The 461,373-nt window shown below is 57.7% G+C and carries 418 protein-coding genes, 4 tRNA genes, 27 pseudogenes and 2 riboswitches (2 of these 451 cut by a window edge); of the genes and pseudogenes, 265 read left to right on the plus strand and 184 right to left on the minus strand.

The features are described 5' to 3' along the window. Positions 1–1,172 carry the 3' portion of a reductive dehalogenase gene (locus ROLI_RS05060; protein WP_187429732.1) on the plus strand. 2,050 nt of this gene lie to the left of the window's left edge, so only the last 1,172 of its 3,222 coding nucleotides appear in the window; its start codon lies beyond the left edge, outside the window; its stop codon occupies positions 1,170–1,172. Positions 1,173–1,326: 154 nt separating this feature from the next. Here the strand turns inward: ROLI_RS05060 and ROLI_RS05065 are convergent, their stop codons facing one another. The 4 genes from ROLI_RS05065 to ROLI_RS05080 all read right to left on the minus strand — a co-directional run bounded on the left by ROLI_RS05065 (position 1,327) and on the right by ROLI_RS05080 (position 4,059). After that, positions 1,327–2,379 (minus strand): FAD-dependent oxidoreductase, encoded by a 1,053-nt coding sequence (locus tag ROLI_RS05065; RefSeq protein ID WP_187429731.1) that lies wholly within the window; start codon positions 2,377–2,379, stop codon positions 1,327–1,329. An 11-nt stretch (positions 2,380–2,390) separates the two neighbouring features. After that, positions 2,391–3,032 (minus strand): cupin domain-containing protein, encoded by a 642-nt coding sequence (locus ROLI_RS05070; protein WP_187429730.1) that lies wholly within the window; start codon positions 3,030–3,032, stop codon positions 2,391–2,393. A gap of 118 nt (positions 3,033–3,150) precedes the next feature. Continuing rightward, complete coding sequence (locus tag ROLI_RS05075; RefSeq protein WP_187429729.1) at positions 3,151–3,636, minus strand: copper chaperone PCu(A)C; 486 nt, start codon at positions 3,634–3,636, stop codon at positions 3,151–3,153. Positions 3,637–3,690: 54 nt separating this feature from the next. Then, the gene (locus ROLI_RS05080) at positions 3,691–4,059 is read right to left on the minus strand and encodes a hypothetical protein (RefSeq protein WP_187429728.1); all 369 of its coding nucleotides are present in this window, start codon (positions 4,057–4,059) and stop codon (positions 3,691–3,693) included. A 154-nt stretch (positions 4,060–4,213) separates the two neighbouring features. On the opposite strand from ROLI_RS05080, the gene ROLI_RS05085 reads away from it, so the two are divergent. Next, positions 4,214–5,668, plus strand: a complete 1,455-nt coding sequence (locus ROLI_RS05085) for an aldehyde dehydrogenase family protein (RefSeq protein WP_187429727.1) — start codon at positions 4,214–4,216, stop codon at positions 5,666–5,668. Here the strand turns inward: ROLI_RS05085 and ROLI_RS05090 are convergent, their stop codons facing one another. The 7 genes from ROLI_RS05090 to ROLI_RS05120 all read right to left on the minus strand — a co-directional run bounded on the left by ROLI_RS05090 (position 5,669) and on the right by ROLI_RS05120 (position 12,019). After that, entirely contained in the window at positions 5,669–6,604 is a 936-nt protein-coding gene (locus ROLI_RS05090; RefSeq protein ID WP_187429726.1) for an AEC family transporter, read from the minus strand. A 70-nt stretch (positions 6,605–6,674) separates the two neighbouring features. Beyond that, positions 6,675–7,475: an MBL fold metallo-hydrolase gene (locus ROLI_RS05095; protein WP_187429725.1), complete on the minus strand. Its 801-nt coding sequence runs from the start codon at positions 7,473–7,475 to the stop codon at positions 6,675–6,677. Next, on the minus strand, positions 7,475–8,281 hold the full coding sequence (locus tag ROLI_RS05100; RefSeq protein ID WP_187429724.1) for a TatD family hydrolase: 807 nt from the start codon (positions 8,279–8,281) through the stop codon (positions 7,475–7,477). The genes ROLI_RS05095 and ROLI_RS05100 overlap by 1 nt, the downstream gene beginning before the upstream one ends. Positions 8,282–8,313: 32 nt before the next feature. Continuing rightward, positions 8,314–9,420 (minus strand): DNA polymerase III subunit delta', encoded by a 1,107-nt coding sequence (locus ROLI_RS05105; RefSeq protein ID WP_187429723.1) that lies wholly within the window; start codon positions 9,418–9,420, stop codon positions 8,314–8,316. Further along, complete coding sequence (tmk, locus tag ROLI_RS05110; protein WP_187429722.1) at positions 9,417–10,055, minus strand: dTMP kinase; 639 nt, start codon at positions 10,053–10,055, stop codon at positions 9,417–9,419. Before tmk ends, ROLI_RS05105 begins: the two co-directional genes overlap by 4 nt. After that, a complete protein-coding gene (locus tag ROLI_RS05115; RefSeq protein WP_187429721.1) occupies positions 10,052–11,221 on the minus strand; it encodes a D-alanyl-D-alanine carboxypeptidase family protein in 1,170 nt (389 codons plus the stop codon). The genes tmk and ROLI_RS05115 overlap by 4 nt, the downstream gene beginning before the upstream one ends. Before the next feature lie 21 nt (positions 11,222–11,242). Then, a complete protein-coding gene (locus ROLI_RS05120; RefSeq protein ID WP_405049020.1) occupies positions 11,243–12,019 on the minus strand; it encodes an SPOR domain-containing protein in 777 nt (258 codons plus the stop codon). A gap of 256 nt (positions 12,020–12,275) precedes the next feature. Here ROLI_RS05120 and ROLI_RS05125 point away from each other — a divergent pair. Beyond that, a tRNA-Ser gene (locus tag ROLI_RS05125) sits at positions 12,276–12,365 on the plus strand. 206 nt (positions 12,366–12,571) lie between these two features. After that, the gene (locus tag ROLI_RS05130) at positions 12,572–13,108 is read left to right on the plus strand and encodes a hypothetical protein (protein WP_187429719.1); all 537 of its coding nucleotides are present in this window, start codon (positions 12,572–12,574) and stop codon (positions 13,106–13,108) included. A gap of 65 nt (positions 13,109–13,173) precedes the next feature. Here the strand turns inward: ROLI_RS05130 and tnpB (ROLI_RS05135) are convergent, their stop codons facing one another. From tnpB (ROLI_RS05135) to ROLI_RS05155, 5 genes are all read right to left on the minus strand, one after another. Beyond that, positions 13,174–13,521, minus strand: a complete 348-nt coding sequence (gene tnpB, locus ROLI_RS05135) for a transposase (protein WP_262386478.1) — start codon at positions 13,519–13,521, stop codon at positions 13,174–13,176. Next, the gene (locus tag ROLI_RS05140) at positions 13,472–13,774 is read right to left on the minus strand and encodes an IS66 family insertion sequence element accessory protein TnpB (protein WP_338469235.1); all 303 of its coding nucleotides are present in this window, start codon (positions 13,772–13,774) and stop codon (positions 13,472–13,474) included. Before ROLI_RS05140 ends, tnpB (ROLI_RS05135) begins: the two co-directional genes overlap by 50 nt. A 407-nt stretch (positions 13,775–14,181) precedes the next feature. Further along, the gene (locus ROLI_RS05145; RefSeq protein WP_187429716.1) at positions 14,182–16,458 is read right to left on the minus strand and encodes a mechanosensitive ion channel family protein; all 2,277 of its coding nucleotides are present in this window, start codon (positions 16,456–16,458) and stop codon (positions 14,182–14,184) included. A gap of 234 nt (positions 16,459–16,692) precedes the next feature. Further along, positions 16,693–17,286, minus strand: coding sequence for a hypothetical protein (locus ROLI_RS05150; protein WP_187429715.1), 594 nt, complete (start codon positions 17,284–17,286; stop codon positions 16,693–16,695). Beyond that, positions 17,273–19,102 carry a glycerophosphodiester phosphodiesterase gene (locus ROLI_RS05155; protein ID WP_187429714.1) on the minus strand — a complete coding sequence of 610 codons (1,830 nt, stop codon included), beginning with the start codon at positions 19,100–19,102 and terminating at the stop codon, positions 17,273–17,275. Before ROLI_RS05155 ends, ROLI_RS05150 begins: the two co-directional genes overlap by 14 nt. Before the next feature lie 395 nt (positions 19,103–19,497). Between ROLI_RS05155 and ROLI_RS05160 the strand changes: the two genes are divergently transcribed. The 16 genes from ROLI_RS05160 (at position 19,498) to ROLI_RS05235 (ending at position 35,579) form a co-directional block, all read left to right on the plus strand. Next, complete coding sequence (locus ROLI_RS05160; protein WP_262386479.1) at positions 19,498–20,553, plus strand: extracellular solute-binding protein; 1,056 nt, start codon at positions 19,498–19,500, stop codon at positions 20,551–20,553. 68 nt (positions 20,554–20,621) lie between these two features. Then, positions 20,622–21,725, plus strand: coding sequence for an ABC transporter ATP-binding protein (locus tag ROLI_RS05165; RefSeq protein WP_187429712.1), 1,104 nt, complete (start codon positions 20,622–20,624; stop codon positions 21,723–21,725). Positions 21,726–21,727: 2 nt separating this feature from the next. Continuing rightward, a complete protein-coding gene (locus tag ROLI_RS05170) occupies positions 21,728–22,591 on the plus strand; it encodes an ABC transporter permease (protein ID WP_187429711.1) in 864 nt (287 codons plus the stop codon). A gap of 1 nt (position 22,592) precedes the next feature. Beyond that, positions 22,593–23,444, plus strand: a complete 852-nt coding sequence (locus tag ROLI_RS05175; protein ID WP_187429710.1) for an ABC transporter permease — start codon at positions 22,593–22,595, stop codon at positions 23,442–23,444. A gap of 129 nt (positions 23,445–23,573) precedes the next feature. After that, on the plus strand, positions 23,574–25,103 hold the full coding sequence (locus ROLI_RS05180; protein WP_187429709.1) for an acyl--CoA ligase: 1,530 nt from the start codon (positions 23,574–23,576) through the stop codon (positions 25,101–25,103). Between the two features lies 1 nt (position 25,104). Further along, on the plus strand, positions 25,105–26,088 hold the full coding sequence (locus tag ROLI_RS05185; RefSeq protein WP_187429708.1) for a 2-dehydropantoate 2-reductase: 984 nt from the start codon (positions 25,105–25,107) through the stop codon (positions 26,086–26,088). An 85-nt stretch (positions 26,089–26,173) separates the two neighbouring features. After that, positions 26,174–26,848 (plus strand): ABC transporter ATP-binding protein, encoded by a 675-nt coding sequence (locus ROLI_RS05190; protein ID WP_187429707.1) that lies wholly within the window; start codon positions 26,174–26,176, stop codon positions 26,846–26,848. Then, entirely contained in the window at positions 26,845–29,226 is a 2,382-nt protein-coding gene (locus ROLI_RS05195; RefSeq protein WP_187429706.1) for an ABC transporter permease, read from the plus strand. The genes ROLI_RS05190 and ROLI_RS05195 overlap by 4 nt, the downstream gene beginning before the upstream one ends. Beyond that, positions 29,216–30,265 (plus strand): lipocalin-like domain-containing protein, encoded by a 1,050-nt coding sequence (locus ROLI_RS05200; protein ID WP_187429705.1) that lies wholly within the window; start codon positions 29,216–29,218, stop codon positions 30,263–30,265. The genes ROLI_RS05195 and ROLI_RS05200 overlap by 11 nt, the downstream gene beginning before the upstream one ends. A 183-nt stretch (positions 30,266–30,448) precedes the next feature. Continuing rightward, positions 30,449–30,946 (plus strand): hypothetical protein, encoded by a 498-nt coding sequence (locus ROLI_RS05205; protein WP_338469236.1) that lies wholly within the window; start codon positions 30,449–30,451, stop codon positions 30,944–30,946. Positions 30,947–31,078: 132 nt separating this feature from the next. Beyond that, a complete protein-coding gene (locus ROLI_RS05210) occupies positions 31,079–31,960 on the plus strand; it encodes a molybdopterin cofactor-binding domain-containing protein (RefSeq protein WP_262386476.1) in 882 nt (293 codons plus the stop codon). A 45-nt stretch (positions 31,961–32,005) separates the two neighbouring features. Then, positions 32,006–32,155 carry a hypothetical protein gene (locus ROLI_RS05215; RefSeq protein WP_262386475.1) on the plus strand — a complete coding sequence of 50 codons (150 nt, stop codon included), beginning with the start codon at positions 32,006–32,008 and terminating at the stop codon, positions 32,153–32,155. Then, positions 32,152–32,565, plus strand: a complete 414-nt coding sequence (locus ROLI_RS05220) for a molybdopterin cofactor-binding domain-containing protein (RefSeq protein ID WP_316247435.1) — start codon at positions 32,152–32,154, stop codon at positions 32,563–32,565. The genes ROLI_RS05215 and ROLI_RS05220 overlap by 4 nt, the downstream gene beginning before the upstream one ends. 90 nt (positions 32,566–32,655) lie before the next feature. Next, positions 32,656–33,804: an acyl-CoA dehydrogenase family protein gene (locus tag ROLI_RS05225; protein ID WP_187429704.1), complete on the plus strand. Its 1,149-nt coding sequence runs from the start codon at positions 32,656–32,658 to the stop codon at positions 33,802–33,804. A 193-nt stretch (positions 33,805–33,997) separates the two neighbouring features. Continuing rightward, the gene (gene cheB, locus ROLI_RS05230; protein ID WP_316247434.1) at positions 33,998–35,041 is read left to right on the plus strand and encodes a chemotaxis-specific protein-glutamate methyltransferase CheB; all 1,044 of its coding nucleotides are present in this window, start codon (positions 33,998–34,000) and stop codon (positions 35,039–35,041) included. Positions 35,042–35,060: 19 nt separating this feature from the next. After that, entirely contained in the window at positions 35,061–35,579 is a 519-nt protein-coding gene (locus ROLI_RS05235; RefSeq protein WP_187429702.1) for a chemotaxis protein CheD, read from the plus strand. A 123-nt stretch (positions 35,580–35,702) separates the two neighbouring features. On the opposite strand, the gene ROLI_RS05240 is transcribed toward ROLI_RS05235, so the two are convergent. The 4 genes from ROLI_RS05240 to ROLI_RS05255 form a co-directional block, all read right to left on the minus strand. After that, the gene (locus tag ROLI_RS05240) at positions 35,703–36,242 is read right to left on the minus strand and encodes an SAM-dependent methyltransferase (RefSeq protein ID WP_262386474.1); all 540 of its coding nucleotides are present in this window, start codon (positions 36,240–36,242) and stop codon (positions 35,703–35,705) included. Further along, a complete protein-coding gene (locus tag ROLI_RS05245) occupies positions 36,239–37,051 on the minus strand; it encodes a hypothetical protein (protein WP_187429701.1) in 813 nt (270 codons plus the stop codon). Before ROLI_RS05245 ends, ROLI_RS05240 begins: the two co-directional genes overlap by 4 nt. A 440-nt stretch (positions 37,052–37,491) precedes the next feature. Next, positions 37,492–37,635, minus strand: a complete 144-nt coding sequence (locus ROLI_RS05250) for a helix-turn-helix domain-containing protein (protein WP_316247433.1) — start codon at positions 37,633–37,635, stop codon at positions 37,492–37,494. Beyond that, positions 37,604–38,047 carry a class I SAM-dependent DNA methyltransferase gene (locus tag ROLI_RS05255; protein ID WP_262386473.1) on the minus strand — a complete coding sequence of 148 codons (444 nt, stop codon included), beginning with the start codon at positions 38,045–38,047 and terminating at the stop codon, positions 37,604–37,606. Before ROLI_RS05255 ends, ROLI_RS05250 begins: the two co-directional genes overlap by 32 nt. A gap of 10 nt (positions 38,048–38,057) precedes the next feature. Between ROLI_RS05255 and ROLI_RS05260 the strand changes: the two genes are divergently transcribed. From ROLI_RS05260 to ROLI_RS05305, 10 genes are all read left to right on the plus strand, one after another. After that, positions 38,058–39,827 carry an AAA family ATPase gene (locus tag ROLI_RS05260; protein WP_187429841.1) on the plus strand — a complete coding sequence of 590 codons (1,770 nt, stop codon included), beginning with the start codon at positions 38,058–38,060 and terminating at the stop codon, positions 39,825–39,827. 234 nt (positions 39,828–40,061) lie between these two features. Beyond that, entirely contained in the window at positions 40,062–40,607 is a 546-nt protein-coding gene (locus ROLI_RS05265; protein WP_338469237.1) for a hypothetical protein, read from the plus strand. 109 nt (positions 40,608–40,716) lie between these two features. Next, entirely contained in the window at positions 40,717–40,989 is a 273-nt protein-coding gene (locus ROLI_RS05270) for a hypothetical protein (protein WP_187429264.1), read from the plus strand. Further along, positions 40,986–42,548 carry a recombinase family protein gene (locus tag ROLI_RS05275; protein WP_187429842.1) on the plus strand — a complete coding sequence of 521 codons (1,563 nt, stop codon included), beginning with the start codon at positions 40,986–40,988 and terminating at the stop codon, positions 42,546–42,548. Before ROLI_RS05270 ends, ROLI_RS05275 begins: the two co-directional genes overlap by 4 nt. 138 nt (positions 42,549–42,686) lie before the next feature. After that, the gene (locus ROLI_RS05280; protein ID WP_262386435.1) at positions 42,687–43,043 is read left to right on the plus strand and encodes a MobC family plasmid mobilization relaxosome protein; all 357 of its coding nucleotides are present in this window, start codon (positions 42,687–42,689) and stop codon (positions 43,041–43,043) included. Beyond that, on the plus strand, positions 43,040–44,335 hold the full coding sequence (locus ROLI_RS05285) for a relaxase/mobilization nuclease domain-containing protein (RefSeq protein WP_187429266.1): 1,296 nt from the start codon (positions 43,040–43,042) through the stop codon (positions 44,333–44,335). The genes ROLI_RS05280 and ROLI_RS05285 overlap by 4 nt, the downstream gene beginning before the upstream one ends. 98 nt (positions 44,336–44,433) lie before the next feature. Continuing rightward, on the plus strand, positions 44,434–46,221 hold the full coding sequence (locus tag ROLI_RS05290; protein ID WP_187429267.1) for a type IV secretory system conjugative DNA transfer family protein: 1,788 nt from the start codon (positions 44,434–44,436) through the stop codon (positions 46,219–46,221). An 88-nt stretch (positions 46,222–46,309) separates the two neighbouring features. Beyond that, positions 46,310–46,909 carry a hypothetical protein gene (locus tag ROLI_RS05295; RefSeq protein ID WP_187429268.1) on the plus strand — a complete coding sequence of 200 codons (600 nt, stop codon included), beginning with the start codon at positions 46,310–46,312 and terminating at the stop codon, positions 46,907–46,909. Between the two features lie 71 nt (positions 46,910–46,980). After that, on the plus strand, positions 46,981–47,316 hold the full coding sequence (locus ROLI_RS05300) for a hypothetical protein (RefSeq protein ID WP_187429269.1): 336 nt from the start codon (positions 46,981–46,983) through the stop codon (positions 47,314–47,316). Positions 47,317–47,444: 128 nt separating this feature from the next. Beyond that, entirely contained in the window at positions 47,445–47,870 is a 426-nt protein-coding gene (locus ROLI_RS05305; protein WP_187429270.1) for a hypothetical protein, read from the plus strand. Between the two features lie 4 nt (positions 47,871–47,874). On the opposite strand, the gene ROLI_RS05310 is transcribed toward ROLI_RS05305, so the two are convergent. The 3 genes from ROLI_RS05310 to ROLI_RS05320 all read right to left on the minus strand — a co-directional run bounded on the left by ROLI_RS05310 (position 47,875) and on the right by ROLI_RS05320 (position 50,211). Beyond that, positions 47,875–48,420, minus strand: a complete 546-nt coding sequence (locus ROLI_RS05310) for a hypothetical protein (RefSeq protein ID WP_187429843.1) — start codon at positions 48,418–48,420, stop codon at positions 47,875–47,877. A 10-nt stretch (positions 48,421–48,430) separates the two neighbouring features. Next, complete coding sequence (locus ROLI_RS05315) at positions 48,431–49,585, minus strand: hypothetical protein (protein ID WP_187429844.1); 1,155 nt, start codon at positions 49,583–49,585, stop codon at positions 48,431–48,433. 119 nt (positions 49,586–49,704) lie between these two features. Next, complete coding sequence (locus ROLI_RS05320) at positions 49,705–50,211, minus strand: antirestriction protein ArdA (protein ID WP_187429845.1); 507 nt, start codon at positions 50,209–50,211, stop codon at positions 49,705–49,707. A 657-nt stretch (positions 50,212–50,868) separates the two neighbouring features. Between ROLI_RS05320 and ROLI_RS05325 the strand changes: the two genes are divergently transcribed. Further along, on the plus strand, positions 50,869–51,915 hold the full coding sequence (locus ROLI_RS05325) for a hypothetical protein (RefSeq protein WP_222869493.1): 1,047 nt from the start codon (positions 50,869–50,871) through the stop codon (positions 51,913–51,915). A 186-nt stretch (positions 51,916–52,101) separates the two neighbouring features. Here ROLI_RS05325 and ROLI_RS05330 read toward each other — a convergent pair whose 3' ends face one another. Further along, positions 52,102–54,822 (minus strand): TrlF family AAA-like ATPase, encoded by a 2,721-nt coding sequence (locus ROLI_RS05330; RefSeq protein WP_187429847.1) that lies wholly within the window; start codon positions 54,820–54,822, stop codon positions 52,102–52,104. A 230-nt stretch (positions 54,823–55,052) separates the two neighbouring features. Here ROLI_RS05330 and ROLI_RS05335 point away from each other — a divergent pair, with 230 nt between their 5' ends. Beyond that, positions 55,053–55,721, plus strand: coding sequence for a TauD/TfdA family dioxygenase (locus tag ROLI_RS05335; protein WP_187429848.1), 669 nt, complete (start codon positions 55,053–55,055; stop codon positions 55,719–55,721). Continuing rightward, entirely contained in the window at positions 55,718–56,659 is a 942-nt protein-coding gene (locus ROLI_RS05340) for a hypothetical protein (protein ID WP_187429849.1), read from the plus strand. The genes ROLI_RS05335 and ROLI_RS05340 overlap by 4 nt, the downstream gene beginning before the upstream one ends. Positions 56,660–56,693: 34 nt before the next feature. On the opposite strand, the gene ROLI_RS05345 is transcribed toward ROLI_RS05340, so the two are convergent. Further along, complete coding sequence (locus ROLI_RS05345; protein ID WP_187429850.1) at positions 56,694–57,458, minus strand: hypothetical protein; 765 nt, start codon at positions 57,456–57,458, stop codon at positions 56,694–56,696. A gap of 133 nt (positions 57,459–57,591) precedes the next feature. Here ROLI_RS05345 and ROLI_RS05350 point away from each other — a divergent pair, with 133 nt between their 5' ends. After that, positions 57,592–57,963 carry a hypothetical protein gene (locus ROLI_RS05350; RefSeq protein WP_187429851.1) on the plus strand — a complete coding sequence of 124 codons (372 nt, stop codon included), beginning with the start codon at positions 57,592–57,594 and terminating at the stop codon, positions 57,961–57,963. Then, positions 57,948–59,504, plus strand: coding sequence for a recombinase family protein (locus ROLI_RS05355; protein ID WP_187429860.1), 1,557 nt, complete (start codon positions 57,948–57,950; stop codon positions 59,502–59,504). The genes ROLI_RS05350 and ROLI_RS05355 overlap by 16 nt, the downstream gene beginning before the upstream one ends. Here the strand turns inward: ROLI_RS05355 and ROLI_RS05360 are convergent. The 3 genes from ROLI_RS05360 to ROLI_RS05370 all read right to left on the minus strand — a co-directional run bounded on the left by ROLI_RS05360 (position 59,467) and on the right by ROLI_RS05370 (position 61,573). After that, positions 59,467–59,542 (minus strand) — tRNA-Thr (locus ROLI_RS05360). The genes ROLI_RS05355 and ROLI_RS05360 overlap by 38 nt on opposite strands. 217 nt (positions 59,543–59,759) lie before the next feature. Then, positions 59,760–60,854: a Gfo/Idh/MocA family protein gene (locus tag ROLI_RS05365; RefSeq protein WP_187429852.1), complete on the minus strand. Its 1,095-nt coding sequence runs from the start codon at positions 60,852–60,854 to the stop codon at positions 59,760–59,762. Between the two features lie 11 nt (positions 60,855–60,865). Beyond that, on the minus strand, positions 60,866–61,573 hold the full coding sequence (locus ROLI_RS05370; RefSeq protein WP_187429853.1) for a GntR family transcriptional regulator: 708 nt from the start codon (positions 61,571–61,573) through the stop codon (positions 60,866–60,868). 101 nt (positions 61,574–61,674) lie between these two features. On the opposite strand from ROLI_RS05370, the gene ROLI_RS05375 reads away from it, so the two are divergent. From ROLI_RS05375 to dctP, 6 genes are all read left to right on the plus strand, one after another. Then, positions 61,675–62,829 carry an LLM class flavin-dependent oxidoreductase gene (locus ROLI_RS05375; RefSeq protein ID WP_187429854.1) on the plus strand — a complete coding sequence of 385 codons (1,155 nt, stop codon included), beginning with the start codon at positions 61,675–61,677 and terminating at the stop codon, positions 62,827–62,829. After that, complete coding sequence (locus ROLI_RS05380) at positions 62,829–63,719, plus strand: aldo/keto reductase family oxidoreductase (RefSeq protein WP_187429855.1); 891 nt, start codon at positions 62,829–62,831, stop codon at positions 63,717–63,719. Before ROLI_RS05375 ends, ROLI_RS05380 begins: the two co-directional genes overlap by 1 nt. Further along, complete coding sequence (locus tag ROLI_RS05385) at positions 63,719–64,243, plus strand: flavin reductase family protein (RefSeq protein ID WP_405048990.1); 525 nt, start codon at positions 63,719–63,721, stop codon at positions 64,241–64,243. The genes ROLI_RS05380 and ROLI_RS05385 overlap by 1 nt, the downstream gene beginning before the upstream one ends. 80 nt (positions 64,244–64,323) lie before the next feature. Then, positions 64,324–64,914, plus strand: coding sequence for a TRAP transporter small permease (locus ROLI_RS05390; protein ID WP_187429856.1), 591 nt, complete (start codon positions 64,324–64,326; stop codon positions 64,912–64,914). Continuing rightward, positions 64,914–66,203, plus strand: coding sequence for a TRAP transporter large permease (locus ROLI_RS05395; RefSeq protein ID WP_187429862.1), 1,290 nt, complete (start codon positions 64,914–64,916; stop codon positions 66,201–66,203). The genes ROLI_RS05390 and ROLI_RS05395 overlap by 1 nt, the downstream gene beginning before the upstream one ends. A 25-nt stretch (positions 66,204–66,228) precedes the next feature. After that, positions 66,229–67,287: a TRAP transporter substrate-binding protein DctP gene (dctP, locus tag ROLI_RS05400; protein ID WP_187429857.1), complete on the plus strand. Its 1,059-nt coding sequence runs from the start codon at positions 66,229–66,231 to the stop codon at positions 67,285–67,287. 118 nt (positions 67,288–67,405) lie between these two features. Here dctP and ROLI_RS05405 read toward each other — a convergent pair whose 3' ends face one another. Beyond that, positions 67,406–67,804, minus strand: a complete 399-nt coding sequence (locus tag ROLI_RS05405) for a tetratricopeptide repeat protein (RefSeq protein WP_187429858.1) — start codon at positions 67,802–67,804, stop codon at positions 67,406–67,408. A gap of 14 nt (positions 67,805–67,818) precedes the next feature. Between ROLI_RS05405 and ROLI_RS05410 the strand changes: the two are divergent. Further along, positions 67,819–68,518: pseudogene (locus ROLI_RS05410) on the plus strand (IS3 family transposase); the annotation flags it as partial. 39 nt (positions 68,519–68,557) lie between these two features. Then, positions 68,558–69,358 (plus strand): hypothetical protein, encoded by an 801-nt coding sequence (locus ROLI_RS05415; protein WP_338469238.1) that lies wholly within the window; start codon positions 68,558–68,560, stop codon positions 69,356–69,358. Positions 69,359–69,376: 18 nt separating this feature from the next. Here ROLI_RS05415 and ROLI_RS05420 read toward each other — a convergent pair. After that, positions 69,377–70,344: pseudogene (locus tag ROLI_RS05420) on the minus strand (IS3 family transposase); the annotation flags it as partial. A 6-nt stretch (positions 70,345–70,350) separates the two neighbouring features. On the opposite strand from ROLI_RS05420, the gene ROLI_RS05425 reads away from it, so the two are divergent. Continuing rightward, positions 70,351–70,581, plus strand: coding sequence for a transposase (locus ROLI_RS05425; protein ID WP_405049022.1), 231 nt, complete (start codon positions 70,351–70,353; stop codon positions 70,579–70,581). A gap of 482 nt (positions 70,582–71,063) precedes the next feature. On the opposite strand, the gene ROLI_RS05430 is transcribed toward ROLI_RS05425, so the two are convergent. The 5 genes from ROLI_RS05430 to ROLI_RS05450 all read right to left on the minus strand — a co-directional run bounded on the left by ROLI_RS05430 (position 71,064) and on the right by ROLI_RS05450 (position 76,519). Then, positions 71,064–72,359, minus strand: a complete 1,296-nt coding sequence (locus ROLI_RS05430) for a pyruvate dehydrogenase complex dihydrolipoamide acetyltransferase (RefSeq protein ID WP_338469239.1) — start codon at positions 72,357–72,359, stop codon at positions 71,064–71,066. Positions 72,360–72,371: 12 nt separating this feature from the next. Then, positions 72,372–73,742 carry a pyruvate dehydrogenase complex E1 component subunit beta gene (locus ROLI_RS05435; RefSeq protein ID WP_187431305.1) on the minus strand — a complete coding sequence of 457 codons (1,371 nt, stop codon included), beginning with the start codon at positions 73,740–73,742 and terminating at the stop codon, positions 72,372–72,374. Between the two features lie 3 nt (positions 73,743–73,745). Next, positions 73,746–74,750, minus strand: coding sequence for a pyruvate dehydrogenase (acetyl-transferring) E1 component subunit alpha (gene pdhA / locus ROLI_RS05440; RefSeq protein WP_187431304.1), 1,005 nt, complete (start codon positions 74,748–74,750; stop codon positions 73,746–73,748). A 146-nt stretch (positions 74,751–74,896) separates the two neighbouring features. Beyond that, positions 74,897–75,196 (minus strand): septum formation initiator family protein, encoded by a 300-nt coding sequence (locus ROLI_RS05445; RefSeq protein ID WP_187431303.1) that lies wholly within the window; start codon positions 75,194–75,196, stop codon positions 74,897–74,899. Positions 75,197–75,331: 135 nt separating this feature from the next. Beyond that, complete coding sequence (locus ROLI_RS05450) at positions 75,332–76,519, minus strand: phosphoglycerate kinase (protein WP_187431302.1); 1,188 nt, start codon at positions 76,517–76,519, stop codon at positions 75,332–75,334. Positions 76,520–76,646: 127 nt separating this feature from the next. Between ROLI_RS05450 and ROLI_RS05455 the strand changes: the two genes are divergently transcribed. Next, on the plus strand, positions 76,647–77,153 hold the full coding sequence (locus ROLI_RS05455; protein ID WP_187431301.1) for a peptidylprolyl isomerase: 507 nt from the start codon (positions 76,647–76,649) through the stop codon (positions 77,151–77,153). Then, a complete protein-coding gene (locus tag ROLI_RS05460; protein WP_187431300.1) occupies positions 77,146–77,691 on the plus strand; it encodes a peptidylprolyl isomerase in 546 nt (181 codons plus the stop codon). Before ROLI_RS05455 ends, ROLI_RS05460 begins: the two co-directional genes overlap by 8 nt. 75 nt (positions 77,692–77,766) lie before the next feature. Here the strand turns inward: ROLI_RS05460 and ROLI_RS05465 are convergent, their stop codons facing one another. From ROLI_RS05465 to ROLI_RS05480, 4 genes are all read right to left on the minus strand, one after another. Beyond that, positions 77,767–78,363: a VPLPA-CTERM sorting domain-containing protein gene (locus ROLI_RS05465; protein WP_222869619.1), complete on the minus strand. Its 597-nt coding sequence runs from the start codon at positions 78,361–78,363 to the stop codon at positions 77,767–77,769. Positions 78,364–78,617: 254 nt separating this feature from the next. Continuing rightward, on the minus strand, positions 78,618–79,118 hold the full coding sequence (locus tag ROLI_RS05470) for a polymer-forming cytoskeletal protein (protein ID WP_187431298.1): 501 nt from the start codon (positions 79,116–79,118) through the stop codon (positions 78,618–78,620). Continuing rightward, complete coding sequence (locus tag ROLI_RS05475; protein ID WP_187431297.1) at positions 79,108–80,439, minus strand: DUF5930 domain-containing protein; 1,332 nt, start codon at positions 80,437–80,439, stop codon at positions 79,108–79,110. Before ROLI_RS05475 ends, ROLI_RS05470 begins: the two co-directional genes overlap by 11 nt. A gap of 968 nt (positions 80,440–81,407) precedes the next feature. Continuing rightward, positions 81,408–82,598: an LLM class flavin-dependent oxidoreductase gene (locus ROLI_RS05480; RefSeq protein WP_187431296.1), complete on the minus strand. Its 1,191-nt coding sequence runs from the start codon at positions 82,596–82,598 to the stop codon at positions 81,408–81,410. A gap of 226 nt (positions 82,599–82,824) precedes the next feature. On the opposite strand from ROLI_RS05480, the gene ROLI_RS05485 reads away from it, so the two are divergent. From ROLI_RS05485 to cobJ, 8 genes are all read left to right on the plus strand, one after another. After that, positions 82,825–83,721, plus strand: a complete 897-nt coding sequence (locus ROLI_RS05485) for a DMT family transporter (protein ID WP_187431295.1) — start codon at positions 82,825–82,827, stop codon at positions 83,719–83,721. 57 nt (positions 83,722–83,778) lie between these two features. Further along, positions 83,779–83,990, plus strand: a riboswitch (cobalamin riboswitch). 93 nt (positions 83,991–84,083) lie between these two features. Further along, entirely contained in the window at positions 84,084–84,494 is a 411-nt protein-coding gene (locus ROLI_RS05490; protein WP_187431307.1) for a DUF1636 domain-containing protein, read from the plus strand. Further along, a complete protein-coding gene (cobW, locus tag ROLI_RS05495; RefSeq protein WP_187431294.1) occupies positions 84,487–85,545 on the plus strand; it encodes a cobalamin biosynthesis protein CobW in 1,059 nt (352 codons plus the stop codon). Before ROLI_RS05490 ends, cobW begins: the two co-directional genes overlap by 8 nt. Before the next feature lie 6 nt (positions 85,546–85,551). After that, positions 85,552–88,845 (plus strand): cobaltochelatase subunit CobN, encoded by a 3,294-nt coding sequence (gene cobN, locus ROLI_RS05500; RefSeq protein WP_187431293.1) that lies wholly within the window; start codon positions 85,552–85,554, stop codon positions 88,843–88,845. Further along, positions 88,842–89,963: a cobalamin biosynthesis protein CobG gene (locus ROLI_RS05505; protein ID WP_187431292.1), complete on the plus strand. Its 1,122-nt coding sequence runs from the start codon at positions 88,842–88,844 to the stop codon at positions 89,961–89,963. Before cobN ends, ROLI_RS05505 begins: the two co-directional genes overlap by 4 nt. Continuing rightward, positions 89,960–90,589, plus strand: a complete 630-nt coding sequence (locus tag ROLI_RS05510; protein ID WP_187431291.1) for a precorrin-8X methylmutase — start codon at positions 89,960–89,962, stop codon at positions 90,587–90,589. The genes ROLI_RS05505 and ROLI_RS05510 overlap by 4 nt, the downstream gene beginning before the upstream one ends. Then, positions 90,586–91,314 carry a precorrin-2 C(20)-methyltransferase gene (cobI, locus tag ROLI_RS05515; protein ID WP_187431290.1) on the plus strand — a complete coding sequence of 243 codons (729 nt, stop codon included), beginning with the start codon at positions 90,586–90,588 and terminating at the stop codon, positions 91,312–91,314. The genes ROLI_RS05510 and cobI overlap by 4 nt, the downstream gene beginning before the upstream one ends. Beyond that, positions 91,311–92,063, plus strand: coding sequence for a precorrin-3B C(17)-methyltransferase (cobJ, locus tag ROLI_RS05520; protein ID WP_187431289.1), 753 nt, complete (start codon positions 91,311–91,313; stop codon positions 92,061–92,063). The genes cobI and cobJ overlap by 4 nt, the downstream gene beginning before the upstream one ends. Here the strand turns inward: cobJ and ROLI_RS05525 are convergent. Beyond that, positions 92,036–92,791 (minus strand): cobalt-precorrin-6A reductase, encoded by a 756-nt coding sequence (locus tag ROLI_RS05525; protein ID WP_187431288.1) that lies wholly within the window; start codon positions 92,789–92,791, stop codon positions 92,036–92,038. The two genes, cobJ and ROLI_RS05525, sit on opposite strands and share 28 nt — an antisense overlap. Between ROLI_RS05525 and cbiE the strand changes: the two genes are divergently transcribed. From cbiE to cobF, 7 genes are all read left to right on the plus strand, one after another. After that, positions 92,790–93,989, plus strand: coding sequence for a precorrin-6y C5,15-methyltransferase (decarboxylating) subunit CbiE (gene cbiE / locus ROLI_RS05530; protein WP_187431287.1), 1,200 nt, complete (start codon positions 92,790–92,792; stop codon positions 93,987–93,989). The genes ROLI_RS05525 and cbiE overlap by 2 nt on opposite strands. Further along, entirely contained in the window at positions 93,986–94,354 is a 369-nt protein-coding gene (locus ROLI_RS05535; protein WP_187431286.1) for a cobalamin biosynthesis protein, read from the plus strand. The genes cbiE and ROLI_RS05535 overlap by 4 nt, the downstream gene beginning before the upstream one ends. Further along, positions 94,351–95,145: a precorrin-4 C(11)-methyltransferase gene (gene cobM / locus ROLI_RS05540; protein ID WP_187431285.1), complete on the plus strand. Its 795-nt coding sequence runs from the start codon at positions 94,351–94,353 to the stop codon at positions 95,143–95,145. The genes ROLI_RS05535 and cobM overlap by 4 nt, the downstream gene beginning before the upstream one ends. Then, entirely contained in the window at positions 95,138–96,457 is a 1,320-nt protein-coding gene (locus tag ROLI_RS05545; protein WP_187431284.1) for a cobyrinate a,c-diamide synthase, read from the plus strand. Before cobM ends, ROLI_RS05545 begins: the two co-directional genes overlap by 8 nt. After that, positions 96,454–97,173, plus strand: a complete 720-nt coding sequence (cobA, locus tag ROLI_RS05550) for a uroporphyrinogen-III C-methyltransferase (RefSeq protein WP_187431283.1) — start codon at positions 96,454–96,456, stop codon at positions 97,171–97,173. The genes ROLI_RS05545 and cobA overlap by 4 nt, the downstream gene beginning before the upstream one ends. A gap of 34 nt (positions 97,174–97,207) precedes the next feature. Beyond that, positions 97,208–97,390: riboswitch (cobalamin riboswitch) on the plus strand. A 51-nt stretch (positions 97,391–97,441) separates the two neighbouring features. Continuing rightward, on the plus strand, positions 97,442–98,119 hold the full coding sequence (locus tag ROLI_RS05555; protein WP_187431282.1) for an energy-coupling factor ABC transporter permease: 678 nt from the start codon (positions 97,442–97,444) through the stop codon (positions 98,117–98,119). A gap of 64 nt (positions 98,120–98,183) precedes the next feature. After that, positions 98,184–98,945: a precorrin-6A synthase (deacetylating) gene (cobF, locus tag ROLI_RS05560; RefSeq protein ID WP_187431281.1), complete on the plus strand. Its 762-nt coding sequence runs from the start codon at positions 98,184–98,186 to the stop codon at positions 98,943–98,945. Between the two features lie 96 nt (positions 98,946–99,041). On the opposite strand, the pseudogene ROLI_RS05565 reads toward cobF, so the two are convergent. The 9 genes and pseudogenes from ROLI_RS05565 to ROLI_RS23935 form a co-directional block, all read right to left on the minus strand. Further along, a pseudogene (locus tag ROLI_RS05565) lies at positions 99,042–99,965 on the minus strand (IS1096 element passenger TnpR family protein). Further along, a pseudogene (locus tag ROLI_RS05570) lies at positions 99,934–100,188 on the minus strand (transposase domain-containing protein); the annotation flags it as partial. The pseudogenes ROLI_RS05565 and ROLI_RS05570, both read right to left, overlap by 32 nt. A gap of 73 nt (positions 100,189–100,261) precedes the next feature. Next, positions 100,262–100,639 carry an IS66-like element accessory protein TnpA gene (gene tnpA / locus ROLI_RS05575; RefSeq protein WP_187431280.1) on the minus strand — a complete coding sequence of 126 codons (378 nt, stop codon included), beginning with the start codon at positions 100,637–100,639 and terminating at the stop codon, positions 100,262–100,264. Positions 100,640–100,744: 105 nt separating this feature from the next. Further along, positions 100,745–101,038, minus strand: a pseudogene (locus tag ROLI_RS23785) (AAA family ATPase); the annotation flags it as partial. Between the two features lie 705 nt (positions 101,039–101,743). Continuing rightward, a pseudogene (locus ROLI_RS05580) lies at positions 101,744–103,196 on the minus strand (IS1182 family transposase). 656 nt (positions 103,197–103,852) lie between these two features. Further along, the gene (locus ROLI_RS23790) at positions 103,853–104,026 is read right to left on the minus strand and encodes an ATP-binding cassette domain-containing protein (RefSeq protein ID WP_187431279.1); all 174 of its coding nucleotides are present in this window, start codon (positions 104,024–104,026) and stop codon (positions 103,853–103,855) included. Between the two features lie 173 nt (positions 104,027–104,199). Continuing rightward, the gene (locus ROLI_RS05585) at positions 104,200–104,394 is read right to left on the minus strand and encodes an ATP-binding cassette domain-containing protein (RefSeq protein ID WP_187431278.1); all 195 of its coding nucleotides are present in this window, start codon (positions 104,392–104,394) and stop codon (positions 104,200–104,202) included. Further along, positions 104,387–105,058 (minus strand): annotated as a pseudogene (locus tag ROLI_RS05590) (ATP-binding cassette domain-containing protein). Before ROLI_RS05590 ends, ROLI_RS05585 begins: the two are co-directional and overlap by 8 nt. A gap of 43 nt (positions 105,059–105,101) precedes the next feature. Continuing rightward, a pseudogene (locus tag ROLI_RS23935) lies at positions 105,102–105,824 on the minus strand (transporter substrate-binding protein); the annotation flags it as partial. 650 nt (positions 105,825–106,474) lie between these two features. Between ROLI_RS23935 and ROLI_RS05600 the strand changes: the two are divergent. Both ROLI_RS05600 and rarD read left to right on the plus strand, forming a co-directional pair. Continuing rightward, the gene (locus ROLI_RS05600; RefSeq protein WP_187431277.1) at positions 106,475–107,065 is read left to right on the plus strand and encodes a L,D-transpeptidase; all 591 of its coding nucleotides are present in this window, start codon (positions 106,475–106,477) and stop codon (positions 107,063–107,065) included. Positions 107,066–107,180: 115 nt separating this feature from the next. After that, positions 107,181–108,086, plus strand: coding sequence for an EamA family transporter RarD (rarD, locus tag ROLI_RS05605; RefSeq protein WP_187431276.1), 906 nt, complete (start codon positions 107,181–107,183; stop codon positions 108,084–108,086). A 36-nt stretch (positions 108,087–108,122) separates the two neighbouring features. Here rarD and ROLI_RS05610 read toward each other — a convergent pair whose 3' ends face one another. Next, positions 108,123–109,271: a lytic murein transglycosylase gene (locus tag ROLI_RS05610; protein WP_187431275.1), complete on the minus strand. Its 1,149-nt coding sequence runs from the start codon at positions 109,269–109,271 to the stop codon at positions 108,123–108,125. Between the two features lie 137 nt (positions 109,272–109,408). Further along, positions 109,409–110,407 (minus strand): Stealth CR1 domain-containing protein, encoded by a 999-nt coding sequence (locus tag ROLI_RS05615; protein ID WP_187431274.1) that lies wholly within the window; start codon positions 110,405–110,407, stop codon positions 109,409–109,411. A 400-nt stretch (positions 110,408–110,807) separates the two neighbouring features. Here ROLI_RS05615 and ROLI_RS05620 point away from each other — a divergent pair, with 400 nt between their 5' ends. Then, positions 110,808–113,528 (plus strand): ATP-binding protein, encoded by a 2,721-nt coding sequence (locus tag ROLI_RS05620; protein ID WP_338469240.1) that lies wholly within the window; start codon positions 110,808–110,810, stop codon positions 113,526–113,528. A gap of 758 nt (positions 113,529–114,286) precedes the next feature. Here ROLI_RS05620 and ROLI_RS05625 read toward each other — a convergent pair. Both ROLI_RS05625 and ROLI_RS05630 read right to left on the minus strand, forming a co-directional pair. Continuing rightward, on the minus strand, positions 114,287–115,768 hold the full coding sequence (locus ROLI_RS05625) for a hypothetical protein (RefSeq protein WP_222869446.1): 1,482 nt from the start codon (positions 115,766–115,768) through the stop codon (positions 114,287–114,289). A gap of 423 nt (positions 115,769–116,191) precedes the next feature. Beyond that, positions 116,192–116,365 (minus strand): hypothetical protein, encoded by a 174-nt coding sequence (locus tag ROLI_RS05630; RefSeq protein WP_222869386.1) that lies wholly within the window; start codon positions 116,363–116,365, stop codon positions 116,192–116,194. 45 nt (positions 116,366–116,410) lie between these two features. Between ROLI_RS05630 and ROLI_RS05635 the strand changes: the two genes are divergently transcribed. Next, positions 116,411–118,966 carry an ATP-dependent helicase gene (locus ROLI_RS05635; protein ID WP_187428757.1) on the plus strand — a complete coding sequence of 852 codons (2,556 nt, stop codon included), beginning with the start codon at positions 116,411–116,413 and terminating at the stop codon, positions 118,964–118,966. 441 nt (positions 118,967–119,407) lie between these two features. Here the strand turns inward: ROLI_RS05635 and ROLI_RS05640 are convergent, their stop codons facing one another. Beyond that, positions 119,408–119,641, minus strand: a complete 234-nt coding sequence (locus ROLI_RS05640; RefSeq protein WP_187428756.1) for a DUF1127 domain-containing protein — start codon at positions 119,639–119,641, stop codon at positions 119,408–119,410. 224 nt (positions 119,642–119,865) lie between these two features. Here ROLI_RS05640 and ROLI_RS05645 point away from each other — a divergent pair, with 224 nt between their 5' ends. Then, on the plus strand, positions 119,866–120,939 hold the full coding sequence (locus ROLI_RS05645) for an Mrp/NBP35 family ATP-binding protein (RefSeq protein WP_187428755.1): 1,074 nt from the start codon (positions 119,866–119,868) through the stop codon (positions 120,937–120,939). On the opposite strand, the gene ROLI_RS05650 is transcribed toward ROLI_RS05645, so the two are convergent. Beyond that, a complete protein-coding gene (locus ROLI_RS05650; RefSeq protein WP_187428754.1) occupies positions 120,936–121,685 on the minus strand; it encodes a hypothetical protein in 750 nt (249 codons plus the stop codon). The genes ROLI_RS05645 and ROLI_RS05650 overlap by 4 nt on opposite strands. A 733-nt stretch (positions 121,686–122,418) precedes the next feature. On the opposite strand from ROLI_RS05650, the gene mraZ reads away from it, so the two are divergent. From mraZ to murD, 8 genes are all read left to right on the plus strand, one after another. After that, positions 122,419–122,922: a division/cell wall cluster transcriptional repressor MraZ gene (gene mraZ, locus ROLI_RS05655; RefSeq protein WP_187428753.1), complete on the plus strand. Its 504-nt coding sequence runs from the start codon at positions 122,419–122,421 to the stop codon at positions 122,920–122,922. 3 nt (positions 122,923–122,925) lie between these two features. Further along, entirely contained in the window at positions 122,926–123,915 is a 990-nt protein-coding gene (gene rsmH / locus ROLI_RS05660; protein WP_187428752.1) for a 16S rRNA (cytosine(1402)-N(4))-methyltransferase RsmH, read from the plus strand. Next, on the plus strand, positions 123,916–124,278 hold the full coding sequence (locus ROLI_RS05665) for a cell division protein FtsL (RefSeq protein WP_187428751.1): 363 nt from the start codon (positions 123,916–123,918) through the stop codon (positions 124,276–124,278). Further along, positions 124,275–126,056, plus strand: coding sequence for a penicillin-binding protein 2 (locus ROLI_RS05670; RefSeq protein ID WP_187428750.1), 1,782 nt, complete (start codon positions 124,275–124,277; stop codon positions 126,054–126,056). Before ROLI_RS05665 ends, ROLI_RS05670 begins: the two co-directional genes overlap by 4 nt. Positions 126,057–126,075: 19 nt before the next feature. Further along, a complete protein-coding gene (locus ROLI_RS05675) occupies positions 126,076–127,557 on the plus strand; it encodes a UDP-N-acetylmuramoyl-L-alanyl-D-glutamate--2,6-diaminopimelate ligase (RefSeq protein WP_187428749.1) in 1,482 nt (493 codons plus the stop codon). After that, positions 127,554–128,990: a UDP-N-acetylmuramoyl-tripeptide--D-alanyl-D-alanine ligase gene (gene murF, locus ROLI_RS05680; protein ID WP_187428748.1), complete on the plus strand. Its 1,437-nt coding sequence runs from the start codon at positions 127,554–127,556 to the stop codon at positions 128,988–128,990. Before ROLI_RS05675 ends, murF begins: the two co-directional genes overlap by 4 nt. 3 nt (positions 128,991–128,993) lie before the next feature. Continuing rightward, positions 128,994–130,076: a phospho-N-acetylmuramoyl-pentapeptide-transferase gene (gene mraY, locus ROLI_RS05685; protein WP_187428747.1), complete on the plus strand. Its 1,083-nt coding sequence runs from the start codon at positions 128,994–128,996 to the stop codon at positions 130,074–130,076. A gap of 224 nt (positions 130,077–130,300) precedes the next feature. Then, positions 130,301–131,692 carry a UDP-N-acetylmuramoyl-L-alanine--D-glutamate ligase gene (murD, locus tag ROLI_RS05690; RefSeq protein WP_187428746.1) on the plus strand — a complete coding sequence of 464 codons (1,392 nt, stop codon included), beginning with the start codon at positions 130,301–130,303 and terminating at the stop codon, positions 131,690–131,692. A gap of 12 nt (positions 131,693–131,704) precedes the next feature. On the opposite strand, the gene ROLI_RS05695 is transcribed toward murD, so the two are convergent. Then, positions 131,705–132,880, minus strand: coding sequence for an NAD(P)/FAD-dependent oxidoreductase (locus ROLI_RS05695; RefSeq protein ID WP_187428745.1), 1,176 nt, complete (start codon positions 132,878–132,880; stop codon positions 131,705–131,707). Positions 132,881–133,015: 135 nt separating this feature from the next. Here ROLI_RS05695 and ftsW point away from each other — a divergent pair, with 135 nt between their 5' ends. From ftsW to ROLI_RS05760, 13 genes are all read left to right on the plus strand, one after another. Further along, positions 133,016–134,185, plus strand: a complete 1,170-nt coding sequence (ftsW, locus tag ROLI_RS05700; RefSeq protein ID WP_187428744.1) for a putative lipid II flippase FtsW — start codon at positions 133,016–133,018, stop codon at positions 134,183–134,185. Next, complete coding sequence (locus ROLI_RS05705; protein ID WP_187428743.1) at positions 134,182–135,285, plus strand: UDP-N-acetylglucosamine--N-acetylmuramyl-(pentapeptide) pyrophosphoryl-undecaprenol N-acetylglucosamine transferase; 1,104 nt, start codon at positions 134,182–134,184, stop codon at positions 135,283–135,285. Before ftsW ends, ROLI_RS05705 begins: the two co-directional genes overlap by 4 nt. Then, positions 135,282–136,688 (plus strand): UDP-N-acetylmuramate--L-alanine ligase, encoded by a 1,407-nt coding sequence (murC, locus tag ROLI_RS05710; protein WP_187428742.1) that lies wholly within the window; start codon positions 135,282–135,284, stop codon positions 136,686–136,688. Before ROLI_RS05705 ends, murC begins: the two co-directional genes overlap by 4 nt. A gap of 118 nt (positions 136,689–136,806) precedes the next feature. Then, positions 136,807–137,055, plus strand: coding sequence for a DUF2484 family protein (locus ROLI_RS05715; protein ID WP_187428741.1), 249 nt, complete (start codon positions 136,807–136,809; stop codon positions 137,053–137,055). Positions 137,056–137,064: 9 nt separating this feature from the next. Beyond that, the gene (gene murB, locus ROLI_RS05720; protein ID WP_187428740.1) at positions 137,065–137,982 is read left to right on the plus strand and encodes a UDP-N-acetylmuramate dehydrogenase; all 918 of its coding nucleotides are present in this window, start codon (positions 137,065–137,067) and stop codon (positions 137,980–137,982) included. Between the two features lie 159 nt (positions 137,983–138,141). After that, positions 138,142–139,020: a D-alanine--D-alanine ligase gene (locus tag ROLI_RS05725; RefSeq protein WP_222869384.1), complete on the plus strand. Its 879-nt coding sequence runs from the start codon at positions 138,142–138,144 to the stop codon at positions 139,018–139,020. Beyond that, complete coding sequence (locus ROLI_RS05730; RefSeq protein WP_187428738.1) at positions 139,008–139,883, plus strand: cell division protein FtsQ/DivIB; 876 nt, start codon at positions 139,008–139,010, stop codon at positions 139,881–139,883. Before ROLI_RS05725 ends, ROLI_RS05730 begins: the two co-directional genes overlap by 13 nt. A 32-nt stretch (positions 139,884–139,915) precedes the next feature. Continuing rightward, entirely contained in the window at positions 139,916–141,220 is a 1,305-nt protein-coding gene (ftsA, locus tag ROLI_RS05735) for a cell division protein FtsA (protein WP_187428768.1), read from the plus strand. Positions 141,221–141,583: 363 nt separating this feature from the next. Continuing rightward, positions 141,584–143,215, plus strand: coding sequence for a cell division protein FtsZ (gene ftsZ / locus ROLI_RS05740; RefSeq protein WP_187428737.1), 1,632 nt, complete (start codon positions 141,584–141,586; stop codon positions 143,213–143,215). 204 nt (positions 143,216–143,419) lie between these two features. Continuing rightward, a complete protein-coding gene (gene lpxC, locus ROLI_RS05745; RefSeq protein ID WP_187428736.1) occupies positions 143,420–144,343 on the plus strand; it encodes a UDP-3-O-acyl-N-acetylglucosamine deacetylase in 924 nt (307 codons plus the stop codon). A gap of 167 nt (positions 144,344–144,510) precedes the next feature. After that, on the plus strand, positions 144,511–145,380 hold the full coding sequence (locus tag ROLI_RS05750; RefSeq protein WP_187428735.1) for an outer membrane protein assembly factor BamD: 870 nt from the start codon (positions 144,511–144,513) through the stop codon (positions 145,378–145,380). A gap of 26 nt (positions 145,381–145,406) precedes the next feature. Further along, positions 145,407–147,056, plus strand: coding sequence for a DNA repair protein RecN (gene recN, locus ROLI_RS05755; RefSeq protein WP_187428734.1), 1,650 nt, complete (start codon positions 145,407–145,409; stop codon positions 147,054–147,056). 66 nt (positions 147,057–147,122) lie between these two features. After that, positions 147,123–148,808 carry a chloride channel protein gene (locus tag ROLI_RS05760; RefSeq protein WP_187428733.1) on the plus strand — a complete coding sequence of 562 codons (1,686 nt, stop codon included), beginning with the start codon at positions 147,123–147,125 and terminating at the stop codon, positions 148,806–148,808. Between the two features lie 5 nt (positions 148,809–148,813). Here ROLI_RS05760 and ROLI_RS05765 read toward each other — a convergent pair whose 3' ends face one another. From ROLI_RS05765 to ROLI_RS05785, 5 genes are all read right to left on the minus strand, one after another. Continuing rightward, positions 148,814–149,158, minus strand: coding sequence for a DUF427 domain-containing protein (locus ROLI_RS05765; protein ID WP_187428732.1), 345 nt, complete (start codon positions 149,156–149,158; stop codon positions 148,814–148,816). Positions 149,159–149,230: 72 nt separating this feature from the next. Then, positions 149,231–151,021 carry an aminopeptidase P family protein gene (locus ROLI_RS05770; protein WP_187428731.1) on the minus strand — a complete coding sequence of 597 codons (1,791 nt, stop codon included), beginning with the start codon at positions 151,019–151,021 and terminating at the stop codon, positions 149,231–149,233. Positions 151,022–151,070: 49 nt separating this feature from the next. Continuing rightward, positions 151,071–152,948: a cobaltochelatase subunit CobT gene (gene cobT, locus ROLI_RS05775; protein ID WP_187428730.1), complete on the minus strand. Its 1,878-nt coding sequence runs from the start codon at positions 152,946–152,948 to the stop codon at positions 151,071–151,073. 335 nt (positions 152,949–153,283) lie between these two features. Further along, the gene (cobS, locus tag ROLI_RS05780; protein WP_187428729.1) at positions 153,284–154,270 is read right to left on the minus strand and encodes a cobaltochelatase subunit CobS; all 987 of its coding nucleotides are present in this window, start codon (positions 154,268–154,270) and stop codon (positions 153,284–153,286) included. Positions 154,271–154,396: 126 nt separating this feature from the next. Then, on the minus strand, positions 154,397–155,023 hold the full coding sequence (locus tag ROLI_RS05785; protein WP_187428728.1) for a J domain-containing protein: 627 nt from the start codon (positions 155,021–155,023) through the stop codon (positions 154,397–154,399). Positions 155,024–155,097: 74 nt separating this feature from the next. Between ROLI_RS05785 and ROLI_RS05790 the strand changes: the two genes are divergently transcribed. Further along, positions 155,098–155,355 (plus strand): BolA family transcriptional regulator, encoded by a 258-nt coding sequence (locus ROLI_RS05790; RefSeq protein ID WP_187428727.1) that lies wholly within the window; start codon positions 155,098–155,100, stop codon positions 155,353–155,355. 9 nt (positions 155,356–155,364) lie between these two features. Here the strand turns inward: ROLI_RS05790 and ROLI_RS05795 are convergent, their stop codons facing one another. Both ROLI_RS05795 and gatB read right to left on the minus strand, forming a co-directional pair. Continuing rightward, positions 155,365–155,829: a DUF4177 domain-containing protein gene (locus ROLI_RS05795; RefSeq protein WP_262386391.1), complete on the minus strand. Its 465-nt coding sequence runs from the start codon at positions 155,827–155,829 to the stop codon at positions 155,365–155,367. A gap of 89 nt (positions 155,830–155,918) precedes the next feature. Beyond that, complete coding sequence (gatB, locus tag ROLI_RS05800) at positions 155,919–157,430, minus strand: Asp-tRNA(Asn)/Glu-tRNA(Gln) amidotransferase subunit GatB (RefSeq protein WP_187428726.1); 1,512 nt, start codon at positions 157,428–157,430, stop codon at positions 155,919–155,921. A 383-nt stretch (positions 157,431–157,813) separates the two neighbouring features. Between gatB and ROLI_RS05805 the strand changes: the two genes are divergently transcribed. After that, complete coding sequence (locus ROLI_RS05805; protein ID WP_316247399.1) at positions 157,814–158,344, plus strand: transglycosylase SLT domain-containing protein; 531 nt, start codon at positions 157,814–157,816, stop codon at positions 158,342–158,344. 8 nt (positions 158,345–158,352) lie between these two features. Here ROLI_RS05805 and ROLI_RS05810 read toward each other — a convergent pair whose 3' ends face one another. The 3 genes from ROLI_RS05810 to pepN are packed head-to-tail and all read right to left on the minus strand — an operon-like array spanning position 158,353 to position 162,072. Further along, the gene (locus ROLI_RS05810; RefSeq protein ID WP_187428724.1) at positions 158,353–158,790 is read right to left on the minus strand and encodes a hypothetical protein; all 438 of its coding nucleotides are present in this window, start codon (positions 158,788–158,790) and stop codon (positions 158,353–158,355) included. Then, entirely contained in the window at positions 158,780–159,520 is a 741-nt protein-coding gene (locus ROLI_RS05815) for an SDR family oxidoreductase (protein ID WP_187428723.1), read from the minus strand. Before ROLI_RS05815 ends, ROLI_RS05810 begins: the two co-directional genes overlap by 11 nt. Then, positions 159,517–162,072, minus strand: coding sequence for an aminopeptidase N (gene pepN / locus ROLI_RS05820; protein WP_187428722.1), 2,556 nt, complete (start codon positions 162,070–162,072; stop codon positions 159,517–159,519). The genes ROLI_RS05815 and pepN overlap by 4 nt, the downstream gene beginning before the upstream one ends. Positions 162,073–162,173: 101 nt before the next feature. On the opposite strand from pepN, the gene ROLI_RS05825 reads away from it, so the two are divergent. From ROLI_RS05825 to ROLI_RS05845, 5 genes are all read left to right on the plus strand, one after another. Then, complete coding sequence (locus ROLI_RS05825; RefSeq protein ID WP_187428721.1) at positions 162,174–162,365, plus strand: hypothetical protein; 192 nt, start codon at positions 162,174–162,176, stop codon at positions 162,363–162,365. Positions 162,366–162,368: 3 nt separating this feature from the next. Beyond that, a complete protein-coding gene (locus tag ROLI_RS05830) occupies positions 162,369–162,533 on the plus strand; it encodes a DUF2256 domain-containing protein (RefSeq protein ID WP_187428720.1) in 165 nt (54 codons plus the stop codon). A gap of 85 nt (positions 162,534–162,618) precedes the next feature. Continuing rightward, a complete protein-coding gene (locus ROLI_RS05835; RefSeq protein ID WP_187428719.1) occupies positions 162,619–164,766 on the plus strand; it encodes a malate synthase G in 2,148 nt (715 codons plus the stop codon). A 54-nt stretch (positions 164,767–164,820) separates the two neighbouring features. After that, on the plus strand, positions 164,821–165,246 hold the full coding sequence (locus ROLI_RS05840) for a heme-binding protein (RefSeq protein WP_187428718.1): 426 nt from the start codon (positions 164,821–164,823) through the stop codon (positions 165,244–165,246). 118 nt (positions 165,247–165,364) lie between these two features. Further along, positions 165,365–166,141, plus strand: coding sequence for a gamma-glutamyl-gamma-aminobutyrate hydrolase family protein (locus ROLI_RS05845; RefSeq protein WP_187428717.1), 777 nt, complete (start codon positions 165,365–165,367; stop codon positions 166,139–166,141). A 12-nt stretch (positions 166,142–166,153) separates the two neighbouring features. Here the strand turns inward: ROLI_RS05845 and ROLI_RS05850 are convergent, their stop codons facing one another. Continuing rightward, positions 166,154–166,699 carry an REP-associated tyrosine transposase gene (locus tag ROLI_RS05850; protein ID WP_187428716.1) on the minus strand — a complete coding sequence of 182 codons (546 nt, stop codon included), beginning with the start codon at positions 166,697–166,699 and terminating at the stop codon, positions 166,154–166,156. Between the two features lie 107 nt (positions 166,700–166,806). Next, positions 166,807–167,556 carry an SDR family NAD(P)-dependent oxidoreductase gene (locus ROLI_RS05855; protein ID WP_187428715.1) on the minus strand — a complete coding sequence of 250 codons (750 nt, stop codon included), beginning with the start codon at positions 167,554–167,556 and terminating at the stop codon, positions 166,807–166,809. A gap of 124 nt (positions 167,557–167,680) precedes the next feature. Between ROLI_RS05855 and ROLI_RS05860 the strand changes: the two genes are divergently transcribed. The 5 genes from ROLI_RS05860 (at position 167,681) to ROLI_RS05880 (ending at position 173,393) form a co-directional block, all read left to right on the plus strand. Further along, on the plus strand, positions 167,681–168,061 hold the full coding sequence (locus tag ROLI_RS05860) for a VOC family protein (protein ID WP_187428714.1): 381 nt from the start codon (positions 167,681–167,683) through the stop codon (positions 168,059–168,061). Continuing rightward, entirely contained in the window at positions 168,058–168,507 is a 450-nt protein-coding gene (locus ROLI_RS05865; RefSeq protein ID WP_187428767.1) for an isoprenylcysteine carboxylmethyltransferase family protein, read from the plus strand. Before ROLI_RS05860 ends, ROLI_RS05865 begins: the two co-directional genes overlap by 4 nt. A gap of 125 nt (positions 168,508–168,632) precedes the next feature. Then, the gene (locus ROLI_RS05870; protein WP_187428713.1) at positions 168,633–170,207 is read left to right on the plus strand and encodes a Re/Si-specific NAD(P)(+) transhydrogenase subunit alpha; all 1,575 of its coding nucleotides are present in this window, start codon (positions 168,633–168,635) and stop codon (positions 170,205–170,207) included. A 12-nt stretch (positions 170,208–170,219) separates the two neighbouring features. After that, positions 170,220–171,716 carry an NAD(P)(+) transhydrogenase (Re/Si-specific) subunit beta gene (locus tag ROLI_RS05875; RefSeq protein WP_187428712.1) on the plus strand — a complete coding sequence of 499 codons (1,497 nt, stop codon included), beginning with the start codon at positions 170,220–170,222 and terminating at the stop codon, positions 171,714–171,716. Between the two features lie 396 nt (positions 171,717–172,112). Beyond that, positions 172,113–173,393 carry a DUF3422 family protein gene (locus tag ROLI_RS05880; RefSeq protein ID WP_187428711.1) on the plus strand — a complete coding sequence of 427 codons (1,281 nt, stop codon included), beginning with the start codon at positions 172,113–172,115 and terminating at the stop codon, positions 173,391–173,393. A gap of 155 nt (positions 173,394–173,548) precedes the next feature. Here the strand turns inward: ROLI_RS05880 and ROLI_RS05885 are convergent, their stop codons facing one another. The 3 genes from ROLI_RS05885 to ROLI_RS05895 all read right to left on the minus strand — a co-directional run bounded on the left by ROLI_RS05885 (position 173,549) and on the right by ROLI_RS05895 (position 177,386). Beyond that, positions 173,549–174,535 (minus strand): ABC transporter permease, encoded by a 987-nt coding sequence (locus tag ROLI_RS05885; RefSeq protein WP_187428710.1) that lies wholly within the window; start codon positions 174,533–174,535, stop codon positions 173,549–173,551. After that, positions 174,528–175,535 carry an ABC transporter permease gene (locus ROLI_RS05890; protein WP_187428709.1) on the minus strand — a complete coding sequence of 336 codons (1,008 nt, stop codon included), beginning with the start codon at positions 175,533–175,535 and terminating at the stop codon, positions 174,528–174,530. The genes ROLI_RS05885 and ROLI_RS05890 overlap by 8 nt, the downstream gene beginning before the upstream one ends. Positions 175,536–175,655: 120 nt before the next feature. Then, a complete protein-coding gene (locus ROLI_RS05895; RefSeq protein ID WP_187428708.1) occupies positions 175,656–177,386 on the minus strand; it encodes a peptide ABC transporter substrate-binding protein in 1,731 nt (576 codons plus the stop codon). Between the two features lie 279 nt (positions 177,387–177,665). On the opposite strand from ROLI_RS05895, the gene ROLI_RS05900 reads away from it, so the two are divergent. The 4 genes from ROLI_RS05900 to ROLI_RS05915 all read left to right on the plus strand — a co-directional run bounded on the left by ROLI_RS05900 (position 177,666) and on the right by ROLI_RS05915 (position 183,484). Next, entirely contained in the window at positions 177,666–179,507 is a 1,842-nt protein-coding gene (locus ROLI_RS05900; protein ID WP_187428707.1) for an ABC transporter ATP-binding protein, read from the plus strand. A gap of 6 nt (positions 179,508–179,513) precedes the next feature. After that, the gene (gene argE / locus ROLI_RS05905) at positions 179,514–180,677 is read left to right on the plus strand and encodes an acetylornithine deacetylase (protein WP_187428706.1); all 1,164 of its coding nucleotides are present in this window, start codon (positions 179,514–179,516) and stop codon (positions 180,675–180,677) included. Positions 180,678–180,782: 105 nt separating this feature from the next. After that, on the plus strand, positions 180,783–182,129 hold the full coding sequence (locus ROLI_RS05910) for an FAD-binding oxidoreductase (protein WP_187428705.1): 1,347 nt from the start codon (positions 180,783–180,785) through the stop codon (positions 182,127–182,129). Between the two features lie 188 nt (positions 182,130–182,317). Then, positions 182,318–183,484 carry a M20 aminoacylase family protein gene (locus ROLI_RS05915; protein WP_187428704.1) on the plus strand — a complete coding sequence of 389 codons (1,167 nt, stop codon included), beginning with the start codon at positions 182,318–182,320 and terminating at the stop codon, positions 183,482–183,484. 6 nt (positions 183,485–183,490) lie between these two features. Here ROLI_RS05915 and ROLI_RS05920 read toward each other — a convergent pair whose 3' ends face one another. The 4 genes from ROLI_RS05920 to ROLI_RS05935 all read right to left on the minus strand — a co-directional run bounded on the left by ROLI_RS05920 (position 183,491) and on the right by ROLI_RS05935 (position 187,888). Beyond that, the gene (locus ROLI_RS05920) at positions 183,491–184,552 is read right to left on the minus strand and encodes a glycosyltransferase family 4 protein (RefSeq protein ID WP_187428703.1); all 1,062 of its coding nucleotides are present in this window, start codon (positions 184,550–184,552) and stop codon (positions 183,491–183,493) included. After that, positions 184,549–185,847, minus strand: a complete 1,299-nt coding sequence (locus tag ROLI_RS05925; RefSeq protein WP_187428702.1) for a 3-deoxy-D-manno-octulosonic acid transferase — start codon at positions 185,845–185,847, stop codon at positions 184,549–184,551. Before ROLI_RS05925 ends, ROLI_RS05920 begins: the two co-directional genes overlap by 4 nt. Positions 185,848–185,855: 8 nt before the next feature. Continuing rightward, positions 185,856–186,863, minus strand: a complete 1,008-nt coding sequence (gene moaA / locus ROLI_RS05930) for a GTP 3',8-cyclase MoaA (RefSeq protein WP_187428766.1) — start codon at positions 186,861–186,863, stop codon at positions 185,856–185,858. Between the two features lie 470 nt (positions 186,864–187,333). Then, positions 187,334–187,888 carry a pyridoxamine 5'-phosphate oxidase family protein gene (locus tag ROLI_RS05935; RefSeq protein WP_187428701.1) on the minus strand — a complete coding sequence of 185 codons (555 nt, stop codon included), beginning with the start codon at positions 187,886–187,888 and terminating at the stop codon, positions 187,334–187,336. Between the two features lie 200 nt (positions 187,889–188,088). Between ROLI_RS05935 and ROLI_RS05940 the strand changes: the two genes are divergently transcribed. Further along, positions 188,089–188,274 (plus strand): hypothetical protein, encoded by a 186-nt coding sequence (locus ROLI_RS05940; protein WP_222869382.1) that lies wholly within the window; start codon positions 188,089–188,091, stop codon positions 188,272–188,274. Positions 188,275–188,322: 48 nt separating this feature from the next. Further along, a pseudogene (locus tag ROLI_RS23795) lies at positions 188,323–188,469 on the plus strand (NYN domain-containing protein); the annotation flags it as partial. Positions 188,470–189,427: 958 nt separating this feature from the next. Here ROLI_RS23795 and glmS read toward each other — a convergent pair. Further along, a complete protein-coding gene (gene glmS / locus ROLI_RS05945; protein WP_187428698.1) occupies positions 189,428–191,248 on the minus strand; it encodes a glutamine--fructose-6-phosphate transaminase (isomerizing) in 1,821 nt (606 codons plus the stop codon). 2 nt (positions 191,249–191,250) lie between these two features. Beyond that, a complete protein-coding gene (gene glmU / locus ROLI_RS05950; RefSeq protein ID WP_187428697.1) occupies positions 191,251–192,603 on the minus strand; it encodes a bifunctional UDP-N-acetylglucosamine diphosphorylase/glucosamine-1-phosphate N-acetyltransferase GlmU in 1,353 nt (450 codons plus the stop codon). Between the two features lie 139 nt (positions 192,604–192,742). Between glmU and ROLI_RS05955 the strand changes: the two genes are divergently transcribed. The 11 genes from ROLI_RS05955 (at position 192,743) to ROLI_RS06005 (ending at position 201,658) form a co-directional block, all read left to right on the plus strand. Beyond that, complete coding sequence (locus ROLI_RS05955; RefSeq protein ID WP_187428696.1) at positions 192,743–193,408, plus strand: HAD-IIIA family hydrolase; 666 nt, start codon at positions 192,743–192,745, stop codon at positions 193,406–193,408. 47 nt (positions 193,409–193,455) lie between these two features. Beyond that, complete coding sequence (locus ROLI_RS05960) at positions 193,456–194,664, plus strand: DegT/DnrJ/EryC1/StrS aminotransferase family protein (RefSeq protein WP_187428695.1); 1,209 nt, start codon at positions 193,456–193,458, stop codon at positions 194,662–194,664. Between the two features lie 97 nt (positions 194,665–194,761). Beyond that, complete coding sequence (locus tag ROLI_RS05965; protein WP_262386390.1) at positions 194,762–195,433, plus strand: lysozyme inhibitor LprI family protein; 672 nt, start codon at positions 194,762–194,764, stop codon at positions 195,431–195,433. After that, the gene (locus ROLI_RS05970; RefSeq protein ID WP_187428694.1) at positions 195,433–195,753 is read left to right on the plus strand and encodes a hypothetical protein; all 321 of its coding nucleotides are present in this window, start codon (positions 195,433–195,435) and stop codon (positions 195,751–195,753) included. Before ROLI_RS05965 ends, ROLI_RS05970 begins: the two co-directional genes overlap by 1 nt. Before the next feature lie 874 nt (positions 195,754–196,627). Beyond that, positions 196,628–197,293, plus strand: a complete 666-nt coding sequence (locus ROLI_RS05975; protein ID WP_187428693.1) for a glutathione S-transferase family protein — start codon at positions 196,628–196,630, stop codon at positions 197,291–197,293. A 30-nt stretch (positions 197,294–197,323) separates the two neighbouring features. Next, a complete protein-coding gene (locus ROLI_RS05980) occupies positions 197,324–198,181 on the plus strand; it encodes a hydroxymethylglutaryl-CoA lyase (RefSeq protein WP_187428692.1) in 858 nt (285 codons plus the stop codon). Positions 198,182–198,662: 481 nt separating this feature from the next. Next, the gene (locus tag ROLI_RS05985) at positions 198,663–199,400 is read left to right on the plus strand and encodes a phosphatidylserine decarboxylase (RefSeq protein ID WP_316247400.1); all 738 of its coding nucleotides are present in this window, start codon (positions 198,663–198,665) and stop codon (positions 199,398–199,400) included. Between the two features lie 3 nt (positions 199,401–199,403). Then, on the plus strand, positions 199,404–200,150 hold the full coding sequence (gene pssA / locus ROLI_RS05990) for a CDP-diacylglycerol--serine O-phosphatidyltransferase (protein WP_187428690.1): 747 nt from the start codon (positions 199,404–199,406) through the stop codon (positions 200,148–200,150). Between the two features lie 110 nt (positions 200,151–200,260). After that, on the plus strand, positions 200,261–200,695 hold the full coding sequence (locus tag ROLI_RS05995) for a hypothetical protein (RefSeq protein WP_187428689.1): 435 nt from the start codon (positions 200,261–200,263) through the stop codon (positions 200,693–200,695). Continuing rightward, a complete protein-coding gene (gene tnpB, locus ROLI_RS06000) occupies positions 200,692–201,042 on the plus strand; it encodes an IS66 family insertion sequence element accessory protein TnpB (RefSeq protein ID WP_187428688.1) in 351 nt (116 codons plus the stop codon). Before ROLI_RS05995 ends, tnpB (ROLI_RS06000) begins: the two co-directional genes overlap by 4 nt. A 31-nt stretch (positions 201,043–201,073) precedes the next feature. After that, complete coding sequence (locus ROLI_RS06005; RefSeq protein ID WP_262386389.1) at positions 201,074–201,658, plus strand: metallophosphoesterase; 585 nt, start codon at positions 201,074–201,076, stop codon at positions 201,656–201,658. A 96-nt stretch (positions 201,659–201,754) separates the two neighbouring features. Here ROLI_RS06005 and ROLI_RS06010 read toward each other — a convergent pair. Then, a pseudogene (locus tag ROLI_RS06010) lies at positions 201,755–202,663 on the minus strand (IS30 family transposase); the annotation flags it as partial. A gap of 56 nt (positions 202,664–202,719) precedes the next feature. Here ROLI_RS06010 and ROLI_RS06015 point away from each other — a divergent pair. Then, a pseudogene (locus ROLI_RS06015) lies at positions 202,720–203,085 on the plus strand (HupE/UreJ family protein); the annotation flags it as partial. 14 nt (positions 203,086–203,099) lie between these two features. Beyond that, complete coding sequence (locus ROLI_RS06020) at positions 203,100–203,714, plus strand: transmembrane anchor protein (protein WP_187428687.1); 615 nt, start codon at positions 203,100–203,102, stop codon at positions 203,712–203,714. Positions 203,715–203,849: 135 nt separating this feature from the next. On the opposite strand, the gene ROLI_RS06025 is transcribed toward ROLI_RS06020, so the two are convergent. Further along, positions 203,850–204,371 (minus strand): hypothetical protein, encoded by a 522-nt coding sequence (locus ROLI_RS06025; protein ID WP_187428686.1) that lies wholly within the window; start codon positions 204,369–204,371, stop codon positions 203,850–203,852. Here ROLI_RS06025 and ROLI_RS06030 point away from each other — a divergent pair. Beyond that, the gene (locus tag ROLI_RS06030; RefSeq protein WP_338469241.1) at positions 204,319–205,002 is read left to right on the plus strand and encodes a Crp/Fnr family transcriptional regulator; all 684 of its coding nucleotides are present in this window, start codon (positions 204,319–204,321) and stop codon (positions 205,000–205,002) included. The genes ROLI_RS06025 and ROLI_RS06030 overlap by 53 nt on opposite strands. A 29-nt stretch (positions 205,003–205,031) precedes the next feature. Here ROLI_RS06030 and ROLI_RS06035 read toward each other — a convergent pair whose 3' ends face one another. The 4 genes from ROLI_RS06035 to tnpA (ROLI_RS06050) all read right to left on the minus strand — a co-directional run bounded on the left by ROLI_RS06035 (position 205,032) and on the right by tnpA (ROLI_RS06050) (position 207,602). Continuing rightward, complete coding sequence (locus ROLI_RS06035; protein WP_262386388.1) at positions 205,032–205,472, minus strand: cytochrome c; 441 nt, start codon at positions 205,470–205,472, stop codon at positions 205,032–205,034. A gap of 66 nt (positions 205,473–205,538) precedes the next feature. Continuing rightward, the gene (gene tnpC, locus ROLI_RS06040; RefSeq protein WP_187428684.1) at positions 205,539–206,816 is read right to left on the minus strand and encodes an IS66 family transposase; all 1,278 of its coding nucleotides are present in this window, start codon (positions 206,814–206,816) and stop codon (positions 205,539–205,541) included. Between the two features lie 49 nt (positions 206,817–206,865). Further along, a complete protein-coding gene (tnpB, locus tag ROLI_RS06045) occupies positions 206,866–207,213 on the minus strand; it encodes an IS66 family insertion sequence element accessory protein TnpB (protein WP_187428683.1) in 348 nt (115 codons plus the stop codon). After that, positions 207,210–207,602 carry an IS66-like element accessory protein TnpA gene (gene tnpA / locus ROLI_RS06050; RefSeq protein ID WP_187428682.1) on the minus strand — a complete coding sequence of 131 codons (393 nt, stop codon included), beginning with the start codon at positions 207,600–207,602 and terminating at the stop codon, positions 207,210–207,212. Before tnpA (ROLI_RS06050) ends, tnpB (ROLI_RS06045) begins: the two co-directional genes overlap by 4 nt. Positions 207,603–207,840: 238 nt before the next feature. Between tnpA (ROLI_RS06050) and ROLI_RS06055 the strand changes: the two genes are divergently transcribed. The 3 genes and pseudogenes from ROLI_RS06055 (at position 207,841) to ROLI_RS06065 (ending at position 209,320) form a co-directional block, all read left to right on the plus strand. Next, the gene (locus ROLI_RS06055) at positions 207,841–208,311 is read left to right on the plus strand and encodes an HNH endonuclease signature motif containing protein (RefSeq protein WP_222869379.1); all 471 of its coding nucleotides are present in this window, start codon (positions 207,841–207,843) and stop codon (positions 208,309–208,311) included. A gap of 135 nt (positions 208,312–208,446) precedes the next feature. Next, a pseudogene (locus tag ROLI_RS06060) lies at positions 208,447–208,932 on the plus strand (transposase); the annotation flags it as partial. Positions 208,933–209,074: 142 nt separating this feature from the next. Beyond that, the gene (locus ROLI_RS06065) at positions 209,075–209,320 is read left to right on the plus strand and encodes a transposase (RefSeq protein ID WP_187428681.1); all 246 of its coding nucleotides are present in this window, start codon (positions 209,075–209,077) and stop codon (positions 209,318–209,320) included. A gap of 307 nt (positions 209,321–209,627) precedes the next feature. Here ROLI_RS06065 and ROLI_RS06070 read toward each other — a convergent pair whose 3' ends face one another. Continuing rightward, a complete protein-coding gene (locus ROLI_RS06070; RefSeq protein ID WP_187428680.1) occupies positions 209,628–210,134 on the minus strand; it encodes a fasciclin domain-containing protein in 507 nt (168 codons plus the stop codon). 77 nt (positions 210,135–210,211) lie between these two features. Next, positions 210,212–210,505, minus strand: a complete 294-nt coding sequence (locus ROLI_RS06075; RefSeq protein ID WP_338469242.1) for a hypothetical protein — start codon at positions 210,503–210,505, stop codon at positions 210,212–210,214. A gap of 281 nt (positions 210,506–210,786) precedes the next feature. On the opposite strand from ROLI_RS06075, the gene ROLI_RS06080 reads away from it, so the two are divergent. The 29 genes from ROLI_RS06080 (at position 210,787) to ROLI_RS06220 (ending at position 234,462) form a co-directional block, all read left to right on the plus strand. Beyond that, positions 210,787–211,152, plus strand: a complete 366-nt coding sequence (locus ROLI_RS06080; protein WP_187428678.1) for an NADH-quinone oxidoreductase subunit A — start codon at positions 210,787–210,789, stop codon at positions 211,150–211,152. Beyond that, on the plus strand, positions 211,143–211,676 hold the full coding sequence (locus tag ROLI_RS06085) for an NADH-quinone oxidoreductase subunit B family protein (RefSeq protein WP_187428677.1): 534 nt from the start codon (positions 211,143–211,145) through the stop codon (positions 211,674–211,676). Before ROLI_RS06080 ends, ROLI_RS06085 begins: the two co-directional genes overlap by 10 nt. A 15-nt stretch (positions 211,677–211,691) precedes the next feature. Continuing rightward, positions 211,692–212,021, plus strand: coding sequence for a hypothetical protein (locus ROLI_RS06090; RefSeq protein ID WP_187428676.1), 330 nt, complete (start codon positions 211,692–211,694; stop codon positions 212,019–212,021). A gap of 33 nt (positions 212,022–212,054) precedes the next feature. Continuing rightward, a complete protein-coding gene (locus tag ROLI_RS06095) occupies positions 212,055–212,672 on the plus strand; it encodes an NADH-quinone oxidoreductase subunit C (RefSeq protein ID WP_187428675.1) in 618 nt (205 codons plus the stop codon). Beyond that, a complete protein-coding gene (locus tag ROLI_RS06100; protein ID WP_187428674.1) occupies positions 212,672–212,845 on the plus strand; it encodes a hypothetical protein in 174 nt (57 codons plus the stop codon). Before ROLI_RS06095 ends, ROLI_RS06100 begins: the two co-directional genes overlap by 1 nt. Positions 212,846–213,026: 181 nt before the next feature. Next, on the plus strand, positions 213,027–214,247 hold the full coding sequence (locus ROLI_RS06105) for an NADH-quinone oxidoreductase subunit D (RefSeq protein WP_187428673.1): 1,221 nt from the start codon (positions 213,027–213,029) through the stop codon (positions 214,245–214,247). Further along, positions 214,244–214,855 (plus strand): hypothetical protein, encoded by a 612-nt coding sequence (locus tag ROLI_RS06110; protein WP_187428672.1) that lies wholly within the window; start codon positions 214,244–214,246, stop codon positions 214,853–214,855. The genes ROLI_RS06105 and ROLI_RS06110 overlap by 4 nt, the downstream gene beginning before the upstream one ends. A gap of 1 nt (position 214,856) precedes the next feature. After that, a complete protein-coding gene (gene nuoE, locus ROLI_RS06115; RefSeq protein ID WP_187428671.1) occupies positions 214,857–215,894 on the plus strand; it encodes an NADH-quinone oxidoreductase subunit NuoE in 1,038 nt (345 codons plus the stop codon). Between the two features lie 69 nt (positions 215,895–215,963). Further along, a complete protein-coding gene (locus ROLI_RS06120; RefSeq protein ID WP_187428670.1) occupies positions 215,964–216,653 on the plus strand; it encodes a hypothetical protein in 690 nt (229 codons plus the stop codon). Positions 216,654–216,673: 20 nt separating this feature from the next. Continuing rightward, the gene (locus ROLI_RS06125; RefSeq protein WP_187428669.1) at positions 216,674–216,922 is read left to right on the plus strand and encodes a DUF5337 domain-containing protein; all 249 of its coding nucleotides are present in this window, start codon (positions 216,674–216,676) and stop codon (positions 216,920–216,922) included. Between the two features lie 12 nt (positions 216,923–216,934). Then, positions 216,935–218,230 (plus strand): NADH-quinone oxidoreductase subunit NuoF, encoded by a 1,296-nt coding sequence (gene nuoF, locus ROLI_RS06130; protein WP_187428668.1) that lies wholly within the window; start codon positions 216,935–216,937, stop codon positions 218,228–218,230. A 5-nt stretch (positions 218,231–218,235) separates the two neighbouring features. Then, positions 218,236–218,643: an MAPEG family protein gene (locus tag ROLI_RS06135; RefSeq protein WP_187428667.1), complete on the plus strand. Its 408-nt coding sequence runs from the start codon at positions 218,236–218,238 to the stop codon at positions 218,641–218,643. After that, positions 218,640–219,143, plus strand: a complete 504-nt coding sequence (locus ROLI_RS06140; RefSeq protein WP_187428666.1) for a DUF3291 domain-containing protein — start codon at positions 218,640–218,642, stop codon at positions 219,141–219,143. Before ROLI_RS06135 ends, ROLI_RS06140 begins: the two co-directional genes overlap by 4 nt. A 4-nt stretch (positions 219,144–219,147) precedes the next feature. Continuing rightward, positions 219,148–219,471, plus strand: a complete 324-nt coding sequence (locus tag ROLI_RS06145; protein WP_187428665.1) for a hypothetical protein — start codon at positions 219,148–219,150, stop codon at positions 219,469–219,471. A gap of 49 nt (positions 219,472–219,520) precedes the next feature. Continuing rightward, complete coding sequence (locus tag ROLI_RS06150) at positions 219,521–219,988, plus strand: DUF5333 domain-containing protein (protein ID WP_262386387.1); 468 nt, start codon at positions 219,521–219,523, stop codon at positions 219,986–219,988. 71 nt (positions 219,989–220,059) lie between these two features. Beyond that, complete coding sequence (gene nuoG / locus ROLI_RS06155; RefSeq protein ID WP_187428664.1) at positions 220,060–222,075, plus strand: NADH-quinone oxidoreductase subunit NuoG; 2,016 nt, start codon at positions 220,060–220,062, stop codon at positions 222,073–222,075. A 5-nt stretch (positions 222,076–222,080) separates the two neighbouring features. After that, positions 222,081–222,455: a hypothetical protein gene (locus ROLI_RS06160; RefSeq protein WP_262386386.1), complete on the plus strand. Its 375-nt coding sequence runs from the start codon at positions 222,081–222,083 to the stop codon at positions 222,453–222,455. Further along, positions 222,452–222,835 carry a hypothetical protein gene (locus ROLI_RS06165; RefSeq protein ID WP_187428663.1) on the plus strand — a complete coding sequence of 128 codons (384 nt, stop codon included), beginning with the start codon at positions 222,452–222,454 and terminating at the stop codon, positions 222,833–222,835. The genes ROLI_RS06160 and ROLI_RS06165 overlap by 4 nt, the downstream gene beginning before the upstream one ends. Before the next feature lie 6 nt (positions 222,836–222,841). After that, positions 222,842–223,879 (plus strand): NADH-quinone oxidoreductase subunit NuoH, encoded by a 1,038-nt coding sequence (nuoH, locus tag ROLI_RS06170; protein ID WP_187428662.1) that lies wholly within the window; start codon positions 222,842–222,844, stop codon positions 223,877–223,879. A 180-nt stretch (positions 223,880–224,059) separates the two neighbouring features. Continuing rightward, positions 224,060–224,554, plus strand: coding sequence for an NADH-quinone oxidoreductase subunit NuoI (gene nuoI, locus ROLI_RS06175; protein ID WP_187428661.1), 495 nt, complete (start codon positions 224,060–224,062; stop codon positions 224,552–224,554). Then, entirely contained in the window at positions 224,551–224,970 is a 420-nt protein-coding gene (locus ROLI_RS06180) for a carboxymuconolactone decarboxylase family protein (RefSeq protein ID WP_187428660.1), read from the plus strand. The genes nuoI and ROLI_RS06180 overlap by 4 nt, the downstream gene beginning before the upstream one ends. Continuing rightward, entirely contained in the window at positions 224,967–225,569 is a 603-nt protein-coding gene (locus ROLI_RS06185; RefSeq protein WP_187428659.1) for an NADH-quinone oxidoreductase subunit J, read from the plus strand. The genes ROLI_RS06180 and ROLI_RS06185 overlap by 4 nt, the downstream gene beginning before the upstream one ends. 223 nt (positions 225,570–225,792) lie before the next feature. After that, complete coding sequence (gene nuoK, locus ROLI_RS06190; protein ID WP_187428658.1) at positions 225,793–226,098, plus strand: NADH-quinone oxidoreductase subunit NuoK; 306 nt, start codon at positions 225,793–225,795, stop codon at positions 226,096–226,098. Between the two features lie 4 nt (positions 226,099–226,102). Then, positions 226,103–228,202: an NADH-quinone oxidoreductase subunit L gene (gene nuoL, locus ROLI_RS06195; protein ID WP_187428657.1), complete on the plus strand. Its 2,100-nt coding sequence runs from the start codon at positions 226,103–226,105 to the stop codon at positions 228,200–228,202. After that, positions 228,202–229,743 (plus strand): NADH-quinone oxidoreductase subunit M, encoded by a 1,542-nt coding sequence (locus ROLI_RS06200; RefSeq protein ID WP_187428656.1) that lies wholly within the window; start codon positions 228,202–228,204, stop codon positions 229,741–229,743. The genes nuoL and ROLI_RS06200 overlap by 1 nt, the downstream gene beginning before the upstream one ends. A gap of 13 nt (positions 229,744–229,756) precedes the next feature. Continuing rightward, positions 229,757–231,202: an NADH-quinone oxidoreductase subunit NuoN gene (gene nuoN / locus ROLI_RS06205; protein WP_187428655.1), complete on the plus strand. Its 1,446-nt coding sequence runs from the start codon at positions 229,757–229,759 to the stop codon at positions 231,200–231,202. 43 nt (positions 231,203–231,245) lie between these two features. Then, positions 231,246–232,004 carry a biotin--[acetyl-CoA-carboxylase] ligase gene (locus ROLI_RS06210; protein WP_187428654.1) on the plus strand — a complete coding sequence of 253 codons (759 nt, stop codon included), beginning with the start codon at positions 231,246–231,248 and terminating at the stop codon, positions 232,002–232,004. Positions 232,005–232,016: 12 nt separating this feature from the next. Then, positions 232,017–232,790 carry a type III pantothenate kinase gene (locus tag ROLI_RS06215; protein ID WP_187428653.1) on the plus strand — a complete coding sequence of 258 codons (774 nt, stop codon included), beginning with the start codon at positions 232,017–232,019 and terminating at the stop codon, positions 232,788–232,790. Positions 232,791–232,794: 4 nt separating this feature from the next. Continuing rightward, a complete protein-coding gene (locus tag ROLI_RS06220; protein ID WP_187428652.1) occupies positions 232,795–234,462 on the plus strand; it encodes a ribonuclease J in 1,668 nt (555 codons plus the stop codon). Between the two features lie 182 nt (positions 234,463–234,644). Here ROLI_RS06220 and ROLI_RS06225 read toward each other — a convergent pair whose 3' ends face one another. Both ROLI_RS06225 and ROLI_RS06230 read right to left on the minus strand, forming a co-directional pair. Next, positions 234,645–236,123, minus strand: a complete 1,479-nt coding sequence (locus tag ROLI_RS06225) for a DEAD/DEAH box helicase (protein WP_187428651.1) — start codon at positions 236,121–236,123, stop codon at positions 234,645–234,647. 254 nt (positions 236,124–236,377) lie between these two features. Then, complete coding sequence (locus tag ROLI_RS06230; protein ID WP_187428650.1) at positions 236,378–237,985, minus strand: peptide chain release factor 3; 1,608 nt, start codon at positions 237,983–237,985, stop codon at positions 236,378–236,380. Positions 237,986–238,351: 366 nt separating this feature from the next. Between ROLI_RS06230 and ROLI_RS06235 the strand changes: the two genes are divergently transcribed. The 7 genes from ROLI_RS06235 to ROLI_RS06265 all read left to right on the plus strand — a co-directional run bounded on the left by ROLI_RS06235 (position 238,352) and on the right by ROLI_RS06265 (position 243,925). Further along, entirely contained in the window at positions 238,352–239,131 is a 780-nt protein-coding gene (locus tag ROLI_RS06235) for an SDR family oxidoreductase (protein ID WP_187428649.1), read from the plus strand. 3 nt (positions 239,132–239,134) lie between these two features. Beyond that, on the plus strand, positions 239,135–240,253 hold the full coding sequence (locus ROLI_RS06240) for a DNA alkylation repair protein (protein WP_187428648.1): 1,119 nt from the start codon (positions 239,135–239,137) through the stop codon (positions 240,251–240,253). 123 nt (positions 240,254–240,376) lie between these two features. Continuing rightward, complete coding sequence (locus ROLI_RS06245) at positions 240,377–241,735, plus strand: sodium:proline symporter (RefSeq protein ID WP_187428647.1); 1,359 nt, start codon at positions 240,377–240,379, stop codon at positions 241,733–241,735. Between the two features lie 42 nt (positions 241,736–241,777). Then, complete coding sequence (locus tag ROLI_RS06250) at positions 241,778–242,860, plus strand: ABC transporter ATP-binding protein (protein WP_187428646.1); 1,083 nt, start codon at positions 241,778–241,780, stop codon at positions 242,858–242,860. A gap of 21 nt (positions 242,861–242,881) precedes the next feature. Further along, positions 242,882–243,232 (plus strand): Lin0512 family protein, encoded by a 351-nt coding sequence (locus ROLI_RS06255; RefSeq protein ID WP_187428645.1) that lies wholly within the window; start codon positions 242,882–242,884, stop codon positions 243,230–243,232. Then, complete coding sequence (locus tag ROLI_RS06260) at positions 243,225–243,584, plus strand: Lin0512 family protein (protein ID WP_187428644.1); 360 nt, start codon at positions 243,225–243,227, stop codon at positions 243,582–243,584. The genes ROLI_RS06255 and ROLI_RS06260 overlap by 8 nt, the downstream gene beginning before the upstream one ends. A 110-nt stretch (positions 243,585–243,694) precedes the next feature. Further along, on the plus strand, positions 243,695–243,925 hold the full coding sequence (locus ROLI_RS06265; protein WP_187428643.1) for a hypothetical protein: 231 nt from the start codon (positions 243,695–243,697) through the stop codon (positions 243,923–243,925). A gap of 149 nt (positions 243,926–244,074) precedes the next feature. Here ROLI_RS06265 and ROLI_RS06270 read toward each other — a convergent pair whose 3' ends face one another. Both ROLI_RS06270 and ROLI_RS06275 read right to left on the minus strand, forming a co-directional pair. Further along, on the minus strand, positions 244,075–244,740 hold the full coding sequence (locus ROLI_RS06270; RefSeq protein WP_187428642.1) for a YafY family protein: 666 nt from the start codon (positions 244,738–244,740) through the stop codon (positions 244,075–244,077). A 27-nt stretch (positions 244,741–244,767) separates the two neighbouring features. Beyond that, entirely contained in the window at positions 244,768–245,142 is a 375-nt protein-coding gene (locus ROLI_RS06275; RefSeq protein WP_187428641.1) for a hypothetical protein, read from the minus strand. Positions 245,143–245,354: 212 nt separating this feature from the next. Here ROLI_RS06275 and tatA point away from each other — a divergent pair, with 212 nt between their 5' ends. The 4 genes from tatA to ROLI_RS06295 are packed head-to-tail and all read left to right on the plus strand — an operon-like array spanning position 245,355 to position 247,755. Further along, the gene (gene tatA, locus ROLI_RS06280) at positions 245,355–245,567 is read left to right on the plus strand and encodes a twin-arginine translocase TatA/TatE family subunit (RefSeq protein WP_187428640.1); all 213 of its coding nucleotides are present in this window, start codon (positions 245,355–245,357) and stop codon (positions 245,565–245,567) included. Between the two features lie 3 nt (positions 245,568–245,570). After that, a complete protein-coding gene (gene tatB, locus ROLI_RS06285) occupies positions 245,571–246,029 on the plus strand; it encodes a Sec-independent protein translocase protein TatB (protein ID WP_187428639.1) in 459 nt (152 codons plus the stop codon). Further along, entirely contained in the window at positions 246,026–246,913 is an 888-nt protein-coding gene (locus ROLI_RS06290) for a twin-arginine translocase subunit TatC (protein ID WP_187428638.1), read from the plus strand. Before tatB ends, ROLI_RS06290 begins: the two co-directional genes overlap by 4 nt. Next, on the plus strand, positions 246,910–247,755 hold the full coding sequence (locus ROLI_RS06295; protein ID WP_187428637.1) for an ATP-binding protein: 846 nt from the start codon (positions 246,910–246,912) through the stop codon (positions 247,753–247,755). The genes ROLI_RS06290 and ROLI_RS06295 overlap by 4 nt, the downstream gene beginning before the upstream one ends. A gap of 12 nt (positions 247,756–247,767) precedes the next feature. On the opposite strand, the gene ROLI_RS06300 is transcribed toward ROLI_RS06295, so the two are convergent. The 13 genes from ROLI_RS06300 to alr all read right to left on the minus strand — a co-directional run bounded on the left by ROLI_RS06300 (position 247,768) and on the right by alr (position 260,232). Further along, positions 247,768–248,958, minus strand: a complete 1,191-nt coding sequence (locus ROLI_RS06300) for a LysM peptidoglycan-binding domain-containing protein (protein ID WP_187428636.1) — start codon at positions 248,956–248,958, stop codon at positions 247,768–247,770. Positions 248,959–249,026: 68 nt separating this feature from the next. Further along, on the minus strand, positions 249,027–249,671 hold the full coding sequence (locus ROLI_RS06305) for a protein-L-isoaspartate(D-aspartate) O-methyltransferase (RefSeq protein ID WP_187428635.1): 645 nt from the start codon (positions 249,669–249,671) through the stop codon (positions 249,027–249,029). After that, positions 249,668–250,453: a 5'/3'-nucleotidase SurE gene (gene surE / locus ROLI_RS06310; protein ID WP_187428634.1), complete on the minus strand. Its 786-nt coding sequence runs from the start codon at positions 250,451–250,453 to the stop codon at positions 249,668–249,670. The genes ROLI_RS06305 and surE overlap by 4 nt, the downstream gene beginning before the upstream one ends. A 99-nt stretch (positions 250,454–250,552) precedes the next feature. Further along, positions 250,553–251,188, minus strand: a complete 636-nt coding sequence (locus tag ROLI_RS06315; RefSeq protein WP_187428633.1) for an SDR family oxidoreductase — start codon at positions 251,186–251,188, stop codon at positions 250,553–250,555. A 32-nt stretch (positions 251,189–251,220) separates the two neighbouring features. Next, entirely contained in the window at positions 251,221–251,409 is a 189-nt protein-coding gene (locus ROLI_RS06320; RefSeq protein ID WP_187428632.1) for a hypothetical protein, read from the minus strand. A gap of 262 nt (positions 251,410–251,671) precedes the next feature. Next, positions 251,672–253,159 (minus strand): amidophosphoribosyltransferase, encoded by a 1,488-nt coding sequence (purF, locus tag ROLI_RS06325; RefSeq protein ID WP_187428759.1) that lies wholly within the window; start codon positions 253,157–253,159, stop codon positions 251,672–251,674. Positions 253,160–253,303: 144 nt separating this feature from the next. Further along, complete coding sequence (locus ROLI_RS06330; RefSeq protein WP_187428631.1) at positions 253,304–254,398, minus strand: ATP-binding protein; 1,095 nt, start codon at positions 254,396–254,398, stop codon at positions 253,304–253,306. 101 nt (positions 254,399–254,499) lie between these two features. Beyond that, positions 254,500–255,054 carry a CvpA family protein gene (locus ROLI_RS06335; RefSeq protein WP_187428630.1) on the minus strand — a complete coding sequence of 185 codons (555 nt, stop codon included), beginning with the start codon at positions 255,052–255,054 and terminating at the stop codon, positions 254,500–254,502. A gap of 24 nt (positions 255,055–255,078) precedes the next feature. After that, positions 255,079–256,440: a DNA repair protein RadA gene (radA, locus tag ROLI_RS06340; protein ID WP_187428629.1), complete on the minus strand. Its 1,362-nt coding sequence runs from the start codon at positions 256,438–256,440 to the stop codon at positions 255,079–255,081. A 282-nt stretch (positions 256,441–256,722) separates the two neighbouring features. Then, on the minus strand, positions 256,723–257,499 hold the full coding sequence (locus tag ROLI_RS06345) for a DNA repair protein (RefSeq protein ID WP_187428628.1): 777 nt from the start codon (positions 257,497–257,499) through the stop codon (positions 256,723–256,725). Between the two features lie 185 nt (positions 257,500–257,684). Continuing rightward, entirely contained in the window at positions 257,685–258,431 is a 747-nt protein-coding gene (locus tag ROLI_RS06350; RefSeq protein ID WP_187428627.1) for an ABC transporter ATP-binding protein, read from the minus strand. After that, positions 258,428–259,168, minus strand: a complete 741-nt coding sequence (locus tag ROLI_RS06355) for an ABC transporter permease (RefSeq protein ID WP_187428626.1) — start codon at positions 259,166–259,168, stop codon at positions 258,428–258,430. The genes ROLI_RS06350 and ROLI_RS06355 overlap by 4 nt, the downstream gene beginning before the upstream one ends. A 32-nt stretch (positions 259,169–259,200) precedes the next feature. Further along, positions 259,201–260,232 (minus strand): alanine racemase, encoded by a 1,032-nt coding sequence (alr, locus tag ROLI_RS06360; protein WP_187428625.1) that lies wholly within the window; start codon positions 260,230–260,232, stop codon positions 259,201–259,203. A 645-nt stretch (positions 260,233–260,877) separates the two neighbouring features. On the opposite strand from alr, the gene ROLI_RS06365 reads away from it, so the two are divergent. Next, positions 260,878–261,519, plus strand: coding sequence for a VPLPA-CTERM sorting domain-containing protein (locus ROLI_RS06365; RefSeq protein WP_187428623.1), 642 nt, complete (start codon positions 260,878–260,880; stop codon positions 261,517–261,519). 481 nt (positions 261,520–262,000) lie between these two features. Here the strand turns inward: ROLI_RS06365 and ROLI_RS06370 are convergent. The 6 genes from ROLI_RS06370 to ROLI_RS06395 form a co-directional block, all read right to left on the minus strand. Further along, a tRNA-Glu gene (locus ROLI_RS06370) sits at positions 262,001–262,075 on the minus strand. Between the two features lie 91 nt (positions 262,076–262,166). Then, positions 262,167–263,906 (minus strand): single-stranded-DNA-specific exonuclease RecJ, encoded by a 1,740-nt coding sequence (gene recJ, locus ROLI_RS06375; protein ID WP_187428622.1) that lies wholly within the window; start codon positions 263,904–263,906, stop codon positions 262,167–262,169. Between the two features lie 14 nt (positions 263,907–263,920). Then, complete coding sequence (glpX, locus tag ROLI_RS06380) at positions 263,921–264,889, minus strand: class II fructose-bisphosphatase (protein ID WP_187428621.1); 969 nt, start codon at positions 264,887–264,889, stop codon at positions 263,921–263,923. A gap of 87 nt (positions 264,890–264,976) precedes the next feature. Continuing rightward, positions 264,977–266,263, minus strand: a complete 1,287-nt coding sequence (locus ROLI_RS06385; RefSeq protein WP_187428620.1) for a homoserine dehydrogenase — start codon at positions 266,261–266,263, stop codon at positions 264,977–264,979. A gap of 75 nt (positions 266,264–266,338) precedes the next feature. After that, positions 266,339–266,623 (minus strand): hypothetical protein, encoded by a 285-nt coding sequence (locus ROLI_RS06390; protein ID WP_187428619.1) that lies wholly within the window; start codon positions 266,621–266,623, stop codon positions 266,339–266,341. 169 nt (positions 266,624–266,792) lie between these two features. Next, a complete protein-coding gene (locus tag ROLI_RS06395; protein ID WP_187428618.1) occupies positions 266,793–267,704 on the minus strand; it encodes a pirin family protein in 912 nt (303 codons plus the stop codon). Positions 267,705–267,913: 209 nt separating this feature from the next. On the opposite strand from ROLI_RS06395, the gene ROLI_RS06400 reads away from it, so the two are divergent. Further along, complete coding sequence (locus ROLI_RS06400; protein ID WP_187428617.1) at positions 267,914–268,132, plus strand: hypothetical protein; 219 nt, start codon at positions 267,914–267,916, stop codon at positions 268,130–268,132. On the opposite strand, the gene ROLI_RS06405 is transcribed toward ROLI_RS06400, so the two are convergent. Continuing rightward, complete coding sequence (locus ROLI_RS06405; RefSeq protein ID WP_187428616.1) at positions 268,133–269,296, minus strand: 4Fe-4S double cluster binding domain-containing protein; 1,164 nt, start codon at positions 269,294–269,296, stop codon at positions 268,133–268,135. It lies immediately after the preceding gene. A 113-nt stretch (positions 269,297–269,409) separates the two neighbouring features. Between ROLI_RS06405 and ROLI_RS06410 the strand changes: the two genes are divergently transcribed. Next, positions 269,410–270,354, plus strand: coding sequence for an NAD(P)-dependent oxidoreductase (locus tag ROLI_RS06410; protein WP_187428615.1), 945 nt, complete (start codon positions 269,410–269,412; stop codon positions 270,352–270,354). Here the strand turns inward: ROLI_RS06410 and serS are convergent. After that, complete coding sequence (gene serS / locus ROLI_RS06415; RefSeq protein WP_187428614.1) at positions 270,351–271,643, minus strand: serine--tRNA ligase; 1,293 nt, start codon at positions 271,641–271,643, stop codon at positions 270,351–270,353. The genes ROLI_RS06410 and serS overlap by 4 nt on opposite strands. Before the next feature lie 88 nt (positions 271,644–271,731). Beyond that, the gene (locus ROLI_RS06420; protein ID WP_222869378.1) at positions 271,732–272,487 is read right to left on the minus strand and encodes a trypsin-like serine protease; all 756 of its coding nucleotides are present in this window, start codon (positions 272,485–272,487) and stop codon (positions 271,732–271,734) included. Between the two features lie 660 nt (positions 272,488–273,147). Between ROLI_RS06420 and ROLI_RS06425 the strand changes: the two genes are divergently transcribed. Next, the gene (locus ROLI_RS06425; RefSeq protein WP_187428612.1) at positions 273,148–275,193 is read left to right on the plus strand and encodes an NADH:flavin oxidoreductase; all 2,046 of its coding nucleotides are present in this window, start codon (positions 273,148–273,150) and stop codon (positions 275,191–275,193) included. A 396-nt stretch (positions 275,194–275,589) separates the two neighbouring features. Here the strand turns inward: ROLI_RS06425 and ROLI_RS06430 are convergent, their stop codons facing one another. Further along, positions 275,590–276,303, minus strand: coding sequence for a FadR/GntR family transcriptional regulator (locus ROLI_RS06430; protein WP_187428611.1), 714 nt, complete (start codon positions 276,301–276,303; stop codon positions 275,590–275,592). 293 nt (positions 276,304–276,596) lie between these two features. Here ROLI_RS06430 and ROLI_RS06435 point away from each other — a divergent pair, with 293 nt between their 5' ends. The 8 genes from ROLI_RS06435 (at position 276,597) to ROLI_RS06470 (ending at position 285,239) form a co-directional block, all read left to right on the plus strand. Then, positions 276,597–277,559, plus strand: coding sequence for a TRAP transporter substrate-binding protein (locus tag ROLI_RS06435; protein WP_187428610.1), 963 nt, complete (start codon positions 276,597–276,599; stop codon positions 277,557–277,559). Positions 277,560–277,620: 61 nt separating this feature from the next. Further along, positions 277,621–278,130 (plus strand): TRAP transporter small permease, encoded by a 510-nt coding sequence (locus tag ROLI_RS06440; RefSeq protein ID WP_187428609.1) that lies wholly within the window; start codon positions 277,621–277,623, stop codon positions 278,128–278,130. Between the two features lies 1 nt (position 278,131). Then, positions 278,132–279,415, plus strand: a complete 1,284-nt coding sequence (locus ROLI_RS06445; protein WP_187428608.1) for a TRAP transporter large permease — start codon at positions 278,132–278,134, stop codon at positions 279,413–279,415. A 3-nt stretch (positions 279,416–279,418) separates the two neighbouring features. After that, complete coding sequence (gene uxaC / locus ROLI_RS06450; RefSeq protein WP_187428607.1) at positions 279,419–280,753, plus strand: glucuronate isomerase; 1,335 nt, start codon at positions 279,419–279,421, stop codon at positions 280,751–280,753. Beyond that, positions 280,711–281,967: a mannitol dehydrogenase family protein gene (locus tag ROLI_RS06455; RefSeq protein WP_222869377.1), complete on the plus strand. Its 1,257-nt coding sequence runs from the start codon at positions 280,711–280,713 to the stop codon at positions 281,965–281,967. The genes uxaC and ROLI_RS06455 overlap by 43 nt, the downstream gene beginning before the upstream one ends. Beyond that, complete coding sequence (gene uxuA / locus ROLI_RS06460; protein ID WP_187428605.1) at positions 281,964–283,169, plus strand: mannonate dehydratase; 1,206 nt, start codon at positions 281,964–281,966, stop codon at positions 283,167–283,169. Before ROLI_RS06455 ends, uxuA begins: the two co-directional genes overlap by 4 nt. Further along, the gene (locus tag ROLI_RS06465) at positions 283,159–284,190 is read left to right on the plus strand and encodes a Gfo/Idh/MocA family protein (protein WP_187428604.1); all 1,032 of its coding nucleotides are present in this window, start codon (positions 283,159–283,161) and stop codon (positions 284,188–284,190) included. Before uxuA ends, ROLI_RS06465 begins: the two co-directional genes overlap by 11 nt. Then, positions 284,187–285,239, plus strand: a complete 1,053-nt coding sequence (locus ROLI_RS06470; protein WP_187428603.1) for a Gfo/Idh/MocA family protein — start codon at positions 284,187–284,189, stop codon at positions 285,237–285,239. Before ROLI_RS06465 ends, ROLI_RS06470 begins: the two co-directional genes overlap by 4 nt. 461 nt (positions 285,240–285,700) lie before the next feature. Here the strand turns inward: ROLI_RS06470 and ROLI_RS06475 are convergent, their stop codons facing one another. Further along, on the minus strand, positions 285,701–286,057 hold the full coding sequence (locus ROLI_RS06475; RefSeq protein ID WP_187428602.1) for a hypothetical protein: 357 nt from the start codon (positions 286,055–286,057) through the stop codon (positions 285,701–285,703). Positions 286,058–286,384: 327 nt separating this feature from the next. Between ROLI_RS06475 and ROLI_RS06480 the strand changes: the two genes are divergently transcribed. The 4 genes from ROLI_RS06480 (at position 286,385) to ROLI_RS06495 (ending at position 291,364) form a co-directional block, all read left to right on the plus strand. After that, complete coding sequence (locus ROLI_RS06480; RefSeq protein ID WP_187428601.1) at positions 286,385–286,825, plus strand: plasmid mobilization protein; 441 nt, start codon at positions 286,385–286,387, stop codon at positions 286,823–286,825. 185 nt (positions 286,826–287,010) lie between these two features. After that, complete coding sequence (locus tag ROLI_RS06485) at positions 287,011–288,240, plus strand: Fic family protein (RefSeq protein WP_187428600.1); 1,230 nt, start codon at positions 287,011–287,013, stop codon at positions 288,238–288,240. Between the two features lie 281 nt (positions 288,241–288,521). Beyond that, a complete protein-coding gene (locus ROLI_RS06490) occupies positions 288,522–289,595 on the plus strand; it encodes a dsDNA nuclease domain-containing protein (protein WP_187428599.1) in 1,074 nt (357 codons plus the stop codon). A gap of 41 nt (positions 289,596–289,636) precedes the next feature. Beyond that, on the plus strand, positions 289,637–291,364 hold the full coding sequence (locus tag ROLI_RS06495; RefSeq protein ID WP_187428598.1) for a hypothetical protein: 1,728 nt from the start codon (positions 289,637–289,639) through the stop codon (positions 291,362–291,364). 628 nt (positions 291,365–291,992) lie between these two features. Here the strand turns inward: ROLI_RS06495 and ROLI_RS06500 are convergent. The 5 genes from ROLI_RS06500 to ROLI_RS06520 form a co-directional block, all read right to left on the minus strand. Then, positions 291,993–293,122 (minus strand): IS3 family transposase gene (locus ROLI_RS06500; RefSeq protein ID WP_338469243.1). Its coding sequence is split into 2 segments (ribosomal slippage): positions 291,993–292,876 and positions 292,876–293,122, totalling 1,131 coding nucleotides; the frame shifts between segments, so codons are not numbered across the junction. A 12-nt stretch (positions 293,123–293,134) separates the two neighbouring features. Further along, entirely contained in the window at positions 293,135–293,815 is a 681-nt protein-coding gene (locus ROLI_RS06505; RefSeq protein WP_187432184.1) for an FRG domain-containing protein, read from the minus strand. A 25-nt stretch (positions 293,816–293,840) separates the two neighbouring features. Further along, a complete protein-coding gene (locus ROLI_RS06510; protein ID WP_222869717.1) occupies positions 293,841–297,284 on the minus strand; it encodes a hypothetical protein in 3,444 nt (1,147 codons plus the stop codon). Positions 297,285–297,441: 157 nt separating this feature from the next. Then, positions 297,442–297,930 (minus strand): hypothetical protein, encoded by a 489-nt coding sequence (locus ROLI_RS06515; protein WP_222869718.1) that lies wholly within the window; start codon positions 297,928–297,930, stop codon positions 297,442–297,444. Between the two features lie 229 nt (positions 297,931–298,159). Further along, complete coding sequence (locus tag ROLI_RS06520) at positions 298,160–298,693, minus strand: recombinase family protein (protein WP_187432187.1); 534 nt, start codon at positions 298,691–298,693, stop codon at positions 298,160–298,162. 10 nt (positions 298,694–298,703) lie between these two features. Between ROLI_RS06520 and ROLI_RS06525 the strand changes: the two genes are divergently transcribed. From ROLI_RS06525 to ROLI_RS06535, 3 genes are all read left to right on the plus strand, one after another. After that, positions 298,704–299,174, plus strand: a complete 471-nt coding sequence (locus ROLI_RS06525) for a hypothetical protein (RefSeq protein ID WP_187432188.1) — start codon at positions 298,704–298,706, stop codon at positions 299,172–299,174. Positions 299,175–299,299: 125 nt separating this feature from the next. Beyond that, positions 299,300–299,590, plus strand: coding sequence for a hypothetical protein (locus ROLI_RS06530; protein WP_187432189.1), 291 nt, complete (start codon positions 299,300–299,302; stop codon positions 299,588–299,590). Beyond that, positions 299,587–300,819: a recombinase family protein gene (locus ROLI_RS06535; protein WP_187432190.1), complete on the plus strand. Its 1,233-nt coding sequence runs from the start codon at positions 299,587–299,589 to the stop codon at positions 300,817–300,819. The genes ROLI_RS06530 and ROLI_RS06535 overlap by 4 nt, the downstream gene beginning before the upstream one ends. A gap of 293 nt (positions 300,820–301,112) precedes the next feature. Here ROLI_RS06535 and ROLI_RS06540 read toward each other — a convergent pair. Continuing rightward, a tRNA-Leu gene (locus ROLI_RS06540) sits at positions 301,113–301,196 on the minus strand. 352 nt (positions 301,197–301,548) lie between these two features. Continuing rightward, positions 301,549–302,383, minus strand: a pseudogene (locus ROLI_RS06545) (IS3 family transposase); the annotation flags it as partial. A gap of 539 nt (positions 302,384–302,922) precedes the next feature. Between ROLI_RS06545 and ROLI_RS06550 the strand changes: the two are divergent. Together ROLI_RS06550 and ROLI_RS06555 are read left to right on the plus strand one after the other, a co-directional pair. Beyond that, the gene (locus ROLI_RS06550) at positions 302,923–303,450 is read left to right on the plus strand and encodes a Hint domain-containing protein (RefSeq protein WP_187432191.1); all 528 of its coding nucleotides are present in this window, start codon (positions 302,923–302,925) and stop codon (positions 303,448–303,450) included. A gap of 167 nt (positions 303,451–303,617) precedes the next feature. After that, a complete protein-coding gene (locus tag ROLI_RS06555) occupies positions 303,618–304,133 on the plus strand; it encodes a hypothetical protein (protein WP_187432192.1) in 516 nt (171 codons plus the stop codon). A 136-nt stretch (positions 304,134–304,269) separates the two neighbouring features. Here ROLI_RS06555 and parE read toward each other — a convergent pair whose 3' ends face one another. Then, on the minus strand, positions 304,270–306,228 hold the full coding sequence (parE, locus tag ROLI_RS06560; RefSeq protein WP_187432193.1) for a DNA topoisomerase IV subunit B: 1,959 nt from the start codon (positions 306,226–306,228) through the stop codon (positions 304,270–304,272). Between the two features lie 386 nt (positions 306,229–306,614). On the opposite strand from parE, the gene ROLI_RS06565 reads away from it, so the two are divergent. Together ROLI_RS06565 and ROLI_RS06570 are read left to right on the plus strand one after the other, a co-directional pair. Then, positions 306,615–307,379: a VPLPA-CTERM sorting domain-containing protein gene (locus ROLI_RS06565; RefSeq protein ID WP_187432194.1), complete on the plus strand. Its 765-nt coding sequence runs from the start codon at positions 306,615–306,617 to the stop codon at positions 307,377–307,379. Positions 307,380–307,707: 328 nt separating this feature from the next. Continuing rightward, complete coding sequence (locus tag ROLI_RS06570) at positions 307,708–308,058, plus strand: hypothetical protein (protein WP_187432195.1); 351 nt, start codon at positions 307,708–307,710, stop codon at positions 308,056–308,058. Here the strand turns inward: ROLI_RS06570 and ROLI_RS06575 are convergent. After that, positions 307,998–309,184 (minus strand): annotated as a pseudogene (locus ROLI_RS06575) (IS3 family transposase). The gene ROLI_RS06570 and the pseudogene ROLI_RS06575 overlap by 61 nt on opposite strands. Before the next feature lie 96 nt (positions 309,185–309,280). Here ROLI_RS06575 and ROLI_RS06580 point away from each other — a divergent pair. Next, the gene (locus tag ROLI_RS06580; protein ID WP_187431222.1) at positions 309,281–309,916 is read left to right on the plus strand and encodes a hypothetical protein; all 636 of its coding nucleotides are present in this window, start codon (positions 309,281–309,283) and stop codon (positions 309,914–309,916) included. A gap of 603 nt (positions 309,917–310,519) precedes the next feature. On the opposite strand, the gene ROLI_RS06585 is transcribed toward ROLI_RS06580, so the two are convergent. From ROLI_RS06585 to ROLI_RS06595, 3 genes are all read right to left on the minus strand, one after another. Further along, entirely contained in the window at positions 310,520–311,089 is a 570-nt protein-coding gene (locus ROLI_RS06585) for a TRAP transporter small permease (protein ID WP_187431221.1), read from the minus strand. 52 nt (positions 311,090–311,141) lie between these two features. Continuing rightward, complete coding sequence (locus ROLI_RS06590) at positions 311,142–312,431, minus strand: TRAP transporter large permease (protein WP_187431220.1); 1,290 nt, start codon at positions 312,429–312,431, stop codon at positions 311,142–311,144. A gap of 103 nt (positions 312,432–312,534) precedes the next feature. Further along, positions 312,535–313,575 (minus strand): TRAP transporter substrate-binding protein, encoded by a 1,041-nt coding sequence (locus ROLI_RS06595; protein ID WP_187431219.1) that lies wholly within the window; start codon positions 313,573–313,575, stop codon positions 312,535–312,537. Positions 313,576–313,740: 165 nt separating this feature from the next. Here ROLI_RS06595 and ROLI_RS06600 point away from each other — a divergent pair, with 165 nt between their 5' ends. From ROLI_RS06600 to ROLI_RS06610, 3 genes are all read left to right on the plus strand, one after another. Then, complete coding sequence (locus tag ROLI_RS06600; RefSeq protein WP_187431218.1) at positions 313,741–315,207, plus strand: PLP-dependent aminotransferase family protein; 1,467 nt, start codon at positions 313,741–313,743, stop codon at positions 315,205–315,207. Between the two features lie 144 nt (positions 315,208–315,351). Further along, positions 315,352–316,524, plus strand: coding sequence for an epoxide hydrolase family protein (locus ROLI_RS06605; RefSeq protein ID WP_187431217.1), 1,173 nt, complete (start codon positions 315,352–315,354; stop codon positions 316,522–316,524). Between the two features lie 17 nt (positions 316,525–316,541). Continuing rightward, positions 316,542–318,035, plus strand: coding sequence for an aldehyde dehydrogenase (locus ROLI_RS06610; RefSeq protein WP_187431216.1), 1,494 nt, complete (start codon positions 316,542–316,544; stop codon positions 318,033–318,035). Positions 318,036–318,399: 364 nt separating this feature from the next. Here the strand turns inward: ROLI_RS06610 and ROLI_RS06615 are convergent, their stop codons facing one another. The 6 genes from ROLI_RS06615 to ROLI_RS06640 all read right to left on the minus strand — a co-directional run bounded on the left by ROLI_RS06615 (position 318,400) and on the right by ROLI_RS06640 (position 325,002). After that, positions 318,400–319,539: an alpha-hydroxy acid oxidase gene (locus ROLI_RS06615; protein WP_262386590.1), complete on the minus strand. Its 1,140-nt coding sequence runs from the start codon at positions 319,537–319,539 to the stop codon at positions 318,400–318,402. Further along, positions 319,539–320,282: an SDR family oxidoreductase gene (locus ROLI_RS06620; protein WP_187431214.1), complete on the minus strand. Its 744-nt coding sequence runs from the start codon at positions 320,280–320,282 to the stop codon at positions 319,539–319,541. The genes ROLI_RS06615 and ROLI_RS06620 overlap by 1 nt, the downstream gene beginning before the upstream one ends. Before the next feature lie 10 nt (positions 320,283–320,292). Next, positions 320,293–321,057 (minus strand): SDR family oxidoreductase, encoded by a 765-nt coding sequence (locus ROLI_RS06625; RefSeq protein WP_187431213.1) that lies wholly within the window; start codon positions 321,055–321,057, stop codon positions 320,293–320,295. A 3-nt stretch (positions 321,058–321,060) separates the two neighbouring features. Then, entirely contained in the window at positions 321,061–322,359 is a 1,299-nt protein-coding gene (locus ROLI_RS06630) for a Xaa-Pro peptidase family protein (RefSeq protein WP_187431212.1), read from the minus strand. A gap of 66 nt (positions 322,360–322,425) precedes the next feature. After that, complete coding sequence (locus tag ROLI_RS06635; RefSeq protein WP_187431211.1) at positions 322,426–323,235, minus strand: SDR family NAD(P)-dependent oxidoreductase; 810 nt, start codon at positions 323,233–323,235, stop codon at positions 322,426–322,428. An 18-nt stretch (positions 323,236–323,253) separates the two neighbouring features. Further along, on the minus strand, positions 323,254–325,002 hold the full coding sequence (locus ROLI_RS06640) for an ABC transporter substrate-binding protein (RefSeq protein ID WP_187431210.1): 1,749 nt from the start codon (positions 325,000–325,002) through the stop codon (positions 323,254–323,256). Positions 325,003–325,293: 291 nt separating this feature from the next. Between ROLI_RS06640 and ROLI_RS06645 the strand changes: the two genes are divergently transcribed. From ROLI_RS06645 to ROLI_RS06675, 7 genes are all read left to right on the plus strand, one after another. Continuing rightward, positions 325,294–326,250, plus strand: a complete 957-nt coding sequence (locus ROLI_RS06645) for a sugar ABC transporter substrate-binding protein (protein WP_187431209.1) — start codon at positions 325,294–325,296, stop codon at positions 326,248–326,250. Between the two features lie 79 nt (positions 326,251–326,329). Continuing rightward, on the plus strand, positions 326,330–327,127 hold the full coding sequence (locus tag ROLI_RS06650; protein WP_187431208.1) for an SDR family oxidoreductase: 798 nt from the start codon (positions 326,330–326,332) through the stop codon (positions 327,125–327,127). A 62-nt stretch (positions 327,128–327,189) separates the two neighbouring features. Then, positions 327,190–328,164: an ABC transporter permease gene (locus tag ROLI_RS06655; protein WP_187431207.1), complete on the plus strand. Its 975-nt coding sequence runs from the start codon at positions 327,190–327,192 to the stop codon at positions 328,162–328,164. A 10-nt stretch (positions 328,165–328,174) separates the two neighbouring features. Further along, positions 328,175–329,176: an ABC transporter permease gene (locus ROLI_RS06660; protein ID WP_187431206.1), complete on the plus strand. Its 1,002-nt coding sequence runs from the start codon at positions 328,175–328,177 to the stop codon at positions 329,174–329,176. Then, positions 329,173–330,678 (plus strand): sugar ABC transporter ATP-binding protein, encoded by a 1,506-nt coding sequence (locus ROLI_RS06665; protein WP_187431205.1) that lies wholly within the window; start codon positions 329,173–329,175, stop codon positions 330,676–330,678. The genes ROLI_RS06660 and ROLI_RS06665 overlap by 4 nt, the downstream gene beginning before the upstream one ends. Then, on the plus strand, positions 330,678–331,559 hold the full coding sequence (locus ROLI_RS06670; protein ID WP_187431204.1) for an NAD(P)-dependent oxidoreductase: 882 nt from the start codon (positions 330,678–330,680) through the stop codon (positions 331,557–331,559). Before ROLI_RS06665 ends, ROLI_RS06670 begins: the two co-directional genes overlap by 1 nt. After that, complete coding sequence (locus ROLI_RS06675; RefSeq protein WP_187431203.1) at positions 331,556–332,260, plus strand: ThuA domain-containing protein; 705 nt, start codon at positions 331,556–331,558, stop codon at positions 332,258–332,260. The genes ROLI_RS06670 and ROLI_RS06675 overlap by 4 nt, the downstream gene beginning before the upstream one ends. Positions 332,261–332,371: 111 nt before the next feature. On the opposite strand, the gene ROLI_RS06680 is transcribed toward ROLI_RS06675, so the two are convergent. Further along, positions 332,372–332,857, minus strand: a complete 486-nt coding sequence (locus ROLI_RS06680; RefSeq protein ID WP_187431202.1) for a hypothetical protein — start codon at positions 332,855–332,857, stop codon at positions 332,372–332,374. Positions 332,858–332,949: 92 nt separating this feature from the next. Here ROLI_RS06680 and ROLI_RS06685 point away from each other — a divergent pair, with 92 nt between their 5' ends. After that, on the plus strand, positions 332,950–333,549 hold the full coding sequence (locus tag ROLI_RS06685) for a TetR/AcrR family transcriptional regulator (protein WP_187431201.1): 600 nt from the start codon (positions 332,950–332,952) through the stop codon (positions 333,547–333,549). 23 nt (positions 333,550–333,572) lie between these two features. Further along, the gene (locus ROLI_RS06690) at positions 333,573–333,875 is read left to right on the plus strand and encodes a chorismate mutase (RefSeq protein WP_187431200.1); all 303 of its coding nucleotides are present in this window, start codon (positions 333,573–333,575) and stop codon (positions 333,873–333,875) included. A 10-nt stretch (positions 333,876–333,885) separates the two neighbouring features. Here ROLI_RS06690 and ROLI_RS06695 read toward each other — a convergent pair whose 3' ends face one another. After that, a complete protein-coding gene (locus ROLI_RS06695; protein ID WP_222869611.1) occupies positions 333,886–334,626 on the minus strand; it encodes a PhzF family phenazine biosynthesis protein in 741 nt (246 codons plus the stop codon). A 246-nt stretch (positions 334,627–334,872) separates the two neighbouring features. On the opposite strand from ROLI_RS06695, the gene ROLI_RS06700 reads away from it, so the two are divergent. The 3 genes from ROLI_RS06700 to ROLI_RS06710 all read left to right on the plus strand — a co-directional run bounded on the left by ROLI_RS06700 (position 334,873) and on the right by ROLI_RS06710 (position 336,505). Beyond that, on the plus strand, positions 334,873–334,974 hold the full coding sequence (locus ROLI_RS06700) for an AsnC family protein (protein WP_222869610.1): 102 nt from the start codon (positions 334,873–334,875) through the stop codon (positions 334,972–334,974). Between the two features lie 63 nt (positions 334,975–335,037). After that, complete coding sequence (locus ROLI_RS06705) at positions 335,038–335,172, plus strand: hypothetical protein (RefSeq protein WP_262386589.1); 135 nt, start codon at positions 335,038–335,040, stop codon at positions 335,170–335,172. Positions 335,173–335,305: 133 nt separating this feature from the next. Then, on the plus strand, positions 335,306–336,505 hold the full coding sequence (locus ROLI_RS06710; RefSeq protein ID WP_187431199.1) for an NADH:flavin oxidoreductase/NADH oxidase family protein: 1,200 nt from the start codon (positions 335,306–335,308) through the stop codon (positions 336,503–336,505). A 65-nt stretch (positions 336,506–336,570) separates the two neighbouring features. Here the strand turns inward: ROLI_RS06710 and ROLI_RS06715 are convergent, their stop codons facing one another. Beyond that, positions 336,571–336,849 (minus strand): hypothetical protein, encoded by a 279-nt coding sequence (locus ROLI_RS06715; RefSeq protein WP_222869609.1) that lies wholly within the window; start codon positions 336,847–336,849, stop codon positions 336,571–336,573. Positions 336,850–337,626: 777 nt separating this feature from the next. Between ROLI_RS06715 and ROLI_RS06720 the strand changes: the two genes are divergently transcribed. The 6 genes from ROLI_RS06720 to ROLI_RS06745 all read left to right on the plus strand — a co-directional run bounded on the left by ROLI_RS06720 (position 337,627) and on the right by ROLI_RS06745 (position 348,349). Beyond that, positions 337,627–337,986, plus strand: a complete 360-nt coding sequence (locus ROLI_RS06720) for a hypothetical protein (protein ID WP_187431196.1) — start codon at positions 337,627–337,629, stop codon at positions 337,984–337,986. Positions 337,987–338,444: 458 nt separating this feature from the next. Continuing rightward, a complete protein-coding gene (locus ROLI_RS06725) occupies positions 338,445–339,404 on the plus strand; it encodes a hypothetical protein (RefSeq protein WP_187431195.1) in 960 nt (319 codons plus the stop codon). Positions 339,405–339,468: 64 nt separating this feature from the next. Beyond that, complete coding sequence (locus ROLI_RS06730; RefSeq protein WP_187431194.1) at positions 339,469–340,521, plus strand: hypothetical protein; 1,053 nt, start codon at positions 339,469–339,471, stop codon at positions 340,519–340,521. A gap of 558 nt (positions 340,522–341,079) precedes the next feature. After that, positions 341,080–346,455 carry a CHAT domain-containing protein gene (locus ROLI_RS06735; RefSeq protein ID WP_187431193.1) on the plus strand — a complete coding sequence of 1,792 codons (5,376 nt, stop codon included), beginning with the start codon at positions 341,080–341,082 and terminating at the stop codon, positions 346,453–346,455. An 8-nt stretch (positions 346,456–346,463) separates the two neighbouring features. Continuing rightward, complete coding sequence (locus tag ROLI_RS06740; RefSeq protein WP_187431192.1) at positions 346,464–347,363, plus strand: hypothetical protein; 900 nt, start codon at positions 346,464–346,466, stop codon at positions 347,361–347,363. Continuing rightward, positions 347,360–348,349, plus strand: coding sequence for a hypothetical protein (locus ROLI_RS06745; RefSeq protein WP_187431191.1), 990 nt, complete (start codon positions 347,360–347,362; stop codon positions 348,347–348,349). Before ROLI_RS06740 ends, ROLI_RS06745 begins: the two co-directional genes overlap by 4 nt. A gap of 49 nt (positions 348,350–348,398) precedes the next feature. Here the strand turns inward: ROLI_RS06745 and ROLI_RS06750 are convergent. From ROLI_RS06750 to ROLI_RS06785, 8 genes and pseudogenes are all read right to left on the minus strand, one after another. Beyond that, a pseudogene (locus tag ROLI_RS06750) lies at positions 348,399–348,566 on the minus strand (IS481 family transposase); the annotation flags it as partial. After that, positions 348,563–349,699 (minus strand): annotated as a pseudogene (gene traG / locus ROLI_RS06755) (IncP-type conjugal transfer protein TraG); the annotation flags it as partial. The pseudogenes traG and ROLI_RS06750, both read right to left, overlap by 4 nt. A 17-nt stretch (positions 349,700–349,716) precedes the next feature. Then, positions 349,717–350,154, minus strand: coding sequence for a DUF3363 domain-containing protein (locus ROLI_RS06760; protein ID WP_187431224.1), 438 nt, complete (start codon positions 350,152–350,154; stop codon positions 349,717–349,719). A gap of 89 nt (positions 350,155–350,243) precedes the next feature. Continuing rightward, the gene (locus tag ROLI_RS06765; RefSeq protein WP_187431223.1) at positions 350,244–350,765 is read right to left on the minus strand and encodes a S26 family signal peptidase; all 522 of its coding nucleotides are present in this window, start codon (positions 350,763–350,765) and stop codon (positions 350,244–350,246) included. Beyond that, the gene (locus ROLI_RS06770) at positions 350,762–351,220 is read right to left on the minus strand and encodes a DUF2840 domain-containing protein (RefSeq protein ID WP_187431190.1); all 459 of its coding nucleotides are present in this window, start codon (positions 351,218–351,220) and stop codon (positions 350,762–350,764) included. The genes ROLI_RS06765 and ROLI_RS06770 overlap by 4 nt, the downstream gene beginning before the upstream one ends. Then, positions 351,189–351,434, minus strand: a pseudogene (locus ROLI_RS06775) (helix-turn-helix transcriptional regulator); the annotation flags it as partial. The pseudogene ROLI_RS06775 and the gene ROLI_RS06770, both read right to left, overlap by 32 nt. Further along, a pseudogene (locus ROLI_RS06780) lies at positions 351,427–352,122 on the minus strand (DUF932 domain-containing protein); the annotation flags it as partial. The pseudogenes ROLI_RS06780 and ROLI_RS06775, both read right to left, overlap by 8 nt. An 89-nt stretch (positions 352,123–352,211) precedes the next feature. After that, positions 352,212–353,300: pseudogene (locus tag ROLI_RS06785) on the minus strand (site-specific integrase). A 545-nt stretch (positions 353,301–353,845) separates the two neighbouring features. On the opposite strand from ROLI_RS06785, the gene ROLI_RS06790 reads away from it, so the two are divergent. From ROLI_RS06790 to ROLI_RS06800, 3 genes are all read left to right on the plus strand, one after another. Further along, positions 353,846–354,718, plus strand: coding sequence for a tyrosine-type recombinase/integrase (locus ROLI_RS06790; RefSeq protein ID WP_187432294.1), 873 nt, complete (start codon positions 353,846–353,848; stop codon positions 354,716–354,718). A 10-nt stretch (positions 354,719–354,728) separates the two neighbouring features. Further along, the gene (locus ROLI_RS06795; RefSeq protein WP_187432295.1) at positions 354,729–355,925 is read left to right on the plus strand and encodes an IS91 family transposase; all 1,197 of its coding nucleotides are present in this window, start codon (positions 354,729–354,731) and stop codon (positions 355,923–355,925) included. Positions 355,926–356,967: 1,042 nt separating this feature from the next. Next, positions 356,968–358,221, plus strand: coding sequence for a flavin monoamine oxidase family protein (locus ROLI_RS06800; protein ID WP_187431620.1), 1,254 nt, complete (start codon positions 356,968–356,970; stop codon positions 358,219–358,221). A 14-nt stretch (positions 358,222–358,235) separates the two neighbouring features. Here the strand turns inward: ROLI_RS06800 and ROLI_RS06805 are convergent, their stop codons facing one another. Beyond that, positions 358,236–358,970 (minus strand): cupin domain-containing protein, encoded by a 735-nt coding sequence (locus ROLI_RS06805; protein ID WP_187431621.1) that lies wholly within the window; start codon positions 358,968–358,970, stop codon positions 358,236–358,238. 225 nt (positions 358,971–359,195) lie between these two features. Between ROLI_RS06805 and ROLI_RS06810 the strand changes: the two genes are divergently transcribed. From ROLI_RS06810 to ROLI_RS06870, 13 genes are all read left to right on the plus strand, one after another. Further along, on the plus strand, positions 359,196–360,320 hold the full coding sequence (locus ROLI_RS06810) for a PotD/PotF family extracellular solute-binding protein (protein ID WP_187431622.1): 1,125 nt from the start codon (positions 359,196–359,198) through the stop codon (positions 360,318–360,320). 65 nt (positions 360,321–360,385) lie between these two features. Beyond that, positions 360,386–361,318 (plus strand): ABC transporter permease, encoded by a 933-nt coding sequence (locus ROLI_RS06815; protein WP_187431623.1) that lies wholly within the window; start codon positions 360,386–360,388, stop codon positions 361,316–361,318. Then, positions 361,315–362,130, plus strand: coding sequence for an ABC transporter permease (locus ROLI_RS06820; RefSeq protein ID WP_187431624.1), 816 nt, complete (start codon positions 361,315–361,317; stop codon positions 362,128–362,130). The genes ROLI_RS06815 and ROLI_RS06820 overlap by 4 nt, the downstream gene beginning before the upstream one ends. A gap of 17 nt (positions 362,131–362,147) precedes the next feature. Next, positions 362,148–363,242 (plus strand): ABC transporter ATP-binding protein, encoded by a 1,095-nt coding sequence (locus ROLI_RS06825; RefSeq protein ID WP_187431625.1) that lies wholly within the window; start codon positions 362,148–362,150, stop codon positions 363,240–363,242. Between the two features lie 9 nt (positions 363,243–363,251). After that, entirely contained in the window at positions 363,252–363,902 is a 651-nt protein-coding gene (locus ROLI_RS06830; protein ID WP_187431626.1) for a TetR family transcriptional regulator C-terminal domain-containing protein, read from the plus strand. A gap of 29 nt (positions 363,903–363,931) precedes the next feature. Continuing rightward, positions 363,932–365,284, plus strand: a complete 1,353-nt coding sequence (locus ROLI_RS06835; RefSeq protein ID WP_187431627.1) for an NAD(P)/FAD-dependent oxidoreductase — start codon at positions 363,932–363,934, stop codon at positions 365,282–365,284. Then, entirely contained in the window at positions 365,281–367,371 is a 2,091-nt protein-coding gene (locus tag ROLI_RS06840; RefSeq protein ID WP_222869659.1) for an FAD-dependent oxidoreductase, read from the plus strand. The genes ROLI_RS06835 and ROLI_RS06840 overlap by 4 nt, the downstream gene beginning before the upstream one ends. A gap of 12 nt (positions 367,372–367,383) precedes the next feature. Further along, on the plus strand, positions 367,384–369,945 hold the full coding sequence (locus tag ROLI_RS06845; RefSeq protein WP_187431628.1) for an FAD-dependent oxidoreductase: 2,562 nt from the start codon (positions 367,384–367,386) through the stop codon (positions 369,943–369,945). Continuing rightward, positions 369,942–371,249, plus strand: coding sequence for an FAD-binding oxidoreductase (locus tag ROLI_RS06850; RefSeq protein WP_316247489.1), 1,308 nt, complete (start codon positions 369,942–369,944; stop codon positions 371,247–371,249). The genes ROLI_RS06845 and ROLI_RS06850 overlap by 4 nt, the downstream gene beginning before the upstream one ends. Positions 371,250–371,262: 13 nt before the next feature. Further along, positions 371,263–372,738, plus strand: a complete 1,476-nt coding sequence (locus tag ROLI_RS06855) for an aldehyde dehydrogenase (protein WP_187431629.1) — start codon at positions 371,263–371,265, stop codon at positions 372,736–372,738. Between the two features lie 81 nt (positions 372,739–372,819). Further along, positions 372,820–373,521, plus strand: coding sequence for a hypothetical protein (locus ROLI_RS06860; RefSeq protein WP_187431630.1), 702 nt, complete (start codon positions 372,820–372,822; stop codon positions 373,519–373,521). A 106-nt stretch (positions 373,522–373,627) separates the two neighbouring features. Further along, entirely contained in the window at positions 373,628–373,978 is a 351-nt protein-coding gene (locus ROLI_RS06865) for a hypothetical protein (protein WP_187431631.1), read from the plus strand. Positions 373,979–374,371: 393 nt separating this feature from the next. Next, positions 374,372–375,004 (plus strand): tyrosine-type recombinase/integrase, encoded by a 633-nt coding sequence (locus tag ROLI_RS06870; RefSeq protein ID WP_187431644.1) that lies wholly within the window; start codon positions 374,372–374,374, stop codon positions 375,002–375,004. A 158-nt stretch (positions 375,005–375,162) separates the two neighbouring features. Here the strand turns inward: ROLI_RS06870 and ROLI_RS06875 are convergent, their stop codons facing one another. Beyond that, positions 375,163–376,026, minus strand: coding sequence for a LysR family transcriptional regulator (locus tag ROLI_RS06875; protein ID WP_187431632.1), 864 nt, complete (start codon positions 376,024–376,026; stop codon positions 375,163–375,165). Positions 376,027–376,133: 107 nt separating this feature from the next. On the opposite strand from ROLI_RS06875, the gene ROLI_RS06880 reads away from it, so the two are divergent. From ROLI_RS06880 to ROLI_RS06905, 6 genes are all read left to right on the plus strand, one after another. Next, positions 376,134–377,288, plus strand: coding sequence for an ABC transporter ATP-binding protein (locus tag ROLI_RS06880; protein WP_187431633.1), 1,155 nt, complete (start codon positions 376,134–376,136; stop codon positions 377,286–377,288). Between the two features lies 1 nt (position 377,289). After that, complete coding sequence (locus ROLI_RS06885) at positions 377,290–378,258, plus strand: carbohydrate ABC transporter permease (RefSeq protein ID WP_187431634.1); 969 nt, start codon at positions 377,290–377,292, stop codon at positions 378,256–378,258. Beyond that, on the plus strand, positions 378,258–379,220 hold the full coding sequence (locus ROLI_RS06890) for a carbohydrate ABC transporter permease (RefSeq protein ID WP_187431635.1): 963 nt from the start codon (positions 378,258–378,260) through the stop codon (positions 379,218–379,220). The genes ROLI_RS06885 and ROLI_RS06890 overlap by 1 nt, the downstream gene beginning before the upstream one ends. A 121-nt stretch (positions 379,221–379,341) precedes the next feature. Continuing rightward, the gene (locus ROLI_RS06895) at positions 379,342–380,589 is read left to right on the plus strand and encodes an ABC transporter substrate-binding protein (RefSeq protein ID WP_187431636.1); all 1,248 of its coding nucleotides are present in this window, start codon (positions 379,342–379,344) and stop codon (positions 380,587–380,589) included. 61 nt (positions 380,590–380,650) lie between these two features. Next, positions 380,651–381,478: a phosphodiesterase gene (locus ROLI_RS06900; protein WP_187431637.1), complete on the plus strand. Its 828-nt coding sequence runs from the start codon at positions 380,651–380,653 to the stop codon at positions 381,476–381,478. Continuing rightward, complete coding sequence (locus ROLI_RS06905) at positions 381,475–382,257, plus strand: phosphodiesterase (RefSeq protein ID WP_187431638.1); 783 nt, start codon at positions 381,475–381,477, stop codon at positions 382,255–382,257. The genes ROLI_RS06900 and ROLI_RS06905 overlap by 4 nt, the downstream gene beginning before the upstream one ends. A gap of 547 nt (positions 382,258–382,804) precedes the next feature. Here the strand turns inward: ROLI_RS06905 and ROLI_RS06910 are convergent. Then, the gene (locus ROLI_RS06910; protein WP_187431639.1) at positions 382,805–383,203 is read right to left on the minus strand and encodes a RidA family protein; all 399 of its coding nucleotides are present in this window, start codon (positions 383,201–383,203) and stop codon (positions 382,805–382,807) included. Between the two features lie 77 nt (positions 383,204–383,280). Between ROLI_RS06910 and ROLI_RS06915 the strand changes: the two genes are divergently transcribed. The 3 genes from ROLI_RS06915 (at position 383,281) to ROLI_RS06925 (ending at position 384,901) form a co-directional block, all read left to right on the plus strand. Next, positions 383,281–383,874, plus strand: coding sequence for a TetR/AcrR family transcriptional regulator (locus ROLI_RS06915; protein ID WP_187431640.1), 594 nt, complete (start codon positions 383,281–383,283; stop codon positions 383,872–383,874). Next, positions 383,871–384,530: a hypothetical protein gene (locus tag ROLI_RS06920; RefSeq protein ID WP_187431641.1), complete on the plus strand. Its 660-nt coding sequence runs from the start codon at positions 383,871–383,873 to the stop codon at positions 384,528–384,530. Before ROLI_RS06915 ends, ROLI_RS06920 begins: the two co-directional genes overlap by 4 nt. A 209-nt stretch (positions 384,531–384,739) precedes the next feature. Next, a complete protein-coding gene (locus ROLI_RS06925) occupies positions 384,740–384,901 on the plus strand; it encodes a hypothetical protein (RefSeq protein WP_187431425.1) in 162 nt (53 codons plus the stop codon). Between the two features lie 14 nt (positions 384,902–384,915). Here ROLI_RS06925 and ROLI_RS06930 read toward each other — a convergent pair whose 3' ends face one another. From ROLI_RS06930 to ROLI_RS06990, 13 genes and pseudogenes are all read right to left on the minus strand, one after another. Beyond that, positions 384,916–386,109, minus strand: a complete 1,194-nt coding sequence (locus tag ROLI_RS06930; protein WP_187431424.1) for an IS91 family transposase — start codon at positions 386,107–386,109, stop codon at positions 384,916–384,918. A gap of 10 nt (positions 386,110–386,119) precedes the next feature. Further along, entirely contained in the window at positions 386,120–387,007 is an 888-nt protein-coding gene (locus tag ROLI_RS06935) for a site-specific integrase (RefSeq protein ID WP_187431423.1), read from the minus strand. 468 nt (positions 387,008–387,475) lie between these two features. Beyond that, positions 387,476–387,796, minus strand: coding sequence for a pyocin activator PrtN family protein (locus ROLI_RS06940; protein ID WP_262386656.1), 321 nt, complete (start codon positions 387,794–387,796; stop codon positions 387,476–387,478). Positions 387,797–387,906: 110 nt separating this feature from the next. Beyond that, positions 387,907–388,155: a DUF2274 domain-containing protein gene (locus tag ROLI_RS06945; protein WP_187431837.1), complete on the minus strand. Its 249-nt coding sequence runs from the start codon at positions 388,153–388,155 to the stop codon at positions 387,907–387,909. Beyond that, entirely contained in the window at positions 388,155–389,381 is a 1,227-nt protein-coding gene (locus ROLI_RS06950) for a TrbI/VirB10 family protein (RefSeq protein ID WP_187431836.1), read from the minus strand. Before ROLI_RS06950 ends, ROLI_RS06945 begins: the two co-directional genes overlap by 1 nt. Continuing rightward, complete coding sequence (gene trbF, locus ROLI_RS06955; protein ID WP_262386655.1) at positions 389,378–390,040, minus strand: conjugal transfer protein TrbF; 663 nt, start codon at positions 390,038–390,040, stop codon at positions 389,378–389,380. The genes ROLI_RS06950 and trbF (ROLI_RS06955) overlap by 4 nt, the downstream gene beginning before the upstream one ends. Further along, a pseudogene (locus ROLI_RS06960) lies at positions 390,024–391,199 on the minus strand (conjugal transfer protein TrbE); the annotation flags it as partial. The gene trbF (ROLI_RS06955) and the pseudogene ROLI_RS06960, both read right to left, overlap by 17 nt. 3 nt (positions 391,200–391,202) lie before the next feature. After that, positions 391,203–391,472, minus strand: a complete 270-nt coding sequence (locus tag ROLI_RS06965) for a VirB3 family type IV secretion system protein (protein WP_187431834.1) — start codon at positions 391,470–391,472, stop codon at positions 391,203–391,205. Further along, complete coding sequence (locus tag ROLI_RS06970; RefSeq protein WP_187431833.1) at positions 391,472–391,804, minus strand: TrbC/VirB2 family protein; 333 nt, start codon at positions 391,802–391,804, stop codon at positions 391,472–391,474. Before ROLI_RS06970 ends, ROLI_RS06965 begins: the two co-directional genes overlap by 1 nt. After that, the gene (gene trbB, locus ROLI_RS06975; RefSeq protein WP_187431832.1) at positions 391,804–392,784 is read right to left on the minus strand and encodes a P-type conjugative transfer ATPase TrbB; all 981 of its coding nucleotides are present in this window, start codon (positions 392,782–392,784) and stop codon (positions 391,804–391,806) included. Before trbB ends, ROLI_RS06970 begins: the two co-directional genes overlap by 1 nt. 405 nt (positions 392,785–393,189) lie before the next feature. After that, on the minus strand, positions 393,190–394,224 hold the full coding sequence (locus ROLI_RS06980; protein WP_187431831.1) for a serine hydrolase: 1,035 nt from the start codon (positions 394,222–394,224) through the stop codon (positions 393,190–393,192). A 140-nt stretch (positions 394,225–394,364) separates the two neighbouring features. Further along, complete coding sequence (locus ROLI_RS06985; RefSeq protein WP_187431830.1) at positions 394,365–395,195, minus strand: MipA/OmpV family protein; 831 nt, start codon at positions 395,193–395,195, stop codon at positions 394,365–394,367. Between the two features lie 130 nt (positions 395,196–395,325). Beyond that, positions 395,326–396,021: a hypothetical protein gene (locus ROLI_RS06990; protein ID WP_187431829.1), complete on the minus strand. Its 696-nt coding sequence runs from the start codon at positions 396,019–396,021 to the stop codon at positions 395,326–395,328. Between the two features lie 149 nt (positions 396,022–396,170). On the opposite strand from ROLI_RS06990, the gene ROLI_RS06995 reads away from it, so the two are divergent. After that, entirely contained in the window at positions 396,171–397,319 is a 1,149-nt protein-coding gene (locus ROLI_RS06995; protein WP_222869682.1) for an AraC family transcriptional regulator, read from the plus strand. Here ROLI_RS06995 and ROLI_RS07000 read toward each other — a convergent pair. Both ROLI_RS07000 and ROLI_RS07005 read right to left on the minus strand, forming a co-directional pair. Next, positions 397,309–397,890 (minus strand): hypothetical protein, encoded by a 582-nt coding sequence (locus ROLI_RS07000; RefSeq protein WP_187431827.1) that lies wholly within the window; start codon positions 397,888–397,890, stop codon positions 397,309–397,311. The genes ROLI_RS06995 and ROLI_RS07000 overlap by 11 nt on opposite strands. After that, entirely contained in the window at positions 397,887–398,534 is a 648-nt protein-coding gene (locus ROLI_RS07005; protein ID WP_187431826.1) for an AraC family transcriptional regulator, read from the minus strand. The genes ROLI_RS07000 and ROLI_RS07005 overlap by 4 nt, the downstream gene beginning before the upstream one ends. A 319-nt stretch (positions 398,535–398,853) precedes the next feature. Here ROLI_RS07005 and ROLI_RS07010 point away from each other — a divergent pair, with 319 nt between their 5' ends. The 3 genes from ROLI_RS07010 to ROLI_RS07020 all read left to right on the plus strand — a co-directional run bounded on the left by ROLI_RS07010 (position 398,854) and on the right by ROLI_RS07020 (position 401,110). After that, positions 398,854–399,282, plus strand: a complete 429-nt coding sequence (locus tag ROLI_RS07010; protein WP_222869680.1) for a hypothetical protein — start codon at positions 398,854–398,856, stop codon at positions 399,280–399,282. A gap of 300 nt (positions 399,283–399,582) precedes the next feature. Beyond that, on the plus strand, positions 399,583–400,437 hold the full coding sequence (locus ROLI_RS07015) for an alpha/beta hydrolase (protein ID WP_338469244.1): 855 nt from the start codon (positions 399,583–399,585) through the stop codon (positions 400,435–400,437). Between the two features lie 19 nt (positions 400,438–400,456). After that, complete coding sequence (locus ROLI_RS07020) at positions 400,457–401,110, plus strand: leucine-rich repeat domain-containing protein (RefSeq protein ID WP_187431823.1); 654 nt, start codon at positions 400,457–400,459, stop codon at positions 401,108–401,110. A 35-nt stretch (positions 401,111–401,145) separates the two neighbouring features. Here ROLI_RS07020 and ROLI_RS07025 read toward each other — a convergent pair whose 3' ends face one another. Beyond that, a complete protein-coding gene (locus ROLI_RS07025) occupies positions 401,146–402,270 on the minus strand; it encodes a DJ-1/PfpI family protein (protein WP_187431822.1) in 1,125 nt (374 codons plus the stop codon). A 44-nt stretch (positions 402,271–402,314) separates the two neighbouring features. Here ROLI_RS07025 and ROLI_RS07030 point away from each other — a divergent pair, with 44 nt between their 5' ends. Next, on the plus strand, positions 402,315–402,887 hold the full coding sequence (locus tag ROLI_RS07030) for a GlxA family transcriptional regulator (protein ID WP_187431821.1): 573 nt from the start codon (positions 402,315–402,317) through the stop codon (positions 402,885–402,887). 44 nt (positions 402,888–402,931) lie between these two features. Beyond that, positions 402,932–403,315 carry a helix-turn-helix domain-containing protein gene (locus tag ROLI_RS07035; protein WP_187431820.1) on the plus strand — a complete coding sequence of 128 codons (384 nt, stop codon included), beginning with the start codon at positions 402,932–402,934 and terminating at the stop codon, positions 403,313–403,315. Positions 403,316–403,606: 291 nt separating this feature from the next. On the opposite strand, the gene ROLI_RS07040 is transcribed toward ROLI_RS07035, so the two are convergent. The 4 genes and pseudogenes from ROLI_RS07040 to ROLI_RS07060 form a co-directional block, all read right to left on the minus strand. Further along, the gene (locus ROLI_RS07040) at positions 403,607–404,707 is read right to left on the minus strand and encodes a relaxase/mobilization nuclease domain-containing protein (protein WP_222869679.1); all 1,101 of its coding nucleotides are present in this window, start codon (positions 404,705–404,707) and stop codon (positions 403,607–403,609) included. Between the two features lie 244 nt (positions 404,708–404,951). Beyond that, positions 404,952–405,626, minus strand: coding sequence for a lytic transglycosylase domain-containing protein (locus tag ROLI_RS07045; protein WP_316247495.1), 675 nt, complete (start codon positions 405,624–405,626; stop codon positions 404,952–404,954). 542 nt (positions 405,627–406,168) lie between these two features. Next, positions 406,169–406,402, minus strand: a pseudogene (locus ROLI_RS07055) (DNA-binding protein); the annotation flags it as partial. A 123-nt stretch (positions 406,403–406,525) separates the two neighbouring features. After that, positions 406,526–407,719, minus strand: a complete 1,194-nt coding sequence (locus ROLI_RS07060; protein WP_187431817.1) for a DUF932 domain-containing protein — start codon at positions 407,717–407,719, stop codon at positions 406,526–406,528. Positions 407,720–407,911: 192 nt separating this feature from the next. Here ROLI_RS07060 and ROLI_RS07065 point away from each other — a divergent pair, with 192 nt between their 5' ends. The 3 genes from ROLI_RS07065 (at position 407,912) to ROLI_RS07075 (ending at position 410,285) form a co-directional block, all read left to right on the plus strand. Continuing rightward, on the plus strand, positions 407,912–408,568 hold the full coding sequence (locus tag ROLI_RS07065) for a DUF6088 family protein (RefSeq protein ID WP_187431839.1): 657 nt from the start codon (positions 407,912–407,914) through the stop codon (positions 408,566–408,568). Continuing rightward, complete coding sequence (locus tag ROLI_RS07070; protein ID WP_187431816.1) at positions 408,565–409,644, plus strand: nucleotidyl transferase AbiEii/AbiGii toxin family protein; 1,080 nt, start codon at positions 408,565–408,567, stop codon at positions 409,642–409,644. The genes ROLI_RS07065 and ROLI_RS07070 overlap by 4 nt, the downstream gene beginning before the upstream one ends. 95 nt (positions 409,645–409,739) lie before the next feature. Then, positions 409,740–410,285 carry a recombinase family protein gene (locus ROLI_RS07075; protein ID WP_187431815.1) on the plus strand — a complete coding sequence of 182 codons (546 nt, stop codon included), beginning with the start codon at positions 409,740–409,742 and terminating at the stop codon, positions 410,283–410,285. A gap of 285 nt (positions 410,286–410,570) precedes the next feature. Here the strand turns inward: ROLI_RS07075 and ROLI_RS07080 are convergent. Beyond that, a protein-coding gene (locus tag ROLI_RS07080; RefSeq protein WP_338469156.1) for an IS3 family transposase occupies positions 410,571–411,700 on the minus strand; the annotation gives its coding sequence in 2 pieces (ribosomal slippage) (positions 410,571–411,454 and positions 411,454–411,700; 1,131 coding nt in all). 73 nt (positions 411,701–411,773) lie between these two features. Between ROLI_RS07080 and ROLI_RS07085 the strand changes: the two are divergent. The 5 genes and pseudogenes from ROLI_RS07085 to ROLI_RS07105 all read left to right on the plus strand — a co-directional run bounded on the left by ROLI_RS07085 (position 411,774) and on the right by ROLI_RS07105 (position 417,524). Beyond that, a pseudogene (locus ROLI_RS07085) lies at positions 411,774–412,907 on the plus strand (IS3 family transposase). A gap of 247 nt (positions 412,908–413,154) precedes the next feature. Further along, positions 413,155–414,717 carry a bifunctional diguanylate cyclase/phosphodiesterase gene (locus tag ROLI_RS07090; RefSeq protein ID WP_187432347.1) on the plus strand — a complete coding sequence of 521 codons (1,563 nt, stop codon included), beginning with the start codon at positions 413,155–413,157 and terminating at the stop codon, positions 414,715–414,717. Between the two features lie 264 nt (positions 414,718–414,981). Continuing rightward, on the plus strand, positions 414,982–416,025 hold the full coding sequence (locus ROLI_RS07095; protein WP_187432346.1) for a Hint domain-containing protein: 1,044 nt from the start codon (positions 414,982–414,984) through the stop codon (positions 416,023–416,025). A gap of 620 nt (positions 416,026–416,645) precedes the next feature. Continuing rightward, a complete protein-coding gene (locus ROLI_RS07100) occupies positions 416,646–417,149 on the plus strand; it encodes a hypothetical protein (protein WP_187432345.1) in 504 nt (167 codons plus the stop codon). A gap of 213 nt (positions 417,150–417,362) precedes the next feature. Further along, the gene (locus ROLI_RS07105; RefSeq protein WP_187431425.1) at positions 417,363–417,524 is read left to right on the plus strand and encodes a hypothetical protein; all 162 of its coding nucleotides are present in this window, start codon (positions 417,363–417,365) and stop codon (positions 417,522–417,524) included. Between the two features lie 14 nt (positions 417,525–417,538). Here the strand turns inward: ROLI_RS07105 and ROLI_RS07110 are convergent, their stop codons facing one another. The 7 genes from ROLI_RS07110 to ROLI_RS07140 form a co-directional block, all read right to left on the minus strand. Further along, positions 417,539–418,732 carry an IS91 family transposase gene (locus ROLI_RS07110; RefSeq protein WP_187431424.1) on the minus strand — a complete coding sequence of 398 codons (1,194 nt, stop codon included), beginning with the start codon at positions 418,730–418,732 and terminating at the stop codon, positions 417,539–417,541. Between the two features lie 10 nt (positions 418,733–418,742). Further along, the gene (locus tag ROLI_RS07115) at positions 418,743–419,630 is read right to left on the minus strand and encodes a site-specific integrase (RefSeq protein WP_187431423.1); all 888 of its coding nucleotides are present in this window, start codon (positions 419,628–419,630) and stop codon (positions 418,743–418,745) included. Positions 419,631–420,054: 424 nt separating this feature from the next. Then, entirely contained in the window at positions 420,055–421,005 is a 951-nt protein-coding gene (locus tag ROLI_RS07120) for a formylglycine-generating enzyme family protein (protein ID WP_187432289.1), read from the minus strand. 59 nt (positions 421,006–421,064) lie between these two features. After that, on the minus strand, positions 421,065–422,627 hold the full coding sequence (gene betC, locus ROLI_RS07125) for a choline-sulfatase (protein WP_187432290.1): 1,563 nt from the start codon (positions 422,625–422,627) through the stop codon (positions 421,065–421,067). A gap of 73 nt (positions 422,628–422,700) precedes the next feature. Then, positions 422,701–423,675, minus strand: coding sequence for a TAXI family TRAP transporter solute-binding subunit (locus ROLI_RS07130; protein WP_187432291.1), 975 nt, complete (start codon positions 423,673–423,675; stop codon positions 422,701–422,703). A gap of 37 nt (positions 423,676–423,712) precedes the next feature. Continuing rightward, complete coding sequence (locus ROLI_RS07135; RefSeq protein ID WP_187432292.1) at positions 423,713–425,623, minus strand: TRAP transporter fused permease subunit; 1,911 nt, start codon at positions 425,621–425,623, stop codon at positions 423,713–423,715. Continuing rightward, a complete protein-coding gene (locus ROLI_RS07140) occupies positions 425,616–426,815 on the minus strand; it encodes an ROK family transcriptional regulator (protein WP_187432293.1) in 1,200 nt (399 codons plus the stop codon). The genes ROLI_RS07135 and ROLI_RS07140 overlap by 8 nt, the downstream gene beginning before the upstream one ends. 845 nt (positions 426,816–427,660) lie before the next feature. Here ROLI_RS07140 and ROLI_RS07145 point away from each other — a divergent pair. From ROLI_RS07145 to ROLI_RS07215, 15 genes and pseudogenes are all read left to right on the plus strand, one after another. Next, positions 427,661–428,533, plus strand: a complete 873-nt coding sequence (locus tag ROLI_RS07145) for a tyrosine-type recombinase/integrase (protein ID WP_187432294.1) — start codon at positions 427,661–427,663, stop codon at positions 428,531–428,533. A 10-nt stretch (positions 428,534–428,543) separates the two neighbouring features. Continuing rightward, positions 428,544–429,740, plus strand: coding sequence for an IS91 family transposase (locus tag ROLI_RS07150; RefSeq protein WP_187432295.1), 1,197 nt, complete (start codon positions 428,544–428,546; stop codon positions 429,738–429,740). Positions 429,741–430,969: 1,229 nt separating this feature from the next. Further along, entirely contained in the window at positions 430,970–432,538 is a 1,569-nt protein-coding gene (locus tag ROLI_RS07155; protein WP_187432264.1) for an ABC transporter substrate-binding protein, read from the plus strand. Between the two features lie 64 nt (positions 432,539–432,602). Further along, positions 432,603–433,535, plus strand: coding sequence for an ABC transporter permease (locus ROLI_RS07160; RefSeq protein ID WP_187432265.1), 933 nt, complete (start codon positions 432,603–432,605; stop codon positions 433,533–433,535). 9 nt (positions 433,536–433,544) lie between these two features. Further along, the gene (locus tag ROLI_RS07165; protein WP_187432266.1) at positions 433,545–434,435 is read left to right on the plus strand and encodes an ABC transporter permease; all 891 of its coding nucleotides are present in this window, start codon (positions 433,545–433,547) and stop codon (positions 434,433–434,435) included. After that, positions 434,432–435,412, plus strand: a complete 981-nt coding sequence (locus ROLI_RS07170; protein WP_187432267.1) for an ABC transporter ATP-binding protein — start codon at positions 434,432–434,434, stop codon at positions 435,410–435,412. The genes ROLI_RS07165 and ROLI_RS07170 overlap by 4 nt, the downstream gene beginning before the upstream one ends. Next, the gene (locus tag ROLI_RS07175) at positions 435,409–436,437 is read left to right on the plus strand and encodes an ABC transporter ATP-binding protein (protein WP_187432268.1); all 1,029 of its coding nucleotides are present in this window, start codon (positions 435,409–435,411) and stop codon (positions 436,435–436,437) included. Before ROLI_RS07170 ends, ROLI_RS07175 begins: the two co-directional genes overlap by 4 nt. Continuing rightward, positions 436,421–437,038, plus strand: a complete 618-nt coding sequence (locus tag ROLI_RS07180; RefSeq protein WP_187432269.1) for a transcriptional regulator — start codon at positions 436,421–436,423, stop codon at positions 437,036–437,038. Before ROLI_RS07175 ends, ROLI_RS07180 begins: the two co-directional genes overlap by 17 nt. A gap of 1 nt (position 437,039) precedes the next feature. Further along, entirely contained in the window at positions 437,040–438,611 is a 1,572-nt protein-coding gene (locus ROLI_RS07185; protein WP_187432270.1) for a serine hydrolase, read from the plus strand. Between the two features lie 68 nt (positions 438,612–438,679). Then, positions 438,680–439,351, plus strand: a complete 672-nt coding sequence (locus ROLI_RS07190) for an isochorismatase family cysteine hydrolase (protein WP_187432271.1) — start codon at positions 438,680–438,682, stop codon at positions 439,349–439,351. Positions 439,352–439,473: 122 nt separating this feature from the next. Further along, positions 439,474–440,312: pseudogene (locus ROLI_RS07195) on the plus strand (IS3 family transposase); the annotation flags it as partial. A 392-nt stretch (positions 440,313–440,704) separates the two neighbouring features. Next, positions 440,705–441,577: a tyrosine-type recombinase/integrase gene (locus tag ROLI_RS07200; RefSeq protein ID WP_187432294.1), complete on the plus strand. Its 873-nt coding sequence runs from the start codon at positions 440,705–440,707 to the stop codon at positions 441,575–441,577. A 10-nt stretch (positions 441,578–441,587) separates the two neighbouring features. Continuing rightward, entirely contained in the window at positions 441,588–442,784 is a 1,197-nt protein-coding gene (locus ROLI_RS07205; RefSeq protein WP_187432295.1) for an IS91 family transposase, read from the plus strand. 561 nt (positions 442,785–443,345) lie between these two features. Further along, positions 443,346–443,720, plus strand: coding sequence for a hypothetical protein (locus ROLI_RS07210; protein WP_222869727.1), 375 nt, complete (start codon positions 443,346–443,348; stop codon positions 443,718–443,720). Positions 443,721–443,732: 12 nt separating this feature from the next. Next, the gene (locus tag ROLI_RS07215) at positions 443,733–445,061 is read left to right on the plus strand and encodes an alpha/beta fold hydrolase (protein WP_187432343.1); all 1,329 of its coding nucleotides are present in this window, start codon (positions 443,733–443,735) and stop codon (positions 445,059–445,061) included. 176 nt (positions 445,062–445,237) lie between these two features. Here ROLI_RS07215 and ROLI_RS07220 read toward each other — a convergent pair whose 3' ends face one another. The 7 genes and pseudogenes from ROLI_RS07220 to ROLI_RS07250 form a co-directional block, all read right to left on the minus strand. After that, positions 445,238–446,149 carry a VPLPA-CTERM sorting domain-containing protein gene (locus tag ROLI_RS07220; RefSeq protein ID WP_187432342.1) on the minus strand — a complete coding sequence of 304 codons (912 nt, stop codon included), beginning with the start codon at positions 446,147–446,149 and terminating at the stop codon, positions 445,238–445,240. Between the two features lie 484 nt (positions 446,150–446,633). Beyond that, positions 446,634–446,906, minus strand: coding sequence for a DUF2274 domain-containing protein (locus ROLI_RS07225; protein WP_187432341.1), 273 nt, complete (start codon positions 446,904–446,906; stop codon positions 446,634–446,636). After that, positions 446,903–448,102: a TrbI/VirB10 family protein gene (locus ROLI_RS07230; protein WP_187432340.1), complete on the minus strand. Its 1,200-nt coding sequence runs from the start codon at positions 448,100–448,102 to the stop codon at positions 446,903–446,905. Before ROLI_RS07230 ends, ROLI_RS07225 begins: the two co-directional genes overlap by 4 nt. Then, positions 448,099–449,078 (minus strand): annotated as a pseudogene (trbG, locus tag ROLI_RS07235) (P-type conjugative transfer protein TrbG). The gene ROLI_RS07230 and the pseudogene trbG overlap by 4 nt, the downstream one beginning before the upstream one ends. Next, the gene (trbF, locus tag ROLI_RS07240; RefSeq protein ID WP_338469245.1) at positions 449,075–449,758 is read right to left on the minus strand and encodes a conjugal transfer protein TrbF; all 684 of its coding nucleotides are present in this window, start codon (positions 449,756–449,758) and stop codon (positions 449,075–449,077) included. The pseudogene trbG and the gene trbF (ROLI_RS07240) overlap by 4 nt, the downstream one beginning before the upstream one ends. Next, a pseudogene (locus ROLI_RS07245) lies at positions 449,758–450,588 on the minus strand (type IV secretion system protein); the annotation flags it as partial. The gene trbF (ROLI_RS07240) and the pseudogene ROLI_RS07245, both read right to left, overlap by 1 nt. Positions 450,589–450,626: 38 nt before the next feature. After that, positions 450,627–451,756, minus strand: a protein-coding gene (locus tag ROLI_RS07250) for an IS3 family transposase (protein WP_338469156.1) whose coding sequence is annotated in 2 segments (ribosomal slippage) — positions 450,627–451,510 and positions 451,510–451,756 — 1,131 coding nt in all. Because the reading frame shifts where the segments join, the coding sequence is not laid out codon by codon here. 77 nt (positions 451,757–451,833) lie between these two features. On the opposite strand from ROLI_RS07250, the gene ROLI_RS07255 reads away from it, so the two are divergent. Then, on the plus strand, positions 451,834–452,187 hold the full coding sequence (locus tag ROLI_RS07255; RefSeq protein WP_338469246.1) for a hypothetical protein: 354 nt from the start codon (positions 451,834–451,836) through the stop codon (positions 452,185–452,187). Positions 452,188–452,248: 61 nt separating this feature from the next. On the opposite strand, the gene ROLI_RS07260 is transcribed toward ROLI_RS07255, so the two are convergent. Together ROLI_RS07260 and ROLI_RS07265 are read right to left on the minus strand one after the other, a co-directional pair. Next, on the minus strand, positions 452,249–453,442 hold the full coding sequence (locus ROLI_RS07260) for a DUF932 domain-containing protein (protein WP_338469247.1): 1,194 nt from the start codon (positions 453,440–453,442) through the stop codon (positions 452,249–452,251). Positions 453,443–453,531: 89 nt separating this feature from the next. After that, positions 453,532–454,620: pseudogene (locus ROLI_RS07265) on the minus strand (site-specific integrase). Between the two features lie 113 nt (positions 454,621–454,733). Here ROLI_RS07265 and dusA point away from each other — a divergent pair. The 3 genes from dusA (at position 454,734) to ROLI_RS07280 (ending at position 457,583) form a co-directional block, all read left to right on the plus strand. After that, the gene (gene dusA, locus ROLI_RS07270) at positions 454,734–455,735 is read left to right on the plus strand and encodes a tRNA dihydrouridine(20/20a) synthase DusA (protein WP_187432374.1); all 1,002 of its coding nucleotides are present in this window, start codon (positions 454,734–454,736) and stop codon (positions 455,733–455,735) included. Between the two features lie 173 nt (positions 455,736–455,908). Further along, positions 455,909–456,697: a hypothetical protein gene (locus ROLI_RS07275; protein WP_187432373.1), complete on the plus strand. Its 789-nt coding sequence runs from the start codon at positions 455,909–455,911 to the stop codon at positions 456,695–456,697. Positions 456,698–456,797: 100 nt separating this feature from the next. Further along, a complete protein-coding gene (locus ROLI_RS07280) occupies positions 456,798–457,583 on the plus strand; it encodes an inositol monophosphatase family protein (protein ID WP_187432372.1) in 786 nt (261 codons plus the stop codon). Here the strand turns inward: ROLI_RS07280 and ROLI_RS07285 are convergent, their stop codons facing one another. Both ROLI_RS07285 and putA read right to left on the minus strand, forming a co-directional pair. Further along, a complete protein-coding gene (locus ROLI_RS07285) occupies positions 457,584–458,348 on the minus strand; it encodes a rhomboid family intramembrane serine protease (RefSeq protein ID WP_187432375.1) in 765 nt (254 codons plus the stop codon). It lies immediately after the preceding gene. 70 nt (positions 458,349–458,418) lie between these two features. Continuing rightward, positions 458,419–461,373 (minus strand): annotated as a pseudogene (gene putA, locus ROLI_RS07290) (bifunctional proline dehydrogenase/L-glutamate gamma-semialdehyde dehydrogenase PutA); it runs 469 nt beyond the window's last position.

A 461,373-nucleotide genomic window follows, 5' to 3' on the forward strand; every position in this document is an offset into this window, starting at 1 on the left:
GCGATTTGCAAACCGATCTGAAGCTGAAATATGAGGATCAGACGCTGGCGGTCTACCCGGCCAATCTGGCCCCGCCGCCCTGGCCGTTTCCCTTTCCGATGGACCGTGAAAAGGGCATCGAGGCCTATCAGGCGTTGATCACGGCCAAGGAATATCAGGCGCGGCTGGAGCGCGGCGCGCCTGAAGGGCTTGCGCATGTCTATCTGGGAGGTGGGGACGCGCCGGTCACGCGCGTACAGGTCAGCAAGGTGACACCGCTCTCAGAGCGGGTCGTGCAATATGAACTGACCTCTGTGGATGGCACGCCCTTGCCGTCCTGGGAGGCGGGGGCGCATATCGACATCGTGGTGGCCCCTGAGTTTGTGCGGCAATATTCGCTGTCGGGTGATCCGGCGGATCGCTCATGCTACAAGATTGCGGTGCTGCGCGAGGACGCGGGGCGGGGCGGCTCCAGGCTCATGCATAAGATCTTTTCTCAGGGGCGCCGCATTTTCATCTCCAACCCGATCAACCATTTCCCGCTGGCGCAGGAGGCTGGCAAGCATTTCCTGATGGGCGGGGGCATCGGGATCACCCCGATGATCGCCTTTGCGCATCAATGCCATGCAAATGGACAAGATTTCGAGCTACACTATTGTGCGCCAAACCGGGCGGATGCAGCCTTTGCGTCTGATTTGTTGGCCCAACCTTGGGCGGATAATGTGCACCTGCATATCTCTGAGGAGGGGACACGGGCCGCATTTGAGGATGTGCTTTGCGGGTATGAGGCGGGCTGGCACGTCTATGCCTGCGGTCCGGATGGTTTTATGGCTGGCGTCACGCAAGCCGCCCAAACACAGGGATTCCCACCCGAGGCGTGCCATGTCGAGTATTTCTCTGTCCCGGAATTGCCAGAGTATGAGAACCATGCATTCAAACTGAAGATCGCGCGTTCAGGCCAGGAGATCGTCGTTCCGGCCAATAAGGCGGCGAGCGATGTCTTGATCGAAAACGGTTTCAACATCGACGTGAAATGTTCAGACGGGATTTGCGGCGTGTGCAAATGTGGACTGGTGTCGGGGGAGGTCGAGCACCGCGACTTCGTGCTGTCGCAAAAGCAGCGACAAAACACGATGATCCTGTGCCAGAGCAGGGCGGCCAAAGCCGGAGAGATCATCGAGATCGATCTTTAACGCGTTTCCCGGAATAGCTGAAATACGATCTGTCACTTAACCCTTTGAAATATTTGATTTCAGGCAGGGGTAAGTGATTTAGATTTTTCCGAAAGCGCGATAGGGGGAATGTTCCCTCTGAGAGGTGGATTGTCAGCCGTGGAGGAGGCATTTGTCAGGATACGGTTTCTCTCAGGAGTTGCGTGAGCGTCGTCTGCGCCGCTTCCAGCGCGCCCTCCAGAAAACCACCATCGCCCTGCGCAGTTTCCGTGCCCGCAAACAGGATATCATTGCCGCCCCAATCGGAAAGCCCGGCAGGCAGACGGTAGATCGGATGTTGTCGCGGTAGTTCACGATCCGCGGCCACCGCGGTCATCGGATCATCGGCCCAATCCTTGATCACGAGCGTTTCTGGATCACCCGCCTGTTGCCCGAAAAGCCGTGTCAGCTGCGCAAGCACGCGGGGGCGCAGGTCGCACCGGTCGCGATCCCCGACAAACCCGAAGAGCGCAGCAGCGCCGGTTGCCTCATCCATTGCATCATGGGTTTCCGCAAGCGGGCCAATATGGCTGATGGCACCGCCCGACAAGCCGGTGTCCCGCCAAAAGGGCCGCGCATAGGTTGCCACCACTTTGGCATGGCCAGCCATCCAGGTGGGGATATCGCCAAGCGCCTGTTTCAACGGCTCTGGCAGAGCGGGTGAAAACGCGATGTGCTGTGCCCAGATGCGCGGTGGCAGCGCCAGCACCACACGGCGGGCATGGTGGGTTTGCCCCGCTGTTGTCGTAACCCGCAGCCCCGCGGCACAGCGGGCGATATGGCTGACGTTCCGGTTGAGATGGAGCCGATCGCGCGGCAGGGCGCAGCTCAATGCGTCGATCAAAACGCCGCTCCCGCCGCGGATGCGCAGAGCATCCCCCATGGTTGCCAGATCGAGGTCCCTGCGGATCATGCCGCTTGCATCCTCAAACACCAGACGGCCCTGTGAGAACTGCGGGTGAGCGCGCAGATCAAGCTCCTGTATGAGGGTCAAAAGACGTTGGTTATGGGGCCAGATCCATGCCGGTCCCAGGTCGAAGCGCCCTTCGCCGGGGCCGGGGGACTTGCTGAGGATACGCCCGCCCAAGCGATCCCGCGCCTCCAAAAGCGTGAAGGGTATGGCGTGTGCGCGCAATCCCTTTGCCAGAGCGAGCCCGCTCAGACCGCCACCCACGATGATAATATCCATCGGATCAGGCCTCATGGGGCAGCGACATGTGTCAGATGCCCAGATTTGATCCAGAGTTTTGCACCCTCTGATCCGGCGCGCGCCTGTGCGCGCGTGCCTGGCGGAAGGCGCAGCCAATCCCAGGGTCCCAGGGCGTCGCCGCTCTGCGCGAAGCCGCCCTTGATCACAAAGATCTCCATACCACCGACCGCGTCCAGCGCAATCGTCTCTCCCGGTGCCCAATGCTCGACCCGCACCTCTTCAAACGCGTCCTGATGCAGGGGCTGAACCGCTGCGACGTCCGATATATCGACCCGGATCTGCTTGCGGTCCTCGGGGTCAAACTGATGCAATTTCACCAGAATGATGGCCCCCTCCGGTGCCGAGGGCGTGTGGCTGGAGGTTGGCGGGTTGCGCACATATGTGCCGGTCGCAAAGGCCCCATCTTCATCACAGAAGGTGCCCTCCAGCACCAGATACTCCTCGCCCCCATCATGGGTATGTGGTGAAAACGCACTGTTTGGTGCATAGCGCACGAGGCTTGTGGCCCGCGCCACCTCCGCGCCGATCCGATCAAGCATCTTGCGATCCACACCAGGCATCGGGGAGGGGACCCATGCGGTGTCGTCGAACCGAACGAGCACGCGTTTGGAAAAATCCGCATTGAGTTTCATAGCTGATGTCCTTTGCTGGCCCGGAGGGGCGGGCGTGATCAGTCGTATCTGACAGGACCATGGTATGGAACGGGCCGGTGTTAAAGGGAGGGACCCCTCATCAGGCCCCTCCCTCGCGTTAGTTTGAGATCGCGTGACCGGAATGGTCCGTTTTGTTACCATGTGTGCGTTGCTCGACGCTGAAGAGCACCTCGATGTCCCCGGCTTTTTCAAACGTCAGTGTTGCGGGAATTTTCTCGCCAACTTCAAACGGGTCGCCACCAAGCCCCATGAACATGACGTGAAACCCACCCGGTTCCAATGCAACGGTCTCACCCGCGGGGATATCGATGGCGTCCACATGCATCATGCGTGCCACGCCGTCTTTTTCTTCGGTCGTGTGTAACTCTACTTTTGGGAAATCAGCCGTCACGCCGATCAGCCGGTCCGGTGTCTCGCCGGTGTTGGTCACCCTCAGATAGCCGCCACCGGTTTGCGCGGTCGCGGCGGTATTAAAGGTCATCGGGTGGTCAATCACCAGCGCGCCGACCTTGAATTCATGGGCATAAGTGGATGTGACAAGGGTGAGGAGTACAGCGGTTGCTGCAACTGTGAGGTTTTTCATAATTCCATTCCGTGATCTGCGCAAAGAATTGCGCTATTTGCAAAAAACGTTTCGTCAGGCCATTGCGCGAAAGGGCGGTGCCCGGGCGTGTCCTGTGCCCTTGAGTGTTGCAAAACGACCGACATAGGGCGTGGATGAAAAACGGGCGGAACGGGCCGGGGGCAGGACAAACAGGATGCCGGTGCCGGTTTCTGGTGCCAGGATTGTGCTGCTGATCAGACAGGCTTCGCAGGTCGCATTTAGGTGATGGGGGGGGGCGTTATCGCCGCAGATTTCTTCGAGCGTGCCACCCAGACTGAGGTAGCTGAGCAATTCCGCAGACTGTGCGTTGCGCTCAAAACGATGTGCGAAACCGGTTGCCGTCATTGCGAGGGTCGCAATCAGCATCAGCAGGGTCGTGGCAAGGATCCTTTGGCGGCGCATACCGATAAGATGTAGGTGCAAGCGCGCGTCGGGTCCAGTGGGGAAATGCCTCTGAGGGAGCTGTGTCGTAGCTCGAAACCGCAAGCCTTCTGAACCGGCTTGACCTTGCGCGGTCAAGATGACCTGATCCGGGGTGAACAGGAAAGGGTGGGCAATGACAATCGAAATTCTGGGCGTTGATCCAACCTGTTGTTTCATCGCCGGGCAGTGGCAAAAACCCGCTTTGGCGCAAAGGCTCGCATTGCATGACCCGTCGACGGGGGGTTTTCTGTGTGAGATCGCGCGGGGCAGTTGCGAAGACATCGACCGGGCGGTAGAGGCGGCGCAAACCGCAATGTCGGGCGCTTGGGGGTGCTCTACGGCGCTGGAACGGGGGCGGGTGCTCGCGCGCGCGGGGCAATTGGTGCTGGGCCATATCGATATGCTTGCGACGCTGGAAGCCCGCGATGTCGGCAAACCGCTGGCACAGGCGCGCGCGGATGTGGTGGCCCTGGCGCGTTACATGGAGTTCTACGCCGGGGCGGTGGATAAGATCCACGGGGCGACCATCCCCTATCTGGACGGATACACCGTTTATACCCTGCGCGAGCCGCATGGGGTGACGGGGCATATCGTGCCGTGGAATTACCCGATGCAGATCATTGGCCGCTCCGTCGGAGCGGCGCTGGCGATGGGCAATGCCGCTGTGTTGAAACCTGCCGAAGAGGCTTGTTTGACGGCGCTGGCCTTTGCCGACCTGATGCGGCAGGCGGGTCTGCCCGATGGCGCGTTGAACGTCGTGCCGGGGCTGGGTGCGGAGGCGGGCGCGGCGCTGACGGCCCATCCGGGTGTCGCGCATCTTTCGTTCACCGGGTCGGTCGATGTCGGCAAACTGGTGCAGCAATCGGCGGCGCAGAACGTGGTGCCGGTGACGCTGGAACTGGGCGGCAAATCCCCGCAGCTGGTGTTTGAGGATGCGGACCTTGAGGCGGCGCTGCCGTTCTTGGTCAACGCAGGCATTCAGAACGCGGGCCAAACCTGCTCGGCCGCCTCGCGCATCCTGGTGCAGCGCGGTGTTTACGACCAAGTGGTCGCGCTTATGTCGCAGCGATACCGCGCCTTGACGGTCGGACCGGCAATGAGCGATCCGGACGTCGGGCCGCTGATTTCAGACCGCCAGAAAGCCGTGGTCGAGGGGTTTTTAAAGGATGGCGATGGATTGGAACGGGTCGCTGCGGCGCATCTCCCATCTGACCTGCCGTCGAGCGGGGCCTATGTGACGCCGACGCTGTTTGCGGGTGTTGATCCGGGCCATAAGCTGGCGCAGGACGAGGTTTTCGGCCCCGTGCAGGTGGTGATCCCCTTTGAGAATGAGGCCGAGGCTTTGGCGATTGCCAATGGGACAGCCTATGGGCTGGTGGCCTCTGTCTGGACCCGCGACGGTGCGCGGCAAATGCGTCTGGCCAAGGCGCTGCGCGCGGGGCAGGTGTTCATCAATAATTACGGCGCGGGGGGCGGGGTTGAACTGCCCTTTGGTGGCACCGGGCTTTCGGGTCATGGCCGCGAAAAGGGGTTTGAGGCACTTTACGGGTTCTCGGCGCTCAAAACTGTGGCCGCGCGCCACGGCTGATCAGGCCCCCCCAAGCAGGATCAGCCAGACCCAGACGGAAAACACCGACAAGCCGGTCGCGATCAGCACCGAGGAGGCCGCGACCCGTTTGGCGCGCCCGTACATATTGGCAAAGATATAGGTGTTGAACCCCGGCGCCATCGCGGCCGTCAGCACCCCGGAGCGGAAGAAATCCACCGGTACATTTTGCGCAGAGCCAAAGAGCCAGAACAGCGCCGGGTGAAGCAAAAGTGTGACGCAACAGACCATGGCAATCACGCGGCTGTCGCCTTCGGGCCTATATTGCACCAACACCCCACCGAGGGCGAAAAGAGCGGCGGGAAGGGCGGCACGCGCGATCAGCGTCAAAGCATCATCCACCACATCCGGCACCCATATGCCCGACAGATTGACGATGAACCCCAGGCCGATGGCCAGCACAAGCGCGTTGCGAAACATCGCGCGCAGGACGGCGCGGATCATGACCATCGGGGATTGCCCGCGGTTGCGGGTGATTTCCATGACCGTGATGCCAAGCCCGTAGCAAAACGGTGAATGTATCGCAGTGATGGCGAAATTCCCCACCAGCGCATCCGCGCCATAAGCCCGTTCGGTGATGGGTAGGCCGAGCAGGACCGAGTTGGAAAAGAGGCAACAAAACCCGATGGCGACGCAATCCTCCCAGTCGCGGTTGAACAGGTACCGCGCGCCGATCATGCCGAGCGTAAAGCAGATCGTGGCCGCCATGTAATAGCTGCCCAGCAGGCCGGGATCAAAGGAGCTGTTAAGGTCGAGTTTGGCGATGGCCTGGAACAACAGGCAGGGGATGGCGAAGTTTTGCGTGAACCGCATGACACCGTCGATGCCTTCCACTGGGAAGAGCTTGCGCCAGACCGCGACATAGCCAAAACCGATGACCAGAAAGACCGGGAGGATGACGTCGAGCAGGGTTTGCAAGGCGGGCGACCTTTTTGCCAGGTATCGGGGGCGGATGCCTCCGGCGGGAGTATTTAGGGCCAAAAGAAGGTCAGGGCATCTTGAAGTTGAGGGTCATCCCGTCGAAGGCCGGTTCGATATGGGGCGGTGTTTCTGCGCGCAATGTTTCGTAATCAAGATCGATGTGCATATTGGTCAGCACGGCGTGTTTGGGGCGAACCTTTTCGATCCATTCCAGCGTGCGCGCCAGATGGGCGTGCGTCGGGTGCGGGTCCCGGCGCAGCGCATCCACGATCCAGCAGTCAAGGTTATCAAGCTGCGGCCAGACCGCATCGGGGACCTGCGCGACATCCGGCAGATAAGCCAGATCGGCGATGCGAAACCCAAGCGCGTTCATGCCGCCATGGGCGACCTCAAAGGGGGTGAAACGGATGGGGCCGCCCGCGCCCTTGATGGTCACATTTCCGTCAATCAGATTCATGTCCAGAATGGGCGGATAGGTCGAGCCTTCGGCCTGCACAAAGGCGTAATCGAAACGTTGCATAAGTGCTGCGCGCGTCGGCGCGTCGGCCCAGACGGGCAAGCGCGCGCGCATGTTGAACACGATCATGCGCAGATCATCAATGCCATGCACATGATCGGCGTGGCTGTGGGTATAGATGACCGCATCGAGCCGCCCGATATCGGCACTCAGCAGTTGATTGCGCACATCGGGCGAGGTGTCGATGAGAACCGTCGTGGTGCCATTTGCATCCTTGCGTTCCACCAAAAGGGAACATCGTTGACGCCGGTTTTTGGGGTTTTCCGGATCGCAATCTCCCCAATGCCCGCCCAAGCGTGGGACCCCGCCCGAGGAACCGCAGCCCAGAATGGTGGCACGTAACTCCGCCATCAGGCGGCGGCCTCATATTGGGCAGCCTTGCAAAAGAGCCGCTCGAAATTGGCCTGTGTCTGGGCGGCAAAAGCCGCGTATTCGATACCAAAAGTCTTAGCTGCCCGGCGTGCGGTATGGGCTGTATATGCGGGTTCGTTGCGCTTGCCGCGATAGGGTGGGGGCGCAAGATAGGGCGCATCGGTTTCCACCAATATGCGATCCAACGGTGCGGCGGCAAAGATGTCGCGCAGATCGGATGATTTCGGGAAGGCCGTGATCCCGGACATCGACAGGTAAAACCCCAGATCGAGAGCGGCGCGCGCCAGTTCCGGCGAGGAGGAAAAGCAATGCATCACACAGGAGAACGCACCGTTTGCATGTTCTTCGCGCAGGATTCGCACCATATCTTCATCCGCCGCGCGCGCGTGAATGATCAGCGGCAGGCCGGTTTCACGCGCTGCTGCGATATGGATGCGCAGGGATTGTTTCTGGATATCCGCGCTTTCCGCTGTGTAATGATAGTCCAGTCCGGTTTCGCCGATGCCGACGAATTTCGGATGCTGCGCCAGGGTGATCAACTCCTCCACGCTTGCCATAGGTTCGCTCGCGGCAGACATCGGGTGTGTCCCAGCGGCGTAAAATACCGGCGCATGGGCCTCGGCTATGGCGCGCACGGCGGGCTCGGTTTTCAGCTTGGTGCAGATCGTGACCATCCGCGTCACGCCCGCCTCAACAGCGCGCGCGACGATATCGCCGTGCTGGCCGTCGAAATCGGGAAAGTCGAGGTGACAATGGCTGTCGGTGATCTGTGGTATGTCGCTCATGCCGGTCCGGTGGTTCAGCGCCAGGACGGAAATTACCTGCTGGCGGTTTGGCTTATCTTGATCAGGGTATCTAGGACCAGGGCGGCAGGGTCAAGGTTCACCGCGCGCCCGTGCCGCGCGCGCGCGCCGGTTTCCTGCGCAACCTCTGCCCAGGCGCGCGCCGATGCCTGGTTCGGAGCAAGGCGTTTCAAGATCGCGGTTTCACCCGGTGCGGCCTCGATGCCCGGTGCCAGGCCCATGGCACCGGACCGGGCGAGCCGTGACAACAACAGATCAATGAGCTCGAATAGCAAATCGCGTTTCGCCTCACCGCCCCGTGCCGCCGCAGTTTCGGCCATTTTCAATGCGCTGGCGCGATCAAATTGCGGCAGGTGCTGAACAAGGGCCACAAGGTCGGCATATGTTTTCAACCCATCCAGCAGAGACAGGCGCATCGCGGCCCCCACCGAGCCGCCCGAAAGCTCCGCCAGGGCCTTTGCTTGGGAGCCCGCCGAAACGCCCGCCTGATCAAAGGCCCGCGCCATGTCATCTGCTGGCAGCGTATTGAGACGCAGCGTGCGACAACGTGATCGGATTGTGGGCAACAACCCGGAAGGGTGGTGGCTGATCAGCAGCAGCGTTGCATTTTCGGGCGGCTCTTCGAGCATTTTCAGCAGGGCATTGGCCGCGGGGGCATTCATATCATCGGCGGCATCAATGATGACAACCCGACGACCGCCATCCGCGGCAGAGAGTTGGAAAAAACCGGCCAGCGCGCGGATGTCTTCTACGACGATCTGATCGCGCATCCTTTCGGTCTTCGGATTTGGCGTGCGGGTGATGGATTTCAACCCCGGTTCGGCCCCCGCGGCGATCCGGTGCGATACGGGGTGATCGGGATCAATAGTGAGCGTTTTGGGCGGCACCGGCGCACCGAAAAGCCCATCTTCCTCAAGCGGCGGGGTGGCTAGTAAAAAACGCGCGATTGTCCATGCCAGCGTCGCCTTGCCGATGCCGCGCGGGCCGGTCAGCAACCAGGCATGGTGCAAGCGCCCGGTGGCAAAGGCTTCCAGAAACGCATGTTGTGCAGCGTCCTGGCCAAAGATTTGCGCTGTGTCGCGCGGATGCGGTGCGCCCTCGATCTGATCCGGGGTGCTCATGCCAATTCGGCCTCCACCAGGGCGGCAATGTCGGCGGCCACGGCGTCCATGTCGCGTGCGCCGTCCACAAGGCGAAAGCGGGCGCTGAATTCCTCTGCGAGGTCCAGAAAGCCCTGACGCATGGCGCGTTGAAGATCCTCGCCAAAAGCCTCAAAACGTTCATCCGCCGTCTGGCGCGACAAGGCGCGCGACAAGCCCACCGCCGGATCCATGTCGATGAGAATGGTCAGGTCAGGTTCCTGTGCAATCATCAGGGCGTGCAATTGATCCACCACGGCGCGCAGATCGCCGCGCGACAGCCCCTGATACATGCGCGTGCTATCGGCAAAGCGGTCACACAGGACGATTTTTCCCGCAGCCAACGCGGGCAGGATGGTGCGTTCCAGATGGTCGCGCCGCGCGGCGGTAAAGAGCAGGATTTCGGTCTCAGCCGACCACCGGTCCGGCGCGCCCTGCAACACAAGGGCGCGAATTTCTTCGGCGCCGGGCGAGCCACCGGGTTCGCGCGTTACGATAACCTCTTGCCCATGGGCGCGCAGATGTTCGGCCAACCGCTTGATTTGGGTGGACTTGCCCGACCCATCAATGCCCTCGAAGGTAATAAAGCGACCCTGCGCGGGCGGTACTGTGCTCACGTAGCCCCCTCAGGGCCTTCGATGAGTTTGGTAAAGAGCACAAGCGCGGCGGTGGTGACGCGACTAAGAAATCCACCGCGTTCAATCGCACGATCCGCAACCAGCGGCAGCCGGGTTTCGGGCAGGCCTTCGAGGGTGAAGACGAATTCTGCGATCTGATCACCCGCCGCGATGGGCGCGTTGACGGGCCCGGTATAGACGACCTCGCCCTCGATCTCATTTCCGGCCAGCGCGGGCATCAACACAGAGATATCCTCAGCCGCCACCAGCCCGACGGTCGGTTCGCTGCCCATCCAGACCTCGGCTTGCGCGAATTGCTGGCCTTCCCTGGCCAGCGGGCGCATTGCGAATTGCCGAAACGCCCAGTTCACGATGGCCTGGGATTCCTGTGCACGCTCTGCGACCGTATCCAGCCCGGAAATGACAAAAATGACCCGACGGTCGCCCTGTTTGGCAGATCCCGTCAGCCCATATCCGGCCTCCTGCGTGTGACCTGTTTTCAACCCATCCGCGCCAATGCCCATGGTCAAAAGCGGGTTGCGGTTCAACCGGTTGCTGGGCACACGGTTGTCAAATTCAAACTCGGTTTCGGCAAAAAGCGGGTAAAATTCCGGGAAATCTTCGATCAGTCGCGCCGACAGGGTCGCCAGATCGCGCATCGACATCAGGTGTCCGGGCTGGGGCCAGCCGTTGGAATTGGTGAAGGTGGAATTGGTCATACCCATTTGCTGGGCGCGCTGCGTCATCAGCCGGGCAAAACCGTATTCCGTGCCATCCGGCGACAGCGCCTCGGCGATCACCACGCAGGCGTCATTGCCCGAAAGCACGATGATACCGCGGATCAGGTCCTCGACGCTGACGGTTTCGCCTGAGCGCAGGAACATGCTGGATCCGCCATAGGATTGCGCATGTTCCGAGACGCGCAACTCCTCGTTCAGATCCAACCCGCCGTCCGATTTACCGCGCCGGATCGCCTCAAACGCCATATAAAGCGTCATCAGCTTTGACATTGACGCCGGGGGCAGGGGGGCATCGGCCTCCTTGTTGAGCAAAACGGTTCCCGTGGTCTGATCAAGCACGAAAGCAGATGTGGCCTTGGTATCAAAGGCCACAGCGGTCGAGGTGGTCAAAATAAGGGCTAGGAGGGCTCCAGCTAAACGGATCACGGCATCAAGCTCCTGAGTGGTTTAATTTGAGACAGTATAGGCATCAGTGAACCCTTCACGCCGGATGGTGTCGAGCAGTTTTTTGCGTTCAGAGGTATTGCTGGCCGGACCCACGATGACGCGCCAGAAAGCCTTGCCGTCGGTTTCCTGCGATTTGATCGTCGGGATCAGCCCTGCGCCGCGCATCTGTTTGGCCGCGCGGTTTGCGTTGGCTTCCAGACTGAAAATGCCGATCTGGATGAAGGGCTTTGTCAAGGAAGACGGCGGCCGCTCTGCGGTTTGAGCCGGCGGCGCGATGGGGGTGGATTGCAAGGCTGGTTCTGGGGGGGAGGCCAGTGAAGTTTCACCTATTCCATCCGCTTGCGCGGCTCCAACAGGTGCGGGTTCTGGCGTGCTGACAACTTCTTTGCGCAAAGCCGTCACGTCAAGTTCAACCGGTGCGCCGGGCAGCACATCCAGGGCTTGTGCTGCGTCGGAAGACATCTGAAGCCGTGGTCCTGGGATGTCGCGTTCGCGGCGAAACAGGGCCCCCACGACGAACTGGCCGTTGGATTGATTGCGTATGATCACGCGTTCGGGTTCGGTGACATCCGGATGCGCAACCCAGACGCCGCCGAGCGAGGGTCGCCCATCCCACAACCCAGGTTCCTTGGCGGAAAAAATCTCCGGCGCTTCGATGTCGCGCTCAACGATCGTTCCGGCGTCCGCCTGCGCCGTTGCCACTGTCGTTTCCGATGGTGACGGATTGCCCAGGCTGAACGCGCCGGTGTCGTCACAGGCTGTCAGCACAGCGCAAATGCATCCTATTGAAACCAAACGAAAAGCCAAGTTCAGATGATCGGGATTTCCACCAGCCATGTTTTGCGTCCTTGCCTGTTTTCCGGTCTCCCGGCGCTCTTTTTGCCTCCTTTAGGGAGGTCTTGGGAGTTACTCTAGCTTGGCGTGTGCAGACTGGGAAGGTGCCGTGGCACAAATCGGCGATATTCCCCAGAGAGATGGAGCGTGTTTTTTTGAGGTTTCAGAATCAATGACAGATCACTAGGAGGGTGCAACCGGAGGAGTGGCAGAGTGGTCGAATGCACCGGTCTTGAAAACCGGCGTGCGTGAGAGCGTACCGTGGGTTCGAATCCCACCTCCTCCGCCATTTATATATTGTAATTATATTTCAATGACTTAAGCTGATATATTGACCATCATTGACCATCATTGACCAAGATTTCTTGGCTTGACGGTTCAATACTTTTCGCGCGAGTTATCTGACCGCAAAATGACGCACAGGCCGGAACCAAGTGGACTGCCCCCGTTCAAAGTGCGAAATGCTAGTAAAAAGGTTTGACGGAGACGGCCTCAGTGAAGAATTACGTTATCGGCGGACTGGTATGCCTTGTTATCGCTTTGGTTATCGGTGTTCAGCCAGTGCAAAAAGTGGTGAACGAAGCAACCAATCGAGGCACCTTGAGAGGCGTCGAGACTTGCATGTCATATTCCAGCCGTGAACTTCTCTCCGCCGAGGCATTGAGAGCGACCTGCGTAAGTGCATTTCAGAAGAGCCTTTATGGTGGAGAACATGCGGCAGGCCATGCTGGGCCACGGGCCGATCAACGGGGTGTAAGCTGGGGCGGAGTCCTTGAGAACAAAACGCCTGACCATGTAACCACATGGGTTAGAGTTTCGGTCAGTATTTTTGATCCAGATGGCACTGAGCAGAAGGTCTTCGCGGAAACACCGATTTGGATAGACCCGTTGGATGAAGCCGAGTTCTTAGTGGAATTGCCCGACCTTGAACCACAACAATTCGAAAACATGGAGTTTTGCGATTATGAAGTCGAAGAACCAAAGTCTTGCATGGGATGGGGTGTCACCAATGCAATGGGAGTTTCGATTTAGGCCCATACCTAGGCAAAACTCAAAGCATGGTTTCTATGTCGCTGCAGAGGGCGAGCTTGACTTGCTCACATCAGACTCCATGAACGTAGGAAGCCCAGCCCATAGGTGTCTTTTTGCTGTCTGACACCTTCGTCGTGCTTGATCTTATCTAAGAGGGGGATCATTTTAAGCCGGTCCGCACGTTTGGCACGGAACACATAGACCGCATCGTCAAAGGGCTTCTTTTGCAAATGGCGTTGCACACGGGCAGCCAAACCATCGTGCCTTTTGCGGAAGTCCACCACTGCCCGGCAGTCGATACGCAGTATCGATGAGAGTGAGGCTTGGTCGCCACAAATATCTGCACCCCGTGCGATGGGTGGATCACAGCGCGGCCACAATCTCGGCAATGCGCACGTCGGGCGTGGCGGCATCCAGTCGGATCGTCACATTACCCTTGAATATGTCAATCACGCCAATCTCGGCTTGCGCATCAACCCCGGCCATATCTGGCAACATGGCTGCAGGTTCCTCAAGCGCCACCGGAACGCAGGAAACGCCTTCAAGGTTTGGCAAGACCAGCTTGCCCTCCCCCGCCATGCGACGCCATACGGATACATGATTGGGCCCCCCATATCTACGCGCAACCCCGTTCATAGTCGTACCATCAACCAATGTCTCAGCCATTATCCGCACCCTCACCTCATCCGGCCAATGTCTCTGGCCCTTAGGTCTGCGCCGCGCCTCAACGAGAAACTCCTTCAAATCCATGGACAACGGACTCGCAGAATAAACGCCGCATCGGAAGATGGAGTCTAAACAGCGGTTACCATAAAACCAGCTTTGTTTTTTTGCAAAACCGAACCATGTTGCTGGGTGTCGACTTGCTCGATGCATCAGGGTCGCGGAAATCTGGGCCAGATAAGCCGTTGTCACTTTCATCACCAAGGCGTTCGCCTTGATCCGCAGCATGTTTTGCCGGGTAAAAACCTCTTAGAGGACAGTCGTGAACGGCTACAAAATGGTAACACGCTGGGGACGGCACAGTAGATTGCAAACGGTAAAACGATGCCGTTTTCCCACCCGGAACCAGACTATTTCTTGGCTGCGGCCTCGGCTTCCTGCTGGGCAATTTGATGGTCGACCGCGCTTGAGGCTGCGGCCTGAACGGCGGCTTTGCCGGTCTCATCGAGCTGTTCGATATCCTCCATGCCCGGAATATCCACACGCACTTCGCGACGGGCAAATTCGATATCATTGGCTTTGAACTCATTGCGCACGCGGTTGTAGATTTCCTTGCGGATGGTGAATTGCGTCCCCGGCTTGGCCATGAATTTGCCGCGCATGACGATCCCGACGTCATCGAACTGGAACACACCCTGGCTTTTGAAGGGTTCCAGAAAATCATCCTTGAACAGCGGATCTTCGAGCATTTCGGCCCCGATCTTCTTGAAAATCTTCTTCACCCGGTTGGGGTCGGTATCAAAGGGCACTGTGAACATCAATTTCATGATCACCCAATCGCGGCTGAAATTGGTCACTTTTTCGACGCTGCCATAAGGAATAGTGTGCACATTGCCGCGGTGGTGGCGCAGCTGCATGGAACGGATGGAGATTTTCTCGACCGCACCCATGGTCCCGCCCACATCGACATATTCGCCGACCCTAAAGGCGTCATCGATCAGGAAGAAAACACCCGAAACGATATCGGTCACCAGCTTTTGCGCCCCAAAACCAATGGCCAGACCCAGGATCCCGGCACCGGCCAGAAGCGGCGTGATGTCGATGCCAAGGCTGCCGATGGCGAGCAGACCAAAGATCGTCGCAATGCTGGCCTGGGCGGCCATGAGCACCAGCGGCAAGACGGTCGCCAGACGTGAACCGCCGGCACCGCCGCCTTCGCCCGCCGCCTGATCCGCGGTCACCTCAAAGGCGGTTTCGCGCGTCAGACGACGATTGATCCACAAGGAGATCAACTCATAGACCACATATCCGATGGCGGCGATGATGATGAACTCGACGATGTTTCCGGCAAAAGCCGACCCGCCCTCGGCGCTGCCCACAGCCGTCAGATTGATATGCCAGGCCCCTGCAACGATCAGCGCGACCGCTCCCAATGCGATGACACGGCCAATCCGGATCATGCTGCGCTTGTTGGAACGATGGGCTTGCTCGGCGATGGGGCCGGTGCCGATCATGGCGGGTTGCAAGTGGCGCACAAGCCCGCGGATGGCGGTATCCACCAGCGGTGTCAGCAACAGCCAGAACATGGTCTTGAGGTGGGGTGCCGTGCTCAGGAGGCCATAGTACCCATACCCCGCGACGATGTTGGCCACGACCCAGGTCAGGGCGGATGCGATAATCGCAAACATTGGGTAGGCATATGCCAAGCGGGCGTCAAATTCTGTGCGCTCGGGGTCAGTGCCCAGCATCATACGGGTGAGGCCCTCGCGGCCATACCAGGCGATCGCGATGATATAGGCGTGAAAGGCAAAGCCGAACCACGCCCCGATCCGCGTTTCCGACAATGGTACGTCAAAACGGATGTTGAAGGACATCAGGAAAAACCCAAGGCCCAGCAGGAGCGACAGGTAAAAGAAATGCCGATAGAAAAACGCAGCCCATGTGTCATCCACGCTGACCAGACGGTACATGGGTTGTTTTGGCGCAAGGGCAAAGCGCAACAGAGCCGCCGCGACGCGGGGGATCAGGACGATGTTGCGCACGGCCGGCGCGGCAACCGCGAGTTGTTCAGGCGTCAGGATCAATTGCCCCACGCTGCGCGCAACAATGTAAAAGACCACCAAACCAAAAAGCTCGCGCCACAGCCTGCCGCCCAGAAACCCCACGGTGCTGGCAAGCGAACTGGTGTCGGGATCATGTGTCGCTGTCTTGCGTTGCTTAAGGACCGCCAAGACGCCGCGTTCGGCGGCAAAGCCCGCAGCGAGTGCAACCAGCGTCAGCCCCACCAGGGTCAGAATACCGGCCCCACCAAAGGTCGCGATGAAATTGGAAACGGCCTCAACCTGTTTGCCCGGCACGCTTGGCACCAGCCACAGGACCTCCAGCACCGGGCGGTAAAAGGCTTCCCAGGTATTGGCAAGCATCTCCGTCAGGGTGGGCTGAGCGGTGCTGAGGGCGGCCTCGCTTTGCGCTACGGCATCCAGACGCTCCAGCAGCATCAGGCGGACCTGATCATCGGACATGGTCGCGACCATCTCGCGCACGGCTTCGGGGCTGTCGAGTGTTTCGGGTGCCGGGGTGGATTGTTCGGACGTGGCGGAATTTGGCAGAGCGACCTGTGCCTGTGCGCTCAAAGCCGCAAAACAGCTCAAAATTGTCACCAAAAGAAATTGAAAAGGGTGTCTCATCTGCGTGTCCCCGCAACGTTTTATGGACCCCGTTTGTATCGGAACCCTTTTGGCATCACGGCTTGCGTGATGGTTACCCTTTGACGGATGCAGTCACCTGTGGTTGGCAGGGCTTCATCTCATTTTATATGGGCGGTTTTAATCTGCGGGACACTGAATGGCTTTTGCAAAATACTCAAGTTCCCTGACCCTTCGGTTCCAAAATTATTTTTTATGTGGCGCCCAAGGACACGCTTAGTCTTCAGTGTCTTTGCCATCGGAAGGCGTGTCGAAACGGCTCAAAATTGAACAATCTGCAAACCCATATCCCCAACGCCATGGCAGGGCCGAACAAGGCCGCCCGCCCAGACGCACGGCAAGATACATCGCCTGCGCAATAGCGTCATAAATGCGATCGACGGTTTGCCCGCTGGTGGCATATGTTTGCGCAAGGGTGTCGCGATCCCGCCGCCCTTGGGCGATGACGCAAGCGCGCAGGGTTTGATCCGCCCTGAGGCGCGCAGCGAAACTCTGTCGCGGTTCGGTGGCCCCATCCGCGTCGTGATAAATACGGTCATGGGCGATGCAACAAGCCTCCCAAGGTGGTTTTTCTCCCTGGTTTTTTGCCCATTGCGGAAATCTATTCGCGGTTGCCGTCCATATCCCGGACATGCCGCCGCTGCACCCGTCGGTCTCAAAAGGCGCGGGATTTGCGTTGATAGTCTGCTGCATCAGGGCTTCATGCGCGGGCAGCCCGATCCGCTCGGCAAGGCCGGGCGCGCCTTGTGCCAAGGCACCCGGCACCGCGATGACCACCGCCATGACCACCAGCGCGCTAAGGGCTTTCATCGCGGTACACCTGTGGTTCCTGCGTCAGCCCGAACCGCTCAGCCAATAGCACAAACAGGCGTTCCGGCGTGCTGAGACCCGCGCGCGTCTGCATGACCTGGCGCGCCAGCGCGGGCTCATCCGTAATGATCCCATCCACCCCCAAAGACATCATCGCGGACATCTCAAGCGGGTCGTTGACGGTCCAGACATATAGTTTCTTGCCCTGCCGTCGGGTTGCGCGCACAAGACGTGGTCCCACCATAGCGGTGCTCACGGCGATGAAATCTGCCTGCAGGCGCGACAGATCCCCGATTGCCGTCGCGGCCAGCACGCCTGCGGACCATTGCGGGCGCAGCGCTTTCATCTTTTCGACGGCGGGGTATTTCAACGACATTGTCGCCACCCGGTCCGCCATGCCTGCGTTTTCGACAACGGCGATGGTGCGCTCTTCGAGGGATATGTCATGGCCATAATATTTCAACTCGATCAACAGCTTCGCCTTGTCGCGCACCGCCTCCAGAACCTGCGCGAGGCTTGGTGTGCGCTCTTGGGCAAAGGCGGGGTCAAACCAGCTGCCGATATCGATTTGTTCCAGATCCGCGCGCGTGGCGTCCCAGATTTTCAAATCCACCCCGGCGAGTTTCATGAAATCGCTGTCATGTATGACGACGATCTCGCCTTCAGCAGTTTCCTGAACGTCGATCTCGACCCAATCGGCGCCGTCCTCAACGGCCTTGCGCACAGAGGCCAATGTGTTTTCAGGGCGCAGACCAGCCGCCCCGCGGTGGGCGATGATTTCGACGCTTGGATTGGTTTGCACGCGATTGATCAAGACCCCGCCCGTCATCAGGGCCAGTGAAATCAAAACACTGCCCCCCGCCAGAATTAGTCCGGGCGAGACCATAGGGTTTTGGCCGCGCGGCGCATGGGCCAGATTGGCGGCACCACCCTGATAATAAGCCGCGAGCAGGCGCGCCAATGTACCCAGTGCAATCGCGCCAACCAGCAGATTACACAAACCCCAAAGCGCACCGAGGCAGAGCGCTACGGTCAGTTTTGCGCGAAAAGTCGGAATAAACTGCGCAACACCTTCGCGGATCAGCCAGCCAAAAATCAAAGCGACGAAAAGGACACCAAGGGTGCGCAGCGCGAACCAAAGACCCAGCGCGCGCAACAGGTGCAGGCGTTTGCCCTGCATCAGCTGCGCACTTTGCGCAAAAGAGGCGCGCGGGGAGGCACCGTCAAACAGAACGCGATGGAGCGAGATCGCCCAGAGCAACACCCGGTTCAAAAGGATAACCCCCATCACGGCCAGCAAGGCAGCAATCAACGCGGCACCGGTGATGAATTCCGGCGGGCGCGCCGTGAGGTAATAATTGATGTCATATTGCCCGAACATCCGCTGTGCAATCCACAGCGACAGCAGGGCAAAGGGCGCGATGATCAGCAGGATGCGCGCGACCAGCAGCACCGCATATTGCATCAGGGCAGGCAGGCGGCGACCCAGAAGCGCGAAACTCGCCCCGATGGCGCGCAGGCTGGAAGGGTCCGCATGTCTGAGATCGACGGTCATGGTGGCCAGGCCAATCACCGAGCCGATCAGCAAAACAGCGGCAATGAACAGGAACACCGGCAGACCAAGCGGGGAGGTAAAGAAATGCGCGATCGCCTGATCCGTCAGGGCGGATTGCCCGGAGAGCGAAATGGCGAAACCTACGAGCAGGATCGTGAGAGGCACCAGAACCGCCAGGCTGATCACCCGAATGATAACGAAAATCGGAACAACCAGACCGCGTCGCGCCCAAGTGTCGAGATAGGCTTGATAAATGGACATGGAGTTTCCTTGATTGCAGTGCGTTCACCTGCATCCTAACCAGCGGTCCCTCTGGCGTCATCGGTTTTGTGGCGGCCGGTCGCGTGGCTCTGGTCCCTGTCAACCCTGCCGGATTACGCGCCCTGATTGCAGGTTTCAAGAGTTGAACAACGCGACGTTGGTCTCACGCGGGCCTGCGTGCCATCATGGCGCGCGATTGCTGTTGTCTGACCTCGGATTTAAAGCCTATGTTGTCGCAAATCTGTTGCAGATTGGGGATTAGACCGATCCGCAAGCGGGTTGCGCTTTTTCAGGACCACGCCTACCAAAGACGAGGGTTTGGCGGTTCATGCGCGGGCAGGCTGGCAACGGAAATGATAAAGACGATTTTGTACAACAAGGAGAAGACCATGAAGATGACACTGATGCTCACGAGCGCTACGGCGATGATGCTGAGCTCTGTTGCGGTGCAGGCCGATACGTTGCGTTTGCTGACTTGGGGGGGCTATGCGCCCGATGAGGTGGTCGCGATGTTTGAGGCGGAGACCGGACATACGGTTGAGGTCACCAAATCCAACAACGAGGAAATGATTGCCAAGCTGCGCGCCACCAACGGCGGCGGCTTTGATCTGGCACAGCCGAGCCAGGACCGGGTCGCGGGGGCGCAGGCGGAATTCGGCATCTACAAGCCGATTGATCTGTCCAAGATCGACACCAGCCTTTTCATCCCCTCCATGATGCAGGCGACGCAGATCAACACCTCCTTTGAGGGCGAGGTTTACGGCGTGCCGCATGTTTGGGGCACCAGCGGTCTGGTGGTGAATACCGCCGAGGCGGGCGGCGTGCAGGATTATCTGGATCTCTGCGGGCCAGATGTTGCGGGCAAGGTTTCCTATCGCCTGAAGCGCCCAACGCTGATCGGGTTCGCCTTTTCCATGGGTCTTGACCCCTTTGCCGCCTACGGCGATGCGGATGCCTATAAAGAGGTGCTGGATCAGGTTGAGGCCAAGCTTGTCGCGTGCAAATCCAATGTGAAAACCTATTGGGATGGTGGCGATGAGATCAAGAACCTGCTGCGCTCGGGCGAGGTCACGGCCTCCATGGCATGGGATACCGGCGGGTGGCAGCTGAATGATGACAATGCCGACATCACATTTGTGGCACCGAAATCCGGTGCTTTGGGTTGGATCGACACCTTTGTGATCCCGTCGCGGGGGCGTGCGGATGATGCGGCCTATGATTGGATCAACTTCGTCATGCGCCCGGACATCGCGGCCATGATCACCAACACGGCGGGCAATTTCACCGCATCCCAAGGCGGCGATGCCGGCGTGGATGACGCGCTTAAGTTAAAGTATCAGGCGAGCTTCCCCGCAGAAGCCATTGATAACATTAAATGGTACCCCGCTGTGCCTGCGGGTCTTGAAGCCCTCGAAGGGGCCGCATTGGACCGGATTAACGCGGCTAAATAAGTTCCTACACCACGACCTATGGAGCGCGGATCTCGCGCTCCATTCTTTTTTGCGAAAGACGATACGATATGTCCGATATCCCTGATCTCGAATGCCGCGCGCTCTGCAAGAGTTATAATGATTTTCAAGCGGTTAAGGACGTAAGTTTCAGCGTTCCCAAGGGGACGTTCTTCTCCATCCTCGGACCTTCTGGATGCGGCAAGACCACGCTGCTGCGCATGATCGCTGGGTTTCAGGAGGCGACCGGGGGGGATTTGCTGATCAAGGGCAAATCCATGCTGGATGTGCCGCCCAACAAACGCCCCGTATCCATGGTGTTTCAACATCTCGCCCTGTTCCCGATGATGAACATCGGCGCAAACGTCGGCTTTGGTCTGCGCCAACGCGGGGTGAACAAGAGTGACATCCAGGTCCAAGTCGAGCGCGTGTTGGAGCGCGTCGGGCTGGGCGGTGTCGCGGAGCGGCCTGTTGACTCCCTCTCCGGCGGGCAGAAACAGCGCGTGGCGATTGCCCGCTGTATGGTGCTGGAACCGGATGTGTTGCTACTGGATGAACCGCTGGGCGCGCTGGATCTCAAGCTGCGCGAACACATGAAGGTGGAACTGAAAAAGCTGCAATCTGAATTCAACACGACCTTTGTTTATATCACCCATGATCAATCCGAAGCGCTGGTGATGAGCGATCAGATCGCCGTCATGAATCACGGTCGCTTTGAGCAGATCGGCACGGCCAAAGAGCTGTATTATCAACCGGATACCGCCTTTGTTGCCGGGTTCGTCGGCGAGGCGAACACGCATACCGCCAGGGTGGAAAGCGCCAATGGCGAGGCGCTGCATCTCGTGACGCCGGATGGTTTGCATCTGCGCGGTGTGGACGCGGGTGACAGGCTTGCCAAAGGCGACAGGGCCCAGATTTTCGTGCGCCCAGAAGCCATACGCCTATCGCGCAGCGTCGCGGATCTCGCAGGCCTGCAAAACACCGGCAAGGGTCGTGTGGAAAGCGTGTTGTTCAACGGGGCCAACAGCCAATTGATCCTGCGCGATGGCGCGAATGGTGCTGAAATGAGCGTCGCCCTGCCACAAACCGCCGAATTCCGCGATCTGGCCAAAGGCGATGACATCCATTTCGGCTGGGCACCCGATCAGACGCGTTGCTACCGGCAGGTGTCCTGAAGATGCGCTCGGACACATCCAAACTTGGGTTCATCCTGCTGCTCGCGCCCTTGCTGATCTGGCTTTTGACGCTGATCATCCTGCCCCATGTCGGCATGTTCATTGTGTCCTTGCGCGAAAAGGTCGGCATCCGCGAATATGAGACCGGCTTCGCCAATTACGCGGTGTTTTTCAACGAACCGCTCTATTGGAACACCTTTGCGCGCACGGCCTATATGTCGATCACCGCGACTTTTCTGACGCTGCTGATCGGCTTTCCAATCGCCTATTATATCGCGAAACTGACCCGCGGGCGCACCAAGACTACGCTCTTCCTGATGTGCCTCATCCCGTTTTGGGTGAGCGAACTGGTGCGCACTTTTGGCTGGATGATCCTGTTGCGCGAAACCGGGGTGGTTTCATCGTTCTTACAATATGCCGGCCTGACCTCTGCCCCCATCGAATTCCTCTACAATGACGCGGCGATCATGACGGGGCTGGTTTATACGTCGATGCTCTTCATGGTGGTGCCGCTGGTCACGACGCTTGACAGTCTGGATGACAGCCTGATCGAGGCGGGCTATGATCTCGGCGGTTCCAGCCTGTCGATCCTGCGTGAAATCGTTATCCCACATGCCATGCCGGGGATCGTGTCGGGCTGCATCGTGGTGTTTATGCTGTCTTTGGGCAATTACCTCACGCCGATCCTTTTGGGCGGCAAGGACAGCCTGTGGTTCACCGGGCTGATCTACAGCCAGTTCATCACGCGGTTTAACTGGGAGCTTGGCTCCGCCTTCGGCTTCCTGCTGCTCGGCCTTTCCTCGCTGATCGTCTTTCTGGCGCTGAAACTCTCCGGGCAATCGCTTGGCAAGACGATGGGGCGCTGAGATGATCACAACCATCCCGCAATCTACCGCATTTCGCTGGACTTACCGCGCTTATGTGACGTTGTTTTTCATCTATCTGGCCCTGCCGCTGGTGACGGTCTGCGTCTTTGCCTTCAACGACAGCGTCTTCCCCTCGCTGCCCTGGGACGGCTTCACATGGGATTGGTTTTTCGGCACCGAAACGCCGCGTATCGGTGTCTTTCATGAACGCCCCATTCTGCGGTCCATCGTGACATCCGGCGTGGTGGCGTTCTGGGTGTCGGGCCTGTCGGTGATCGTCGGCACCTGCAACGCATTCCTGTTCGTGCGCCATGATTTCAGGGGCAAAAACCTCCTCTACATCCTGATGCTCCTGCCGCTGATCATTCCGGGCATCATTCTCGGCATCTCGATCCTGGTCTTCTCCAGCAGCATCGCGAACACGCTGGAAGAGGCCACAGGTCTTTGGTTTGACGGGCTGCGGCCCGGTTTGATCCTTGTCGTGCTGGGGCAGTTCTCCTTTATCACCACCTTCGCCACGCTGGTCATTTCCGCACGATTGCAGAAGTTTGATTCCAGCCTGGAGGAAGCCGCGCTCAACCTTGGGGCCTCCAAATGGGGCGCGATCCGTCAGGTGACATTGCCCTTCCTGTTTCCGGCGATGCTGGCGGCGGCGGTGGTCGCGGTGCTGATGAGTTTCGAGAATTTCAACACCACGCTGATGCTGGTGGGTTCGGATGCGCCGCTGACGGTGACGATGTTTGATCGGCTCAAGCTAGGCTCGACGCCGGTGCTGAATGCGGTATCGCTTTTGTTGATTGTGGTGTCGGCGGTGCTGGGGCTGTTGTCGTTGCTCTTGAAACGCGAAGATTAAAACGGCTGGCAAGTGACCTTGTAAACTTGCCAATGCCGTTCAACGTGGCATAGTTCCCCGGACGCGCTAACTTGACAGCAACACGCCACGCGGCAGTTTGAAACGTTCCAGAAAAGGACACAGTACCCCATGCGAACCACGGTCACCTCCTTGTTTTCAGATCACCCCGCCGACGCGCCCGCCTTTGGAGCGCCGGAGCGCGCTTGGATGAGCTATGGGGGCTTGCGCGCATTATCCGCGGAAGTCACCGCGTCGCTACAGGGTATGGGGATCGGCAAGGGCGATAGGGTTGCCATCGTGCTGCCCAATGGGCCGGAAATGGCGGCGGCCTTTGTGACCGTGGCGCAGGTGGCGACCACGGCGCCGCTGAACCCGGCTTACCGCGAAGAAGAATACGAATTTTATCTCTCCGACCTCAGGGCCAAGGCCCTTTTGGTCACAGCCGATTATGACGGCCCGGCCCTGAGTGCCGCGCAGAAATCGGGCATGGCAATCATCCGTTTGCATGTTCCAGAAGGCGCGCCTGCGGGGTATTTCACGTTGAGTTCAGACGCTATGGGCAGCGCGGCACCGGACGCGGTGACGGCGGATGACATCGCGTTGATCCTGCATACCTCCGGCACCACATCGCGCCCCAAGATCGTGCCGCTTTTGCACTCCAACGTGGCTGCTTCTGCCGAACATATCCGCGCGTCGTTGGAATTAACCGCCGATGACCGCTGCATGAACGTCATGCCGTTGTTTCACATCCACGGGCTGATTGCCGCCGTCACGGCGTCTTTGGCAGCGGGGGGGTCGATCTGGTGCGCGCCGGGCTTTGACGCCCTGCGGTTTTTCGGCTGGATGAAAGAGGCCAGGCCGACCTGGTACACCGCCGTGCCGACCATGCATCAGGCGATCCTGAGCCGTGCCAAACGCAATGCCGATATCATCGCCGACACGAAACTGCGCTTTTTGCGCTCCTCCTCGGCCTCCTTGCCCGCACAGGTCATGGTCGCGCTGAACGACACCTTCGGCGCGCCCGTCGTTGAGGGCTACGGCATGACCGAGGCCGCGCATCAGATGGCCTCCAACCCGATTGGTGCAGGCAAACAGAAACCCGGCGCGGTGGGCGTTGAGGCTGGCCCGAAAGTGCGCATCGCCCATGAGATCGAAAATCGTCTGATGGAAGGCACCGGTGAGGTTGTCATTTCCGGCCCCAATGTGACGCCGGGATATGAGGGCAACCCGGAGGCCAATGAGAAGAACTTCTTCATGGATCAGGGGCAGCGCTGGTTTCGTACCGGCGATCAGGGGGCCTTTGACGCGGATGGCTATTTGATCCTGACGGGCCGCTTGAAGGAAATCATCAACCGGGGTGGCGAAAAGATCAGCCCGCTGGAGGTGGACGGCGTACTCTTGGATCATCCCGATATCGCGCAGGTCGTGACCTTTGCCGTGCCGCACCCCAAGCTCGGCGAAGAGGTTGCCGCCGCCGTTGTACTGAGCGAGGGGAGTGAGGCCAGTGAGCAGGATATACGCGCCTTTGCCGCTACGCGGATGGCTGATTTCAAGGTGCCGCGCAAGGTGATCATCATGGATGAAATTCCCAAGGGTGCCACGGGCAAGATGCAACGCATTGGTCTGGCCGAAAAGCTCGGACTGGTGGAGAAGGCCTGATATGAAGATCTGCATTTTCGGAGCGGGCGCGATTGGCGGCTATATGGGTGTGAAACTGGCGCAGGCGGGGGCGGATGTATCGCTGGTCGCGCGCGGCCCACATCTGGCGGCGATGAAGGACAAGGGGCTAACCCTGATCGAGGAGGGCGGCGTTGAAAGCACTGTCAAGGTCACGGCCAGCGAGGACCCCGCCGATCTGGGGCCACAGGATTACGTGATCGTCACGCTTAAGGCGCATTCCGTGCCACCCGTTGTGGACCGGATGCAGCCGCTTCTGGGCGATCACACCACGGTGGTCAGCGGCGTAAACGGCGTGCCGTGGTGGTATTTTCACAAGAGCGGCGGAGACCTCGAAGGCACGCGCCTGCAGACGGTCGATCCCGGCAATGCGCAGTGGAACGGCTTTGGCCCGGACCGCGTGCTGGGCTGCGTGGTCTATCCGGCGGCAGAGGTTTCCGAGCCTGGCACCATCCGCCATATCGAGGGCAACCGCTTTTCGCTGGGTGAACCGGATGGCTCCAAATCCGAACGCGCCGTGGCATTGTCCAAGGCCCTGATGGCCGCGGGCCTCAAGGCCCCGGTGCGTCCGCGGTTGCGCGATGAAATCTGGGTAAAACTCTGGGGCAACCTGTCGTTCAACCCAATCTCGGCGCTGACCCATGCGACGCTGGATGTGCTGTGCACCGACGAAGGCACTCGTGCCGTGGCGCGCGGCATGATGCTGGAAGCGCAGGAGATTGCCGAGAAATTGGGCGTCAAGTTCCCCATTGATGTGGAGCGCCGGATTGATGGTGGGGCCGCCGTGGGCGCGCATCGCACCTCCATGTTGCAGGATCTGGACGCAGGGCGCCCGATGGAGATCGACGCGCTGGTCGGGTCGGTGCAGGAGTTGGGGCGCATCACCGAAACGGCGACGCCGACCATTGATACGGTGCTGGCGCTGACCAAGCTGCGCGCGCGATCGGCGGGTCTTTACGGGGGCTGAGACCTGCGTCAGGTCCGCGCAGCCTGCCTTGCGCTGCGCAGAAACTGCGCCATGTCTGAAGAAGATAGAGGTTGCAGGACGCACAATGGTATTGAAGATTTCCAATCTGGCAAAACGCTATGAAACGGGCGCTGACCCGGTTGAGGTGCTGCGCGATGTCTCCTTTGAGATGGCGGCAGGCGACACCTTGGCCTTGGAGGGCGAATCCGGCAGCGGCAAAAGCACATTGCTGCATCTGGTGGCGGGGCTGGACCGTGCCAGCGCCGGACAGATCGAGGTGGAAGGCGTTGATATCACCGGGTTCACCGATACGCAGTCGGCGCGCCTGCGCCGTGAAAGCGTGGGGCTGATCTTTCAGCAATTCAACCTGATCCCCAGCCTGAATGTGCAAAGCAATATCGCCTTTCACGCCCGTCTGTCGGGTCGATATGATCCGCATTGGGCCGATGAATTAACGGATAAAATCGGGCTGCGGGATCATCTGAACAAATACCCCGAAGCCCTATCGGGTGGGCAACAGCAACGCGTGGCGATTGCGCGGGCTTTGGCGGCGCGGTCCAAATTGCTGCTGGCGGATGAGCCGACGGGCAATCTGGATGAAACCACGGCGGATGCGGTTCTGGCATTGATGCTGGAAAGTGCCGCACAGACGCATACCGCCATCCTCATGGTGACCCATTCGACCCGGCAAGCCGCGCGCATGCGCCGCCGGCTTACCCTGTCGCGCGGGACGATCCTGGCGGAGCCGCCCAGCGTATGACACGGTACGGCATCATCGCATTGCTGTCCCATTGGCGAAAAAACCCCTGGCAGATGGTGACATTGATTGCCGGGCTTGCGCTTGCGACGGCGCTTTGGTCTGGTGTGCAGGCGATCAACTCTGAGGCCCGCGCCAGTTACGACACCGCAGCACAGGTGCTGTTGAATGCCGATCTGGGCCAGATCGAGCGCCGCGACGGCGCGCCCCTGACCACTGCCGACTATGTCGGCCTGCGACGTCTTGGCTGGCAGGTCAGCCCGGTGATCGAAGGGGATTTCCCGGCTGACGGCGGGACGATAACCCTGCTCGGGGTGGAGCCCATGACCCTGCCGCAGGCGGTGATGGCGGCCAATCGCGCGCCGGAGACCGACAACGGCCAGGACCCGGTTTTCCAGCGTGATGGCCTCGTGGTGCACCCGGATGATATGGCGTTGTTCCAGAACGCGCCGGTGTCGATCCAATCCGATCCGCAACGCACCCCTGGCACCGCCATTGGGGATATCGCGACGGTGCACCGGCTGCTTGAACGCCCCGGCGACATCACGCGGCTGATTGTGGCGCCGCGCCAGCCGATCACGCTGGCACCGTTGCCGGAGCAATTCCGCATGACGCCGCCCAGCGGGCAAAACGATGTGGCCCGGCTGACCGAGAGCTTTCATCTCAACCTCACGGCTTTTGGCTTGCTGTCCTTTGCCGTGGGGATTTTCATTGTCTACGGGGCTGTGGGGCTGGCGTTTGAGCAACGCCGCGCCGTGTTTCGCACGTTGCGCGCGCTGGGGCTGCCGCTGCGGCGTCTGATGCTCTTGCTGGCGCTGGAGTTGGGGGTCTTTGCGCTGATCGCCGGGGCGCTTGGCGTGGCGCTGGGATACGGGATCGCGGCGGCCTTGCTGCCGGATGTGGCGGCGACGCTGCGCGGTCTTTACGGTGCCGATATTTCCGGCCAGTTGCGACTGCGCCCCGCCTGGTGGCTCTCGGGGCTGGGCATGGCGCTGGCCGGTACGGCGGTTGCGGCAGCCGGGGCTCTTTTCAAACTCGCACGCCTGCCGCTGTTGTCCTTCAACCACCCGCGCGCGATGAGCATGCATGCCGCAGGGGCCGCACGCTGGCTGGCGCTCGCGGCGCTGGCATTGTTGTCGATCGGCACCGCTGCGGCCTTTCTGGGCGAGGGGCTCTTTGCAGGTTTCACCCTCTTGGCCTGTCTGTTGCTCGGTGCGGCCTTCCTGTTGCCGATTGTGCTCAACACGGTGCTGACCCTGGCAGCGCAGCGGCGCGGCGGGCCGGTGCGTGAGTGGTTCTGGGCGGACAGCCGCCAGCAATTGCCAGGGCTTTCGATGGCGCTCATGGCCTTGATGCTGGCGATGGCGACGAACATTGGGGTCTCCACCATGGTGTCGAGCTTTCGGCTCACCTTCACCGGCTATCTGGACCAGCGTCTCGTTTCCGAGCTTTACCTGAACACGGCGTCACCGGCGGAGGCCGCAACGATTACCGATTACCTGCGCAGTCAGGGCGTCACGGTTTTGCCTATTATCTGGCAGGATGTGCGGATCGGTGGTTTGCCCGCAGAGGTCTACGGCATCCTCGATGATCCCACCTACCGCGACAATTGGCCGGTGCTGGAGGCGCTGCCGCAGGCCTGGGACAGGCTGGCCGGGGGCGAGGGCGCTTTTATCAATGAACAGTTGGCGCGCCGAAACGACTGGCATGCGGGGGATCACTTGCCGGACGGCGATTTGATCCTCGGAATCTACAGCGATTATGGCAATTCCGCTGGCCAGGTGGTGATCTCAAAGCTCCGGTTCGACGCCCGATATCCCGGCCTGAGCGCGCAACGGTTTGGGTTGCGCACATCCGACCCCGACGCCTTGGCGACGCAATTGCGCGCCCGTTTCGACCTTGGCGAGGAGGCGCTGATCAATCAGGCGGCGCTGAAGGCGTTCTCGCTTGCGGTCTTTGAACGCACCTTTTCCGTCACGGCGGCGCTCAATCTGCTCACCCTCTCTGTCGCTGGGCTCGCGCTGCTGATCAGCCTGCTGACGCTCGCCAGCCTGCGCTTGCCGCAACTTGCCCCTGTCTGGGCGCTTGGGCTGACACGGCGGCGTCTGGCGGGGCTTGAGGTTTTGCGCGCGCTCTGTCTGGCGGCGCTGACAGGGGTGCTGGCGGTGCCGCTGGGTCTGGCGCTTGCCTGGGTCTTGCTGGCGGTGGTCAATGTCGAAGCCTTCGGGTGGCGTTTGCCGATGTTCCTCTTTCCCTGGGATTACGTGAAACTGGGTGCGCTGATGCTCCTGGCGGCTTTTGGGGCCGCGCTTTGGCCCGCAATTAAATTGGCGCGCACCCCTCCTGATCATCTTCTGAAAGTCTTTAGCAATGAACGTTAAGGCACTCTTCGTAATTTTGTTCTTGTGGCTTATCTCCGCGCTGGGCGCGCTCGCTCAGAGCTTTGCCGGGCTTGGGGGGGACGCCGAAGGGTTCGATCTGCCTCAGCGCGGCACCGTTTTCGAGTTCCCCGCAGATCACGGCGCGCATCCAGGGTACCGCATCGAGTGGTGGTATTTGACGGCCAACCTGCGCGACGCAGAGGGCACAGAATATGGGCTCCAATGGACGCTGTTTCGCAGCGCGCTGGAACCGTTGGAACGTCCCGGTTGGGACAGCCCACAGCTCTGGCTCGCCCATGCTGCTGTGACGACGCCCTCCGCGCATTACGTCGCGGAACGGCGTGCGCGCGGCGGGATCGGGCAGGCGGGTGTGATCGCGGACCCCTTTGAGGCCTGGATAGACGATTGGGTCTTTGCGGGGGCGGATATGGCGCAGATGAGCTTGCGGGCCTCTGGCACGGATTTTGCCTATGACATGGCGCTTGAGGCGCAGGGGCCGTTGGTTTTTCATGGCGACCGGGGCTATTCGCAAAAATCCGCTTCCGGGCGCGCCAGCTATTACTATTCCCAGCCGTTTTTTGATATTTCGGGTATTCTGACCCTGCCGGATGGGCCGGTGCAGGTAAGCGGGCAGGCTTGGCTGGATCGCGAATGGGCCTCCCAGCCACTTGGCGCCTCGCAGGTAAGTTGGGATTGGTTTTCCATGGGTTTTGAGGGGGGCGCGCGTCTGATGGGCTTCACATTGCGCGACACCGAAGGGGGCAGCTATACGGCGGCCACATGGATTGAGCGGGACGGGACCGCGACCCCCTTTCCCGATGGCGCGTTTTCGGCCGAGCCGCTGGTGCAAAGCGACGTGGCCGGGCGCAAAATTCCGACCAGTTGGCGCGCCACCCTGCCCGACAAGGGGGTGGATGTGACTGTGGAGGCGCTGAACCCGCAGGCCTGGATGGAGACCTCCATTCCCTATTGGGAGGGGCCGGTGCGCATTTCAGGCACGCATCGCGGGCGGGGATATCTGGAGATGACGGGGTATTGAGCGCGGCCCTTGCGTCATTGCAGCACGGGTCTCTTTTCGCGGTGCCGCGCCTGGCCTATACTGAAATCTGCGACAAAAAGGAAAACACATGGTGCCTCGTTCCGGCACGCTGACACGACGCGGGTTTATCATCGCCGGGATGGCCATCGCAGGGGGGGCGTCGCCTTTGGCAGCTTTCGTGTGATGACGCCCCATGCCAATCCCTTGCTGGAGGGGCTGGGGTCTGAGGACGTCAGCTTTAACGCTTACGTGCGGATCAAACCCCATGTCGATCTTGGGCAGGGGGCGGCCTCGATGCAGGCCAGTTTGATTGCAGAAGAGCTTGATGTCGCGTTTGGCCAGTTTCAGATTGAACAGGCGCGCGCTGATCCCGCCTATTACAACACCGCCCTGGCGGATGAGGCGGTGCCGTTTATGTCAAATGATACCGGTATGGCGGCGCAAACCCTGCGAGATGTGATGGGCGCGGCCTTCAAGCTGGCGGGCATTCAGGTCACGGGCGCATCCACGTCGGTGCCCGATAGTTTTCACAAGCTGCGCGTGGCCCGGGCGGTGGCGCGCGCGACGCTGAAAGCGTCGGCCGCTGCGCAAAGCGGGATTGCGGTTGAGCGTCTGCGCACGGCGCAAGGCCAGGTCACTTTTCTCGATACCACAGAGATTTCTTATACCGAATTGGGATAGGCTGCGGCGAAGATTGAACCAATTTTCAAGGTAATGATACGTCCGGCAAGCGATTGGAAAGTAATTGGCAAGATACTGCAAAAATTATATATTTTTGCAAAGTCAACGGGTTTGCAAAGCTATGAAATAGATTTGCAAATAGACGGAATGTTGCTGGCGGCTGTGCGCTGCAACCCGTGCAAGGGTGGTGCCCTGTTGCATTCCGATACCAATACCGCACTGACCCTGCGCGGGGTAAAGCGGATCGTTCCGGTGACAAACGGTGTTGCGGTCATTGCAGAAAACAGCTGGTATGCGATGCAGGCCCTGGACGCGGTGATCTTTGAGTGGGGTGACGCGCCTTATCCCGATAATCAGGAGGCCCATTGGGCGGCGGTTGCGCAGTCATTTACCGCCGAAAATCTGGACCGGGTCTGGCGCGATGATGGCGACGTTACATCCATACTGAAGACCGGCCAGGACATCGACGTGGAATATCGCGCGCCCTATGTGGCGCACCAGCTGCTTGAACCATTATCCGCAGTCGTACGCGTGACGGAACGGAGCGCCGATGTTTGGGCAGCGCATCAGATGCGGCGCTTTGTGCAGCAGCGGGTGGCCGAAACGGCCGGGCTAAAGCCGCAGCAAGTGCGGTTTCACAACCAATTTGCCGGAGGCAGCTTCGGGCACCGGTTGGAGTTCGACAATATCGACCGGGCCACCGAAGTGGCGATGCAGATGAAAGGGATCCCGGTCAAGCTGATCTTCAGCCGCGAAGAAGATTTCGCGCAGGATTACCCGCGCCAGATCGCAATGGCGCGGGCGCAGGGACGCGCGCAGGGCGGGCAGGTCGAAACGCTTGATTTGCACATCGCCCCCCCTTCCGCCACGCGCAGCCAGATGGGGCGGGTCGGCTTGCCTATGCCGGGACCAGATGTGCAACTTGAGGCGGGCGCCTGGAATGCACCCTATGGCCTCGCGCATTTCAGGGTGTCCGCCTATACGGTGCCGGAATTGCGCCCGACCAGTTCATAGCGCTGGGTCGGCGCGCCCACGGCGGGGTTCTTTGGCGAATGCGCTTTGGATGAGGTGATCCATGCCGCCGGGGCCGATCCGCTGTTGGAACGCCTGCGTCTGGTCAATGATCCAGGCGCGAAGGCAGTGTTGCAGGCCGTCGCCGAAATGTCGGGTCGGGGTGCGCCTCTGCCAGCAGGACGCGGGCGCTTGTGACCTCTTTCGAGGTGCCTGTGGCGCAGGTCATTGAGGTGACCCAAACCGGCGAGGCCATCCGCATTGACCGCGTTTTTCTGGCCGCCGATGTGGGTCTTGTCGTGGATCCGGTCAATTTCGAAAATCAGGTCCAGGGTGGTGTGATCTGGGGGTTGGGTCATGCGATCAACTGCGAAATCACAATTCAAGACGGGCGTGCCGGGCAGAGCAATTACCACGCCATCGAGGTGGTGCGGTTTTATCAGCCCCCCGAAATCATCGTCAGGGCCATTGAAGGGGGCGGAAAAATCCGTGGTATCGGCGAGCCGCCCGTTCCGCCCGCAGCCCCGGCGCTGGCGAATGCGATCTTTGCCGCGACCGGCAGGCGCATCCGGGAAATGCCTCTTAACCGGCATATTGATTTCATCTGATGTGGGCCTTTTGCAAAGCACCCTATTAATGCTATCGCGGTGAAGACCGCGCGGCATGCTGTGGCGGCGCAGACAGGAGAGCACAGGCATATGGATTTTTCGGCAAGCGAAGAACAAAACGCAATTTTCGACATGGCCTATGCCTTTGGGCAGGAGCATATCGCCCCGTTTGCGCGCGCGTGGGAAGCGCAGGGCACCATCCCAAAAGAGCTCTGGTCCAAAACGGCTGAGTTGGGGCTTGGTGGCATCTATGTCAGCGAGGAATATGGCGGCTCGGGGCTCAGCCGTCTGGACGCGACGCTGGTGTTTGAAGCGCTTTCCATGGCCTGTCCCGCGGTCGCCTCGTTCCTGTCGATCCACAACATGTGTGGCGGCATGATCGACAAGTTTGGCAGTGAAGAAAGCAAGACCAAATGGTTGCCGCAACTCTGCGCCATGGAGAAGATTTTTTCCTATTGCCTGACCGAGCCCGGTTCGGGATCGGACGCCTCAGCCCTGCGCACACGGGCGCAGCGAAGCAACGAAGGATACATATTGAACGGCACCAAGGCTTTCATTTCGGGCGGGGGCTATTCGGATGCTTACCTCAGCATGGTGCGCACTGGGGAGGACGGCCCCAAGGGTATTTCGGCGATGATCATCGAGGCTGGGTGTGACGGGCTGTCTTTCGGGGCCTTGGAGGAGAAAATGGGCTGGCGCGCACAGCCCACGGCGCAGGTGCAGTTTGATGCCTGCAAGGTGGCGTTTGAAAATCTGGTCGGGGAGGAAGGTCGCGGCTTTGCCTATGCGATGGCCGGGCTTGATGGCGGGCGGTTGAATATCGCGGCCTCTGCACTTGGTGGGGCGCAATTCGCGCTGGATGCGGCACTTGGGTATGCACGCGAGCGCAAGGCATTTGGTAAATCCATTGACCAGTTTCAATCGCTGCAATTCAAACTGGCGGATATGGAGGTCAAATTACAGGCGGCCCGTGTGTTCCTGCATCAGGCGGCCTGGAAGTTGGATAAGGGCGCTGTGGATGCGACGAAATTCTGCGCCATGGCCAAGGTTTTCGTGACCGATGTCGCCTTTGAGGTGGCAAATGATGCGCTGCAAATCCACGGCGGATATGGGTATCTGGCGGATTATGGTATCGAAAAAATCGTCCGGGACCTGCGGGTTCATCAAATCCTCGAGGGCACAAATGAGATCATGCGCCTGATCGTATCGCGCCAGCTCATTTTGGATCACGCGTCCTGAACGCTGCCGCTGCGCGTAAAAATCCCTCCTGCCTTAAGCCTCGCTTCATATTTTTTTGCGATACCCTTTGCCAGACATATTTAGTCGGCGGCGTGTCGATTTTTTTGAACTATTGGCACGGGAAATCAATATGGCAGTGAGTTTTTCACACGATTCACAAATAGGCGGCGATTCTCCCAAAAGGGTCTTGATCGTGGACGATTCGCGGGTCATGCGCGCTTGGTTGCGAACCGTTATATCCGGTGATCCGCGTCTCGAAGTTGTGGGGGAAGCGGAGGATGCGGTGCATGCGCGAGATTTTCTCATGGCCCACCCTGCGGATGTCCTGACGCTCGACATCGAGATGCCGGGCATGAGCGGTCTTGATTTTCTGACGCGCCTGATGCGTGCGCGGCCCATGCCGGTCGTGATGATGTCAAGCCTGACGGCGGCGGGGAGTGATGCGGCAATCCAGGCGCTATCGCGCGGGGCTATTGATTGCATGGTCAAACCGTCCAAGAGTTTTGGAGAAGAATTGACAGCAGATATTTGCGAACGCGTTTACCACGCCGCCTGTACGCGTCCCTCACAATTGCAGACGCGCTTGCAGGCGAGCGGTGTCGCTGCATCCATACCGGCTGCACAAGCGCGCAATGCCGCCCCCTGTCGGAATGGGTCAATCATTTTGATCGGAGCCTCCACCGGCGGTGTGGCTGCGCTTGAAACCGTCTTGCCGGCGTTGGACCCAGACGGTCCACCCGTCGTGATAGTGCAGCATATGCCTGGAAATTTTCTGGTTAGTTTCTCAGAGAGGTTAAACAGGCAGATGCATCAGCGTGTCTATTTGGCCAATGAGGAAACGCCTTTGAGCCGGGGCGACATCGTTCTTGCGCCCGGCAATGATCGACACACGCAATTGTTGCGGCGAGGGGGGATTTGGGGGGTTAAGTTTGCGCCCAATGATCCACCTGCGCTGCATTGTCCGGCTGTGAATATGTTGTTCTCCTCCGCAGTGGGGGAGGCAAAGCATGTAACGGCAGCACTCCTTACGGGGTTGGGTCAAGATGGGGCCGAAGGGCTTTTGGCGCTTGCAGAGGCAGGCGCTTCAACCTTCGGACAAGATGAAGGCACTTGCGTGATTTATGGCATGCCACGTGCTGCAAAAGCGATTGGTGCTGTGCAGCGCGAGCTTGCGCTGGACAAAATTGGTCATGCCGTCAAAGAAAGCGCTGCAAAGCGCGGCAGAATGAAACGATAGGGCGAAGAGGCTGAAATTGATGCAAAACTCACGTCATCATATTACGCAAGGCGAGCAGGCAGTTAGCAATGATCCGGACTTCGTGATCAGCACCTTGCTGGGGTCATGTGTGTCATGTTGTTTATGGGACCCTGACTCTCAAGTTGGTGGTATGAACCACATGCTGCTGACCACCAGTTCAGCGGAAAACGGTGTGTGCAATCTTGTCGGTATCAACGCTATGGAGCTGTTAATAAACGAAATTCAGAAAAAAGGCGGTCAAAGGAACAGGCTGCGCGCAAAGGCCTTCGGGGGCGCGCAAATGGTGTCTGGCTTGAGTGAGATTGGCAGGCAGAACAGCGAATTTATTCTCCGTTTTCTTCAACAGGAGGGCATTCAATGTGAAGGGCATTCGTTGGGGGGGGAAACTGCGCGCCACATCATGTTTTGGCCTGCTAGCGGTCGCGTAATGCTCAAAATTCGCAGCGATGCACCCACCGAGACCATCTCGCAAGTTAAAGCGCCTGCTACTGCGGGTAATGATCTAGAGTTGTTTTAGTATCCACTTATTGGTCTAAACCCTCTGTGATATTTGGATTTTCAGAGAATAACTGAGCACTTAAAGCGTTTTGCATTTAATCTGAGGCATACTGGCGATCATCCGCATCAACCTATTGGGCTATTACTGACTAGCATTCAATTCGCGGGCCACACTTCGGAATTGGTCTAGTGCAGCTTCAAGGTTTTCGACGATCTCCGCTGCCAACACATCCGGCTCTGGAATGTTCTCTATGTCTTCAAGGCTATCGTCTTTCAACCAAAATAAGTCTAGGTTGAGCTTATCTCTTGCCGCCAATTCTTGATAATCAAACTTCTGGAAGCGTTCCGTTTCCTTGCGGTCTCGATAGCACTGGACGAACTCGTCGAAATCCCCCTTAGACAGCCGCTTTGTTTTCAAAGTTTTATGAATGTTTGTGCGATAGCCATAGACCCAAAGTGCCTTGGTCTGAACATCACGGGATGCAGGACGTTTGTCGAAAAACAAGACGTTTGCTTTGACCCCAGGACTATACCAAATACCTGTTGGAAGCCTTAGGAGCGTGTGAAAGTTGAACCCCTCCAAGAGCCGTTTGCGGATACCTTCACCAGCCCTTCCGGCCTCAAACAGGACATTGTCAGGCAGCACCACACCGGCACGGCCATTGGTTTCCATGACGGTCATGATGTGCTGCAAGAAGTTGAACTGCTTGTTCGAAGTGGTGAACTTGAAATCGTCACGTTCAAAGTCCTGATGCGCGACACGGTCACGATCTCGGTCGTCACAACAAAGGTGTCATGGTCGTCAATAACGCAATCAGGTTCGCCAGCGACTTCAATCTGTTGTTGCATGTATGTTCGGATGCCACCTTTGCGTCGGCACCAACATCTGCCCAGACCATTCCTTTCATCCTCACAAAGGCAAAATTCGATCTCATCGGGTCGGAGAGGTGACATGTTGATCAACGGAAGATATCGACCGACTGGCCGTAGGACGTCCAATTCAGGCTTATCCTCAGGTTTTTCGTAAGTGATCTTTCGGAAGACAGGTTCAAGCAACTCGATTTCTCGCTTCGCGGGAGACCAATGACTTGCATCAAGCCCTTCGAGAAGTTCATCTTCCATCCAAGCAACAAATGCATTGGCTTTGATAGGGTTGAAGTTCTTCGTCTTGCCATCGGCAAAGACCATGATTGCCCTAGGGCTGATGAAAGAGCCACGATTACGGCGGCCATCGGTGAACCTGAAAGAGGTGTCTTTGACCTTGATGATGTCAGGATGGTCAAGCCTCTTTAAGCTCCGACCAGTATTACCGGTTTCGTTGGTGTTCGTGCCAAGCAGTTCAACAACATCAGATGCAGGGAACCAGATGTTTCCATTGGTCTTGATGAAATCGACAGTTTTGTCGCTATCAAAATCATTGTAGATGGCAACATCATGTTCATAATCATCAGTGAACAAGGCAGCACCACCATCATCGACACTGTTGTCCATGTTCGGTCCTTTCTTAAACTATAAGGGTAATGACGGGTATTTTTTGACGGGTATCTCGATCAGCGTCAGCGCCAGTGGGTCTTCGCCGATGGCAGGGCGGACTATCGGAGGTCTGTGTCAACTTGCGAAAACTACAGACTACACCCCTTGGCAGACATGCGCTCTCACACACCCTCCCCAGCAACCGTTAATGTCCCCTCAAAGAGGCCGTGAAAGAACTGCCAGAAGTAAACATCACGGGCCTGCCCCAAGAACTGAACCGTCATCGCTAGCCACAGCGTTGGGTATCCAGCCCGGTTCCCTCGCGGGGCCACTCAGGTTCGGTTCTTTAGGGCTAGTATGAGGGTTATTGTGCTAAACCGCCTTTCTCTATAAGTGCCTTGATGCCCTCGTCGCCCTTTCGTCAGGGCTATGGTGGGGGTTATTGGTTACAAGCGGTCTCAAGTCGCTGCTGTTGTCCCATTGAGAATGCGATAGACCGATTGCCTGCTAATACCCAGCCGTCTGGCGATCTCCGCTGGACCGACGCCTTCCTCTCGAAGCTGCCGGACTTTAATGCACCGGACTGCTATCGTTCCCGACACCGTGAAGATATAGGTTCATCGCGGCCAACCTGACCACCTCATCGACGATATCGACGCCATTAAAGGTGGTGGTCCGAAGCGCCCTGAGCTTTTCGCGATCTTGGCTTTGTCCCTTCATGTGATCGTAGGCTGAAAGCAGAAAGCCGCCGGTGCCGCACGCAGGGTCACTGACGGTTTCGCCAATCTTGGGGTCTACACATTTGACGATTGTTTCGATAACGGGTCGGGGTGTGAAGTATTGGCCTGCACCGGATTTCACCTCGGATGCGTTGCGCTCCAACAGGCCCTCGTAAATCTCGCCCTTCACATCGACGCCGATGCCTATCCAAGGCCCTTCCTTGTCGATCAGGGACACCACACGGGTCAGCTTGGCGGGGTCGCTCAGTTTGTTCTGAGACTTGCCGCATTTCAAGCGCAAGCTGATGGCGGTATCGCGAGAATTGTATCTGGAGCATAGCTGGGACATGCCCCGCGGGTTTGACGATAGACAGCAGCGCGACCCCAATCGCTTCACCCATGCGGAGGCCGGGCAAGCCAAACGGGCCAAACGGGATACCGTCGCGCTCAAGAAAATGTTTCGGGCGTGCTGGGATGGCGCTGACAATCAGCAAGCCTTTGCAGCAGCACTTGCCGATCAGGGATATGCCCTCGCCCGGGGCAATCGGCGGGGGCTTGTCGCGGTTGATGCCGATGGCAAGGTCTGGTCGCTATCACGGTGGTGTGGCGTCAAGCCAAGGGCGCTGGCGCAGAAGATCACAGACATTGAGCAATTGCCTGCGGTGGATGCGGCGCGGGCGTTGGCACAGGCATTGCCCGCGCAGGCTCCCCGACCTCAAACCGATTCAAAGATCAAAGTGCTTGCCGCGTTGGTCGCGCAGCAACGTGGCGAACGGGCCGACCTTGTTTCGCAGCAAAAGCTGGATGAAGCCACGCGGGTGGCGCAGCAGCCCAAGGGGTTGCAGATCGCTTTCATGAAAATGACGGGGCGCTTTGACGCCCATGTCGACCGCTGTGCGCGGCAAGCGGCTGCGACGCAGGCAGCGGCGCAACTGGCACAACAGGATTTGATTGATCGCCACCTTACCGAGCGCCGGGCACTCATGCCCGCACCTGCTCATAAGCCCACGCAGCAACGTCTGGAGATCAAGGCCGAGCCAACAGGGCTGACAAGAGAGCGTTTGATTGCACACCCAACACTGATTTTAGACGAGCTGTCCAAAACACGTGCGGCTTTTACGCGGACGGACACGTTGCGCGCGCTGTCGCAGTGGATCGACGATCCGCAGACCTTGAGCAAACTTGCCGACGGGGCACTAAAGTCATCCGAGGCCGTTCGCCTGTCGAGCGACAAACACCCTGTCTATACGACGATTGACTATCAAAAAGCCGAGACACAATTGCATCAATCTGCGGCTGCACTCCGTGCAGACAAGACGTCTCCGGTGATGTCATCGCACATTACCACTGCTTTAGCAGCCAAGACCCGAGAAATGCGCCGTGCTTTTGGCTGGGCGCTTAGCGCAGAGCAAGAGGCCGCTGTTCGTCATGTGACCGGGCCAGAACGGCTCGCCAATGTGGAAGGCCTCGCAGGTGCGGGCAAAAGCACCATGCTGGAAACCGCAACCGATGCCTGGCGCAAAAAAGGCGTCACCGTTCACGGCGCGGCCCTCGCTGGCAAAGCAGCGGATGGATTGCAGGAGGCCTCTGGCATCCAAAGCCGCACACTCGCGTCTTTGGAATTGTCATGGGAGAACGGACAAGCCCCGATCAAGGCAGGCGACGTGCTGGTGATTGATGAGGCGGGCATGATTGGCACGCGGCAAATGGTGCGGATTACAACCAAGATCAGCGAAATAGGTGCGAAGCTGGTTCTCGTTGGCGATCCCGAACAACTGCAACCAATTGAGGCAGGGACGCCGTTCAGGGACGTCACCCAAGCACATGGCGCAGCAAAGCTGACCGAAGTGCGGCGTCAAACGCAAGACTGGCAACGCACAGCGACACAAGACTTGGCGCGTGGCGATACGGCAAAAGCTGTTGATACCTACCGACAGGCAGGTGCGGTTTCCGAACATCTCAAACAGGATGAAGCAATTGAGGCGTTGGCCGAACGATTTGCCATGGATGCGCGTCTCGGACGATGCAAACAGTCGCCTCATCGCCATCCGGGTCGACCAGACAGATCAATATAAGGACCTCCGCGACGTGTGTCAGGAGCGGGCGAAACGCGAAAGCCAAGAGCGCGCAGCGCACGCCCGCGAAGTCCGCCCGACGCCTCTGCGTGACACCTTTGCCACCACCAATCAAATCTCGCCACACGAGGCGCAAACCAGGGGCCGCTCTGGCCCCTCCCGATCCTGAAAGGACAGACAATGATTATAGACGACAAACTGCAAGCTGCCCGCGAGAGCTTCTCGGGCAAGAGCATGACCGAAAGCCAGGTGAAAGAAGCCGTTGTCATCGTTGATATCTTGCATGCGGAGATCCATAACAGCGGTTCGTTCATCGAAAAGCTCACCGATTACGCCCACGCCTTCGCCCGCAACGAGCGGTTTGATGCGATGCGCGCGGAGAAGATCATCCGTGACGTCTATATCGCGACGCGTGGCCAGTCGATGAACCAGACCCGTGAAGGGTTGGCGGCTGCGAAAGACAACCTGCCGGTGATTGCCAAAACGCGGGCGCTCGATTGCGCCAAGAGCATCGGGGCCTTGATCGAGGCCGCACCAACGCAACCCGTCTACAAGGCCTACGACCGCGCGGCGGTGACGCTGTCGGCGGAGTTTGGCATCACGCAGGTGGCGGCGAAGGAGATGATGCAGGAGGCGTTCAAGCAGCATCACGGCAAAGAGCTCTATGCCCACGGAAAGGCGTTGGAGGAGAAATTCCACACACCTGTGCGCGAAGCTGCCCGGCAGGCCCAAAACGCAGAGCAGCAGCCCGCTCGCAGTCAAGCACAGTCCTATTCCTGATCCGTAACCCTCTGGAAATAGGAAATAAACCCTAGACAGAACTCAAAATTTGAGACACCTTGTTCCGCCTATGTTCTCGCAAAGGAGGAACAAAACGAAAGGAACACCCGTGAAAGACACCACCGAACCACCAAAAACCAATCCCCCGAGCATCCATCTCAATCTCGAGGATTGGTTGCCATATTTTGAGGCCAGCGGCTTAACCGAAGCCGAAAAAGTCGAAACCATCGAGACGCTCTGGAACATCGCGATGGGCTTTGTCGATCTCGGCTGGACGCTGAATGTTGACGCAGAAAACACGGGACAAAGCTTCGATCTGACCGCCGCCTTGCGCGCGGCTGTGCTATACTCACAGGAAAACGAAGAACAGGAGGCGCTATGAACACACCCAAAGCCATAATCTATTGTCGTGTATCGTCGAAAGGGCAGGAAACCGACGGTCACGGATTGGAGTCTCAGGAAACCCGTTGCCGTCAATACGCCAAGGCCAAAGGATACGATGTCGCCGCCGTCTTTCCCGACACGATGACAGGGGGTGGTAGCTTCATGAAGCGCCCCGGCATGGTGGCTTTGCTGTCGTTTCTCGACGCCCAGCCCAACGAGAAATTCGTCATCATCTTTGATGATCTAAAACGCTTTGCCCGCGACCGCGAATTCCATTTCCGTCTGCGCCAGGCTTTCCGTGATCGGCAGGCGCGGCTGGAATGCCTGAACTTCTCGTTTGACGAGACGCCCGAGGGTGAGTTCGTGGAAACCATATTTGCAGCGCAGGGCCAGCTGGAGCGTAAACAAAACGCCCGTCAGGTCTCGCAGAAGATGAAAGCGCGGATGCAATCTGGATATTTTGTCCACCGTGCGCCCGTCGGATATCGGTATGAGGCCCAGAAAGGACGCGGCAAAATCCTGGTGCCGAACGCGCCGCTGTCTGACATCATTCGCGAAGCCTTTGAAGGCTACGCGTCGGGGCGCTTTCAGACACAGGCGGAAGTGAAACGGTTCTTTGAAGGGTTTACCTACTTCCCGCATCTGAAAAAGGGGCGGCTCACCCAGCAACGGGTGACCGACATCCTGACCCATCCGATCTACACCGGACATATCTGTTCTGAAAATTACGGGATCAACTGGTTGAAAGGGCAGCATGATCCACTGATCTCGCTGGAGACCTTCGACAAGGTGCAGGAGCGTCGCGCTGGCAAGGTCAAAGCGCCGAAACGTAAAAACATCGGAGACACCTTTGCGCTGCGTGGCATTGCCTGCTGTGCCGCGTGTGACGTGCCGCTGCGCTCGTCCTTCACACGCGGCAATGGCGGCCAATACGCATATTATCTATGCCAAACAAAGGGCTGTGAGGCCTACGGCAAGTCGATCAAACGCGACAAGATCGAAGGCGACGTGGGCGAGATCATCAAAACGCTGCAACCGAATCCAAGCGCGATCCGCATGATGACCGACATGTTCCGTCAAATTTGGGAAGCACGACGTGCACAGGCCGCGTCTGCAAAGACCGAGGCTAAGAAAGAGCTGTCCCGCATTGATAAACGCATCGACGCACTGCTGGGTCGTATCGTGAACGCGCAAAGCGACGCGATTGTGCCCGTCTATGAAGGCGAGATCGTCGCGCTGGAGCGTGGCAAGGCGATTTTGGCCGAACAAATGCAAAAACAAGCCGAGCCGAAGGGGAGTTTTGAGGAAAAACTAGAACCAGCGATCATGTTTCTCGCAAGCCCTTGGAAAATCTGGGAAACGCCCGGTAGCGCACAGGTCAACCTGCGTCGTTTGGTGCTAAAACTGGCCCTTAAAACCCGTATCAAATACTGCCGAAATGATGGAGCTAGAACCCCGGAAATAGCGTTTCCGTTCAAATCTTTAGGGGTAGTTTCAGACCCTAAGGTCTGTTTTGGTGCGCTCGAACAGTTCTTGTTCGAACTCAATTGTGCCTGAATTCTCCGACTGCGCAAACACTGAGATTGATCCATCCACAGCCCCCACTTTCGACAAAACAGAAGAGATTTTCAGAGAGCTGGAACGTTGGCATGACATCCTCAAGCCTCATGCGGATGCTTTGCGAGGGCCACGCCCATGAGCCGTCCAGCCCCGTTTTCCATTCGTTTTTCTGAGGACGAACGCCAGCAGCTTGAATCTCAGGCCGGTTCGATGCCACTGGCGTCATATATTAAGTCCGTGGTTTTGGCTGATGAGGCCCCTAAATACCGCAAGCGATCAAAGTCGCCTGTGGTGGAGCAACAGCTCTTGGCCGAGGTTCTTGCGCGGTTGGGTGCGACGCGGTCGGCCAGCAATCTCAACCAGATCGCCAAAGCCATCAACCAAGGGACGCTCTATGTCGATGAGGAACTTGCGGCTGATTTGAATCAGGCCTGCGCCGAAGTGGCATGGATGCGCGCGACACTGATGCAAGCCTTGGGGATCAAGTCATGATCCTTAAAGGCTCCCAGCGGGCTGGTGCAAAGGCATTGGCTGATCATCTGATGAATGATCGGGATAATGACCATGTCACCGTTTTGGAAATGAGCGGCTTCATGGCCGATGATCTGCATGGCGCTCTGTCAGAGGCGCATGCGATTTCAAAAGCGACGCAGTGCAAGCAGTTCCTATTTTCGCTCAGTCTTAGCCCACCTCAAGATCATATTGGATCAGAACAAGATTTTCTTGATGCGGCGGATCGCGCAGAAAAGGCGCTCGGCCTGACTGGCCAGCCCCGCGCCATCATCATGCATGAAAAAGAAGGACGGCGGCATGCGCATGTTGTCTGGTCCCGCATCGATGGTGATGCGCTGAAAGCAATCAATCTACCCCATTTCAAGAACAAGCTGACCAACCTGTCACGGGAACTCTATCTCGATCATGGTTGGGCGTTGCCGGAAGGGTTGCAAACCAATGGTGGCAAAAGCCCTCTCAATTTCTCACTGGCGGAATGGCAGCAAGCCAAACGCATTGGTCTTGATCCCCGCGAGATCAAACAAGTGTTTCGTGATGCGTGGGAGAGATCGGATAGTTTAAAAGCGCTCGGCAATGCCATGGAAGAACGCGGGTATTTTTTAGCCAAAGGAGATCGGCGCGGTTTTGTCGCCGTCGATATGCACGGCGCAATTTATTCGCTGCCAAAGTGGATCGGCGAAAAGACAAAAGCTGTCACGCAAAAGCTTGGATCACCTGATGGCTTGTCATCGGTGTCTGATGTCAGGGCCGATATCAAATCCCGCGTGACGGACCAGTTTAAATCCTACATTGCAGAAACAAGCGCCAAGCATCGTCGTGATGCGCAGCCACTTGTGGATCAAAAAGCAGAGCTAACCTCCAAGCATCGTGCTGAGCGCAAAGCCTTGAAGGACGGCCAAGACAAACGCTGGAAGGAAGAAACCCAAGCCAGACTGTCGCGTCTCAATGGTGGCTTGCGTGGCCTGTTTGATCGGATCACCGGCAAGAGCAGCAAGATAAAACGGCAAATCGAAGCTGAGGCTTATCAGGCAGCGCGGCGTGATCAGGCGCAACGGGATGGTCTGGTCGTGGCTCAGTCCAAGGATCGCAATGTACTGCAAAAGCAATTCATGGCTTTACGCAACAAGCAACAAGAAGATCGCAAAATCCTCGCCTGTTCTATCGGGCAATTCATGGCGCAGCGTAAACGCAACCAAGCCAGAGACTTGCAGAAAGGTCCTGATCCGGCACGAACTCGGCGTCGATCACGCGGCCCTGATTTCTCGCTCTAAATCGATTACCCGTTTTAACCTCCGCTATACCCACGCGCGGTAGTACCGAATTTTCCTAATCAATTGGCACTTGCAACCTTTCTCAAAGGAGAAGTGCCATGAAATGGCAAACACTAAAAGCAGCCCTTCCGGCTGTTCTGATCGCGGCGTGTGTCGCGCCGCATCCTGCTCTCGCGCAAAACCTCTTTGGCGGTGGGAATAACTATAACTACTATAATGACTACGTCTTCGAAATGACCATGGCGCGGATTATCATGATGACGCTTTCGGTCGGCTCTGGCTTTTGCCTCGGCTGGTTTCTTTCGCCCCAAGCCAAAGAGCTGCGCCGTATTATCCTGCTGTGCATGGCGGGAGTGGTCGTTCTGTTGGCCGTCTTCAACAATGATGTGCTGGGCTGGGGTGCAGCTTGGATCGTGTCCTTCGTTGGGTTCTTCGCAGCCCTTGGCTATTGGATCGGGCGTGGTGTCCAAGCCATGCTGCAAACACCAACCACTTTTGGGTCCAGCGAATGGGCAACCATCGAGCATATGAAAGAGAAAGGCCTGCTTGGTGCTGATGGGATCATCTTAGGTTCGGTCATCGAGGATGCCGTCGAAAAGGTGTTTTCCTATAAAGGAGATCGGCACTTGCTGACCTCTGCCCCAACCCGCTCGGGCAAAGGTGTCTCCCACATCATCGTCAATCTGCTCTGCTATCTCGGCTCAATGCTGGTGATCGATCCCAAGGGTGAGAATGCCCGCATCACAGCCAAAGCCCGCCGCGCCATGGGGCAAACAGTTCACTGCGTTGATCCATGGCATATCTCAGGGGAAGTGGTTTCCCGCTTTAACCCGCTGGACTGGATTGATCTGGGAGATGTGGATGCCACCGAAAACGCGATGCTGCTGGCCGATGCCTTGGTCCAAAAAGACAGCCATGGCGATAGTTTCTGGGCAGAAGAAGCCAAAGCTCTGTTGCAAGGCTTGATCCTGTTGGTGGCCTTTGATGAGGCCTATCAAGGGCGGCGTCACTTGGGAACTGTGCGGGATTTGCTGCTGCTCAGTGGCGATGAGCTGGAAGCCCTGTTTCAGCAAATGGCGAACTCCCCACACCACATCATCGCCAGCACGGGATCACGCAGTTTGCAAAAGGAAGCCAAGCTGATGGCCAATGTCTTGGCCTCGGCGCAAGCAGAAACCCACATGCTGGATTCTGCACGGCTACGTGAAAGCCTGTCAGCATCGGACTTCACCTTCGAAGACCTGAAGAAGATGCCGATGACTATCTATCTGATCCTGCCATCAGATCGACTAGGTGCGTTTGGACGGTTCCTGCGTCTGCTGGTGCAGCAAGCCATCACGGTCAACGCGCGCAACATCGAAGACAAACCCAAAAAGCCGGTGTTGTTCATTCTTGATGAGATGCCTACCTTGGGGCGTCTGACCATGGTCGAGCAAGCCTATGGTCTGATGGCGGGGTTCGGAATCCAGCTTTGGGGCATAACCCAGGACCTTTGCCAACTGCGCAAAGTTTACGGCGAAGATTATGAAAGCTTCATCGGCAACTCTGGGGCTGTGGCGTATTTTGGATCGCCGGATAAGACCTCCGCTGAATACTTCTCGGACATGTGCGGTGTGACAACTGTGTGGAATTTCAGCACGGCGATTGCGTCGGCCTTCAGCTCAAGCTCTGGTGCGGGTGGAGGTTCAAGCAGCAACTCCACCACCAATACCGATAATCGGGCGGCAACGCAGCGCAAGCTGGCCTATCCCGATGAGCTGATGCGCCTGCGTGAAGGCCAGCAGCTAATCCTGATCGAAAATACCAACCCGATCATGGCCAAGAAAATCAAGTGGTATGAAGACCCTGAGATGAGCCTCAAAGGCGTCAACACCCACAAGGGCTGATTATCTGAACACCAACGGCGGGGCGTTATTGCCCCGCCATTTTTGCATCTCCCCCATCATCGCAATCAGCATCCAATGAGGTACGCCCATGGCTGACAAGAAACCCGAAAAAATCGAATTCAGGAAGAACCAGACCAGCGACAAGATCACGTTTCGCAACACCAAAATAGAAGACCGCCAAATCACCAATCCCGATGGCTCACCACTTCGGGATAAGAACAACGCACAATTCAAACCAAAGCCGCCGCAGGGTGTCACACGGCCTGCGCCTAATCTGGCCCCTCCCGGCATGTCAGGGATCAAGACGGGGCTAAGGCAGTCGCCGCAACAGCCACAGCGGCAAGCAGAGCCTTCAACGCAAGCGGGCATTTCAATCAACGGTGATCAACGCGACAAAAGCCAGTGGATCGATGGCAAAATTCTCACAATGAAGGGCTATGAGTTCCAAGCCAAGATGTCTGACGAACAGTCAAAGCTCGGTATCGATGGCGGTAAAATATCAAAGCTGGATGTGCGCAAAGACGGTGATTTGGTCATGCGCTATGATCGTGGCTGGGACAAAGACCCGCAAACACCCGAACAAAAGGAAGCCCTGCAACGTATCCGCAACGGTTTGGATGACAGCCCGCAAAAACAGTTCAAAGGGTTTGATAAGGGCGCGGATAAAGATCACGGGCTGGATCGATAACGGCAACGACCACGGTCTAGGATTATGATCTTATGGCAGGATAGCGTCGCGAAATGCTATCCTGTTTATACATGAACCACCAAGAATACATCACACATCTGCGCACCAGAACACCAAGCGCCCCGAATTTTGATGTCATTGGACGCGCCTACAAAAACGCTCAGGGCATCGATGAAATCATTTTTCTGCATAGTTGCTATTGGGACTATGTCGCGTGGCTGGAAGACACCACAGACATCAAGTTCGCCGAGTGGGTCGTCCATTGCGACAACAACCCAAGCGAGGGCCACACGCTTTCACATCTGCTGATGCATTGGCTATGGACCGATGAATGCAATCGCTTCCGTGAAGGCCTGCCAACGCCTTATCCGTATCCGCCTATGGGGTATGAGGGGTGGGCAAACTAAGGCGCTGTGCATCAAAAGAGATGGGGGTTTTCACAGAAGTTCCGTGTGATATAAAACTTGAAGTGTCAGCTATTTCATTTTAAAAGCAAGGTCTTGTCGTATTTTTGGACTTGGGGTATCATCATACAATGTTTTTCAAACCGCATAATTTTTTGGCATTAATATCTTTTGTAATTTTGGTTTCTTGCGATACTGAAGCAACAGAAGTGACTACTGAGGGCACATCGAAGGAGCCTCTGCATTTCTCTAAATCTGCAGAAGTCGTAATTTCAGCGGCTGCTAATGAATATTCCCTTTGTATCGCAGATGCGTTCGTTGAGATCAGTGAAGAACGGTTTGAGGAGGGAAAGCTTCCGAGTTTAGCTAAAAAGCTTTATATTGAAAAATGCGAAAGCAAAAAAGCTCTGTTTAAAAGCGAAGTTGAAGCGGCGGCAATAAAACATCCTAACACATCAAAAACAAGAAGTATCGCTGATTTTTCAGAGAGCTTTGCAAAATCTATCGAAGATAGAACATTCCAAATTCTTTACGATGAAATTCAGCCGCCCAGTTGAAATCTTAATAGAATGCATTTGGAATGGGAGGGCCAAATACAGTTTTTTGCCTGTCTATAAAAGTGTCTAGCTGCTCTCTTAACAAGTTTTCCTCAACTCTTATCGCTCGGTTGGTTTCTATTTTATTTTTGATTTCAGGAAGTCTGTTTCTTATCTGCTGTTCTAAATTGGATGTAATTCGCTCCTTTGTGTAGTTGGCCCAGTCATTTCCCAAGCTACTCGCCACATACGGCGAAACCAGATCGGTAGAAATTCCGGCTACAGCGCTAGTATTCCTATCTGCTATTCGGCCCGGTCCTATAATTGTCAGCACGTCAACTGCAACTTCAATCAACGGAAGAACTAATTTCCCCCGATTGCGAACTTCATCGTTAATCTCATTTTCCATAGCACCCAAGATATTCCGCACCAGTATTTCATCGTTTATAGTAGCAGCCTGAGATTCTTTCCCATATTGATCTGGGTCGAACAAAGCATCGCCCTGACCATCGCTGGCAGATGCAAATGATCCAGATAAAACTAGTGACATTGCTAGCATTTGCGCTTTCATGACTTGATCCTCACCCTAGCTTTCTTGGATTTCCGGCAACGATTTCACCTTGGAACAGTATGTTGCCTTCCTCATCAGTTGCGTAATAGACGTCTGATTGAGGTCTTTTGTACAGAGCAACGCACCCATCCCCTAGCAGCTTCGACCTTGTACAAATCGCAGTCCCCTTAAAGCTGTAAGAGCTTTTTTCAGACCGCCCTTTGTTATAGCCTGAGCGGGCTTCTGTGATGACCGAATCGTTAGCCGGGAAGAACATGTTTAGCGTATCTCCGAACGCATTTCCCGCTAAAGTATTCCCAACAAAATTGCTTGTGAAGGTGGTTTCGTTCACACGAACATAGCCATTGTTCTGAAGATCTTGTTCGTTGCGAATGAGGTTTTTGATGGGAGGTGTTTTACACGAGAACGAAGAAGCATTCGAGGAAAGATACTTATCAAAACAGTCCGTGTAGACAAAATCAAATGCCTGCAACCAAGCTGACCCATGTCCAACAAATCCAGCAGGTCGATCTACAACAGTTACATTGGGGTAAGTCTGCGCAGCCACTGCATTGGTAACGTTTTCGGTGTAAAACTCGTCTTCTTTAAAAGTGAAAATAATACCGGGCACCACACTTTCTTTCGTGTGACCCACTATTCTTTTCATGTTTTCTTCCCAAGCTGGCCCACTGTATTTCTCTGCTAGTCCACAACAGGCCGGTGCAATGGAAACAAACTTGTCAAACTCAGCTTCGTCAGAAGCCAGAAGTATATTCCAAGAGCCAAAAGATTGCCCAGTCAAAACAACCTTCTTGTAGCCGTTAGAACGCGCGTTTTTAGAAATGACGTTCATGCTGTCAGCAAGTGCTTGCCGATATCTATTTTGACGAAACGGGATTGGCGGATTAGCGCGGTACACATCCCAGCCCCGCTTGTTCAACGAAATCAGGTAGGGCTGAACAATATTATCATCTTCTGGCGTCGGTCCTTCATCACTATGCCCTCCGAAGTAGTAGATGACACCTTTCGCCAGTGCTGGGCCAGCATTCTTTGCTTGGAAGGCTGTCACGACCTCAAATTCGATATTGGAGGATGTTTCAGTGACCGTACTTACCTGGGGTTTCAAGGGTGTCTCAGAGCAGGCGGCCAAAACAGCAAACGCGCCCAATATCTTAAAAAATCGCATGATTAGTCTCGTCTAAAATGGCGTTAGCCTGTTGGTAACATTAAGATCAAGGTTCTGGGAACCCTTCCTCAATAGGCAAACTACGATTTTCTGTCGTTGGGCGTAGTAATCAGGCAGTCTTAGGCCGCGCGATAGATCAGATAGTCGCCTGCGATTTCAGCTTCCGTATAATCCATCGCCAGATCGCGGGCGATAGCCTCATAATCAATGTAGTGAATTAGGTGGTCAGGGATGTCGCCGAAAAGCCCCTCGGCGACGAACTCTTCGGCAAGGTCCTTCATGTTTCGGGCTTGATAGATGTCGATGTCAAAATCTGAAGGTGCGACGGTTTCAGGGTCAAAATTGTATCCGACCTCTCCAACGGCGATTATGAACACCTGTTTGTCGTGGGTATCCCAAGTTCCAACCGCCTTAAAATACGGCCCGATATTGGCTTGGTTGATCCCCCATGCTTTTGCCAGATCACAATCTATGTGATCCCCATCAATGAACTGGATTTCAAACTCTTCGACGGGTTCGCCGTAGTCGTTTAGGGCCTTCGCTGCCTTGGTTCTGAACTCTTCGGCGCTGGTAAAGTAGAACCCGCTGGCAGCTAAATCATAGGGTTGTGTGTGTAATTGTGTCATCTGTTTTTCCTCTCATTCTGACGTGTTGCGCATGCAACCGTCTGGCCTCCGCCGAGGAACGGGGGTGCAAGGATCAAAGGCGCGTCGCGCGGTTGCGGGAACCGCAGAGCCGAGAAGAGACGCGGGACCAGAGCCACGCGCAAGCTGCAACGGATGTGAAGCGAGCATGGCGAGGACCCACCCTTTGAGCCGCGCTCGGGGCAGTCGCCCCAAGCAGCGATCCAACGGGCTGATCCGCTTGGTCTCCATGGCATGGTCTGGGGTCTTGGGGGCAGGAACGCCCTCAAGGTGATGGGTGCAGGGAGAGTGAAATCTCCTTGCTCGGGTTCAGCGTCGATACGGTGACGGCATTCAATCCGCGCAGGGTGGGTCTATGGGGTGTTGGGGAGAGATGATATCTCCCCGACGAGGGATCAAACACCGAAATGTTTGCATGGTCATGGGAAGGCTCAACGCCGCCTCATGACCATTGGCTTTGGGGGATAAAACGGGGGAGCGCAGCAGTCCCCCTTTTCAAGTGGTGTGGTACTACCACACACATCTTGCGATTACTCTGAAATCGGAAGGTGCCCAAATGGGTCGCAGCGCTAACGGGTCAGCATGACCCACATCTCGCGATGAACGCAAAGCTCTCAACTTTCTTTGAGTGATCCCTTTTTGACATTGGCAAAATCCGGTCACAGTGACCAAATGCACTCTATGCCTCAAGGTCAACAGTTCCAGCTTAAACACGCGTTCGATACGGCGTTTGCCCAATACCAAGAAACGATGGGTGAGCCGTTTCCCGTGGTGCCTGATTTCGAGCGCGTCGAGGATTCTGATTTCTGGGCTGTCGCCGATATGGACGGCGATATGTTCCGCATTCGAGTTAGCACTGGGGCGGTTGATATGACCACTGCACTTTGGGAACATGTCCTTGCTGATGAGGGCCTTCAAGGCGGCATAGGTCTACCGTTATCGGCAACCGCCGACGAGATGATACACCTGAGCCTCGTGTGGCTGATGCTGCACGAACTGCATCATTATCAAATGGGGCATTTCGAAATTACGGGACGGTTGTGCTTGACAGAAGCGAACGTGCCTCAAGCCTATGGCGTTGTTTCTCGCGCGCCAGTTGCGCCTCCCGTTCTGGCAGGCCTCGATGAAGACGACCTTCCTAAAGTAGAACCCTGCCTCGAATTGCAGGCCGACCACAACGCCATCGAGATGTTGCTGGATGCCTATTCAGCAGATGAATTGCCTGCCTTGCGGGCGCGGGCAACGGCGATCTCGGGCATGATAATGTTGATCGAATGTGAGGATACCAAGAGAGACCACGCGCACTCTTCGCACCCCAAAGCGGCCACCCGCATCTTTCAACTCTTGGGCCATGTTATTGAAATGCCCATGATCCAAGCAACGCTTGCGCAGCACCATCCCAAATTGGAAATTGATCGCAACATCCCATCCTATGAAGAACAAAGCGCCTTTAATCGAGAGGTCGCCATTCCGACGTTTCTGGACACTATGACTCTCGCCATGGTTGCCAAGGCTGAAACCATACGCGACGACCTCGGCGAACCACAGGACTTCTTCCAAGATATACAAATCGCCAAACTGGCTGCCCTTGAACATCTTGACGCCCTCGCAACTGCGGGTGCCATTCAATGGGCGGATTTGATGACCCTCAATTCAAGAATACTGCGATTATTGGAAATTCGATAAAGAACTCAAGGAAGGTGAAGCGGTCTTTGCAGGCCGCTCGATGGGTGCCTACTTTCGGAAGCATCCCGATCTATGTCGAAACATTCTGTCTGAATTTCGCAGTCGATTTGCGCTCCAGCCTAAATCGTCGATCTATCTATAAGGGCAGCTAGGGCTAGTAGGTAAGTCGCGAATTACGTAACGCCTTTAAAACCCATATTTTGTTCGGCGAGTGGAAAAAGCCTGCTCGCCACCCTCCAAAAGCTCCTTTATCAGCTCTTGCACTTCGCCCTTGTCGATAGAACCACACAGTTCGTGGTCAACTTTCGTCCGATCGTTGCCATCCTCTACGACTGGTGTAAGTCCTATGATCTGTTCTGCATCGCCCAATACTGGGATGTTCGGATTGTGGCTAGAAAACAGGAACTGACGGTGTTTCTTGGCAACACGCATCTTCTTGACCACGTGTCCCGCGATAAACTGATTGTCCAAGTCGTCTTCCGGTTGATCGATGATCAACGGCGCATCCGACTCTAACAACAATAGCATGAGAACTGCGGTTGCCTTTTGACCGGCAGACAAGCGATCAAGTGCCTTCCAGTTTTGTGTTCCATTGCGCCCAACGTTAAGTTCAATGACTGCTTCTGGTGGAATCCGAGTTTCCTCCACCAGCAACGCCAATTTTTCACCACCTGCGGCCACTTTCTGGGAAGCCGAATCTGTGAAGCCAAACTCGTCGCTCAACGCTGGAGCACCTTTACGGATCGTCGCCGCCAGTTTTGACGGTGATAGATCGCGAAGCTCTTCGAGCTTCGTCAGTGCCTGACTGATCTGCCCATCAGTACCATCTCTTAAGACTTGTTCAAGCGGTCCCAAATCGGAACTCGGTCGAACGCTCGCTCGCACTGTTCCAGAGAGCTTCTTGCCTACTTTTTTTGCCGCCTTCTCAAGGTCACGATAGGCTTTGCGGTCAGCTTTTTCCCACTCATCAACTATGCTCTGGCGGGTTTTTCGTTCAATCTCTATATCCATAAGGGCCTGTTCTTTTTGGCCTTGCTTGGGGGTTAGTTTGGCAACTTGGTTTTTAACCGTCAGATAGGCGTCAGGGTCAAAACCTTCTCCCTCCAACTCCTTTTTGAGAGACTTGTATTGCTCGTCGATGGCATCAGCCTTTGGTTGCCATTCAGAACGTATCGCGGTCAAGTCTTTGAACGCCTTTTGGACCGCCTCAGTTAGCAAGCTTGCCGCGCGTAGCTTGGCGTCGTGTAGGTCCTGCGCAATTACCTGAACTTTCAACAGTTCGACCCGATGCGGCAGCTTAGACTCTTCCTCTGGCGGAAGTACTGCGGAGGCCTGTTTTTTGTCCGGTTTCATACGCTCTGCGATTTGATCAAATTCCGTTACGGTGTTGGTGAATTCATCCAGAATCCTCTGTTCCTGCTGTACCAATGCCTGCTCGTCCAGACGCGTTGCAAGTTCGGTCTCTTCGAAACGCTTGAGTTGCTCTTTGAGCCCCGGCAAAGCGGCAAGTGAGAGATCGAGACCAGCGATCCTGTCTTCGAGTTCCAAGATCGCTTTCCGGGAAACCCGAAAACGTTCTCTGATACTGTCAGTGTTTGCAGTCCCTGTGTTGTCTTCACTCACAAAGCGGCCCAATAATTCAGCAAGCTGACCTTTATCTCTAGTTATCTCGGAAATTTCATGTTGGCCGTAGATTTCCAAGTCGGGAATTAGTGTGGTGGGTTTCAAGCCTTCTACGATCTCTCCCAGCTGATTTTTAACGCGAGCGTCTTGCCCGTATGCACGTTCAATCAAGTAATACCCGGGTGATGGACTGGGCGAGAAGATCAAAACCGAAACCGCCGACTTCGATCCTAAAAGATGCTTGACCATCGAGTTGTGACTTTTGGCGGCATCCGCGCCAAGCGGGGAGATGTCGAAAACAAAACGCAAGCTCTCGACAATCGTGGACTTACCAGCTCCGCGACCTCCTATCATCACATTCAAACCGGAGTTCAATGCAACGTACTGCCCATCTAGCAGTCCCCCATCCCAAGCAACGGCAACGATTTTCGTGAATTCAGGCGGGGTATCGTCAGAATTAAGCATTATACGGCTTTCACCGTCTAGAAAGGCTTGTCGCAAACCCTCTATAGAGACGTTGGTCATTTTTAGAAACGTTGAACTACCCGGGTTCGCAAAATTTTCCGGCGCAGAAATGTCTGATGCGTTTACAAAACTGAGAGGACGATCTCGCTTGTAAGCACCATTCTTATTGAGACAAATTTTCTGGTGTTCGGGTGGCACATCGCCAAGTGGGCCGGGGATAGCTGCAGCCAAGTGTAATGGAGATTTCCACGCGTTCATCCTTGTTTGGCCAGAAAGCTCGCTCAGCAAGCCGCTACTGTGTGTCACGTGCGCCGAAATGGTAATACCGCCACGCTCGTGAACTAGTTCAAGAAGCTCTTCAAACCCCTTGCGTGAGATCGGCGATGGGTCGTCCCGGTTCCGAATATCACAAGCACCCACATTCTCATTCATATCAGACACAATAGTTCCGGGTGGAAAGAGACATAGGATATGCACCCCCTCTGCTGAGTTTGCTTCAAATCCTGGAAACACGGTTATATTAGCTGCTTCCAGTTTCAGCCTGAGTTTTTCAGACTCATCGAAGCGGAAGTGATCGGTTAGCGCGACAACTTGCACACCGCTCTTTAGGCACGCATTGACCATCGCATCGTTGTATTCGTCTTCTATTGTGAAAGCGTGCTTTTTGGAATGTCGCGCTCCATAAGCGAAGGGATTCACCTGAAACGCACACTTCACGTACTGACTGCCATTCGGGGCAGTTAAAGCACTTTTTATGCCTTCTGGCGTAGCTCCGTGAGCAGCAAGGGTTGCGAGAGTTGGATCAAAATCATTTTTCATTTTAATAGTTTAGACCATTTTTGCGTCGAGAGCTATAAATCTGGATCAAAGGCGTATAGGTAAGCGTGATGTAAATTCAGAAGCTGAAGGTAATGATTCACAGTACAACTCAGCAACAGTGAACGGTGCGCTCAGAATACGCTATTTTCTGTGGCCCGCTTAAGAAATCCAAATGGAGCATTTAACCTCACCCTTGTAATCAAACAACGACTCAAACAGAATTTACGATTATGGTGAACATTGAAACAATCCGCTCTGCTCTCAATACTAAGGGCTACTTTTTTGCAACTGAAGCATTGCAAAGTCATGAAAATCTTCTCCACGATCAAATTGAAAAGCTTTCTAAGTCACTCGGAACTCCGAGGCGAGGGCGACACGGTAAACTAATTGAGGAATTGACTCCAAAATCTGAAAGGGAAGCTCCAACAAATTCTCTCAGTAAGAAATTTGGTATTGGTCGATTCCCCTTCCACATTGATTCTGCACACCATCTCACGCCTTCAAGATATCTAGTTTTTGGATGTATGGAGGCGAAGGGGGAAGTTGCCTCGACGTTACTAATTCATGCCAAGAACATTGAGCTGGACAGAGTTCAAAGAGATGCTCTTAAGACAGGTATTTTTCTTGTAAAAAACGGGCGAAACTCATTTTATGCCAGTATTGAGCCAAGAAATTCCAAATTTATCAGGTGGGACCCCGGATGCATGTTTCCAAAGGATAATCATGCTCGGATTGCAGCGGACGCGATTTCGCGATGGCCAAATCCAAAATCGTCCAAGACCATAAATTGGTCACGTGGCTCGCTGCTTGTAATCGACAACTGGACTATGCTTCACGCGCGCGGAGTTGTTAGTGACCACCACGGTCATAGGTCATTATTGAGGGCTACTATCGCATGACAATGATTATCACGGCTGCTCTTGATAAAGATGCCTTGCTGGCAAAATCACAACTGTATGTTAGAAAGTCACTGTTGAGAAAATCTGAAGGTGATTTAGAAGAATATCAGTTGTGGGCTTCCTTAGCATTAGAATTACTTGGCAAATCAGCCCTCGCGAATATTCATCCATCATTGATAGCTGATCCATTGCACTACCAGTCATTGTTCGCTGCATCAGGGATAAAAGCTTCAACCGATATCAAAACCATTACAGCTAAAACACTGTTCGAAAGGCTTGGTCATTTAGTCAAACCATTTGACCAGAAGGTGAAGGAATTCTGCAACCAAGTAGCAAATCGAAGAAATGCCGAACTGCATTCTGGCGATGCGCCCTTTGCCGCTACCCGGGCAGACCTTTGGGAAGCGGAATACTGGTATGCGGTTGATACGATTCTGAAATTCATGGACGAAACGTTAGAAGGTTGGCTCGGCGCAGATGATGCAGCAACCCCTCAAGAAATCTTAAGCAACGCTCTTGATGCAAAGCGGCAGTCCGTTGAAATGCGTATAGAAAAGACACGTGAAGCGTTTGAATCAAAGAAACGCGGAGACAGAGAAAAGGCGCTAAAAATCGCTGAACAGGCCACAATTGACAGCTATCCAGCGCTTTTTTTAGACTTTTACGATGCCAGTTGGGAGTGCGAGTGCCCTTCATGCGCTGGAAAAGCATACGTCATTGGCGAGATGGTGGAAGAAGAGGTAATTGACACATCGCCTGAAGAATACGTTGTTTGGGAAACAGTAGAGAGATGGTATCGTGGGGATAAGTTTAAATGTCCGACATGTGAGCTTAAAATTGATGGGTACGACGAATTGGAGTTCGCAGAGTTGCTAACAGAGCATTCTGATACAGACGAACGTGAGATGGAATATGAACCAGACTATGGAAATGATTAAGGTTGCCCCCTCATATCCGTCAAACCTTTTTGTGTTAGCTCACAAACCTCACAGTGATTATGAATACACATGCCTCACCGTACGACGTTTGTGCAATATCCTTCATGCTAATAGGGGCCGTATTATTGGGTGAGACCACAAACACGTATTGATGCTGTCCCGTGTCTTGCAGTTCTTCCAATTCAATTAGTTTGCCAGCATCATCTCGCGGCAGAAATTGTGCTCCCTCGCTGACCAAAGCCCTCAGCCGCCTTTCGTCGGCCCCAAGCGGCAACGGATGCCAATCGCTCTTACACTTTTCAAAAGCAACGACGACGCCGTCATGAGGGCTATCCAGTTCAAAGCAAAAGCACTGTCCCAATTGCAATGTTTCAACTGTTTTTGGCGCACTCTTGGTGCGGCTGAGGATGCCCATTTCGCGCTTCATGGGAATGATGCGCAGCCCCGCCTTTTTCGCATGCTGTTCCACGAATAGTTCCCAAACGGATTTAGGATTCACCTGAAACAAAGTTGGCGAAGCATTTTGCGCGACATCAAAGTGGTTTTGTTCCAACCAACGGTGAATCATCATGGCGCGGCCTGCGGCAATATTGCCGCGTCGAAAGTTGGATATATAGTCAGTGCCCAGTGTGGCTGTCTCGCCAAAGGCTTGATCCATCAGAATATCAATATGCTCACCTGTTACGTCAGAAACAGCGCGCAAAGCACGATAGAGAGCTTTACTCGGTTCGGTCCGTTCTTGACGACTGGCTTTCATCCAATCGAACTCATCAGGATTTTCAACAATTTCTTTCGTCATCCAGTTACCCGTTCTGACCCGCTCTATACCTCGGGTCATAGCTTTTCTGGCACTCTATTCTGTCCCTGCGCTTGGGCGCAAAGACAAAATAACGCTTTGGAAAATAGGACTTTTATCCTATAATGTTCACTTTATGTTCTTGCGCGTGGTGCGTGAAGAAAGGAGGGATCAACAAAGCAAGCCTGCAAAAGGCAGAAAGGAAACGGTCATGACCGATTTACCCCCCAACTTTAATCCTGAGACGGCACCGCCGACACTCTCCATTGATTGGGACGCCTATCTGCCGTTCTTTGAAGACGAGGATATATCAGAGGACGAAAAGCATCAGCTAATCGAGGCCCTCTGGTCTATTGCCGTCAGCTTTGTTGATCTTGGCTTTGGTGTTCACCCTGTTCAACAGGTCTGTGGACAAGCAGACGATCCTCTCAGCGAAACGCCTCCTGATCTGCTATCCTTATGGATGAGCGAACAGGCAGAACAGGAGGACATATGGCGGGATCAGTAAACCAACAACGGGCGGTGATTTACTGCCGTGTCTCTGGTGCAAAGCAGGTCCGTGAAGGTGATGGGCTTGCGAGCCAAGAAACCCGATGCCGTGAATACGCTAAGTATAAAAGCTATGATGTTGTGGACGTGTTCACCGATGATGTGAGTGGTAAGGCCACGACGCGGGTTGGGATGCAAAGCATGCTTGGCTATCTGCATATGAATGCCAGCAAGGGCAGTGAAATTGTCGTCATCATTGATGACATCAGCCGTCTAGCAAGAGGGCTGAACGCCCACCTAGAACTGCGTCAGTCCTTGGCTGGCGCAGGCGGCAAGCTGGAAAGCCCATCGATTGAGTTTGGTGAAGACAGTGACTCGGTACTGGTCGAAAACCTTCTGGCCTCGGTTGCCCAACACCAACGTGAAAAGAATGGTGAGCAAACCAGCAACCGCATGAAAGGCCGCATGATGAATGGCTATAGCGTCTTCTGTTCACCTGTTGGCTATCGCTATCAGCGGCGCAATGGCCATGGCAAACTGTTGGTGCGTGTTGAACCCGTCGCTTCCATCATTCGAGACGTTATGGAAGGCTATGCTTCTGGGCGGTTTGCAAGCATGGCGGAAGTGACGCGCTACCTTGAACAACAGCCTGCCTTTCCAAAGATCGGCGGAACCATCCGCCAGCAGGTGGTGACGGATATGTTCAACCGCGTTCTCTATGCAGGATATATTGAACATGAACCGTGGGGCATCACGCGTCGTAAGGGCCACCATGAGCCTATTGTCTCGCTTGAGGTCTATGAGCGCATCCAAACCCGTAAGGCAGATCGTAAGCTTGCCCCAGCCCGTGCGGATATCAATCAGGACTTCCCTTTGCGCGGAGCGGTGAATTGCGCCTGCTGTGATGCTCCCATGACATCCTGCTGGTCCAAAAGCGGTACAGGTAAGCGTTACCCCTATTATTGGTGCCAGACCAAGACCTGCGACATGTATCGCAAGAGCATCCGTGCAGAAAAAATCGACGCGGCGTTTGCAGAGGTCATGCAATCGCTGGAACCCTCTCAAGGCATGATCGCCGTTTTTAAGACCATGTTGAAAAATGCGTGGAACCAAAGGTTGGCACATGCTGACGCCCAAAAAGGCGATCTCGAACGTGACATCGCGCAAATCGACAAACAACTGGACGGGTTGCTGGTCAGGATTGTCGAAACAGACAAACCAAGCGTGATCGCGGCCTATGAAAAGAAGATCGAAAAACTGGAGACAGATAAGATGTTATTGGCAGATAAAATGGATCAAAACGGTCAACCTAAGCATACCCTCGATGAGATTTTCGAACTTTCTATGCAGTTCCTCGCAAACCCTTGGAATATATGGAAGAACGGCAACCTCACACTCAAGAAAACAGTGTTGAGAATGGCATTCAAGGCACCATTGGCATACGATAAGAATAAAGGATTTCGAACTCCGCAAACCTCTGTAATATTTAGGTTTTTGGATGATCTTACTGAAAAATGTAAAATGGTGCCCCCACACGGACTCGAACCGCGGACCTATTGATTACAAATCAATTGCTCTACCAGCTGAGCTATAGGGGCTTTGCCGGTCATCTATTCAGTTTGGCCACATCGCGCAAGAGGAGAAATTGCGAAACTGTATCAAATTTTGCGTCCTTGCGAGATGGGTTCCTCGAATTGGAATTTGGGCACGCCCGAGCTGACACTGGCAATGCCTAGGCTGGTGAGGAGCTGGAGAAACCGGCGCAATAATGTAAGTTGAAACTCTTTGGAGATCATTGGTGTTCATTAAGCTTGCCTAAAGGTCCACAGCGCGCCTGGTGCTGGCAGAAAGTTGCGCGGCCATGCCCATCTCCACGGCCCAAAGACCATCTTCAAACGAAACTTCGGGGCGCGCGCCTGGCGTTTGGACCAGTTCAAGAAAACCCCTGTGTTGATAGAATGTCGCGCCGTTATGATCACCTGCGGCGAGCAAGGTCTGATCGACAGGGATTTCAAGGATCGTTGGCCGTTTGGGCGTGCGCGGGCTGATTTCCACAACAGGTATCGGAGGGGGGCCCAGATCACCGGGCCAGAACCGCGTGGGGCCGGGCACGAAAGCTTCGATCTTGCCCGCGACACCAACAGCGGAAAGGGTCTCCTGAAACCGCGCACCTTCTGCGAACATGCAAAGTTCAAGCATCGCGCGCTGCCCCCCTTCGAAATCGACGATAACATAGCCGTTGTCGATAATGTCCGGCACCGCACCTCCATAGCATTCATCAAGGTGGTTCACCGATTGCGCAGCACTGGCCATAATGCGGATCGGTTTGCTACCCATCACCAGGCGCATCAGATCAAAGAAGTGGCAGCATTTTTCGACAAAAGTCCCCCCCGTCTGATCGTTGAAGCGGTTCCAGTTGTCCACCTTTTGCAGAAAGGGGAAGCGGTGCTCCCGAATGCTCAACATCCGCACCCCGCCGGTGATGTCCGGCGCGCGTTTGAGCAGTTCTGCAATGGGCGGCATATAGCGATATTCCATCGCCACCCAGATCGGTGCGGGGTAGGTGGCGGCGACGTTTTTCAGACGGGGAATGTCTGCCGGATCTGTCAGGAGCGGCTTTTCCACGAGCAGTGGCAGGGGACGTTTGGCGGCGATTTCGAGCATTTGTTCGGCGTGGCGAAAATTCGGGCTGGTGATTACCAGGCAATCCAATGCGTCCTGTGCCAGCAGATCCTCCAGGGTGTTCACGAAACGGGCCTGCGGGGCAAGGCGACGGGCAATCTCGCGCATGGCGGCGTCGGGTTCGAAGATCACCGTGACCGCCGTTTTCGGCAGCAGCGCGATGTTTTTCAGATGCTCCTGGCCCATCATACCGCAGCCGATCAGGCCGTATCTTGTCGTTTTATTCATACTCTCGATCCCTATTTCAACCGCTGTACATAGACGGATTTTGTCGTGTCAAACCACGTGCGTGAAAACTCTATGGCCGTGGGTTGATCCGCCCAGCTGAACCGTTCGATATAGCCGCAGGCCGTTCGGGGGTGTCCGAAATCAAGCGGTGTCCATGCGGGCAGGGCGCTGATGCTGACGCGATCTTCGGCGCGCGTGATCCAGAAATGCAATTGCTTGAGATAGGTCTGGTAGAGGGAATCGGACAGATCCGCGGTATCCAAAACGCCGACGGCGGCGTCGAGCCAGATTTCTTCCACGGCGATTGCTACATCATTGAGATAGCGGCGTCGCCGGATACGGGTGGCGCTTGAACTGTGGCCAAACGCCGGTAAACCCCTTGGTTTTTGCATGACATGCAGGCCTAACACTTCAGCGCTCGGCAACCCACCACCCGAGAGCAGTTCCAGTCGAAACATTGGATAGGCCCCCGCGGCGGCGGCCGATTTGCGAATGTAGTTGCCCGACCCCTGCACGCGCCGCAGCAAGCCTTTATTTTCCAGCGCTGCAAGGGCTTTGCGCAGCGTCCCGATGGAGGTGCCCAATGTCGCGGCCATCTCGCGCTCGGGCGGCAGGCGTTCCCCATCCAGCAAACGCCCCGCATCGATGTCGCGCGCCAGCAACTCGCTCAATTGCACGTATTTCGGAAGCGCATTGGCATTTTGTGATGATCTGACCATGGGGCGTGGGACCGGGTTTGCGGAATTGATACACTATTGATCTACCACCTTGTGGATGCTATTCAAGAGGAAATGGGTGCAGACCGCACAAAGGGAAACAGATGACGATTGTACCGGTGACCTCAGCGGATTTGGATGCGGCCGAGGTGTCATGGTTTTCCGCACTTTGTTCTGATGACTATCGGTTTCTGGGTGTGCCGGAGGGTGATTTGCGCTCCTCCTGGAAACACTGCTCGGATATCGTGAAGACCGCCGAGGCGCAGGGGTTTCGCAACATTCTGTGCCCCTCCTCCTATCAGGTCGGGCAGGACACTTTGAGTTTTGTTGCGGGCTGCGCGCCGATCACGGATAAGATCAACCTGCTCGCCGCCGTGCGTTGCGGCGAGATGCAACCGATCATGCTGGCGCGCACCATCGCGACGCTGGATCACATGCTCGAGGGGCGTCTGACGGTCAATATCATCAGTTCGGACTTCCCTGGCGAAAAAGCGGAGAGCAATTTTCGCTATCAGCGCTCGCGCGAAGTGGTGGAGATCCTCAAACAAGCCTGGACGCGCGATGAGATCGACCATCAGGGCGAGGTCTATCAATTTGACAAGGTCACGGCGGACCCGGCGCGCCCTTATCAGACGGGTGGGCCGCTGTTGTATTTCGGGGGCTATTCCCCGGCGGCGCTGGATTTATGCGCCGAGCATTGCGATGTTTACCTGATGTGGCCCGAGCCCAAGGACCAGATCGCAGGCCGGATGCAGGCTGTGCATCAACGCGCCGCCGAAAAAGGCCGCACGTTGGATTACGGTCTGCGCGTGCATATGATTGTGCGCGATAGCGAGGCCGAGGCCAAGGAATATGCGGAATATATCGTCTCCAAGCTGGACGATGAACATGGCCGCAAAATCCGCGAGCGGGCGCTGGATGCGACCTCTCTGGGTGTGTCGCATCAGGCGAAAAACCGCGATATTGCCGATGAATTCGGCTATGTCGAACCGCACCTGTGGACTGGGGTGGGGCGTGCGCGTTCGGGCTGTGGGGCGGCGCTTGTCGGCTCTGCGGATCAGGTCCTGTCTGAGATCGAAGCATACCAGAAAATGGGTATCCGCGCGTTTATCTTCTCGGGCTATCCGCATATCGAGGAGGCCGAACATTTTGGCCGCCTGGTGATGCCGCATCTGAAAACCTGCTCCCTGCCGCAGGCCTATGGGCGGGTGCCAGGCGCGCCGCCCCAAACCCCTCTTGCCGCCGGAGACCGCCGCTGATGGACCGCATTGCCCTTTCCGATACATTGACCGTCAGCCGCGTCATTTATGGCATGTGGCGGCTGGCTGATGATGGAAATACCGCGCCGGCTCACGTGCGCGCCAAGATTGACGCCTGCCTTGCGCAGGGCATTACCACGATGGATCAGGCCGATATCTACGGGGGCTATGCCGCCGAAGAAGTGCTGGGCACCTGCCTCAAGCAAAGCCCCGGTCTGCGCGATGAGCTGGAGATCGTGACCAAATGCGACATCGTGGCCCCGATGGGGAAATACAGCGATCGACGGGTGAAATATTACGATACCTCTGCGGCGCATATTGAGGCCTCGGTGGGGGCCTCGCTGAGCCATATGGGGATTGAGCAGATTGATCTGTTGCTTATCCACCGCCCCGATCCGATGATGGATGCCGCCGAGACCGGGGGCGCGTTGGACGGGCTGATCCAAAGCGGTAAGATCCGCGCCGCGGGTGTGTCGAATTTCCGTCCCTGGGATTGGGATTTGTTGCAATCGGCGATGAGCAACCGGCTGGTGACCAACCAGATCGAACTGTCGCTGGCCGCGCGCGACAGCTTTACCAATGGCGATCTGGCCCATCTACAACAACATCGGATCAATCCAATGGCCTGGTCGCCGCTGGGAGGGGGTAGTTTGATGACAGAAAACAGCGCCGTCACGGCCAAGATGGATGACATCGCGGCGGCGCAGGGCGTGGACCGCGCGGCCATCGCCGTGGCCTGGCTGCTCGCCCATCCTGCTGGCATTTTACCGGTGATGGGCACGAATAATCTGTCGCGCATCGCCCGTTGCAGCGATGCGTTGAAAGTCGAGATCGACAGGCAGACCTGGTTCGAACTCTATGAGGCTGCAAACGGGCATGAGGTCGCATGATGGCAGATGGAACACGGCAGATCGGCCAGATGCACAGCTTTGCACCCGGCCCACAGACGCAACGCCCGTTTCGCGACGCGCTGGGGCAATTCGCCACCGGCGTCACCATCGTGACCGCGCAAACCGCGCAGGGGCCCATCGGGATGACCGCCAACTCCTTTTCCAGCATTTCGCTGGAGCCGCCGTTGGTGATGTGGAGCCCGGCGAAAGCCTCCAGCCGCTATGCGCATTTTATCCAGGCACAGCATTTCGCCATCCATGTCATGGCATATGAGCATGAAGACACCGTGTTGAAATTTGCGAAATCCGGGCAGGCCTTTGAGGGTCTGGACGTCGAGATAAATGCACAGGGTGTCCCAATTTTGAACGACTGTCTGGCGCGGTTTGAATGCGCTACCCACCGGGTCCATGATGCGGGCGATCATTCGATCGTTCTGGGCCGGGTCTTGTCGGCGGCTTCCCGGGAGGGGGAGGCGCTGATTTTTTGCCAGGGCCGATTCAGGCAGTTTGACAAACAGGCCTAAAAGGCCAACCAATGAAGGGTACGGGGAAAACCCGTGCGCAGTGATCCGGAATAACCGGACACAAGGGAGGAGGCTCCGATATGGGAGCATTGCTGGCGGTGATGACACCGCTCCGGCTGGCCAATGAGGTGCTGCTGACGCTTGGGCGTGCCATTGGCGTATTTGCAGTGGCCGCGATGGTCGTGGCGATCCTGGTGCAGGTCTTCTTTCGATATGCGCTGAACAATGCGTTGCCCTGGCCGGATGAGGCCGCGCGCTTTTGCATGATGTGGATGACCGGGCTGATGGCCCCGACGGCGTTTCGCCGCGGTGGGTTCGTGGCCATCGACACGCTGGTGCGCTTGCTGCCTGCGCGCTTGGGCGCAGTGATCACGCTGCTTTTGCTCTTTCTAAGCCTCGGCGTCTTGATCGTCGCGGTACAGATCGGATGGTCCGAAGTCACCGGATTTGCCGGGCGCTTTGCCACGGCGTCGCTCTTTGTCCCGATGGATTTCGGCTTTGAAACCTGGCTTCGGGTGCCGCGCAGCTGGATGATGGCCTCGCTTTTGGTTGGCATCGTGCTGCTGATTTCGGTGAATGTCGAATTGATCCTGCGCGCGATAGTGACGATGATGGGCGGTGAAGACCGCCTTCCCGCGATTGCGCTGTCTGAACAAGTGGGAGCCGAATGATGCTGGTCTGGTTCCTCCCGCTCTTCCTGATCTTCCTGTTGATCGGTCTGCCGGTGTTTTTTGGCCTTCTGGCCGCCCCTGGTATTTTGCTCTGGCTGAATGGTCAGGAAAAAGACATCACGCTGCTTTACCGTAACGTTTACAATGGGATGGATAGCTTTCCCTTGATGGCGATCCCCTTCTTCATGCTCGCGGGCGAGTTGATGAACAAGGGCGGCATCACCATGCGGCTGGTGGAATTTGCCCAGGCCATGATGGGGCATTTTCGCGGCGGGCTGGCGCATGTGAACATCCTCTCCTCCATGCTCTTTGCGGGGCTATCGGGCTCTGCTGTGGCAGATACATCCGCACTTGGCTCCATGCTGATCCCGGCGATGGAAAAACAGGGCTACACGCGTAAATTTGCCGCCGCCATCACCGCTGCAAGCTCGGTGATCGGTCCGATTATCCCGCCTTCGGGGATCATGATTATCTATGCCTATGTGATGGGCGAAAGCGTTGCGGCATTGTTTTTGGCGGGTATTGTGCCGGGCATCATGGTCGGCCTCGGCCTGATGCTGATGGTCAAATTACAGGCGGATAAATACGACTTCCCCGTGGCCACGCAGAAACATACCTGGGGCGAGCGCGGGCAGGCGAGCCTCAAGGCGTTCTTTCCACTGCTGACGCCCGTGATCATTCTGGGCGGTATCCTGGTGGGTGTCTTCACCCCGACGGAAGCCGCCGCCGTTGCCGTGGCCTATGCGCTGGTCATCGGCCTATTCGTGATGCGCACATTGAAATTCCGCGATTTGCCGGAGGTTCTGAACCGCGCCGGCATCACATCTGCCGTGGTGCTCTTGCTGGTCGGTGCCGCCATGGCTTTCAAGACCGTGGTCAGCCTCAGCCATGCGCCCGAAGCCATGGCCGAATTCGTGCTCAGCCTGACAAGCAATCCGCTGATCCTGCTGTTCCTGATCAACCTGTTGCTGTTCGTGGTCGGCATGTTTCTGGACGCGGGGCCGGCGATCATCATTCTGGGGCCGATCCTGGGGCCGATCTTTGTCAGCCTTGGCGTCGATCCAATCCATTTCGCGATCATCATGAGCGTTAATCTGACCGTGGGGCTTGCGACACCGCCGATGGGGTTGGTGCTTTTTGTCGCCTCCTCGGTCTCAGGCGAACGCGTCGAGGCCATTTCCAAGGCGATCCTGCCGTTTCTGGCGGTGGAGATCGCGGTCATATTCCTGATCACATATATCCCCGCCATATCCATGACCATTCCGCGACTGACGGGCTTTGCAAATTAATGACAACTCAACGGGAGAGAGCTTAATGCTTGGAAACACACTGAAAACCTTGACCCTTGCCGCCTTTCTGGCGGGCACTGCGATGGCGGCGACCGCAGCGGATTTCAAAATCCGCGCCACGGCGAATTCGAATGAGAACGACGAAGACTATGATGGTCTGGTTGTCTTCAAGAACTACGTCGAGGCCGCCTCCAACGGTGCCATCGAAGTGGAGCTTTTCATCGGTACGCAGCTGTGCGGTAACGGTGCGGAATGCCTGCAAGGCGTGGCGGATGGGACAATTGATATTTATGTGTCGACCTCCGGCGGCGCATCTGGGATTTTCCCATATGTTCAGGTGCTTGACCTGCCGTACCTGATGGCGGATGACCGGATTGCCGAAACCGTGCTGTCGGGCGATTTCACCCGCAAGATGCGCGCGATGGCACTCGAGGATTCCGGTGACACGATCCGTCTGATGACCATCGGCAACACCGGCGGCTGGCGCAATTTTGCCAATACTAAACGCCGCGTTGCGGAACCTGCCGATATGGCAGGGTTGAAGATCCGCACCGTGGTCGCCGATCTGCCGCAGGAGTTGGTCAAGGCATTGGGTGCCGCCCCGACGCCGATCCCGTGGCCGGAACTCTTTACCTCCTTCCAGACCGGTGTGGTTGAAGGCTCCAAGAACGGGATCACCGACATCATGAGCATGAAATTCCCCGATGCGGGTCTGAAATACGTGACGCTGGACGGGCATGCCTATATGGGCGCGCTGTGGTGGATGAATAACGCCAGATTCCTGGAAATGCCCGAGGATATGCGCCGCGTTGTGGTCGATGGGTTCTATGCGCTGCAACAAGCAACTTTTGCCTCGCCCAAGCGCAAATCCATCGAGGCTTACGAGCAGTTCGTGGCCGAAGGCGGGGACCTCTATGTGCCCACACCAGAGCAGAAAGCGGCCTTCAAAGAGGGCGCGGCCCCTGTGTTTGACTGGTTCAAGGCCAACGTCGGACGCGGCGAGGAAATCTTCGATGCGCTCTCGACCGCTGTTGCCGAGGCCGAAGCCGAGGTGGGCGAAGCCCGTAACGCTGACCTCAACTGATCCGCATGAAGAGGGCCCGCCCAATGGGCCCTCTCCTCCGCTTCATTGTTCCAAAAATATGCCCTGCGGCGAGGGTTAATCCAAATGCAACGCATATGCAGGCACTTCTTGGGTCATATTAACGGAATGGATACATCCAGACCTTGTAATCAGCGACCAGAACATGCGCTTTTTCGATCTCCTCCGGCGTCATTTTCTTGTCGACCTCTTCAAGGCTGATCACGGCGTCGGGATCACCGCCAATCGCCGAGAGCGTATACCACTTATAAGCGCGCACCAGGTCCGGGCTGGGCAATCCGCGCCCGACCTCATAATACCACCCGACACCGGATTGCGCGCCCGGATGACCCTTCATCGCCGAACGCAGATACCACTCGAAGGCGCGCACGTCATCGCGCGCCACCCCAAGCCCCATCGTATAGATGACGCCAATCAATTCCTCCGCATCCGCATTGCTCGAGCGCGCGGCGGGCCACAGCGCGGCGTAGGCCTCCTCGAATTGCCCGGCCTCCATCATGTCACGCGCCTCTTCGGTTTGGGTGCCGCCGCATCCACGTGATGATTGCGCGGGAGGGCTTTGAGGTGAACCACAAGAAAGTGCGGCGCATCTATCGTGAAGAGAGAAGCTTCAGGTGTGTCGCAGGGGTGGCAGGAAGCGCGCGTTGGGAACGAGGAAGCCAATGGCATTGCCCAACGGACCGAACCAGCATTGGTCGTTGGATTTCGTGTCTGACGCGCTGACAGATGGACGTCGGTTTCGCATTTTGGCAGTTGTCGATGGCTTCAGCCGCGAGAACTTGGTGCTGGTGGCCGACACGTCGCTGTCTGGTCAACGGTCGCGCGTGAACTGGATCAGATCATTACTGAACGCGGCATGCCAACGACGATTGTATCGGACAACGGTACCGAGTTCACCAGCATGGCGATCCTCTCAAATGGGTTCAGGATACCGGCATTGACTGGCACTATATCGCGCCCGGAAGGCCCCGGCAGAACGGTTTCATTGAAAGCTTCAACGGCAAGCTGCGCCCCTCTCGTGCATGTAAACATGCACTGCCGGGCAGTGGATGAATGCCTCAACGAAACGCTGTTTGGTGCTTTAGGCGATGCTCGCAAAACGCTCGAGGAATGGCAGGAGGATTACAACTGGCAAAGACCACATTCAGGCTCGGGCAACCTGACCCCGATGGAATTCTCGCACAGAAAGGCGATGGACAAAATGGCCGCCTAACGCCAAAGATCTAACCCAAAGGATTCCGCGCAAAGCCGGATGAGACTTGGGGATCAGGGCAAGGTTGCTGCAGCTCTCTTCAGAAATTGGCAGAAAATTGCTGAATCCAATCGACTCTTTTTACAAGCAACACGCGTTTTCCCTTTCTCGGCTGCAAGTATTACTGGTCTTACGAATGGGGGATATAACCGGAGGCTGAGAGAGTTTCTGCGGGTAGAGAATATAGGCGATGAGGAAGCGGGCGTGTCGAGCCATATGATAAGAAAGCTCTATGCCAACTTTGCTTACATTACGGATCCGCGCCTTGTCGAAGTGCTGCGTGTTCAATACGGCCATTCATCGTTGGCGATGACCTATCAGTACACCCACAATCCTAAACAGCTTGACGCAGTAGGTGAAGTCGAGCGTGCTTTGACGCTGCGACGAATGAAAGAGCTTATACATGGTGAACCGGTCGCTGGTAGAGCTGCTTCTGCACTTGCCATAGATAACGAATTCCAGCAGTTGAAGGCCGTAACGAAAGATGGCGGCCAACAAATTTGGATCGAAACCGAAAAATGGATTCAGAAACACGACCTGCGCTTTCACGAATGTTCTCATGGAGGATGTTTAAATGTTGCTCCATCCGAGATGCGTTGCAAAGAACTAAACGATACGCCGGAGTACTTGGATGATCATGAACCTGATCTAAGCAATCGCTCAGCGGGAACATGCATCGGCTGCAAAAATTTCATCATGATGAGCTCACACAGAGCTTTCTGGATCGAACGATATCGAGTGGGTAAGCAATTCATGGAGAGAGTTGGTCTTACTTTTCCGACCAGTTTGCAGCCTTGTTAAGATGGATCAGGGTTTCATTTAGGCTGCCAATCTCATTGGTTCTGTTTTGCTGACATAGGCCTCATTGGGGGTCAATATGCCGCGGGTCGAATGTGGGCGCTCAGAGTTGTAATAGGTCAGCCATTTGCTGATCCCCGCCCGCATTTCTGAACCCGCCTCAAAGGCGTTCAGGTAGACGCATTCGTATTTCAGTGATCGCCAAAGCCTTTCAATCATGCGATTGTCCCGCCAGGCAGCTTTGCCATCTATTACCGTCAGTGCATTGCGTAGCAATGTCACGAGAGGCATGCTGATCTTGATCTTTGCATCCGTGAGCACGTCGATCCAAGCACCACTGGTAAATTGGCTGCCTTGGTCCGTATTAAATATCTCTGGCCTGCCGTGCTTTGCCAGTGCCTCTTTCAAGGCTTCAACGCAGAAGTCCGCGTCCATGCTGTTGGACAACCGCCAAGCAAGGGCTTTGCGACTGTACCAATCCATGATTGCCACCAGATACAGAAAGCCACGCCGCATCGGGATGTAGGTAATGTCAGCACACCATACCTGGTTCGGGCGGTCGATCACGGCTTTCCTAAGCAAATACGGCCAGATCTTATGCTGGGGATGTTTCTTGCTCGTGTTGGGTTCCTGATAGATCGGGACCAAACGCATGAGCCGCATGAGAGGGCGCACGCAATGGCGACCGCATTTGTGGTTGTTGCGTTGCATGCACCGCGCCATTTGACGTGACCCCTACCATGGCGTTTCGAGGAATTGCTTATCCCCTCTCGGGATCATGCTTCGCATAACCCTGCCGGGCAGTGAATGATTTCCATGAACCGTAGGTTCTCAGCGCTCTCCCCCTTCGGTTCATAGTACAAGTGGGATCGGGTCAGCGTCAGCAGCTTGCATTGACGGCGTACACTCAGCTTGTGCTCCTTACTCACCATTTTTGCCTCGCGTCCCGAGCAACTGATGCGAGGCATCCACTGCCCGACAGGCGCATGCGCAGCATGCTGCCGGGAGGGGGCAATGACGTCGCAGTGCCCATCGACATTTCGCGTGACCGCGATGACAGTTTCGAACCAGAACTAATCCAGAAGGGTCAAACCCGGATCGACGGGATGGATGACAAGATTATCGGGCTCAATGCCGCCGGGTTGTCGACCCGCGATATTCGCGCCCACCTTGAAGAAGTTTATGGCTTGAAGGTTATGCCTCAGATTAAATACAAAACGCTTTAGTGCGAGAGTGCAACCTATGGCAGTTTGGTCGCCACAAACTTTGGCCCATTGGTAAAGAAGATCATCTTGAATGGCCACAGGCGTCTGGTGTGTTGCTAAACGACAAGAAGATGCGCCGCGCGTTTAAGAACAGTCAAAATAATGGGGTTCAAAAGATGGTTCCGCGCGAAGGATAGGAGGTCTCGTTTATTGAATCTGCCCATGAGCCGTACTGTTAGGGCGCGGACTATTGCGCGTGGGAGATACAAAGGAATTGGGAAATGGGTGAAGGTCACTTCTATACGGTCATAAAAAATCGCCACAGGAAATTCACCTGTGGCGCGTAGGCACGAAGCACCAACATTGAATTTGCAGCCCGCCACATTTACCAAGTTATCCGATCAACACAGACCGCTCTAACCCTATTTAGTGATTACTCCTCAATGCGACGGTGATCGCCGTGGCATCACGGTACTGTTTAGCCAGGTCTCAGAAGTGCCATTTCAAGCCAGCATCACCATCGGGTTCTCAAGATTATCTTTGATGGATTGCAGCAGTTGAGCACCCAGCGCACCGTCAATCACACGGTGGTCGACTGACAGGGTGACGGACATAACGGTCGCTATTCCCAATTCTCCATCTTTGCTAACAACCGGCTTTTTGATACCGGCACCGACGGCCAAAATGGCACCATGCGGTGGGTTGATCACGGCGTCGAAGTTATCCACGCCAAACATCCCAAGATTGGAAATCGCGAAGCTGCCGCCCTGGTATTCGTGGGGTGCAAGCTTCTTGTCCCGTGCGCGTGCGGCCAGATCCTTCATCTCCGATGACAGCGCGGAAAGCGACTTCATCTCTGCATCCTTGAGAACGGGCGTGAAAAGCCCCCCCTCAATAGCCACCGCGACGGCGACGTCGGACGGCGTGAGTTTCAAAATGCGATCACCGGCCCACACCGCATTCGCATCCGGCACGGCCTGAAGCGCGAGTGCACACGCCTTGATTATAAAATCATTCACCGACAGTTTGATGCCGCGACCCTCAAGCTGCTTGTTGAGATCGCTCCGAAACTTAAGCAAGGCATCCAGCTCGATGTCCCGACGCAGGTAAAAATGCGGTATGGATTGTTTGGCTTCGGTCAGACGTGCGGCAATCGTTTTGCGCATACCGTTGAGGGTCACTTCCTCGAAGGCGCGCCCCTCATACATCGCCATGACCGCGTCCGCGGCTGGGCCTTTTGACACGTCCGGTTTGCTTTGCGCGGCAGGTGCGGGCGCATCAACCGTTGGTTTGGACGGTGTTTTCTGCACGCCTTCCAGGTCGGCTTTCACGATACGCCCATGGGGGCCGGACCCTTTGAGCGTTGCAAGGTCCAGACCTTTCTCAGCGGCAATCCGGCGCGCCAGGGGGGAGGCAAAAACACGCGCGCCGTCTTTGCCTTGCGGTGCTGGCGCAGAGGCGGAGGGGGTGGGCGCGGCGGGTTCGGCCTGTTTCTGAGGCGCCTCCTTCGCAGTCGGCGCAGCCGCAGATGTGCTCTCTATGTCATCGGCTGTTTCGCCATCTTCCAGCAGGACGGCGATGGCCGTGTTCACCTTCACGCCTTCACTACCCTCGGCGATCAGGATCTTGCCGATGACGCCTTCATCGACGGCTTCGAATTCCATTGTCGCCTTGTCGGTTTCGATCTCGGCCATGATGTCGCCGGAGGAAACCGTGTCTCCCTCCTTCACATGCCATTTGGCCAAAGTACCTTCTTCCATGGTGGGGCTCAGGGCGGGCATCAGAATTTCTGTGGGCATCTTGCGCGCTCCTTATTTATAGGTGACTTGTTTCACGGCGGCGATGACCTCATCCGTGGTCACCAGCGCCAGTTTTTCAAGATTTGCGGCATAGGGCATGGGAACGTCCTTGCCAGTGCAATTGATGACGGGCGCATCCAGATAGTCGAAGGCCTCCTGCATGATCACCGAACTGATATAGCTGCCCACGGAACCCTGCGGCCAGCCCTCCTCAACGGTCACGCAGCGGTTGGTTTTCATCACCGATTTGATGATCGTCCCGGTGTCCATCGGGCGGAGTGTGCGCAGATCGACGACCTCGGCAGAAATCCCTTCCTCTGCCAGCTTTTCGGCGGCCGCCAGCGCATATTGCATGCCGATCCCGAAGCTGACGATGGTCACATCGTCTCCCTCGCGCCAGATCCGAGCTTTGCCAAATGGCACCGTATAATCGTCGATATCGGGCACATCGAATGTGCGCCCATAGAGAATTTCATTTTCCAGAAAAATCACCGGGTTGGGATCGCGGATCGCAGTTTTCATCAACCCTTTGTAATCTGACGCGGAGTAGGGCATCGCCACTTTAAGGCCGGGGATCTGCATGAACCAGGCCGCGTAATCCTGGCTGTGTTGGGCACCAACACGCGCCGCAGCGCCGTTGGGTCCGCGAAACACCATGGGCGCGCCCATTTGACCGCCCGACATATAGAGCGTTTTGGCCGCGGAGTTGATGATCTGATCCATCGCCTGCATGGCAAAGTTGAAGGTCATAAATTCAACGATGGGGCGCAATCCACCAAAGGCCGCACCGGTCGCGATGCCGGCAAACCCATGTTCAGTGATGGGGGTGTCGATCACGCGTTTTTCGCCGAATTCGTCCAACATGCCTTGGGAGATTTTATAGGCCCCCTGATATTCCGCGACTTCCTCGCCCATCAGAAATACGGAATCGTCGCGGCGCATTTCTTCGGACATGCCGTCGCGCAGGGCTTCACGCACCGTTTGCTGTTTCAGCGTGGTGCCTTCGGGCCAATCCGGAGAGCTGTCGGTTTCGGGCGCCTCGGCGGCCCCTGAAGGGGACACCTCACCGCCCGCGTCGGCTGCTGGAGCAGCCTCCGGTGCCGCAGCAGGTGTTGTATTTCCAATCGCAGAGGCGTCTTCGCCCTCTTCCAGCAGGATCGCGATGGCGGCGTTCACTTTCACGCCTTCTGTGCCTTCCTCGATGAGGATCTTGCCAATGATGCCTTCGTCGACGGCTTCGAATTCCATCGTGGCCTTGTCGGTTTCGATCTCGGCCATGATGTCACCGGAGGAGACAGTGTCGCCCTCCTTCACGAGCCATTTGGCCAGCGTGCCTTCTTCCATGGTGGGCGAGAGGGCGGGCATGAGAATTTCAGTTGCCATGGATCAAGCCTCCCCTGCTTGCGCATAAATATCGGTCCAAAGTTCCTCCAGCGCCGGTTCGGGCGAGGTCTTGGCAAACTCGGCGCTCTCGTTCACGATTTCCTTGATCTCTTTGTCGATCGCCTTGAGATCCTCCTCTGAGGCGTGTTTGCCCGTCAGCAGAAGGGAGCGCACATTCTCAATCGGATCGCGTTCGTCGCGCATTTTCTGAACCTCTTCGCGGGTTCGGTATTTGGCCGGATCCGACATGGAATGTCCGCGATACCGGTAGGTTTTGATTTCCAGAATATACGGGCCTTTGCCCGCGCGGCAGGTCTCGACCGCCTTTTGGCCCGCCGCCTTCACGGCCAGAACATCCATGCCGTCAACCTCTTCGCCCTTTATTCCGTAAGCGGCACCGCGTTCCCAATAGCTTGGGGAATGTGTGGAGCGTTTGGTCGACGTGCCCATCGCATATTGGTTGTTCTCGATCACGAAAATGACGGGCAGGTTCCAGATTTCGGCCATGTTGTAAGCCTCATAGACCTGTCCCTGGTTCGCCGCACCATCGCCGAAATAGGCAAAGGTGACGTTGTCATTGCCCTTGTATTTGTCAGAAAACGCCAGACCGGCACCCAGCGGTACCTGTGCTGCCACAATGCCATGTCCGCCGTAGAAATGTTTCTCCTTGGAGAACATATGCATGGAGCCACCCTTGCCCTTGGAATAGCCACCCTCGCGCCCGGTCAATTCGGCCATCACGCCCTTGGGGTCCATGCCGCAGGCCAGCATGTGCCCGTGATCGCGGTAGGACGTCACGCGCTTGTCGCCTTCTTTGGCCGCCGCTTCGAGACCGACGACAACCGCTTCCTGGCCGATGTAGAGGTGGCAAAAACCGCCGATCAAACCCATGCCGTAAAGCTGTCCGGCTTTTTCTTCAAATCGCCGGATCAAGAGCATATCGCGGTAAAAGGCCGTTAACTCCTCCGCAGATACATTTGGGGTTTTGGTGGATTTTCGCGGTGCCATCAGAGCGGTTCTCCCTCGTCACGCCCGATGTCGGGCAGATAGTTTAGCGTTAAACTATTTAATATCGGATTCGCACGGCTAATGCGAGAGGCAATATGGCATATGGTTTTGATGCTTGTTAAGGTACTGCTTTAGATACGAAAACACTATCTGATGACGATTTCATCGGCGCGGATTAAACCCAGAACGGAGCGCGCCTGCTCGTCGAGTAAATCAAGATCGAGAAAGCCATCCGACAAGCGCCGCGTCAGGTTTTCCATCCGGGCCACCTGCGCTTTTACCTCTGAGAGCTGTCCGCGAAGCGCCTCCGCTTCGGCCACGATTTCTGCACGGCGGAACAGTCCAAAATCACCCTGCACGGCCGCGAATGTGAAATACGTGGCCAGCCCCATGGCCAAGGCAAAAAACATGAAAGTGCCCAGAGCGGGCCGGGGGGTGCGGGTCATCTGTCATTGCCTCATGCTCGCCTCTTACCGGGCGTGTGCGCAGTATGGCACAGGCAATCCCGCATGGGAATCCCCTTTGATTGGGGTTGTCCTGTTGCGCAGCAGGACAGAATTCGTTCCGTAAATCGCAGGCGATCAGGACATTAACGCAACGACCCCAGGTAGCTCCTTACCTTCCATCCATTCCAAGAACGCGCCGCCCGCGGTCGAGATATAGGTGAACCCATCCGCCGCATTTGCCTGGTTCAAAGCGGCGACCGTATCCCCGCCCCCGGCAACCGAAATCAGAGATCCCGCCTGTGTCAGGCGCGCGGCCTCCGCTGCGGCCGCATTGGTTCCTTGATCGAAGGGCGCGATTTCAAAAGCACCAAGCGGGCCGTTCCAGATCAGGGTTTTCAGATCGGCAAAACTGCCCAATACGATTTTTACGCTGAGCGGTCCGGCATCCAGCACCATTTGATCCGCCTCCAGAACCGTTTCGGGCCCGAGTGGGACGATCTCATGTGCGGCCCCCGTCTTGAAGTCCCGCGCGACCAGACCGTCGACGGGCAGAATAATACGGCACCCGGTCTCATCGGCGCGCGCCATGATGGATTTGGCGGTATCCATGAAATCCGGTTCCTGGAGCGATGCCCCTAATTGCGCACCTTGCGCGGCCAGAAATGTATTGGCCATGCCGCCGCCGATCACCAGGACGTCAAGGCGCGCGACCAGATTTTCCAAAAGCGCGATTTTGCTGGAGACCTTGGCACCGCCAACGACGGCACCGACGGGGCGTTGCGGGTGAGAGAGCGCCTTTTCCAGCGCCGAGAGTTCGGCTTGCATCAAGCGCCCGGCACAGGACGGCAGCAGGTGCGCAACCCCTTCGGTTGAGGCATGGGCGCGGTGGGCGGCGGAAAACGCATCGTTACAATAGATATCTCCGAGGCTTGCCAGAAAGCGTGACATAGTCGGATCATTTGCCTCCTCACCTGCGGCGAAGCGCGTGTTTTCCAGCAATACGACGGAGCCGGCAGGCAGTGCTTTTAACGCCGCCGGATCAGGGCGCTCGACAAAAACGACCTCCTGTCCAAGCGCTTTTTCAAGGCTGGGCAGGGTCACACGCAGCGACATTTCGGGGATATATTTTCCCTTGGGGCGGCCAAAATGGGCCATGAGAACGGGCGTACCACCGCCGGAAAGGATATCCTTGATCGTTGGGACAATTCGGTCGATCCGGGTGGTGTCGCTGACCACACCGGCCTCAACGGGGACATTAATATCCACGCGGACCAGGACACGTTTGCCCGAAAGATCCATGTCATCCAGTGTTTTCCAACCCATCTCTTGATCCTTCGCTGTATCCTGCGCCTGTGTTTTGCGCTTATCAGCCCAGAGGTCAATGGACTTGCTTGGCAATTGTGTCGCCACGCCTTAGGTAAACGTCAAACAGTTAACGAAGGAGCGCCCAATGGCCGAAATCAAAGACCCCGAAAACACGATCCTGCTGGAATTGAACGGGGGCACCGTTACGATTCAATTGCTGCCGGATGTCGCGCCCCAACATGTTGCACGGATGAAGGAGCTGACGCGTTCGGGACAATATGACAACGTTGCGTTTCACCGTGTCATTGATGGGTTCATGGCGCAAACGGGTGACGTGGAACACGGCGACATGGAAGATGATTTCAACCTGCGCATGGCGGGAACCGGCGGATCGGATTTGCCGAATGTTCCCGCTGAGTTTTCCAAGATCCCACATGCGCGTGGTTCGATCGGGGCGGCGCGGTCGCAAAACCCGGACTCCGCCAATAGCCAGTTTTTCATCAATTTTAAGGATAATGATTTCCTGAACGGGCAATACACCGTGTACGGGCAGGTGATCGAGGGCATGGAGCACGTCGACGCCATCACCAAAGGTGAGCCGCCCGCAGAGCCGGACCGGATCATCTCGATGAAGGTGGCGGCTGATGTATAAAGCTGCTGTGGCATCTGTGATGCTGGCCGGACCCGCTTTGGCCAGCGGCATCGAAATCGAGGTGGCGGGGGAGGCCAATGGCACGATTGTCATCGATCTTCTCGAAGATGTGGCACCTGGACACGCCGCCCGCATCACGGCGCTTGCGACGGAAGGTGCTTATGACGGTGTTGTATTTCACCGCGTCATCGAAGGTTTCATGGCGCAAACCGGTGATGTACAGCATGGCAAGACCGGCGGGGATATGCGACGTGCGGGAACGGGCGGTTCTGATCAACCCGATCTGGCGGCTGAATTCTCGGATGTACCGTTTGATCGCGGCGTTGTCGGCATGGCACGTTCACAGAGCCCCGACAGCGCCAACAGCCAGTTTTTCATCATGTTTGACGAAGGCTACTTTTTGAACGGTCAATATACAGTTGTAGGCCGTGTGACGGAGGGGCTTGAGGTTCTGGATGCTATCAAGCTGGGAGCGGGACCAAATGGGGCCGTTATTGGCGCGCCCGACCGAATGGAAAGAGTGACCGCGACCGATTAAACAAAGGACTAAGGGGCAATCATTAGAGCACCCTTAGTCTTTTTTCGCTTCGATGATCAAAATTAGCGTATCGCTTTAAGTCCTGCGGCGGCGCGCAAAAGCCAAGCCTGCAAGACCAGTCATCAGCAAGACCGCACCGGCTGGCAAAGGAATTGCGCTTACTTTTTCAGCTTTGATGTCCCAGACGGCACGCTCGTCCTTCGTGGACCTGAAATTCCCGTGGATTGGATCCAAATCAAATGAGACGAGACCCGTCAGGTTGCCCAGTTTCAGGACACCGTTCGTGCCAAGGTCAGTATAGACATTGTTCATTCCAAAACGACCGTCAAACTCAACCGGAACATTGTAATTCGCGAAGGCATCCCAACGAAACACCACGTTATATGTATCAGTGCCAAAATCCATCGCCCATTTGTCGGTAAATCGCGAACCAGAGAAATTTGCTCGATGTGCAACAAAGCCGAAGATGTGAGTGTTGCCGACGATTTCGAGCAGCGGATCTCCGCCCGTTTCGTCAAAGTCTCGCAATTGTGTCGCCGTTATGGGGCCATTTGAGCGCGCTTTGGCGCTTTCATCATAGACACCGGCGACATTTCCGATCGTTGTAGCGGCTGCAGGAAGTACCAAAGCAACCGTTATCCCCAAAGCGGGTAGAATTTTCATTAACAACATAACTATTCCTCAACACACATCGCTCCAAATAAATACGTTACGCTAAGAATCATTGCAATAAACTTGAGCTAAAAACCTCATATCGCCGTCACATTCTACTCTGGGTAGCGCTCGTTCTCAAAAATGACCTCTGATTCAACAGAAGTTTACGTGCTGAGTGGCCAAATTGGCTAAGGTGATTCTCGAGATACAGACATCCGGCGCAAAAAAAACGCCGCATCCGCGGCGCTTTCTGACAATTTGCGAAGGAATAATTAGGACGCGGGGTTGGCCTTCGCTGCCGGCGCGGTCTTTGCGCCAGGGTTGAGCGGATCGTCTTGGCGTTGCACGGAGCCCTCAAAATGGGCACCCGATTCGATTGCAATCGTCTTGTGGATAATGTCCCCTTCAACGCGGGCAGTCGACGTCAGTCGAACTTTCAAGCCGCGTACGCGACCGACGATGCGACCATTAACCACCACATCATCCGCGACAACTTCACCCTTGATCGTGGCGGTTTCACCGATTGTCAAAAGATGCGCGCGGATGTCGCCCTCGACCGTCCCTTCGACATTGATGTCCCCGGTGGTTTTCATGTTACCGGTCACGTGCAGGTCGGCTGACAGCACAGACGCTGGCGGCTTGGCCTTCGGAGGGCTCGCCTTATACTCGTTCGGAGCCGGTGACGCCGGCGCGGAAGAAGAGGGAGGCTTTGTCGCCGGGTTCGGTTCAGCCGGTTTCTGGCCTGGTTCGTTGATTTTGCTCTTAGAAAACATCTTTTGCAGCCTTGATATAGATCATTGGGTTTACAGCTTTCCCACCGACACGCACCTCGTAGTGGAGATGCACGCCAGTCACCCGTCCAGATGCTCCCATATCACCAATATGATCTCCACGCGAGACCCTTTGCCCAACTTTAACGCGAATTTTTGAAAGATGTGCAAATCGGGTCTCAATTCCGAAATCATGTTTGATTTTTATGAGACGTCCGTAGCCGGATTGCCAACCGGCGTGGATGACGGTTCCATCCGCCGTGGCAAAGAGATCCGTGCCCGCGGGAGCGGCAAAATCGACCCCACGGTGCATCCGGCGACCGCCAGTTTTGGGGTCGCGGCGAAAGCCGAAGTCGCTGGTAAAGCGAAAGGCCGACTTCACGGGAAGCGCGAAGGGTGCCCGCTCCGCAGCGATACGGTAGAGATTAAGCGTATCCATCTGTTCCAGCAGCCGGTTGGCGCGTGTGAAATCCGCAGATAACTCTTCTCCACGGCTCGAAAAAGACAATGGTGTCAGCGGTCCGCCCTGACCGGAATACCCACGCCGGACCTGGTCCAGAATACGTTGGGGGGGCATGCCTGCGGCTTTGAACATCTTGTCCAGGGGCGCGACTGAAACCGTCAGCGCCTCTTCAAGCTGGCGGAAAATCTGATCGTTGTTTTCCTGCATCAGCGCGATTTCGAGTTTCAAGTCATCCGCACGATCCATTGCGGCCCGGGCATCCGCGACAACCGCATCACGTTCTTCGGCGGTGCGTGCCAGCGCCTCCGCGAGAAAATCGACCGGAGCGAGCGTTTCTTGGGTCTCAGCAAGGCCGCGCGCCGCTTCATCACCGCTTTCTGCCTGTAGCAGGGCGAGGTGCTGTCGCGCCGCTTCGCGGTCTTTCATGGTGCTGCGTAGGGTTGTCTGCATGACTTCAATGCCGGTCTCAAGCTCGTGACGGCGGGTTTCTGATTCCAGTAATTCCGACTGCATCGCCGAAATCTGGTCAAGGGCCGCATTGAACCGCTCCTGTGCCGCGAGCGCCTCGGCGGCGCGCCCATCGCGTTGCGCGGAGAGGTCATTCAAGCGCGCCTGATAGGTTTGAACATCCCGCTTGGCCTGATCGCGAAAATTGCCGGACCCAATACTATCCATCAAGAGTACGGCCGTTGCGACAATCGTCCAGGCGACAAGTAACGACGCACCAGTCACGGCAATCAACTGGGTTTCCGGGCGCAGGCGAATAAATCTTGTATCGACGTCTGACTTCAAAAACACCCGGCGTTCAGGGAAATGCCGTTCCAGCATGCCATGAAATTTGATCGCCATCCGTGTCCGCACAAAGCCGCCTCATTGCCTGTTTCTTCAAAGTGTCCGTTTCTTATCATGACTAACACTTTGCAAATAAGTGCTTAATCTTCGGAACTTTTCTGAGCAAGCCTGTTTCATCACCGGTTTGCAACTTCGCGTTGAAATGTTGCAAATCGGCAAAAAACTGCCTGTTTGTGCGTAAAGCCGCCTGCTTTTAAAGGCCTGTGAGAGTGCTGCGACGTTTTGCCCAGAGGCAGAATTTGCGCAAAGGCAATGTCCAGAGATCGTTAACCTGCGCGCGCAGCCGACAAGACGCAACGATACCCGATCGTATTAAACGCGGTGCCGCGCAAGGCGATCCGGATCGTCCAGATGCGCCGGGTCAGGGGCGTCGCGCTGGCCACGCACCGCACCTTAGCGCGCGATACACTTTCTGACATGCCAATGTGTCTTACGGCGACATTCAGCCAGAAATTTGTGATCAAAGAAATGCAAACTCATGAAGGGCGGCCCCCAAATTGCGCCCCTACGCTTCTGGATCACCGAAATAGGCTGACCATTGGTTAAAAACCGATGCCGCCACGCTCTTCGATGGCGGCAAATTTATTGGACCCAGCGCCCTGTCCAATCGCCTGCCATAGCCCAAAAGGCGATGATCCTCATGGAAAATTCGGTCAAACCGCGCCTGATGCTGAGTGAGGAGGGGGGCAATCAAGGGTGGTGACCTGCTCAGAAAGCCCTGCGCAACGAGCGAATTGCCGCAAAAGAGGGCGAAACTCTGCTTCACAGTTTCACGGCATCGGACCTATTCGGCCTGCGCGAGGCAATCAAACGGATGCGTCGGGGGCCGCAATTTGGTGGTTAAGTGAGCAGTCGCGGCTTTGATCTCTGCGATCATATCCGATCCAGGGGTCTTGGCGCATTTTCAGCGCCTGTGTCATGCTGAGACCCGCCTATCCGGGGGGGCAGTGCGCCTGACACGCACTGCCCCTTTGTGGCTATTCTGCGGGTTCACTGGCCTTGTGGCTGCGTGTTTCCTTTTCGGCGGCATAGTTATCCTGCGCCGTTTCCACCGCCTTGGCGTGAATCTCTGCCAGTTCCGGGCGCATCTTCTGCGCACGCATGGCCGCATTCATCGTAGAGAGGTGATGGCCCTGGAAATGCGGGAAGACCTCGCGCGCGATCAACTCATAACTGCGCCGGGTTGCGTCAAAATTGGCCCAGTTATGCGCCAGCATCAGATAGGCACCAAAGCCTCCGTTGCTCTGTTTCCACAGCCGGTCGATCTGGGCGCGGCACATCTCGGGCGTACCGATCGCACCAAAGCCGCTGTCGTTGATGAAATCGATCATCTCCTTGGCGTTCTGGCCGGGCATGGACATCTGCGGAAAGGCCGCGATTTCCTGGAAATAATTGAACCAATGCTCAATGCCATATTCAACATCGCGCCGTGCCTGCTCCATGGTTTCGGCGATATGGCACAGCCCGACAAGGCGCCATTTGGAACGGTCCGGCGTGTGGCCGTAATGTTTGGATTCCTCCTCGATCACATCCCAATGCAGCGCCAGCGCATCAAAGCCCGCAGCCGTGGTCGCGCCAATCGAAATCATGCCGGTGCCATATTTACCGGCTAATTTCGGCCCGGTCGGCGAGGCCACAGCGGCGGTGGCCAGATCAAAGTTCGAATAGGGCCGCAGGTGCAGGCGCGCGTCCTTGAGGGTCCAGCGGTCGTTTTCGAAATTCACCGGCTCCTCAGAGCGCAACAGCCGCGTGATCACATCAAGCCCATCCGCCAGCAACCCGCGCGTGTCCTTTTGCGACAGCCCGATCATGGCCGCATCCGTGGGCAGCGAGCCCGGCCCCAGCCCCAACATCACGCGGCCGCGCGTCAGATGATCAAGCTGCACGATCTTTTCGGCGACCCAGAGCGGGTTGTGATAGCTGACCGACACCACCCCGGTGCCCAGCTTGATGCGCCGCGTGCGAGGTGCGGAGGTCGCGATCATGATCTCCGGGCTGGCCGAAATTTCCGAGCCCGCAGAGTGGTGTTCGCCAAACCAAACCTCGTCATAATCGCACCGGTCCAGCCATTCGACCAGTTCGAGGTCCTGTTCAAGTGCCAGTGTCGGATTGATGCCCGGTTTATGAAACGGGGCTAAAAATATGCCAAAACGCATACGGTCTGTCATCTGATAAATCCTCCCTTGGCCAAGGCACAGCGCGCTTGGCTTTGGCCAGCCTAACCCAAGCGTGTATTTCGACCAATTCAAATCTACGCGCAGGGGGCCGCCTCTCTGGGCGCACAGGAGAAAGGCGCGTTGCCGCTTGCGGCGCAGACGCGATGCGTGTTGACGGTATTGCCGCAATCGGTCATTCGAGCGCATAAGCCAGCCCGGATCGCCACGCGGAGACACCATGCAGATCGACATCGCGACCGATACCCGTACCAATACCCTCGGGAGCCTGTGGATGGTCGGTGCGATGGCGGCCTTCGCGCTTGAAGATTCGCTGATCAAACTGGCGGCGCAAACCCTTGAAGTCGGACAGATACTGGTCCTCTTCGGTCTGGGGGGCGCACTTATCTTTGCGGGAATCGCGCGGATGCAACGGGATCGGCTGTGCACGGCGGATGCGATCTCTCCTGCGATGCGCCTGCGCGTGGGGTTCGAAATCACCGGGCGGTTGTTCTTTGCGCTGGCGATCACGCTGACGCCGCTGTCCTCGGCCACCGTTATTTTACAGGCCACGCCGCTGGTTGTGGTTGCCGGGGCGGCGATGGTTTTTGGCGAGAAAGTGGGCCCGCGCCGTTGGATCGCAATCGGTATCGGACTTTTGGGGGTCCTGGTGATTGTGCAGCCGGGCTCGGACAGCTTTTCCTTACTCTCGCTTCTGGCTGTGATCGCCATGTTTGGCTTTGCCGGGCGGGATCTGGCCAGTCGGGCGGCACCGCGCGCGCTGAGCGCGTCGGTTCTGGGGTTTTACGGGTTTTTGTCGGTCGTTATGGCGGGCGTTTTCTATACGCTATGGGCGGGGCAGACATTCGAGCCCCTGAGCGGCGGCGCGGCGCTCTATCTTATGGGCGCGACCTTTGCGGGGGTGCTCGCCTATACCAGCCTGATGAAAGCGATGCGGATGGGGCAGGTCTCAGCGGTAACGCCGTTTCGCTACACGCGACTGCTCTTCGGCATTGGATTCGGGGTTATGCTCTTTGGGGAGCAACTGAGTTGGTCGGTGCTTGCGGGATGCGCGCTGATTGTGGTTTCGGGCCTCTTTACGCTGTGGCGCGGGCAAAAAGCATCCGCTCCGGTTTAGCGCGACGGGCAAAACACGCGCCCACGCCCCGTTATGCTTGACAATGCTATGGGTTCAGAGACATTGGAGCCTGCTGGTGCTTGGCTTGGCCAAGTGAAAAGGGAATGTGTGCTCAAAGCGATTTGATAAACACAGCCGCCCCCGCGACCGTGAACGGAAAGCTTCGGCCATGCCACTGGATATATGTCCGGGAAGGGGCCCCAAAGCACAGGCAGAAACCCTGCCGGGATCCGTGAGCCGGGAGACCTGCCAGCGTGACGTGAAGAAACCGGGCGGGGTGCTCCGGTGTCGGGACATGCTCCGCGCGACGGGGCTCTTCTCGCCATCAGACCCACGTTCCATGGACAATGGGACAGGATATTATGACGACACAGGCCAAAGTACAGATCACGGTGCCCGAAACCCAGACCACGGAATTGCTTGTCTGCGTCAAATGCAGGCGCGGTCTGGAAATCCCCGAGGACGAACGCCGTCCTGGCCAGCGCCTGTTTGATACGCTGAGGGCGCAGGATATGCCCGCAGGGGTGAGTGTGAAACCGGTCGAATGTCTGCAAAACTGTGATCACGGTTGCACCATCGCGCTGCGCGGGGGGGACCGGTGGACCTATATTTACGGAAACATCGACGAAGTGTCGCATCCTGACATCCTTCTCGACGGGGCTGCGCGCTACAACGCCACGAGCGATGGGTTGATCCCGTGGCGCGAACGGCCCGACCATTTCAAACGCAACTGTATCGCGCGCATACCGCCGCTGGAGATTGAAAATGACTGATCTTGCAAAACTCCCCGTTACCGTCATCACCGGCTTTCTGGGGTCGGGTAAAACCACGCTGATCCGGAACCTCATGCAAAATCCGGGTGGCAAACGTCTGGCCATTGTCGTCAATGAATTCGGTGATGTGGGCGTGGATGGGGATATCCTCAAAAGCTGCGCGATCCCCGATTGCCCGGCGGAAAACATCATGGAACTGGCGAATGGCTGTATTTGCTGTACCGTAGCGGATGATTTCATTCCGACTATTGAGGCTCTGATGGCCTTGGAGCCGCGCCCCGATCACATCTTGATCGAAACGTCTGGGTTGGCCTTGCCCAAGCCGCTGTTGAAGGCGTTTGATTGGCCCGATATCCGGTCGAAAATTACAGTGGATGGTGTCATTGCTCTGGCGGATGCAGAGGCCGTGGCGGCGGGGCGTTTTGCGTCCAACGTCGCGGCGGTCGATGCGCAACGCGCGGCGGATGAGAGCATTGATCACGAGACGCCTTTGTCGGAAGTGTTCGAGGATCAGATTTCTTGTGCCGATATTATCCTGCTGACCAAACCTGATCTGGCCGGTCCTGAGGGTGTCGCGAAGGCCAAGGCGTTTATCGCCACCCATGCGCCGCGCCCCTTGCCGGTGGTTGAGGTCGCCGAGGGTATGGTCGATCCGCGCATCATTCTGGGTCTGGAAGCGGCGGCAGAGGATGACATGAATGCCCGCCCCAGCCATCACGATGGTCCGCATGATCACGATCACGAAGATTTCGAGAGCATTGTTGTGGACATCCCGGAGGTTGCGGACCCAGAGGACCTGGTGCGGGCGGTTCAGGTCTTGGCCAATGAGCACAACATTCTGCGCATCAAGGGCTATGCCGCCGTGGCGGGCAAGCCGATGCGCCTTTTGGTGCAGGCGGTGGGCGCGCGGGTGCGCCATCAATATGATCGCCCTTGGGTCGCGGGTGAGGCGCGTCAGGGCCGTTTGGTGGTGATTGCAGAACATGATGACATCAAGAGCGATACGATCAAATCGGTACTGGGTGTGCGGGCCGTCGAGGCGGCGGAGTAAGCCCACATGCACGTCGTTTTCCGCGAAAGCCACGGGTTGGAGGAGACAGAGACACCGATGGATCTGGGGCAAAGCCCTGCCGATCTGGTGGTGTTGTCGTTTTCAGACAGCGACCTTGGGGCCTTTGCGGAAGGCTGGCGACGCGGTGGCGGAGCGGTGGCCCAAAGGCCCACCCTACGGCTCGCCAATCTGGTGGCGCTCAAACATCCCCTGTCGGTGGATACCTATGTTGAACAGACATTGGCAGGGGCCAAGGGCATTTTGATCCGGCTGATCGGGGGTGTGCCTTATTGGGCTTATGGATTGCAGCAGGTCCGCGCTTTGGCACAGGTCAACGGGATCGCCTTGGCGGTGCTGCCCGCGGATGGGCGGGTGGATACGCGGCTTGATGAATATTCGACGCTGCCGGTGTCAACGCTGCGCCGTCTTTCGCATCTGTGCGATACCGGGGGTGCGATTGCGGCGCAGGCGGCATTGGCGCAGCTTTCGCTGGCGGCGGGGCTCTACGCGGGACCCGTTACCGGATCAAAGGCCTTGCCCAGCGTCGGGGCCTGGACGCCGGAGCAGGGGGTAAGCTGCCCGGTTCTGGCGCAAACGGCGCAGCTGCGGCCGCGCATTGTTATCATGTTTTACCGTTCCTATCTGGTGGCCGCAGATCTGGCCCCGATCACAGCGCTTTTCGAGGCATTTCGGTCGCGCGGGTATGATGTGATCGGCCTCTTTGCGCCCTCGCTGAAGGCTCCGGAGGCCGCCGGCTGGTTACAGCGGCAGATTGCGTTTCTGGCCCCGGCGGCCATCGTGAATGCCACGGCTTTCAGCGGCAAAGGCAAAGACGGCACATCGCCGCTGGACGCAGGCAACGTCCCGGTGTTTCAGGTTGCATTGGCCACCTCGACCCGCAAGGCCTGGGGACAGGCGGAACGCGGGCTGTCCCCGTCTGATCTGGCCATGCATGTGGTTTTGCCCGAAGTCGACGGGCGGATCATGGGCGGAGTGGTTTCCTTCAAGGAGCCGGGTGTGCGCGACGTTGATCTGGAATATGCGCGTTTTGCGCATCGTCCCATGCCTGACCGGGTTCAGGCCGTCGCGGATCGCGTCCATGGCTGGCTGACGCTGGCGCAAAAACCCGCCCATGCCCGCCGTGTGGCGCTGGTGCTTTCCACATATCCGGGCAAAGATTGGAACATGGGCCATGCGGTCGGCCTTGATGCTCCAGCCTCGGCGCAAGCGATCCTGCAAGACCTGCAAGCGGCGGGATATGACACGCAAGCGCTGGGCGCGGATTTGCCGCAACGGTTGTTGGCGCGTGCGACCTCCTGGTCCGTTGAGGAGTACAAAACGGCATTGTTCAAGCTTCCGGCCGCCTTGCGGGATGATCTTTGCGCGGCGTGGGGTGCGCCCGAAAACGATCCCGATTTTGAAGAAGGCGCGTTCCATTTCGCGGCGCTGGCATGCGGCAAGGTGCTGATCGCGCTGCAACCCGAACGCGGCACGCCCAAGCATCGCGGGGATGACTATCACGACCTGTCGCGGGTGCCGCGCCACGCCTATGTGGCATTTTATCTCTGGTTACAGGGTTGCTTGGATGCGTTGGTGCATATCGGCGCGCATGGCACGCTGGAATGGCTGCCGGGTAAATCCGTGGCCCTTTCCGATACCTGCTGGCCCGAAGCGCTGACCGGGGCTTTGCCGGTCATATACCCCTTCGTCGTGAATGACCCCGGTGAGGCGGCGCAGGCCAAGCGGCGCATCGGGGCGATCACGCTGGGCCATATCCCGCCACCGCTGCGCGAAAGCGGGACGCCGGATCGGCTGGTGCGGCTTGAGTCGCTGCTCGATGAGTTTTCCAATGCCGATGGGTTGGATCCCCGGCGCCGCGACCGCTTGCAGGAGGACATCCGCGCAGAAGCGCAGGCGCTCGGCGTGGAGGAGGACCTTGGACTGGCGCGCGCGGCGTGTAGTGCGGAGGCGATCACGCGCATTGACCGCTTTGTTTGTGACATCAAGGAAAGCCAGTTTGGCGAGGGTCTGCACATCTGGGGCCGGGTGCGCGACACGCCGGGGGCCTTTGACACTACCTCTTCGGCTAGGGCCGAACAACAATCGCTGCTGGATGCGCTGGCCGGGCGGCGCATTGCGCCGGGCCCTTCCGGCTCGCCCTATCGCGGGCGCACGGATGTGCTGCCGACGGGGCGCAACCTGTTTACCACCGATCCGCGGAGCGTTCCGACGCGGGCGGCCTATGCGCAGGGCGTCAGGCTGGCGGATGAACTGGTGCGCCGCCATCTGCAAGACGCAGGCGATTACCCGCGCGGGTTGATCGTGGACCTCTGGGGCTCGGCGACGATGCGCACGGCGGGCGAGGATTTTGCCATGGCGCTGCACCTTCTGGGCGTGCGGCCGCTGTGGGACAAGGGATCAGAACGTGTTTCCGGCATTGAAGTATTGCCGATCACCGAGCTGGAGCGCCCGCGCATTGATGTGACGCTGCGGGTCTCGGGACTTTTCCGGGATGTGTTCCCGACGCTCTCGGCGTTTTTTGCGCAGGCCGTGCGGGCGCTGGCGGCGCGTGATGAGGCCCCCGATTGGAACCCCTATGCGGGGGGGGCGGATCTGGCGCGCGTCTACGGCCCGGCACCGGGCAGCTTTGGCGTTGGTCTGGGTGATGCGGCGCAGACCTTCACCCCGGAAGGGCGCCGTGCGGCGGGAGAGGCCTGGCTCAAGGCCAGCGCCTGGGCTCTGGACGGTGACAATGTTGCACGGGACGAAGCCGGTATCCGAAACCGTGTGGCGCAGGCCGATACATTCGTGCACGCACAGGATTTGCCCGAAACCGATCTGCTGCTGGCGGCGGATTATGCCGCCCATGAGGCCGGATTTGCCGCAGCACAGGCGATCACCGGCGGGCAGGCGTCGCTTTATCATCTGGACAATACCGACCCAAACCGCCCCCGTGCACGCGCCCTGCCAGAGGAAATCGCCCGCGTAGTGCAGGCCCGTGCGGCCAATCCTGCCTGGATCGCGGGCATGCGCGCCCATGGGTTTCGCGGTGCCGCCGAGATTGCCGCGACGCTGGATCACATGGCGGCCTTTGCGCATCTGGCCGGGGCGGTCGCACCGCATCTGTTTGACCTTTTCTATGATGAAACACTGGGCGAGGCGGAAACCGATCAATTCCTGCAGGACGCCAATCCCGAAGCACGCGAGGCTATGGTGCAACGTTTCGGTGAATTGCATGCCGCCGGGCTTTGGGAAACGCGGCGCAATTCCATCCTCGCCACACTTGAGGCCGCGCAATGACCGCCCAGCCCACAATCAAGGGATGGTGCCCAGGCGCCTACCGGCCCATGATGTCGGGCGATGGGCTGATCATGCGGATACGCCCGTTTTTCGCCCGTCTAGAGGCGGCGCAGGTGCTGGGGCTTTGTGCCTTGGCGCAGGTGCATGGCAACGGTTTTCTGGACCTGACGAACCGCGCAAACATCCAGATCCGGGGCGTGCAGCCGAATGGGCTGGATGATCTTCTGGCGGGTTTGGGTGATTTGGATCTATTGGATCACACCCCCACGCTGGAAACCCGGCGCAACATTATCCTGACGCCATTCTGGAGGGCAGGGGATGACAGCCATTTCCTCTATAATGCCCTAACTGGGTCGCTCTGTGACCTGCCGGAATTGCCTGCGAAATTCGGCTTCGTCATTGATGCCGGTGAGGTGCCGGTATTGGGCGGTGCTTCGGGGGATATCCGCATTGAACGCGGCGCGGATGGCCTGATCCTGCGCGCAGACGGTGCCGCATATGGGCATCCCATGACGCGGGGCACAGCCGTGGCGGCGATACACCACATGGCGCAGGAGTTCGCGCGGCAACGTCGCCCGGAGCAGCGCAGGATGGCGGCATTCGTATCAGGGGACGATGCGCCGGGCGCAGAGGTACAGGCCGCGCCGCCCGTGGTGCCGGGGCCGCATCCGTTGGGCGTGATGCTCGGGGCCGCCTTCGGACAGCTGGACGCTGCGGCTGTGTCGCGGCTGATGCAAGAAACCGGCGCACGGGCCTTGCGCGTCACGCCCTGGCGGTTGTTTCTGCTGGAAGGCGTTTCAGTGCCAGAAACGCGTGATTTCATCACCTGCGCCGATGATCCGCTGTTGCATGTCGATGCCTGTCCCGGTGCGCCTCATTGCGCCAGCGCTACGGTAAGTACCCGCGATCTGGCGCGCCGTCTGGCCGCCTGTTGCACGGGGAGCCTTCACGTTTCGGGATGCGCGAAGGGATGCGCGCGCAAATCCTGCGCCGATATCACCTTTGTCGGTAATCAGGGGCGTTTTGATCTTGTCCGGAACGGTCATGCATGGGATGCCCCTGAAAAATCAGGGCTGTTGCCCGATAGCCTTATGGCGGAACTGACAGGCCGAAAATGACCTATACCTACGAAACGAATGGCGCGGCGATTTACAAACAATCCTTTGCGATGATCCGCGCGGAGGCCGATCTTGCCGCTTTTGCGGCGGATGAGGAACAAATCGCCGTGCGCATGATCCACGCCGCCGGGCTGGTGGGTCTTGAACAACACATCCGGTTTTCGCCCGGCTTTGCGGTCAGCGCGCGCGGCGCGTTGGAGGCGGGCGCGCCGATCCTATGCGATGCGCGCATGGTGAGCGAAGGTGTGACGCGCACCCGTTTGTCCGCGCACAATGAGGTGATCTGTACGCTGCACCATGACGACGTGCGCGCCATGGCCGCCGAGATGCAAAACACCCGCTCGGCGGCGGCGCTGGAGCTGTGGCGACCCCATCTGGCGGGCGCGCTGGTGGCCATCGGGAATGCACCCACGGCGCTGTTTCACCTGCTCAATATGTTGCAGGACCCAGACTGCCCCCGCCCCGCCGCGATCATCGGATGCCCGGTGGGTTTCGTGGGCGCGGTCGAGAGCAAGGACGCGCTTTGGGCCGATCAACCCGTACCTTGCTGCATCGTACAGGGCCGCCTGGGCGGCAGCGCGATCACGGTTGCGGCCATCAACGCCGTCGCGAGCCGCGCAGAATGAAGCCCGGTACGCTTTACGGGCTCGGGCTGGGGCCGGGGGATCCCGACCTGATGAGCGTGCGCGCGGACCGGTTGCTGCGCGCCGCGCGTCACGTTGCGTTTTTCCGCAAGGCAGGACGCTCGGGGCAGGCGCGCCGGATTGTGAATGGCATGTTGCACGCGGATGCCATTGAATTTCCGATGGAATACCCGGTAACAACCGAAATCCCGGTCAGTGATCCGGGCTATAACGCGGCGCTTTCGGCGTTTTACACCGACTGCGTGGCGCATCTGCGGGCCTTGATCGAGAGCGGGGAGGATGTGGTGGTCCTCTGTGAGGGCGATCCGTTCTTTTTCGGCTCTTTCATGCATATCTACACACGCCTGCGCGATCATGTCCCGGTTGAAGTCGTGCCCGCGATCACCGGCATGTCGGGGGCCTGGACGGCGACGGGTCATCCGGTCACATGGGGCGATGACATCCTGACGGTGATGATGGGGACCTTGCCCGAAGAGACGCTTGCCACGCAGATGTCAAGCAGCGACGCCATCGTGGTGATGAAAATCGGACGCCACATCGAAAAGGTCAAATCCGCGCTGAAACAGGCCGGAAAATTTGACGCCGCATGGCTGATCGAATTCGCCAGTATGCCCAACCAGACGGTGCAGAAGCTTGCTGATGCCGGTGACAAGATCACGCCCTATTTCTCGATCATCGTGGTGCATGGGCAGGGTCGACGCCCATGAGCGGATCGCTGGTCATCGCGGGCCTGGGGCCGGGGGCAGAACATCTGGTCACGCCTGAAGTCCAGGCAGCGCTTGACCTGGCCACGGATGTGGTCGGCTATATCCCCTATGTGGCGCGGATCCCGACGCGCGCGGGGCTTACGCTCCACGCCAGCGATAATCGCGTGGAAATTGACCGCTCCCGGCATGCGCTGGAGATGGCCGCGAACGGTGCGCGCGTCGTGGTGGTGTCCTCGGGCGACCCCGGTGTCTTTGCCATGGCGGCGGCAGTTTTCGAGGCGGTGGAGGCGGGGCCTGCGCTATGGCGCGATCTCGACATTCGCGTGGCCCCCGGTATCACGGCGATGCTGGCGGCGGCGGCGGCGGTGGGCGCGCCTTTGGGCCATGATTTCTGCGCGATCAACCTCAGTGACAATCTCAAACCCTGGGCGGTCATCGAAAAGCGCCTGCGTCTGGCGGCGGAGGCCGATTTCGCCATGGCGTTTTACAATCCCCGCTCTAAATCGCGCCCTGAGGGCTTCGTCAAGACACTCGACATCCTGAACGACGCCTGCGGCGACAGCCGCCCGGTGATTTTCGCGCGCGCGGTCTCCACGCCGGAGCAGCACATCCGCGTTGTACCGCTGCCTCAGGCGCGCCCGGAGATGGCGGATATGCGCACCATGGTGATCGTCGGCTCCTCCACCACGCGGTTGATTGAACGCGACGGCGCGCCGATTGTCTATACGCCAAGGTCGCTGGGGGCATGAGCGATCCAGTCCAGAACCGCCTGTACCGAATGGACCTCGCACCGTTCCGGCAGAGTGGGGCGGTCGATCATGATCACCGGCACCCCAACCGCGCGCGCCGCCAGAAGCTTGGCATAGGCTCCAGTCCCGCCCGAATTCTTGGACACCACCAGCGAGATGCGGTGGTCGCGCATCAGGGCCAGATCGCTCTGCATGCTGAACGGGCCACGATCCACCACGACATGTGTGTCGGGCAGGGGCGGTGCGATCTCGGGCGGATCAACAAGGCGCAGCAGGTAGAAATGTTGCGGATGGGGCGCGAATTCGGCCAGATGCATCCGGCCAATGGCCAGCATGACGCGTTCAGCGGGCCGGTCGAGGGCTGCCACCGCACCGTCCATATCCGCAACCTGGCTCCAGTGATCGCCAGCCTCCGCCATCCAGGGCGCACGGCTCAACGCGACCAGCGGCACGCCCGTCTGCGCGCAGGCGGCCACGGCGTTGCGGCTCATCTGGGCGGCAAAGGGATGCGTGGCATCCACCACATGGGTGATGTTTTGCGCGCGCAGATAGGCACAGAGCCCCGCCACGCCGCCAAACCCGCCGACACGCTGGGGCAGGGGTTGGCGCACCGGGCGGGCCACCCGTCCGGCAAAGGATATTGTGCCGTTCAGGCCGGTTTCAGCCAGCGCGCGACAAAGCGCCGTGGCTTCGGTGGTGCCGCCAAGCACAAGCAGGTTTGGTGCCATGTCTGAGACCCCTTGGTTGAGCATCATCGGTTTGGGCGAAGATGGCCTCAAAGGGTTGAGCTGTGCAAGCCGTTCCGCGCTGGAGGCGGCGGAAATCGTGATGGGTCCGGCGCGCCACATTGGCCTGCTGGAGGGGCTTGCCTGTGAAACCCTCACCTGGCCGGTGCCTTTTGCCGACGGCATCGCGCAATTGATGGGTCTGCGCGGGCGGCGCGTGGCGGTTTTGGTCTCGGGCGATCCGTTCTGGTACGGGGCCGGGGCCACGCTGGCGCGTCATTTCGCGCCAGGTGAATGGCAGAGCTTTCCGGTGCCATCTACCTTTGCGCGGGTGGCGAACCATTTGGGCTGGTCGCTGGAAAATACCCGGTGCATCGGGCTGCATGCGGCCCCGCTTGCCCGCTTGCGCCCCGATCTGGCACCGGGGGTGCGGGTGATCGTCCTGCTGCGCGAAGGGGGGGGCGTGCGTGATCTGGCGACATACCTCGATGCGCAGGGCTACGCTGAAACAACACTTACCATTTTCGAAGCCCTAGGCGGGCCGCGCCAACGGATCACCCAAACGCCCGCGCAGGAATTGCCCGATCTGGACTACCAGCATCCCGTCTGTGTCGCCTGTGATATCGCCGGGCCGGGGCGGGCGATGTCGTGCGCGCGCGGGCAGGCCGATGATTGGTTCGAAAGTGATGGGCAGATCACCAAACGCCCGATCCGCGCCATGACGCTTTCCGCGCTGGCCCCGGTGCCCTTCGAACACCTCTGGGACATCGGCGGCGGGTCGGGGTCTATCGGGATTGAATGGTTGCTGTGCCATCCCAGCCTGCGCGCGAGCACAGTCGAGCCGCGCCCGGAGCGCGCCGCGCGGATTGCCGAGAACGCCGCGCGTCTGGGGGTGGATCATTTGCGCGTGGTGACAGGGATTGCACCTGATGCCTTGGCCGGACTGGATCGGCCCGATGTGGTGTTCATTGGCGGAGGGTTGTGCGATGATCTACTGCACTGGATTGAGGAAAACCTCGCCTCCGGCACGCGGCTGGTGGCCAATGCGGTGACGCTGGAAAGCGAAGCCGTGTTGTCAGGCGCGCATGGCCGGCTTGGCGGGGATCTGATGCGGGTCGCGGTTTCGCGGTCGCACCCTCTGGGAGCGGCGCGCGGCTGGAAAGCCAGCTATCCCATCGTGCAATGGAGTGTGACCCTATGATCGTCGCGGGTTTCGGATTTCGCAAAAGCGCAAGTGTTGCCAGCCTGCAGAACGCTTTCGAGCGCGCCTGCGTGGCAGTCGAGCCCGACTATCTGGCAGCGCCCGAGGATAAAGCCACCGCAGAGGCTTTTCGCCTGTTCGCGGAGGAAATCGGCGTGCCGATCAAAGCAATCCCGCCGGATGTTCTGGCGCGTCAAAACACGCTCACACAGTCGCAGGTAACGCTAAAGGAACGCGGTATCGGCTCGGTTGCGGAGGCCGCGGCACTGGCCGGAGCGGGGCAGGGCGCGCGTCTGATAACTGAGCGCCATATTTCCGCAGACCGGCTGGCCACCTGCGCGCTTGCCAAAGGGGAAACATCATGACCGTCCATTTCATCGGCGCAGGCCCCGGCGCGCCGGACCTCTTGACCCTGCGCGGGCGCGATCTGATCGCCGCTTGTCCTGTGTGCCTTTATGCGGGCTCGCTGGTGCCCGAAGCGATCCTCGCGCATTGCCCGGAGGGTGCGGAAATCGTTAATACCGCCGCAATGGCGCTTGATGACATCATCGAGGCGATCCGATTGGCCCATGGTGCGGGCAAGGATATCGCGCGGCTGCACTCTGGTGATCTGTCGGTCTGGTCGGCCATGGGCGAACAAATGCGCCGCCTGCGCGCCTTGGGAATTCCGGTTTCGGTGACGCCGGGTGTGCCGTCTTTTGCCGCCGCCGCCGCTACGCTTGGGGCGGAATTGACGCTGCCGGGGCTGGCGCAATCGGTTGTGTTGACGCGGACACAGGGGCGCGCCTCCTCCATGCCACCGGGTGAAACGCTGGTGAATTTTGCCGCCACCGGGGCCACGCTGGCGATCCACCTGTCTATCCAAAATATCAACGGCGTCGTGGCCGAGCTCTCGCCTGCCTATGGTCCGGACTGCCCGGTGGCTGTGGTTTACCGCGCCAGCTGGCCGGATGAACGCATCATTCGCGCCACCCTGGGCGACATCGCGGGTCGTTTGGACGCGGGCATCACCCGCACGGCCTTGATCCTGGTCGGCCCGGCGCTGGCGGGCGAAGGGTTTGACGAAAGCTGCCTTTACGCTGCCGATTATGACCGCCGATACCGCCCACAAAGCGCTGAAAGCCCCTGGGCAAGCTGGAGCCACAACGATGACTGATATGCCGGGGATCATGATATCCGCACCCTCCTCGGGGACGGGGAAAACCACTGTGATGCTGGGGCTTTTACGCGCTTTGGCAGATGACGGGCTGCATGTGCAGGCGTTTAAATCCGGGCCTGATTACATTGACCCGGCCTTTCATCATGCGGCCAGCGGGCGTGCGTCGTTTAATCTGGATACATGGGCGATGGGGCCTGATTTGCTGGCCGGGATATCGCAACAGGCGGTGGGTGCACAGATCTGCGTCGCCGAAGGTTCGATGGGCCTGTATGACGGGGTCGCCACGCGCGGACAAAGCGGCTTTGGCAGCAGTGCCGAAACCGCACAGCGCATGGGGTGGCCGGTGGTTCTGGTGGTCGATGTCAGCGGTCAGGCGCAATCGGCCGCCGCCACCGCCATGGGGTTTCGCGCCTATAACCCGGATGTGCCCTTTGCCGGGGTGATCCTGAACCGCTGTGCCTCGCCGCGCCATGAACGGCTGGCGCGTCTGGGTATGGATAAGGCGGGCATGAAGGTGCTGGGCGTGTTGCCACGGCGCGGTGATCTGACCCTGCCGGAGCGACATTTGGGCCTTATTCAAGCGGTCGAACACCCCGATCTGGAGGCGGCGATTGCCGGATATGCCAAGTTCTTGCGCGAGCATGTGGATATCGACGCGATCCGCGCCGCGACCCGCGGGTCCATTCCGGATCATGCCACCGCAAAGCTGCCCACTCCCCCGGCACAGCGTATTGCCCTGGCGCGGGATGCGGCGTTTTCCTTTACCTATCCGCATGTGCTGGCGGGCTGGCGCGCGGCGGGGGCTGAAATCCTGCCGTTCTCGCCGCTGGCCAATGAGGCCCCGGACGCGTCGGCTGATCTCGTCTGGCTGCCGGGTGGGTATCCCGAATTACACGGTGGTACATTAGCTGCGGCGGGTAACTTCCTGTCATCGCTTAAGAAACATGCCAAAACGAAACCCGTGCACGGCGAATGTGGGGGCTACATGGCGCTGGGTCAAACGCTGATCGACAAGGAGGGCGTGGCCCACCGGATGGCCGGGCTGCTTGGCCTCGTCACCAGCTATGAAAAGCGCAAATTCCACCTTGGCTATCGTCGCGCCCTGCCGGATGCCCCGCTGCCCGGATATGGCGTCGGTGCGGCGCTGCGGGGTCATGAGTTCCACTACTCCACCATTCTCGAACAGCCCGACGCACCCTTGGCAAAGGTCGCGGATGCCGATGGCAATGCGGTGCCGGAAACCGGGTCCTACCGGGGCAATGTGACGGGGACGTTCTTCCATCTGATCACGGCGGAAGAGGGCGCATGAGTGGCTTTGTCAGCTTTGTCGGCTCCGGGCCGGGGGATCCTGAACTGCTGACCCTCAAGGCCGTGGATCGTCTGAAACGCGCGGATGCGGTGCTTTTTGATGACCTTTCTTCGGGTCCCATCCTGGCGCATGCGCGCAGCGGTGCGGACCTCGTCGGGGTCGGTAAACGCGCCGGGCGGCCTTCGCCAAACCAGCGTCACGTCAGCCGGTTGCTGGTTGAATATGCACAATTGGATCAAAGGGTTGTGCGCCTTAAGTCAGGTGATTCCGGGCTGTTTGGCCGGCTGGAAGAGGAGCTGGTCGCGCTCAAGGAGGCCGGCATCCCTTATGAGATCATCCCCGGTGTCCCTTCGGCCTTTGCGGCGGCGGCGGCGGTGGGCATTCCGCTGACGCGGCGCATGACCGCGCGGCGCGTGCAATTTGTGACCGGTCATGACGTGACCGGCGCATTGCCGCAGGACCTTAATCTTGACGCTTTGGCGGACCCTTTCGCCTCCACGGTCGTGTTCATGGGCAAGCGCACGTTTCCGGGTCTGGCGCGCGCGCTTATCGCCAAGGGCCTGCCCCAGGATACGCCCGCGATTCTGGCCGAAGCCGTCAGCAGCCCTGATCAAACCCTGACGCGCAGTACGATCGCCGAACTGGCCAGAACACTGGAACAGGAAATCGGTGAAAAACCGGCTTTGATCCTCTATGGGCCGTTTGCGCAAAGTTGAGAGTCGTTTTTTTCTTGTTCGCGCGGGCCGAACAGAGATAACAATAAGACACGGTGCCATATTCTGTGGCTGAAAAGGGAACCGGGTGTGAGCCCCGGACTGCCCCCGCAACTGTAAGCGGCGAGCGCAACGGTAAGACCACTGGCCATACGGCTGGGAAGGACCCGCGCGCTGCGACCCGCAAGTCAGGAGACCTGCCGTACCAAATCATAGCCCGCGATATCGCGGATCATTCGCTGCCGGAGGGGCAGCTCAGAAAGGAACACACATGCACATCGAACCAGGGATCGTAGACGGGGCCAAAATGGCATTGGCCTATACCACTGCCGCGGGTGCCGCAGGTTATACCGCCAAACTGGCGTGGGATGATCTCGCCAAGAGCAACATGGGTTCATTTGCGCTGCGCACGGCGATCGCGACCATCGGTACATTCATTTTCTTCGAAATCCTGCCGCATTTCCCGGTTGGCGTGTCTGAGGTGCACTTCATTCTCGGGACCACGCTGTTCCTGTTGATGGGGGCCGCTCCGGCTGCTTTGGGTCTGGCGCTTGGTCTGTTGGTGCAGGGGACCTTCTTTGCGCCCAGCGACATGCCGATGTTCTTCGTCAATGTGACCACCTTGCTGGTGCCGCTCTTTGCGATGCACGCTGTGGCCAGCCGCTTCATCCCTGAGGACAAGGCCTATGTTGATCTGGCCTATTCGGATGTGCTGAAACTCTCCGCGCTCTATCAGGGTGGTGTCGTTGCCTGGGTCGCTTTCTGGGTGTTTTATGGCCAGGGCGTCAGCGTCGATGCCTTCCAGTCGGTCGCAACCTTCGGTGCCGCTTACATGCTGGTCCTGCTGATCGAACCGATTGCTGATCTGGGTGCGCTTGCCGGTGCCAAGGCGATCCGGTCGGGCAAGCTCAAGGGCCTCTTCACGCAGCGCCTTTACAACGCCGCGTAAGCCATTGAAAAAAAATAATCCTGGGTCCCTCGCGGGGTCCGGGATTTTTTGTGAGGTTTTGCCTGTGATTGATACGCTCTGGCTTGTTGGCATTGGCACCGGCGCACCGGATCATGTCACCGGACAAGGCATGGCGGCGCTGCGCGAGGCTGCGGTTATTCTGGTGCCGCATAAGGGCGCGGGCAAGGATGATCTGGCCGAGATCCGCCACCGCATCATTGCCGCCAGCGGATCACAGGCAGAAGTCATCGCGTTTGAATACCCGGTGCGCGACCCGGCTTTGCCATACCTTGAACGGGTGGCGCGCTGGCATGATGAAATTGCGCGGCGTTGGCAGGGTGCGGCCAGCACGCGGCACGCGGCGGGGCCTGTCGCGCTTCTGGTTTGGGGCGATCCATCGCTTTATGACAGCACGTTGCGCATCGCGGAGCGTCTTGAGCCGAAACCCGCCATGCGCGTCGTGCCGGGGATCACGGCCATTCAGGCGCTGACGGCGGCCCATGCCATTCCGCTCAATGGCCTCAACGCGCCGGTTCTGATCACGACGGGCCGACAGTTGCGCGATCACGGCTGGCCAGAAGGCGCGCGGCGCGTGGTTGTCATGCTGGACGCCGAGGCGAGTTTTCAGGCGGTTGGTATGGAAGACCTCACAATCTGGTGGGGGGCTTACCTGGGGATGGCCGAAGAGATACTCGATCACGGTCTTGTGCGTGATGTCGGCGCGCGGATCCTGGAAAAACGGCATAGGGCCAGAAGCCGCCACGGCTGGATCATGGATACGTATCTGTTGAGTATCGAGGAGGAGCGGTCGGTCAAAGGCAGCTGAAGGGGTGCATCGCCGGTACGACGCCTGGTTGAATGCCGTCGTTAATGTCATTTGGGCCATCTCGAAAGTTAAACGTGACCTGATCCGTGAACGTCCTCAACCTGGCTTGGACAGGCGGCACGAAACCGCGACAGGTCCAAACAGCCTCTTGACGGAGCCCTCTACAAGAATGACGGCATCCGCGAAGAACAGATCGCAGTGGGTTAACTTTAGATACTTTTGTAGGAAGGTGATGACCTCAGTCGGGTCAACCGCATTGCCTTCATCGTCGGTTTCCTCCGGCGAAAAGTCCCTGAGGCTATGAATAGTCGTAAGGTCTAGCTTCGCTGGTTCGTCATCTGGGGAAGCCTCTTCAGAGCAACGCCGGAAATACCGAACTTTCGCGAAATCCACAGTGTCAAGAATGTGAGACGAGTCGTAAGCGGTGCTTTGTCCCCACGTTGACCAGTTGATCGTCTTTTTGGGCTTCCAGCGTTTTGCCAGCTTGAGCGCTTGGAAGCGCAGTTCGTCTTCTTGGGGCGTGTCTGGGTCGAACACGCCGCCGTACCATTCTGTGAGATTTGCGTGCTCGGGGTGTTTGGGGTCAGCCATCGCCTCGAGGAACTCTTCGTATCCGGGGAAGCCGCCCACATCTTCTGGCGGGCATCGACCTGAGATGTCAGTCAGGCGGGGATACAGATCGCCCGGTTTGGCGTCGGTGAACGCCCCGATTTGCAGCCTGTGTTCCCAGCTGTCACTGAAGTCATAGATATAGCGAATGCTGCGCGCGCCGCTGTCCTCGAGCACCTCGGTCAATGTGGTTTTGTTGGCAGGCAGATCATCGCCACCAAAGTCCGGATCGGGCAGCCCCTAGGTCGCGCCCTCTGCCTCGAACATATAAAGATGGGAGCTGGTCCAGCCCATGGCGGCCTGCAGCGTCAGGTGCAGGCGGTCGAGGCGGATGTCAGTGGGCACCTGCAGTGTGCGGGTGACGGCGGGCTCGATATACTCAAGCGCGACCTTGATTTCGATGATGCTCACGGCTGCTCCCCTTCCGACATGACCCGTTGTAGTTCCATGGCAGCAGTGCGTCGATATCGGATTGTTTATGTCCGTTGACGATCGCTGAGAGCGTGTCGGTCAGATAGGCATACGGATCGACGTCGTTGAGCTTACAGGTCTCGATCAGGGAGGCAATGACGCCCCAGTTTGCGGCCCCTGCATCGTGACCCGCAAAGAGCGCATTCTTGCGGTTCAGGGCGATAACCCCTCATGCCCCTTGCGGAAGTCCACAGGTTTGGTCGCCACCATGATCCGCACACGATTTGATATTAGTATCATGGGGTTGCGGACAGCGCGCGGGCAATCTCGGCAATCCGGTCAGGCTGAGTTGCTGCATCCAAACGGATGGTGACGGCACCATGAATGATCTCAACAGCATGATCTAGCGTCGATTCCGAAAGTGTCATCTTCGGTTCCAGCACCACCGGCGCAAATGCTGCACCCGCCAAATCCAGCGTAAGCGGTGCGCCGTCCTTCGCCAGCCGTCGCCATGATGAAAGGTGATTGGGCCGCAGATTATGCCGCCGGGCCACTTCATCGACCGTAACACCGGGTACCAGCGTCTCTGCCACAACACGCCCTTTGAAAGCATCTGACCAGTTCCGTTTCCCGGAAGGGCCAACCATGACCTCCATCCGGCTAATGTCCTTCATATGGTGCTCTATATGTCCTACCAACTCCGTCTCTATTCCAAGTCTACACATGGAAACGGAACCGCAGATCAGGTAGCCATCAGGAAGGTGGGGTCAGTACAACGCCTACGACGAGTCGGTCGTGATCGCAAGTTGTGGTGACTTCACGCCTTCTGGAGACGCGGCGTTGAGCAATCCCCATATTTTCCTGATAAACGTTTGTTGTGCTTGAACATGTAAATGTACTTCCGGTTCTTCTACAAAGATCACATTACAAAGCGGCCGGTTCTCTGCAGTTGCAAGCCGTTGCCTGTTGTAGTGGTCAATTTGGACAGTCCTAAAGACTAGGTTTTTGAAGCCGAGTCCGTTGTATGCTTCGGCAAGCGAGTGGTCGCTGTCTGGGTCATTGTAGAATAGCTCTGTATTGCCTTTAAGCGCATCTTGTGGGCTTAGGGAAGAAACGACCCGTAACCGCCGGTCGTTAACTTGCGGAACGCCTAGACCTTGAGACGTCTGAAATTCTTTATGCCAATTCTAGCAACCTCCATCGAAATTGCCTTGATTAAAATTCGTTTGTTGGCGTTGCGTAGATAAGCACGCTTACAACTCTGAGTATAGTAAAAACCTATCGGCGCAGCGCCCTTTTGCACAACACACCGCGATAGTTGTTATATCAAAAGTTGAGCAAGTCCGTCCGTCTCAGATTGGTGCTCGCAACAAATGTCTCATAAAGGGGGCCGCAACACAGCATTGTTTACGAAAAGTAAACGGCAGTTATGGGCCGTTCGTGTCGACTTTGCTCGGGCTGATCCGCTTGGATGCTGCGAAGCGGAGAAAGCCCGCATTGGCTGATTCTGTGGAAAAACAACGTGTTGCTGGCGCAGAAATTCGCGTCCTGAACAGGGCGCGAGCGCTTTTTCTATCAGGCCTTGTGCTTCTTGCTTTGGTCCCAGCATCGAAATCACCCCCGTTGCTAAGGAAAATTGAATCAGCGAATAGGCACCCGATCAAGCAAGAGTTTTTCAACAGAATTGGCCGATTCTGTTAAAAAAGTTGTTGGTTTCGGAGCGTTGGAACGGGCTACTGCATTGATTTATAATGGATGTCCGATGCTCGCCCACCCTGTTATCCTGTGGCGGGCACCAACGGCTTGAGCTTTGCCAATTTGCGGAGATTTTGGGCGTTGGCGGCGAGTGTAAATTCGTCTTGGACACCACATGGTCCTCGTAATCGGAACCTGCCCAGGCCGAAGATGCGTTTGAGATGTGCAAACAACATCTCGACCTTCTTTCGACGTTTCTGGGCTGCCGTGTTGAACTCGGATGAAGTGCATTGCCGGGCGAAGTCTCTGACGATTTCGTATTTCTCGGGGCTGATGCTGCATGTGGGGGTATTGGGGCAGCACTTGGCTTTTGAAGGGCAGACCTGACACTCGAGTTTGAGGCTGCGGTATTGGCGACGTCCAGTTTGGCCGCGCGCCACGCAGGATCGGAATGGTTCCGTAGAGTGTGGCGGAGTTCTTTACCCTCAGGACAGATGTAGCGGTCATTGTCTTCGTCCCATGTGAAATCAGCCCGTGACCATGTGCCGTCCTTGCGTTTTGAATTGTCCCCTCTCGGGACATTACTGCGCAATGCCCTGCCGGGCAGTGAAAGACCGGGATGAAGGGGAGGCTTTGCCGCTTTAGCGTCAGCCAAACAAGATTGTCAGAAGACCCGTACGCCGTATCCGCGGCCACCCAATCTGGCGTGATGCCGAAGCGGTCTTTGGTGCGATCAATCACCTTGCGTATTGCGCCCACTTCCGCCTGTAGGATTGCTCGTATGGCATCCACATCCACAATGATCGCATGATCAGTGTCGATGAGGTAATTGTCAGAATATGCAAAGAATGCTGGGCCTTTGCGGGCAGCAGTCCATTGACTGGCTGGGTCAGCATGAGCGATAAATTTGGGCGTGACCTCACTTGCTCTGCCAAAGGCCTCATCATCAAGAGTGCTGAGATACTCACGCACCGCGCGCGGCGCATCTTGAGAATCAGCATCTTGGGCCGCCCAGTCGTCGGGATTGCTGGAGTTCTGTTTCTGAACATCCACAGAAATTAAGCTAGCATCCATGGCAAAGCCCTGACCGCCAACCCACCCTTCTTTCATACAGCGCACAACCGTCGTCTCAAAAACATGGCGCAGCAGTTCACTCTCACGGAAACGCCCGTGCATTGCCCGGCAGGCGATTGCAAAGCAATCTGCCGAGAGGGGCGGTTCTTTGAAACGGTAGAATGATCGGGGATGCGGTCCGCCAAATCCAGGCGACAAAACCATCTGTATGCCAGGTTCAGATACACCTCTTCGCACAGCTGTTGTTCGGACCGAATACCACAGCAGTAGCCCACGGACCAGCAGTTCTGCGTCGATGGACGGGCGGCCAGTGTGGCTGTAGAAATCAGCCAGATGCGCGCAAACGCTGTTCAGATCTACGAACCGATCAATGGACCGCAGCAGGTGATCTTGCGGAATATGATCCTCAAGCGAGAACTCGTAAAACAGCGCCGCTTGCGCTTCCTGCTTGGGCCCCATCATCACCAAATCTCCCCGTTCAATAAACAGATTGAATCACCACAGGCCCTCAAATCAACAGGAGTTTTTCAACAAAATCAGCCCAAGCTGCCTTGGAGATGCGCGGTATGAGCGTGTCCACCATCACGCGGCCCCCTGTTTTGGTGGCGATCTGTTTAGGGATCTGGCACAGATCGCCAAAAAGTGCCGACCCCGGTCGTCAGGGCGGCATCTTGGGGGATGAGGTGTTTTGCTGCGGCATCAATGTCACGGGGGGCGGGCGTGTCAAGGCGCGCGGTGCAGGTTTGGCTTGGGTCCCGTGCCGTATTTGCCAGTTGTACCGGTGTCGTGATTTATCCGCTGTTGGCGCGTGCTGCGCGTATGGCTGCGGTGCTGTCCTGGGCGGCCTGGCTGATACAAGTGATATCGCCCTTAAGCGGGGATTTTTGACGCAGATGATGCGTCGCGTGACCCCAGAACATGAAGGTTGCCCGAGCCCAATTTGCGGGCATTATGCAAATTTGCAAAGGTGGCCCAAAAGCCCGGCGTGAGGCGAAAAGCGCGCCTGAAATATCGCGTTTCATGCGGAAATACCCAGCCGTCGTACAAGAGGTCCCCCTCGAACACGCAGAGCATATAGTCATTTCGGGATTCGTATCCAGCGCCGCCGCAAAGTGCCTTTATGATATCCTGAAATTTGCAAAGAGCTTATGGAGGCCATTTGCAAAAGTGTTTTGATGAGAGAGTCTGCGCCGTTCATCCAGCAGCAGCACTTTGGGTTTCATGATCAGCGTGTGGACTATTGCAAGCTGTTTTTGTTGACCGGTCGACAGGTCGCCCCCTCTCGTCGCCAATGCATATCGCGCAGCACCGGAAAGAGGTCAAGGACTGAGTCCGGGATGGCATGTTCTGCTCTTTGCAAATGCGCAAATCCTATTTGCAAATTCTCCAGCGCGCTCATCCTTGGAAAGGCTTCGCACCCTTGTGGCACATAGGCGATACCGATGATCACAGCGGGGATATTACCCTATGATTGAATCCCCATTGCAATCTTGCCACTGTTGCCAGGTTGCCGCCCGAAGATGACCTTGAGAAGGCTGGGTTTGCCGACGCCAGCCTTGCCCATCAGCGCGATGATTTGGCCCCGCCCGACCTCCAACGAGATATCATAGAGAAGCAGGTTTTGGCCGTAATGCAGATCAAGATTATCGACTCTAGGCATGGCCCCGTCCGCGATAGACATCAATCACCTTCTGTTTGGAGGTCACGTGATCAAGGCTGCCTTCGGCCAGCACCACCACCTCATGCGGCAAGGTGACCTTGCACGCGCGGCGGCGCACGCGTTCCATTTTGTACTCCACGACAACAACCGCGCTGGTTTGGTGGCTTTCTTCGGAATGTCGGTGGTGTTCTCCCGCTCCACAACGGTTATTCCCGCGGCTGAGCTCCTCCGCGATGCACGTGAGGCTGTCGGTCAGGCCGAATTCTTCCGCATTTTCTTCAATCTGCGCCGCGTTCTGTGCGCTGCTATTATACATCAACACAGCGAAGCGGCCGCGCGGGGTCTTGAGCGCCACGGCGAGGCTTTCACGAACCATCTGCGTCTTGCAAACGGTTGGCTTCTGGAATTTGCGCCCGATGCCTTCCATCGCAATTTCGCTTTCGGACATGCCCGGAAAGGAGATGTCACGCTCGCCCCAGATCACGTTCTCCGGGTCCGGTTTGGTCTTGTCGATATCGATTTCCATCACCGTCGTCTTACCCGTCCCATTGGGTCCGATGATGGCGCTTCATTCGGCCTCGGCGAATTGGATGGACAGGCTACTGATCGCGCGGAACCCGTTGAAGCTGACGGTGACACCGTCGACCTCCGGCAGTGCGCTCATGACGGTTTCCTTACGGGATAATCAAACACTCCGCCGGTGCCTCGTTAAAATCAATGCAATGCGATTGCATCGGGTCATGTGTCGCGCGTTCGCGCGTTTGCGAAATCCTTTCAGGCGGCGTTGAATTCTGCTTTTGTTTCCGTTTCAGTTTCAGCGGATTGGAAGCCATTCCATGCCGCCAGAAGCCCGACCAGATTGGATGTGTCCAGCCCGTAAAAGGTCTTCCTTTCTCGCCCAAAACGATCATATCCGCGACGATTGTGGCCCAGTCAGAATGGCCAAAAGGCGTGCAGTTGAGGAAAAGGCAATTCGCTGCGATACCGTTGTTTGTGGTGCGCAGTTAAGCGTATTCCGTGGCCAAAAGGGGAATATCTCGACACCGATCTCTGCAAGTGCTGAATTGATGGCTGAGATCGTCTGTTGGTTGGTTGGGGCTCCTGTTCCTGTTTAGCAGGCGTTCTTGGAACTTTGTTAACTTCGTTGATCAAGGGCAAGACGGATTTGCGGCTCACGCTGGTCCAGTTGCCAAAGATCACTCCGACCTCCCGCACGGTCAGCAATTCGCGCGTTTTTTCGGCAAACAGCGACCAGTCAGAGACCGGATTCACCACGACGGCTTCGATCTGGCATCCCAGGTCATCGCCCGCAGTATTTTGTTTTGAGATCAGAATCGTGGCTTTGAGCGTGGTTTCGGAAATTGCCATGCGGCCTCAGAGCCAATGCAGCCCCCGACCTTTATGAGATCGCCGCTTTCGGCACAGGCCAGTGAGGCGCGGCCCCTCAGGGCGGCAGCGGTGAGTGCGGTAAATTTTAGCTCGCTAGTTTTACCTTATATCATCCCTGTTGGCGTCGCGCGGCGGGAGGTATCTGTATGGACAGCCCCTCAGGCGGCATTCATTGACATGTTCGGCCCGCTTGGGGTGTTGCGCACGTCGGGGATTTGCCGAAAATGCGGGGATGTATCGGTGGTAAAGTAATTTTCTTCAAAAGGTTGGAATGAAAACAGACCTTTGCGTAAATCATGGGCACTTCTGTGCGTGACTGTTTTCTGTCGTGACATCTGTGTTCGGTCCGGGCGCGCGGTTCATGCTCCTTTACGAACTAATGCGAATTGCCTCGTAGCCATGCCTTCTTTTTGCTGCTGCGGCTTTGAGTATTTCAAAACGGATTTTAAGTCGATGTTGGGCACCGTCGATGCCATTGCTTTGCCTTTTTCGGGCGCGTGCGCAACCCAAGGCTGCACAGCGGGTCCGCCCAACGATAATTTTACCAATCAGTAAGTTTGAATTTCAATATAGCGTGCTAAACTGACGATATTAACGCCAGTGAAACCGTTTTTTGGCAAAACCCAGATTGAGATGGGTTACATTTGAGTGAAGCGCGCCGGGGTGGCCGCGAAGTTTTGGGGGAAGTGCGATGAGACGTCGTGAATTTATAATTGGTACGGGTTCGGCTGCAATCATGATCGGGGCAGGGGCCGCGGGGGCCGCCGTTCCGGCGCAGCTGCCTGATTACAACATGCCGGAAGAGTTTTTGCCGCGTGAAGTGCGGATCAAGAATGATTTTGCGCCCTTTGAGATCCACGTCGATCCCGGACAATATGCTCTCTACTGGACCTTGCCGAAAAAGAAAGCGATCCGTTACTCGGTCGGTATTGGTCGCACGGCGCTTTACGAGGCAGGCGAGTTTTATGTCGGGGCCAAGAAAGAATGGCCCAGTTGGACGCCGACGCCCGAAATGATTGAACGCGATCCTGAAAGCTATGCGAAGTATAAGGACGGCCTGCCCGGCGGGTTGAATAACCCGCTTGGCTCGCGCGGCTTGTATCTGTTCCAGCCTGGACGCGGGGATACGTTCCTGCGCGTGCATGGCACCAATGAGCCCAAGACCATCGGCCGTCGTGTCTCAAACGGCTGTGCGCGGCTGGTCAACGATCAGATGATCGAACTTTACGACCGCGTGCCGATGAATTCGCGCGTTGTACTGCATCCGATCCTGACCGCCTGATCAAACCTCTGGACTTGCTGCCCGCTGCGTGCAAATTGCGCGGTGGGCATGTCCTGATGATCGCCGATCACCACGACAGGGCCTCTATCAAGGGTCATAAAAGGCATCTGCAAAGGTGAATGATACGGATCACCCACGCGGGTTTGGATTTGCGATATCGGCTTATGTGCTTTGGGGATTTTTGCCCATTTACATGAAGGCGATGTCGCATCTTGCACCGCTTGAGGTTCTTGCGCATCGTGTTTTATGGTCCTTGCCCATTGCCGCTATCGTGTTGCTTTTATTGAGACGGACAGCTGAATTGCGCGCCGCGTTGCGCTCTCCCCGGACCTTGGCGATGGCGGGGGTGACGGCGACGCTGATCTCGGTGAATTGGGCGATTTACATCTGGGCCATCATGTCCGGACATGCGCTTGATGCGGCGTTGGGGTATTACATCAATCCAATTTTCAGCGTTCTGCTGGGCGCCGTGTTGCTGGGTGAAAAGCTCAACCGCATGAAATGGTGCGCGATTGCATTGGCCACGGCAGCCGTGGGGTTCCTGACTGTTGAAAACGGCGAACTGCCTCTGGTGGCTGTTGCGCTGACGGTCTCATGGGGATTTTACGCCTATTTCAAAAAATCTTTGGCGATTGGCCCCAATCAGGGATTTCTGCTCGAAGTTTTGCTGCTGGCCCCGCCTGCTGCGGGCTATGTGATCTATCAGGCGTTTTTGGGTGAGAGCCACTTTCTTGCGGGGACGCCCCAGGACACCTGGTTGCTGCTTGGATGTGGCGTGGTGACAGCGGTCCCTCTGATGCTTTATGCAAACGGGGCGAAACTCCTGCGTCTTTCGACTATCGGAATGTTGCAATATATTGCGCCAACCATGATCTTCCTGGTTGCTGTCTTTGTGTTTCAAGAGCCGTTTGGCGAGGCGCGCCGGATTGCGTTTCCGATCATTTGGTTGGCGCTCTGCCTCTATTCGGTGTCGCTTTTTCAGGACTCCCGAGCGCGGCGAATCACCGCGCGTATGCAATGACGTAACAAACGTCGGACGTGATCCGAAGGGAGGCGGTTAGCGTAACCCAGCCAAAAGCGCCAACGACGGCTCACCTGTCACATTCAGACCCCGGCTTGCCTGATAGGCGCTGATGGCTTTGCGCGTGTTGGGGCCGATGACGCCATCGCTGCCCTGCGTATCGAACCCCCGCGCGCTCAAGGCTTTCTGAAGCGCCGTGCGGTCCGCTTTTGTCATCCCGTTTTCATCGGGCGGAAAGCTCGAAATCAAAGGTCCGGCCCCGCCGATGCGATCCGCCAGATGGCCGACCCCGATGGCATAGGAATCCGAATTATTATACCTTTTGATGGCGTTAAAATTGCGCGTCACCGAAAACCGCGGCCCTTCTGCCTGTGGTTGGATGGTCTTACCGGCGGGCGCGTTATTGCCCACCTCGCCGCCCCATTTCAGCCCCGCGACCCAACCGTTGCGCGCAAGATAAGCGGCGGTGGAGGCCAGCGCATCGCTTGGATCTTCCGACCAGATGTCGCGCCGCCCGTCCCCGGTGAAATCAACGGCAAAGGCCTGATAAGAGGTCGGTATGAATTGCGTGTGACCCATCGCACCCGCCCAGCTGCCGACAAGACGGTCCGCAGAAATATCACCGCTTTGCAGGATCGCCAGCGCCGCGAGCAGTTGCTTTTCGAAAAACGCACCACGCCGCCCATCATAGGCGAGCGTCGAGGTCGCCGAAATAACAGGGACATCGCCGCGCCGCGCACCGTAAAAACTCTCCAGCCCCCAAATCGCCGTGATGATCTCGGCCTCCACGCCGTAGGTATTTTCCAGCGCCCTGAGCGTCCGGTTATGCGTGGCAAAGGCCGCGCGCCCTTGCGTGACCCTTTCGTCAGAAACGGCAATGGCGAGGTAATCTTCCAGGCTGCGCTTGAATTCGGTCTGGTTGCGGTCGCGTTTGATCACACCGGGCAAATACCCTGTGCCCCTGAACGCGGCTGAAAGGGTCGCATCGGATATGCCCTGCGCACGCGCACGCGCGCGGAAATTTGTGACCCACGTGGCATATCCCGAATTCGCAACAGGGCGCAGGTCATCCGGCAACCCCGATTTGCCCGTGCCGCGGGCGGTATTGGAAGACGTGGCATTGACGCAACCGGTAAGCGCGAATGCGCCCAGCATCATTACAAACTGTCGTTTCGTGATCGCCATATCAAAAACGCTCCTTTGGGCCTGCGTAGGGTTTAACGGATACAGCCGCGACAATACAGGAGGTGTTGGCGCGCATCTCGCGTCACAATAACGCCGTCGTATGGCGCTGAGCCGTTGTTGGTCCCGAGGCGCGCCAGCTATCCGGCGTCGCTCATGGGGTGGGGTGAAAATCCGCCGATGACCTGGGCAAGCCAGTCGCGCGCCTCCGGCATGATTTCTTCCAACTGCGGCAGGTCGTTGACGCATAAAAATTTGATCTCGCTACCCGGCAGGCCGAGCAGGAGATCAACGGTTTGCGCAGCGGTATGATCATTTCCCTGTCCACTTTTGATGTGCAGATGATCGTTTTCTTCATGCAAAACGGCGACACCTGAGAGGATGCAGGCATGATTGTGCAGCCCCTGCGGGAGGAACTGTTCAAGGTCGCGAAACCGGTGCCTGATGTTATTTGCAAAGACCTGCGGATGCGCGTCAAACAAATGCAACATGACGCTGCGGCGCAGCGGGTGCACGACATGTGCCGCCGCGAAAAGCCGCGTGGCATCAAAACCCATCAGGGTGGCAGCGTTGATCTGCATGAAATGATTGAATTTCGCGGGATCATCGCGCGCCCCGGTGTTCGCCAGCAGATCTCGATAATCCACCCATTTGCCCCGCAGGACCGGCATGGCACCGCGAAACATATCCGTTGGCAGCAAGGGGGATGTCAAAAACACATCGTCGTTGAAATACATGAAACACTCGCTCAACCCTTCGATGCGCCAGATCAGGCTTTCAATCGCCAGCGAGTTGAAGGTTGGCAAGGCTTCCTCGAAGTCGCGAAAGAGGTCGCGATGAAATGCAAATTCGATTTTCGCGCGCAGCTCAAGGGGCAAGCTGGAAAGGTCGGGCGTCTCCTCGTCAACCACAATCCATATTTTGCGCGTCCAGGGCGCGTGATTGTGAATGGATTGCAAACAAAACAGGATTTCATTGTTGCAAAGCCACCGATGCGGATTGATCGCGTTTTCGTGCAACACCTCGCCTGCATCAGCCATATAGCTACGGCGTTTGACGCGGTGATTGTTAGAATTCCCGTTGACCCAGGTGATCACTGCGTCGATGGGCTCTGCTCTATTTGCCGGAAATTGGGTCATTTTTCTCGATTTAACACTGTTGTGACGCCGTAAACTAGGCCGGTTGCCTCAGGTTGGTAGGCGGATCCGTATTTGACCCATCAGACGCGCGCAATTGAAGACGAACCGCTGGAGGGCGAGGGCGCGGTTTTTTGCTATTTTTGCTGCCGATGGCGGTCCCTCCCAGCCTTCCCTGCAATGGAATGCTGCGTGTCGCATGTGCCAAACGGGTAGGGCTGTTTTCTTTCGCTGGCGAGAACCATGAATACGCCAACCGTTGCACAAAACCAGAAACGGTCTAGGATTACCTTATTAAGAACGTGGTCGCGCAACCCGAGGGATCGGATGGCTTTTCGACCAAACATATTTTTTTTGACGACTGCCGATTTTCTTGACCCCTTAGGATGCCAAGATTGTAATGATGAAATTGCATTTTCCAGATGAAAAAAACGCCGAAGTTTTCGGTGTCTTGGCGACGCCTGTCTGGATATTTGACGTGGACAGGTATGAAATCTGGTGGGGAAATTCAGCCGCTCTTAACTTTTGGAAGGCGGACAGCCTGGATGCGCTGAAAGCGCGCGACTTTTCTTCCGACACTGCAATGGTGTACCAGCGTTTGCGCCAGATCATGCTGGAGACGCAGGCGTCATCGAAATTTGAAGATACCTGGACGCTTTATCCGGCGGAAACACCCGTTACGGTGACGCTATCCTGTCAGCCTGTGCAAATCGAGCAGGGCCGTGATGCGGTATTGATCGAGCTTGTCAGTGGCATTCTGGAACAAGACACCCGGAGGGCGCGGCTGGAGGAGGCCGTTCGCTATTCTGGCGGAATGCTCAGCATGTTTTCGCAATCGGGTGTTTTGTTGGCGCAGAATGCCGCGGCGTTTGAGTGTTACGGTGCGGCAAAGAACGCGGGATGCGAATTAGACCGCAGATTGGGCAGCATTCCCGTCAGAAAAAGCCTGCTCGAGGCGGTTGCGCGCGGCACCCCATTTGATGCGGAGTTGGAGGTTCAGTGTCTCGCCGGGCATGCTATGCACCGGGTCAAGGCCAGCGCGGGAAGAGATCCTGCAACCGGTGATGCGGTTGTGGTGCTGAGTGAAGATGATATTTCCGACCTTGTCAGGCTGCGCCAGGAGCTCTTTGAGCTGAACGCGCATCTCGAAGAGCGTGTGGCCGAGCGCAGTGAAAGCCTGAGGGTCAGCGAAGAGCGTTTTTCCCTTGCAATGCAGGGGGCCAATGACGGGCTTTGGGATCGCAACATTGAGACCGGTGAGATCTACTTTTCGCCACGTTGGCTTGAAATGCTGGGCTACAGCGCGCAGATGCCGCCGCCTGATCTGGAAACGATCCTGGCTGCGATCCACCCTCAGGATCGCGCGGATGTCACGGCATCAATGGTTGACCCGGAACCGCAGGAAGGCAGTGCGCCGGAGGTGGAGTTTCGTATCCAACATAAAAGCGGGCATTGGGTCGATATTCTGTCGCGCGATTTCAAGATACTGCGGGACGGCAAGGTGGCACGCATTGTCGGCACCTATGTTGATATATCGGACCGCAAAAGGCAGGAAAGGTCCCTGCGCCGCCTCAAGGAAATCCTGTTTGCAGGCAGCGAAGCCTTGCCGCTTGGCGTGGCCTATTACGATCAGGATGTGAGGCTGGTGATGCATAATTCGGTTTATGCCGACATGCTCCCGCGCAGCGCGCATCTGCTGGAGCGCGGCGTTCTCTTTGAAGAGCTTATCCGTAATTCTGCCGATATCATGGCACCTCAGTTCGGGTATGATGATCGCGAAACCTATGTGCGCAATCGCGTTGCCTCCGTTTTGGTAAAGCCGAAAAAATCGGTTCATGAACAGTCGAGCGGGCGTATCATCATCGCCTCAGAGTTTCCGACAAGCGGTGGCGGGATGATTTCGATCATCGAGGATGTGACCGAAGATCGGTTGCGCCAGAAACAACTGCATCAGGCGCAGAAAATGGAGGCCATCGGGCAGCTGACGGGCGGCGTTGCACATGATTTCAACAATCTGCTTGCGGTCATCATGGGCAATCTGGAATTGTTGCAAAGCGAGACGGAAGCGGGGAGCCTGGATCAGCAGGAACAAAATGCGCTGATTGATGCGGCAATTGACGCCGTCAAACACGGTGCTGATTTGACCAGTAGCATGTTGGCCTATGCACGCAAGGCGCGTCTGGAGCCGACGGTATTGGACATCAATCAAACGGTGCGTGACACCGAACGTTGGATGCGACGGACAATTGCGGCAAACATCCAGATCGAAACCGTGTTGCAGGCCGGAATCTGGTCGATCAAAGTCGACCAAACCTCGCTCCAGAGTGCCCTTGTGAACTTGATCCTGAATGCCTGTGACGCGCTGGCGGGTGGTGGGAAATTGACGATTGAGACTGCCAATCTTCGCATTGACGACACATATCTTGAGGCGCGCAGCGAGCAAATCCCGGCGGGGCGCTATGTGATGATCGCGGTGAGCGATACCGGAGAGGGTATCGCACCTGATGTCATCGACCAGATATATGATCCGTTTTTTACCACCAAACCTGTGGGGAAAGGCTCCGGGCTTGGTCTGTCCATGGTGGAGGGCTTTGTCCGTCAATCGGGTGGCACCGTTCGCGTCTATTCCGAGCCGGGCGAGGGGACCAGTTTCAAGCTCTATTTCAGAGCTGTAATGCAAGGCAGTCCCGTCGCTCCAAAACCCCAGAGCCGCCCGCAACCCGATACTCCCCTCCAGAGCCCACGCCCGCGCATATTGCTGGCAGAGGACAGGCTCGAAGTCATGGCGGTTCTTGAAAAAACCCTCGTGCTGGCGGGCTATGATGTCACCACGGCGATCACGGGCGATATCGCCTTTGCAGTGTTCAAGGCTGATCCCAGTTTTGATGTGGTGCTGACAGACATCGTTATGCCGGGCCGGTTACAAGGGCCTGAATTCGCGCGTGAATGCCGTGCATTGAGCCCGCAAACGCCTTTCATCTTTTTGTCTGGATATGCATCCGAGGCCACGGTGCACGGCAATGGTCTGTTGCCCGAAGACATCCGCCTGATGAAGCCCGTATCGCGTGATGATCTCCTGCGTGCCGTTGAAGAATGCCTCAAACGCAGGCGGGATGAGGCGTGAAATCACAGCTAAAGCGGTTTGCGTTTAATCTGAATTGATTTGTGTTTCCCAAAGGAGTCTTTGTCTGCTTCATTTTCAGTGTGGAGGTGGATGACGGGCAAACCTCTTTCTTTAGATTTTCGGCACCGGATTTGCGGGTATGTTGCTGCTGGGAACTCTTGTCATGCAGCAGGGCGCATTTTTGGTGTCAGTGCGGCAACGGTGGCGCGTTATGCTGCGGACAAACGAGAGCGGCGCGACATCACGCCCAGACCACAGGGCAGGCCCGTGGGCCGGATTTGGCCAGCTGGCACCGTATAAGGATTTCTTAACCGTATAAGGATTTCTTAATCGGGATTATCCGTATCGAACCAGACATAACATTGCATGCACTATCCGGCGCGCTGGAAGACGCATACGGCGTATCCGTTCACCTCTGATCAATTCACCGCGCCTTGGCACGCGCCGGGTTCTCATATGAAAAAAGGACTTATCGCACAGGAACGTAATCGGCCTGCGCTGCGCAGGGCAAGGCGGGGGTGGATCAACCACCGCCAGCCGCGCATGCGCCAGGAGCCAGGAGCCAGGAGCCACACAGACTGGTCTTTATTGCTTCTGGGGACATTGCTGCGCAATACCCTGCCAGCCAGCGGATGAGATGGCTTTCTCAAAGCTCAAAGCCCATCTGAGACGGATCGGACCAAAAACGTTTGATACAAACTTCCAGGTCCTCGGCGACATTTGTGATCTGTTTGATCCAAACGAATGCCGGAACCTCCTCAAAGCTGCCGGATATGCCTCAGATTAAATGCAAAATGTTTTATCCCATTCGTCTGGACCTGATTGGTAAGCTGCGGAAGCGCACCCGCCTCTGTAGTGTTACCAATTAATCTGGAGTGATACCTTTTAATCTGGAGGACCCTCGGTGACCACGGGCTATTCAGGATGGGATTTGGGGGGGCTGGATTGCTTTTGCCATCACTGGTGAATGGCGTTCTTGCCGACGCGGCGTTTGGGCGGGAACTTCTTTGCGACCGCCTTTTCCAGCGCCGGGAAAGTCGTCGTTTCGATACGCGCGTTGATGAACGCATGCAGCTCCGGATCGCTGTCGATCTTGGAGGGCCGGCCGGGGCGGTGTTCGCGCAGGTGGCGCGCGGCGCGCGCAGCGCTTTTGCAACGGCGCGGATAAGCATAGCCCAGCATGTCGCGGTTGCGGACAACCGCCACACCCTCGGCGGAGCTGCGCAGTGGAACCCTGATTTCCAACCGTTCGCCATGGCCCAGCTGGGCGATCTGATCAGAATAGAACCGCTCGCCCAAGCACTGAAAAGCACCTTGTGACACCATTGCACTGGTCTGTTTGCAGAACACGAAATCAAAGGTCTGATCATCCATGCGGCTGGCTTGCCATCCATTCTCGACCGCGCGCGCCAAGGCCTGTCTGGGCGAAAGACCCTGCAAACGGCCGCGACCTCTTCAAGCTGGGTAAGCAGGTCGCCATAGGTGCCACTGTAGGGTGCTGGCGGCTTGCCGACAGATTGCGTTTTCTTGTTGGTTCTGTCGCCGCCGATGTATCCGGGTAAGTGCTTGATAAACTGGCGTTCAATTGACCCAAACGCCCCTTCGATCAGACCCTTCGCAGGCCCATTGTAGGGCTTTGCCTTGATCACACCGCGCTCTGGCACAATCATGCTTAGGTCCGGGAAGCTTTGGAATGATCCAAAGAGCGATCCATACTCGCCGCCGTTGTCCAAATACAAGGTGCCGGGCAGTCCGAACTGCGGATCACACGACAGATCATAGAAGCTGTCGATAATATCGCTCTGACGCACGCCACGGCCTTTCAGGAACAAAACCGGCGTCACATGCATCATATGTGTGCAGTCGTCATGCCATGCGATCAGGCGCACCCGGACTTGCTCGCGCGTTCCTTCTTTGAGGACCCAAATATCGACCGGGTGCACGTCGCCAAATACAACCTGACCCGGCAGGGCAGAGCCGTGGCGTGCGATACGAGGTTGATCCTTGTCAAAATGTAACTTGGCGTCGCGATCCTTGCGCGCAACCCGCTTGAATGCCGTGAAACGGCTGGTCCATTTGGCGTTGAGCTTGCAGAGCTGTGACAGAACCGGTGCCGCAATGTCAGAGCCTTCGCTTTGGCAGAGTTCTACCAGCTTGCGGGATCCGATATGCGCCAGCTTGCGCAGACTGCCATCGCTGCGGATAAAGGCCTTGGCATAGCTTTCCATCGCCTCGGACACACGCTCTTTCGCGTCGTCATCAAGGTCGATGTTCCCATCCCAGTTTCGGGATATCAGAACACGCCGCTTGCCCCGATCTGCGCGTGCCTCTGAGGCGAGCGTGCCAAATCCGCCCTGTATCGGATCATCCGCGAGAAAGAGGGCACTTTGACATAATACCCTGAGTTCTTGAGCTACTCTGGTTTACTCTGGGCCAAGTTCACGATTTTATTGGAGCGTTCTTTTTTGGACGTGGTTGCTCACATGGAAGAACGTGGAATTGAAGACCCAGCAGAATGCGTCAACTTGGTGGTTTACGAAGAGGTCTTCGAGACCAAACAGTAAGTTTGTTACGATATGCCGCAATACCTTCCATAATACCTGCCGCAATCAAAAATTACCTGAATAAAATCAATAACTTAAAAATTTACCCGGTGATACCTTTTAATCCGGAATGCTAACAAATTCAAAGATCCCCAAACGACTTAAAACAATAGAAAAAGCGACATGATGTAGCCCATATAAGGGTTCCGCCGTCAAAAATCGACTTTCCGGAATAAAAAGCTTCGCCTCATTATGCGCCTTGGGGCGTGCAGCCATAAAACCAGAACGCATCAAGAACAGTTCTTTTCCTTTTGCGCATCAGGCGGTACATTGCGCGTTATGAGCAATTTTGATGAAATGGATGCCTTCGATGGCGCATCCCTATCCCGGCGCGCGATGGCCGCGCGGCCACAACCCTATCTGGATGGGCTGAACCCGGCGCAACGCACGGCCGTTGAAACGCTGGACGGGCCTGTTTTGATGCTGGCCGGGGCGGGGACGGGCAAGACCCGCGCTCTGACGGCGCGCATCGTCCATTTGTTGAATACCGGGCGGGCGCGGCCCAATGAGGTGCTGGCCGTGACCTTTACCAATAAGGCCGCACGGGAGATGAAGAATCGCGTAGGTGCGATGATGGGGCAACAGATCGAGGGGATGCCCTGGCTCGGGACCTTCCATGCGATCTGTGTGAAACTATTGCGCCGTCACGCCGAATTGGTTGGGCTGAAATCCAATTTCACCATTCTGGATACCGATGATCAATTGCGCCTGCTGAAACAATTGGTGCGCGCGGAAGGGATCGACGACAAGCGCTGGCCTGCGCGGCAATTGGCCGGGATCATCGACGGGTGGAAAAACCGCGCGCTGACGCCCGACAAGGTGCCCAGCAGTGACGCTGGGGCTTATAACCATCGCGGCACCGAGATTTATGCGCAATACCAGACCCGTCTGCGAGAACTGAACGCCACGGATTTCGGCGATCTGCTAATGCATATGGTCACGATCTTCCAGAACCACCCGGATATTCTGGCGCAATATCAACGCTGGTTTGCCTATATTCTGGTGGATGAATATCAGGACACCAACGTTGCGCAATACCTCTGGCTGCGCCTGCTCGCGGGGGGGCATAAGAACATCTGCTGCGTGGGCGATGATGATCAGTCGATTTATGGCTGGCGCGGGGCCGAAGTGGGCAATATCCTGCGGTTTGAAAAGGATTTTCCCGGCGCGCATGTGGTGCGGCTGGAACAGAACTACCGCTCGACCCCGCATATTCTGGCCGCTGCATCAGGTGTGATTGAGGGCAATGAGGGACGTCTGGGCAAGACGCTTTGGACTGCGGCCGAAGAAGGTGAAAAAATTCGACTAATCGGTCACTGGGACGGCGAGGAAGAGGCGCGCTGGATTGGAGACGAGATCGAGGCGCTGAATGATGGAAGTTCAATCCTGGCCAAGAGAAGGCAAAATTCTCGATCTGAACAGATGATCCGCGAATTTAAGCGGCTTGCTGAATTGGATGCTTTGCGAGGATTGAACAGTCGAGATCAATTATTCGATCGTTTGAAAACGCAAAAGAGCTTTTTGGCGGATGAAAGCAGGCGGGATTTGGTGTGGGAGTTGGCAACCAGGCAGAGTGAGGGGCATTCTCTTGAACCTGCGTTCCTAAGATATGGTCGCGATGAGTTGGCCATTCTGGTGCGTGCCAGCCATCAGATGCGCGCCTTTGAGGATCGTTTCCTGACCATCGGCCTGCCGTACCGCGTGATCGGTGGCCCACGGTTTTACGAGCGCATGGAGATCCGGGATGCCATGGCCTATTTCCGCATCGTGACCAGCCCCGATGATGATCTGGCCTTCGAGCGGATCGTGAACACGCCCAAACGCGGCCTTGGTGACAAGGCGCAACAAACGATCCAGCGCGTCGCGCGCGAGAATGGGGTGAGCCTTGTGGAGGGCGCGCGGCTGGTCGTGCAGGCCAAGGGCATCGGCGGCAAAGGGGGCAAGGAGTTGGCCACATTGGTCACCGGAATTGATCGATGGGGGCGGATGGCGGGGTCGAGCGATCTGAGCCACATGGAGCTCGCCGAAATCATTCTGGACGAAAGCGGGTACACAACCCATTGGCAGAACGACAAAACGCCCGAAGCGCCGGGGCGTTTGGAGAATCTCAAGGAGTTGGTCAAGGCGCTGGAGCAGTTCGAAAACCTGCAGGGGTTTCTGGAGCACGTCAGCCTGATCATGGACAATGAGAGCGAGGAGGGCGGCGAAAAGGTGTCGATCATGACGCTGCACGCGGCCAAGGGGCTGGAATTCCCGATGGTGTTTTTGCCAGGGTGGGAGGACGGGTTGTTCCCCTCGCAACGCTCGATGGATGAAAGCGGCGTTAAGGGCCTCGAAGAAGAACGACGTCTGGCCTATGTCGGGATCACGCGCGCCGAAGAGGTCTGCACGATTTCCTTTGCCGCCAATCGACGCGTGTTCGGCCAATGGCAAAGCGCGCTGCCCTCGCGCTTCATCGATGAATTGCCACCTGAACATGTCGATGTGCTGACCCCGCCCGGCCTTTATGGCGGTGGTTACGGTGCCGCCGCGCCGACATCCAACCTGCATGAGGCCGCGGCAGAGGCGAATGTCTATAACTCACCTGGCTGGCGTCGTTTGCAGGCGCGTAGCCAGGAGCGGGGCATGAGCCAGCCGCGCGAAACTAAGAATACCGTGATCGACATGACCGCCGTGTCGAGTTTCACCGTGGGCGAGCGGGTGTTTCATCAGAAGTTCGGCTATGGTGCCATTCAGGGGATCGAGGGCGACAAGCTGGAGATTGCCTTTGAGAAGGCGGGCATCAAGAAGGTCGTGGCGAAATTCATTACCGGATGTGACGACATCCCATTTTGACGGGGTCCGCCCTGGACCTGCGCTGACGACAGCACCCGTTCCTCTTGTCACGTAGGGGCATTGCGGCCTCAATCGGCAAGAACCGCGAAAACCTCAGGAAACGAAAAAGGCGACCCCGGGAGGAGGGGCCGCCTTTCGTGTCCATATCGCATGACCGGGAGGAGGTGGTCGGCGATATATATGACTACAGACCCTTCTGGATCTGACGTAATAGCGACGGCGGCATCCGGGAGGAGGATGAATGCCGCAGCCTCGTTACAGACACACCAGGGAGGAGGATTGGTATGCCTGATCTTGTGACCCGCTGGCGAGGCAAACCCCGATGGCAGGCGCGCACTTGGGCGCTTTATTCCTGGCGGCGGTATCGGGGAGGAATGATACCGCCGCTGTGGTATAGGTGTCCTGGGGAGGAGACGGACACCCGATCTTGTGCCAGGCCGTTCAGCCTGCGTATTGCTCTGCTGCGTCCAGCGCGATTGCGCGGATCATGGAACGTGACATTCCCAGATCATTCAATTCTCGCTCGCCCAGCTTGGACAGTTCCGCATAGGTTTCGCGGAATACTCTATTTCGTGCGTAACGCTCGGATGCGGCCTGCAACAGGTTGGCCGCCGTGATAAGCGTCCGTTCGATCACGCTCTCGGAGCGCGTATTGATTTGTGTGTAATAGGCCATGTGCCTGTCCTCGTTATTCCATACGTTCGTTTGTTGTGCTCCATATTTAAGAGATTGCTGCACGTGCACAATACCCAGATTATCAATGCTGCTATGCAGCAATTGCATAGGCGACCTAGCGTAAATTTATGCGTAGTGCTATAGGGTTAAGCATAAAGAAGCCCTATATAATGTTAGCGGAAACAGGCGCTTAACAAACAAGCGCCCCTGAGGAGAATTTGAGCATGTCGATAACCAAAGCCGAAATCGAGGCAGCGCTGGCCCGTGTCGTCCTGCCGGACGGAAAGAGCCTTATGGCGCATGATTTGATTCGGGCCTTGAACATCGATGGGGGATCCGTGCGCTTCGTGATCGAAGCGCCCAGCCCGGAAGTGGCGCGCCAGATGGCCCCCTTGCGCGATGCCGCAGAGAAGGTCGTGGCCGACCTGCCGGGTGTGGACACTGTGACCGTGGCCTTGACCGCACATGGCCCGGCGGAAAAGAAACCCGCCCCCCCCAGCCTCAAGATAGGCGGCCATCCCAAACCGCAGGAGGGGCCGACCAAGCCCAGCGGGGTGAAACGCATTCTGGCCATTGGCTCGGGCAAGGGCGGTGTGGGTAAATCCACTGTCTCCTCCAATCTCACGGTGGCCCTGGCGCGGGCAGGGCGCAAGGTGGGGTTGCTGGACGCCGATATATATGGTCCCAGCCAGCCGCGGATGATGGGGGTGAACAAACGGCCCGCTTCGCCTGACGGCAAGACGATCATCCCGCTGCACGCGCATGGTGTGACGCTGATGTCGATTGGGTTCATGCTGGAAGAGGGCAAGGCCGTGGTCTGGCGTGGTCCGATGTTGATGGGTGCGCTGCAACAGATGTTGGGGCAGGTTGAGTGGGGCGAGTTGGACGTGTTGCTGGTCGATTTGCCGCCCGGCACCGGGGATGTGCAGCTGACATTATGTACCAAGTCCGAATTGACCGGCGCGATTGTGGTTAGCACCCCGCAGGATGTAGCCCTGATTGATGCGCGCAAGGCGCTCGATATGTTCGATACCTTGAAGACACCCGTTTTGGGGCTGATTGAAAATATGTCGATGTTTGTTTGCCCCGATTGCGGATCCGAGCATCAGATCTTCGGGCAGGGTGGCGTTGCGGCGGAGGCTGAGAGGCTCGGCGTGCCGCTGTTGGGCACATTGCCTATTGATCTGGACACGCGGCTGGCGGGGGATGGCGGCACACCAATTGCGGTGGGCGACAGCCCGATGGCGCAAGCCTATGGCCGCATCGCCGAAGGGTTAATCCGGGGTGGTATGGCCTAGGTTAAAGGGCGGTGCTGCACCAGATGGCCGTAAAGGGTGCTGAGAACGCTGATGGACACGATGATCTGGAAGTAGCTCAGCACCAGCTGCCCGACAACCGCAGCGGCGAGGGACGCCGCCGCCAGAGAGGTGATCACACCTGCCAACATGGTGTTCATGACCGCAAGGATCACGGCAACCCGAAGAATTGCACCTGACAGCGGTTTTGTCGCCTGCAGGCTGTCGACGATCGCGAGCCGTGTGCCTAAAGCGGCGGCGGGCAGCGTCAGACTGATCCGCATGGCGATCCACGAAAACAATATACCGATCCCAACGCCCACCACGATTACGAGAGTGGCGGAGCCGCCGCTCAAGATGAGCGTGGTGCCAAAAATCAATAGAATTGCCGGAATGGCAGCAATTAAGAGAACCAGAAAGACCACAATCAGCTTACCGAGATACTGCGCCAAAACGCCAACTCCGGGTCGCATGATCTGATCCCGCGCGTCACCCTCCAGCAATGCATACCTATGCCAGTATACGGCAATGAGCAGCACACCCACTCCCCCGATGATCGCCTGCACTATCGCGGGGCCGGGATCGAGCGCGACGCGCTGTTCTGCGGCGGTAATCATGGGCTGCGCGTCAAAGAGCAGGCCCGCACCAATAAGAAAAGCCAATCCCGGCGACGTCACTTTCAAGGTTTTCAAGGGGTCTGCGAACATCAATCTGAAAGAACGTTGCAGGATCGCGATATCAGTCTTCATGGAAAATTCCCCGAATAAAATCTCAAAAGCGGGGTAGTGCAGCCATAGGAGACCCGCAAGCGGCCATTTCGACTATGGTTTATGGCACATGGGAAGTTATGGGACGGATGCGGGGAGTGTTGGGGCTGTCGGGGTAATTGGTCAATTTTCCTGCTTCGAATCAAAAGAAGCTGGAATTTTGGCTTTTGACCGAAGAGATTTTATGACTTGCGACGAGAACGTTTATAGAACATGATGATAGTTATCTACATTCTAGAAAAAAGTGGGATTTTGTGGGAAATTTTTGAATATTTGCAATTTTCCCATATGTGGTGTGATAGTTTCCTTCAGCCGCAATTTATAGAGAGAGGTCTTGCAAAATATACAGGATTTTTACCTAATTGTTAAAAAAATCCCTTATAAGTAAGGTTTTGGTAACTAAAAACACCTTGCCACCCATAATTTCCCATTGTATCCCTGTTGCATCAGATGAGAACGAGACCGGGGCGCTAAACGACCCCATCTAAATAAAAACTCTAGCAGGTTCATACAGGCCCTCGCTTTCAACTGACCAAGAGATCCGGCGCGCGAGCGAGCAGACATCCCCCCAGATGGCGCGCGTGACTGGACTTCCCCGCGAAGCGGGACGAGGGCGGCGAGTTGATCAGTGGCAGCAGATCAACTCGCCGTTTCCATTTCAAAATAGGGGGATACGCGTCGAACTTTAAGTGACGCATGAAGTTGGGATAAGGCAGTGAGCCGCAGGTTCAGAGGCGAAAGCCATCACAAGGTCGATGCCAAGGGGCGGGTTTCTATCCCTGCCTCTTTTCGCCGTGTGATCGAGGCCTCTGACCCGAACTGGACCTCTGGCGAAAACCCGGAACTGGTTATCGTTTACGGCGATCACCGGCGCAATTTTCTGGAATGCTACACGATGCAAGCCATTGAAGAGGTGGATGAGCAGATCGACACCTTGCCGCGTGGCTCACGGGAGCGCAAACTGCTGCAAACCCTGTTTCAGGGGCAATCCTTCGCCACCTCCATCGACGAAACAGGCCGTCTGGTGCTGCCCGCCAAGCTGCGCCAGAAAATCGGGCTGGCCAATGAAGCCTTTTTCCTCGCGGCAGGGGACACGTTCCAGATTTGGAACCCTGACACCTATGTAACGGATGAGGTCGCCAAGACCGAAGCCTATCTGGACGACATGCCAGATGATTTTGACCCGCTGGTCTTGTTGCCTCCCAAGACGAGGGAGTAAGCCATGGCTGCTGCGGCCCCGTCTGACACGCCCCCCCATATTCCCGTCCTTTTGCCGGCTATTCTGGACGCGGTGGCCCCGGTGCAAGGCGTGTGGCTGGATGGCACGTTTGGCGCGGGCGGTTATACACGCGGGCTGCTGGAGGCGGGCGCCGAGAGGGTCATTGCCGTGGATCGCGACCCGCTGGCCTTTGATCTGGCGGCCGAATGGTCAGGTGGATATGGCGCACGTCTGGTTCAGCAACAGGGTGTTTTTTCCAAGATGGACACTTATGGCACCGACCTGGATGGGGTGGTGCTCGATCTTGGGGTCTCCTCCATGCAACTTGATCTGGCCGAGCGCGGGTTTTCCTTCATGCGGGATGGGCCGCTGGACATGCGCATGAGCCAATCGGGGACTTCTGCGGCGGATATCGTCAACGGCGCCGAAGAAGAAACCCTCGCCAATATCCTGTTCCTTTATGGGGAAGAGCGCGCCAGCCGCCGTATCGCCAAATCGATCCTGCGCGAACGGGCGCTTGAGCGGATCACGACCACCTTGCGCCTTGCCGGTATCATTGAGGGTTGTTTGCCGCGCAGCAAACCGGGGCAATCCCACCCTGCCACGCGCAGTTTTCAGGCGCTGCGGATCGCGGTGAACAACGAATATGGTGAGCTTTTTGAAGGACTTATGGCGGCGGAGCGGGCGTTGAAGCCGGGCGGCCAACTGGCCGTGGTGACGTTCCATTCGGTCGAGGACCGCATGGTCAAACGCTTCCTGACGGCACGGGCTGGGACGGGCGGTAATGCAAACCGCTACGCCCCTGAGATCGCGCGTGCTGCCCCCGGTTTCACGGTGAAATCACGCAAGGCCATTGCCGCCACAGCGGATGAAATCGCCGCTAACCCCCGTGCGCGCTCTGCCAGGTTGCGCCTCGCCACGCGCACGGATGCCCCTTTTGAGGCCGTGGATGCCAAGGCCATCGGCATGCCCCTGCTGAAGGAGACGCTCTAGATGCGCACCATTTTCTATATCCTGACAACATTGGCGGTGATCGGTCTGGCCTTTTGGGCCTACCGCGAGAATTACGCCACGCAGGCCGCGCTCAGCGACACTAGAAAGCTGCGCCAGGATATCAGGCATTCCTATGATCGCCTGGCCGTGTTGCGCGCCGAATGGGCCTATCTGAACCGCCCCGACCGGTTGCGGGATCTGGCGGAAATCAATTTTGACCGGCTCGGGCTCTTGCCGCTGCATCCTGATCAATTCGGCTATCTCGATCAGGTCGCCTACCCTGTGCCGCCTGCCTTGCCGGAGCTTGTTGAGACCAACGCCGATACCGCACCCACGGATGCGCCACAGGAGTCCCGCCCATGATCCGTACCCCCCTGCGTCCTTTGGCCCGCATTCTGGAAGCCCGCGCGAAGGGCGAAAACCCCGATACGATCGAGCGCGAAAACATCCGCATCCGGCATGAGCAGATGCGCGATCATGCGCGCCAGCGTGCCGAGGGGCGGCTTTTGGTGTTGGGGCTGTTTTTCGTGATCGCCTTTGGGATTGTGGGCGCGCGTATGGGGCTTTTGGCCACCTCCGAGCCGATGGAGCCACGCGCCGAGGCCCCCGGCGCGCGCATCCACGCCAGCCGCGCGGATATCGTTGACCGGCAGGGGCGGCTTCTGGCGACCAATTTCGAAACCCACTCGCTTTATGCGCAACCCCCGCAGATGATCGACCCGGTCCAGGCCGCGCAAGGCCTCGCCCGGATTTTCCCCGATCTGGAGGCCGAGGATTTGCTGGAGGATTTCACCAGCAAACGCAAATTCATCTGGATCAAGCGCAAGATCAGCCCCGAGCAGATGCAGGCCGTGCATGACATCGGCGATCCCGGTTTGTTGTTTGGGTCCCGCGACATGCGGCTTTACCCCAACGGGCGTCTGGCCGCTCATATCATGGGCGGTGCCAGCTATGGGCGCGAAGGCGTGCATGCCGCCGAGGTGATCGGCGTGGCGGGCGTGGAGAAATATTTCGACGATTACCTGCGCGATCCGGCGAATGGCAATGCGCCGCTGGAGCTTTCGCTCGACCTGACCGTGCAGGCGGCGGCCGAGCGTGTGCTGCAAGGCGGTATGAAGCTGATGAATGCCAAGGGCGCGACGTCCATCCTGATGGACATCTATACGGGCGAAGTGCTCAGCGTGGTGTCCTTGCCCAGTTTTGATCCCAACAACCGACCCCGTCCGGCCACCAAAGGGGATGCCTCTGACAGCCCGCTGTTCAACCGCTCGGTTCAGGGCGTGTATGAATTGGGCTCGACCTTCAAGATATTCACCGTAGCCCAGGCGATGGACCTGGGGTTGGCCAATCCGGGTACCTTGGTCGACACCAAAGGCCCGCTGCGTTGGGGTAAATTCCGTATCCGGGATTTTCGCAACTACGGCGACAGGCTGACGGTCTCCAAGATCATCGAGAAAAGCTCCAACATCGGTACGGCGCGGCTGGCCCAACAAATCGGCACTGACCGCCAGCGCGCCTTCCTGAAAAAGCTGGGCATGCTGGAAGCCACGGATTTCGAAATCGTTGAGGCGGGCACCGGCAAGCCGCTCCTGCCGAAAAACTGGTCTGAATTGAGCACGATGACCATCTCCTATGGTCACGGGCTATCGACCTCGCCGATGCATCTGGCCGCTGGCTATGCCGCGATTGCAAATGGGGGGCTCAAGGTCCAGCCGACCATTCTGAAACAGGACGGTCCCCGGTTGGGCGAGCGGGTCTTTTCTGAGGCAACAACGGCGGCGGCGCGCAAGATGCTGCGCCGGGTGGTGACGGATGGCACGGCCAGTTTTGGCGATGTGGCCGGATATGCGGTGGGCGGCAAGACCGGCACTGCGGATAAGCCGCGCCCGCAGGGGGGGTATTACGAGGATAAGGTGATCGCGACATTTGCCTCGATTTTCCCCTCGCATGACCCGCGTTATGTGTTGATCGTTACGCTGGATGAACCGGTGGATACGATCAGCGATGAGCCGCGCCGCACGGCGGGTTGGACGGCGGTCCCCGTTGCCGCCGAGATGATCAAACGCGTTGCACCCTTGTTGGGGCTACGACCGAGCGTTGAACCTGTGGAATTGACCGATATAAGTCTGGAACAGAATTAAGCCAAAGAGGCCCCGGGACATGAGCGGACACGTCAAGACACTTTCTTCCCTGGGCCTGACCGCGAAGGGCGGGCGCAACCCCGAAATCACCGGTCTGGCCGTGGACAGCCGCGATGTAGAAGACGGTTTTCTGTTCGCGGCCATGCCGGGCGTCAAAATACATGGCGGGGAGTTCATCCAATACGCTCTGCGCATGGGGGCGGCGGCGATCCTGACGGACGATGAGGGCGCGAGGATTGCGGCGGATGTCTTGGCGCAAACGGATGTGGCCGTGGTGATCACATCTGAGCCGCGCGAGGCTCTGGCGCGCACCGCCTCGCTGTGGTTTGAACGCCAACCCCCAGTTGTGGTGGCCGTGACCGGGACCAATGGCAAAACCTCCGTTGCCACATTTACCCGCCAGATCTGGAGCCTGCTGGGGCATGAAGCCATCAACCTTGGCACGACCGGCGTGGAGGGCGCATGGTCCGCCCCCTTGATGCACACCACGCCGGAGCCGATCACATTGCACCGCGCCTTGGCGCAAGCGGCGGAAAACGGCGTGACCCATGCGGCGATGGAGGCCTCCAGCCACGGGCTGGATCAGCGCCGCCTGGACGGGGTGACGCTCAAGGCCGCCGGTTTCACCAATTTCACACAGGACCATCTGGATTATCACGAGAGTTTCGAGGCCTATTTTGACGCCAAGGCCGGGTTGTTTGCCCGCGTTCTGCCCGAAGAGGCCAAGGCCGTGATCAACATCGAAGAGGAGCGCGGCGTGGATATGGCGGCCATCGCCAATGCGCGCGGGTGTCCGGTTATTTCGGTTGGGCGCAACATCGGGGATTTCCATATCGGCAAGGTGCAGGTCGACGCCACGGGGCAAACGGTCCAATTCATGCATCTGGGCAAATCTTATGTGCGCCGGTTGAACCTGATCGGCGATTTTCAGGCGGAAAATGTGATGCTGGCGGCGGCTTTGGTGGTGGCTTGCGGGGAAAAACCCAACCATGTGTTTGACACCTTTGAGGATCTGAGCACGGTGCGGGGCCGCATGCAGCTGGCCGGGACGCGCGACAATGGGGCCACGGTTTTCGTCGATTACGCGCATACACCGGATGCTGTGGCCACAGCGCTCACGGCGTTGCGTCCGCATGTGATGGGGCGGCTTATTGCCATCGTCGGGGCAGGCGGGGACCGCGATGCGACCAAACGCCCCCTGATGGGGCAGGCGGCGGCGGAAAACGCCGATCTGGTGATTGTGAGTGATGATAATCCGCGTTCCGAGGACCCCGCAGCCATCCGTGCTGCAGTTCTTTTGGGGGCACCCGAGGCGCAGGAGGTCGGCGATCGGGCTGAGGCGATCCTGCGCGGGGTGGACGCTTTGGGGCCGGGCGATGCCTTGCTGATCGCGGGCAAGGGGCATGAGACGGGGCAAACGGTGGGCGATGACATCCTGCCTTTTGACGATGTCGAACAGGCCAGCGTCGCCGTGGCAGCACTTGATGGGAGGATGGCATGAGCCTTTGGACATCCAAGGAAGCCGCCGCCGCAACGGCTGGGCGCGCACAAGGGGATTGGGTCGCAACCGGCGTGTCGATTGATACCCGCACGCTTGCGCCCGGCGATCTGTTTGTCGCGCTGAAAGACCAGCGCGACGGGCATGAATTCGTCGCGCAGGCACTGGAAAAAGGGGCTGCGGCGGCGCTGGTGGATCACGTGCCTGAGGGTGTGGCCGAGGATGCGCCTCTGCTGATCGTGCCTGATGTATTGGCCGGGCTGGAGGCTCTGGGCCGGGCCGGGCGCGCGCGTATGAGCGGCATGGTCGTCGCCGTGACGGGCAGCGTCGGGAAGACCTCCACCAAGGAGATGTTGCTGGAAATGCTCGCAGCACAGGGACGCACCCACGCTTCCGTGGCCAGCTACAACAACCACTGGGGTGTGCCGCTGACGCTGGCGCGCATGCCACAGGACACGGAATTCGCCGTGATAGAGATCGGCATGAACCACCCCGGCGAAATCGCCCCGCTGGCAAAAATGGCGCGTCCGCATGTGGCGCTGGTCACGACGGTGGCGGCGGCGCATCTGGAGGCTTTTGAGGATATCACCGGCATCGCCGTGGAAAAGGCCGCGATCTTTGAGGGGGTCGAACCCGGCGGCATCGCGATCCTGAACGCGGATGTCGAAACCGCTGCGATCCTGATGGCAAAGGCGCTGGATTGCAAACTGCGCGACATCAGCTTTGGCGCGGAAGGCCATGATTTCAAACTCATCCGCGCCGATTTGCGCGATGATACCACGGTGGTGCAGGCCCAGATGGGCGCGGAGCCCTTGCTGTTCAAAATTGCCTCACCGGGGCGTCATTTTGCGATGAACGGATTGGGGGCGCTTGCCGTCATGGCGGCGCTGCGCACGGATATGGCGCTGGCGGTGGGCGCGCTGGGGCGCTGGCGACCCTATAAGGGGCGCGGTCAACGCGAACGCATTTATCTGGATGTGGTTGATACCAGCCTGACGCTCGATTTGATTGATGACAGTTATAACGCCAATCCCACTTCCATGGCGGCAGCACTTGAGGTGCTGGCGGCGGCTCCCGTCATGAATGATATGGGGCGCGTCTCCAAGGGGCGACGCATCGCGTTTCTGGGCGATATGAAAGAACTCGGCTCGGATGAAATTGCCCTTCATGCAGGCCTCGCACATCTGCCGAGCCTGCAAAGCCTTGATAAGGTGCATTGCATCGGGCCGCTGATGCGCGCGCTTTATGATCTGTTGCCCGAGGTGCAGCGCGGCGAGTGGTTCGCGACCGCCCAAGAGGCCCTGCCCAAACTCAAGCGCGCGCTGGACAGTGGTGATGTGGTTCTGGCCAAAGGCTCCTTGAGCATGAAACTTGGTCTGATCGTTGACGCGATCCGCAAAATGGGACATGCCCCGCTCAATATCGAAGAAGGATAACGGATGCTCTATTGGCTCACGCTGCTGTCGGACGGGGGGGATTTCTTCAATCTCTTTCGCTACATTACGTTCCGCGCAGGCGGGGCGTTTTTGACGGCATTGGTGTTCGGGTTTCTGTTTGGCAAACCGCTGATTGCAGTGTTGCGCCGCCGGCAGGGCAAGGGCCAACCCATCCGCGGGGACGGTCCCGAAAGCCATTTCGTCAAGGCGGGCACCCCGACCATGGGCGGGCTGTTGATCGTGGGGGCGCTTTTGACCTCAACCCTGCTCTGGGCGCGGCTGGACAACCCCTTCATCTGGATCGTGCTTTTTGTGACCATGTCCTTTGCCGCCATCGGCTTCATGGATGATTACGCAAAGGTCTCCAAACAAACCACGGCGGGGGTGCCAGGGCGCGTGCGCTTGCTGCTGGGCCTGATCATCGCGGCAATTGCGGGTTTCTGGGCCGCGCAATACCATCCCGAAGCGCTGCACAACCGGCTCGCCCTGCCGGTCTTCAAGGACACGCTGATCAATTTGGGTTATCTTTTTGTCCCCTTCTCGATCATCGTGATCGTCGGATCGGCCAATGCGGTGAACCTCACGGACGGCCTTGATGGGCTTGCGATTATGCCGGTGATGATTGCCGCCGGAACGCTCGGCGTGATCGCCTATGCGGTCGGTCGTGTGGATTTCACCGAATATCTGGATGTGCATTACGTGCCGGGGACGGGCGAAATCCTGATCTTCACCGCCGGGATATTTGGCGGGGGGCTGGGATTCCTGTGGTATAACGCGCCCCCTGCGGCGGTTTTCATGGGCGATACCGGGTCCTTGGCCCTGGGCGGTGCCCTGGGTGCGATCGCGGTCAGCACCAAGCACGAGATCGTCCTGGCCATTGTCGGCGGGCTGTTCGTGGTCGAGGCATTGAGTGTCATTATTCAGGTGCTTTATTTCAAAAAGACCGGCAAACGGGTGTTTCTGATGGCCCCGATACACCATCACTACGAGAAAAAGGGCTGGGCGGAGAGCACCATCGTCATCCGTTTCTGGATCATCTCGCTGATCCTGGCGATGATCGGGCTGGCGACCTTGAAGGTGCGCTGAGGGCCACCATCGGCCCATCATCCCAACGCGGTCTGCTTTTGGTCCCGCAGACGTTTTGAGGTCGGCTGCATCCATTGGCCGGTGATAAAACGCACCCGCCGCCCATAAGCACCATGCCTTTCACTCCGGTTTACGGCCTTCATAGGGGGGTGCGCGTCGGAACCACCTTGCCCCCGACGGGCCGGGGCGGCACTGTCCGCCCTGCGATAAGAAGGAGAGCCCGCGTGATTCCGGTTAGAGGTTTGCAAGGTCAAAAAATCGCTGTTCTGGGCCTGGGTCGCTCGGGTCTGAGTGCGGCGCGTGCTTTGGTGGCGGGGGATGCGACGCCCATCTGCTGGGATGATACCCCTGCCGCGCGCGAAAAGGCCGAGGCCGAAGGGTTTACCTGTCTGGCCCTGCGCGACCCGCATGATTTTGACGATATTGCCCGGCTGATCGTCAGCCCCGGCATTGCGCATCTTTATCCCACGCCCAACCCAATGGTGGACGCCGCCCTGCGCGCGGGCGTGCCGGTGGACAATGACATCGGCCTGTTTTTTCAGTCCTTTGCCACGCAGGAATGGGATAATTTTGACACCGCGCCGCGAGTCATTGCTGTGACCGGATCGAATGGGAAATCGACGACCTCCGCGCTGATCCACCACATTTTGACAACGGTGAACAGACCGTGCCAACTTGCGGGGAACATCGGGCGCGGTGTTCTGGATATTGATCCGGCCATCGACGGCGAGGTCGTGGTGTTGGAGCTGTCGAGTTATCAGACGGACCTTGCGCGCAGCCTGACGCCGGATATTGCCGTTTTCACCAACCTTTCGCCGGATCATCTGGACCGCCATGCCGGGATCGGGGGGTATTTTGCCGCCAAAAGACGGCTGTTTGCCGAAGGTGGGCCGGACCGGGCGATCATTGGTGTGGATGAACCCGAAGGGCGCTATTTGGCCGGGCAATTGGCGGAAGGGCGCGCAGATGACCGGGTGATCCGGATCTCGGTTGCCGAAAAGCTCGCCGGGCCGGGGTGGCAGGTCTTTGCACGCAAGGGGTTTCTGTCCGAATACCGCAAGGGGAAACAGGCCGCGTCCATCGATTTACGCGCGGTGCCGGGGTTGCCGGGGGCGCATAATCATCAAAACGCCTGCGCCGCCTATGCCGCTTGTCGCGCGCTTGGTCTTGCCCCCCGCGTCATTGAGGCCGCGTTTCACAGCTTCGCAGGTCTGCCCCATCGCAGCCAGCTGGTGGGCGAAAAGGACGGCGTGCGGTTTGTGAACGACAGCAAGGCGACCAATGTGGATGCGGCGGCAAAGGCTCTGTCGGCGTTTCAGCACGTGCGTTGGATTTGCGGTGGCTTGGAGAAGGAAGGCGGGTTGGCGGAGCTTGGCGCGGCATCAAGCGTGCGCAAGGCCTATGTGATCGGGCGCGAGGCCGCGCATTTCGCGATGCAACTGCCTGTGGAGGCGGAGATTTGTACCACCATGGAGGCGGCCGTCGCGCAGGCGGTGGCACAGGCCGAACCGGGGGATGTGATCCTTTTGGCCCCTGCCGCGGCGAGCTTTGATCAATATGACAATTTCGAAAAACGCGGGGATGATTTCGTCGCACAGGTGCAGAAATACCTCTGAGGGGCGTCGTCCTTATTGGGTCAGTGCCGCCGCCGCCGCCATGGCCGAGGACCACGCCCATTGGAAATTATACCCGCCAAGCCAGCCCGTGACATCCACCGCTTCGCCGATGAAATAGAGCCCCGGCACTGCCGTCACCTGCATGGTTTTTGCCGAGAGCGCATTGGTATCAATGCCGCCCAATGTGACTTCGGCTGTGCGGTAGCCTTCGGTGCCGGTCGGGGTCAGCGACCAGGCCGACAGGCTCTTGCAGATTTCAGCCAATCTGGTGTCAGACTGATCCGCCAGATTGCCCTTGAGGTCGGTTTGTGTCGCCAGAAAATCCACCAATCGCCCGGGCAGATGGTGCGATAATTCGGTGGTCAGGTTGCGCCGCCCCGACGTCGCGCGCTGGCTGCGCAAAGCGTCATAGAGATTTTGATGCGGTGCAAGGTTCACGCTGATCGCCTCGCCCTCGCGCCAATAGGAGGAGGCTTGCAGCACCGCCGGTCCCGACAGGCCGCGATGCGTGAACAATAGCGCCTCGTCAAAACTCGTCTGCCCGGCAGTGATACGCGCATCCGTGGCAACCCCTGCAAGCCCAGCAAAGCGTTCCTTGTCAAAGGTAAATGGGACCAGCGCGGGGCGCGTCGCTGTCACAGGCACCCTGAATTGCGCTGCCAGATCATAAGCAAGCCCGCTCGCGCCCATCTTGGGAATGGATTTGCCCCCCGTGGCCACGACCAGATTGCGCGCCGTGACCCTGGTGTCCGCGCCATCACCTGCAAGGGTAAAAGTAAACCCATCGGGTGCCTTTGCAAAGTCGCGCGCAGTCGTTTGCAAATGCAAATCGACGTTATTTGCCTGCATCAAGCCGCGTAGCATCGCGATGATCTTCTTGGCAGAGGTATCACAGAAAAGCTGGCCCAATGTCTTTTCATGCCAGGCAATGCCATGGCGATCCACCAGATCAATAAAATCCCACTGCGTGTACCGGGCCAGCGCGGATTTGGCGAAATGCGGGTTCGCGGACAGAAATGCATGTGCATCCGTATGCAGGTTGGTGAAATTGCACCGCCCGCCACCGGAGATGCGGATTTTCTCGCCCGGCGCGCGGGCATGATCGACAATCAACACGCGCCCGCTGGCATGGGCCGCACACATCATACCGGCGGCCCCGGCCCCAATAATTGCTGTATCAACTTTCATCGCGTTCCACTGGCGCGAATTGCACAAAATGGCAAGTCTCAGGCTGGCGTTATGGATGTTTTCGCGCTACTATATCCTCGGCAGACCCCGAAAAGGGGCGCATCGAGGCAGTGTAGTTATCCAAGGCAGGCACCCATGACAGAAATGGTCTATGGCGCAGTTCCGGTTCGCGATGGTGAACCGATCCTCCCCAAATGGTGGCGGACCATCGACAAATGGGCGATGTCCTGCATCTTGATCTTATTTGCGATCGGCCTTTTACTCGGGCTTGCGGCTTCGCCACCGCTTGCCGCCAAGAATGGGTTTGAGCCCTTCCACTACGTCCAGCGACAGGCGCTATTTGGCAGCCTGGCGCTCATCGCGATGATCCTGACCTCGATGATGTCGCCCGTGCTCGTACGGCGTCTGGCGGTTCTGGGGTTTATCGTGGCTTTTATTGCGCTGGCGCTTTTGCCTTTCTTCGGGACGGATTTCGGCAAGGGGGCGGTGCGGTGGTATGGTCTGGGGTTTGCCTCAATCCAGCCGTCGGAGTTCCTCAAGCCGGGGTTCGTGATTGTCGCGGCCTGGATGATGGCGGCGTCCTCGGAATTGAACGGACCACCGGGCAAGACATGGTCCTTTGCGCTTTGCATGGCGATTGTGATGATGTTGATCCTGCAACCGGATTTTGGTCAGGCCTGTCTGGTTCTGTTCTCCTGGGGGGTGATGTATTTCGTGGCGGGTGCACCGTTGATCCTCTTGGTGGGCATGGCCGCTCTGGTGGTTTTTGGCGGCACTATCGCCTATTCAAACTCGGAACATTTCGCGCGCCGCATTGACGGATTTCTGAGCCCGGATATCGACCCGCGCACGCAGCTTGGATATGCGACAAACGCCATTCAGGAGGGCGGTTTTTTTGGCGTTGGGGTCGGCGAGGGACAGGTCAAATGGTCCCTGCCGGATGCGCATACGGATTTCATCATCGCTGTGGCCGCCGAGGAATACGGGCTGATCCTCGTGCTGGTCATCATCGCGCTTTATGGCACCATCGTGGTGCGCTCGCTGTTGCGGCTGATGCGTGAACGCGACCCGTTTATCCGGCTGGCGGGCACCGGTTTGGTGTGCACCCTTGGCGTGCAGGCCATGATCAATATGGGCGTGGCGGTGCGGCTGCTGCCGGCCAAAGGCATGACGCTGCCGTTTGTCAGCTATGGCGGCTCCTCGATCATCGCCAGCGGGATCGCAGTGGGCATGTTGCTTGCGTTTTCGCGCACTCGCCCTCAGGGTGAAATCAGTGATCTTCTGGCGCGTGGACGGGTGAAATGAGCAAACAACCGCTTCTTTTGATCGCAGCGGGGGGGACGGGCGGTCATATGTTTCCGGCCCAGGCGCTGGCGGAGATGATGATCGCGCGCGGCTGGCGCGTGAAGCTGTCCACCGACGCGCGCGGCGCGCGCTACACGCAGGGCTTTCCCGAAACCACCGAGATCGCGCAGATCAGCAGCGCAACCTTTGCGCGCGGCGGTATTCTGGCCAAAGCCATCGTGGCACCCAAAATCCTCGCCGGTACAGTCAGCGCGCTTTGGGTATTCTTGCGGCACAAGCCGGACGTCGTGATCGGTTTTGGCGGTTATCCCACCATTCCGGCGCTTTGTGCGGCTTATCTGTTGAAGCTGCCGCGCATGATTCACGAACAAAACGGCGTTTTGGGGCGTGTGAACAAGGCGTTTGTCGGTAAGGTCGATGCCATCGCCTGTGGGACATGGCCCACCGATCTGCCTGAGGGGGTTGAAGGCCACCACACCGGCAACCCCGTGCGCCGCGCCATTCTGGACCGCGCGGAGGCGGGGTATATTTCGCCAGGCGATTATCCGATGGAACTGTTGGTGATCGGCGGCAGTCAGGGGGCCAGTATCCTGAGCGACGTGATCCCGCCCGCGATTGCCGGTTTGCCGATGAACATGCTGCGTAACATCCGTGTGAGCCATCAGGCGCGCGAAGAAGACCTCGAACGTGTCGCGACGTTTTATGCGGATAACGGTATCAACGCAGATGTGCAGACATTTTTTCAGGACGTCCCGCGCCGCATGACCGAAGCTCAATTGGTCATCAGCCGTGCCGGGGCCTCTTCGGTTGCTGATCTGTCGGTGATCGGGCGCCCCTCCATTCTGATCCCCTATGCGGCTGCGACGGGGGATCATCAAACCGCCAATGCGCGCGGGTTGGTGGAGGCGGGCGGCGCGATTCTAGTGCCCGAAAGCAGGTTGAATGTAGAGGCCGTTACGCAACAGATCTTTTCCGTGCTGGACAATCCCGAAGGGGCCATGCAAATGGCCCGCTCTGCCGCGTTATTCGGCAGGCCCGATGCGACGCAGGATCTGGCGCAGATGGTCGAACAGCTGGCGAATAGGGGACAACAGGCATGAGTGCGGCGACAAAACTTCCCGGCGACGTCGGGCCGATCCATTTTGTTGGGATCGGTGGCATCGGCATGTCCGGAATTGCCGAAGTGCTGCTCAATCACGGCTATACGGTGCAGGGCTCGGACCTGAAATCCACGCCCATCACCAAACGTCTGGAAGAGCTTGGCGCGCATGTGTTTGAGGGCCAGCGCGCCGAAAACATCGCCAACGCCGAAGTGGTAGTGATTTCCAGCGCGATCAAGCCGGGCAATGCGGAACTGGATGCGGCACGTCTTGGTGGCTTGCCGATCGTGCGGCGCGCGGAAATGCTGGCCGAACTGATGCGGCTCAAATCCAACATCGCCGTGGCCGGAACCCATGGCAAGACGACAACCACGACGATGGTGGCGACCCTGCTGGATGCGGGCGATTTCGACCCCACGGTGGTGAACGGCGGCATCATCCACGCCTATGGTTCAAACGCGCGCGCGGGCGAGGGCGAGTGGATGGTGGTGGAGGCAGATGAGAGCGACGGGACGTTCAATCGTCTGCCCGCGACCATTGCCATCGTCACCAACATCGACCCCGAACATATGGAACATTGGGGCGATTTCGACAGGCTGCGCCAAGGTTTCCTCGATTTTGTCTCCAACATCCCGTTTTACGGGGTCGCCGTGTGCAATACTGACCACGCTGAGGTGCAGGCGCTGGTGGGTAAAATCACTGACCGGCGCGTTGTGACCTACGGGTTCAATGCGCAGGCCGATGTGCGGGCGGTGAACCTGACGTATAAAAACGGTGTGGCGCATTTTGACGTGGCGTTGCAGGCCGAAGGCATCATGATCGAGGGCTGCACCTTGCCGATGCCGGGGGATCACAATGTTTCCAACGCTTTATCGGCCATCGCCGTGGCGCGGCATCTGGGCATGAAGGGCGAGCAGATCCGGGACGCGCTGGCGAATTTCGGCGGCGTTAACCGTCGCTTTACCCGTGTGGGCGAAATTGACGGGGTGACGATCATCGATGATTACGGGCACCATCCGGTGGAAATCGCCGCTGTGCTGAAAGCCGCGCGCCAGGCCACAGAAGGGCGCGTGATCGCCGTGCATCAGCCGCACCGTTATTCCCGCTTGTCCGATCTGTTTGAGGATTTCTGTGGCTGTTTCAACGACGCGGATGTTGTCGGCATTGCCGAGGTTTACGCCGCGGGTGAAGACCCGATTGAGGGGGCTAGCCGGGATGATCTGGTGGCGGGTCTGATCCGTCACGGTCACCGTCATGCGCGCGCCGTTGTGGGGGAGGACGATCTGGAGCGCCTTGTGCGCGAGCAGGCGCGCCCCGGCGATATGGTGGTCTGCCTTGGTGCCGGGACCATCAGCGCCTGGGCCAATGGCCTGCCTGATAGACTGCAAAAGGGAGCCGCGTAGTGGCCTTTCAAAACCGCTATCCTTGTATTATCACGGTATTGCGAAACGGCATGAGCGGCCTCAGGGGCGCGCGTCACACCAAGATGGCGTTTGCACCGGTTGGAACGGGGGCCGCCTTATGAGCCTTGCTCTGACCCTCGCGGCCCTTTGGGTGCTGGCGGCGAATATCCTGGCCATGACGCCGAGCAAGGATAATCACTGGCGCAGGGCTTATGCGTTGATTGCACTGGGGATTCCGATTGTCGGGCTGGTGACATGGCATCACGGTCCCTGGATCGGGATGCTGGTGATGGCGGGCGGTGTGTCCGTCCTGCGCTGGCCAGTGGTTTACTTCGGCCGCTGGATCAAACGTGTGACGCTGCGATAGGGGTCGGCCATGCAAGACATGCCGCAGGTCCGGGGGCGTCTGACGCCAAATCGCATCTTGAGCGAGTTGACCTGGCTGCGGGTGGGCGGGCCGGCGGATTGGTTGTTACAGCCTGCGGATATTGACGACCTACGCGATTTCCTGCGTCAATTGCCGCCCGATGTGGCCGTGTTTCCGATGGGGGTCGGCTCAAACCTGATCGTGCGGGATGGCGGTTTGCGCGCCGTCGTGATCCGTCTGGGCCGGGGCTTCAACGGTATCGATATCGACGGCGCGCAAGTGCACGCAGGGGCGGCGGCATTGGACGGTCACGTTGCGAAAAAGGCCGCAGATGCGGGGCTTGATCTGACGTTCCTGCGCACGATCCCTGGCACAATTGGCGGTGCCGTGCGGATGAACGCGGGCTGTTACGGCAGCTACACCGCGGATGTTGTGCAGGAGGTGCAGGCGGTGACGCGCGCGGGCGAGATTGTCACGCTGAGCGCACATGACATGCATTTCGCCTATCGCCAAAGTCAGCTGCCGGAAGGGTGGATCGTGACGCGCGCGACCCTCAAGGCACCCGTTGAAGCGCCCGACGTATTGCACGCGCGCATGGCCGAGCAGATCGCCAAACGCGATGCCACCCAGCCGACCAAAGAGCGCAGCGCCGGGTCGACCTTTCGCAACCCGGCGGGTTTTTCCTCCACGGGGCAGGCCGATGATGTGCATGACCTCAAGGCCTGGAAAGTGATCGAGGATGCGGGTCTGCGCGGTACGCGCCAGGGCGGGGCGCAGATGAGCGAGAAACACCCTAACTTCCTGATCAATACCGGCGGGGCCACAGCGGCGGATTTGGAGGGATTGGGCGAAGTGGTGCGAAAAAAGGTTTACGCCCAAAGCGGTATTACGCTAGACTGGGAAATCATGCGCATCGGTGAGAATTAAGGTTCTATTAACCATAATCGCGCCAAAGTGCAGATCGAATAATTGACGGTGAACCGGCATAAAGTCGGACAAAACAACAAATAATAGGGCCGAAACGGCCTGACATGAGGCACCAGAGTGGGTCAGTCGAGCAGGACACCCCGGCGTGTAGCGGTATTGATGGGCGGCCCTTCGGCTGAGCGCGAAGTGTCTTTGTCCAGCGGGCAAGCCTGCGCCGCCGCTTTGCGCGACGAGGGATATGACGTGATCGAGGTCGATGCGGGCCGCGATCTTTGTGCTGTGCTTGATCAGATCAAACCGGATGCGGTCCTCAACTGCCTGCATGGACGGTGGGGCGAGGATGGTTGCGTGCAGGGGCTGCTGGAGTGGCAGGGCGTGCCTTACTCACACTCCGGCGTTCTGGCCTCGGCCTTGGCGATGGATAAACAACGCAGCAAGGAAGCCTTTGTCGCTGCCGGATTGCCCGTCGTTGAGAGCGTTCTGGCCCCCGCCGATGAGGTGCGCGCGCGTCATGTTATGCCCCCGCCTTATGTGGTTAAACCCAACAACGAGGGCTCCTCCGTCGGGGTTTATCTGGTGCACGGTGCGGCCAATGGGCCGCCGCAACTTGCGCCGGACATGCCGCAAGAGGTGATGGTTGAGGCCTTCGCGCCCGGACGTGAATTGACCACCACCGTGATCGGGGATCGCGCCTTGACGGTGACAGATATCCTGACAGATGGCTGGTATGATTATGACGCCAAATATAAACCGGGGGGGTCGCGCCATGTGATCCCCGCGCAGATTCCGACCGATATTTTTGACCTCTGCATGGAGTATGCCCTGCGCGCGCATGCGGCATTGGGGTGCCGCGGGGTCAGTCGGACGGATTATCGCTGGGATGAAAGCCGCGGCGCTGCGGGTCTGATCCTGCTGGAAACCAACACGCAACCGGGCATGACCGCGACCTCGCTGTCGCCTGAACAGGCACAGGCCTGCGGCATGAGTTTCGGTGCGCTTTGCGCCTGGATGGTGGAGGACGCCTCATGCGATCGCTGAGACCGCGCAAGCCCTCCTCGCATGATCCCGCGCCGTCGCGTTGGGCGTGGCGGATGCAGCGGCTGATGCTGACGCCTGCTTTTCTGCTGATGCTGCGCGCGGGGATTCCTGTGGTGCTGATCCTGGCGGGCGCGGGGTGGTATCTGGGCGATGAAGGGCGGCGCGATGCGATCACGGATGCGGTCGCCCAGGCCCGCGCAAGTTTTGAGACCCGGCCGGAATTCATGGTGCAACTGATGGCGATCGATGGCGGCGATGACGCGCTGGCCAGTGACATCCGCGAAGTCGTCCCGCTTGATTTCCCGATCAGCTCCTTTGATCTGGATCTCGCGGAAATCCGCAGCACGATTGCCGATCTGGCCCCCGTCAAGGCGGTGAGCCTGCGCATTCGCCCCGGTGGCGTTTTGCAGGTCGATGTCACGCCGCGCATTCCTGTCGCCATCTGGCGCAGCCGCACAGGGCTGACCCTGATCGATGTGACCGGCACCCATGTGAGCCCCTTGGCTAAACGCATAGACCGCCCCGACCTGATGGTTATCGCGGGAACGGGGGCCCCGTCCAAGGTCAAAGAGGCGCTGAACCTTTATCGCGCGGCGGCCCCATTGGGCAACCGTTTGCGCGGGATCGTGCGGATGGGCGAGCGGCGCTGGGATGTGGTTCTGGATCGCGGCCAGCGGATTTTGTTGCCCGAAACCGATGCCGTGGAGGCCTTGGAGCGGGTGATCGCGCTGGATGGGGCGCAGGATGTTCTGACGCGCGACGTGGTGCGGGTCGATCTGCGCCTTGGCGCGCGCCCGACGGTACAGATGAGTGAACAAGCCACCGCCTTGTGGTGGGACATAAAACAGTTTTCGGGACAATAAAGAGCATGGATTTATACGACAGCCAACGCCAGATGCGCAATATGCGCAAGGCAGCCATGCAGCGCGGCGTCATGGCGGTTCTGGACGTGGGTAGTTCCAAAATATCCTGCCTGGTGCTGCGCTTTGATGGCACTGGCACTTTGGATGACGAGGGCGAGATCGGCTCGCTGGCCGGGCAATCGGGCTTTCGTGTGATCGGGGCGGCGACAACGCGCTCGCGCGGTGTGCGTTTCGGTGAAATCTGCGCGATGCAGGAGACCGAACGCGCCATTCGCACGGCCCTTCAGGGGGCGCAGAAAATGGCCGGCATCCGGGTGGATCACGTGATCGCCTGTTTTGCCGGGGCTGAACCACGCTCTTATGGGCTTGATGCGCAAATCCCGCTCGAAGGCCAGATGGTGGACGAACAGGATGTGGCGCGGGTGCTGGCCGCCTGTGATGTGCCTGATTATGGATCGGGCCGAGATGTTCTGCATGCGCAGCCGGTGAATTTTGCCATTGATCACCGCTCCGGTCTCAGTGATCCGCGTGGGCAATTGGGCAATACGCTGTCGGTCGATATGCATATGCTGACGATTGAGGGTGATGCGGTGCAGCATCTGGCGCATTGCATCAAACGCTGTGATCTGGAGCTGGCGGGGATTGCCTCCTCGGCCTATGTCAGCGGCATTTCTGCACTCGTGGAGGATGAGCAGGAATTGGGCGCGGCCTGTATTGATCTTGGGGGGGGGTCGACAGGCGTGTCGATTTTCATCAAGAAACACATGATCTTTGCAGATACCGTGCGTATGGGTGGGGATCACGTGACCGGTGATATTTCCATGGGGCTTCAGATACCGATGCCCATGGCGGAGCGGATCAAGACAATGCATGGCGGCGTGCACGCAACTGGCGTGGATGATCGTGAAATGATTGAGATTGGCGGGGATACCGGCGATTTCGAGCATGACCGCCGCACCGCCAGCCGGGCCGAGGTCATCGGGATCATGCGCCCGCGCGTCGAAGAAATTCTCGAAGAAGTGCGCGCGCGCCTTGATGCGGCGGGCTTTGATCACCTGTCCAGCCAGCAGATTGTCTTGACCGGGGGGGGCAGCCAGATTCCCGGACTGGATGGTCTTGCCAGCAAAATTCTGGGTCAGCAGGTCCGTTTGGGGCGCCCCTTGCGGGTGCACGGGTTGCCGCAGGCGGCGACAGGTCCCGGATTTGCCTCGGTTGTCGGGTTGTCGCTTTTTGCGGCGCATCCGCAGGATGAATGGTGGGATTTTGACATCCCCGCGGATCGCTATCCGCAACGCTCCCTGAAGCGTGCGGTACGCTGGTTCCGTGACAATTGGTAAAAAGCAGGCCGCGTGAGGGTGACGAGATGCGCGGGATATGATAGTGTTTTGGAAAGGCCCATAAGAGGCTGAAAGGCGACCGAGCAGGCGTCACGACATCGTAGGTTTTATGTCCCCCGGGTGATGCGGATACATCGTATCTTTTCGCCCCGGATGGCGGTTGTCTGGTGCTGTGTGGGGCAAATTGCGCAACATCTTGCCGACCTCCACACTCCGAAGCAGAATCAGGGTAAAAATACGCTCTATTTTGTATAAAATTTGCGTTTTTTGCGTGACCCAGGGGGACGCAGCCGCTAGGGTCAACCCTGAACAGGCATTAAAAACACTCGCGAATGCGGGGCAGCAGCACAGGCGGACTTTACCATGACACTCACTCTTACCATGCCCGGACAGGCGGATCTGAGACCACGTATCACCGTTTTCGGTGTCGGGGGCGCGGGGGGGAACGCGGTCAATAACATGATCGACAAGGAACTCGATGGGGTCGAGTTTGTCGTGGCCAACACCGACGCGCAGGCGCTGCAGCAGGCGAAATCGGAAAACCGGGTGCAGCTTGGCATCAAGGTGACCGAGGGTCTGGGTGCGGGCGCGCGCGCAGCGGTTGGTGCCGCAGCAGCCGAGGAAAGCATCGAGCAAATCGTCGACCATCTGGCGGGCGCACATATGTGTTTCATCACCGCCGGTATGGGCGGTGGTACCGGGACCGGCGCGGCCCCGATCATCGCGCAGGCGGCGCGGGAATTGGGCGTATTGACGGTTGGGGTTGTGACCAAGCCGTTCCAGTTTGAGGGTGCTAAGCGGATGCGCCAGGCGGAGGACGGCGTTGAGGCGCTGCAAAAGGTCGTGGACACGCTGATCATCATTCCCAACCAGAACCTGTTCCGTCTGGCCAATGAAAAAACCACCTTCACCGAAGCCTTCTCCATGGCGGATGATGTTTTGTATCAAGGGGTTAAGGGGGTCACTGATCTGATGGTCCGCCCCGGTTTGATCAACCTCGATTTCGCCGATGTGCGCGCCGTGATGGACGAGATGGGTAAAGCGATGATGGGCACGGGCGAGGCGGATGGCGAAGATCGCGCCATCCAGGCCGCCGAGAAGGCCATCGCCAACCCGCTGCTGGACGAAATCAGCCTGCGCGGGGCGAAGGGCGTGTTGATCAACATCACCGGCGGTCACGATCTGACCCTGTTTGAACTGGATGAGGCCGCAAACCGGATCCGCGAAGAGGTTGATCCAGAGGCCAATATCATCGTCGGTTCCACGCTGGATACGGATATGGGCGGTCTGATGCGGGTGAGCGTTGTGGCCACGGGCATCGATGCCACGGATGTAAACACCGAAATGCCGGTGCCGCGTCGTCCCTTGTCCCAGCCGTTGAAGCCAACCGTGACAGCACAGGATATTGCGCCTGTTGCTGCGGCGGCGAGCGTCGAAATGCCGGAACCTCAGGAAAGCATCGTGGCCGAAGCCGCAGAGGAGCCGAGCCTGTTTGAGGCCATGGACGCACAGCATGTCGCCACTTCCCAGGAAACCGAAGCGGATATGTTTGACGAAGATATTTATGCCGCACCGGATGACGGCCTGCCCGCACCGGCCTATCAGCCCAAAGTCGCTGCATTTGAACCGCGCCGGGTGGATACCGATATGGAGCCGGAGAGTTTTGTCGCACCGCGCGCGCCGACACCCGGAACGCCTTCGCCAGAAGCCATGATGCGTCTGCGCGCCGCCGCGCAAAAAGCTGCGCCGCGGGCGGATCGCAATGAGGCTCCGGCCCCGCGGGAAGGGGCACAGGGAGAGCGTCCACGGTTCGGGATCAACTCGCTGATCAACCGGATGACGGGACATGGCGAAGGGGCACCGCAGCAAGCATCGCGCCAGCAGCCCTCGGTTCAGCACCGCCCGGCGCAACCGGCCCCCATGCCACAGGAACAGGCCGACCCAGATCAGGAACGGATCGAGATTCCTGCGTTTTTGCGCCGTCAGGCAAACTGAAATCATCACGAAATCTAAAGTGGGGGCCGCATTTCGCGGCCCTTTATTTATGAAAAGCAACGCGTTACGGGAATGCAAGCGTCATTGCGCTCAAATGTAACAGATGTGTTTCAGTCGGTTGCAAAGTTTGAGTTGAGGCCCGAGGCACCAGCGCCTAATTAGGATGCAATCGGACAAAAATGTCCAAAAGACTGTGGGGCTTAAGTGCAGACAACGATCAAATCACCGGTGAGCTTTACGGGTCCGGGACTTCATACCGGCCGTAAATCGACCATGACGATCCGACCGGCAATGGCCGAGCATGGCATCTGGTTCAGCCGGACAGACATCCTCATCGGGGACCGCCTGATCGCGGCGCGCTGGGACAATGTCCTACGCTCGCCGCTTTGTACGCGGATTGAAAACGCGGCAGGGGTGCAGGTATCCACGATAGAGCACATCATGGCGGCCCTCGCAGGCTGCGGTGTCCACAATGCTTTGGTCGAGATCGACGGTCCCGAAGTCCCGATCCTGGATGGGTCGGCGGCCCCTTTTGTGCGCGGCATCATGCAGCGGGGTTTGCGCGTCCTTTCCGCTCCCGTGCGTGCCTTTGAAATCTTGAAAACCGTGACCGTGACCGATGGGCTGGCCTCCGCGACATTGGCACCTGCCGATACTCTGCGGATTGATTTCGAGATCGATTTCAACGACGAGGCCATCGGCCACCAGAAGAAATCCCTTGTCATGAACAACGGCAGTTTTGCCCGCGAACTCTGCGACAGTCGTACCTTCTGCCGCAAGGCGGACGTTGATGCGATGCGCGCCAATGGTCTCGCCCTGGGCGGTGAGCCGGGCGAAAACGCGGTTGTGTTTGACGGGGCGGATGTGTTGAGCCCGGGTGGGTTGCGCCACAGCGACGAGCCTGTGCGCCACAAGATGTTGGACGCTTTGGGCGATCTGGCTTTGGCGGGTGCGCCGTTGATCGGACATTATACTGGTGTGCGGGCCGGTCATTCGCTCACCAATACCCTGCTGCGCAAGGTTTTCGCGACACCGGGGGCCGTGCGCATGGTTGTATGTGACAGCCGTACCGCATCCCGCCTGCCGGGCTACGGCCTGATCTGGGATGAAATTCCCGCCGTCGCATAATGACGCAAGGGACCTGATGCAGGGTCATCACGCTCATTTCTGTAACCTTTATGACAACTCTGCTCACAATGAGCGCAATGGGCGTTTTGCATGCTAAATTTCTATGCTAGGACCTGCTGGAGCGCATTTGACTTGTGGCGCAGGGTACGGAGCAGAGGTGGCAGAGCATGAGTAGGCTTGGGTCGCGTAAGCGGATTGTGGTTGCGGTGTTGTTGGCAGCGACGCTTGTGGCGTGTGGGGACCGGAATTCGGGTCGCACCACCGGCAATTTCTTCAACCCACAGGAAATCCCGCTGGAAACCTATACTGCCGAGCAGATTTTCGAGCGCGGCGAGTTCGAGCTGAACCGCAGCCGGCCTGAAGATGCGGCGTTTTATTTTGCGGAAATCGAGCGGCTCTATCCCTATTCCGACTGGGCGCGCAGAGCCTTGATTATGCAGGCGTTTTCCTATCACCGCGATCAGGATTACCCCAACAGCCGCTCCGCGGCTCAACGCTTCATTGATTTCTATCCCGAAGATGAAGACGCCGCCTATGCGCAATACATCCTCGCGCTTAGCTATTATGATCAGATCGACGAAGTAGGGCGCGATCAGGGCCTGACATTCCAGGCCTTGCAATCCCTGCGCGAAGTCATTGAGCGTTACCCTGACAGCGATTATGCGCGCGCTGCCGTATTGAAATTCGATCTGGCCTTTGACCATCTTGCGGGCAAGGAAATGGAAATCGGGCGCTATTACCTGCGGCGCAACCATTACACGGCGGCGATCAACCGTTTCCGTGTGGTCGTTGAGGATTTCCAGACCACAACCCACACGCCCGAAGCCCTGCACCGTTTGGTGGAGGCATATTTATCGCTCGGCCTGACGGATGAGGCGCAGACGGCTGGCGCGATCCTGGGCTTCAATTACCGCTCCACCGACTGGTATGAGGACAGCTTTGCGCTGCTCACCGGGCAGGGGCTGACGCTGGAGGCTGCGGGCGACGGATGGTTGCGCCAGGTTTACCGCCAAACGGTCAAGGGCAATTGGCTCTGACCCGGCGGGGGTAACGGATAGGGCGAATGCTGCGCGGACTTGATATTTCGGACATGTTGATCATTGACCGGTTGGAACTCGCGTTTCAGCCGGGCTTGAACGTATTGACCGGCGAGACGGGCGCAGGGAAGTCTATCCTGTTGGATTCGCTGGGCTTTGTTCTGGGGTGGCGCGGGCGTGCGGATTTGGTCCGTCAGGGGGCGCAACAGGGCGAGGTCACGGCCTGGTTCGATTTGCCCCCCGATCATGCGGCACATGCCATTCTGCAAGAGGCCGGTCTGCCGGGGGGCGATGAATTGATCCTGCGCCGTATCAACACGGTGGAGGGGCGCAAAACCGCATGGGTGAATGATCGGCGCTGTTCGGGTGAGGTGTTGCGCCAACTCTCTGAGACGCTGGTGGAACTGCATGGCCAGCATGATGATCGCGGATTGCTGAACCCGCGTGGGCATCGGGTCATTCTGGATGAATTCGCCGATTTGGGCGCGGCAAAGACCCAGCTGCGTGCGGCCTGGGTGGCCAAGGGGCAAGCGGCCAAGGCGCTGGAAGCTGCCGAAAAAGCGATGGCGGCCATTCGCGACGAAGAGGAATTCCTGCGCCATGCCGTTGCGGAGTTGGACATGCTCGCCCCCGAACCGGGCGAGGAGGCCCTGCTGGATCGGCAGCGTCGCAGCATGCAGGGGGCTGAGAAAATCCGCAGTGATGTGCTGCGCGCTCATGAAATATTGGGTGGGAACGGGGCAGAGGCCGCCTTGAGTGACGCGCTGCGCTGGCTGGACGGCGCGGCGGAGAAAGCCGAGGGGGTTCTGGAGGCTCCGATGGCGGCCCTTTCGCGCGCGCTTGTGGAGCTGGACGAGGCGGTTGACGGTATCGCGCGGGCGATTGACGGGTTGTCCTTTGACCCAACCGAGTTGGAAGACACCGAGGAGCGGCTTTTCGCGATCCGGGCGATGGCGCGCAAACATGATGTTCTGGCGGATGATTTGTCGGGTTTTGCAGATACGCTGCGTGCAAAACTGGAGGCTCTGGATGCGGGGGACGCGGATCTGGTCACATTGCGCCGGGATCTGGCGGCGGCGGATGCCTTATATGATACGGCGGCGGCGGAACTCACTCAGACCCGCAAACGTGCGGCTAAGGCGCTGGACAAAGCCGTCAGCGCAGAGCTTGCCCCGCTCAAGATGGAGCGGGCGGTATTTGAGACGCAAGTGAGCCCGGACACGCCGGGACCGGAGGGCGCGGATGCTGTGGCCTTCACCGTGGCCACGAACCCCGGCGCCCCTTCGGGTCCATTGAACAAGATTGCCTCGGGCGGTGAACTCAGCCGGTTTCTGTTGGCGCTCAAAGTTTGCCTGAGCAAGGATCAGACCGGCTTGACGATGATTTTTGATGAAATTGACCGGGGCGTTGGTGGGGCCACAGCGGATGCCGTCGGGCGCAGGCTCGCCACCCTGGCCCGCGAAGGGCAGGTTTTGGTTGTCACGCATTCCCCGCAGGTGGCGGCTCTGGGTGCGCATCATTGGCGGGTGGAAAAGCGCGTTGATGCGGGCATGACGACATCGACGGTAACGCCTTTGGCCTCCGGGGACCGGGTCGATGAAATCGCACGGATGCTTGCGGGGGACACGATTACGCAAGAGGCACGCGGGGCGGCGCGCGCCCTTCTGGCGGGCTAAGCCGGTCCAGGGGGTTTCCACAGCGGCACCCGTGCCCTAGACAGGATGCAGCAAGAGACCGAATTGATGCCCAGCCCGAAGCCACCCTTCCTTTCCCAGCAGCTTGATGCGGCGCTGACGGCCTGCGCCAATGGCCTGCGTGTGATCCGCCACCGCGGGCCCAACCAGATACAATTCTGGTTCATTGCTCTTTTGGTGGGTATCGCTGCCGGTTTCGCCGCGTTGTTTTTCCGTAAGGGTGTCAATGCGTTACAAACCTATCTCTATGGCACGGAAGACGTGCGCCTGCTGCACAGCTTCGCGGAATCCCTGCCGTGGTATCTGGTGTTGGTCATCCCGATCTGCGGGGGGCTGGTGGTTGGGCTGATCCTGCATTTTTTCACGGACGACGGGCGCGCGCGTTCGGTCGCCGATGTAATCCACGGGGCAGCCATGCACGATGGGCGGGTGGAAACGCGCGCGGGGCTTGCCTCCTCGCTGGCCTCGATGATCACGCTGGGCACGGGGGGCTCGACGGGACGCGAAGGGCCGGTCGTGCATCTGGCCGCCGTCATTTCCACTTGGGTGAACCGACGGCTGCATGCGGATGGGATCACCGGGCGCGACCTTCTGGGCTGCGCTGTGGCCGCCGCCGTTTCGGCGAGTTTTAACGCGCCGATTGCGGGTGCGCTTTTTGCGCTCGAAGTAGTGCTGCGCCATTTTGCGGTACATGCCTTTGCCCCGATTGTGATCGCAAGTGCCGCCGGGACCGTGATCAACCGGCTTGAATTTGGCGATGTCACGGAGTTCACGCTGGCCACCACCGGTGCCGTTCAGTTTTACCAGGAAATGCCCGCCTATCTGTTGCTGGGTCTGGTGTGCGGCTTGATTGCCGTGGCCTTCATGAAGGCCATATTCTGGGCTGATGATCTGGGCACCAGGGTCCAGAAAAAGACCGGTTTGCCCGGCTATCTGCGCCCCGCCTTTGCGGGGGCCATGCTGGGCGGGCTGGCGATCTTTTTCCCGCATATCATCGGCGTCGGATATGAGACGACATCGCTTGCGCTCACCGGGCAATTGGCGCTGTGGAATGCCATTGTCTTTGCCATCCTCAAGGCGGTTGCTGTGGCGATCACCATGGCCGGACGGATGGGGGGTGGTGTTTTTTCCCCCTCGCTGATGGTGGGCGCGCTATCGGGGCTGAGTTTCGGGCTGATTGCCACCAGCGTTTTTCCCGATGTCTCCAGTTCGGTCACGCTTTATGCGCTGACGGGCATGGGGGCGGTGGCGGCGGCGGTTTTGGGAGCGCCGATTTCCACCACGCTCATTGTGTTTGAGTTGACCGGGGATTGGCAGACCGGGCTGGCCGTTATGGTGGCCGTCTCGATGTCCACCGCCCTGGCCTCGCGGCTGGTGCATCGCAGCTTTTTCCTGACGCAACTTGAACGGCGCGGCATTCACCTTGCGGCCGGCCCGCAGGCATATCTGCTGGCGATGTTTCGCGTGGGCAATGTGATGCGTGCCATGAATGATCCACGCGCGGCCAGCGAGGAGGATTGCTGGGAGATGATCGGGGAGGGCGTCTACATCGATACCAACGCCACGCTGGAGGCCGCCATGCCAATTTTCGAGACCGGCGTGCGGTTCATTCCGGTGGTGACGCTGAGCGCGGATGCCGCACCTCCCGAGTTACAAGGTGCGCTATTTCATGTGGATGCGCTCAAGGTCTATAACCGCGCGCTTGCCGCGACCGCCGCCGAAGAGCACTCCTGAGCAGATCAGAGTTGTTCTACGGTGATGTCGCCCCCACCGTAAAACGCAAGGTAATCCTTGATCCGCGCGACGCTCTCATTGGGGTTCTCATAGGACCAGACCATATTGGCAAGTGTCGTGCTTTTCGTGACGACCGAATAGTAACTGGCATCCCCCTTATGCGGGCAATGGGAAGTTTTATCGGTGCGGTCGAGAAACGCCATGGCGATATCGCCGCGCGGGAAATAGATCACCGCGGGGTAGTCGCCCTCAACCAGCTCCAACGCATCTGAGCTTTCGCCCAGCACGGCCCCTCCGGCGCGCACGCTCCATGTGCCTTGTGCTTTGCGAATTGTAATATGGTCAGCCATATCGCGCGTCTCCCCCTGTGACGTTTCAATCTGCGCCTAATTGCAAACGGGATTAGGACACCCGCTTCGGTCTCAGATCGGCGCAGTTGCCGCATCCAACCATGTTTTGGCACCGGGGGATAGGCGCGGCGCGATCTTTTGTGAAACCTCGCCGTGATAGGCGTTTATCCAGTCGCGTTCGGCCGCGCTCAGCATCTCCACCACGATCAGGCGTAGATCAATGGGGGCAAAGGTCAGGGTGCGCCAATGCAGCATTTTGCGGTGCGCATCGCCGCCGGGCAGGTCGGGGGCCTCCTGCGCCACGATCAGGTTTTCGATGCGGATGCCGAATGCGCCCTCGCGGTAATACCCCGGCTCATTGGACAGGATCATGCCGGCCTCCAAGGGCACATGACTGACCCGGCTGAGCCTTTGTGGCCCCTCATGGACGCTAAGATATGCGCCGACACCATGCCCCAGCCCATGATCGAAATCCTGCCCGGCAAGCCAGAGCGGCATGCGTCCTACGGCCTCAATGTCACGCCCGGCGAGACCTTCTGGCCAGCGCAGACGGCTCATGGCGATCATGCCCTGGAGCACGCGGGTAAAGGCTTGTTTGGCCTCCAGCGGGGGCGTGCCAATGGCAATCGTGCGGGTGATATCGGTGGTCCCGTCGAGATATTGACCGCCGCTGTCGAGCACAATCAACTGGCCATCTTGCAACGGGCTATCGGTTTCCTCGGAGACACGGTAATGCATGATCGCGCCGTTCGCCCCGGTGCCCGCGATGGTTTCAAAGCTGATGTCCTGAAGCGCGTTGTCATTGCGCCGGAAGCTTTCGAGTTTGCTAACAACCTGGGTTTCATGCAGGCTGCCAACGGGCTGCGCATCAAGCCAGGCCAACAGCTCTACAACCGCCGCCCCGTCACGCAGATGCGCCGCTGCCGCGCCTTCGATTTCGGCGGCATTCTTGCGCGCCTTGGGCAGGGCGCAGGAGTCCCCGGCAAAAACCGCACGCGCGCCCAATGTTTGCGACAAAAGGAAAGGAGCGGTGCCTTTGTCGAGGCGTACGAGGCCTTCAAGCGCATCCACCGCGTCAAGCAAATCACCCGGCGCGTACACGCGCACGTCCGGACCCAGATGATCTGCCAGTTCCAGCAGCTTTTGGGCCTCCATAAACAGGTCCACCGCGCCGGTGTCGTGCAAAATCGCGAAGCCCTGCGCAATGGGGTTGCGTGCAATGTCACCGCCCCGAATATTAAGCAGCCAACACAGCGAGTCTGGCAGCGTGATCAGCGCCGAACGATGCCCCTCTGCGCGCAACTCGCGGGCCAGACGCGCACGTTTATCTGCGTGACTTTCGCCTGCAAATTCAAGGGGGTGCACCTTGGCCGGGGCCATCGGGGGGGCGGGTTGATCCGCCCAGATACGGTCCACCAGATTAGCATGCGCCTGCATGGATATCCCGGTTTTGGCAAGGGATTTTTCGAGCGTTTCGATTTGCCCCGCGCTGTGCAACCAGGGATCAAACCCGACCACACCGCCATTGGGCAGCTTCTCTTCCAGCCAGGTAGCCAGCGACACATCGGGCCAGGGGACGGGGGTGTAATCCGATGCCACCTGCGCCTTGACCTGCGTGCGATAGCGCCCGTCGATGAACACGCCCGCGATGTCCTTGAGTGCCGCACAAAACCCTGCCGAGCCGGTAAATCCGGTCAGCCACGCGAGCCGTTCATCGCGCGGTGCCACATATTCGCCCTGATGCGCATCTGCGCGCGGGATCAGAAAACCATCAAGCCCGTCTTGGCTCATTTCCACGCGCAACATCGCGAGGCGGGGCGGTCCCTGTTCTGGCCGCGCCGTCACATCAAAACTCTGATACATGGCACTTCCTTTTCTTTTGGCCCGAAATACTCCCCCCGGAGGGTCGGTGTCAGCTTACGCGCTTCATACCCATCACACGCGCCCGCGCGCGCGGATCATTGTCAAAGAGCGCGGCCAGCTGTTCGGTCATCGCACCCGCCAGCTGATCCACATCCGTGATCGTCACCGCGCGGTCATAATAGCGCGTCACATCATGCCCGATGCCGATCGCCAGCAATTCCACTGCACGGCGCTTTTCCACCATGGCGATCACATCACGCAGGTGTTTTTCCAGATAATTGGCCGGATTGACCGAGAGCGTGCTGTCATCCACCGGTGCCCCATCAGAAATCACCATCAGGATCTTGCGTGCCTCATGGCGGCCCATCATCCGGCGGTGCGCCCATTCCAGCGCCTCGCCATCGATGTTTTCCTTGAGCAGCCCCTCTTTCATCATCAGCCCCAGATTTGGCCGCGTGCGCCGCCAGGGCGCATCCGCTGACTTATAGACGATATGACGCAGATCATTCAGCCGTCCGGGTTGTTGTGGCCGTCCGTCATTGAGCCAGGCCTCACGTGCCTGACCGCCCTTCCAGGCCCGCGTGGTAAAGCCGAGAATTTCCACCTTCACGTTGCAGCGTTCCAGAGTACGCGCCAGAACATCGGCACAAATCGCCGCGATGGAAATCGGCCGTCCCCGCATGGAGCCGGAATTATCCAGCAGCAAGGTCACGACCGTATCGCGGAATTCGGTGTCCTTTTCGACCTTGAAGGACAGCGGCGTCGTCGGGTTTGCCACAACACGCGCCAAACGCCCGGCGTCCAACATCCCCTCTTCGAGGTCAAACTCCCACGACCGGTTTTGTTGCGCCTGAAGACGGCGTTGGAGTTTATTGGCCAGGCGGGACACGGCCCCCTTGAGGGGTTCCAATTGCTGGTCCAGATAGGCGCGCAGCCGTTCCAGCTCGACCGGATCCGCCAGATCCTCCGCACCGATTTCTTCATCATGATCACTCAGGTACACAAGGTAATTGGGGTCCGCATCCGAGGCCTGCGGCGGGGCGGGTGGCTCCATCGGGGCCTCGCCATCGGGCATTTCTGCCTCCTCGCCCATCTCTTGATCGGCCATGTCATCCATGGAAACCTGGGCTTGGGCGGCGTCCTGCTGCTCTTCCTGGGATTGCTCTGGGGAGCCCTCGGACTCCTCTTCATCCTTATCATCCTGACCGCTGCTGTCGGGATCATCCTGCTCATCCGCGCCTTCTTCGGCCGCGTCCTCCTGATCCTCGTCGATCTGATCGGGATCATCGCCCAATTGATCGCCGTACCCCAGATCGGAAATCAACTGACGCGCCAGTTTTGCAAATGTCGCCTGATCGCTCAGCGTCGCATCCAGATTGTCCAGCGTGCCGCCGCAGTGATCCTCAATGAACCCGCGCCAGAGTTCCATGACGTTCTGCGCGCCCGACGGCAAATCGCGCCCCGTTGCCAGATGCCGGATCAGATACCCGGCTGCCGTGGCAAGCGGCGCATCTGCGGCCTGGCTGACCTGATCATAGCCCTTGCGCATGGCCTCATGGGCAATTTTCGCATCGATGTTACCGGCTGTGCCTGGCATGTCGCGCGCACCCATCGCCTCGCAACGCGCGGTCTCCATGGCCTCATAGAGGTCCCGCGCCATCTCGCCCTGCGGCTGGTACTTTGAGTGGGTCTGCCCATTGTGATAGCGCCGGTTGAGCGCCAAAGCATCCGCCGTCCCGCGCGCCAACATCACCTCATCGCGTGTCATACGGCGAGAGACCTGCGGCAAACGCATCGCATCGCCCGACATGCCCGCCGGGTCGACCGAATAGGACACGGTCAATTCTGGATCATGCGCCATGACCTTGGTCGCCTCAGAGAGGGCCTTCTTGAACGCATCGGCGGGGTTGTCGGATTGTTTGGTCATAAAGGCTTCACTTGTGTCAACGTAGCATTCTCGGTGGCTTGCGGGCAAACAGCTATGGTTCGGTTTATTTCTAAAGCTACTATAAACCGCTTTGTACCAAGGATCCTAATTTCGATTAACCAAACAAAAAATACTCCTAAGATTGCCAAAATTAATGATCCAGTCGCAAGCCAAACCAGAAGGGCAGCTATACCAGCGTTAACTGCGTAGCTAATCCAGTGCCGCCGGAGCCGAAGGGCTAGTAATTCTGTTTCAAGTTGCTCCAAAAGACGTGCGTTGCTCTCAACACGGTTGTCTTCGAATTCCTCAAACACTGTTCATAAGCCCTCTTACAACTATCCCAAACTCACGCTCGCAGCACTCTCCGGCAGTTCCTCGTCAAACAGCCGCTGATAGAACTCCGCGACGGTCTGGCGCTCCAGCTCGTCGCATTTGTTGAGGAACGACAGGCGGAAAGCATAACCGACGTTGCGGAAAATCTCGGCGTTCTGCGCCCAGGCGATCACCGTCCGGGGCGACATCACCGTAGACAAATCCCCGTTCATGAAGGCCGTGCGCGTGAGATCCGCGACCGTGACCATCTGCTTGACGATCTTGCGGCCCTTTTCGGTGTTGTAATGCGGGTTCTTGGACAGAACGATGGCGGTTTCCGCGTCAATGCTCAGGTAATTCAGCGTCGCCACCAGTGACCAGCGGTCCATCTGGCCTTGGTTGATCTGCTGCGTCCCATGATAAAGGCCCGTGGTATCCCCAAGACCCACGGTATTCGCTGTGGCAAAAATGCGGAAATAGGGGTGCGGTTCGATCACCTGATTCTGATCGAGCAGGGTCAGCTTTCCGTCCACTTCCAGCACGCGTTGGATCACGAACATCACATCCGCGCGCCCCGCGTCATATTCATCAAACACAATCGCCGTAGGGTTACGCAGGGCCCAGGGCAGGATGCCCTCCTGAAAATCAGTGACCTGCTTGCCGTTTTTGAGTTTGATCGCGTCCTTACCGATCAGATCAATCCGCGAAATATGGCTGTCAAGGTTCACGCGTACCGCTGGCCAATTCAAGCGCGCTGCAACTTGTTCAATATGCGTCGATTTCCCCGTACCGTGATAGCCTTGGATCATCACGCGGCGGTTGTGCGAAAACCCAGCGAGGATCGCCAGGGTGGTATCGGGGTCAAATTTATAGGTGGTGTCGAGTTCGGGCACCCGGTCGCTGCGATCCGCAAATCCCTTGACGACCATATCGGTGTCGATCCCAAAAACATCACGGACGTGGATTTCTTCGGTGGGCTTGGTGTTGATGTCCAGTGCGCCGTCGGCCATGAGGTTTCACCCTTATAGTAAGAATACGAAAATATAAGCCCCTTGGGCTTGGATCATCTGGTGCAACATATATCGCAAAGGTGCAAGGGGAAGGGCAGGTCCAGTTGGCGCAAATCTGTGGCGCCATCAATCCTTGAAATTGCGGCTGCCCTTGATCTGATCCCAGGCCCAGACGACCTCTTGCAGCTGTTCTTCCTGGCTGCGATTCCCGCCGTTCATATCCGGGTGCAGGACCTTGATCAGCGCCTTGTAGGACTTGCGCACCTCAGGTTTGCTCCAGGTGTCTTTAGCATCCAAAATCTCAAGCGCACGCCGCTCGGTCGGGGGCAGGCGACGCCCGGCTTGTGGTCCTTTGCCGGGGTTTTGCGTCGCATTCGCGCCCAAAACCTGATGCGGATCCTCAATGCCCAGACGCGCCCAGGCACGGGCCTCCGGATCGCCCAGCGGTTTGGTTGCGCGCTCCCAGACCTTGTCCTTGGACATCTGTGCATTCAGCTCAGCTTCGGTCGTCCCGTCAAAGAAATTCCATTTCAGGTTGTATTCGCGCACATGCGCCTGACAAAACCAGAAGAAATCATCCAGGACATCCGGTGCCTTTGGCGCGCGGTACTTGCCCGCCTCATCGCAACCGTCATGATCGCACACACGGGTGGACGTTTCAGACGCCCCCGACATGCCACGTCGACCGCGCGGGTTTTTCTTCTTGAAGGAAGAGACGGACATATCGAATCCGAATGGATCATGTTTTGGCATATTTGGCACCTATACGAGTCGAGGCCGCTTAGTTTAGACTGCGTGTGAAAAGAGGGAAGGGGCAAAGTAAAAAAATGTCGAAACGACAAGAGATTGAGGATCGTTTGCGGGACGCTTTTGCGCCGCGCGCATTGGAAGTGGTCGATGACAGCGAAAGCCATCGAGGTCATTCAGGTTATCCCGAAGGAGGTGAAAGCCACTTTAACGTGGCGATCCGTTCCGAGCGGTTCAAGAGCATGAACAGAGTGGCGCGCCACCGGGCGATCCATGCGGCGTTGGGTGCGAAGCTGATCGCGCGCATTCACGCGCTTTCACTTGATGTAGATGTTTAAGATCGCGTCCTAGTGATTTGTTTTAAAATGTTTTATATCGTCTGATGGTGGATCGGAAGATATCGAATTATCGTCCGACTCCATGATCTGGTCGCTTTCTGTTGGCGGCGCAACAAGGGGCGTTTCGAGATGATGCGGGGCTGGCGCAGGGGGCGGATTAAGCACCGGTTCTTTGCGCGCAGAGGCGTCCTCGATGGCAGTGAGCGCAATTTGTGGTGCAGGGCTGTGGGTTACCTCCGCTTCGGTCTCGCGGCGAAAGATCAGGATATTGCGCCAGTTCGTCGCAGTCGATGTCAGCCCCGCGCGTTCCACTGAGGGCAGGGTTTCGGCCCGCTGATAGTGCCACCCCTCGGCTGCCATGTCGTTCATCACCACCTCAAACGCATGTGCAAAACGGTCTTCGGGCGTTTTGACACCTTTGGCTTTGAGGCCGCGTGTCGGCGCTGCAATCACCTTATATTCAAATTGCGCCATGGGGCGTCTCCCGGTGTTTGTTCAAACCACGATGTCTTGTCATCACCGTGCTACATTCAAACCGCCAAGATGGCAGTTTGGCGATGATCTCAGCCCTTTAGTTTCTGCGCGACCAATTGGTTCACGGCCCTCGGGTTGGCCTTGCCGCCGGTGGCTTTCATCACCTGCCCGACAAACCACCCGGCGAGTTTGGGGTTCTCGCGGGCCTTGGCGACCTGATCGGGGTTCGCGGCGACGATCGCGTCGACCGCCGCTTCAATCGCGCCCGTATCGGTGACCTGTTTCATGCCGCGTGCCTCGACGATTTCGGTCGGGTCGCCGCCTTCGGTATAGACGATTTCAAACAGCTCCTTGGCGATCTTGCCCGAAATCGCATCAGACGCGATCAGATCGATGATCCCACCCAATTGGACCGGGGATACCGGGCTACCAACGATGCCCGCGTCATCTTTTTTCAGGCGGCCAAACAGCTCGTTGATCACCCAATTTGCGGCCATTTTTCCATCGCGCCCGGCCGCGACCGCTTCGAAATAACCCGCCGATTCAAAATCAGCCGTCAGAACCGATGCATCGTAATCCGACAGGCCAAAATCGGCTATGAACCGGGCTTTTTTGGCATCGGGCAGTTCGGGCAGATTGGCACCAATTTGATCCACCCAGGCCTGTTCAATCACCAGTGGCAAGAGATCAGGATCGGGGAAATACCGGTAATCATGCGCCTCTTCCTTGGAGCGCATCGAACGGGTTTCGTTCTTGTCGGGATCATAAAGACGTGTTTCCTGATCCACCGTGCCACCGGCCTCAACAATGGCGATCTGGCGGCGGGCTTCAACGTCAATGGCGGCCTGGATGAAGCGCATGGAATTCATGTTCTTGATCTCGCAGCGCGTGCCCAGATGGCTGAAATCCTGGCTCGCCTGATATTTTTCATACTGACCGGGGCGGCAGATCGATACGTTCACATCCGCGCGCATCGCACCCGATTGCATGTCACCATTGCAGGTCCCCAGATAGCGCAGGATTTGGCGCAGTTTCGCCAGGTAAGCGGCGGCCTCTTCGGGGCCACGAATGTCCGGGCGCGACACGATTTCCATCAAGGCGACACCGGTTCGGTTCAGGTCCACAAAGGACATGTTGGGGTCCATATCGTGGATGGATTTGCCCGCATCCTGTTCCAGATGGATGCGCTCGACCCGCACCAGACGGGCGCTCCCGTCGCCCATTTCCACCAGCACTTCGCCCTCGCCCACGATGGGGTGATAGAGCTGCGAAATCTGATAGCCCTGTGGCAGGTCGGGATAGAAGTAATTCTTGCGATCAAAGGCGCTTTCCAGATGGATTTCCGCTTTGAGGCCAAGCCCGGTGCGCACGGCCTGCTCGACACAGAATTCGTTGATCGTGGGCAACATGCCGGGCATGGCCGCATCCACAAAGGAGACGTTGTTATTGGGTTCCGCGCCGAATGTGGTGGAGGCCGCCGAGAACAGCTTTGCCTTGGAGGAGACCTGTGCGTGGACCTCCATGCCGATCACCAGTTCCCAATCGTGTTTGGCCCCGGAAATGATCTTGGGTTTGGGTGTTTCATAGGTCAAATCAAGCATTTTCGTCCCTTATCAGGCAGGTCTGAGCGTGCCAGAGGTCTTAGGCGCTTGCGCGCAGTGCTGCAAGCCCTTCGCGTGCAGGGCTGGCAGCTGATGCGCGATCCTGCCTGCAAATGGCAAACCGGACCGCTGCCCTGCGCATTGTCCGCAGGAACACCGCCTTGGGCTGGGCGCGCGCTTGCCTTGGGCGGAAACCCGTTATGCCTCAAATCCGCGATAACCCGTGCTTGATATGAAACGCAAAATTGCCGCATAATTGAGCGATGAGAAAAACCGCGTTCATTTTAGCAAGTTTAATCTGCCTGCCTTTCGGGGGTGTTGTCGCTCAGCAGGCCACGCCCAGCGTGCAAAAGCAGCCGTTGCCGCAGATGCGCTGGAGCCATATGCCAAATCATCGGATGTGGAATCAGGCCGCACTGGAGGCCCTGCGCAGTCATGGAAAGCCCTTGGTTGAGATGGTTCCCGAGGATATCGCGCAGTGGTGCCCCCAGTATGAGGTGGCCGATGAGGCCGCGCGCGCGGCTTTCTGGGTCGGGTTCATGTCGGCCCTGGCAAAGCATGAAAGCACCTATCAGCCCTGGGCGGTTGGGGGCGGTGGCAAATGGTTTGGCCTGTTGCAGATCGCGCCTGCGACGGCGCGTGGATATGAGTGCCGCGCGGGCTCGGGGGAGGCGCTGAAAGACGGTGGTGACAACCTCAGCTGTGCCGTGCGGATCATGGCCGTGACCGTGCCACGAGATGGCAAGATATTTGGCAAGGATGAAAACTGGCGCGGGGTTGCAGCGGATTGGGGCCCGATGCGCAGCACGTCAAAACGGCGCGACATTGCCGACTGGCTGGTGCGACAACCCTATTGCAAAGCGCCCCCCGAGCCTGTTCGCAACCGCAGCAGATATAAATCCCCGAACCGGTAGGCGCGCGTTTACCCGATGAGGGAAAAATGATGTCGCTGTGTCTTGATCCCCCCTGCATGCAGGGCGTTTTCGAAGGCTTGGTGGGGCGGCGTCGCCTCATAGGGCAGGCGAATTTTCTGACCGGTGTTCAACACGGCTGTGGCGCGCACGGAGAAATCCAGCCGCGTGTCCAGCCGCATATGATCCACCTCCGACCACCTGAGGGAAGCTGAGCGTTTTGCGCTGAACCAGGTCATGCCCTGGTCATCAAAACTCAGCCCCGCCGCGGGGTTCGCCCATAAATCCCAAAGGGCAGGCAGGGTAAAAGCCGCGACGATCCCCATCAGCCAGAGCGCGGCATCCACCCAGATAATCGCCAGAAGCAGGACGCCCCAGACCGCCAGGACGGCCCAAATTGTGGCGGTGTTGCGCCCGTTGCGATGATAAGAAAAGACCTCAGCGGCCACCGGTGACGTCCAGCGTCGATCCCGTGATGTAACTGGCCTCATCTGATAGCAACCAGACGGCGGCGGCGGCGATTTCCTCGGCGCTGCCTTTGCGTTTCATCGGCACCATATGGGCTAGACGGTCCGCGCGTCCGGGCTCGCCACCCTTGGCGTGCAGCTCTGTCTCGATCAAGCCGGGACGCACCGCCATGACGCGAATATTATCCGCTGCAACTTCGTCCGATAACCCCTTGGTAAAGCAATCAATTGCGGCCTTGGATGCTGCATAGTCCACATATTGGTTGCCCGATCCCAGACGCGCCGCGGCAGAGGAGATGTTCACGATAACGCCGCCCTTTCCCTGCGCCTGCATGCGGATCACGGCTTCTTTTGCAACCAGAATCGCCCCGATCACGTTGATGTCGAACATCCGGCGCAGGCGGGCGTGATCGAGCTCCGTCACTTTTGCGGTTTGATCCACTACGCCGGCGTTGTTGATCAGCGCATTGATGTGACCGAATTCGGCGTCAACCTTCGCATAGATGCGCTCGATCGCTTCGGGATCTGCCACATCGCCCGGGCACAGAATCGTCTTCGCCCCGGCCTGCTGACATGCCGCGGTGACGGCCTCGGCCCCCGCGGCGTCCGTGCGAAAGTTGATCGCGATATCAAACCCGCGCTGTGCGGCCAGCTGGGCGCAGGCCGCCCCGATCCCCGCTGACGCGCCTGTGATGAGAACGACGGGTCTCATGGGCGATCTCCTCTGATCCGTTCGAGCATTTCGCTGGTGTCGCGGGACAAATCCGGGACGGCCAATATACGGTCCAGCTGTGTGGCGCACAAAGCCTGTCGTTCCGCGTCATAGCGCCGCCACGTCTGGAAGGCGGCACACATCCGCGCGGTCGTCTGCGGGTTGACCGGATCGAGCTTGATCAACCAATCGGCCAGTAATTTATACCCCGCACCGTCGGCGCTGTTGAGACCCGCATGATGCGCGGCCAGAGAGCCAAAAACGGCCCGGAACCGATTTGGGTTTTTCCAGTTGAAATCCGGGTGCTGGGTCAGGGCTTGTGCCGTTTCGGCCACATCGGCGGGCGCGGCTTGCATCACCTGCAACCCGAACCATTTATCCATGACCAACCGATCCGATTTCCATTGCGTTTCAAAGGACTGCAATGCGTCTTTGCCAGCGTTTGCCCGCAGTAACACCGCTAAAGCCGCCAGTTGCTGTGTCATATTATCAGCGGTATCGAATTGCGCTTGCGCCCGGTCTGGACCATCGTTCAGGCACAAAAGCCGCAGCACCGCATTGGCAAGGCTGCGCTGGCCGGATTGCGCCGCGTTTGGCCGGTAAGCTTCGCGGACCTGGTTTTGTGCAAAGAGTGCGGGCAACAGCTCTGCAAAATGCGTCGCCTGGGCCTCTATCATGGTTTCATGGGCGCTCCAGATGGCATCCGGGTCGGGCGTTTCGCCCACATCATGCAGCGCAGTGGCGATATCCGTCTGACCCGGTAGCGCCAGCATCAGAGCGCGATAAGCGGGATCGAGTGTCGTGTCGGAAAGAACCTTTGCAAGACCATCAAGATAACCCAGATCGGGTGCAGCGCCGCTGCGGATCATCGCGAGCAGGCTGTCGCGTGCCAACTCACGCCCGGCTTCCCATCGGTTGAAGGGGTCCGTGTCATGCGCCAGCAAAAAGGCGGCATGTTCCTGCGCGCGCTTGTTTTCGAGAATGACGGGCGCTGAAAAGCCGCGTAAAACCGAAGGGACGGGTCGCTCGGTCAGGCCTTCGAAAGTGAAGGATTGCTGTGCTTCGGTCAGTTCCAGAACGCGGCTTGCAACCACTTCTTGGCCGGAAGGGGCCAGAAGACCGGTGACGATGGGAATGACCTGTGGTTTCGGGTCAGGTGTGGTTGCAGAGGGCTTAAGGTGTTGCGTGAATGTAAGCGTGTAAGTATTTGAATTCCAATTATCCTCTACTTTGATCCGAGGTGTCCCGGCTTGGCTATACCACCTTTTGAACTGTCCCAGATCTCGCCCCGTCGTATCCTCAAACACCTTGAGCCAGTCCTCAATGGTGCAGGCTTGGCCGTCATGACGCTCGAAATAAAGGTCAAGCGCCTCCGCATAGGCCTGCGCCCCGACAAGACGCCGCAGCATGCCAATGACCTCAGATCCTTTTTCATAAACCGTGGCCGTGTAGAAGTTGTTGATTTCCTGAAAGCTTTCGGGGCGGACGGGGTGGGACAACGGCCCTTGATCTTCGGCAAACTGGCGTGCGCGCAGATCAATCACATCCCCGATCCTCTTAACGGCGGCGGACCGCATGTCGGAGGTGAATTGGCTGTCACGATAGACCGTCAACCCCTCCTTGAGGCAGAGCTGAAACCAATCCCGGCAGGTGATCCGATTACCGGTCCAATTGTGGAAATATTCATGCGCGATGATCGCCTCGACGCGCTGAAAATTCATATCCGTGGAGGTTTCGGGCGAGGCCAGCACAGCGGAGGAGTTAAACACGTTCAGCCCCTTATTCTCCATCGCTCCCATGTTGAAATCATCCACGGCGACGATGTTGAAAATATCGAGGTCATATTCGCGCCCATAGACCGCCTCGTCCCATTTCATCGAGTCCTTCAACGCCTGCATGCCAAAGGCGCATTTACCCTCATCCCCAGGCCGGACATAGAGGTTCAGATCGACCTTGCGTCCTGATTTTGTAGTGAATTCATCCGCATGCGCGACCAGATCGCCCGCCACCAGCGCAAAAAGATAGGCCGGTTTGGGCCAGGGATCATGCCACTCGGCCACACCGTCGGCCTGCGAAACCGGGTTGCCATTGGACAGTAAGACGGGGTGCGGGCCGTTGATCCGCACCGTAAAGACGCTCATCACATCGGGCCGGTCGGGGTAATAGGTGATCTTGCGGAACCCTTCGGCCTCGCATTGCGTGCAATACATGCCACCCGACATGTAAAGCCCTTCGAGGGCGGTATTATTTGCCGGATCGATCTCGACCTCGGCCTCCCAAATGAATGGGCCATCGGGCACATCGCACATCAGACCTTGCGCGTTCACCTGAGGCGTCACCGGCGCGCCATCAATCCGGGCTGCGATCAGTTTGAGCTGTTCACCGTGCAGGAAGAACCGACGATCCGAGGTCGGTTTGGGCCGGAAAGCGATGCGGCTTTTGACCCGCGTGGCATGCGGGCTCAGATCAAAATCCAGTTGAACGGAGTCGATATCGTAACCGAAGGGCTTATAGTCTTTGAGATAGACGGTTTGGGGGGCCGCGTCGCGCATGATCACCTGCATTTTGTTTGGAACGATCTGTTGTGGTGGACGTTAAGTGGATGAAGCAGAAGCCGCAAGTCGGCAGGCAAAACCAAACCGAAGGAGAGACCATGTCAGCACCTGACACAAACATCGACCGTCAAACAAAGCGCCACTGGCCCGCATTTCTGGGTATTGGCGTTGCGCTCTTTGTGGGCGTGCTGATGGGTCTTATGATCGCATATGTTGCTGATGCAAACGGTCCGCAGGTGACAACGTCGTCGCTGACGGACATTGCCCCCGCACTGTTTGCGAAAGGCTGAGGCATGCGTCGCAAGGCAGATTTGCCGCGTAAACAATGCGCCCATTGTGAGCGCCCATTTACATGGCGCAAGAAGTGGGCGCGGGTCTGGGATGACGTAAAATATTGTTCGCAACGGTGTCGGCGCGCGCCCCGCCTGGCCGCGCCGCAAAAGGATGGCGCGACGTAGTTTGCTCAAGCCGTGTTGCCTATCCTTGGCAAACTTCCTAAACCTTCGGTCCAATTGAAGGCAGTGAAGACGGGGAGTTTTCCGCATGGCTGAATTAATCCAGAAGAACGATATCCAAGTGGCTCCGAGCCTCGTCCGTTTTATCGAAGAGGCCGCGCTGCCCGGCACGGGCGTGGCACCAATGACCTTCTGGGCGGGCTTTTCGGAACTCGTTAACGAAGAGGGATCTGAAAACCGCGCATTGCTCGAAAAGCGCGATGCGATCCAGTCAAAGATTGACCTTTGGCATATTGAACATCGCGACAGCCCCCATGATCACGAGGCCTATTGCGCGTTCTTGCGCGAAATTGGCTATCTTGTGCCGGAAGGTCCCGCGTTTGAAATAGACACCGCCAATGTCGACGATGAGATTGCGCGCGTGCCGGGTCCCCAATTGGTGGTGCCAATCACAAATGCACGCTACGCTCTGAATGCAGCGAATGCGCGCTGGGGCAGCCTTTACGATGGTTTTTATGGCACCGACGCCATGGGCAGCGCACCCCCCAAAGGGGGGTATGACCAAGGTCGCGGTGCACGTGTCGTTGCGCGGGCGCGGGTGTTCTTGGATGAGGCCTTTCCCATTGTCAAAACCAGCCACGCGGATGCGCGGCGTTATTACATTCACAACGGGGCGTTGCTGATCGATGATCAGCCGTTGATCGCGCCTGAAAAATTCATCGGGTACACGGGTCACCCCAAGGCCCCAGAGCGCATCGTGTTGCGCAACAACGGGCTGCATGTGGAATTGGTATTTGACCGGACGCACCCGATCGGCAGCCGGGATCAGGCCGGATTGGCCGATGTCCAGCTGGAGAGCGCGGTTTCCGCGATCATGGATTGCGAAGATTCGGTGGCCTGTGTGGATGCCGAAGATAAGATCGTGGCCTATGAGAACTGGCTCGGCCTGATGAGGGGCGATTTGCAGGACAGCTTTGAGAAGGGGGGCGCGCAGGTGACGCGCGCGCTGAACCCGGACCGGACCTACATTGGCCCGGAAGGGGGCAAGATCACGCTCAAGGGGCGCGCGCTTATGTTGGTGCGCAATGTCGGCCATTTGATGCGCAATCCCGCGATCCGCGACCGCAACGGGGATGAGGTTTTCGAGGGGCTGATGGATGCGATGATCACGACTCTGATCGCCCTGCATGACCTCAAACGCGACGGGGGCAATTCGCTGACCGGGTCGGTTTATGTGGTCAAGCCCAAGATGCACGGGCCCGAGGAGGTTGCATTTGCCGATCGGACCTACGGGCGCATCGAAGAAATTCTGGGCCTGCCGAAAAATACCGTCAAACTCGGCATCATGGATGAAGAGCGCCGCACCTCGGTGAACCTCAAGGAATGTATCCGCGCGGCGAAATCCCGCGTGGCCTTTATCAACACCGGGTTTCTGGACCGCACGGGCGATGAAATCCACACCTCGATGGAGGCCGGAGCTTTTAGTCGCAAGGACTTCATCAAGCGCAAGACCTGGATCGGGGCCTATGAAAATCAGAACGTGGACATCGGGCTGGAATGTGGCCTGTCTGGGCGCGCGCAGATCGGCAAGGGCATGTGGGCGATGCCCGATCTGATGGCCGCAATGCTGGAGCAGAAAATCGAACACCCCAAATCCGGCGCGAATTGTGCCTGGGTGCCGAGCCCGACGGCGGCGACCCTGCACGCCCTTCATTACCATCGGGTCAATGTGTTTGATGTTCAGGCGAAGTTGAAGGCGGGCGGACGTCGCGCCTATGTCGACACTGTGCTCAACATCCCGCTGGCTGAATACCAGAAATGGACCGACGCGCAGAAACAGCGCGAGGTCGAAAACAACGCGCAGGGTATCTTGGGATATGTTGTCCGCTGGGTGGATCAGGGTGTGGGCTGTTCAAAAGTGCCGGACATGAATGATGTTGGCCTGATGGAAGATCGCGCGACCTGCCGTATTTCCGCCCAGCATATCGCGAACTGGCTGCATCACGGTGTCGTGGACGCCCAGCAGGTTATGCAGGCGATGCGCAAGATGGCGCAAGTGGTGGATGGGCAAAATGCGGATGATCCGCTCTATCAGCCCATGGCACCAGGCTATGACGGCATCGCGTTTCAGGCCGCCTGTGATCTGGTGTTAAAGGGGCGCACGCAGCCCTCGGGGTATACCGAACCGGTGCTGCACGCGCGCCGTTTGGAGTTGAAAGGCGCTAACGCATCATAGGTTTTTGTACCGCGCGCAGCTTCACAGGTAACGACACAGATTTTGGGATCAAAAATGACAATTTCACTGAATAAAGCCCGCACGATCATACGCAAGACCCTCGCCAAGGGGCGTGAAATGGATTTCAAACCGCTCTCGGTGGTCGTGCTGGATGCCGGCGGTCATCTGCAGGCGTTTGAACGCGAAGATGGCGCGTCACCGGGGCGTTTTGGCATTGCGCATGGCAAGGCGCATGGGGCGATCATGTTGGGGATTCCGAGTTCGGCCCAAATGGCGCGCGCCGAGGCACAGGCCTATTTCATCAATGCGGTGAACGGCGTGTTTGACGGGAAACTGGTGCCGGTTCCGGGGGGGATTCTGCTGCGCGACAAAAGAGGGGATGTTATTGGTGCGGTTGGTGTGACCGGTGATACGTCGGAAAACGACGTGATTGCCGGTGTCGCGGGGATTGAAGCCGCGGGATTGATCGCGCAGGCCTAAAATACGGGCAATGGCCCGCTCTGAGCGGCAATGCACAGATACCTGCGCGATCACGGGCTGTTAACGGGTTCCATGCGAGAGTATAAGTAGGATGCTTTGACAAATTGAGGGGATAGGCATGGCGCGGCCGGTTGTCGGTATTATTTGCAATCATTATCTGCTGCATGACCAATACCCCGTGCATGCGGGGGGCACTATGAACTCCGATGCCATCGCCGAGGTGTCAGGATGCATGCCGCTGATGATACCGACCAATCCTGACTATGTGTCCGTGGCGGAGTTGCTTGCGACCTGCGATGGGTTTTTGTTCACGGGCGGTCGCCCAAACGTGCATCCCGAAGAATACGGCGAGCCACCAACAGAGGCACATGGCGATTTCGATCGGGCGCGCGATGCGATTGCGCTTCCCTTGGTGCGTGCTTGTGTGAAGCGAGGACAGCCGTTTCTGGGGATCTGTCGCGGTTTCCAGGAAGTGAACGTGGCGATGGGGGGCTCGCTTTACCCGGAAATTCGGGATTTGCCGGGCCGTATGAACCACCGCATGCCGCCTGACGGCACCCTGGAGGAGAAATTCGAGCACCGCCATAAGGTGTCATTCACCGAAAATGGCGTGTTTCACAAACTTATGGGCGCACGCGACGTCATGACCAACACGTTGCATGGTCAGGGTATCAAAACCTCTGGCACACGCGTTATCGTGGACGGTGTTGCACCTGATGGCACGCCAGAGGCGATTTATATCGAGGGCGCGCCGGGGTTTACGCTGTCCGTACAATGGCATCCGGAATATGCTGCGGCAGACGATCCCGTATCGCGCCCCCTTTTTGCGGCTTTTGGGGATGCGGCGCGCGCCTGGTCAAATGGGCAGGGGTTGCGTGCGGCTCAGGTTGCCTAAGGCTGTGGTGCCTCAGGCGGCGGGAGATCGCGCGCGCCGTTGAAAGGAGCTGAACCGTTGGGGCGGCGCAGGATTGGCAGCCCGGTGGGCGTCGGCTAAATCCCGGTGCACAGATGTCCATGTCCAGTCAGAGGGGGTCGCGACAAAGCCGCGTTGTACCGGGGCGGTGTGAACGAGGTTGCGATGAAGCGCGAGATCCTGCGCGGATCTGATCTTATGCTCCCAGAATCGTCTCTGCCAGATCCCCTTCTCTTTCCTTGATTTTTGCAATGCGCTGCGATGTTCGGGAACCGGGAGGCTGCGCGAGAATGTGCTTTTGAGAAAGCTCCAACGTCGACTGTAATCGGCATCACCCTCGGACAGGTGCCAGATGGTGTGAATGGTTGAGGGCAAAATGACAATAGCGTCAATTTCGAAGGGGTATCGCTGAAGCGTGCAGCGCATCGCGTGGCGCAGCAAATTGATCTCATCCGTCAATAATGTGCTGTTGCGATCGGCAAGATGGGCCGTGAAAAAGTAAGCCGCACCGGGTGCTTTGGATCGGATATAGTTGGACATCCCATCTTTTACCGCATTCCTGGTTAATGGATCTTGAACAGCGGTGGCCTGAAAGCCCACCTTACGGCATCAGGCACCGTAAGGTGGGCTTTCAGGCCACCGTTGCATCACATCTGTCCGCCGGCGATTTCGATAGCTTGTCCGTTCACGCTCTCCGAACCCGGAGACACCAGCCAAAGTGCTGCGGCGGATACCTCCTCGGGCGCGATGAGGCGATTGTGCCGATTGGCGGATACCATTATCTCCCTTGCTTTTTCATCCTCAATACCCGCGCGCGCTGCGATGGAGACTGTGTTGCGTGCGACAATGGCTGTGTCGACATAAGCCGGGCAAAGCGCGTTGAAGGTATATGGCTTGCCCAGATAATCTTCGCTGAGGGCCCGTATCAGGCCAACCATGCCGTGCTTGGACGCTGAGTAACAGGCTGCCCCCTGCAATCCGCGCAGACCCGCGATGGAAGAGACCGCAATCACCCGCCCCCAGTCAGTCTGACGCATTGATTTCAGCGACTCGCGGATGCTCAGAAACGCACCGTCCAGGTTGGTCGCCATCATATTGCGCCAGAATGCCATGTCGGTTTTATGCAGCGCGCGGCCCTCAGCGATGCCCGCATTCGCGATGCAAATCTGGATGGGTCCGCGCGCTTTTACCGCCGCCGCGATCTTTGCTACGACATCGCGCTCATCGCGCACATCCATGCTGACCGCGAAAATCCTCTCACCCGCAACGGTTTCAAGCACATCCAAGCGCCGCCCTGTGATCGTGACCATGCAACCTTCGGCCGCCAAAGCCCGCGCGATCGCCAGACCGATGCCCGTTCCACCCCCGGTCACCAGCGCGTGTTTTCCTGTAAGCACCTTGTCATTCTCCCCTGCAATGCTCTGTCAGACTAGGGATGATCGGCCCGAGCGCAAGGGAGGCGGATCATTGTGTTCACCCGGCGGCGGGGGTAATCTAAAAACGGTTCAGGAGTGCAGCGTCATGCAGAACATTACAGGTATAGGCGGTTTCTTTTTCCGCTCAAAGGATCCCAAAGCCCTGTCGGCTTGGTATGAGGAGCACTTCGGTATTGCCCAGACGCCCAGCAGCTATGATGCGCAAATCTGGCAACAACATGCGGGACCCACGGTGTTTGCGCCTTTTAGCCAAGAAAGCGCCTATTTCGGGGATGATACCAAAAGCTGGATGCTGAATTTTCGGATCGATGATCTGGAGGCGATGGTGGCACAACTGCGTGCCGCGGGGATTGAGGTCGAGGTTGACGGCGAAACATATCCCAACGGGTGGTTTGCAAGGCTGGTCGATCCCGAAGGAAACCCGATCCAGTTATGGCAACCCAAAGACCCGAACGGCGCTTTATGAAATGGCTCGATCTGCCCCCGGTCTGGCTTGTGGGATGTCTCGTACTGGCATGGGTTCAGGCCATATCTTATGACCTCAACCTCAGCCTTGCGCATCCCATCACCATGCTCTTGGCAGGACTGCTGGTGGGGGCGGGCATTGTGATCGCCCTTCTGGCCGTGATGGAATTTCGTCGCCACAAAACCACCATCATACCGCATGAAATCCCCAGCAATCTGATAACGACGGGCGTTTTCAAACGCACGCGTAATCCGATCTACCTCGCTGACGTTCTGATTCTCGCGGGACTGTGCCTGTGGTGGGATGCCGTTTTGGCGCTGGTTTTGGTGCCGGTCCTGGTCTGGGTGCTTGAAAAGCGCTTCATCATCCCTGAAGAAAACCGGATGCGGCGCGAATTTCGTGCGGATTTTGCCCGATATGCCCAGAAAACGCGCAGGTGGGTGTGAGGTCTGTGCAACCGTGAGCGCTCACATACCTTTCGCGCGCTTGTGCCTCGCACGCGTAGGCGATACTGGACAAGCCAGTTCTGTGCACCATGTTGCGCAAAAAGCATCAAACGGGGGAGCTCAAATTGAAGATCGGTACGCCAAAGGAAACGTTTGACGGTGAAGCACGGGTGGCGATGACGCCCGCTTCGGCCAAGGATTTGCAAAAGCTGGGGCATGAATGTGTCATCGAGACCGGGGCCGGTGCGGCTGCCGGATTCTCGGACGCGCAATATAAGGACGCAGGTGTTACGGTTGCCAAGACCGCCGCCGCCCTGTGGAAGGCCTCCGATGTGGTGGCCAAGGTGCGCGCGCCCTCTGAGGCTGAGGTCAAGCGCCTGCGTGAGGGTCAGACGCTGATCTCCTTCTTCAATCCTGCAGGCAACAAAGACCTGATGGACGCGGCGGCGCAAAAAGGCTCCACCGTGATCGCGATGGACATGGTGCCGCGCATCAGCCGCGCGCAGAAAATGGACGCGCTCTCTTCCATGGCCAATATCGCGGGCTACCGCGCGGTCATTGAGGCGGGGAATAATTTCGGACGCTTTTTCACCGGGCAGGTGACGGCGGCGGGCAAGGTGCCCCCGGCGAAGGTTCTCGTCGTCGGTGCCGGTGTTGCGGGTCTCGCCGCAATCGGGACATCCACCTCGCTGGGCGCGATCACCTATGCGTTCGATGTGCGTCCCGAAGTGGCCGAACAGGTTGAATCGATGGGCGCGGAATTCGTCTTCCTCGATTTTGACGAAGAACAACAGGACGGTTCGGCCACCGGTGGCTATGCCGCCGTCTCCAGCCCGGAATTCACCGCCGCACAGCTGGCAAAGTTCCGGGAATTGGCACCCGACATTGACATCGTGATCTGTACCGCGCTGATCCCGAACCGTGAAGCGCCAGAGCTTTGGACCCCCGATATGGTCGCCTCGATGAAGCCGGGTTCGGTGATCATCGATCTGGCCGCTGAAAAGGGCGGCAACTGCAAAATGACGGTGATGGATCAGAAAATCGTCACCGACAATGGCGTCACGATCATCGGGTACACCGATTTCCCAAGCCGGATGGCGGCGCAGGCCTCCACGCTCTATGCGACGAACATCCGCCATATGATGACGGATCTGACGCCGGAAAAAGACGGTGTGATCAATCACAATATGGAGGATGACGTGATCCGCGGGGCCACGATTGCCCACGCCAAAGAGGTCACCTTCCCGCCACCGCCGCCCAAGATCGCGGCGATTGCGGCCAAGCCCAAGAAACCTGCCGCAAAAGAGCTGACGCCGGAAGAAAAGCGCGCGGCTGAAAACGAAGCCTTCAAGCTTCAGACCCGTAACCAGATCGGTCTGCTCGCTGTCGGCGGCGGCTTGCTTCTGGCCGTTGGCCTTGTGGCCCCGGCCAGCTTCATGCAGCATTTCATCGTGTTTATCCTGTCGGTCTTCATCGGTTTCCAGGTCATCTGGAACGTGGCGCATTCGCTGCACACGCCGTTGATGGCGGTTACGAATGCAATCTCGTCGATCATCATTCTGGGGGCGATCATCCAGATCGGGTCGAACTCGATGCTGATTACGGTGCTGGCGGCTTTGGCGGTCTTTATGGCCTCGATCAATATTTTTGGCGGCTTTCTTGTGACACGGCGTATGCTCGCCATGTTCCAGAAATCGTAAGGGGACGGACAGATGGAATTTGGATTTACGATTGCAGCCTACGCGGTTGCGGCGGTTCTCTTCATCCTCAGCCTTGGGGGCCTGAGTGGTCAGGAAAGCGCGAAACGCGCCGTTTGGTATGGTATCGTCGGCATGGCGATTGCCGTGGTTGCGACGCTGATCGGACCGGGGCAGGGGCTGGGGATCGTCTCGATTGTCCTGATCGTCCTGGGGGCGGCGGTTGGCTATCAACTGGCGACCAAGGTGCAGATGACGCAGATGCCGGAACTCGTGGCGATCATGCACAGTCTTGTCGGTCTGGCGGCGGTATTTGTAGGCTTTAACGCCGATCTCATGATCAACAGCATGGACGCTTTGTTCATCGAGAACGCTTTGACGCTTGGGGCGGTGGGGCCGGACGGTTATACCGCCATTGGCCTGCCCAAGGAGATCTATGACGGGTTGTCCTCCTTTGGCCAGCTGATCGCCAAGAAATCGAGCGTTGAGATCAACATCCTCAAGGTCGAACTGGTGCTGGGCATCTGGATCGGGGCGGTGACATTCACCGGATCGGTCATTGCCTATGGCAAACTGGCTGGCAAGGTTGATTCCTCGGCGACGAAACTGCCGGGGGGGCATCTGCTGAACGCGGGTGCGGCCGGGCTATCACTGGTGTTCACCATCATGTATCTGGGCGGCTCGGGGAGCTGGACGCTGGTTCTGCTGACGATCCTTGCGCTGTTCATCGGCTATCACCTGATCATGGGTATTGGCGGTGCGGATATGCCGGTGGTTGTGTCGATGCTCAACAGCTATTCCGGCTGGGCGGCTGCGGCGATTGGTTTCTCGCTGGGCAATGACCTCTTGATCGTTGTGGGCGCGCTTGTGGGCTCCTCTGGTGCGATCCTCAGCTACATCATGTGTAAAGCGATGAACCGGTCGTTCGTGTCTGTGATCCTCGGGGGCTTTGGCGGGCCCGCCGGAGAGCAGATGGCAGTGGAAGGGGAGCAGATTGCCATCGAGGCGGACGGCGTTGCCACCGCGCTGAATGAAGCCGATAGCGTCATCATCATACCCGGTTACGGTATGGCTGTGGCACAGGCCCAGCAAGGCGTGGCCGAACTGGTGCGCAAACTGCGCGCACAGGGTAAGAAAGTGCATTTCGCGATCCACCCGGTCGCGGGGCGTTTGCCCGGTCACATGAACGTTCTGCTGGCCGAGGCGAAGGTGCCTTATGACATCGTGATGGAAATGGATGAGATCAACGATGATTTCCCCACGACGGATGTCGCGATCGTGATCGGCTCCAACGACATCGTGAACCCGGCGGCACAGGATGATCCGAACAGCCCCATCGCGGGGATGCCGGTTCTGGAATGCTGGAAGGCCAAGCAGGTGTTTGTGTCCAAACGCGGGCAGGGCACCGGGTATTCGGGGATCGAGAACCCGCTGTTCTTCAAGGAGAACACACGGATGTTTTATGGCGATGCCAAGGCGAGCCTCGACAAGCTGCTGCCGATGATCGACTGACACGGTCCGGGTCATCCAGTTTTAGAATGGAAAAACGCCGGTCTCGCAGATCGGCGTTTTTTTGTTGCGGACGAGCAGGTAGCGGGCGTTTCCAGATTTTCGGCATTTCACGGACAGGGCAGCCGTGGTTTTAGCACCGCGTTTAACGCTCGGATTAGGAAAAGATGTGGAAAGCGGAGCTATCGTTTTCACTCTTTATATCAGCGCGTTGCGGGCCTTAGGGGTCCTGCAGGAGAAGGTCAATAGGATGCATCACCTGCCCTAAAGAAGACGGGTTGGCGGTTTTGAAACCCGAAGCGGTATACAATTGCATTCCCTTAACATATTGAAAACATATAAAAATTTGACATTGTGAAATTTGACGTTATGTCTGATGAAAACACGCGGAGTAGTGGCATGTCGCCGATCACAGATCATCCCTTGCGCTATAAGCTCGCCAATGAGTTGCACGCGCGCCCCTTTCCGTCCATGAGCGCGCCTTGCTCGGCGGTTTACATTGCGATCAAGCAACCCAATGACGCCGTCAGCCGGGATCGTGCCGGTGATCTGGCCCATTTGACGGCACTGCTGGACCGGCACGGGGCCGCGCATCCGCAACCGGGGGCGACGCATTATTATGGCCAGATTGGGAAATACTGGTTGAAATGGGAACAACACACGGAATTCGTGACCTATACGGCCTTTCACGAGGGCGGTGTCGAGCGCGCTTTTGATCCCACGCAGTTTGATGTTTTTCCCGCGGATTGGCTGGAGGCGGCACCGGGGCAGCGGATTACCTCTGTTCTGTTGAACGTCGAGCCGATGCCCGAGAATGACAATATCAACCAGAAATTGGACGAGTGGTTCGTGACAGAAAGTCTTGCGGCCTCGGAGGTGTTGGACCATGAGGCGATTGTGGCCGGGGATTTTCGGATCGACATCAACGGGCATTTGCGGTTTGCGATTTTCGCCAAACCTGAGACCGGCACCCGGCGGATTGGACGGATCGTGCAACGGCTTTGTGAGATCGAAACCTATAAGACCATGTCGATGCTGGGGTTTGCCCGCGCACGCGCCTTGCAACCCAAGCTTAATGATCTGGACAGTAAGCTGACCGGGTTGATGAGTGATATGTCGGATGAGGATGCACCCGCGGAGTGGACGTTGCACAATCTTCTGGCGATTTCCGCGGAGTTGGAGACGCTGGCGGCGCAATCTTCGTTTCGGTTTGGTGCCACGGGGGCTTATGAGGCCTTGGTCAATCAACGCATCGAGGCGCTGCGCGAGCACCGATATCAGGGACGTCAGCATTTTGCCGAGTTCATGATGCGCCGTTACGCGCCCGCCATGCGCACGGTGAATTCCGCCGAGCGACGGTTGGAGTCGATGTCGAGCCGGTCGATCCGGGCGTCAAACCTGTTGCGCACGCGGGTGGATGTGGAGCGTTCCGCGCAGAACCAGTCGCTGTTGGAGAGCATGGACAAGCGGTCGGATTTGCAGTTGCGATTGCAGCGCACGGTTGAGGGGCTCTCGGTGGTGGCGATCAGCTATTACGCGGTGTCGCTGGTGGGCTACCTGCTTTATCCGCTGACCCAGGCCACGGGGATGAGCAAGGGGATGCTGACGGCTTTGGTGACTGTGCCGGTTGTTCTGTTTGTGTGGTGGATGGTGCGGCAGTTGCGCAAGAAGGTCGAGTAGATCGGTTTTACGTCGCTTGAAAAAGCGACGCGTGTGGACAAGTGGATTTCTAAAAGAAATCTGTGGTCCAGCACCCGGTTTTTATTGCCGGATGACGCCGCTCGGCGCTCTTTGGGCTGCGCCAAAGACGCCCCGCCCGCCGTCCCACGGTGCGCTTAGCGGCCTCTGATCCGGGGATCGAGCGCGTCGCGCAAGCCATCACCGAGGTAGTTCACCGACAGCACCGTCAGCGAAATCAGAATGCCCGGCAGCATGACCCGTTCGGGGAATTCTTCCATACGAGGTACAGCATCCGAGAGCAGTTTGCCCCAGGTTGGAAAGTCCGAAGGAAAGCCCACACCCAAAAAGCTGAGCGCGCTTTCGGTGATGATCGCGGTGGCCAATCCCAAAGTCGCGGACACCATGATCGGGGAGACCACATTGGGCAGCAGGTGGCGCCTTATGATGGCGAAGGGTTTGGTGCCGATGGAGCGCGCCGCCAGGATGAATTCGCGTTCTTTGAGGGCGAGGATCTCGCCGCGCACAATGCGCGCGGTTTGCATCCAGGAGGTGATGCCGATGACGCCGACGATCAGGATGAACATGCCCGTTTCGGGTCCGAAACTGGCGCGCAGCGGTTGGCGGAACAGGGTCACGGCCACCAGCAGGAGCGGCAGGATCGGCAGGGATAGAAACAGATCCGTCAGGCGCATCAGCGCCCCGTCGAGCCGTTTGAAATATCCCGCGCAGACGCCGACAGCCGTACCGATGGAAAGCGCCAGGATCATCGCGGTCCACCCCACGGCCATGGAGGCGCGCCCGCCCGCGATCAAGGTCGCCAGGATATCGCGGCCCAGGTTGTCCGAGCCGAGCGGTTTCACCCAGCTGGTGCGCGCATCGCCATCCCAGAGCAGGGTATAGAGCGGGCGCATGTCCTTGTTTCGGATATCAAGCGCCTTGGGGTCCACGTTCCATATGAGAGGGCCAATCAGCACGAACAATGTGATGAACAGCAAAAAGCCGCCACCAAAGAGCGCGCCCTTGTGTTTGCGGAACTGGTCCCAGACGTCGCGCCATTGGCTGCGAGGGGCTTTGGGTGGTTCTTTGTCCTTGAGGGCGCCGTAAAGTTCGGCGTCCGAGGGCGGTGTCACTGTATCAGTCATAACGGATCCTCGGGTCGAGAAGGCCGTAGAGGATATCGGCGATCAGGTTGAAAAACACGATCAGGATCGCAAAGATGAAGGTCAGCGTCATGACCATTGGCAAGTCATTGGCAAAGAGTGCCGTGAGCAGCAATTGACCGATCCCGTTCACCTTAAAGAGCGTTTCGGTAATGATCGCGCCGCCAAAGATCGAAGGGACACCCAGGGCGATCACGGTAATGATCGGGATCATGGAATTGCGCAGGACATGGACCAACACCACCGTGCTTTCCCGCAGGCCTTTGGCGCGGGCGGTACGCACATAATCCTGGTTGAGGTTGTCGAGCATGGAGGCGCGCATGAAGCGGCTGATCTGGGCGGTGGTTTGCAGGGCCAGCACCATGACTGGCATGACCATCTGTTGCATCTGTGTTTTGAAACTCGCCCAGTCATTGACCACGAGGGTGGTGTCATAGATCGAGGGGAACCAGCCCAGGTTGACCGAAAAGATCACGATCACCACCACGCCGGAGAAGAAGGGTGGCACCGAAAAGCCGATCATCGACACGAAGGTCCCGGCCTGATCGAAAACAGAATATTGTTTGTAGGCGGAATAGATGCCGATGGGCAGGGCAATCAGGATGCCCACGATATAGGACATGCCCACGACCCAGAGCGTTTGCGGCATGCGTTGCACGACGATGTCCATGACGGGCGAGCGGGTCTGCCAGGAGATCACGCGTTGTTTGCCTTCGGCGAAACCGGTACCGAACCAGTGATCGATCAAGACCTGCGGTTCGACCCAGAAGAATTGCACCAGCCATTTCCAATATTGGACGTGGGCAGGCGCCCCGAGACCAAGGGCTTCGCGCATCTTCTCTTTGACTTCGGGGGGCACGGTGAGGGGCACCTGCGCCATCGGATCACCCGGGGCCAGTTGCAGCAACGCGAAGATCACCAGCGAGATGAACAACAACGTCGGGATCGATAGAACGAGCCGTCGGATTGTGAAAGTCAGCATATGCTACGCCTTTATGCGGTAGTCTTGTTATTCTTGCGGGCAAGGCGTCGGGCAATCAACCCATGATCGCCAAATGCGGGCAGGGGCCTGCGATCTCGCAAGCCCCTGCCCAAATACGCATCAATTGGCGATCCGGTACCAATCCGCGATGTTCCAAAGCTCGCTGTCCCAATCCGACATTTTGACGCCGCCCAGCGTGTTTGCATGCGCCGAGGGGTTGCCACGGTGGATCAGCGGTATGATCGAATAGCTCTGCACGAGCATATCGTTCATCTGCTTGGCGAGCGCGCCGCGTTCGGCCAGATCCGACGTTTGTGACATCTGTTGGACCAATGCATCGTATTCTTCGCGGCAGAAACGTTGCATGTTGTTGCCCTGCCACTGGGTTTCAGGCCGCGGGATATCGGCACAAACCCAATTGCCCATATAGGCTTCGGGGTCGACGCCAGCGAAGTTGTTGGTGTACATCTCCACGTCCGCATAGAACTTCTGGAACGTGTCGGGCGAGCCGGGGTCGCTGCCAAAGAATACCGAGGCGTCGATGTTGCGCAGTTCGGTTTCGACACCAATTTGGTTCCACCAATCCTTGATCAGCGCCTGGGTGTCCTGCCGCACGGCATTGGTCGAGGTCTGGAACAGGAGGGTCAATTCGACCCCATCCTTATCCCGCACGCCGTTCCCGTTTGTATCGACCCAACCGGCCCCGTCCAAAAGCGCGTTGGCCCCGGCAATATCTTGCGTCAGGCAAGCATCATTTGCGGTAGAGGCATAAAGCTCGGGCGCGGGCAGCACGTTACAGGTCGGCTGACCGCCTGCGCCATATCCGATTTCATCGATCAGGGCGCGGTCGATGGCCATTGACAGCGCCGCACCAACGGCCGGATCCGTCAGAAACGGGTGTTTATTTTCGCCGTTCATGAAAACCGAGCGTTGGTCCGGTCCCAGGCTAGGGTCCGCGTTGGTCTGGTTGACCATGATCCGCTCTACGGAGGTGCCATAGGCGGCAACGACGGTGCCTCTTCCGGCCTCTTCCATGCGCGACAACACGTCAGGCGCAAGCTGGAGGTTCCAGGCATAGTCAAATTCGCCGGTTTCCAGAACCGAGCGCGCCGCCGCCGCCGCATCACCGCCGCCCTTGAGCGTGACGCTGGCAAAGGCGGGCTTGCCGGCTTCACGGAAATTCTCGTTGGCGACATAGGTGATCACGTCATTGGGACGGAATTCGCTGACCACGAAGGGGCCGGTGCCGATGGGGCCGAAATTGGCCTCGGTGCATTCCGGGGCACGTGCGCCCAGGCAATCCTGAAACTGCGCCTTTTGCAGAATCGGTGATTCATTTCCCACAAATGCAGTATAGGGAAAGGGCTTTGGCGAAGTGAAAGAGATTTTAACGCCGCGCTCGCCCACGGCTTCGACGCTGCTGATGCCGTCAAAGTAGCTCAGCGATGCGCAACCGCTCTCGGGATGGGTGCAATACTCATGGGTGAAGATCAAATCATCCGCGCTCAGGGCCGAGCCATCAGACCACGTGACGCCTTCTTTCAGGGTCCAGGTGATCGAGGTCAGGTCTTCGGCGACACCGGCATTGTCAACGGTGGGGATGCTTTCGGCTAGCCAAGGCACCATTTCGCCCTTTTCGTTGAACCGCGCGAGCGATTCCAAAACAAGGCTCGCCGCTTCGTTTTCCTTGGTGCCGCCCGACAGAAACGGGTTCAGCGTCGAGGGTGCCTGCCAGTAGATGATGTTGAGCTGACCATCGCGGCCACGCTCGCCTTCATGCCCATCTGCCAGCACGACCGGGGCGAAGGCGGTGGTGGCGATGGCCCCCATCAAAAGGGTTCTGAGTTTCATATTATACTCCATGTTGGCACTTTATTGCCGTTGTGCGCCTTGATTGCGGTGCAGGCGCCTTTTTTTGTGCGTTTCGGATGCGGTATGTCCCCGCCGCCCTGAGATTGCATATTAATGCAGTTTTTGAGCCGTAATGCCGCACGCATACACGTATCGAAGCATTTTTTACAGAAAAAGCAACCCTTGAGATGATTGCTTTTGTGGCAATTGTTCTGGACGGGTTTGACAGGGCGGTTGTCTTGCCCTTAGCGTTCGGGGAGGGCGAAGACAGGAGCGAAAATGCTGGATGATCAAAACGGCGGTGACGTGAAACCGATTGCCCGGATCAAGGGATTGCGGGTCGAGTTCCAGACCAAGGATGGTCCGGTGCTCGGCGTGGAGGATGTTTCCTTTGACATCAATCCGGGCGAGACGGTCTGTGTCGTCGGGGAAAGCGGGTCGGGAAAATCGGTCTCCTCGCTGTCGCTGATGCGTCTGGTGGAGTTCGGCGGGGGCGCGATCACCGGCGGTCAGTTGTGGTTTGATCGCCCGGCCGCGGATGATGTCGATCTGGTCACAACCGATCCCGAAATCATGCGCTCCATGCGCGGCAACGAAATAGGCATGATCTTTCAGGAGCCGATGACGGCGCTCAACCCGGTGTTCACGGTGGGGCGGCAAATGACCGAAGGTCTGCGTTTACACAAAAACATCGGCAAGGCGGAGGCGGATGCGCGCGCTTTGGAGTTGCTGCGCGAAGTGCGTATTCCCGAGCCTGAACGGCGTCTTGCGCAATATCCGCATGAACTGTCGGGTGGCATGCGCCAGCGGGTTGTGATCGCAATGGCACTGGCCTGCAAGCCGCGCCTATTGATCGCGGATGAACCCACCACGGCGCTGGATGTGACCATTCAGGCCGAGATTCTGGCGCTGATGGATCGGCTGAAACGTGAAACCGGCACGGCGGTGATGTTCATCACGCATGATATGGCGGTGGTGGCGCAGATGGCCGACCGTGTCGTGGTGATGTTTCGCGGCAATAAGGTTGAAGAGGGCCCGGTCGCCGAGATTTTCGAGAACCCGCAGCATCCCTATACCAAGGCCTTGCTGGCAGCGGTGCCCAAATTGGGCGAGATGACCGGCAAGGCTTACCCCGAACCGATGAAGCTGCTTGGTTCGGAAAAGAACGCGATCCACCCCATTCCCGGCACGAATGAGGCCTTGTTGACGGTTCGTAATCTGACAACGCGGTTTCCGGTCAAGGGCGGGTTTCTACGCCGTACGGTGGCGAATGTTCACGCGGTTGAGGACCTGTCCTTTACGCTGAACAAGGGGCAGACGCTGAGCCTTGTGGGGGAGAGCGGCTGCGGGAAGTCCACCGCCGGGCGGTCGATCCTGCGGCTGGTGGACCCCCTGTCGGGCGAAATTAATCTGGACGGCAAGGACATCATGGCGCTCGACCCGGCGGCGCTGCGCGAGGCGCGTCTGGACATGCAGATGATCTTTCAGGATCCTTTTGCCTCGCTCAACCCGCAGATGCAGCTGTCGGATCAGGTGGCCGAGCCGATCCATAATTTCGCCACGCTCAAGGGGGCGGCGGTGCAAGAGCGCGTTGGCATGTTGTTTGACCGCGTGGAATTGCCCCGCAGCTTCATGCGCCGTTTTCCGCATGAGCTATCGGGCGGGCAACGCCAGCGGGTCGCCATCGCTCGGGCGCTGGCGCTCAATCCCAAGCTGATCATCGCGGATGAGGCCGTGTCGGCGCTGGACGTCTCCGTGCAGGCGCAGGTGCTGAACCTGATGATGGAATTGCAAGCCGAGCTTGGGTTGTCTTTCCTCTTTATCAGTCACGACATGGCCGTGGTCGAACGCGTCAGCCACCGCGTAGGCGTCATGTATCTGGGCCGGATCGTTGAGTTGGGCCTGCGCGCGCAGGTGTTTGAGAACCCGCAGCATCCCTATACGCAAGCCTTGATGAAAGCCGTGCCCATCGCAGATCCTCGCCAGCGCAAGGATGAAAGCGAGTTGAATTTCAAGCCGATCCCCTCGCCGATCCACCCCGTCGGATATATGCCCGCACCTTCCGTTTACCGCGAAGTAAGCCCGGGCCATCTGGTGCTTGAAACCGATAGCGGGTATTGATCCGGCATGAATGAACGTCTCGACCCTGTCAGCATCATGCGCAAACTCGTGTCCTTCCCGACGGTGAGCCGCGATACAAATCTGCCGCTCATCGACTGGGTGGAGAGCTACCTCGCCGGTCACGGGATCCAATCGCACCGATATGCCGATCCGCAGGAACCCAAAGCGGCACTTTTTGCCCATGTCGGCCCCTGGGAAGAGGGCGCTTTGGTGCTGTCGGGGCATACCGATGTGGTGCCGGTGGATGGGCAACTCTGGGACACGGACCCCTTTGAGGTGGTCGAGCGGAGCGGGAAATACTTCGGGCGCGGCACCTGTGATATGAAGGGGTTTGACGCGCTTGCGATCTGGGCGCTGGTGGAGGCGCATCATACGGGCATCAAACGTCCGCTCCAGATTGCGCTCAGCTTTGACGAGGAAGTTGGCTGTACTGGCGCGCCCCCGATGATTGCGGCGATGCAAGGTGTTCTGCCCAAGGGGTCGGCCGTGATCGTCGGCGAACCCTCTTCGATGCGGGCCGTGTCAGGGCACAAAGGGGGCACGGGTTTTGATACGCACGTCAGAGGATTTGAGGTGCACAGCTCCCTCATGGATCGCGGCGTGAATGCGATCATGTATGGGGCCAAACTGATCGAATGGGCCAATGAGATGAACGCACAGAACCAGGCCGCAGTCCCAAGCAATCTGGCCGCCATGTTCGACCCGCCCTATACAACTTTGCATGTGGGCACGATCGAGGGCGGCACGGCCCATAACATCACCGCCAAAGACTGTCGCTTCGCCATGGCTTTTCGCGTCGTGCCGGGAGAAGACAAGGCGGAATGGGAAGCGCGGTACCGTGCACGTGTGCAACAGGTCGAGGCGATGATGCAATCGGTGGTGCCCGAGACATCCATAGAGGTCACCCCGCGCTTTGACGTTGAGGCGCTGCGCCCCGAACGTGAGGGTCAGGCCGAAAGTCTCGTTCGCAGATTGACGGGCGATAACGCGAGCCATGTCGTGAGCTACGGCACCGAAGCCGGTCAGTTTCAGCAGGCCGGATATTCCGCGGTGATCTGTGGGCCCGGCGATATCGCGCAAGCCCATCAACCGAATGAGTTTATCGCGGTGACCGAGTTTGAAGCAGGCCATGAGTTCATGCGCAAACTGATAGACCGCCTGAGCCAATGACGCCATCAAGACGGCGTATGTCGCGGCGATCCCCTCGCGTAGGGTGGGCTTTAGGCCACCTTTGCTCGACGCCGATCCCGACCCCGATCTGGGCCCCGCACTGACATGCAGGCCTTTCCCTTCTCGGACACCACCCCACGTCGTTTCACGGCTGCTTTGCCGTCACAGGCGGATGTTGTTGTCATTGGCGGCGGGGTGATCGGGGTCTGTACGGCGCTTTTTCTGGCCCGCGCCGGGCAGCATGTGGTCCTGCTCGAAAAAGGCTGCATCGCAGGGGAGCAATCCAGCCGGAACTGGGGGTGGATCCGCCAGCAGGGGCGTGATCCGGATGAATTACCGATTATGATCGAGGCCAATGGCCTGTGGCGCGTGCTCGCCAGCCAGACCAACCAGGACATCGGGCTGATCCAAGGCGGCGTCACCTATTTGGCGCAAACCCCGGCACAGATGGACCGCTACAGCGCCTGGACCAAACATGCCCGCGCGCAAGGCGTGGACACGCGCGTCCTGACCGCGGCGCAGGTACCACAGCATGTCCCGAATATGTCCAAATCCTATGTTGGCGCGCTTCATACCGCGTCGGACATGCGCGCCGAGCCCTGGCGCGCCGTGCCGGCTCTGGCCGATATCGCCGCGCGCGCAGGCACCGTGATCATCGAAGACTGTGCTGTGCGGTGCCTGGATATAGCAGGCGGCAGGGTCGCGGGCGTCATCACCGAAAAGGGGCGCATTGCGGCCCCCGAAGTGGTGCTGGCGGGCGGCGCGTGGTCCTCTCTTTTCCTGCGCAACCATGGCGTGGCCCTGCCACAGCTTTCTGTCCGCGCGACCGTTGCGGCCACCACCGCTTTGCCCGCCGTGGCGGAGGGGGGTGTTGCGGATAGCACCATCGCCTTTCGCCACCGCGCCGATGGCGGCTACACGCTGGCACCGGGTGGTTTTCACGAATTGTTTCTGGGCTGGGACGCCCTGCGCGCCTTGCCAAAATTCCTGACGCAACTGCGCGCGGACCCCTTTTGTACGCGGTTCCTGCCCGGTGCACCCAAAGGATACCCCGATGGCTGGCGCACGCCGCGCCACTGGTCTGGTGGTACCGCCAGCCCCTTCGAGGTGATGCGCGTCCTGAGCCCGACACCGAACATGGGGCGCGCGCATCGTTTGAAAGCTGATTTTGCAGAACTTTTCCCACATCTGCCGCAATTTGATCTCTCACACGCCTGGGCGGGCATGATCGATACCATGCCCGATGTGGTGCCCGTCGTGGACCGGGTTGCCGCGCTGCCGGGCTTGACGCTGGGCACCGGCATGAGCGGCCATGGCTTTGGCATCGGCCCGGCGATGGGGCGTATCCTCGCAGACCTTGTGATGGGCACCCCGACGGGTCACGATCTGTCAAGGTTTCGCCTGGCGCGCTTTGGCGATGGCAGCCCAATGCGCCTTGGACCGGCACTTTGACGCGCAAGGGTTGGCATCAAATTCGCGCGATTTCCTTGAAGCCCGCGCCTGTGGGGTTAACATATCGTCGGGCGCGGGACTCGGATCTGCCCTGCGAACTTGCGACATCGGATGGAAAATATCAAAACTTCTGTTGTCACCGGTACGTAAAATCGGCTTAACAGTGTGATCTCAAGGAGCCCACCCCAATGCCAGTTAAAAACCGTTTTGCCGAATTGCACGATGAAATCACTGCCTGGCGGCGGGACATGCATGAAAACCCGGAACTGCTTTTCGATACGCATCGCACCTCGGCGCTGGTGGCTGAAAAGCTGACGGATTTTGGATGTGATGAGGTGGTCACGGGCATCGGGCGCACAGGTGTGGTGGGGGTGATCCGGGGTAAATCGGATGTCTCGGGCAAGGTGATCGGCTTGCGCGCGGATATGGATGCGCTGCCCATTCATGAACAGACAGGCCTTGCGTATGCTTCAAAAACGGAGGGCGCGATGCATGCCTGTGGGCATGACGGGCATACGGCGATGCTGTTGGGGGCTGCGAAGTACCTCGCGGAAACGCGCAATTTTGATGGCACCGCCGTGGTGATTTTTCAGCCCGCAGAAGAGGGCGGCGGCGGCGGGCGCGAAATGTGCGAAGACGACATGATGGCGCGTTTTGGCATTCAGGAAGTTTTCGGTATGCACAATTGGCCGGGCATGCCGATGGGCAGTTTCTCCATCCGGCCCGGCGCGTTTTTCGCCGCCACGGATGTGTTTGATATCGAGGTCGAAGGTCTGGGCGGGCATGCCGCCAAACCGCATGAAACCGTGGATTCCACCGTTGTGGCAAGCCATATCGTCATTGCCCTGCAGACCATTGCCAGCCGTTATGCGGACCCGGTCGATCAGGTGGTTGTGTCGGTGACCTCATTTGAAACCTCTTCCAACGCCTTCAATGTGATCCCGCAGCGTGTGCACCTCAAGGGCACGATCCGCACCATGTCGGCTCAAATGCGCGATCTGGCCGAAATGCGCCTGAACAAGATCACAACCGGCGTTGCCGAGAGTTTCGGCGCGACGGCGCGTGTGGAGTACGAGCGCAATTATCCGGTGATGGTGAACCATCCCGAGCAGACCGAATTTGCCGCGCAGGTGGCAACTAAGGTTTCAGGTGGATGCGAGGAGGCCCCCTTGGTCATGGGGGGCGAGGATTTCGCCTTCATGCTCGAAGAACGCCCAGGCGCCTATATTCTGGTCGGTAACGGACCGGGGGCGGCGGTGCATCACCCGGAATATAATTTCAACGACGACGCCATCCCCGCCGGATGCAGCTGGTGGGCAGAGATCATCGAACAACGGATGCCTGTTACGGGCTGAACCCGCTCAGGCGGCCAGCAATTTGCGATAGATTGCGATGATGGAAGCGGCTTCCTGCTCGATGCGAAAACGGCGCAGGACGTTTTCGCGCGCGGCCTTTGACATGGCTTTCAGGGCCGCGGGATCACTCAAGATGCGCGCCACCTGCTCGGCAATTCCCGCCCCGTCCTCGATCTCGAGCAGATGCCCGGTTTCGCCCTCCACGATCAATTCCTCGAAGGCCCCGACCTTCGTGGCCACCACAGGCGCGCCGCAGGCCATGGCCTCCAAGGGGGTCAACCCGAAGCCTTCCCAACGTTGTGGTGCCACATAAAGATCAAGTGCCTGAAAGTGACGCGCCAGATCGGCAATCGGCACCTCGTCGCGAAACAGAATGCGATCCGACAGCCCCGCATCGGCGACGTCCTCTTTGAGTTTTTGCAAAAACGCCTGATGCTCGGGCGTCGCGCGCCCCATCATCAAGGCCTTGGCATCGGGGTGTTTGCCAAAAACCTCGATCATCGCGGCGATGAACAGGTCATTGCCTTTTTGATGCCGGATGCGTCCGAAACAGCCGATCAACGGCCCATCGTGGGGCAAATCAAGCTCCTGGCGCAGGGCTGCGCGGTCATCAACCGGTTGAAACAGATCGCAGTCAATGCCGTGCCGGATCACCGTTGCCTCGCGTTCCAGATAGCTGGCTGATTTTGCAGAGGTCGCGATCACCGCGTCCATCTGCCGGATCAGCCAGCGCGTAAAACCGGTGTGTCGACGCTGTGCGGCAGAGGTGAAAAGCAGCTTGAGCCGCTTGCCTGCGAGATATTTCAACGCCAGCCCAGCCACCATTTCCACATTACGCCGCGCGTGCCAGACACGGGCCCCGGACGGACCGTTGCGGGGCAGGCCAAGTAGCTTGCCGGGGGCCAGATTGGGCACCTCGGGTGGCAATTCGGGGGCGCAGGCAGTGATGGCGATATCCTTGGCCTGCAAGGGGACAAGGCGGATCACGGTGGAGGTCACGCCGGAATGGCGGCGCTTAAAACTCGGGGCGATCACGTCGATATCGCGGGCTGGTGTCAGCTGTGTCATCGATTGTCGTCTTCCAGCTTCAAGATGTGGATGAGCCTTGCGGCAATTCGGGTGAGTTCGTCGGATTTGCCCTGCACAAAAGCGCGCGCGGCCCTGAGGCTTGCCGCTTTATGCGCCCCATCCTGCAACAGGTGCCCCACCGAAAACGTCAGGGCCTCGACATCCGCCACGATTTCGGCCGCACCGGTTTCCACCATTTTATTAATGGTTTCCGCAAAATTAGTAACATGCGGGCCGGATAAAACAGCGGCCTCCGATTGTACGACCTCAAACGGGTTATGCCCACCGATGGGCAAAAGCGAGCCCCCCAGAAACACGACATCACTCAGGGCATACCAATTGCCCAATTCACCCAAAGTGTCCGCGAGATAGACGGCGTGGTCGTCCCGCGGGAGCGCGCCATCGGAGCGCAGAGCGTATGTCAGATCGTGTTTCGCAATCAGTTTCGCAACCTCGTCGCTGCGATCCGGATGGCGTGGCACCAGAATCAACAATAGGTCGGGGATGGTTTGCAGCAGGGTCTTATGGGCGTCCAGAACGGTGGTTTCTTCGCCCTTATGCGTGGAGGCGGCGACCCAGATGGGGCGGGCCTTGATTGCGGTACGAATCTGCGCCAGCAGGGCGGGATTTTGCGGCAAGGGCGCGGACATGGATTTGAGGTTGCTGCCGCGTGCCACGCGGTCCGCCGGGGCGTGCATGTCCACCATCGCCTGCGCCATATCGTCGTTTTGCGTCAGGATCAGATCAAAGACATCCAGAACATAGGCGGCAAAGCCCGGTCTGCGCGCCCAGGCCGCGCGCGATTTGGCAGAAAGGCGCGCGTTAACGAGCGCCATCATCGTGCCGCGCGCGCGGGTCATGCGCAACATGCGCGGCCAAAGTTCGCTTTCCACAAAAATTGCGGCTGCGGGGCGCCAATGGTGCAGGAACCGCGTCAGCGGCCCGCCCGCATCAAGGGGTGCAAATTGATGCACGGTGCGCGGGGGCATGCGATCTGCAACCAGTTTGGCCGACGTGGGTGTCCCGGAAGTGATCAGAAAATGTGCTCGTGGCAGCATTTCACCCATCCGCGTAATCAGCGCCAAAACCGACAGGCTTTCCCCGACCGAGGCCGCGTGAAACCAGATCAGATTGCCCGATCCGATGCGGGGCTGGCTGGCATGGCCCATTTTCTCATGGGCGCGCAACGCAGACAGGCCTTGACGGCGCAGCTTGCGGATTTCAAACCAGGCCACAAAAGGGGCCAGTAAAACAGTGGCAGCCACATAGAGATGAAAGAGCGGCGGCGCGCGCATGAGTGGGATCAGCCGCCCGTGTGGCTCATGTGCCGTGGCATTTGCCCATCCAGACGCTGGCGCGAATAGTCGAAATCATGCCCCTTGGGTTTAAGTCTGATCGCGGCGCGGATCGCATCTTCGAGCGGACCGTTATCGCCCGGATGCGCCCGCAGGGGCGCGCGCAAATCGGTGGCGTCTTCCTGACCCAGACACATGAATATCTCGCCGGTGCAGGTCAGCCGCACGCGGTTACAGCTTTCGCAGAAATTATGGCTGAGCGGGGTGATGAAACCAATCTTCTGACCGGTTTCCTCAAGGCGCACATAGCGGGCAGGGCCGCCGCTGCGTTCCGCCAGATCGGTGACGGTATAATGCGCACCATACTGCGCGCGAACGTCCTTGAGGGACCAATATTGCCCCAAACGGTCCTCATTTCCGATATCGCCCATCGGCATCACTTCGATCCAGGTCAGATCAATGTCGCGCTTTGCGCACCACTCTGTAATAAAAGGCAATTCGGCCTCATTAAAGCCCTTGAGCGCCACCGCGTTCAGCTTGACGCGCATCCCCACAGCCTGGGCGGCATCAATCCCGCGCAACACCTGTGGCAGGCGGCCCCAACGGGTAATCTTCGCGAATTTGTCTTCATCAAGCGTGTCCAGAGACACATTCACTCGCCGCACGCCCGCCGCATATAGGTCCTTGGCAAAACGTTCCAGCTGGCTGCCGTTTGTGGTGAGCGTGAGTTCCTTGAGAGCGCCGCTTTCCAGATGCCGGCTCATGCTTTGGAAAAACGTCATGATCCCCTTGCGCACCAGAGGCTCGCCGCCGGTAATGCGCAGCTTTTCAACGCCCAACCCCACGAAGGTGGAACACATTCGGTCCAGCTCTTCGAGCGTCAACAGCTCCTTTTTCGGCAGAAAAGTCATATTTTCGGACATGCAATAGACGCAACGAAAATCACAGCGATCTGTTACCGATACCCTCAGGTAGGTAATCGCGCGGGCAAATGGATCAATCAATGGCTCACTCATGCGCCTATAGGTAATGCGCCGGGGCAGGCGCAGCAAGAGGTTTACGCCGTTGCGCGCGCCAACAGCTTTTGTTTTCGCCTGAAGCATTGCACAGGGGTCTCTTTTGGTAGGCGGTTTTTCCATCCGGCGGGCGGCGCAGACCTGAACCGCTTGAACGTGGGGCGGGGACACGGGTGCATGTTCTGTGACAGGCCTTGGCATCGCGATTATCGCTGTACGAGAGGTTTTGAAGCAGAGCAAGGGAATGGAACGCCGGTTTGCGGTCCAGCCTTCCGTGACGCTGCGCACACCGGGGCCAACAGTCGCCTTGCTCGGGCAGGCATCAGACCCCGTGGCGGGCAAATCGATTTTGTTTCGGCGGAGCCTGATTATGGGTCCCGCCACTGGGGGAGCCCCACGTCCTTGGCTATGATGTATGTTTCGCAGGGTCATGCCGCGGATCGACGGGATGTCGGTTTACCCCCGTGATCCTACGTCTGATCTGTGTCGAGAATATGCGTTGGAATGCCGTCGATGGTGTGCCGGTTGCGGGTGTCCCAATATTGCGCGATGCCGTCTGGACCCTTCTGCGCTGCCCACTGGCTCAGGACGTCCCTTTCACCGGCATATTCCATGAAGGGCACCGCATAGCCACAGCTCGTCTGAACAATGTCGACGGTCACATCATAAATCTGGCGCGCACCGTCCGAGGCCGGGAACAGCGCATTGAGGGCGGCAAAATCGGCGTCGCGCGGATGCAGCGTGCGCCCGGTCCCATAGGTGCGCAAGATCATCGGTTTGGTCTCAAACCCGCACCACATAAGCGTCATGCGGTTGAGTTGCGCCAGATGCCCCGCCGTCTCGTTGCCTGATCCTGTCAGGTTGCGCCACACGATCCGGTTGGGGTCGAGAACGCGTAAGGAGTCCATGCCTTTGGGTGAAATATTGACCTGCCCTGAGGCTGCGGCGGAGCCGACAAAGAAGATATGCTGTGCCTGAATGAACCGGATCAATACGTCGCTGAGTTGATGGAATTGTTTGGCCATTCGCTATTCAACTTATAGGACTGTGAAAGTGGAAACTGTGTGTTGGATAAGCCTGTTTAGAACGCTCTGATCCAATTTCCGGTGTTTCATTTTGGATTTTTCGGGAACGTCTGTCTTCATTTTCACCGGCACTTGGTATCAAGGGTTCCACTTTTATACAGCGCCATAATGGCTGTGACTATAGTGGAAAGCAACAAGCTTTGTCTCGCCCAAATTCTGCCAAATTGGCCTTTTATATAGAGATTATTGAAGGGAAGTTTTTTGAGGGTGTCATGGTCAAGCGGGTTGCTGTTTTTGTAGATGGTGAGAACATCAGTTTTGATCACGCCGAAGCGGTTTATCAAGTTGCAAAAGGCAATGGACCCGTGCACGTGCAGCGGGTCTAAGGCAACGCAACGATCCTACCAGGCTGGCAGGAAACACCGGTTTATAAATTGCTCCATTCTGGGACCGGCAAAAATGCGACAGACTTGTTGCTCTCCATTGAAGCCGTCGAATTTTGTCTCATTGAGCAGTTTTCAACCTTAGTGATTGTGAGCTTGGATGGAGATTTCACACATCTCGCAACTCGGTTGCGCGAACGGGGCTTGACAGCAAACAAGCGCAGTTGGAGGTTTAGTTTGTGCTTTTTTTACCTACGCAACGTCCAAGGCTACGGCTGGAATCACAAACGCGTCTACGCGCGCCATGAGACCTCGCTTGTCTACAGTGGTGAACACATGGCCAAAGAGATTGAACGATTTCGTGAGAATCTCGGACGACGAAGTGGGGAGTAGTTATCTGTCACTGTGTGGAACCTGTGCTACCTTTGGTAGCAGTCTAATTTTCTGCGGTTTCAATTCTTCCGCTATCAAAACAGCGAAGAAATGTTGGGCTCAGTACGTTTGATTGTTGCAAGGCACTGCCCATTTCGACCGAGACGGCACCGTGTTCCAATGTCGGTAATCCAGCGCATACGGCTGGCTACTTCTTCAGGGCCTGATGAATGGGCTTTTTGCGTCGCCAAGTCTCCTGGATGCGGTCGAAAACTCCTAGTTTGGCGAAGGTTTTTTTGAATGCTTCGCACTGCCGTTGTCTTCGGATCTGAGTAGTTGGGATCGGGCGTTGAGTGCCAGGAAGTCGGAAAGCCTCGAGATATCGTCCATAGATAGAATTGGGCCATCAACAAGCTCTTTATCAAAATCTCTAAATTTCGAATCCGCCTATATGTGCGCCATACCAATTAATCGCAGAACTTTTACTTGTGTGTTCGCTGCAAGGCCCGCGACGACATATTCGGAAGTCACAAAAACATTAGGTCAGAAGGCCGGCTGACCATACCGGTTTAGCATCAATACAATTTCTGCACCGGTTCTCGAGCGAAATTCTTTGGTTTTGACATATAGCATGTTTCCGCGACCGGCGATGCCTCAATAAGTCTCAGATGGCCCATTAAGCAGTTTACGACATGTTTTTCAGAAATAGGTATAAAAATACTTTAAAAACATATAGTTGTAATAAAAAATTGGCAACAAGTTGCCATTTCTCCCGCATCTCTCTCTACTCCACTGTCACGGATTTCGCCAGATTGCGCGGCTGATCGACATCCGTGCCCTTGGCCACTGCCGTGTGATAGGCCAGCAATTGCGCCGGGATGGCATAGAGCAGCGGGGTCAGCGCGTCGGGAACGCTCGGCAATTCGATCGTGGCAAACGCCCCCTCGCCAGCGGCCTCGATACCTGCACGATCTGAGATCAGGATGACGCGCCCCTTGCGGGCCATGACCTCCTGCATATTGCTCACAGTCTTGTCAAAAAGATTGTCGCGCGGGGCCATCACAACCACCGGAACCGCCTTGTCGATCAAGGCGATGGGCCCGTGTTTCAATTCGCCTGAGGCATAGGCCTCGGCGTGTATATAGCTGATTTCCTTTAACTTTAACGCCCCCTCCAGCGCCAGCGGGTACATCAGGCCGCGCCCCAGAAATAAGACATCGCGCGCTTCGGCCAATTTGAGCGAGGCCTTTTGCATCTGCGCATTGGCCTCAAGGGCCGTGCTGAGCACGCTGGGCATGCTGCGCAGCGCGGAGAGGTGATCGGCCAGCGCATCACCGTCCATCTCGCCCCGATCGCGCGCGGCCTTCAGTGCCAAAAGAAACAACACGACAAGCTGACAGGTGAAGGCCTTTGTCGAGGCGACGCCCACTTCCACACCGGCATGGATGGGCAGGACCAGATCGCTTTCCCGCGCGATTGAGCTTTCGGGTACATTGACGACACAGACGATACGATCTGCCTTGCCCTCACAATAACGCAGGGCGGCCAGCGTGTCGGCAGTCTCTCCGGACTGGCTGACGAACAGGGCCGTGGTGCGGGCCGGGATCGGCGGTTCGCGGTAGCGGAATTCCGAGGCCACATCGACGTCCACGGGGATGCGCGCGATCTGCTCAAACCAGTATTTCGCCGTGAGACAAGCGTAATATGCCGTGCCGCAGGCCACCAGTGTCAGCCGGTCCAGTGTTGCAAAATCCAGACCGGGATCGGGCAGGGTGATATTGCCCTCATGATCAATGTAATTGCCAATGGCCTGTCCGATGACCGTGGGTTGTTCGGCAATTTCCTTGGCCATGAAGTGTTTGTGACCGGCCTTGTCGATGCGTGTATCATCAAGCCGTACGGTCTTGATGGGGCGGTTTGCCAGCACCTCGTTGATGTCACGAATTTCCAAAGAGGTGCGGGTCACGATCGCGCGGTCGCCCTCTTCGAGGTAGCTGATCCGGTCCGTCAGGGGCGAAAGCGCAATGGCATCCGAGCCCACGAACATTTCGCCGTCACCATGCCCGATGGCGAGCGGCGAGCCCTTGCGTGCGGCAAAGATCAAATCATCTTCTCCTGAAAACAGGAAGGCCAGCGCAAATGCCCCCTCCAGCCGGTCAAGCGCCTTGTTCGCCGCCTCCACAGGCGTCATACCATCCGCCATATAATGCTCGGTCAGAAGGGCAACCGTTTCGGTGTCGGTTTCGGTCACGAATTGAATGCCAAGGCCCGTCAGTTCCGCTCTCAGATCCCGAAAATTCTCGATGATCCCGTTATGGACCACCGCCACACGGCCCGCCTGATGCGGGTGGGCGTTTGTAACGGTGGGTGCGCCATGAGTGGCCCAGCGGGTATGACCAATGCCCGATTTCCCGGCCAGCGGTTCATGCACCAGAAGATCCGACAGGTTCACCAGCTTTCCAACCGCGCGGCGCCGGTCGAGAACCCCGTCCTCCACCGTTGCAATGCCCGCGCTGTCATAGCCGCGATATTCAAGGCGCTTGAGCGCCTCCACAAGGATCGGTGCGGCTTCGTGATTGCCCAGCACCCCAACAATTCCGCACATTTTCAGCTGCTCCTTTGGAGTTTGGCCTTCTTGGCTTTGAGAATTTGCAACAATTTTGCTGCTCTGCCCGGTTTTTCGATTTGCGGGGCGCGCGCGAGGGCCAGCGCGTCTGCGTCGACGTCGGATGTGATCACCGACCCGCTGCCCGTCATCGCGCCATCGCCGATCTGAACAGGAGCCACCAGCATGGTGTTGGACCCGATAAAGGCATTGTCGCCGATCACCGTGTGATGCTTCATCACCCCGTCATAATTGCAGGTGATGGTGCCCGCGCCAACATTCGTGCTCCGGCCCAGCGTCGCATCGCCGATATAGCTGAGATGGTTGACCTTGCTGTTCTCGCCAATGCGCGCGTTCTTGATTTCCACGAAATTCCCAACCCGCGTGTTCTCGCTCAGCTCCGTTCCGGGGCGCAGGCGCGCATAAGGCCCCACGACCGCGCCGCGCGCCACATGACAGCCTTCCAGATGCGAAAACGCACGCACCGTGACGCCGGATTCCACCGTGACACCGGGGCCGAATACGACGTTGGGTTCCACCACCGTGTCCCGCCCGATGACAGTGTCAAAGGCAAAATGAACCGTTTCGGGTGCAGGCATCGTCACCCCGTCCTCAAAGGCCAATGCCCGCGCGCGGCGTTGGAACGCGGCCTCGGCTCCGGCAAGTTCCGCCCGCGTATTGATGCCCAGCGTTTCGCTTTCCTCGCAGCGCACGACGCTCGCGTTCAGCCCCTTTGCACGCGCCAATGCGACAATATCCGTCAGATAATATTCCCCGGCCGCATTGTCGTTTTCAACAGCGTCGATCAGATCGAACAGCGTGGCCGCGTGACAGGCAATAACGCCACTGTTGCACAGGGGGATGGCGCGCTCAGAGGAGGTCGCGTCCTTGAACTCGACAATGCGCTCAAGGTGCTCGCCCTGCATCACCAGACGCCCATAGCGTCCGGGATCCGCGGCCTCAAAGCCCAGGATCACCACATCGCTGTCAACCTGCGCCGCAACCATCTGCTCCAGCGTTGCGGGGCGCACGAAAGGCGTGTCCCCGAACAACACAATGGCGGTGCCGTCAAACCCGGCGAGCGCCGCGCGCGCCTGTGCGGCGGCATGGGCTGTGCCAAGCTGCTCTGTCTGCTCCACGACCTGCGCCGTTTCATCATGCGCCAGCGCCGCCCTGCGCACCATATCGGCCCCATGCCCGGCTACCACGACGGTGTGATCCGGCGCGAGCGATGCGCCCGCCTGCATCGCATGGACGAACAGGGGCGCACCTGCGAGAGGGTGCATGACCTTGGGCAGGTCCGAATTCATCCGGGTGCCTTTGCCGGCGGCAAGGATGACCAATGCGGTTTTCATGTTTTTTCTCTTTGTGTTCTGCTCTGGCCCTGTTTATCGCTCTGGCGGCGCGGCGCAAGCCACGGCCGCATCAAAGATGGTTGCGCCTTGCAACATCGCGTGGCGATGTTTCGCCCAACGAAAAGATCGGGGAACGAAGATGAAAACGGTAATTTTTGACCTGGATGGCACGCTTGCCGATACCAGTGGCGATTTGATCGCAGCGGCCAATCATTGTTTCCGCGCCATGGGAGAGGGGGATGTGCTGGACCCCTCAAAGGATGCCGGGACGGCGCTGCGGGGCGGGCGAGCGATGCTGCGGTTGGGCATGACGCGCTTGGGGCGGGCTGATGACGCGGCGACGCTGGATCGGTATTATCCGGTGTTGCTGGAGGCATATGGGGCCTCGATTGATGTGCATACAAAGCTTTATCCCCACGCCATGGAGGCCGTGGCGCACCTAAAAGACATGGGCTACGGCGTCGGTATTTGCACCAATAAGCCCGAAGCCCTTGCGGAAACGTTACTGCGACGGCTCGGCGTGCGGGATAATTTCATGTCAATGATTGGTGCGGACACGTTGCCCACGCGAAAACCCGACCCTGAACCGCTTTATGAAGCGGCGCGCCGGGCGGGGGGGGATCCGATGCAATGCGTGCTGATCGGCGATTCCGATACGGACCGAAATACCGCCAAAGCGGCCGGGGTGCCTTGTGTGCTGGTGACGTTTGGCCCGGCGGGCGGGGATATGGCGGCGCTGGAGCCTGAGGCATTGCTTCAGGATTTCGCGGATTTGCCGCAGATTGTGGACCGCTTGCTGGCTTGACCACGCGCACGGGGCGCGGCACAGTTCAGCCCATCAAGAGGGGCGATATGACAGAAGTTTTCAAGGGCAGTTTCACCCAGCAGGAACCCATCCCGCGAGCCGGGATCACAGCGGCCATGGCCGTGCTGCAACATGGGCGGTTGCATCGATATAACACCGTCGCTGATGAGATCAGCGAAACCGCTTTGCTGGAGCAGGAATTCGCCGCCACGGTCGGTGCCAAATACTGTCTGGCCGTGGCCTCGGGGGGCTATGCGATGGCGACGGCCCTGCGCGCTGTGGGGGTGAAACCGGGCGATCCGGTGCTCTCCAATGCCTTTACGCTGGCCCCTGTGCCGGGAGCGATTGCGGCGGTGGGGGCGCGTCCTATTTTTGTCGGTGTTACGCAGAGCCTCACGATTGATCTGGACGATCTGGAGGCCAAAATCGGACAGGCCAGCGTCTTGTTGCTCAGCCATATGCGCGGACATATCTGTGATATGGACCGCTTGATGGCGATCTGTGACGGTGCCGGTGTCACGGTGATCGAGGATTGCGCCCACACGATGGGGGCCGCGTGGAACGGCGTGCCATCCGGCCGCTCGGGCGCAGTGGGGTGTTATTCCTGCCAGACCTACAAGCATGTCAATTCCGGCGAGGGCGGTTTTCTGGTCACGGATGACCCGGAAATTGCGGCCCGTTCGATCATGCTCTCGGGGTCCTACATGATGTTTGAACGCCATCTTGCGGGACCGCCCAAGGAGGCCTTTGACAAGATCCGCTATGAAACGCCGAATATTTCGGGCCGTATGGACAACCTGCGCGCGGCGATCCTGCGCCCGCAGGTGGCGGATCTGGCGACGCAATGCGCGCGCTGGAACGAACGGTACGGCGCGCTGGAACAGGGGCTGCGCGACACGCCCGGTCTGACGGTGATCGAGCGACCTGAACAGGAAACCATTGTCGGCTCGTCGATCCAGTTCCTATTGCTGGATTGGGACGCGGGCGATCTGCGCGATGTGCTGGCGCGCTGTGCGGCGCGGGGGGTCGAGCTGAAATGGTTCGGCAATGCCGAGCCTGTGGGGTTCACCAGCCGCTATGACAGCTGGCGATATGCCGATGCGCCCGCCATGCCGGCAACGGATCGCCTGCTTGCGGGCATCGTGGACATGCGGGTGCCTTTGACGTTTTCGCTGGAGGATTGCGCTCTGATTTCCCGGATCATCCGATCAGAGGTGAGTGCTGTATATCAACGACAGGTCAGGGCGGCCCAATAGGCCCCATACCGAACCTGCGCATGTCAGGCTTGGCTGAAAGGCTGGGCCGTGGGGGCTTGAAGGGGTTGTACGTAAACATGCGAAGGAGATTGGCGCGATGCTGAGGGGACCCGAGGCCGATCCACCCCAGGGGGGTGTCGATATGCTATGCCCTAAGGGGCAGGGCGGCGCAAAAAACGACGACGCGGTGGCACGGCTTTGCGAGAACGGGCCTCGGCCGGGGGGGTGGCAACAGATGGGCTTTAAAGGCATGATCCGCTTCTGGAAAGGCATGATCCGCTTCTGGACCCTTTTTATACTGGCGCTTCCCCTACCGCTCGCGGCGCAGGATATCGCCTATTCGGACAGGCAAACCCAAAGCTGTCTTGATCGCCTGAGCGATGATGCCGCCCTCTCGGATTGTGTCGGATTATCGGCAAATGGCTGTATGGAGGCGAACGCTGCGGGTTATACGACGGTCGGTATGGTCGGGTGCCTTGAGGGAGAGCTCATGCTCTGGGAGTCTCTGCTGAATGCTGCGTACCAGAAGGTTCTGCGGCAGGCAAAGGCGACGGAAGCGGAGATGCTTGAGCTTGGGGCAACGGTGCCAAGCATGTCGCAAGCCCTTGTCGCGATGCAGCGCGCCTGGATGCCGTTTCGCGACGCGACCTGCGCCTATGAACGCAGCCTCTGGGGCGGTGGCACTGGCGGTGGGCCCGCGACGCTGCAGTGCCTTCTCGAGCTCACAGCACTCCAAACGGCACGTTTATCGCGCCGGTTTGGGGAGTGATGCCCGCCTGGCTCTGGTGGACCCCGCTGACCTTGCTTGTTGTGGCGCTTGGCATCTGGGGATTTCGCTGGGGCTGGATTGCAGCCACGATCACGGAGACCGATGTGATAAATGCCTATGCGCAACGCTATCTGGACGAGGCCGGTGCGGATGCGCGCGTGACCGATTGTACGGCGATCCCCGGCGATCAGGGACGTATCTGGATCATTATCCGCTGCGTTTCGCCCGAAAGCGGCGGTTTTGAGTATCCGGCAGACCGGTTTGGACGCCTGTTAGACAGGCCGCGGGGTGCCATCCTCCCTGCCGCACCAGAAATATGAAAGCGTAATCGGTACTTTCCGGGGGTGCCGAGGACATTGCGGTGATCAGCCCTGTGCCGCTGGCAGGCTGAGTGCACCGGGTGCGGCACTATTTGGCGTCCGGCGTGTATCGCTAAGCGGTAGGAGGCCATGCGGCTCGCTGGTGCCGAGACATTGCGATCATGCCAATCCCCCGCAGACCAGATGTGCGAACGGGAGGCGTGTGGGGGGATGACATCCAGCGCCGCTTTGGCTGCGGTCGCCAAAATGGTGGCGCAGGGAGTGAGGAGGGTACGACTCTGCGGGGTGTTGGCGGGCCTAATGTGGACGCAGGGGCAGGCGATAGCTGTGTTTTGCAATGACGGGAGGGTAAAAGGCGGCACCTATGCCAATCACGCCGCTTGGTTGGAGGACTACCGGCGCACCGACAACAGCACACTGGCCGCGATCATGCGGCAGGAAGGCTGTCGATTGGTCCTTGCATCACGGAGTTTGCATACCGATCTGGGTTCCCCAAACACCCGCAACAGGGCTGAAAAGGTCGACCAAAACCGCCCCATTCGGCTGGCTCAACGCGTTGCGGAACATTACAAAACTGCACATCTCATGGCCAATATACGTGCAGAGCCAGCCGGTGAGGGCGCTTGAGAATTTTACGCTTGTATTCCATATCATTGCCCCGCAGGACCATCTGTGCCGCCTCTGCGCTGTACTTGTATCACAAGGGCCGCCTGCCGGGCCCGCTCCGGAGCGCACGCCTTGCGGTGCCGGATGGGATGAAAACAGCGCCAGTGCGGCTTGCCGCTGGCGATGATGTGGCCAGAGTGCTGATGCGCAAAGGGATCAGGTCGCAGGGACCGCCGCGCTGATCTGAGTGGAAAAGTAAGGAGACGCCATGATCACGTTACACCATTGTCCGCAAACACGCTCGATGCGAACGCTGTGGTTGCTGCACGAATTGGATGTGCCCTTCCAGCTGCGCAGTTACCCGTTTGATCGCACCCTGCGCACACCGGAGTTTCTCAGCCTGTCCCCTGCGGGGCGCGTGCCAGCGTTGGAAATTGACGGTGAGCGGATGTTTGAGACGGGCGCGATTACCGAGTATCTGTGCGAACGCTACAGCCCCGAGCGGCTGGGCCGGATGCCGGGCAGTCCCAATCGTATGTCCTGGCTGGTCTGGCTGCATTTCTCCGAAACACTGAGCCAGCATACCGCCGCTTTGACCCAGCAGCATATTGCGCTGCGCGAGGATCATATGCGCAGCCCCATCGTGATGAAACTCGAAGCCGCGCGGGTGCGCAAATGCTATGACGCCATCGAGGCGCGGTTGAGCACACCTGTCGAAAACCGCGACTATCTGCTGACGTCGGGGTTTTCGGCGGTGGATATTTCTGTGGGGCAGGCGGTGTATATGGCGCGCCATTTCGCAACACTGAAGGATCATCCCGCCACCGCAGAGTGGTACGAGCGTATCACCGAGCGTGAGAGCTTCAAGGCTTCCCTGCCCAAGGGCGACGGAATTTATGCACAAGACTTTTACGCGCCTTGGCCGTTAGAGTGAGGCGAGCAGCGATCAAGGGGAGGATGCGCGATGAGTTTGGGAACCTGTGAGATATTCGAAGTGGGCCCGCGTGACGGGTTGCAAAACGAAGCGCGCGACATTCCGGTCGGCGAGAAGATCGCGCTGATCGATACGCTGAGTCGGGCGGGGTTACGCCGCATCGAGGCGGGGAGTTTCGTCTCGCCCAAACGGGTGCCGCAAATGGCCGGATCGGGCGAGGTGATGGCGGGCATCCGGCGCGCGGACGGGGTGCGCTACGGCGCGCTCACGCCCAACATGCGCGGGTTTCAGGACGCGCAGGCCGCAGGGGTTGATGAGATTGCCGTTTTTGCTTCCGCGTCTGAGGGCTTTTCGCAGGCCAATATCAACGCCAGCATCGCCGAGAGCCTTGCCCGCTTCGCACCGCTTCTGGAGGAAGCGCGTCACATCGACCTGCCGGTGCGCGGCTATGTGTCCTGTGTGATCGAATGCCCGTATGACGGCGCCGTCGCACCCGCAGCAGTGGCGCAGGTTGCCGACAAGCTCTTTGGCATGGGGTGCTATGAAATCAGCCTGGGGGACACAATAGGGGCGGGAACCCCCGATAGCATCGCGCGCATGTTGCTGGCGGTGCGTGATGTCGTCCCGGTCGGGCGACTGGCGGGGCATTATCATGACACGCATGATCGCGCGATGGCGAATATTGATGCCTCGCTCAGTCTGGGCGTGCGGGTGTTTGATGCGGCGGTTGGCGGGCTCGGAGGATGTCCTTTCGCGCCGGGTGCTGCGGGCAATGTTGCAACCGAAGCTGTGGCTAAACACCTTGCGGCCCTGGGCTATGATACCGGCCTGGATCTGGATGTGATCCAAGAGGCGGCCCAGATGGCGCGCGCCATGCGCCCGGGTTGATCGCGACCCACAGGGCTGGATTTCTGAGGCCCTGTTGCAAGGGTGATGCGCAGAGCGGCCAGCGTCCGGCGAAATCCCATGAGCCCGTGTTTGGGCTGATGGGAGTCTTGTAGATCGTGGCCGGGTCTGGCGCGGCCTGCAAAAACGGGGGACGCGTTGTCGGGATGCGGGTAGGGCTGCAATCCTGCGCAATTTGGCGCAGGCATCCTGCTCCTGTCGCCGTTGCGAGAAAACACGTGATCCGGCTTCTTTGATCGACACGGGCGGAGGCGGTACGCCCCACTGCGGCCCCGGCGGCCCAGAAAAAACCGACATTCTCGGCGAGGGCCTTGCTGCGGTTTTCGAAAACCCAAACCTCGGTCGGTGCTCTTATTCGGTATGATACGCTTTGGTATGCCTGTAGCACGGCACAGTTATGGCGTGCTTTGCGCCTGCGGTCGCGCCGTCGGAGTGCCAATAGGGTATTGTGGCGCGCGACCAGATCGGGCAAGGAAGCCCCCATTCAACGCAAGATTGTGACGCTTATATGAAAATGCACGAAACCTTCATCAAGCCGATGCACCCGGAGGGGCGCAAATTCGTGGCGATTTTCGCGGCCCTGACGGTCGTGCTCTATCTGATCTGGTCCTTTCTGGGGCTTTTGGGCCTACTGCTGACCATCTGGTGTTATTATTTCTTTCGCGATCCCAAACGCGCGACGCCGACCCGCGAAGGGTTGATCGTGAGTCCTGCCGACGGGGTGATTTCCCTGATCGAAAAGGCCGTTCCCCCCCCCGAGTTGGGCATGTCGGACAAAGCCCTGACGCGGGTCAGCGTTTTCATGAATGTGTTCAACTGCCATGTGAACCGTATGCCCATCGGTGGGCGGCTGGCCGCGATCGTCTACCGGCCCGGTAAGTTCTTTAACGCCTCTCTCGATAAGGCCAGCGCGGATAACGAGCGCAACAGCCTGTGCATCGAGATGGCGGATGGGCGTCAGATCGCCGTGGTGCAGATCGCCGGGCTGGTGGCGCGCCGGATCGTTTGTTTCGCCGCGCAGGGTGACAGCTTGCAGACCGGTGCGCGTTTTGGGCTGATCCGCTTTGGCTCGCGTCTGGATGTGTATCTGCCTGAGGGTGTGGCCCCGATGGTCGGTTTGGGTCAGAGCATGGTGGCGGGGGAGACGGTGATTGCCGATCTGACCTGCGATGAGCCGCCGCGCGCTGTGCAGGTGCAATAGACCATGACCGAGCCTCTGCGTGAAAAAGAAACCAAGGTCCGCGTCCTGAGCCTTTTGCCCAATATGCTGACGATTGCAGCGATCTGTGCGGGCCTTACGGCGATCCGTTTTGGGTATGAGGGCAATTTCGACATGGCGGTCAAGCTGATCCTGGCCGCCTGTGTGCTGGATTGTCTGGACGGGCGTCTGGCGCGGCTGATGAACAGCGCCACGCCTTTTGGTGCGGAACTGGATTCGCTGGCGGATTTTCTCAATTTCGGCGTGGCCCCGGTGCTGATCCTGCACAATTGGGCCTTGCAGGATTTTCGCAACGAAGGCTTCATCGCGGTGCTGTGCTATGCCATCTGCTGCGTGTTGCGGCTGGCGCGTTTTAACGTCAGCAGCCGCGAAGAGAAGACCGAACGGGCCAGTGATTATTTCGTCGGCGTGCCCTCTCCGGCGGGCGCGATCCTGGTGATGTTGCCGCTGATCGTGGCGCTGGCCTTTGAAAACCTGCCCGTTACCCCACCGGCGGTCGTGGTGGGCTACATTTGCCTTGTGGGCCTGTTGATGATCAGCCGCGTTCCGACTTATTCCTTCAAGAATCTAGCGATTGACCGGAGCAACACCAAGTTCTTCATGCTCGGGGCGGGGGTGCTGATTGCCGCCCTGCTGATGTATCTCTGGGCGACGGTGGTCATTGTGACGCTGGTCTATATGGCGAGCTTTCTGTGGGCCATGCGCTCGGCACGTCAGCTGAAGTCCCACTGAACCTTCAGCTGTACGGGTTGCACAATAAGCGTTGCATCTGACCCCCGAAAAAGGGGCTTAGCACATTCGATTTGAGAAAATATGATGCCTAAAAAAAGGATACAGGCATCATGAATATTAAAACATTAGGTGCACTCTCACGTGATCAGAAAATCAACAAAGTCTTCCACGCCTTCGGTTATTCAATTCCCGTTGGAAAAGACGGTCGCCGTTTGTGGCCCACAAAATTCAAGCGTGAAATGGCGCAGCGCATGAGATCCGGTACGCTTTCAATCGGTGACGTCCAGAAGACGTGCCAGATTTCGGACAAGACTGCGTACAGCTGGCGGAAGGGGCCTAAGCAAAAGAACTTGGCAAAACGACCAAAGGTCCAAGAACCGACACCAGTGTTTGTCGAAATCAAGGTTCAACATATCGAGCCAGTTGAACAGGCCGAGATCTCTCACATTATTTTCAAACGCGCCGGATGTGAATTGTTGCTGCCGTCCACGTACCCCGTCGCTGGCTTGGTCGGCCTCATCCGTGCATTTGAAAGCCGATTATGATCTCTCCAGCAGGCAACTTCAAATTCTACGTGGCCAGCAAGCCGGTTGACTTCCGAAAGGGGATGGACGACCTCGCAGCGATTTTTCAAAACGAATTTGACCTTGATCCGTTCAGTGGAGCCATCTTCATTTTCCGTTCGAAACGTGCGGATCGGCTCAAGCTGATCGTTTGGGACGGCACGGGCCTTGTGATGACTTACAAACGCATCGAAGGCAAAGGTTTCGAGTGGCCGCGCATTCAGGATGGCATGATCAACATGAACAAATCCCAGTTTGAGGCCTTATTCGAAGGCCTTGGCTGGAAGCGGGTGACCGCCAGAGGTATGCTCCGCCCTATCGCGGTCTGAACCGGGCGGTATTGAGGCCGGATAACACTCCATGGATTGGGATCGCGAGATGACTAATTGGTATACTGCGGATACGCACTTTGGACATGAAAACGTCATTCGGTTTTGTGGTCGCCCGTTCAAATCAGCGTCTCATATGGATGGCATCATGCTCGAAAACATGTGGAAGGTCGTGAATCCGGATGATGATCTGTGGATTATTGGAGATTTAGCATTTGGAGCACCAGCCAAGGATGCCGCCTACCTAGAACAAATCTTTGGCCAATTGCCCGGAGCGCGCAAGCATCTGATCATTGGCAATCACGACAGCGATCTCACCCAGTCGTTGGATTGGACGTCGGTTTCAATGATGGCCGAAGTGCCCGATGGACCGAAAAAGCAGCTAAATACGCTTTGTCACTACCCAATGATCACATGGAACCACGCGAGACGTGAAGCTCTCCAGTTGTTTGGGCATGTACACAATAACTGGCGCGGTTCTCGAAACTCCGTCAATGTCGGTGTCAATGTTTGGGATTTCATGCCGGTTACATACGATGATGTTGCCCGGCGGGCCCGTCAGTTGCCTATCAACAAACATTGGTCAGACGTCGAGTATCGCAAAGAACTCAACTAATTCCCGACATTCGTCGCGATCGGAACGAATTGGCGCAGTGCGGGATGAAGTTAGCTTTCGCTGCGTTTGCTCCAATGGCCGCTTTGCCATTTGGTTTCAACTGGTCGCCGCAACATAGGCTTCAAATTTCTCTGCTGGGGTTTGGTATTGCAAGGTCTTTCTGGGCCGATCGTTAAGCTGGCGTGCAACAGCGCTAAGTTTGGCCTGACTAAAGCCCGATATATCAGTTCCTTTCGGGAAGTATTGGCGCAGAAGTCGGTTAGTATTTTCGTTGCTGCCGCATTGCCAAGGTGACTGAGGGTCGCAAAAATAGACGTCGATCTTAGTTGCCATGGTGAACTTGCGGTGCCCGGCCATCTCCGACCCACGATCCCATGTCAGCGACCGATACAGCTTTTTGGGCAGCTTGCGCGCCTGTTTGATGAGGGTTGTGATAACGCTTTGGGTGTCCTTGTTTTCTACCTTCGCCAGCATCACAAACCGTGAATGCCGCTCGACCAACGTCGCGATGTAGCTGTTGTTGGAGCCGACGATCAAGTCACCCTCTCAGTGTCCCGGCACGGCCCGATCTTCAACCTCAGGAGGGCGTTCACTGATCGGAACTACGTCTTTGATCTTGCGCAATTTGAGCCCCTTTTGAGTTGCATGGCGAGATCGCCTGATTGCACGTGGGCTGCGTAGACATTCCTGCAATTCCTTCTTTAAAACCCCACGGGTTTTGACATAAAGGCTACGGTAGATCGTTTCGTGTGACACGCAGTTTCGCTCTTTATTCGGGTGTTTGCGCTTCAGCCAGCCAGCAATCTGTTGCGGAGACCATTTCCGGCGCAGCTTGCGCGTGATCAACTGGCATAAAGGGTAGTTGAACGAGAGCTTACACGATTTTGGCCGTGTTGTGCAGTCCCACGCGCGCTGATCTGAACGGGCGGCGCCATAGGCTTGGCGTCCACCATTTCTGTTCACCTCTCGACTGATTGTCGAAGGCGACCTGTTCAAGCTTTGAGCTTGATTGAGCGGGAGGAGATTTCCCGTGGGCTCGTTGCTAAACGGCCCCTTTGGTCATCATCGGCCTGTCGGTGGTCTACAAGGCACTCGACAACCTTGGCACATTCCAGAAGTGGCTTGGTTACCAGCCCAACACCAAGGCCGCCACGCTGATCTTTGGTCTGTTCCACGGCACGGGGCTGGCGTCCAAAATCCTTGAATACCAGATCGCCGAAGACGGGCTTCTGGCCAACCTTCTGGCGTTCAACGTGGGCGTGGAGGTCGGCCAGCTTCTGGCCCTCTTCGTGATCCTGATCGTCATGGGTTACTGGCGTCGTAGCCCCAATTTCATGCGTCAGGCATCTGTCGCGAACATCATCATGGTCGGCCTTGGCCTTCTGCTGACGTACCAGCAGATCGCCGGCTACATCGCCAGCACGTAAAGATCGGAGAAGACATGCATAATGCACCAAAACCCAACATCGAAGACCTGCCTACCAAGGCACAACTCCGCCGTTCCTCGATCATCGCTGGCATGGGGGCCGTGTTCATCGGGGTCTGCGTTTACCTGCCCGCTGAATACGGGACAGACCCGACGGGCGTGGGCAACATCCTTGGCCTGACTGAGATGGGTGAGATCAAGCAGCAGCTTGCCGCAGAAGCCGCCGCTGATGAACTGCTGCATGGTGGTGACGAGTCCTCATCCCTGATGAATGACACCTTCGGCTTGTTCGTCTCCACCGCCCACGCACAGGAAGCATGGACGGACGAGATCACATTCACCCTCGAACCAGGTGCATCGACCGAGATCAAAGCCACCATGGAGGAAGGGGCGACCATGACCTATGCATGGTCCGCGACAGGTGGACGGATCAACTTCGATCTTCACGCCCATGCAGGTGGTGAAGATGTGACTTATGAGCGGGGCCGTGGCCAAACCTCTGGTGAGGGCAGCTTCGAGACGCCCTTTGCGGGCGACCACGGCTGGTTCTGGCGCAACCGCGACGACGCAGACATCACAGTCACGCTGCAACTGAGCGGCGACTACAGCGAGATCGTCCGCAGCGAGTGATGCTCTGATTTGGCCACCTAGCGAAGGCGTATGGGTGGCCATAATACCTCTGAAAGGCGTGACGCATCCATTCGTTCGGATTGCGCCACTGACTTTTTACCATTTTCATCATGGAAGCCTGCCTTTCAGTATTGTTTAATGAGGTGGCCGCCCGACCACAATCATTAGGTGATGCTGTTGGTGATGCGCGCCAATTGTCATCAGCCCAAAGAATCCCAGTCCCAGCACTTGGCTCATCTCGTCATCTGACCCGACCTGAACCAGCATAAATGCGCCATTATCTATTTCCCCAGCGGTGACGGTCCAATCCGATGATCCCTGCAACATCGGGCTGTGTGCCAACACCATGCGCCTGATGGACGATGCCACCACATCGTCTCCCGTGACCATGAACGTCACACTCAACCCATCGACCGTTCGCTCAACCGACGCCCTCGTCGTAACGTTGTCCATGTCCACGAGGGGATCACGCAGTGCTTGGATATCTACCTGCGCCCAGTCCGTGTCTGGATCATCACGCAGCAAAGTGACGATCTCGGCAATCGCTGCGAACTGGGACTGGCCCGTTTCGCTTGGTGACACCGACGAATGCGCATGTTGCGCCATGGCATTTGATGCGACGAACAACATGGCTGCTGATAAAAGACCTAGTTTCATTGAACACTCCCATTTCTTGATCACCCTACCCAAGGCCATTTCGATCCTTTATGATTTGGATCATATGCTTCCTGATCCTTTTTCCCATCTGCCCACGACTGCGTGTCGCACAATTGACATGCAAAAGGGTGACGTGCTCTTTTGCCAGAACCAGACGACATCGGGGCTTTACCGTGTCGTCTCTGGGTGCGTGACGCTGCAACGCACAGGGCTGGGTGGCGATACTTTGACCTTGCACAGGGCAGTGTCGGGCGGGCTGTTTGCTGAGGCCTCAGTCTTCTCAGAGACCTACCATTGCGATGCGATTTGCACCGAAGCTGGAAGCGTCATCAAGATCGCAAAGGCAGATGTCAAAGCCACGATGCAATCCAATCCTGCGTTCTGTGAAGGCTTCACAAGATTGCTTGCTGTTCAGGTCCAACAGTACCGCGCACATATCGAGTTGCTGGCAATCCCGTCAGCCAAAGAACGCATCTTGGCGGCTGTTCAGGCTGGATACTTCGATGCAACGGTGACCGAGTTGGCGACCCGTATCAATCTTAGTCATGAAGCTTGTTATCGCGCACTGCGGGGACTGTGTGACGATGGTCGCATGATCCGTGTTGGTCGTGGGAAATATACGCTGTCATAGCGTCCAGTGCTTTTCGGGTAGTCGTGCCATCAGTGCGGCGGGTTTCGACTAGCTTGGGCATCCTGTTCCCGTTCAGACCAAGTTGATCTTATGTAAGCAAGAATATCCCATATCTCCTCATCGGTGAGTGTTTCGTCAAAGGCGGGCATCCCGCTGTTGAATCCAGTTACACCCCTGACCGCCAATGCAGCAGAGCCACCGAATTTGGTGTACTCAAACAGCAGATCATCATCGTGATGCCAAGTGTGGCCCGTCCCGTCATGCGGCGGGGCTGGAAGCACTCCATCGGCGTTCGGGGATTGCCAGTTTGGCTGCCCCTCAAGGTCGGCACCGTGGCACGATACGCAGTTGTCTGCGTACAAGCTTTCACCCACAACGATATCGCGGTGGTCCCAATTGTGATCAGCAGCGGCTGTTGACGCCAGTGACAGCAGGGTTGGGATCAACCACTTCATGCCACGTTTATCCATGTATACATCCCGCCAGCAACGTGACTGAAATCGAAGCCAAGAAATATCGTCTGTTCATGTGGTGCCTCATGTTGGCAAAGTCAGATTTGTCGTCAGAACGGCGGTCGTTCCCAGCACGGCAAGGATGACCAGCCATTCGACTGATATGGATTTGGAAAGGTGGTTTGCAGCAGTTGGCTCACCTGCACGTAGCGCAGGTATAAATCGAAGTTTGTTGGCAGCAGCCAAACCCAACAGGCCACCGACCAGAAGTACTTTAATAATCAATGCCTGCCCGTATCCAGTTCCTAATAGAGCGGAAAATGACCCGACAAGCTGGTAGCCCATGTAGCCGCCCGCGATGATCAACGCAGGAACGGAAACCGTGGCAACAACGCCAAACCGATGCCCGACATCCGCAGCCGAAGTGTATGTTTTGGGTAATGAAGTCAGTCGTTTCAACGGCGTGAGAACTCCGATCCACAGAGCAACAGCCAGCAAATGCAACGTCAATGCGATGTCGAGCAGTTCAGTGTCACGGCCAGAGACGTGTCCGACGTGATCGAAAGACCAGATAGCAATGACACCACACGCCCACAACCGCGCGGTTGCGGTCTTACCAGTGCCGGGGGCCAACATCTTTACCGGCGTGTCGTCTGCAAAGATGGCCTGACCGGCCAGCACGTGCCGCCCGATTGCATCCGCCAATGGCTCTAATAGTGCTGTGGATTTGCCAACCCAGTCGGCCAGTGTTGAGCGGTCAATGTCGATCCCGTCGCGCTCGAAGATGCGGCTCTGCCGATACAGTGGCAGGTGATCGGCGTATTTATTGACCAACACGTGTGCCAATAAACCCGGTCCCGGCCTTCCGCGTTCAATAGGGCGCGATGGTAATGTGGCTTGGGTGAAGGCTTCGCAGCCCGAACACGCAAAGCGCGGGCGCACGATGCGGTTCACGATGAAGCGGCCAGGAACGTATTCCAACTCTTCGGTCACGTCCTCACCAAGACGCCGCAGTCCACCACTGCACTGAGGGCAATCGTCGTCCCCAGTGGTCAGCTCAACTTCCATGCGCGGGATATGATCCGGGATCGGGCGGCGCTTGGGCTTATCCTTTGGTTCTTCATCAGGAAGACGCAGCTTCGCTGTCATCTTGGCAACGGCAATCTCACTGTTCTCCAGTGCCAGCTGAAGCTGCTCGATGCTTTCTGATGACGACCCAAACCGGTGATGGCGTTGACCGGCTAACTGGTGGCGCAGCTTCTCGATCAGGACTGCTTGAGACTTCACTTCAGCCAGCAAAAGAGCCGTGAACTGCCTCAGTTCATCGGGGTTTTTCGGCAGAGTTTTGTTTACGTCCAGCATGGCTCGACCATAGCAAAACAACAGCGCGAAGGGAATCCCATGCGGGCGTTTATCCTGCCTTGAGCGGTGTCCAGCTGCGCTGTGGCACACGCAAATCGATCCCTTCCAGCAGCATCGCCAACTGGGCAGCGGTCAGGGCGATCTTGCCCTCTTTCGCCGATGGCCACACGAACCGACCCTTCTCCAAGCGCTTGCTGAACAGGCACGCACCTTGGCCATCCCACCAGATAATTTTGAGCAGGTCACCGCGCCGACCACGAAAGACAAACAGGTGCCCGGTGAACGGATCTTGCTTGAGTGTTTGTTTAGCTTGGGCTGCCAGCGTCGTGAACCCGCGCCGCATATCGGTCACACCAGCAGCCAGCCAGACACGCGTGTTCGCCGGGACAGGGATCATGCCGAAAGGCCTCGGATGAGCCGAGCCAATGCTCCGGGATCGTAGCAACCGACAATCCTCAACTGATGACCGCCCGCAATGTAGATCTCAATCGTGCTGTGGCCGGATGTGGTATTGGCCGCACGCGCGGTGCTCGGTTCTTGAGTGGCAGGCCGGTCAACAATCTCCACAGGCAGAAAGCATGGCGTCTCAGCAACCTCTTTTTCAATGATCTCCGGATCCGGTACAAACTTGGGATCACGCAGCCATTTGTGGATCAGGTTGGTGTTCATGGCATACCGCCGCGCGACCAGCGCAACCGATACCCCTGGCGCGCATGTTTGCGCACAGATCGACACCTTCTCCTCCTCCGACCAGAACCGCTTCTTCTGACCCTTCTTGCCCGCCATATCTTCCCTAAAGATGTCCACTATCGTTGGTGGACACTATCAACACACTCTATGGACCGTCAGAGCAGTGAGACCGAACGCTTACGATATTCTTGACTCCGACCTCACACATTCGACAATCTCTCGGTGCGTCCAGAGCATAAGGCAGCGCCGGACGCCTCGCTTCACGCCTGCCGAAAAAGAACCGGTACCGGACCAATCCGGGGAAGGCCGAGACACCTTTGCACTGGAGAGCAAGATGCCATCCTCGAAAACGCCTATGGGCGAGCATGACCACCTGCTGGAGATCTACGAAACCGAAGTCGAAGTCGAATATCGCGGCGAGCGATACCGCGTCCGTGACAACGGCGGAGCCTATCGACTGAACGAATTCCGTAAACGCGCCCGTCCACTCGACAAAACATGGACCTTCGGACGCCAGAACTTCACGACTGGCTATCACCTTCTGGCGGGTGTGCCAATCCACCGCATCGTTTGCAGCGCCTTCAACGGTCCGCCACCCTCTGATAAGCATGTCGTCGATCACATCGACACCAACCGTGCGAATAACAGGCCCGAGAAGCTGCGCTGGCTCACTAGGCTGGAAAACGCACTCCTGAACGAAATCACTGCACGCCGCATTGAGCTGGCCTATGGGTCGATAGAAGCGTTTCTCGAAGATCCGTCCAGACCCTTATGTTACGCCTTGCCGCTTCAACTCTGCCTTTAATATATTCGCTGCTTTGGCTTCCCAATTGCTCTGATCTGGAATAGCGCACTCCATATGTGATAAAAGCACTATAAGTGTGATATTTGCCATTTTAAATATGACTTATCTGTGATATAGATAATCAAAGAGAGTGCAATGTCCCAACACTTCCTTCTTTCAGCAGCTTCTCGGACGCTCTTTTTGCGTTCGATCTACAAGGTTGGTGAAGATGCTGCGTACCAGACGTTCTGTAAAATGCGCTGGACTGAGACCGACGGCGAAGCCGTTTGCCAATGCTGTGGCTTTGATGAAGCCTACAAGATCACCTCGCGCCGCAAGTTCAAATGTAAGACCTGTCACCAGCAGTTCAGCTTGACCAGCGGCACGATCTTTGCCTCGCGTAAGATGGACTTTGTGGATCTGCTGGCCGCGATCTGCATTATCGTGAATGCGTCCAAGGGCGTATTTATGGTGCAATTGTCGCGTAATCTGGATTGCCAATACAAAGCGGCTTTCGTGCTGGCCCACAAGCTGCGTGAAGCGATGGCGATGGAAGTTCACACGGGCGAAGTTCTGGAAGGCCATGTTGAGATTGATGGCGCATACTTTGGCGGTCATATCCGCCCGGGGAATGCCAAGGCTTCTCACGGATTGCTTCAAGCGCAACCTTGGCCTTGAAATCGGGCGAATGGTTCTTTCGTTTCGTCATTTGAGATCATTTCTTTCACAAGTTGATCCACCTTAACTACCGGCTCGAAATCCTGCGACCGTCTCTCTGTCGACGATGAGCACCAAGCTGAAAGTCAAAATCGCCGACAATCGACGCCTGATGGCGCAAAATAACAAGTTTCGCGATACGCTATTTGGGCCGTCTAGCGAAAAATCGAATAGCAAAGACGACAAACCAGACACTGGTGATGCAGATCCTGGCGACCCGGTTCCCAACAGCGGTAAGCCAAATTTGGATGGTGCCGCTGCAACGCCCGATGACAAGCCCAAAAAGAAGCGTGGACTGCGAGGACCGCAGTAGATCGAGCTGCCTCAGCATTTGCCGCGCGATCGACGCTTTATAGAGCCGATCAATGGGACGACATGTAAGTGTGGCTGCGGAATGCGCAAGATTGGCGAACAGATCATCGAACGGCTGACTTACAAGCCCGCACAGGTCTGCGTCATCGAAGAGCACTATCCCAGTACACCTGTCGAACCTGTGATCGGTTTGTCCAAGCGCCAGTTCCCAAGCGCGCCTTTGACTACGTTGCACATCCGTGGCAGGCGCATGAAAATCCCGCCGGGGTGGTCCCGACGGGTTGGTCTTGTCACAGCAGGGTGTGGCCTTATTTGGGCAGCAGCACCTTGTCGATCACATGGATCACACCGTTGCTGGCGATAATGTCGGCGGCTGTGACATTGGCGTCATTGACCTTGACCGAGGGGCCGACCTTGCTGCCGGTGCCATCCACGCGCACGGTCTGGCCCTGCACAGTTGCGACATTCGTCACCGCACCAAGCACGTCACCCGACTGTACCGCACCGGGCAGCACGTGATAGGTAAGGATGCTCACCAACTGGTCTTTGTTCTCGGGCAGCAAGAGGCTCTCCACGGTGCCGGCGGGCAGGGCCGCAAAGGCCGCATCGGTGGGGGCGAAAACGGTGAACGGTCCCGGACTGCGCAGCGTCTCCTCCAGGCCCGCGGCTTGTACGGCGGCAACCAGCGTGTTGAAATTACCGTTGGCTGCGGCGATATCGACAATGTCGTCGCCTTTGGGCGTGTGGGCGCAGGCGGTCAACGCGGCCAATGCGGTGGCGGCAAGGGTCGCTTTGAGGGCAAAACGTCTGTTCATAGTATGTCCTTTTTCTCTCGTTTACGGTGAACCAACGCCGCTGTGGCGATTTGGTTCACGCAAATATTACGCGGGTTTTACCGCAGTGGATCACATAACAATGCCATCTCGTCGCGGATCGGCGTGATCCCGCGCAGATCGCCATGCTGCGTGCCGGAAGTCGCCGAAAACACGCGCAATCCGCGTGCGTGGGATGTGTCGTGCCGGATTTCGCGCGCCGGAGTTGTCGTATCGTCCCGCCAGTCCGGGTGTGTCGTATCGTCCCGCCAGTCCGGGTGTGTCGTATCGTCCCGCCAGTCCGGGTGTGTCGTATCGTCCCGCCAGTCCGGGTGTGTCGTATCGTCCCGCTGACTTGCGCTCTGTGTAGGCAACGGGCCGTGTTCTTTTTCGCAGCTGCGCAGTGCCCAGACATTATGCGAATCTTAAGCCTCTCTGCTTTAACGAGAAATGGTTGCTGTGACGCGCGTGAACGGCGGGGCGAACAGACTGTGCACTTGCCGGGCGCTTTGCGGCATATTCCGGGCGGCGGCGCTCTAAAACACGGCCGCAACCGTTGACCCTGCCCGGACACAGGCGTAAACCTCAAACAGCCCTGTTCGCCACGGGGTCGCGTGATCTTGACACGCAAAGGCAGACCTGAAGGAGCCAACCCTTGGACGAGATGCTACGGGAATACCTACCCATCCTTGTTTTTCTGGCCGTCGCCATTGGCCTCGGCCTGGTGCTGATTATGGCCGCCGTGATCCTGGCGGTGCGCAATCCGGATCCCGAAAAAGTCTCCGCCTATGAATGTGGGTTCAACGCCTTTGACGACGCGCGGATGAAATTCGACGTGCGGTTCTATCTGGTGTCGATCCTCTTCATCATCTTTGATCTGGAAATCGCCTTCCTCTTTCCCTGGGCCGTCGCCTTTCAGGACATCTCTATGACCGCTTTCTGGTCGATGATGGTGTTTCTCGGGGTTTTGACCATCGGGTTCGCCTATGAATGGAAAAAAGGAGCGCTGGAATGGCAGTAGCCGCCGGAGCCAACACCGCGGATTTCGACCGCGATGTCGCCACGCAGGATTTGAACCGCGAATTGCAGGACAAGGGTTTTCTGCTGACCTCAACAGAGGACATCATCAACTGGGCGCGCACCGGCTCGCTGCATTGGATGACCTTCGGGCTGGCCTGCTGTGCGGTCGAAATGATGCATACCGCCATGCCGCGCTATGACATGGAACGTTTCGGCACCGCCCCGCGCGCCTCGCCGCGCCAATCGGATCTGATGATCGTGGCCGGAACCCTGACCAACAAGATGGCGCCGGCCCTGCGCAAGGTTTACGATCAGATGCCCGAACCGCGTTATGTGATCTCCATGGGCTCCTGCGCCAATGGCGGCGGCTATTACCACTACAGCTATTCTGTGGTGCGCGGCTGTGATCGCATCGTGCCGGTGGACGTCTATGTGCCCGGCTGCCCGCCCACGGCAGAGGCGCTGCTCTATGGCATCATGCAACTGCAACGCAAAATTCGCCGCACCGGGACTATTGTGCGCTAAGGAAAGTCCTGTAAAATGAACAAGCCGAAGTTTAATTCCATTGGAGTTCAGTATCAAATACTTCGTAAAGGTGCTGAGCGGCCGGAGGATTGGGGCTCGTCTCATGGATTCGAGGTTGATAGCTTGGCGGACCTCGCTGGGCTACCAAACGTAGGTGATTTTGTGTCTCTGAACGCTCTGAAATCGAGCGAGGGTGGCGACAGTTATCATGGTAAGGTTAGGTCAAAGCTATTTCGCCAGTTCACGATAATGGATGAGAGTGGTTTGACCGCAGAGTTGGGTATTGGAGTTACCGTTGTGGTCGAAGAGACGGACGATGACTGGGGCAAGTTGATCAAGGAATGATTTGCTCAACTAGCATAATTGAGGAACTGGCGGATGTCTGATGCATTGAACGAACTGGGCGGTTATATCGAGGCCAAACGCACCGACTGCGTGCTGGCCTGGGATGTGAGCCAGGGCGAGTTGAACCTGGATGTGACCCCCTCCAACATCACCGGTCTGGTGGAGTTCCTCAAAACCGACCCGACCTGCCAGTTTTCCAGCCTCGTGGACATCACGGCCGTGGATTATGCGGGCCGCGCCAAACGTTTCGATGTGGTCTATCACTTCCTGTCGATGTATCAAAACCATCGTATCCGCCTGCGCGTCAGCATCCGCGAGGATCAGATGATGCCCTCGGTTGTCGCTGTGCACCCCTCCGCCAATTGGTTCGAGCGCGAAGTTTTCGACATGTTCGGCATCCTGTTTTCCGGCCACCCGGACCTGCGCCGTATCCTCACCGATTACGGCTTTCGCGGCTACCCGCTGCGCAAGGATTTCCCGACCACGGGCTATACCGAAGTGCGCTATGACGAAGCGCAAAAGCGCGTGATCTATGAGCCGGTGTCGCTGGTACAGGAATATCGCCAGTTCGATTTCATGTCCCCCTGGGAGGGCGCGGAATACATCCTGCCGGGCGATGAGAAGAAAACCGACAAGGCGGAGGCCAAGTAATGGGTGGTATCTGGTGGCTGATCCTATCCGCGGCGACGGCAATCCCGATGATCAAGCTGCTGCCGTTCTTTGGCATCAATAGATACTGGGCGGCGGCCTGCCTGATCCCACTGGGGACGATTGCCTTGTTGTGGTGGATGGGCCTGAAGCTGCAAGAATTGGAGAAAAGGTGATGTGGTTTGAGTTTTTTGGTGGACTTGGGACTTTCCTCGCTGGCGCATCGGCAGCGATGGCTGTCGTATTCTCCGAAATAAAAAAAATCCAAGAACTAGAATTTAGTCCGGTGCGCCTCTTTGAATCTAAACGATTTTGTGAGACGAAATGTGCAGAGAACTCACGGCGAGGATACTCCTAATGGACGGCACCAAAGGTTTCGACGACGCCCTCACTGGCGAGCAGAAAATCCGCAATTTCAACATCAACTTCGGGCCACAACACCCAGCGGCCCACGGTGTGCTGCGGCTGGTGTTGGAACTGGACGGCGAGGTTGTGGAGCGCTGTGATCCGCACATTGGTCTGCTGCACCGGGGCACCGAAAAGCTGATGGAAAGCCGGACCTACCTGCAAAACCTGCCTTATTTCGACCGGCTCGACTATGTCGCGCCGATGAATCAGGAACATGCCTGGTGTCTGGCCATTGAAAAACTGACCGGCGTGCAAGTCCCGCGCCGCGCCTCCCTGATCCGGGTGCTCTTCTGCGAAATTGGTCGCATCCTCAGCCACATCCTCAACGTTACCACACAGGCGATGGATGTGGGCGCGCTGACCCCACCGCTCTGGGGGTTTGAGGAACGCGAAAAGCTGATGATCTTCTATGAACGGGCGTGTGGCGCGCGCCTGCACGCGGCCTATTTCCGCCCCGGCGGCGTGCATCAGGACCTGCCCGAAGATTTGATCGACGACATCGACGCCTGGGCGCATGACTTCCCCCGCGTTTTGGCCGACATCGACGGGCTGCTGACAGAAAACCGCATATTTAAACAGCGCAACGCCGATATCGGCGTGGTCACCGAAGAGGACATTCTGGATTACGGTTTTTCCGGCGTGATGGTGCGCGGATCCGGCTTGGCCTGGGACCTGCGCCGCGCGCAACCCTATGAATGTTATGATGAGTTTGAGTTTCAGATTCCCGTTGGCAAGAACGGCGATTGTTATGATCGCTACCTCTGCCGCATGGAAGAGATGCGCCAGTCGGTCCATATCATTCACCAGGCCATCGAAAAACTACGCGCGCCCGAAGGGCAGGGCGACATTCTCGCACGTGGCAAGATCACCCCGCCCTCGCGCGCGGATATGAAGACTTCGATGGAGAGCCTGATCCACCATTTTAAACTCTATACCGAAGGTTTCCACGTCCCCGCAGGCGAAGTATATTGCCCGGTCGAGGCCCCCAAAGGCGAGTTCGGCGTATATCTCGTGGCGGACGGCACCAACAAACCCTACCGCGCCAAAATCCGCGCGCCGGGATTCCTGCACCTACAAGCGATGGACCACATGTCGCGTGGCCACCAACTGGCCGACGTCGCCGCCATCATCGGCACCATGGACGTGGTGTTCGGGGAGATTGATCGGTGACGCTTGACGAGGCCATTAAATTAGCTGAACAAACTTTGATCTTGGCTGCTCTGTTAGGCGTAGTTTGGTCTGCTGTTGGGTTCATAAAAGGCCAGAAAGAAGAAACCGAACGGCGTCAATCTGACCAACTTTCCAAGTGGCGCAAGATTGCTGTCCATCAACTCGTAGCAAATTCAGAACCATATCTTTCGGTTGCAGAAGTTATGAATAAATTACGCGCAAGATCTTTCGAAACTAGTTTAAATATTCGCAAAGAAGACCTTAGTGAGGATTCAGTACGTCAACTAATGATGGAAATGGTTCAAGCCGGTATTTTGGGTCAGGTATATCCAGACCGGTTTGGCATTGTTCAGTTGCCTCTTGATATAACAGTTGGTGCTGTGGCTGATAATATCCATGCGCGATACGCTGCGAAAAATGCTTTTCGTGAAATCTTTAAGCATCCCAAACGTTTTTCTAGTGAAGAATTGTACTCCGAACTGAAACCAACTCCTCCAATGGATTTGTCAGATTTTGTCCTTTCTCTTTTGAACCTCGAGAACCATGGCGCTGCTAAGCGCGGGCCAGATGGAAAATGGTTTCCAGTAACGCACAAGGAACAAGCTTAGTATGCTCCGCCGTCTTCACCCCGACCAACCCGATAGCTTCGCTTTCACGCCTGACAATCAGGCTTGGGCGGAAGGGCAGATCACAAAATACCCTGAGGGGCGTCAGGCCTCTGCGATCATTCCGCTGTTGTGGCGCGCGCAGGAGCAGGAGGGGTGGTTGTCCCGCCCGGCGATCGAGCATGTGGCGGCGATGCTGGGGTTGAGCTATATCCGGGCGCTGGAGGTGGCGACGTTTTATTTCATGTTCCAGTTGCAACCTGTTGGCGCGATTGCCCATATTCAGGTTTGCGGCACCACGTCCTGCATGATTTGTGGTGCAGAAGATCTGGTCGCCGTGTGCAAGGATAAGATCGCGGCGGAACCACACGCGCTGTCAGCGGATGGGAATTTCTCATGGGAAGAGGTCGAATGTCTCGGCTCCTGTTCCAACGCCCCGATGGCGCAGATCGGCAAGGATTATTACGAAGATCTGACCGCCGCGCGCATGGGTAAAATCATCGACGAATTGGCCGCCGGCAAGGTGCCGGTGCCGGGCCCGCAAAACGGGCGCTACGCCGCCGAACCGCTTAAGGGTCTGACATCGCTCACGGAATACGATAGTGGTAAGACGCAGTATAACGCCTCCGCGCAACTGGCGGTGGACGTCGGTGATACGGTCAAGCGGATTGACGGCACGGAAGTGCCGCTGTTGATGCCATGGCAGGGCAAAGCCGCCAATAAAAATGCCCCAAAGAAACCCGTGCCCAAAAAAGCACCCCAAAAAACCACGCCAAAACAACCGTCATCTGACGCGCGACCGGCTGCATTGTCTGATGCCGCGCGTGCCGAAGGGGCCGATGATCTGAAACGGATCAGCGGCGTGGGTCCGAAGTTGGAGGAAACCCTGAACAGCCTCGGGATCTGGCATTTTGATCAGGTTGCAGGGTTGACGCCAGAAGATATCGCCTGGGTCGATGAGCGCCTGCGCTTCAAGGGTCGGATAGAGCGGGATGACTGGGTCGGTCAGGCGCGCGCTTTGGCGGATGAGAATGACGCTTGAGTTTTTCGACTCTGCAAAATGCGTTAACTGTGTAAACTGACGCGGAATTAACCGGAAAGTGAGACAGAAATGTATAACGACAAGGGTTTGATCGGAATGGCGCTCGGCAGCTGGATAGTGGGTGCAGCTATTGGCGCGGTGGCGACGGTATTGTTGTGGGTCCTGGGGTCCTGGGGCTTCATGCAGGGCGTCTTCATGGGTGGCGTCATCGCGGTGGTGATGGGGCTCCTGATCTCCTGGATCATGACGCGGCCCTTGCCTGCACCCGGTGAAATCGCAGCGCAGATGAGCGCCGCTGACACGGCGGCCCCTGAGGCTGGGGAAACGCCAGCGTCTGCGGCCCCGGAAACGCCAAAACCTGCGGCGGTCCCGACACCTGTTGCATCCGCACCTGTCGCGGCCGAAGCGGCAAAACCGGCGCCCAAGAAAGCAGCACCTAAGAAGGCGGCTGCGCAAAAAGCCGCGCCCCAACCGGCCGCTGATGGTCGTCCAGCAGGCCTTTCGGACGGCGCGCGCGCGGGCGGTGCGGACGATCTGAAACTGATCGGCGGGGTGGGGCCCAAGCTTGAGGAAACCCTCAACAGCCTTGGAATATGGCACTTTGATCAGGTAGCGGGCCTGAAGAAAGAGGACATTGCCTGGGTTGATGAACGCCTGCGCTTCAAGGGTCGGATTGAGCGGGATGATTGGATCGGGCAAGCCAAGACCCTTGCGGCTGGTGGGGACACTGAGTTTTCAAAGAAAAAACGTAAAAGCTGAGAGAAGGGCGGGAAACCGCGATGAGTGCGCATAATTCACCGAGTAAACCGCAGGACGCGGTTTTGGCCGCCAGGGGGCGGCGCGTCAGCATGGTGATTGCGGGCACTATGGTGCTGTGGTTTTTGGCGATCTCGATTGGCCCGATGCTGGGCTTGCCCGGACGTTATGCATTTCTTTTTGATTTTGCGGCACTTGCAGGGCTCTTCTGGGCGCTGGTGGTGTCTTTACAAATACGGCGCGCACGGAAATCTCTGCGCGACAACGAGTAAAAGGGGAGCGTGATGCTTCAGGACAAGGACCGCATTTTTACCAATATCTACGGCATGCATGATCGCACGCTACAGGGCGCGCAGAAGCGTGGTCATTGGGACGGGACGGACGCGATCATCAAGAAGGGGCGCGATTGGATCGTGGACCAGATGAAGGCGTCGGGTCTGCGCGGGCGCGGCGGTGCGGGCTTTCCGACCGGTCTGAAATGGTCGTTCATGCCCAAGGAAAGCGACGGGCGACCGGCCTATCTGGTGGTGAACGCGGATGAATCTGAACCGGGCACCTGCAAAGATCGCGAGATCATGCGCCATGATCCGCATACGTTGGTCGAGGGCTGCCTGATCGCTTCTTTCGCGATGAATGCGCATGCTTGTTATATCTATATTCGTGGCGAATACATTCGCGAGAAGGAAGCGCTGCAGGCGGCCATCGACGAGGCCTATGACGCCGGGCTGGTGGGCAAAAACGCCGCCGGGTCGGGCTGGGATTTCGACATCTATCTGCACCACGGGGCGGGGGCCTATATTTGCGGTGAGGAAACTGCGCTTCTGGAAAGCCTAGAAGGCAAAAAGGGCATGCCTCGGATGAAGCCGCCGTTTCCTGCGGGTGCGGGTCTTTATGGTTGTCCGACCACGGTGAATAACGTGGAATCAATTGCCGTTGTGCCGACGATCCTGCGCCGTGGACCGGAATGGTTCGCGGGCTTTGGCCGCCCGAACAATGCGGGGACGAAACTCTTCGCGATTTCCGGGCATGTGAACAACCCCTGCGTGGTCGAAGAGGCGATGTCGATTTCGTTCGAGGAATTGATCGAGACCCATTGTGGCGGTATCCGTGGCGGCTGGGGCAATCTCAAGGCGGTGATCCCGGGTGGGTCGTCCGTGCCGATGATCCCCGGCGCGCAGATGAAAGACGCGATCATGGATTTCGATTACCTGCGCGAACAACGCTCCGGCCTCGGCACGGCGGCGGTGATCGTGATGGATAATTCGACGGATGTGATCAAGGCGATCTGGCGGCTCTCGAAGTTCTACAAGCATGAAAGCTGCGGGCAATGCACGCCCTGCCGCGAAGGCACCGGCTGGATGATGCGCGTGATGGACCGTCTGGTGACAGGCGAGGCGGAACCCGAAGAGATCGACATGCTGCTGGATGTGACCAAGCAGGTCGAGGGTCATACGATCTGCGCGCTTGGCGATGCGGCGGCCTGGCCAATCCAAGGGTTGATCCGCCATTTTCGGGATGAGATTGAAGACCGGATTAAGCACAAGCGGACAGGGCGCGTGAGTGCTGTGGCGGCGGAGTAGATCTGATGGAAGCTTTTCAAGCTTATTCCCATGCACTGGCATCATTGGCGCTTTGGGCGATATTGGTGCCGATCCTTGGCATGCAATCAACGCGGGGCCGTAGTGCTGAGAACCGATGTGCCTGTGGGAAACCCCATCGGAACTATGCTGACCCGGTTTATCGTTCCGAGCGGGCATTTATGAATGCGGTGGAAACGTCTGGTCCGTTCATTGCAGCGCTGATGGCTGCAATTTTGACCGGCGCTTCCCCGTTTTGGGTAAATCTTTTTGCTTCTGTCTTCATACTGGCACGTGTCGGTATGGCTGTCGCTCATATCAAAACAGAAAACCAAGCCCTGCGGTCGGCAGGGTTTGCGACTGGGCTGTTGTGCGTGCTCGCGCTGGCCGTTTTGGGCTTGGTGGCTGCGTTTTGAAACGGCCCGCTGGATACCACCTCGCCGAACTCAACGTCGGTCGCCTTGCGGCCCCCACTGATGATCCGCGTGTGGCGGAGTTCATGGAGAACCTTGACCGGATCAACGGGCTTGGCAAGCGTATGCCGGGGTTTGTGTGGATGATGGAAGGCTCGGGCGAGCCGGGCACGGGGAATACGGAAAACGCCATTGATGGTGATCCGCTTTATGTCTCCAACCTGACCGTCTGGGAGAGCGTCGAGACGCTGGAGAAATTCGTCTGGGGCACTGTGCACAAGCAGTTTTACGCGCGCCGCCAGGAATGGTTCGAAGTGCTCGGAGAGATGCATTTCGTGATGTGGTGGGTGCCGGAAGGCTATGAGCCGACGCTGGAGGAGGCCCTGGCGCGGCTGGAGCATCTGAAAACCCACGGGGACAGTGATCACGCCTTTGGCTGGTCGTATTTGAATGAAGCAAGCCAGTGGCGCGACAACCGTTGCGCCCCGGTTGTAGCGGAGTAGGCGCATGAGAGCGGGTATTGGCATAATGATGGTGGGCTGCGTGCTGGCCGCTTGCAGCAATGAGGCGGAGAAGATCAGTTTTGACGGGCAGTTTTACCGCACCGACCTTGATCAGTTGGACGCGCGCCATGAGTTCCGCGTGACGGCCTCGCCGGTATCGCGCTCGCTGCTGGGGGCCAAGGAGGCCGCGCGTTATGAGGCGACGGTGTTTTGCGTCAATGAATACGGCTCCTCTGCGATCAAATGGGTCGTTGGGCCGGATGACCCCGATGAGGCCATGCCCATCAGTAATGATACTTTGACCCTGCAGGGAGCCTGCCCACAGTGACCAAAGTCGTTTCGCATTTGATCCGGGCCCGCGCGCTGTGGGACATTGCATGTCGCCAGAAATGTGTTGGCGCTCAGAACCGGGGTATCTGGTTGCGCAGGAGGGCGTGGTAATGCGCGACAGGGTGATTGCACTTTGTCTGGCCGGGGTCTTATCGGCGAGCGGGGCGGGTGCGGATATCGCACCGCTCAGAGACGTGAAGTCGATTGACGATGGGTTGTTCGTGATCGGTCTCGCGGATCAGATCCGCAAGAACTGTCCGGTGATATCTCCGCGTGTCTTCAAGGCGTTGGGGGCTTTGCAGGATCTGAACAATCAGGCCATGGCGATGGGCTATACAAAGGCCGAGATCGACGCACATGTGGAATCGGACGTTGAAAAAGACCGCTTGCGTGCGCGCGCACGCACGTACATGGCACAGCAGGGGCTGGAACCGGATGAAGCGGGCTATTGCGCGCTTGGCAAATCCGAGATCGAACGCAACAGCAAGATCGGCACCTTGCTGCGCCAGAAATAACAGAGCGCCTGCGGGCGCGAGATGAAATGAACATGCGTCTGCGGGCGATATGATAGATAAAGGCAAATGATATGAGCGACTTACGCAAAGTCATTATCGATGGTCATGAAGTCGAAGTCGACGGTGCCATGACCCTGATCCAGGCCTGTGAAGAGGCGGGCATCGAGATCCCGCGCTTTTGCTATCACGAACGGCTGACCATAGCGGGCAATTGCCGCATGTGTCTGGTCGAAGTGGTGGGCGGGCCGCCGAAACCTGCGGCCTCCTGTGCGATGCAGGTTCGGGATTTGCGCCCCGGTCCCGAAGGCCAGCCGCCTGTGGTGAAAACCAATTCACCGATGGTCAAGAAGGCCCGCGAGGGGGTCATGGAATTCCTGCTGATCAATCACCCGCTGGATTGCCCGATTTGCGATCAGGGCGGGGAATGCGATTTGCAGGATCAGGCGATGGCTTACGGCGTAGATTTTTCGCGCTATCGCGAGCCCAAACGGGCGACCGAGGACCTTGATCTGGGACCCTTGGTCGAGACGCATATGACGCGCTGCATTTCCTGCACGCGCTGTGTGCGGTTTACCACCGAAGTCGCCGGCATTCATCAAATGGGCCAGACGGGGCGCGGTGAAGATGCCGAAATTACCTCCTATTTGGGCGAAACGCTGAATTCGAATCTCCAGGGCAATATCATTGATTTATGTCCGGTTGGTGCCTTGGTTTCAAAGCCTTACGCTTTTACCGCGCGCCCTTGGGAGTTGAGCAAGACCGAGAGCGTTGATGTGATGGATGCGCTTGGTGCCAATATCCGGGTCGATACCAAGGGACGCGAAGTCATGCGATTCCTGCCGCGCAATCATGACGGTGTGAATGAGGAATGGATTTCGGACAAGACGCGTTTCGTCTGGGACGGGCTGCGCCGGCAGCGGCTGGACAAACCCTATATCCGCGAGAACGGCAAGCTGCGTGTGGCCACATGGCCGGAGGCGCTGGATGCGGCGGCACAAGCAATGGCGGGCAGAAAGCTGGCCGGGCTTGTGGGCGATCTGGTGCCGGTCGAGGCCGCCTTTGCGCTCAAGCAGTTGATCGAGGGGCAGGGCGGTGTCGTCGAGTGTCGCACGGATGGGGCGAAATTGCCCATCGGCAATCGTGGCGCTTATGTCGGCACGGCGGCGATTGAGGATATCGACACGGCCCATGCCATAATGTTGATCGGCACCAACCCGGCGGTGGAATCCCCGGTGCTGAACGCGCGTATTCGCAAGGCCTGGACCAAGGGCGCGAATGTGACGCTGGTCGGAGAAGCCGTTGATCTGACGTATGAATACCACCACGCGGGAACGGATCGCGCCGCTTTGAGCACGCTGCTCGGGGAGGATTATTCCGAGGCTCTGGACAAAGAGACGATTGTGGTCGTGGGCATGGGCGCGCTGCGTGAAGCCGATGGGGCGGCGGTTCTGGGCGAAGCCATGGCGCTGGCGAGCAAGACGGGTTCTAAATTCATGGTGCTGCACACGGCGGCGGCGCGGGTCGGCGCGATGGATATCGGGGCCTGCACGCCGGAGGGGATGGACGCCCTTGGCGCGGCGGAGGTGATTTATAACCTCGGTGCCGATGAGATCGACATCGCGGCGGGTCCGACGGTGATTTATCAGGGCTCGCACGGCGACCGGGGCGCGCATCGCGCTGATATTATCCTGCCGGGGGCGGCCTATACCGAGGAGCCGGGGCTATTTGTGAACACCGAAGGGCGCCCGCAACTGGCTTTCCGCGCCGGATTCGCGCCGGGAGAGGCCAAGGAAAACTGGGCAATTCTGCGTGCTTTATCCGCTCAGATGGGCACGCAACTGCCCTATGACAGCATCGTGGCGCTGCGCCAGGCGCTGGTCAAGGACGTGCCGCATTTGGGCAAGATCGATGACGTCGCCGAGAATACCTGGCAACCGCTGGAACAGGGCGCGCTCGGTGATGCCACCTTCCGTTCCGCAGTCACGGATTTTTACCTGACAAACCCGATCGCGCGCGCCAGCCAGCTGATGGCGGAGCTGAGCGCCAACGCGAAGGCGCGCCAGCAGGAGGCTATTGCGGCGGAATGATACGCTTGAGATCAAAAACGTTATTTGGTCTAGCCGCTGTGCTGGTCTCATTGGCCGGCTGTGCCAGCCAGATTATGCAGGGCTATGTTGGCAAATCAATAACCGAACCGATGTTGGATTACGGTAAGCCCACCGGCGTGTTCGATTTGCCGGATGGAACACGGGCATTTCAGTGGAATATTACGGAATCTGGCGTCATTCCGATCACAAACCCGACGACATCCAATATTTATGGCTCCGGTGGCTGGGCAACCGTTACCAGCACTTCGACAAGCTATCAGCCCTATTCGCAAGAATGCGTTTACACGCTTGTTGCGAAACCGGGTGGCGAAGACTGGACCGTGACAGGGTTTCGCAAACCAAGGCTTGCTTGCGAATGAAGCCCTTCGCTTTCATATCGCCCTTGGCGCTTGTGGCCTGCGCGCCGCTCGTGCCGACTGCGGAGGATTTCATCCCTGAATACCTCGGGGTCGAGACCCGTTTGCTGGATGGTGATCTGGTGCAATTCAACGTGGCCATGACCAAGGCGCTGTCCGAAAAGGACGTGCGCCGCTACGCGGAATGTGCCGCCGCGCAATATACGCTGATCCGGGGTTACGGATTCGCAAGACATTTGCGTACAAATGTGACCAAAGAGGGTGGCGTGTGGGCGGCAGATGCTGTTTACACCATCTCGCCAACCCTGCCTGATGGGGTTGCCACGATTGACGCCGAAGTCACCGTGACAGCTTGTCAGGAAACTGGAATACCGACGGTGTGAGGACCTATGGCTGATTTCTTTACCACTCCTGGCGGCATCGCCGTTCTGATCCTGGCACAGGTGCTGGCGGTTGTGGCCTTCGTCATGATATCGCTGCTGTTTCTGGTTTACGGCGACCGCAAAATCTGGGCCGCTGTGCAGATGCGGCGCGGGCCGAACGTGGTGGGCACCTTTGGCTTGCTGCAAACGGTAGCGGATGCGTTGAAATACGTGGTCAAGGAAGTCGTGGTGCCTGCGGGGGCCGACAAGACCGTCTTCATGCTCGCGCCCATGGCGTCTTTTGTGCTGGCGCTGCTGGCCTGGTCGGTCATTCCGTTCAACGAAACATGGGTGTTGAGCAATATCAACGTCGCCATCCTGTTTGTTTTCGCGATCTCCTCGCTCGAGGTTTACGGCGTGATCATGGGCGGCTGGGCGTCGAACTCCAAATACGCCTTCCTCGGCTCGCTGCGCTCTGCGGCACAGATGATCTCCTATGAGGTCTCGCTGGGGTTGATCATCATCGGTGTGATCATCTCGACCGGATCAATGAATTTCGGCGGCATTGTGGCGGCGCAGGACGGGGCCTATGGGTTTTTCTCCTGGTACTGGCTGCCGCATTTTCCGATGGTTTTTCTGTTCTTTATCAGCTGTTTGGCGGAAACTAACCGACCCCCGTTTGATCTGCCCGAAGCGGAATCGGAACTCGTCGCGGGCTATCAGGTGGAATACTCCTCCACGCCCTTCCTGTTGTTCATGGCCGGTGAGTACATCGCGATTTTCCTGATGTGCGCGCTGACCACGCTGCTGTTTTTTGGCGGCTGGCTCTCCCCGATCCCCGGCCTGCCGGATGGGGCGCTATGGATGGTCGCTAAGATGGCGTTCTTCTTCTTCCTCTTCGCGATGGTCAAGGCGATCACGCCACGCTACCGCTATGACCAATTGATGCGTTTGGGCTGGAAGGTCTTCCTGCCCTTCTCGCTGGTCTGGGTGGTTTTCGTGGCTTTTGCCGCAAAATTTGATTGGTTCTGGGGGGCTTATGCCCGCTGGACCGTAGGAGGCTGATGTGAAGAGGGAAAATTTTACGTTTAATTTGACCGATGATGAGCATGTTACTGATTTGGCTCAGTCGCTAGCGTGGCATTTGCCAAGCTTGGCCTCCAGCGTCGACGACATTGATGAGAGCGTTGTCAGGCAAGCAATTGAAGGTGTCGTTAGCGACATCTACAGGGAGGCAAAGAAACAATGACACAGATCGACTATACCCGCGCCGCGAAATACTTCCTGTTGCAGGATTTCTGGGTCGGCATGAAACTGGGCCTCAAGTATTTCTTCGCGCCCAAGGCGACGCTGAATTACCCGCATGAAAAAGGCCCGCTTTCCCCGCGTTTCCGCGGCGAACACGCACTCAGACGCTATCCAAATGGCGAGGAACGCTGCATTGCCTGCAAGCTCTGCGAAGCGATTTGTCCCGCTCAGGCGATTACCATTGACGCCGAACCGCGCGATGACGGTAGTCGGCGCACCACGCGCTATGACATCGACATGACCAAATGCATCTATTGCGGTTTCTGTCAGGAAGCCTGCCCGGTGGATGCCATTGTTGAAGGTCCCAATTTTGAGTTCGCCACCGAAACCCGCGAAGAGCTTTATTACGACAAGGACAAACTGCTGGCCAATGGCGAGCGGTGGGAAGCCGAAATTGCCCGTAACCTCGAACTGGATGCACCCTACCGATGAGCGATCCAAAGAACCCATTTGAGGGCGCAAACCCTTTTTCCGCGATGATGGAGCAGGCGCAGGAGATGGCGAAAAGCTATCCCGCGATGGAGGCGTTCACCCCCAAAGGTTTCGAAAAAATGATGGGCACGATGCCCAAAGACATGATGGAAATGATGTTCGGCAATACGCTGAACGAGGGTGCGTTGGATGCCCGCACCCGCATGTTATTGACGCTCGCGGGGCTCACCATGCAGGGCGCGCAGAACGATATGGCGTTTCGCCAGGCCGTGCGTCACGCCGTTGAGGCCGGCGCCACACAGCAGCATATTGTCGAGACCATCGGGCAGATGTCGATGTTTGCAGGGCTGCCCGCCATGACCCGCGCGCTGGAACTGGCACAGCAGGTATTGGACGAAGAGAAGGACGCGACATGACGGTTTTTGCCTTTTACCTATTCGCCATCAGCGTCATCGCAGGCGGGCTGTTCACGGTCATCAGCCGCAATCCGGTGCATTCGGTGCTCTGGCTGATCCTTGCGTTTTTGTCTGCGGCGGGGCTCTTCGTGCTGCTGGGCGCGGAATTTGTCGCGATGCTTCTGATCATCGTCTATGTGGGCGCGGTCGCGGTGCTGTTCCTCTTTGTGGTGATGATGCTGGACGTGGATTTTGCCGAGCTGAAGGCGGAGATGGCGAAATACATGCCGCTGGCGCTGCTCATTGGCCTGGTGATCCTGATGCAATTTGTGATGGCTTTCGGGGCCTGGGAAAGCAATGCCGCCGCTGAAGGGTTGCGCGCGCAGGTTGCCCCCGTGGATCGCCATAACACCGAAGCTTTGGGGATGATTCTTTATGATCAGTATTTCCTGCTGTTCCAGCTGTCCGGCCTGATCCTGCTGGTCGCGATGATCGGGGCGATTGTACTGACCCTGCGCCACCGCTCGGATGTGAAACGTCAGGACGTGGTGGCCCAGATGATGCGCGACCCGGCCGTCGCGATGGAATTGAAAGACGTAAAACCGGGGCAGGGGCTATAGTTGTGCTACATCAACCCGACGCGGTTAAAGATGCTTGGGATAGATTTTTGGCGTGTGCTAACGGAAAAAATCTGCACCCAAAGGATTTGGACAGGCTAGCGGAAGTGAAGCGTTTGGCCAGAAGTTACAGCTATCACTGGGATACAGCACGACTCAGAGAAGACCTTGAGGGCGCGAGTTTCTCACGCCGACAAATAGAGCAGGTCGCGGGAGAATTACTATCATGATCGGACTTGAACATTACCTGACAGTGGCGGCGACGCTTTTTGTCATTGGCATCTTCGGGCTGTTTCTCAACCGCAAGAACATCATCATTCTGTTGATGAGCATTGAACTGATGCTGCTCGCGGTGAACATTAATCTGGTCGCCTTCTCCAGCTTCCTCGGTGATCTCGTGGGGCAGGTGTTCACGCTCTTTGTTCTTACGGTTGCTGCGGCGGAGGCGGCAATTGGTCTGGCCATTCTGGTCTGTTTCTTCCGCAACCGCGGCACCATCGCCGTGGAAGACGTCAACGTGATGAAGGGCTGAGATCATGGAAACCATCATCCTCTTTGCCCCGCTCCTTGGCGCGCTTCTGTGCGGTTTCGGCTGGAAAGTCTTCGGTGAGGCGGCGGCCATGTGGATCGCTACGGCGCTGCTGTTTGTTTCCGCGATCTTGTCCTGGGTCGTGTTCCTGAGCTTTGACGGCACAACCGAGCAAATCCAGATTTTGCGGTTCATTGAAAGCGGGACGCTCTCAACGGATTGGGCGATCCGCATGGACCGGCTCACCGCGATCATGCTGGTGGTGATCACGACGGTCTCCAGCCTCGTACACCTTTATTCCTTTGGCTACATGGACAAGGACCCGCAGTGGAAAGAGGGCGAAACCTATAAGCCGCGCTTCTTTGCTTACCTCTCCTTCTTCACCTTCGCGATGCTAATGCTGGTCACAGCCGACAACCTTGTGCAGATGTTCTTTGGCTGGGAGGGCGTGGGCGTCGCCTCCTACTTGCTGATCGGGTTTTATTACCGCAAACCTTCCGCCAATGCGGCTGCGATCAAGGCCTTTGTGGTCAACCGCGTGGGCGATTTCGGCTTTGCGCTGGGAATTTTTGCGCTGTTTTTCCTCACTGACAGCATCAATTTTGATGATGTCTTTGCCGCAGCACCTGACCTGGCTGAAACGCAACTGACGTTCCTGTGGGGCGAATGGAATGCGGCCAATCTGATCGCCATGCTGCTGTTTATCGGCGCGATGGGGAAATCGGCACAATTGCTGCTGCACACCTGGCTGCCCGATGCGATGGAAGGGCCGACGCCGGTTTCCGCGCTGATCCACGCCGCGACCATGGTGACGGCGGGTGTTTTCCTGGTCTGCCGCATGTCCCCGATAATGGAGTTCGCGCCCGAAGCCATGGCCTTTGTGACCGTCATCGGTGCGACAACGGCGTTTTTTGCCGCCACCGTCGGTCTGGTGCAGACCGACATCAAACGCGTGATCGCCTATTCGACCTGCTCGCAGCTGGGCTACATGTTCGTTGCCGCAGGCGTTGGCATGTATTCCGCCGCCATGTTCCACCTCTTCACCCATGCATTCTTCAAGGCGATGTTGTTCCTCGGTGCGGGCTCTGTGATCCACGCGATGCACCACGAGCAGGACATGATGAACTACGGCGGGCTGCGCAAGAAAATTCCCTATACCTTTGCCGCCATGATGATTGGGACGCTGGCTATTACCGGCTTGGGTATTCCGGTCTGGATCTTCACGCTGGGCGATATTCCCATCGGTTTCGCCGGGTTCCAATCCAAGGATGCGATTGTGGAAAGCGCCTATGCCGCTGGAACGATGTATGGCTTCTGGGCGCTGGTGATTGCGGCGCTGTTTACCAGTTTCTACTCCTGGCGGCTGATGTTCCTGACCTTTTATGGCAAGCCGCGTGGCGACAAACACACCCATGATCACGCGCATGAAAGCCCCATGACGATGATCCTGCCCTTGGGCGTTCTGGCGCTTGGTGCGATTTTCGCGGGTATGGTGTGGTACGGCTCCTTTTTTGGTCACACCGATAAAGTCGCCAAATTCTACGGCATCCCCTACGCCGAAGCGGGCGCGCATGGCGAAGAGACCACCGCAGCAGAAGACAGCCACGGCGAGGCCAAGGAAGGCGAACACCATTACGCCTTTGCCGGGCAACCGGGAGAGGGTGGTATATATATGGCCCCCGACAATACCTTGCTCGATGATGCGCATAAGGTGCCTTATTGGGTGAAAACCTCGCCTTTTGCCGCAATGTTGATTGGTTTCCTGACCGCCTATTGGTTCTACATCAAGAACCCTTCCTTGCCGGGTCGATTGGCACAAAACCAGCGTCCGCTCTATCTGTTCCTCAAGAACAAATGGTACTTTGACGAACTTTATGACGTAATCTTTGTCGGGCCGGCCAAATGGATCGGGCGAATGCTGTGGAAGCGTGGCGACGGCGATGTGATTGACGGCGGATTGAACGGCGTCGCGATGGGGATCATCCCGTTCTTCACCCGGCTCGCGGGGCGCGCGCAATCCGGCTACATCTTCACCTATGCCTTTGCCATGGTAATCGGCATTGCCGTGCTCGTGACCTGGATGACGATGAGCGGGGGGGCAAACTGATGGACAACCTTCTGTCGATTGTGACCTTCATCCCCGCGATGGCGGCCTTGATCCTTGCGGTTTTCCTGCGTGGAAATGATGAGGCGGCCAACCGCAACGCCAAATGGCTGGCGCTGGCGGCGACTTCCATGACCTTCCTCGTGTCGCTGTTCATCCTGGCCGGGTTTGACCCCAATGATACGGGTTTCCAGTTTGTGGAACAGGCACCTTGGCTCTTGGGCCTGCAATACAAGATGGGCGTGGACGGTATTTCCGTGCTCTTCGTCATGCTGACGACCTTCATGATGCCACTGGTGATCGCGGCCTCCTGGAACGTGGAAAAGCGGGTCAAGGAATATATGATCGCCTTCCTGCTGCTGGAAACGCTGATGCTTGGCGTGTTCATGGCGCTCGATCTGGTGCTGTTCTATCTATTCTTTGAGGCCGGTCTGATCCCGATGTTCCTGATCATCGGGATATGGGGCGGGGCGAACCGCATCTATGCGAGCTTCAAATTCTTCCTCTACACTTTCCTCGGCTCGGTGCTGATGCTGGTGGCAATGGTGGGCATGTTCTCCGACGCGGGCACCACGGATATCGAAGTGCTGCTGAACCACCAATTCGCCTTTGAGACCTTCTCCATCGCGGGCGTGACCGTCGTGGGCGGCTTGCAAACCCTGATGTTCCTGGCCTTTTTCGCCAGCTTCGCGGTCAAAATGCCGATGTGGCCGGTGCATACATGGCTGCCCGATGCCCACGTGCAGGCCCCGACCGCGGGGTCGGTCGTGCTGGCCGCGATCTTGCTGAAATTGGGGGGTTACGGCTTCATCCGCTTTTCCCTGCCGATGTTCCCGGTGGCGGCGGAAATCTGGTCGCCGATGATCCTGTGGCTCTCCGCGATTGCGATTGTCTATACCTCGCTGGTGGCGCTGGTGCAGGAAGATATGAAAAAACTCATCGCCTATTCCTCCGTCGCCCACATGGGCTTTGTGACCATGGGCATTTTTGCCGCCAATCAACAGGGTCTGGACGGCGCGATTTTCCAGATGATCAGCCACGGGTTCATTTCCGGCGCGCTCTTCCTCTGCGTCGGCGTGATTTATGACCGGATGCACACCCGCGATATTGACGCCTACGGGGGCCTCGTGAACCGGATGCCGGCCTATGCGCTGATCTTCATGCTGTTTACCATGGCCAATGTCGGTCTGCCGGGCACCTCAGGGTTTGTCGGCGAATTCCTGACGCTGATGGCGGTTTTCCAGGTCAACACATGGGTGGCGGCTGTGGCAACGACGGGCGTGATCTTCTCTGCGGCCTACGCGCTCTGGCTCTATCGCCGGGTGGTCATGGGCGATTTGATCAAGGAAAGCCTGCGCTCGATCACCGACATGACCCCGCGCGAGCGCTGGATATTTGCGCCGCTCGTGGTAATGACGTTGTTGCTTGGCGTTTATCCGGCGCTGGTTCTGGACATCACCGGACCCGCCGTTGCGGCGCTGGTCGGGAATTACGATACGGCGCTGGCCGCGGCTGAGGCCGCCTCCCAGTTGGCTGCGAATTAAAGGACGTAACACTATGGTATCCGCTGATTTGACACTCGTGCTGCCGGAGATCCTGTTGGCGGTTTACGCCATGGTGATGCTGCTGGTCGCTGTTTACACGTCAAAGGACGGGCTGGCCTCGACCATTTTGTGGATGACGGCGGCGGTCATGGCAGCCCTTGGCGTTTGGATCATGACAACGGGCGAGGGTGCGGCAACCGCCTTCAACGGCATGCTGATGCTGGACGGTTTCGCGCGCTTTGCCAAGGTCACGATCCTGCTCTCGGCGGCCGCCGTACTGATCATGTCCGAAGGCTATATGAAATCGCGCGGCCTGCTGCGGTTCGAATATCCCTTGCTGGTTGCGCTCAGCGTGGTTGGCATGATGGTCATGGTCTCGGCCAATGACCTGATGGCGCTTTATATGGGGCTGGAACTGCAATCTCTGGCGCTTTATGTGGTCGCCTCTTTGCGCCGCGATTCGGTGAAGTCGACCGAAGCGGGCCTGAAATATTTTGTGCTTGGTGCTTTATCCTCCGGTCTGCTGCTTTACGGTGCCTCGCTGGTTTACGGATACGCAGGCACAACGCTCTTCTCCGGCATTATCGAAACTGCGCAGCATGGGGATGTCTCGCTCGGCCTGCTCTTCGGTCTGGTTTTCCTGATCTCGGGCATGGCCTTCAAGGTCTCCGCCGTGCCGTTTCACATGTGGACACCGGACGTCTATGAGGGCTCGCCGACCCCGGTGACTGCCTTCTTCGCCACGGCCCCAAAGGTCGCGGCCATGGGGCTTTTCGCCCGCGTTCTGCATGACGCTTTCGGCAATGCGATCCAGGATTGGAGCCAGATCGTGGCGCTCCTGTCGGTGCTGTCGATGTTCCTTGGCGCGGTTGCAGCCATCGGCCAGACCAACATCAAACGTCTGATGGCGTTTTCGTCCATCGCTCATATGGGCTATGCGCTCATGGGGCTGGCCGCCGGTACCATGCTCGGCGTGCAGGCGATGCTGATCTATATGGCGATCTATGTAACCATGAATGTCGGGACATTTGCGTTCATTTTGATGATGGAAAAAGACGGTCAGCCCGTTACGGATATCGCGGCGCTGAACAATTACGCCAAACGTGAGCCGGGCAAAGCGCTGGCCATGCTGGTGCTGCTCTTCAGCCTCGCGGGTGTGCCGCCAATGCTCGGCTTTTTCGGCAAGTTCTACGTGCTGCGCGCCGCCTATGAGGCCAATCTGGCCTGGCTCGCAATTGCAGGCGTGATCGCCTCGGTGATCGGTGCCTATTATTACCTGCGTATCGTATTCTACATGTATTTCGGCGACGAAAGCCAAGAGGGCCTAGATGCGGGTGGCAACACCACCGTGCTTTGGGGCTTCCTGATGGCATCGGCGGCAATCATGATGCTGGGCATCGTCAATATGTTCGGCGTGGAAAGCGCGGCGGCGGCGGCGGCGGCCACGTTGGTCAACTGATCGGCGTGTTTCACGGTCTTCGTGACGGGATTGGTACGCGTTGATGAGCACAGACTGGCCCGCTGGATATGGGCGCATCATCCGTGATAGCGTACGGTCTACGCTGGATGAAGCCCTGCTGCTGGCGCCGGAAACACCCGGTGCGTTCTGGGTTCTTGCACATCACCAAACCTCAGCACGTGGACGGCGTGGTCGTCCCTGGTCCATGCCGAAGGGCAATTTTGCTGCAACGCTTTTGCTGCGCCCGGATGAGCCTCCCGGTGTTGCGGCGCTGCGTTCTTTTGTGATGTCGCTGGCGCTTTTTCGCACGCTTGCCGATGTAACAGCGATGCCAGAGAATTTTGCAATGAAGTGGCCGAATGATGTGCTGCTTGAGGGGGGTAAACTCGCCGGTATCCTGCTGGAAAGCACGGGTCAGCGCGGGCGTATTGGTCCGCTTGCCATTGGGGTCGGGGTCAACCTGCGAGCGGCACCGTCAGCCCATGAGGTGGAGGAGGGGGCGTTAACCCCCGTTTCCCTGATGGATCGGACCGGCATCACGATTACCCCCGAGGCGTTCCTGGATATATTGGCTGCCCACTATGCCGGGCTTGAAACGCAGTTCACGCAATATGGTTTCGCCCCGATCAGAACCGCCTGGCTTGCCCATGCCGCCCGTCTAGGCACAAAGATCACCGCCCGCACCGGGCGCGCCGAAATGACAGGTATCTTTGAAGATGTAGACACGGATGGTAATCTGATGCTGCGCGAGGCTGCGGGTCTGCGCAGAATCGCGGCGGCGGATGTGTTTTTTACCCCATGAAGGAGGGTGGCCATGCTCTTGGCGATTGACTGCGGAAACACAAATACCGTCTTTGCGATTTGGGACGGGGAACAATTTCTGGCCTCCTGGCGCACCGCGACGGAGTGGCAGCGCACGGCGGATCAGTATTACGTCTGGCTGTCGACCCTGATGAAACTGCAAGGCATCGACGCGCAGATCACCGATATGATCGTGTCCTCGACGGTGCCACGGGTGGTGTTCAACCTGCGCGTTTTGGGGGATCGGTATTTCAATACACGCCCTCTTGTCGTGGGCAAACCCGATTGCCTGTTGCCCGTAGACGTGCGCGTGGACCAGGGCACCGCCGTTGGGCCGGACCGGTTGGTTAATACGGTGGCGGGATATGATCTTTACGGCGGCGATCTGATCATGGTGGATTTTGGGACGGCCACAACATTCGATGTGGTGGACAGTGACGGGGCTTATATCGGCGGGGTGATCGCGCCGGGTGTGAACCTGAGCCTTGAGGCCTTGCATCAGGCCGCCGCCGCCTTACCGCATGTGGATATTACCAAACCACAGGCGGTTATTGGCACCAATACGGTTGCCTGCATGCAGTCGGGTGTTTTTTGGGGTTATGTCGGGCTCGTGCGTGAGATATGTGCCCGTATCAAGGCAGAGCGTGATCGAGAGATGCGCGTGATATCAACGGGGGGGCTGGCCCCGCTTTTCCAGCAGTCCGAAAAGCTGTTCGACGCTTTTGAGGATGATTTGACAACGCACGGTCTGACCGTGATTCATAAATACAACAAGGATAACGCTTAATCTTATGAGCAATGAACGATTGATTTACCTCGCGCTGGGGGGCGCGGGTGAAATAGGCATGAATGCTTATGTCTATGGGTATGGTCGGCCGGGCAAGGAACGCCTGATCGTGGTGGACCTTGGTGTGGCTTTTCCGGATATGGACACAAGCCCCGGGGTTGACCTGATCTTTGCCGACATCTCATGGTTGGTGGAACGGCGCGACAGGATCGAGGCGATTTTCATCACCCACGCGCATGAAGACCACGTCGGTGCCGTCGCCCATACCTATGAGAAGCTGAAAGCGCCGATCTATGCGCGCAAATTCACTGCCAATATCGCACTGCGCAAGATGCAGGAACATGGCCATCCCAATGATGCGGTGACGGTTGTGTTGCCCTGGCCTCAGACCGTAAAGGCCGGGCCGTTTACGGTGGGTTTCCTGCCGATGTCGCATTCGATCCCGGAAAGCTCCGCGATGATCATCGACAGCCCCGAGGGCCGCGTGATCCATTCGGGCGATTTCAAGCTGGATGAAACCCCACTTGTGGGCGAACCCTTTGATCCTGACGTCTGGGCCGAGGTCAGCAAGGATGGCGTCAAAGCGCTGATCTGTGACAGTACAAATGTGTTTTCGCCCAATCCGGGCCGCTCGGAGGCAACGCTGGGTCCCGACATCACCAACCTGGTGCAGAGCGCCAAGGGTATGGTGGTTGCGACCACATTTGCCTCCAACGTCGCACGGGTCAAAACCCTCGCCGAGGCCGGTGTGCGCGCGGGCCGCTCCATCGTCTTGATGGGCCGTGCGATGAAGCGCATGGTTGAGGCCGGGGTGGAAACGGGCATATTGACCGATTTCCCCTCCACTGTGCCACCGGAGGATGCAAAATCCATTCCGCGTGAAAACCTGATGCTGCTGGTGACGGGTTCTCAGGGTGAACGGCGGGCGGCTTCGGCGCAGCTGGCGCGCGGGAAATATCAAGGGATGGAGATGAAGGAGGGGGATCTGTTCCTGTTTTCCTCCAAGACTATTCCCGGTAATGAAAAGGGCGTCATTCGCATCATCAATGCGTTTTCCGAATTGGGCGTGGATGTGGTGGATGACAGCACGGGGCTTTATCACGTGTCGGGCCATGCGAACCGGCCTGATCTGGAGCGGCTGGCATCCATCGTCAAACCACAGGTTTTGATCCCGATGCACGGCGAACACCGACATCTGCGTGAGCACGTTAAAATCGCCAATGGCAATGGGATGACGGGTGTTTTGGCGGTCAACGGCATGATGGTGGATCTGTCGGGCAACCAGCCGACGATTGCGGAATATATCGAAACCGGGCGGACCTATATCGACGGATCGGTGCAGATTGGTGCAATGGATGGCGTGGTGCGCGACCGGATCCGTATGGCGTTGAACGGCCATGTTGTGGTCACCGTGATCCTGGATGATGCGGATGAGCCTTTGGGTGACCCCTGGTGTGAAATCAAAGGCTTGCCTGAAACCGGAACCAGCCGCACGTCTTTGGTGGAGGTGATGGAAGCGGACCTTGGTCAGTGGCTAGGTCGGGCGGGGGCCAAGATTCTGCGTGATGATGACAAGTTGAACGAGGGTCTGAAACGGGTCGTGCGTCAGAGCGCGTTTGACGAGATCGGGCGTAAGCCGGAAGTCACGATCGTGGTCAGCCGGTTGAGTTAGACCGGTTTGCGGTGTTGCGGCGCGGGGAAGGTGGCCTGAAAGCCCACCTTACGGGCACGCACCGCGCCTGACGCGGTTTCCGCCACGACACGAAATTTTTGCCCGTTGATCATCGAATTGTTCGGGTAGCCAGGCCAAAGCGGGTCTTGTTTCGCGTTCGCCCAAGGAGAACGGGGCGCAGATCAATGCGCCGCGCTGCGTTCCTTGAAGCTGAGCCCAATAAATTCGGGGGTGTGATCGCCCAGGCCGACGATCTTGTTGCCGCCGCGATCGTTGTCAGAAGATCGGCCCCGACCAGAGGATCGGCTGCGATTGTTGCGTTTTGGCTCTTCCGCCACGGGTTCGGGTGCCGGCGGTGTGCTTTCCGCCACCTGTTGTTCTGTGGGTTTGGACACTTGCTCCTCAACCTGGGCCGCCTTGGGTGCATCGTCTTTCTTGCGGATGCGCGACCGCGTGCGTTTGGGTTTTTCCTCCGGAGTTTCGGCGGGGGCCTCGGCCTCTTGAGTCCCTTGCGCGACCGGATTGTCGAGACGCGGGATTTCCCGCTGCACCAGACGTTCAATATCCACCAGGTTCTTTTCGTCGCGCGGAATGCAAATCATGATCGCTTTGCCATCCCGACCCGCACGCCCCGTGCGCCCGATCCGGTGGACATAATCCTCTGCATGGCTTGGCACGTCAAAGTTGAACACATGGCTCACCGCAGGCACATCAAGCCCGCGCGCGGCCACATCAGAGGCCACGAGAAACCGCAATGTGCCTTCGCGGAAGCCATCAAGCGTGCGCGTGCGCTGGCTTTGATCCAGATCTCCGTGGATCGGCGCGGCGTCATAGCCGTATTTCGTCAGCGATTTGGCGACGATGTCCACATCGACCTTGCGGTTGCAAAAAACGATCGCATTGGTGCATTTATCGCCCTCTGCGTCGATCAGCCCGCGCAAAACCTTGCGCTTTTCGGTGGCTTCACGGTCCTTGCGGCTGCCCTTGAACATGACCACGCCCTGGGTGATGTTCTCGCCGGTCGTGGCCTGGCGCGCGACTTCGATCCGTTCGGGCGCGGAGAGGAACGTATTGGTGATCCGTTCGATTTCAGGCGCCATCGTGGCGGAGAAAAACAGCGTCTGGCGCGTGAAAGGAGTGAGGCCGAAAATGCGTTCGATATCCGGGATGAACCCCATGTCGAGCATTCGGTCAGCCTCATCCACGACCATCAGTTTCACATCCGACAGAATCAATTTGCCGCGTTCGAAATGATCGAGCAACCGACCCGGTGTCGCGATCAGGACATCCACGCCCTTATCGATCAGCGTATCCTGTTCCTTGAAAGACACGCCCCCGATCAGCAGAGCCTTTGTCAGCTTCAGATGTTTGGAATAGGTGTCGAAGTTTTCCGCCACCTGTGCGGCGAGTTCGCGCGTTGGGCAGAGCACCAGAGAGCGCGGCATCCGCGCCCGTGCGCGTCCGCGTGCCAACAGGGTGATCATTGGCAAGACGAAGCCCGCGGTTTTGCCGGTACCGGTCTGGGCGATGCCCAACACGTCTTTTCCCGCCAGCGCGGGTGGGATGGCACCGGCCTGGATGGGTGTAGGGCTTTCATAGCCCGCTTCCTGAATGGCTTTCAGGACTTTAGGATTCAGGTTTAGGTCAGAAAATTTTGTCATATGTGTCCGTGGTTGGCGGACATCTTTTGGCCCGCATCAGCGTTCATATCGGCCCGCATGGCCCAAGTGGAGACTTTGTCGCGATATGCTGCGCGTATCTAACAACAAGTCTTGTCAGCGTCAAACAGATGCGTGTCGGATCGCTGAATTCGTTGAAAACCTTCAAGGTAATACGCGCCTAAGTTGAAGTGATAGTTGAGATGCCCGGTGTGCGTTGCAAATCGCAAGGCCTGGCTGCAACAGGCTGTCGTGGCTCAGACCATCATTTCCTTTGTCGCGGTCAGGGTCACATCCGGGTAATCACGCGCCACCCGGTCAATGTCCCATTGCAGACGTGTCAGGTAGACAATGTCGCCGTCATGATCGAAGGCAATATGTTGCTTGTTGCTTTCGGTAAACTTGTCAACGGCCTGTTTGGCACCGCTGACCCAGCGCGCGGACGTGAACTGGGACGCATCAAAGCGCACGGGCAGGCCGTATTCCAGCTCGATCCGGCTGGCGAGCACTTCGAATTGCAACTGGCCGACAACCCCGACGACGAACCCCGACCCGATGGAGGGCTTGAAGACCTTCGCCGCCCCCTCTTCGGCAAATTGCATCAGGGCTTTTTCAAGGTGCTTGGCCTTCATCGGATCACCCGCGCGTACCCCTTGCAAAAGTTCGGGTGCAAAGGACGGAATACCGGTGACGCGGATCGTTTCGCCCTCGGTAAGCGTATCACCAATGCGCAATTGCCCGTGGTTGGGAATTCCGATGATGTCGCCCGCCCAGGCCTCTTCGGCCAATTCGCGGTCAGAGGCCAGAAACATGACCGGATTGGTGATCGACATCGGCTTTTTTGAGCGCACATGCGTGAGCTTCATGCCGCGCAAGAAATGCCCGGACGCCAGACGCACAAAGGCGACACGGTCGCGGTGTTTTGGGTCCATATTGGCCTGCACCTTGAAAACGAAGCCTGACACTTTGGTTTCTTCGGGCAGGATCTGGCGCGGCTGTGCCGATTGGATTTGCGGTTCCGGACCGTAGGTTGCGATCCCCTGCATCAATTCCTTGACCCCAAAGGAGTTGATGGCAGAGCCAAACCAGATCGGTGTGAGTGAGCCTTCATGCATCGCCGCCATATCCAGGGGCGGGAGCAATTCGCGCGCCATCTCCACGTCTTCGCGCAGTTTTTCAAGAAGGGCTGCGGGCACATGGTCGGCCAGTTTCGGGTCATCCAACCCGTTGATCTCAATCGATTCTGCGACACGGTTGCGATCCGCGCGGTCCATCAATTCCAAGCGATCCCGCAGCATGTCATAGCAGCCCAGAAAATCGCGACCCACCCCGATTGGCCAGCTTGCAGGCGTGACGTCAATGGCGAGGTTTTCCTGAATTTCGTCGATGATCTCAAAGACATCGCGGCTCTCGCGGTCCATCTTGTTACAAAACGTCAGGATTGGCAGGTCCCGCATGCGGCAGACCTCGAACAGCTTTTGCGTCTGGCTTTCCACCCCTTTGGCCCCGTCGATCACCATGACCGCCGCATCCACGGCCGTGAGCGTGCGATAGGTGTCTTCGGAAAAATCCGAGTGGCCCGGCGTATCCACAAGGTTGAACCGGAACTCCTTGAAATCAAAGGACATCGCAGAGGCGGAGACCGATATACCGCGATCCTTCTCCATTGCCATGAAATCGGAGCGCGTACGGCGTGCCTCGCCTTTGGCGCGCACTTGACCCGCCATCTGGATCGCGCCACCAAACAGCAGGAATTTCTCTGTTAGTGTGGTTTTCCCCGCATCCGGGTGGCTGATGATCGCAAACGTGCGACGCCGCGCAATTTCGGGCGGCAAAGCGGGGCGGTTTTGGGGTGTGTCCAACATGAATGCGCATATAGCGAGGCGCAAGCGGCGCGGCAAGCACGCAGACAAGCGCGATCCGGCGCGATATGCGCGTAAGGTGGGCTTTCAGGCCACCTTCCTTTCCACCGCAGCCGCGGGGAGCCGCCGGGCCGTGGAATCATGGAATTCAAAATGACCCGCACACCCGGCTTGCCGATCTTCGCAATCGACCCCCACGGGTTTACCCGATTGTGACGCGGCCCCAGCGCAAGACGCGCCGGTTCATGGGCCGATCGCTCCATAGGTCCTCAACACCAAGCGGCACATCCATTCCGCCAGCTGTGTTTTACTGGTCAGCCTCGCATCTAGGGTGATAGAGATGCGTTCAAATGCAACAAGGGCGATGACATGGATTTGGGAATTAAAGGCAAGAGAGCGATCATTTGTGCATCCTCCAAAGGCTTGGGTTTGGGATGCGCCGAGGCGCTTGCAGCCGCGGGATGCGATCTGATCATGAACGCGCGCGGCAGTGTCGCGCTGGAGGCCGCCGCGCAAACCATTCGCGCGCAGCATAATGTCAAGGTGGAAATCGTTGCCGCCGACATCGCCAGTGAGCAGGGGCGCGCAACCGTGCTTGCCGCCGCGCAAGACGCGGATATTCTTGTTAATAATGCTGGCGGGCCGCCGCCGGGCATGTGGCATGACTGGGACCGCGACGATTTCATCAAGGCGCTGGATGCCAATATGCTCGCGCCGATCGCGATGATCAAAGCCCTGGTGCCGGGCATGATGGAGCGGGGCTGGGGACGCGTGGTCAATATCACCTCGCAATCGGTCAAGGCACCGATCCCGCAGCTGGGTCTGAGCAATGCCGCGCGCACGGGTCTTACGGGTTATGTCGCGGGCACCAGCCGCCAGGTCGCGGGTTCGGGCGTGACGATCAACAACCTCTTGCCGGGCATCCATGCCACCGACCGGGCCGAGGCTCTCGACGGCCCCATCGCCAAGCGCGAGGGCATTTCGATGGAAGAAGCACGCGCGCGGCGTGCGGCGAGCATTCCGGCGGGTCGTTATGGTACGCCACAGGAATTTGGCGCGACCTGCGCGTTTTTATGTTCACAGCATGCCGGTTTCATCGTGGGGCAGAATATCCTGTGCGATGGTGGCGCGACCAACGCGACGATCTGATCCATGGCTGAAAAAATCCTCCGCAAGGATGAGCTGTTTAATGCGCAGACGGTCGCGCAATTGGGCGGTGAATACGCCCGCGCCGTGCCCGGTTTTGATCAGGCTCAATTTCAGCGTGAGGCGCTGGAGGGCCTTGCGTCCCGTGAATTGATGGCGCGCATGGATTGGCTGGCGGACTGTGTCGACGCACAACTGCCCGCCGATTTCACGCAAAAGGCCGCAGCGCTCGAGGCGGCCATGCCCGCCCCTCTGGACCCCATGCGGCAGGATGATGATTTCGGTCATTTCATCCACGCCATTCCGGGCATCCTCGCGGTGCGCCACGGGCTGGAAGCACACCGGGCCCGCGCCATGGATCTGCTCTATCGCGCGACGCAGCGGTTTTCGATGGAGTTCTATATCCGCTCTTTCCTCAATGAATGGCCCGCCGAAACACTCACAATCCTGAGCACTTGGGCAGGGGATGATAACTACCACGTGCGCCGCCTTGTGAGCGAAGGGACACGCCCCAAGCTGCCCTGGGCCCGCGCGGTCAAGCTGAGTGCGGCGCAAACCCTGCCGCTGCTGGACCAGCTGCACGCCGACCCAACGCGATATGTCACGCGCTCGGTCGCCAATCACCTGAACGATCTGTCCAAAACCCACCCCGATCTGGTGCTCGGCAGGCTGGCGCAGTGGACATCCCAAGCCCGGCAGGACCCAAAGGAGTTGGCCTGGATGACCCGCCACGCCCTGCGCACGTTGATCAAGCAGGGACATCCCGGTGCCATGGCCGCCTTGGGATATGACGCTGAGGCCCCGCTATCCGTACAGCTGGAATTGACCTCTCCCAGAGTTGAAATCGGTCAGGCCTTGGCCTTTTCCTGCACCATCACGGCACCTTGCGATGTGGCGGTGCTGGTGGATTACCGGATCAGTTTTGCGCGACCGGGTGGCAAACAGGGGCAGAAAGTTTTCAAGTTGAAACAGGGTGCGGTGCGGGCGGGTCACGGGCTTGTTTTGCGCAAATCCCACGTCCTGAAGGGTGATGCGACGACATTTCGGCTCTATCCCGGACCGCATCATCTGACGGTACAGGTCAACGGGGTGGACCGCGCCACCGGTCAATTCGAATTGCTCTGAACCGATCGCAGGACCGGGAACATACACAGATCATCACATTTCTGACAGGAAAAGAAGGTTGAACTGGTGCGCGCGCGGCACTTGGGCTAGCCGATATGCGTCACGAATTCAAAAGGCCAGGCCATGCATGTCGTTGTTTTAGGGGTTATTTTTTTGGCCGTTATTGTCGCAACCATGCTCGCCGCCCCCCGTCGCGCCACAGTGGAGGGGTTTTTTGGCGGTAAATCCGCGCAAGGTGCCGCGCCCGGTCTCTGGGTTCTGGTGCTCAGCCAGGTCACCACCTGGATTTTCGCCCGCTCGCTGATGAATGCGGCGATCCTCGGCTATTATTACGGGATTGCGGGGACGCTGGCCTATACCGCCTATTATTGCTCCTTCCTGACGGGGGGCGTGATTGTCGCGCATCTGCGCCGCACCGGCGCGCGTTCAATGCAGGATTGGTTGGGCGCGCATTTCGGACGCCTTGGGCAGGGCAGTTATAATCTTGTGATCGGCCTGCGGCTCTTGTCGGAGGTTTTTGCCAATCTGCTGGTGGTGGGGTTGATTTTTGACACGCTTGCGGGCGGGCAGGGGACGCTGGCCATCGCGGTCGTGTCCGTTCTGGGGCTTGCCTATTCGGCCTGGGGTGGGCTGAATGCGGCGCTGCGCACGGATGTGGTGCAAATGGTGCTATTTCTGGTGGCGTTGACGCTGGCGTTCCTCGCGCTTGTCCTGTCCCCGCAATTCTCGCTGGGTGCCGTGCTGATGGCCCCCGGCGTGTCGGGGCCTTATAACGGGTGGGTCCTGCTGGCGGTCGCAGCCCTTCAGGTGTTTTCCTATCCCGCGCATGATCCGGTGATGATGGACCGCGGCTTTCTGGCAGACCCGGACACGACGCGCCGCTCCTTCATTCATGCATTCTGGATCTCCACGCTATGTATCCTGGCATTCGGTTTTTTCGGCATCCAGGCCAGCCTGATCGGTGCCACCTATGAGGCCGAACTCATTGGCACATGGTCCGCGATGTTTCCCCCTTGGGTCTTCACGCTGCTGATCATATCGCTGTTGGTCTCCGCCCTCAGCACGCTTGATTCCGCGCTCGCCTCTTCGGCGCGCCTGGCCGTTGAGGAAATGGGGCTCCTCGCGCGCAGCCTCACCGGCGGGCGGCTGGTCATGTGCGGCGTCATGGCGCTCGGGGCGGCGCTGACGCTTTGGGGCAATGCTACGTTGTTTGACGCCGTCGCCGTCAGCGGCACGGCCTCCATGTTCCTCTCGCCGATTCTGCTGGTGGGGTTGATGGGGGGACGTAAAATCCCACTCTGGTCCTATCTGTTGGCCTACGGCGCGGCGTTGATCGGCGCCTTTGTCTATTTTGCGCGCGGCTGGCCGAGCATCGCGGCACTGCTGCCGCAGGGTCACAAATACGAGCAGCTCCTGGTGATCTGTATCATGGTGCTGGCCATTGGTTTCACCGCGGTGCTTGCGGGCACGCGGAAGGGCTGATAGCTGCTTATCCGATGAATTCTATCGGATTTGGAGTGCTGCGTGACGCCCCCCCCACCACGGCTGGAAATCAGGAACCTCAGACGCGCCTTTAACGGGCGCGCGGTGGTAGATGACGTCAGTTTTGCAATCCAGCCGGGGCAGGTGACCTGCCTGCTTGGACCCTCTGGCTGCGGCAAATCTACGACCCTGCGGATGATTGCGGGCGTGGAAATGCAGGACAGCGGCGAAATCTATGTGGACGGTCAATTGGTCTGTGACACCGTGTTCCGTCTGCCACCCGAGCGGCGCGAAATTGGCCTGATGTTTCAGGACTTTGCGCTGTTTCCCCATCTGAGTGTGGCGGATAACGTGGCCTTTGGGCTGAAAAAAGGCAGCAAAGCCGAAAAGCGCGCGCGGGTGGTCGAACTGTTGACGCGGGTGGATTTGATGCGCTTCATCGACGGTTATCCGCACCAGCTTTCGGGCGGGGAACAACAACGCGTGGCGCTGGCCCGCGCATTGGCTCCCAAACCCAAGATCATGCTGATGGATGAGCCGTTTTCGGGGTTGGACAACCGCCTGCGCGACGGCATCCGTGATGATACGCTAACCATCCTCAAGGAGGCCGATACCGCCGTGCTGCTGGTCACGCATGAGCCCGAAGAAGCCTTGCGCATGGCCGATGAAATCGCCCTGATGCGCGACGGTCAAATCGTACAGCGCGGCGCGCCCTATAACGTCTATACCCGCCCCGTGGATCGCGCTGCCGTGTCGTTTTTCTCGGATTCCAACGTCTTGCAGGCCCGGGTCAGCGGGGCTTTGGCGCATACCCCTTTTGGCCGCTTTCTGGCCCCCGGCGTGGCGGATGGCACCGAGGTCAACATCGTCTTTCGCCCGCAACATGTGCGCATTGATTTTGACCGTAACGGGACCGGACCGAAACCCACGGCCAGTGACGGCACGGCGGCGCGCGGTGTGGTGGAACGTGCGCGGTTCATGGGCAGCGAAAGCCTCGTGGAATTCCGCATGGATTATGATGGATCGGTGTTGCGTGCGACGGTGCCGAATGTATTCCTGCCGCAACCCGGCACGGTGATGTGGCTTACCATCCGGCGCGACAGATGTTTTGTTTTTGACGCCTGAGCGGCGGGAAGGAAGACGCAGATGAAACGATTATTGGTCGAGTTTGGCATGGGCACGTCGCTGCGACGGGGCGATTACACACAGGCCGCCGTGCGCGGGGTGCGCGATGCGCTGTGGCATAATTCGATCAACCTTGCGGAGCTGTTCGGGTTCGAAAAGACCGACATGCAGATCATCGTCGACATTGGTGTGCAGGATCCGGACGCGGTCGATATCGCGCAGATCGCAGAGGTATTTCCCTATGGCAATACCACGGTGCGCGTGCATCACGGCGGGCTGGATGTGGCGCGCCCCGAGGGAGAGGGTAATCCGACGATCATGGCCAATGTCGCCCTGACGGTCGGGTTCAAGATGGAGCGTGCAGATGTCTGAGCAGCGGTTGATCATCGAGATGGGCATGGGCAATGACCTGCATGGGCAGGATTATACCAAGGCCGCGCGCCGTGCCATTGAGGACGCGTTTCGCCACTCCTCCCTGCCGCTTTTTGGGGCTGTTGGTCTGGGTCATGACCAGATGCGCGTGCAGGTGACGGTGGCCGTGCAAAAGCCCGAAGCCGTGGACGCAGACGCTTTGGTCGCCACGCTGCCGCGAGGGCAGGCAACCGTGCGTGTGGTCAGGGGCGGGCTTGACGTTGCAACAGACGGCGAGGGGCCAATCGTCATCGCGCAGGCCAGCGTCGAGGCGTTTTTGCCGCCGCAAACAGGGTGGAAACTCACCTCATAAACCGGCGCATTTTCGCTATAATCCCTAGACTGTGACTTGCAGCGTCTGATCTGTGCACGTACTTAAAAAGGGTCGGTATCAGGCCGACAGCCTTTATAAGGAATAGAATAATGAAAAAAATCGGTATTATTGCAGTTCTCGCAACGATGGGCCTGCTACAGGCCTGCGCGACCTCCCCACAGCAACAAAGACAGGTTGGTTGTGTTGGCGCAGGCGTTGCGGGTGCCCTGGCCGGTGCGGCTCTGGGCAATCAGCTTGGCGGTGGGTCGGGTAATGATATCCTGACCGCTGGTGGTGCCGTTGCAGGCGGTGTAGCTGCGAATAACGCGGCTGGCTGCTGAGTAACAGCGCGTCCCGAGAGACAGCCTTGCGCTTGATCACCAGCCGCTTTGGTTCAAACCAAAGCGGCTGGTCTGCGCAAGAAGGGCATCGCCAATGGCCGGTGCCGCGAGACTATTTTTGTGGAAATTGAACACTTGGCCGCGTCTTGTTACGGCGCGTAATCCGCCAGCGATTTGCCGGGCTCATCCACAAACAGCTCCGGCAAGGCCTCTGCGGTCTGTATCAGATCCACCCGGAACACGCGGAAAGCACTGCGCAATTCACACCATGCGGTCAGTGTCCAGACGCGTCCCCAATATTCCATATGAAGCGGGCGAATAACGCGGGTGCTGACCTGCGCGTCTTTTGATGTATAGGTGATGCGCAGTTTTTGTTTCGCGCGAATGGCCGCACGCAGGATCGGCATATGAGAAAACCCCCGTGCCGCATCCGCAAAGGGGTAGACCGCGAATTTCCAAGCATCAGCCTGCGCAATCGTCTGGGTCGGCAGCACGGCATCGACCTTATCCGCCAGGCTGAGTGCTGCGGCCTTGAGATCGGCATCGGCGGCTTCGGCCACGATGGCCATGCCAAGGTTGAGCGCCTCCAACTCCTCCACTGTCAGGGTCAGCGGTGGCAGGGTGATCGCCTCCGTGATCATATAGCCGACACCGCGCTCGCCCTGCACCGGCACGCCCGAAGCGGTGAGCGTGTCCATGTCGCGGTAAATCGTGCGGGTTGATACCTCCAGGCGGGTCGCGATGTCCTGCGCGCGGTGCAACCGCCCGTCGCGCAGGATCTGGATGATGTCAAAAAGGCGGTCCGTGCGGCGCATGGGGGGACACTGCCACCGGCGTGCGGCCTAGTCCATCTGCATCATGACGCGCGCATAGCGCAACTCGACAGATGTTTCCGCCATCATCGCAAAGAACCGTGCAAACTCGGGCCGTTGCATCGCGTTGGCTTCGGTCTCTTTCGCGGCTTGCAGCGACGTCCAGAGAATAAAATCGGTCCAGACCCCATTGTCATCCCGCGACAGGGTGCGCGAGATAACAGCCCCGGTCTCGCGCAGAAAGGCTTCGGTCCCTTGTGCGGCCAAGACGGCGGCCTCGATGCTGATGCCCGGTTTCAACCGATAACTCACGATTTCGGCAATCGGACCCGGAGCCGGGTCGCCGCGCGGCGTATCCGTGGCGGCGAATGCGATGAGGGTGGTGAATAGGGGGAGAATGCGCATGAGTTTTCCTTTCAATATCCTGCGTTCAGCGTGGACATGACACAGCACAACTGACATAAACCTGTCAGTTGATATGCTGCGATGCGCATTTTCTGGGTTAACGGCCCCTCTGATGGCATCAGACACGGCTTTGAGCCTTCCCGTCGGGCCTGGATTTTCGTAACGCTGTGATGGAATGCTCGGCAGGGCGCAAAAGATATGGGAGATTTCAAATGTTGAATAATATTGGCCTTCCCGGCCTGTTGCTGATCGCGGTTGTCGTGCTGGTGCTTTTTGGGCGCGGCAAGATTTCCAGCCTGATGGGCGAAGTCGGCAAGGGCATCACCTCCTTCAAAAAGGGCATCAGCGACGGGCAGGATGAGATCGCCAAGGCCTCCGAGGAAGCCAAGGATGTCACGCCCGAGACCGAAAAAGACAAGGTCTGATCCATGTTCGATATTGGCATGACGGAGATGCTGGTCATCGGCGTCGTCGCTCTGATCGTTGTGGGCCCGAAGGATTTGCCGGTGCTGTTCCGCAAGGCGGGAGAGGCGGTCGGCAAGGCCAAGGGCATGGCGCGCGAGTTCAGCCGGGCCATGAATGATGCGGCCGATCAAACCGGCATGAATGACGTCGCCAAGGGCCTCAAAACCGCGACCAACCCGATCAATTCGGCGATTGACGGGGTGAAAAACGCGGCGGCCGATCTGAGTAAATTTGATCCCGAAAGCGAGACCGGCAAGCTGGCGTCTGAGCGCGCCGAACAGACCAAGAAGATCCAGGCCGCGACCGCCCGTGCGGCGGCAGATCGTAAAATGAAAGAGGCGCAGGACGCTCAGGCCGCCGCCGCCAAGCTCGAAGCAGCCCGCGACGCCGCCCCGACACCCCCCGCCAAGAGTGACACATGAGCGCATCCGATGACATCGACGAAAGTGCCGCCCCGCTGATCGAGCATCTGGCGGAATTGCGCACGCGGCTGATCCGCTCCGTGCTCGCATTTCTGGTTGGCATCGTGCTGGTCTTCATCGTGGCCGAACCGATCCTGCAATATCTGCTGGGACCGATTGAGGCCACGCTGCGCGACCTGGGCGATCCGTCCCCGACGCTGCAATACACCTCCCCGCAGGAATACCTCTTTACGCTGTTTCGGATCTCCATGGTCTTTGGCTTTGCGCTGGCCTTTCCTGTAATCGGGTTCCAGCTCTGGCGCTTTGTCGCCCCCGGTCTTTACAAGGCGGAGAAGGGTGCGTTCCTGCCGTTCCTGCTGGCTTCGCCCTTGATGTTCATGCTGGGCGCGTCCTTTGCGCATCTGGTCGTGACGCCGCTGGCGATGCAATTCTTCCTTGGATTTGCCGATGTCTCCTCGATCTTTGCGAATCTGCTGTCCGGGACGGTCTCCGATCTGCCCGTGGACGCTGCCATTGTCCCGGAAACCCAGGACGGCGTGCGCATCACCTTCTTTGGCAAGGTCAATGAATCGCTCGATATCACGCTGAAATTCATCATGGCCTTCGGGATGTGTTTCCAATTGCCGGTGCTGCTGACGCTGATGGGCAAGGCCGGTCTGGTGAGCGGTGAGGGGCTTGCGAATGTGCGCAAATACGCCGTGGTCGCCATTCTGGTGCTGGCCGCATTGGTCACCCCGCCGGATGTGATCACGCAGGGCATCCTCTTTGTGGTGGTTTATGGTCTCTATGAGGTTTCCATCTTCCTTGTGCGCCGCGTCGAGAATAAGCGCGAAGCAAAACTGCGCGCCGAAGGGTTCTATGACGATGAGGACGAATTGACGTGATCGACGACCCGATGGACCGGATCGCGGCGGCGCTGGAACGTATGGCACCGCCGTCCCAAGCTGCCCCCGATTTCGCTGCCGCTGCCGCCTTTGTATGGCATGTTGAACCGGACCGGCTTGAACCGGTGGCAGAGGTCTCGCGCGTTGATCTTTCGCTGCTGATTGGTGTGGACCGCTCGCGCGATACCTTGCTGGCGAATACCGAACAATTTGCGCGGGGCTTGCCCGCCAATAACGCGCTGCTTTGGGGTGCGCGGGGTATGGGAAAGTCAAGTTTAGTCAAGGCGATACACGGCGAAGTTCATGCAAAACATGAAGGCCTGCGGATCATCGAATTGCAACGCGAAGACCTGCCTTCTGTCGGGCGTTTGCTGAACCTGCTGCGCGGTGCGCCTTATCGGTTCATCCTGTTTTGCGATGACCTTAGTTTTGGCCATGATGATGCGCATTACAAGAGCCTCAAGGCGGTGCTGGATGGTGGGATCGAAGGACGCCCGGAAAACGTCGTGCTTTACGCAACCTCCAACAGGCGCCACCTGATGCCGCGTGATATGATCGAAAACGAGCGGGGTAGCGCGATCAACCCCTCCGAGGCGGTTGAGGAAAAAGTGTCGCTGTCGGATCGGTTCGGCTTGTGGCTCGGCTTTCACCCCTGTGATCAGGATCAATACCTGGCGATGATCCGCGGCTATTGCACGGCTTACGGTGTGGATATATCAGACGAAAACCTGCGCGCCGAAGCCATTGAATGGCAAGCCACCCGCGGGTCCCGCTCAGGGCGCGTGGCCTGGCAATATTTCACCGATCTGGCCGGTCGCAGCGGTGTGACGCTCGCGGGCTGAGCCTCGCGCATCCTATTTGAGATAGGGGATGGGATCGACGCTGTCGAACCCCTTGCGCACCTCGAAATGCACATAGGCATCATCACCACTCCGCAATTCAGCGATGGTCTGGCCACGCTTGACGCGGGTTCCTTTTTCGACGGTGACATCGGTCACATTCGCATAGACCGTCAGCAATTCGGGATCATGGCGGATCACGATGATCGGGATGCCCTCAGCGCTTTTGGTGATGGCGGCAACCGTGCCCGCATCGGCGGCCTTGACCGGATCACCGGCGTTGGCTTTGATGTTGATGCCTTCGTTCTTGCCTTTGGCGTATTCGCGAATGATGGACCCGGAAACTGGGAACACCATGGCGGCCTCGGATGAGGCTTTGCTCGCCTCACCGACGTCGACCTGGGGCAATACCGCAGCGGTCACGGTTTTTTCAGGTTCAGGCAGAGGTTTTGTCGCGCTTGGCGGTGTGGGTGTGGGTGAACCGGCACCCGGCTGGGTCACGGCGGCGGTGCTTGCAGCGGCCGTCGGTTGCGGTCCGGCCTGCCGGGCGAGCGGGATCAGCAGGAACTGGCCTTCGCGGATCGCGAAATCAGACCCCAAACCATTCCATTCGGCCAGCGATTTCACCGGAACATTGTAGAGCCGCGCAATGGTATAGGCGGTTTCGCCGCGTTCTACTTTGTGGCGCGTCGGCTCCGTACCGCTCTGGGGCTGCGGGGTGGTTGCGGCGGGCGGCAATGCGGCGGTACGCACGCCTTGCGTCTCGGGCGCGCGGTTGATGGCATCCCCGGCGAGGGTTGCAACGTCCACGCTGCCCGCGGCGACCGCGCCCGTCGCGGCGGAAGGTTCCGCCACGCGACTGGGCAGGGCGATGACCTCACCACTGCGCAGCGGCACGCCACTTTCGATGCCGTTGAAGCGCGCCAATTCGGGTGCGCTGACGCCAAGGCGCTGTGCCACGCTTTCAACCGTGTCCCCGCGTTGGGCAATGGCCACCTGGTAATTGGGATAGGAAATCACACCGCGCGCGTCCGGGTTGGGGCGTTCGGCGATCTGTTCCTGGTTGGCAGCGCCTGCCGTACTGAAGGCACCAAGCCCGCTGCGGATGTCAAAATCAAGCGGATCAGCGCAGCCGGCCAGTGCGACCATCGCTGTCATACTCAACAGCCACAGGCGCACACGCGGGCGCGAAGTAAAATGTGTCATCTGCAATTCCTCAATCAGCCACTGGCGCGCATCGGTTGATCCGACGCTTTGAGCGCAAGTATAGCAGCTTATCCGTCCTTTCCCAAGCCTTCGAGCAAAGGAACAAAACGGACCTGGCGCAGCTCTTCATATTCAATGCCTTGCCGGGTTTTGCGCACAACAATGAGGTGCTGCACCGCATCAGATTGACCCACCGGCACCACCATGATGCCGTCCATCTTGAGCTGGTCCATCAATGTGCCGGGGGGATCTTCGGCGGCGGCGGTCACGATGATGCGGTCAAATGGAGCCTGATCGGGCAGACCAAAACTGCCGTCCCCGGTGATGGCGGTGATATTTGCTAGGCTCATCTCGTCAAAAATATCGCGCGCTTCACGCACGAGGCGGCGATGGCGGTCAATGGTATAGACGCGGCGTGCAAGCTTGCTCAGGATCGCGGCCTGATAGCCCGAACCCGTGCCGATTTCGAGCACCTTGTCACGCGGGCTGACATGCAGAGCCTGCGTCATCAGCCCGACAACCGATGGCTGGCTGATGGTTTGCCCGCAAGCGATGGGCAACGGCATGTCCTCATAGGCGCGCTCGGAAAAAATGCCGCGGATGAACGGCCCGCGATCAATGCTCTCCATCGCGGAGAGCACACGTTTGTCGGTCACACCTTTGGAGCGCAGCGCATAGAGAAATTGCATCTTGCGTTCCGCATCAGGGGTCATGTGGCGATGCCGGAAAGCGCGCCCATCATTTCATGCGCCGTTAGATCCGCGCGCATCGGCGTCACCGAAATAAAGCCTGCCAAATTATCGGCGGCATCTGACCCCGGAGCCGTGGCGATCTGTTGATCCCCGCCCCGGATCCACAAAAACCGCCGCCCCGAGGGGGACATATGCGGCTCGGTTGAAAACCCCGTGCCGCTGCGTATCCCTTGCGTGGACAGGCGCACACCCTTAACGTCCTGTCCGGCTACGGGCGGAAAATTCACGTTGTAAAACAAACGGTAACCGCCATTTTCTTCTGGCGTATGCGCGAGAATACGGCGCATAACATCCGCACCGTGCTGCGCGGCGGCCTCAAACGGATTGTCGATCTGGGCATTTGCGGGGCCGTAATATTGCGACAGCGCGATGGCAGGCAAGCCTTGCAAAGCCGCCTCCATTGCCCCCCCGATGGTGCCGGAATAAAGCGTATTTTCGGCCGAATTATTGCCCCGGTTGACGCCTGAAAGAACCAGATCGGGCGGGGTATTCTTCATGACATCATGGAGCCCGGCCAAAATGCAATCCGCAGGTGATCCTTCGGCGGCAAAGCGGCGCGGGCCAAATTCGCTGATCATCATCGGGTGGGTATAGCTGATGCAATGACCGACGCCGGATTGCTCAAACGCCGGAGCCACGGTCCAGACCTCGCCCGTATCGCCGGCGAGATCGGCGGCAATATCATGCAGCACCTTCAGCCCCGGCGCATTAATACCGTCGTCATTTGTAATGAGAATTCGCATGAATAAGCCCCTTTGCGCCTTGATAGGCGAGCCCTGCACTTGCGGCAAGAGCGCGTGCGCCGGGCGCGGGTTTTATTGTTTTCGCGTAGCGTTCTGGCGTCAAAGCTGTGCAAGAACAGCCTTGGCCGCGATGGTCGGATCGGTCAATTTTTCCCTGTCTTCACCAGGATGAAACCGCGCACGGGTGGCCGTTGGCATGGGGGGAGGCGTAAGGATCGACACCTTTGGCCCGGTTTTCACCGTTTCCGCCTGCCAGCTGCGCGCCAAGGCAATTTGTGCGGCCTTTGTGCTGCCGTAGCTGCCAAAAAATTTCACACCTGCCTGCGGATCATCAAAGAAAACAGCCTGTCCAGACGCGCCGAGCAGGGGCGCCACATAGGCGATCAACGTCGCGGTAGCCGTCAGATTGCCGGACACGGATCTCGCAAAATCTTTGGGATCGATATGGTTTGTTGGCGTGAGCGGGGCGGCATGAATGGCCGTGTGACACCACAGATCCAGCGTGTTCCAACGCTCGTAAATCCCCCGGCATAGCGTCGCCATCGCATCCGCATTCGTGACATCCATCGGTGCCAAGGTCGCGGATCCGCCTTTGGCCGTGATCCGGTCGTCGAGCTCTTCAAGCGCGCCGGTGGTTTTCGCCACGGCGATGATATGATGGGTCGGGGCCAAGGCCACGGCCAGGGCGGCACCCAAGCCACGTGAGGCACCGGTAATGAGGGCTGTTTTTGTCATGAAACATGTGATGGGCGCGATTGATGGGCGCGTCAAGCGGTCGCGCGATGATATTTGAGCGTAAGGAGGGCGCAATGTTCGATGGCATCCATCGGCATGGGGTTTTTCAGGTCAATATGCAAGGCGCGTGCAACTTCGTAGTCAAATTGGGTTGGGTAGATCGTGCGCAGGGTTTCAAGCAGGTTGGTCCGGCAATTCACATAAAGACTAAGTCGGTCCATCCGGGCGGGGCTCCAATGGCATCGCAACGTGGACCCGACCCTTGGTTTTTTCGGCAACCAGGAAGGCTGCCCCCATTTCAGAGTTTCCTGCAAAGGTCCAACATCATGGCGCGCAGCGACGTCGAAAACTATTCGTCGAATTTTTCCAAATCGGGCTTTGGCCTCAACAGGCCAGGGCTTGATGGTTTCGCAGAGGTCATCGGGCAACGGTTTCATGTGGCTATAGTGCTCCAACTCCCTGACATTTTTTGTCAGCAGTCGATTACTCCGCGGCCTTCATTTCGAACCCGCTTTCGATCTGGTCGGAGGGTTTGACCGGGTATTCGCCAGAAAAACAGGCATCGCAATATTGGGGTTGCTTGGCGTTGCGCCCTTTTGCTTCGCCAACCGCACGGTACAGACCGTCCAGAGAAATGAAGCGCAAACTGTCCACTTGCAGATGTTCGCGCATTTCCTCTTCGGACATCGTCGCGGCGAGCAGCTTTTCACGTTGCGGCGTGTCCACCCCATAAAAACAGGGCCATGCCGTGGGCGGCGAGGCAATGCGGAAATGCACCTCGGCGGCTCCGGCATCCAGGATCATCTCCTTGATCTTGCGCGATGTGGTACCACGCACAACCGAATCATCCACCAGGATCACGCGCTTGCCCTTTATCAACGCCCGGTTCACGTTCAGTTTCAGGCGCACACCCATGTTGCGGATTTGTTCGGTGGGCTCGATGAATGTGCGGCCCATGTATTGGTTGCGGATGATCCCCATTGCATAGGGAATACCAGATTCCAGCGAGAATCCAATTGCCGCAGGCGTACCCGAATCAGGAACGGGGCAGACCAGATCGGCGTCCACTGGCGCTTCCTTGGCCAATTCACGCCCAATGGCTTCGCGGGTTTCATAAACAGACCGACCGCCCAGAATACTGTCGGGCCGGCTGAAATAGACATGTTCAAAAATACAAAATCGCGGTTTTTGGGGGCGGAAGGGGAAGTGCGATTCCACGCCCTTCTCGGTGATTACAACCATTTCGCCCGGTTTGATTTCACGTATGAACTCTGCGCCGATGATGTCGAGCGCGCAGGTTTCCGAACTCAGCGCCCACCCATCTGCAACACGGCCCAGAACCAAAGGCCGCACCCCAAGCGGATCCCGCACGCCAATCAATTTGGTACGGGTCATCGCGACGACGGAAAATGCGCCCTCGACCCGGCGCAGCGCGTCTTCCATGCGTTCGGGGATCGTGCGTTGCAGGCTGCGCGCCATCAGGTGGATGATGCATTCGCTGTCCGAGGAGGATTGAAATATTGACCCGCGTTCGATCAATTCCCGGCGTAACGCGTTTGCGTTGGTGATATTGCCGTTATGGGCAATCGCGGCACCCCCCATGGCGAATTCACCAAAGAACGGTTGCACGTCGCGGATCGCGGTCTGTCCCTTTGAACCGGCGGTGGAATAGCGCACATGCCCGATGGCCAGCGGGCCGGGCAGGGTTTCCATGATCTTTTGCGAGGTAAAATTATCGCGCACATAGCCAAAGCGTCGGGCCGATTGAAACCCCTGTTCGGCGTCATGCGAAACGATGCCGCCGGCTTCCTGGCCACGATGTTGCAGCGCGTGCAGGCCAAGTGCGACGAAATTGGCGGCATCGACAACGCCAATCACGCCGAAAATGCCACATTCCTCTTTCAGTTTGTCCTCATCGTCACCATCACCATCACGCAGATAGGAGGTGTCGAAGGGGTGAGCGGGCGGCATGATCTTGGACAACGGGCAGCTCCGAATCCGGGTTTGGATGACAGACCCTATGTAGGGTGTCGCGCGGTGGGTGTCACGAACCGATCCTGATATGCGCAATGTTAATGAGGTGGAGGTGACGGTTTGTACAAGCTTGGCGAGAATCTATCCTGTTTTTCGGGCAATGCGAGCAAGCTTTGGGGGTTCTATGCTTGTACTCATGACTTTTCCGGGGAGGGTAAAGCCGATCGCGCAACCGTTTTTATCACTACTGTCCAGGACCGAAATGGTGCCGCCACGCGCCGTGAGCAGCCGTCTGATGCTGAGAAGACCATACCCTGTATCGCCTCTTAGGGAGGCGTTTTCGACAAAAGCCTGCCCGATGTTTTTAAAGCCGGAGCCGTCGTCGCGCACCTCAATACTGATGGTGCCGGGGCCAGATTGACGGGCTTCGATTACAATGGACAATCGATCCTTGCTGCCATGCTTCATGGAATTGTCCAGCAGATTGCGCAATACGATCTGAATTGCGGTTTTATCACCGTAAAGCGTCACATCCGGCCATGTTACAAAATGAACGGCCCGCGGGTCGAGAACATCCAGGATGATCTGGCACAATGGGGCGAAATCAAACGGGACGATGTCGGGCGCGGTGTTTGTCTGATCGGCATGGGTCAGCACGTCCCTGAGCAGGATGCCCGATTTGGTGGCGACTTCATCCAAAAGATCAATCAGTTGCAGCTTGCCATCGCCATGGTCTTCAAAATCATCGCGCAGCATATCGGCCAGTATCGAGATATTCCGCATCGGCGTACGCAGATCATGCGCGGCAAGTGCGACAAATTGCTCTGCGTCATTGTTCAGACAGCTGAGGTTATGGTGCAGCCTGCGCGCTTCATGCTCAGCGGATATGTCAATACTGGTGCCGATGATACCTGTGACTTGCCCCCGCAGATTTCGTTGCGGTTTCAGCGTCCTGCGCCACCAGGTCGCGGTGCCAGAATCCAAAATATTGAATTCATAAATTTTGGGTTCACCACTCAGGATTGCGGCCATGTGATGCTGGTACTCTGGCTCGGCAAGGGAAGGGGGGTAAATATCGCGCGCGGTTTTGCCAATCACCATATCGCGTGACAGCCCGCTTTCCAGCTCAGCAGTGCGGTTCCAGATTGTGTATCGCGGAGTGCCCTCAGTATCCGGCTCAACGACAAAAACACAAGCTGCCACTTGGTCAAAACAATCAGTTTCTGGATCAGTCACTTGTGCCTCGGTCCTCTTCGCTTGCGCGCAGGTTACCGGGTGCAGATTTAAAATCGCGTTAAACCAACCATATTTTCAGACCGTAACCCGTGGCGGTGCAATCAGTTACCACAATTGCCAACGAGGGCTTCGTATTGCGCCGTGATCCAGCCCAGAGCCTGTTCGGGTTCGGAATTCTGAATCCGCTCGGAGAGCTGTGAAAAGACGATGGCGGAGCGGCTTTCATCCACCACGGTATAGGTTTCACCAGTGATCACGGTTTCATAGACAAAAAACGCGATCGCGATGAGCAGGACGCCGCGCGCCACGCCGAAGACAAAGCCAAACCCCTGATCAATACCACCCAGGACGGAGCGTTGCACAACAGAGGCAAACAGCGGCGTAAACAGCGACACCACGATCAGGGCGACGGCAAAAACCAGCGCGAAGGCCCCGATGATGGAGAGTTCACAGCTGTCGGCCAGAAACTCCCCTACGACCGGGATTTCGCGCACCAGCGGCTCGACCTGTGGCGCAAACAGAAAGCCGAGGACGGCGGCCGCGACCCAGCCGACAATCGCCATCACCTCGCGCACAAGCCCTCGCCCGTAAGCCAGCAGGGCTGAAACCACGAGGACCAGCGCCACGACGCCGTCAATGATGGTAAAACCTTCCATAGTTCCGATGCCTTTCCTTCGCGCTTATCCCGCGCCAAATATTTCGCCCACAAACCCGGTCAGATCCGCCATCGTGTTCAGCGCAATACCGTTCACTCCCACGGCTTTGCCACCGCTCGGAGCAATTGCGCTGGTGAAACCAAGTTTTTGCGCTTCTTTCAACCTGTTTTCGGTCTGTGTGGCTGGGCGCAGCGCACCGGAGAGGCTGATTTCGCCAAACACGACTGTATCCGCGGGCAGAGCGGCGTCTTCGCGCGCGCTCAAAAGCGCAGCAGCCACCGCCAGATCGGCGGCGGGTTCGGAGACCTTCATCCCACCGGCGACATTGAGATAGACGTCAAGCCCGGCAAAGGGGATGCCGCAGCGCGCCTCCAGCACCGCCAGGATCATCGCGAGACGCCCGCCGTCCCAGCCGACCACCGTGCGGCGCGCCTGTGAATGGGGCGAGGGGGCCACAAGGGCCTGAAATTCGACCAACACCGGGCGCGTGCCTTCCACGCCTGCAAAGACCACTGAGCCGGGTGAGGGTTCGCCGCGCTCGGATAGAAACAGCGCGGAAGGGTTGGTGACTTCGGCCAGCCCCTTGCCGGTCATCTCGAACACACCGATTTCATCGGCTGGGCCAAAGCGGTTTTTGACCGCGCGCAGGATGCGAAATCGATGCCCGCGCTCGCCCTCGAAATAAAGCACCGTGTCGACCATATGTTCGACCACGCGCGGACCCGCGATTTGCCCGTCCTTGGTCACGTGGCCCACGAGGATCACGGAAACGCCTTTGCGCTTGGCAAAACTGGTCAGTTCGTGGGCAGCGGCGCGTACCTGGCTGACCGACCCCGGCGCGCTTTCGACGTTATCGGCCCACATGGTTTGGATCGAATCGATGATCGCCAGCTGTGGCCTTTCCGCCTCCAGCGTGGTCAGAATATCGCGCAGGTTGGTCTCGGCGGCCAGTTTCACCGGCGCATCTGCCAGATCAAGACGCTGTGCGCGCATCCGCACCTGCGCGCTGGCCTCTTCGCCGGAGACATAGATGGTTTTCAACCCCGAGCGTGCAAATTGCGCGGCGGCCTGGAGCAGGAGCGTGGATTTGCCAATGCCGGGATCGCCCCCAACCAGAATGGCCGACGCCGGCACCAAGCCCCCACCCAGCACCCGGTCCAGTTCGGCGATGCCCGATTGTGTGCGCGGTGGCGGGGGTTCCTGCGTGGCCAGATCGGTAAGGACAATGGACGACCCACGTTTGCCCCCCAGCGATTTCGCCGGACCCTTGGAGATGCCCGCGTCCTGCACAATGGTGTTCCATTCTGCGCAAGCTTCACAACGCCCGGCCCATTTGGTGGTGACATTGCCACAGGCCGAACAGGAGAAGGAAGGGGATTTTGCCATACCGTCTTGTGGCCTAGCCGCTCGGTCGGGTCAAAGGCAAAATGCGCGCGGCACCGGCGCGATTTCTCGTGCTGTGCACGAGGGGCGCTGGGGCTTTATGCACAAGCGTGGCAACGGCCTTTACGCCGCCAAACAGCCGACCGGGCAATCCGGAACGCGGGCGCTCCGAAGCCGTTTTTGATAAATCGCGATTCGCCACAGCTGGGTTACTTGCGGGTCCTGCCAAACAGAAACGTGCTCCCGGAGCACCCGCCGGCTGCACGCTGTGACAGCGAGTGGTGGCTATTCCGCAGCCAATCTGGGCAGCCGTATCACATCGTCTTCCTGAACATTCGCCACAGGTGTCTCAGAGTCTGCAAACTTGATTTCAGGCAGGATCTCTTCGAGGTCTTCGATCAGGCGATCCAGTTGCGATTTGGCAACCGCCTCATCGAGGTCCAGCCGGTTGGCCCATTGGCGAATGTCGGTATGCAGCGCCTTTGCATGATCCAACCGCTCCTGAAAGGTTTCGATCTCCTGCTGGCGTTGCAGCAAAAACCCATGCGCGCGGTCCACGCGCTCATCCGAAAAGCTCTGCGCCAGGTCCTGGCTGATGCGGCTCATCTGGGCGGCGACCTCAAGGATATCGGGCTCAAGACTGCCCAGATCGGGGTGATCGCGCAGATGCACGATGCGTTCCTTCACCGCATCAAATTCGGACGGAGCCTGAAACAGACCCTTGCGGTCATCGCTGTGCACGATGGCATAGGCGCGTGCGATGTCTTCCATGCGCAGCGAAAAGCTGTGGTGGGCCGCTTCCAGACGCATGACGCGCTGGTTGGTCGGCAAAAAGAAACACAGGGACAGGAGTAACAAAGTCATTGCCGCCTGCGCATAGGCACCACCGTTTTCAAGCGTTACGCCATTGATCGCCAGAGGCAGTTCGAGCCAAGGCAAAACGCCCGCGAGCGCCAGCCCGGAAAAGAGCACAGACACCAGAGTTGCAACCGCGATGAGCGCGAGGGCAAAACCCTGGAAAAGAGAACGCGTCATCATCAACGCGGGACGAAATTGTTCCATGGAAATACACTCCCTGAAAATCTTTAACATCGGCAACAAACCGCCGAACCTGGGAGTAACCTATCATAAATGAATCAAAATTTCGAATAAAACTCAGAAATTGGTGAACGTTTCAATCTTTGCGGGCAGATTGTTGCGCCACCTTCTACAGTGGGTATTTCCGGGCAGAATTGTCCCCGGAATACCTAGCGCACGGCCTCAATGGGGCCTTCGGCTTTGCCGTGAATGAACTGGTCCAGATAGGGGTTCCCGCTGCTGTCCATCTGGCTGACCGGGCCAGTCCATTGGATCACGCCCTCATGCAGCATGGCGATATTATCGGCAATCGCGCGCACGGAGGTCATGTCATGGGTGATGGTCATGGCCGTCGCACCCATTTCCACCACGATCTCGCGGATCAGCTCGTTGATCACCCCGGACATGATCGGATCAAGCCCGGTGGTCGGCTCGTCAAAGAAGATGATCTCGGGTTCGGCAGCAATGGCGCGGGCAAGACCGACGCGTTTTTGCATGCCCCCCGAAAGTTCCGCCGGGAAGCGATCCGCCACATCCGGTTTGAGGCCAACACGGCGCAGCTTTTCAATGGCGATCTCGCGGGCCTCGCCGTGCGGGCGCTTGAGCGAGCCGCGCAGCAGGCGAAAGGCCACATTCTGCCAGACCGGCAGGCTGTCAAATAGCGCGCCGCCCTGAAATAACATCCCGAAACGCGCGAGGAAGGCGTCGCGGTCCCCGGTGGCGGCGTCTTTGCCATCCACGGTGATGGTGCCGCTGTCCGGTTTGATCAACCCGAGGATGCATTTGAGCGCGATGGATTTACCGGTGCCGGAACCGCCGATGATGACCATGGAGGTGCCGCTTTGGATATCCAGATCAAGCCCGCGCAACACGTGGTTCGAGCCGAAGGATTTCTTGACGTTTTCCATGCGGATCATAGCGAGAAAAACACCCCCGTGAGCACGAAGTTCGCGGCCAGGATCAGCACGGCTGCGGCCTCCACGGCGGTCTTGGTCGCGCGCCCCACACCCATGGCACCGCGGCCCGAATTCATGCCGTGATAGCAGCCCATGAGGGCCGCGACGAAGCCAAAGACCGCACCTTTGGTCAGCGAGGAGATGATGTCGATCGGTTCAAGAAAGTTCACCGTATTACGGACGTAGCCCGCAGGATTGAACCCCAGCGTGCCTGTCGCCACCGCGTACCCCCCGAAAACTCCGATAATATCGCCAATCCCGACCAGCAGGGGCACCACGATCACCGCAGCCAGAACCCGCGGCGCGGTGAGGTATTTCATCGGATGCGTCGAAAGGGTTACCAAAGCGTCGATCTGCTCGGTGACCTTCATGGTGGCGATTTCGGCGGCAATCGAGGAGGTCACGCGCGCTGCGATCATCAACCCGACCATCACAGGCCCCAGTTCGCGCACCATGCCGACGGCCACGATCTGGGGCACGACGGATTCAGCATTGAACCGCGCGCCGCCCGCATAGATTTGCAAGGCCAGCGCACCGCCGGTGAACACCGTGGTCAACCCGATGACCGGCAGCGACAGCCAGCCAATGTTGAGCAGCGCGGAGAGGAATTCACGGTGATAATAGGGCGGGCGCAGCATATGGCTGACCGCCTCCACGCCAAACAGCGCGATGCGGCCAATCGCGGCGAGCACGGCCATCACGGTGCGGCCAATGAGGGCTAGCGGATAAGTCAAATATAGACGCGCTTGTAGCGCGCTCCCAGTGAGGTCAGTATTTCATAGCCTATGGTATCGGCAAATCCGGCGACCGTGTCCACCGATTGATGCGCGCCGATCAATTCAAGATGCTCGGGGTCCTGCGCCAGCCCGGTGACATCGACCCCGATCATATCCATGGAAATGCGCCCGACCACCGGGACACTGGAGCTTTTGGCATATAGATGTGCGTTGGCACCCATCCCGCGCAGGATGCCATCGGCATAGCCGGCAGAGATTGTGGCGATCCGCGAGGGGCTGCGGGCCGTCCAGGTGTTGGAATATCCGACCGTTTCGCCCACCGCGACATCGCGGATCTGGATCACGGGGATATCCAGCAACACAACCGGGCGCGCGTCGACGTAAGGCAGGCCACCGTAAAGCCCGATGCCGGGGCGTACGAGGTCAAAATGGTATTCGGAACCGAGTAAAATCCCCCCGGTCGCGGCCAGCGAGAGGGGGGCGTCGACGCCTTGTGTCATATCGGTAAAGCATTGCAACTGTTGGGCATTCATCGGGTGATCGGGCGTATCCGCGCAGGCCAGATGCGACATGATCAGCGTTGGTTTATGCTCCAGGGCAAGATCGCGCAGTGCCGCCCATTCCGCCGCCTCCATGCCCAGACGGTTCATGCCGGTGTCGAGCTGGATGCCAAACGGATGGCCGGGCAGGGCCTCGAAATGGCGCAGCATCTGATCGATGGAATTGAGCATCGGGGTGAGGCCTGCATCCCGGATCAGGTCTGTATCCTGCGACATATGCCCGGAAAAGACGCTGATCTGCGGCCCCTTGCCCAGAACCGCGCGCAACGCAGCCCCCTCCTCGGCGACGGCGACAAAGAACGACCGCGCACCGGATTTTGCCAGCGCCTTTGCGACGCGGGGAAGGCCCAATCCGTAGGCGTCGGCCTTGATAACGGCAGCAGCTTTGCCCTGCGCAAGCGCATTCAGGTGACGCCAATTCTCGCTTAATGCGGCAAGATCAATGCTCAGGGATGCAACAGCCATGGCCGGGGTTTTGACAGGGCTGCGCGGGGGGTCAAGCGGAAAATGGGGTTGGCCACAAGCGGATCAGTGGTCTCGGCCACCCCGCTGATGCCCTCAAGGCCAGACAATTTGGAAAATGCACGTCGGGTCATCAATATGGTGGAAATGCGTGGCTGGCGTTTTTGCCCCCTGCTTGGCCAAAGCCTAAGCACCAAAGGCGCGAATGCCGTCGTTCCGGCAAATTTCTGACTATAAAAAAAGGGATATCCCCGTGTTGCAGGGTAACGTCATGGATTCTGCGCTATCCAGAAGTGTCCAAAGATCTGCCCGGCTTCAGAATTCGACAGAACCCAAATGATATTGCCGGTCCCGCTGTGCAGTCGCGCGCGGTGTCACTGAAACGGTTCGGTTTCACGTATCTGCGAAAATCCCTGTATGTTCAGGATTGATAATCCCCGGCGTTTTCTGAGGGAGTTTATGGGTGATCGGAGATTTATCGCTCAGCGCCCAAATGGCTGCTGTGCGCGGCAAATGAGCGTTGAAAGACCCCGATTGCCGCGCCTTTCATACCGCATCACAAGGTGCGCCGCAGATGCGGTATTGCCCTTGCTTTGGACGGGTAAATCAAGCAAATTTATGGAGGGATAACGCGTAAGGGGTATACTCATGAAATCAATTTATACAGCAATCGTGATGGCCGTATTCGCTGGATCCGCCAATGCCGCAACCATCATTACAGAAACTACCGACTACACAGACCAGGATCTGGCCGCGGGGCCGCTTTTTATCACCTCGAGCGGTGATTTTTCGACGCCCGAATCCTATTCGATCTCGGGCAGCCTCGCTCAGTCGGACCTGTCCGACAGCTTCACCGCTGTCCTCGGGCCAAACCGCATGCTCGAGAACATTGTCGTCAGCTTTTCAAATGTGGGTGGGCAATTTAACGGCACCGCGCTTCAACCTTCAGAGGTTACGACCAGCACGGCAATAACAGTGTTTTTCCCGGATATTATCCCGACTAACCCGCCGCAGCTTGGATTTACCATCAACCTGGGATCGGGCAATTCCAGCACGAATTTCATGAACGGCATTACTGCATTGCGGGATGATCAGACCTGGGTGTTTGGGTTTGGGATCGCTGCGAATTCCCCTCTGGCAAGTTTTGGAAGCATCAGCGGCGACTGGAATGTCACCTTTGATGTGGTGGACACATCCGTGCCCGCCGTGCCCTTGCCGGCCTCATCACTCCTGCTGATCGGAGCATTGGCGGGCCTGGGTCTTGCGCGTCGCAGGACGACGCAGGGCTGATTTGCCCGCCGGCGACTGGTTCCGCCGCTGTGCGCCAACGCCGGGTTCCTGCATATCGAGAGGGCTCGCCCGCCGCTCTCCCGGTCTGGTGCCATGGGGCGTGCGCTCCAAGAACCGCGTGAACGCATGCACTGCCCGCAGATCCATCCCCTGCGCCTTTGGCAGCTGTCGCTTGTTTTGCGTATCGTCAACCGAGCGCAGGCTTGTCGATTGAGCGACGCACCGCCAAACATCCGTTCACCTAAGATCAACTCACGTCATTCTGGGAGTTCACTTTGGTCTTCTCATGGTAACTCGAGATCAGCTTTGACTGGGTCGTACCGGTCGCATCTGTTTTGTAACGCAGTGGGGTGAAAGACGTCATACAGCCACTTAGCTGACCACGCCGAACCATATTTAGCAGATAATTCGATAGATCATTTCACCCAATTTGCCGGGCGAAAGTCAGGAAATTCAATTGTGAGTGAGGGTTAGGTACAGCTGGTAGCCCGTAGGGGAATCGAACCCCTCTTTCCAGGTTGAAAACCTGGCGTCCTAACCGATAGACGAACGGGCCACTAGGCTGTGAGCGGTTGATTAGGCAATCCACGTGCCGCGTGCAAGCAAAAATGTGGGACGCGGGCAATAAATTTTGTCGCACCCCGGTTTTAGCTGGGTGCCGCGTCTTCCAGGCGCAATTGCACGCTTTGACGTCCGCGCCAGGTGTTGATGTCAAGCCGCCCCGCAAGGTGAAAGCGCCGCCCGGCATGGCCCTCAAGGGTCACGCCCAAGGGGGTGTCAAACGCCCCGAAACAGATCGCGTCCAGTTTCGCACCGACCCCGTCACCAAAGCCGAGTTTGAGGTGGCTTTCCCCAACCCGCTTGGCAAATGTGATCGCCATATCGGCAAAGACAAAGCGCGGGGCAGGGGCACTGGCCCCGAAGGGACCGACCTTTTCAATCATCTCGCTCAACTCAAGCGTGGCGCTCGCGGGCATCAGTAACCCGTCAACCTTCAGATCGGCGGCCCCTGCCAGATGCGCGCCCTGTTTTTCCAGCAATTCATTCAGACGCGCCATGGCGGCTTCCAGCTTGTCCCCGGTCACGGTCAGACCGGCGGCCATCTTGTGACCTCCGCCCTTGAGCAGGAGGCCTTCCGCTGCCAGACGCTGGATCGGTTGGCCCAGATCAATGCCGGAAATCGACCGCCCCGAGCCCTTACCGATGCCATCCTCAAAGCCGATCACGATGCTGGGCCGCCCGGAGGCCTCCTTGAGGCGCGAGGCGACGATGCCCACGACACCGGGATGCCAGCCCGGACCGGCGGCCCAGACCAGTGCGCCCTCCATGCCGCGGGTTTCGGCCTGTTCCAGGGCCGCGGCGCGCACGGAGGCCTCGATCTCGCGCCGTTCAGTGTTGAGCCTGTCCAGACGTTCGGCGAGGGCTGCGGCTTCATGCACGTCCTGCGTGGCCAGCAGGCGCGCGCCCAGATCCGCCGCCCCGATGCGCCCGCCCGCATTGACGCGCGGACCCAGCAGAAACCCAAGGTGATAAGAGGTGGGAGCAGTATCCATGCGCGCGATATCGGCCAGTGCCGCGAGGCCAGGGCGCGCGCGTTCCGCCATGATCCGCAAGCCCTGGCGCACAAAGGCGCGGTTCACGCCAATGAGCGGGGCGACATCCGCCACCGTGGCCAGGGCCACCAGATCGAGCATGCCCATGAGGTCGGGGCCTTTTTGCGCGTCGCGGCGCAGCTGGCGGCCCAGTTCGACCAGCAATAAAAACACCACGCCCGCAGCACAAAGATGCGCCAGATCACCGGTTTCATCCTGCCGGTTCGGGTTCACCACGGCGAGCGCCCCTGGAAGGGTTTCCGCGCCAAGGTGGTGGTCCAGCACCAGCACATCCGTATCCACCGCCGCCGCAATCGGACCATGCGACAGCGTCCCGCAATCCACGCAGATGATCAGATCATGGGTGCGCGCCAATTGCGCCATGGCGTCTTCATTGGGGCCATAGCCTTCATCAATCCGATCGGGAATATAGAGCGTTGCGTCATGCCCCATCGCGCGCAGCCAGACCAGCAAAAGCGCGGCAGAGGCGCCGCCATCCACGTCGTAATCGGCAAAAACCGCGATCCGCTCGCGCGCGCGCAGCCCCGCCAATACGCGCGCGGCGGCTTTTTCCATATCCCGCAGCGCATGCGGGTCGGGCAGCAGATCGCGAAGGGACGGCGCGAGGAAGGCCTCCGCCTCCTGCGGTGGGATGCCGCGCCGCGCCAGCGCCTGCGCCACCGGACCCGGCAGACCGGCGTGCTGTGCAATGGCCTCCGCGGCGCGCGTCACCTCGATGGGCGGACCCACCCAGCGCCGCCCCGTCAGGCTGTGATCAACGTCAAGGAAACTCACCCGCGCTGCCGCGCTTATTTCGGAGCCACCGGCGTGCGGTAGTTGATGCGGCGCACCGATCCGGTCTTGGAGCGCATGATCAGTGTTTCGGTGGTCATCCAGCCGGGTTCGCGTTTCACCGCAGGCAGGATGTTGCCATCCGTCACGCCTGTGGCGGCAAAAATCACGTCCTCGGTCACCATTTCATCGCGGTGATAGATGCGGTCGAAATCGGTGATCCCGGCCTTGCGCGCACGGCCCCGCTCATCATCGTTGCGAAACAGCAGACGGCCATACATCTGCCCGCCCATGCATTTGAGCGCCGCTGCTGCCAACACGCCCTCTGGCGCGCCACCCGACCCCATGTACATATCGATACCGGTACCCGGTTCGGCGCAATGCATCACGCCGGCCACATCGCCATCCGTGATCAGACGGATCGAGGCCCCGGTGGCACGTACCTCGGCGATCATCGGTTCGTGACGGGGCCGCTCCAAAATGCAGACGGTGATGTCGGCCGCGCCACATCCCTTGGCCTTGGCCAAAGCCGCGACCCGCTCGCCGGGGGTCATGTCCAGCGTCACCACATCCTTTGCAAATCCGGGACCAATCGCCAGCTTGTCCATATAAACGTCAGGCGCATGCAGCATGGAGCCACGCGGCCCCATGGCAATGACGGTCAGCGCGTTGGGCATGTCCTTGGCCGTGAGCGTGGTGCCCTCCAGCGGGTCCAGCGCGATGTCCACGCCGGGGCCGTTGCCGGTGCCGACTTCTTCGCCGATATAAAGCATCGGAGCTTCGTCCCGCTCGCCTTCGCCGATGACCACGACGCCCGCGATGTCGAGCATGTTGAGCTGTTCGCGCATCGCGTTGACGGCGGCCTGATCGGCGGCTTTTTCATCACCATGCCCGACCAGACGGGCCGAGGCCAAGGCGGCTGCCTCTGAAACGCGGGCAAGACCCAGAGAGAGCATACGATCCTGAAATTCGGCGTTGGCTGGCATGGAAACTGTCCTTTTTATATGAATATGAGTTGCGGCAGATGTACCCTTGCGATCCGGCCCGCACAACCGCGCCGTAGGATCATGGTTTCAGACCTGCTCAATGCGCAAAGCGACCGGCGTGCCTGATAACACCCCGGTGCTCTCCATCGCTGCGAGGGCCGCGTTAAGCGCATCCGGCGCGGTTTTATGGGTGACGATCAGGACAGGTGCCGCGGTGTCGTCATGGCCATATTGGCGCATCCGGTCGATGGATACGCCCGCTTCGCCCAGAACGGCGGCGATCTTGGCCAGCGCGCCGGGTTTATCCTCCAGCGACATGCGCAGGTAATAGGGGGCAGGGGCCTTGGCATGGGCGGGCGTAGAGGTTTTAAGCGCATCGGCCGCGATCCCAAAGACCGGACCGCGCAGGCCGCGCGCGATATCGCAGACATCACCCATGACCGCACTGGCGGTCGGCCCTTCGCCCGCACCAGGGCCGCGCAGCACGATCTGCCCCACGGCGTCGCCTTCGAGCACGACCATATTGGTGCCCCCGTCCAATTGCCCCAGCGGCGAGGTGTCAGGCACAAGACAGGGCTGCATGCGCTGCTCGAGCCCACGCCCGGTCATCTGAGCGATGCCCAAGAGCTTGATTTTATAGCCCATATCGGCGGCGGCGCGGATGTCGTCAATGCTGACCCGGTCGATGCCTTCCAGCGTGATGCCATCAAAATCGACGCGGGTGCCAAAGGCCAGCGCCGAGAGAATGGCCAGCTTATGTGCTGCGTCAATGCCGCCCACATCCAGCTGCGGATCGGCTTCCAGATAGCCCAGCCCATCGGCCTCAGAAAAGACCTCCGCATAGCTGAGACCGGCGGTTTCCATCCGCGTCAGGATATAGTTGCACGAACCGTTCATCACACCCATCACGCGGGTGACGTCATTGCCCGCAAGCCCCTCGCGCAGGGATTTGATGACAGGGATGCCGCCCGCGACGGCGGCCTCGTAGTGCAGCGCCTTGCCTGCGGCCTCGGCGGTTTCGGCAAGCGACTGGCCGTGGATGGCGAGCAGCGCCTTATTGGCGGTCACCACGTCTTTTCCGGTGGCCAATGCCGCCTCGACCGCGTCTTTTGCGGGACCTTCATGGCCGCCGATCAACTCGACAAAAACATCCACGTCATCGCGCTTGGCCAGCACCACCGGATCGTCTTCCCAGGCATAGCGGTCCAGCGGCAGGCCGCGATCCTTGGATTTATCCCGCGCAGACACGGCTGAAATCACGATCCGGCGCCCCGTGCGCGCGGCAAGCAGGGCCTCGTGCTGGCGGATAATGCGCAGCACGCCAATTCCGACCGTACCCAGACCTGCAATACCAAGACGAAGCGGCTCTGACATGACGGGGAATCCTCTGCTAGGGGGTTGTTTTGCGCCGTGTAGCGGGTTCGGCGCGCGCGCGCAACGCGCTTGCGCTCACTGAGGGGTTTGAGCGAGCCGGGCGCGCTCGGATTCATCCAGAACCGGGGCGCGCAGGCGATCCGCGCGCGATTTTAATCCGCTGACACGGGCGTCCAGCTGGTCTTGAGTGTCAAGCGGTACCTCACCGGGGCCGTTCAACACATCCGCAATCGAATCCAGCGAAATGAGATCGGGATAGGCGGCATCGCGCGCGATCGGCCCGGTCGCATCGTCAATTTCGGGAAACTGGACGCAGCCGGCGAGCAAGGCACACAGCAGGACAAGAACAGGAAGGCGCATCAGACAGTCTCCAATTGCTCCCCGCGTTCTGCCCGATGGCGCGCGCTGGTGCAAGCAGGGTTTGTTTTCGAACCATGTTCATTCATTGCTAGGGCATGGGGTCATTGGTGGGGCACCGGGGGCGGTTGGCATCATGGCACCACGGGCGCGGATCGGCTTTCGCAACCCGCTAATGCGCGGGTTTGATGAAGGTTCCGTTGTTTAGATCGCGCATCGCCTGTTGCAGTTCCGCCTGCGTGTTCATCACAATCGGGCCGTGCCAGGCCACGGGCTCCTCAATCGGCGCGCCTGAAATCAGCAGGAACCGGATGCCATCCGGGCCCGCCTGCACCGTGACCTCATCACCGGTGCCAAAACGCACCAGCGTGCGGTCGCCGGACAGATCGCGGATGTTGATTTCTTCTCCGCCGATTTCCTTTTCCAGCAGAACGCCGCTTGGCGCGCTGGCATCCACAAAGGCACCGGACCCTTGGAAAATATAGGCAAAGGCGCGCCGGTAGGTGTCTATCTTGAAACTCTTGCGCACCCTCGCAGGTACAAAAACATCCAGATATTGCGGATCGGCGGCGATCCCATCGACCGGGCCGACCTTGCCCCAGAACGCGCCGGTAATGACCTTGACCACCGTGCCGTCATCATCGGTGACCTGCGGAATATCGGCACCGGTGATATCCTGATAGCGCGGCGCGGTCATCTTCTGGCTGGCGGGCAGGTTGCCCCAGAGCTGGAACCCGTGCAACTGGCCGCGCGCGTTCCCCTGCGGCATTTCCTGATGCAGGATGCCCGATCCGGCGGTCATCCATTGCACATCACCCGCGCCAAGCGTCCCCTGATTGCCCAGCGAATCGCTGTGATCGACGCTGCCCTCAAGCACATAGGTAATCGTCTCGATGCCGCGATGCGGATGCCAGGGAAAGCCCTTGAGGAAATCCTCCGGGCGGTCATTACGGAAATCGTCAAACAACAGGAACGGATCGAGTTCGGAGGGGTCCTGAAACCCGAACGCACGGTGCAGTTTTACACCGGCGCCTTCAAGGGTGGCTTGCGCTTTGCGGATTTCCAAGGTGGGTCGAAGCGACATGGCACGTCTCCTGATGGCTTTGAGCAAGATGTAGGTATCACGCAGGGCACCACAATAGCTTTGGGGTGAACGGTTGCTGTGCGGGGATGCAGAGGTAAATAATCACAAATTGTGATGCGTTATATCATATACATTCGTTTTGAGAATTAATGAGATGCGGTTATGTGCAAGGCATCCGATGTTGGATCAACCATCGAAAGGAATCTCCCATGGTCTTCGAAACAACTGTTCAGGAAAGAAACGTGATGCCTCTGGCGGGGCGGGGGGTGGCAACGCTGCTCTTGGGGCTGGCCCTTGGCGTCATGATCGGTGCGCTCTTGGCGCAGCGGGTGGATGACTTGCCAGCACCGGGCGTGATATTGCAGACGGGCGAGATCATCGGGGAAGACTGGCATGGCAATGTGCGGCGGTCTTTACCCGCGCAATAATCAACGCCGCCCCCACCAGTGGCTTGGTCTTTTACGTCCGCCGCGCTTGGCATCAAGCCAGAGCGCGGCGCGGCGCAAGGGCGAAAGCGCCAGCTTCAACCAGACCCGGTGATACCATCTGCTAAAATCGCGGTTGAACGGGCAAACCCGCATGCAGATGGCACAATCCGAGGCCAGTTTCGCCCAGAAGCCGAAACATTTTTCCGCATCCGAGGTCCATTTGCGCACGCCTTTGAGTGCGGAGATATTCGCGCCGCCGACCTGCGGCGCGCCATAAGGCAAAGCCTTGACCGGGCAGGCATCCGCGCATTTCGTGCAGATGTCGCAAAACGCCCGCACGCCCAGCGGTTTGGGCGCGTCATGCGCAAGCGGCAGCGACGTGAATATCTTGGAAAACCGCAAGCGTGGCCCGAATTCGGGCGTGATCACCATCTGGTTGCGCGCGTATTCGCCCAGGCCCGCCTTGAGCGCATAGGGGATCACGAGGGCTGTGTCATTCATCGAAGCGATCGCCTCATAGCCCAGATTGCGGATGTAGGCGGCAAGCTGCATGACGCTCGCGGCCTCCTGACTATAGGCGCGCCCGGTGGCAGCGCCAGCGGTGGCAGCCGGATAGGTGTCGAGCAGATCCGCGTCCATCTCATGGCCCAGAACGATCACGGATGTGATCCCCTCGGGCAGATCATTGGGTGCATCCGAAAGATCGCGCACATCCACACGGCTGGAATAGTGCCAGCGCGGGTCACAACCGGTGATCCCGCAGAGGTCGGCCTTGAAAAATCGCGCGACCTTCTTGATTTCATGCGACATATTCTCGGGGCTGTCGATCTCCAACTGTACGGGCGCAATCGGCGTGTCTGCACTGATCGGGGCCTGAAACCCCTCGCGTCGTCCCTGATCGGCAAAGCGGTCCGTCATGATGTCGGAAATCAGCCAGGAGGCGTTGCGCAGCGCAAAATCGCGCTGGCCAAACCCGTCACCGCGCCGTGGCGTCGCTTCCATCCGGTAGGAGGCAAAGAAGGCATCGCTCGCCTTGCTGCGCACGCTTTGATCCCAGAACGCGCGGGTGAAGATATCGTTGCGCTGCGCAAACCGCTCGAAATCCTGCGTGACGTCAATTCCGGCGGCGGCGTCCGCGCGGGGCGGGGGTGAAGTGTCGCTCATGCGCACAGCCTACGCGCGCAGGTCCTTGGGTCAATCTCAAAGGTCGCAAACAGACGCGACCCCGGCCCGAGCCGCGCCCAATTTGGGTTAAAGGCAAGAGAGCGGGAGCGGTCATGAAAGTTGGGTTTATCGGCTTGGGTAATGTGGGGGGGAAGCTGGCAGGCTCGCTCATCCGCAATGGTATCGACGTGCAGGTACATGATTTGAATGCGGAATTTGTAGCCGGGATGGTCGCACATGGAGCCGTTGATGGGGAAAGCCCGGCGCAGATAATGCAGGCCTGTGACGCTGTGATCACCTGTCTGCCCTCCCCTGCGGCGTCGGCGGCGGTTCTGGAGGAAATGTTGCCGCATGTGGGTCCCGGAAAAATCTGGATGGAGATGTCGACCACGGATGGTGATGAAATCAAGCGCCTTGCCGCTTTGGTGAGCGCACAGGGCGGTGCGGCGGTGGATTGTCCCGTCTCGGGGGGCTGTCACCGGGCGGATACCGGAAATATTTCGATCTACGCGGGCTGTGATCGCGCGACGTTTGAGCGGGTCTTGCCAATTTTGACATGCATGGGGCGGCGGATCCTGCATGTGGGCGCGGTCGGTCATCCCAGTGTTCTCAAGGTCATGACCAATTATCTGGCCACGGCGAATTTGTTGACGCTTTGTGAGGCTTTGACGGTGATGAAGGCCGCCGGACTGGACCTGGGCATGACCTATGAGGCGATTGCGATGTCGTCGGGGACGTCCTTTGTGCATGAAACCGAAAGCCAGTTGATCCTGTCGGGTGCACGCGATGTGAATTTCACCATGGACCTTGTGCAAAAGGACATCGGGCTGTTTCAAAAGATCGCGGACCAGCAGGGCGTGCCGCTGGAAATCTCGCCCTTGCTGATCGAGATGATGAACGACGGGCAAAACCGGTATGGCGCGCGTGCGCAATCGGACCGCATGATCGAACGGCTCGAAGAGGCAACGGGGCTGAGCGTTCAGGCCCCCGGTTTCCCGCAGGAGCTGGTGGATGATGAGCCCGAAGAGCTCGGCTACGAGGTGGTGGTGACCCGTTAGGCGAGGGTGCCATCCGCCGTCAGCGTGGTTTTACCACCCAAATAGGGGGCGAGCACATCCGGCAGGATCACCGAGCCATCCGCCTGCTGGCCGTTTTCGAGCACCGCGATCAAACAGCGCCCAACGGCGAGACCGGAACCGTTCAGCGTGTGCACGAATTGCGGCTTGCCCCCGCCGGCGGGTTTGAAACGCGCATTCATGCGGCGGGCCTGGAAATCGCCGGTTGTGGAGACGGAAGAAATTTCGCGATAGGCGTTCTGCCCCGGCAACCACGCCTCGATATCGTAAGTGCGCCGCGCGCCGAACCCCATATCGCCCGTGCACAACAGGACTGTACGATAGGGAATGCCCAAACGTTCAAGCAAGTCTTCGCCGCAACGTAGCATCCGTTTTTGTTCGTCTTCCGAGCGGTCGGGATGGGTGATCGAGACCATTTCGACCTTTTCAAACTGGTGCTGGCGCAGCATCCCGGCGGTATCGCGCCCCGCACTGCCCGCCTCCGAGCGGAAACATAATGTGTGCGCGGTCATGCGACGGGGCAACTCGCTTTCCTCCAGTACGTCGCCCGCCACGGAATAGGTCAGCGTGATTTCGGAGGTGGAGATCAGCCAGGCACCGTCGGTGGTTCGATAGCTGTCTTCGGCGAATTTGGGCAGCTTGTCGGTGCCATACATCGCCTCGTCGCGCACCAGAACCGGCGTGTTATATTCGGTCAACCCGTTGTCATCCACATGCGTGTCGATCATGAAGTGCGCCAACGCGCGGTGGATGCGCGCAACAGCCCCTTTGAGCATGACAAACCGCGCACCAGAGGTTTTGGCGGCGGTTTCGAAATCCATCGACGCTGCGACGCCGCCGATCTCGTAATGCTCTTTTGGGGTGTAATCGAAACCGGGGATCACGCCCCAGTTATTCACCTCGACGTTGTCGTTTTCATCCGCCCCCTGCGGCACGTCATCCGCGGGCAGGTTTGCGATCCAGGCGAGTTTTTCGTTTAACTGCGTGTCCAGCGCCTTGGCCTCGGCCTGAAGGGCTGCGACTTCGGCTTTTTTATCCCCAACCAGCGCGCGCAGACGTTCAAATTCGGCTTCATTGCCTGAGGCCTTGGCCGCGCCGACCTCCTTTGAGGCCTTGTTCTGATCGGCCTGCGCGGTCTCAGAGGCGTTGATCTTGGCACGCCGCGCCTCATCCAGCGCCAGAATCTCAGCTGCAACCGGGGCATCGCCGCGCCGCGCCAGGGCGGCGTCAAAGGCGTCGGGGGTCTCACGAATGGCACGAATGTCATGCATAGCATCTGTCCTTGGATCTGAGTCGGCGTTGCCGCAGTTTATGGCCGATAATTCAACAACACGTAACCATCAGATTTTGCGCGCCCCTTCAAGGATCGCTCTGACCCGGCGTCGCGCGTGCCATCGCTGCGCGCCAATGCGATAACACCCAATCATCAATGGGTACGGCAATGCTGCGCGGGGGGGTGGCGTTCAGGCGCGCCGAAATCACGCCAATCACCATCCAGCCGTCGCCACCGCGTGCCAATACCGGCCCCCCCGAATTGCCCGCGATTACCTCACAATCCAGCAAAAGCCGTTCTGCATCGCTCCCGGCCTGTTTCGCGCAATCAAAGCGCCCGTTGATCACATGCGGTCGCTTTCGATGATATCCAAGAACGGCCAAATTCTGCACCGTGCGGCTGTCTGGTTTGCGCAGCGCGTGCGGCGTGACATCACCCACTTCAATCGGTGTGCTCAATTGGATCACCGCGATGTCGTGCCTGACCTTATCATCGCCCTGTTCGCCTGCGTAATCGGGGTGAATATCGATCCGTTTGGACAAGCGATGCGCGGCAAAGGAACCTCGGTCCCAACCGGCCACGAAATGCCGCGTCCTGTTGCGTTGCAAAACGGCGCTGACGCAATGGGCCGCCGTCAAAACAAGATCCGGCGCAATCAAGGTGCCGGTGCAGGAGGATTTATCGCGAAAGCCAGCCGTATTGACCAAGCCCACCGCCACCCATTGTGCGCGCAGCGCGCCCGCCAGGGCAGGCAGGGGCTCCGCACGGACAGTTTGTACACTCCCGAAAGCCGCACCAAGGGCACTCAGGAGGATGAAAAGCAAAGCATATGGTTGGCGCACGCAAACCCTCGCGAAACAGTCGATGGCATCAAACCTGCACCGATTGATGCGCCCCGCCAAGGGAATAAGGCGGGGTGGTTTGGCATATCACAGCGGGCCTGATCGGGTTTTATATGCAGATAAATGAAAACAATACGTTATCAGGCCAGTTTCACAGGTGTTTTTATCCCACAGGGATAAAAGGCGACCCATTCGGATATTGCGCAGCTGAAAAGGGGTTCGATATGGCGGAAAATCAGGACCCGGTCTAGGAGAGGGCGGGGCGGCTGAGGTGTTCTTGCTGTGAGGTTTCAGATGCGAGGCTTCGTCCCGCTCGGTCTGCGTGCCTGAGCCGATCCGGCCCAATCGCTTTGGGTCCAATGGAGGGCGACCGGTTTCAAATAAATGCGCGCCCGTGCAGCCCCGGTGCCTTGCCGTGTGACCCGCTGGATATCGCCCGAAGGCACGCCGGGGGCCGCAGGAACCGCTCCTTGCCGCCTTAGCAGATCGCCAGAACCCGCGCGCCGCGCCGCGGATTACGTGTTCGACAACTGGCCTGATGAACCCTGGCTTTACGGTGGCGGAAACCCTCAACGCACCTTGCAATATCGGTGCCATCTGTGACTTTTACCCCTGTGGGGCCAGGTGCCTCAACGCGCTTGCCCGAACAAAGGTCGTGATATGTCCAAAGATCCGCTGTTACAGCCCTATCAACTCAAGCATCTGACACTCAAAAACCGGATCATGACGACAAGCCATGAGCCCGCATACCCCGAAGACGGTATGCCCAAAGACCGCTACCGCGCCTATCACGAAGAGCGCGCCAAAGCCGGGGTTGCCCTTGCGATGACAGCCGGGTCCGCCGCCGTGTCAAAAGACAGCCCGCCGGTGTTCAATAATGTGCTGGCCTATAAGGATGAGGTGGTCCCGTGGATCCGCAACCTCACGGATGCATGCCATGGCCACGGGTGTGCGGTGATGATCCAGCTGACGCATCTGGGGCGGCGGACGGCTTGGAACAAGGGCGATTGGCTGCCCTCTGTGTCCTCGTCAAAACACCGCGAACCGGCGCATCGCGCCTTTCCCAAGCTGGTCGAGGATTGGGACATCACTCGCATCATTTCCGATTTTGCCGATGCTGCCGAACGGATGAAAGCCGGGGGCATGGATGGGATCGAATTGCAGGTTTACGGCCATCTTCTGGATCAGTTCTGGTCGCCTTTGACCAATGATCTGACGGGCCATTACGGTGCCGATACGCTGGAAAACCGCATGCGCTTTCCGCTGGATGTGCTTGGTGCGGTGCGCAAACGCGTGGGCGCGGATTTTATTGTCGGTTTTCGCTATACGGCGGATGAGGCGCAAAAGGGTGGAATTTCGGCCGAGGACGGCCTGGTGATCTCCAGGAAACTGGCCGCAACGGGGCAGCTTGATTTCCTGAATGTCATTCGGGGCCGCATTCATACCGATCCCGATATGACCGATGTCATTCCGGTGCAGGGCATGCCAAGCGCGCCCCATCTGGATTTCGCGGGCGAGGTAAAGCGCGCCACCGGCATGCCGGTCTTTCACGCAGCGCGCATCCCGGATGTTGCAACCGCGCGCCATGCAATACAGTCGGGGCAGTTGGATATGGTCGGCATGACCCGCGCGCATATGGCAGACCCCCATATCGTACAAAAGATCATCGAGGGCCGGGAGCACGACATCCGCCCCTGTGTCGGCGCCACATATTGTCTGGACCGGATTTATCAGGCGGGTGATGCGCTGTGTATTCATAATGCCGCCACGGGCCGCGAGCTGAGCATGCCGCATCAGATCGATCCCGCCAAAACCCGTCGCAAGGTTGTGATTGCCGGGGCTGGACCGGCCGGGCTGGAGGCCGCGCGCGTGGCTGCCGAACGCGGGCACGCGGTTGTCGTGTTTGAGGCCCAGCCGGAGCCGGGCGGGCAAATCCGCCTAACCGCCCAAAGCGCGCGCCGTCGTGAGATGATCGGCATCATCGACTGGCGCATGGCGCAATGTGCCGCGCGCGATGTGACTTTTCATTTCAACACATGGGCCGGGCCGGAAGACGTGCGCGCCCTTAACCCGGATGTGGTCATTGTCGCCACCGGTGGCCTGCCCAATATAGAGCTTTACGAGACCGGGCAGGAGGCCGCGCATGTCGTATCCGCCTGGGACATCATATCGGGGGACGTGAAACCGGCGGGCGAGGTTCTGATCTATGACGAAAGCGGTGATCATCCCGGTTTGCAGGCCGCCGAGGTCGCGGCTGCGGCGGGTGCACGGGTCGAAGTGATGACCCCGGATCGTACCTTCGCGCCTGAGATCATGGCGATGAACCTCGTGCCTTACATGCGGTCGCTGCAAGATAAGGACGTAACCTTTACCGTCACCCGGCGCCTGCTGGGGGTGGAGCGGGCGGGCAATCGGTTGAGGGCTCAGATCGGGACGGATTACAGTGATCATTCACGGGTGCAGGAATATGACCAGATTGTTGTAAACTACGGCACGATGCCGCTGGATGATCTGTATTTCGACCTCAAACCCCATAGCCGCAATGGCGGGGCCGTAGATCATGATGCGCTGATTGCCGGGCAGGCGCAGGCGCTGGTGCAAAACGAGAACGCGGGTTTCCAGCTTTTCCGTATTGGCGATGCGGTATCGGCGCGCAACACCCATGCCGCGATCTACGATGCCTTGCGGCTGATGAAGGATATCTAGAGCGCGATCAACCCTGGCCGGGCCACACGCGCGGTCCTGCGGCAGGTCGCAGCGATGCGCTGTTGCGCGGTTCTGGCACCGGTGTCGGTTGATTACCCTCAAGGGGGGAAAATCGTTCATTCCGGTATCCAATCGTCCACCGGCCCGAAAGGAACCGCCCAAGATCGCGCTGAGGGTCGGGTGAATCCGGTTCTTGAGGCATCAGTGCTACGCGTCTGCTCACGCAATGGCGTTGGCCAGACTAAGAGTATCACCCCGTGCCTTTGGTATCATTCATGATCTGGACCGGAACCACACTGGCGGTTTGAAAACCAGCGTTACGCGACATGATGCCTGCAACATTTGGATGGCCGCAACAGGTTTGGCTTGAAATCGGAGGCCCGCATGTTCCGCGGGCTAACCCTTATCCGAGCTGCCCGCACCAAATGCGGAGGCGCGTAACAACACTCTGCGCACTTCAACCAAATGGGCTTTCATGCGCTGTCGGCTCAGGTCGGCATCGCGTGCAACAAGCGCATCCAAAATCAGCCGGTGGTGTTCCAGGGCCGTATCCTGTGGTTCACCAAACAGGCCTGTGAGAGCGCCCATACGTTCAAACATGGGCGAGAACATCTGTGACCAGAGCCGGTCAATGATCCCCACCAGCGGTTCGATCCTGGTCGCCTTGGCCAGCGCGATATGAAAGGCATGATCCGCTTCACGGTGCGTGCCACGGCCATGGGCCGCTGCCATGGCCTCAATACTGATCTCCATGGCCATCAACTGAGTTGCATCAATGCTCGCAGCGGCTCTTGCCGCGATTTCGCATTCAATCAACTCGCGCGCGTCCAGTAACTCCAAAGGACCAGCGCCCAGATCCGTATCTGTTGTGACACCGGGCTGGTCGACGTATATGCCGGACCCGGTACGGATCGACACTTGTCCGGCGATTTCCAGTGCGATCATCGCTTCGCGAACCGTGGAGCGTGCCACCTTCAGCCGGTCCGAGAGGACCCGCTCGGAGGGCAGGCGCGTGCCGGGCAACAGAGCTTCTTGGGCGATGATCCCGGCAATCTGGTCTGCCACTTTACGGTAGAGCCGAAAACCGGGTTCGGGCGATTTCTTGTCCATGGAGCCCCTTTGTTCCGTCCCCTTTAGACAGCTAACAGGCTGGCTTGCCAGAGGGAAGGCGGTTTTCAAAATTGGTCTTGCCAAAATGAAGAAATGCAGGCCATATCAATCAAATTGGACGGACCAATATTAAGAATCTGTTACTACTTCTGCCCAAATGACCAAATAATGGCTCAGGAAGTTGCCAATTTTTTTGAGTCTGGCCAGACCAAATTAATCCGGAAGATGCGACCAGGCCGACCTTTTTTGATCAAAGGGCGGTTCCGATAAATCACTCTAGGGAGGAACATCGAATGAACAAAATCCTGAAATTTAGTATCGCCGCAGCCCTCGTGGCAGGAACTGCACAGGCCCAGGAGTTGCGCGGCTGGAATACGCATGTGCCGGATTATCCGGTATCAATCGCGCTTGATCGCTTTGTCGAGATGGTCGAGGAACGCACCGATGGGCGCATTCAAATGCAAAACTATCACGGGGCCACGCTGGGCGAGGGCGAGTTTGCGACCGAACAGCTGCAATTTGGCGCGCTGGATTATGGCGTATTTTCAACCGCACCGATGGTGAATACGGTCAAGGAACTCGGCGTCACCTCCTTGCCTTACGTCTTCAAGGATCCCGAGCATCAATACCGCGTGCTGGAAGGTCCGATTGGTGAGGACATAGCCGCAGCGATGGGCGAGGCCAATATGGTGCCCTTGTCCTGGTTCGCCTCCGGTTCGCGCAGCTTTTATGCTAATGCGCCGCTCAATTCCGTTGAGGATATCGCGGGTAAGAAATTCCGAGTGCAAAACAGCGATATCAACGTGGCGATGGTCGAAGCCCTGGGGGCCAATGCGACACCGCTGCCGTTTGGCGAGGTTTACACATCGATCCAATCGGGCGTCGTTGACGGTGCAGAAAACAACTGGCCGAGCTACGAATCCACGGGCCATTTCGAGGTGGCCCCCTATTACATCATCGATAATCACACGATTGTTCCCGAAGGCATCATCTTTGCCAAGACCACATGGGATAAGTTCTCGCCAGAAGATCAGGCGATTGTGCGCGCCGCCGCACAGGAAGCTGCGATTTATCAAAGGGAGTTGTGGGCCGCGCGTGAAACCAAGTCCCGCGAGATTGTCGAAGCCGCCGGTGTCACAATCGTGGAGGGCATCGACACCACGACTTTTGCGGAGAAAATGGGACCGGTCTATGAGCAATTTGCAAGCGATCCGGTTGTTGCGGATTTGCTGAAGCGGATCCAGGCAACGGAGTGATGCATGCCGGGGAGGCTGCTGTGCCAGCCTCCTGCTTTCCCGCTGGATCGGAGCCCAAATCATGCGTTGGAAAATAGTTGATCGACTGGCGCGCGCTGTGACCGGGATCAGTTCGGTCGCGCTGGTCTTGCTGGTGGTGTTCACCGGATGGCAGGTCTGGGGCCGCTATGTGCTCAACGACACCCCGACCTGGACGGAAAAAGCGGCATTGCTGCTGATCTTGATCGTGGCACTGCCGATGGCGGCGGTCGGGTTGCGCGAGAATTTTCACCTCGGCATCGATTACATCAACGATCTGTTGCCCGCCAGAGCGCAAACCATTCTTGAGGTCATCAACTCAATTATTCTGGGGGGCTTTGGGGTGGCGATGATCTTTGGCTCCTGGCCCTTGGTTGTCGGCACATGGGGGCGTGACATTCCCTTGATCGGGCTGCCGCAGGGGCTGCAATATGCGCCCCTGATCCTGACCGGCGCGTTGATTGTGTTGTTTATGGTGGAACGCATCTGGTTTTTGTGGCGCGCGGCACCGCAGGACCCCGGTGAGGGCGCGCCTAAGCCGGGGGGGCTTTGATATGGGGCTGACCATACTTCTATGCGCCTTTGTCATCTGTGTGGTCATGGGTATTCCGATTGCCTTTGCGCTGGGCGTTGCCGCCCTGGTGACGGCGATGTATCAGGGCATCCCCGAGTTGATCGTGTTTCAGCGCATGGTGGCCGGGATCAATGTGTTTTCACTGCTGGCGATCCCGTTCTTCATTTTCGCAGGCGAAATCATGATGCGCGGCGGGATCGCGCTGCGGCTGGTGCGCGCCGCAGAATCCCTAGTCGGACAGGTACGCGGTGGCCTAGGGCTGGTCAACGTGCTGACCTCAATGCTCTTTGGTGGCATTTCCGGGTCCGCCGTCGCGGATACATCTGCGCTTGGCTCTGTGATGATCCCGATGATGCGCGAACGGGGCTATGACGATGATTATACGGTGAATGTCACCGTCACCTCCTCCATCGCAGGTGTGCTCATTCCGCCGAGCCATAATATGATCCTCTACGCGCTCGCGGCAGGGGGTGGGGTGTCTATCACCTCCCTGTTCATTGCCGGTGTCGTGCCGGGTATCCTTTTGTGCCTGTGCTTGTCTCTGGCCGCTTATGTCATCGCGGTGCGGCGCGGGTATCCGACCGGGGTATTTCCGGGGTGGCGCGCCGTTGTGTTTGCCATGGGGGCTGCATTGCCCGGCTTCATGACCGCGGTCATCATCATCGGCGGGGTCGTCTCGGGCGTGTTCACGGTGACGGAGAGTGCGGCGATCGGCGTGATCTATGCGCTGATCGTGACGGCGGTGTTTTATCGCTCGCTCTCCTGGCAAGCCTTTCGCGACAGCGTCACACAAGCGATCCGCACAACGGCCATGGTGATGATCCTTGTCGGCACCGCGCAGGCCTTCAGTTATTTCATCACGCTTTATCAGGTCCCATCCGCCATCCTCGCCGGCATGCAGGCCCTGAGCGAAAACAAAATCGTGCTGTTGCTGCTGATCAATATATCGCTGCTGGTTTTGGGTATGTTCATGGATATGGGGGCGCTGATCCTGATCTGTACCCCGATCTTTTTGCCCGTCGCCAAAGCCCTAGGGGTCGATCCGGTACAATTTGGCATGATCTTGATGATGAACCTTGGCCTCGGCCTGACGACACCACCTGTGGGGCCGTGCTTATTTGTGGGCTGCGCGATTGCCAAAGTTCGAATAGAAAGCGTCGTAGGCACCATCTGGCCATTCTACCTTGCCATCCTCGCGGCGCTCTTGCTGACCACCTATGTGCCGGTCATCAGCCTGGGCCTGCCGCATCTCTTTGGGTACTGACAAATGCTCTATGACGCCATCCGTTCGCTGCCGATTGTATCGCCACATGGGCATACGGTCCCGCAGTGGTTTTCCGACGACCTTCCCTTTGCCGACCCGGCCGACTTGCTGATCATACCGGATCATTATGTGTTTCGGATGCTCTACTCACAGGGCGTTGCGCTGGAGGATCTCGGCATTGGGGTTGCGCCCGAAAAACGAGACCCGCGCGCGATTTTTCGCCATCTTGCGCAGCACTGGCACCTGTTTATGGGCACGCCGTCGCGGGGCTGGCTGGAACATACCCTGCGCGCCGTTTTCGGCATCACCGAAACATTGGGTCCTGATACCTCCGATGTGATTTACGACCAGATTGCCGCAAAACTCAGCACAGCGCAATTTCGCCCGGTCGCCTTGCTGGAGAGCTTCGGGATTGAGCTATTGGCCACAACCGATGGTGCCCTCGATGATCTGAGCCCGCACGCCAGTTTTGCCAGGAAAGGGCGCAAAACCCGGCTCATCCCCACATTTCGCCCCGACAGCGTGCTCGATCCAATGGCCAAAGGCTGGTCTGAGGCGATGGCGCAATTGGGCGCACTCACCGGGGAGGATTGCACAACGATGGCGGGCTGGCGCGCCGCACTCATGGCGCGACGCCAGCATTTCATCCATCACGGCGCGACGGCCACCGATCACGCGATTGACCACCTTGCAACGGAATGGCTGGAGGCGGGCACCGCACAGAAGCTCTTGGAAGCCTGTTTGAGGGGCCGCGCGGATGACGCGGCGAAACGACGGCTCTACAATCACATGCTCATCGAAATGGCGCAGATGTCGATTGATGACGGGCTCGTCATGCAATTGCATGCGGGATCGGCGCGGGGGACCAACCGCGCGCTTACGGATCGGTTTGGTGCGGATAAAGGTGCCGATATTCCGCTCCCGCAGAACTGGGTCCGGGGGGCGGACGGCTTGCTCAACCGCGTCGGCAACGATGCGAAACTGACCCTCATCGCCTTCACGCTGGATGAAAGTGTCTATGCGCGCGAATTGGCTCCGATGGCCGGGCATTGGCCTGCATTGCGCCTTGGCCCGCCGTGGTGGTTTCATGACAGCCCGAACGGTATTCGCCGCTATCTGGACGCGGTTGTGGAGAGTGCCGGGTATTGGAACCTTGCGGGCTTCAATGATGATACCCGTGCGTTGATGTCGATCCCCGCGCGCCATGACATGTGGCGGCGCGCGGTGGCTGAGCACCTTGACGCGCAGATCGCAGCAGGGCGCTTTGGGATGACGGATGCAGAGCGGATTGCCCAATGGCTTGCCGTGGGAGCCGCGCGCGCGGCCTATCGCCTGTGAACCGGATTGTTCACATCGGCACCGGCGCTTTTCATCGCGCCCATCAGGCATGGTATGTTGCGCAGGCAGGCGGCGGGTGGCGGATCGACGGTATTTCACTGCGCTCACCGGCGGTGCGCGACGCATTGGTGCTGGATGATTTCGCCTATGCGCTGGAGATATCGGATGCTCAGGGTCGCCGCATCGAGGTGATCGACGTCATAGAGAGCATGACCGTCGCGCCGCAAGAAAGGGGGGCGGTCGCGGCGTTGATCGCACGGGAAAACACCGCGCTCGTGACCGTGACCGTGACCGAAAAAGGCTACCACCTGCGCGGCGACGGGACGCTCGATCTGGCGGCCGTGGCCCCGGATATCGCGGCCCTGCGCGAGGGCGGGGAACCCGTCACCATGCCCGGCCATTTATTGGCGGGGTTGGCGCTGCGCCAGGCCCCTTTGACGGTCATGAGCTGTGATAACCTGCCTGATAACGGGAAAAAGCTCAAAGCGGCACTCTTGGCGCTGGCGCAAGCCGTCGGGATCGATCCGAGCCGTGTGACACGGCATGCATTCCCCTCCACGATGGTTGACCGCATTACACCGGCACCCGATGATGCCCTGCGCGCGCGTGTGCGCGCCGCGGGTGCGCCGTCACAGGCACCGGTGGCGACGGAGGCCTTCACCGAATGGGTGATTGAGGACGCTTTTGCCGGTCCGATGCCGGATTTTGCAGCGGCCTCGGCGCAGATTGTCGCCGACGTTGGCCCGCATGAGTTAAGAAAACTGCGCATGCTGAACGGGGCCCACTCCACGCTGGCCTACGCCGGTCTGAACAAGGGGCTGAGCTTCGTGCATGAGGCCGTTGGCGATCCCAATCTGCGCCAGCTGGCGCGCGGCGTCATGGATGAAGCCGCCGCGACTTTGCCCGAAACGATACGCGCCAAAGCCCCTGCCTATGCCGAGGCGCTGCTGTTGCGTTTCGAAAACCCCTCCCTGGCCCATTCCCTGCGCCAGATCGCAATGGATGGATCGCTCAAGCTGCCGATCCGGATTTTATCCACGATGGCCGCGCGCCCCGACAGCCCGGCCTGCGCGCGCGCACTCAGAGCGTGGGAGTGTTGGCTGGACGCGGAATTTGCGGCAGGACGCATGCCCGATGACCCGGCTGCGGAACGCCTGCGTGCCGGGCGTGCGCGGGGGCTCTCGGCGCGCGCAATCCTGGAGGATTTGGCATGAGAGCGACATGGCGTTGGTTTGGACCCCGCGACAACGTTCCCGTCGAATGGATGTTGCAGGCCGGTGTGCGCGGCGTTGTGTCGGCTCTGCATCATGTGCCGCCGGGATCAGAATGGAGCGCTCAGGAGATTGCCAGGAGGCAGGCCGAAATAGGGTGTCGCGCCGATGGCAGCCCCTCAAACCTGAAGTGGGAGGTGGTTGAAAGCCTCCCGGTCTCAGAAGCGATCAAGACCCAGACCGGCGATTGGAAAGCCCATATTGCGGCATGGCGGGCGAGCCTGCAAACACTGGCGGCGGCTGATATCAAGGTGGTGTGTTACAACTTCATGCCCGTCCTGGATTGGACGCGTACCGACCTTGCGTACCGTGTGGGCCATGGTGGGACGGCAATGCGCTTTGATGCGGTGGATTTCGCGGCGTTTGATCTGCACGTGCTCAAACGCCCTGGTGCGGCCGCAGAGACGCCCGAGCCTTTGCGTGATGCCGCAGCCGAGCGGCACAGGGCCATGACGGAGGCGGATCGCGCTCAATTGGCGCGCAATCTGGTGATGGGGCTGCCGGGGGGGCAACCCGGCTTGACACTGGACGCGCTGCGCGCCCATTTAGGGACATATGACGCAATCGACGCCGGACGCTTGCGCCGTCACCTTGCGGATTTCCTGAGCGAGGTGGTCCCGATGGCCGAGAAGCTTGGCATGCGGTTGTGCTGTCATCCTGACGATCCGCCCTGGCCGCTATTGGGTCTGCCGCGTATCATGTCCAATCTTGAGGATTACCGCGCCCTGACCCGCGCCGTCGACAGCCCTGCGAACGGTGTGACGCTATGTTCCGGCTCGCTGGGGGCGAGCAGCGGGAACGATCTGGTGGCGATGATGAAAGCGCTTGGCCCGAAAGTGCATTTTCTGCATTTGCGCAATGTGTTGCGTGAGAACGACTTGGGCAGTTTCCATGAGGCCGAACATCTGAGCGGGGACACCGACATGCCCGCGCTCATTGACGCGGTTCTGTCGGAGGAAGCGCGGCGGCGCGCGGCGGGGCGTGCGGATAAGGACATCCCTTTTCGACCGGATCATGGTCAGGATATTCTTGACGATCTGGGGCGGCAGGCGCAGCCGGGGTATCCGGCCATCGGTCGCTTGAAGGGGTTGGCCGAACTCAATGGGGTGATTGCCGGTCTGGAGTATATTCATCATGGCCGCTGAAGTGATCTGTGTTGCGGTCATCGGCCTGGGCATGGCCGCCAAACCGCATCTTGCGGCCCTGCGACAGCTTGAAGGGCCAATCCGTGTTGGGGGGCTGTATACGCGCAACGCGGAGCGCTTGGCGGCTCAGGCCGAGGCCACGGGCTGGGCCGCCTATGACAGCGTGCAGGCGATATGCGATGATCCCGCAGTGGACGGCGCTATTCTGATCACGCCACCGAATGCGCGCGAAGATCTGGTCGCGCAGCTCGCCCGTGCAGGCAAGCACATCCTGATGGAAAAACCACTCGAGCGGGATTTGCCACGTGCTGAACGTCTGGTCGCGCGGTGCGAGGCCGCCGGTGTGACCCTTGGCGTTGTGCTGCAACACCGGTTTCGGGCCGGCAGCATGGCGCTCGCCGACCTCATTGCTTCGGGGAAATTGGGGCCTATCCGTGCCGTGCGTCTGGCACTGCCGTGGTGGCGCGCGCAAACCTATTATGACGCACCGGGCCGCGGGACCTATGCGCAGGACGGTGGCGGTGTGTTGTTGACGCAAGCCGTGCATGTTTTGGATCTGATGCTGAGCCTGACAGGGCCGGTCACCGAGGTTCAGGCCCTGACCGCGACAACCGCGCTTCATCAGATGGAGGCGGAGGATTTTGCGACCGCCGGGATGATATTTGCCAATGGTGCTGTGGGGTCGATGGTTGCAACCACCGCCGCCTTTCCCGGCAGCCCTGAATCGCTGGCACTTGATGCCGACCATGGCGCTGCCGTGTTGACCGCAGGCGAATTAGTGGTGCATTGGCGCGATGGCACGCGCGACACCGTGGGTGAATTGAGCGCGACGGGGGGTGGCAGTGATCCGATGGATTTTCCCTGCGACTGGCATCGGGATCTGATCTGCGATTTCGCGGATGCCCTGCGAAACGATCGCCCCCCCCGGATTACCGGACGCGCGGCGCTTGAGGCGCATAAACTGATCGCCGCCATCGAATTATCAGCCTGCGAAGGTCGCAAAATCAAGGTGCAGCCATGAAGGATAATCCCATCCGTTTCGCCGCCATCGGGCTCGATCATCGCCACATTTACGGCATGTCTCAGGGCATGATCGACGCGGGCGGTGAGTTTGTCGCTTTCTGGTCCGAGGGTGATCCGCAGCCCCTCGAAGGGTTCAAAAAGCGGTTTCCGGATGTGGCGCGTGTCGCAGGCCTCGCCCAGCTATTGGAAGACCCAACCATTGACCTCGTACTGATTGCCGCCCCCCCGGCAGCCCGCGCCGATCTGGCCCTGCAAGCAATGCGCCACGGCAAGGATGTGATGCTGGACAAACCGGGGTGCCTGAGTGCGGCTGAACTGCACGAAATTGAGGCCTGCATTGCCCAGACCGGGCGCATCTGGAGCGTCAATTTTTCGGAACGCTTTGAGGTGGCTTCGGCCACTTTGGTGGACCAACTGCTGGCTGAAAACCGCATCGGCAAGGTGGTTCAGACCCTCAGCATGGCACCCCACCGCCTGAATGCGCAGATGCGCCCGGACTGGTTTTGGGACCGCACCGCATATGGTGGCATCCTGGGCGACATCGGGACCCACCAGATCGACCAGTTCCTGCATTTTACCGGCGCGCAGAATGCCGAAATCGCCTATGCGACGGTGGGGAATTTCAACGCGCCGCACCATCCCAGGTTTGAAGACTTTGGCGAAATCAATCTGGTGGCTGGCGATGTGCAGGGATACGCCCGGCTGGATTGGTTTACACCGGATGCGGCCCCAAACTGGGGCGACGGCCGTCTGACCATTCTGGGCACCGAAGGGTATATCGAGGTGCGCAAATATTTCGATGTCTGCGCACAACCGGGCACCGATCACGTCTTTCTGGTGAACGGCACCGAGTGCCAGCGATTTGACGCGGCCAACGCCGGCACACCCTATTTTGCGCGGCTGGCTGGCGATATCCGCAACCGGACCGAAACAGCCTGCCCTCAACATCACACAATTGCGGTGATGCGCCTGGCCATAAAGGCACAGGCAAAGGCCGTCAGACGCGGCCATCTGTCAAATACGGACCAGGCAAAAGCGCGACATTGAAATCAAATGTCGAGGGACATGTGGCAATTAGAAACCGCTGGCGGGCGCAATCATGACCGCCGCGCTGGCCAGGCCTGCATTGGCGCAATGGCCATGATCACCGATCTAATTCATCGGTCCTTTGGGGGCGGGCAGGGCCACGGATCATGCCCCGCGCATTGCGGTGGATGAGTTGAAGGGCGCCTTGGGCCAATGTGTTGTAGTCGTGGACCCGCCCGGCGCGTTAAGCTTGATCGGATCACAAGCCGCTTGGGATTCATCCCCTGACGGCGATACCTGGACGGCAGGGGCTGCCAAGGATTTGGGCGGCTCTGCTGTGAGAGGCAAAATGGATGCAGCCCTCGAGAATTGGGCGCTTTACCTCAACTCCGCCCTTGCCAGCGTAATCAGCGTTTCGGTTAATTCCGAGAGTGCAGACCTTGCCGGGGTTTTTGGACACCCTGAAAACAGGGCCTTGCGCGTTAGCACAGATAAGCGCCCCCCGGGTGATTGTGGCTTTTGAGGCGCGGATCTACCTCGCCATTTCCGCTCGCAGTGATCCGCCTCAAACGGCGAAAAGAGCAGATCAATCCAGCCCGGCCCCAAACAACTTCTTTGTCTGCAAGATTCGTCACAAAGCTCAAACCGCTATCATGGGGAAAAATTGTCTGCTGACTTTCATGAGTGTACCTGCGAATGCGGGCGCGCTCTAATTGCAAAAGCTTGCTATCCAATAGCAAAGTAACGCTGCTGTTGTCGGCGTTGTCCGCAACGTTGATCGTATTCATCAGGCCGCTGAACACCTCGACAACATCAGAAACGCCAATGACGCCAAACATGATACGGCAAGACCTGCCCTGGCAGGGCTCGGCAAGGACTAGGGGCATACGTGCCGCAACAATCCAGTATTGCGGCAACACGTCCGCAACAAAATCACGTACCTTTTGTGCAGGTGGATTAAGTCTGGGGTATTGGGCACCGCAGAGGAGCAACCTAGAACCCTCTGAGTGCGCTTTAGTTCTTGAACAATTAGAGAATTGGTCTGAGGTTCTCAAGTCTGAGCCGGAAGTTATCCACAGATTGATGGCATTCGCGGAGGCCGCTAACGGGGCATCTGATCAACTGTCAGCAAGTCTCGACACACCTCCTGCACCAGAGCCGTCATCATGACCAGCGCAAGACAAAGTCGGGACACCGCACTGACAGCGGCTTTTGACCAAACGTTGGCCAAACACAAAAAAACTCCAGCAAAGCCGTCTCCGGTGACGCTGCGTGTGACACCCGAGGAACGCACCAAGCTGGAAGAACTGGCGGCGGGCATGACGCTCAGCGCGTATATTCGCGCCTGCGTCTTCGCTGAGGAGACCAAGCGTCGCAAAAAACGTCCCGCCAATGTCATTGAGGATAAGAAAGCGGCAGCCGAAGCGTTGGCATTGCTCGGTCAATCCCGGATTGCCAGCAATCTCAACCAGCTTGCCTACCACGCTAATATCGGGGCGCTGATTGTGGGTGGCCATCGCCGAGATGCGGGTGTGCAATCGGAAGGAAAAACCGACGGCGGGCGCAGGGCATTACCCGAGCCTCGGGAGACCGTCTGTTTTTGCTGAAGTGCGCCGAGGACGGCAGTCCTAAGCCGCACAAGGGATCGACGCCGACGGGCTGAAACCGCAACGCGGGTTCGGTTCACGAGAGCCCGGCCCGCCAGGGTGTGCCCAAGCTACAAAGTAACCGGCCATAGTATACCGGATAATTTCAGTCGCACTATCTCTAAGTATATGGTATTGTGTATTTTATGAGTGATGTTGAACCGGACAAAATAGCGGACATGCAGGCGGACATAGATCGCGGTGAATCCATCGGCCTGATGGAACCCCTGCTAGTGTCTGAAAACAGTGCGCATCGCCAAGACCTTGCCGATCTTGCCCTTGATCTCACGGCAAAATCAACGGGCCTCAGCAAAAGCCTTCCGGCTGGAGTGACGGAAGCTCTGTCGTCACTCGTACGGTCGATGAACTGTTATTACAGCAACCTGATCGAGGGGCATGACACCCATCCCATCGATATCGAACGCGCCCTGAATGACGATTACAGCGCCGACACAAAAAAACGCGATCTTCAATTGGAAGCCCGCGCGCATATCACCGTGCAAAGGTTGATTGATGAAGACGGTTTGGAAAACAAGCCGACCGCACAGGATAATATCCTGAACATTCACCGCAGGTTTTGCGAGCTGCTGCCCGAGGATCTGCTCTGGGTCGAGAACCCAGACACGGGAGAACGGATCAAAGTCATTCCCGCTGAGTTCCGCCAAAGAGACGTGCAGGTCGGGCGTCACGTGGCCGTCAGCCCCGGCGCTCTGCCCCGCTTCATGAAGCGATTTGAGGATGGCTACGCCAGGCTCGGGCGTGTCGATGCCATTGTATCCGCCGCATCAGCGCATCACAGGCTACTCTGGATGCACCCGTTTCTGGACGGCAATGGGCGCGTTGCCCGGTTGATGTCCTATGCCATGTTGCGCGATGCACTTAATACCGGCGGCATCTGGTCAATTGCGCGCGGGCTTGCCAGAAACGAGGCGGCTTACAAAAAACATCTGGAGGCCTGCGATCAACCACGGCGCGGCGACAGAGACGGACGTGGCAACCTGAGCGAGGCGACGCTGGCTGGATTTGCCAAGTTCTTTCTGACGACCTGTATTGATCAGGTCGAGTTCATGGAAAGCCTCGTGCAACCCGACCGCCTGCGAAACCGGATACTAATCTGGACGGAAGAAGAAATCAGAGCAGATGCACTGCCGCCAAAATCGGGCGCTGTACTGGAAGCCATTCTGTATCGCGGAGAGCTGCCGCGCGGCGGTGTCCCGGCCCTCCTGGGTGCCACAGAGCGCACAGCACGCCGTGTGACGTCCGCTTTATTGGAGCGCGGTGTGCTGACGTCAAAAACGACACGCGCGCCTCTCAGGCTGGCGTTTCCCGCTGCGCTGGCCGGAAGGTGGATGCCGGGGTTGTTTCCGGAGAAGTAGGCGTCAAGGTGTCAGCGATGGTTTGAAAACCTGCCAGCCACCGACCATCAAGATACTGTTTTTCAACAGAACGGCGGAAGCCGGACTTTCGCTGCCCATGCGAGACGTTGCGCCTACGGAACCGAAAGTGGACATTCAGACGCTGGTTGTTTCACTACGACGAAGGAAACGTTTTGTGGTCAAAGGCCCTTGCCTGAGTTCGATGCGATTTTGATTTGCATCTTCGCTTATCAACTCTAGGGTGAGAGGCAAATTTCTGTTTTTGAATTGGGTGTTTTAGGGTGGCGCAGCAACTACTTGAAGAGATGTTGAAAAAGCCGCAGCGCGAAACCGCTGGGGCTGACACAAACCTACGGTTTGACTATCAAAAAAACTGGGCATTTTGCGAAATGATAAAGAAGCATCTGGAAGGTGCTGACTATCTGGTTGCTTTCGAATACCACGATGATGTGGTCTTCATGGAACCGAACGCCGACCCACAGAACGTCGACTTTTGCCAGGTCAAAACAAAGAAATCATCTTCAAGCGTCACTTTGGGGTTCTATTTGGCGCGCGCCAAGGCAAAGGAAGGGAGAAAACCTTCTATCCTTGGCAAAATGTACGAAAACTTCGATGGCATCTGCTCCGGGAACAAGGTCAAGACAGTTCTCGTTTCAAATGTACCGTTTTCGTTTTGTGGGAGCAATTCGCGCGCCACCGATCTCAAGGCAAGCGATGTAAAAAAGATCAAGGAAAAACTCTCCGAGGAGCTATCAGACTTTGATGAGGAACGCCTAAACAACGTTTACTTTCTTACAACTGGGGTCTCGCTGGATGCCATGCAGAGCTTCCTGATGGGCGAAGTGTCCGAGCTGTTCAAGATGGAGCTTGGAGAAGGCCATGGGGTCAACATGCACGCGTGGACTAGGTTGGTGCAGAACGAGATCAATCGTAAGAATAACGTCGATTCTGAGACGATTTCTTCAACCGATGATCTTAAGGCAAAGAAATGCGTTGACCGAAAATTTCTTTCGAACACAATCCAACTGGCTGCAAACAACACAACTCGCGCCCCTGATATGACGTTGGTGAATGCCGAACTGAAGGAAGCAGGATGGGTTGCTGTCGACCTTATGAAAATGGGGAAAAAGATCTCCAACGCGGTAGCTGACTACACCAATCCTACAAACGGCGATGCCGAGGAGCTTAAGACGCGCCTCGAACATCACTTCCATACAGAGGCGGCAGAGGCGCTACCCGGTTTCCTTGCAAGCGCCTTGTCAAACATTGCGCAATTGACAGACGGCTTACCCTTATACAGTGAAAAGTTCTATTTCTTGGCGTTCGCCGTGATTGTGTTCAATGAAGAAATTTAATTTCCATAAACTCATTAGAAACCTAAGAAAAGGTCGCGAAGATGACAGGCTTGGTGTTCAAAAAGCTCTGGATAGTATCAAAGCTCGAGAAAGCCGCGAGGACAGTGAGCTTTCAGTCCGGAACGAACATTCTGACGGGGGAGAATGATGTTGGAAAATCGACGCTAATTAAGTCCCTCTATCATTCTATTGGCGCCGACGCGCCTCAAATGAACAATACTCGGTGGAAACGAGCTAAAGCGTTTTACTGTTCTGAAATTGTGCTGAATGGCGCAACTTACTTCATTGTTAGGGACGGAAAATACTTTGGTGTCTTTGATGCCCAGAAGGGCATGCTTTCAAAGCACAGTGGTATCTCGACGGAAGGGGGCATCGCTAGTTTTATTTGTGAACAACTGAATTTCAATATTGAACTGGAAAAGAGCACGGACGGCAAATTAGGGCGAGCCGGACCAGCATTCTACTTTCTTCCATTTTATGTTGATCAAGACGCTGGCTGGACTAAGAGTTGGGAGTCGTTCAGCGGGCTTCAGCAGTTCACTTCGTTTCGCAAGAACATGATCGAGTATCATCTGGGTATACGTGCGCAGAGCTACTACGATGCCAAGAAGAAAGAGATGGAATTCTTAGAGACGAAGTCAGCTCACCAAGCCGAAAGAAACGTTCTGTCTACCGCGCTGGCCACTTTTCAGAAACGTTCCTCTCAAATCCAAGTCAGCCTTGATCCTGTGGCCTTCAAGGAAGAGTTGGACCAGCTGGTCGACTCTTACAATCTGCAGAGGGCACGACAACAGGATGCTCTTGCTAAGGTCAAAGACATAAGCAACGAACGAAATGCGATTGATACCGATATCGCGATCCTTCGTCGCTCAATATCAGAGCTGACTGCCGACTACGAGTATGCTGCACGGCTTGAGACGCCCGACATTGTAGGATGCCCCACATGCGGAACAGAGTTCGAGAATTCATTTCAAGAGAGGTTTGGACTGCTGGATGACGTGGACTACTGCCGAGGAATTCTAGATCAGCGTCAGAAAGCCCGTATCGAAGTTTCTGAGAAGCTCGATGCCGCGGAACGCGAATATCAATCGGTTGGGCAAGAAACCCACGAAATGGACCTGTTACTTAATCGAAAAAAATCGGAAGTGACCTTGCGCGACATTGTTGCTTCAGAGGGCAACAAGGAGATGGTCGTCTCTCTCAGCGCAGACATAGTTGGTAAAGATGAGTCAATCGAAGAAGTTCAGAAAGCGATCGATGGGCTAAAGGCTGACTTGAAGCTGGACTCAAAGAGGAAAAAGGAGATCCTCGAATATTACCAGTCGCGTATGAAAGAATACTTGAACGCTCTCAACGTGTTCGTTTTGGAAGAAAGCGATTATGCGGAACCAACTAGGGTAATTAAGAATAACGCTCTAGGCAGTGATCTCCCTCGTGCTTTGGTAGCTCAGTATTTTGCGCTGTTGCACACAATGAAGAAATTTGGCGGCACCAAAGTCTGCCCGCTCATCATCGACTCGCCGCAGCAACAAGAGCAAGACACCAGCAACGTGGGCGCGATTTTCAAGTTCATCTTCTCTAAGGCGCTTGATGGTCAGCAACTCATTCTGGGAACGATTTCCACAGAAGCTGTGCCAGATGAAGTTATTCCAAAAGGTGCGAACCGAATCGTTCTCTCCAACGAAAAGTACTCCGTCTTGCGACGTGATCAGTTTTCTGAAGCAATCGCTGACGTCGGCGAAATGCATGAACTACTGCTATCGAAGTAATCATATCACGGATGTATACAATAAAAAACTCAACATTTTCAATGAGTTGAGCTTGTTGAGGAAACTCACGCCGTTCTCAAAGAGGCAATCTGTCAGCTTTCTAAGATGGAAGTGCTACACGTGCCTCACAATCCCTAGAAGAAACGCTGCTCATTTTCCGCACCGCTGATCTGGTTCTAAAGGTCCGTTTTTGGGAAGCTGCATCGCGGCATCAAAGCTGATTGCGAGTGGCGGCTTTGGACCGTCTGTATCAATCATAGACACGCTTGACTATTCGATGCTGCGCCACCTCCGAGGTTGGCTGAGAGCCCAACCCATGCCTTAGTCAAACTGAAGCCAAAATCGGTCTTGATGACTTCTCAAACCTCCATGAAAACGGACGGCGCAAGATAACAGGTTTCGAGAGATTGTTCCGAGAGGGTTTGCTAGCGAAGTTGTTTGGTTTGCAAGACAATCCTGTCCAACTATCAGAAACCATCGTTTCTAAATGCCCAAATCGCCCGACGCCAAATTGGCGGCTTTGGTTATTAGTTTGTGCGCTTCCAATTCAGGTATCCGCATAGCCCTTGTAGATCAGGGAACAACGTCATTGGTCTTGTCGCGGTTGCGTTCCGGTCTCTCAACTCATTTAGGCAGCCTTTCGTTCGAAGGCCAAGGGGCTTTTGCCACCTAATGACGAGTGCCGCCGTCGTGGATTGTAGAACCCATTGATATACTGGAAAATCGCCCCTTCGGCTTTACGCCTGGTTTCCCAGCGGTTGCGCCAAATCAGCTCTGCCTTGAGTGATTTGAAGAACGTTTCAACCATGGAATTGTCGTAGCAGTTTCCCTTACCGCTCATCGAAACTTGGAAGCCGTGTTTAGACAGCCGTTTCTGATAGTCGCCTGAACAATATTGCGACCCGCGATCCGTATGATGCATGCAGCCCTTCGGCGGTTGCCGCAGTGCCACAGCCATATCCAATGCTCGGATCGCCAGATCCCGCTTCATACGATTGCTAACCGCCCAACCGATGACACGACGGGAATACAAATCAAGGATCACTGCCAGATACAACCAGCCCTCACTGGTCCAGATGTAGGAAATGTCATCGGCCCACTTTTGGTTTGGACCATCTGCAAAGAAGTCCTGGCCCAGCAAGTTAGGGGCGATGTTAAACGCATGATTGCTGTCGGTCGTAACCTTGTATTTCTGGGTCCTGATGATTTTGATGCTATTCTCCCGCATTAAGCGGCCCACGCGCCGGTGCCCAACTTGCAGACCCAGTTCTTGCAGTTCTTCGGTCATGCGAGGCCGGCCATAGCTTTGCAGGCTTAAGCGGTGCTGTTCGCGGATATGCGCCAGGATCACCATATCGTCGCGCTGTCGCTGGCTCATCGGGCGGCTTCGCCACGCGCGAAATCCTCGCGACGTAACCTGCATGACGCGGCAAAGAAATTCGACAGGCCATTCTTCTTTCCAGGCGTCGATAAAGGCGAACCTCACCGACTTTGGCCTGCAAAGAAGATTGCCGCTTTTTTTAACACTTCCCTCTCCTCGCGAAGCAACCGAACTTCCTTGCGAAGGCGTTCGTTCTCTTTCTCGACATCCTCGTGAGGACCCGACATCAGGTTGTCATGCTGATGCTTTTGAACCCACTTGTTCAACGTCGAAAGCCCAACTCCTAAATCCGCTGCCGCTTGCGGTCGTGTCAGCCCACTGGTCGTTGCGATGCGTACTGCATCAAGACGAAACTCGTCTGTGTATCTCGGTGCCATTCTCTATCTCCTTCATAGCAAACATTGCTCGAAAGAGACCGGAACTAAAACGTGGCAAGACCACATCTGGTTGATCCCATGACGATCGAGCGACCTTAGCACACTCGACTTAGAGAGGCTCGGTATCACGATTTCCATCAAACTGGGACGCAGCTCTTTATTTGTTTCAAGTGCGACAAATCTCGAAGATTTTTGAGAGAACCTATGAACGGTAAACCATCCATGTTGCGCGAGGATGCGAGGAGTATTCAGCCGCGGTTTGTAAACCCGGGTCTTTGGTTGTTCGAAGGGCGACTTTGAACCTCGACCTGGCAGGCGCATTCCGGTTGTATCTAGAACATAAACGAAGGCGTTTGCTTCGGTTTTTTCAGAACAGGCGAACCACAAAGCGGCTAGTGGGTTAGATGTCCAATCCAGAAGCCGCGTAGCTAGACCATGATGTTGCGCGAGAGCTAAGAGTTCCCAATCGCTCACCTTTGTGTCATCGATCAGCATTGCTCCAGACCGCCTTAGCTCTGCGAGCATTCCTTTTTCATCTGATGAAGTGTCTCTAGAAGGATCTCTTCTGGCGATGCATGGAAGCAAATTCTTTCTAATACTCTGCCCTCGAAAAAGCGTCATGGAATCTGGTATTGATTTATCCTCAACAGCTTGAACGAATTCACTTAAGCTGTTTGCTTCGAGTGACTCCACTGCTTCCTCCCTACATTCCGCACCGCTACAAAACACCCAGCTTCTTTGAGCACTCTAGCGCCACGCTTGAGAGTTTGCCGCTCCCGCCCCCATTAGACAGATACTTGAGGATAGCCTCAAAGTGGGCTGATCTAGATGACAGTGCTATTCTCGATGTCGAAGACTCCACGTAGTTGAATTTGCCGCGGCAAAAACCGTGACCCCAAACTGCCCGCTGCAAAGCGTGTAGTTCGTATAGTTCGCAAACGTAGCCGGGCTTGGTATCAGCAGAACCTAGAGCGCTCCAATAGAGATCGACCAGCTCCATTCTTTCTTTCCAGCCCTTGTCAGTTACTCTTAGCGATGGAAAATCCTCGATCAGTTGAGCCAAGTCCAAGAGAACGGCGGAACTCTGTGTCGCCTCGAGGTCGATAACAACAACCTTCCCGTAAGGACCAACAATCCAGTTCTCAGCGTGGCCATCTTTCTTGGCCACGCCGAGAACTTCATTCGGAAGGCAATGACCGATGCTGGCTCGCGACGCCTCGCTGAGCACGGAGCCACGGCTCGAACGTTTCAATCTGTCGTTCAGTTCCTTGGCCAACCGCCCACTTGAAACAGTCCCACCTTTAGTGGGAGTAATATTTCGGTGGAACAAACCCAGAAACCGAACGGTAGCACGCAGTGTTTCAATGTTTTCAGGGTAGCCTGTTCCAGAAGGTCCCAAGACTTCGTCGGCAAGGGTCGCGCCAAGCTCACGGCGCATAGCGTAGATGCAGTCGCTCTCATTGACATCTACCAAGCCAATCGGAGCGGGCACGCCATATCGGGAGTCCTCGCCAAGGTCCTGCAACGATTGGCTTACTCTATTAGTTAGGCCGATTTCCCTTTCGGCATCCACTTTTTTTGTTGGTTTGAGCACGATTGAGTTTGAGATCAAGCGGTGTGGATCTTGCAGCACAAAGACCTTTGACCGACCTCCCAACACTTTTTTCTTGAACTCGGTGTTATCTAGTACCGTCTCGACACCCTTAAACCGAAGACCCTGTACAAGCTCCTCTGTGCCTAGTTCCTTAAGTTTTTCAAATTCGGGCGGTAGACGCAGAGATGCCACTTCCATAAAGAATGAATGGGCCTTGTCATGCCTAGAAATAATCTCGGCCAATTGAAAAAACGGCCATGGCCAACTGCGATCTATAGAGATCGCATCTAGTGTAGACTCAACTGATCTTTTTAATTCTTGTTGCTTGTTAGTGCGGACATAAAGTGCTTCGCGTATCCTTGCTGTGACGCTAGAATTTTCCCTGGATTTGCCCCCTGCAGCCGCAGCATCCTCCTTCATTCTTAAAGCATTTTGCAAGGCCTCGACGTCATTGCCCCAAAAGCCAAGCCTATAGTATACGTCACCGATTAATCCTAGGAGTTCGTTTGTTTCATTGCCGAGGCCCCTTGCCGTTTCAAAGCATCCTAAAGCCTTCCTATAAAGCCCCAGATCACGATCACCTGACTTGGCCAAACGAAGGCAGGCTTCCCCAAGCTTGCTGTAAACTACAACTAACTTCAGTGCGTCCTCGTCATACTCTTCACCTGCTTCAACCCTTGCGATTGCGCCTTCGAACCGTTGAACTGCATCGTTAAAATGCGCTGCGGCTAGTTGATCTCTTCCTTGGCTAGCGATCTGCTTGGCGTATTGAAGGGATATGTTCCCAGCAAACGCCTCGAACTCAAGACTTTCATTGCGACCTAGCGAGAAAGCAAGCTCGTACAGCCGAACAGTTTCATCAGATATACCGGCTTCGTCTAGAAGCCTTGACGAATTGGCCGCGTAAGAAATGGCTAGAGACAGAGACTGAGCTAGGTTTTCGTCGTCTGTGGTGGATACAGCCGTACGAAATTCGTTTGAGAGTTCGTTGAGTAGAAGCTTGGCTGAAGACCGGTCTTCCTTCGAGTGGGTAGCATTTTCTTTCAATGCATTGCTGAGACTTACTGCCACCGTGAACAAATAGAACCAAGACGACTCGCCCAGCGCAATAAGCTCGCGCGAAAGCTCAACCAAAATAGCTAAGTCCGAAGCAGCGGCTGCCTTTCGAATTTTAATATCAGCTATTGAAGCCGTTGCATTGTCGCAGATAGTATTTCTTTGCTCATCGGATGCAATCAGTTCGAGGCGTTCCAAGCATTCGGAAAGATCCGCCATCGCTTCTTTGTCTTTCTCGACTTTCTTCAGTAGAAATGAACGCCTCAGCAGCGCTAGCGGCAATGATGCCCCGCCCAGCTTGAAATCATAACTAAAACGGAGATCATCGATGATTGCATTTAGCTCCTCCAGTTCAGCGTCTTCAGCGACATCAGCAGACTGTTGCAAAATCACTAGTCGGAGAAACGCTCGCGTACTTCGCGAAAATGCCTGATCTGGAGGTGGTGCAGATAGTGAAAGGGCCAAATTACAACTCTCAACTCCAGATTTGCAACTTGATACGGCGTCATCAATCTGCTGGTTTTCTATGCAGAACATCGCCCGATACTGATGATACATTGCAGTATCGCTATGGAATTGATGATCCTTCTCTTTCGTAAGGGAGGAAGCCTTCTCAAATCTCCCAAACCAATCATCAGTTTTTTCTAGGTCCAGAACTTTCAGAGCCAGCTCCCGAAGACTTTTGATGGCTTCTTTCCCTGTGTTGCCAAGCTCAAATGACTTCCAAAGATCATCATAAGCGTCCGTCCAGCGAGCTATACTCGGAGCCTCAAGCCGTCCCAAAAACAGCTTGGTAGTGCCACGCATCCCTAACAGTTTAGATCTTTGAAAATCTTTCAAACTCTCTAGATCGACATCGTCAATCAGAAAGAGTTCGATCGCTCTTTCGAAACACGACTTCGCATCTTTTTCGTTGCTGTGACTGAACAGTTGTCGACGTCCATAGAAGAACATTCTTGATGCAAGCCGCATGCGAAGCTCTAACTTCGATCGATGCATGCTCAAATGAGAAGATTCGAAAGATGCGTTGGCTAGGCTTGGGTACTTTTCGGCGGCCTCCCACAAGCTAAGAAGGATAGCAATTTGCGCCGGTCTATCCTTGTAGTCCTGACCCTTGTCGAAATTTAGGAGCGCGCTCATAACGCCAGCAAAGTTCGACGCCAAAGCTCTGTCATCAACATCAGGAACTGACCAATCCCTCAGAAGTTGATCGATTTCTTTCCTATCAGTTCTTGTGTTCGATTTTGAAAAATACACCGGATGGTGCTTCATAAAGTTAAAACTCAACCGCTCCCCCAGCCTTTCGCTAAATTCAGTCTCACCCTCCGAGCATCTTTGCACAACATTACTTGCGTGCAAAGCGAGTAGAATCGCCCAAAACGTTTTACCTGCATGCGCTTTCTCATGGACTTGAATAGAGAGCTGCATAGTCAATCTTACATATTTTTTAATAAAAACAGTGAGGTACATAGGGCTGCAAATCCACTCAGTGGTGGATCGTGCCATGCCCATGGACGGAGCTCTCCGAAGCAGACCTTGGGGCAACGACAGGTTTGTCCCGCAGACTGTCAGTTCGCCGTTGTTGAAATTTTGCGCTTACGGCGAAAGTCAGGAATGGGCGCTGCGACTGCAGCATTGGGACCACCCAGTGGACGGCGGCTTTGGGCCGTTAGTGATAAAAATTTTGCGGCTCTGGCAATTGCGATTCCAGTCGCTTTAACTGCAACGATGTGTGGTCGGCAGCAGCGAAGTAAGCTTCAAGTTCGTCAATCTCCGAGCTGTCCGGTTTCGGCGCAGATGACTTGAAATGATCGAGAAACGATCCCCCCGCACGCTCAACGCGCAATATTTCCTTCTGCTCACTGGAAAAATGCAAACCTAACCCCAACTTTGGCCCATTTCGCAAATTGTGGTTCCGCCAAATGTCGCGCGTCGCCTGACACTTCATCTGAAGCGTGGCAAAATTCCGCTCGACACCTGCTTCGATTTCCTGCCGCCTAAAACGAAGCGCGTTCGTCTCGGAGGCCCTGGCTGCGTTAAGCGCTGCCTTCATTGACCTGCGGTCAATAAGCCAGAACGCAACACCAAGTGTCGCAATGACGGCTGTGTATAATTCCAAAGGGTTTGCGAAAAAAAGGTTCTGAACAGTCTCTAACATTGCGGTTTTCTCTGTATAGCGTCAGTTTTAAAATAGCTGCTACAATATGTGGTGTTCTGGTCGTCTGTTTTCAACCACAGGGGTTAATCCACGAGTTGCGCGAAAATGCTCCGCCTATTTTCAACGGCGACGTTGGCGGACTGCAGTGCAACATTGCCTCGCATCGGCCAACGTCGGTTAGCGGCCTGGATTGGCTAATCACAAACTGCTCGCCGAAATGACGAAGAGCTCAACGGGGTATAGGATATTCTAGCCCAAGTCGGTGAAAACGGCGTTGCAACGTAAGTCGAGATACGCCCAATTGCGTCGCAACATAGCGGCATGGCAATGTCGCCTGAACCATCCAGTCGTAGGCATCGCGGATGACTTCCGGTGTAAGCTGTGTCGGGCGGCCTAGCTGAACGCCGCGTTTGCGGGCAGCTTGCATCCCTTCCTTAGTCCTGCGCGAGATGATCCGCCGTTCGTATTGCGCAAACGACGCCACCATTGTGTAGAACAGCTCTCCCTCGGGAGTGCGCGTATCGACATTGAGCGACAGGATGCTGAAATTCACCCCGCGCTGGCGCAACGCCTCTGCGGTCAACATCGCATCAATTGAACTTCGAAAAGCCCGGTCGAGGTCCTGAACAATGAACGTGTCCCCCGCTGACAGGTCATCAAGCAGCGCCTCGAACACAGGTCGATCTGCTGCAACGGCAGAAACATATTCAACATGCAGCGCGTCACACTCGGCTTCGAGTTGAACCGTTTGGCGGTCCGTCATCTGCGACGTTGTGGAAAAGCGTGTAGCGGAATACGCCCATGCCTATGCCCGCAACGAACGGTTCGACGCCATGCGTGCCGAGAAGATCATCCGCGACATCTATATTGCCATACGAGGCCAGTCGATGAACCAGACACGTGAGGGTTTGAAAGCGGCGGAAGACAACCTGCCGGACATTGCTCGAACGCGGGCGCTGGAATGCGCCGAGAGCATCGGAGGGTTGATCCAGAAAGCCCCGACGCAACCGTTTTACAAAGCTTACGACCGCGCGGCAGTGACGCTGGCGGGTGAGTTCGGGATCACGCAGGTCGGTGCGAAGGAGTTGATGAAGGACGTCTTCGAACAGCATAATGGCAAAGAGCTTTATGCCCACGGAAAGCAGCTTGAAGAGCAATTCCACGTCCCCGTGCGTGAGGCCGCGCGAAATGCCCGAAAGGCAGAGCAGCAGCCGTCTCACAGCCAAATGCAAAGCCGTGGCTGACGGGCGCAGCAACTCAAAGTTGAAAAAAGCTTGCCATAAAACGACTTACGTGTCTTTATGTTCTCCCTTTGTTCGAAATTATGGAGAGGACGGCGAGGAAACAGACAATGACGACAGGAGGCATTATGCCCGTAACACAACCCATATCAGCAGCACCCGCCACCCGGCAGGCTGCGCATCCGAAGCTTCATCTCAACTGGGAGGACTGGTTGCCAATGATGGAAGACGAAGACATCCCGGAGGATCAGAAACGCGCGTTCATTGAGGCGCTCTGGTCGATCACGGTCGCCTTTGTTGATGTTGGCTGGGGATTGAGCACGGAAGCAGAAATCTGTGGACAAGATCTAGATCTGACCGCTGCCCTCCGCTCAGCCGTGTTAAACTCACAGTCACAGCCGGAAAAGGAGGATCTATGACCGAGACACCCCAAAAAGCATTGATCTATGCGAGGGTCAGCAGTCGAGCGCAATCGCTTGAAGGCCACGGGCTACAATCGCAAGAAAGCAGGTGTCGCGATTATGCTGCTGCCAAAGATTACGAGGTCGTGGCGGCCTTCCCGGACACCATTATGGGCGGCGGCGACTTCATGCAGCGCCCCGGCATGAAGGCCTTACTGGCCTACCTCGATGCACAACCGGATGAAAACTTCGTTGTTATCTTCGACGATCTGAAATGTTTAGCCCGTGATACACGGGCGCATTTGGATCTCCGAGAGGCATTCCGCAATCGAGGAACCACGATTGAATGTCTGAACTACAGGTTCGATGATTCATTTGAGGGCGAGTTTGTTGAGACAATTTTAGCGGCTCAAGGCGCATTGGAGCGCAAACAAAACGGGCGACAAGTCGCGCAGAAAATGAAGGCGCGGATGCAGTCTGGCTATTGGATTCATAATCCGCCGATTGGATATCGTTACGAAACGATCAAGGGGCGCGGCAAGGTGCTGATCGCGAACCCGCCGTTCGACGATATCATCCGCGAAGGGTTTGAAGGCTTTGCATCCGGGCATTTCCAGACTCAAGCCGAGGTGAAGCGCTTCTTTGAGAGCTTCCCTGACTTCCCTCGTAACAAAGCAGGCGTGGTCGCGCAGCAGCGGGTGACAGACATTCTGACCCATCCTGTTTATACTGGCCACATCTGCTCTGAGACCTACGGCATTTCTTGGCTCAAGGCGCAGCACGTACCGCTGATCTCGCTGGAGACCTTTGACAAGGTGCAGGCACGCCGCAACGGCACCGCAAAAGCGCCACAGCGCAAGAACATTGGGGACGCCTTTGCCTTACGCGGCATGGTCGTCTGCGCTTGTTGTGATGTTCCACTGCGATCTTCGATCACCAAAGGCAATGGTGGGTCTTACCCGTATTATCTGTGCCAGACAAAATCTTGCGACGCCTACGGAAAATCCATTAAGCGGGACGTGCTGGAGGATGAAGTCGGCGAGATCATCAAGGCGTTACAGCCGACGGCAGGCCTGATTAAGCTGGCCACGGCCATGTTCCGCCATGCATGGGCGGCACGTCGGGATCAGGCGCAAGGCATCCTGCGTAATGGCAAACGCCAGATCATTGCGTTAGATGAGGAGATTGCCACCGTCCTCGACCGCATCATGGCTGCGAGCAACGCAACGGTGATCCGTACCTATTAGGACAAGATTAGTAAGCTGGAGCGTGAGAAAGCAATTCTAGGCGAGAAACTAGCAAACCGGGTCGAACCACAGGGCAGCTTCGAGGAAAAACTAGAACCTGTCCTCACATTCCTCTCAAACCCTTGGAAAATATGGGAAACGGATGGACCATCGCGGATTTTTTTACGCAGAACCGTGCTAAAACTGGCCTTTGCAGACCGCATCCAATACTGCCGGATTGAGGGAGCTAGAACCCCGCAAATAGCGTTACCGTTCAAGGTGTTAGGGGGTATGTCAGACCTTAAGGTCGTATGTGGTGCGGGCGAAAGGACTTGAACCTTCACTCCGTGAGGAACTGGTACCTAAAACCAGCGCGTCTACCATTCCGCCACGCCCGCACTTGGGACGGTCCATAGCGAGCAGATCGCCTAGGTGCAAGGGTCTGCTGTTGATCTCTTCAGCCAGATTGAAGGCTTCATTGATTAACTCTGCTTCTCTTGAGTAGGCTGCGTCGTGCATACAGAAGGCTGCGAGTCTCGCTTCAGCTTGGCTGTAGTCCGTCTTCAGCAGGGCGCACATGTCGAACGCGTAGGCTGCTTTCTCCCAGTAACTCTTGCAGGTCTGGCGGGGGAGTTCCTTGAAGTTCACGTGAAACCTCGTTCGCAGTAAGGGTCAGGACGCCCTGCGTGTTCAGCTGCCGCGCAGTCGTTCTGAACCGCTCCTTGTTTGCGGGAAGCTGATTACTTCATGTCATGCGACCATATCTAATGTGTGGCGCTGCGCATAATACCTCTCTTCTGCTTCTGCTGGTGGGATGTATCCGATGGGTTCCAGCAGGCGGTGATTGTAAAACCAGTCGACCCATTTGAGCGTTTCCCATTCGACCGAGGCAATGGTTTTCCAGGACCCCAGGCGATGGATGACTTCGGCTTTGTAAAGGCTGTTTATTGTTTCGGCTAAGGCATTGTCATAGAAATCACCGACAGTGCCAACCAAGGGCTCGATCCCTGCGAGGGCCAACCGCTCGGTATATCGAATGGACAAATATTGCCCCCCACGGTCGGAGTGATGAACGAGACCACCTGTGTGAGCTGGACGACGATCATGCCGCTTGCTCCAAAGCATCCAACACAAAGTCCGTTTTCGGTGAACTCGAAACGCGCCAGCCTACGATCTTGTCGGCAAATGTATCGATGATAAAAGCCACATAGATGAAGCCTTGCCACGTTGAGACATAAGTGAAATCGCTGACCCAAGGCATATTTGGCGCAGGCGCTCGGAACTTCCGGTTTACCTTGTCTTTTGGGCATGGCCGGCTTTTGTCTGGCAGGGTCGGTTTCTTCACCTTTTCCGCGAATTATCCCATGGATATCAAGGTGTTTCATCAACGGGCCACAGTGCAGCGGGCGATGTTGAATCCCTCCCGTTGCAACTGATGCCAGGTTTTTCGAATGCCATAGACTTCATTGTTCTCTTTCCAAACACGTTTGATCTCAGGGCTCAGATCCGCGTCCCGTTTGGCACGATCGGACGCCAAGTCTGGGTTTTTGAGGATCGCAGCATGCGCATAAAACGTTGATTGGGCGCCGGTGATGCAATTGAGACAGCCCTGCGATGCCCTGCAAAACAACACACGATCCGACATTGGCAGCGTGTCTTCGGCGCGGGCACGCACCTCGGCCGAAAACCGGTTTGCTCTGTTACTTTTTCCATAGGCTCCATCCATACTTAGCTTGGAGCCTCCGGCAAACTGGGGGCGGCTCAAACTGACAATGCCATTCGTCAATTACTCTTTTTGCCGCAACAACGGTTGCTGCGGGCGTTTATCTAATGCGCTGTCGGGTATGTCTGGGAAAAGGAAAAGCCCAAGCTAAAAAGCTCAGGCTTTACTGTGGTTTATGATACTAAGTCGAAGGTGGGTTATAGGAAATGGTGGTACCTAAATCTGGTGCGTCTACCAATTCCGCCACACCCGCACGTCTCAACCAGGCCAAACACCTGCTTAGGCGGTCATTAGCAAACACTGAGGCGCCCTGCGCGCGGAAAAAAAATTTCTGCTCATTAAGAAGATTTTATCCAAATTTGCCGACAAGCATGAGGGAGGTTTGAAAAGGATTTGACCGCATGACGCCTAAAACTGCCGGATATGTCGGCGCATCTGCGCGCGTTTTGAGGGAGAATACATGCTGTGCTCCCTCGCTGGCAGGGTTGGTTTGCGGTGCGCACGTTTTGACGCCTTATGGCGAACAATCGGTTGATAGTCTGCGCGTTGGACAATCTCTGATCAGCCGCGACCGCGGTCCGGTCCGTATCAGGAAGATCGAAGTGGTCAGCCTGGTGACACATCTCATTTACATCATTGCCGGTTCAATTGGACACACCCGAATGGACCGCGATGCGATGCTGACGGCCCAGCAAACCGTTTTGCTGCGCGATTGGCGGGCACGGGCGTTATTCGCAAAACCGGCTGCGTTGGCCCGCGCCAAGGCGCTGGTGGACGGTGAATACGTGCGTAACCTTGGTCAATATCCGGTGACAGTGCACCGCATATATTGTGATGCCCCACAGGTGATTTACGCGGATGGGTTGGCGTTGGGCACGGCGGATGCAACGGCCAATACATTGCAAAAGACACGCTCAGCTTCGAGGTGAATCTGAGCCCTGGGGTTTTCCGCGCATACATTTTTATGGCTGTTCGGGGCTGAAGGAAAGCACGGTTTTCACGGGGCGCAGGGTCCCCGGCGGGCGAGGCCCGAGGCTGGATTTTAATTCAGAGTTTGATAATTTCAACTCATAATAAATTTTGGAAAGGCAGAGCATTGGTTTCAGACGGCTTTGAAAATTTCGCGAACGCTGCAATTGGCCTCTCTGCGTTTGCAGGAGCGGCGGTTGCGTTTTTTGGCCTTTCCGAATGGAAACAGCAAAGGAAATGGGACAAAAACCACGATTTGGCGCACCGGTACTTGCTGGCTATTTTTGAGTACCGGGATGCAATTTCCGGCGTTCGAAATCCCGGAATGTTCGCCTACGAAATGCCAGAACCGGATGGTGACACACTTCAAAACATGTCCGATGATCAAGTGAGGTTCTACGGGATACAAAAGGCATACCAAAATAGATGGGATAAGGTCACCGATGCCAACAAGAAGCTGTATCCGATCCAGCTTGAAGCGGAGGCTTATTGGGGCGCGGTGTCGAAGGACCTATTTCGCGCGCTAAGAGAGTTGGAGATTGAATTACAGTCGAATATTACGACTTTTCTTAGGGCAAGTAACCCGGATAACTTGGGTCCAATGCGAGCAGCGGCCGATAGACGATTGCAAAAACGAAGATAGGTTATGTATGGGCTGGCCTTTGAGTATGCCGACGAAGATGATGTTTTCGCCGATGACTTCAAGGACGCGTTAATGCGCCTTGAAGATTTTTTTGAGACCGAAACTTGGCGGGGTTCAGTGACTAATTTGGGGTCACTCAAACATCCAACTCCTCCACAAACTTCGCGTTCTCCTGAATGTACTGATACCGCAGTTCCGGCTTTTTCCCCATCAACCGCTCCACCAGATCACTGGTCTCTCCCGGCATGTCCTCGTCAATCGATACCCGGATCAGTTTGCGCGTCGCGGGGTCCATGGTGGTCTCTTTCAGATCCTTGGCGTCCATTTCGCCAAGACCCTTGAAGCGGGAGACGTCGATCTTGCCCTTGCCGCCGAGGCCTTTTTCCAGCCAGGTGTTTTTCTCTTCCTCATCCAGGCAATAAACACGGCGCGGTCCCTGGGTCAGGCGGAACAGGGGCGGGCAGGCCAGATAAAGGTGTCCCGCGTCGATCAACGGGCGCATTTGCGTAAAGAAAAACGTCATCAGCAGGGCGGCGATATGGGCACCGTCCACATCCGCATCGGTCATGATGATGATCTTGTCATAACGCAGATCATCGAGGTTGAAGCGGGTGCCCATGCCACATCCCAGCGCCTCGCAGAGGTCCGAGATTTCCGCGTTGGTGCCGAGTTTCGAGGAGGCCGCGCCCAGCACGTTGAGGATTTTGCCCTTGAGCGGCAGCAGCGCCTGAGTCTTGCGATCTCGCGCGCCCTTGCCCGATCCGCCCGCAGAATCGCCCTCCACGATGAACAACTCCGTGCCGACGCGGTCTTTGGAGGTGCAATCGGTGAGTTTACCGGGCAGGCGCAGCTTTTTGGTGGCCGATTTGCGCGCGGTCTCTTTTTCCTGACGGCGGCGCAGGCGTTCTTCGGCGCGCAGCACCAGAAAATCGAGGATGGCCCCGGCGGATTTAGTGTCGTTCGCCAGCCAGTTGTCGAAGTGATCACGCACCGCCCCTTCGGTCATCTTGGCGGCGGCCTCGGTGGAGAGGCGGTCTTTGGTTTGCCCGACAAAGGCGGGTTCGGCGATGAAACAGGAAACCAGCGCACAGCCGCCAGAGGTCAGGTCTTCGCGGGTGATTTGCGTGGCTTTTTTGGTGTTGGAGAGTTCCCCGTATGCTTTGATGCCCTTGAGGATCGCAGCCCAGAAGCCCGCAACATGGGTGCCGCCTTCGGGCGTGGGGACCGTGTTGCAGTAGGATTGGATGAACCCGTCGCGCGAGGGTGTCCAGTTGATGGCCCATTCGACCTTGCCCGGCTGGCCGAATTTCTCTTTGAAATCGACCGTCCCGGCGAAGGGGTTTTCGGCATAGGTGGTCGCCTTGCCCAATGTTTCGCGGAGGTAATCGGACAGGCCGCCGGGAAAGTGGAAGGTGGCCTCGGTCGGGGTGTCGCCGTCCTCGATATGGGATTTCCAGCGGATTTCGACGCCTGAAAACAGGTAGGCCTTGGAGCGGATGGAATTGAACAATCGCGCGGGTTTGAAGCGGTGAGAGCCAAATATCTGCTCATCCGCATGGAAAGTGACAGTGGTGCCGCGCCGGTTCGGGGCCGCGCCGATCTTCTCGACGGGACCCAGGGGCAGACCGCGCGAGAAGCGTTGCTCATAGAGCTCCTTGTTGCGCGCTACCTGCACGACCATCGAATCGCTGAGCGCGTTGACCACGGAGGCCCCGACACCGTGCAGACCGCCGGAGGTTTCATAGGCCGAGCCGCCGAATTTACCGCCCGCATGCAGCGTACAAAGGATGACCTCCAGCGCGGATTTATCGGGGAATTTCGGGTGCGGATCGATCGGGATGCCGCGCCCGTTGTCGCGAATGGTGATGGCATAGTCTGCGTGCAATTCGACCTCGATCCGGTTGGCGTGCCCGGCAACGGCTTCATCCATAGAGTTGTCGAGCACTTCGGCGACCAGATGGTGCAAGGCGCGCTCATCCGTCCCGCCGATATACATGCCGGGGCGTTTACGTACAGGCTCCAACCCCTCGAGTACCTCAATGGAGGAGGCGTCATAGGTGGCTGCGTCCGTATTGGAGAGCAGGTCATTGGACATTGTGGCTCGTACCTCGTTTTATGGGTTGGTGCGGAGTATGGCAGAGGCGGCAGGAGGGGGGAAGACACGGTGCGCGGTTGAATTCAAACGAATCATTCCCGGACCGCGGCGTCTTTGCCGGGGCGTGTTGGGCGAATGACGTGAAAACCGCACGGACAAAGGAGGCGGGTTTGAGATTTCCCTCTTGAGAAGAGTATTTTCTAGTATTGCGAGAAATTTTTCAGAAAATTGCGAAATAGGCGATTTTTTGCCTGTAATTTGCATAAAAATGTGGCATGGAGATCACACAAGGCTGGCAATGGTTTTTTATATGCCGGACGGGGGGGCGACTGCGCGCGCAAACAACCAACAATATGCGCGCGATAACAATAGTAAGGAAAGATTAAATGATTTTTAATACTGTGAAGACAGGGGCGGTTGCGGTGGCACTCTCTGCGGCGCTGTTTCTGGGCGTAAAGGCCGAAGCCGCGACAGCGACACCTTATGCGGGGTCCTATGAGGCGACAAACGTAAATACGGGCGGCAATGACCACACGGTTTGGCTGCCGGGTCTCTTTGGTTCTGCAGCAAGCGCCTATTGGCAGTTTGTTGGCGGCGCTGGCGATTTCAAAGTAGGTGCGGGCAACGCAACGGCCTCACTGAACGGTCTTATTGACAATAACAGCAATTCGAGCCTGCAACTTGACCTTGCGGTGGAATATACTCTGCTGAGCCCGAATGCTCCCGGTGGTGGCGGTACAAAGAACGGTGGTTTTGCTTCCGGTCTGTCTGCTGCAGCTAAAGACGCGCTGAAGGACACTTGGTCTTATTTTGACATCAAATCGGCGACCCTGACCGGTGTTGGCGCATTGGCAGGCTTGAAATTGTCGTTGACCCCTTACCCGCTTGACCCCAAAGAAATCCCTTTCCAGTTGGGTGAGAGCGCAAACGATAAAAACCAAGGTCTTGGCGGTGCCGGTTGGTTCACCTGGAACATCGATTCACAGGCGACCGGTGGCAATTTCGTTGCACAGGCGAATGGTAGCTCAAACAAACATGGCGACATTAACATCAACATCGCCCCCGTGCCACTTCCAGCGGCAGGCCTGATGTTGCTCGTCGGTTTGGGCGGTCTGGGTGCTTTGCGTGCGCGGAAAAATAAAACAACCTGATTGAAATTTCAGTCTGAGAAAAGCCCGCCCTCCGTGGCGGGCTTTTTGTTTGGGGATTAGAGATGGTATTTTGGTTCCAATCGGTGATGGGCTCTGTCGGGCGGCACGATCGGATAGCCTGCGGCTTAGCGCATTGAGGTGCGCGCCCGGGCGTCTAACAAATTCCCCCACTTTAGATCCGGTTTGGAACTCTCTGCGCCATGGCAGATTAAAGTTTGTATCTGGCGCAGGGTCATGCAAAAAATTGGTCTCATCAGTTTAGCACGTCAACGGGTATGGCATTCAGAGTAATAACACGTCGGGTTCACTTGCGAGGCGTGTTGAAAACTTGGTCCTTGCGGTTGCTGAGTTTTCATCTCGCATTCGCGTTGGTCTTTTCATTGGTCATATCGCCGGTCTTTTTAATTCTCGTTTTTTATTCCCGCCTGCGTTCATCTTCACTTTTGAACTCTGGTTGCTGAGCATGTCCGAATGGCTTGCTGCTTTTCCCTTCATCGCGGTTCCAGGGGTATTTGGCGGGCTGGGTGTCTGCATCATCTTTATCGCACTTAGATTTCTGCGTATGAATTGGAACATTGCCGAATTGAGCAGCCCCACTTGGGTGGTCCAGTTTGAAAATTATTGCATGATTGGCGTTTGGTCCATCGGAACGATGGCCTCTGGCGCAGGTGGGCGGTAGCCCAGAGCACTATGTGGTCGTTTTGTGTTGTAATGGTTCCTCCATCTTTCAATAATAATCTGTGCTTCCCGCAGCGAGTAGGAGATTTCGCCGTTCAACAATTCATCACGCATTCTTCCGTTGAAGCTTTCGCAGTATCCGTTTTCCCACGGTGACCCAGTCTCGATATATGTAGTCTTTGTTCCAACCTTTGCCCGGCAGGCGATGCAAAGCATCGCTGAGAGGGGGCCTTGATCCAATCCCTGACAACCTCAGCAATAAACTCAGGGCCGTTATCAGACCTGATGTAGGCAGGAACACCGAGCAGGATGAACAAGTCCGTCAGGGCGTCGATGACCTCGGTCGAATTCAACTTGCGCTTCACCCGGATCGCTAGACATTCCCTGCTGTGCTCATCCAAGATGTTGAGCGTTCTAAAGGCTCTGCCGTCGTCGGTTCGGTAATGCACGAAGTCGTATGACCAGACGTGATTACGATACTCGGGACGCAGCCGCACACAGGAACCATCATTGAGCCAGAGCCGTCCCTTCTTTGGTTGTTAACGTCGTTTCGTGAAACGACGGAATTGGCACTTTAAGCACCTCACGCCGCCAAAGCCGTTCGACACGTTTGTCGTTCACCTGCCAGCCTGCATCTCTCAACAGGGCCGCAATCCGACGGTAGACATATCGACCAAATTGGCGCGTCAATTCGATCATATCCGCGACCAAGCGTTCTTCGTCAGCGCGTCCACGTGGCAATCGGCGCTGTGTGGATCTGTGCTGGCACAGAACGCGGCAAACACGTCGCTCAGAAACCTTGAACCGACTACGCACATGATCGATGCAGACCCGCCTACGCGAGGGGCTCAGAAGTTTCCCGATACGGCCTCCTTCAAGATCAACTTGTCCAACGTCAGCTCAGAAACCGCACGCCTAAGGCGCTCGTTTTCTTTCTGTAGCCGCTTCAGTTCCTTGAGTTGTTCCGTGCCCATTCCGTCATACTTCTTCTTCCAGCGATAATAGGTTTGTTCAGTCACGCTGATCTGTCTGATTGCGTCAATCCGAGGCATGCCTTGCCCCATCAGAACTTCAACCTGCCGTAACTTCACGACAATCCCTTCGGGCTTGGGTCTCTTAATGGCCATCTCTGGTCCTCCGTTTTCCTAACTATAGGGGCGGACCACTTCAATGGGGGAGGCTCAGTATTTGTCGACCTCTGTGGCTTGCAAGCCTACCCCATCATGCTCATGGGAAACACCCGCCAGTCTTCGCGTTCACCGACCAGACTTACGCCGCTGCGTGAACTTGTGGACGGTTACGATGGCCTGCTCTGTGATATCTGGGGTGTCGTACACAATGGCGTTGCCGCTTACGGCGACGCTGTTGATGCATTGTGCAGGTTTCGCGCCAGTGGTCGCTTGGTCATCCTGATCACAAATGCGCCACGATTATCCAAAGACATTTATCCGCAACTGGCGTGGCTTTACGTTCCGAGCAATGCCTATCATACGGTCATCACCTCGGGTGATCTGACCGTGGCACGTATCTCAGAACGCTCCGATGCGCCGGTGTTTCACTTTTGTCCTGAACGCGACCGGTCCGTTTCTGAGGGTTTGACGAACCCGACTTTGGAGTTGGCAGCCGCTCGGATCTGCCTGCTGACAGGCCCGCTTGATGACGCGATTGAAACTGCGGATGTCTATCAGGACATCCTGTCGGACATGGGCGATAAGGCGGTGGAAATGATCTGCGCGAACCCTGATCTGGTTGTGCGCAGTGCAGATCGGATGGTGATCTGTGCCGGATCAATCGCGCGGCTCTACTCGGAAATGGGCGCAAGTGCGGCGACAGATCGGTTTGTAACCCACCAGAAGTAGCGCGGATGAACATTTGCTTTTGTGAACTGCGCTGCAACGCCAAATGAGCGATGCTGCCCCAGCGACGTAATTCTGCGTCAGCATGAGCCGTGCCAGCAAAAAGCGGCTCTGTCGGCTTCTTTCCCGTTGCTTTCCAGTCCAGCGAGGGGCGGTTTTCCTGACCGCACAGGGCTTCTCGCCTCAGCTTCCAGCCTTGGACGTTCGAGAAAGCAGTTCTTTTTATTGGCACCAAGTGGCGTCAGAAAGTCGAGAGGCGTGTCGCTCACTTCAACGCATTCCTGGCTTGGGGCGGCTCCCATCACGGTTCCGCGCAATCACCAGCGTTTGTCAGTCTTCGCTCTCTGGGGGGAGCGCCCTGGTTGCGTAGGTACGTGTACGACAGGAGCACGAAAACCAGATTGCGGATCATAGGGGAGTTAAGAATGCCTAGGAATTCCGCCACTGGGGCAGCGCAACAAGGACTGGTTTGGTGTGCTTGAATGAGACCAGAGCTGAAGCCTGTTTGATGGATCGAAAGCGGTCGTTGGTTTTTGGCTGCGATCTCGGTCTGTAACGCGGTACTTTTCGTCGTTTGCTGTGTCTGTGCCATCGCGCACTTTGGGGTTATTGCGCGATGTGCTCGTCCAGGTCTCCGGCTTGCTTATAGGTGCCTGCCTTGAGTTTAACGGTGTCTTCAATGATGGAGGCCAGTGCCGCGATGCTGACCAAAAACCCCGAGATTGGAACAATCGCGATGGCATATTTCTTGGGCATGTAATTTGGCTTGAAGACGAAACCGCCGTCTTCCCAGGCGAAATACCACATTTCCCAATATTTTCCGCCCATCGTCTGTACTGCCTCTATGCCGTAGATGATCATGATGAGGCCCAGCCCAAAAATGACCAGTGACCAGAATTGTTGAACGGCAAAGGCGGCCTTTGTCGGCAACCATGTATAGACGAGGTCGAGCGCGATATGATCACGGTCCCGCACGGTCAGGGCGAGGGCCAGAAAAACCAGCCAGATGTTGCTGAGAACGGTCAGAAGGTCCCCCCACACGGGCGGATTCAAAAAGACATAGCGCATCACGACCGAATAGACGGTAAAGGCGACCATCAGGAACAGGAAGATGGCGCAAAAAGCGGTCAGGATGTGGCGGACCATACGGTCGATGAAGACTGCGGCAGAAAACATCAGGCTGCTCCTTTTTGCGGATCATGGAGGATGGGCTGGTTTGAGACCTGCATCATTGTGAAAACCCCAAGAGGCGTGGCAGAAACATGGTGATATCCGGCACGACAATCAGTACGAACAACAACGCGAACAGCGCGACGAGATAGGGCAACATCGCCAGCGCGACTTTCTCAAGTCGGACCTTGGCAATTGCGCCCGCGGTGAAGAACGCCACGCCAACGGGGGGTGTCACCGAGCCGATCAGAAAGCCGACGACGACAACCAAAGCGGCCTGCACATCGGCATATCCGGCCTTGACCATCACATCGACCAGCACCGGTCCCACCACGATGATGTTGGCCGCCGAGTCCATGACCATGCCCAGCAAGCAGATGAACAGCACCAGAACCAGCGCGAATAACAGCGGGTTGTAGGTATATCCCAGCAGCCATTCCTCAAGCTCGCCAATGGCACCAAGCGAGGTCAACAGCCAGCTGAACGGGCCAGAGGCCGCGATGATGATGAACACCATGGCCGAATTGCGAAAGGCGCGCACAAAGGCGCCTTTGCAATTGTCCCAAGTGATCGTGCGGTAAACAAACAGCCCGACAAAAAGGGCGATGGTGGCGGTCAGCGCACCGGCCTCCACCACGCCTGCGATGCCAAATACGACGGACCCGACAAGCACGATGGGAATGAGCAACGCGAAGGAGGATTTATAGCCGACAACGGCGAGCGCCTTGAGGCTGAACGGTTCTTCGCTGCGCTCAAAGTTGTGCTTGCGTGCAATGATGTTGTTGATGATCATCAACAAAAGACCGATCAGCAGGCCGGGTATAATGCCGCCCGCAAACAACGCGCCCACCGAAATTCCGCCCGCATTGGCCAGCACGATCATCATGATGGAGGGTGGGATGATACCACCAATGGTGGAGCTGACAGCGGTGATGGCGGCGGCAAAGGCGGGCGGGTATCCGGCCTTTTTCATCGAGGGGATCATCAGTGACCCGACCGTTGCCGTGTCCGCCACGACCGACCCGTTCATGCCTGCAAAGAACATCGAGACAAGCACATTGGCCTGCGCCATGGACCCGCGCATCCGGCCAATCAGCCGCTTGCTGAGTTCGACCAGACGGTCGGTGATGGTCGCGCTGGTCATCAACTCGCCCGTCAGCATGAAGAATGGAATGGCGGTCAAGGGCACCGAGTCGATGGCGCTGAACATCTGGGAAGGGATCAGGATCATCGGTGCAGCATCGGTGATCAGGATATAGACCACAGGGATCAGGATCATGGTGAACCCGACAGGTGCGCCCAACATGATGAGCAGCACCAGAATGATCAAAAGCGCGACGCTTTCCATGCAGGACAATCCTATTTGGTGGTGTGATCCAAAAGATCAGTTGATGTGACAAAAGGTGGCGCGGGACAGAACCGCACCACCTGAGTTTTTAAGCGTCAAAGGCTTAGAGCGCGCCTGCTTCTTCCAACTGCGCGATGAAGCTGGTCATGCCCTGTTCTTCCAGAACCCGGCGGGCGGTTGCGGGATCAAAGCTGCCCTTGGCATTCAGCCATGCATCGATTGCCCCCGCGCGCCACAGCGTCATTTCCTCATCGCTGGGAACGTACCATTCTGTGATGGAGGCTTTGATTTCCGCCTCGCCTGCTTCAACCCATGCGCGGTCAAGCTCTTGCACTTTCTGGCCAAAGGCTTCGGCTGCGGTGTGGAGCCATTCGCGTTCCTGCTCGCTTAGCGCATCATATTGGCGCTTGTCGATGGACAGTTGGTTGCCGGACCAGGAGCCGCCGATTTCGGTGAAATACTTGGCAACTTCATGCAGCTTGGCAACGTGCTGCCAAGGGGTTGCAACATATTGACCGGAAACCACACCGGTTTGCAGGCCCTGATACAGTTGCGACCAGTCATAAGGCACCGGCACCGCACCCCAGTTTTTGACCAGGGTATATTCAATCGGGCTCTTGGTGACGCGCCATTTGATGCCTTTCATGTCATCGGGGACGTGAACGGGACCATGCGCATTGCCAAGCTGGCGGAAACCACCGCTGGAATAGACCGTCAGGCAGACGTGGCCTGCTTCTTCGGCGGCGATGTCGCATTGCTGTTTTGCCAGCCATTCCGACGAGATCCGGTCCGCGTCTTCGATGCTTTTGAAGATATAGGGCAGATCAAAAATCGCCAAAGCTGTGCCAAAATTGCCGAAATTCGCCGTTGAGCTGGTCCAGAGCGCCAGAAGGCCCTGATTGGCCTGTTCGCCGCAGGATTGTTCTGAACACAGGGACCTGCGGTAATGGGGTTCAATTTTCAGCTGGCCGCCTGACACCTCTTCCAGAGTTGGAATAAGCGCCTGATCAATGGCATCACCGATTGGCATCCCCAAAAAGCCAACAGTTCCCAACTTCAGGACTTTTTCGGCCATGGCCGTTTGCGCCATGAGCGCGGTTGCCGATGCCAGGCACAGAACCTTGCATATGGATTTTATCCGCATTTTTTTGTCTCCCATAAAACTCTATTTTCTTGACCGCATCTTTCACGGCGCCCTTGTCCAAAGAAAGTGACAGATCGCTCGAATGAAGGGGACAGATCGGATTGGACCTGACACTATTGCCCCGATCAGAATAGATTTTCGGATCATTGCATAAGGAGACCTTGGGTGAGTTCCACGACGCCTAGATTTTTGAAACTGCCCGAAAAATCCAGCCTCAGCCTGCGCGATCAAATCTGTGAAGTGGTCAGCGCGGCGATCATGTCAGATGCGCTGGCCCCTGACCGCCCCCTGCCGTCATGTCGGGAGTTGGCAGAACAGTTCGGGGTCTCACGAAACACCGTTTTTGCAGCCTATAACCGATTGGTTGATCTGGAATTCCTGGTGTCGCGCAACCGGTCGGGTTATTTTGTGAACCCGCAGATGGCGGCTTCACAAAACGCGCAGAGCGAAAACGAGGCCCTCAAACCGGGTCCGCAGCCTTGCCCCGTCAGCTTTCCACCCAACAACCTGATGCCTGTGCTCAACCCGCTGGATTGGAACGCATACCCCTATCCGTTCATCTATAATCAGATCGACCCCGATTTGTTCCCGGTTGATGGCTGGCGCGAATGCACGCGCCAGGCCCTGGGGCGCAAGACGATGCCCGTCTGGGCCAGCGATTCCGTCGAAAGCGACAGCCCGCAACTGATCCAGCAACTACGCCAGCGATTGCTGAACATCCGCGGGATTTATGCCGAGGAAGACGAAATCCTGATCACGCTTGGCTCGCAAAACGCACTCTTCATTCTGGGCTCGATCTTTGCGCATACGGGCAAACCAGTGGCTCTTGAGGACCCCGGATTTTTTGGCGCACGCAATGCATTCCGCATGGCCGGAAGCGAGTTGGTGGGCGTGCCCATTGACAGCGACGGTCTGATCCCTGCGGCGCTCCCGCCTGAGTGTCAGTTGGTCTTTACCACGCCCAGCCACCAATTTCCGACGATGGTCACGATGAGCGAAAAGCGCCGTCGTGAATTGCTGGCCGCTGCGGATGAAAAGGACTTTCTGATCATCGAGGACGACTACGAAGCCGAGATGAACTATGTCGCGAAATCCTCGCCTTCAATGAAGTCGATGGATGAGACGGGACGTGTGATCTATGTGGGAAGCCTGTCAAAAACGATATCACCGGGCATTCGGCTTGGGTTCATCGTGGCGCACCGTGACATCATCAAAGAGGCGCGTGTCGCCCGTGGCGTGATGATGCGCCATCCGCCAACCATTGTGCAGGAAATTGTCGCGCTGTTTTTTCAACTGGGCCATTATGATGCCCATCTGCGCAATATCGAGCGGCGCTATAAAACCCGCTGGCACGCGATGGATGCGGCCCTGACGAAACATTTGGGGATGTTGACGCGCACCGCTTCCGAAGGGGGGACGTCCTTTTGGCTGACCGCGCCGAAAGGGTTTGATGGTGCCGAGCTTGCAGCGCGGCTTGAGCGTAAAGGCGTGCTGATTGACAGAGGGCGCGATTATTATCTGAACTATGACAACAACCGCAGTTTCAGGCTTGGGTTTGCCTATGTTCCGGTCTGTGACCTTGAAGACGGGGTGAGGATTATCGCCGATGAGGTCACAGCTTTGATGGGCTGATTGCGGGTGGCGGAAATTGAACTGTCCCCTCGAAACCGCGCACCTGTCTCTCCCCGCAAGCGTCATTTCCCAGTTAACTAAGCAGGTAGAACGCTGCTGCTTTGCCACTCCATTGTGGGCAAAACAAGTCAAGGAAATGATGCTTTGAAAGACCGTCTTAAATGCGATCCGGCTGTGAAACCCTTTCAGTTTCACGTCTCTGACGATGCCTTGCAGGACATTCTTGCACGCGTCAAAACCTATCCCTGGCATGAAATGCCCGACGATGGTGGCTGGGACTACGGCACCAACATGGGCTACCTCAAAGAGCTCTGCGCCTATTGGGTCGACGGGTTTGACTGGCGCGCGCAAGAGGCCAAAATCAACAGTTTCTCGCAGTTTACCGCGCCCGTTGACGGCATCGACATGCACTTTATCTGCGAACAAGGCAGCGGCCCCGACCCGATGCCCCTGATGATCAGCCACGGCTGGCCCGGCTCAGTGGCTGAGTTTTACGAGCTGATTGAACCGCTGGCCCATCCCGAACGCTTTGGCGGCAATGTCGCGGATGCCTTCACCGTCATAGCACCTTCCCTGCCGGGTTTCGCATTTTCAGGCCGACCCCCACGCCCTTACGGCCCGCGCAAGATGGCGGGCGTTCTCAATTCCCTGATGAGCGACACCTTGGGCTTTGACAGCTATCTCGCCCAAGGCGGTGACTGGGGCGGTGCGATCTGTTCGTGGCTCGGGTTTGACCACGCGCCGGCCTGCAGCGCGATCCACATCAACGTGCTGACGATGCGCCATCCGGGTGGCCCGCAAACCCCCGAAGAGATCGCATGGGATGCGCAGTTTGAACGCGATCAGATCATGCAAAACGGCTATCGTACGCAGCAGGCCACCCGACCCCAGACGCTGAGCTACGCAATGATGGACAGCCCAGTGGGCATCGCGGCATGGCTTGTGGAGAAGTTCCACGATTGGTCCGACGTGCCGGTGGGTGGCATTGAACAGGCCCACAGCAAAGACGAATTGCTGACCAATATCATGATCTACATCACCACGGGCACGTTCAACACGGCCTCGTGGATCTATTACGGCAGACGCGAAGAAGGCGGGCGTATCCTGTCGCCGACAGGCGCGCGCGTCGAGGTGCCAACGGGTTGCGCGGTGTTTCCCGCTGAAATGCTGCGCTGGCCGCCGCGCTCTTATGCGGAACGTATCTACAATATCCAGCACTGGTCCGAGATGCCACGCGGCGGTCATTTTGCCGCGATGGAAGAGCCACAGATGTTGCTGGAAGACATTCGAACATTCGCGCGCAGATTGCGCCGCTAACCTGATGGAGCCCCCTTATGACCCTCACGCACGCCGAATACAGCCAGATTGGCGCCAAAATTTCTCCAAATGGGCAAGCCTTTATTGATGGCGCGTTTTGCGATGCCGCAGATGGGACAACCTTTGAAACGACAAACCCTGCCACGGGCGATGTTCTGGCGCGTGTCGCGCATTGCAAGGCCGCGGATGTGGACCGCGCCGTCAAAGCGGCCCGGCGTGTGTTCAACGATGGCACCTGGTCACGCGCGGAGCCGGAGCACCGCAAGGAGGTTTTGCTGAAAGTCGCGGCCCTTGTGCGCGAACACGCCCATGAATTGGCCGTGCTGGAAAGCCTTGATACCGGTAAAACGATCAACGATTGTATGGATGAAATCGGCGGCGACGTGCCTAATTTCTTTCAGTGGTACGGCGAGTTGGCCGATAAGACCTTTGGCAAAATCGCCCCCACCGGCCCCGGTGCACTCGCGCTGATCACCAAGGAACCCGCAGGTATTGCAGGTGCGGTCCTGCCATGGAATTTCCCGCTGGTGATGGCCGCATGGAAAATCGCACCCTCCCTTGCTGTTGGCTGTTCCGCCATCATCAAACCTGCGGAACAAACGCCGCTGAGCGTCATACGCCTTGCCGAACTGATGCAAGAGGCTGGCGTTCCGGACGGTGTGATTAACATCCTCCCCGGTTATGGCGAAACCGCAGGCCAGGCCATCGGTCTGCACAATGACATTGATACGGTCTCTTTTACCGGCTCCACGGAAGTGGGCCGAATGTTCATGCGCTATTCCGGGGACAGTAACCTCAAGGGTGTCGGGCTGGAAATGGGCGGCAAAAGCCCGTTTATCGTCTTGGATGACGCCGTGCTTGATGATGATTTGATCGAACATGCCGCGATGTCGGCGTTCTGGAACGGAGGCCAGAATTGTTCTGCCAACATGCGCCAGCTGGTTGCAGCCCCTTTGGTTGAAGAATTCACGGGCCGTATCATCGAGCGGGTCAAGGCCTTCAAGCTGGGTGATCCGTTGGACCCTGCGACCGACATCGGCTCAATGATCACGAAGGATCACAAGAGCATGGTGATGGAATACATCCAGTCCGGCGTGGATGAGGGCGCAAAGATGGTGACGGGCGGGGGCAGCGATCTGCCGGGGTATTTCATCGAGCCTACCGTCTTTCAGAACGTAACCCCGAGCATGAAAATCGCGCGCGAAGAGATTTTCGGCCCGGTGCTTGGGATCATGCCATTCGAGACCGCAGAGCAGGCCTTGGCCGTTGCCAGTGATACCGAATACGGGTTGCATGCCTCTGTTTTTACGCAAGATATTGACAAGGCCATTCACATGGCGCGCGCATTACCCTGCGGCACAGTTTCTGTGAATGGCTTCTCCGAGGGGGATATCAAAACGCCGTTTGGTGGCTATAAGCAATCTGGATCGCTTGCCCGCGATAATGGTACGGAAGCGCTGGAGCAGTATCTCCAGACGAAAACGATCTGGATACAAACAAAACCCGGATGATCCAGTTGGTTTACCGCTTCAGTCTCCGACCAAACTGGCGCGGTCTCGTTGGACGGTTCATATTGCAAGTGTTCGGCCAGACGAAGACCCAAAGAAGGTTCGCAGCGTTGCACAATTGAACGCAAAGTTCGGCCCTTTGGGGGCTTATCCTGGGCGGTTTTGCGATGTGGTTTCAGGCGATTTCAGAATTTCGTTGTTTAGCACATTGAAGCGCATAAATTCTTATAACCCCGCCCAGGTCAGGTTGGTGTTGAAAACCGCCTTGGTCCGTGATCGACAGTGGCGGTTGGTATCGGCCGGTGAGCATTGATGAATTTGGTGTGTTCCCGGCCATGTCATAGGATCCATTGTTCCGCGAAAGGTTCTACCGGAATGTGCTGAGTTCCGAAGGGCCGACATCCTCGAAAGATGGCACACCGAGTTGACCCAAAGCGCGGATCAATTCCAGTTGTAAAATCTCAAAAGCGCGCTCGGCTCCGGCTTGCCCGCCTGCACCCACGCCATATGCAAAAGCCCGACCGGAAAACGCAAAATCTGCGCCGAGCGCTTTGGCCCGCACTATATCCGCACCACGGCGAATGCCGCTGTCGAGAATGATTTTCATACGTCCAGCGACGGCGTCGGCAATGGTTGGAAGCGCTTGGATGGTGGATGGCCCGAAGGCAACCTGCCGTCCGCCATGGTTTGACACAACGATGCCGTCACAGCCCAGTTGCACGCATTTTTCGGCGTCTTGCGGATGCAAGATGCCCTTGACCAACAGCTTGCCTTTCCACCGTGCGCGCAGGGCTTTCAAGTCATCCCACGTGAAACCCGGCGTGATCAGAGTCTTCTGGACGTCGGCATAGGACGTGGCGCTTTGCAAAAGGTCGGCATAGTTGGCCACATTGGGGATGCCATGGCGCAAACTCGTCAGCGCCCAACGCGGCTTGGCCATGCATTGCAGCACAACTTCGGGCGTGAAGCGGAAGGGCACAGCGAGCTGGTTGCGGATGTCGCGGTCGCGTTTGCCTGCGGCGGGCACATCGGCGGTGACCATGAGTGTGGTGTAACCCGCTGCCTCGGCGCGCGCGATCAAGCCTTCGGACACGTCTGCATCGCTTGAGACATAGAGCTGGAACCAGCCGTTCCCGTTTGCGGCCTCGGCCAATTGTTCCAGCGTGGTGGAGGCGGCGGAGCTGGCGACGTAAGGGATATTCCGCGCCTTGCACAGCTTTGCCAGCGTCAGGTCGGCACCGGGCCAGAAGGCGTTGAGCATGCCGATTGGTGCCATGCCAAAAGGCGCATCAAAGGTTCGCCCGAACAGCGTGGTCTCGATGTCGATCTGTGAGACATCCATCATATAGCGCGGCGTAAGCTCGACCTCTTCAAAAGCTTCGCTGTTGCGGCGCAGATTGCGTTCATTTTCCGCGCCGCCATCGACCAGATCGAAGGCGAAACGTGGAATCCGCCGTTTGGCCCGAAGTCGCAGATCGTTAATCGAAGCGGCGCGCTCCAATCCCATCAGATTGACCATCCGCCATCGACAGCAAAGGCCTGACCCGTGGTAAAGGCCGACAGGTCCCCTGCGAGGTAGCAGACCATGTCTGCGATTTCCTCTGGCTGGCCGAGCCGACCCATGGGCTGGCGTTCCTTGAATGCGGCAAGCGCTTTGTCAAAATCGCCCGTTGCAGCTAGCCGCTCATTCAGGGAAGGGCTTTGCACTGTTCCGGGGCAGATCGCGTTGCAGCGGATGCCATCCTTGACGAAATCCGCTGCGATGGCCTTGGTCATGCCGATGATCGCCGCTTTCGACGCGCCATAAGCAAAGCGGCGCGGCGCGCCCTTTTCGCTGGACACGATGGACGCGATATTGATGATGGATCCGGATCCGCCGTCGAGCATCCCCGGTAGCACGGCCTTGGTAATGCGGTACGTCGCCTTTGCGTTCAGGTCAAAGGCGCGGTCCCAATCGGCACTGTCGCAGTCCAAGATTGTCCCGTCATGCACCCATCCGGCGCAGTTTAGCAGGATTTGCACGGGCGCAACTGAGGCGACAAGCGCGGTGACCGCCGCATCATCCAGCACGTCCAGCGGATAGCCGGTTACATTGGACGATGTTTGCGCCAGGGCCTCCACAGCCGCGCCGTCGATATCGGTGGCAATCACCTGCGCCCCGCGTGCGGCCAATGCCTCTGCGCTGGCGCGGCCAATGCCGTTTGCCGCTGCTGTAACCAGCGCGGTTTTGCCTTTAAGTGTTTGTTCCATTTATCCTCTCTTAGCGCGCGAGCCAGCCGCCATCGACGGTGAGCACGCTTCCGTGGCAATAATTGGCGGCGTCTGAGGCCAGAAAAACGGCAGCGCCTGCGATCTCTGATGGGTCCGCAAAGCGTCCGGCGGGGATGCGTTCCAGAAGCGCTTTGGATCGCTCTGGATCATTCCTTAACGCCTGCGTGTTGTCCGTCGCAGTATAGCCGGGTGCGATGCTGTTCACATTGACCCCATACTGTGCCCATTCGTTGCACAAAGCTTTCGTCAGACCGATTACAGCGTGTTTGCTGGCGGCATAGGCCGGCACGCGCAGCCCGCCTTGCGAGCCGAGCACGGATGACACGATCACGATCTTGCCCGACCCTTGCGCGATCATGCGCTTGCCTGCCGCCTGCGACAGCAGCCAGACCGAGTCGAGATTGACCGACAGCACGCGACGCCAGTCTGCAAGCGGCATGTCTGTGCTGTCCTCGCGGTGAATGATCCCGGCGTTATTGACTAAAATATCCAGCCCGCCGAGGGCATCGGAGGCAAAGCGCACCACATTCTCGGCGGCTTCTTGATCCATACCGTTGAAATCGGCTTTGACAGCCGCGCCCTTGACAGACATGGCTTCGATCTTGGCCAGCGTGTCTTCGGGCGCGTGGCTGCGATAGGTCAGCGCCACATCGGCCCCGGCGGCGGCAAGGCCGAGGGCTATGCCCTCGCCGATGCCAGTTGCGCCGCCGGTTACCAAGGCCTTGCGACCCGTCAGATCAAATGGATTGCTCATCGCTTAGTACCGGTTGGCAATGGGCAGTTCTTCGGCAGGGAAGAGCGAGATGACCTCGCAGCCGGTCTCCGTCACCACGACTTCTTCTTCAATCCGGGCGGCGGAATAGCCATCTGTCGCGGGGCAGTAGGTTTCCAGCGCAAAGACCATGCCGGTTTTGATCTCCATCGGGTGATCCATGCTGACGGCGCGGCTGATGATTGGGCGTTCGTGCAACGCCAGGCCCAACCCATGGCCAAACTGCAAACCAAAGGCTTGATCCTCGCTCGCGAAGCCAAGGCTTTGGGCGGTTGGCCAGACCTCTGCAACCTTGTCGGTGGACACACCCGGTTTGATCATCGCAATCGAGGCGTCAATCCATTCGCGCGCCTTGACGTAAGCGTCGTTCTGAGACGGTGTCGCGCGGCCCACGTTGAAGGTGCGATAGTAGCAGGTGCGATACCCCTGATAGCTTTGCAGGATGTCAAAGAAGGCCTGATCGCCGGGCCGGATCAGGCGGTCTGTGAAGTTATGCGGATGCGGATTGCACCGCTCGCCCGAGATGGCGTTGATCGCTTCGACATCGTCACTGCCCATTTCATAGAGCATCTTGTTGGACAGGGCGACGATATCGTTTTCGCGCACGCCGGGTTTGAGCTCTTCGTAGATCATATGGTAAACGCCATCGACCATCGCGGCGGCCTGCGTCAGAAGCTGGATCTCGTCCCAGTTCTTGATCTCGCGCGCGGATAGCATGATCTGTTGACCATCAACGACATTCAGACCTTCTTCTTGTAGTGCGTGGAACATCGCGGTTTCGGCATAATCCACACCGACAGGCATATCGCCCATGCCGGCATCGCGGATCAATCCGGCGATCTGCTTGGCGTATTTCTTCATCAGACCGAACTCTGGCGGAATGGTGCCCCGCATGCCTACCACGCCGGCCAGACAGTGACTTGGTTCCAGCCAATCAGAATGCCGCTTGTGGTGTTCGGCTGCGGATCCAAAATCCCAGACATAGGGAGAATCGTCACCCGTCAGCAGGCAGAACCGGCACATCTTGTCCCGCTCCCATTCGCCAATCTTCGTGGCCGAGACATAGCGGATATTGTTGACATCAAACAGCAGCAGCGTGCCTGCATTGGAGGCCTGCAGCGCTTGGCGGGTCCGCGCAAGACGGTAGCGGCGAAGACGGTCATGATCGACCCGGCGTTCGAAGTCCACCGAGGTGTGGCCCCAAGCGGGCAGGCGTTCGCGCCATTCCCAATTGGGTTCAAGATCCTGTGGAGTCAGCAAGTTGGGCATAAGTGCGCGAGACATGGAAAGCTCCTTTCGGGCACGGCAACGCGCACCCGGTTGATGTGTGAATTTGGAAAAACCCGGTCGTTACTGGATGCACCAGCCGCCATCGACATGGACCATCTGGCCGGTCATGTAGTCGCTGTCGTCAGAAGCAAGGAAGGACGCCGTGCCGGTGATGTCCTTGGGGTATGAGACGCGTTTGATCTGCAACGCCTCCCGCACAATGTCGTCATAGGCCTGACCTTCGCGCTCCTTGAAGCCGATATCGACCAGGTCCTTGTCAAGTTGTTCCCACAGCGGGGTCACCACCACGCCCGGCGCGTAACCGTTGACAGTAATGTTGTGCTCAGACAGGCCAAGCGCTCCACAATGGGTGAGGGCGAGAACGCCGTATTTGGAGGTGCAATAGACGGTGACATCCACCAGCGGCTTGCGCGACGCGATGGAACCGACGTTGATCAGCTTATAGGGGTGGTCTGCCATCGGGCCTTGGGCGATCATTTGCCGGGCGGTTTCCTGCATCCCCAGCCACATCGCCTTGGTGTTGACGTTCATGATCATGTCCCAGTTGTCTTCATCGATATCCATGAAGAACCGGGGCTTGTTCAGACCAGCATTGAAGAGGCCTACGTTGATAGAACCATACGCCTCGACCGTTGCGGCGACGGCGGCGGCGTTATCCTCGCGCTTTGTCACGTCCATCCGGGCGGCGATGGCCTTGCCATTTCCGGCGGCGTTGATCTGATCCGCCATCTCTTGCGCTGCATCAAGATCGAGGTCTCCGAGGCACAGATTGGCACCCTGCGCTGCAAACGCTTCGGCATTGGCGGCTCCCATACCGCGGGCGGCACCTGTTATCAGAATGTTTTTACCTTTCAGGCGATTGGGGTCCATGGTCTTTCCTCCCAGAAATTAAGGTGTCCCGTTTGATCGAATCAACGCATCAGCCCGGGACTGAGCCATGCGCAAAGCGTCGCGCGGGGAGGTGATCCCGCGCAGCATGTCGTGAAATTCCTCGCCACAAATCTGGATGATGCCACCGATTTCAGGCACGGGCGGGCGCGGCCAGAACTGAAGCTTGTCACGCCATGACATCGCGTCCATCACTTCGAAAATCGAGGATGTGCGGCGTACGTCCGGATCAGAGCCCACCGAGTAGCGGGCATTGGTGCGGCTGCCATTTTGCACATAGAGCTTTTGCGCCTCGGGCGAGGTGAAGACCCGCAACGCTTCGACCGCCGCCGGAATGCGATCAGAGGCGAGATTGGCCGGGATGCCCATTACATATCCCCCAACCGGCGCGATCTGACTGCCGCCGGGACCTGCAGGATGCGGCAGATAAGCCGTTTGCCCATGCGCCGGAGAGCTTTCATCAAGCTCGAAATAGGGAGCCAGCAGGGTGTATCCGTAGGCCATGGCGATGCTGCCCTCGGCATAAGGACGGATGCGCTCATACCAAGACATGGATAGGATGTCGGGCGGCGAATAGCGCAGCAGGTCCAAAAGAAATTCGGCGGCGCGCAAGCCGGCTTCGGTGTCAATGGTCGCGCGGTAACCACCTTTCGCCAAATGATCGGTATCAAAGCCGCCTGCGATCGCGGGCAAATCAAGCACGGGCTGACCGAAATCGGCTAATGTCATCAATACGGTATGACCCAGAGCCGTGCCGCGTGCTGCGTTCCAGGCAATACCATAACGCCCGCGCTGTGGTGCATGCAGCTGCTTTGCGGCCTCCAGCAGTTTGTCCGTCGTCGCGGGCGGTTCAAGCCCGGCCTGTGCAAACATGTCGCGGCGATAAAACAACAATTCAGGTGTGGTCTGCGCGGGAACGGCATAGGCGCGCGCGCCCCAATGCGTCGCCTTCCAGCCAGCGGTATGAAAATCCGCCGGATCAAGCTGGTTCACATCCATCACCTGATCGAGCGGCATCAGCACGTTCTTGGTGGCAAATTCGCCGATCCACGGCAAATCCACTGCAATGATATCATAGCGGCTGGTGGCGCGTTCGGAATTGCGAAGCGCCTCGTCGCGGAGCCGATCAATTGAAAAGGCGCGTTGTGAAATATCGGTGCCGATCACCTGTTCGAACTGACGTTTCAGGCGGTCCATGACCATGAAGGTCGGATCGCTGTGCACGAGTACTTTCAGGCCACCGGGCAGCTTGAGAGGTTCAGGTAACACCCGCAAGGGCGGAATGGATTGCGCGGCCTTATAGCTGCCGCCGAAATAGTAATCTTGCGCCTCTTCGGTTTGCGCAGCGCCGCCGAATTCGGTTTCTGCCAATCGGCGCAGACGCCCGGACAGTTGCATCCACTGTTCGAGCAATTTGTCGCTGGGATGCATCGAAAACGTCTTGCCCGATTTGGTGCGGGGCCGTTGTTCTATGAGGCCGTTGTCGATCATATCCTTCAGTCTGCGCGTTGCCGTGGCGTAGGGCACGTGGCTGGCCCCGATCAAGGAGGTGGGTGTGATCGTACGCGCCTCAAAATGGCCACGCAGCAGATGCACCACCATGCGCAAATGCGCATTGGCCGCGATAATATCCAAAGTGGACTCAAGTTCATCACTGAAACCTTCGAGGAAAGACAGGGCGATCAACGCGTCGGTTTGAACCGGGAGCGCCGTTTGCGTGCTGGATGATTGTCGGTGCATGGCGTTCATTGGGTGTGCAGGCCTTTGTCTGTCATCGCCCCGCGAAACCTCTGTTTTTGTATCATGTTTGGGTATACGTTTGTTTCTCACGGTAGCTGCTCCAGCATTGTTCATTTTGGATGCCCCAGCGTAGGCAATAAAAGTTCACAATGAACATTTATTTATCCGAAATGGATAAAATTCCTGCAGTTTGAACAAAACAATGCCGCCAAGCTATGGCATGATCGCCGGAGCGACCGGTCGATAAGCAAATGCCCTGAAAAAGGCATTTGGTACAAAGCCACGGGGGAGGAGACCCAAATGACACTTCGCACAACACTTATTGCATCGACTGCCATCGCCTTTGCGGGCGCCGCTTTTGCAGACGGTCATTCAGTCATGAAAATCGGGATTACGCAGAACAATGTGGGCGTTGACAGCTATCAGACCACATATGAGAAGGCGTTCATCGCCGCAGCCGAAGGCAACGACAAGATTGAAAGCGTTGTCTTGGACGCCGGCGGCGATGTTGCCCGTCAGATCGCCCAGATGGAGGACCTGATCCAGCAAGAGGTTGATGCAATCATTATCTGGCCGACAAACGGTGAAGCGGTTATCCCAGCAGTCCGTAAGGCGCATCAAGCCGGAATTCCGGTCATCGTGACCAACTCGAACATCGCCGAGGCAGGTTTTGATTTCGTCAAATCTTTCTCCGGTCCTGACAATATCACACAGGGTGCGCGTTCTGCGGAGATCATGTGCGACAAGTTCAAGGATGTGGGTATCGAGAACGAAGCGCAGGTTGTGCACATCACTGGACAGCCTGGCTACACCACGGCTATCGAGCGCGCCAAGGGTTTTGAGGATCGCCTACCCGAAGTCTGCCCGAACGTAACGATAGTCGACACGCAACCAGGTGACTGGAACCGTGAGAAATCCCAGCAGGTGATGGAAGCTTTCCTCGTTAAATATGACGACATCGACGGCGTCTATGCCGGGGATGACAACATGGGTGTTGGGGCGCTTAATGCTGCCAAGGCCGCGGGCCGCGATGGCATTGTCTTTGTAGGTGCCACGAACTTTGCCGTGGGTTACGAGGCGATGGCTGCAGGAGAGTACTGGGGTTCGATTTATCAGTCGCCAGTTGATGACGCCGAAGCCGCTCTGAAAACCGCAATGGACGTGCTGAGCGGTAAAGACGTGCCGTTCCTGAACTACTTCGACACGCCAAAGATCACACAGGACAACATGGGCGACTACACCAAGCCTGTCTTCTAAGGCTCCTCCCGGACGCGGGGCGCGGCATGGCCGTTCCCCGCGTTTTCTAATCAAAAAGACATGCAAGGGAGGGCGAGCAATGGGACCTGTCGCTGATCGAGTTTGCATCGTGACAGGTGCCGCGCAAGGGATAGGACGCGCGATTGGCGAGGCACTTTTGGACGAGGGCGCAAAGGTCTGCTTTGCCGATATCAACGCAGTCAAGGCCGCCGAAGTGGCCAAGATCAACCGTAGTCGGTTGAACGGGCAGGCAGGCAGCGTGACGTCCTGCAAGGTCGATGTTACGGATCGGGATCAGGTCCGCGCAATGATCGCACACACCGTGGGCACCTTTGGTCGCCTCGATGTCAAGTTCAACAATGTCGGCGTTAACAAACCGATGAACTTCCTTGATGTGACCGAAGACAATTGGGATTTCATCATGGGCGTCAATGGTCTTGGCTGCCTGATCGGCATGCAGGAGGCCGCCCGACAAATGATCGCCCAGGGGGGCGGTGGCAAGATTATCAACACGGCCTCCATCGCCAGCCGCCAAGGGTTTGACAACGTCGCGCCCTATTGCGCTTCGAAATTCGCAGTGGTGTCGTTAACGCAATCCGCTGCGCGCGATCTGGCGAAACATAACATTACCGTCACGGGTTTTGCGCCCGGTGTGGTAGCGACCGAGATGTGGGACCAGGTCGATCAGGACCTGATGGCGATTGGTGCGGCAGACCGTCCGGGGCAGGCTATGGAAGAATTCTCGGCAGAGATATTGAAAGGGCGTGTGGCCACGCCCTTGGACATCACCGGGACAACGACGTTTCTCGCATCACGCGACAGCGACTACATGACCGGTCAGATCGTCATGATTGATGGTGGCATGACATTGGTCTGACAACTGAAGCACCGGCACTACGTTGCGCAAAGCGCGAGGCCAGCAACCTTAGGGAGGGGACCATGGCGACAGTAACCAAACAGCAGGTCGGGAACGTTCTGGCCAAGCAAGGCATCTTGATCGCCTTTGTGGCCTTCATGATCGCCTTTACCATCGCCAATCCAAAGTTCCTTACTCCGGACAATATTCTGAGTGTGGTGCGCTCTTCGGCCATTCTGGGGGTCATGGCGCTGGGCGTGACCTTTGTGGTCATCAGCGGTAATCTCGACCTGTCCGTTGGGTCGATGATGTCGTTCTCGACAATCGTGGTGCTGGATCTGCACGACAAGATCGGACCCGCTATGGCGATTCTGGCCATGTTTGCCATGACGCTCGCTCTGGGAGCATTTATCGGGTTTCTGGTGGGGTATCTCAAGCTCAATTCTCTGATTGTCACGCTTGGCATGCTCTCGGCCATCCATGGGCTGACGCTGACCTATTCGGGTGGTAAGAACATGGATATCGCCGACAAGGAAGGAACGTGGTTCAGCGTGTTCGGGCAGGGCACCGCCCTTGGTATTCCGGTGCCCATACTGATCTTTGTTGCGCTGGCTGCGTTTCTGGGTCTGATGCTGTCAAAAACACCCTTTGGGCGCAAGGTCTATGCCGTAGGGGGCAATGGCACAGCCGCCACCTTCTCGGGTATTCGCCGCGCGCGGACCGTCTTCTTGTGCTACGTCATGTCGGCGGCCTGCGTGGCCACGGCCGGCCTCATTCAGGCCAGCCGGTCGCTGGGCTCGCAAAACACCGTAGGGCAGGGGCTGGAGCTTGAGGTATTGGCCGCCGTGATACTGGGCGGTGCATCCCTGCTTGGCGGGTCCGGCACGATCTTCAAGACCGTTATCGGCGTCTTGATCCTGGGCTTCATCCAGAACGGTCTGTTGCTCATAGGGCTGCAATTCTACGTCCAGTTCATTGTGACCTGGGTCATCATCATCCTTGCTGTCTGGCTCGATATCGCGGCCAAGCGCGGCAAGCTTTGGTCACCAATCGCGTGAGGAGGATGTCATGAAACCGGGAACACTGTCCAAAGCTCTGAAAAGCGGCGCGATCTGGGGGTTCATCGTGCTGGAGCTGATTTTCTTCAGCATTGCAGGTGAATTCCTGTCTCTGTCGGACAAAGCCTTCATGGATTGGGAAAATATGCTGTTGCTGCTCAAGCAGTCCGCCCCGATCGGGATCATCGCCATTGGCATGACCATTGTGATGGTCAACGGAAATATCGACCTCAGCGTTGGTGCGACCTATGCCATCGCGGCAATCGTGTTGCTGGACAGCATGACCTGGCCGATTTTCGCAGGACTTGGGGACTGGGTTATTCCGGTGTCCTGGTTGCTGGCACTGGCGGTGGGCACCGTGCTCGGTGCGATCAACGGCCTGATTGTGTGGAAGACAGGAGTTGACGCTTTTATCGTCACGCTCGGCGCTATGCTGGGCTATCGCGGCATCGTTTTCATGTTCAACGGGGAACAGCCGACCAGCCATTTAAACTGGACCCTCGTTGATTTTGCCGAGGCCGAGTTTCTGGGGCTTGCAACGGCATCCTGGTTCTTGCTGGTGGTAACAGTTGCGATCTGGTTCTTGATGACCAAGACTGTACATGGCCGCAACGCCTACGCCATCGGAGACAACCGCGAGGCGGCGGTGAACGCAGGCATCAGGGTTGGTCCGCACATTATGATCAACTTCGCCATCATTGGCTTTCTGGCGGCGCTATCGGCTGTGGTGTTTTACTCGGAAAGCGGCTCGGTGAACCCCAACGATGGCCAACTCTACGAGCTTTGGGTGATCACGGCGGTTGTACTTGGTGGCACGAAGATCACCGGTGGCGCAGGCAGTGTAATCGGCACCTTTGGCGGTGTCATCGCCATCCAGCTGCTACGCAAGGGGCTGGGCCATATCGGCGCGGACACCTCAACCGTGAACCTTGTGATTGGTCTGATCCTGATCGTCGTGCTGATCCTGGATCGCCAATTGAATGTAAAAGGCAAAGAGGAGTTGAAGGTATGACGGATTCGGTTCTCCGCCTCGAAGGTATCGTCAAAACCTTTCCTGGCGTGCGTGCGCTCGATGGGGTGTCTTTTTCCGTCATGCCGGGTGAGGTGCACGCGCTTATGGGGGAAAACGGTGCGGGTAAATCGACATTGATGAAGGTGCTGGGCGGCATTTATCAACCCGATGAGGGCGACATTTACATGGGTGATGCCAAGGCCGTCATGGCCGGTCCGCTGGAGGCCAAGGCGAAAGGCATCGTCTTTATCCACCAAGAGCTCAGCCTTGCCGAAGAGCTCAGCGTGGCCGAAAACATTTACCTTGGCGAGCTTCCTCGCAAGAGCTTTGGCCGCGTTGACTGGCCCAGATTGGCAGACAACACGAACACGATCCTGCAGAAACTCAACGTCGGCTTTGATGCCGCGACGCGGGTAGGCGATCTATCTATTGCGAACCAGCAAATGGTTGAAATCGCCCGAGCTTTGACCGTGGATGCCAAGGCGGTGATTTTCGATGAGCCCACCGCATCGCTGACTGACGCTGAAAAGTCGGTGCTGTTCGATGTGATTGCCGACCTCAAGGCCGATGGCGTCGGGATCATCTATATTTCCCACCGGATGGAAGAGATCTTCAAGATCACCGACCGCATCAGTGTACTGCGCGACGGGCAGTATCAGGGCACGGTGAACACCAGTGAGTCAAACGAGGAATCCGTCACCCAGATGATGATCGGGCGAAAGCTCGACCTCAGCCGCAATGCCGCACATCACGATCTTGGCGATGTGGCGCTGGATGTGCGCGGCCTGAGCTGCGGCAAACTCTACAGGGATATCAGTTTCGAGGTCCGTCGGGGCGAGGTGGTCGGCTTTTACGGACTGGTGGGCGCGGGCCGCACGGAAATCGCTGAGACGCTTTTTGGTCTGCGCGATCCGTCGGCAGGGCAGATTTTGCTTAACGGCGAAGAGGTGCGTATCACCTCCCCCGCCGACGCCATCGCACGCGGCATTTCGCTGGTGCCCGAAGACCGCAAAGGACAGGGGTTGGTGTTGGGCATGAATTGCCGCGATAACATGACCCTGCCGCAGGTCGACGACCTGAAGGCGGGGCCGTTCGTGGCAGAGGGCGCAGAAATTGCGATCTTTGACCAGTATCGCGACCGGCTGGATATCCGCACACCGGGCTGGAAACAGCAGGCCGGCAACCTGTCGGGCGGTAATCAGCAAAAGATCGTGATCGGTAAGTGGCTGTCGATGCACCCCAACGTGCTGATCGTGGATGAGCCGACACGTGGGATCGACGTGGGCAGCAAATCCGAGATACACAAGCTGCTGCGCGAACTGGCGGCCCAGGGCTACGCGGTGATGGTGATCAGTTCCGAAATGCCGGAGGTGCTGCACGTTTCTGACCGGATCGTCGCCATGTATTCGGGGCAGATCATGCGCACCTTTACCTCTGAGGAGGTCACCGAGGATAACCTCATTCAAGCGATTTCCGGCATTACACCCGGTCAGGCTGCCTGATGCGCATCGGTTTTGCAGGGCTGGGCCGGATGGGTGTGCCCATGGCGCATAATCTCGCGAGGGCTGGATTTGCCTTATCCGTTTGGAACAGGACGCAGAACAAGGCGCAGGCGCTGGTTGAACAAACGGGATGCAGCCTTGCCGCCACGCCGCGTGCGCTCGCAGAAGCTTCGGATGTTATCGTCACTATGTTGGCCGATGACCTCTCGTCGCAAGCCGTGCATTTCGGCACGGATGGGATATTCGCGGCTGATGGCATGCGCACCGTGATCGAGATGGGCACGATGAGCCCGGATCACATCAAAGCCTTGGCGCAATCCGCCCCGCCCGAGGTCACGATTATCGACGCACCGGTGTCAGGCGCGACGCAAGCGGCCGCGGGCGCGCAACTGCTCGTGATGGCCGGATGCACCCAGGAAAGCGCCATGCCGCACATGCCGATCTTTGATGCGATGAGCAAGCAGACCATATGCCTCGGTAGCCTTGGCGCCGGTGCGGTCATGAAACTCTCGATCAATGCGTTGATCCACGGCCTGAACCAAACGGTCTCCGAAGCGCTGACACTGGTTGAGGCCGCAGGCATTTCCACAAAGACCGCGTTCGATGTCATCGAATCCAGCGCAGCCGCAGCGCCGATGCTGAAATACCGCCGCCCGCTCTATCTGGATGAGGCCGCACATGAGGTGACGTTCACTGTGGCGCTGGCCCGCAAGGATATGCAGGTAACAGCAGATCTGGCAGACCAACTTGGCGTCGCCCTGCCTCAGGGACGCGAGACGCTCGCGCTGCTGCGCTCTGCAGAAGCCAGCGGCTACGGGTCACGCGATATGGCGTCGATGCTGAACTACATGCGAAAATACATGCGAAAGGGCGCAACATGAAAGCGGTTCTCTTTGTCGGTGGTTGGGAAGGCCATGCACCCACGGCCTTTGCCGACTGGTACAAGGTCCTGTTGGAAGACAGCGGGTTCAACGTCGATGTCTACGATACAATGGAACCCCTGGAACGGCCCGCCGATTTGGCAGATGTCGACCTGATCACACCGATCTGGTCCTCCGCGCGCTCCGGTCACCGTGAAGAGTTTGGCAATATGACCAAACAGCAGGAAGACGGTCTGCTGAAGCTTATTGGGGATGGCTGCGGGATCGCGGGCTGGCACGGGCATATGGGGGACGCCTTTCGTGACCGCCCCACCTATCATTTTCTGATTGGCGGCCAGTTTGTCGCTCATCCCCCCGGTTGGCCGGATAATCTTCAGCCGCGCGAAGATTACATCGATTATGATGTCACGATCTGCAAGCCGCACGATCCGATTGTGCAAGGCATCGGGAGCTTTCGACTGACGTCGGAGCAATATTACATGCTGGTGGACCCCTCAAACCAGGTGCTGGCCACCACGACTTTCTCCGGTGATCATCTGTGGTGGATCGAAGGCACTGTGATCCCGGTGGTATGGACGCGCCGCTGGGACAAGGGGCGGGTGTTCTATTGCTCCATCGGCCACGAACTGGACGACCTCAAGGTTCCGCAAGTTACCGAAATCATCCGCCGTGGGAGTCTTTGGGCCGCCGCAGGCAGGTAAGGCAGGCAGGCCAGACTGGCGAAATCTTTCACTATTTGAAGGTAAGAAAAACCCATGAAACTTCTCCGCTATGGCGCACCCGGGGCCGAAAAGCCGGGCTTGCTCGACACATCAGGTCGCGTGCGCGATCTGTCGGATAGGGTTGCTGATATCGCTGGCGATGCTCTGCGGCCCGCTGCGCTGAAAGCTTTGAAGGATATCGATATTGATGCACTTCCCGTGGTGGAGGGCACGCCCAACACGTATCACACCAATCACTTGGAAGAATATGACTGCAGCCGCGAGTTGGCCGAGAATAACTGCAGGCCAGATCAGACCAAATTGTGCGTCGAAGTGCTTTTGCGGCCCGAAGGAAACGAGGGCCAGGGTGGCAGCCAGCATTGCTAAGGTTCTACCAGTGACTGTCGCGAGGGGCTGCATAGAGGTGGTCGACAAAGCAATAGACATCGAGGCCCCCAGAAAAGGCGCGATCCCGAAAAGAGGTGTGGCGACAGGCGGGTGCGGTTCGATTCCTGCGTAATGCGCTGACAGCATGATCAGTTGAAGCAGAATTAGGGTGGAGAATGCTGCCGCTACGTGCCGTTCGTTATGGGTCATTTTGAAGCCTCCAAAAGCGTACTTTCTATTACGGTGGTATTTATTCGTAATTTGAGTTACGGTTACTGTCAACAAGTCGGAGGACAATAGTTTTGCGCGAAGAAAAACGGACGCAACGCCAGCAACAGATCGAAAACGCCGCCTACCAGGTCCTTGAAGCCAAGGGGTACAGCGGCACATCGATGCTTGATATCGCCAAGCAGGCAAAGGCATCCAACGAGACACTTTACAACTGGTACGGCGGCAAACAGGGGCTGTTTCAAGCCTTGGTCACGCGTAACGCGGATGAGGTAAAAACGCATCTGCAAGCCGAATTGAAATCCGACAATGACGCCTTGTCGATCCTTAGCGCACTGGGACCGAAACTGTTGACGCTTCTGACCGGTGACAGGTCGGTTGCCCTAAACAGGGCGGCTGCCGCTGACAGCAGCGGCGAGTTGGGCGCGACGTTGTCAAGGGCAGGGCGTGAAGCCGTGTTTCCTTTGCTTGAGCAAGTCTTGCTGCGTGCCAAAGATGAGGGAAAGTTGCACTTTGACCACTCCGGTGAGGCCGTTGGGCTTTATCTTGACCTTTTGCTAGGGGATCAGCAAATCCGACGCGTCATCGGTCGCCTGCCCGTGCCATCCAAGACCTTTATCGCCGACCGATCAAGCCGCGCCGTCTCGCACCTCCGTACCCTGCTGGGCGCCTAAAACATTTCGAAAAGGAGCCCCAAATGGAAACACTTTTACCGCCCAAGAACTGCCGCTCAATGGCTGAGCTAGGGGTTCAAATAGACACGATCGACGTCAAGCTGATCGAAGTGTTGGCAATAAGATCAGACTACATTGACCGCGCCGTGGACCTGAAGATAGTCGAAGGCTTGCCCGCCCGCACCACCGACCGTGTAGCGGAGGTTTTGGACAGGGTCAGCGCCGCTGCGGCTGATCAAGGGATGGATCCAGCCCTCGCCCGAACGATTTGGTCTGAGCTGATCGAGCGGTCCATCCAGCGCGAAATCAAGGAACTCGGTTCGTAAACCCGAAGCATCAGAGTGTGATATGACACGCCGTACCGAACACGCGGATCGAAGACCCAAGGGTATCGCTCAGCGCTACGTAAATGTTCGAAGGTGCCCCCATATCGTCGCCTTGCCGGATCGTGAAAGCACTCCCATGAGGCCACCCTGCATCGCGCAAATAACCTGCAAAAACCGGCGGCGGTAGCACCGTTCGCGGGGCCTTCGAGAGCCCCACCAGAGGCAAACGCGTGACGCCATCAAAAAGCTGATCATCGGCGATATGCACCAGCATAATCGTGACCAGCGCATGCTGCCGCATGACTTTGCGCCCGACATCCAAATCATACGCCATTACCGCAAGGCGCGCGCGATCTTTCAACGCCAAGACAAAGTGGTCCGCGCCACCCTGAATACGGGCGGGAGGCAACCGGTCATCAAGATCGACGCGGGTGAAACCCAACAGCGCCAGCGCATCATCGCATTCCTCAGCACTGGCCTGGCTGCTGTGCTTGGACGGCGATGCGAGGGTCACAGTCATACCGTCACTGCTTTCGCGAGCTTCAACGGTAATCTCGGCGTCGTTCAGTTTCAGCGCGAAGATGCCTGCACCCTGTCGCTGCCCCAAGGCCGCGCCAAGTGCGATGCTCGCATGCCCGCAAAACGGCACTTCGGATTCGGGCGAGAAATAGCGCACCCTCCAGCCATTGTCTTTGGCCGGCACGGCAAAGGCGGTCTCAGAATACCCGACTTCGGCGGCGATGCGCGCCATCTTGCCTCTGCCGGTGGCGCGTCAAGCAGGACAACACCTGCGGGGTTACCCTCTTCATCTTCGTAACTAAAAGCGGCAATACTTTGAATGTGCATTCTCGTTTCCCTTGAAATTTGAGCTGAGCGGCAATTTAATCCCTGAATCCCTGAATCCCTGAATCCCTGAATCCCTGGTTGTATCGGCGATACCGCAAGCAAAAAGCCCAATATATTTTCGGAATGAACGTAAAGAGCAGGACGGGCTTTCATGGCAAAATCACTCGACAAAACCGACCGCCAAATCATCGCAGCCCTTGATGCAGACGGGCGTGCCACATTGTCCGAGATCGGCGCGTTGGTTGATCTGTGAGGCCCCGCAGTTGGTGAACGGATACGCCGCCTGCGCGACACTGGCGTGATCGAAGGGTTCACCTTGCGCATCGATCCAGCCGCCCTTGGCTATACGCTGGAGGCAATTGCGCGCATCAAATCGCGTTCAAGGCAGGTGCATATCGTTGAGCAAATGATCCGTGATGAGCCCGGTTTCATTGCCTGCGACAGGGTCTGATGAACGTCGGGGAGCTGGATGGTATTCTGCTCCCGCTGTATGAGGGGGCAGAGACGCGTACCTCAATCGTCAAATCCTCGCTTCTGCGCTATAGAATGCCGGACCTTTCGCCAACCGATCAGAAAGACAAAACATGAGCCTTGATGCTGCCCCACTTTTCACCCCGCTAGAGTTGCCATGTGGAGTGGTCTTGCCCAACCGTCTGGCCAAAGCGGCAATGTCGGATTCGCTTGGCGACGGGATAGGCAATCCGACCACGGCACAGATGCGGCTGTACGAACGTTGGGCCGAGGGCGGGGTCGCCTTGTCGATCATTGGCGAGGTTCAGGGACATCCAAACTTCGCAGAAAAACCGGGCAATCTGGTTTTGACCGAAGATGCAAATCTGGATGCCTTTCGCAAGCTCGCACAAAGAGGCGCGGGAGACGCAACGCAGCTTTGGCTGCAACTGGGGCATGCCGGTGCGATGACCCATCCCCCAATCGGCACCCCAAAAGGGCCAAGCGCGCTTTATCTGCCGGGGTTGAAATGTGATGCCCTGAGCGGTGGGGAAATTGCCATGCTGCCCGATATGTTCGCGAAGACTGCGCGTCTTGCACGGGATCTTGGGTTTGGCGGCGTGGAAATTCACGCGGCTCATGGTTTCCTGCTCAGCCAATTTCTGTCTCCGCTGTTCAATAAACGCACGGATGCCTATGGTGGGCCCATCACCAACCGTATGCGCCTTTTGTTTGAGGTCATTGATGCCGTTCGAGGCGCGGTAGGGCCGTCTTTCCCGGTTGGGGTCAAGGTGAACTCAACGGATCAGCTTGAGGGTGGTCTGCGAACTGAGGATTCACTGGCGGTGGTAGCGGCGCTGGATGGCACATCAGTAGACCTGATCGATATCAGCGGCGGCACATATTTTCCCGGAGCAGTATCTGCCTCTGACGCAACGGGGTCAGGTGCTTACTTTCTTGACTTCGCAGCATCTGCGCGCGGCAAAACACGCGTCCCCCTCATGGTGACGGGCGGCTTCAAAACCCGCGCGCAGGCCATTGAGGCGGTTGTCAGCGGCAAAGCCGATGTCGTTGGCCTGGCGCGCAGCCTCGTGCTTGATCCGGATTTACCGCGCCGCTGGCAGCCCGCAGGTTTCGCACAGCAAGGTGACATCACCTTACCCCGCTTTGACGCGCCACCCGAAGGTGGCATCACGGCGTGGTACACCATGCGTCTGACCGCACTTGGCGAAGATCATGAAGGATACAATATTGATCTCCCGGCGGCTGTGACGGCCTATAATGACCGCGATGCCGAACGCACCGGTCGATGGCGTGTCCGTTTCAATACCTGAAGCCGACTCGATTGTGCGTCGTATCGAATGCTTGCCATACGGATATTTACTGCCATTCTGGACCGCTACACTGATGAAGCAGTATTCTTAGCGTCGGAGATGAAGATATGGCTGTGGTGCGGTGGCAAGATTGGAACGGTAATGGGCTTGAGCATTGCTGCTGTCATGAAAACGCCGAGGGTTTGGTTCTTGAGGGCGTTGTCGCCGGGACCCGCCATGGGGCATATGGCGGGCACTACCTTGTCCGCGATATCAAACGTCTTGATGCTCTTCAGAACCTGGGTCTTGGTCCGGCCGATCTGTTTGTTGCTTTCTTGGACATACCTATCGATGGCATCGGCCAAGGTCGGTGTCTTCTTACTTTTCGGTCGAGTTTTGAGCTCATCAAAGGCACCGGGTCGTGCAAGACTTTCTTCGCGATTTTCGATCCATGCCGCAGCAGTTGATCTGCGCTCGAATGTCTGACTTTCGCGAAGTAAGATTTTACCTTGCCGCATCACTGAGATTTGAGCGAGTCAAGCTATGGTGCCATTCTTGCGACGACGTTTTGTGATGGTTCCCATGATTTACAACAGGGCCTTTCATTTTAAAACACGTGTCGTAAATATACCAGATAATGGGCCTAAATGGCAAGATATCGAACATAGACGAACTTGAAAACTTGGGGCTAAGTATTTGAAAAGGCGGTAAAATCGCAGATTGGCGTAAGTAGCAGATTATCCGTGGCTCCGATGATGGATTGGACGGATACGTTATAAAAATCAATAGATTGCAGGTCGGCGTGTGCCCTTTGTGTTCACTTTTTGATCGTAAAATCTCGCGTTCTGGCGGACTGTCGACGAAGTCCGCGTCTGCTGGCAAAAGAATTGGAACGACACACACTTCAAACATATGGGACGGACTAAGTGGAGCGGCGGGCCGTCATTGGCACTCAAGCGCGTCTCCAAAAATGTCGACGAAATTGGCTCAGCCAAAACCTGCCGCGCCAGACTTTCGGCACAAAAAAATTGCTTTGCGCTCAATCCTGCTGTCTCGCATCAAACAAACAGTTTTGACTACGTAAAACCGTTGATTTTAGCACCTCCGAGGATCTTGTTCGAAGGAGAGGAAGGACGCGCATTTTGCCGAAAGTGATCTCCGAAGACCCGCTGCACAGTGTTCTGATCGATGACTACGAAAGTGAGGTGGACTGCAAAAACGGTATCGAGAAACGGCACAACAGCTGGTACGGTGCTCGCACTATTCGCGCCGTCACTTTGTATAGCATCTGCGACAAGACTTTGGTCACCAAGGAGCCTGTTCAGGCCGCGCGAGTTCAAGACGATCTTTGGCCTGTGAGTTTCCTCGATGAGATAGGCTGCAAGACCGCCAACATCCCGCTCGAACATGGCGCACGCGAGCGTCATGCTGCATCTGAACGGATGCGCATGAAATTGCACGGCGCGAAACGACAGGGAAACCGGGCACTTGCCGGTGTTTGAGGTGCGGTTGGATGGTGAGTACGATGGGTGCGGCCGAGGCAGAACAATAGAACGTGCTAGCCATCTGCGCGAACGGCGCAGCGGCATCGCAGGCACTCAGGTCGTTCAGCACGGTTACGCTAAGCGTCGGAACCGTCCGCTAAACCCATCTAAATAAGAGAGCAATATTAGTGTTTTGCTGCCAAGTGAAAACTGCCGGCGCGGCTTAAATTTCTTGTCCCCACGCAGTAGAGTGCCGACGGATGAAGCCGTCAAGAAGGCATTCAAGAGTTGGAAGCGGGCGGAATGCCTGTCCGCCCACCGGTTCATGAACCTTGAAAATGTGTGCGAAAAGTTGGAGGATTTCAATGGAGACCACAATCGGGGATCAACCCACAGCGTCATGAGGGACACGGTCACGGTGATTGGCAGTTAGTTTAAGGGCGCGATAACTGAAAACACACATTCTGGAGTATTACATGGCACCGCGACTTTTCTTACTTTCAGCGTTCTTTGTTCTACTATCTATTTTTGCGTACGCACAGAATTACACAACTTTATCTATAAGTCGCTCAATTCCAGGTGAGTTTGGTGCAAGTGACGTGACAAACGCCTTAAGACTATTTGACGGTGAAGGAGACCTACTGGAAATATCCCGAGGAGTAATTATGCAGGGGATAGCTGGTTTCGCAAGCTCTTCAGGGGAAGCGGTGCCGCCTGCACAAGTTTCTGTAAATAGAAATCGAACATGGTATTTTTTTGGAGTCGACAGTTATTGTATAAAGATTGGTAATGCTGATTGCGCTGAAGTCTCCATTCCACCTGAAAATTTCGAACGCCTGTTAGAATTTGTTCAAAACCATCGGCTTATTGCTTTTTCTCTCCCTGGAAACGCTCGGGATGGGCGAGTGGAATTTGTTCGTCGTGCACTTACCAGGGCAGGTCTTGTTCCAACAAGCTTTTACCCACTAGAGATCTACTACGGACGGGAAGCTCGCGTTGATTGGATCGCCCAAGAGTTAGACAACGAGTATTTTGCTTCTATGTTTCGCCTCGTTGATTTTGACACTCCACCATTTGTATCCAACAGAGAGGGTGATACCGCAGAAATTCTTAGAAATAGAATCAACACGCAACTTGGCCATACTCAAGAACCTGCTGGACGCATTGTGGACAATACCTGGTTAAACGCTGACTTAGAGTCCTTTTTTGTGATGCAAGCACTAAACGGAGAGCTTGTGTGCTCAGGCCTGCCCGCTCGCTTTACTTGGCGACTGGTGGAAGGGCAGCGGAACGCTTTCATTACACGAGTACAGTACGCGGCCGAACCTACGTCGCAGTCGAGCTTGCTTTACAGGGCCCATCAAGTGTTTTGCATAACTGCAGTGCTGCGCAGGCTACAGAGCGACAACCCCAATTCTCTCTCGGCTGTGCGGTAAGATGAGGTCCAATGACCCATATCTGTTCCATTGCTTTCCAAGCAGGTATGGCGTTCTCGGCAAGATGGACGGGGATGAATTTCTTGACTATGCACAGAGATCAAAACGTGATGAAGTTGGATTGGAAATTCTTTGTTCAACACTTTCGGATGGGTTGTTGCTGACACCAGAGACGGTATCGGTGGCTCGGCTTCCAGGAAGCGAACAAGAGAGCGCACCAGCAGCCACGATACTGCAGTCTCGGGCATGCTTCACGTTCTCGACAATTGATAATTTAGCAGAGCCAAATCAATTTCTTCGTCACTCACACCTAGACGTATTTGGCAGGTGGGGTTTTGGACTAAACCCGGTCGCATCAAGAGACTTCGAAATGTGCCCAGTGACCTACTATTATGGGCCGGACCCCTCTAAGGGAAGCTATCCCTTAAGCTCTGCCAATTTGCACGCACTGCTTGAGATTCGGGAGCTTTTGTCTCAACTAACGCTTCTGGAGGCGAAGCAAGACCTCGCCGATAACCCAACTACGTCCGAATACCAAAAAGTTCAACCCTTCTTTAAGGAAGCTGGAATTGAACTTTTGTACCAACCGGTTGAGCGACTTTCTATACTTCATCGCAAGAGAGAAATGCTCTCGCCCGAACAAATCAGACCTGTCCTTGAATGCTTGCAAACTGATAAGCGGCCACTTTGGCAATTAGTCGAAGCAATAGATCTCATCGTTGGCTTGTTTCAGAATGCGGACTCAAGTTCTCTCGGCACCAGTATGTATTACTATTCTCAGATGGAATGGCGAATTACCAGATCGCTCGCGCCAAGTTTTCTGGGTGTTCCCATGGAGGGAGAATTGCATTTTGACAATGATGAGCTCGAGAACCGCATAGACAGTGCACGCATGAGTAAGGCCAAGTCTCTCCTAAAGGTGTCGGAGATTTATGGTGATCCTAGTGAAGGCGTTGATATTGGACAATGTTATCTAGTGATAGGCAGCCTTTTAACGAGTAAGAAGTTTCGAGACTATGTAGACGTTATAATTTGCCCGGCACCATTTGTTTCTGAAGTAAGGACCCTTATTTCCGGGATATCGGAGCGCCTAGTCAACAAGGTGGTGGGGACATAGTTGGGGTGATGTCAAATACCGCTATACGACTGGGCGCTCATTGCATCGGAGCTCTACGGAGAGTTCCCTTGATCTTTGTGTTTCTGAAATTCCCCACAGAGTCAGAATTAATGTGGATTCCAGTTCCGTTATGACATGAAATCGGAGGCATAAAGACCCATGGCTTCATTGGGATTGCAGGGAGAGCGCCGCTCTATCAAGGTCTGGAAGCCGCGAGTTGTGGCGACCAGGGAAGGGAATCAGTAATCTGGCAAGACAAGGTGCATGGCGGCAAGTGTCGAGTCTCGACACATCAGGTAATCGATGCCGACCGACGAATTGACGGTATTCGCTAGTCGCAGAGCGGTAGCAGAATCAGTCCGTTGGCCGAGGTTGAACAGATCGTCGTGGAAAAGTCGTTGCGGCTCCGGATTTGACAAACGCAGGCCCAATGCGGTCTTCTGCACAGAGAGCGATGAGTGGCGCAAAAATCATCTGGCGCCGATACGGTCCTCACCGCGCGACACGAAGTTCGAGATTAATATGAACGAAAGATTTTCCTTGGAGGCATAGATTGCCATGGCGTTGTCCGTTCTGCCCGGAGAATTGGTCTACTCCGCATCGTCCGACACTCTTCCTGAGCCTCTGGACGACCTGATCCATGTCACTGGGGTTGTAGAAACCCGGGTCGATCAGCCTAGTGCGCGCGGGGTATCGAGCGCCAGAACAGACGTCGCCGATCTGGACGACGATGATATTGTGGAGATCCGGCTGGAAGGCGGGTTGAAGCTCTGGCAGTCGGTCGCTGACACCCGGACAGACTTCGCGTCCGGCGAGCGCTCCATAATTGACCAGGCGCTTCTGGTGCCGCGTACCCTGAGACTGGGCGATGGGCCGCGGACGTGGGACTGGGCGGGCTATGCTGTCGAGGGCGTCAAGGTCCTCAAGTTGGAGGTCACGGGCGGGGCAGGGGAGTTGACCGCATATACGGTTGCGCGGCATATTGAGGGGAAACTGGACCTCGGCCTGCATCGCTGCACTCTGGATGACAGCGGGCTGCATCCGAGGATCGTACTGTCTCCCCCAGATTTCGGCGCGGTCGATGCGGCGGAACCTATGCTCGTCTTGGTGCATGGGACGTTTTCGTCCACCGTCGGCAGTTTCGGCGATCTGGCTGAAGGGTCCGAGGACCAGCCCGACCTTTGGTCCTTCCTCCAATCGGCATTTCCAGGGGGAATCTATGCGCTGGAGCACCGCACAGTCACGGAAAGCCCGTTGCAGAACGCGATTGACCTTGTGGAGTCCCTTCCTAAGGGGGCACGGGTGTCGCTTCTGTCGCACTCGCGCGGCGGACTGGTGGCGGAGCTTTTGGCTCGAGGTGCGCGGTTCGACCTTGAGACAGGCGCGCCCGTGGAAGGGCCGCCCTACGACGACACGGACCGGGAAATCCTGATAGCGGCGGGCGAGAAAACCGACCTTCTCGATAGGCTCGACGCTGCGCTGCGGGACTGCGCGATGGTGGTCGAGCGGGTAATCCGGATTGGCGGGCCTCTGGGCGGCACGACGCTGGCCTCACGGCGGCTGGACCGTGCGCTGTCCATCGCGCTGAACGCGTTAGAACTAGTGCCGGCGCTTCGCGCATCGGTCGGCTATTCGCTTTTGAAGGCCTACCTTCTTGGCTTCGTTAAGGCGAAGGAGAGCCGCCTTCCGGGGCTTGAGGCGATGATGCCCCAATCAGCACTCATCAAGTTGGTCAATCGGCCTGATGCGCTGTCCTCGGGCACCCTGCATGTCATTGCCGGCGACAACGAGGGCCGGGGGATGTTTCAGCGTTTGCGCAACCTCGCGATCGATCTGTTTTTCGAAAGCGACAACGACTTCGTGGTCAACACACCGTCGATGACGCTTGGGCTGAGGCGGAGCACGCTTCCGGTAGTTAAGCAAATCACGTCGGCGGAAATCACGCATTTCGGATACTTTCGCGACAAGGAGGGGCGACGCGCAATCCGCACGGCGGCGCAGGAGTTGCCAGTGGCCGAAGGCGCGGGCGAGTCGCTGTGGGTCGAGGCTGTGCCGCGCGGGATCGCCGTTTCACGGGCACGGCATGCCGGCACTTTGCCGGTCTGTTTCTTCCTGCCGGGCGTGATGGGCACGCATTTGGACCACAAGGGAAAATGGATCTGGTCGAACCCGGTTCGCATGGCAACGGGTGGCCTTAGACGCCTGAGGATGCCGGGCAGCGACGTTACGCCGGACGTGATGATGGATCGTTACTACGGCAATCTAGCACGATTCCTCTCCCGGAGTCATGACACCATCCTCTTCCCCTATGACTGGCGGCTGGATGTCCGCGAAACGGCGAATCGGCTGGCCGCGGAGGTGCGCGCCGCGCTGGCACAGACCGACAAGCCGATCCGGTTCCTCGCCCACTCGATGGGTGGGCTTGTGGTGCGGGCGTTTATCGATGCTCATCCGGCGCTCTGGGCGGAGATCCGGCGGCGCCCGGGCAGCCGGTTCGTTATGCTCGGCACACCTAACGGCGGCGCGTTCTCGATGGTGCACACGCTGATGGGTCGGGCGAAGTCGATCCGGCAGCTTGAGCTTCTCGATGTGACCCAATCGATGGTGGAGCTGTTGGGGACCATTACAAGCATGCCAGGGCCCGCGCAACTTTTGCCCTCGGATGCAGGGGGCCACTACCTGAAGCGAGAGACGTGGGTCGATCTGCACCGGTTGCATGGCGACGACTGGGTCGTGCCCCCGGAGGTTGTCTTCGCGGACGCGCGCGCGGCCCACGCAATCTTCGCCTCGCAGCGCCTCGACCCGGACGTGGTGTGTTACGTGGCCGGGGTGGGACAGGAACTGACGCGATCCCGCATCCGCGTCGATCAGACGGCGAAGGGGCAGGACCGTGTGGTTTTCCTCGGCACGCCTGAAGGCGACGGGACGGTGACTTGGGAAACGGGCATTCCGTCAGGAGTAAAGCCCTATTTCATGGACGCGATCCACGGTGACCTTGCGCGGACGAAGCCGGCCTTCCCGGCACTAGTCGAGCTTCTGGCTACGGGCCGAACGAGTGCACTGTCGCGAACCAAACCTGTGCGCACGCGGAGAGAATTAGAGGACACGGCCGCTTTGCACGACGCGCAGATTGAGGTATTTCCGCGCGGCGAGGATGTGCTGGACAGCTTCATCGGCGCCGACGCGCCGAAGGGCACGGAGGCAGACGCTCCTGCTCGCAAGACCACGATCACCATGCGCCACGGCGATCTACGCTTTTCGCAGAGCCCCGTCCTAGTCGGGCACTACCACGGTGACGCCATCGACGGTGCCGAGGCGGCGCTGGACGGGTGCCTCGACAATGCCATGACCGAGGTGCGCGAGCTAAACCTCTATCCCGGCAAGCTGGAGACTTGCGAGGTCATCCTCCGTGATGACTGCATTCCGAAAGGAGCGGTGATTGCGGGCCTCGACCAGTTTGGCGAACTCACACCCGGCAAACTGCTGGTCACGATTAACCGGGCGGTCTTGCGTTATGTCCTGACTCTTCGCCGCCGGGCCGTCGAAAGCGGGTCCCGGATCGAGGAGATGGAGCCGATCCAGCTCACTACCCTCATTATCGGTCACAAGGGCGCCAATATGACCGTCCAGCAATCAGTGCAGGCCATTTTGGAAGCCGTGGCCGACGCGAACCTGACGCTCGACGCGACTCCCGTGGCCCATATCGAGTTCGTGGAGATGTTCGAGGATACCGCCTACAGGGCAGCGAGTGCAATCGACTCCGCCTGCCGGACAGGGCCACTCTCGGAAGCGTTCACCTTCGACAGGCGCATCACGGCCGGCGACGGGGCGATGCTGCGGATGGATTACGGGCTGGAGATCAGCGACTGGCAGCGGATCAGTGCCACCCACGCCAAGGACCGGGACGCGCTGGAATTCACGGTGATCGCCAATGGAGCGAAGGCGACTTTCAACCACGCGGATGTCGATATGACCGTGATCGACAAGCTCCTGAAGGAAAGCCGGGAAGGGACCGCGACCAACCGCGATCTGGGGCGGCTTCTGTTCCAGCTCATGGTGCCGCTGGATCTTAAGGCGTTCGCGCAGAACGACCAGAAGATCCAACTTATCGTCGACGGAAGCACCGCGAAGTATCCCTGGGAGTTGATGGAGGATGCCGTCAGCGTTTTCGGCGAAGGCCTCTACCAGAGCTTGGGCAGCAAGGAGTTCCGCCCCCTCGTCGTGCGTACACCCGTTCTGCGGCAACTTGTGTCGTCGGGACGCGTAGTCCCACGCGTGCGCGGTCGCAAGGCGTTGGTCGTGGGCGATCCGGAGAACACCGGCCTCAGCCAGTTGGACGGCGCCAGGGCAGAGGCCAATCTGGTGGTGGATTTGCTGGAAGGATCCGGCCAGTTCGAGGTCACGCCCCTGGTCGGGACTCGGGACGCAGTGGAGGTCCACACCCATGTCATGCGGTCTGAGTACAAGATCATGCATTTCGCCACCCACGGGGTCTTCGAGGCGAAGGAAGGCGCCGTGAAGGCGGGGCTAGTGCTGTCGGACGGGATCAACCTAACCTCGGCCTCCCTTAAGGGAATGGAGGCGACGCCGGAGTTCGTCTTCCTAAACTGCTGTCACTTGGGCCGGATCGACGAGAAGCACGACGACAACGGCCCGATCGCGGCGGACCTAAGCCGAACGCTGATTGACAAAGGCGTACGCGCGGTGATTGCGGCAGGCTGGGCTGTGGATGACAAGGCGGCTGAGTTGTTCGCGAAGGAGTTCTACGAGAGCATGTTCGCGAGCAACCGTTTCGGCGACGCCGTTTTCTACGCCCGCCGCGCAGTCTTCGACACCTATCCCGACACGAACACCTGGGGCGCATATCAGTGCTACGGCGATCCCAACTACCAGTTCAACGAGGGACGCGAAGAAGACGCTGGGTCGCGCAAGGGGCGCACCTTCTATTCCGCTGATCACGCCCAAAAAGCCGCGATCAACATTGCCCGCGACGTGAACAGCCCGCATCGCAGCCGCGACGATCTCATCGCGGAGCTCGATGAGCTGATGGACTCCTCCGACCCGGGGTGGCGAGGAAATGCCAGATGGTGTGAGGCAATGGGGCAGGCCTATGGCCGGCTCAACGTTTTCGCCCCTGCTATCGAGCTTCTGGAGGATGCGCGGGCCAATTCCGGCTCTCACGTTTCGATCTATACGCTGGAGCTTCTTGAAGTCCTGAAGGTGCACGCTGCGACCGACGACTGGCTGAGTGCTGATGTGGCGGTGAAGACGGCACCGAAGGACGAACGCGACGTTGCTCGGGAGAGGTCGGAGGCGCTGAGGGAGGCCCTGAAGGAGACGACGGTCGCTGCGCTGAAGACGCTGGCGCGGTATGACGTGGCTCTAGGCGACAAGACTGAGCGTCGGGAGAAGCTTAAGGGATCGATCTGCAAGCGAAAGGCTATGTGTTATCGGCCGGGCGCGACGCGACAGAACGCGCTGAAGGAGATGATCAGTTATTATCGCGCCGCGCAGGAGATCGCGGCCGAGGGGCGGCCAGATCGCCTCAAACCCAATCCGACATTCAACCTGTTGGTGGGCCATATCGCACTCGGCTTGGCGGACGTGGACGGTCAGTCCTTCGAGACGCTCTTCGACAGACTTCTGGCCGAGAACAGAAGCGACGAGACACGGCGTCCCAAGTTCTGGACTGCCGCCTTGCCTGCCGAGGTCGACATGCTGCGCGGTCTTCTGGCCGGTCCGGAGGCGCAGGATGCGCTGTTCGTGCGGATCGACCAGACGTACCGCAAAGCGTGGATGCGCGGCGGGGCTCATGGTGACTCTCGGGCGATCCGGAAGAACATCGAGTTTCTGAAAGTCGTCCTGCGCCATGAGGCGCAGGTGGCGTGGTTGACCCGTGTCGACGCGCTGATTGCCGAGATTACGGCAGGATAGGGGGGGCGATGCGCGCTTGGGACGTCGAGTTTGGTGACCTTGAAGCGAAGGGTGACACCGTCACGGAGGACGAAAAGGCGTATTTCACGGCGAACCGCGACATCGCAAAAAAGACGCTTTCGGGCAACGCCGCCTATGCCGGCGGCACGCCCCGATCGGCGCTTTGTGCGGTGGTCAATCTGCCGGCAGTTAGGGCAGTGCTGTTTCTCCTGCCATCTGCCCCGTCTAAAGGACACGGTGAGTACCAGAACCGCTATACCTACGCCGCCACGGTGGGCAAGGCGCTCCCGACCAACGGCGTGCGAGAAAAGATCGATGCGGCCTTGGCCGACATTGTGGTGGAGAACGGCCTGACCAAGACTAACGGTCATTACGCGGCCATGGACCTTAATGGTACGGGTGTGCGTTATTTCGGGGATGTCTGTCTTGTCCTTAAGGACTGCACGGTTGCCGCAGACACGCTCATCCTAGAGCGCAACGGTTTCGAGGTACGTGTGCCGCCTGTGGCCGCTGGTGACGACACGCTGGAGGCGGAACTCACGAAATGGGCCGGTAAATGGGCGAAACATGCTGTTTCTATGGCAGCAATGCGGGTGATCGACGGGCGGCCTCTGGGGCGACGGTTGATGACGACGGGGACGGTCTCGGATAGGCTGATCGAGGATGAGGACTATCTCGAAGTCATTATGCACGCGGGATTCGAACCCAAGGATGTCGCCGAGGTGCGGGTGACGGCGGAGGACGCCGGCGCGGAGGCGCTGATCGGCGACCGGGCCAGGGTCGGTCTTGCGCCGACGGGCGCGGAGGCGCTCTGGCGATACCGCCGTCGCTTGGCGACGCGACTTGCGCGGGGGAGCGGGCGAAACATGCTGGTGCGGGTCGTCACCACGACGGGGCGTGCGCGATGAGCTGGTATATCGACGCGATGGACGGACTGGGCGGGCTTGCCTTCGTGAGCTTTCGGACCGCGGACCTGAGGGGCGGCGAGATCGATTTCGGCGCCGAGGCCTGGGTCATCGAAGCGCCGGACTTCCGGCCGCAGCCCGTGGCGAGCCGGGCCATCGGATTCGCGGCCACGGGGCGCGGTCTTCAGGTCGGGTTCTCGACGGACGGGGACACGGAGGTCGCGTTTCAGTCGCTGGGGTCTCTTGGCGACTTCATGCGCCGGACGTTCCTCTCCGGCGGGGGTAGCGACGGGGCCGGGGGCATCGTGAATCCTGGAGGAGGCCCGCCAGACGGGGGCGGTGGCGAGGGGCCGCTAGAGGGGCCGCCGGAGTCGCTCCTTGTCTATGCCAGCGCTTTGCTCGGTTTTGCAGAACGCCATCAGCGGTTATCGGCGACCCCGCAGAAAGATGAGGGCGAGGCGACTGAGGAGATACGTCTGGGCGTTGCGACCCCTGCGGGGGGTAGCGGGCCAGGTCCCTTTAGCCAAGCCTTCGCTATGTTATTCTTGCAACCGGATGGGACTGGCCGGACGAGGGCTGCCAGCTACCGTCTGATGCGGTACCGCGTCGCGCGATTCAGACGGTCCGGGGCCCCGGACGATCCGCTCGACATTCTCGCGAGCCTTACCGTGCCGGGCTTTGTCTGCCTCGGCACCGACGGACGGTGCGAGAAATGGCGAAGTGTCAAGGACTTGTTCTTCGGGCTTCTGGCCAACCCCTCATTGTTCTTGGATGCGCCGTACCCCAAGGAACGGATTGGTCTCTTCCTCTTCGCGGCGGCAGTGCAGGTGCATCAGGGGCGACTCTACGATCTTGTTCTCAACATGCGGAGCGCATCACCTGAATACATTGATTTCATGAGAGACGTCTTCGAATGGCTGGCGCCGCAAATGCCGCGTTATGCGTTCCGGCCGGATGTGGAAAAGGCGATCTTAAATGTGGCGCAGTGAATCGACCGGTGAAACCGTTTGGGAGGCCGTAGGTGTTGAGTCCTGGCATCTAGTGGATCGGGTCGACAATGAGTCGACCTGGCTCTGAAGTCCAGATTTCGCAGATGTATTCATAGGACGTCAGGCCGATGATCGTCTCGAGACCACGCGCGTAGTTGTACGCATCGAGGAAGTCGGCGAGGTGGCTGAGGAGCTGTTCGTGGCTGTCGTATTCGTACGGGAAATGTCCGATGGCGGCACGACAAGGTAGAGTGTGAGCGGCCGGGCACTGGAAACGAGATCGTCGATCCGCCAATCGCAGCGGCGGGTCACCTCGGCGACGACGGGGTCGCGGTAGAGGCTGAGGAATGACATGGCAGTCGACAAAACGCCGGAGCGTTCGTTTTCGGACTTGTTCAGGAGTTCCCGCGCGGACTGCGCAACGACGGGGTGAGGGCGGTCGCCCAGATGGGGCGTGCGCATCATGGCAGTCAGCGTTGCCGCGATGGGATGCCGCGGATCGGAGAGGAAGGCAGCAACACCGGCTAGTGTCTTGTCCTTCTCCGCGTAGAGCACATGCAGAATCGCTCCGACCAGAAGGGAATGGCTGGTCTTTTCCCAATGGTTTCGCCGCTCGAGTTGGCCTTCGGGATCGACGAGTATGTCGGCGATGTTCTGGACGTCCCGAACCTCACGCTCGCCGCGCCGAACTTCCAGTAACGGATTATATGCGGCGCTGGCCGCATTGGTTGGATCGAACAGCAGGACCCTTCCGAACCGGGCACGCCACCCGGCAGTGAGCTGCCAGTTTTCACCCTTGATGTCGTGGACGATAGCGGAGCCGGGCCAGGTCAGAAGGCTTGGGATCACAAGGCCGACGCCCTTGCCGGATCGCGTGGGCGCGAAGCACAGCACGTGTTCCGGGCCATCATGCCGAAGGTAGCGTTTGTCTAGGCGGCCCAATACGACACCATCTTCGGCAAATAACCCGGCGGAGGTAATGTCCTTGGCGTTTCCCCATCTGGCAGATCCATAGGTCGTCACGTCGCTTGCCTCGCGCGCTCGAAGGACCGACAACAGGATGGCCATGGCAATGGCTGCAATGCCGCCTGCGCCCGCGATGGCGGCGCCCTCCATGAAGACGCGCGGCGCATAGGCGTCGTACCAATACCACCAAGTGAAGACTTGCCATGGCCGGTAGATCGGCAATCCCAGAATTTCAGTCAGCGGCAGGCCAAGCTGGGATTGGAATCCGAGCCGAAAGGCGACCCATTGCGTCGCCGCCCAGACGAAGAGCAGCGCGACAAGGCTGACGATGATTATCTGGCCCCAGAGGATTTTTGTGGTGGAGGAAGTGTCTTTTCGGCTCATGGTGAATTCCTTTCTGGTCAGAGGCTCAGCCCGCGCTTGCGCCCGAGGGTCCAATTGATCCCGCCACCGGGCGTCATCATGCCGGTGAGGGTTTGGCCACGATGGCGTTCGAGTTGTGGGGTCCAGGGAACAAGCGAAAAGCCGAGGCCGTCGTCGATCATGGCGAAGCGTCCCGAGGCGAGATCGAGACGTTGGCGGAATGTGCCTACAACGGGCTCGCCCTCGGACGGCTTGTGACGTGGCAGCCCTGACCGCTCGGTGAGGCCTTTGGCGACACCGTCTAATTCGCGGTTGCGCAGGGTTGCCAGAAGATCGCGGGCGAAGTTGACGCGCTGGCCTTGCCGCCGCGCAAGTCCCTCGGCAACAAGATGATCAGCGCGACGCTCCAACGCTTGTCGTACATCGGCACCAAATCCTGCGCCGCTCAGCGGTACGCGGTCTCGGGCGAGATGCAGACGATCGAGCCACGTGGATCGGCGCGCACAACATCAGCACAAAAGCGGTCATGGCAATTGCAGGTTTGTAGCGGTTCGTTGGGGGATAATCACGCATCGCTTGCCCCCTCGGATATCCAGATAGGAACGGCGCTGCCGATGACAGAGTCGATCTGAAGAGGGCCAAAATATCGCCCATCGAGGCTGTCCGCGACGCCTGCATTAAGCAGAAAAACTTGATCTGATGTGAGCGTGACACACCCAAACCAACGAGGAAGCGCGCGGCCGTGACGGTCGGTTACCGCGGCTTGAGCAATCACGGCCCCGTCAATGGAGATGGCGAGACCCTTGCGGCAGACAGTCATGCCCGACACGGCTGCAGTGCGTTTCAACAACAAGACATCTGCACCAACGTAGCCGCGTTCGACGACCCAGGCCGTCAACATAGTTGACATCCGAACTGCGGCGAGATCGCCGAGTGATGGCATTTGCGACGGGTGCAGAGCGTACAGACCGACCGGCACACTTTCGGATGCGTTCCAGATGAACCAGGGTGCGCGATCGGCCTGTGCGACTGCAATCAAGCCTAGGGACAGCCCGACCGCAAGGAGGGGAGGGGCAGCCGCACTCATGTCGTCACCATGCGACGTTTCAGCCATGCGGCGTGGCGGGCAGGGGTGTATGCTCGGGGTTCAAGAGCGGCGGTCAGGCGGTTGTGGACGTGCTGCCAGTGGTCCGGACAGACGTCTTCCGGTGCGATCCCGTAGCTTTCGACGATATCGATAGACCGCAAGGCTGCTTCGACTTTAGGCCAGCCGGACAGACGTAACAGAATCTCGCCGCCCGGTGTAACGCAGGGGACGGTGGAACAGCGCTCGCCCGCATGCACTGAGCGTAAAATGTCGATCCGGCTCTCGACGGTGCCGTAGTCATTCGAAGACCATCGTACGAGCGCAAAGATCGCGTCAGGTGCAAATGATACGCGCTTTTCTGTATGGGTCAGGATGGTTTCGTCGGCGAAATGGCCGAAGCGGATCCAGCGTTCGATGCGGCCTTCAATCCAAGTAAGATGAACAGTTTTCTGCATCGGCTCGGCGCCCCCGCCGCAGATAGGCTGGCGAAACGGCGGCGTGACGCTTGGCAGGCAGGACGCGATCCTCGGTCTCGTCCGAGGTCGAAGTCTTTTCGCCGCGTGTGACCCAGGCTTGCAGGTCATCGACCGCATAGACGACACGTCCCCCGATTTTGGAGTAACGCGGGCCGGTTCCGTAGGTGCGATGTTTCTCGAGGGTGCGGCCTGAACCCCGCCTCAATGGGATTCAGGTCGTCGACCAGGAAGAGGAAGACATCGCGATCCGAGGCGTAGAGCGTGGTGGTGTCTTTGGTGATATCGACGCGCGGATTGTAGATGCCGGTCGACCAGTCGAGCACACCCGGCACCTTCCAACGCGTGTCGCCAGTGCCATTGCCCGCGATACGCTGGACGGCAGAGACCAGCTCGTGATCGTAGATGCGGCCATAGTCGGGCCCGGTCACGGCACGCAGTTCGGTGCGTCCATCTGCGGTTTCCAGCGTCTTGATCTGTTCGGCACGATGGTTGGTCAGCCCGTATTGCAAGTTGATCCCAGCAAGCGGCGCGGGCAGTTGACGCAGATAAGCGGCAGGCGCGCCGACGAGGCTGGAGAGCTGGCCAAAGCTCCAATGCGTTGGCGCAATCGGCTCATCAGCTCCAGGCAAAATCAGCCCCAACTTCTCGGGGTTGTCGCGATGCGCCTCGACGCGGATCGCAGCGCTTTCGACCGTGCGCGTCCGGCTCCGCTCCGCCCGGCCTTTGACCGAGGCAAACAGATCGTCGAGCGACAGATACCGCTCGTCATCTGGCCGCGAAAACCATTCGGACGACACGCGGTCCACATTCGTGCCGCGCGACACATCCACTTTGTAGCCGCCGCTGGCGACACGTCCGGCATCGATAATTTCGGTATTCATGGGTTTTCTCCCGCGACGGGTGGCCGAAAGCCTCTCTCTCGACCTCCAAACCCGTCACGGATCGGGACTGCTTTCCTCTTACTCTCGAGTCATTCGGCGGCGAGGTTGGCGGACGGAAAGGGCGCGCGCGCCGCAGCCAATCCGTGCAGCGCCTCGGGGCGAATATGCGTGTAGCGGCGCAGCATCTTCCAATCCTTGTGCCTGGCAACCAGCGCGACCTGTTCGATGGCGAAGCCTGCTTCGAACAGACGAATGGTGCCTTCATGGCGCAAGTCGTGGAAGTGCAGGTCCTTGATACTGACCTCGACGCAGGCGCGCCGGAAGGCTGTTCCGACGGATCGCGAATTATAGGGGAATATCCGGCTCTTGGCGCGCCTCAGCTGCTTCGCCTGCGCCGTAACCAGCGCTCAGGCGTCGAACCCAGTGGCGGCAAAGAGCAGGATCCGCTGGTCGTTGCCAGTCTTGTTGCGTGGGTCTTTCCGGTCGCGGATCAGGAGCATGCGGCGATCAAGGTCGAGATCCGTCCATTCGACCCGGCAAATCTCGTCGAGCCGCATGGCCGTGGCCACTGCGAACTGCACGATCCTAGTCATTGGCAGGGTGAGCCGGTCGTTGTCATCGAAACAGCGGAAGAGCCGGTTCAACTCATCTTTGCGGGGTCGGCGATCCCGCTCGGTGCCCTTGCCGATCAGCCCGAGCCGCTTGAGGGCGACACGAGCCAGATCGACGGGTTCGGAGGATATGTCGAGACCATGGACAGCGGCGGCATGGGTTATGATCATCTTGGTAACGCCGATATCGATGCCAAGCGTCACCGGTCCCGCACCTTGCTCCGCGCGCATCTTGCCATAATCGATCATCTTTTGGCGATCGAGGTGCCCGATCCGCTCCTTGCCCAGATCGCGCTTCAAGGCGGCAAGAGTTGCGGCCTTGCTGCGGCGCGGCGGTTTGCCTACCTCGCACATATCCACTATGTGAAGATCGATCAGATCGCCGAAGGTTGCGAGACGTGAGACGGATGACTTGTTCGGGGCTAACCCCTGATCCACCCGGGTCTCCGCCTGACGCGCCCAGCGATGGGCGTCATCGCGCAGGAGAAACGTCTCGCTCGCGTAGCGGCCTTTTCGTCTGATCTGGACCCGGTAAGCACCGGAGGGGAGTTTTGTGATGGAGGCCATTTTCGTGTGCGCTGTGTGTGCAATGAGTCGTCGTAGAGGGGCAAATTCGGGGATATTGGGGCGTAGTGCAGCGTAGCAGCAACCGCCGCCAACAGTTTGAAGATACACAAAAAATGCAAATAAATCAACACGCTAGATTGTCTATTGCGCCTATGATGGATTGGGTCATGACTTCGATTTATACATTATAAAACAAAGGTTTGATTCTCCGTGGAGGCCGGTGTTGTAAGTGATGTTGTAAAATCCACTGGAGATTGGGGCTACTGATGGGACGGACAATCGCGCCAGTTACCTCATGTCAGCGCGGCGAGGACTAGACTAGGGTGTTTGAATGAGCTTCTAGCTGAAGCTTGTTTGACTGGTCGGAAGCGGTCATTGGTTTTGGCTGAGATGTGGGTCTGCAATGCGGGACGAGGACGAAACCGCTCTCGCGGTATTGGCGCTTGTGGCCGGTGTTGCGCGTTGATGTGAGCGTCTTGGATTTTGCGAACTGACGAACCTGTCTGACGATTGGGTCCTTCTCAATCTAATGTCAGGAGGGTCTGATGACCGATCAATATGTACCGAAGCTTCGCCAGCGTTTTCTTGAAGATATGCGGATCAAGGGGCTGCAGCCGAAGACGCAGACGATGTATCTGCGCGCAATGCGGGACTTTACCGGGTTCTTGGGTCATGCCCCAGATAGCGCGACGCCTGAGGAACTGCGGGCGTTCCAACTTGATATGAAGGAGCGCGGCGTTGGCGCGCCAACCTTCAACAATCGGCTGACAGTGTTGAGTTTTTTCTATGCCTCAACTTGCCCGCGCCCTGAGATGAAGCGTCACATGCGCTATCAGCGCGCGGCGAAGAAGATCCCGGTGGTGCTGAGCGCGGAGGAAGTGTCACGCATTCTTGAAGCCGCGCCCGGACCAGGTCTTCGTTATCGCGCAGCTTTCAGCGTTGCCTATGGCGGCGGGCTCCGGGCCAGCGAGGTCACGCATCTCAAGGTAGGCGATATCGACAGCGACCGGATGTTGATCCGGATCGAGCAAGGTAAGGGGCGTAAGGACCGGCAGGTTATGTTGTCGCCAACTCTGCTTGCTCTGTTGCGTAATTATTATCGTGAGGTGCGCCCGAGAGGTTGGATGTTCCCAGGTCGCAACCGGGTCGATCCGATCTCGACACGGCAGTTCAACCGCGCCTTTGGCGTGGCGTGTGACTTTGCCGAGATCAAGAAGAAGGTGTCGCCCCATACGTTGCGGCACAGCTTTGCGACGCATCTGCTGGAGGGCGGGACAGACATAAGGGTGATCCAAGTGTTGTTGGGCCATGCCAAGCTGGAGACGACAACGGTTTATACGAAGGTGGCCACCAAAACGATCCAGGACGTAACCAGCCCGCTTGATTTGTTGTTGCGACGGGAGGCTGGTTCCGGCTGACCCCGATCCAATGCCCCGTCCCAAGCTGGAAGTCGCAGATATCTTCCGCGCCCATGGACCTGCGTATCGCCGGGAACATGCAGGGCATCTCAATCTGCCACAGTTGAAGGTGATGTCGGCCATTGAGGCCTGCCGGACCGCTGCGCTCGGTGGGCATGTTGCGACGTGCACCAAGTGTGACCACCAGCACATCGCCTATAACTCCTGTCGCAACCGGCACTGCCCAAAATGCCAGGGTGCTGCGGGACAGGACTGGATGCAGGCGCGCATGGAAGACCTTCTGCCGGTCGAATACTTCCACGTGGTCTTCACGCTGCCAGCCCAGATCGCCGACATTGCCTATCAGAACAAGGCCGCCGTTTATGGCCTGCTGTTCAAGGCGTCGGCCCAGACGCTCCTGACCATCGCCGCCGACCCAATGCACTTGGGTGCAAAGATCGGCATGACCAGCGTGCTGCATACATGGGGATCCGCGATGACGCACCACCCGCATGTGCACATCATCGTGCCGGGCGGTGGGCTGTCACCAGATGGAACACGATGGATCGCCTGTCGCTCTGGGTTCTTCCTGCCGGTGAAGGTCCTGTCGAAGTTGTTTCGGCGCTTGTTCCTCGAAGGACTTACCAGACTGCACAAGGCAGGCAAGCTTAAGTTCTTCGGCGATCTTGCAAAGCTGGCAGACCCCGACACCTTCGCTGCACATCTCTCGCCGCTGCGCAAAACCGATTGGGTCGTTTACGCCAAACCGCCCTTCGGCGGGCCGGAAGCGGTGCTGGCCTATCTAAGCCGTTATACCCACCGCGTGGCGATCTCCAACCATCGTCTGGTCAGTGCCGACGCGGGCACCGTGGCCTTCCGGTGGAAAGACTATCGCATCAGACGCGGAGACAGGATGAAGGTCATGCGCTTGCCAACGGACGAGTTCATCCGCCGCTTCCTGATCCACGTTCTGCCATCCGGCTTCCACCGCATCCGTCACACGGGCTTCCTCGCCAATGGTATCCGTCGCGACCGGATCAGCAAGATCAGGCGTTTGCTTGATACGGAACCTGAACAGACGCCGGTTGAGGGAGAAAATGAGGATCTCAAAAATATAGACGCCCATCCGCTTTGCCCCAAATGTGGTGGCACCATGATCATCATCGAGACTTTCTTGCGGGGTCAAACACCAAAGTCCCGCGCCCCACCATGGGAGGCGGCCGCATGAAAAACCGATCAGACCCAGCATCGTATGAAGCGAACGCCGGACCAATCATTGCGGCCAGTCTAATGAAACCGGCGCCAAAACTGGCTAATGATGGTGGAAAACGCGATCAATCAGCGACATCAGACCGAGACGACCAACTGGTCCGCGCCTCTCAGGGCCGTAGCGTCCGCCGATCGGTATATCGACTGCCACAGCCGTAACGCACAATCTCCATAGCAACGAAACCTGCCCGCGCTTTCCTCCTTGTCGGATTTGTCGCCGCTGCAGCTCGCGCTGACAGCAGCCACAAACCTTAGACGTTGCTGCCGTTGGTTTTCTGCACTTCGCTGACGCAGCATGACCTCGCGCTTGCGGCAAGTTTAACGCCGCGATGAGGCTCGCGTCGCCGATGCGGTCATTCAACCTGGCTCCATCACCTCCAATCCTAGGCGCGTTTTCGCTGAACGGTGTCAGAACTGTCGAAATGCGGACACTGCTGCCTCCTGCAACTGCAACTACTACTCGTGCAAAGTCCCTTCGTGGCTGCCGCGGGACCTACGCAATGTCCAACTCAAATCGTCGAAAAGGTCCTTGCTGAAAGGTATTGGGGCATTCTTCAAGTTATGCTGTCGCTGCAATTTGCAAATTGTTAGTCTTGTGCCGGAAAAAAAATACGAATGGACGATCACCACAACTGAAACGGGAGATCACCGTTTTTGCAACTTTCAGCCATTGAACGTCGATACCATCAGGCGACCCGTCCATGTCCATCACTATCTGGCAGGTCCATTTTCGGCAATATTGCGGTCTTGGCACAGCACATGTGACCAGAACTTCCTCTCAGATCTAAGGTAGTTGGCACAATGAATGGTGTCTGCGATTCACTTTTTTTGGAAGAAACCCGATTTGGAGTGCCGAAGTGCATTTGCTGCGACACCAAGACAGTAGTGGTGTACTTTTGCTGCTAAATGTGTACTGGCTTGCTTTTCGTGACAGACCGAGCACTAGCTTGAAATTATGAAATAGTCCGTCAGAATGTTGCCTATGCTGAAAGGAACACACTGTGCTCGAAGTACTCATCATCGGAGCAGGCGCTGCGGGGCTTTCAGCGGCACGTCAACTGCAAAAAAAGGGTGTGTCCTTCAAGATCATTGAGGCATCCTACAGAGTTGGCGGACGTGCCTGGACTGATCAGCAGATGCTGGGCGTCCCTGTAGACATGGGCTGTTCCTGGGTATCCGGCGCGGACAAGAACTCACTGACTAAAGTTGGTCGAAACGCTGGCCTGACGATGGTGGATCACACAAACGCATCAGAGGCCCTCTATGTTGGCGACCGCCGTGCAACAGATGCGGAATGGGATCAATTCGAAAAAGCGCGCCGCAAGATCGACAAGAGGCTTTCGAAAGCGGGAAAAAAGGGCAGCGCATTGCCTGCTTCCGCTGTGATCTCCAAGGACCTGCCTTTCTCTGCAACGGCACAATCATGGCTGGGTCCGATGGATTACGGGGTCGACTTTAAGGATCTTTCAACCTTGGACCATTGGGAACAGACCGATGATCAGCCAAGCTATCTGGTCAAAGAGGGTTTCGGCACCCTTGTCGCGACCCTTGCGGACGGGCTGGACGTATCACTCAACACGAAAGTCTCCCGCATCGATTGGAGCGGCGATGGCGTTGAGGTAGAGACATCGCAAGGCACGCTGCGCGCAGCACGGGTATTGATCACCGTGTCCACGGGCGTGTTGGCCTCGGGCGACATCACGTTTCACCCAGCCCTGCCGGTAGAAAAACAGGAAGCCATTCAAAACGTGCCCATGGGGTTGCTGGTCAAAGTGCCGCTTCTTTTTGACGGCGCACGCATGGGGTTCTCCGAAGGGGAATGGGTCACATATAAGGTGGATGAGGATCAGGCGGGAAAGGCTTGCTATTTCATCGCTTGGCCCTGCGGGCACGATTATCTGTTCGGCAATATTGGCGCCGATCTGGGATGGGAGCTTTCCCGGGCGGGCTCGGATGCAGCTGTGGATTATGCGATGGGAGCATTGACGTCGATGCTGGGGAATGACGTGCGCAAACACTTTGTTCAGGGCATTATGACGGACTGGGCGGTCAATCCGTTGACGTATGGTGCCTATTCCGTTCAGCGCCCCGGTACGACGGGCGCGCGTAAGGCACTGGGCAGGTCCGTTGCAGATCGCATTTTCTTTGCGGGCGAAGCGGTTGGTGGCGCGCGCGCGGCACTTGCCAACGGAGCCTATGACAGCGGCAAGAAAGTGGCCAAGAAGATTGCGAAGAAGGCGCTCGCCGCGCGGTAGCCTGCGGTGAGGACCTAAAGATAGGATCGGTATTGCGCCTCGATCCAAGTCGTGCCCGACGCGATGTGCCAATCTGCGCGGTCGGCAGCGTTCACAAGACAGCTTTGCATGGGTCCAAAGATTTCAGCGCCAATGCGTACCTCTCCGGCAAGAACAGTAATAAGGCGCTGGCTTGCGCTCGGGAGCGGGCCTTGCAAGGTCTGCGAAAAGCTGCGGCGCAGGACCTGCATCCGCCCGTCGGCCGAATGAAAGACACACTGTGCGCTGGCCACGGCGTCACCTGCGGAGGCGTCCGTTTGCAAGGCAGGTTTTGTCACCCGCACCAGTGACGGGTTCTGCGATGTCTCGCGACCGTCGGTCTCAACGATCATGAATATCTTTCTCACGTCACAGGGCATTTTCCACTGACAGTCCAGACCTTGAGGCAGAACAAACGCCTCGCCTGCATTGATCGTCACGTCGGTGCCATCCGGCAGCGCCATCACGACCTGCCCTTCGAGCAGCAGCATGTATTCGTCAACTGGATACGGGCCAGGTGCGTCATCAAACGCAGTGCAATGCCAGACGCCAGCGGAATATCCGCGCGCTTCGTTTTCATCATAGAGATGCCCGGACTGCACCGGCTCACCCGCCGCAAGTGTTGCAGGATCCATCGCTTCCCACGCTGAAAGCCCCACACCATCAACCCCGTTTGGCATGATTCGGTGCACGGTAGGTATTGCCGCCACTTTTTTTAGCGCCTCAGTCATCACCAACTTCCTTTCCCTAAATCATTCAATTCGAACAACAAAACTTGCAAGCGTTGGACAGAAGCCCATTGTTCGTCCGCTTCGCGCTCTAAAAACCCTTGACGTGGGGTGAGTGTCAACCAATTAATGAATGAATAAGTATTCAGTCGATGCGGATGAATTTCGTATGACGCAGTAAAAACAAAAATCGGTCAATGGCGACATCCCGACAGAGGAGAAAATGAAATGGACATCATCGACAACCTGAACGCGGTGAAACGGGGAAAACTATCCCGGCGCGCCTTTAACCGTTCGCTTCTGGCGGCAGGCGTTGGCCTTTTCAGCGCGCCATTGCTCCCTCGCAAGGCACTGGCGGCGGAAGGGGATCATCCTACCTTTTTTACCTGGGGCGGGTTTGACATTGGTGAGCTTTACCAGCCCTATGAAGCGGCAAACGGTGCGCTTCCGAATTTCTCAATTTTCGGCGGCACCGAAGAGGCCCTTACCAAGATGCGTGGCGGTTTTGTGGTGGACGCCGCACATCCTTGCAACGTCGGTCTCAAGCGCTGGGTGGACAGCGGGTTGTTCCAGCCTGTGGACACATCCCGCCTTGCCAACTGGGGCGATGTGATGCCCGAGCTGGTTGCGATGCAAGGCAATGACAACGGTGCGGGATCGCCTTGGATGGTGCCCTTTGACTGGGGCGGCACGTCGATCACATACCGCACAGATATTTTCGAGCTTGAGGGCGAGGAAAGCTGGGACATGCTGTGGGATGAACGGTATGCCGGACGGCTTGGTTCACTTGCCTCAGGCGGGGATGCCTGGTGGTGCGGGGCCATCAAGGCGGGTGTCGATTTCAAAGACATCGCGACTGACATGGCGTTCGAAAAGATCGCAGCAGAGCTGCGCGCGCAGCGTCCGTTGATCCGGGTTTATACAGACGATACCACGACGCTGGAACAGGCGCTTGCCTCGGGCGAGATGGCCGCTGCAATGACATGGAACAGTTCTGCCGTCCTGCTGCAATCCGAAGAGGTGCCTGTCAAGTTTGCCAAACCGAAAGAAGGACAGCTGACCTGGGTTTGCGGCATCATGATCCACAAGGATGCGCCGAACCTCGAAAAGACCTATGAGATGATTGATGCCATGCTCAGCGTGGAAACCGGCAAGTTCATGATCAACGACTATGGCTACGGTCACTCAAACCTTAAAGCGTTTGACGAATTCGATGAGGACACGCTCAAGTCGCTCGGCTTAAGCAAGAACCCTGCAGCTATCCTTGATGAGGGGCACTTCATGATCCCGCAGTCGCAGGACTGGGAAAGCCGCATGAACGAGACGTTTGAGTTGGTCAAAGCAGGCTTCTAAGGAGCCAAGCGCGAGCGCCCTGCAGAGTTGCGGGGCGCAAGCACAAGGGATCAAAGGAGCGACACATGAGCGACGCGGCCAGCACCGGCACTGCGACTTCATCAGGCAAGCCAAGGGCCAGCACAGGCTTTGCGGCGTTGTTTCATCGTAGCCCGACGCTGCGTGGCTATCTAATGTTGTCTCCGGCCCTGGTGATCATGGTCATCGGCGTGTTGCTGCCTTTTCTCATTCTCGTTGTGATGAGCTTTTGGACCCGCGAGGGGTTCGGTTTTGATACTACGATCACCGCTGCCAACTATGCGCGCGCCGCAAGCGAGCCAATATTCGGTGTGTTCCTCATACGCTCCTTTTGGGTGTCTGGCATTGCGACGATCGTGACTGTGCTGCTGTGCTATCCGATGGCGTACTACGTCGCGTTCCATGTCCACCGCCACAAGATGCTGTGGATCATCCTGATGACGCTCCCTTTCTGGACCAGCTATCTGCTGCGCGTTTTCGCGTGGAAGGTGATCTTGGGCTATGAGGGCGTGATCAATTCATCTTTGATGACCGCAGGACTGATCGAGGCACCGCTGGAGTTTCTGCTCTATAGCCAAACGGCGGTGATCATCGCCCTTGCGCATGCATGGGCAGCGTTTGCCATACTGCCGCTTTATGTTTCGCTTGAGAAAATTGACCGATCGCTGCTGGAGGCTGCCGCAGATCTGGGCGATGGCCCGGTCAAAAGGTTCCTGCGTATTACGCTCCCGCTGTCCCTGCCGGGGATCATTTCGGCAACTTTCCTGATCTTCATCCCCACAACGGGCGACTATATCACGCCAGCTTTGTTGGGCGGCCCCGATGGCGCCATGATCGGCAACCTTATTCAACTGCAGTTCGGGGCTGTGAACAACTGGCCCATGGGGGCCACGCTCTCGATCGTCCTGATGCTGTGGATCGCTGCGGTGGCGTTGGTATTCATCTTCGTCACCCGCAAGTCGAAGGAGAGCCTGATATGAGCGATGTCTCCTACATCAAGCGACCCAATCGGGTGCTGACGGTCTATGCCTATATCTTCCTGGTCGTGCTCTACATCCCGATCCTGTCGATCCCGCTGTTTGCATTTAACGACTCGATCTATGTGCGTTTCCCGCTGCAAGGTTTCACGACCCAGTGGTTCGGCCAGCTTTGGGCACGCGAGTCGCTGTGGGACGCTTTGGGCAACAGCCTGCGTGTGGGCATTTGCGTCGCAGTCATCTCCACCATGCTGGGGGTCCTCGCGGCGCGCGCCATAACGCGGTCGCGTCTGCCGGGGCAAAACGCAATTGTTGCCTTTGTGATGCTGCCTATCGTGATGCCGGGCATCATCTTTGGCGTGGCGCTTCTTGTCCTGCTCAGCCGTCTCGGCATCCCCTTGTCGCTCTATACCGTCGGCCTCGGTCACCTCGTCGTCTGCCTGCCCTTTGCGATCGCAACACTCCTGCCACGGTTTGAGGGGTTCGACAAATCGATGGAAGAGGCCTCCGCCGATCTAGGCGAAAACGGATGGTACACCTTCTGGCGCGTGACCTTTCCGATCGTTTTGCCCGGTGTCGTCGCCAGCCTGTTGCTGACCTTCACCATCTCGTTCGACGAAGTGATCATGGCCTTTTTCCTCACCGGTACCGAACCAACCTTGCCGATGTACATTTGGTCACAGCTGCGTTTCCCGCGCGAGTTTCCGTCCGTGCTCGCTCTATCTACCATCATTCTCTTGGTGTCGTTCATCCTTGTTTTTGTCGCTCTTTGGATCAGTCGAGTGGGACTGAACAAAGACGCCGGAAAACTCTAAACAGGAGCCATTGATCTATGACTGCAGCTCAAAGCTACATCACGATCCGAAATGTCGGCAAAAATTTCGGTGACTTCGAGGCCATCGAAAGCATCACGATGGACATCCGCGAAGGGGAGTTCTTTTCCCTTCTGGGCGCATCGGGATGCGGCAAGACGACCTTGCTGCGCATGCTGGGAGGTTTCGAGACACCGACGCGTGGCGAAATCCTGATCGACGGGCAGGCCATGAACGATGTGCCCCCGTTTGAACGGCCCGTGAACATGGTCTTTCAAAACTACGCCATTTTTCCCCACATGAATGTGCGCGACAACATCGGCTATGGGCTGCGCAAACTGAAACTGAGCCGGACGCAGCGCAATGACATGGTCGAGGAAATGCTGGATCTGGTCCAGCTTGGCGGTTACGGCGACCGCAAGTCTGACGAGCTTTCAGGCGGTCAACGTCAACGGATCGCGTTGGCCCGCGCACTGATCCTCAAGCCCAAAGTGCTGCTGCTAGATGAGCCCTTGGGCGCGCTTGACAAACAGCTGCGCGAGCAGATGCAGATCGAACTGCGCCGCCTGCAACGGACCATCGGCATTACCTTTGTCTTCGTCACCCACGATCAGGAGGAGGCGCTGACGCTCTCTGATCGCATCGCGGTGATGTCAGGCGGACAGGTGTTGCAAGTCGATACGCCCGACGGTCTGTACGAACGCCCGCGCACCCGCCAAGTAGCAAGTTTCATCGGCACCATGAATTTTCTCGAGGGCAAAGTGCTTTCCCGGGTGAACGGCCATGCAACGCTGGGCTTATCTGCACTGGGGGAGATCATAATGGATGCACCGTTGCCAGGCCTGAGCGCAGGCCAATCCGTGCCACTTGCCATCCGGCCTGAGAAAATCGAGTTGCTCAAAGAACCAAGCGAAGGGGCCGTGCAAGGTGCTCTGGAGCTCAAGACCTATCACGGCGAACGGTCCTATTATCAGGTGCGCGTTGAAGGACATGATGAACTGTTTTCCGTTTCCACCCAGAACGCGGGCCGGGCAAAGTTGCGCGCCCTAGAAGAAGGTGCGCCAGTGTGGATGAAGTGGCACGATGATGCGTTCATCGTATTGGACAAAGATTGAGAACAGACCATGGACGGAAACACAGATATCACATCGCGCCGGTTTGCCCCAAAAGAGGTACGCAAGCAGCAGCTGATTGACGCCACGCTCGCGGTGATCGCCGAAAAAGGGGTCTCTGGCACGACGACAACCCTGGTCACAAAGAAGGCCGGTCTGTCAGCAGGGCTCGTCAACTTGCATTTTGAGAACAAGGATAACCTCCTGAAGGCCACGCTTGAACATCTCGCGGTTGAACTGCGCGACTGCTGGCAAGCGGTGCACGAAGATACAACGCTTTCCCCCGCCGACAAGCTTTGGGGCATCATTCAGGCCTGTTTCCACCCCGAGGTCTGCACCATTGACAAAGTCCGGGTCTGGTTCGCCTTCTTCGGAGAGGCACCTTACCGCGCTTTTTACCGCGAGATGGTCAGCGGCTTTGACGATGAACGGGGTGATGCCATGGCCGCCTTGATTGTTCAGCTTGGCCAATCCGAAGACGATGCAGAGCGGACGTCAGACGCCATTGAATGTCTTGCTGATGGGTTGTGGCTCAATATGATGCTTTACCCCGACTGGTACGGTCTGGACAGCAGCCGAGCGCAGATCTGGAACTTCCTGTCGCTGCAGTTCCCCGCGCATTTCGGCGGGCCCGTTCCACAAGACCCGACAGGTGCTGCATGACCCAATTCCCTTTATCCCGGAGGACTTTCATGGCTGGTGTTCTTTCAACTGCCGCCCTTCCGACAGGCGCAAAATCGCTTCCCACCAATCCCGATGTCGTGATCATCGGTGCAGGCTCCGCCGGGATTGGCGCGGCGCGGCGATTGATGGCGGAAGGCCGCAGTGTTCTGGTGATTGAGGCTGCAAACCGGATTGGCGGTCGCGCGTTTACGGATACCGACACCTTTGGTGTGCCCTATGATCAGGGCTGTGCCTGGCTGCAGGGACCAAGGTCAATCCCGCATGTGGATGTGATTGATCGGATGGGCTTTACCAAGGTCAATCACAACCTCGCGGATGAGGCGTTCTACGTAGATGGCCGCCTCGCGAACTTTGATGAGAAATCGGCATATGAGCGGGCGCAATCTGCCCTCTACGATGACATTTGGGGCAAAGGCGATGTGGCCGCCGCTGACGTGATCCGCGACCGCCGCTTCATGCCGGCTGCCCTTACGTGGACCACCATGGGGCACGCGGTGGACATGGATGCGCTGTCGACTGCAGATGTGAACGCCTATGCCGAATACGAGGTCAACTATCTTGTCAAAGAGGGCTTAGGCAGCATCGTTCAGGAACTGGGCCGCGACATCCCGGTCAAGCTGAACTGTGCCGCCAACGCTATTGATTGGAGCGGTGAAGGTGTCACAGTGGAGACCACCGATGGCGCCATAAAGGCGGCGGCTTGTATCGTGACAGTTTCCACGGGCGTGCTGGCGTCCGGCGCGATCCGGTTTACTCCGGACCTGCCCGTCGAAAAGCAAGAGGCCGTTTCGGACGTGCCTATGGGCCTTTTCACCAAGATCGCGCTGCAATTCGATGGCGAACGCTTTGGCCTAACGGACAACAACTGGCTGAGCTATGACGTACCGAAAGAGCAAACGGGTCAGGGCTGCTACTTTGTTACGTGGCCCACCGGCACCGACCTTGCCGTTGGCATGCTGGGCGGTGACCACGCCTGGGACGTAACCAGCAAAGGCGCAGACGTCGCCATTGATCTCGCACTTGAGACCTTTGCCGGCCTTGTTGGCAATGATGCGCGCAAACATTTCATCAAAGGCCACATGAGCGATTGGCACACCAATCCCCACACCCTCGGGGCCTATTCAGCTGCGCGCCCCGGACGCTTTGCCGCCCGTGATGCGCTCAAAGCCCCACTGGGCCGCCGCGTGTTCTTTGCAGGCGAAGCGGTTGCTGTCCCGCTGGCAGGCCTGTGCTCGGGCGCACATCTGAGCGGTGAGGCGACGGCGGACGTCGTGCATGCAGTTCTCAGTGTCGATGGCGGCTGCGGCTCCTGCGACGCGCGGGGGCAAGCGAAACAAAAGCTGCAAGAGGTATCCGAATGACCAAGCATGATGCCGGCATAAAACCAACGGGCCGTAACCCGCGCTATGACATCCTGTTCGAGCCGGTTCAGATCGGCCCTGTGCGTACCAAGAACCGTTTCTATCAGGTGCCTCACTGCAATGGTATGGGCCATGCCTATCCGTCCTCCATGGCCGCGATGCGGGGTATGAAAGCTGAAGGCGGTTGGGGCGTGGTGTGCACCGAACAGGTCGAAATCCACCACACATCCGAGCTGACACCCGTCATCGAAGGACGTCTTTGGGATGACCGCGACATCCCCGTGATGGCGAAGATGTGTGATCAAATACACGAACACGGCGCGCTGGCGGGGATTGAACCCTGCTATGACGGGTTGGCGACGCCGAACCGATACAGCCGTGAGATCCCAATGGGCCCGTCTGCCCGCCCGGTCAGCTATCTTGAGCCGGTTCAGGGCCGTGCGATGGACAAGGCCGACATCCGCAACGTGCGTAGATGGTACGTCGATGCTGCAAAACGCGCGCAAAAGGCGGGTTTTGACATCGTCTATGTCTACGCGGGCCACGATTTGAATATCCTGTCGCATTTCCTGTCGCGCCGCTGGAACAATCGTGGCGATGAATACGGTGGCAGTCTGGAAAATCGCGTGCGTCTGCTGCGCGAGGTGCTGTCAGACACCAAGGATGCCGTGGGCGACACGTGCGGGATCGCCCTGCGCTTTGGCGTAGATGAGTTGATGGGCGCAGAGGGGCTCAGCCACCAAGGCGAAGGCCGTGATGTGGTTGAAATGCTCGCCGAATATCCTGACCTGTGGGATGTGAATGTCTCTGATTGGGACAACGATAGCATGACATCGCGGTTTGCGCAGTCTGGGTTTCAAGACAGCTATGTGTCTTTCGTGAAGAAGGTGACGTCCAAGCCCGTCTTGGGCGTGGGGCGCTACACCTCTCCTGATGCGATGGTTTCGCTGCTGCGCACAGGTGCGCTAGACCTGATTGGTGCCGCGCGGCCTTCAATCGCGGATCCCTTCCTGCCGAACAAAGTCGAAGAAGGTCGCATCGAAGACATCCGCGAATGCATCGGATGCAACATCTGCGTGTCCGCCGATTTCCACATGGTTCCTCTGCGCTGTACGCAAAACCCCACCATGGGAGAGGAATGGCGCAAGGGCTGGCATCCTGAAAAGATTGCAAAGGCCCACGCCGATGAAAGCGTTCTGGTGGTCGGCGGTGGTCCTTCGGGGTTGGAGGCTGCACGCGCCCTGGGCCAACGCGGCTATGCCGTGACACTCGCTGAAGCGGGTACTGTCTTGGGCGGCCGAGTGGCGCGCGAGGGGGCGCTGCCGGGTTTGGGTGAGTGGCGTCGTGTTATTGATTACCGACAGTACCAGATCAGCCAGATGGCGAATGTGCACACCTATCTGGAAAGCGCTTTGAGCGCACCAGATTTGCTGGAGTTCGGAGCGGATCATATCGTGATCGCCTCAGGGGCCAAATGGACCTCTGATGGTGTGGGCCGCGAGAACTACGCCCCTATCCCGATGGAAGACGGTGCACATGTGATGACACCAGATGACATCATGGACGGGAAAAGCGCTAAAGGACCGGTCGTGATCTTTGACGATGATCACTACTATATGGGCGGTGTGATCGCAGAACTGCTGCGCGATCAGGGGCTGGATGTGACCATTGTGACCCCAGCAGCAGATGTATCGCACTGGACGCATAACACCTTGGAACAAGGGCGCATTCAGTCAAAGCTGATGAAGATGGGCGTCAAGATCGTACCGCTGCATAATGTGGCGGCTGTCAAAGTGGATCTTGTAACGCTGGAGTGTGGCTATACCGAAGCCGAGCACCACATCGCCTGCGCGACCTTCATTCCCGTCACGATGCGCCAACCCGTCGATACGCTCTATAATGAGGCCGAATTGCTTTTGGCAGGCAAAGACGACGCTCCGACCCTGACCCGCATCGGTGATTGTTTTGGCCCCGGCACCATCGCGGCTGCTGTTTATGCCGGTCACCGCTACGCCCGCGCATTGGGTGAGGAAATCACCGACGACGTGCCATTCCGCCGCGAACTGCCCCATCTTGCCACCGAATAAGGACAAGACCACGTGACCCGAGACCCCCGCTACGACATTCTGTTTGACCCTCTCAAGATCGGTCCGGTCACGACCAGGAACCGTTTCTATCAGGTGCCTCATTGCACAGGCATGGGACATCTGCGCCCCCGAACCCTGGCCGCGATGCGGGGGGTCAAGGCGCAGGGCGGCTGGGGCGTGATCTGCACCGAATATAACTCGATCCACCCGTCCTCAGACGATCTGCCCGGCGTCTCGGCATCCCTTTGGGATGATAGCGACATCCGCGCGCATTCGGCGATGACGGACATGGTGCATGAACATGGTAGCCTCGCGGGGGCGGAGCTCTGGGTCTCCGGCGCGCGTTCCGCCAACCTTTATACCCGCGAAGTGCCCATGGATGTGACCAGCATGCCAAACGCCGTGGGTCATCCGTTTCAGACCCGTGCGATGGACAAGACAGACATCCGCAACCTGCGCCGCTGGCACCGCAAGGCAGCACTGCGCGCACGCGATGCAGGCTTCGACATCGTCTATGTCTACGCCACTCATGGCTACCTTCTGGCCAATTTCCTCGACCCACGGGCCAACACCCGCAGCGATGAATACGGTGGCAGCCTGGAAAACCGCGTGCGGCTGGTGCGTGAGCTGATCGAAGAAACCAAGGATGCCGTCGGTGATCGCTGCGGTGTCGCAGTGCGGTTCAAAGCGGACGAAACCATCGGCGCGGACGGCGCGCCCGAATACGGCGAACGCCACGAGATGTTCGAAATGCTGGCCGAATTGCCCGACCTATGGGACATCAACATCGCGGATTACTCGCTTGAAATGGGTGTGTCGCGCTTCACCCAGGAAGGATCGCTTGAACCCTACATGTCATGGGTGAAGTCGCGCACGACCAAGCCTGTTGTAACTGTGGGGCGCTACACCTCGCCCGATGCGATGGTGGGCCTGATCAAGCGCGGCGTGGCCGACCTGATTGGGGCGGCCCGCCCTTCGATTGCCGACCCTTACCTGCCCAAAAAGGTCGAAGAGGGCCGCCTTGAAGACATCCGTGAATGTATCGGCTGCAACATCTGCTATTCCGGCGACAGCACAGGCACGCCAATCCGCTGCACCCAGAACCCGACCATGGGGGAGGAATGGCGCAAAGGCTGGCATCCCGAGAAGGCGCCTGCGCAAGGCTCTGATGGCCAGGTCTTGATCGTCGGCGCTGGTCCTGCGGGGCTTGAGGCCGCTCGGGCTCTGGGCGCGCGGGGCTACAACGTGATGCTATCAGAAGCGACGCGAGAGCTGGGCGGTCGTGTTACCCGCGAAGCCAGCCTGCCCGGGATGAGCGCCTACATCCGGGTCCGCGATTACCGCGTGGGGCAATTGGACAAGATGCCCCATGTCGAGGTCTTCCGGGAAAGCCGCCTGACTGCACAAGATGTCTTTGACGTGGGCGCGGATCACGTGGGCATTGCCACCGGTGCCACATGGCGCCGCGACCGGTTTGACGGAAAGGCCTACGTGTCTGTGGCTGCCGAAGGCGTGCCTGTGCTAACGCCGGATGACATCATGGACGGCACATTGCCCGACGGTCCCACCGTGGTTTTCGATGGCGACAACTACTACATGGCCAGCGTCATTGCCGAACGCATTCGTCAAACCGGCGTGCATGTGACCTATGTGACGGAAGAAGACAGCGTGTCGGCCTGGGCTGGCATGACGTCAGAGCGTTGGCGCATTCGGTCGCGGTTGATCGAATTGGGGATTGAGATTGTGACAGCTCATAGCCTGAGCACATTCGATGGCGCGGCTGCGACGCTGGCGTGCAGCTACTCGGGCAAAACCCAGGAGATTGCAGCGACAAACGCGGTTCTTGTCACCCAACGCCAGCAGAACGATACCCTTTACCGTGAGATATTGGACCGTGTGGAAGGTGACGCGACACGGCTCCACTTTACCCTGCGCCGCATCGGCGATTGCGACGCGCCTGCGATCGTTGCGGCCGCTGTATATGCTGGGCATCGCTTTGCGATGGAGACGGATGCGGAGATCGATATCGACGTGCCTTTGAAACACGACCGGGTAGATGTGGGTGCCTTGCCGCCATCAAAGCTGGGAGTAGCCACGCCTGCCTATCTCGAAACGCTGCAACTCTACTATGAGGAAGAAATCGCAGGAGAGGCCTATTTTCTTGCTCTGGCGGCCCGCGTGGACACGCCCGAAGCTGCGGCACACCTGCGGCTTTTGGCAGAAGTCGAGCGCCATTGCGCCGCCATCGTCGCCCCCCTGCTCGCCAAGCACGGGCTGACCCCGCGTCCCACACCGCTGCTGGTGGATGAGGGCCGTGCAGATGCAGACAAAGGCCCCCAAACCTACAAGGAAATGATCGCCTACATGCGCATGACTTTCCCGGCTTACATCGATGACTTTGAGCGCCTGGAAAGCCTCGCACCCGCCGAAGACTTGGCCGTACTGAAACGCATGACTGAACATGAGGTCGTCGCCATCGAGTTCCTCGAACGCGAAGCGTCGGGTGCGGCGAACAGCGCCGAACCGCTCAGCCGGTTCCTCAGCACCCCCGTTGGAACTTTGGGTGCGGCGTGAAACAGGACCGGATCATCCAGAACGAACGCGCGCCGCTTGCCGCGAGCCTGTGGGCCGCGACGGCAAATGACGCGCCGGACCGCCCCGCCTTGCACGGGGGCGCAGAAGCGGATGTCGTGGTGATTGGCGCAGGGTTCACAGGACTGTCTGCTGCACTGCATTTGGCCGAGGCGGGCAAATGCGTGATCGTGTTGGAAGCCGAAACACCTGGCTGGGGTGCCTCTGGCCGCAACGGGGGGCAAGTGAACCCCGGGCTCAAAGCTGATCCAGATCAGACTGAGGCCGAACATAGGCGTGACATCGGCGGGCGCATGGTCGCGGCTTCTGCTGTGGCTGGCGATCTGGTCTTTGGCCTCATCAAAAAATACGGGATCGACTGCGACGCAAACCGCTGTGGCTGGGTGCGTTCCGCCACCTCCGCCAGTACTTTGGCAGCACTCAGCGAAACGGGCCGCCAGTGGCGCGCGCGTGGGCACGCGGTGGATGAGATCGACGCCGATGAAATGGCGCGCCTGCTGGGCGTCAGGCACTATGTCGGCGGTTTGATCGACCGGCGCGGCGGCAACCTGCACCCGCTGAATTACGCGCTGGGGCTTGCCGCGGCGGCTGAGAGAGCGGGGGCGAAAATCCACGGGCAAAGCCGCGTGAAACAGATGAACAGCGATGCCGACAGCATCACCGTCACGACCGACACAGGCAGCGTCACCGCTGGCAAAGCGTTGATCTGCACGAATGCCTATACAGGGCCGCTCGCCGATCCACTTGGTCAGACCGTGGTGCCGGTGACCTCGGTGCAAGTGGCGACGGAGCCGCTTTCTGACAACGTTGCGCACTCCATCCTACCGGAGGGCCATTCGCCCTCAGACACCCGCCGGTTGTTGGTTTATTTCCGCAAAGATGCACATGGCCGATTTATCATGGGCGGTCGCGGTGCGTTGAGCGACAAACATGTGCTGGACCGCCAGCAAGCGCTTCGCGATGTCGCGTTGGACCTGTACCCTCAGTTGGACGACGCTAAATGGCGCTACGCCTGGGGTGGCGATGTGGCGCTTACGCGCAGCCACGCCCCCGGATTACATAAGATCGCCCCGAACGCGATGGCCGGGATCGGCTTTAACGGGCGTGGCGTGGGCATGGCCACCGTGATGGGCCGCATCCTCGCGGATTGGGCCGCTGGATGTCCCGAGGACGCCCTCGACTATCCCGTCACGCGCCCCCAGCCCATCCCGTTTCACCGTTTCCGCCGCATCGGACTGGGCGCTACTGTCGCCCTTTTCGGCATACTCGACCGCTTTAGCCCCTAAAAGGAGAGACCCCATGAACGTTCAGACCGATTTCACCAAGGACCTGTCCCTGCCCAGCGGCATCTTCATTGATGGCAGGTATACGGCCAGTGCAGCAGGCCAAATGTTCGAGACGACGAACCCTTTCAATGGCGATACCATTGCGCGCCTGCCATCCTGCGATGCCTCCGACGTGGACGCGGCTGTTGCTTCGGCGCGCGCTGCCTTCAAATCGGGTGTCTGGTCTGGCCTGCATCCCACAGAGCGCAAAGTCGTGCTGTGCAAGCTTGCTGATCTCATTATGGAAAACGTGGATGAGTTGGCGACAATGGAAGCCCTTGATGCAGGAAAGCCGATCACGGATTGCAGGGAAATCGACGTGCCAGAGACCGCCAACTGTATCCGCTGGCACGGTGAGGCTCAGGACAAACTCTATGATCAGATTGCACCCTCATCGCCTGACGCTGTGGCGATGATCGTGCGCGAACCCGTGGGCGTGGTTGCTGCCGTACTGCCGTGGAACTTTCCACTGCTGATGATGGCATGGAAAATCGGTCCTGCCTTGGCGACCGGCAATTCGGTGGTGGTAAAGCCCGCTGAGCAAACCAGCCTGACCGCCCTGCGCCTTGCCGAACTGGCCGTCGAGGCTGGCGTGCCACCGGGTGTGTTGAATGTTATCACAGGCTTTGGTCCAGAGGTGGGCGAGCCGCTGGGGCGGCACATGGATGTGAATGCACTGACATTCACAGGCTCAACCGCGACGGGGCGCAGGTTTCTTGAATACGCAGCCCAGTCCAACCTCAAAGAAGTCTGTCTGGAGATGGGCGGCAAGAGCGCCGCAGTGATCTTGAGCGATGCCGCCGACATCCCCCGTATTGCACAAATCCAGTCTGAAGCGATTTTTTGGAACATGGGGGAAAACTGCACTGCAAACAGCCGGATCATCGCGCACAAGGACGTTTATGACGAGGTTGTCAACGAAATGACCAAAGCCGCCGCAGGTTGGAAAGTCGGCGATCAGATGGATGTCGATACTCAGAACGGCCCGTTGGTGAGCGATGAACATTACGCCAAAGTCTCTGGATTGGTTGAAACGGGCAAATCGCAGGGTGCCAAAGTCGCGCACGGCGGCGAAGGAGCGGGCGGGCTATTGTTCCAGCCGACTGTCTTTGCCGATGTCACCAGAGACATGGACATCTTTCAACAAGAGATTTTCGGCCCAGTGGTTGCTGTGACCCGCGCGGAAACCGACGAAGAAGCCATCGAGCTTGCCAATCAAACCCAATATGGACTGGCAGCGACGCTCTACACGCAAAGTATCTCCAAGGCGCATAAATACGCCCGCAAGTTGGAGGCCGGAACCGTTGGTGTGAACGCCTATTCAGAGGGTGAAATAAGCACGCCCTTTGGCGGCTTCAAAGCTTCAGGCTTTGGCGGTCGCGACAACGGCATTCACGCACATGAGCAATACACAGAACTCAAGACCATCTGGATTGATCTGACCGCTTGATCCTCTGAGTAAAGAACGCGGCTGGCATCAGACGATGCTGGTGCGCCAAAACCAAATTTACCCAAAAAGGAAGAATGAAAAATGAAGCACCATCTTATTGCGGCCGCCATTGGCACAACGGCGATATCTGTTCCATCATCCTCGTACGCATTGGACTACTTGTTCGGCGGGGTGTCAGCCATGTCGGAGTATGTCTCTCAGGGATTGGAGCTTTCTGACGGGCTCTCAGCACTCACTTACCTCGAGGGCGGCTTGTCTGGTTTCTACCTCGGCGCATATTATCAGACTGCGGATGAGGATTTCGCGGGCTATGACTGGGAAGCTGGCCCTTATGTCGGTTATCGCGGCGCTCTTGGAAGCTTCTCATACGACGCATCTGTCTATCACTATGAATTCAGCGATGACGTAGACAGTTATCAGGAGCTCATTCTGCAAGCGTCTTACGCAGTGACCGACGCAATCTCTGTCGGAGCATATTACGGATACGCCGAAGACTTGGGTCCGTTTACCGATCAACAAGACGAATGGCGCGTGAGTGCATCATATGCAACTGGCTGGAATGACGTGACCCTCGTTGCAGAGTACGGAAATGCTGACTTTGATTTCGGTGAGTTCGGAAGCTCAGATTGGGATTTTTGGTCGATCGGGGCTGACATTCCGTTCGCCGACAACTGGCGTGCGGAGTTGCGGTACAACTCATCAGATGCCGAAGATGGCGTAGATGGTTTTGCCGCGGACGATTTGTTCACAATTGCGATCGCTGTAGATTTCAGCCTGCGCTGAGTTCGACGCACACCTTGCCGCGCCGTCTGGCCTAATCCGACACATCCGCCCGTCGACGCAAGACCCTGGCGCGGCAAACACACGCATCAACTTTGAGGAGGCCCTTATGTTGAATTATAAATCACTGGCGATCGCGATTTGCGCAACCCTTACATCTTTGGTCTTTGTGCCATCACCCGCTGACGCTCAGCAAATAAGCGGTGCCGAGTTCACGAGCACTCATTCGGGGCGCTGCGTCGCATATTCTGGCCCATCCGTCGGAACGCAGTGTTTCGCCGCCGACGGCACCACAAATTACGATGATCGGAGCTATGGTAAAGATACCGGTCATTGGGAAGTGCGCGGCAACGACGTTTGCACCAACTGGAAGAAAGAACCGGGCTGGGATTGTGGGCCAGTCTCAAAAGCCGATTCAAACTCATTCAGTGATGGTGAATACACTTGGCAGCTGAATTGAAGGGGAATTGATCCTGGCACGTCGCTTGCAGTTTTCTTCTGGCGAGAGGGCTGATACCCCGCTTTTTTAGCGGCTATTATTTTGGTGAATAGTAGTGTTTTTTCGGTTCCCGACCTGAACATTCGACCGCGGCACCATAACTCGCCATGCAGGAATGGCGGCTTTGTTTGTTGCGTGACGTGCCTCGGTTTGCGATCACGCAACATTTCTTACGCAGCAAGTGTCCACCAAAAAAATTCAACACTTCTGCTACGGGCTCAGAGCGGCCTAATGCGTTTCCAGAAACGCCGCTTGCTGGCGACTTCGCACAACGGCCATTCAACTACATGGTATGATCGCTTTGTCAGCGCTGTGCTGATGTCTGGGCATGGAGGGGGGATTGGAGGGCATATGATGCCAAGAGTCCAACTTCCCGCAGTCACCCCGAAACCAAGAGCCTGGAACAAGGGGCGCATAATAGGTCAGAAACGACCCCTGCTTCCCAAACAGGTTTGGGCCATCCGTGCCCGGCTCGAACTTGCGGGCTACCTACGCGACCTGTCGCTGTTCAACGTTGCGATCGATAGCAAGTTGCGTGGCTGCGATCTGGTCAAACTCGCCGTGTTAGATTTGGTTAAAGATGACCGCGTTCGCGAGCGAGTGTCGGTGATCCAGAGCAAAACCAAGAAACCGGTTCAATTCGAACTGACTGAAAATACGAGAGAAACAGTCATTTCATGGGTAAGATCACCTGAGATGATCGGGTGTCGGTTCATGTTTCCGAGCCGTTTCCATGACCGCCCGCATATCTCAACACGTCAATACGGTCGACTTGTGCGTGACTGGGTGACAGCGATTGGTCTGGAACCCAGTGGATACGGCACACACTCAATGCGCCGCACCAAAGCAGCTGAAATTTACCGCAAGACCGGCAACCTTCGCGCTGTTCAATTGCTACTTGGCCATACAAAGGTTGATAGCACAGTGCGCTATCTTGGCGTTGAGCTGGAAGATGCCCTGAGTATTGCTGAGCACATCGACATCTGAACGAAGTTGGCTTGCGGCTACTGCCGTTGGCCAATCCAGACCAGGCCTTCGTACATCCTGAAGTAGTTGGCAGGACTAAGCCCAAACTGACCAATGCTGCACGAGGCACGAGCGGCTGCTCTTGGTATCCGTAGCGAAGCCGGACGCTCAGTGGGTTCTCATTCAATGGCGGCGTTAATGAATTCTGAAACGAGCTTCAACCGCGTACGGTCTTTCGTGGCGATAAGAGACGTGTTCCGGGCTTCAGGCATTTCCTCGATGTCAATTTCGCAAAGATTGTCTCTGATGAGGCTGCTGTTTTGCAAGAACAACGCGACGCCAATTCCCTGCAACACCGCTTCGCACATCAAGGGGAAGGTTGTCATTATGGCTATGCGGTTCAGCGATATGGTGTTGCGATCGCAGGCTTGATCCAGCAAGCGGCGCGTGAGTGACCCTTTTTCTGGCACAATGACAGTCTCTTCTTCAAGCTCGGCCAGTGAAATCTTGGTCCGCTTTGCGAATGGGTGGTCGCGGCGGCAATAGATCACATAACGCGCGCTTTCGATGTGAATCCTTTCCCAATACTCATGTTCGGGCGCATCCGTGATCAAGCCCACGTCCGCAAGGCGGTTGCTGATCATTGATTTGGCAGTCGTCCAATCGTAAAGCCCGAAATCGACGCGAATATCGGGAAACCGGCGCTGAAACCGCGCGATGATCTTCAGCGCGGGTTGTGGCGCATTTCCGATAATCTTGAGGCGGCCCTCTTTCATGGCATTAAACCCTTCAAGCCGCTCGGTGACCTCTGCGCTCAGGGCGACCATGCGGTCTGCCAGATTGTAAAAAGCCTGTCCGGTTGGGGTCAGTTCCACCCCATCCCGACCGCGCAGCAAAAGAAGCGTCCCGACACCTTTTTCAAGGTTCGCTATGTGTTGCGTAATCGTGGACTGGGTGACGTTCAGCCGTGTTGCGGCGGCAGAAAAGCTTCCTTCGCGGACAACATATGCAAAGGCTTCGAATTGATGGTGGTTGGGACGCATGATCTTTCCTTTTGCCCCCAACATAGGACCCATCGGTTTCACTAATATGACGACACAAAACTGTTGTGCTGACCGCCTATTGATTGGCTGTACCAAGGGGGAATCACATGTCAGACCTGCAGATCGCATCTGTTACCAAGGACTTCGGCGAGACTTCCGTTTTGAAAGGGGTGACCCTTGATGTGAAGGATGGAGAGTTCATTTCATTGGTGGGGCCTTCTGGCTGCGGGAAATCGACTCTGTTGCGGATCATCGCCGGGCTGGAAACGCCCACGAGTGGCAACATCTCGATCGGCGGGACAGATGTGACACAGCTCCGTGCGGCGGATCGCAATCTGTCGATGGTGTTTCAATCATACGCACTTTATCCGCATTTGACAGTGGCCGAGAATATCGCCGTGCCTTTGCAGATGCGCCAAATGACAACGCTGCAGCGTTTACCCGTGCTGGGCGGTGTGATGCCCGGAGCGCGGACGCAACAGCACGATATTGCGCAAGCAGTCCGGCATGCGGCCGAGATGCTTGAAATCGGCGCCCTTATAGATCGCAAGCCCGGGCAATTGTCGGGCGGGCAGCGACAGCGCGTAGCATTGGGCCGCGCTCTGGTGCGCGATCCCGCGGCGTTTTTGCTGGATGAGCCACTGTCGAACCTTGATGCCAAGCTGCGTGTGCAGACCCGTGCCGAGATTGCCGAGCTGCACCGCCGCCTGAAGGCCACATTCATTTATGTCACCCACGATCAGGTTGAAGCCATGACTATGTCTGACCGTATTGCAGTGATGATGGACGGTGAAATCCTGCAATGTGCGGCCCCCGATGTGATCTATGAAGACCCCGATGACATTCGCGTGGCCGAATTCATCGGCTCGCCCAAGATCAATATCTTGCCGGTGGAGCGCAACGGCACGGAGCTGACCGTTTTTGATCAGGTTTTGACCTCTCGTTTTTCCGTCGACAGCCCAAAGGTCATTCAATTGGGTCTGCGCCCCGAAGCCCTGCGATTGTCTCAATCCGCGCCACTTCTTACCGGACGGGTTGTGCATTTCGAAAACCTTGGGTCCGAGATCTTTGCCCAAGTTGCCCTGAACAGCAATGGGTCGCGTGTGACTTTGCGGGCCATGCCGGCGCAGCGGCAGAGTTTGGGGCTGGGTACGCAGGTCGGTCTGACCTTTGATCTGAGCGCAGCCATGATATTCGACGCTGAGGGCGCGCGTTTGCGCCGCGCCGAACTTGCCACCAACCGCACACCTGAGGTGGCCTGAAATGACGGTCGTGGGTCCCGGCGTCACCAGTGTCGCCAAAGCCAAACCTGACAACAGCCAAGCGCGCGCTGGCTGGGGGTTGGTCGCGCCTGCCTTGACGCTGATGGCCTTAATCCTACTGGTGCCGATCATCGTGGCGGGTGTCCTGTCTTTCACCAATTATTCATTGGGCAATCCCGGCTTCGATTGGGTCGGAGTGCAGAACTACGAGCGTCTGTTCACCCGTTCGACTTACCAAAAGATGTTTGTTGCGACCTTTACCTACGTGATCACCGTGGTGCCCATTTCCGTGGGTCTTGGCCTTGGGGCGGCCTTGCTTGTCCATTCGTTGGGCCGGATTGGAGACATCTACAAGACGATCTACTTCCTGCCGGTGATGGCCACGCTGTTGGCTATGGCAATTGCATGGGAATTCATGCTGCACCCGACCATTGGCATGGTGAACCGCACGTTGGAATTGACCTGCGGGACGTGGTTTGAGGCGTTGCCCTTCTTTGCAAATGGCTGCGCCGAGGGCTTCCCTTTGTGGCTGGGGGATCGTGACTACGCGATCTGGGTGGTTTGTTTCATCGGCATCTGGCAGGGGTTTGGTTTCAACATGGTGTTGTTTTTGGCCGGTCTGACGTCGGTGCACCGCGAACTCTACCACGCGGCCGAAATGGATGGGGCCCGCTCCGCTTGGGAGAGATTTCGACTGGTGACATGGCCCGCCCTTGGGCCAACCACGGTCTTTGTCGTCACCATTTCTTGCATACGCGCCTTTCAAGTCTTTGACACCATCGAGGCCTTCTGGCCGCAGGGCGGTGGGCCGAACAAATCCGCATACGTGATGATGTTCGCGATCTTCGAGAAGGGCATTCAGCAAAACCTGATCGGGATCGGCTCGGCCATCACCATGTTGTTCTTGCTGTTCGTCATGTTTCTAACTCTTATCCAGCGCTGGCTGGTCGAACGCAAGGTGCACTACTGATGACCCGCGATTGGTGGAAACATATGGTGCTGATCCTTGGTGCGGTAATCGTGCTAGCGCCGTTTTATATGATGGTCAGCTATTCGTTCAAAAGTCCCGGCGAAATCGACCGTGGTGAAGGTGGGTTCTTTGGCCGCCAAGAGATGATGATCGACCCACGCTGCGTCGCCCTTCGTCAACCCGATCGCGCCGACATCGAAGCCGCCCGCGCGCGGTTTGCGGGCCAAGACGACGCCAGCGTGCAGGCCCATCTTTTGGCCGAGACCGAGGCAGATTGTTCCATGCGCCCGGTTGTGTTCAACTATTCCAAAGCTTTCACCGAAGCGCCGCTTATCCGCTATCTGCTTAATGGCGTAATCGTCACCGTGTCGATCTTTCTGATCCAAATTGTTGTGGCCCTGCCAGCTGCCTACGCGCTGTCAAAGCTGAAATTCTGGGGGCGCGATGCGGTTTTCGGGTTGGTCCTGTTCTGCCTGTTAATACCCGTCCATGCCATTGCCCTGCCGCTGTATATCGGGCTGGCAAAACTTGGGCTGACCAACACATACGCCGCTCTTGTCGTGCCGTGGACGATCTCGGTCTTTGGGATCTTCCTGATGCGCCAGTTTTTTATGACTGTGCCTGACGATCTGATTGACGCGGCGCGGATGGACGGCATGTCCGAGCTGGCCATCGTTTGGCGGGTCATGTTGCCCACGGCAATCCCAGCGCTTTTGGCTTTCGCGATCTTCTCGGTGGTGGCCCATTGGAATGACTATTTCTGGCCGCGCATCGTTGTGACCGGAAACCGCGATCTCTTCACACCGCCACTGGGCCTGCGCGAATTCAAGGGCGATGGGGACGGTTCGTTCTTTGGTCCGATGATGGCCACGGCCACCGTTATCGTCACACCGCTGATCGTCGCGTTTTTGCTGGCCCAACGCCGCTTTATCGAAGGAATCACGCTGTCTGGAATGAAGTAGGGCGCGCCTTGGCGCGCCCTACCCATAGCCCCGCAAGGGGATAATCGCCTCCCCACACGGGGAATATCATTGGGGCCTGCCAACCGCCAAACCGTCAGCCCCGACAACTGGAGTAAATGTAATGAAAAATACCTTAACTGCAATGGCTTTGGCCCTTTCTGCTACCGCCGTTTTCGCCGAGGACAAGGTGACGATCGAGTTCGCCTACCCCTACAGCCACCTCTTCGATGTGACCTATGAGGCGATGATGCCTGCTTTCCAGGCGGCGCATCCGAATATCGAGGTTAAGTTCCGCGCCACTTATGAATCCTATGAGGACGCCACCAACACAGTCCTGCGCGAAGCCGTTGCTGGCAATCTGCCGGATGTTTCCATGCAGGGCCTGAACCGCCAAGCGCCGCTGGTCGACAAAGGCATAGCACAGTCGCTGGCCCCGTTCATTGCTGCAGAGGCCGATTTCGAAACAGAGGGCTACCACGAAGCCATGCTGTCTTTGTCGACCTTCGACGACGAAGTCTACGGCCTGCCGTTCTCGATCTCGCTACCAGTTGGCTACTACAATATGGACATCCTGCGCGAAGGCGGCATCACCGAACTGCCGACAACATGGGACGAGGTCATTTCTGCCTGCAAGACCATGAAAGCCAATGGCGTTGACAACCCGATTTTCTGGGGCTGGAACATCACTGGCAACTGGTTCGTGCAGGCTCTGTTGTGGAGCCAGGACAAAGCGATTGTCGAAGACGGCCGTGTGACCATGGACAGCCCTGAGGCGCTGGTTGCACTGGAACAGATGCAGGAAATCTTTACTGAATGTGAAATGCAAAACCTTGAATGGAAGGCCGCATTGTCGTCCTTCTCCGCTGGTGATGTCGGCATGATGTTTTGGTCCACTTCAGCCCTTGGCGCGGTTGAGCGCAGCCAAGGTGATTTCGAACTCGTGACCGGCCCATTCCCTGGCCTCGACGGTGCGCCGATGGGGCTACCTGCGGGTGGTAATGCGGCGATGCTGACCTCAACCTCCGAAGACCCTGCCGTGCGTGAAGCCGCTTGGACATGGCTGAAGTTCATCACCTCCGGTGAGGGCGCAGCCCAGGTCGCCATGACAACCGGTTACATGCCCCCCAACAAGGCGGCCAACGAGATCATTCTGGCCGACTTCTACGAACAGAACCCCAACAAGCAGACCGCCGTTGACCAGCTACCGCTGCTGCGCGACTGGCTGGCCTATCCCGGCGACAACGGCTTGGCGATCACGCAGGTGATCTATGACGGGATCGAACGCATCGTCACCGGCGACGCCACCGACATGCAAGAACTGCAAGAAGAGCTGGTCGAAGAAATCGCTGACCTTTTGCCAAACGGCTAAACCAACCTCTGGTCGCCCTTTCGGGGGCGGCCAGATCTCTTTTCTAGAAAGGCTAAGGTCCATGAAGCTTGTCCATATCTCCGACATTCATTTGACGGCTCCCGGTGAACGCATGGGCGGATTGAACCCCCACAGACGTTTCGCACAAGCGCTCGACGATGTGCGGGCGCATCACAGCGATGCCACGCGGATCATCATCACCGGCGATTTGACCCACTGGGGCGAACCTGCGGCCTATGCGACACTTGTTGATGCCCTGAACGATCTACCCTGTCCCGTGCGCTTGTTGATCGGCAACCACGATGACCGCGCCGCGTTTCTCAGTGCTTTTCCGGACCATCCCAAAGACGCGTCGGGTTTCATCAACCACGCAGAAACGGTGAACGGTACGCGTCTGATCTACCTCGACACGACCGAGCCTCGCACCCATGCAGGCCATTTTTGCAGCCGCCGCCGCGACTGGCTGGAGGCCGAACTCCTACACTGCACCCATGCGCGCCTGTTCATGCATCACAATGCCATGGCCCTTGGCCTGCCTGCCGAAGACAAGATCGCTCTCGTGCCAGAAGACCGCAGACCACTGGCCGAGCTTTTGACAAAGTACCGCGAGCGCATCGACTACATCCATTTTGGCCATGTCCATGCGCCAGTGTACGGGACTTGGTGCGGGATTCCTTTCGCTGCCGTCCGCTCGACCGGGAATCAATCCCTGCCAAATCTGAAGGAGCAGGAGCTGCTGCAGGGTGCTCCAATGGCCCCGTCCTATGCCGTGATCCTTGCAAGTGACAGCGACACAATTATCCATGATATTCCCTTTACGTGGGATGGGCCGGTTTTCAGCACAGGGACCGCATGGGAAGATTGGGCCAAACCGGTTGCCGCAGAATGAAGTTCATCCATCTCACCGACACGCATGTCATTGGCGAAGGCGCGCTCTATGGCCAAGACCCGGCCGCGCGGCTGCGTGCCGCTGTGGCCTCCATCAATGCCGAACATGGCGACGCGGATTTCGTTGTTCTGACCGGTGACATGACCCATTGGGGCGACGCGGCGGCCTACGCGCGGTTTTCGCGCGAAATCAAAAACCTCACCATGCCCGTGCATCTGATGGTGGGCAATCACGACGATACAGCAGCTTTTGGCGAGGCTTTCCCAGAAACACCCCGCGATGACAACGGTTTTGTCCAAAGCGGTTTTGACACCCCGTTCGGGCGGTTTCTCTTGCTGGACACCAAGGACCAAGATACCCACGCAGGCGCATATTGCCCCGCGCGCCAAGCGTGGTTGGATCGCGAACTGGACCAAACCGAAGGCCCAATCGTCCTGTTCATGCACCACCCGCCATTCAAGACAGGCATCGCCGCGATGGACCAGATCATGTTGCAAGATGCAGAGTCCTTCTACGATGTCATCGCCTCCCACAAGACGCGCATCCGGCACCTGTTCTTTGGCCACGTGCATCGTGCGATTTTTGGCAATTGGCGCGGCATCAGCTATTCGTGCATGCGCGGCCTCAACCACCAGGTCGCCTTGGAGTTGAACGGTGCGTCCGAACGCATTGCGGCAAATTTCGAATCTCCGGCTTATGGCGTGGTACTGTTGAGCGACGATCAGGTTACAGTTCATTTGCACGATTTTGCAGATCGCTCAGAACGGTTCTTTTTGTGAAGCGACCCTATGGCCTGCGCAGTACTGGACACCCCACGCCCGAATGTTGGACTACAATGCGCTGACCGGCCGTTTGCACCCAGTCAATGTTCTACATAGCAAGCGTCTTTTGCTTGCACGCTATGATTTGATCTTGGGTGATTGGTGCTTTGTCCCTTCTGCCGTCATCGCGCACAAGTAAACCGGTCAGAAACTGGACATTGGCGTAGCTGCAGCGAATTGACTCTTCGTCCCGTGTCGTTCGAAATCATGCAATGCGCAGCGAAAGGACAGTTTGCTTTCCGGCCGTTTTTGTCCGTTTGAATGGCCGGTTTGGTGAAAACCATTGCGTCGCCGCAATTTTGGTGCTGCGCGCGCGAGGGAATGCTGCGTAAGCGAAGCTGGAAAAAACGAAAGTCTGAAGAGTCCGCATCTTACCAGTTCGTGCGCCACGCAGCGAACGGCGCTGTTTCTAGAACCGACCTTTCGTGATTTGTGTGGCGAATGCTAGGTCAGAGCCCACTTTGACAGATGCTGCGAATGTGCCGAACGGCAGCTACTTGAGCAATCAAGTGAACGATGTAAGTTTTGCGATGGCCTTGATCTCCAACAAAAGATCGGGATCAGCCAAGCAAACAACACCAATGGCGGTCCAGTTTGGAAATGGTGGATTTGGAAATACCCTCTGCTTCGCGGACGCAAACGCGTCGAAGTGTTCGTACATGTCTACGTGGAAGGTTGTGACATCGACGATATCGTTAAATCCACACCCTGCCGCCTCTAAAACGCCACCCAGATTGATAAAGGCCAATTGGAACTGCGCTGCCGGATCTTTGATCGCGCTGCCCGACGCATCGACGCCGACCTGTCCTGAAATGAACAGGAAACCGCCACTTCTCACCGCCGCTGAATATCCGTAGGCCTCGTAGTTCGCTTGTTTATCGTTTGGAAAAATCACGTCCCGCATCGTCGCTTTCCTTTCTATACAGTTGCATTGAAATAATAGCTATGCGAGTGTATTGAAACAGTCAAATGGAATGAACAATGCCGCGCCCGAAGTCATATGATCGCCAAGATGCCATCGCAAAAGCGTGCAACGTGTTCTGGGAACATGGGTTTCAGGACCTCGGCGTGCGTGAGATTGAACGACTGACTGGCCTCAACCAATTCGCCATTCGCTCTGAGTTTGGCGGCAAGGAAGGTCTCTACCTTGAAACATTGAAATACTACTGTGACGCCGCAATCACGGCGGAAATGGCTCCAATGAAACAAGGCAGCATTCCTGAAATCATCTCCTTCTTTAAGGGCTTGGTCACACCGGGATCCACGACATCCAGCGATTATGGTTGTTTGATCGTCAACACCGGCATTGAGAACGCCCGTATCCAAAGCCCACGGCTTGAAAATGCGGTGCGCTCATATTGGAATAGTCTTGAAGGCCACTTTCTGATCGCCCTTGAGAATGAACATACGGCGCAAGGCGAAGGGGCGACGTTCACACCTCATATCTTGGCCGCGTCGCTGGTTCCGGCTGTGATGGGCATTCATGCGCAAAACAGATCGCAGCGGGATCAGACCGCGGGTCGCCCTCTCGTCGATCTCATATGCTCAATTCTAAGCGGGTATCGGCCATCATGACGATCCAACCCTTCTCACCAGTAGGCGGACTCGACGGGGTCTATATTGGCCGCGCTGGAAAGCTGAACTGCATCGTTTTCCGCCTTCGAGACGGGAGTATCTGCCTTTATAGCCCTGTCGCGGGACTAGAGACGTCAGGACGTGACAGCCTTGCTAAACTGGGCGACGTGTCGATGATACTCGCACCAAATCACTATCACAACAAAGGACTGACAGGGCATGCTAACGCCTTTCCGAACGCATCATTGGTTTGTTCAAAAGGTGCAGAACCGCGTCTGAAAAAGATCACCGGGCTGACGTTTGATCCAATCGATATCCTCAAGTCGAAGTTGGCAGACAACCAGAGAATACTCGAACCTGAGGGCCTCAAGACAGGGGAGGTTTGGATTGAAGTAAGAACTCGGTCAGAGATTGCTTGGATTGTCACCGATACCTTCAGCGCCAAGCTACATTCGCCGGGCGTTTGTGCGGAGGCTCCCAGTATGCTTGGCACGTTTCCGCGCTACGGTGTCAAAGACGCTTGGGTTTTCAAAGATTGGGCCAACACACAGCTTTCCACTGACTGTCCGACCATCCTGCTGTCCTGCCACGGATCACCCGTGAAGGCTCCAGACCTCGACGCTCAGCTTATCGGCTTGCTTGCAGATGCGTTTTGAGCGCCAAGAGTAAATTCGAAAAGCAGCCATTGGTGCCATCGCAGCGAAAGCTCACTAAGTTTAAGGTTTTTCGATGCGGGCCTGTGCGCGACTTTTCGGCTTAGTGTGAGTGTGGCCCGCGTTGGGAAACATGACTAGGAGGAAGCCGTGGGGTCTGGGCGCGCGCTATGGGGGAAGCGCCAATCAGGTTCAGCCGAGGATGCTGCGAGATGGAATTGCTTGGCATCATTTCTCATGGATTGGTGCCCTTGAGCGTCTTTTTCGGAGTGGCTTGGCACCAGTTTGGGCGCATTGGACGCCATCAATTTTCCTTCACCCAAGCCGATACCAGCCCAAAACGCGATGCAGTTCGGGGAATGGTCTTTGATTGATGACGTGCGCCCCGTCATGCTGCGGCCTTTCTGGGTGGTGCGCGGGATTGTGGTCTTTGGCCCCGCCGGAAGGTCTCGATGATGCGCATTTTCCCGCCGCAGCCGGGGCATGGGTCTCGCAGTGTGAGCGGGATGACCTCGGCGACTGGTGGGTCATCCTGTTTGGCGGTTTGTGCGCCAAGTAAGGTCCGAGCTTTTGCGATGTTAGCCTTACGGGTCGAACTGGCGAGCAGGCCATAATGGCGGATGCGGTGGAACCGGTCCGGTAGCACATGGATCAGAAAGCGGCGGATGAACTCTGATGTGGAAAGGTGCATGACGGATCGCCCGTCACCAGATTTGAAGCGATAATCTTTCCATCGGAACGCAACGGTGTTGGCATCGGCACTGATCAAACGGCTGTTTGAGATGGCGATGCGGTGCGTGTAGCGGCTGAGATAGGCGAGCACGGCTTCGGGCCCGCCGAATGGCGGTTTGGCATAGACCACCCATTTGGTTTTGCGCAGTGGGGCGAGATATGCGGCGAAGGCCTGTGGGTCCGACAGCCCGTTCAGATCGCCGAAGAAGGACAGTTCACCTGCGCGGTGCAGGGCAAGCAGCCCTTCGATAAACAGCCGCCGGAACAGTCGTGACAACACCCGCACATGTAGAAAGAACCCCGGCTTGCAAGCGATCCATCTCTTGCCATCTGACGACAGACCGCCGCCTGGGACAATCATGTGGACATGGGGATGGTGCGTAAGTGCCGACCCCCACGTATGAAGGACGCTGGTCATGCCAACCCGCGCGCCGAGCCGTTTGGGATCGGCTGCAATTGTCATCACCGTTTGCGCAGACGCTTTGAACAGTAGGCCATAGACGGCCTTCTTGTTCCAGTAGGCGATACGAGCGATCTGCGCAGGCAACGTGAAGACGACATGGAAATATTCCACGGGCAGCAGATCCTCGGCGCGCGCTTCCATCCAGTCGCGCGCGGCCGGACTCTGGCACTTGGGACAGTGCCGGTTCTTGCAGCTATTGTACGCAATGTGCATGTGGTTGCATTTGGTACAGGCCGCCACATGCCCGCCGAGCGCCTCAGTTCGGCAGGCTTCGATTGAGGACATCACTTTGAGCTGGGACAGGTTGACATGGCCCTTATTGACCTGCCGCCACGCAGGACCAAACTTTCGGAAAATATCCGCAATCTCCAGTTCTGGCCGGGGCACCCGGCCTCGGTTATTCCCGTCTGCGCTTGCGGGTCTGTACGTTCAGCCTTTTGAGAGCTTCAAACGGGCTGGGCGTATCCCGGATTGTTTTAGTCGCAACATGGGTATAACGCGCTGTCGTGCTCAGCTTGGCGTGACCCAGTAAGACCTGAATCACCCGCACATCCGTTCCAGCCTCCATAAGATGGGTGGCAAAGCTGTGCCGCAAGGTATGCAGCGTGGCTGGCTTTGAAATACCAACCAGATGTTTGGCCGAGTTGAACGCCCGACCCAATTGCCTCGACGTGACCGGATTGATCTTCGGCTTGCCCGGAAAGAGCCATCCCTCGGGGCGCGCTTCGCACCAATAGTCACGCAACAAGTCCAAGAGATCGGGTGACAGCATGACCTTGCGGTCCTTGCGCCCCTTGCCTTCATCGACATGGATTAACATCCGGTCACTATCGATATCGCTGACCTTGAGATTGCAAACCTCAGATGCCCGCAGACCCGCACCATAGGAAATACTTAGCGCCGCCCGATACTTCAGACCCGGGCCGGGTGCCGCAGCAAGAAGCTCCGAAACATCTTCGATACTCAGCACTGTTGGCAGCCTGCGTGGCTGCGTGCGGAACTGCATGTACTTCTTCATGTCTTCACGGTTGCAGGTTGTACCGAACAGGAACCGCAGCGCCATGATCCGCGCGTTGAATGTGGGCGGTGTCACTTCCGTATCGGTCATATGCAACTGATACGCCCGAAGATCATCTGGCGTGGCGGTATCGGGCGAGCGCCCAAGAAAACCAGAAAAGTGTTTGATCGCCCGAATGTGCGCCTTCTGAGCCTTGTCGCCCATCCCGTGGATGCGCATGTCTTCCATCATCCGCTCCCGAAGCGGGGTCATCTTCTCATGTGTCATGGGGAACTCCTGTCCGTTGATTGAGAAGCCTCAATCGTCAGACAGGTTCGTTAAATCTCAAAATCCACACGGCTAAAGTCAGCGCACAACACCCGCAACAATCGCCATTGCCGCGGCAGCGGCTTCGTCCAAGTCCGCACTCTGTGAATTCGACGGCTGGTCCTCGCTGCGATCTGCATGAATGACCGGTTTTTACGCTGCATGGCGGCACTGAAGCTTACGCTCATGCAGCATTTTCGGTGCTGCGTGCGCGCGCAGCAGGAAAATCGAATTTACAGAATGGGCTCTTTCCAGTTATTCGCCGCAAGTTAGATCAATGACCGCTTCCCTTGGCGATCTTGCCACCGAGGAGATGCACGCGATTGAATACGCGACCGCTCTGCCTGCGCCGGCGGTCAAGGAAATTGTAAGTCAGCGGCGTTGATCGGAAAATTCGCGATGTATCTAGGATCGCCGTTAGCCTCGACTTCAGGACCGTTCTTGAAAAGCGCGGGCTTCTGACAAGGCCAGCGCTCGTCGCCTGTCCAGATATTCCGCAAGGTCCTGAATGTGGATGCCCCGGGCGCTTTTCTGGCTTTTCTCAGAACGAGTTAGCGGCAGATCGATGTCTCCTGAACCGATCTTGCGCAAGAATTTTGCCAGTGTCAGATGCGAGAAGTAGTCTTGGCAGACGGTTTCTGCAGGCACAATTGCGCGGGCGTCATATTGCGCCATCAAAAGAAAGAGTGTGTTCATAGCTGCCTCGCAGATCAGGGTATCTGCACCAAAATCGGCTGGAATCAGGCGCAAATCAACGGGAACAGGCGGTGGGCTTCGGCGGCTATGTGGTTGTTTCGTCGAGGATAGGTCACCATAGCGAGATGTGGCGTCGTAGAATGACTTGCCACAGCTGTGTTGGCTTATCCCTCAGCCGCCGAATTGCGCTCCTTCGGTACTTCTCGTCGCAGTTTCGCGAAGCCTCGATCTGTTGCCATGAAACGCTCTACCATCGGGCCGATCAGTTTTGTCGGTTCCGCAACCGTCTGGCCAGTTTGATGTTCAAGGACTTTGGCGTAGGCAACAAGATCGCGGTGGACTTGGGCTGGCAGTTCCACGGTCAGTTTGACCGGTTTGTCGTCCGACAAAGCGCCCAGTTTCAATTTGGTCATCAGTGACCTCCCTGTGGTTGGAGTATGAGATCGCGGGTCACGATCACGCGCACGGGGAACCCCGGCCGGATCGTGAGGGTTGGCGGAATATCAATCTGACGACGCACAATCTCGCGGCCTGCATCACCGATCGTGTCCTGTGCGCCGTCGCGGATGGCGCTGGCGATTGGATCATCATCGTCCGCTCCTAACTCGGCACTGATGTTGAGCAGTGTCGAGAGCGCGGCGGCCCTGAATACACCGCCCCAATGGTGATCGACGCCGTCCTCAAGGCCTGCATAGCCTGCGCTATCCGCTCCTGGCTGTCTTTCAAGAACAATGGATTGGCCATCGGGCAGGATGATCCGGGTCCAGACGAGCAGGATGCGACGTTGGCCGAAGCCGACGCCATTGTCATATTCGCCGATGAGGCGGGATCCTTGCGGCAGGAGGAGATAGCGGCCCGAGGGGCTGTCATAGACGTTCTGGGTCACTTGAGCGACGATCTGGCCGGGATGGTCAGAGCGAATGCCGGTGACGAGGGCGGCGGGAATGATGGACCCGGCCTGAAGGACGTAAGGCGAGGCGGGTGGCCGGAGGGATCGTGGGTTGTTGGATGCCGGTGGACGCGGTTGGACGCGGCCTGGCGGATAGGACCAGGCGACGGAGGGCATGTAGGAGGCCTCATTGGCGCGCAGTTCCAGCAGATAGGTGCGCCGGTCGGTATTGATGACGAGATTGGTGAAAATGTCCGGCCGAGTGGGTTTGACGAGGATATGGACGCGGGCGGTGCGCCCGTTGCCGCTTTCGGTGTCGCCGATGATCCAGCGCGTCGTGTCTCCGGCCGCAATCGGCCCTGCGCCGGTCAATTGCTCGCCGGGTTCGAGCGCGATGTTGGTGATCTGACCGGGGGCTGCATAGATCTGGTAGAGTGCGCCTTCGCTGTAGGGGAAGACCTGGATCGCATTGTAGTAGCCCTCGCGGCGGGGCTCTACCCGGGCGGCCGCATTGGCATTGATGACGCGAGCCTCTGCGGTGGCCGCATCCGTGTCGCCGCCGCGCGACGGGGTCCAGGGCGGTGGCGTGTGGATGGCTCGCAGCGGTTCTTCTACCACGGGGGGCGGAGGCGTGGGCAATGCGGGGACATTGCTGTCATAGTCGATTTCGGGCGGTGTGTAGGTCGCGCAAGCGTTGAGCAGGAGAGAGGCCGTCAGGGTGATGGGAATAGTGATGTTTACGCGTTTCATTGCTGAAGCTCCCGTGACCAGTTGATGGCGTGGACGTAGATGCCGAGCGGGTTTTGACGGAGCCGTTCGGCGCTGCGCGGTGGCTGGACCGAAATGGTCAGGATCGCTGTCCAGCGCTCGGTCGCGGCAAGGCTGCCGTCCTGATAGCGCCGCTCGGTCCAGGCGATGCGGAAACTGTTGAGCGAGGCGCGGATGACGCTGGAGACATCGACTGAGATTTGAACCTCGCCGACCCGCGCGAAAGGATCGTTGGATCGAGCATAGTAATTGAGCGCCATCGCACCGCGATCGGTGGTGAACTCGTAGGCGCGTAGCCAGTTCTGACGCACAACGATAGGGTCGGCCGGGATCGCGCGGACCCGTTCGATGAACTGCGCAAGGTGATATGCGATCTGCGGGTCAGTCACCTCGTAGTCGGCACTGGCGGGGGCGACGCTGCGGGCCTCGCCTAGCTGGTCGACCTCGACGATCCAAGGCACGACCGTGCCTTGCGCGGATTGCCAGACGAGACCGAAGGCCAGTGCTGCTGACAGAAACAGCGATCCGAAAGCCATCAGACGCCAGTTCTTTGCTTGCACGCGGGCCGAGCCGATGCGGTCATCCCAGACCTGTGCCGCCTTCTGATAGGGGGTCTCGGGTTCCGGGGTCTTGGCGGACATTGGCGTAGACATGGCCGGGTAGGGATCCCAGCCAGGCTTCGACCGCATTGGTGGTCTCAGCAATGCAGGTAAAATCGCGACCCTGAATAACCTTCTCGACAAGCCGCAGCTTTTCGTCGGCGATGCGTGGCTCGGCGTCCCAGACCGTGACGGTTGCAGTGACATAGGCTTCGCCGATCAGATCGGAGCCGAGTTCCTGTAGGGCCGCGTCGGCATCCATCGCCTTGTTGTGCGCATCAGTATCGAGGAGCGCCGAGGTCTCGTTGGTCATGATTTCTTTGAGAATGGCGGCGATGGATTTGCGCTTGGCAAACCATTGACGCCGGATCTTTGAGAGGAGCCGCGCGGCGTCGGTCTTATCGAGCATGATCGCGCGGGTTGACCAGCGATAGGGGAAGGCCAGCCGGTTGAGGTCATCGAGGATGCCGGGCGTTGTTGCGCTTGGAAAACCCGTGATCGTCAGGATGCGCAGGTGTGCGTTCCCCAGCATCGGTTCCAAACCCGCAGTAAGCGGCTGATCAGCAAGCAGCGCGTCAAGATGCATTGGTACCTCGGGCACGCGGACGCGCTGCACTTTGGTCGAGATCGCTGCGTGCAGGTAGGTCAGCGTCTCGGCATCATCGAGCCACATACACTCCGGCATGAAACCCTCAAGGAGCTGCAAGACGCGGTCGGTGCGGTCGACAAAGCCCGCTAGCGTTTCGCGCGCATTTGCTCCGCTCTCACGATTGCGTCCCTCATACAAAAACCGTTCTGCCTGTGCGGCCTCTTCAGCAGGCGGTAGATACAGCAACGTCAGGAAATACCGCGACTCGAAGTGCGCGCCTTCCTCTTCGAATTGCGCCTTGCGCTCGGTATCGACCAGGGCCGAGGCCGCATCGGGAAACTGGCCGTCGGGATAGGAGAGGGCCGGGACGCGCTGCGCCTCGACGAACACCGCCCAACCCGAGCCGAGCCGCCGCAGTGCGTTGTTGATCCGGCCCGCGACCGCGACCAGTTCGGCGGGCACTGCACTGTCGAGATCGGGACCACGAAACTGTGCAGTGCGCTGGAAGGAGCCATCTTTGTTCAGGACAACGCCCGCGCCGACAAGCGCCGCCCAAGGCAGAAAATCGGCCAGATGAGAGGATTTACGACGGTATTCGGCGAGGTTGATCATCGTTCACACTCCGAGATGGCCGGGGATGCGCAGATGGCGGCGCACCACATCGACAAAGAGCGGATCGCGCTTGGCTGCCCAGACGGCGGTGAGATGACCTGCGATCCAGATCAGCAGACCGACCAGCCAAAGCTGCAAGCCAAGCCCGATGGCGGCGGCAAGCGTGCCGTTGAGGATCGCGATGGAGCGCGGCGCGCCTGCCAGAAGGATCGGTTCGGTCAGAGCCCGGTGGACGGGGATGACAAAGCCGGGGATGGCGTCAGGATCGAGCATCAGATCACTGCCCCGCCGCCAAAGGAGAAGAATGACAGGAAGAAGCTCGACGCGGCGAAGGCGATGGAGATGCCGAAGACGATCTGGATCAGCCGCCGCGCACCACCGGAGCTGTCGCCGAAGGCGAGGGTCAGGCCGGTAATGATGATGATCATTACCGCGATGATCTTGGCGACCGGACCTTCGATGGACTCGAGGATCGCCTGCAGCGGCGCCTCCCAGGGCATCGAGGAGCCTGCCGCCCGCGCGGGGGAGGCCAATGTCAGCGAGACCAAGGCAGAAATGCAAAGGGCGTCGAATGCCTGGCGAATGGGTTTTCCATGGACGAACATCAAGGGGATCCTTTGCTGGTGTCGGTTGCTGGGGACAGACGATAGTCACCGTTGGAGTCGAGGCCTTCGACGTGCGCCAGTTCAGAGAGGCGGCGTGCGGGTCCGCGCCCCGACAGGACAGCGACAAGGTCAATCGTTTCGGCGATAAGCGCACGCGGGACAGTGACCACGGCTTCCTGAATGAGCTGCTCCATCCGGCGCAGGGCACCAAGAGCGGTCCCGGCATGGATTGTGCCGATGCCGCCAGGATGACCTGTGCCCCAAGCTTTGAGGAGATCGAGCGCCTCTGGACCGCGCACCTCACCGATGGGAATGCGGTCAGGCCGTAGACGCAATGAAGAGCGCACGAGATCCGAAAGAGAAACCACACCGTCCTTGGTGCGGAGTGCAACCAAGTTCGGAGCGGCGCATTGCAATTCGCGAGTATCTTCAATCAGGACGACGCGATCCTCGGTCTTCGCGACTTCGGCGAGCAGTGCGTTGGTGAGAGTTGTTTTTCCCGTCGAGGTGCCTCCTGCGACGAGGATATTCAGGCGTTCGGCGACCGCTGCTCGGAGTGTTTCCGCATGCGCGCCGGACATGATCCCCGATGCCACATAATCGTCGAGTGTGAAGACGGCGACAGCGGGTTTCCGGATGGCGAAAGTCGGTGCGATGACGACCGGTGGCAAAAGCCCTTCAAACCGCTCACCGGTCTCGGGAAACTCGGCAGAAACGCGCGGGCTACTGGCGTGGACCTCGGCGCCGACATGGTGGGCAACTAGGCGGACAATCCGTTCGCCATCGGCAGCGGAGAGGCAATCATCGGTGGCGCAGAGCCCCTCTGAAAGCCGGTCGATCCAGAGCCGTCCATCGGGATTGAGCATGACTTCGACGATTTGCGCATCGTCAAGATATCGGGCGATCGCGGCGTCGAGCGCGGTCCGCAACATGCGACTGCCGCGTAAAACCGCCTCTGAGTGTTGTTGTAAAACGGTCATGCTCGTCCTCGGTTGGAGGGACGTCACATGACGGCCCGGTATCGGGGACGATTAAGAGAACTGGAATTAGGGGTATCGCAACAGTGTAAAAGGCGTAGTAGCACTCCGGCGAAGAAGGACAGGGAAACGGCGGTGCGGCCCAGCAGATTTAGAGAATAGCCTCGATAAAAGGGTGCACGTTTCGGTTAGTAGTCCTTCGTGACTATTGCGGCGAAGGCCCGGATCGAGCCCTTAGCGGAAGTATTGAATAGTCGCTGCGCGCGCTCGCAGCAAGAAGGGCGCTGCTTCGTCATAGATGCGGCCGATGCAATGCGGTAAAGGAAGCAGCCATTCATTCAACTTCCAAGGACCCGGTCAGGTCGTAAGCATAACAGACAATGAGATGGTGCGCCTAACACGGGGGCTCTATTCTATAGCTGCGAACAGATCGTTTATTGCCTGGTCAGGGTTACACTGTTGCAGTTGCATTCTCGACCTCAAGCCAGCAGCTACACCCCGGTTCGACAAGATTGTGACAGCAGCGTTTGCGGCGGGACAGATATAGAGCGACGATGTCGACCCTGCGGTGCCTCCGTTGTGAAACAGCATGCGCGGCGCATTGGCGTTCACTTTGATGGACAACCACCCAAGACATTGTGCAACTGGCTCTGTTGCGCCCCGCGGCCCCAAACACAACTCTGGCTTAACACTTTGGCAGATCGCGCGATCTAGTGGCGTCACCGGATTGACCAGCGCACCTATGACGGCATTTGAAAAACGCCCCAAATCCCGCGCAGTCGACCGCAAGCATCCTGCCCCGGCAATGGCTTGGAATGTCCATGGTGTGACAGCTTTGTCTCTGGTGTTGAAAGGCTGCATGAATCGCGCCTGCTGTGACACAGTCAAATGTGATGACGTATCAACCAGCCCAAGAGGCGCAATCACCATTTCAGTCAATAACTCTTGAAAGGGCTTCCCTTCGCTTATTGCTAATGCTTCGCCTAAAAGGCCGTAACCTAGATTGGAATATGCATGCCGCATGCGGCGGGGTCGTTTCGATCCTTTGTGCCTATTGAACCAAGCAAATAGGTCACCTCTTGAGAACGTCGCATAGGGATCATCGGGTAGGGAAAAAATCAGTGCCTTCCATAGCGGTACGTGAATGCGTGGCAGACCGCTCGTATGCGTGGCCAACGCCCGTAGTGTGATCCATGACGGGATATCTGACAACTCTTTTGCCAAAGCGTTTATCGGCCGGTTCGCGTCAATCTTTCCTTCTTCGACGAGAAGGGAAAGCAAAAGTGCGGTGAAGACCTTTGTGATTGATCCGATCTCGAAGATCAGGTCTTCGGGCGGGGTGCTTTGGGCATGATCAACTTTCCCTGAGGCGGTGACGCTCATTTCGCCATTATGCACGATATTGGTAACAAGCGCCGTCGCACCACCGCGATAAGGCGCCAAGATCCTCTCGGGGAGTGCGTGTGTCGGATGCGGCATCGTTGTCTTTTCTATCGGCTAAGGACAGCAAGATAGCTTCGTCTTGTGTGTGTCGCGACCAGACCTAAAAGTCCGGTCGCTGGCGTGTCCGTGACTAAGTTTCATCAAAAGGTGTAGTTGATAACAAGTCCGGCTGTCGTTTGCTCGTCCGACCCGCGTTCTTGTACGATCGAAGAGTCGCCGACATCTCCGGTGAGTTGGTCAAATGCGGCAAAGCCGACAAGCGCCACATTCTGATTAAGCGGCACATAAGCGGACGCGTGCAGTCCGTATGACATGATGCCGCCGTCTGCATCATATTCGCTGATGCCAGAGGCTGCGGATTGTGCAGCCGAGACGTCAAAGAATGTGCTCGCATAGCTATCGTCCGAAAAGCTGACCGTCGGGCCAAACGAGATGACAGATTGCTTGCCAAACAGCGCAACCGGGGCGTTGTATATGACGTCAAAGTCGCCAACAACACCGTCATGACCACCATCGACACCTTTGCGTAGCGCCAGCTTGGCTTGAAAATTCCCGTTGGTGTATTCAACGTATCCACCGATTTCGGCTGTTTCTTCGATATCGCCTAGCCCTGCGATTTCTGACTCTGCGACCTTGGACAATTGCAGGTCATGATCGGACGGGCTGTCTTCGCGGCCAAAATCATATGTCAAAACCGCGCCAGCCGTTAGGTAATCGTCTTTGTAGACGTCATATGACACCCCATCGAGCAACGAGATGTTGAGACGATCTCCGATCGCAACAGAGATGTTGGGGAACGCGTAGACCGAAGTCTCGCCACTGCCAAGAAACGATGGCGCAGAAACTACGCCGCCCGATATGGTGAAAAAGACGTCGTGTCCGGCGAATGTGTCCTCTGCGGCGTCTTGCGCCCAAAGACTGGCGGGCAGAATGACCATCATGGTCGCGGCGATTGTTGTAATAAGTTTCATAGTCTTCTCTTTTGTAGTGCGCAGCATTGCGCGTTGGTGGAATTTAAGGGCTCAATCAGATCAGCCTTTCGTCGGAATGATTTCGGGACGTTCGGTGCCTTTGGTCGCAACGGCCTGCCGGTGGCGCACATCATGGCCGCGTCAGCAGCGGGCGGCGATTTGTTCCAAAAATGATGCGAAAAAGCCAGAACAGCATCAGCAGGATAATTGTCAGCTCAGGCAGTGAAAGAATGCCACTGTCGCGCACGGCCTGCGGGTAAATGCTGGCACCTGGCCCCGTGAACGCCGAGCCCGCCGCGATGAAAAACCCTAGACACATACGCCACAGGTGCTGTGCGATCCGGTGTCTGTCAGACAGGGTTTTGCGCAAGACAACGACAAGGTCGTTGACCAAGGCGATGCCAGCCATACCCGCCAGAAAAAAGTAGTCAGCAGCAGCAAACCCGCGCAGCGTTTGTTCGGGCAGGGTCAGAGCGCAAGCTCCGGCAGCGACCAGACCTGCGGTATTCAGAAAGTTTACGCACCCGACGGCAACGAACGAACGGTTGCGATGCTCGCTGCGTCCTCTTGCCAGCAACCAACCGCTCAGGACCAAAGTCACCCCAAGCACGCCAGCATGGAAAGTGATGAAGAAGGTTTCAATCTTAATCAGGCCAAGGACCGCACCAAGAAACGACGACAGCCCCATACATAGCGTAAAGACGCGACCCATGTTGATATGTGTCCGCGCGCCCTTTCGGACGGCAAGCGTGATCGCCCCCATAACAACGGCGATGCCTCCCGAGGTGACATGGGCGACGGTGGTGATAGTGATAAAGACAAACATTGGGGCTCTCTGGGGTTGTTGAAATTTGAACCCTCAGTGCGCCAGAAATGTCAGTCTGTCATCCGCGCGGGACGGCGCGTACAATTTTGTATGTGTGCATCAGTGTTTCGCACATTGATGCGGGTAAAGAATTGGGCTTATCAATCGGTATGCTGAACGATGGAACCATAGCCTTATCTGCTGTCTGCCTGGGGCTGGCACTGGCGGGCGCGATGTCGGCCGTTCGCGGCACACAGGACGCTCTTGGACGGTTTTATCTGACACTGGTCTTTGGCGTGTTCGGCGGCATCGTTTCCATGCCGCTCGTTTTGATGTTCGCCCCATCGCTGTACGGCTTTTACTTGCCCGCTGTTTTTGTGCTGTTCCTCATTTTGCCGCCCGCCGTCTTCTATTATGTGGCGGCCAAGACGGCTGAACTCCCACCTTCGGTGCTGCGGTGGCGCGACTTCATACTGCCAGCCACAGGCGGCATGGTGATGATTGGCTACTGGTTGCAGCCTGCCCAAGCCAAGACCGCGATGTTTATTGCCGGGGATTTGCCAGCGGGTATCGTGCCTGCAACGCTGGTTTTGGTCACGTTCATCCTGATTTTCTGTTGGGTGGTGGCATCTTGTCTTTATCTCGTCGCGACACTTAGGCGATTGCACGAATACCGGTCTAGACTTCGGTCGCTTTATTCGAACCTTGGAGATCGTGAATTGCGTTGGCTGGACTGGTTTGTGGTGTCCCTTGTTGCCTTATGGGCCGCGTCTGCATTCACTTTTGTTGCGGACAATACAGGGTTTGATCAGGTCGTGGTGCAGGAACTCATCTACATCCTGACGGCCTGCCTGTTGTTGTTCGTGGTGGCCTTTGCATCGATTGCATCCCCAGAAACGGTGATCGAAGAACCTGTGCTTCCAAACGACCCGTCTGAGCCGAAGTATGCGCGATCTGCGCTAACACAGGCGCATGCAGAACAGCTTGCGACACGGATTAGATCGGCCATGACACAAGATGCCTTGTATCTTGATTCGAACCTCTCTTTGCAGAAACTGTCGCGCCATGTGGGCGCATTGCCCAATCAGGTTTCGCAAACGCTGAACGAGCAAATCGGATCGACGTTCTTTGACTTTATCGCACACCACCGGATTGAGGCTGCGAAACAGCTGATTGTTGGGGGCGCGGCGAATTCATTGACGGTGTCCTTGGATGTCGGTTTCAACTCGCGCTCGACATTCTACAAAGCGTTCAAACGCGAAACGGGCATGACACCCAAGGCCTACCGGGACACAGCACAGACACGACCTATCGATTGATAAGTGTCTCTTTGTAGTCAACGCCTGCCTTGTGAATTTCGGCAACAAGCCACGAAAGCGTCACACCTGTATACGCCATAAGCTGTATTTCCGTCCCGTCCCTGAAGTGAACCCAGTACTCACGTATGTCAGTTTTCTCGTAGCCGGTGATCGTGCGAAACTCCACCGAAGCTATGTTCGACAGCTTTGCCTCGAACCCCACTTCAGGCCCAAATGGGTGCTGAGGAATTTTCCACAGCAATGCATCATATGTGAGACGAAAGTGCCATTCCCCCGATGAATTTATGGCACGAAAAGACAAAACAACGGCTTTGAGTATGTTGAAGACTCCGGCCCCAATGAGAGCCAATCCAACAAACACCCAGGCGTCAGAGTTCTCGACCGCACTAAAAGACATTTCAAAAACAAAGCTGTCCGGCAGCAACCACAACCCCAAGCCTATCAAGGCTATGCCCATGATTGGCACGACCAACATGTATTCGAAAATGCGCCTGCGCACTTGTTTTCGAATATCAAAGATCGGATCAGATGGATTTTGCGTCTCTGTGTGCGCCGACGTCCGTTTGTTCATTCGGACAGCGGCAAAGGCGGTATGCTGGGCAGCGTCACAATACCCGCTAAGCCGGACAACCCCGCTGTTGGCGTCACGCCAAACACAGAACTAGCCGTTCTTGCAAGATGCGCCGCATCCGCAAAACCGGTCTCAATACCCACAAGGCCGATTTGCGCGCCTTGGTGCGCACTGCGGGTGGCTGCAACGATCGCAGCCCATATTTTGAACCGGCGAAAGGTTTGTCCCGTAGTGGCCTTGAAGTGTCGCAAGGCCTGCGTGCGTTCCAGACCAAGTGCATCGGCAAGATCCGACTGCGACATGCGGGTAAAGGGGTCTGCATAGAGTTCATGGACGATCTTCATGATGTCTGGATCAGGCGGAGAGTTGTCGGCGTTTAGTAAATCACGAAACGCCGACAAGGCCGCGTGGTCTTTGGCGTCAAACGCATCAGGCAATGCGCGCCATTCGGGCGGAAGCTTTGTAAATGCAGACCGCCCTGCAGCCATTTGAACGCCATCAAGATAGACAATCTCCGCACCGCCATCCGGCACCGTTACACGGTGTGGCACGCCTGGTTTAACGCTTACAAATTGCGCCGAAATCCAGTCGTGATTATCAGACACGATCACGGGGCGTTGCCGCCCGACGATAACGCAGGTCATCAGGTTTTGGTGCAGCGATAGCTCATGTGAATCTACCGAGAACCGATGGTTTTGAAAGCAATAGACAGGGTTCGACATCGGGTGTTCTCATGTGGTGGCGCGGGGGGTGCTCAACTTGATATCTGCCAGCGGGGTCACTGTTTCATCGCTGTGCTCCAGCCTCAATAGTGGCAGCGCAAATGTCACAACTTGTTTGCACGTTTCTTCAATCTAATCCCACCGGAGCCATGCCACTGTCATCTTCATGCCAAGAGTTGACCCTACCACCCTCAGCCAATCCGCTCTTACTGCTGTTGCGGCACGCTAAATGCAGGCACGCATGCACCGCATTGCAGCCGGCATATTCTGGTGCAATGCGCTTGCTATGCTCGCGATCGGCCTCGCGTTCGTGACCGCAGACAGGTTCTTTCCTTTTCATGGCGATGTCATCCAAATGGCTTGGTCAGGCCTCGAGCTACCCTTTCAGACTCTGTATCTTGGCATGATGCGGACAGAGGGCGCTGGATATCTTGCAACGGCTTTGGCTTTGGCCATTTTGTTGCTGATCCCCTTCAGACAAAATGCGCGGTGGGCAACGTGGGCCATTGTATCGATCGGGATCGTTGAACATCTGCCAACCTTTCTTGCGACGCTTCACGTGGCACGGACAACAGCTGCGTCACCGCCCTGGATCGCAACTGGCCTGCTGATGGTGAGCCTCGTTTGCGGCCTTATTCTTGCTCTGCAAAAGTCGGACAGCAATTCCTGATACATTGCACGTTCCTTCAAGCGAAAATGTGAAAACTGCGGCAGGTTAGGCGGCACGATAGTCCACTCACGTAACACACGACGCCCCTGATCGCCTATAAACTGCCAAGGTTATTTTGCCTTGGCAGTTTATCCTGCCCCACAGGCACACTTGATCCGAGCTCAAGCAGATGGCGTCAGTGCTCTTAAGTTAGGCCCCGCTATGAAACGCCTCATTCTCAGATCGTTGGTAGGACTGTTTGCCATTGTGCTTGTCATCGCAGTGGCTTGGACCACGGCGCCCATAAAGGTGGCCGGCGTTTTGTTGAAGCTAAACAACCTCTCCGCAGGCCTGACAGCGAAATCAATCGAAACGGAAGCCGGCACGATCCACTATCTTGAGGGCGGGGAAGGTGAGACGATCTTGTTGATCCACGGGATTTACGCTCGCAAGGAACATTGGGTCGAAATGATGCGCCACCTTGTCAGTAACTACCATGTGATCGCAATCGATCTGCCGGGTTTTGGCAACAACGCGCGTTTGCCTGTCGGGGATTATGCACTGGACCGGCAGCAAGTACACTTGCGTTCAATTCTTGACGCGCTCGACCTCGCGCAGGTCCATATCGGCGCAAATTCAATGGGTGCTTACGTGGCCACGTTGTTGGCACATCAGCACCCCGAACGGGTCGCCAGCATCGCCTTTATCGGAAGCCCGCTTGGGGTATCGACCCCGATCCAAAGCGATATGGATCGTGCCTTGGCCATTGGCCATAAGCCATTGGTGGTGCGCAGCGAGCCCGACTTTGCGGCGCGCCATGACTGGCTGACGCCAAAGATGCCCTATGTGCCAGGGCCGATATTGCAAAGTTGGATGGCCGACGAGGTCAGCACTGCAGATCACAACGCGCAGGTTTGGGCTGCGGTGCATGACCAATCGTCCGTGCCCACGGTGTTGGAACTAGCGCCCGCACTGGCCATGCCCTCCCTCGTGATTTGGTGCCAGCCTGACCGGATTTTCCATGTCAGCGGTGCACGTGTTCTTGGTGACGCTTTGCCCGCCTCCACACGCGCGACGCCTGAAAACTGCGGTCACTTACCTATGCTAGATCAACCGACCCAAGTGGCTGAAATCTATGTGCATTTCTTACAATCAGCAGCGCTGACAACACCTTAACTGGAGGGCGATCTAACAAATGCGCAACATCATCATTGTCGTTAGTCTTGCACTTCTTGCGGTTGGGGCCTTTCAATACCCGTCATGGCACGCATCGCGAACACAGCTTGCTATCGCAGAAGATCGCGTGCGCGAAGTCATCGAGGCTGGCACGAACAGTGTTAATTTCAGCGACCTTCCTGCGTTGCGCAGGTTGCCGGCCAACATTGGTGATGTTCCCAATCTGGCCTATCTTACGGTACGTGAAACCAGCTTAAGTGACTTGTCGGGGATCGAGGGCATAAACACGCTTCAACACCTTGATCTCAATATGACTCATGTGTCCGATCTTGCGCCTCTTACGGGATTACCCAACCTGCGTCTGGTTCAACTACACGACACATGGATAGAAGACGTGAGCCCGCTCACGACACTGCCAGCGCTAGAGCGGTTAGATATTGGCAAAACACAAATCGCATCACTCGAACCGATAACCCGCATCGAAAACCTGCAATGGCTCAACCTTTATCGCAGTCACGCACTGGATGGGTCGCGTGACCATTTGGAAACACTCGATAGGATCGTGTTTCTGGATATTTCAGGCGGCACGGCGTACCGCGATAACTACCGCCCTGGCTGGCAATTCAATTTTGTTTTGCAGTTAAACCGTTACAGGAAAAGGTTCGGGCTGTAATTGGCGAATTTCGCACCCCATATCCGGCGCACCGTCTAGTTTTTCCAAGCATACTCTAACTGAAGCGCCACGAGACGCGCAGTGGCCTCTCCATAGCGGTTCGCAATGTCCGAAAGTGTGGATGCAAGTGCATTTGCTGGTCGACCCTCGTAAGCTGGGATCTGCGGCAATGCTGCGCCCTCAGCAGCACCGAGGTCTGGAACAAAACGCATTCCGTTAAAAGATGCGACTTCGCCTACATCGCCGTCAGAATACGTGGGCAACGTTGACTTGTATGTACGGGACCAACTGTCTGCAACAAAGGCTAGTTCCAGTTCATCTGTTCCACTGTCCATTTGCATTCCGAGTTGTTCGTTACCCGAGACAAAGTTTGATGCTACCCGAAACACATGTTGCGTTTTCAATCGGAACGCCGCGCTATCGTGTGCCTGCCCGAAATCTGCCAACCCTAGTGCAGCCGCACTTTGTTCGGCGCGGGACCGCCCCAAAATTGCTTCGACCAACGTCAATGCAAAGGGCAGTGATGCCGAAACGCCTGTTGTCGTCGCAACGCCCCGATCCGCAAGATACCGGTTGTTCAGCTGCAACTTCGTCGTCGGGCTGATGCGGACCAATTTGTCACGATCATACCAGTGCGTTGTTGCGCGCCTGTCAACCAAGAGGCCTGCATGGGCAAGGACCAGTGCTCCCGAACAAACACCCGCGACAATCGCCTGTGTTTCACTTTGCTGTCGCAGCCAATTTGCCGCGACTGGGTTCTTTGGATTGTGGAACGCGGGAACAATCACATAATCCGCACCTTCAGGATGCATTTCGTCAAATTGGTCAACCGTCATGTCAGGTCGAATTCTTAAGGCTGGCATCAGTTGAACATCGCCTGGCTCGGTGCTGACAATGATCACATCAGCGGCATCCGAACGCTTTAAAACGCTCCACGGGACGATCAGATCGGTCGCTTCGCTGCCTTGGTTGTCAGCAAGAATTGCAACGACGGGTCGCTTTCGCTTTGGGGGCTGCAGTGCCGCGAGTGTGTCTGATCGTGTGATGACATCAGCCTCAGGGGCGCTCTGGTCTATCGTCTCGATCCGCCCAGTTGAACACGCGACAATAGACACAACGCTGGCCGCACCCGCACCCAACACAAATACACGTCTTTTCACAGCTTTTCCTTTTCTAATTTCAGGCTGAATGCTACGAGATCGCCATGAATGGCGTAAATGACATAGTATCCGCGAAAAATGCCAATCAACGTCAAATGGTCATTGTTCTTTTTGACGGTGCGAACGCATTAGGTGTCGCCGGACCGGGCAATGTCTTTGCACGCGCGAACCAATTGATGCCAGGCTCATATGATGTTGTTTATGCGGGCCTGAACTCGCAGCCCGTCCAAGCAGAATGCGGCCTGCAAATCACAGGCCTGACACCGCTCGCAGAGATCAATCACCCAATTGACACCATTATTGTGTCAGGGGGGTCTGAAGAGGGACTGTTTACCGCTGGCAGTGATGGAAAGCTCGTTTTGTGGCTACAGCAACGTCGAAAGACGACACGACGCATAGGCAGCGTTTGCACCGGCGCTTTCGTCCTTGCAGCCTCTGGGCTGGCGGATGATCGACCTATCGTATCTCATTGGGCGTCATGCGATCTTTTGGCGACGCTGTTTCCACGGGTCAGGGTCGTACCGGAGGCGTTGTATATCAATGATGGTGATATTTTCTCCAGTGCTGGTGTGGCGGCAGGGATAGATCTTGCCTTGGCGTTGGTTGAAGACGACTAGGGCACGACATTGCGCTTGAAGTTGCAAAATCGCTTGTGCTCTTTTTGCGGCGATCTGGCGGGCAGTCTCAGTTCAGCAATACATTAAAGGCGCAGCACGCCGAAGGCGGCCGCTTTGCAGACCTACTTGCGTGGATCGCCGATAATCTTGCGGATGATCTGTCGAATACACGGCTTGCCGCGCGTGCAAATATGTCGGACCGGACCTTTGCCCGCCGGTTCCAATCAGACTTGGGGGCAACACCCGCAGCTTATGTCCGGTTGATGCGGGTCGAGGCGGCGCAACGTCTTTTGACCACAACCAAGCTTTCATCCAAGATCATTGCATTTCAGGTTGGCTTTCAATCGGTGGACGCATTTGAGGCTGCTGTAAAGACAACGGTAGGCAAGTCGCCTCTCGCGTTTCGGGAAACATTCGAAAAACAGTGAGCCAGCAGAGAAAAGCCGCATCTGGGAAAAATCAAGTTTCACGGTTAGGGTGTTAGCGGTAGCCTGCTGAGTAGAGACGCAGCTGATGACAAGGGCGCTGGCCGCAACTGGAGAGCTTTAGCGCTATAAAACTGCTGCCGCTGCAAATGCGAATACATGTTGCGTCAGTAATGATGACAACTGCAAAAGCCCGGAACGTCCCGCAATTCAGTTATCCGATCCGTTTGTGGCGAAAAGAAAATACTGATCCCAGATGCTCACCACGCTCAATGACCGCTTCGATGACATGGTCTATGCCGCGACAGCGACTTTCAACTCGTCGTCCAAACCACGATCGAGGAGTCGCCCGACAATGGGATCGTTTAGGCCGTCGCTTGCAAGGACATAGTTAGCTGTGCTGCGCGCGATGCCGCGTGCTGTAAGTCCGCGATGGATGCGCTTGATGATGTCGCCGCGCTCGCCGAGTTCGCGCAAGGTTGGTTCTGTGTCTTCGTCCATCACCCATTGGCCTGGGCCAACTTGATCGGCCAGACCAAGTGTTTCCAATTTGCGCAACCGGCCGATCTTGAGCGCATGATGGTCGTCAGGCTTATGGCCAGACACCGGCGCGAGATCAATAATGCCGAGGCGATTGGCGTCTCGTGCAAGCTGCCGATCGAGGTTGGTCCAACTTTCGCTGTCGATCTGGCGTTCGAGCGTGTTGCGAATGTCGCGGTCTGTCCGGTGGCCAAGGTCTTGCGTGATCAGATCTTGAGCCCGCGCCCGCATCCCCTCCTTGATATAGTCGCGCGCGATGACGAGATCTTCGCCATTATCGGCACGACCCCGAGCGATGACATGGATGTGAGGGTGTTCGGTGTTCCAGTGATCGACGCCGATCCAATCCAGTTTTGTGCCCAGATCCTTTTCCGCCTGGTGCATCAGGTCGCGTGTGAAGGATTTGAGGTCACTCATATCCATGGCGTCTTCTGGGGAGACGATGAAGCGGAAATGGTGCCGGTCCTCTTCGCAACGTTCCGCAAATGTCTTGGCATCCACGTCGTCTTCGGCAGGTCCGAACATCCGGGCGTCTTCTCCATCCCTAGTGACGCCTTCGCGTTGCAGGTAGGCAAGATGGGTGACAAGCGGAGCGCTGCGTGCGGTGTGGCGGACCACGCGCGTCTTAATAACGGCAATCCGCGAACGGCTCGTGAGCCTGTGGTTGGCCTGAACGGTGGCGCGTCTGCCGCGCCCGAAGGATGAGCGGCTGCCCGACGTGATCTTGCCGGACCGAGAGACGCGACCACCGGCACGCTGTGTGGCTGCCAAGGCCTGGGCGATGAAGGGTCGCGCTCTCTGGCTGCTTGATGATCGAATGCGGCCGGGTCGGATGCGGAAGTCGTCTTCGCTCATGACAGCAGCTCCACACATCGCGCTAAGATGTTGAACTCACTGCGGAAGGATTTGATTTGCAGGCTGCGCTGATGATGCGCACCTCGCGAAATCGTCATGTAAGTCTCTGATATCACACTCCACAACCGCGGCACGCATCGTGCCCTTTTATCTCGCCATCCCTTTCCTCTGTCTCCTGTTGCACACCTCTTGATACCCCAGCCTGCGCGGTAGACCTCTAGGGTGCGATTTCGCCTCATGCCCATCATTGTGAGGGATCCGAGCGAGATGGTGTGACGAATATCCCGTCCGGACGATCCGCTGACGGGGCAAGGGCATGCGGACCCAAAGCTCTCGGATCGGCGTCAGATTGACGGTATATCTGCGGTTGAGCTGTTGTCGGTGCGCCATCGACAGGCGCTACAAAGAGCGCGGCGTCACGCCAATCCGCCGGTCGTACGGTGGTATGACGGCTGCCCGGCGGACACTCTGATCCGATCATCGGCGCAAGCATCGCGACGTAGGCGCGGGTTTCGCGCGGCAGTGGACGTCCCGTCGCGAGATGCTCCGCATAGCGGTTTGGACCCGCGTTGTAGGCGGCGAGAAAGCCCGGCGCGCCGAAGAGATCGTACATCTCGCGCAGGTAAGCCGTGCCGCCGAGGATGTTATCGCGGGGCTCGAAGGGGTCGTTGCCGAGACGGTGGCGGAGGCGCAGTTCCGTCCAGGTGCCGGGCATGATCTGCATCAGACCCATTGCTCCGGCGGTGGAGACGGCGGTCACCCGACCCGCACTTTCCACCTCCATCACCGCCCTGATCCAGTGCTCTGGAATACCGAAACGCTGCGACGCTTCGGCGATATGGTCGGCATGAGGATGCGCGGATGAACGCTCTGCCGCAAAGTTCTGAGCATGTACAGGTATCGGTGGGACGGCATTCACAAGCAGGCCGGAAAGAAGGAGGAGTCGCAAAAGTCGCGTGGGTGATTGCCAACTGCACGTTCGGTTTGGTTGTGGGTTGCGTCGGAGAAACCTTTCGGATCAAGCCACGTGCGATGCGCGCCCGCGATCGCGCCATCGAGATCGGTCACCGATGCAATGAGGGCAGGCCAGGTTTCGGTCTCGGAATGCCGATCTGGTCGGTAGTAGCAGCGAGGATGAAATCGCAGGCTCGCTGTGTTGGACAATGCCGCCAGCCCACGATTGCGCAGGTATGTTGCGGCCAGAGTCCCTACAATCGGCTGCGACATGGCAAATAGCCGTCTGGCTGCTTTCGGCGATCCGGACGGTGCGGGGTTGGATCGGGAGGCCATGTCGCTTGGGCGCTCTGGAAGCGGTAGGCTGAGAAACCGCCGGGCCTCTTGTGCGATATCGGCAAAATCGACGAAACCGCAGGTCTCGCGAATGATGTCGAGCAGATCGCCATGCTCTCCGGTGGCCGCATCGGTCCATTTCCCTGCGGCACCTTTGCCGGAAAGCGTGCCTTTGAAGCGACGACCGCCTGCCGGGATTTCAAACATGCCGGTCTCCGAGCCGTTCTCGTCCAACACGGGCCGCACCGTCAGGCTGGCCAGCAGGGTGCGCCGGGCGATGTCCTCGGCCAGCTCCTCAATCGACACACCAGCCTTGATGTGACGGACGTTGGACTGGCTGAGCAGGAGCTTGTTGAAGGGGATGTCGCGTGAGGCGCTCAGGGTGATTTTCTGTTGCTTGGTCATCGGGGTTCTCCGCGACGGGCCGGCCGGGAACCTCTCTCGACCTTTCAAACCCGTCACGAAAAACCCGGCCCACCTCTTCCTCTGGGGGAGGGACGGACCGGGACAATCTGGGTGCGACGTTGCTCAGGCGGCAGCTTCCAGCAGCTTCTTGGCGCGGGTTTCCATCTCCAGCCGCGCGTCTTGCTGGGGTTTGTTGCGCGCGACCGCCGTGATGCCCTGCACGAAATCAAAGACGCTTTCGGGCGGACGGCCTTCTTCGGTCAGGACGGTGTCGATGATCGTAGATGCCGCTGCTTTCGAGAACCCGCGCTTGCGCAGGAAGTCGGAGCGATCTTCATCTGTCCGTGCGACAATCTTCTCCCGCGCGGCGCGGATGCCGTCGATGAAGGGCGCGGGCGATGAGTTGGCGAAATTCCTGAGGGCCGGGGCGGCCTCATGTGCGAAACGGGACGCGGCATATTTCGAGTGGCGGATCTTGATCTCCTGGAAATCCTCGACGCCCCAGAGGTTGCGGTTCTGGCAGACGGCACGGAGGTAGAAGCTGGCGATGCCCAGCGTTTTGGCACCGACCTCCGAATTCCAGCAGTAGAACCCCCGGAAATAGAGGTCGGGCGAGCCGTCGGGCAGCAACCCCGCCTCGATCGGGTTCAGGTCATCGACCAGGAACAGGAACACATCACGATCCGAGGCATAGAGCGTCGTTGTTTCCTTGGTCACGTCCACACGCGGATTGTAGATGCCCGTAGACCAATCGAGCACGCCCGGCACCTTCCAGCGCGTATCACCGGTGCCGTTGCCCGCGATGCGTTGCACGGCAGAAACAAGCTCGTGATCGTAGATGCGGCCGTAGTCGGGGCCGGTGACAGCGCGCAGTTCCGTGCGCCCGTTCGCGACCTCCATGGTCCTGATCTGCTCTGCCCGGTGGTTGGTCAGCCCATATTGCAGGTTGATGCCTGCAAGCGGTGCGGGCAGTTGGCGCAGATAGGCGGCTGGCGCGCCGACAATGCTCGACAATTGTCCAAAGCTCCAATGCGTCGGCGCGATGGGTTCGTCGGCCCCGGGTAGGACCAACCCCAGTTTCTCGGGGTCATCGCGATGCGCCTCGACCCGGATCGCGGCACTCTCCACGGTCCGTGTTCGGCTCTGCTCAGCGCGGGTTTTCACAGACGCGAAGAGGTCGTCGAGTGACAGGTATCGCTCATCATCGGGGCGCGAGAACCACTCCGACGAGACGCGATCCACGTTTTCACCGCGTGACACATCAACCTTGTAACCGCCACTGGCGTTACGCCCGGCATCGATAATTTGGGTATTCATTGGGTATCTCCCGCGACGGGCGGTCGGGAGCCTCTCTCTCGACCTCCAAACCCGTCACGGGGACAGCCTCCACCCTCTCACGTCGATGGTTGTCCGGATTGAACGCTTCTCGGGACGATTGTCCGATGCTTGTATACAAATTCCGGACAATCTACTTCCATCATGTCCGAAATCATGCTACAGATTTCGGACATGGACAATGCATCAACAGATCTAAAGCGCGATATCCTGACACGGATTGCGAATGGCACGCCGCGTGGCGTCTGGACACCGAGGGATTTTCTGGATCTCGGCGAACGTGATGCCGTGGACAAAGTGCTGCAGCGACTGACGCGGGCAGGGGTTCTGCGCCGGGTGGATCGTGGCCTCTACGATCAACCGTCGACCAATCGCCTGACCCAGAAAGACAGTCCGGCAGATCCCCGCGAAGTGATTGATGCCATCGCACGCCGAGATCAGATACGCGTCCTTGTCGATGGAATGACGGCCGCAAACGATCTGGGTCTCACCAATGCTGTCCCAGCAAAGGTCCTGGTGCATACCGACGCCCGATTAAAATCGATTTCGCTCGGCCAGCTCGACATCGTGTTCAAACCGACAGCTGCCAGCAAGCTCTATTGGGCTGGCCGGCCGGCCATGCGCATTGTGCAAGCTCTGCATTGGTTGCGGGATACGATGGGGCAGGTTGACGAGGATCAGGTGCTGATCCGCCGCCTCACGGCTCTTCTCAATGATCCGACGAAAGGCAAGCGCCTTCGCGACGATCTCGATGACGGGCTGACGACATTGCCCAGTTGGATGCAAAGCCTGTTGCGCCCGATACTCGCAGAGCATGCAGGTGCCACGTGAACCCCGCGTTTGACCGCATTATCTCGGCGGATGACGAGACGCGCCTTGGCCTTTTCACGACAACAGCACAGCGCTTGGGCACCACACCGCAGAATGTCGAAAAGGACTTTTGGGTCTGCTGGACCCTGGACGCGCTGTTCAATGGATTGCCGGACGGGCCAAGGCTTCTGTTCAAAGGCGGTACGTCCTTGTCAAAGGGGTTTGGGCTGATCCGCCGGTTTTCGGAGGATATCGACGTCACAGTGTTCCGGGATGATCTCGGAGAAGCCGCAACCATAGAAGAGCTTGAGGCTTTAAGCGGTAAGAAACGCGCCAAGGCGCTGGATGCGATCAAAGCGGCGTGCGAAACTTATATCCAGGGCCAGTTCTCTGGCGGGCTGAACGAGATTGTTTCGGACGTTGCCGGGCGAAACGGCCTTGATGTGGCTCGGTTTTTTATCGAGCCTGATCCAGAAGACAGCCAAGCGTTGTACCTGCGGTATCCAACCGCGACACCTGATGATGCCTACATCGCCAAGGCTGTGAAAATCGAGTCCGGTGCAAAATCCGCGCTTGATCCCAATTCCGCGCGGAGCATCACTCCCTATCTGGCGGAAGACGTTCCGGATATCGAACTGACTGTTGGGAATGTCACCATCGTTGACGCAGAGCGGACATTTTGGGACAAGATCGTGATCCTGCATGGCCTGCGTCGTTGGTTCGATGCACGCGGAGAACTCAAAGGTAGCGGGCAGCGCGTGTCGCGACACTATTACGATACCTATCAACTTCTGGGGTCGGACCTCGGCGAGAGAGCTTTGACGGATCATGCGCTTGGTGCCGACTGCGTCGCCCACGCGCGTATGTTTTTTAACCGCCCAGCCTTTGATCTCGCGACGGCAGTTACACCGACATTTTCCATCAGTCCCCTTGGAAAAATGCTCGATGACCTGCGCCGTGACTACCGCGCGATGTCGGGCATGATCTTCGGACAAGCGCCGCCTTTCGATGCCGTGATCGAGCGGATTGCTGATTTGGAACAAAGGCTCAACACAACGCCGACGGGGTCGAAGGGCGTTTTGGATGGAAATTCATGATATTTGCAACGAACAGAGCCGATCATAAAGACAAGGCCCATGGATTGGTGCATAAATCAGGTGCGCAATTAAACTGCATGGTCTAGAATATCCTCATGCTTATTGGTTACGCCAGAGTGTCCAGCCAGGGACAATCCCTTGATCGCCAGATTGGTGCCTTGAACACAGCCAAAGCGGACAAGATCTTTCGTGAAGTAGCGTCGGGCCGGACAGTCAAAGGCCGACCTCAGTTAGAACGAGCCATTGATGTTTTGGGGGCAGGGGACATCCTCGTCATCGCTGAATGGGACAGGGCGACCAGATCGATGATGGACGGGATCAATATCATCCAGCGCGTCGCGGACAGATCGGCGACCGTCAAGGTCTTGGACAAACCATGGCTCGACCTGACAACCCCGATGGGCAAAGGGATTCTAGCCTTCCTTTCAGCTTTGGCTGAGGACGAGCGAGAACGTATCACCCGGCGCGCCAATGAAGGCCGACAGATCGCTATCGCCAATGGAACAAGGTTTGGACGCAAGCCAAAGCTGACAGAGCACCAGCGGCAACTTGCCCGTGACCGCATGGCCAACGGAGACACTTGCCGCGCGATCGCATTGGATTTGGGTGTGGCTCATACCACGATATCAAGATTACGGTGACGGAACCTAGCGTACAGCGATCGACAGCAAGGGCAAAACGACATTTCATTAGAAATAGAACTGGAAGTCCAAAGCACTATTGGAAGTGTTAATCGACCTCGTACTTGCGGATTTCATCCAAGTACAGCCTATCGCTCTGGTCCTTGAACTTTGACTTGTTTTGCTCAAGCGCCTCAAACTTATCCAAAATGCTTCGATAGATGATGAGGTGGGCCTGATTTTGAAGACTGTCCGCGTCGATCTGGTCTGGTCTTGTCGCGGTTGCGTTCCGGTCTCTCAACTCATTTAGGCAGCCTTTCGTTCGAAGGCCAAGGGGCTTTTGCCACCTAATGACGAGTGCCGCCGTCGTGGATTGTAGAACCCATTGATATACTGGAAAATCGCCCCTTCGGCTTTACGCCTGGTTTCCCAGCGGTTGCGCCAAATCAGCTCTGCCTTGAGTGATTTGAAGAACGTTTCAACCATGGAATTGTCGTAGCAGTTTCCCTTACCGCTCATCGAAACTTGGAAGCCGTGTTTAGACAGCCGTTTCTGATAGTCGCCTGAACAATATTGCGACCCGCGATCCGTATGATGCATGCAGCCCTTCGGCGGTTGCCGCAGTGCCACAGCCATATCCAATGCTCGGATCGCCAGATCCCGCTTCATACGATTGCTAACCGCCCAACCGATGACACGACGGGAATACAAATCAAGGATCACTGCCAGATACAACCAGCCCTCACTGGTCCAGATGTAGGAAATGTCATCGGCCCACTTTTGGTTTGGACCATCTGCAAAGAAGTCCTGGCCCAGCAAGTTAGGGGCGATGTTAAACGCATGATTGCTGTCGGTCGTAACCTTGTATTTCTGGGTCCTGATGATTTTGATGCTATTCTCCCGCATTAAGCGGCCCACGCGCCGGTGCCCAACTTGCAGACCCAGTTCTTGCAGTTCTTCGGTCATGCGAGGCCCGCCATAGCTTTGCAGGCTTAAGCGGTGCTGTTCGCGGATATGCGCCAGGATCACCATATCGTCGCGCTGTCGCTGGCTCATCGGGCGGCTTCGCCACGCGCGAAATCCTCGCGACGTAACCTGCATGACGCGGCAAAGAAATTCGACAGGCCATTCTTCTTTCCAGGCGTCGATAAAGGCGAACCTCACCGACTTTGGCCTGCAAAGAAGATTGCCGCTTTTTTTAACACTTCCCTCTCCTCGCGAAGCAACCGAACTTCCTTGCGAAGGCGTTCGTTCTCTTTCTCGACATCCTCGTGAGGACCCGACATCAGGTTGTCATGCTGATGCTTTTGAACCCACTTGTTCAACGTCGAAAGCCCAACTCCTAAATCCGCTGCCGCTTGCGGTCGTGTCAGCCCACTGGTCGTTGCGATGCGTACTGCATCAAGACGAAACTCGTCTGTGTATCTCGGTGCCATTCTCTATCTCCTTCATAGCAAACATTGCTCGAAAGAGACCGGAACTAAAACGTGGCAAGACCAGGACGGACAAATGAAGGCACGATTTACGGATGAACAGATCATTGCGATGATCAAGGAACAGGAAGCTGGTGAGAAGACCGCTGATGTGTGTCGGCGGCATGGGATCAGTTCAGCGACGTTCTACAAATACAAATCGAAGTATGGCGGTATGGAGCCTTCTGATGCGAAGCGGTTGCGGGCGTTGGAAGACGAGAACGGCAAGCTGAAGAAGTTGCTGGCGGAACAGATGCTGGACAACGCGATGCTGCGAGACATCAATTCAAAAAAATGGTGACGCCCGTTGGGAAGCGGAAAGCAGTGGTGCATTTGATGGAAGCCCATCAAGTCAGTCAGCGGCGGGCGTGTGATGTTTTGCAGATCGATAGATCAACGGTGCGGTATCTGTCGCGCCGAGGCGATGATGGTGAACTAAGGGATGCCATCAAACGGGTTTCGAGGGAACGGCGACGGTTTGGTTGCCGCCGCATCCACGTGATAATTGCGCGGGAGGGTTTTGAGGTGAACCACAAGAAAGTGAGGCGGATCTACCGTGAAGAGAAGCTGCAGGTTCGGCGCAGAGGCGGCAGAAAGCGCGCTTTGGGCACTCGGAAGCCAATGGTGCTACCCGACGGTCCGAACCAACGCTGGAGCTTGGATTTCGTGTCTGACGCGCTGACGGATGGCCGCCGCTTTCGCATTCTTGCGGTAGTCGATGACTTCAGTCGCGAGAACTTGGTGCTGGTGGCTGACACATCGTTGTCTGGTCACCGCGTTGCACGTGAACTGGACAAGGTAATCGCTGAACACGGCATGCCGAAGACAATAGTTTCGGACAACGGAACTGAGTTCACCAGCATGGCGATCCTCAAATGGGTTCAGGATACAGGTATCGACTGGCATTACATTGCACCTGGAAAGCCCCAGCAGAACGGCTTCGTCGAAAGCTTCAACGGTAAGCTGCGCCCCTCTCGTGCATGTAAACATGCACTGCCGGGCAGTGGATGAATGTCTCAATGAAACGTTGTTTGGCACATTGCGGGATGCCCGCAAAACGCTTGAGGAATGGCAGGAGGATTACAACTGGCGCAGACCACACTCAGCTTTGGGGAACCTGACCCCGATGGAATTCTTGCAGAGAAGGATCATGGACAAGATGGCCGCTTAAGGTCAAAGATTTAACCCCAAGGACTCCGCCCAAAGCTGGAGGGAACTTGGGGCTCAGGTCACTATATGACTTCAAATCCAAACCGAACTTTCGCTGCGACTGCGCCAACGTTGGCTTCTCTGCAAACCCGTCACTCCCGGTCTTCAGGCGCCAAACATAGAAGTATCTATAATAAAATGCGCCCTCAAATCTTTCGTTAAGTCCTGCGCGCTATCTATGCCTCGAAGTACTTTGAGGACTTGATGCTATGCGCAACACAATTGGGACGTATAATATAGAGATATTGGTTTGTATCGTAGCAGTGGTAGCATACTTCTTCGCCGCCGAAGCTGAGGCTTTTGAGGCCTTTTTTGAATTCAGCCGATCGCACGAGGATTGGGATCTGGACGAGATGATCCTCATTTACACGATTGGGGCGGCCGTTCTCCCGTTTCTGCTTATCCGGGCAAACAAGCGGCTGCGACAGGCCATATCTGCTGCCTCCGATGCTGAGAAAAGTGCCCAACATGCAGCCAGGCACGATACGCTGACGGGTCTGTACAATCGACGCTACTTTTATCAGTTGCTGAACGAAGCTATTCAAGATGTAACACGGGAGGACGTTCCAGCCGTTTTTCTGCTTGATTTGGACCGATTCAAAGCCGTTAACGACCTGCGGGGGCATGAAAGTGGTGATTTGGTTCTACAGGAAATCACCAAACGCATCCAGAGGTGTTGTGGCAAAGGGTGCCACATCTCACGCCTGGGCGGGGACGAGTTTGCGATCCTGCTGTCAGACGATCCACACTTCAAAACTTCAACGAGCCTCGCGAGGAGGCTATTGCGGGAAATCGGAGAGCCTATCCATATCAATGGGTGGACGGCAACAGTTGGATCAAGCATTGGGATTTGCCATTGGCGGGAAGGCGAAAACCCACATTCGATTGTGCGCCACGCTGACCAGGCCATGTATAAAGCCAAGGCCGAAGGGCGCGGACGCTATGCCTTCTTTGACAAGAATTTGGGCGACGAGTTGCAAAGGCAGGCTCTGCTCGAAGCAGAATTAAGGACAGCCGTATCGCAGATGGATATCGAGCCGTTTTTCCAACCTATCATTAACATTGATGACGGTCAGGTATGCGGCTTAGAGGTACTTTCGCGTTGGACAAGCCCGACGCTGGGCCCGGTTCAGCCAGATGTATTCATTCAACTTGCAGAGGATATGGGGCTGATCGGTTCAATAACCTGGCAGTCGATGCGGAAAGCCCTAAAGCTGGCTTCGGAATGGGATGATACGGTATTTATCGCATTCAACCTGTCTCCGCGTCTTTTTGATGATGAGTTGCTTCAAAATATCCAGTGGCAACTGGCTGAATCGGGTCTAGCCCCAAGCCGCCTAGAAATCGAGATTACTGAAAGTGCCGTGATCGGAAACATCGAAGAGGCGAAGAAGTCGCTCGATGCACTGAAAGACCTTGGCGTCCGAATTTCGCTGGACGATTTTGGAACAGGATTTTCCAGCCTTGCAACGCTGAGCAAATTGCCGTTCGACAAAATCAAGATTGATAAGAGTTTTGTGACGGGCGTCGATGATACCCCTCAAAACGCCAAAATTGTAAGTGCGATCCTGGCACTTGCACAATCCATGGAAATCTCAGTCACCGCTGAAGGAATAGAGACTGATGCTGATCTTGATTTCTTGTCAGTCCGGGATTGTCGCCAAGGACAAGGCTATCTATTTGCAAAAGCTTTGGATCCCCAAAGCGTTTCGAACTTTCTCGAGCAAACCAATGGATCAAGTACAGGCAAACCCAGCCTCAAGGCCGTTTGATCCGTGACATGGGATCGTTCATCTAATGGTTTTGCTTTAGATCATTGAAACCCATTCACGAACATGATCATTTTTGACCAAGTCTGTCAGGGCGATTGTAACCAAATCGCAACCTCGCAATTTGCTATTAAGCGAAGGCCCTAAACCAAACTTGGACTAGTTGACGACACGATCATCAAAGACGAGCAAACTGTCGACATATTGTCATCTGGTTTCGCCCCCCATTCGTAAAATGGTAAGATTTCTCTTTTATTTACGCTTCTTATGGCAACGTATGATTACGCAGGATATGATGACGACCAGATCACGTGGCCCGGTGGGACTGTGTCCAACGGGGACGCGATTACGTTTACCCAGCCTGCCGACCACCTCATCCAGATCACCGATAATGACACTCGCCTGGAAGATGGCACCGACGATCGCGATGATGAGGACAGTAACCAGACCGCGATCGTTTATGACGAGTTTGGCGCGGTCGAAACCTCGGGCCAAGTGCAGCCGCGTGACGAAATCACGCTGAGCGACGGCACCAACAACTATTTCATGACAGAGGTCTACATTGCCTCAAGCAACTCCTATTACTACATCTTCCAAGATCCCGCGCCCTCAATGAACGTGGAATACACTGTCACCAATGTCTCCAACCCGAACACCACGAATTACTCTGAGCTGTCGGCAGAAGGTGTCGCCTGTTTCACCACCGGGACCCTGATCGCGACGCCAGAGGGGGACCGCACAGTCGAGGCGTTACAGGCAGGGGATTTGGTGACCACGCTTGATCGTAGGCCACAGCCGATCCTCTGGATCGGGCGGCGTCATATCACATGGTTCGAAATGCGAAGCCACAAGGGGCTGCGCCCATTCATGGTGCGCGCGGACAGTTTCGGCCCGGGGTGCCCCGTCACCGATACGCGGTTTTCGCGGCAGCATCGCGTTCTGCTGACGGCGCGAATGGTATCGCACCCGAAGATCGGCCCAGCAGGGGCTCTCGCACCGGTCCATACCCTGACGGGCGTTGCCGGTATCAACGAACAATGCCCAACGGCGGGGATCACCTATTTCCACATTCTTACGAAACACCACAACCTGCTCTGGTCGAACGGAATAGCGACCGAGACTTTGCTCCTCACCGCCTACAGCAATGGACTGATAGATCGACAACCCGATGCGATTGTCGGGACACCGCCCGATTTCGGCCTTGGTGGAATGGCCCCCGCGCGGCCCATCCTACACAACAAGTTGGCGCGACGAATTGCCGAGAAGATCGAACGGTCGCACAACTTGCGCGTGATGGCGCTTGCGCATTGATTGAGCCAAGTTTTCATATTGGCGTGATTGGCTGGGGCACGCTTTTTTCCAACAATTGAAAGGCCCTCAGAATACAAGAAATATTTCGGAAAGCCGCCGTTCAGGTCCACGCAGTGAAGGGTCACTAAGTCTGCGACCTTTAAATTCACCGCGTGATCCATGTTGCAGGCTGCACCAATGGCCGTTCCTCTCGCCGCGCGACGGCATGATGGTTTTCGTTCACGGCGCATTTATTGTGCTGCGAGCGCACGCAGCGCGGAAACCCAATTCACAGTATGGGCTCATTGCCGCCATGCGGTGATGCAGCACACCTAGATCAAAGAGTGAAATAATACCTGCCGTTGCGCCCATTAGTGCCCAAATTCCGAAAATCGTTGCGTGACTGACACTTGCCTGCGTTGCTAACGACGGTCGCGGCCATTGGGATTGAACTTGCAGCCGTTCGTGCAGAGCGCAGCGAATTCAACGGCAGAGCCCAAATTCACCAATGCTGCAAGTTGGATGAATGCCTGCTTGCGTTGGATCAGGACTTGAAACGGACGTTTTCATTCTCGATTTACGAGGTCTTAAATCAACACAGTCTATGATCTGGAAAATACCGAAATTTTCAGGAGAACCCGATGATCGGATCAGTGTCGCTCAATACCACTTCCATGCCACGCCCAGCCGAGGTGGCTAAACAAGCGGAACAACCCAAACCAAAGCAAGAATTCAAAGTGGAGCTGCCCCTAGGCGTAAAAAAAGATGTTTCCGACTCGACATCGTCTCCCGCTTCCGATGCAACCCCGGAAACGGGTCGATCCATGCAGGAGTACTATGAGCGCAAGCTCCAATCTGAAAATAGATGGCTTGAAGCAAAAACGCGCCAAAAACAGGACATGAAGGAATGGGCGGAACGAATTCCGGGCCAAATTGGAGAAGTTCGAGAACAGATTTCCACCGCAGGACCGGACGCGATTGGCGGTCTCACGGACCGGCTGGCATCCCTGAACAGTACGCTAATTTCGGTTTCGAAAAACTATGCGGAAATCGTTGAGGGCTGGGATGAATTCGTTGCCGAGAAGAATGACAATATTGCCAAGTGGAGTGCTCAACTTGATGCACGGGCAGGCGATAGCGCATAAGCATAAGGCAGGCATGGCTCGGCAAAGCCGCCATTGGTGCCATCGCAGCGAAAGCTCACTAAGTTTAAGGTTTTTCGATGCGGGCCTGTGCGCGACTTTTCGGCTTAGTGTGAGTGTGGCCCGCGTTGGGAAACATGACTAGGAGGAAGCCGTGGGGTCTGGGCGCGCGCTATGGGGGAAGCGCCAATCAGGTTCAGCCGAGGATGCTGCGAGATGGAATTGCTTGGCATCATTTCTCATGGATTGGTGCCCTTGAGCGTCTTTTTCGGAGTGGCTTGGCACCAGTTTGGGCGCATTGGACGCCATCAATTTTCCTTCACCCAAGCCGATACCAGCCCAAAACGCGATGCAGTTCGGGGAATGGTCTTTGATTGATGACGTGCGCCCCGTCATGCTGCGGCCTTTCTGGGTGGTGCGCGGGATTGTGGTCTTTGGCCCCGCCGGAAGGTCTCGATGATGCGCATTTTCCCGCCGCAGCCGGGGCATGGGTCTCGCAGTGTGAGCGGGATGACCTCGGCGACTGGTGGGTCATCCTGTTTGGCGGTTTGTGCGCCAAGTAAGGTCCGAGCTTTTGCGATGTTAGCCTTACGGGTCGAACTGGCGAGCAGGCCATAATGGCGGATGCGGTGGAACCGGTCCGGTAGCACATGGATCAGAAAGCGGCGGATGAACTCTGATGTGGAAAGGTGCATGACGGATCGCCCGTCACCAGATTTGAAGCGATAATCTTTCCATCGGAACGCAACGGTGTTGGCATCGGCACTGATCAAACGGCTGTTTGAGATGGCGATGCGGTGCGTGTAGCGGCTGAGATAGGCGAGCACGGCTTCGGGCCCGCCGAATGGCGGTTTGGCATAGACCACCCATTTGGTTTTGCGCAGTGGGGCGAGATATGCGGCGAAGGCCTGTGGGTCCGACAGCCCGTTCAGATCGCCGAAGAAGGACAGTTCACCTGCGCGGTGCAGGGCAAGCAGCCCTTCGATAAACAGCCGCCGGAACAGTCGTGACAACACCCGCACATGTAGAAAGAACCCCGGCTTGCAAGCGATCCATCTCTTGCCATCTGACGACAGACCGCCGCCTGGGACAATCATGTGGACATGGGGATGGTGCGTAAGTGCCGACCCCCACGTATGAAGGACGCTGGTCATGCCAACCCGCGCGCCGAGCCGTTTGGGATCGGCTGCAATTGTCATCACCGTTTGCGCAGACGCTTTGAACAGTAGGCCATAGACGGCCTTCTTGTTCCAGTAGGCGATACGAGCGATCTGCGCAGGCAACGTGAAGACGACATGGAAATATTCCACGGGCAGCAGATCCTCGGCGCGCGCTTCCATCCAGTCGCGCGCGGCCGGACTCTGGCACTTGGGACAGTGCCGGTTCTTGCAGCTATTGTACGCAATGTGCATGTGGTTGCATTTGGTACAGGCCGCCACATGCCCGCCGAGCGCCTCAGTTCGGCAGGCTTCGATTGAGGACATCACTTTGAGCTGGGACAGGTTGACATGGCCCTTATTGACCTGCCGCCACGCAGGACCAAACTTTCGGAAAATATCCGCAATCTCCAGTTCTGGCCGGGGCACCCGGCCTCGGTTATTCCCGTCTGCGCTTGCGGGTCTGTACGTTCAGCCTTTTGAGAGCTTCAAACGGGCTGGGCGTATCCCGGATTGTTTTAGTCGCAACATGGGTATAACGCGCTGTCGTGCTCAGCTTGGCGTGACCCAGTAAGACCTGAATCACCCGCACATCCGTTCCAGCCTCCATAAGATGGGTGGCAAAGCTGTGCCGCAAGGTATGCAGCGTGGCTGGCTTTGAAATACCAACCAGATGTTTGGCCGAGTTGAACGCCCGACCCAATTGCCTCGACGTGACCGGATTGATCTTCGGCTTGCCCGGAAAGAGCCATCCCTCGGGGCGCGCTTCGCACCAATAGTCACGCAACAAGTCCAAGAGATCGGGTGACAGCATGACCTTGCGGTCCTTGCGCCCCTTGCCTTCATCGACATGGATTAACATCCGGTCACTATCGATATCGCTGACCTTGAGATTGCAAACCTCAGATGCCCGCAGACCCGCACCATAGGAAATACTTAGCGCCGCCCGATACTTCAGACCCGGGCCGGGTGCCGCAGCAAGAAGCTCCGAAACATCTTCGATACTCAGCACTGTTGGCAGCCTGCGTGGCTGCGTGCGGAACTGCATGTACTTCTTCATGTCTTCACGGTTGCAGGTTGTACCGAACAGGAACCGCAGCGCCATGATCCGCGCGTTGAATGTGGGCGGTGTCACTTCCGTATCGGTCATATGCAACTGATACGCCCGAAGATCATCTGGCGTGGCGGTATCGGGCGAGCGCCCAAGAAAACCAGAAAAGTGTTTGATCGCCCGAATGTGCGCCTTCTGAGCCTTGTCGCCCATCCCGTGGATGCGCATGTCTTCCATCATCCGCTCCCGAAGCGGGGTCATCTTCTCATGTGTCATGGGGAACTCCTGTCCGTTGATTGAGAAGCCTCAATCGTCAGACAGGTTCGTTAAATCTCAAAATCCACACGGCTAAAGTCAGCGCACAACACCCGCAACAATCGCCATTGCCGCGGCAGCGGCTTCGTCCAAGTCCCGCACGTCCCATCAGTTCATGCGGCCCGCAGCGAAAGTCGATTCATCCGAGACCGGCCTTTGGTGTAGATTGCGGCGAAAGTGTCGGGAGAGCCCAAAGCGGAAGTGAGCAAACAATGTTGCGTGCGCATGCAGAGCAAAAACCGCCGGGCCGCTGCGAAACCGTTGCTGCATCGCTCAGGCATAAGCGGCCCTTCAGGCAGTGGGCAGCAAAACGAGAACCGAGCATTCGCTGAACACGGATTAAGTTGTCGTCGGCAAAGTATTTGTGAATTTGCAGTTTGTGCTGTCACATCCAATTGAGTAATTCCGCTCTATAGACCAGTCGAAATCCCGTATGTGATGTCGATGTGTCCGGAGAGCAGCTGTTGCGGGCGGCTATGCGGTAGCGATAGCAATAGCTTTGGTGACACAGAAACGAGCCGCCCTTGCTCAGCCGGAATCCTTTTTTGCCCGCATGGGCCGCGATCACCTCCTTCTTGAGGGACCTGACTTTGAAAGTCTCGGACGTGAATTCCCAGACATTGCCGACCATATTGTAAAGGCCGTAACCGTTTGGCGCAAATGACCGTGCGGGTGCGGTGCCGACGTAGCCGTCAAGCCCAAGATCTTGATGCGGAAACCGACCTTGCCAGATGTTGCAGGGCTGAAAATCGGTGTCATTGGGTTCGCGGTCCCCCCACGGAAACAAGACATCACCCAGTCCACCACGTGCGGCGTGCTCCCATTCAGCCTCTGATGGAAGCCGTCCACCTGCCCAAGCGGCATAGACGGTCGCATCGTTCGACGAAACATGGACGACAGGATGATCGTCAATCTGACGGTCGGCAGTCCCTGGCCCATAGATGTCGCGCCAATTGGCCCCGCGGATCATCCGCCACCACGGGGCATCGGCAATGGCAGGACTGGGTGGCGTGCCCTTTAACAACAAACCTTGGAAAACCAGCGAGTCTCCGTGCCGTTCTGCGTCTGTAACGTAGCCCGTGTCAGACACAAAAGCCCGGAATTGGGCGTTCGTCACCGAGGTCGCGTCCATGCGGAACGCGGATACTTTCTTATTTCGCAGGGGCCCTTCACCGTCGATCGGAAAATACGGACGGTTGGTGCCTAGATACGTCTGGCCACCGGGAATTGCGAGGGCAGCGGTCTGTCGTGTGGCATCGCAGCCCCGAGTAGATGAAGCCGCAGGCCGCGCTGTTGCATCAGTGGCCAGTCGGCTAGGTGAACAGCATAGTTTCATGGTTTAGATAGGCTCCGCATGGCGGTGAATTGGAGAGGAAAACCCTGTCATGTGCCAGCCTATTTCTTAGGATGCCGCGGGTGTTGTGGCGGCGTGACCGGAACGTAAGGGTATCGCCCCCGTTGTTTGGTGGCCGTGGTGCTGGGGTCATTGCCACCACGCACATAGACCTTTGCGGGATCGTAATGCGGGCCAAAATCCCATGACGGGAAACGCCCGTGTTTCATGGCGTCCTGCACAAAGATACGCTTGCGTTGTGAGGCGCGGATGCGCTGATCAAGGTCGTCTTCGTCCCAGCGGGCCTGCATTGCCGCAAACATGGCGTCCAGATCGTCTGAGTATGCGGGATCGTCCGCGAGGTTGGTTAGCTCAAGCGGGTCTTTCTCAAGATCAAACAGCATCTTTGGATCGGTTCGGCTGTGTACCAGCTTCATCCTGCCTTTGATCATGATCATGGCAGGTGCATAGAGACCTTCGCCATTGAATTCGATAAACACCTTGTCGTCGTCACTGCCCCGCTTAGGTAAATCCAACAGGCTGCGCCCGTCATAAGGGGCGGCGTAGGCATCAAAGTTGCCGTCGCTGGCGATGTCGGTGAAAGTGGGCAGGAGATCAACCAGCGACGCCAGTGCGTCCTCGCGATGGCCTGCTTTCAACTTTGGTCCCTGTGCAATCAGCGGCACCCTGACGGACGCCTCATAGGGGTTGAACTTGAACCACATGCCGCGCTCGCCCAGCATTTCGCCGTGATCGGAGGTGATGAAGATATAGGTATTATCCAGCTCACCGATACTTTTTAGTGTCTCAATCAGCCCGCCAATCATTTCGTCGAAGTGCGTGCACATGGCGAAGTATCCACGCCGCGCATTATAAAGCTGTTCGGGGGTGATATCGAATTCGTCCTGCCGGATCGTCAGATAGTAGCGCTGCGCCCACGCGTCGCGTTCCTCATATGGTATATGGCCGACTTCGGGTTCGGGTATATCAACACCTTCATACATGTCCCAGTATTTCTTGCCCGCAACAAACGGGTTGTGCGGCTGGGTAAAGGACACATGCAGCATAAAGGGGCGATCATCAGTTGATCGGGCGTGATTGTACATTTCCTGCTTGGCGGCAGCGAACACCTCTTCGTCATAGTCGATCTGCAGGTTGCGTTCACAATGCCCCGCTTCGACGACGCTCAAAAGGCTCATCACGGACGGCGCATAGGGTTCATCCGTCTTGTCCCAATCAGCGGTCCAGGCAAAATCAGATGGGTAAATATCAGTGGTCACACGCTCTTCGAACCCGTGCAGTTGGTCAGGGCCGACAAAGTGCATCTTGCCCGCGAGTGTCGTCTTGTAGCCCAACGTGCGCAGGTAATGCGCGAATGTCGGCTCTGAAGGTAAAAATTCGGCGCCATTGTCAAACACACCCACATCCGAGGGCAACCGCCCCGTCATCATCGAAGCGCGCGAAGGGCCGCAGACCGGATTGTTGCAATAGCTGTTGCTAAAGGTCGTGCCGTTTTCCGCAATCTTGTCGATATTGGGCGTGATCGCATAGGGCTTGCCGTAGGCCGACAGGCACAGGGCGGTTAATTGATCGGCTTGAATGACAAGAATGTTGGGGCGCGACATGGCAGGTTCCTAGCAGTTTGATGGTCCCACCCGAACCGCTTTGATGCGGCCCGGATGGGCGTGAGAGGCGGGCTTAGCCGCCTGTTCTTGCGACAAATTCCTCAATGCCGGGGACATTGATTTCACGGTAATAGCGCAGCGCACCGGGGTGCAAGGGCGAGCCGAAACCGTTCAGGATTGTATCTGCCGACATCTTGCCAAATGCAGGGTGCACACCCGCCAGATTTTCGAGGTTTTCAAAAACCGCTTTGGTCATCTGGTACACCCGCTCTTCCGGCACGTCCGCCGAGATAACAAGACCGTTTGCCAGACCGAATGTTGGCGTGTCGTCGGTCACGTCCTCGTAGGTGCCACCGGGAATGGACAGGCGGAAGTAAGGCGGATAATCGGCGCGCAGGGATTCAAAGAAGTCATCTTCGACTGGGATCAGCTTCAAGTCGCGCTGCGCGTTCAGCTTGATTACCGGTGCCAGCGGGAACGATCCGTTCCACAGGGCGGCGTCAATGTTACCGTCGCTCAGCATGTCAACCATGTCACCCAAGCGTACGCGGAAGGGTTCAAAATCCTCACCTGCAACTTTGGCCATCAGCACGTTGGCATCCAGCATCGACACGCCGCCCGGCTGGCCCATGCCAACACGCTTGCCCTTAAGGTCGGCTACCGAATTCACGGAACCGCCTTCCAGCGCAATGATGTGCATCGCCACGGGTGCGATCGACATCCACGCCATGATCTTGCCTGGCTCGGAACCTTCGTAATTGCCCGTGGCGGTATAGGCCTCATACGCGGAGAGGGACGTGGCCATGGAGGCTTCCATTTCACCCGCCTGCATCAGCGCGATATTGGCGACATAGCCTTTGGTTTCTTCTGCCGTGGCTTGAACGCCTTCGACGTTCTTGTTGATCACGTCCGCGATGCCAGCAGACCAAGTATAGGCCGTGCAGGTCACAGGGCAGGAACCGATCGACAGGAAGTCTGCGGAGTGCGCCAGTGTCGGCGTCACGAGCGTTGCGGCGGCAAAGAGGGCCGTCTTTAGATTGAGTTTCATGTTGTGGTCTCCCTAGTTGGATTGATTTGGACGGGTTTCATCCCGCTTTGGCGTTTGTTTCTGCTGATGGGGGTGTGGCTCGGGTGGCCCAGACGATGAGGCCCGCAAGCAATGCAAAGGCGGCCAGATCGACGCGCCAGTCCGAGTTCATGAAGAGGATGGCGGTGACCGCAAAGAGGATACGCTGAAGGATGTTCAACTGATCTTTGAAACACCCCATCATCGCGGCACTTGCACAAATCCCGCCCAAGATCGCCGTGATGAATGACGCGGTAATCTGAACCCAAGTGACGTCGATCCCCAGAATGGCGGGGTCATAAACAAAGAAATACGGCACCGCAAAAGCCGCCATGCCGAACTGACAGGCCAGCACCGCGATCTTGAGCGGATTACCGTTGGCGATAGACGCGGCAGCATAGGCGGCCAAAGCCACAGGCGGCGTGATCGAGGACAGCATCGCTGAATAAAGTACAAACAGGTGCGCGGCGAGCAGGCTGACACCGAGGTTCACCAAGGCAGGGGCGACCAGTGTCGCCACCAGAATGTAGGCGGCAGCAGTCGGCAGGCCCATGCCGAGGACCAGACAGGTCAACATTGTCAGAACCAACGCGATGGGCAGCGATCCGCCGGACAAGGCAACAACCAGCGTAGAGAACTTCAACCCGATTCCAGTGAGCGTGATGATCCCGATGATCACCCCCGCCGCCGCACAGGCAAGTGCCACCGGGATCACCGCATTCGCGGCCGCAACACAGGTATCGACAATCCGGCGTGGAGTCAGGGCCGAGCCGCGGTTCAGGTAGCTGACAAGCGACGAGGCGACGATGGCCCAGAAAGACGACAGCATGATCGAATAGCCATTCAGCAGCATGCTGACAAAGACCGGCAGCGGGATCAGCAGATAGGAGTTTCTAAGGATCGACCCCCAATCCGTCACTGAATCCGCATCACGAAGGATCGGGATTTTGCGTTTGACCGCTTCAAAATGCACCATCGCCAACAGGACCGCGTAAAAGATCACCGCGGGCAGGAACGCCGCCTTTGCAATGGTCAGGTATGAAGTTTCAGTAAATTCCGCCATGATAAAGGCCGCAGCCCCCATGACGGGCGGCATCAATTGCCCACCGGTGGAGGCAACAGCCTCGATCGCACCTGCGGCTTCCTTGCGGTAGCCACTTTTGCGCATCAGCGGGATGGAGATAGGGCCGGTGGTCAGCACGTTGGCCACCGCCGTGCCAGAAATCATGCCCATCAGGCTGGACCCGACGACAGCCGCCTTGGCTGGCCCGCCGCGCATACGGCCCGTCATAGCCGTTGCGAAATCCATCAAAACCTGTCCTGCGCCGGTTTTTTCAAGCAAGGCACCCAGAACAACCACACCAGTAACAAAGGTCGCACTGACCCCCAGTGGCGTGCCGAATATCCCACCACCGCCAAGATAGATCTGCGAGGCGACCCGCTTGATCGAATAGCCGCGATGCGCCAGTGGATCGGGCAGATAAGCACCAAGAAGCCCGTAGAGAATGAAAAAACTGGCCAGCAGAACGATGGGCAACCCGATGGTCCGGCGACAGGCATCGAACAGGGCAATCACCAACATCACCCCAAATACGATCTCGTACTGCGTGATAGATCCGTAGCGGTCGTTTATGGCATCGAAATTGAACAATTGATGACCCGTCGCGATCAAGGCACCGGTTAGTGCCGCAGCGATCCAGAGACGTTTCAGGAAAATCGCAGCGCCACTTCCGTTTTGGGTGTTTGGATCAAAGGTCATTTGGAACGCCATCGAAAAGACCAAGATCATCACAAGCAACAAATGCGCGCTACGCTGGATGCCATCCGGGAAAACGCCAAAGTAAGCCGTATAAAGCGTAAGACCCACCAAGGTGACCGCCGCCGCTGCGGTAATACCCGACAGCATTTTGTGCCAAAGCGCGTTATCCATGTTGTGCCCCTTTGTTGCGATCTGACGAAAGCGCAAACCGGTCGTAATCAAGCTGGTCCGAGTAGCAAAAAGCGTGCAGGGCCAGCAATGCAGCGGCCTCCACGGACGGAATGGTACCCTGGACGATTTCAAACGATCCATGAGGGCCGTAATCGAAATGATCGGTCAGCGCTTGCCGGACTGCATTGAAATAACAATCATGCGCGCCAAGATAACCGCTGAGGATAATCTTCTTTGGTCCCAACAGTTTGGCGACGCTATCCAAAGCTGGTGCTAGATTCTGACCTGCCTCAGACACCAGATCAGCCGCCTTGGGATCATCCAAGGCGTTTAGCAACGCGGTCGCATAAAACGAAAGTTTTGAAGTATCAAATGCCCGGTGGTCCAGCTTGCCCAGGCGCGACAAAAGGCCAAATCCCGTCGCAGAGAGATTCAAACAATCATTTCGGCCACACACACAGGTCAACGGCCGATCTTCAGCCCGGAAGTGCCCCAAAAGACCGGACACACCAGCCGCACCGCGCACCAGCCTGTTGTCCGACACCACACCAGCGCCAACGAAGGTCGCGGCATGGATCAGCGCAAAATCAGACACATCGCGCGCGCCACCAAACCGCATTTCCGCAATTGCCAGCGCATTCGAGATGTTCTCAATTTCAACAGGCAGATTGATAATTTTCTGAATCTCACGGCAGAATTGTCCACCGTCGTTGGCCCACCCGAAATAGTCGGAGGTCACAATCTCTGCGCGGTCGGGCAAGGTTCTGCCGGACAATGCCACGCCTACCCCGACAATCCGGCTCACATCGATTCCAGAAGTCTCGATCAGATCGCGCAGGGCACTGGCATAGGCACGTGCCGCATCAGCCACGGTGTCAAACGCGACGTTCTCAGGGCTGCTGCTGGCGTGCAGCTTGCCATCTGCGTCACAGATCGACACATCAGAATGGTACGCTGAAACTGTGATGCCGACCGCGAATAACCCGTCTTTTACGATGTGTAGGCCCGTCTTGGGCCTGCCAACGTGCTTTTTCTTGGCTTTGTCTTGGTCGGAAACGCGGGATTCCTGGATGATCCCGGCTGCCAGCAATTCCCTGACGATGCGGGTCGCGGCCATTTCCGAAAATCCGCACATCCGCGCCAGTTCCGCGCGGGAGATGCCCGGTTCTGATTGAACGCGGGAAAGGATCATGCCGCGGTGTGTTTTGCGCAAACTAGCCGGAGTAGCACTGGAGTGTGAATTAATAACCATATGTTAGTTATTAATTCATTTCTGAGATTCGATCAAGGCTTTCTTGCAGAGAGGCAAAGTGGCTGAGGATGTGGAGGTAGGCGTCGTGTCGAAAGCCGATATTTCAGCTTTGACAGACGAGGCTATTTTACTTTTTTGCAAAATTCTCGCGGGTTGAAGCAAAAGTAGTCATCTGCCGCAACTGCGAACAAACGCTGCGCAAGTATTAGCTGCTTCTGCACGTCGCCGCTTCCGCCCGCGTTTAGTTTATTGGAACGCACCGCAACGAAAAACCAGCTTCAGATCCACCCGGATGGGACCGTTTGAGTGACCGGTTCGGTGAAATGTGCCGCACTGCAAAATGATTGACGCCGCAACTGCGAGAGAATGCTGCGTCAGCAATAGCTGCACCTGCACAAGGCCGCTTCGTCCGCAACCTGTAAATTCGACCGTTGATCTTCGCTGCGGCTCGCATGAACGACCGGTTTTCCCGCTGCGGGGCGGCATCAGATTTTACGCTCACGCGGCATTTTTCGCGCTGCGAGCGCACGCAGCACAAAAAACGAATTTACAGAATGGGCTCTTGAGCAGCATTCGCCGCGCGAAGCACGAATGGCCGGTTCGAGAAACAGCGCCTTTCGCTGCGCGACACACGAACTGGTAAGGTGCGGACGAGGACGAAACCGCTCTCGCGGTATTGGCGCTTGTGGCCGGTGTTGCGCGTTGATGTGAGCGTCTTGGATTTTGCGAACTGACGAACCTGTCTGACGATTGGGTCCTTCTCAATCTAATGTCAGGAGGGTCTGATGACCGATCAATATGTACCGAAGCTTCGCCAGCGTTTTCTTGAAGATATGCGGATCAAGGGGCTGCAGCCGAAGACGCAGACGATGTATCTGCGCGCAATGCGGGACTTTACCGGGTTCTTGGGTCATGCCCCAGATAGCGCGACGCCTGAGGAACTGCGGGCGTTCCAACTTGATATGAAGGAGCGCGGCGTTGGCGCGCCAACCTTCAACAATCGGCTGACAGTGTTGAGTTTTTTCTATGCCTCAACTTGCCCGCGCCCTGAGATGAAGCGTCACATGCGCTATCAGCGCGCGGCGAAGAAGATCCCGGTGGTGCTGAGCGCGGAGGAAGTGTCACGCATTCTTGAAGCCGCGCCCGGACCAGGTCTTCGTTATCGCGCAGCTTTCAGCGTTGCCTATGGCGGCGGGCTCCGGGCCAGCGAGGTCACGCATCTCAAGGTAGGCGATATCGACAGCGACCGGATGTTGATCCGGATCGAGCAAGGTAAGGGGCGTAAGGACCGGCAGGTTATGTTGTCGCCAACTCTGCTTGCTCTGTTGCGTAATTATTATCGTGAGGTGCGCCCGAGAGGTTGGATGTTCCCAGGTCGCAACCGGGTCGATCCGATCTCGACACGGCAGTTCAACCGCGCCTTTGGCGTGGCGTGTGACTTTGCCGAGATCAAGAAGAAGGTGTCGCCCCATACGTTGCGGCACAGCTTTGCGACGCATCTGCTGGAGGGCGGGACAGACATAAGGGTGATCCAAGTGTTGTTGGGCCATGCCAAGCTGGAGACGACAACGGTTTATACGAAGGTGGCCACCAAAACGATCCAGGACGTAACCAGCCCGCTTGATTTGTTGTTGCGACGGGAGGCTGGTTCCGGCTGACCCCGATCCAATGCCCCGTCCCAAGCTGGAAGTCGCAGATATCTTCCGCGCCCATGGACCTGCGTATCGCCGGGAACATGCAGGGCATCTCAATCTGCCACAGTTGAAGGTGATGTCGGCCATTGAGGCCTGCCGGACCGCTGCGCTCGGTGGGCATGTTGCGACGTGCACCAAGTGTGACCACCAGCACATCGCCTATAACTCCTGTCGCAACCGGCACTGCCCAAAATGCCAGGGTGCTGCGGGACAGGACTGGATGCAGGCGCGCATGGAAGACCTTCTGCCGGTCGAATACTTCCACGTGGTCTTCACGCTGCCAGCCCAGATCGCCGACATTGCCTATCAGAACAAGGCCGCCGTTTATGGCCTGCTGTTCAAGGCGTCGGCCCAGACGCTCCTGACCATCGCCGCCGACCCAATGCACTTGGGTGCAAAGATCGGCATGACCAGCGTGCTGCATACATGGGGATCCGCGATGACGCACCACCCGCATGTGCACATCATCGTGCCGGGCGGTGGGCTGTCACCAGATGGAACACGATGGATCGCCTGTCGCTCTGGGTTCTTCCTGCCGGTGAAGGTCCTGTCGAAGTTGTTTCGGCGCTTGTTCCTCGAAGGACTTACCAGACTGCACAAGGCAGGCAAGCTTAAGTTCTTCGGCGATCTTGCAAAGCTGGCAGACCCCGACACCTTCGCTGCACATCTCTCGCCGCTGCGCAAAACCGATTGGGTCGTTTACGCCAAACCGCCCTTCGGCGGGCCGGAAGCGGTGCTGGCCTATCTAAGCCGTTATACCCACCGCGTGGCGATCTCCAACCATCGTCTGGTCAGTGCCGACGCGGGCACCGTGGCCTTCCGGTGGAAAGACTATCGCATCAGACGCGGAGACAGGATGAAGGTCATGCGCTTGCCAACGGACGAGTTCATCCGCCGCTTCCTGATCCACGTTCTGCCATCCGGCTTCCACCGCATCCGTCACACGGGCTTCCTCGCCAATGGTATCCGTCGCGACCGGATCAGCAAGATCAGGCGTTTGCTTGATACGGAACCTGAACAGACGCCGGTTGAGGGAGAAAATGAGGATCTCAAAAATATAGACGCCCATCCGCTTTGCCCCAAATGTGGTGGCACCATGATCATCATCGAGACTTTCTTGCGGGGTCAAACACCAAAGTCCCGCGCCCCACCATGGGAGGCGGCCGCATGAAAAACCGATCAGACCCAGCATCGTATGAAGCGAACGCCGGACCAATCATTGCGGCCAGTCTAATGAAACCGGCGCCAAAACTGGCTAATGATGGTGGAAAACGCGATCAATCAGCGACATCAGACCGAGACGACCAACTGGTCCGCGCCTCTCAGGGCCGTAGCGTCCGCCGATCGGTATATCGACTGCCACAGCCGTAACGCACAATCTCCATAGCAACGAAACCTGCCCGCGCTTTCCTCCTTGTCGGATTTGTCGCCGCTGCAGCTCGCGCTGACAGCAGCCACAAACCTTAGACGTTGCTGCCGTTGGTTTTCTGCACTTCGCTGACGCAGCATTTCCTAGTATTTGCAGTAGATTTGTTGCTGCGATGCAGCGGATGGCACCGAACCAGCCATTCAAAGCGGCGGAACCGAGCAAGGCTAAACTACCATACGGTAAAGCCAGGACCGACAATCGAGTAAGAGGGACAACGCCGAATTGGAACTTTCGAGGTTCTCTCAAGCAGCATTACTTTGCGCAGGCAGACCATGCTTCAGCGCGATGCAGCTCAGATCGCCTAAGTCGCAAATACGACGGTTTTTGAAGGCCGTGTCTAAGTCGCAATTTTGATGCTAAGCGTCCCATAAAAGGGTCGCCGCACTAAGCTTCAGCATCGCGCCGCAGCGATTGCTGACCCAGCAAGGCAATTATTACTTCTGAAGAATTGATGCCAATGATCAAGGTTTTGTTTCTTATCAGCGGACGATTTCAAATCCGAGTGAGTTGGAAGGATTTCCAAGGACGGCTCCGTCACTGAACGCATACCACCAAAGATCAAGATCGCGGCAATCAACCAGATATAACTGAGTAGATTGCGTGCGCCGACACTGCGCTGTGCGCAATTGCACGGGCCGATCAGGGACAGTCGCGCGATCTACTGCAGGTTGAGGGCGCAAGCCATTGTGCCTAAAGGAGTATCAATGCCACTTTATTAGGCGGGAAATTTCAGTAGGCAGGCTCTCTTTTTTAGCGACACGGGTTTTTTGAAAAGCCGTAAATCTTCGTTTTTGAACAACTTTCTCGTTCTCGCACCCATCAGTTCTGGCACTGAAAGCCTGTTATTCTGCACGGTGAAAAATTGATTTTACTAGTCAAAATGATTTGACAGGTCAGATATCTCTCACCTTTACTGAACCTAGTTCGGACCTTTCGGCACGTTCTGGTCCATCAACAACAGGGGAAAACAAATGATATCCACGTCCAAGAAAATATCGATACTCGGCTTGATCATGGCCTTCGGACTGGCCACCAGCACCGCGGCTGATACGCTCCGCTTGCGGCTTCAGGAAGACCCCGAGAGCCTGTATAATGTTGAGACGACCTCTTTGACAGCGAACACCGTGATGGCGGAATTTCTGCTTGAACGGCTGGTTTACTTCGATGCGAACGGAAACGCCAAACCATGGTTGGCGGACGGTTGGGAGTTGAACGATGCGCAGACCGAATTGACCTTTACCTTGCGCGACGGCATCACTTTTCACGATGGTGAACCGTTCAACGCTGAGGCGGTCGCGTTCCACTTTAACTCCATTCTTGATCCGGCATCGGCATCACCAAACCTTGCCAGCATGGGTACATTGACCGGCGTGGAAGCCGTGGACGATCTGACCGTCGTGTTCAAATTCTCCAAACCATATGCGCCGTTTTTCGTCATCTTGGCGGACGCGACGGGCGGGATCAATTCTCCCAAGGCTGTCAAAGAAGCCGGTAAGGATTATGGCCGGACACCGGTCGGCACCGGGCCTTACAAGTTCGAACAGTGGATCCCCGGGAGCGAAATCCGCATGTCACGGAACGAGAACTATACGCAGTTCCGGACCGATGCGCAGAACAAGGGCGCGCCTTACGCGGATGAAGTGGTCCTGTCTGTCATCTCGGAAGATGGCGTTGCACAATCGGCACTGGAAGCGGGCGAATTGACCGGGTCGATCCTGCAAACCGATGCGATTGCCACATTTATCGACAACCCGGATTTCACAACGGTTATTGATGAGACGGCGACAAATCTTGTGTTTCTTGAATTCAACTTTCAGAAACCGCCCTTTGACGATCCCAAAATGCGCCGCGCCATCGGTCATGCGATCCAGCGCGAAGCGGCGGTTGCTGCGGCATGGGACGGTTACGCTTCTGTGGCACTCAGCCCGGTTGCCTTGGGCATCCCCGGTTTCGACGCTGATGTGGCGGCGAAATATGGCACACCCTACGACCCGGAAAAAGCCAAGCAAATGCTGGATGAACTGGGTTGGGTCGACAGCGATGGCGACGGCATCCGCGACAAGGACGGCGCGCCCGCCGAGTTCCTGATCAAGAGCTACGCAGGGTTCACGCATATTCAGCGCACATTGCAGGTGGTACAGGCAAATCTGCTGGATGTTGGGATCAAGGCAACGCTTGAGACTGCGGATTGGGGCGCTTTCTATCCGTCCTTGCTGGAAGATGACTGGCACATGGACCTGATGCGCTGGACCTCTGCGGATGCAGGCATCCTCACGGAACTTTTCCGCTCTCCCGGTCACCGCGAAAAGTTGGATCCGAACCCTGCGATTGATGATCTGCTGACGCGCTGTGATGAAACGGTTAATCCCGATGCGCGCAACGCCTGTGTTTCCGAGGCGCAAAAGGTGCTGCTGGAATTTGGGATTGCAGTCCCGATCCTGACTAATTGGGTGGTGATTGCAACGCAGGCGGATGTCGAGGGTTACAACATCGACTACATGGGCTTTCTTCTCCCCGGCGATGTGAAGGTCACCAACTAAGCGAGCACCCTGTGCGCCCGGCCAGCTTTTTGTTGGCCGGGTTTCCTTAGGCAGAAAGTTCCCCATGCTCAGTTATCTTATCCGGCGCATCCTCATGATCTTTCCGATCATCTTTGGCATTTTGTTCCTAACATTCCTGATCAAGGCCATGATCCCGACCGATGCGGTATCGGCGCTTTTTTCCGGCACTGTGACCGAGGACAAGGCCGCCGAAGCAATCGCGCAGATCCGCGCCAAGTATAATCTGGACCTGCCGTGGTATCAGCAGTTTGGCATCTACGTCTGGGATGTGATGCACCTTGATCTGGGTGAAAGCGTGCGCACCCGCCGCCCCGTGACCGAAGAAATCGGCTATCGCTATGTCAACACGCTGATCTTGACGTTTGCCGCACTGGTGGTTGCGATTGTTGTGGGTCTGGTGACAGGGATGCTGTCTGCCTACTACAAAGATACGTGGATTGATGTGACATCCATGTCCGTCGGCATGATGGGCATTTCGATGCCTGCATTCTTCTTTGGCTTTGTTCTTATCTTTATCTTTTCGGTGCAATTGCGCTGGTTGCCCGTGATCGGGCGTGGCGATTTTCAGTCACTGATCCTGCCCGCGTTGACGCTTGGGTTTATCGAAGCGGCGGCACTCTCGCGGATCACACGATCCTCCATGCTTGACGTATTGTCGCGCGAATATGTGCGCACGGCACGGGCCAAGGGCATGTCCGAAGGCTACATCCTGTTCCGCCACGCGCTGCCCAACGCTTTCCTGTCGATTCTGACGATCATCGGGTTGCAGATCGGCAACCTGTTGGGCGGAGCGTTCATCATCGAGGTCATCTTTGGCTGGCACGGCATCGGGGAGCTGGCCGTCAAGGCGATCCAGTGGCGGGATTTCACCATTACACAGGCGGTCATTTTGGTCAGTGCCGGCACCTATGTGCTGGTCAATCTGGTGGTTGATCTTTTGTACACCTGGATTGATCCCAGAATTGACTACGATTGAGGACCGGCCATGACCAGCAAACCGCTTGCACAGACCGACACATTCAGCGCGCCAGAGCGCAGCAATTTCGCCCGCGCCATGCGCCGATTGATGCGGCACAGATCGGGCCAGATCGGCGGCGTCATTGTTCTGACATTGGTGTTTTGTGCCATCATGGGGGAAACGATCCTGCCTTATGATCCGCTCAAGATCGATCCGATCAACCGGTTGCAGGAACCAAGTGCCGAGCATTGGTTTGGCACGGACGAGCTGGGCCGCGATCTGTTCAGCCGGATCGTCTATGGGTCGCGCTATACCCTGCTGATCGGGTTGGTCTCTACCGCAATTGCGGCCAGTTTCGGCATCACGCTGGGGCTGCTTGCGGGGGCGGGCGGGAAACTGGCGGATATGCTGATCATGCGTGTGGTCGATGTGTTGCTGGCCTTTCCCTACATCCTGTTGCTGTTGGCCGTAATCGCCATTCTGGGGCCAAGCCTGTGGACCGCGATGATCGCCGTGGGCGTGGGCGGTATCGCAGGATATGCGCGTCTGATCCGGGGTGAGGTTCTCGCGCTGAGGGATGCCGAATTTGTCGAGGCACAGCGCGCGCTGGGGGCGGGGCATCTGCGGATATTGTTCGGCACCATCCTGCCCAATGTCACATCGCAAATAGTGATCTACGCCAGCTTTACCATTCCACTGGCGGTTCTGGCGGCGGCGGCGCTGTCGTTTCTTGGCCTCGGCGCACAACCGCCCGCACCTGAGTGGGGTTCAATGCTGGTGGATGCGCGCACCTTTCTGCGCACTGCATGGTGGGTTGTGGCAGCACCGGGGCTAGCGATTTTTGTGTCGATCTTCGGGATGAATCTGTTTGGAAACGCCCTGCGCGACGTGCTCGACCCCAAGGAAATGTCGAAATGACCGCACTGCTCGAAATCCAGGGTCTCAAAACCCACTTCAAAACCGACGACGGCGTCGTCAAAGCCGTCGACGGCGTTGATCTGCATGTGAACAAAGGCGAGGTGCTGGGCATTGTCGGGGAATCCGGGTCTGGCAAAACCATCACCGCGCTGTCCGCCATCCGCCTGATCGACAGCCCCGGCGAGATTGTCGCGGGGTCGATCCGATTTGAAGGTCGCGATGTGCTGGCCATGGACAAGGCCGAACTAACGGCACTGCGGGGTGATCGGATTTCGATGATCTTTCAGCAGCCGCGCGTCTGCCTCAACCCGGTCAAGACAATCGGCTGGCAGATCACCGAGCTTTTCAGCCGGCATCGCAGCGTGTCAGATGCCGAAGCCCGCGAGACAGCAATTTCGGTTTTGACCGCCGTGGGTATCCCGGATGCGGCGGTCCGCTTGTCGTCCTACCCCCATGAGTTGTCGGGCGGGCAGGCGCAGCGTGTGATGATCGCAATCGCACTGGCGTTGCGGCCCCGCGTTTTGATCGCGGATGAACCGACAACCGCACTGGACGTGACTATTCAGGCGCAGATCATGGAACTGCTCAAGAATCTGTGTCGCGAGATGGGTACAGCCTTGGTGCTGGTGACCCATGATCTGGGGGTGATTGCGGAAATGGCCGACCGGGTCGCGGTGATGTATGCGGGACAAATCGTGGAGCAGACCGACGTGATGTCGCTTTTTGAAAATCCACAGCATCCCTATACCCAAGGGCTTTTGGCATCCATGCCTGTGCTGGGGCGGCGGGCGGATCGCTTGAGCGCGATACCGGGGTCGGTTCCCAAACCCGCCGATATGCCACCCGCCTGCCGCTTTGCCCCCCGTTGCGAGGCGCGGGTCAAACATGGGCTGACCCGCTGCGAGAAAGAAATGCCCGACCTAATCCAACATCAGGGCTGCGAAGTACGCTGCTGGCTCGCCATGGAGGACGTATGACCGACGCACCGCTTTTGCGCATCAAGGGGCTGTCGGCCTATTACCCCATCAAATCCGGCGTCATGCGTCGCCAGACCGGGTGGGTCAAAGCGGTTGAGGATGTGACATTTGACATCCGCGCGAGCGAAACACTGGGGCTGGTCGGGGAAAGTGGCTGTGGCAAGACAACACTCAGCCGGGCGATACTGGGGTTGCGCGATACGCAGGCGGGACAGATCATTTTCGATGGTGAGGATCTGACGGGCAAGACGGCCGCCGAACTCGTCGAACGGCGGCGCGACATGCAGCTTGTGTTTCAGGACCCTTATGCGTCCCTTGATCCCAAAAAAAGGGTTGGCGCAACAGTCCGCGCAGGGCTTGATATTCACCGCATCGGAACCCGTGCCGAACGGGACGCGAAGGTGGCGCAGATTTTCAGCCGCGTGGGGCTGGACCCCAGTCTGACAAATCGGTTCTCGCATGAATTTTCCGGTGGCCAGCGCCAGCGTATCGGCATCGCGCGGGCGCTGGTGATGAAACCGCGCTTTGTAATCTGCGACGAACCCGTGTCGGCGCTGGATGTGTCGATCCAAAGTCAGGTGTTGAACCTGCTCAAGGATCTGCAGCAAGACCTGAACCTGACCTACCTCTTTGTGGCGCATAACCTGTCGGTGGTCGAACATATGGTTGACCGCGTTGCGGTGATGTATCTGGGCCGACTGGTTGAACTGGCGGACCGCGATGATCTTTTCAACGCGCCGCGCCATCCCTATACCCGCGCCCTGATCGACGCGATCCCCGCAGTCAGCCCAAGACAGCGGCGCGAACGTACGCTTTTGTCAGGCGATATTCCCAGCCCATCAAACCTGCCCCCCGGTTGTCCGTTTCAAACACGCTGCCCCAAGGTGATGGACAAATGTCGCGCGCAGATGCCGCCACAACGCGCAACGCCAGACAATCATATGGTTGCATGCTGGTTACCCGAGGCAAACACCGATACCACCATCCCCGAAGATGGAGGTGACGAAGGTGCAAGACATACATGAGAACGCCGATATTCCCGACGTTTACTATATTCAGTCGGTCGATCAGCTAAAGGCGTTGGCCGAACCCATGCGATATCGCATGTGCCTTTTGTTGCAACGCCCGACCAGCTGCGCGGCCCTTGCCCGCAGCCTCGGGATCACCCGCCCCAAGGCACATTACCATCTGAAAAAGCTGGAAAGTGTTGAACTGGTGCGACCGACATCAGAAGCGCTGGTGAATGGGATCGTCGAGAAATACTACATCATCGTTGGTCGCATGCTTGATTTCTCGCACCTGCTTCCAAATGTGGACAGCGACCTGCCCGATAATGTGTCTGTCGATATGGTGTCTGCGATCTCTGACTATCTGGCTTCAATGCTGGTTGTCTCGCGGGAAAATGCGCTGGACGCCAGTGAAAACCACGCCCGCGGCAAGGGCTACTTCTTTGATTTCGATTCCGTACTGACCCCGGTACAGTTTGAGCAGATCAAGACGACGCTGATGGATCTCAAAGATGAGGTTTTGCGCCTGAGCACCGCAAACCTTACCCGCCAGGATGCCGATGCTGATCTGATCCCCTTTCACCTCTCCAGCTATATTTCCGCCAAAAAGGACACGTAGAATGACGCGTATTGATGCGGCAACAATCGCCCCCCATTTGCCCGCGACACTGGGCGCGGATACGCCGGGGTATGCCTTTGCCCTGATCACAGGGGACGACGTGCAGATGCAGTGTCAGGGGATGGCCAGCGTCGAGCATCAGGTTCCGATAACGCCCGATACCGCCTTTCGCATCGCGTCGGTGACCAAAGAGTTTCTGGCTTTGATCGCGCAGATCCTGTACGAAAAAGGTGATTTTGATCTGCACGCACCGCTTTCGAAATACCTGCCGGAACTGTCCGGTGTGCAGGGCGATGTCACACCCGATCAAGCGCTGCGCAACCGATCCGGCATCCGCGATCATCTGGAACTGGGCCTGATGGCGGGTGGGGGTCTGGATCAACCGGTGACTGCTGAGCAAAGTCTGGATATGATCCTGCGTCAGAATGAGACAAATTTCGCACCGGGGTCGGATTTTCTCTATTCCAACGCAAATTTCCTGTTGGTGACGCGCGCGGTTGAACGCGCAACGGCGCGCGATCTGGGCGCGCTGATGAAGGAATATCTGTTCATCCCAAACGGCATGACCGCCACGCATTATGCCCCGGCTCACAAGGACGTCATTCCCAATCTAGCGGGGAACTACATTGATCAGGGTGATCATTTTGAGCGGGCCATCTTTGCGACCGAACTGAACGGCGACGGGGCAATCATCTGTACCTTGTCGGATCTCGTGCGCTGGTACGCATACCTGCGCGCTGATCCTGATGGGCTTGTCGCACAAATCTCAAGGGTCACCCCCTTTACCAATGGCGTCATCGGTCACTATGCGATGGGTTTTTTCAATCGCCCCTATCTTGGTCAGCCGACGCGAGGGCACAACGGGCTGTGGCCGGGCTATCGCACCGATCTTGTGATGTTCGATGCGCTTGATACCGGCGCGATCTGTGTTGCCAACGTCAACACGGCCGACACCACGATGATCACACGCAAGGTGATGCAGTCGTTGTATCCGGGCGATCTGCCCGTGCCGGATGCCACTCCAGATGCCGACTTGCTCGACATGCTCAAAGAGGACCGCACTTATCTGAACAGTGATACACTCGAAAGCGCCCGGCTGACACCCGGCGATGACGGATTGGAGGTCGAGATGGGCGGATGGTCGGCCACCCACAAGATCACGGGACCCGCACAAGTCGCCTTTACCCTGCCGGGTGATTACACGCATCTGGATTGGTCCGATGTTGCGCAGGGCCACATCACGCTGACCCGTATCAATGGCGATACGCTTACATTGCAAAAACTGCCCGATGCGCCCACGGATATGCCCGCCGATTTTCCGGGCACCTACACATGTGCCAGTCTGCCTGCGACGCTGACGATAGACGCAGGCGGGCAGGCGATCCTGCGGGGCCATTTCGCGCATGGCACCGCATGGAAAATGACACTACTGAAGGATGATGTGTGCCTTATTGAAAACAAAGGCGGGCCGTGGCCGCGGCAGTTGACCATCAGGAAAGACAACGATGGGGGCCGCCTGACGATGTCTGGCGGGCGGGCAAAGCGCATGGAGTTTCTTAGGATGGACGGCTAGTGCGCATCCGCTTTGCGCAATCAAGCCAAACGTCCGAATGGACCAGCCAAATCAGGAAAGGGCACCGCATGAGTGATTGGAAAACCGCATTTCGCAGTTTCTACTACGAGACCGCTGAGGAACCCGAAGACATCACCTTTGTGCCCAGCGAAACTGCACTCTTGGTTGTGGATATTCAAAATACCTATCTGGCGGTACCAAACACCGACGAAGAGGCAAACCGCTGGCAGCCCTTTTTCGATCGCATGAACGGTCAGGTCATTCCCAGAACCGCCGATTTGATCGCATGGGCAAGGCGCACTGGCGTTGAGGTGATTTTTGCCCGCATCGCCTGTCTGACCGAAGATGGCAGAGACCGGTCGCTAAGTCAGAAAAAACCGGGCTTCAACTATCTGCTGCTGCCCAAGGACCAGGACGAAAGCCAAATCGTCCCCGACCTTGCGCCGCAGGGGGATGAAATTACCGTGCTTAAGACAACGGACAGCGCTTTGACCGGCACTAACCTGCGGCTGATCCTGCACAACATGGGTATCCGCAATGTCGTGGTGGCGGGCATCTTTACTGATCAATGTATCAGCTCGACCGTGCGGTCGCTGGCGGACGAAAGTTTTGGTGTACTGGTCGTTGAGGATTGCTGTGCCGCCGCAACAGAAGAATTACACCGTCATGAGCTGGAAATTATCAACATGATCTATTGCCATGTCGTCAGATCCGACGACGTTCGTAGCTTCGTGAGGTAATCGCCCTAAAATTAGTGGTGTTCAAAAGTAGAATTCTCTCGGCAAGATATCTGAGGAGATTTTGAATGAAAAACGGACGATACAGTGGCGCGGATCATGGCGATCCTGAAGTAAGCACTTGGAAAAAGGCGCTGAGGCCATCTCAAAGGCGATAGATGGCCGTAAATGCGGTCGCGGGGCGTGGGGTCAGCATCGCACTCGCGTATCGTGCGTTCGAGATCAGCGAGACCTGCTATCGGTACAACCCTGTGCTGAGCGACGAGAATGAAGAGGCCGCGGATTGGTTGGAGCGTTTGACAGCCGACAAACGGAACTGGGGCTTCGGCCTGTGCTTCCTGCATCTGTGCAATCTGCAGGGCTTTAGCTGGAACCAAAAGAGGGTCTACCGGATCTACTGCTAGCTGGAGTTAAACCTGCGGATCAAGCCCAAGAGACGCTTGAAACGGGACAAACCAGAGCCGCTGGCTGTACCCGATCGGCCCAACGAGACATGGACGATGGATTTCATAGCAGATCAGTCGGCAGACGGCCGCTCGATCAGGACGTTGAATGAGCTGGACGACTTCAACTGCGAGGGTTTGTGCATTGAAGCGGGCTTCTCACTGCCCGCTGAGAGGCTTGTAGGGAGCTTAATCCAGGTCATTGAGTGGCGTGGCAAACTTCAAACCATTCGGGTCGATAATGGTCCCGAATATGTCAGTGGCGCACTGATGGGATGGGCTGAGAAGCGCAACATCCGGCTTGAATACATCCAGCCGGGCAAGCCGCAACAGAACGCATATATCAAGCGCTTTAATCGCATTGTTCGGGGCGATGGCTGCACCAATCTATCTTTGAAACTGACAAGGAGGCACAAGACCAAGCAACGGAATGGCTCTGGGCTTACAACAACGAGCGAGCGAAAATGGGCATCGGTGGTATGACCCCCGCCATAAACCAGAAAATAGCCTCGAGAATTTAACGACTGAGCCCCATTAAAATGGGGTATTACCCTTTGTTTGCGCTTCCATGCGGCGCTTTCAATGAACGGCCGGTTTTTAAGCTGCGCCGCCGCATAAAGAGTTGTGCAGTCGCAGCATAAACCGTGCTGTGAGCGCACTCAGCGAAGATTCTTTTGACCGCCTTGGGCTCTTCTGGCACCTTCGCTGCGCTGGTCATTAGTGACCGGTTCGGGAAAACCGCCGTTCGCTACGCGGCGCACGAACTGGTAAGGTGCGGACGAGGACGAAACCGCTCTCGCGGTATTGGCGCTTGTGGCCGGTGTTGCGCGTTGATGTGAGCGTCTTGGATTTTGCGAACTGACGAACCTGTCTGACGATTGGGTCCTTCTCAATCTAATGTCAGGAGGGTCTGATGACCGATCAATATGTACCGAAGCTTCGCCAGCGTTTTCTTGAAGATATGCGGATCAAGGGGCTGCAGCCGAAGACGCAGACGATGTATCTGCGCGCAATGCGGGACTTTACCGGGTTCTTGGGTCATGCCCCAGATAGCGCGACGCCTGAGGAACTGCGGGCGTTCCAACTTGATATGAAGGAGCGCGGCGTTGGCGCGCCAACCTTCAACAATCGGCTGACAGTGTTGAGTTTTTTCTATGCCTCAACTTGCCCGCGCCCTGAGATGAAGCGTCACATGCGCTATCAGCGCGCGGCGAAGAAGATCCCGGTGGTGCTGAGCGCGGAGGAAGTGTCACGCATTCTTGAAGCCGCGCCCGGACCAGGTCTTCGTTATCGCGCAGCTTTCAGCGTTGCCTATGGCGGCGGGCTCCGGGCCAGCGAGGTCACGCATCTCAAGGTAGGCGATATCGACAGCGACCGGATGTTGATCCGGATCGAGCAAGGTAAGGGGCGTAAGGACCGGCAGGTTATGTTGTCGCCAACTCTGCTTGCTCTGTTGCGTAATTATTATCGTGAGGTGCGCCCGAGAGGTTGGATGTTCCCAGGTCGCAACCGGGTCGATCCGATCTCGACACGGCAGTTCAACCGCGCCTTTGGCGTGGCGTGTGACTTTGCCGAGATCAAGAAGAAGGTGTCGCCCCATACGTTGCGGCACAGCTTTGCGACGCATCTGCTGGAGGGCGGGACAGACATAAGGGTGATCCAAGTGTTGTTGGGCCATGCCAAGCTGGAGACGACAACGGTTTATACGAAGGTGGCCACCAAAACGATCCAGGACGTAACCAGCCCGCTTGATTTGTTGTTGCGACGGGAGGCTGGTTCCGGCTGACCCCGATCCAATGCCCCGTCCCAAGCTGGAAGTCGCAGATATCTTCCGCGCCCATGGACCTGCGTATCGCCGGGAACATGCAGGGCATCTCAATCTGCCACAGTTGAAGGTGATGTCGGCCATTGAGGCCTGCCGGACCGCTGCGCTCGGTGGGCATGTTGCGACGTGCACCAAGTGTGACCACCAGCACATCGCCTATAACTCCTGTCGCAACCGGCACTGCCCAAAATGCCAGGGTGCTGCGGGACAGGACTGGATGCAGGCGCGCATGGAAGACCTTCTGCCGGTCGAATACTTCCACGTGGTCTTCACGCTGCCAGCCCAGATCGCCGACATTGCCTATCAGAACAAGGCCGCCGTTTATGGCCTGCTGTTCAAGGCGTCGGCCCAGACGCTCCTGACCATCGCCGCCGACCCAATGCACTTGGGTGCAAAGATCGGCATGACCAGCGTGCTGCATACATGGGGATCCGCGATGACGCACCACCCGCATGTGCACATCATCGTGCCGGGCGGTGGGCTGTCACCAGATGGAACACGATGGATCGCCTGTCGCTCTGGGTTCTTCCTGCCGGTGAAGGTCCTGTCGAAGTTGTTTCGGCGCTTGTTCCTCGAAGGACTTACCAGACTGCACAAGGCAGGCAAGCTTAAGTTCTTCGGCGATCTTGCAAAGCTGGCAGACCCCGACACCTTCGCTGCACATCTCTCGCCGCTGCGCAAAACCGATTGGGTCGTTTACGCCAAACCGCCCTTCGGCGGGCCGGAAGCGGTGCTGGCCTATCTAAGCCGTTATACCCACCGCGTGGCGATCTCCAACCATCGTCTGGTCAGTGCCGACGCGGGCACCGTGGCCTTCCGGTGGAAAGACTATCGCATCAGACGCGGAGACAGGATGAAGGTCATGCGCTTGCCAACGGACGAGTTCATCCGCCGCTTCCTGATCCACGTTCTGCCATCCGGCTTCCACCGCATCCGTCACACGGGCTTCCTCGCCAATGGTATCCGTCGCGACCGGATCAGCAAGATCAGGCGTTTGCTTGATACGGAACCTGAACAGACGCCGGTTGAGGGAGAAAATGAGGATCTCAAAAATATAGACGCCCATCCGCTTTGCCCCAAATGTGGTGGCACCATGATCATCATCGAGACTTTCTTGCGGGGTCAAACACCAAAGTCCCGCGCCCCACCATGGGAGGCGGCCGCATGAAAAACCGATCAGACCCAGCATCGTATGAAGCGAACGCCGGACCAATCATTGCGGCCAGTCTAATGAAACCGGCGCCAAAACTGGCTAATGATGGTGGAAAACGCGATCAATCAGCGACATCAGACCGAGACGACCAACTGGTCCGCGCCTCTCAGGGCCGTAGCGTCCGCCGATCGGTATATCGACTGCCACAGCCGTAACGCACAATCTCCATAGCAACGAAACCTGCCCGCGCTTTCCTCCTTGTCGGATTTGTCGCCGCTGCAGCTCGCGCTGACAGCAGCCACAAACCTTAGACGTTGCTGCCGTTGGTTGCGGAAGTTTGAATGTCTGCTCCTGGCAAAATCCACTGATTGCACTTTGCCCGATGTCTTGCGGCGATAAGAACACGTTGCGCAACAGATAACGTGGTTATCCACTCGACATTTCCAAGTAAGCGCTGTGCAAATTAAATAGTCCTGCCAGACACCTGCGCTGCAGAAAAGGTTGGGGAAAACCACGAAAAAATCGTTGGCGTAAGCTAAGGGCCTATCAGTTTACAGTTTTAAAAGTGTACTGCGATTGCCGCATTCGCTAGTTTTCAACGCAATGAATGGTTCAAGTCCGCAAAGATCACTTAAGGACCTGCTGCGCGACAATGCTGCAGACCCTTTCGCGTTTGACGCATTTCTCAAAGCCTGGAACGATTGTTTTGAGTCGTCGCCGGTCCTAGACGCTTCTTTTGAAGAAGACGCAAAGGAAGCACTTGAGGCGGCCTCAGAGAACATGTCGACAGATTTGGCGGGCCCCAAAATTCGGCAAATGCTCAGTGCTTTTCCCAATCCAGCCATCATTGTGCATGCGAACGGGCGTGTTATCGAACAAAATATCGCGGCAATGGAAACGCTCTCAATCGACCAGGGCGATTTGATCGATGCATTGCCCTTCGCACTCTAAGGTGGCGGTCTGTTGTCCGAGGCGATTGGAAACAGTTTTAGAAAACGAAACGTTGCCAGCGAGGTCAGCTTTTTTCGTGCCTACAGCACCGACGACAACCGTACTTTCAATGCTGCAGTGCTGACGAGGCACGCTGTTAGAAATGCAGATCAAACGGCACTGCTGATCATCATCGACCCACATTTTGAGCCGCAAATATCCAATATACTGATGGAAGCCTTGGATTTGACCGATGCTGAGTGTGAAATTCTAGTGGCATTCATGAGAGGCGCTGGCCTGCCGCAGATAGCGAGAAACCGGAACCGATCTCTGGCAACCGTGCGCACCCAAATGCAAACCATCATGACCAAGGCTGGCGTGTCGAGCCAGGCCGACTTGATGCGCAATGCGCTCGCACTCGCTCAATTCCAAACCGACATCTCCAAGGTAGCGGAAGTCGCTAGACATCCGTTCCGCAAATCCTCCGGTATTCTGCGCCCAGGAGGTCGCTCGGTCGAAGCCACGCTTGCCGGAGACATGCAGGGGAAACTTATTGTCGTCATTCCAGACATTACCCTTTCTACATTCCCGGCAGTCGTTGAGCAGCAGTTCGCCGCAGCAGGGCTGTGCGTTACGACGCTCGCCCGCCCGGGTTACGGTGGAACCGACCCTGCTCCTAAAGAGGCGGATTACACTGAAGTGATGGCCGGGGACCTAAAGGCACTTTTGTCACAGCTAGGACATGAAACCTGCGTTCTGGTCGGGCATTCAACATCAAGCGCTTACGCCTACAGGCTTGGTGAGTTGGCCGCTGACCACATCAGTCGCATCCTACTGCTTTGCCCTTTTCCACCAGCGCCGCACCTGCATGCTGCTGAATCCAAATCACCTTGGGCAACCGCGCTGTTGCATGTTTCCTCCCGCACTCCAGGCCTTTTTTCGCTGATGGTTGGGGCTGGTTTGAAAGCTTGGAAGCTGATGGGAACCCGCAGTTTTGTTGCCTTACAGCTTCGGGAGCACTCAGCAGATGTTGCGGCATCGCGACGGCCAGACGTTTTGCGCGAGTTCGAGGCAGCTTTTGAGGCATGCGTGGCACAAGGGACAAGCTTAGCCACCGCTGACCTTTATTGCGCTACAGGAAATTGGACTGACTGGTTGTCATCTTGCAAAGTTCCTGTCGAATGGTTGCAAGGCGCGAAAGAACCTATCGGCGTGATCGACAACTTTGATGCCTTGGCCGCGACTACGTCAGCGCCACATAAACTGACGCGGGTTGACGACGGCGGATTCCTCACTTTTTTGACGCACACCCATATCTTGATCGAGAGACTGTGCGACGACAATTTAGACATCGCCGACTAAAATTTGCCGACACTCGGTTGGTTTAAACAGGCCAATACAATCATGCTTGCAAATACTTACCCCGATGCTGAAATCGACAGAGCCTTAAAAATAGCATAATTTTCAAGTTCTTAGTCGACATCAAAGAAGGACAAGTACTTCAAGAGCGCAATCGGCATTGGAAATACTGCCACGTCCTACACGCTCACGGTCACCTGCCGCTGCTTTTTAGCGTTTGGATTATTTCGCCTGATCATCAGCAAACCGGCAAGGCCTGCAAGAAGCATTGGCATTGATGCCGGGAGGGGGACCACTTGTGGTGTGGGACTGCGCGGGTCGATCCAATAGTTGTTCACGATACCTGCTTCTTGCGAACTGATCGAAAAGCCCTCCGGCAAAATGAAAGCTGGACCGTCAGATGCAAAACCGAATGTGTCAAAAGCACTGGCTGTGACTGACACTTGGTTGTTTTGCGACACCATATTTGCCAAGGCTTCCAACGTGAAATTGACCGTCAGCCCCCCACGTGGATCAATGCTCAGCACCTCAGAGACGATCGATGAGCCAGTGGTGGGACCGAATGAGACTGTACCTGCGCTATCGTATTCCTCCGCCAGAAACTCCCGGCGAGTCCTGCGAAAATCAGAACCATTGTTCGTACTTGAGAACCCATTTAACTGATAGGTGGCGTCGATTCGTGCCTGGCGCAGAGAATCTTCTGTATCATTCGTGTCCGTTGATCCACCAATGGAACCATCAAGTCCAAACCGGACCTGAACATCGATATCGCCGCCCGTGTAGGAAGTCGGCGTGGCAATCAAAAACTGATAACTGACACTTGCGGTCGCTTGTGAACGGCCACCTCTGACAAACGAAGACGATGTGCTGACGTTTGCAAAAGCACCCAGATAGCCACTGCCAACAGTGGCTTTTGCATTGCCCCCGCAACCTGTAATGGATCCGCTCGCGGACACGAAAAGATCCCCAGAACCGGTTACTGTTTCGCCAAACCCACCGCAATCACTCGCCACACTCACTGTCGCAGCGACAGCCAAATTTGGCGCTAAAACCAGCACTGCGCCAATTGTTGCTTTCATTAAAAACTTCATGGTCAAATTCTTTCCAAATACAAAAGTTCGCCGTGCCGGAGACATACAAGCGAAACTTCTCTCAACCTCCGACGGATCAGAGATATCTTGGAAACTGGCCTGCCTCATACTGCATTTGCTGTATGTGGCGAAAAAAGAGCGCAAGACGTCGGTATTTGCCTATCTACTTAACCGTCAGACCTTAGGGCACCCGTTGGCCACTTGGCCGTACAGCGCGTTAGGTTTTTTGTCTCGCAAAATGTAATTTTCTGGTTGCAGCAGAACGGACGTTCGAGTGCGCCAAAACTTGGTGCACTTAGGGCTCTGACTCGGCATTCGCCGCTGAGCCAACGAAGATCCGGTGTTGGCAATGATTTCGAGATGCACTCCGATCGGCCGATGGAGGATTGGGTCGAAACGTTAGCGACTGAAAGCGTTTAGGCGCGGCGTTTGTGCGTTTCGTGTGCAGTGCAGTCCATACCAATTTTTTTGCATTGCCAGACGCTTAGCCTTGGTCGGAACTTGGTGGTGAAGGTGCGTCCGACTTCTTCTTGTTGGTTCTGGAACCTGCTTTTCGGGCGGCGGCGAATCCGCGATCGGTGGCCATGAAACGGGCAAGCATCGGCGCTGCAAGGCGGGCGGGCTCTAGGTCTTGGCCGGTTTGCTGACCGAGAACCACCGCGTAGTCGCAGAGGTCACGGTGCACATCTGCAGGCAGTTCCACGGTTAGTTTGACCGGCTTTTCATCGGGGATCGGCCCGAGCTTCAATTTGGTCATCGCACTACTCCCAAGGGTTCAAGGATAAGATCGCGCGTGACCATCACGCGGACGGGGAAGCCCGGGCGGATGATCAGTGTCGGCGGCACGGCGATCTGTTGGCTCACGATCTCGTCGCCGGTACGGCCGATTGTGTCCTGCGCAGCTTCGCGGATAGCTGTGGCAACGTCATCCTTGCTTTCGCCACCGCCCTCAATCCCGATGTTCAGGATCGTGGCGAGACCTGCGGCAAGGAACACACGGCCCCAGTGGTAGTTCACGCGATCCTGGAGCCCAGCCGCGCCCGTGCGGTCGGTGCCGGGTTCGCGTTCCAGCACAATCGACCTGCCGTCCGGCAGGATCAGGCGGGTCCAGACCAGAAGGAGGCGGCTTTGGCCAGACGCGATACGGCTGTCGTATTCTCCCAGCAGACGTGCCCCTTGCGGGATCAGAAGGTAGCGCCCGGACGTACTGTCATAGACGTTCGTGGTCACTTGCGCCGAGATCTGGCCAGGAAGGTCGGAGCGCAATCCCGTGATGAGGGCCGCTGGGATGACGGTGCCAGCCTGCAGGATGTAGGGGCTAGGTGGCGGCGTGATGCGTTCGGTGCTCATCGTGTCCGTATTACCGGCTCCAGTCAGAAACGCCTCCCGGCTCGAGACCGAATCGCTGGCCGTCTGGGTATTCAGACTTGAGGGGAACAAAGTGCCGGTCGTGGGCAATGTCGGGGTCACGGCGGTTCCGCCGCGCGGCACGGTTTGCGCTTCGGCGAAAAGGGTGCTCAGGCGGGCAGCGTCGAGTTCTTGCAAGCGGCGTTGTTCCTCGGGATCGACTGTTGGCGGTGCCAGGCCTGTGAGGGGAGGTGCCGGAACTGGTTGGCCGCGGTCCTGCGCCCCAAGGATGGCGCGGCCCAGTTCTCCCGGGAGGGGTGGGCCGAGACGAGGAATGTCGGCATAATCTCTGGGCAGTGTCGAAAGCCCCTCCACCGCCTGAATCCGTTCGGTGGAAAAGAGTTCGGTTTGGGTGTCGGCCTGCCGGTTGTTCTGCAGGGCGATGATCAGAACCGCGCCGAGGCCCAACCCGCCGATGGCAGTGGCGAGAGCAATGGCCCGGCGGGACAGGCGCATGACCCGAGGCGGATCGGGACGCAAGCGCAGCTCCTTCGCAATGTCTTCTTCGCGGTTCTGTGGTTCTTCAGTGTTGGTTGGCTGGGTCATCGTATCGGCTCCGTCTGTGGCGCGTTTGGACGGCGCTGCACCCCGTCCGTCCTTACAATCCGCACCACTTCCTGTTGCCGCGCACCAAGCCGAAGTTCTGCTGCGCCGAACAGTTGGTCGACGATCAGCACGTTCCCAGACACACGTGTGTTGACGATCTGGCCGCGCCCGTCCGCTCCTATAACAAAGAGGGGCGGCATTTCACCTTGGGCGATGCCGGGTGGGAAGACGACATAGACGCGGCGTCCATCATCAAAGACTGAAGTCGGACGCCAGGCGGGGCTGTCGCCTTGTAGACCGTATCGGTAGTGCCGGTCGGCCTCGGTCGGGATTGTCGGTCGGCGCAAGATTGGTGCGCGCGGTGTCATCCGTTCCGCCGGATAGGCCCATGCGATGCTTGGCATCCAAGCCTCTTCATTTGCGCGCAGCTCGATGTGATAGGTGCGCCGGTCTGTGTTGACGACAAGGTTGGTGGTGATGTCGGGGCGCGTCGGCTTCACCAGGATATGGACGCGGGCGGTGCGGCCCGCGCCGCTGGTGGTGTCGCCGATGATCCAGCGCGCCGTGTCGCCAGCAGCGATCGGGCCGGGGCCGGTCAGGCGCTCGCCCGCTTCGAGCGCGATATTCGTGATCTGCCCAGGGGCGGCATAGACTTGGTAAAGCGCGCCTTCGCTCCATGGGAAGACCTGCATGGCGTTGTAGTAGCCTTCCTGGCGGGGCTCGACCCGGGCGGCGGCATTGGCTGCGATAATGCGCGCCTCTGCCGTAGCCGCATCCGGATCGCCACCACGCGATGGTGTCCAGGCCGGGGGGTGTGGACCGGACGCGGTGGTCCTTCGGCTGGGGGCGGTGGTGGGGGCGGGGCGAGCGCCGGGACTTGATCGTCATAGGCGATCTCGGGTGGGCGCTGCCCGGCGCAGGCTGTCAGCGCCGTGGCCGCGATGAGAAGAACGGGGATGGGTGGAAATCGGGTCATTGAGCACTCTCCCTCGACCAGTTGATGGCATGGACATAGACACCGAGCGGGTTGGCTCTGAGCCGCTCCGCATCGCGCGGGGTTTGGATCACGACGCTCAGGATGGCGGTCCAGCGTTCGGTTGCCGCCAACTGGCCGTTCTCATACCGGCGCTCGACCCAGGCGACGCGGAAGCTGGAGTCCGAGGCGCGGATGACGCTCGAGATTTCGACGGAAACCTGCGTGTCGCCGACGCGGGCGAAGGGATCGTTCACCCGTGCATAATCGTTGAGCGCAATTGCGCCTCGATCCGTGGCAAAGTCATAGGCGCGCAGCCAGCTTTGGCGCAGCACGATCGGATCGGCGGGAAGCTGTCGGACGTTTTCGACGAACCGGGCCAGATGCCACGCGATTTGCGGGTCGGTCGGGCGATATTCGGCGAGGGCAGGGGTAACGGCTTGCGCCGCGCCGAGATTATCGACCTCAACCACATAAGGTACGACGGTGCCGCGTGTGGATTGCCAGACAAGCGCTGCGCTCATTCCGGTGGTGAGGGCGAGGCAGCCGAGCGCCATGATGCGCCAATTGCGGGCCTGTACACGGGCGGAGCCAATGCGCTCGTCCCAGACTTGGGCGGCCTTTTGGTAGGGGGTGATGGGTTCTGGCGTTGTGCCATAGCGGACGCTGGATCGTCGGAACATCATGAGGACCTTTCGGAGAGGCTGACGACCGTACCGCCGCCGCCATGATCGCCGGAGCGGACGACATGGGCTGCAGTAGACAGGCCGTGCTGGAGGGATTGCTGGCGTTTCATCCGGCGTGCCCAGTCAGGTTGCCCGCCTGTGGTTGGAGGCGGCGTGGCACCTCCGGCGAACTTGCCACCGGTTGCGGCATATGCGGCGTGGGAGCCGGATTGCGCGCCCTCAGAGATCGCACGCCTGAGCGGACTCATGGCGGTCATGGCGCCAGCGCGGCCAACCGCCGCCATGCCACCGGCAGCCTTGCGGAGGTTCGAACTGTGGGAGGCCGCACCCAGCTGGTATGCGGTCGCTGTCCCGCTGCCGACAGCACTTGCCCCGCGTAACGCCGCGCCGCCTGTGCCAAGGGCCATCCGGGTTCCGGCGGCACCTGCAACCGCCGCGCCGCCAACAGCGAGCCCGGTGCCGACCGCAGCACCTGCGCCGAGCTGGGGGCCGCCGGAGACGATACCGTTGGCGATGCCCGGCCCGAAGATGCCAAGTGCGAGCAGCGCAAGTGCGCCCAGGACCACGGACATGGCGTCGTTGATCGTGGGTTCGCCCGCGAACCCGGCTGTGAACTCGCTAAAGATCGTGGAGCCAATGCCAACGATCACGGCAAGGACCAGTACCTTGACGCGTGAGGAAATGACGAGGCCCAGCACGCGTTCGGCCATGAAGGCTGTCTTGTTGAACAGGCCAAAGGGCACAAGGATGAAGCCCGCCAGCGTGGCCAGCTTGAACTCGATCAGTGTGACGAACAGCTGGATGGCAAGAATGAAGAAGGACAATAGTGGTCTTGTCGCGGTTGCGTTCCGGTCTCTCAACTCATTTAGGCAGCCTTTCGTTCGAAGGCCAAGGGGCTTTTGCCACCTAATGACGAGTGCCGCCGTCGTGGATTGTAGAACCCATTGATATACTGGAAAATCGCCCCTTCGGCTTTACGCCTGGTTTCCCAGCGGTTGCGCCAAATCAGCTCTGCCTTGAGTGATTTGAAGAACGTTTCAACCATGGAATTGTCGTAGCAGTTTCCCTTACCGCTCATCGAAACTTGGAAGCCGTGTTTAGACAGCCGTTTCTGATAGTCGCCTGAACAATATTGCGACCCGCGATCCGTATGATGCATGCAGCCCTTCGGCGGTTGCCGCAGTGCCACAGCCATATCCAATGCTCGGATCGCCAGATCCCGCTTCATACGATTGCTAACCGCCCAACCGATGACACGACGGGAATACAAATCAAGGATCACTGCCAGATACAACCAGCCCTCACTGGTCCAGATGTAGGAAATGTCATCGGCCCACTTTTGGTTTGGACCATCTGCAAAGAAGTCCTGGCCCAGCAAGTTAGGGGCGATGTTAAACGCATGATTGCTGTCGGTCGTAACCTTGTATTTCTGGGTCCTGATGATTTTGATGCTATTCTCCCGCATTAAGCGGCCCACGCGCCGGTGCCCAACTTGCAGACCCAGTTCTTGCAGTTCTTCGGTCATGCGAGGCCCGCCATAGCTTTGCAGGCTTAAGCGGTGCTGTTCGCGGATATGCGCCAGGATCACCATATCGTCGCGCTGTCGCTGGCTCATCGGGCGGCTTCGCCACGCGCGAAATCCTCGCGACGTAACCTGCATGACGCGGCAAAGAAATTCGACAGGCCATTCTTCTTTCCAGGCGTCGATAAAGGCGAACCTCACCGACTTTGGCCTGCAAAGAAGATTGCCGCTTTTTTTAACACTTCCCTCTCCTCGCGAAGCAACCGAACTTCCTTGCGAAGGCGTTCGTTCTCTTTCTCGACATCCTCGTGAGGACCCGACATCAGGTTGTCATGCTGATGCTTTTGAACCCACTTGTTCAACGTCGAAAGCCCAACTCCTAAATCCGCTGCCGCTTGCGGTCGTGTCAGCCCACTGGTCGTTGCGATGCGTACTGCATCAAGACGAAACTCGTCTGTGTATCTCGGTGCCATTCTCTATCTCCTTCATAGCAAACATTGCTCGAAAGAGACCGGAACTAAAACGTGGCAAGACCAAGTTGGACTTGGAGATGAAAGATCAAGAGACCCTTCTCGAACGCCTAGAAGACGCACGAAATAGCATCGACGATGAGCTAACCAGTATCAAGAAACAAATTGGCCGCGACCGTTTCACTGCGGGTACTCTTTTCGCATTTGAAGCGGCGTCTACTATCGGTCTGGCAGCACTAGGGGCGCACTGGGGTGGGCCACTGGCGGCGGCCGGAACAACTAGCCTCGGAATTGCTGTCTTAGGAGGCGCTAGAAAAATGAGCACCCTTGAGAAAAAGCAGGACGGGACGGCGAAATCCATTGCCATGTCGATTGCCAAAATTGAAAGGCGGGGTGTGCCAGCAAGGCGAGCAGTCCCGAACTATTGGCTTTGATGGATATTAAAACGGTCGGCTGCGCGCGAGTTGGAAAAGAAGACGCGCGCAGGCTCTACCCCTAGCGGGCCTTCTCCAACAGCGCCTTCGCCTTCCCCTCCATCACCAACCGCGCATCCTGCTGCGGCTTCGACCGAGCTACCGCGGTGATACCCTGCACGAAGTCGAAGACGCTTTCGGGCGGGCGGCCTTCCTCGGCCAACACCGTCTCGACGATGTGCCCCGATTCCGCCTTCGAGAACCCGCGCTTGCGGAGGAAGTCCTGACGATCCTCGTCTGTCCGCGCGACGATCTTCTCGCGTGATGCCTGGATGCCGTCGATGAATGGGGCTGGCGAAGACTCGGCAAAGCGGGTGAGCGCTGGGGCCGCCTCATGCGCGAAGCGGGACGCGGCATATTTGGAGTGGCGGATCTTGATCTCTTGAAAATCCTCCACGCCCCAGAGGTTGCGGTTCTGGCAGACCGCGCGGAGGTAAAAGCTGGCTATGCCAAGGGTCTTGGCCCCGACCTCCGAATTCCAGCAGTAAAACCCCCGGAAATAAAGGTCTGGCGTGCCGTCAGGCAACAGCCCCGCTTCTATCGGGTTGAGATCGTCGACCAGGAAGAGGAAGACATCGCGATCCGAGGCGTAGAGCGTGGTGGTGTCTTTGGTGATATCGACGCGCGGATTGTAGATGCCGGTCGACCAGTCGAGCACACCCGGCACCTTCCAACGCGTGTCGCCAGTGCCATTGCCCGCGATACGCTGGACGGCAGAGACCAGCTCGTGATCGTAGATGCGGCCATAGTCGGGCCCGGTCACGGCACGCAGTTCGGTGCGTCCATCTGCGGTTTCCAGCGTCTTGATCTGTTCGGCACGATGGTTGGTCAGCCCGTATTGCAAGTTGATCCCAGCAAGCGGCGCGGGCAGTTGACGCAGATAAGCGGCAGGCGCGCCGACGAGGCTGGAGAGCTGGCCAAAGCTCCAATGCGTTGGCGCAATCGGCTCATCAGCTCCAGGCAAAATCAGCCCCAACTTCTCGGGGTTGTCGCGATGCGCCTCGACGCGGATCGCAGCGCTTTCGACCGTGCGCGTCCGGCTCCGCTCCGCCCGGCCTTTGACCGAGGCAAACAGATCGTCGAGCGACAGATACCGCTCGTCATCTGGCCGCGAAAACCATTCGGACGACACGCGGTCCACATTCGTGCCGCGCGACACATCCACTTTGTAGCCGCCGCTGGCGACACGTCCGGCATCGATAATTTCGGTATTCATGGGTTTTCTCCCGCGACGGGTGGCCGAAAGCCTCTCTCTCGACCTCCAAACCCGTCACGGATCGGGACTGCTTTCCTCTTACTCTCGAGTCATTCGGCGGCGAGGTTGGCGGACGGAAAGGGCGCGCGCGCCGCAGCCAATCCGTGCAGCGCCTCGGGGCGAATATGCGTGTAGCGGCGCAGCATCTTCCAATCCTTGTGCCTGGCAACCAGCGCGACCTGTTCGATGGCGAAGCCTGCTTCGAACAGACGAATGGTGCCTTCATGGCGCAAGTCGTGGAAGTGCAGGTCCTTGATACTGACCTCGACGCAGGCGCGCCGGAAGGCTGTTCCGACGGATCGCGAATTATAGGGGAATATCCGGCTCTTGGCGCGCCTCAGCTGCTTCGCCTGCGCCGTAACCAGCGCTCAGGCGTCGAACCCAGTGGCGGCAAAGAGCAGGATCCGCTGGTCGTTGCCAGTCTTGTTGCGTGGGTCTTTCCGGTCGCGGATCAGGAGCATGCGGCGATCAAGGTCGAGATCCGTCCATTCGACCCGGCAAATCTCGTCGAGCCGCATGGCCGTGGCCACTGCGAACTGCACGATCCTAGTCATTGGCAGGGTGAGCCGGTCGTTGTCATCGAAACAGCGGAAGAGCCGGTTCAACTCATCTTTGCGGGGTCGGCGATCCCGCTCGGTGCCCTTGCCGATCAGCCCGAGCCGCTTGAGGGCGACACGAGCCAGATCGACGGGTTCGGAGGATATGTCGAGACCATGGACAGCGGCGGCATGGGTTATGATCATCTTGGTAACGCCGATATCGATGCCAAGCGTCACCGGTCCCGCACCTTGCTCCGCGCGCATCTTGCCATAATCGATCATCTTTTGGCGATCGAGGTGCCCGATCCGCTCCTTGCCCAGATCGCGCTTCAAGGCGGCAAGAGTTGCGGCCTTGCTGCGGCGCGGCGGTTTGCCTACCTCGCACATATCCACTATGTGAAGATCGATCAGATCGCCGAAGGTTGCGAGACGTGAGACGGATGACTTGTTCGGGGCTAACCCCTGATCCACCCGGGTCTCCGCCTGACGCGCCCAGCGATGGGCGTCATCGCGCAGGAGAAACGTCTCGCTCGCGTAGCGGCCTTTTCGTCTGATCTGGACCCGGTAAGCACCGGAGGGGAGTTTTGTGATGGAGGCCATTTTCGTGTGCGCTGTGTGTGCAATGAGTCGTCGTAGAGGGGCAAATTCGGGGATATTGGGGCGTAGTGCAGCGTAGCAGCAACCGCCGCCAACAGTTTGAAGATACAAAAAAAATGCAAATAAATCAACACGCTAGATTGTCTATTGCGCCTATGATGGACTGGACGGATCGGCATTGCCGTTATCTGCACCGCCAGCTGAGCCAGCATGCATTGCTTTACACCGAGATGGTGACATCCGCCGCTTTGGTGCGGGGTGGGGCTGTGCATCTGTTGGCGTATTCTCAGCAGGAACATCCGGTTGCATTGCAATTAGGCGGCTCTGACCCGCAGGAATTGGCGCAGGCCGCTATTTTGGGTGAACAGGCCGGGTATCGCGAAATCAATCTGAACGTGGGCTGCCCGTCGGACCGGGTACAATCTGGGTGTTTCGGGGCTGTGTTGATGCAGCAACCAGCGCTGGTCGCGCGGTGCTTTGGAGCCATGCAGTCGGCGGTTTCGGTGCCGGTGACGGTGAAATGCCGCATCGGTGTGGATGACCAGGACCCCGAAGTCGCGCTTCCCGAGTTCCTCGCCCATATCGTGGCCGCAGGCTGCGAACGTGTGGCCATCCATGCGCGCAAGGCCTGGCTCGCGGGGCTCAGCCCCAAGGAAAACCGCGACATTCCCCCGCTGGATTATCCTTTGGTGATGCGGATGAAGGAGTATTTTCCGAACCTTCATATTTCGATCAACGGCGGCATCACCTCCCTGGATCAGGCGCAAGCGTTCCTCGATGCTGGCCTGGATGGGGTGATGATAGGGCGCACAGCTTATCACAATCCGGCGGCGATTTTATGCGACGCTGACCGGCGGATTTTCGGTGCACATACCGCGACAACGCCACAGGATGCCGTCCTGCAAATGCTGCCCTACATTGAGGCGCATCTGAGCGCGGGAGGCAAGCTGGGGCAGGTCACGCGCCATATGCTGGGCCTGTTCACCGGCCGCCCTGGCGCGCGCGCGTGGCGCCGGATTCTGTCGGAGGGGGCGCATAAGCCGGATGCGGGACCGGAATTGGTGCGCGAGGCGCTGGACCAGATTTTACAGCATGACCTGGAGCGGCATGCGGGATAACCCGCCCGGTGGGTCGCGATTTAGGGCTTTCGGGCGGGGATTGGTTGGCGCGACGCTGCCTAGGGGCCTGGGGCTGGAAATTGCGGACGTGGTCTGGATTGCGGATGTTTGCAATTTGCGTGTAGGGTTTGCGCTGTCCTGTGCAACAGGGGCATGCTTTCGAGGGCTCCTCAATGACGGGTGATTACTTTCAAAAAGGATGGGCGTGTTTCGAGCCGGAACCGGCCGTGCGTGATTGGGCACGATACGCGGCACATTATGCAAAGAACGCGGTGCATACTATTGAAAATAAAAATTTCCATCAATGCGAGCGGACCTGGTTCATTGGCCTGGACGTGCTTCCCAATGACGCTGAGGGACGGGTTGAGGGGGGGTGCGCCCTGAGCGGTAAGGCCGTGGATTTTGCCACGCAAAACTGCGGGGGATGGCCCGCCCTGCACCGGGCGCAAATCTCCGTGATGTATCCCGGCTACCCGAAACCGCGCCTCGGCGAGAGTGACGCCGGGTTTCGGTATCGTGTGAACCGGGACGCGGCCCATGTCGATGGTATCATCGGAGTGGGGACGCCCAAGCGGCGTTTTGTGCAAGAGCCCCATGCGTTCATAATGGGGATTCCTCTGACGCAAGCCAGCGTGGATGCCGCCCCGCTGGTGGTCTGGGAGGGCAGCCATTACATCATGCGTGCGGCCTTGCAACACATCTATGCCGGCCTCTCTGAGGCGGATGCGACAACCACAGATATCACCGGCATATACATTGCGGCACGGCGCGAGGTGTTTGAGACCTGTCCGCGGGTTCCTTTGTGCGTCGATGTCGGCGCGACGGTACTGCTCCACCGGTTGACTTTGCACGGTGTAGCCCCTTGGGACGAAGGCGCGACAGCCGACCCTGACGGTAGGATGATCGCCTATTTCCGACCCAAAATCGCGGGCGGTATCGCGGCCTGGCTGTCCAGCCCATGAGCTAATCGCCCTGGTGTCGTGGATGATCATGCGATCCCCCTTGGCAAGGACGCGCACAGCACCTATACGGCCAGCCTGATCCCCCACCCGGAGAACGAAAATGGTCGGCAGTGCTAATCTCAACATCATGATCAAAGCTGCGCGCCGCGCGGGCCGTTCGCTGGTCAAGGATTTCCGGGAGGTCGAGAACCTTCAGGTCTCCATGAAAGGGGCCGGTGATTTTGTCAGCCGCGCCGATATCAACGCCGAAAAAATTATCAAACAGGACCTCATGGAGGCCCGTCCGACCTATGGCTGGCTGGGCGAAGAGGGCGGTGGTGACGAGGGGCAGGACCCGACGCGCCGCTGGATCGTGGACCCCCTGGATGGGACCACGAACTTCCTGCACGGGCTGCCGCATTGGGCTGTGTCCATCGCGCTTGAACACAAGGGGCAGGTCGTGGCGGGGGTCGTATTCGATCCGGCCAAGGACGAGATGTTCTTTGCCGAAAAAGGCGCTGGTGCCTGGATGAACGAGAGCCGCTTGCGCGTTTCGGGTCGCACCAAGATGATCGAGAGCCTGTTTGCCACTGGTCTGCCCTTTGGCGGGCGTACGGATTTGCCCGATACGCTTAAAGAAATGGCGCGGATTGCGCCGGTGTGTTCGGGCATCCGGCGCTGGGGGGCGGCCGCGCTCGACATCGCTTATGTGGCCGCAGGGCGCTATGATGGGTTCTGGGAGCGGCGTTTGAATGCCTGGGACCTGGCCGCGGGCCTGATCATCGTGCGCGAAGCGGGGGGGTTGGCCGAACCGATCAACCCTGCGGGCAATATCGTCGAGGATGGCACGATCATATGTGCCAATGAACCGTTGTTTTCGCCGCTCGCAAAAATGGTACGTGGCTGATCAGCCCCAGGGTCCGCGCCGCTTCTGGCGGGGGACTTTGGGAACGCTGCTTCTGACAAGCCTGTATTGCGCCGCAGGATGAGGCGGATGACCCTGCGTCCGGCTCCAGAACGCAGGACCACCGCGGCGCACCCACAGCGGGGTCGCCAGCAGCAATCCAGCGACGAAGCCACCCGCATGCGCCCAATAGGCCACACCGCCCGCGTCCGGGTCCGACCCGATGCCCCCGATAAATTGCAGCGCAAACCAGACCGCCAGCATGATCCATGCGGGGATCGGGAGGATACGAAAAAACACAATGAAAATGAACAGGATGTCGACTTTGGCCTTGGGAAACAGCAGTAGATAGGCGCCCATGACGCCAGCGATGGCACCGGAGGCCCCAACAACCGGCACCATGGATGTGGGCGCGGTGATATATTGGACATATCCCGCCGCCGCCCCGGCGATCAGATAGAAGACCCCATAGCGGACATGCCCCATTTCATCTTCGATATTGTCGCCAAAAATAAATAGAAACAACATGTTGCCGATTAAATGCATCCAGCCGCCATGCAGAAACATGGAGCTGAAAACAGTATAAAACCCTTGCCCCTGATCCAGCCGCGCCGGGATCAGCGCCCAATCCGCCCAGAACGCATAGATTAACCGCGCATCCTGCATGATCCCCACATAGCTGAGGAAAACGACGATATTCGCCGCCATCAGCGCGTAGGTCACATAGGGCGTGCGCCCGGAGGGGTTATGATCGCGGATCGGAAACATGGCCGCACGCTCTGCGATCAACGGGGCGTCGTCAAGAGACCCCGGCGCGAGATGGCCGGGGTCCGCTGCGTCAGGTTGCTGCACCCAAAAGGGCCGCGTTGCCCCCCGATGCGGTTGTGTCCACGCAAACATGGCGCTCAGAGAGCACCCGCGCGGTATCGGGCCGTCCTGGGATCAGGGGCGTGATCGGGCCGTCGCGTTTGGCCAATGCGCGCTCAATGGCCTCGCCGGTTTCTGTATCGCCCCACCACAGGACACCGCCATAGGCGGGTCCGGTGATCAGGGCTTGCGGCGCGATGGTTCCGGTGGCCGCGACGGCGACACCGCCCAGGGCCTGGACCGCACGCATCTGGGCCGCGGTGGTTTCAGGTCCCGGTCCCATGCACAAAAGCCCAGGGCGGGGCAGGGTGCTCAGCCGGTTGGATTCGCCGGTTGGACCGGGCAGGCTCTGGGCGATCATTGGCGTGGGGGGTACGGGGCAGGGCGGGGAGTTCCGCCATCTTCTGCGCCCATATTGCCTCAGAGGTTTCGCGGTCCGGCGCAGAGAAACGCGGCAGGTAATTGGGCCCACCCGCTTTGGGACCGGTGCCCGAAAGGCCCTCACCGCCAAAGGGTTGGCTGCCGACGATCGCGCCGATCTGGTTGCGGTTGACGTAGATATTGCCCGCCTCGATCCTCTCGGAGATATGCTGGACACGATCATCAATCCGCGTGTGCAGGCCGAAGGTCAGCCCGTAGCCGGTGGCGTTGATCGTGTCGATTACCTGGTCAAGTTCGTGGGATTTGAAAGTGGCCATATGCAGGACCGGCCCGAAAATCTCGCGCTCCAGATCGGCGATGCTTGTGACTTTGATCAGGGTCGGGGCGATAAAAGTCCCGCTATCGGGTGTCGTGAGTTCCGCCAGAACGCGACCCTCGCGACGCGCCTGCGCAATGTGATCGGCAATGCCCTTGCGGGCGGTCTCGTCGATCACGGGACCCACATCGGTGGAAAGATGCCAGGGCATACCAAGGCGCAGCGCGTCCATCGCACCAGTCAACATGCGGGTGAAATCCTCGGCGATGTCTTCCTGAACATAGAGGCAGCGCAGCGCGGAGCAGCGTTGGCCCGCCGATTGAAATGCGCTTTCAATCACCGATTGAACGGCTTGCTCCGGCAGGGCGGTGCTGTCCACGATCATCGCGTTGAGCCCGCCGGTTTCGGCAATGAGCGGCGTGCCGGGCGCGCAGTTTTGCGCCATGGCGGCGCGGATGCGCAACGCTGTTGCGGTGGAGCCGGTAAAGGCCACCCCGCCGACGCGCGCATCCGATGTCAACAAAGCTCCGATATCCCCGCCGCCGGGCAGCAGTTGCAGAGCCGCGCGCGGCACCCCGGCCTCATGCAGGATTTCCACGGCAAAATAGGCGCTTAGAGGCGTTTGTTCAGCTGGTTTTGCCAGCACGGCATTGCCTGCGGCAAGGGCTGCCGTGACCTGACCGCAGAAGATCGCGAAGGGGAAGTTCCAGGGCGATATGCACACAAAAACCCCCGCAGGCGGCGTATTGGTGGCCTGCGCTGCGTAATAGCGCAGGAAATCGACCCCTTCGCGCAATTCGGCCACGCAGTCGGGCAAACCTTTGCCCGCCTCGCGCGCAAGCAACGCAAACAGCGCGCCATACCGCTCCTCCATCAGGTCTGCCGCGCGCAACAGCGTGGTGCGGCGTTCTTCAAGGGGGGCGGCCCATTCCTGTGCCTGCGCAAAGGCCGATGCGACATCCTTCGCGGTCGCGTTTTGTACGGTGCCGGGGGAATCCTGTGGATCGGCTGGGTTCTGAACCGTCACAGTGGTACCATTCGCGTCGACGTCACCAGCCAGTAGCGGTGTCGCTTTCCAGTGATGCCGGGCAAAGGCACCGCGTGCCGTCTCGATCCGCTCCAGCGTCTGCGTATGGGCCAGATCGAACCCCTTGGCGTTGGCGCGCAGCGGCAGGAAAAGCTCCGGCCCCTTAGGGATTTGCGGTCCGGCATTTTGCGTTAACATCCCGAAGGGGTCCGCCGCCACGACCTCGGGTGGAACGTTTTCATCGACGATCTGATTGACGAAACTGGAATTCGCACCGTTTTCCAGCAGACGCCGCACCAGATAGGCCAGCAGATCCTTATGCGCGCCCACGGGGGCATAAATCCGGCAGCGCGTCTTGTTTTGCGCCATGACCAGCTTGTGCAGGGTTTCGCCCATCCCATGCAGGCGCTGGAACTCATAGGTTCCCGCATCTTGCGCAATTTCCAGAATGGCGGCGACGGTATGGGCGTTATGCGTGGCGAATTGCGGGTAAATCCGGTCGGTCATGCCCAACAGCTTTTTCGCGTTGCAAATATAGGACACATCGGTCGCGGCCTTATGGGTATAGACGGGGAAACCGTCGATGCCTTCGACCTGCGCGCGCTTGATTTCAGTGTCCCAATAGGCCCCCTTCACCAAGCGCACCATGATTTTGCGGTCGTGACGCTGGGCCATATCATAAAGCGCATCAATCACGGTCCCGGCGCGCGGCCCATAAGCCTGCACCACGATGCCGAAGCCATCCCAGCCCGCCAGAGCAGGTTCGCTCATAACCTTTTCGATAACGTCCAGCGAAAGTGCGAGCCGGTCGGCCTCCTCTGCATCAACGTTAAGGCCCATTCCCGCCGATTTCGCCAGCAATGCCAAGGCGCGCAGACGCGGCACCAGATCGGTCATCACGGCCTCTTCCTGGGCGACCTCATAGCGTGGGTGCAGGGCGGACAGCTTGACGGATATGCCTGGATTGCGCCGGATGTCCTGCGCAGTGCAGGCCGTGGCAATCGCGGAGATCGCACGGGAATAACTCAGGTGATACCGCTTGGCATCCGCTTCGGTGCGGGCGGCCTCACCCAGCATATCATAGGAGTAGGTAAAGCCAATTTTCTCCATGTTTGCCGCGCGTTGCATAGCGGCATTGATGTTCTCTCCAAGAACGAACTGACGCCCCATCTCTTTCATGGCGCGGCTCACGGCGGTCCGGA

It is taken from the genome of Roseobacter fucihabitans (genome assembly GCF_014337925.2).
GTDB classification, from domain to species: domain Bacteria; phylum Pseudomonadota; class Alphaproteobacteria; order Rhodobacterales; family Rhodobacteraceae; genus Roseobacter; species Roseobacter fucihabitans.

Excerpts from the sequence above, each read along its gene's own strand:
- ROLI_RS05065 (WP_187429731.1), bottom strand. The coding sequence starts at position 2,379 with ATGGATATTATCATCGTGGGTGGCGGTCTGAGCGGGCTCGCTCTGGCA.
- ROLI_RS05070 (WP_187429730.1), bottom strand. The coding sequence starts at position 3,032 with ATGAAACTCAATGCGGATTTTTCCAAACGCGTGCTCGTTCGGTTCGAC.
- ROLI_RS05075 (WP_187429729.1), bottom strand. The coding sequence starts at position 3,636 with ATGAAAAACCTCACAGTTGCAGCAACCGCTGTACTCCTCACCCTTGTC.
- ROLI_RS05080 (WP_187429728.1), bottom strand. The coding sequence starts at position 4,059 with ATGCGCCGCCAAAGGATCCTTGCCACGACCCTGCTGATGCTGATTGCG.
- ROLI_RS05085 (WP_187429727.1), top strand. The coding sequence starts at position 4,214 with ATGACAATCGAAATTCTGGGCGTTGATCCAACCTGTTGTTTCATCGCC.
- ROLI_RS05095 (WP_187429725.1), bottom strand. The coding sequence starts at position 7,475 with ATGGCGGAGTTACGTGCCACCATTCTGGGCTGCGGTTCCTCGGGCGGG.
- ROLI_RS05100 (WP_187429724.1), bottom strand. The coding sequence starts at position 8,281 with ATGAGCGACATACCACAGATCACCGACAGCCATTGTCACCTCGACTTT.
- ROLI_RS05105 (WP_187429723.1), bottom strand. The coding sequence starts at position 9,420 with ATGAGCACCCCGGATCAGATCGAGGGCGCACCGCATCCGCGCGACACA.
- tnpB (WP_262386478.1), bottom strand. The coding sequence starts at position 13,521 with ATGCCGCCACGCCCGACGTGCGCATTGCCGAGATTGTGGCCGCGCTGT.
- ROLI_RS05140 (WP_338469235.1), bottom strand. The coding sequence starts at position 13,774 with ATGGCTGAGACATTGGTTGATGGTACGACTATGAACGGGGTTGCGCGT.
- ROLI_RS05145 (WP_187429716.1), bottom strand. The coding sequence starts at position 16,458 with ATGAGACACCCTTTTCAATTTCTTTTGGTGACAATTTTGAGCTGTTTT.
- ROLI_RS05150 (WP_187429715.1), bottom strand. The coding sequence starts at position 17,286 with ATGAAAGCCCTTAGCGCGCTGGTGGTCATGGCGGTGGTCATCGCGGTG.
- ROLI_RS05155 (WP_187429714.1), bottom strand. The coding sequence starts at position 19,102 with ATGTCCATTTATCAAGCCTATCTCGACACTTGGGCGCGACGCGGTCTG.
- ROLI_RS05160 (WP_262386479.1), top strand. The coding sequence starts at position 19,498 with ATGACACTGATGCTCACGAGCGCTACGGCGATGATGCTGAGCTCTGTT.
- ROLI_RS05165 (WP_187429712.1), top strand. The coding sequence starts at position 20,622 with ATGTCCGATATCCCTGATCTCGAATGCCGCGCGCTCTGCAAGAGTTAT.
- ROLI_RS05170 (WP_187429711.1), top strand. The coding sequence starts at position 21,728 with ATGCGCTCGGACACATCCAAACTTGGGTTCATCCTGCTGCTCGCGCCC.
- ROLI_RS05175 (WP_187429710.1), top strand. The coding sequence starts at position 22,593 with ATGATCACAACCATCCCGCAATCTACCGCATTTCGCTGGACTTACCGC.
- ROLI_RS05180 (WP_187429709.1), top strand. The coding sequence starts at position 23,574 with ATGCGAACCACGGTCACCTCCTTGTTTTCAGATCACCCCGCCGACGCG.
- ROLI_RS05185 (WP_187429708.1), top strand. The coding sequence starts at position 25,105 with ATGAAGATCTGCATTTTCGGAGCGGGCGCGATTGGCGGCTATATGGGT.
- ROLI_RS05190 (WP_187429707.1), top strand. The coding sequence starts at position 26,174 with ATGGTATTGAAGATTTCCAATCTGGCAAAACGCTATGAAACGGGCGCT.
- ROLI_RS05195 (WP_187429706.1), top strand. The coding sequence starts at position 26,845 with ATGACACGGTACGGCATCATCGCATTGCTGTCCCATTGGCGAAAAAAC.
- ROLI_RS05200 (WP_187429705.1), top strand. The coding sequence starts at position 29,216 with ATGAACGTTAAGGCACTCTTCGTAATTTTGTTCTTGTGGCTTATCTCC.
- ROLI_RS05205 (WP_338469236.1), top strand. The coding sequence starts at position 30,449 with ATGACGCCCCATGCCAATCCCTTGCTGGAGGGGCTGGGGTCTGAGGAC.
- ROLI_RS05225 (WP_187429704.1), top strand. The coding sequence starts at position 32,656 with ATGGATTTTTCGGCAAGCGAAGAACAAAACGCAATTTTCGACATGGCC.
- ROLI_RS05235 (WP_187429702.1), top strand. The coding sequence starts at position 35,061 with ATGCAAAACTCACGTCATCATATTACGCAAGGCGAGCAGGCAGTTAGC.
- ROLI_RS05240 (WP_262386474.1), bottom strand. The coding sequence starts at position 36,242 with ATGACCGTCATGGAAACCAATGGCCGTGCCGGTGTGGTGCTGCCTGAC.
- ROLI_RS05245 (WP_187429701.1), bottom strand. The coding sequence starts at position 37,051 with ATGGACAACAGTGTCGATGATGGTGGTGCTGCCTTGTTCACTGATGAT.
- ROLI_RS05260 (WP_187429841.1), top strand. The coding sequence starts at position 38,058 with ATGGCGGTATCGCGAGAATTGTATCTGGAGCATAGCTGGGACATGCCC.
- ROLI_RS05265 (WP_338469237.1), top strand. The coding sequence starts at position 40,062 with ATGACCGAAAGCCAGGTGAAAGAAGCCGTTGTCATCGTTGATATCTTG.
- ROLI_RS05275 (WP_187429842.1), top strand. The coding sequence starts at position 40,986 with ATGAACACACCCAAAGCCATAATCTATTGTCGTGTATCGTCGAAAGGG.
- ROLI_RS05280 (WP_262386435.1), top strand. The coding sequence starts at position 42,687 with ATGAGCCGTCCAGCCCCGTTTTCCATTCGTTTTTCTGAGGACGAACGC.
- ROLI_RS05285 (WP_187429266.1), top strand. The coding sequence starts at position 43,040 with ATGATCCTTAAAGGCTCCCAGCGGGCTGGTGCAAAGGCATTGGCTGAT.
- ROLI_RS05290 (WP_187429267.1), top strand. The coding sequence starts at position 44,434 with ATGAAATGGCAAACACTAAAAGCAGCCCTTCCGGCTGTTCTGATCGCG.
- ROLI_RS05295 (WP_187429268.1), top strand. The coding sequence starts at position 46,310 with ATGGCTGACAAGAAACCCGAAAAAATCGAATTCAGGAAGAACCAGACC.
- ROLI_RS05300 (WP_187429269.1), top strand. The coding sequence starts at position 46,981 with ATGAACCACCAAGAATACATCACACATCTGCGCACCAGAACACCAAGC.
- ROLI_RS05305 (WP_187429270.1), top strand. The coding sequence starts at position 47,445 with ATGTTTTTCAAACCGCATAATTTTTTGGCATTAATATCTTTTGTAATT.
- ROLI_RS05310 (WP_187429843.1), bottom strand. The coding sequence starts at position 48,420 with ATGAAAGCGCAAATGCTAGCAATGTCACTAGTTTTATCTGGATCATTT.
- ROLI_RS05315 (WP_187429844.1), bottom strand. The coding sequence starts at position 49,585 with ATGCGATTTTTTAAGATATTGGGCGCGTTTGCTGTTTTGGCCGCCTGC.
- ROLI_RS05320 (WP_187429845.1), bottom strand. The coding sequence starts at position 50,211 with ATGACACAATTACACACACAACCCTATGATTTAGCTGCCAGCGGGTTC.
- ROLI_RS05330 (WP_187429847.1), bottom strand. The coding sequence starts at position 54,822 with ATGAAAAATGATTTTGATCCAACTCTCGCAACCCTTGCTGCTCACGGA.
- ROLI_RS05335 (WP_187429848.1), top strand. The coding sequence starts at position 55,053 with ATGGTGAACATTGAAACAATCCGCTCTGCTCTCAATACTAAGGGCTAC.
- ROLI_RS05340 (WP_187429849.1), top strand. The coding sequence starts at position 55,718 with ATGACAATGATTATCACGGCTGCTCTTGATAAAGATGCCTTGCTGGCA.
- ROLI_RS05345 (WP_187429850.1), bottom strand. The coding sequence starts at position 57,458 with ATGACGAAAGAAATTGTTGAAAATCCTGATGAGTTCGATTGGATGAAA.
- ROLI_RS05350 (WP_187429851.1), top strand. The coding sequence starts at position 57,592 with ATGTTCTTGCGCGTGGTGCGTGAAGAAAGGAGGGATCAACAAAGCAAG.
- ROLI_RS05355 (WP_187429860.1), top strand. The coding sequence starts at position 57,948 with ATGGCGGGATCAGTAAACCAACAACGGGCGGTGATTTACTGCCGTGTC.
- ROLI_RS05365 (WP_187429852.1), bottom strand. The coding sequence starts at position 60,854 with ATGAATAAAACGACAAGATACGGCCTGATCGGCTGCGGTATGATGGGC.
- ROLI_RS05370 (WP_187429853.1), bottom strand. The coding sequence starts at position 61,573 with ATGGTCAGATCATCACAAAATGCCAATGCGCTTCCGAAATACGTGCAA.
- ROLI_RS05375 (WP_187429854.1), top strand. The coding sequence starts at position 61,675 with ATGACGATTGTACCGGTGACCTCAGCGGATTTGGATGCGGCCGAGGTG.
- ROLI_RS05380 (WP_187429855.1), top strand. The coding sequence starts at position 62,829 with ATGGACCGCATTGCCCTTTCCGATACATTGACCGTCAGCCGCGTCATT.
- ROLI_RS05385 (WP_405048990.1), top strand. The coding sequence starts at position 63,719 with ATGGCAGATGGAACACGGCAGATCGGCCAGATGCACAGCTTTGCACCC.
- ROLI_RS05390 (WP_187429856.1), top strand. The coding sequence starts at position 64,324 with ATGGGAGCATTGCTGGCGGTGATGACACCGCTCCGGCTGGCCAATGAG.
- ROLI_RS05395 (WP_187429862.1), top strand. The coding sequence starts at position 64,914 with ATGCTGGTCTGGTTCCTCCCGCTCTTCCTGATCTTCCTGTTGATCGGT.
- dctP (WP_187429857.1), top strand. The coding sequence starts at position 66,229 with ATGCTTGGAAACACACTGAAAACCTTGACCCTTGCCGCCTTTCTGGCG.
- ROLI_RS05405 (WP_187429858.1), bottom strand. The coding sequence starts at position 67,804 with ATGATGGAGGCCGGGCAATTCGAGGAGGCCTACGCCGCGCTGTGGCCC.
- ROLI_RS05415 (WP_338469238.1), top strand. The coding sequence starts at position 68,558 with ATGAGACTTGGGGATCAGGGCAAGGTTGCTGCAGCTCTCTTCAGAAAT.
- ROLI_RS05425 (WP_405049022.1), top strand. The coding sequence starts at position 70,351 with ATGCTGCCGGGAGGGGGCAATGACGTCGCAGTGCCCATCGACATTTCG.
- ROLI_RS05430 (WP_338469239.1), bottom strand. The coding sequence starts at position 72,359 with ATGCCCACAGAAATTCTGATGCCCGCCCTGAGCCCCACCATGGAAGAA.
- ROLI_RS05435 (WP_187431305.1), bottom strand. The coding sequence starts at position 73,742 with ATGGCAACTGAAATTCTCATGCCCGCCCTCTCGCCCACCATGGAAGAA.
- pdhA (WP_187431304.1), bottom strand. The coding sequence starts at position 74,750 with ATGGCACCGCGAAAATCCACCAAAACCCCAAATGTATCTGCGGAGGAG.
- ROLI_RS05445 (WP_187431303.1), bottom strand. The coding sequence starts at position 75,196 with ATGACCCGCACCCCCCGGCCCGCTCTGGGCACTTTCATGTTTTTTGCC.
- ROLI_RS05450 (WP_187431302.1), bottom strand. The coding sequence starts at position 76,519 with ATGGGTTGGAAAACACTGGATGACATGGATCTTTCGGGCAAACGTGTC.
- ROLI_RS05455 (WP_187431301.1), top strand. The coding sequence starts at position 76,647 with ATGGCCGAAATCAAAGACCCCGAAAACACGATCCTGCTGGAATTGAAC.
- ROLI_RS05460 (WP_187431300.1), top strand. The coding sequence starts at position 77,146 with ATGTATAAAGCTGCTGTGGCATCTGTGATGCTGGCCGGACCCGCTTTG.
- ROLI_RS05465 (WP_222869619.1), bottom strand. The coding sequence starts at position 78,363 with ATGTTGTTAATGAAAATTCTACCCGCTTTGGGGATAACGGTTGCTTTG.
- ROLI_RS05470 (WP_187431298.1), bottom strand. The coding sequence starts at position 79,118 with ATGTTTTCTAAGAGCAAAATCAACGAACCAGGCCAGAAACCGGCTGAA.
- ROLI_RS05480 (WP_187431296.1), bottom strand. The coding sequence starts at position 82,598 with ATGACAGACCGTATGCGTTTTGGCATATTTTTAGCCCCGTTTCATAAA.
- ROLI_RS05485 (WP_187431295.1), top strand. The coding sequence starts at position 82,825 with ATGCAGATCGACATCGCGACCGATACCCGTACCAATACCCTCGGGAGC.
- ROLI_RS05490 (WP_187431307.1), top strand. The coding sequence starts at position 84,084 with ATGACGACACAGGCCAAAGTACAGATCACGGTGCCCGAAACCCAGACC.
- cobW (WP_187431294.1), top strand. The coding sequence starts at position 84,487 with ATGACTGATCTTGCAAAACTCCCCGTTACCGTCATCACCGGCTTTCTG.
- cobN (WP_187431293.1), top strand. The coding sequence starts at position 85,552 with ATGCACGTCGTTTTCCGCGAAAGCCACGGGTTGGAGGAGACAGAGACA.
- ROLI_RS05505 (WP_187431292.1), top strand. The coding sequence starts at position 88,842 with ATGACCGCCCAGCCCACAATCAAGGGATGGTGCCCAGGCGCCTACCGG.
- ROLI_RS05510 (WP_187431291.1), top strand. The coding sequence starts at position 89,960 with ATGACCTATACCTACGAAACGAATGGCGCGGCGATTTACAAACAATCC.
- cobI (WP_187431290.1), top strand. The coding sequence starts at position 90,586 with ATGAAGCCCGGTACGCTTTACGGGCTCGGGCTGGGGCCGGGGGATCCC.
- cobJ (WP_187431289.1), top strand. The coding sequence starts at position 91,311 with ATGAGCGGATCGCTGGTCATCGCGGGCCTGGGGCCGGGGGCAGAACAT.
- cbiE (WP_187431287.1), top strand. The coding sequence starts at position 92,790 with ATGTCTGAGACCCCTTGGTTGAGCATCATCGGTTTGGGCGAAGATGGC.
- ROLI_RS05525 (WP_187431288.1), bottom strand. The coding sequence starts at position 92,791 with ATGGCACCAAACCTGCTTGTGCTTGGCGGCACCACCGAAGCCACGGCG.
- ROLI_RS05535 (WP_187431286.1), top strand. The coding sequence starts at position 93,986 with ATGATCGTCGCGGGTTTCGGATTTCGCAAAAGCGCAAGTGTTGCCAGC.
- cobM (WP_187431285.1), top strand. The coding sequence starts at position 94,351 with ATGACCGTCCATTTCATCGGCGCAGGCCCCGGCGCGCCGGACCTCTTG.
- ROLI_RS05545 (WP_187431284.1), top strand. The coding sequence starts at position 95,138 with ATGACTGATATGCCGGGGATCATGATATCCGCACCCTCCTCGGGGACG.
- cobA (WP_187431283.1), top strand. The coding sequence starts at position 96,454 with ATGAGTGGCTTTGTCAGCTTTGTCGGCTCCGGGCCGGGGGATCCTGAA.
- ROLI_RS05555 (WP_187431282.1), top strand. The coding sequence starts at position 97,442 with ATGCACATCGAACCAGGGATCGTAGACGGGGCCAAAATGGCATTGGCC.
- tnpA (WP_187431280.1), bottom strand. The coding sequence starts at position 100,639 with ATGAAGGACATTAGCCGGATGGAGGTCATGGTTGGCCCTTCCGGGAAA.
- ROLI_RS05585 (WP_187431278.1), bottom strand. The coding sequence starts at position 104,394 with ATGCCTAGAGTCGATAATCTTGATCTGCATTACGGCCAAAACCTGCTT.
- ROLI_RS05600 (WP_187431277.1), top strand. The coding sequence starts at position 106,475 with ATGAGACGTCGTGAATTTATAATTGGTACGGGTTCGGCTGCAATCATG.
- ROLI_RS05610 (WP_187431275.1), bottom strand. The coding sequence starts at position 109,271 with ATGGCGATCACGAAACGACAGTTTGTAATGATGCTGGGCGCATTCGCG.
- ROLI_RS05615 (WP_187431274.1), bottom strand. The coding sequence starts at position 110,407 with ATGACCCAATTTCCGGCAAATAGAGCAGAGCCCATCGACGCAGTGATC.
- ROLI_RS05620 (WP_338469240.1), top strand. The coding sequence starts at position 110,808 with ATGAAATTGCATTTTCCAGATGAAAAAAACGCCGAAGTTTTCGGTGTC.
- ROLI_RS05635 (WP_187428757.1), top strand. The coding sequence starts at position 116,411 with ATGAGCAATTTTGATGAAATGGATGCCTTCGATGGCGCATCCCTATCC.
- ROLI_RS05640 (WP_187428756.1), bottom strand. The coding sequence starts at position 119,641 with ATGGCCTATTACACACAAATCAATACGCGCTCCGAGAGCGTGATCGAA.
- ROLI_RS05645 (WP_187428755.1), top strand. The coding sequence starts at position 119,866 with ATGTCGATAACCAAAGCCGAAATCGAGGCAGCGCTGGCCCGTGTCGTC.
- ROLI_RS05650 (WP_187428754.1), bottom strand. The coding sequence starts at position 121,685 with ATGAAGACTGATATCGCGATCCTGCAACGTTCTTTCAGATTGATGTTC.
- rsmH (WP_187428752.1), top strand. The coding sequence starts at position 122,926 with ATGGCTGCTGCGGCCCCGTCTGACACGCCCCCCCATATTCCCGTCCTT.
- ROLI_RS05665 (WP_187428751.1), top strand. The coding sequence starts at position 123,916 with ATGCGCACCATTTTCTATATCCTGACAACATTGGCGGTGATCGGTCTG.
- ROLI_RS05670 (WP_187428750.1), top strand. The coding sequence starts at position 124,275 with ATGATCCGTACCCCCCTGCGTCCTTTGGCCCGCATTCTGGAAGCCCGC.
- ROLI_RS05675 (WP_187428749.1), top strand. The coding sequence starts at position 126,076 with ATGAGCGGACACGTCAAGACACTTTCTTCCCTGGGCCTGACCGCGAAG.
- murF (WP_187428748.1), top strand. The coding sequence starts at position 127,554 with ATGAGCCTTTGGACATCCAAGGAAGCCGCCGCCGCAACGGCTGGGCGC.
- mraY (WP_187428747.1), top strand. The coding sequence starts at position 128,994 with ATGCTCTATTGGCTCACGCTGCTGTCGGACGGGGGGGATTTCTTCAAT.
- ROLI_RS05695 (WP_187428745.1), bottom strand. The coding sequence starts at position 132,880 with ATGAAAGTTGATACAGCAATTATTGGGGCCGGGGCCGCCGGTATGATG.
- ftsW (WP_187428744.1), top strand. The coding sequence starts at position 133,016 with ATGACAGAAATGGTCTATGGCGCAGTTCCGGTTCGCGATGGTGAACCG.
- ROLI_RS05705 (WP_187428743.1), top strand. The coding sequence starts at position 134,182 with ATGAGCAAACAACCGCTTCTTTTGATCGCAGCGGGGGGGACGGGCGGT.
- murC (WP_187428742.1), top strand. The coding sequence starts at position 135,282 with ATGAGTGCGGCGACAAAACTTCCCGGCGACGTCGGGCCGATCCATTTT.
- ROLI_RS05715 (WP_187428741.1), top strand. The coding sequence starts at position 136,807 with ATGAGCCTTGCTCTGACCCTCGCGGCCCTTTGGGTGCTGGCGGCGAAT.
- murB (WP_187428740.1), top strand. The coding sequence starts at position 137,065 with ATGCAAGACATGCCGCAGGTCCGGGGGCGTCTGACGCCAAATCGCATC.
- ROLI_RS05725 (WP_222869384.1), top strand. The coding sequence starts at position 138,142 with ATGGGCGGCCCTTCGGCTGAGCGCGAAGTGTCTTTGTCCAGCGGGCAA.
- ROLI_RS05730 (WP_187428738.1), top strand. The coding sequence starts at position 139,008 with ATGCGATCGCTGAGACCGCGCAAGCCCTCCTCGCATGATCCCGCGCCG.
- ftsA (WP_187428768.1), top strand. The coding sequence starts at position 139,916 with ATGCGCAATATGCGCAAGGCAGCCATGCAGCGCGGCGTCATGGCGGTT.
- ftsZ (WP_187428737.1), top strand. The coding sequence starts at position 141,584 with ATGACACTCACTCTTACCATGCCCGGACAGGCGGATCTGAGACCACGT.
- ROLI_RS05750 (WP_187428735.1), top strand. The coding sequence starts at position 144,511 with ATGAGTAGGCTTGGGTCGCGTAAGCGGATTGTGGTTGCGGTGTTGTTG.
- recN (WP_187428734.1), top strand. The coding sequence starts at position 145,407 with ATGCTGCGCGGACTTGATATTTCGGACATGTTGATCATTGACCGGTTG.
- ROLI_RS05760 (WP_187428733.1), top strand. The coding sequence starts at position 147,123 with ATGCCCAGCCCGAAGCCACCCTTCCTTTCCCAGCAGCTTGATGCGGCG.
- ROLI_RS05765 (WP_187428732.1), bottom strand. The coding sequence starts at position 149,158 with ATGGCTGACCATATTACAATTCGCAAAGCACAAGGCACATGGAGCGTG.
- ROLI_RS05770 (WP_187428731.1), bottom strand. The coding sequence starts at position 151,021 with ATGTATCAGAGTTTTGATGTGACGGCGCGGCCAGAACAGGGACCGCCC.
- cobT (WP_187428730.1), bottom strand. The coding sequence starts at position 152,948 with ATGACCAAACAATCCGACAACCCCGCCGATGCGTTCAAGAAGGCCCTC.
- cobS (WP_187428729.1), bottom strand. The coding sequence starts at position 154,270 with ATGGCCGACGGCGCACTGGACATCAACACCAAGCCCACCGAAGAAATC.
- ROLI_RS05785 (WP_187428728.1), bottom strand. The coding sequence starts at position 155,023 with ATGCCAAAACATGATCCATTCGGATTCGATATGTCCGTCTCTTCCTTC.
- ROLI_RS05790 (WP_187428727.1), top strand. The coding sequence starts at position 155,098 with ATGTCGAAACGACAAGAGATTGAGGATCGTTTGCGGGACGCTTTTGCG.
- ROLI_RS05795 (WP_262386391.1), bottom strand. The coding sequence starts at position 155,829 with ATGGCGCAATTTGAATATAAGGTGATTGCAGCGCCGACACGCGGCCTC.
- gatB (WP_187428726.1), bottom strand. The coding sequence starts at position 157,430 with ATGCTTGATTTGACCTATGAAACACCCAAACCCAAGATCATTTCCGGG.
- ROLI_RS05805 (WP_316247399.1), top strand. The coding sequence starts at position 157,814 with ATGCCAAATCATCGGATGTGGAATCAGGCCGCACTGGAGGCCCTGCGC.
- ROLI_RS05815 (WP_187428723.1), bottom strand. The coding sequence starts at position 159,520 with ATGAGACCCGTCGTTCTCATCACAGGCGCGTCAGCGGGGATCGGGGCG.
- pepN (WP_187428722.1), bottom strand. The coding sequence starts at position 162,072 with ATGCGCGACGCGGCCCCCCAAACCGTCTATCTCAAAGACTATAAGCCC.
- ROLI_RS05825 (WP_187428721.1), top strand. The coding sequence starts at position 162,174 with ATGTCAGCACCTGACACAAACATCGACCGTCAAACAAAGCGCCACTGG.
- ROLI_RS05830 (WP_187428720.1), top strand. The coding sequence starts at position 162,369 with ATGCGTCGCAAGGCAGATTTGCCGCGTAAACAATGCGCCCATTGTGAG.
- ROLI_RS05835 (WP_187428719.1), top strand. The coding sequence starts at position 162,619 with ATGGCTGAATTAATCCAGAAGAACGATATCCAAGTGGCTCCGAGCCTC.
- ROLI_RS05840 (WP_187428718.1), top strand. The coding sequence starts at position 164,821 with ATGACAATTTCACTGAATAAAGCCCGCACGATCATACGCAAGACCCTC.
- ROLI_RS05845 (WP_187428717.1), top strand. The coding sequence starts at position 165,365 with ATGGCGCGGCCGGTTGTCGGTATTATTTGCAATCATTATCTGCTGCAT.
- ROLI_RS05850 (WP_187428716.1), bottom strand. The coding sequence starts at position 166,699 with ATGTCCAACTATATCCGATCCAAAGCACCCGGTGCGGCTTACTTTTTC.
- ROLI_RS05860 (WP_187428714.1), top strand. The coding sequence starts at position 167,681 with ATGCAGAACATTACAGGTATAGGCGGTTTCTTTTTCCGCTCAAAGGAT.
- ROLI_RS05865 (WP_187428767.1), top strand. The coding sequence starts at position 168,058 with ATGAAATGGCTCGATCTGCCCCCGGTCTGGCTTGTGGGATGTCTCGTA.
- ROLI_RS05875 (WP_187428712.1), top strand. The coding sequence starts at position 170,220 with ATGGAATTTGGATTTACGATTGCAGCCTACGCGGTTGCGGCGGTTCTC.
- ROLI_RS05880 (WP_187428711.1), top strand. The coding sequence starts at position 172,113 with ATGTCGCCGATCACAGATCATCCCTTGCGCTATAAGCTCGCCAATGAG.
- ROLI_RS05885 (WP_187428710.1), bottom strand. The coding sequence starts at position 174,535 with ATGACTGATACAGTGACACCGCCCTCGGACGCCGAACTTTACGGCGCC.
- ROLI_RS05890 (WP_187428709.1), bottom strand. The coding sequence starts at position 175,535 with ATGCTGACTTTCACAATCCGACGGCTCGTTCTATCGATCCCGACGTTG.
- ROLI_RS05895 (WP_187428708.1), bottom strand. The coding sequence starts at position 177,386 with ATGAAACTCAGAACCCTTTTGATGGGGGCCATCGCCACCACCGCCTTC.
- ROLI_RS05900 (WP_187428707.1), top strand. The coding sequence starts at position 177,666 with ATGCTGGATGATCAAAACGGCGGTGACGTGAAACCGATTGCCCGGATC.
- argE (WP_187428706.1), top strand. The coding sequence starts at position 179,514 with ATGAATGAACGTCTCGACCCTGTCAGCATCATGCGCAAACTCGTGTCC.
- ROLI_RS05910 (WP_187428705.1), top strand. The coding sequence starts at position 180,783 with ATGCAGGCCTTTCCCTTCTCGGACACCACCCCACGTCGTTTCACGGCT.
- ROLI_RS05915 (WP_187428704.1), top strand. The coding sequence starts at position 182,318 with ATGCCAGTTAAAAACCGTTTTGCCGAATTGCACGATGAAATCACTGCC.
- ROLI_RS05920 (WP_187428703.1), bottom strand. The coding sequence starts at position 184,552 with ATGACACAGCTGACACCAGCCCGCGATATCGACGTGATCGCCCCGAGT.
- ROLI_RS05925 (WP_187428702.1), bottom strand. The coding sequence starts at position 185,847 with ATGCGCGCGCCGCCGCTCTTTCATCTCTATGTGGCTGCCACTGTTTTA.
- moaA (WP_187428766.1), bottom strand. The coding sequence starts at position 186,863 with ATGAGTGAGCCATTGATTGATCCATTTGCCCGCGCGATTACCTACCTG.
- ROLI_RS05935 (WP_187428701.1), bottom strand. The coding sequence starts at position 187,888 with ATGGCCAAACAATTCCATCAACTCAGCGACGTATTGATCCGGTTCATT.
- glmS (WP_187428698.1), bottom strand. The coding sequence starts at position 191,248 with ATGTGCGGAATTGTTGGGGTGCTGGGCAATCACGAAGCCGCACCGATC.
- glmU (WP_187428697.1), bottom strand. The coding sequence starts at position 192,603 with ATGAAAACCGCATTGGTCATCCTTGCCGCCGGCAAAGGCACCCGGATG.
- ROLI_RS05955 (WP_187428696.1), top strand. The coding sequence starts at position 192,743 with ATGAAAACGGTAATTTTTGACCTGGATGGCACGCTTGCCGATACCAGT.
- ROLI_RS05960 (WP_187428695.1), top strand. The coding sequence starts at position 193,456 with ATGACAGAAGTTTTCAAGGGCAGTTTCACCCAGCAGGAACCCATCCCG.
- ROLI_RS05965 (WP_262386390.1), top strand. The coding sequence starts at position 194,762 with ATGCTGAGGGGACCCGAGGCCGATCCACCCCAGGGGGGTGTCGATATG.
- ROLI_RS05970 (WP_187428694.1), top strand. The coding sequence starts at position 195,433 with ATGCCCGCCTGGCTCTGGTGGACCCCGCTGACCTTGCTTGTTGTGGCG.
- ROLI_RS05975 (WP_187428693.1), top strand. The coding sequence starts at position 196,628 with ATGATCACGTTACACCATTGTCCGCAAACACGCTCGATGCGAACGCTG.
- ROLI_RS05980 (WP_187428692.1), top strand. The coding sequence starts at position 197,324 with ATGAGTTTGGGAACCTGTGAGATATTCGAAGTGGGCCCGCGTGACGGG.
- pssA (WP_187428690.1), top strand. The coding sequence starts at position 199,404 with ATGACCGAGCCTCTGCGTGAAAAAGAAACCAAGGTCCGCGTCCTGAGC.
- ROLI_RS05995 (WP_187428689.1), top strand. The coding sequence starts at position 200,261 with ATGAATATTAAAACATTAGGTGCACTCTCACGTGATCAGAAAATCAAC.
- tnpB (WP_187428688.1), top strand. The coding sequence starts at position 200,692 with ATGATCTCTCCAGCAGGCAACTTCAAATTCTACGTGGCCAGCAAGCCG.
- ROLI_RS06005 (WP_262386389.1), top strand. The coding sequence starts at position 201,074 with ATGGATTGGGATCGCGAGATGACTAATTGGTATACTGCGGATACGCAC.
- ROLI_RS06020 (WP_187428687.1), top strand. The coding sequence starts at position 203,100 with ATGCATAATGCACCAAAACCCAACATCGAAGACCTGCCTACCAAGGCA.
- ROLI_RS06030 (WP_338469241.1), top strand. The coding sequence starts at position 204,319 with ATGGCATTTGATGCGACGAACAACATGGCTGCTGATAAAAGACCTAGT.
- ROLI_RS06025 (WP_187428686.1), bottom strand. The coding sequence starts at position 204,371 with ATGAAACTAGGTCTTTTATCAGCAGCCATGTTGTTCGTCGCATCAAAT.
- ROLI_RS06035 (WP_262386388.1), bottom strand. The coding sequence starts at position 205,472 with ATGGATAAACGTGGCATGAAGTGGTTGATCCCAACCCTGCTGTCACTG.
- tnpC (WP_187428684.1), bottom strand. The coding sequence starts at position 206,816 with ATGCTGGACGTAAACAAAACTCTGCCGAAAAACCCCGATGAACTGAGG.
- tnpB (WP_187428683.1), bottom strand. The coding sequence starts at position 207,213 with ATGATCCCTGTCCCGGCGAACACGCGTGTCTGGCTGGCTGCTGGTGTG.
- tnpA (WP_187428682.1), bottom strand. The coding sequence starts at position 207,602 with ATGGCGGGCAAGAAGGGTCAGAAGAAGCGGTTCTGGTCGGAGGAGGAG.
- ROLI_RS06055 (WP_222869379.1), top strand. The coding sequence starts at position 207,841 with ATGCCATCCTCGAAAACGCCTATGGGCGAGCATGACCACCTGCTGGAG.
- ROLI_RS06065 (WP_187428681.1), top strand. The coding sequence starts at position 209,075 with ATGAGCACCAAGCTGAAAGTCAAAATCGCCGACAATCGACGCCTGATG.
- ROLI_RS06070 (WP_187428680.1), bottom strand. The coding sequence starts at position 210,134 with ATGAACAGACGTTTTGCCCTCAAAGCGACCCTTGCCGCCACCGCATTG.
- ROLI_RS06085 (WP_187428677.1), top strand. The coding sequence starts at position 211,143 with ATGGCAGTAGCCGCCGGAGCCAACACCGCGGATTTCGACCGCGATGTC.
- ROLI_RS06090 (WP_187428676.1), top strand. The coding sequence starts at position 211,692 with ATGAACAAGCCGAAGTTTAATTCCATTGGAGTTCAGTATCAAATACTT.
- ROLI_RS06095 (WP_187428675.1), top strand. The coding sequence starts at position 212,055 with ATGTCTGATGCATTGAACGAACTGGGCGGTTATATCGAGGCCAAACGC.
- ROLI_RS06100 (WP_187428674.1), top strand. The coding sequence starts at position 212,672 with ATGGGTGGTATCTGGTGGCTGATCCTATCCGCGGCGACGGCAATCCCG.
- ROLI_RS06105 (WP_187428673.1), top strand. The coding sequence starts at position 213,027 with ATGGACGGCACCAAAGGTTTCGACGACGCCCTCACTGGCGAGCAGAAA.
- nuoE (WP_187428671.1), top strand. The coding sequence starts at position 214,857 with ATGCTCCGCCGTCTTCACCCCGACCAACCCGATAGCTTCGCTTTCACG.
- ROLI_RS06120 (WP_187428670.1), top strand. The coding sequence starts at position 215,964 with ATGTATAACGACAAGGGTTTGATCGGAATGGCGCTCGGCAGCTGGATA.
- ROLI_RS06125 (WP_187428669.1), top strand. The coding sequence starts at position 216,674 with ATGAGTGCGCATAATTCACCGAGTAAACCGCAGGACGCGGTTTTGGCC.
- nuoF (WP_187428668.1), top strand. The coding sequence starts at position 216,935 with ATGCTTCAGGACAAGGACCGCATTTTTACCAATATCTACGGCATGCAT.
- ROLI_RS06135 (WP_187428667.1), top strand. The coding sequence starts at position 218,236 with ATGGAAGCTTTTCAAGCTTATTCCCATGCACTGGCATCATTGGCGCTT.
- ROLI_RS06145 (WP_187428665.1), top strand. The coding sequence starts at position 219,148 with ATGAGAGCGGGTATTGGCATAATGATGGTGGGCTGCGTGCTGGCCGCT.
- ROLI_RS06150 (WP_262386387.1), top strand. The coding sequence starts at position 219,521 with ATGTCGCCAGAAATGTGTTGGCGCTCAGAACCGGGGTATCTGGTTGCG.
- nuoG (WP_187428664.1), top strand. The coding sequence starts at position 220,060 with ATGAGCGACTTACGCAAAGTCATTATCGATGGTCATGAAGTCGAAGTC.
- ROLI_RS06165 (WP_187428663.1), top strand. The coding sequence starts at position 222,452 with ATGAAGCCCTTCGCTTTCATATCGCCCTTGGCGCTTGTGGCCTGCGCG.
- nuoH (WP_187428662.1), top strand. The coding sequence starts at position 222,842 with ATGGCTGATTTCTTTACCACTCCTGGCGGCATCGCCGTTCTGATCCTG.
- nuoI (WP_187428661.1), top strand. The coding sequence starts at position 224,060 with ATGACACAGATCGACTATACCCGCGCCGCGAAATACTTCCTGTTGCAG.
- ROLI_RS06180 (WP_187428660.1), top strand. The coding sequence starts at position 224,551 with ATGAGCGATCCAAAGAACCCATTTGAGGGCGCAAACCCTTTTTCCGCG.
- ROLI_RS06185 (WP_187428659.1), top strand. The coding sequence starts at position 224,967 with ATGACGGTTTTTGCCTTTTACCTATTCGCCATCAGCGTCATCGCAGGC.
- nuoK (WP_187428658.1), top strand. The coding sequence starts at position 225,793 with ATGATCGGACTTGAACATTACCTGACAGTGGCGGCGACGCTTTTTGTC.
- nuoL (WP_187428657.1), top strand. The coding sequence starts at position 226,103 with ATGGAAACCATCATCCTCTTTGCCCCGCTCCTTGGCGCGCTTCTGTGC.
- ROLI_RS06200 (WP_187428656.1), top strand. The coding sequence starts at position 228,202 with ATGGACAACCTTCTGTCGATTGTGACCTTCATCCCCGCGATGGCGGCC.
- nuoN (WP_187428655.1), top strand. The coding sequence starts at position 229,757 with ATGGTATCCGCTGATTTGACACTCGTGCTGCCGGAGATCCTGTTGGCG.
- ROLI_RS06210 (WP_187428654.1), top strand. The coding sequence starts at position 231,246 with ATGAGCACAGACTGGCCCGCTGGATATGGGCGCATCATCCGTGATAGC.
- ROLI_RS06215 (WP_187428653.1), top strand. The coding sequence starts at position 232,017 with ATGCTCTTGGCGATTGACTGCGGAAACACAAATACCGTCTTTGCGATT.
- ROLI_RS06220 (WP_187428652.1), top strand. The coding sequence starts at position 232,795 with ATGAGCAATGAACGATTGATTTACCTCGCGCTGGGGGGCGCGGGTGAA.
- ROLI_RS06225 (WP_187428651.1), bottom strand. The coding sequence starts at position 236,123 with ATGACAAAATTTTCTGACCTAAACCTGAATCCTAAAGTCCTGAAAGCC.
- ROLI_RS06230 (WP_187428650.1), bottom strand. The coding sequence starts at position 237,985 with ATGTTGGACACACCCCAAAACCGCCCCGCTTTGCCGCCCGAAATTGCG.
- ROLI_RS06235 (WP_187428649.1), top strand. The coding sequence starts at position 238,352 with ATGGATTTGGGAATTAAAGGCAAGAGAGCGATCATTTGTGCATCCTCC.
- ROLI_RS06240 (WP_187428648.1), top strand. The coding sequence starts at position 239,135 with ATGGCTGAAAAAATCCTCCGCAAGGATGAGCTGTTTAATGCGCAGACG.
- ROLI_RS06245 (WP_187428647.1), top strand. The coding sequence starts at position 240,377 with ATGCATGTCGTTGTTTTAGGGGTTATTTTTTTGGCCGTTATTGTCGCA.
- ROLI_RS06255 (WP_187428645.1), top strand. The coding sequence starts at position 242,882 with ATGAAACGATTATTGGTCGAGTTTGGCATGGGCACGTCGCTGCGACGG.
- ROLI_RS06260 (WP_187428644.1), top strand. The coding sequence starts at position 243,225 with ATGTCTGAGCAGCGGTTGATCATCGAGATGGGCATGGGCAATGACCTG.
- ROLI_RS06265 (WP_187428643.1), top strand. The coding sequence starts at position 243,695 with ATGAAAAAAATCGGTATTATTGCAGTTCTCGCAACGATGGGCCTGCTA.
- ROLI_RS06270 (WP_187428642.1), bottom strand. The coding sequence starts at position 244,740 with ATGCGCCGCACGGACCGCCTTTTTGACATCATCCAGATCCTGCGCGAC.
- ROLI_RS06275 (WP_187428641.1), bottom strand. The coding sequence starts at position 245,142 with ATGCGCATTCTCCCCCTATTCACCACCCTCATCGCATTCGCCGCCACG.
- tatA (WP_187428640.1), top strand. The coding sequence starts at position 245,355 with ATGTTGAATAATATTGGCCTTCCCGGCCTGTTGCTGATCGCGGTTGTC.
- tatB (WP_187428639.1), top strand. The coding sequence starts at position 245,571 with ATGTTCGATATTGGCATGACGGAGATGCTGGTCATCGGCGTCGTCGCT.
- ROLI_RS06290 (WP_187428638.1), top strand. The coding sequence starts at position 246,026 with ATGAGCGCATCCGATGACATCGACGAAAGTGCCGCCCCGCTGATCGAG.
- ROLI_RS06300 (WP_187428636.1), bottom strand. The coding sequence starts at position 248,958 with ATGACACATTTTACTTCGCGCCCGCGTGTGCGCCTGTGGCTGTTGAGT.
- ROLI_RS06305 (WP_187428635.1), bottom strand. The coding sequence starts at position 249,671 with ATGACCCCTGATGCGGAACGCAAGATGCAATTTCTCTATGCGCTGCGC.
- surE (WP_187428634.1), bottom strand. The coding sequence starts at position 250,453 with ATGCGAATTCTCATTACAAATGACGACGGTATTAATGCGCCGGGGCTG.
- ROLI_RS06315 (WP_187428633.1), bottom strand. The coding sequence starts at position 251,188 with ATGACAAAAACAGCCCTCATTACCGGTGCCTCACGTGGCTTGGGTGCC.
- ROLI_RS06320 (WP_187428632.1), bottom strand. The coding sequence starts at position 251,409 with ATGGACCGACTTAGTCTTTATGTGAATTGCCGGACCAACCTGCTTGAA.
- purF (WP_187428759.1), bottom strand. The coding sequence starts at position 253,159 with ATGCCGCCCGCTCACCCCTTCGACACCTCCTATCTGCGTGATGGTGAT.
- ROLI_RS06335 (WP_187428630.1), bottom strand. The coding sequence starts at position 255,054 with ATGGAAGGTTTTACCATCATTGACGGCGTCGTGGCGCTGGTCCTCGTG.
- radA (WP_187428629.1), bottom strand. The coding sequence starts at position 256,440 with ATGGCAAAATCCCCTTCCTTCTCCTGTTCGGCCTGTGGCAATGTCACC.
- ROLI_RS06345 (WP_187428628.1), bottom strand. The coding sequence starts at position 257,499 with ATGGAACAATTTCGTCCCGCGTTGATGATGACGCGTTCTCTTTTCCAG.
- ROLI_RS06350 (WP_187428627.1), bottom strand. The coding sequence starts at position 258,431 with ATGATCCGCATGGAAAACGTCAAGAAATCCTTCGGCTCGAACCACGTG.
- ROLI_RS06355 (WP_187428626.1), bottom strand. The coding sequence starts at position 259,168 with ATGGCCGTGCTCGCCGCGATTGGCCGCATCGCGCTGTTTGGCGTGGAG.
- alr (WP_187428625.1), bottom strand. The coding sequence starts at position 260,232 with ATGGCTGTTGCATCCCTGAGCATTGATCTTGCCGCATTAAGCGAGAAT.
- ROLI_RS06365 (WP_187428623.1), top strand. The coding sequence starts at position 260,878 with ATGAAATCAATTTATACAGCAATCGTGATGGCCGTATTCGCTGGATCC.
- glpX (WP_187428621.1), bottom strand. The coding sequence starts at position 264,889 with ATGCCAGCCAACGCCGAATTTCAGGATCGTATGCTCTCTCTGGGTCTT.
- ROLI_RS06385 (WP_187428620.1), bottom strand. The coding sequence starts at position 266,263 with ATGTCAGAGCCGCTTCGTCTTGGTATTGCAGGTCTGGGTACGGTCGGA.
- ROLI_RS06390 (WP_187428619.1), bottom strand. The coding sequence starts at position 266,623 with ATGCGCCTTCCTGTTCTTGTCCTGCTGTGTGCCTTGCTCGCCGGCTGC.
- ROLI_RS06395 (WP_187428618.1), bottom strand. The coding sequence starts at position 267,704 with ATGTCGCTTCGACCCACCTTGGAAATCCGCAAAGCGCAAGCCACCCTT.
- ROLI_RS06400 (WP_187428617.1), top strand. The coding sequence starts at position 267,914 with ATGGTCTTCGAAACAACTGTTCAGGAAAGAAACGTGATGCCTCTGGCG.
- ROLI_RS06405 (WP_187428616.1), bottom strand. The coding sequence starts at position 269,296 with ATGAGCGACACTTCACCCCCGCCCCGCGCGGACGCCGCCGCCGGAATT.
- ROLI_RS06410 (WP_187428615.1), top strand. The coding sequence starts at position 269,410 with ATGAAAGTTGGGTTTATCGGCTTGGGTAATGTGGGGGGGAAGCTGGCA.
- serS (WP_187428614.1), bottom strand. The coding sequence starts at position 271,643 with ATGCATGACATTCGTGCCATTCGTGAGACCCCCGACGCCTTTGACGCC.
- ROLI_RS06425 (WP_187428612.1), top strand. The coding sequence starts at position 273,148 with ATGTCCAAAGATCCGCTGTTACAGCCCTATCAACTCAAGCATCTGACA.
- ROLI_RS06430 (WP_187428611.1), bottom strand. The coding sequence starts at position 276,303 with ATGGACAAGAAATCGCCCGAACCCGGTTTTCGGCTCTACCGTAAAGTG.
- ROLI_RS06435 (WP_187428610.1), top strand. The coding sequence starts at position 276,597 with ATGAACAAAATCCTGAAATTTAGTATCGCCGCAGCCCTCGTGGCAGGA.
- ROLI_RS06440 (WP_187428609.1), top strand. The coding sequence starts at position 277,621 with ATGCGTTGGAAAATAGTTGATCGACTGGCGCGCGCTGTGACCGGGATC.
- ROLI_RS06445 (WP_187428608.1), top strand. The coding sequence starts at position 278,132 with ATGGGGCTGACCATACTTCTATGCGCCTTTGTCATCTGTGTGGTCATG.
- uxaC (WP_187428607.1), top strand. The coding sequence starts at position 279,419 with ATGCTCTATGACGCCATCCGTTCGCTGCCGATTGTATCGCCACATGGG.
- ROLI_RS06455 (WP_222869377.1), top strand. The coding sequence starts at position 280,711 with ATGGCTTGCCGTGGGAGCCGCGCGCGCGGCCTATCGCCTGTGAACCGG.
- uxuA (WP_187428605.1), top strand. The coding sequence starts at position 281,964 with ATGAGAGCGACATGGCGTTGGTTTGGACCCCGCGACAACGTTCCCGTC.
- ROLI_RS06465 (WP_187428604.1), top strand. The coding sequence starts at position 283,159 with ATGGCCGCTGAAGTGATCTGTGTTGCGGTCATCGGCCTGGGCATGGCC.
- ROLI_RS06470 (WP_187428603.1), top strand. The coding sequence starts at position 284,187 with ATGAAGGATAATCCCATCCGTTTCGCCGCCATCGGGCTCGATCATCGC.
- ROLI_RS06475 (WP_187428602.1), bottom strand. The coding sequence starts at position 286,057 with ATGTTTGGCGTCATTGGCGTTTCTGATGTTGTCGAGGTGTTCAGCGGC.
- ROLI_RS06480 (WP_187428601.1), top strand. The coding sequence starts at position 286,385 with ATGACCAGCGCAAGACAAAGTCGGGACACCGCACTGACAGCGGCTTTT.
- ROLI_RS06485 (WP_187428600.1), top strand. The coding sequence starts at position 287,011 with ATGAGTGATGTTGAACCGGACAAAATAGCGGACATGCAGGCGGACATA.
- ROLI_RS06495 (WP_187428598.1), top strand. The coding sequence starts at position 289,637 with ATGACAGGCTTGGTGTTCAAAAAGCTCTGGATAGTATCAAAGCTCGAG.
- ROLI_RS06510 (WP_222869717.1), bottom strand. The coding sequence starts at position 297,284 with ATGGGCATGGCACGATCCACCACTGAGTGGATTTGCAGCCCTATGTAC.
- ROLI_RS06515 (WP_222869718.1), bottom strand. The coding sequence starts at position 297,930 with ATGTTAGAGACTGTTCAGAACCTTTTTTTCGCAAACCCTTTGGAATTA.
- ROLI_RS06520 (WP_187432187.1), bottom strand. The coding sequence starts at position 298,693 with ATGACGGACCGCCAAACGGTTCAACTCGAAGCCGAGTGTGACGCGCTG.
- ROLI_RS06530 (WP_187432189.1), top strand. The coding sequence starts at position 299,300 with ATGCCCGTAACACAACCCATATCAGCAGCACCCGCCACCCGGCAGGCT.
- ROLI_RS06535 (WP_187432190.1), top strand. The coding sequence starts at position 299,587 with ATGACCGAGACACCCCAAAAAGCATTGATCTATGCGAGGGTCAGCAGT.
- ROLI_RS06550 (WP_187432191.1), top strand. The coding sequence starts at position 302,923 with ATGACGCCTAAAACTGCCGGATATGTCGGCGCATCTGCGCGCGTTTTG.
- parE (WP_187432193.1), bottom strand. The coding sequence starts at position 306,228 with ATGTCCAATGACCTGCTCTCCAATACGGACGCAGCCACCTATGACGCC.
- ROLI_RS06565 (WP_187432194.1), top strand. The coding sequence starts at position 306,615 with ATGATTTTTAATACTGTGAAGACAGGGGCGGTTGCGGTGGCACTCTCT.
- ROLI_RS06580 (WP_187431222.1), top strand. The coding sequence starts at position 309,281 with ATGCTCATGGGAAACACCCGCCAGTCTTCGCGTTCACCGACCAGACTT.
- ROLI_RS06585 (WP_187431221.1), bottom strand. The coding sequence starts at position 311,089 with ATGTTTTCTGCCGCAGTCTTCATCGACCGTATGGTCCGCCACATCCTG.
- ROLI_RS06590 (WP_187431220.1), bottom strand. The coding sequence starts at position 312,431 with ATGGAAAGCGTCGCGCTTTTGATCATTCTGGTGCTGCTCATCATGTTG.
- ROLI_RS06595 (WP_187431219.1), bottom strand. The coding sequence starts at position 313,575 with ATGCGGATAAAATCCATATGCAAGGTTCTGTGCCTGGCATCGGCAACC.
- ROLI_RS06610 (WP_187431216.1), top strand. The coding sequence starts at position 316,542 with ATGACCCTCACGCACGCCGAATACAGCCAGATTGGCGCCAAAATTTCT.
- ROLI_RS06615 (WP_262386590.1), bottom strand. The coding sequence starts at position 319,539 with ATGGGATTGGAGCGCGCCGCTTCGATTAACGATCTGCGACTTCGGGCC.
- ROLI_RS06620 (WP_187431214.1), bottom strand. The coding sequence starts at position 320,282 with ATGGAACAAACACTTAAAGGCAAAACCGCGCTGGTTACAGCAGCGGCA.
- ROLI_RS06625 (WP_187431213.1), bottom strand. The coding sequence starts at position 321,057 with ATGAGCAATCCATTTGATCTGACGGGTCGCAAGGCCTTGGTAACCGGC.
- ROLI_RS06630 (WP_187431212.1), bottom strand. The coding sequence starts at position 322,359 with ATGTCTCGCGCACTTATGCCCAACTTGCTGACTCCACAGGATCTTGAA.
- ROLI_RS06635 (WP_187431211.1), bottom strand. The coding sequence starts at position 323,235 with ATGGACCCCAATCGCCTGAAAGGTAAAAACATTCTGATAACAGGTGCC.
- ROLI_RS06640 (WP_187431210.1), bottom strand. The coding sequence starts at position 325,002 with ATGAACGCCATGCACCGACAATCATCCAGCACGCAAACGGCGCTCCCG.
- ROLI_RS06645 (WP_187431209.1), top strand. The coding sequence starts at position 325,294 with ATGACACTTCGCACAACACTTATTGCATCGACTGCCATCGCCTTTGCG.
- ROLI_RS06650 (WP_187431208.1), top strand. The coding sequence starts at position 326,330 with ATGGGACCTGTCGCTGATCGAGTTTGCATCGTGACAGGTGCCGCGCAA.
- ROLI_RS06655 (WP_187431207.1), top strand. The coding sequence starts at position 327,190 with ATGGCGACAGTAACCAAACAGCAGGTCGGGAACGTTCTGGCCAAGCAA.
- ROLI_RS06660 (WP_187431206.1), top strand. The coding sequence starts at position 328,175 with ATGAAACCGGGAACACTGTCCAAAGCTCTGAAAAGCGGCGCGATCTGG.
- ROLI_RS06665 (WP_187431205.1), top strand. The coding sequence starts at position 329,173 with ATGACGGATTCGGTTCTCCGCCTCGAAGGTATCGTCAAAACCTTTCCT.
- ROLI_RS06670 (WP_187431204.1), top strand. The coding sequence starts at position 330,678 with ATGCGCATCGGTTTTGCAGGGCTGGGCCGGATGGGTGTGCCCATGGCG.
- ROLI_RS06675 (WP_187431203.1), top strand. The coding sequence starts at position 331,556 with ATGAAAGCGGTTCTCTTTGTCGGTGGTTGGGAAGGCCATGCACCCACG.
- ROLI_RS06680 (WP_187431202.1), bottom strand. The coding sequence starts at position 332,857 with ATGACCCATAACGAACGGCACGTAGCGGCAGCATTCTCCACCCTAATT.
- ROLI_RS06690 (WP_187431200.1), top strand. The coding sequence starts at position 333,573 with ATGGAAACACTTTTACCGCCCAAGAACTGCCGCTCAATGGCTGAGCTA.
- ROLI_RS06695 (WP_222869611.1), bottom strand. The coding sequence starts at position 334,626 with ATGGCGCGCATCGCCGCCGAAGTCGGGTATTCTGAGACCGCCTTTGCC.
- ROLI_RS06700 (WP_222869610.1), top strand. The coding sequence starts at position 334,873 with ATGGCAAAATCACTCGACAAAACCGACCGCCAAATCATCGCAGCCCTT.
- ROLI_RS06710 (WP_187431199.1), top strand. The coding sequence starts at position 335,306 with ATGAGCCTTGATGCTGCCCCACTTTTCACCCCGCTAGAGTTGCCATGT.
- ROLI_RS06725 (WP_187431195.1), top strand. The coding sequence starts at position 338,445 with ATGGCACCGCGACTTTTCTTACTTTCAGCGTTCTTTGTTCTACTATCT.
- ROLI_RS06730 (WP_187431194.1), top strand. The coding sequence starts at position 339,469 with ATGGACGGGGATGAATTTCTTGACTATGCACAGAGATCAAAACGTGAT.
- ROLI_RS06735 (WP_187431193.1), top strand. The coding sequence starts at position 341,080 with ATGGCGTTGTCCGTTCTGCCCGGAGAATTGGTCTACTCCGCATCGTCC.
- ROLI_RS06740 (WP_187431192.1), top strand. The coding sequence starts at position 346,464 with ATGCGCGCTTGGGACGTCGAGTTTGGTGACCTTGAAGCGAAGGGTGAC.
- ROLI_RS06745 (WP_187431191.1), top strand. The coding sequence starts at position 347,360 with ATGAGCTGGTATATCGACGCGATGGACGGACTGGGCGGGCTTGCCTTC.
- ROLI_RS06765 (WP_187431223.1), bottom strand. The coding sequence starts at position 350,765 with ATGAGTGCGGCTGCCCCTCCCCTCCTTGCGGTCGGGCTGTCCCTAGGC.
- ROLI_RS06770 (WP_187431190.1), bottom strand. The coding sequence starts at position 351,220 with ATGCAGAAAACTGTTCATCTTACTTGGATTGAAGGCCGCATCGAACGC.
- ROLI_RS06790 (WP_187432294.1), top strand. The coding sequence starts at position 353,846 with ATGACCGATCAATATGTACCGAAGCTTCGCCAGCGTTTTCTTGAAGAT.
- ROLI_RS06795 (WP_187432295.1), top strand. The coding sequence starts at position 354,729 with ATGCCCCGTCCCAAGCTGGAAGTCGCAGATATCTTCCGCGCCCATGGA.
- ROLI_RS06805 (WP_187431621.1), bottom strand. The coding sequence starts at position 358,970 with ATGACTGAGGCGCTAAAAAAAGTGGCGGCAATACCTACCGTGCACCGA.
- ROLI_RS06810 (WP_187431622.1), top strand. The coding sequence starts at position 359,196 with ATGGACATCATCGACAACCTGAACGCGGTGAAACGGGGAAAACTATCC.
- ROLI_RS06815 (WP_187431623.1), top strand. The coding sequence starts at position 360,386 with ATGAGCGACGCGGCCAGCACCGGCACTGCGACTTCATCAGGCAAGCCA.
- ROLI_RS06820 (WP_187431624.1), top strand. The coding sequence starts at position 361,315 with ATGAGCGATGTCTCCTACATCAAGCGACCCAATCGGGTGCTGACGGTC.
- ROLI_RS06825 (WP_187431625.1), top strand. The coding sequence starts at position 362,148 with ATGACTGCAGCTCAAAGCTACATCACGATCCGAAATGTCGGCAAAAAT.
- ROLI_RS06830 (WP_187431626.1), top strand. The coding sequence starts at position 363,252 with ATGGACGGAAACACAGATATCACATCGCGCCGGTTTGCCCCAAAAGAG.
- ROLI_RS06835 (WP_187431627.1), top strand. The coding sequence starts at position 363,932 with ATGGCTGGTGTTCTTTCAACTGCCGCCCTTCCGACAGGCGCAAAATCG.
- ROLI_RS06840 (WP_222869659.1), top strand. The coding sequence starts at position 365,281 with ATGACCAAGCATGATGCCGGCATAAAACCAACGGGCCGTAACCCGCGC.
- ROLI_RS06855 (WP_187431629.1), top strand. The coding sequence starts at position 371,263 with ATGAACGTTCAGACCGATTTCACCAAGGACCTGTCCCTGCCCAGCGGC.
- ROLI_RS06860 (WP_187431630.1), top strand. The coding sequence starts at position 372,820 with ATGAAGCACCATCTTATTGCGGCCGCCATTGGCACAACGGCGATATCT.
- ROLI_RS06865 (WP_187431631.1), top strand. The coding sequence starts at position 373,628 with ATGTTGAATTATAAATCACTGGCGATCGCGATTTGCGCAACCCTTACA.
- ROLI_RS06870 (WP_187431644.1), top strand. The coding sequence starts at position 374,372 with ATGCCAAGAGTCCAACTTCCCGCAGTCACCCCGAAACCAAGAGCCTGG.
- ROLI_RS06875 (WP_187431632.1), bottom strand. The coding sequence starts at position 376,026 with ATGCGTCCCAACCACCATCAATTCGAAGCCTTTGCATATGTTGTCCGC.
- ROLI_RS06880 (WP_187431633.1), top strand. The coding sequence starts at position 376,134 with ATGTCAGACCTGCAGATCGCATCTGTTACCAAGGACTTCGGCGAGACT.
- ROLI_RS06885 (WP_187431634.1), top strand. The coding sequence starts at position 377,290 with ATGACGGTCGTGGGTCCCGGCGTCACCAGTGTCGCCAAAGCCAAACCT.
- ROLI_RS06890 (WP_187431635.1), top strand. The coding sequence starts at position 378,258 with ATGACCCGCGATTGGTGGAAACATATGGTGCTGATCCTTGGTGCGGTA.
- ROLI_RS06895 (WP_187431636.1), top strand. The coding sequence starts at position 379,342 with ATGAAAAATACCTTAACTGCAATGGCTTTGGCCCTTTCTGCTACCGCC.
- ROLI_RS06900 (WP_187431637.1), top strand. The coding sequence starts at position 380,651 with ATGAAGCTTGTCCATATCTCCGACATTCATTTGACGGCTCCCGGTGAA.
- ROLI_RS06905 (WP_187431638.1), top strand. The coding sequence starts at position 381,475 with ATGAAGTTCATCCATCTCACCGACACGCATGTCATTGGCGAAGGCGCG.
- ROLI_RS06910 (WP_187431639.1), bottom strand. The coding sequence starts at position 383,203 with ATGCGGGACGTGATTTTTCCAAACGATAAACAAGCGAACTACGAGGCC.
- ROLI_RS06915 (WP_187431640.1), top strand. The coding sequence starts at position 383,281 with ATGCCGCGCCCGAAGTCATATGATCGCCAAGATGCCATCGCAAAAGCG.
- ROLI_RS06920 (WP_187431641.1), top strand. The coding sequence starts at position 383,871 with ATGACGATCCAACCCTTCTCACCAGTAGGCGGACTCGACGGGGTCTAT.
- ROLI_RS06925 (WP_187431425.1), top strand. The coding sequence starts at position 384,740 with ATGGAATTGCTTGGCATCATTTCTCATGGATTGGTGCCCTTGAGCGTC.
- ROLI_RS06935 (WP_187431423.1), bottom strand. The coding sequence starts at position 387,007 with ATGACACATGAGAAGATGACCCCGCTTCGGGAGCGGATGATGGAAGAC.
- ROLI_RS06945 (WP_187431837.1), bottom strand. The coding sequence starts at position 388,155 with ATGACCAAATTGAAACTGGGCGCTTTGTCGGACGACAAACCGGTCAAA.
- ROLI_RS06950 (WP_187431836.1), bottom strand. The coding sequence starts at position 389,381 with ATGAAACGCGTAAACATCACTATTCCCATCACCCTGACGGCCTCTCTC.
- trbF (WP_262386655.1), bottom strand. The coding sequence starts at position 390,040 with ATGTCCGCCAAGACCCCGGAACCCGAGACCCCCTATCAGAAGGCGGCA.
- ROLI_RS06965 (WP_187431834.1), bottom strand. The coding sequence starts at position 391,472 with ATGCTCGATCCTGACGCCATCCCCGGCTTTGTCATCCCCGTCCACCGG.
- ROLI_RS06970 (WP_187431833.1), bottom strand. The coding sequence starts at position 391,804 with ATGTTCGTCCATGGAAAACCCATTCGCCAGGCATTCGACGCCCTTTGC.
- trbB (WP_187431832.1), bottom strand. The coding sequence starts at position 392,784 with ATGACCGTTTTACAACAACACTCAGAGGCGGTTTTACGCGGCAGTCGC.
- ROLI_RS06985 (WP_187431830.1), bottom strand. The coding sequence starts at position 395,195 with ATGAAACTTATTACAACAATCGCCGCGACCATGATGGTCATTCTGCCC.
- ROLI_RS06990 (WP_187431829.1), bottom strand. The coding sequence starts at position 396,021 with ATGTTTGTCTTTATCACTATCACCACCGTCGCCCATGTCACCTCGGGA.
- ROLI_RS06995 (WP_222869682.1), top strand. The coding sequence starts at position 396,171 with ATGCTGAACGATGGAACCATAGCCTTATCTGCTGTCTGCCTGGGGCTG.
- ROLI_RS07000 (WP_187431827.1), bottom strand. The coding sequence starts at position 397,890 with ATGAACAAACGGACGTCGGCGCACACAGAGACGCAAAATCCATCTGAT.
- ROLI_RS07005 (WP_187431826.1), bottom strand. The coding sequence starts at position 398,534 with ATGACCTGCGTTATCGTCGGGCGGCAACGCCCCGTGATCGTGTCTGAT.
- ROLI_RS07010 (WP_222869680.1), top strand. The coding sequence starts at position 398,854 with ATGCACCGCATTGCAGCCGGCATATTCTGGTGCAATGCGCTTGCTATG.
- ROLI_RS07020 (WP_187431823.1), top strand. The coding sequence starts at position 400,457 with ATGCGCAACATCATCATTGTCGTTAGTCTTGCACTTCTTGCGGTTGGG.
- ROLI_RS07030 (WP_187431821.1), top strand. The coding sequence starts at position 402,315 with ATGAATGGCGTAAATGACATAGTATCCGCGAAAAATGCCAATCAACGT.
- ROLI_RS07040 (WP_222869679.1), bottom strand. The coding sequence starts at position 404,707 with ATGAGCGAAGACGACTTCCGCATCCGACCCGGCCGCATTCGATCATCA.
- ROLI_RS07060 (WP_187431817.1), bottom strand. The coding sequence starts at position 407,719 with ATGAATACCCAAATTATCGATGCCGGGCGTAACGCCAGTGGCGGTTAC.
- ROLI_RS07065 (WP_187431839.1), top strand. The coding sequence starts at position 407,912 with ATGGACAATGCATCAACAGATCTAAAGCGCGATATCCTGACACGGATT.
- ROLI_RS07075 (WP_187431815.1), top strand. The coding sequence starts at position 409,740 with ATGCTTATTGGTTACGCCAGAGTGTCCAGCCAGGGACAATCCCTTGAT.
- ROLI_RS07090 (WP_187432347.1), top strand. The coding sequence starts at position 413,155 with ATGCGCAACACAATTGGGACGTATAATATAGAGATATTGGTTTGTATC.
- ROLI_RS07095 (WP_187432346.1), top strand. The coding sequence starts at position 414,982 with ATGGCAACGTATGATTACGCAGGATATGATGACGACCAGATCACGTGG.
- ROLI_RS07100 (WP_187432345.1), top strand. The coding sequence starts at position 416,646 with ATGATCGGATCAGTGTCGCTCAATACCACTTCCATGCCACGCCCAGCC.
- ROLI_RS07105 (WP_187431425.1), top strand. The coding sequence starts at position 417,363 with ATGGAATTGCTTGGCATCATTTCTCATGGATTGGTGCCCTTGAGCGTC.
- ROLI_RS07115 (WP_187431423.1), bottom strand. The coding sequence starts at position 419,630 with ATGACACATGAGAAGATGACCCCGCTTCGGGAGCGGATGATGGAAGAC.
- ROLI_RS07120 (WP_187432289.1), bottom strand. The coding sequence starts at position 421,005 with ATGAAACTATGCTGTTCACCTAGCCGACTGGCCACTGATGCAACAGCG.
- betC (WP_187432290.1), bottom strand. The coding sequence starts at position 422,627 with ATGTCGCGCCCCAACATTCTTGTCATTCAAGCCGATCAATTAACCGCC.
- ROLI_RS07130 (WP_187432291.1), bottom strand. The coding sequence starts at position 423,675 with ATGAAACTCAATCTAAAGACGGCCCTCTTTGCCGCCGCAACGCTCGTG.
- ROLI_RS07135 (WP_187432292.1), bottom strand. The coding sequence starts at position 425,623 with ATGGATAACGCGCTTTGGCACAAAATGCTGTCGGGTATTACCGCAGCG.
- ROLI_RS07140 (WP_187432293.1), bottom strand. The coding sequence starts at position 426,815 with ATGATCCTTTCCCGCGTTCAATCAGAACCGGGCATCTCCCGCGCGGAA.
- ROLI_RS07145 (WP_187432294.1), top strand. The coding sequence starts at position 427,661 with ATGACCGATCAATATGTACCGAAGCTTCGCCAGCGTTTTCTTGAAGAT.
- ROLI_RS07150 (WP_187432295.1), top strand. The coding sequence starts at position 428,544 with ATGCCCCGTCCCAAGCTGGAAGTCGCAGATATCTTCCGCGCCCATGGA.
- ROLI_RS07155 (WP_187432264.1), top strand. The coding sequence starts at position 430,970 with ATGATATCCACGTCCAAGAAAATATCGATACTCGGCTTGATCATGGCC.
- ROLI_RS07160 (WP_187432265.1), top strand. The coding sequence starts at position 432,603 with ATGCTCAGTTATCTTATCCGGCGCATCCTCATGATCTTTCCGATCATC.
- ROLI_RS07165 (WP_187432266.1), top strand. The coding sequence starts at position 433,545 with ATGACCAGCAAACCGCTTGCACAGACCGACACATTCAGCGCGCCAGAG.
- ROLI_RS07170 (WP_187432267.1), top strand. The coding sequence starts at position 434,432 with ATGACCGCACTGCTCGAAATCCAGGGTCTCAAAACCCACTTCAAAACC.
- ROLI_RS07175 (WP_187432268.1), top strand. The coding sequence starts at position 435,409 with ATGACCGACGCACCGCTTTTGCGCATCAAGGGGCTGTCGGCCTATTAC.
- ROLI_RS07185 (WP_187432270.1), top strand. The coding sequence starts at position 437,040 with ATGACGCGTATTGATGCGGCAACAATCGCCCCCCATTTGCCCGCGACA.
- ROLI_RS07190 (WP_187432271.1), top strand. The coding sequence starts at position 438,680 with ATGAGTGATTGGAAAACCGCATTTCGCAGTTTCTACTACGAGACCGCT.
- ROLI_RS07200 (WP_187432294.1), top strand. The coding sequence starts at position 440,705 with ATGACCGATCAATATGTACCGAAGCTTCGCCAGCGTTTTCTTGAAGAT.
- ROLI_RS07205 (WP_187432295.1), top strand. The coding sequence starts at position 441,588 with ATGCCCCGTCCCAAGCTGGAAGTCGCAGATATCTTCCGCGCCCATGGA.
- ROLI_RS07220 (WP_187432342.1), bottom strand. The coding sequence starts at position 446,149 with ATGAAGTTTTTAATGAAAGCAACAATTGGCGCAGTGCTGGTTTTAGCG.
- ROLI_RS07225 (WP_187432341.1), bottom strand. The coding sequence starts at position 446,906 with ATGACCAAATTGAAGCTCGGGCCGATCCCCGATGAAAAGCCGGTCAAA.
- ROLI_RS07230 (WP_187432340.1), bottom strand. The coding sequence starts at position 448,102 with ATGACCCAGCCAACCAACACTGAAGAACCACAGAACCGCGAAGAAGAC.
- trbF (WP_338469245.1), bottom strand. The coding sequence starts at position 449,758 with ATGTTCCGACGATCCAGCGTCCGCTATGGCACAACGCCAGAACCCATC.
- ROLI_RS07255 (WP_338469246.1), top strand. The coding sequence starts at position 451,834 with ATGAAAGATCAAGAGACCCTTCTCGAACGCCTAGAAGACGCACGAAAT.
- ROLI_RS07260 (WP_338469247.1), bottom strand. The coding sequence starts at position 453,442 with ATGAATACCGAAATTATCGATGCCGGACGTGTCGCCAGCGGCGGCTAC.
- dusA (WP_187432374.1), top strand. The coding sequence starts at position 454,734 with ATGCAAATAAATCAACACGCTAGATTGTCTATTGCGCCTATGATGGAC.
- ROLI_RS07275 (WP_187432373.1), top strand. The coding sequence starts at position 455,909 with ATGACGGGTGATTACTTTCAAAAAGGATGGGCGTGTTTCGAGCCGGAA.
- ROLI_RS07280 (WP_187432372.1), top strand. The coding sequence starts at position 456,798 with ATGGTCGGCAGTGCTAATCTCAACATCATGATCAAAGCTGCGCGCCGC.
- ROLI_RS07285 (WP_187432375.1), bottom strand. The coding sequence starts at position 458,348 with ATGTTTCCGATCCGCGATCATAACCCCTCCGGGCGCACGCCCTATGTG.